This is a genomic window from Streptomyces fumanus (assembly GCF_014655295.1).
Taxonomy (GTDB): Bacteria; Actinomycetota; Actinomycetes; order Streptomycetales; family Streptomycetaceae; genus Streptomyces; species Streptomyces fumanus.
Genome location: NZ_BNBI01000001.1, coordinates 1 through 461,373, shown reverse-complemented (window position 1 = coordinate 461,373; position 461,373 = coordinate 1). Strand labels below are relative to the sequence as shown.

Annotated in this window: 388 protein-coding genes, 6 tRNA genes, 1 other RNA gene and 7 pseudogenes (1 of these 402 only partly in view); 214 read left to right on the top strand and 188 right to left on the bottom strand. The window is 73.1% G+C overall.

Going from position 1 to position 461,373, the window contains the following annotated elements; all coding sequences use genetic code 11:
- The 9 genes from IE316_RS01985 to IE316_RS01945 all read left to right on the top strand — a co-directional run.
- On the top strand, window positions 1-236 hold the 3' portion of the coding sequence (locus IE316_RS01985; RefSeq protein WP_190202313.1) for a DUF4233 domain-containing protein. Its footprint begins 121 nt before the window's first position; 236 of the gene's 357 nt are visible here — the last part of the coding sequence; the start codon falls outside the window, past its left edge; it ends in the stop codon at window positions 234-236.
- Between the two features lie 91 nt (window positions 237-327).
- Window positions 328-741 (top strand): nucleoside-diphosphate kinase, encoded by a 414-nt coding sequence (gene ndk / locus IE316_RS01980; RefSeq protein ID WP_190202312.1) that lies wholly within the window; start codon window positions 328-330, stop codon window positions 739-741.
- Between the two features lie 298 nt (window positions 742-1,039).
- Window positions 1,040-2,059, top strand: a complete 1,020-nt coding sequence (locus IE316_RS01975; RefSeq protein ID WP_030569938.1) for a rod shape-determining protein — start codon at window positions 1,040-1,042, stop codon at window positions 2,057-2,059.
- 277 nt (window positions 2,060-2,336) lie between these two features.
- Window positions 2,337-3,326, top strand: a complete 990-nt coding sequence (gene mreC / locus IE316_RS01970; protein ID WP_190202311.1) for a rod shape-determining protein MreC — start codon at window positions 2,337-2,339, stop codon at window positions 3,324-3,326.
- Window positions 3,327-3,340: 14 nt separating this feature from the next.
- On the top strand, window positions 3,341-4,012 hold the full coding sequence (mreD, locus tag IE316_RS01965) for a rod shape-determining protein MreD (RefSeq protein ID WP_190202310.1): 672 nt from the start codon (window positions 3,341-3,343) through the stop codon (window positions 4,010-4,012).
- Window positions 4,013-4,128: 116 nt separating this feature from the next.
- Window positions 4,129-6,384: a penicillin-binding protein 2 gene (gene mrdA / locus IE316_RS01960; RefSeq protein ID WP_190202309.1), complete on the top strand. Its 2,256-nt coding sequence runs from the start codon at window positions 4,129-4,131 to the stop codon at window positions 6,382-6,384.
- Entirely contained in the window at window positions 6,381-7,580 is a 1,200-nt protein-coding gene (gene rodA, locus IE316_RS01955; protein ID WP_190202308.1) for a rod shape-determining protein RodA, read from the top strand. The genes mrdA and rodA overlap by 4 nt, the downstream gene beginning before the upstream one ends.
- Before the next feature lie 200 nt (window positions 7,581-7,780).
- Window positions 7,781-9,286, top strand: coding sequence for a CYTH and CHAD domain-containing protein (locus IE316_RS01950; protein WP_190202307.1), 1,506 nt, complete (start codon window positions 7,781-7,783; stop codon window positions 9,284-9,286).
- Window positions 9,287-9,374: 88 nt separating this feature from the next.
- Window positions 9,375-11,348, top strand: coding sequence for a TIGR03960 family B12-binding radical SAM protein (locus IE316_RS01945; protein WP_190202306.1), 1,974 nt, complete (start codon window positions 9,375-9,377; stop codon window positions 11,346-11,348).
- Window positions 11,349-11,532: 184 nt separating this feature from the next.
- On the opposite strand, the gene IE316_RS01940 is transcribed toward IE316_RS01945, so the two are convergent.
- A complete protein-coding gene (locus tag IE316_RS01940) occupies window positions 11,533-12,009 on the bottom strand; it encodes a MarR family winged helix-turn-helix transcriptional regulator (protein ID WP_190202305.1) in 477 nt (158 codons plus the stop codon).
- A gap of 56 nt (window positions 12,010-12,065) precedes the next feature.
- On the opposite strand from IE316_RS01940, the gene IE316_RS01935 reads away from it, so the two are divergent.
- The 3 genes from IE316_RS01935 to IE316_RS01930 all read left to right on the top strand — a co-directional run bounded on the left by IE316_RS01935 (window position 12,066) and on the right by IE316_RS01930 (window position 15,372).
- Entirely contained in the window at window positions 12,066-12,827 is a 762-nt protein-coding gene (locus IE316_RS01935; protein WP_229910150.1) for an NAD-dependent epimerase/dehydratase family protein, read from the top strand.
- Between the two features lie 72 nt (window positions 12,828-12,899).
- Window positions 12,900-13,094, top strand: coding sequence for a hypothetical protein (locus IE316_RS35265; protein WP_229910149.1), 195 nt, complete (start codon window positions 12,900-12,902; stop codon window positions 13,092-13,094).
- 220 nt (window positions 13,095-13,314) lie between these two features.
- Entirely contained in the window at window positions 13,315-15,372 is a 2,058-nt protein-coding gene (locus IE316_RS01930) for a restriction endonuclease (RefSeq protein WP_190202304.1), read from the top strand.
- A 108-nt stretch (window positions 15,373-15,480) separates the two neighbouring features.
- Here IE316_RS01930 and IE316_RS01925 read toward each other — a convergent pair whose 3' ends face one another.
- From IE316_RS01925 to IE316_RS01890, 8 genes are all read right to left on the bottom strand, one after another.
- A complete protein-coding gene (locus IE316_RS01925) occupies window positions 15,481-16,749 on the bottom strand; it encodes a beta-ketoacyl-[acyl-carrier-protein] synthase family protein (RefSeq protein ID WP_190202303.1) in 1,269 nt (422 codons plus the stop codon).
- The gene (locus tag IE316_RS01920; protein WP_190202302.1) at window positions 16,746-17,003 is read right to left on the bottom strand and encodes an acyl carrier protein; all 258 of its coding nucleotides are present in this window, start codon (window positions 17,001-17,003) and stop codon (window positions 16,746-16,748) included. Before IE316_RS01920 ends, IE316_RS01925 begins: the two co-directional genes overlap by 4 nt.
- An 84-nt stretch (window positions 17,004-17,087) precedes the next feature.
- Window positions 17,088-18,206: a 2-oxo acid dehydrogenase subunit E2 gene (locus IE316_RS01915; RefSeq protein WP_190202301.1), complete on the bottom strand. Its 1,119-nt coding sequence runs from the start codon at window positions 18,204-18,206 to the stop codon at window positions 17,088-17,090.
- On the bottom strand, window positions 18,203-19,216 hold the full coding sequence (locus IE316_RS01910; RefSeq protein WP_190202300.1) for an alpha-ketoacid dehydrogenase subunit beta: 1,014 nt from the start codon (window positions 19,214-19,216) through the stop codon (window positions 18,203-18,205). The genes IE316_RS01915 and IE316_RS01910 overlap by 4 nt, the downstream gene beginning before the upstream one ends.
- Window positions 19,213-20,208, bottom strand: a complete 996-nt coding sequence (locus IE316_RS01905; RefSeq protein ID WP_190202299.1) for a thiamine pyrophosphate-dependent dehydrogenase E1 component subunit alpha — start codon at window positions 20,206-20,208, stop codon at window positions 19,213-19,215. Before IE316_RS01905 ends, IE316_RS01910 begins: the two co-directional genes overlap by 4 nt.
- A gap of 10 nt (window positions 20,209-20,218) precedes the next feature.
- On the bottom strand, window positions 20,219-21,181 hold the full coding sequence (locus tag IE316_RS01900) for a ketoacyl-ACP synthase III (RefSeq protein ID WP_190202298.1): 963 nt from the start codon (window positions 21,179-21,181) through the stop codon (window positions 20,219-20,221).
- Window positions 21,181-21,453, bottom strand: a complete 273-nt coding sequence (locus IE316_RS01895) for an acyl carrier protein (protein ID WP_190202297.1) — start codon at window positions 21,451-21,453, stop codon at window positions 21,181-21,183. The genes IE316_RS01900 and IE316_RS01895 overlap by 1 nt, the downstream gene beginning before the upstream one ends.
- Window positions 21,454-21,531: 78 nt before the next feature.
- Entirely contained in the window at window positions 21,532-22,650 is a 1,119-nt protein-coding gene (locus tag IE316_RS01890) for an SDR family oxidoreductase (RefSeq protein WP_190202296.1), read from the bottom strand.
- A 410-nt stretch (window positions 22,651-23,060) separates the two neighbouring features.
- Between IE316_RS01890 and IE316_RS01885 the strand changes: the two genes are divergently transcribed.
- Both IE316_RS01885 and IE316_RS01880 read left to right on the top strand, forming a co-directional pair.
- On the top strand, window positions 23,061-23,834 hold the full coding sequence (locus IE316_RS01885) for a TIGR03936 family radical SAM-associated protein (RefSeq protein ID WP_190202295.1): 774 nt from the start codon (window positions 23,061-23,063) through the stop codon (window positions 23,832-23,834).
- Between the two features lie 277 nt (window positions 23,835-24,111).
- Window positions 24,112-28,500, top strand: a complete 4,389-nt coding sequence (locus IE316_RS01880) for a ribonuclease E/G (RefSeq protein ID WP_190202294.1) — start codon at window positions 24,112-24,114, stop codon at window positions 28,498-28,500.
- Between the two features lie 188 nt (window positions 28,501-28,688).
- Here IE316_RS01880 and IE316_RS01875 read toward each other — a convergent pair whose 3' ends face one another.
- Window positions 28,689-29,291, bottom strand: a complete 603-nt coding sequence (locus tag IE316_RS01875; RefSeq protein WP_190202293.1) for an acyltransferase — start codon at window positions 29,289-29,291, stop codon at window positions 28,689-28,691.
- Window positions 29,292-29,531: 240 nt separating this feature from the next.
- Here IE316_RS01875 and rplU point away from each other — a divergent pair, with 240 nt between their 5' ends.
- The 8 genes from rplU to IE316_RS01835 all read left to right on the top strand — a co-directional run bounded on the left by rplU (window position 29,532) and on the right by IE316_RS01835 (window position 40,083).
- Window positions 29,532-29,852, top strand: coding sequence for a 50S ribosomal protein L21 (gene rplU / locus IE316_RS01870; RefSeq protein WP_004931419.1), 321 nt, complete (start codon window positions 29,532-29,534; stop codon window positions 29,850-29,852).
- Between the two features lie 14 nt (window positions 29,853-29,866).
- Window positions 29,867-30,121, top strand: a complete 255-nt coding sequence (rpmA, locus tag IE316_RS01865) for a 50S ribosomal protein L27 (protein ID WP_190202292.1) — start codon at window positions 29,867-29,869, stop codon at window positions 30,119-30,121.
- 103 nt (window positions 30,122-30,224) lie between these two features.
- Window positions 30,225-31,661 (top strand): GTPase ObgE, encoded by a 1,437-nt coding sequence (gene obgE, locus IE316_RS01860; protein WP_190202291.1) that lies wholly within the window; start codon window positions 30,225-30,227, stop codon window positions 31,659-31,661.
- A gap of 201 nt (window positions 31,662-31,862) precedes the next feature.
- Window positions 31,863-33,422 (top strand): alkaline phosphatase D family protein, encoded by a 1,560-nt coding sequence (locus IE316_RS01855; protein ID WP_190202290.1) that lies wholly within the window; start codon window positions 31,863-31,865, stop codon window positions 33,420-33,422.
- Between the two features lie 94 nt (window positions 33,423-33,516).
- Window positions 33,517-34,704, top strand: a complete 1,188-nt coding sequence (locus IE316_RS01850) for a hypothetical protein (protein ID WP_190202289.1) — start codon at window positions 33,517-33,519, stop codon at window positions 34,702-34,704.
- A gap of 206 nt (window positions 34,705-34,910) precedes the next feature.
- The gene (locus tag IE316_RS01845) at window positions 34,911-36,407 is read left to right on the top strand and encodes a bifunctional cytidylyltransferase/SDR family oxidoreductase (RefSeq protein ID WP_190202288.1); all 1,497 of its coding nucleotides are present in this window, start codon (window positions 34,911-34,913) and stop codon (window positions 36,405-36,407) included.
- 157 nt (window positions 36,408-36,564) lie between these two features.
- Window positions 36,565-38,673, top strand: coding sequence for a CDP-glycerol glycerophosphotransferase family protein (locus IE316_RS01840; RefSeq protein ID WP_229910148.1), 2,109 nt, complete (start codon window positions 36,565-36,567; stop codon window positions 38,671-38,673).
- 186 nt (window positions 38,674-38,859) lie between these two features.
- Window positions 38,860-40,083, top strand: a complete 1,224-nt coding sequence (locus IE316_RS01835) for a glycosyltransferase family 2 protein (protein WP_190202287.1) — start codon at window positions 38,860-38,862, stop codon at window positions 40,081-40,083.
- Here IE316_RS01835 and IE316_RS01830 read toward each other — a convergent pair.
- Window positions 40,052-42,130: a CDP-glycerol glycerophosphotransferase family protein gene (locus tag IE316_RS01830; RefSeq protein ID WP_373311038.1), complete on the bottom strand. Its 2,079-nt coding sequence runs from the start codon at window positions 42,128-42,130 to the stop codon at window positions 40,052-40,054. The genes IE316_RS01835 and IE316_RS01830 overlap by 32 nt on opposite strands.
- A gap of 130 nt (window positions 42,131-42,260) precedes the next feature.
- Window positions 42,261-43,655: a polysaccharide pyruvyl transferase family protein gene (locus IE316_RS01825; RefSeq protein ID WP_190202286.1), complete on the bottom strand. Its 1,395-nt coding sequence runs from the start codon at window positions 43,653-43,655 to the stop codon at window positions 42,261-42,263.
- A gap of 236 nt (window positions 43,656-43,891) precedes the next feature.
- Between IE316_RS01825 and proB the strand changes: the two genes are divergently transcribed.
- The 5 genes from proB (at window position 43,892) to IE316_RS01800 (ending at window position 48,845) form a co-directional block, all read left to right on the top strand.
- Entirely contained in the window at window positions 43,892-44,998 is a 1,107-nt protein-coding gene (gene proB, locus IE316_RS01820) for a glutamate 5-kinase (protein WP_190202726.1), read from the top strand.
- 143 nt (window positions 44,999-45,141) lie between these two features.
- Window positions 45,142-45,633 (top strand): DUF8830 family protein, encoded by a 492-nt coding sequence (locus IE316_RS01815; RefSeq protein WP_373311060.1) that lies wholly within the window; start codon window positions 45,142-45,144, stop codon window positions 45,631-45,633.
- A gap of 83 nt (window positions 45,634-45,716) precedes the next feature.
- The gene (locus IE316_RS01810; protein WP_190202284.1) at window positions 45,717-47,003 is read left to right on the top strand and encodes a glutamate-5-semialdehyde dehydrogenase; all 1,287 of its coding nucleotides are present in this window, start codon (window positions 45,717-45,719) and stop codon (window positions 47,001-47,003) included.
- Window positions 47,004-47,089: 86 nt separating this feature from the next.
- On the top strand, window positions 47,090-47,662 hold the full coding sequence (locus IE316_RS01805; RefSeq protein ID WP_444545387.1) for an SCO2584 family spore wall biosynthesis protein: 573 nt from the start codon (window positions 47,090-47,092) through the stop codon (window positions 47,660-47,662).
- Between the two features lie 112 nt (window positions 47,663-47,774).
- Window positions 47,775-48,845, top strand: a complete 1,071-nt coding sequence (locus tag IE316_RS01800) for an SCO2583 family membrane protein (protein WP_190202282.1) — start codon at window positions 47,775-47,777, stop codon at window positions 48,843-48,845.
- Window position 48,846: 1 nt separating this feature from the next.
- Here IE316_RS01800 and IE316_RS01795 read toward each other — a convergent pair whose 3' ends face one another.
- Complete coding sequence (locus tag IE316_RS01795) at window positions 48,847-50,058, bottom strand: M48 family metallopeptidase (RefSeq protein ID WP_190202281.1); 1,212 nt, start codon at window positions 50,056-50,058, stop codon at window positions 48,847-48,849.
- A gap of 133 nt (window positions 50,059-50,191) precedes the next feature.
- Between IE316_RS01795 and IE316_RS01790 the strand changes: the two genes are divergently transcribed.
- The 9 genes from IE316_RS01790 (at window position 50,192) to IE316_RS01750 (ending at window position 55,308) form a co-directional block, all read left to right on the top strand.
- A complete protein-coding gene (locus tag IE316_RS01790) occupies window positions 50,192-50,353 on the top strand; it encodes a hypothetical protein (RefSeq protein WP_190202280.1) in 162 nt (53 codons plus the stop codon).
- 129 nt (window positions 50,354-50,482) lie between these two features.
- Window positions 50,483-50,644, top strand: a complete 162-nt coding sequence (locus tag IE316_RS01785) for a hypothetical protein (RefSeq protein WP_190202279.1) — start codon at window positions 50,483-50,485, stop codon at window positions 50,642-50,644.
- An 82-nt stretch (window positions 50,645-50,726) separates the two neighbouring features.
- Window positions 50,727-51,422, top strand: a complete 696-nt coding sequence (gene nadD, locus IE316_RS01780) for a nicotinate-nucleotide adenylyltransferase (RefSeq protein ID WP_190202278.1) — start codon at window positions 50,727-50,729, stop codon at window positions 51,420-51,422.
- A gap of 20 nt (window positions 51,423-51,442) precedes the next feature.
- On the top strand, window positions 51,443-53,137 hold the full coding sequence (locus IE316_RS01775; RefSeq protein ID WP_190202277.1) for an LCP family protein: 1,695 nt from the start codon (window positions 51,443-51,445) through the stop codon (window positions 53,135-53,137).
- Window positions 53,138-53,216: 79 nt separating this feature from the next.
- Window positions 53,217-53,663 carry a ribosome silencing factor gene (gene rsfS / locus IE316_RS01770; protein WP_190202276.1) on the top strand — a complete coding sequence of 149 codons (447 nt, stop codon included), beginning with the start codon at window positions 53,217-53,219 and terminating at the stop codon, window positions 53,661-53,663.
- Window positions 53,660-54,331: a histidine phosphatase family protein gene (locus IE316_RS01765; protein ID WP_190202275.1), complete on the top strand. Its 672-nt coding sequence runs from the start codon at window positions 53,660-53,662 to the stop codon at window positions 54,329-54,331. Before rsfS ends, IE316_RS01765 begins: the two co-directional genes overlap by 4 nt.
- Before the next feature lie 90 nt (window positions 54,332-54,421).
- Window positions 54,422-54,494: transfer RNA gene (locus IE316_RS01760), tRNA-Ala, on the top strand.
- 392 nt (window positions 54,495-54,886) lie between these two features.
- A complete protein-coding gene (locus IE316_RS01755; RefSeq protein WP_006136074.1) occupies window positions 54,887-55,120 on the top strand; it encodes a hypothetical protein in 234 nt (77 codons plus the stop codon).
- A gap of 115 nt (window positions 55,121-55,235) precedes the next feature.
- Window positions 55,236-55,308: transfer RNA gene (locus tag IE316_RS01750), tRNA-Ala, on the top strand.
- Between the two features lie 64 nt (window positions 55,309-55,372).
- On the opposite strand, the gene IE316_RS01745 is transcribed toward IE316_RS01750, so the two are convergent.
- Window positions 55,373-56,989 (bottom strand): NADH-quinone oxidoreductase subunit NuoF family protein, encoded by a 1,617-nt coding sequence (locus tag IE316_RS01745; protein WP_190202274.1) that lies wholly within the window; start codon window positions 56,987-56,989, stop codon window positions 55,373-55,375.
- Window positions 56,986-58,230, bottom strand: a complete 1,245-nt coding sequence (locus tag IE316_RS01740) for a ferric reductase-like transmembrane domain-containing protein (protein ID WP_190202273.1) — start codon at window positions 58,228-58,230, stop codon at window positions 56,986-56,988. The genes IE316_RS01745 and IE316_RS01740 overlap by 4 nt, the downstream gene beginning before the upstream one ends.
- 425 nt (window positions 58,231-58,655) lie before the next feature.
- On the opposite strand from IE316_RS01740, the gene leuS reads away from it, so the two are divergent.
- The 7 genes from leuS to holA all read left to right on the top strand — a co-directional run bounded on the left by leuS (window position 58,656) and on the right by holA (window position 68,527).
- Window positions 58,656-61,526 (top strand): leucine--tRNA ligase, encoded by a 2,871-nt coding sequence (gene leuS / locus IE316_RS01735; protein WP_190202272.1) that lies wholly within the window; start codon window positions 58,656-58,658, stop codon window positions 61,524-61,526.
- Between the two features lie 136 nt (window positions 61,527-61,662).
- Window positions 61,663-62,382 (top strand): hypothetical protein, encoded by a 720-nt coding sequence (locus tag IE316_RS01730; protein WP_190202271.1) that lies wholly within the window; start codon window positions 61,663-61,665, stop codon window positions 62,380-62,382.
- Between the two features lie 93 nt (window positions 62,383-62,475).
- On the top strand, window positions 62,476-63,321 hold the full coding sequence (locus tag IE316_RS01725) for a DegV family protein (RefSeq protein WP_190202270.1): 846 nt from the start codon (window positions 62,476-62,478) through the stop codon (window positions 63,319-63,321).
- 129 nt (window positions 63,322-63,450) lie between these two features.
- Window positions 63,451-64,524, top strand: a complete 1,074-nt coding sequence (locus tag IE316_RS01720) for a ComEA family DNA-binding protein (RefSeq protein WP_190202269.1) — start codon at window positions 63,451-63,453, stop codon at window positions 64,522-64,524.
- A complete protein-coding gene (locus IE316_RS01715) occupies window positions 64,521-67,118 on the top strand; it encodes a ComEC/Rec2 family competence protein (RefSeq protein ID WP_190202268.1) in 2,598 nt (865 codons plus the stop codon). The genes IE316_RS01720 and IE316_RS01715 overlap by 4 nt, the downstream gene beginning before the upstream one ends.
- A gap of 104 nt (window positions 67,119-67,222) precedes the next feature.
- Window positions 67,223-67,477: a hypothetical protein gene (locus IE316_RS01710; RefSeq protein ID WP_229910147.1), complete on the top strand. Its 255-nt coding sequence runs from the start codon at window positions 67,223-67,225 to the stop codon at window positions 67,475-67,477.
- A gap of 60 nt (window positions 67,478-67,537) precedes the next feature.
- On the top strand, window positions 67,538-68,527 hold the full coding sequence (gene holA, locus IE316_RS01705; RefSeq protein WP_190202266.1) for a DNA polymerase III subunit delta: 990 nt from the start codon (window positions 67,538-67,540) through the stop codon (window positions 68,525-68,527).
- A 316-nt stretch (window positions 68,528-68,843) separates the two neighbouring features.
- Here holA and rpsT read toward each other — a convergent pair whose 3' ends face one another.
- On the bottom strand, window positions 68,844-69,110 hold the full coding sequence (gene rpsT, locus IE316_RS01700) for a 30S ribosomal protein S20 (RefSeq protein ID WP_010042013.1): 267 nt from the start codon (window positions 69,108-69,110) through the stop codon (window positions 68,844-68,846).
- A gap of 253 nt (window positions 69,111-69,363) precedes the next feature.
- Here rpsT and lepA point away from each other — a divergent pair, with 253 nt between their 5' ends.
- Together lepA and IE316_RS01690 are read left to right on the top strand one after the other, a co-directional pair.
- Window positions 69,364-71,232, top strand: a complete 1,869-nt coding sequence (gene lepA, locus IE316_RS01695) for a translation elongation factor 4 (RefSeq protein ID WP_190202265.1) — start codon at window positions 69,364-69,366, stop codon at window positions 71,230-71,232.
- 259 nt (window positions 71,233-71,491) lie between these two features.
- Complete coding sequence (locus IE316_RS01690; RefSeq protein ID WP_190202264.1) at window positions 71,492-73,369, top strand: AMP-dependent synthetase/ligase; 1,878 nt, start codon at window positions 71,492-71,494, stop codon at window positions 73,367-73,369.
- A 16-nt stretch (window positions 73,370-73,385) separates the two neighbouring features.
- Here the strand turns inward: IE316_RS01690 and IE316_RS01685 are convergent, their stop codons facing one another.
- A complete protein-coding gene (locus IE316_RS01685; protein WP_190202263.1) occupies window positions 73,386-73,964 on the bottom strand; it encodes a response regulator in 579 nt (192 codons plus the stop codon).
- A 43-nt stretch (window positions 73,965-74,007) separates the two neighbouring features.
- Here IE316_RS01685 and IE316_RS01680 point away from each other — a divergent pair, with 43 nt between their 5' ends.
- The 3 genes from IE316_RS01680 to hemW all read left to right on the top strand — a co-directional run bounded on the left by IE316_RS01680 (window position 74,008) and on the right by hemW (window position 77,723).
- On the top strand, window positions 74,008-74,265 hold the full coding sequence (locus IE316_RS01680) for a hypothetical protein (RefSeq protein ID WP_190202262.1): 258 nt from the start codon (window positions 74,008-74,010) through the stop codon (window positions 74,263-74,265).
- 173 nt (window positions 74,266-74,438) lie between these two features.
- Window positions 74,439-76,463 carry an ATP-binding SpoIIE family protein phosphatase gene (locus tag IE316_RS01675; RefSeq protein ID WP_190202261.1) on the top strand — a complete coding sequence of 675 codons (2,025 nt, stop codon included), beginning with the start codon at window positions 74,439-74,441 and terminating at the stop codon, window positions 76,461-76,463.
- A gap of 27 nt (window positions 76,464-76,490) precedes the next feature.
- Window positions 76,491-77,723, top strand: a complete 1,233-nt coding sequence (gene hemW, locus IE316_RS01670; protein WP_190202260.1) for a radical SAM family heme chaperone HemW — start codon at window positions 76,491-76,493, stop codon at window positions 77,721-77,723.
- A gap of 36 nt (window positions 77,724-77,759) precedes the next feature.
- Here the strand turns inward: hemW and IE316_RS01665 are convergent, their stop codons facing one another.
- Together IE316_RS01665 and IE316_RS01660 are read right to left on the bottom strand one after the other, a co-directional pair.
- The gene (locus IE316_RS01665; RefSeq protein WP_190202259.1) at window positions 77,760-78,563 is read right to left on the bottom strand and encodes a DUF3097 domain-containing protein; all 804 of its coding nucleotides are present in this window, start codon (window positions 78,561-78,563) and stop codon (window positions 77,760-77,762) included.
- Between the two features lie 34 nt (window positions 78,564-78,597).
- Window positions 78,598-79,323: an MBL fold metallo-hydrolase gene (locus IE316_RS01660; protein ID WP_190202258.1), complete on the bottom strand. Its 726-nt coding sequence runs from the start codon at window positions 79,321-79,323 to the stop codon at window positions 78,598-78,600.
- A 159-nt stretch (window positions 79,324-79,482) separates the two neighbouring features.
- Here IE316_RS01660 and hrcA point away from each other — a divergent pair, with 159 nt between their 5' ends.
- The 9 genes from hrcA (at window position 79,483) to IE316_RS01615 (ending at window position 89,780) form a co-directional block, all read left to right on the top strand.
- Window positions 79,483-80,499 (top strand): heat-inducible transcriptional repressor HrcA, encoded by a 1,017-nt coding sequence (hrcA, locus tag IE316_RS01655; protein WP_190202257.1) that lies wholly within the window; start codon window positions 79,483-79,485, stop codon window positions 80,497-80,499.
- Window positions 80,500-81,636 (top strand): molecular chaperone DnaJ, encoded by a 1,137-nt coding sequence (dnaJ, locus tag IE316_RS01650; protein ID WP_190202256.1) that lies wholly within the window; start codon window positions 80,500-80,502, stop codon window positions 81,634-81,636.
- A gap of 75 nt (window positions 81,637-81,711) precedes the next feature.
- A complete protein-coding gene (locus tag IE316_RS01645) occupies window positions 81,712-82,797 on the top strand; it encodes a nitronate monooxygenase (RefSeq protein ID WP_190202255.1) in 1,086 nt (361 codons plus the stop codon).
- On the top strand, window positions 82,794-83,537 hold the full coding sequence (locus IE316_RS01640; RefSeq protein ID WP_190202254.1) for a 16S rRNA (uracil(1498)-N(3))-methyltransferase: 744 nt from the start codon (window positions 82,794-82,796) through the stop codon (window positions 83,535-83,537). Before IE316_RS01645 ends, IE316_RS01640 begins: the two co-directional genes overlap by 4 nt.
- A 75-nt stretch (window positions 83,538-83,612) precedes the next feature.
- Complete coding sequence (locus IE316_RS01635; RefSeq protein ID WP_190202253.1) at window positions 83,613-84,158, top strand: hypothetical protein; 546 nt, start codon at window positions 83,613-83,615, stop codon at window positions 84,156-84,158.
- A 45-nt stretch (window positions 84,159-84,203) separates the two neighbouring features.
- Window positions 84,204-87,401 carry a S41 family peptidase gene (locus tag IE316_RS01630; RefSeq protein WP_190202252.1) on the top strand — a complete coding sequence of 1,066 codons (3,198 nt, stop codon included), beginning with the start codon at window positions 84,204-84,206 and terminating at the stop codon, window positions 87,399-87,401.
- Between the two features lie 100 nt (window positions 87,402-87,501).
- Entirely contained in the window at window positions 87,502-87,855 is a 354-nt protein-coding gene (locus tag IE316_RS01625) for a histidine triad nucleotide-binding protein (protein ID WP_190202251.1), read from the top strand.
- Between the two features lie 6 nt (window positions 87,856-87,861).
- Complete coding sequence (locus IE316_RS01620) at window positions 87,862-88,767, top strand: ribonuclease Z (protein WP_190202250.1); 906 nt, start codon at window positions 87,862-87,864, stop codon at window positions 88,765-88,767.
- 20 nt (window positions 88,768-88,787) lie between these two features.
- A complete protein-coding gene (locus IE316_RS01615; RefSeq protein ID WP_190202249.1) occupies window positions 88,788-89,780 on the top strand; it encodes an adenosine deaminase in 993 nt (330 codons plus the stop codon).
- A 9-nt stretch (window positions 89,781-89,789) separates the two neighbouring features.
- On the opposite strand, the gene IE316_RS01610 is transcribed toward IE316_RS01615, so the two are convergent.
- Both IE316_RS01610 and IE316_RS01605 read right to left on the bottom strand, forming a co-directional pair.
- Window positions 89,790-91,106 (bottom strand): MFS transporter, encoded by a 1,317-nt coding sequence (locus tag IE316_RS01610; RefSeq protein WP_190202248.1) that lies wholly within the window; start codon window positions 91,104-91,106, stop codon window positions 89,790-89,792.
- A gap of 177 nt (window positions 91,107-91,283) precedes the next feature.
- Window positions 91,284-92,066 (bottom strand): IclR family transcriptional regulator, encoded by a 783-nt coding sequence (locus IE316_RS01605; RefSeq protein WP_190202247.1) that lies wholly within the window; start codon window positions 92,064-92,066, stop codon window positions 91,284-91,286.
- Window positions 92,067-92,219: 153 nt separating this feature from the next.
- Here IE316_RS01605 and IE316_RS01600 point away from each other — a divergent pair, with 153 nt between their 5' ends.
- The 6 genes from IE316_RS01600 (at window position 92,220) to IE316_RS01575 (ending at window position 98,104) form a co-directional block, all read left to right on the top strand.
- Window positions 92,220-93,509 (top strand): glucarate dehydratase family protein, encoded by a 1,290-nt coding sequence (locus IE316_RS01600; protein ID WP_190202246.1) that lies wholly within the window; start codon window positions 92,220-92,222, stop codon window positions 93,507-93,509.
- 102 nt (window positions 93,510-93,611) lie between these two features.
- Complete coding sequence (locus IE316_RS01595) at window positions 93,612-94,745, top strand: carbohydrate kinase family protein (protein WP_190202245.1); 1,134 nt, start codon at window positions 93,612-93,614, stop codon at window positions 94,743-94,745.
- Between the two features lie 124 nt (window positions 94,746-94,869).
- Window positions 94,870-95,949, top strand: a complete 1,080-nt coding sequence (locus IE316_RS01590; RefSeq protein WP_190202244.1) for a PhoH family protein — start codon at window positions 94,870-94,872, stop codon at window positions 95,947-95,949.
- A 12-nt stretch (window positions 95,950-95,961) separates the two neighbouring features.
- Entirely contained in the window at window positions 95,962-96,459 is a 498-nt protein-coding gene (gene ybeY, locus IE316_RS01585) for an rRNA maturation RNase YbeY (protein ID WP_190202243.1), read from the top strand.
- Window positions 96,456-97,748 (top strand): hemolysin family protein, encoded by a 1,293-nt coding sequence (locus tag IE316_RS01580; protein ID WP_190202242.1) that lies wholly within the window; start codon window positions 96,456-96,458, stop codon window positions 97,746-97,748. The genes ybeY and IE316_RS01580 overlap by 4 nt, the downstream gene beginning before the upstream one ends.
- Window positions 97,745-98,104 carry an MmcQ/YjbR family DNA-binding protein gene (locus IE316_RS01575; RefSeq protein WP_190202241.1) on the top strand — a complete coding sequence of 120 codons (360 nt, stop codon included), beginning with the start codon at window positions 97,745-97,747 and terminating at the stop codon, window positions 98,102-98,104. Before IE316_RS01580 ends, IE316_RS01575 begins: the two co-directional genes overlap by 4 nt.
- On the opposite strand, the gene IE316_RS01570 is transcribed toward IE316_RS01575, so the two are convergent.
- Window positions 98,066-99,508, bottom strand: coding sequence for an MFS transporter (locus IE316_RS01570; RefSeq protein WP_229910146.1), 1,443 nt, complete (start codon window positions 99,506-99,508; stop codon window positions 98,066-98,068). The genes IE316_RS01575 and IE316_RS01570 overlap by 39 nt on opposite strands.
- A 152-nt stretch (window positions 99,509-99,660) precedes the next feature.
- Here IE316_RS01570 and IE316_RS01565 point away from each other — a divergent pair, with 152 nt between their 5' ends.
- The 3 genes from IE316_RS01565 to era all read left to right on the top strand — a co-directional run bounded on the left by IE316_RS01565 (window position 99,661) and on the right by era (window position 101,900).
- Entirely contained in the window at window positions 99,661-100,485 is an 825-nt protein-coding gene (locus IE316_RS01565) for a helix-turn-helix transcriptional regulator (RefSeq protein ID WP_190202725.1), read from the top strand.
- Window positions 100,486-100,515: 30 nt separating this feature from the next.
- Window positions 100,516-100,869 carry a cytidine deaminase-like protein gene (locus IE316_RS01560; protein WP_190202239.1) on the top strand — a complete coding sequence of 118 codons (354 nt, stop codon included), beginning with the start codon at window positions 100,516-100,518 and terminating at the stop codon, window positions 100,867-100,869.
- Window positions 100,870-100,940: 71 nt separating this feature from the next.
- On the top strand, window positions 100,941-101,900 hold the full coding sequence (gene era / locus IE316_RS01555) for a GTPase Era (protein WP_190202238.1): 960 nt from the start codon (window positions 100,941-100,943) through the stop codon (window positions 101,898-101,900).
- Between the two features lie 3 nt (window positions 101,901-101,903).
- Here the strand turns inward: era and IE316_RS01550 are convergent, their stop codons facing one another.
- From IE316_RS01550 to IE316_RS01540, 3 genes are read right to left on the bottom strand one after another with little or no spacing between them, the layout of a single operon-like run.
- The gene (locus IE316_RS01550; RefSeq protein ID WP_190202237.1) at window positions 101,904-103,208 is read right to left on the bottom strand and encodes a GH1 family beta-glucosidase; all 1,305 of its coding nucleotides are present in this window, start codon (window positions 103,206-103,208) and stop codon (window positions 101,904-101,906) included.
- Between the two features lie 39 nt (window positions 103,209-103,247).
- A complete protein-coding gene (locus IE316_RS01545) occupies window positions 103,248-103,514 on the bottom strand; it encodes a protealysin inhibitor emfourin (protein ID WP_190202236.1) in 267 nt (88 codons plus the stop codon).
- A gap of 21 nt (window positions 103,515-103,535) precedes the next feature.
- Entirely contained in the window at window positions 103,536-104,606 is a 1,071-nt protein-coding gene (locus IE316_RS01540) for a M4 family metallopeptidase (protein WP_190202235.1), read from the bottom strand.
- Between the two features lie 336 nt (window positions 104,607-104,942).
- Here IE316_RS01540 and leuA point away from each other — a divergent pair, with 336 nt between their 5' ends.
- Together leuA and IE316_RS01530 are read left to right on the top strand one after the other, a co-directional pair.
- Window positions 104,943-106,664, top strand: coding sequence for a 2-isopropylmalate synthase (leuA, locus tag IE316_RS01535; protein ID WP_190202234.1), 1,722 nt, complete (start codon window positions 104,943-104,945; stop codon window positions 106,662-106,664).
- A gap of 199 nt (window positions 106,665-106,863) precedes the next feature.
- Window positions 106,864-107,556 carry a TerB family tellurite resistance protein gene (locus IE316_RS01530; RefSeq protein ID WP_190202233.1) on the top strand — a complete coding sequence of 231 codons (693 nt, stop codon included), beginning with the start codon at window positions 106,864-106,866 and terminating at the stop codon, window positions 107,554-107,556.
- Window positions 107,557-107,675: 119 nt separating this feature from the next.
- On the opposite strand, the gene IE316_RS01525 is transcribed toward IE316_RS01530, so the two are convergent.
- Window positions 107,676-108,218 (bottom strand): GNAT family N-acetyltransferase, encoded by a 543-nt coding sequence (locus IE316_RS01525; protein WP_190202232.1) that lies wholly within the window; start codon window positions 108,216-108,218, stop codon window positions 107,676-107,678.
- Window positions 108,219-108,562: 344 nt separating this feature from the next.
- Between IE316_RS01525 and IE316_RS01520 the strand changes: the two genes are divergently transcribed.
- From IE316_RS01520 to IE316_RS01480, 9 genes are all read left to right on the top strand, one after another.
- Window positions 108,563-109,312 carry an SCO2525 family SAM-dependent methyltransferase gene (locus IE316_RS01520; protein ID WP_190202724.1) on the top strand — a complete coding sequence of 250 codons (750 nt, stop codon included), beginning with the start codon at window positions 108,563-108,565 and terminating at the stop codon, window positions 109,310-109,312.
- Window positions 109,313-109,358: 46 nt separating this feature from the next.
- Window positions 109,359-111,200, top strand: a complete 1,842-nt coding sequence (locus tag IE316_RS01515; RefSeq protein WP_190202231.1) for an SCO2524 family protein — start codon at window positions 109,359-109,361, stop codon at window positions 111,198-111,200.
- 4 nt (window positions 111,201-111,204) lie between these two features.
- Complete coding sequence (locus IE316_RS01510) at window positions 111,205-112,122, top strand: SCO2523 family variant P-loop protein (RefSeq protein ID WP_190202230.1); 918 nt, start codon at window positions 111,205-111,207, stop codon at window positions 112,120-112,122.
- Window positions 112,119-113,084 carry an SCO2522 family protein gene (locus IE316_RS01505; protein ID WP_190202229.1) on the top strand — a complete coding sequence of 322 codons (966 nt, stop codon included), beginning with the start codon at window positions 112,119-112,121 and terminating at the stop codon, window positions 113,082-113,084. Before IE316_RS01510 ends, IE316_RS01505 begins: the two co-directional genes overlap by 4 nt.
- Before the next feature lies 1 nt (window position 113,085).
- Complete coding sequence (locus tag IE316_RS01500) at window positions 113,086-114,045, top strand: SCO2521 family protein (protein WP_190202228.1); 960 nt, start codon at window positions 113,086-113,088, stop codon at window positions 114,043-114,045.
- A 72-nt stretch (window positions 114,046-114,117) separates the two neighbouring features.
- Window positions 114,118-115,221 carry a hypothetical protein gene (locus IE316_RS01495; protein WP_190202227.1) on the top strand — a complete coding sequence of 368 codons (1,104 nt, stop codon included), beginning with the start codon at window positions 114,118-114,120 and terminating at the stop codon, window positions 115,219-115,221.
- A gap of 214 nt (window positions 115,222-115,435) precedes the next feature.
- Window positions 115,436-115,651 carry a hypothetical protein gene (locus IE316_RS01490; RefSeq protein WP_190202226.1) on the top strand — a complete coding sequence of 72 codons (216 nt, stop codon included), beginning with the start codon at window positions 115,436-115,438 and terminating at the stop codon, window positions 115,649-115,651.
- 35 nt (window positions 115,652-115,686) lie between these two features.
- The gene (recO, locus tag IE316_RS01485) at window positions 115,687-116,433 is read left to right on the top strand and encodes a DNA repair protein RecO (RefSeq protein WP_190202225.1); all 747 of its coding nucleotides are present in this window, start codon (window positions 115,687-115,689) and stop codon (window positions 116,431-116,433) included.
- A 12-nt stretch (window positions 116,434-116,445) separates the two neighbouring features.
- Window positions 116,446-117,261: an isoprenyl transferase gene (locus IE316_RS01480; protein ID WP_190202224.1), complete on the top strand. Its 816-nt coding sequence runs from the start codon at window positions 116,446-116,448 to the stop codon at window positions 117,259-117,261.
- A 126-nt stretch (window positions 117,262-117,387) separates the two neighbouring features.
- Here the strand turns inward: IE316_RS01480 and IE316_RS01475 are convergent, their stop codons facing one another.
- Genes IE316_RS01475 through IE316_RS01460 form a run of 4 tightly spaced genes read right to left on the bottom strand, consistent with a single transcriptional unit; the run spans window position 117,388 to window position 120,498 of the window.
- The gene (locus IE316_RS01475) at window positions 117,388-117,798 is read right to left on the bottom strand and encodes a Fur family transcriptional regulator (protein ID WP_190202223.1); all 411 of its coding nucleotides are present in this window, start codon (window positions 117,796-117,798) and stop codon (window positions 117,388-117,390) included.
- Between the two features lie 59 nt (window positions 117,799-117,857).
- Window positions 117,858-118,760 (bottom strand): metal ABC transporter permease, encoded by a 903-nt coding sequence (locus IE316_RS01470; protein WP_190202222.1) that lies wholly within the window; start codon window positions 118,758-118,760, stop codon window positions 117,858-117,860.
- Complete coding sequence (locus IE316_RS01465) at window positions 118,760-119,530, bottom strand: metal ABC transporter ATP-binding protein (protein ID WP_190202221.1); 771 nt, start codon at window positions 119,528-119,530, stop codon at window positions 118,760-118,762. Before IE316_RS01465 ends, IE316_RS01470 begins: the two co-directional genes overlap by 1 nt.
- A gap of 17 nt (window positions 119,531-119,547) precedes the next feature.
- On the bottom strand, window positions 119,548-120,498 hold the full coding sequence (locus IE316_RS01460; RefSeq protein ID WP_190202220.1) for a zinc ABC transporter substrate-binding protein: 951 nt from the start codon (window positions 120,496-120,498) through the stop codon (window positions 119,548-119,550).
- 139 nt (window positions 120,499-120,637) lie between these two features.
- Here IE316_RS01460 and IE316_RS01455 point away from each other — a divergent pair, with 139 nt between their 5' ends.
- Window positions 120,638-122,020 (top strand): glycine--tRNA ligase, encoded by a 1,383-nt coding sequence (locus IE316_RS01455; RefSeq protein WP_190202219.1) that lies wholly within the window; start codon window positions 120,638-120,640, stop codon window positions 122,018-122,020.
- A gap of 98 nt (window positions 122,021-122,118) precedes the next feature.
- On the opposite strand, the gene IE316_RS01450 is transcribed toward IE316_RS01455, so the two are convergent.
- Window positions 122,119-123,546 (bottom strand): MFS transporter, encoded by a 1,428-nt coding sequence (locus tag IE316_RS01450; protein ID WP_190202218.1) that lies wholly within the window; start codon window positions 123,544-123,546, stop codon window positions 122,119-122,121.
- Between the two features lie 100 nt (window positions 123,547-123,646).
- Here IE316_RS01450 and IE316_RS01445 point away from each other — a divergent pair, with 100 nt between their 5' ends.
- Window positions 123,647-124,579: an MmyB family transcriptional regulator gene (locus IE316_RS01445; protein WP_190202217.1), complete on the top strand. Its 933-nt coding sequence runs from the start codon at window positions 123,647-123,649 to the stop codon at window positions 124,577-124,579.
- Window positions 124,580-124,758: 179 nt separating this feature from the next.
- Here the strand turns inward: IE316_RS01445 and IE316_RS35860 are convergent, their stop codons facing one another.
- The gene (locus IE316_RS35860) at window positions 124,759-125,202 is read right to left on the bottom strand and encodes a hypothetical protein (RefSeq protein ID WP_190202216.1); all 444 of its coding nucleotides are present in this window, start codon (window positions 125,200-125,202) and stop codon (window positions 124,759-124,761) included.
- On the opposite strand from IE316_RS35860, the gene IE316_RS01435 reads away from it, so the two are divergent.
- Both IE316_RS01435 and IE316_RS01430 read left to right on the top strand, forming a co-directional pair.
- Window positions 125,195-125,551, top strand: coding sequence for a histone (locus tag IE316_RS01435; RefSeq protein WP_190202215.1), 357 nt, complete (start codon window positions 125,195-125,197; stop codon window positions 125,549-125,551). The two genes, IE316_RS35860 and IE316_RS01435, sit on opposite strands and share 8 nt — an antisense overlap.
- Window positions 125,552-125,560: 9 nt before the next feature.
- Window positions 125,561-129,906 (top strand): annotated as a pseudogene (locus IE316_RS01430) (cation-translocating P-type ATPase).
- Between the two features lie 104 nt (window positions 129,907-130,010).
- On the opposite strand, the gene IE316_RS01425 reads toward IE316_RS01430, so the two are convergent.
- Window positions 130,011-131,462 carry an MFS transporter gene (locus IE316_RS01425; protein WP_190202214.1) on the bottom strand — a complete coding sequence of 484 codons (1,452 nt, stop codon included), beginning with the start codon at window positions 131,460-131,462 and terminating at the stop codon, window positions 130,011-130,013.
- Window positions 131,463-131,560: 98 nt separating this feature from the next.
- Between IE316_RS01425 and dusB the strand changes: the two genes are divergently transcribed.
- The gene (dusB, locus tag IE316_RS01420) at window positions 131,561-132,694 is read left to right on the top strand and encodes a tRNA dihydrouridine synthase DusB (RefSeq protein ID WP_190202213.1); all 1,134 of its coding nucleotides are present in this window, start codon (window positions 131,561-131,563) and stop codon (window positions 132,692-132,694) included.
- Between the two features lie 142 nt (window positions 132,695-132,836).
- Here the strand turns inward: dusB and IE316_RS01415 are convergent, their stop codons facing one another.
- On the bottom strand, window positions 132,837-134,783 hold the full coding sequence (locus IE316_RS01415; RefSeq protein WP_190202212.1) for an amylo-alpha-1,6-glucosidase: 1,947 nt from the start codon (window positions 134,781-134,783) through the stop codon (window positions 132,837-132,839).
- Window positions 134,784-135,012: 229 nt separating this feature from the next.
- Between IE316_RS01415 and IE316_RS01410 the strand changes: the two genes are divergently transcribed.
- Complete coding sequence (locus IE316_RS01410) at window positions 135,013-136,251, top strand: ROK family protein (RefSeq protein ID WP_190202211.1); 1,239 nt, start codon at window positions 135,013-135,015, stop codon at window positions 136,249-136,251.
- 367 nt (window positions 136,252-136,618) lie between these two features.
- The gene (gene ppdK, locus IE316_RS01405; RefSeq protein ID WP_190202210.1) at window positions 136,619-139,339 is read left to right on the top strand and encodes a pyruvate, phosphate dikinase; all 2,721 of its coding nucleotides are present in this window, start codon (window positions 136,619-136,621) and stop codon (window positions 139,337-139,339) included.
- A 113-nt stretch (window positions 139,340-139,452) separates the two neighbouring features.
- Here the strand turns inward: ppdK and IE316_RS01400 are convergent, their stop codons facing one another.
- Window positions 139,453-139,755, bottom strand: coding sequence for a helix-turn-helix domain-containing protein (locus IE316_RS01400; protein ID WP_190202209.1), 303 nt, complete (start codon window positions 139,753-139,755; stop codon window positions 139,453-139,455).
- 84 nt (window positions 139,756-139,839) lie between these two features.
- Here IE316_RS01400 and map (IE316_RS01395) point away from each other — a divergent pair, with 84 nt between their 5' ends.
- On the top strand, window positions 139,840-140,622 hold the full coding sequence (gene map, locus IE316_RS01395) for a type I methionyl aminopeptidase (protein WP_190202208.1): 783 nt from the start codon (window positions 139,840-139,842) through the stop codon (window positions 140,620-140,622).
- 3 nt (window positions 140,623-140,625) lie between these two features.
- Here the strand turns inward: map (IE316_RS01395) and IE316_RS01390 are convergent, their stop codons facing one another.
- The 5 genes from IE316_RS01390 to IE316_RS01370 all read right to left on the bottom strand — a co-directional run bounded on the left by IE316_RS01390 (window position 140,626) and on the right by IE316_RS01370 (window position 146,763).
- Window positions 140,626-141,132 (bottom strand): excalibur calcium-binding domain-containing protein, encoded by a 507-nt coding sequence (locus IE316_RS01390; protein WP_190202207.1) that lies wholly within the window; start codon window positions 141,130-141,132, stop codon window positions 140,626-140,628.
- A 102-nt stretch (window positions 141,133-141,234) separates the two neighbouring features.
- The gene (locus IE316_RS01385) at window positions 141,235-142,392 is read right to left on the bottom strand and encodes an alkaline phosphatase PhoX (RefSeq protein ID WP_190202206.1); all 1,158 of its coding nucleotides are present in this window, start codon (window positions 142,390-142,392) and stop codon (window positions 141,235-141,237) included.
- A 202-nt stretch (window positions 142,393-142,594) separates the two neighbouring features.
- Complete coding sequence (nirD, locus tag IE316_RS01380) at window positions 142,595-142,945, bottom strand: nitrite reductase small subunit NirD (protein WP_190202205.1); 351 nt, start codon at window positions 142,943-142,945, stop codon at window positions 142,595-142,597.
- A complete protein-coding gene (gene nirB, locus IE316_RS01375; protein WP_190202204.1) occupies window positions 142,942-145,548 on the bottom strand; it encodes a nitrite reductase large subunit NirB in 2,607 nt (868 codons plus the stop codon). The genes nirD and nirB overlap by 4 nt, the downstream gene beginning before the upstream one ends.
- Window positions 145,549-146,763 carry an NAD(P)/FAD-dependent oxidoreductase gene (locus IE316_RS01370; RefSeq protein ID WP_190202203.1) on the bottom strand — a complete coding sequence of 405 codons (1,215 nt, stop codon included), beginning with the start codon at window positions 146,761-146,763 and terminating at the stop codon, window positions 145,549-145,551.
- A 250-nt stretch (window positions 146,764-147,013) separates the two neighbouring features.
- Between IE316_RS01370 and IE316_RS01365 the strand changes: the two are divergent.
- The 5 genes and pseudogenes from IE316_RS01365 to IE316_RS01345 form a co-directional block, all read left to right on the top strand.
- A pseudogene (locus IE316_RS01365) lies at window positions 147,014-147,409 on the top strand (TSUP family transporter); the annotation flags it as partial.
- Window positions 147,410-147,650: 241 nt separating this feature from the next.
- Complete coding sequence (locus IE316_RS01360) at window positions 147,651-149,222, top strand: integrin alpha (RefSeq protein ID WP_229910145.1); 1,572 nt, start codon at window positions 147,651-147,653, stop codon at window positions 149,220-149,222.
- 59 nt (window positions 149,223-149,281) lie between these two features.
- Window positions 149,282-152,896 carry a LamG-like jellyroll fold domain-containing protein gene (locus tag IE316_RS01355; RefSeq protein ID WP_229910144.1) on the top strand — a complete coding sequence of 1,205 codons (3,615 nt, stop codon included), beginning with the start codon at window positions 149,282-149,284 and terminating at the stop codon, window positions 152,894-152,896.
- A 95-nt stretch (window positions 152,897-152,991) separates the two neighbouring features.
- Entirely contained in the window at window positions 152,992-159,867 is a 6,876-nt protein-coding gene (locus tag IE316_RS01350) for a polymorphic toxin-type HINT domain-containing protein (RefSeq protein WP_190202201.1), read from the top strand.
- Window positions 159,868-159,883: 16 nt separating this feature from the next.
- Complete coding sequence (locus IE316_RS01345) at window positions 159,884-160,330, top strand: hypothetical protein (RefSeq protein WP_190202200.1); 447 nt, start codon at window positions 159,884-159,886, stop codon at window positions 160,328-160,330.
- An 83-nt stretch (window positions 160,331-160,413) separates the two neighbouring features.
- Here IE316_RS01345 and IE316_RS01340 read toward each other — a convergent pair.
- The 3 genes and pseudogenes from IE316_RS01340 to IE316_RS01335 form a co-directional block, all read right to left on the bottom strand.
- Window positions 160,414-161,699 (bottom strand): annotated as a pseudogene (locus IE316_RS01340) (tyrosine-type recombinase/integrase).
- Window positions 161,699-161,880 (bottom strand): annotated as a pseudogene (locus IE316_RS35250) (helix-turn-helix domain-containing protein). Before IE316_RS35250 ends, IE316_RS01340 begins: the two co-directional pseudogenes overlap by 1 nt.
- A gap of 327 nt (window positions 161,881-162,207) precedes the next feature.
- Window positions 162,208-162,930 carry a GntR family transcriptional regulator gene (locus IE316_RS01335; RefSeq protein WP_190202199.1) on the bottom strand — a complete coding sequence of 241 codons (723 nt, stop codon included), beginning with the start codon at window positions 162,928-162,930 and terminating at the stop codon, window positions 162,208-162,210.
- Between the two features lie 154 nt (window positions 162,931-163,084).
- On the opposite strand from IE316_RS01335, the gene IE316_RS01330 reads away from it, so the two are divergent.
- The 3 genes from IE316_RS01330 to IE316_RS01325 all read left to right on the top strand — a co-directional run bounded on the left by IE316_RS01330 (window position 163,085) and on the right by IE316_RS01325 (window position 166,150).
- Window positions 163,085-163,282 carry a hypothetical protein gene (locus tag IE316_RS01330; protein ID WP_190202198.1) on the top strand — a complete coding sequence of 66 codons (198 nt, stop codon included), beginning with the start codon at window positions 163,085-163,087 and terminating at the stop codon, window positions 163,280-163,282.
- The gene (locus IE316_RS36365; RefSeq protein WP_444545386.1) at window positions 163,279-163,506 is read left to right on the top strand and encodes a DUF7848 domain-containing protein; all 228 of its coding nucleotides are present in this window, start codon (window positions 163,279-163,281) and stop codon (window positions 163,504-163,506) included. The genes IE316_RS01330 and IE316_RS36365 overlap by 4 nt, the downstream gene beginning before the upstream one ends.
- A gap of 1,861 nt (window positions 163,507-165,367) precedes the next feature.
- A complete protein-coding gene (locus tag IE316_RS01325; protein WP_190202197.1) occupies window positions 165,368-166,150 on the top strand; it encodes a sulfite exporter TauE/SafE family protein in 783 nt (260 codons plus the stop codon).
- A gap of 600 nt (window positions 166,151-166,750) precedes the next feature.
- Here IE316_RS01325 and IE316_RS01320 read toward each other — a convergent pair.
- Together IE316_RS01320 and IE316_RS01315 are read right to left on the bottom strand one after the other, a co-directional pair.
- Window positions 166,751-167,365: a class F sortase gene (locus IE316_RS01320; RefSeq protein WP_190202196.1), complete on the bottom strand. Its 615-nt coding sequence runs from the start codon at window positions 167,363-167,365 to the stop codon at window positions 166,751-166,753.
- Between the two features lie 123 nt (window positions 167,366-167,488).
- The gene (locus IE316_RS01315; RefSeq protein WP_190202195.1) at window positions 167,489-168,019 is read right to left on the bottom strand and encodes a GVDTG sorting domain-containing protein; all 531 of its coding nucleotides are present in this window, start codon (window positions 168,017-168,019) and stop codon (window positions 167,489-167,491) included.
- Between the two features lie 280 nt (window positions 168,020-168,299).
- On the opposite strand from IE316_RS01315, the gene IE316_RS01310 reads away from it, so the two are divergent.
- Window positions 168,300-168,896, top strand: a complete 597-nt coding sequence (locus IE316_RS01310; RefSeq protein ID WP_190202194.1) for an NADPH-dependent FMN reductase — start codon at window positions 168,300-168,302, stop codon at window positions 168,894-168,896.
- A 1-nt stretch (window position 168,897) separates the two neighbouring features.
- On the opposite strand, the gene IE316_RS01305 is transcribed toward IE316_RS01310, so the two are convergent.
- Together IE316_RS01305 and IE316_RS01300 are read right to left on the bottom strand one after the other, a co-directional pair.
- Entirely contained in the window at window positions 168,898-171,075 is a 2,178-nt protein-coding gene (locus IE316_RS01305) for a molybdopterin oxidoreductase family protein (protein WP_190202193.1), read from the bottom strand.
- A 139-nt stretch (window positions 171,076-171,214) separates the two neighbouring features.
- Complete coding sequence (locus IE316_RS01300; RefSeq protein ID WP_190202192.1) at window positions 171,215-171,892, bottom strand: SanA/YdcF family protein; 678 nt, start codon at window positions 171,890-171,892, stop codon at window positions 171,215-171,217.
- Between the two features lie 169 nt (window positions 171,893-172,061).
- Between IE316_RS01300 and IE316_RS01295 the strand changes: the two genes are divergently transcribed.
- The 5 genes and pseudogenes from IE316_RS01295 to IE316_RS01275 all read left to right on the top strand — a co-directional run bounded on the left by IE316_RS01295 (window position 172,062) and on the right by IE316_RS01275 (window position 179,095).
- Window positions 172,062-172,853, top strand: a complete 792-nt coding sequence (locus tag IE316_RS01295; RefSeq protein WP_190202191.1) for a sirohydrochlorin chelatase — start codon at window positions 172,062-172,064, stop codon at window positions 172,851-172,853.
- Window positions 172,854-172,931: 78 nt separating this feature from the next.
- Window positions 172,932-174,197, top strand: a complete 1,266-nt coding sequence (locus tag IE316_RS01290; protein ID WP_190202190.1) for a deoxyguanosinetriphosphate triphosphohydrolase — start codon at window positions 172,932-172,934, stop codon at window positions 174,195-174,197.
- 79 nt (window positions 174,198-174,276) lie between these two features.
- Window positions 174,277-175,542 carry an NAD(P)/FAD-dependent oxidoreductase gene (locus tag IE316_RS01285; RefSeq protein ID WP_190202189.1) on the top strand — a complete coding sequence of 422 codons (1,266 nt, stop codon included), beginning with the start codon at window positions 174,277-174,279 and terminating at the stop codon, window positions 175,540-175,542.
- A 127-nt stretch (window positions 175,543-175,669) separates the two neighbouring features.
- Entirely contained in the window at window positions 175,670-177,580 is a 1,911-nt protein-coding gene (gene dnaG / locus IE316_RS01280) for a DNA primase (RefSeq protein WP_190202188.1), read from the top strand.
- 135 nt (window positions 177,581-177,715) lie between these two features.
- Window positions 177,716-179,095, top strand: a pseudogene (locus IE316_RS01275) (RNA polymerase sigma factor).
- A gap of 23 nt (window positions 179,096-179,118) precedes the next feature.
- Here the strand turns inward: IE316_RS01275 and IE316_RS01270 are convergent.
- The 4 genes from IE316_RS01270 to IE316_RS01255 all read right to left on the bottom strand — a co-directional run bounded on the left by IE316_RS01270 (window position 179,119) and on the right by IE316_RS01255 (window position 184,716).
- Window positions 179,119-181,047 carry an ABC transporter ATP-binding protein gene (locus IE316_RS01270; protein ID WP_190202187.1) on the bottom strand — a complete coding sequence of 643 codons (1,929 nt, stop codon included), beginning with the start codon at window positions 181,045-181,047 and terminating at the stop codon, window positions 179,119-179,121.
- Window positions 181,047-182,780 carry an ABC transporter ATP-binding protein gene (locus tag IE316_RS01265; RefSeq protein WP_190202186.1) on the bottom strand — a complete coding sequence of 578 codons (1,734 nt, stop codon included), beginning with the start codon at window positions 182,778-182,780 and terminating at the stop codon, window positions 181,047-181,049. Before IE316_RS01265 ends, IE316_RS01270 begins: the two co-directional genes overlap by 1 nt.
- 117 nt (window positions 182,781-182,897) lie before the next feature.
- Complete coding sequence (locus IE316_RS01260) at window positions 182,898-184,352, bottom strand: xylulokinase (protein WP_190202185.1); 1,455 nt, start codon at window positions 184,350-184,352, stop codon at window positions 182,898-182,900.
- A 67-nt stretch (window positions 184,353-184,419) separates the two neighbouring features.
- A complete protein-coding gene (locus IE316_RS01255) occupies window positions 184,420-184,716 on the bottom strand; it encodes a YtxH domain-containing protein (RefSeq protein WP_190202184.1) in 297 nt (98 codons plus the stop codon).
- A gap of 150 nt (window positions 184,717-184,866) precedes the next feature.
- Between IE316_RS01255 and IE316_RS01250 the strand changes: the two genes are divergently transcribed.
- From IE316_RS01250 to IE316_RS01240, 3 genes are all read left to right on the top strand, one after another.
- A tRNA-Asn gene (locus tag IE316_RS01250) sits at window positions 184,867-184,939 on the top strand.
- Window positions 184,940-184,944: 5 nt separating this feature from the next.
- Window positions 184,945-185,017, top strand: a tRNA-Asn gene (locus tag IE316_RS01245).
- 145 nt (window positions 185,018-185,162) lie between these two features.
- Window positions 185,163-185,236: transfer RNA gene (locus IE316_RS01240), tRNA-Ile, on the top strand.
- A gap of 128 nt (window positions 185,237-185,364) precedes the next feature.
- On the opposite strand, the gene IE316_RS01235 is transcribed toward IE316_RS01240, so the two are convergent.
- The 3 genes from IE316_RS01235 to IE316_RS01225 all read right to left on the bottom strand — a co-directional run bounded on the left by IE316_RS01235 (window position 185,365) and on the right by IE316_RS01225 (window position 187,191).
- The gene (locus tag IE316_RS01235) at window positions 185,365-185,955 is read right to left on the bottom strand and encodes a GNAT family N-acetyltransferase (protein WP_190202183.1); all 591 of its coding nucleotides are present in this window, start codon (window positions 185,953-185,955) and stop codon (window positions 185,365-185,367) included.
- A 379-nt stretch (window positions 185,956-186,334) separates the two neighbouring features.
- Window positions 186,335-186,472: a hypothetical protein gene (locus tag IE316_RS01230; RefSeq protein WP_229910142.1), complete on the bottom strand. Its 138-nt coding sequence runs from the start codon at window positions 186,470-186,472 to the stop codon at window positions 186,335-186,337.
- A 65-nt stretch (window positions 186,473-186,537) separates the two neighbouring features.
- Window positions 186,538-187,191, bottom strand: a complete 654-nt coding sequence (locus IE316_RS01225; protein ID WP_190202181.1) for an ANTAR domain-containing protein — start codon at window positions 187,189-187,191, stop codon at window positions 186,538-186,540.
- 201 nt (window positions 187,192-187,392) lie between these two features.
- Here IE316_RS01225 and IE316_RS01220 point away from each other — a divergent pair, with 201 nt between their 5' ends.
- Complete coding sequence (locus tag IE316_RS01220) at window positions 187,393-187,746, top strand: STAS domain-containing protein (RefSeq protein ID WP_229910141.1); 354 nt, start codon at window positions 187,393-187,395, stop codon at window positions 187,744-187,746.
- A complete protein-coding gene (locus IE316_RS01215) occupies window positions 187,743-188,714 on the top strand; it encodes an anti-sigma factor RsbA family regulatory protein (RefSeq protein ID WP_190202180.1) in 972 nt (323 codons plus the stop codon). The genes IE316_RS01220 and IE316_RS01215 overlap by 4 nt, the downstream gene beginning before the upstream one ends.
- A gap of 101 nt (window positions 188,715-188,815) precedes the next feature.
- Here the strand turns inward: IE316_RS01215 and IE316_RS01210 are convergent, their stop codons facing one another.
- The 6 genes from IE316_RS01210 to IE316_RS01185 all read right to left on the bottom strand — a co-directional run bounded on the left by IE316_RS01210 (window position 188,816) and on the right by IE316_RS01185 (window position 198,429).
- Entirely contained in the window at window positions 188,816-190,201 is a 1,386-nt protein-coding gene (locus IE316_RS01210) for a sensor histidine kinase (RefSeq protein ID WP_373311032.1), read from the bottom strand.
- An 11-nt stretch (window positions 190,202-190,212) separates the two neighbouring features.
- Window positions 190,213-191,250, bottom strand: a complete 1,038-nt coding sequence (locus tag IE316_RS01205) for a rod shape-determining protein (RefSeq protein WP_190202179.1) — start codon at window positions 191,248-191,250, stop codon at window positions 190,213-190,215.
- Window positions 191,251-191,420: 170 nt separating this feature from the next.
- Window positions 191,421-195,329, bottom strand: coding sequence for an SAV_2336 N-terminal domain-related protein (locus IE316_RS01200; RefSeq protein WP_190202178.1), 3,909 nt, complete (start codon window positions 195,327-195,329; stop codon window positions 191,421-191,423).
- Window positions 195,319-196,347, bottom strand: a complete 1,029-nt coding sequence (locus IE316_RS01195; protein ID WP_190202177.1) for an AAA family ATPase — start codon at window positions 196,345-196,347, stop codon at window positions 195,319-195,321. Before IE316_RS01195 ends, IE316_RS01200 begins: the two co-directional genes overlap by 11 nt.
- 91 nt (window positions 196,348-196,438) lie before the next feature.
- On the bottom strand, window positions 196,439-198,088 hold the full coding sequence (locus IE316_RS01190; protein ID WP_190202176.1) for a VMAP-C domain-containing protein: 1,650 nt from the start codon (window positions 198,086-198,088) through the stop codon (window positions 196,439-196,441).
- Window positions 198,085-198,429, bottom strand: coding sequence for a CU044_2847 family protein (locus IE316_RS01185; protein ID WP_190202175.1), 345 nt, complete (start codon window positions 198,427-198,429; stop codon window positions 198,085-198,087). The genes IE316_RS01190 and IE316_RS01185 overlap by 4 nt, the downstream gene beginning before the upstream one ends.
- A 220-nt stretch (window positions 198,430-198,649) precedes the next feature.
- On the opposite strand from IE316_RS01185, the gene IE316_RS01180 reads away from it, so the two are divergent.
- Window positions 198,650-202,273: a S8 family serine peptidase gene (locus tag IE316_RS01180; protein ID WP_190202174.1), complete on the top strand. Its 3,624-nt coding sequence runs from the start codon at window positions 198,650-198,652 to the stop codon at window positions 202,271-202,273.
- A gap of 243 nt (window positions 202,274-202,516) precedes the next feature.
- Here the strand turns inward: IE316_RS01180 and IE316_RS01175 are convergent, their stop codons facing one another.
- From IE316_RS01175 to IE316_RS01165, 3 genes are all read right to left on the bottom strand, one after another.
- A complete protein-coding gene (locus IE316_RS01175; RefSeq protein ID WP_190202173.1) occupies window positions 202,517-203,887 on the bottom strand; it encodes a carboxyl transferase domain-containing protein in 1,371 nt (456 codons plus the stop codon).
- The gene (locus IE316_RS01170) at window positions 203,880-205,328 is read right to left on the bottom strand and encodes an acyl-CoA synthetase (protein WP_190202172.1); all 1,449 of its coding nucleotides are present in this window, start codon (window positions 205,326-205,328) and stop codon (window positions 203,880-203,882) included. The genes IE316_RS01175 and IE316_RS01170 overlap by 8 nt, the downstream gene beginning before the upstream one ends.
- Before the next feature lie 136 nt (window positions 205,329-205,464).
- Window positions 205,465-205,908 (bottom strand): hypothetical protein, encoded by a 444-nt coding sequence (locus tag IE316_RS01165; RefSeq protein WP_190202171.1) that lies wholly within the window; start codon window positions 205,906-205,908, stop codon window positions 205,465-205,467.
- Between the two features lie 203 nt (window positions 205,909-206,111).
- Between IE316_RS01165 and IE316_RS01160 the strand changes: the two genes are divergently transcribed.
- Window positions 206,112-206,984, top strand: coding sequence for an ATP-grasp domain-containing protein (locus IE316_RS01160; protein ID WP_190202170.1), 873 nt, complete (start codon window positions 206,112-206,114; stop codon window positions 206,982-206,984).
- Here IE316_RS01160 and IE316_RS01155 read toward each other — a convergent pair.
- Window positions 206,974-207,561, bottom strand: a complete 588-nt coding sequence (locus IE316_RS01155) for a hypothetical protein (RefSeq protein ID WP_190202169.1) — start codon at window positions 207,559-207,561, stop codon at window positions 206,974-206,976. The genes IE316_RS01160 and IE316_RS01155 overlap by 11 nt on opposite strands.
- Window positions 207,562-207,714: 153 nt before the next feature.
- Between IE316_RS01155 and IE316_RS01150 the strand changes: the two genes are divergently transcribed.
- Both IE316_RS01150 and IE316_RS01145 read left to right on the top strand, forming a co-directional pair.
- The gene (locus tag IE316_RS01150) at window positions 207,715-208,488 is read left to right on the top strand and encodes an IclR family transcriptional regulator (RefSeq protein ID WP_190202168.1); all 774 of its coding nucleotides are present in this window, start codon (window positions 207,715-207,717) and stop codon (window positions 208,486-208,488) included.
- A gap of 71 nt (window positions 208,489-208,559) precedes the next feature.
- Window positions 208,560-209,402: an SMP-30/gluconolactonase/LRE family protein gene (locus tag IE316_RS01145; protein WP_190202720.1), complete on the top strand. Its 843-nt coding sequence runs from the start codon at window positions 208,560-208,562 to the stop codon at window positions 209,400-209,402.
- Between the two features lie 2 nt (window positions 209,403-209,404).
- Here IE316_RS01145 and IE316_RS01140 read toward each other — a convergent pair whose 3' ends face one another.
- The 5 genes from IE316_RS01140 to IE316_RS01120 form a co-directional block, all read right to left on the bottom strand.
- The gene (locus IE316_RS01140; protein WP_190202167.1) at window positions 209,405-210,790 is read right to left on the bottom strand and encodes an NAD(P)/FAD-dependent oxidoreductase; all 1,386 of its coding nucleotides are present in this window, start codon (window positions 210,788-210,790) and stop codon (window positions 209,405-209,407) included.
- Between the two features lie 38 nt (window positions 210,791-210,828).
- The gene (locus IE316_RS01135) at window positions 210,829-212,016 is read right to left on the bottom strand and encodes an MAB_1171c family putative transporter (protein WP_190202166.1); all 1,188 of its coding nucleotides are present in this window, start codon (window positions 212,014-212,016) and stop codon (window positions 210,829-210,831) included.
- 31 nt (window positions 212,017-212,047) lie between these two features.
- Window positions 212,048-213,247 carry an MAB_1171c family putative transporter gene (locus IE316_RS01130; RefSeq protein ID WP_190202165.1) on the bottom strand — a complete coding sequence of 400 codons (1,200 nt, stop codon included), beginning with the start codon at window positions 213,245-213,247 and terminating at the stop codon, window positions 212,048-212,050.
- Window positions 213,244-213,735, bottom strand: coding sequence for a toxin (locus IE316_RS01125; RefSeq protein ID WP_190202164.1), 492 nt, complete (start codon window positions 213,733-213,735; stop codon window positions 213,244-213,246). The genes IE316_RS01130 and IE316_RS01125 overlap by 4 nt, the downstream gene beginning before the upstream one ends.
- Window positions 213,736-213,842: 107 nt before the next feature.
- The gene (locus IE316_RS01120; protein WP_190202163.1) at window positions 213,843-215,054 is read right to left on the bottom strand and encodes an MAB_1171c family putative transporter; all 1,212 of its coding nucleotides are present in this window, start codon (window positions 215,052-215,054) and stop codon (window positions 213,843-213,845) included.
- 186 nt (window positions 215,055-215,240) lie between these two features.
- On the opposite strand from IE316_RS01120, the gene IE316_RS01115 reads away from it, so the two are divergent.
- The 4 genes from IE316_RS01115 (at window position 215,241) to arfA (ending at window position 219,988) form a co-directional block, all read left to right on the top strand.
- The gene (locus IE316_RS01115) at window positions 215,241-216,599 is read left to right on the top strand and encodes an extracellular solute-binding protein (protein ID WP_190202162.1); all 1,359 of its coding nucleotides are present in this window, start codon (window positions 215,241-215,243) and stop codon (window positions 216,597-216,599) included.
- Complete coding sequence (locus IE316_RS01110) at window positions 216,596-217,537, top strand: carbohydrate ABC transporter permease (protein WP_190202161.1); 942 nt, start codon at window positions 216,596-216,598, stop codon at window positions 217,535-217,537. Before IE316_RS01115 ends, IE316_RS01110 begins: the two co-directional genes overlap by 4 nt.
- The gene (locus tag IE316_RS01105; RefSeq protein ID WP_190202160.1) at window positions 217,534-218,388 is read left to right on the top strand and encodes a carbohydrate ABC transporter permease; all 855 of its coding nucleotides are present in this window, start codon (window positions 217,534-217,536) and stop codon (window positions 218,386-218,388) included. Before IE316_RS01110 ends, IE316_RS01105 begins: the two co-directional genes overlap by 4 nt.
- 94 nt (window positions 218,389-218,482) lie before the next feature.
- Window positions 218,483-219,988, top strand: coding sequence for an arabinosylfuranosidase ArfA (arfA, locus tag IE316_RS01100; protein ID WP_190202159.1), 1,506 nt, complete (start codon window positions 218,483-218,485; stop codon window positions 219,986-219,988).
- A gap of 4 nt (window positions 219,989-219,992) precedes the next feature.
- Here arfA and IE316_RS01095 read toward each other — a convergent pair whose 3' ends face one another.
- Window positions 219,993-222,641 (bottom strand): glycoside hydrolase family 35 protein, encoded by a 2,649-nt coding sequence (locus IE316_RS01095; protein ID WP_190202158.1) that lies wholly within the window; start codon window positions 222,639-222,641, stop codon window positions 219,993-219,995.
- Window positions 222,642-222,920: 279 nt separating this feature from the next.
- Here IE316_RS01095 and IE316_RS01090 point away from each other — a divergent pair, with 279 nt between their 5' ends.
- The 5 genes from IE316_RS01090 (at window position 222,921) to IE316_RS01070 (ending at window position 228,729) form a co-directional block, all read left to right on the top strand.
- On the top strand, window positions 222,921-223,847 hold the full coding sequence (locus IE316_RS01090) for a sulfite exporter TauE/SafE family protein (protein WP_190202157.1): 927 nt from the start codon (window positions 222,921-222,923) through the stop codon (window positions 223,845-223,847).
- A 36-nt stretch (window positions 223,848-223,883) separates the two neighbouring features.
- On the top strand, window positions 223,884-224,225 hold the full coding sequence (locus IE316_RS01085) for a trypco2 family protein (RefSeq protein ID WP_190202156.1): 342 nt from the start codon (window positions 223,884-223,886) through the stop codon (window positions 224,223-224,225).
- Entirely contained in the window at window positions 224,222-227,551 is a 3,330-nt protein-coding gene (locus tag IE316_RS01080; RefSeq protein ID WP_190202155.1) for an NACHT domain-containing protein, read from the top strand. Before IE316_RS01085 ends, IE316_RS01080 begins: the two co-directional genes overlap by 4 nt.
- Before the next feature lie 163 nt (window positions 227,552-227,714).
- Window positions 227,715-228,074, top strand: coding sequence for a hypothetical protein (locus IE316_RS01075; protein WP_190202154.1), 360 nt, complete (start codon window positions 227,715-227,717; stop codon window positions 228,072-228,074).
- A 34-nt stretch (window positions 228,075-228,108) separates the two neighbouring features.
- A complete protein-coding gene (locus IE316_RS01070) occupies window positions 228,109-228,729 on the top strand; it encodes a maltokinase N-terminal cap-like domain-containing protein (RefSeq protein WP_190202153.1) in 621 nt (206 codons plus the stop codon).
- A gap of 66 nt (window positions 228,730-228,795) precedes the next feature.
- Here IE316_RS01070 and IE316_RS01065 read toward each other — a convergent pair whose 3' ends face one another.
- Together IE316_RS01065 and IE316_RS01060 are read right to left on the bottom strand one after the other, a co-directional pair.
- Window positions 228,796-229,038: a DUF397 domain-containing protein gene (locus IE316_RS01065; RefSeq protein ID WP_190202152.1), complete on the bottom strand. Its 243-nt coding sequence runs from the start codon at window positions 229,036-229,038 to the stop codon at window positions 228,796-228,798.
- On the bottom strand, window positions 229,035-229,802 hold the full coding sequence (locus IE316_RS01060; protein ID WP_190202719.1) for a helix-turn-helix domain-containing protein: 768 nt from the start codon (window positions 229,800-229,802) through the stop codon (window positions 229,035-229,037). The genes IE316_RS01065 and IE316_RS01060 overlap by 4 nt, the downstream gene beginning before the upstream one ends.
- 171 nt (window positions 229,803-229,973) lie before the next feature.
- Here IE316_RS01060 and IE316_RS01055 point away from each other — a divergent pair, with 171 nt between their 5' ends.
- Complete coding sequence (locus tag IE316_RS01055; RefSeq protein ID WP_190202151.1) at window positions 229,974-230,429, top strand: ATP-binding protein; 456 nt, start codon at window positions 229,974-229,976, stop codon at window positions 230,427-230,429.
- Between the two features lie 125 nt (window positions 230,430-230,554).
- Window positions 230,555-231,523, top strand: a complete 969-nt coding sequence (locus tag IE316_RS01050) for an arabinan endo-1,5-alpha-L-arabinosidase (RefSeq protein WP_190202150.1) — start codon at window positions 230,555-230,557, stop codon at window positions 231,521-231,523.
- Between the two features lie 47 nt (window positions 231,524-231,570).
- Here the strand turns inward: IE316_RS01050 and IE316_RS01045 are convergent, their stop codons facing one another.
- The 8 genes from IE316_RS01045 to IE316_RS01010 all read right to left on the bottom strand — a co-directional run bounded on the left by IE316_RS01045 (window position 231,571) and on the right by IE316_RS01010 (window position 241,601).
- Window positions 231,571-232,962, bottom strand: a complete 1,392-nt coding sequence (locus IE316_RS01045) for a pyridoxal phosphate-dependent aminotransferase (protein WP_190202149.1) — start codon at window positions 232,960-232,962, stop codon at window positions 231,571-231,573.
- 137 nt (window positions 232,963-233,099) lie between these two features.
- The gene (locus tag IE316_RS01040) at window positions 233,100-234,248 is read right to left on the bottom strand and encodes an aldose epimerase family protein (protein WP_190202148.1); all 1,149 of its coding nucleotides are present in this window, start codon (window positions 234,246-234,248) and stop codon (window positions 233,100-233,102) included.
- Window positions 234,249-234,308: 60 nt separating this feature from the next.
- Window positions 234,309-235,553 (bottom strand): multiple monosaccharide ABC transporter permease, encoded by a 1,245-nt coding sequence (mmsB, locus tag IE316_RS01035; RefSeq protein WP_190202147.1) that lies wholly within the window; start codon window positions 235,551-235,553, stop codon window positions 234,309-234,311.
- A complete protein-coding gene (mmsA, locus tag IE316_RS01030; RefSeq protein WP_190202146.1) occupies window positions 235,550-237,100 on the bottom strand; it encodes a multiple monosaccharide ABC transporter ATP-binding protein in 1,551 nt (516 codons plus the stop codon). The genes mmsB and mmsA overlap by 4 nt, the downstream gene beginning before the upstream one ends.
- A gap of 32 nt (window positions 237,101-237,132) precedes the next feature.
- Window positions 237,133-238,245, bottom strand: a complete 1,113-nt coding sequence (gene chvE / locus IE316_RS01025) for a multiple monosaccharide ABC transporter substrate-binding protein (RefSeq protein ID WP_351055458.1) — start codon at window positions 238,243-238,245, stop codon at window positions 237,133-237,135.
- A 97-nt stretch (window positions 238,246-238,342) separates the two neighbouring features.
- Window positions 238,343-239,311, bottom strand: a complete 969-nt coding sequence (locus IE316_RS01020; RefSeq protein WP_190202144.1) for a hypothetical protein — start codon at window positions 239,309-239,311, stop codon at window positions 238,343-238,345.
- A 122-nt stretch (window positions 239,312-239,433) separates the two neighbouring features.
- Complete coding sequence (locus IE316_RS01015; RefSeq protein WP_190202143.1) at window positions 239,434-240,438, bottom strand: zinc-dependent alcohol dehydrogenase; 1,005 nt, start codon at window positions 240,436-240,438, stop codon at window positions 239,434-239,436.
- Entirely contained in the window at window positions 240,435-241,601 is a 1,167-nt protein-coding gene (locus tag IE316_RS01010) for a mandelate racemase/muconate lactonizing enzyme family protein (RefSeq protein WP_190202142.1), read from the bottom strand. The genes IE316_RS01015 and IE316_RS01010 overlap by 4 nt, the downstream gene beginning before the upstream one ends.
- A 206-nt stretch (window positions 241,602-241,807) precedes the next feature.
- Between IE316_RS01010 and IE316_RS36360 the strand changes: the two genes are divergently transcribed.
- Window positions 241,808-242,452: an SCO2400 family protein gene (locus IE316_RS36360; protein WP_229910140.1), complete on the top strand. Its 645-nt coding sequence runs from the start codon at window positions 241,808-241,810 to the stop codon at window positions 242,450-242,452.
- Here the strand turns inward: IE316_RS36360 and IE316_RS01005 are convergent.
- On the bottom strand, window positions 242,449-242,859 hold the full coding sequence (locus IE316_RS01005) for a hypothetical protein (RefSeq protein ID WP_190202141.1): 411 nt from the start codon (window positions 242,857-242,859) through the stop codon (window positions 242,449-242,451). The two genes, IE316_RS36360 and IE316_RS01005, sit on opposite strands and share 4 nt — an antisense overlap.
- 68 nt (window positions 242,860-242,927) lie before the next feature.
- Window positions 242,928-243,380, bottom strand: coding sequence for a MarR family winged helix-turn-helix transcriptional regulator (locus IE316_RS01000; protein WP_190202140.1), 453 nt, complete (start codon window positions 243,378-243,380; stop codon window positions 242,928-242,930).
- A gap of 103 nt (window positions 243,381-243,483) precedes the next feature.
- On the opposite strand from IE316_RS01000, the gene IE316_RS00995 reads away from it, so the two are divergent.
- The 3 genes from IE316_RS00995 to IE316_RS00985 all read left to right on the top strand — a co-directional run bounded on the left by IE316_RS00995 (window position 243,484) and on the right by IE316_RS00985 (window position 245,886).
- Complete coding sequence (locus tag IE316_RS00995) at window positions 243,484-244,506, top strand: NADP-dependent oxidoreductase (protein WP_190202139.1); 1,023 nt, start codon at window positions 243,484-243,486, stop codon at window positions 244,504-244,506.
- A gap of 102 nt (window positions 244,507-244,608) precedes the next feature.
- On the top strand, window positions 244,609-245,028 hold the full coding sequence (locus tag IE316_RS00990; protein WP_190202138.1) for an organic hydroperoxide resistance protein: 420 nt from the start codon (window positions 244,609-244,611) through the stop codon (window positions 245,026-245,028).
- A 42-nt stretch (window positions 245,029-245,070) separates the two neighbouring features.
- Window positions 245,071-245,886 carry an EI24 domain-containing protein gene (locus IE316_RS00985; protein ID WP_190202137.1) on the top strand — a complete coding sequence of 272 codons (816 nt, stop codon included), beginning with the start codon at window positions 245,071-245,073 and terminating at the stop codon, window positions 245,884-245,886.
- Window positions 245,887-246,070: 184 nt separating this feature from the next.
- On the opposite strand, the gene IE316_RS00980 is transcribed toward IE316_RS00985, so the two are convergent.
- A complete protein-coding gene (locus IE316_RS00980; protein ID WP_190202136.1) occupies window positions 246,071-247,048 on the bottom strand; it encodes an aldose epimerase family protein in 978 nt (325 codons plus the stop codon).
- Between the two features lie 27 nt (window positions 247,049-247,075).
- Window positions 247,076-247,963: an SGNH/GDSL hydrolase family protein gene (locus IE316_RS00975; protein WP_190202135.1), complete on the bottom strand. Its 888-nt coding sequence runs from the start codon at window positions 247,961-247,963 to the stop codon at window positions 247,076-247,078.
- Window positions 247,964-248,223: 260 nt separating this feature from the next.
- Between IE316_RS00975 and IE316_RS00970 the strand changes: the two genes are divergently transcribed.
- On the top strand, window positions 248,224-248,718 hold the full coding sequence (locus IE316_RS00970) for a DUF3145 domain-containing protein (protein ID WP_190202134.1): 495 nt from the start codon (window positions 248,224-248,226) through the stop codon (window positions 248,716-248,718).
- A gap of 79 nt (window positions 248,719-248,797) precedes the next feature.
- Here IE316_RS00970 and fabF read toward each other — a convergent pair whose 3' ends face one another.
- From fabF to fasR, 5 genes are all read right to left on the bottom strand, one after another.
- Complete coding sequence (gene fabF, locus IE316_RS00965; RefSeq protein ID WP_190202133.1) at window positions 248,798-250,069, bottom strand: beta-ketoacyl-ACP synthase II; 1,272 nt, start codon at window positions 250,067-250,069, stop codon at window positions 248,798-248,800.
- Window positions 250,070-250,177: 108 nt separating this feature from the next.
- The gene (locus tag IE316_RS00960; protein WP_190202132.1) at window positions 250,178-250,426 is read right to left on the bottom strand and encodes an acyl carrier protein; all 249 of its coding nucleotides are present in this window, start codon (window positions 250,424-250,426) and stop codon (window positions 250,178-250,180) included.
- Between the two features lie 76 nt (window positions 250,427-250,502).
- Complete coding sequence (locus tag IE316_RS00955) at window positions 250,503-251,504, bottom strand: ketoacyl-ACP synthase III (protein ID WP_190202131.1); 1,002 nt, start codon at window positions 251,502-251,504, stop codon at window positions 250,503-250,505.
- 16 nt (window positions 251,505-251,520) lie between these two features.
- Window positions 251,521-252,435, bottom strand: coding sequence for an ACP S-malonyltransferase (locus tag IE316_RS00950; RefSeq protein ID WP_190202130.1), 915 nt, complete (start codon window positions 252,433-252,435; stop codon window positions 251,521-251,523).
- Between the two features lie 89 nt (window positions 252,436-252,524).
- Window positions 252,525-253,730: a fatty acid biosynthesis transcriptional regulator FasR gene (fasR, locus tag IE316_RS00945; RefSeq protein WP_190202129.1), complete on the bottom strand. Its 1,206-nt coding sequence runs from the start codon at window positions 253,728-253,730 to the stop codon at window positions 252,525-252,527.
- A 62-nt stretch (window positions 253,731-253,792) separates the two neighbouring features.
- Here fasR and IE316_RS00940 point away from each other — a divergent pair, with 62 nt between their 5' ends.
- Together IE316_RS00940 and IE316_RS00935 are read left to right on the top strand one after the other, a co-directional pair.
- Window positions 253,793-254,452, top strand: coding sequence for a pirin family protein (locus tag IE316_RS00940; RefSeq protein ID WP_190202718.1), 660 nt, complete (start codon window positions 253,793-253,795; stop codon window positions 254,450-254,452).
- Between the two features lie 104 nt (window positions 254,453-254,556).
- On the top strand, window positions 254,557-254,826 hold the full coding sequence (locus IE316_RS00935; protein WP_190202128.1) for a hypothetical protein: 270 nt from the start codon (window positions 254,557-254,559) through the stop codon (window positions 254,824-254,826).
- Between the two features lie 13 nt (window positions 254,827-254,839).
- Here IE316_RS00935 and IE316_RS00930 read toward each other — a convergent pair whose 3' ends face one another.
- Window positions 254,840-255,661 (bottom strand): serine hydrolase domain-containing protein, encoded by an 822-nt coding sequence (locus IE316_RS00930; protein WP_190202127.1) that lies wholly within the window; start codon window positions 255,659-255,661, stop codon window positions 254,840-254,842.
- Window positions 255,662-255,680: 19 nt separating this feature from the next.
- The gene (locus IE316_RS00925) at window positions 255,681-256,151 is read right to left on the bottom strand and encodes a GNAT family N-acetyltransferase (RefSeq protein WP_190202126.1); all 471 of its coding nucleotides are present in this window, start codon (window positions 256,149-256,151) and stop codon (window positions 255,681-255,683) included.
- Between the two features lie 97 nt (window positions 256,152-256,248).
- On the opposite strand from IE316_RS00925, the gene IE316_RS00920 reads away from it, so the two are divergent.
- Together IE316_RS00920 and IE316_RS00915 are read left to right on the top strand one after the other, a co-directional pair.
- Window positions 256,249-256,716, top strand: a complete 468-nt coding sequence (locus IE316_RS00920; RefSeq protein WP_190202125.1) for a MerR family transcriptional regulator — start codon at window positions 256,249-256,251, stop codon at window positions 256,714-256,716.
- Window positions 256,713-257,729: an aldo/keto reductase gene (locus IE316_RS00915; RefSeq protein WP_190202124.1), complete on the top strand. Its 1,017-nt coding sequence runs from the start codon at window positions 256,713-256,715 to the stop codon at window positions 257,727-257,729. Before IE316_RS00920 ends, IE316_RS00915 begins: the two co-directional genes overlap by 4 nt.
- Before the next feature lie 33 nt (window positions 257,730-257,762).
- Here IE316_RS00915 and IE316_RS00910 read toward each other — a convergent pair whose 3' ends face one another.
- From IE316_RS00910 to IE316_RS00900, 3 genes are all read right to left on the bottom strand, one after another.
- On the bottom strand, window positions 257,763-258,614 hold the full coding sequence (locus IE316_RS00910) for a DUF4429 domain-containing protein (protein ID WP_190202123.1): 852 nt from the start codon (window positions 258,612-258,614) through the stop codon (window positions 257,763-257,765).
- Window positions 258,615-258,681: 67 nt separating this feature from the next.
- Entirely contained in the window at window positions 258,682-259,899 is a 1,218-nt protein-coding gene (locus IE316_RS00905) for an alpha/beta hydrolase (RefSeq protein ID WP_190202122.1), read from the bottom strand.
- Window positions 259,900-259,999: 100 nt separating this feature from the next.
- Complete coding sequence (locus IE316_RS00900) at window positions 260,000-260,668, bottom strand: TetR family transcriptional regulator (protein WP_190202121.1); 669 nt, start codon at window positions 260,666-260,668, stop codon at window positions 260,000-260,002.
- Window positions 260,669-260,779: 111 nt separating this feature from the next.
- Here IE316_RS00900 and IE316_RS00895 point away from each other — a divergent pair, with 111 nt between their 5' ends.
- Together IE316_RS00895 and IE316_RS00890 are read left to right on the top strand one after the other, a co-directional pair.
- Window positions 260,780-262,399, top strand: coding sequence for an MFS transporter (locus IE316_RS00895; protein ID WP_190202120.1), 1,620 nt, complete (start codon window positions 260,780-260,782; stop codon window positions 262,397-262,399).
- A gap of 243 nt (window positions 262,400-262,642) precedes the next feature.
- Window positions 262,643-262,951 carry a small hydrophobic protein gene (locus IE316_RS00890; protein ID WP_190202119.1) on the top strand — a complete coding sequence of 103 codons (309 nt, stop codon included), beginning with the start codon at window positions 262,643-262,645 and terminating at the stop codon, window positions 262,949-262,951.
- A 134-nt stretch (window positions 262,952-263,085) separates the two neighbouring features.
- On the opposite strand, the gene aceE (IE316_RS00885) is transcribed toward IE316_RS00890, so the two are convergent.
- A complete protein-coding gene (aceE, locus tag IE316_RS00885; RefSeq protein ID WP_190202118.1) occupies window positions 263,086-265,818 on the bottom strand; it encodes a pyruvate dehydrogenase (acetyl-transferring), homodimeric type in 2,733 nt (910 codons plus the stop codon).
- Between the two features lie 364 nt (window positions 265,819-266,182).
- On the opposite strand from aceE (IE316_RS00885), the gene IE316_RS00880 reads away from it, so the two are divergent.
- The 6 genes from IE316_RS00880 to IE316_RS00855 all read left to right on the top strand — a co-directional run bounded on the left by IE316_RS00880 (window position 266,183) and on the right by IE316_RS00855 (window position 270,682).
- Entirely contained in the window at window positions 266,183-266,620 is a 438-nt protein-coding gene (locus IE316_RS00880; protein WP_190202117.1) for a DUF3052 domain-containing protein, read from the top strand.
- Between the two features lie 130 nt (window positions 266,621-266,750).
- Window positions 266,751-267,209: a peroxiredoxin gene (locus IE316_RS00875; RefSeq protein ID WP_190202116.1), complete on the top strand. Its 459-nt coding sequence runs from the start codon at window positions 266,751-266,753 to the stop codon at window positions 267,207-267,209.
- Window positions 267,210-267,318: 109 nt separating this feature from the next.
- Complete coding sequence (locus IE316_RS00870) at window positions 267,319-267,894, top strand: calcium homeostasis/redox stress adaptation protein (RefSeq protein WP_190202115.1); 576 nt, start codon at window positions 267,319-267,321, stop codon at window positions 267,892-267,894.
- 114 nt (window positions 267,895-268,008) lie between these two features.
- A complete protein-coding gene (locus IE316_RS00865; RefSeq protein WP_190202114.1) occupies window positions 268,009-268,584 on the top strand; it encodes a TerD family protein in 576 nt (191 codons plus the stop codon).
- 50 nt (window positions 268,585-268,634) lie between these two features.
- Window positions 268,635-269,777: a DUF475 domain-containing protein gene (locus IE316_RS00860; RefSeq protein WP_190202113.1), complete on the top strand. Its 1,143-nt coding sequence runs from the start codon at window positions 268,635-268,637 to the stop codon at window positions 269,775-269,777.
- A gap of 167 nt (window positions 269,778-269,944) precedes the next feature.
- Complete coding sequence (locus tag IE316_RS00855; RefSeq protein ID WP_190202112.1) at window positions 269,945-270,682, top strand: TerD family protein; 738 nt, start codon at window positions 269,945-269,947, stop codon at window positions 270,680-270,682.
- A gap of 16 nt (window positions 270,683-270,698) precedes the next feature.
- Here the strand turns inward: IE316_RS00855 and IE316_RS00850 are convergent, their stop codons facing one another.
- Window positions 270,699-271,604: a TerD family protein gene (locus tag IE316_RS00850; RefSeq protein WP_190202111.1), complete on the bottom strand. Its 906-nt coding sequence runs from the start codon at window positions 271,602-271,604 to the stop codon at window positions 270,699-270,701.
- A gap of 219 nt (window positions 271,605-271,823) precedes the next feature.
- Here IE316_RS00850 and IE316_RS00845 point away from each other — a divergent pair, with 219 nt between their 5' ends.
- The 3 genes from IE316_RS00845 (at window position 271,824) to IE316_RS00835 (ending at window position 276,586) form a co-directional block, all read left to right on the top strand.
- Window positions 271,824-272,990 carry an HpcH/HpaI aldolase/citrate lyase family protein gene (locus IE316_RS00845; RefSeq protein ID WP_190202110.1) on the top strand — a complete coding sequence of 389 codons (1,167 nt, stop codon included), beginning with the start codon at window positions 271,824-271,826 and terminating at the stop codon, window positions 272,988-272,990.
- Window positions 272,991-273,062: 72 nt separating this feature from the next.
- The gene (locus IE316_RS00840; RefSeq protein WP_190202109.1) at window positions 273,063-275,783 is read left to right on the top strand and encodes a phosphoribosyltransferase; all 2,721 of its coding nucleotides are present in this window, start codon (window positions 273,063-273,065) and stop codon (window positions 275,781-275,783) included.
- Entirely contained in the window at window positions 275,783-276,586 is an 804-nt protein-coding gene (locus IE316_RS00835) for an HAD family hydrolase (protein ID WP_190202108.1), read from the top strand. Before IE316_RS00840 ends, IE316_RS00835 begins: the two co-directional genes overlap by 1 nt.
- Window positions 276,587-276,605: 19 nt before the next feature.
- Here the strand turns inward: IE316_RS00835 and IE316_RS00830 are convergent.
- From IE316_RS00830 to IE316_RS00815, 4 genes and pseudogenes are all read right to left on the bottom strand, one after another.
- Window positions 276,606-277,241: pseudogene (locus IE316_RS00830) on the bottom strand (DedA family protein); the annotation flags it as partial.
- A gap of 58 nt (window positions 277,242-277,299) precedes the next feature.
- Window positions 277,300-277,527, bottom strand: a complete 228-nt coding sequence (locus IE316_RS00825) for an FmdB family zinc ribbon protein (RefSeq protein WP_190202106.1) — start codon at window positions 277,525-277,527, stop codon at window positions 277,300-277,302.
- Between the two features lie 107 nt (window positions 277,528-277,634).
- Window positions 277,635-278,963 (bottom strand): coiled-coil domain-containing protein, encoded by a 1,329-nt coding sequence (locus IE316_RS00820; protein WP_229910139.1) that lies wholly within the window; start codon window positions 278,961-278,963, stop codon window positions 277,635-277,637.
- A 71-nt stretch (window positions 278,964-279,034) separates the two neighbouring features.
- Window positions 279,035-279,805, bottom strand: coding sequence for a DUF4097 family beta strand repeat-containing protein (locus IE316_RS00815; RefSeq protein ID WP_190202104.1), 771 nt, complete (start codon window positions 279,803-279,805; stop codon window positions 279,035-279,037).
- Window positions 279,806-279,962: 157 nt separating this feature from the next.
- On the opposite strand from IE316_RS00815, the gene IE316_RS00810 reads away from it, so the two are divergent.
- Window positions 279,963-280,037, top strand: a tRNA-Val gene (locus IE316_RS00810).
- 248 nt (window positions 280,038-280,285) lie between these two features.
- Here the strand turns inward: IE316_RS00810 and IE316_RS00805 are convergent.
- Window positions 280,286-280,630 (bottom strand): DUF8825 domain-containing protein, encoded by a 345-nt coding sequence (locus IE316_RS00805; protein ID WP_190202103.1) that lies wholly within the window; start codon window positions 280,628-280,630, stop codon window positions 280,286-280,288.
- Between the two features lie 59 nt (window positions 280,631-280,689).
- Here IE316_RS00805 and IE316_RS00800 point away from each other — a divergent pair, with 59 nt between their 5' ends.
- Complete coding sequence (locus IE316_RS00800; protein WP_190202102.1) at window positions 280,690-281,205, top strand: GNAT family N-acetyltransferase; 516 nt, start codon at window positions 280,690-280,692, stop codon at window positions 281,203-281,205.
- Between the two features lie 32 nt (window positions 281,206-281,237).
- The gene (locus IE316_RS00795; RefSeq protein WP_190202101.1) at window positions 281,238-281,468 is read left to right on the top strand and encodes a DUF2277 domain-containing protein; all 231 of its coding nucleotides are present in this window, start codon (window positions 281,238-281,240) and stop codon (window positions 281,466-281,468) included.
- 45 nt (window positions 281,469-281,513) lie between these two features.
- On the opposite strand, the gene IE316_RS00790 is transcribed toward IE316_RS00795, so the two are convergent.
- Both IE316_RS00790 and IE316_RS00785 read right to left on the bottom strand, forming a co-directional pair.
- Window positions 281,514-282,620: a ricin-type beta-trefoil lectin domain protein gene (locus IE316_RS00790; RefSeq protein WP_190202100.1), complete on the bottom strand. Its 1,107-nt coding sequence runs from the start codon at window positions 282,618-282,620 to the stop codon at window positions 281,514-281,516.
- Between the two features lie 208 nt (window positions 282,621-282,828).
- Complete coding sequence (locus IE316_RS00785) at window positions 282,829-283,842, bottom strand: LacI family DNA-binding transcriptional regulator (protein WP_190202099.1); 1,014 nt, start codon at window positions 283,840-283,842, stop codon at window positions 282,829-282,831.
- A gap of 232 nt (window positions 283,843-284,074) precedes the next feature.
- On the opposite strand from IE316_RS00785, the gene IE316_RS00780 reads away from it, so the two are divergent.
- Complete coding sequence (locus tag IE316_RS00780; protein ID WP_190202098.1) at window positions 284,075-285,040, top strand: glycoside hydrolase family 6 protein; 966 nt, start codon at window positions 284,075-284,077, stop codon at window positions 285,038-285,040.
- A gap of 27 nt (window positions 285,041-285,067) precedes the next feature.
- Here the strand turns inward: IE316_RS00780 and IE316_RS00775 are convergent, their stop codons facing one another.
- Window positions 285,068-285,679 (bottom strand): DedA family protein, encoded by a 612-nt coding sequence (locus IE316_RS00775; protein ID WP_190202097.1) that lies wholly within the window; start codon window positions 285,677-285,679, stop codon window positions 285,068-285,070.
- Between the two features lie 282 nt (window positions 285,680-285,961).
- On the opposite strand from IE316_RS00775, the gene IE316_RS00770 reads away from it, so the two are divergent.
- A complete protein-coding gene (locus IE316_RS00770; RefSeq protein WP_190202096.1) occupies window positions 285,962-286,480 on the top strand; it encodes a superoxide dismutase family protein in 519 nt (172 codons plus the stop codon).
- A gap of 55 nt (window positions 286,481-286,535) precedes the next feature.
- On the opposite strand, the gene IE316_RS00765 is transcribed toward IE316_RS00770, so the two are convergent.
- The 3 genes from IE316_RS00765 to IE316_RS00755 form a co-directional block, all read right to left on the bottom strand.
- On the bottom strand, window positions 286,536-286,988 hold the full coding sequence (locus IE316_RS00765; RefSeq protein ID WP_190202095.1) for a DoxX family protein: 453 nt from the start codon (window positions 286,986-286,988) through the stop codon (window positions 286,536-286,538).
- Between the two features lie 193 nt (window positions 286,989-287,181).
- A complete protein-coding gene (locus tag IE316_RS00760; protein ID WP_190202094.1) occupies window positions 287,182-288,813 on the bottom strand; it encodes an alkaline phosphatase D family protein in 1,632 nt (543 codons plus the stop codon).
- 67 nt (window positions 288,814-288,880) lie between these two features.
- On the bottom strand, window positions 288,881-289,525 hold the full coding sequence (locus IE316_RS00755) for an HNH endonuclease family protein (protein ID WP_190202093.1): 645 nt from the start codon (window positions 289,523-289,525) through the stop codon (window positions 288,881-288,883).
- Between the two features lie 383 nt (window positions 289,526-289,908).
- Here IE316_RS00755 and IE316_RS00750 point away from each other — a divergent pair, with 383 nt between their 5' ends.
- Window positions 289,909-290,490 carry a TMEM165/GDT1 family protein gene (locus IE316_RS00750; RefSeq protein ID WP_190202092.1) on the top strand — a complete coding sequence of 194 codons (582 nt, stop codon included), beginning with the start codon at window positions 289,909-289,911 and terminating at the stop codon, window positions 290,488-290,490.
- 217 nt (window positions 290,491-290,707) lie between these two features.
- On the top strand, window positions 290,708-291,370 hold the full coding sequence (locus tag IE316_RS00745; protein WP_190202091.1) for an HAD-IA family hydrolase: 663 nt from the start codon (window positions 290,708-290,710) through the stop codon (window positions 291,368-291,370).
- A 137-nt stretch (window positions 291,371-291,507) separates the two neighbouring features.
- Here IE316_RS00745 and IE316_RS00740 read toward each other — a convergent pair whose 3' ends face one another.
- Window positions 291,508-292,668: a peptidoglycan-binding domain-containing protein gene (locus IE316_RS00740; RefSeq protein ID WP_229910138.1), complete on the bottom strand. Its 1,161-nt coding sequence runs from the start codon at window positions 292,666-292,668 to the stop codon at window positions 291,508-291,510.
- A gap of 170 nt (window positions 292,669-292,838) precedes the next feature.
- On the opposite strand from IE316_RS00740, the gene IE316_RS00735 reads away from it, so the two are divergent.
- Window positions 292,839-294,887 (top strand): MDR family MFS transporter, encoded by a 2,049-nt coding sequence (locus tag IE316_RS00735; protein ID WP_190202090.1) that lies wholly within the window; start codon window positions 292,839-292,841, stop codon window positions 294,885-294,887.
- Between the two features lie 3 nt (window positions 294,888-294,890).
- Here the strand turns inward: IE316_RS00735 and IE316_RS00730 are convergent, their stop codons facing one another.
- The gene (locus IE316_RS00730; RefSeq protein WP_190202089.1) at window positions 294,891-295,394 is read right to left on the bottom strand and encodes a GNAT family N-acetyltransferase; all 504 of its coding nucleotides are present in this window, start codon (window positions 295,392-295,394) and stop codon (window positions 294,891-294,893) included.
- 198 nt (window positions 295,395-295,592) lie between these two features.
- Between IE316_RS00730 and IE316_RS00725 the strand changes: the two genes are divergently transcribed.
- The 3 genes from IE316_RS00725 (at window position 295,593) to IE316_RS00715 (ending at window position 297,412) form a co-directional block, all read left to right on the top strand.
- Window positions 295,593-296,228, top strand: coding sequence for a hypothetical protein (locus IE316_RS00725; RefSeq protein WP_190202088.1), 636 nt, complete (start codon window positions 295,593-295,595; stop codon window positions 296,226-296,228).
- Window positions 296,229-296,233: 5 nt separating this feature from the next.
- Window positions 296,234-296,881, top strand: a complete 648-nt coding sequence (locus tag IE316_RS00720) for a hypothetical protein (RefSeq protein WP_190202087.1) — start codon at window positions 296,234-296,236, stop codon at window positions 296,879-296,881.
- Window positions 296,882-297,019: 138 nt separating this feature from the next.
- Window positions 297,020-297,412 (top strand): FHA domain-containing protein, encoded by a 393-nt coding sequence (locus tag IE316_RS00715; protein WP_190202086.1) that lies wholly within the window; start codon window positions 297,020-297,022, stop codon window positions 297,410-297,412.
- A 181-nt stretch (window positions 297,413-297,593) separates the two neighbouring features.
- Here the strand turns inward: IE316_RS00715 and proP are convergent, their stop codons facing one another.
- Window positions 297,594-298,976 (bottom strand): glycine betaine/L-proline transporter ProP, encoded by a 1,383-nt coding sequence (gene proP / locus IE316_RS00710; RefSeq protein ID WP_190202085.1) that lies wholly within the window; start codon window positions 298,974-298,976, stop codon window positions 297,594-297,596.
- 386 nt (window positions 298,977-299,362) lie between these two features.
- Here proP and IE316_RS00705 point away from each other — a divergent pair, with 386 nt between their 5' ends.
- Window positions 299,363-301,423, top strand: coding sequence for a bifunctional glycosyltransferase 87/phosphatase PAP2 family protein (locus IE316_RS00705; protein WP_190202084.1), 2,061 nt, complete (start codon window positions 299,363-299,365; stop codon window positions 301,421-301,423).
- On the opposite strand, the gene IE316_RS00700 is transcribed toward IE316_RS00705, so the two are convergent.
- The 7 genes from IE316_RS00700 to IE316_RS00670 form a co-directional block, all read right to left on the bottom strand.
- Window positions 301,377-303,008, bottom strand: coding sequence for a hypothetical protein (locus tag IE316_RS00700; RefSeq protein ID WP_373311030.1), 1,632 nt, complete (start codon window positions 303,006-303,008; stop codon window positions 301,377-301,379). The two genes, IE316_RS00705 and IE316_RS00700, sit on opposite strands and share 47 nt — an antisense overlap.
- Window positions 303,009-303,123: 115 nt before the next feature.
- Window positions 303,124-303,969, bottom strand: coding sequence for an ECF transporter S component (locus IE316_RS00695; protein ID WP_190202083.1), 846 nt, complete (start codon window positions 303,967-303,969; stop codon window positions 303,124-303,126).
- Window positions 303,966-305,642 (bottom strand): ABC transporter ATP-binding protein, encoded by a 1,677-nt coding sequence (locus tag IE316_RS00690; RefSeq protein ID WP_190202082.1) that lies wholly within the window; start codon window positions 305,640-305,642, stop codon window positions 303,966-303,968. Before IE316_RS00690 ends, IE316_RS00695 begins: the two co-directional genes overlap by 4 nt.
- The gene (locus IE316_RS00685) at window positions 305,639-306,790 is read right to left on the bottom strand and encodes an energy-coupling factor transporter transmembrane component T (RefSeq protein WP_190202081.1); all 1,152 of its coding nucleotides are present in this window, start codon (window positions 306,788-306,790) and stop codon (window positions 305,639-305,641) included. Before IE316_RS00685 ends, IE316_RS00690 begins: the two co-directional genes overlap by 4 nt.
- Window positions 306,780-307,448: an SCO2322 family protein gene (locus IE316_RS00680; RefSeq protein WP_190202080.1), complete on the bottom strand. Its 669-nt coding sequence runs from the start codon at window positions 307,446-307,448 to the stop codon at window positions 306,780-306,782. The genes IE316_RS00685 and IE316_RS00680 overlap by 11 nt, the downstream gene beginning before the upstream one ends.
- Window positions 307,445-308,665, bottom strand: coding sequence for an SCO2321 family membrane protein (locus IE316_RS00675; protein ID WP_190202079.1), 1,221 nt, complete (start codon window positions 308,663-308,665; stop codon window positions 307,445-307,447). Before IE316_RS00675 ends, IE316_RS00680 begins: the two co-directional genes overlap by 4 nt.
- A 324-nt stretch (window positions 308,666-308,989) precedes the next feature.
- Window positions 308,990-309,736, bottom strand: a complete 747-nt coding sequence (locus tag IE316_RS00670; protein ID WP_190202078.1) for a TetR family transcriptional regulator — start codon at window positions 309,734-309,736, stop codon at window positions 308,990-308,992.
- Between the two features lie 122 nt (window positions 309,737-309,858).
- On the opposite strand from IE316_RS00670, the gene IE316_RS00665 reads away from it, so the two are divergent.
- From IE316_RS00665 to IE316_RS00655, 3 genes are read left to right on the top strand one after another with little or no spacing between them, the layout of a single operon-like run.
- Window positions 309,859-311,238, top strand: coding sequence for a glycosyltransferase family 4 protein (locus tag IE316_RS00665; protein ID WP_190202077.1), 1,380 nt, complete (start codon window positions 309,859-309,861; stop codon window positions 311,236-311,238).
- Window positions 311,232-311,966 (top strand): class I SAM-dependent methyltransferase, encoded by a 735-nt coding sequence (locus IE316_RS00660; protein WP_190202076.1) that lies wholly within the window; start codon window positions 311,232-311,234, stop codon window positions 311,964-311,966. The genes IE316_RS00665 and IE316_RS00660 overlap by 7 nt, the downstream gene beginning before the upstream one ends.
- Entirely contained in the window at window positions 311,963-313,033 is a 1,071-nt protein-coding gene (locus IE316_RS00655; RefSeq protein WP_190202075.1) for a prenyltransferase/squalene oxidase repeat-containing protein, read from the top strand. Before IE316_RS00660 ends, IE316_RS00655 begins: the two co-directional genes overlap by 4 nt.
- A gap of 40 nt (window positions 313,034-313,073) precedes the next feature.
- Here IE316_RS00655 and IE316_RS00650 read toward each other — a convergent pair whose 3' ends face one another.
- The 5 genes from IE316_RS00650 to IE316_RS00630 all read right to left on the bottom strand — a co-directional run bounded on the left by IE316_RS00650 (window position 313,074) and on the right by IE316_RS00630 (window position 317,870).
- Window positions 313,074-313,361 carry a hypothetical protein gene (locus tag IE316_RS00650; RefSeq protein ID WP_190202074.1) on the bottom strand — a complete coding sequence of 96 codons (288 nt, stop codon included), beginning with the start codon at window positions 313,359-313,361 and terminating at the stop codon, window positions 313,074-313,076.
- A gap of 124 nt (window positions 313,362-313,485) precedes the next feature.
- On the bottom strand, window positions 313,486-314,322 hold the full coding sequence (locus tag IE316_RS00645) for a single stranded DNA-binding domain-containing protein (protein ID WP_190202073.1): 837 nt from the start codon (window positions 314,320-314,322) through the stop codon (window positions 313,486-313,488).
- 124 nt (window positions 314,323-314,446) lie between these two features.
- On the bottom strand, window positions 314,447-315,352 hold the full coding sequence (locus IE316_RS00640) for an N-acetylmuramoyl-L-alanine amidase (RefSeq protein ID WP_190202072.1): 906 nt from the start codon (window positions 315,350-315,352) through the stop codon (window positions 314,447-314,449).
- Between the two features lie 20 nt (window positions 315,353-315,372).
- Window positions 315,373-316,023, bottom strand: a complete 651-nt coding sequence (locus IE316_RS00635) for a class I SAM-dependent methyltransferase (protein ID WP_190202071.1) — start codon at window positions 316,021-316,023, stop codon at window positions 315,373-315,375.
- A gap of 107 nt (window positions 316,024-316,130) precedes the next feature.
- Complete coding sequence (locus IE316_RS00630; protein ID WP_190202070.1) at window positions 316,131-317,870, bottom strand: MFS transporter; 1,740 nt, start codon at window positions 317,868-317,870, stop codon at window positions 316,131-316,133.
- A gap of 163 nt (window positions 317,871-318,033) precedes the next feature.
- On the opposite strand from IE316_RS00630, the gene IE316_RS00625 reads away from it, so the two are divergent.
- Complete coding sequence (locus IE316_RS00625; RefSeq protein WP_190202069.1) at window positions 318,034-318,921, top strand: MaoC/PaaZ C-terminal domain-containing protein; 888 nt, start codon at window positions 318,034-318,036, stop codon at window positions 318,919-318,921.
- Between the two features lie 154 nt (window positions 318,922-319,075).
- Here IE316_RS00625 and IE316_RS00620 read toward each other — a convergent pair whose 3' ends face one another.
- Both IE316_RS00620 and IE316_RS00615 read right to left on the bottom strand, forming a co-directional pair.
- Window positions 319,076-319,246, bottom strand: a complete 171-nt coding sequence (locus tag IE316_RS00620) for a hypothetical protein (protein ID WP_190202068.1) — start codon at window positions 319,244-319,246, stop codon at window positions 319,076-319,078.
- A gap of 97 nt (window positions 319,247-319,343) precedes the next feature.
- Entirely contained in the window at window positions 319,344-320,501 is a 1,158-nt protein-coding gene (locus IE316_RS00615; protein ID WP_190202067.1) for a hypothetical protein, read from the bottom strand.
- A 200-nt stretch (window positions 320,502-320,701) separates the two neighbouring features.
- On the opposite strand from IE316_RS00615, the gene IE316_RS00610 reads away from it, so the two are divergent.
- The 3 genes from IE316_RS00610 to IE316_RS00600 are packed head-to-tail and all read left to right on the top strand — an operon-like array spanning window position 320,702 to window position 323,613.
- Window positions 320,702-321,541: a Nif3-like dinuclear metal center hexameric protein gene (locus IE316_RS00610; protein WP_190202066.1), complete on the top strand. Its 840-nt coding sequence runs from the start codon at window positions 320,702-320,704 to the stop codon at window positions 321,539-321,541.
- Window positions 321,538-322,281 (top strand): zinc ribbon domain-containing protein, encoded by a 744-nt coding sequence (locus IE316_RS00605; protein ID WP_190202715.1) that lies wholly within the window; start codon window positions 321,538-321,540, stop codon window positions 322,279-322,281. The genes IE316_RS00610 and IE316_RS00605 overlap by 4 nt, the downstream gene beginning before the upstream one ends.
- Window positions 322,282-322,293: 12 nt before the next feature.
- Entirely contained in the window at window positions 322,294-323,613 is a 1,320-nt protein-coding gene (locus IE316_RS00600; RefSeq protein ID WP_190202065.1) for a bifunctional RNase H/acid phosphatase, read from the top strand.
- Here IE316_RS00600 and eda read toward each other — a convergent pair.
- The 4 genes from eda to IE316_RS00580 form a co-directional block, all read right to left on the bottom strand.
- Complete coding sequence (gene eda, locus IE316_RS00595) at window positions 323,588-324,235, bottom strand: bifunctional 4-hydroxy-2-oxoglutarate aldolase/2-dehydro-3-deoxy-phosphogluconate aldolase (RefSeq protein ID WP_190202064.1); 648 nt, start codon at window positions 324,233-324,235, stop codon at window positions 323,588-323,590. The two genes, IE316_RS00600 and eda, sit on opposite strands and share 26 nt — an antisense overlap.
- Before the next feature lie 81 nt (window positions 324,236-324,316).
- A complete protein-coding gene (yaaA, locus tag IE316_RS00590; protein ID WP_190202063.1) occupies window positions 324,317-325,102 on the bottom strand; it encodes a peroxide stress protein YaaA in 786 nt (261 codons plus the stop codon).
- Between the two features lie 50 nt (window positions 325,103-325,152).
- Window positions 325,153-325,752, bottom strand: a complete 600-nt coding sequence (locus IE316_RS00585) for a hypothetical protein (protein WP_190202062.1) — start codon at window positions 325,750-325,752, stop codon at window positions 325,153-325,155.
- Window positions 325,749-326,522, bottom strand: a complete 774-nt coding sequence (locus IE316_RS00580; RefSeq protein WP_190202061.1) for a MerR family transcriptional regulator — start codon at window positions 326,520-326,522, stop codon at window positions 325,749-325,751. Before IE316_RS00580 ends, IE316_RS00585 begins: the two co-directional genes overlap by 4 nt.
- A gap of 219 nt (window positions 326,523-326,741) precedes the next feature.
- On the opposite strand from IE316_RS00580, the gene IE316_RS00575 reads away from it, so the two are divergent.
- The 5 genes and pseudogenes from IE316_RS00575 (at window position 326,742) to IE316_RS00555 (ending at window position 336,371) form a co-directional block, all read left to right on the top strand.
- A complete protein-coding gene (locus IE316_RS00575) occupies window positions 326,742-327,569 on the top strand; it encodes an AraC family transcriptional regulator (protein ID WP_190202060.1) in 828 nt (275 codons plus the stop codon).
- Between the two features lie 22 nt (window positions 327,570-327,591).
- A pseudogene (locus IE316_RS36160) lies at window positions 327,592-328,419 on the top strand (DMT family transporter); the annotation flags it as partial.
- A gap of 70 nt (window positions 328,420-328,489) precedes the next feature.
- An RNA gene (gene rnpB / locus IE316_RS00565) (RNase P RNA component class A) lies at window positions 328,490-328,895 on the top strand.
- Between the two features lie 310 nt (window positions 328,896-329,205).
- A complete protein-coding gene (locus IE316_RS00560; protein WP_190202059.1) occupies window positions 329,206-329,766 on the top strand; it encodes a hypothetical protein in 561 nt (186 codons plus the stop codon).
- Window positions 329,767-330,149: 383 nt separating this feature from the next.
- Window positions 330,150-336,371, top strand: coding sequence for a DNRLRE domain-containing protein (locus IE316_RS00555; protein ID WP_229910137.1), 6,222 nt, complete (start codon window positions 330,150-330,152; stop codon window positions 336,369-336,371).
- Window positions 336,372-336,519: 148 nt separating this feature from the next.
- On the opposite strand, the gene IE316_RS00550 is transcribed toward IE316_RS00555, so the two are convergent.
- The 4 genes from IE316_RS00550 to IE316_RS00535 form a co-directional block, all read right to left on the bottom strand.
- On the bottom strand, window positions 336,520-336,762 hold the full coding sequence (locus IE316_RS00550; RefSeq protein WP_308438882.1) for a cholesterol oxidase substrate-binding domain-containing protein: 243 nt from the start codon (window positions 336,760-336,762) through the stop codon (window positions 336,520-336,522).
- A gap of 102 nt (window positions 336,763-336,864) precedes the next feature.
- A complete protein-coding gene (locus IE316_RS00545; protein ID WP_190202058.1) occupies window positions 336,865-337,281 on the bottom strand; it encodes an SRPBCC family protein in 417 nt (138 codons plus the stop codon).
- Window positions 337,282-337,333: 52 nt separating this feature from the next.
- The gene (locus IE316_RS00540; RefSeq protein ID WP_190202057.1) at window positions 337,334-337,813 is read right to left on the bottom strand and encodes a cupin domain-containing protein; all 480 of its coding nucleotides are present in this window, start codon (window positions 337,811-337,813) and stop codon (window positions 337,334-337,336) included.
- 2 nt (window positions 337,814-337,815) lie between these two features.
- Window positions 337,816-339,051, bottom strand: a complete 1,236-nt coding sequence (locus IE316_RS00535) for an adenosylhomocysteinase (protein ID WP_190202056.1) — start codon at window positions 339,049-339,051, stop codon at window positions 337,816-337,818.
- A gap of 324 nt (window positions 339,052-339,375) precedes the next feature.
- Here IE316_RS00535 and IE316_RS00530 point away from each other — a divergent pair, with 324 nt between their 5' ends.
- The gene (locus IE316_RS00530) at window positions 339,376-340,224 is read left to right on the top strand and encodes a hypothetical protein (protein ID WP_190202055.1); all 849 of its coding nucleotides are present in this window, start codon (window positions 339,376-339,378) and stop codon (window positions 340,222-340,224) included.
- Here IE316_RS00530 and IE316_RS00525 read toward each other — a convergent pair.
- Complete coding sequence (locus IE316_RS00525) at window positions 340,215-340,868, bottom strand: DUF6879 family protein (RefSeq protein ID WP_190202054.1); 654 nt, start codon at window positions 340,866-340,868, stop codon at window positions 340,215-340,217. The genes IE316_RS00530 and IE316_RS00525 overlap by 10 nt on opposite strands.
- Window positions 340,861-341,130 carry a hypothetical protein gene (locus IE316_RS00520; RefSeq protein WP_190202713.1) on the bottom strand — a complete coding sequence of 90 codons (270 nt, stop codon included), beginning with the start codon at window positions 341,128-341,130 and terminating at the stop codon, window positions 340,861-340,863. The genes IE316_RS00525 and IE316_RS00520 overlap by 8 nt, the downstream gene beginning before the upstream one ends.
- 210 nt (window positions 341,131-341,340) lie before the next feature.
- Between IE316_RS00520 and IE316_RS00515 the strand changes: the two genes are divergently transcribed.
- A complete protein-coding gene (locus IE316_RS00515) occupies window positions 341,341-343,104 on the top strand; it encodes a tetratricopeptide repeat protein (RefSeq protein WP_229910136.1) in 1,764 nt (587 codons plus the stop codon).
- 34 nt (window positions 343,105-343,138) lie between these two features.
- On the opposite strand, the gene IE316_RS00510 is transcribed toward IE316_RS00515, so the two are convergent.
- From IE316_RS00510 to IE316_RS00500, 3 genes are all read right to left on the bottom strand, one after another.
- On the bottom strand, window positions 343,139-344,161 hold the full coding sequence (locus IE316_RS00510) for a PASTA domain-containing protein (protein ID WP_190202053.1): 1,023 nt from the start codon (window positions 344,159-344,161) through the stop codon (window positions 343,139-343,141).
- A gap of 168 nt (window positions 344,162-344,329) precedes the next feature.
- Window positions 344,330-344,875 carry a DoxX family protein gene (locus tag IE316_RS00505; protein ID WP_190202052.1) on the bottom strand — a complete coding sequence of 182 codons (546 nt, stop codon included), beginning with the start codon at window positions 344,873-344,875 and terminating at the stop codon, window positions 344,330-344,332.
- Between the two features lie 421 nt (window positions 344,876-345,296).
- A complete protein-coding gene (locus IE316_RS00500) occupies window positions 345,297-346,091 on the bottom strand; it encodes an SDR family oxidoreductase (RefSeq protein ID WP_229910135.1) in 795 nt (264 codons plus the stop codon).
- A gap of 125 nt (window positions 346,092-346,216) precedes the next feature.
- Between IE316_RS00500 and IE316_RS00495 the strand changes: the two genes are divergently transcribed.
- On the top strand, window positions 346,217-347,857 hold the full coding sequence (locus tag IE316_RS00495) for an alkaline phosphatase D family protein (RefSeq protein WP_190202051.1): 1,641 nt from the start codon (window positions 346,217-346,219) through the stop codon (window positions 347,855-347,857).
- On the opposite strand, the gene IE316_RS00490 is transcribed toward IE316_RS00495, so the two are convergent.
- Window positions 347,844-348,860, bottom strand: coding sequence for a Gfo/Idh/MocA family protein (locus IE316_RS00490; RefSeq protein WP_190202050.1), 1,017 nt, complete (start codon window positions 348,858-348,860; stop codon window positions 347,844-347,846). The genes IE316_RS00495 and IE316_RS00490 overlap by 14 nt on opposite strands.
- Before the next feature lie 111 nt (window positions 348,861-348,971).
- Between IE316_RS00490 and IE316_RS00485 the strand changes: the two genes are divergently transcribed.
- The 5 genes from IE316_RS00485 (at window position 348,972) to IE316_RS00465 (ending at window position 354,268) form a co-directional block, all read left to right on the top strand.
- Window positions 348,972-350,273, top strand: coding sequence for a multidrug effflux MFS transporter (locus IE316_RS00485; RefSeq protein ID WP_190202049.1), 1,302 nt, complete (start codon window positions 348,972-348,974; stop codon window positions 350,271-350,273).
- Window positions 350,216-351,400 carry a serine hydrolase domain-containing protein gene (locus IE316_RS00480; protein WP_190202048.1) on the top strand — a complete coding sequence of 395 codons (1,185 nt, stop codon included), beginning with the start codon at window positions 350,216-350,218 and terminating at the stop codon, window positions 351,398-351,400. Before IE316_RS00485 ends, IE316_RS00480 begins: the two co-directional genes overlap by 58 nt.
- Before the next feature lie 373 nt (window positions 351,401-351,773).
- Window positions 351,774-352,763: a small ribosomal subunit Rsm22 family protein gene (locus IE316_RS00475; RefSeq protein ID WP_190202047.1), complete on the top strand. Its 990-nt coding sequence runs from the start codon at window positions 351,774-351,776 to the stop codon at window positions 352,761-352,763.
- 73 nt (window positions 352,764-352,836) lie between these two features.
- Window positions 352,837-353,442 (top strand): TetR/AcrR family transcriptional regulator, encoded by a 606-nt coding sequence (locus IE316_RS00470; protein ID WP_190202046.1) that lies wholly within the window; start codon window positions 352,837-352,839, stop codon window positions 353,440-353,442.
- A 91-nt stretch (window positions 353,443-353,533) separates the two neighbouring features.
- The gene (locus IE316_RS00465) at window positions 353,534-354,268 is read left to right on the top strand and encodes a bifunctional DNA primase/polymerase (RefSeq protein ID WP_190202045.1); all 735 of its coding nucleotides are present in this window, start codon (window positions 353,534-353,536) and stop codon (window positions 354,266-354,268) included.
- Window positions 354,269-354,320: 52 nt separating this feature from the next.
- Here IE316_RS00465 and IE316_RS00460 read toward each other — a convergent pair whose 3' ends face one another.
- The gene (locus IE316_RS00460; RefSeq protein WP_190202044.1) at window positions 354,321-355,313 is read right to left on the bottom strand and encodes an SCO2278 family lipoprotein; all 993 of its coding nucleotides are present in this window, start codon (window positions 355,311-355,313) and stop codon (window positions 354,321-354,323) included.
- A 103-nt stretch (window positions 355,314-355,416) separates the two neighbouring features.
- Between IE316_RS00460 and IE316_RS00455 the strand changes: the two genes are divergently transcribed.
- Entirely contained in the window at window positions 355,417-356,061 is a 645-nt protein-coding gene (locus tag IE316_RS00455; protein WP_190202043.1) for a PhzF family phenazine biosynthesis protein, read from the top strand.
- Window positions 356,062-356,065: 4 nt separating this feature from the next.
- On the opposite strand, the gene map (IE316_RS00450) is transcribed toward IE316_RS00455, so the two are convergent.
- The gene (map, locus tag IE316_RS00450; protein ID WP_190202042.1) at window positions 356,066-356,923 is read right to left on the bottom strand and encodes a type I methionyl aminopeptidase; all 858 of its coding nucleotides are present in this window, start codon (window positions 356,921-356,923) and stop codon (window positions 356,066-356,068) included.
- A gap of 58 nt (window positions 356,924-356,981) precedes the next feature.
- Between map (IE316_RS00450) and IE316_RS00445 the strand changes: the two genes are divergently transcribed.
- From IE316_RS00445 to IE316_RS00430, 4 genes are all read left to right on the top strand, one after another.
- Window positions 356,982-357,209: a hypothetical protein gene (locus IE316_RS00445; protein WP_190202041.1), complete on the top strand. Its 228-nt coding sequence runs from the start codon at window positions 356,982-356,984 to the stop codon at window positions 357,207-357,209.
- Between the two features lie 248 nt (window positions 357,210-357,457).
- Window positions 357,458-358,552, top strand: coding sequence for a sialidase family protein (locus IE316_RS00440; protein ID WP_190202040.1), 1,095 nt, complete (start codon window positions 357,458-357,460; stop codon window positions 358,550-358,552).
- The gene (npdG, locus tag IE316_RS00435) at window positions 358,549-359,256 is read left to right on the top strand and encodes an NADPH-dependent F420 reductase (RefSeq protein WP_190202039.1); all 708 of its coding nucleotides are present in this window, start codon (window positions 358,549-358,551) and stop codon (window positions 359,254-359,256) included. The genes IE316_RS00440 and npdG overlap by 4 nt, the downstream gene beginning before the upstream one ends.
- Window positions 359,257-359,320: 64 nt before the next feature.
- Window positions 359,321-359,506: a hypothetical protein gene (locus IE316_RS00430; protein ID WP_190202038.1), complete on the top strand. Its 186-nt coding sequence runs from the start codon at window positions 359,321-359,323 to the stop codon at window positions 359,504-359,506.
- On the opposite strand, the gene IE316_RS00425 is transcribed toward IE316_RS00430, so the two are convergent.
- Entirely contained in the window at window positions 359,496-360,293 is a 798-nt protein-coding gene (locus tag IE316_RS00425; protein WP_190202037.1) for a site-2 protease family protein, read from the bottom strand. The two genes, IE316_RS00430 and IE316_RS00425, sit on opposite strands and share 11 nt — an antisense overlap.
- A 144-nt stretch (window positions 360,294-360,437) precedes the next feature.
- On the opposite strand from IE316_RS00425, the gene IE316_RS00420 reads away from it, so the two are divergent.
- Window positions 360,438-363,746, top strand: a complete 3,309-nt coding sequence (locus IE316_RS00420; protein ID WP_190202036.1) for an ATP-binding protein — start codon at window positions 360,438-360,440, stop codon at window positions 363,744-363,746.
- Window positions 363,747-363,757: 11 nt separating this feature from the next.
- On the opposite strand, the gene IE316_RS00415 is transcribed toward IE316_RS00420, so the two are convergent.
- The 3 genes from IE316_RS00415 to panB all read right to left on the bottom strand — a co-directional run bounded on the left by IE316_RS00415 (window position 363,758) and on the right by panB (window position 366,708).
- The gene (locus tag IE316_RS00415; protein WP_229910133.1) at window positions 363,758-364,618 is read right to left on the bottom strand and encodes an ABC transporter permease; all 861 of its coding nucleotides are present in this window, start codon (window positions 364,616-364,618) and stop codon (window positions 363,758-363,760) included.
- Entirely contained in the window at window positions 364,615-365,640 is a 1,026-nt protein-coding gene (locus tag IE316_RS00410; RefSeq protein ID WP_190202035.1) for an ATP-binding cassette domain-containing protein, read from the bottom strand. Before IE316_RS00410 ends, IE316_RS00415 begins: the two co-directional genes overlap by 4 nt.
- Before the next feature lie 192 nt (window positions 365,641-365,832).
- Window positions 365,833-366,708, bottom strand: coding sequence for a 3-methyl-2-oxobutanoate hydroxymethyltransferase (gene panB, locus IE316_RS00405; RefSeq protein WP_190202034.1), 876 nt, complete (start codon window positions 366,706-366,708; stop codon window positions 365,833-365,835).
- 298 nt (window positions 366,709-367,006) lie between these two features.
- Here panB and IE316_RS00400 point away from each other — a divergent pair, with 298 nt between their 5' ends.
- Window positions 367,007-368,059 (top strand): endonuclease/exonuclease/phosphatase family protein, encoded by a 1,053-nt coding sequence (locus tag IE316_RS00400; protein WP_190202033.1) that lies wholly within the window; start codon window positions 367,007-367,009, stop codon window positions 368,057-368,059.
- Between the two features lie 174 nt (window positions 368,060-368,233).
- Window positions 368,234-369,451 carry an MFS transporter gene (locus tag IE316_RS00395; protein ID WP_190202032.1) on the top strand — a complete coding sequence of 406 codons (1,218 nt, stop codon included), beginning with the start codon at window positions 368,234-368,236 and terminating at the stop codon, window positions 369,449-369,451.
- Between the two features lie 38 nt (window positions 369,452-369,489).
- Here IE316_RS00395 and IE316_RS00390 read toward each other — a convergent pair whose 3' ends face one another.
- The 3 genes from IE316_RS00390 to IE316_RS00380 all read right to left on the bottom strand — a co-directional run bounded on the left by IE316_RS00390 (window position 369,490) and on the right by IE316_RS00380 (window position 371,393).
- The gene (locus IE316_RS00390; protein WP_190202031.1) at window positions 369,490-370,230 is read right to left on the bottom strand and encodes a DUF1963 domain-containing protein; all 741 of its coding nucleotides are present in this window, start codon (window positions 370,228-370,230) and stop codon (window positions 369,490-369,492) included.
- Window positions 370,231-370,332: 102 nt separating this feature from the next.
- On the bottom strand, window positions 370,333-370,920 hold the full coding sequence (locus tag IE316_RS00385) for an ATP-binding protein (RefSeq protein ID WP_229910132.1): 588 nt from the start codon (window positions 370,918-370,920) through the stop codon (window positions 370,333-370,335).
- Window positions 370,917-371,393 (bottom strand): hypothetical protein, encoded by a 477-nt coding sequence (locus IE316_RS00380; RefSeq protein ID WP_190202030.1) that lies wholly within the window; start codon window positions 371,391-371,393, stop codon window positions 370,917-370,919. The genes IE316_RS00385 and IE316_RS00380 overlap by 4 nt, the downstream gene beginning before the upstream one ends.
- 246 nt (window positions 371,394-371,639) lie before the next feature.
- Between IE316_RS00380 and IE316_RS00375 the strand changes: the two genes are divergently transcribed.
- The 3 genes from IE316_RS00375 to IE316_RS00365 all read left to right on the top strand — a co-directional run bounded on the left by IE316_RS00375 (window position 371,640) and on the right by IE316_RS00365 (window position 374,056).
- The gene (locus tag IE316_RS00375) at window positions 371,640-372,806 is read left to right on the top strand and encodes a helix-turn-helix transcriptional regulator (RefSeq protein WP_190202029.1); all 1,167 of its coding nucleotides are present in this window, start codon (window positions 371,640-371,642) and stop codon (window positions 372,804-372,806) included.
- A complete protein-coding gene (locus IE316_RS00370; protein ID WP_190202028.1) occupies window positions 372,803-373,546 on the top strand; it encodes a 5-formyltetrahydrofolate cyclo-ligase in 744 nt (247 codons plus the stop codon). The genes IE316_RS00375 and IE316_RS00370 overlap by 4 nt, the downstream gene beginning before the upstream one ends.
- 147 nt (window positions 373,547-373,693) lie before the next feature.
- Complete coding sequence (locus tag IE316_RS00365; RefSeq protein WP_190202027.1) at window positions 373,694-374,056, top strand: hypothetical protein; 363 nt, start codon at window positions 373,694-373,696, stop codon at window positions 374,054-374,056.
- A gap of 61 nt (window positions 374,057-374,117) precedes the next feature.
- Here IE316_RS00365 and glnA2 read toward each other — a convergent pair whose 3' ends face one another.
- The gene (gene glnA2 / locus IE316_RS00360; protein WP_190202026.1) at window positions 374,118-375,479 is read right to left on the bottom strand and encodes a gamma-glutamylpolyamine synthetase GlnA2; all 1,362 of its coding nucleotides are present in this window, start codon (window positions 375,477-375,479) and stop codon (window positions 374,118-374,120) included.
- 309 nt (window positions 375,480-375,788) lie between these two features.
- Here glnA2 and IE316_RS00355 point away from each other — a divergent pair, with 309 nt between their 5' ends.
- The 4 genes from IE316_RS00355 (at window position 375,789) to IE316_RS00340 (ending at window position 382,308) form a co-directional block, all read left to right on the top strand.
- Entirely contained in the window at window positions 375,789-376,454 is a 666-nt protein-coding gene (locus IE316_RS00355) for a thioredoxin-like domain-containing protein (RefSeq protein WP_190202025.1), read from the top strand.
- Entirely contained in the window at window positions 376,451-377,077 is a 627-nt protein-coding gene (locus tag IE316_RS00350) for a DUF305 domain-containing protein (protein ID WP_190202024.1), read from the top strand. Before IE316_RS00355 ends, IE316_RS00350 begins: the two co-directional genes overlap by 4 nt.
- Before the next feature lie 238 nt (window positions 377,078-377,315).
- Window positions 377,316-379,070 carry an NAD+ synthase gene (locus IE316_RS00345; protein ID WP_190202023.1) on the top strand — a complete coding sequence of 585 codons (1,755 nt, stop codon included), beginning with the start codon at window positions 377,316-377,318 and terminating at the stop codon, window positions 379,068-379,070.
- Between the two features lie 235 nt (window positions 379,071-379,305).
- Window positions 379,306-382,308, top strand: coding sequence for a bifunctional [glutamine synthetase] adenylyltransferase/[glutamine synthetase]-adenylyl-L-tyrosine phosphorylase (locus IE316_RS00340; protein ID WP_190202022.1), 3,003 nt, complete (start codon window positions 379,306-379,308; stop codon window positions 382,306-382,308).
- 422 nt (window positions 382,309-382,730) lie between these two features.
- Here the strand turns inward: IE316_RS00340 and IE316_RS00335 are convergent, their stop codons facing one another.
- Both IE316_RS00335 and IE316_RS00330 read right to left on the bottom strand, forming a co-directional pair.
- A complete protein-coding gene (locus tag IE316_RS00335; protein WP_190202021.1) occupies window positions 382,731-383,558 on the bottom strand; it encodes a phosphatase PAP2 family protein in 828 nt (275 codons plus the stop codon).
- Window positions 383,559-383,669: 111 nt separating this feature from the next.
- Window positions 383,670-384,698 carry a LacI family DNA-binding transcriptional regulator gene (locus tag IE316_RS00330; protein ID WP_268257622.1) on the bottom strand — a complete coding sequence of 343 codons (1,029 nt, stop codon included), beginning with the start codon at window positions 384,696-384,698 and terminating at the stop codon, window positions 383,670-383,672.
- A 367-nt stretch (window positions 384,699-385,065) separates the two neighbouring features.
- Here IE316_RS00330 and IE316_RS00325 point away from each other — a divergent pair, with 367 nt between their 5' ends.
- From IE316_RS00325 to IE316_RS00295, 7 genes are all read left to right on the top strand, one after another.
- Window positions 385,066-386,334 (top strand): extracellular solute-binding protein, encoded by a 1,269-nt coding sequence (locus tag IE316_RS00325; protein ID WP_190202019.1) that lies wholly within the window; start codon window positions 385,066-385,068, stop codon window positions 386,332-386,334.
- Between the two features lie 107 nt (window positions 386,335-386,441).
- The gene (locus IE316_RS00320; protein WP_190202018.1) at window positions 386,442-387,446 is read left to right on the top strand and encodes a carbohydrate ABC transporter permease; all 1,005 of its coding nucleotides are present in this window, start codon (window positions 386,442-386,444) and stop codon (window positions 387,444-387,446) included.
- A gap of 7 nt (window positions 387,447-387,453) precedes the next feature.
- Window positions 387,454-388,356 (top strand): sugar ABC transporter permease, encoded by a 903-nt coding sequence (locus IE316_RS00315; protein ID WP_190202017.1) that lies wholly within the window; start codon window positions 387,454-387,456, stop codon window positions 388,354-388,356.
- Window positions 388,357-388,481: 125 nt separating this feature from the next.
- Window positions 388,482-390,179, top strand: a complete 1,698-nt coding sequence (locus tag IE316_RS00310; protein WP_190202016.1) for a glycoside hydrolase family 13 protein — start codon at window positions 388,482-388,484, stop codon at window positions 390,177-390,179.
- A 123-nt stretch (window positions 390,180-390,302) separates the two neighbouring features.
- The gene (locus IE316_RS00305; protein ID WP_190202015.1) at window positions 390,303-391,676 is read left to right on the top strand and encodes an alpha-amylase; all 1,374 of its coding nucleotides are present in this window, start codon (window positions 390,303-390,305) and stop codon (window positions 391,674-391,676) included.
- Between the two features lie 136 nt (window positions 391,677-391,812).
- Window positions 391,813-397,203, top strand: a complete 5,391-nt coding sequence (gene pulA, locus IE316_RS00300; protein WP_190202014.1) for a pullulanase-type alpha-1,6-glucosidase — start codon at window positions 391,813-391,815, stop codon at window positions 397,201-397,203.
- 44 nt (window positions 397,204-397,247) lie between these two features.
- Complete coding sequence (locus IE316_RS00295; RefSeq protein WP_190202013.1) at window positions 397,248-397,601, top strand: 5-carboxymethyl-2-hydroxymuconate Delta-isomerase; 354 nt, start codon at window positions 397,248-397,250, stop codon at window positions 397,599-397,601.
- Here IE316_RS00295 and IE316_RS00290 read toward each other — a convergent pair.
- Window positions 397,598-398,287, bottom strand: a complete 690-nt coding sequence (locus tag IE316_RS00290) for a TetR/AcrR family transcriptional regulator (RefSeq protein WP_190202012.1) — start codon at window positions 398,285-398,287, stop codon at window positions 397,598-397,600. The genes IE316_RS00295 and IE316_RS00290 overlap by 4 nt on opposite strands.
- A gap of 128 nt (window positions 398,288-398,415) precedes the next feature.
- Between IE316_RS00290 and IE316_RS00285 the strand changes: the two genes are divergently transcribed.
- Window positions 398,416-399,255 (top strand): SDR family oxidoreductase, encoded by an 840-nt coding sequence (locus IE316_RS00285; protein ID WP_190202011.1) that lies wholly within the window; start codon window positions 398,416-398,418, stop codon window positions 399,253-399,255.
- 39 nt (window positions 399,256-399,294) lie between these two features.
- Here IE316_RS00285 and IE316_RS00280 read toward each other — a convergent pair whose 3' ends face one another.
- Window positions 399,295-399,888, bottom strand: coding sequence for a TetR/AcrR family transcriptional regulator (locus IE316_RS00280; RefSeq protein WP_190202010.1), 594 nt, complete (start codon window positions 399,886-399,888; stop codon window positions 399,295-399,297).
- 109 nt (window positions 399,889-399,997) lie between these two features.
- A complete protein-coding gene (locus IE316_RS00275) occupies window positions 399,998-401,914 on the bottom strand; it encodes a hypothetical protein (RefSeq protein ID WP_190202009.1) in 1,917 nt (638 codons plus the stop codon).
- Between the two features lie 216 nt (window positions 401,915-402,130).
- Between IE316_RS00275 and IE316_RS00270 the strand changes: the two genes are divergently transcribed.
- Window positions 402,131-404,251: a CDP-glycerol glycerophosphotransferase family protein gene (locus tag IE316_RS00270; RefSeq protein ID WP_229910130.1), complete on the top strand. Its 2,121-nt coding sequence runs from the start codon at window positions 402,131-402,133 to the stop codon at window positions 404,249-404,251.
- Between the two features lie 82 nt (window positions 404,252-404,333).
- On the opposite strand, the gene IE316_RS00265 is transcribed toward IE316_RS00270, so the two are convergent.
- Window positions 404,334-405,773 carry a polysaccharide pyruvyl transferase family protein gene (locus IE316_RS00265; RefSeq protein WP_190202008.1) on the bottom strand — a complete coding sequence of 480 codons (1,440 nt, stop codon included), beginning with the start codon at window positions 405,771-405,773 and terminating at the stop codon, window positions 404,334-404,336.
- Between the two features lie 269 nt (window positions 405,774-406,042).
- Here IE316_RS00265 and IE316_RS00260 point away from each other — a divergent pair, with 269 nt between their 5' ends.
- Window positions 406,043-406,447, top strand: a complete 405-nt coding sequence (locus IE316_RS00260; protein ID WP_190202007.1) for a hypothetical protein — start codon at window positions 406,043-406,045, stop codon at window positions 406,445-406,447.
- A 68-nt stretch (window positions 406,448-406,515) separates the two neighbouring features.
- Here IE316_RS00260 and IE316_RS00255 read toward each other — a convergent pair whose 3' ends face one another.
- The 7 genes from IE316_RS00255 to IE316_RS00230 all read right to left on the bottom strand — a co-directional run bounded on the left by IE316_RS00255 (window position 406,516) and on the right by IE316_RS00230 (window position 412,787).
- Window positions 406,516-408,000 (bottom strand): DUF1996 domain-containing protein, encoded by a 1,485-nt coding sequence (locus tag IE316_RS00255; protein WP_190202006.1) that lies wholly within the window; start codon window positions 407,998-408,000, stop codon window positions 406,516-406,518.
- 117 nt (window positions 408,001-408,117) lie between these two features.
- The gene (locus IE316_RS00250) at window positions 408,118-408,774 is read right to left on the bottom strand and encodes a response regulator (protein ID WP_190202005.1); all 657 of its coding nucleotides are present in this window, start codon (window positions 408,772-408,774) and stop codon (window positions 408,118-408,120) included.
- On the bottom strand, window positions 408,759-410,024 hold the full coding sequence (locus tag IE316_RS00245) for a sensor histidine kinase (RefSeq protein WP_190202004.1): 1,266 nt from the start codon (window positions 410,022-410,024) through the stop codon (window positions 408,759-408,761). The genes IE316_RS00250 and IE316_RS00245 overlap by 16 nt, the downstream gene beginning before the upstream one ends.
- A gap of 92 nt (window positions 410,025-410,116) precedes the next feature.
- Complete coding sequence (locus IE316_RS00240) at window positions 410,117-410,695, bottom strand: winged helix-turn-helix domain-containing protein (RefSeq protein ID WP_190202003.1); 579 nt, start codon at window positions 410,693-410,695, stop codon at window positions 410,117-410,119.
- Window positions 410,696-410,812: 117 nt separating this feature from the next.
- The gene (locus IE316_RS35855; RefSeq protein WP_268257621.1) at window positions 410,813-410,935 is read right to left on the bottom strand and encodes a hypothetical protein; all 123 of its coding nucleotides are present in this window, start codon (window positions 410,933-410,935) and stop codon (window positions 410,813-410,815) included.
- 136 nt (window positions 410,936-411,071) lie between these two features.
- Entirely contained in the window at window positions 411,072-412,103 is a 1,032-nt protein-coding gene (gene glnII / locus IE316_RS00235; protein ID WP_190202002.1) for a glutamine synthetase, read from the bottom strand.
- A 324-nt stretch (window positions 412,104-412,427) separates the two neighbouring features.
- Window positions 412,428-412,787, bottom strand: a complete 360-nt coding sequence (locus IE316_RS00230; protein ID WP_190202001.1) for an arsenate reductase family protein — start codon at window positions 412,785-412,787, stop codon at window positions 412,428-412,430.
- Window positions 412,788-412,960: 173 nt separating this feature from the next.
- On the opposite strand from IE316_RS00230, the gene IE316_RS00225 reads away from it, so the two are divergent.
- On the top strand, window positions 412,961-413,287 hold the full coding sequence (locus IE316_RS00225) for a hypothetical protein (protein WP_190202000.1): 327 nt from the start codon (window positions 412,961-412,963) through the stop codon (window positions 413,285-413,287).
- A gap of 61 nt (window positions 413,288-413,348) precedes the next feature.
- Here IE316_RS00225 and IE316_RS00220 read toward each other — a convergent pair whose 3' ends face one another.
- Complete coding sequence (locus IE316_RS00220) at window positions 413,349-414,575, bottom strand: winged helix DNA-binding domain-containing protein (protein WP_190202709.1); 1,227 nt, start codon at window positions 414,573-414,575, stop codon at window positions 413,349-413,351.
- A gap of 146 nt (window positions 414,576-414,721) precedes the next feature.
- Between IE316_RS00220 and IE316_RS00215 the strand changes: the two genes are divergently transcribed.
- A complete protein-coding gene (locus IE316_RS00215) occupies window positions 414,722-415,006 on the top strand; it encodes a hypothetical protein (RefSeq protein ID WP_190201999.1) in 285 nt (94 codons plus the stop codon).
- A 42-nt stretch (window positions 415,007-415,048) separates the two neighbouring features.
- Here IE316_RS00215 and IE316_RS00210 read toward each other — a convergent pair whose 3' ends face one another.
- Both IE316_RS00210 and glnA read right to left on the bottom strand, forming a co-directional pair.
- Entirely contained in the window at window positions 415,049-415,306 is a 258-nt protein-coding gene (locus IE316_RS00210; protein WP_190201998.1) for an SCO2583/SCO2584 N-terminal domain-containing protein, read from the bottom strand.
- A 135-nt stretch (window positions 415,307-415,441) separates the two neighbouring features.
- Entirely contained in the window at window positions 415,442-416,851 is a 1,410-nt protein-coding gene (gene glnA / locus IE316_RS00205; RefSeq protein WP_190201997.1) for a type I glutamate--ammonia ligase, read from the bottom strand.
- A 209-nt stretch (window positions 416,852-417,060) separates the two neighbouring features.
- On the opposite strand from glnA, the gene IE316_RS00200 reads away from it, so the two are divergent.
- Complete coding sequence (locus IE316_RS00200) at window positions 417,061-417,528, top strand: RDD family protein (RefSeq protein WP_190201996.1); 468 nt, start codon at window positions 417,061-417,063, stop codon at window positions 417,526-417,528.
- Window positions 417,529-417,624: 96 nt separating this feature from the next.
- Here the strand turns inward: IE316_RS00200 and IE316_RS00195 are convergent, their stop codons facing one another.
- The 4 genes from IE316_RS00195 to lipB form a co-directional block, all read right to left on the bottom strand.
- Window positions 417,625-418,329 (bottom strand): DUF4191 domain-containing protein, encoded by a 705-nt coding sequence (locus tag IE316_RS00195; protein WP_190201995.1) that lies wholly within the window; start codon window positions 418,327-418,329, stop codon window positions 417,625-417,627.
- A 70-nt stretch (window positions 418,330-418,399) separates the two neighbouring features.
- Complete coding sequence (locus IE316_RS00190; protein ID WP_190201994.1) at window positions 418,400-418,600, bottom strand: SCO2195 family GlnR-regulated protein; 201 nt, start codon at window positions 418,598-418,600, stop codon at window positions 418,400-418,402.
- A 265-nt stretch (window positions 418,601-418,865) separates the two neighbouring features.
- On the bottom strand, window positions 418,866-419,831 hold the full coding sequence (lipA, locus tag IE316_RS00185; RefSeq protein WP_190201993.1) for a lipoyl synthase: 966 nt from the start codon (window positions 419,829-419,831) through the stop codon (window positions 418,866-418,868).
- A gap of 119 nt (window positions 419,832-419,950) precedes the next feature.
- Complete coding sequence (lipB, locus tag IE316_RS00180; protein ID WP_190201992.1) at window positions 419,951-420,769, bottom strand: lipoyl(octanoyl) transferase LipB; 819 nt, start codon at window positions 420,767-420,769, stop codon at window positions 419,951-419,953.
- 253 nt (window positions 420,770-421,022) lie between these two features.
- On the opposite strand from lipB, the gene IE316_RS00175 reads away from it, so the two are divergent.
- A complete protein-coding gene (locus tag IE316_RS00175; RefSeq protein WP_190201991.1) occupies window positions 421,023-422,486 on the top strand; it encodes an NsdA family TPR-like regulatory protein in 1,464 nt (487 codons plus the stop codon).
- A 60-nt stretch (window positions 422,487-422,546) separates the two neighbouring features.
- Here IE316_RS00175 and IE316_RS00170 read toward each other — a convergent pair whose 3' ends face one another.
- Window positions 422,547-423,995, bottom strand: a complete 1,449-nt coding sequence (locus IE316_RS00170; RefSeq protein WP_190201990.1) for an NAD(P)/FAD-dependent oxidoreductase — start codon at window positions 423,993-423,995, stop codon at window positions 422,547-422,549.
- Between the two features lie 588 nt (window positions 423,996-424,583).
- The gene (locus tag IE316_RS00165) at window positions 424,584-425,492 is read right to left on the bottom strand and encodes a TIGR01777 family oxidoreductase (RefSeq protein WP_190201989.1); all 909 of its coding nucleotides are present in this window, start codon (window positions 425,490-425,492) and stop codon (window positions 424,584-424,586) included.
- Window positions 425,493-425,563: 71 nt separating this feature from the next.
- Between IE316_RS00165 and IE316_RS00160 the strand changes: the two genes are divergently transcribed.
- A complete protein-coding gene (locus IE316_RS00160) occupies window positions 425,564-426,052 on the top strand; it encodes a GNAT family N-acetyltransferase (RefSeq protein WP_190201988.1) in 489 nt (162 codons plus the stop codon).
- Window positions 426,053-426,059: 7 nt separating this feature from the next.
- Here the strand turns inward: IE316_RS00160 and IE316_RS00155 are convergent, their stop codons facing one another.
- Window positions 426,060-427,244, bottom strand: a complete 1,185-nt coding sequence (locus IE316_RS00155; RefSeq protein WP_190201987.1) for a MarP family serine protease — start codon at window positions 427,242-427,244, stop codon at window positions 426,060-426,062.
- A gap of 153 nt (window positions 427,245-427,397) precedes the next feature.
- Between IE316_RS00155 and IE316_RS00150 the strand changes: the two genes are divergently transcribed.
- Complete coding sequence (locus IE316_RS00150) at window positions 427,398-428,288, top strand: peptidoglycan recognition protein family protein (protein ID WP_190201986.1); 891 nt, start codon at window positions 427,398-427,400, stop codon at window positions 428,286-428,288.
- The gene (locus tag IE316_RS00145) at window positions 428,285-428,557 is read left to right on the top strand and encodes a hypothetical protein (protein WP_190201985.1); all 273 of its coding nucleotides are present in this window, start codon (window positions 428,285-428,287) and stop codon (window positions 428,555-428,557) included. Before IE316_RS00150 ends, IE316_RS00145 begins: the two co-directional genes overlap by 4 nt.
- Window positions 428,558-428,634: 77 nt before the next feature.
- On the opposite strand, the gene IE316_RS00140 is transcribed toward IE316_RS00145, so the two are convergent.
- From IE316_RS00140 to cobT, 9 genes are all read right to left on the bottom strand, one after another.
- Window positions 428,635-429,156: a DUF4240 domain-containing protein gene (locus tag IE316_RS00140; protein WP_190201984.1), complete on the bottom strand. Its 522-nt coding sequence runs from the start codon at window positions 429,154-429,156 to the stop codon at window positions 428,635-428,637.
- A gap of 93 nt (window positions 429,157-429,249) precedes the next feature.
- On the bottom strand, window positions 429,250-430,233 hold the full coding sequence (locus IE316_RS00135) for a helix-turn-helix transcriptional regulator (protein WP_190201983.1): 984 nt from the start codon (window positions 430,231-430,233) through the stop codon (window positions 429,250-429,252).
- Window positions 430,234-430,302: 69 nt separating this feature from the next.
- Window positions 430,303-433,014 (bottom strand): pyruvate dehydrogenase (acetyl-transferring), homodimeric type, encoded by a 2,712-nt coding sequence (gene aceE / locus IE316_RS00130; protein WP_190201982.1) that lies wholly within the window; start codon window positions 433,012-433,014, stop codon window positions 430,303-430,305.
- Between the two features lie 354 nt (window positions 433,015-433,368).
- A complete protein-coding gene (locus IE316_RS00125; protein ID WP_190201981.1) occupies window positions 433,369-433,992 on the bottom strand; it encodes a GntR family transcriptional regulator in 624 nt (207 codons plus the stop codon).
- Window positions 433,993-434,191: 199 nt separating this feature from the next.
- Complete coding sequence (sucB, locus tag IE316_RS00120) at window positions 434,192-436,039, bottom strand: 2-oxoglutarate dehydrogenase, E2 component, dihydrolipoamide succinyltransferase (RefSeq protein WP_190201980.1); 1,848 nt, start codon at window positions 436,037-436,039, stop codon at window positions 434,192-434,194.
- Between the two features lie 62 nt (window positions 436,040-436,101).
- On the bottom strand, window positions 436,102-437,490 hold the full coding sequence (gene lpdA / locus IE316_RS00115; RefSeq protein WP_190201979.1) for a dihydrolipoyl dehydrogenase: 1,389 nt from the start codon (window positions 437,488-437,490) through the stop codon (window positions 436,102-436,104).
- A gap of 298 nt (window positions 437,491-437,788) precedes the next feature.
- Window positions 437,789-439,330: a leucyl aminopeptidase gene (locus IE316_RS00110; RefSeq protein WP_190201978.1), complete on the bottom strand. Its 1,542-nt coding sequence runs from the start codon at window positions 439,328-439,330 to the stop codon at window positions 437,789-437,791.
- Between the two features lie 216 nt (window positions 439,331-439,546).
- Window positions 439,547-440,323, bottom strand: a complete 777-nt coding sequence (locus tag IE316_RS00105; RefSeq protein WP_190201977.1) for an adenosylcobinamide-GDP ribazoletransferase — start codon at window positions 440,321-440,323, stop codon at window positions 439,547-439,549.
- 41 nt (window positions 440,324-440,364) lie between these two features.
- Complete coding sequence (gene cobT, locus IE316_RS00100) at window positions 440,365-441,486, bottom strand: nicotinate-nucleotide--dimethylbenzimidazole phosphoribosyltransferase (protein WP_190201976.1); 1,122 nt, start codon at window positions 441,484-441,486, stop codon at window positions 440,365-440,367.
- A 141-nt stretch (window positions 441,487-441,627) separates the two neighbouring features.
- On the opposite strand from cobT, the gene IE316_RS00095 reads away from it, so the two are divergent.
- Window positions 441,628-442,344 (top strand): methyltransferase domain-containing protein, encoded by a 717-nt coding sequence (locus IE316_RS00095; RefSeq protein ID WP_190201975.1) that lies wholly within the window; start codon window positions 441,628-441,630, stop codon window positions 442,342-442,344.
- Here IE316_RS00095 and IE316_RS00090 read toward each other — a convergent pair.
- Window positions 442,341-443,540, bottom strand: a complete 1,200-nt coding sequence (locus IE316_RS00090; RefSeq protein WP_190201974.1) for a bifunctional adenosylcobinamide kinase/adenosylcobinamide-phosphate guanylyltransferase — start codon at window positions 443,538-443,540, stop codon at window positions 442,341-442,343. The two genes, IE316_RS00095 and IE316_RS00090, sit on opposite strands and share 4 nt — an antisense overlap.
- Window positions 443,541-443,700: 160 nt before the next feature.
- Here IE316_RS00090 and IE316_RS00085 point away from each other — a divergent pair, with 160 nt between their 5' ends.
- A complete protein-coding gene (locus tag IE316_RS00085) occupies window positions 443,701-443,913 on the top strand; it encodes a hypothetical protein (protein WP_190201973.1) in 213 nt (70 codons plus the stop codon).
- 96 nt (window positions 443,914-444,009) lie between these two features.
- On the opposite strand, the gene IE316_RS00080 is transcribed toward IE316_RS00085, so the two are convergent.
- From IE316_RS00080 to IE316_RS00070, 3 genes are all read right to left on the bottom strand, one after another.
- Entirely contained in the window at window positions 444,010-445,086 is a 1,077-nt protein-coding gene (locus tag IE316_RS00080; RefSeq protein WP_190201972.1) for a S1C family serine protease, read from the bottom strand.
- A 63-nt stretch (window positions 445,087-445,149) separates the two neighbouring features.
- Entirely contained in the window at window positions 445,150-445,851 is a 702-nt protein-coding gene (locus IE316_RS00075) for a class I SAM-dependent methyltransferase (RefSeq protein ID WP_190202708.1), read from the bottom strand.
- Between the two features lie 83 nt (window positions 445,852-445,934).
- Entirely contained in the window at window positions 445,935-446,531 is a 597-nt protein-coding gene (locus IE316_RS00070) for a DUF3043 domain-containing protein (RefSeq protein WP_229910129.1), read from the bottom strand.
- A gap of 282 nt (window positions 446,532-446,813) precedes the next feature.
- Between IE316_RS00070 and IE316_RS00065 the strand changes: the two genes are divergently transcribed.
- From IE316_RS00065 to IE316_RS00045, 5 genes are all read left to right on the top strand, one after another.
- Entirely contained in the window at window positions 446,814-447,599 is a 786-nt protein-coding gene (locus tag IE316_RS00065; RefSeq protein WP_268257620.1) for a PspA/IM30 family protein, read from the top strand.
- Between the two features lie 31 nt (window positions 447,600-447,630).
- Window positions 447,631-447,915 carry a PspA-associated protein PspAA gene (gene pspAA, locus IE316_RS00060; RefSeq protein ID WP_190201970.1) on the top strand — a complete coding sequence of 95 codons (285 nt, stop codon included), beginning with the start codon at window positions 447,631-447,633 and terminating at the stop codon, window positions 447,913-447,915.
- A 160-nt stretch (window positions 447,916-448,075) separates the two neighbouring features.
- Window positions 448,076-449,296, top strand: coding sequence for a sensor histidine kinase (locus tag IE316_RS00055; protein WP_190201969.1), 1,221 nt, complete (start codon window positions 448,076-448,078; stop codon window positions 449,294-449,296).
- Window positions 449,293-449,976, top strand: a complete 684-nt coding sequence (locus tag IE316_RS00050; RefSeq protein WP_190201968.1) for a response regulator — start codon at window positions 449,293-449,295, stop codon at window positions 449,974-449,976. Before IE316_RS00055 ends, IE316_RS00050 begins: the two co-directional genes overlap by 4 nt.
- A 153-nt stretch (window positions 449,977-450,129) precedes the next feature.
- Window positions 450,130-453,243: an efflux RND transporter permease subunit gene (locus IE316_RS00045; RefSeq protein ID WP_190201967.1), complete on the top strand. Its 3,114-nt coding sequence runs from the start codon at window positions 450,130-450,132 to the stop codon at window positions 453,241-453,243.
- Between the two features lie 104 nt (window positions 453,244-453,347).
- Here IE316_RS00045 and nadA read toward each other — a convergent pair whose 3' ends face one another.
- Window positions 453,348-454,532 (bottom strand): quinolinate synthase NadA, encoded by a 1,185-nt coding sequence (nadA, locus tag IE316_RS00040; RefSeq protein WP_190201966.1) that lies wholly within the window; start codon window positions 454,530-454,532, stop codon window positions 453,348-453,350.
- A gap of 242 nt (window positions 454,533-454,774) precedes the next feature.
- On the opposite strand from nadA, the gene IE316_RS00035 reads away from it, so the two are divergent.
- Window positions 454,775-455,131 (top strand): iron-sulfur cluster assembly accessory protein, encoded by a 357-nt coding sequence (locus IE316_RS00035; protein WP_004989079.1) that lies wholly within the window; start codon window positions 454,775-454,777, stop codon window positions 455,129-455,131.
- Between the two features lie 64 nt (window positions 455,132-455,195).
- Here IE316_RS00035 and IE316_RS00030 read toward each other — a convergent pair whose 3' ends face one another.
- A complete protein-coding gene (locus IE316_RS00030) occupies window positions 455,196-456,623 on the bottom strand; it encodes a hypothetical protein (protein ID WP_190201965.1) in 1,428 nt (475 codons plus the stop codon).
- Window positions 456,624-456,696: 73 nt separating this feature from the next.
- Window positions 456,697-456,906, bottom strand: coding sequence for a hypothetical protein (locus tag IE316_RS00025; protein ID WP_190201964.1), 210 nt, complete (start codon window positions 456,904-456,906; stop codon window positions 456,697-456,699).
- Between the two features lie 131 nt (window positions 456,907-457,037).
- Here IE316_RS00025 and IE316_RS00020 point away from each other — a divergent pair, with 131 nt between their 5' ends.
- On the top strand, window positions 457,038-458,012 hold the full coding sequence (locus tag IE316_RS00020; RefSeq protein ID WP_190201963.1) for a carbohydrate kinase family protein: 975 nt from the start codon (window positions 457,038-457,040) through the stop codon (window positions 458,010-458,012).
- 84 nt (window positions 458,013-458,096) lie between these two features.
- Here the strand turns inward: IE316_RS00020 and IE316_RS00015 are convergent, their stop codons facing one another.
- Window positions 458,097-459,473, bottom strand: a complete 1,377-nt coding sequence (locus tag IE316_RS00015; protein WP_190201962.1) for a cysteine desulfurase/sulfurtransferase TusA family protein — start codon at window positions 459,471-459,473, stop codon at window positions 458,097-458,099.
- A gap of 259 nt (window positions 459,474-459,732) precedes the next feature.
- On the opposite strand from IE316_RS00015, the gene ctaC reads away from it, so the two are divergent.
- Together ctaC and IE316_RS00005 are read left to right on the top strand one after the other, a co-directional pair.
- Window positions 459,733-460,692 carry an aa3-type cytochrome oxidase subunit II gene (gene ctaC, locus IE316_RS00010; protein WP_190201961.1) on the top strand — a complete coding sequence of 320 codons (960 nt, stop codon included), beginning with the start codon at window positions 459,733-459,735 and terminating at the stop codon, window positions 460,690-460,692.
- On the top strand, window positions 460,689-461,373 hold a 685-nt coding region (locus tag IE316_RS00005; protein ID WP_190201960.1), incomplete at its 3' end, for a cytochrome c oxidase subunit I. The genes ctaC and IE316_RS00005, both read left to right, overlap by 4 nt.

The following is a 461,373-nucleotide window of genomic DNA, read 5'->3' as shown; positions in this document are numbered from 1 at the left end:
CGATGTTCCTGTGCGTGGCGCTGTGCGGCATGGTGACCCGCCCCGGCGGCGTGGCCCTGGGCTGGGCCCTGCAGCTCGCGCTGATCGCCTCCGGCTTCGTCGTCCCGATGATGTTCATCCTCGGAGTCGTCTTCGCCGCCCTGTGGTGGGCGTCCGTGCACTACGGCAGGAAGATCGACGAGGCGAAGGCGAGATTCGCGGCGCGGACGGAACCGGGGGCCGCGCCGCAGGCGTGATGCCCTGTGGCTGACGCTGCGTGACGAGGGCCGCGACACGCCCGGTAACCTCAGTCACACTTCGCACGTCCTGACCTACAAGGAGCCCGCAGTGACCCAGCGCACCCTCGTCCTCCTCAAGCCCGACGCCGTCCGTCGTGGCCTGACCGGCGAGATCATCAGCCGTATCGAGCGCAAGGCCGGCTGGCAGATCACCGCGCTGGAGCTGCGCACCCTGGACCAGGAGACCCTGGAACAGCACTACGGCGAGCACAAGGGCAAGCCCTTCTACGAGCCCCTGGTGGAATTCATGTCCTCCGGCCCGGTCGTGGCGATGATCGTCGAGGGCGAGCGGGTCATCGAGGGCGTGCGCGCCCTGGCCGGTCCCACCGACCCGATCGCCGCCGCGCCGGGCTCCATCCGCGGCGACTACGGTGTGATCGTCCGGGAGAACCTGATCCACGCCTCCGACTCCGAGGAGTCCGCCGAGCGCGAGGTGAAGATCTTCTTCCCGGGCCGTGCCTGATCTCTACTATCTGTTTTTCTGACGCCTTGTCAGTCAAATGGCCCATCTGACCAGGGCGGTCGTGGTGAAACGGCCGCCCTGTCACATTTGCGTGCCGATCGGGGGAACGTTTGCCTCCGTTGGCCCGTCTCCACAAGCGAGGCGGGACGCCATCTGATGACAATGGCGAAGACCCTCGCGCGGTGTTCGTGAAAGCGCGTCTACGATGGAAGCCTTCACGCCACTGCACCCACCTCGCCGACCTGAAAAGCCCTCAAAAGCTCCTGGGAAGGCCAGTCGAATCCTGATGGGGAACTCAATGTCGTTCATCGGCCGTGACATGGCTGTCGACCTCGGGACCGCCAACACGCTGGTGTACGTCAGGGGTCGTGGGATCGTACTCAACGAGCCGTCCGTCGTCGCCATCAACACCAACACCGGCGGCATCCTCGCGGTCGGCGCCGAAGCGAAGAAGATGATCGGGCGCACGCCCGGCAACATCGTTGCCGTGCGTCCGCTGAAGGACGGCGTGATCGCCGACTTCGAGATCACCGAGCGGATGCTCCGCTACTTCATCCTGAAGATCCACAAGCGGCGGTATCTGGCTCGTCCGCGGGTCGTCGTCTGTGTGCCCTCGGGCATCACCGGCGTCGAGCGCCGAGCCGTCATCGAGGCGTCGTCCCAGGCCGGCGCCCGCCAGGTGCACATCATCGAGGAGCCCATGGCCGCGGCCATCGGCTCCGGCCTGCCGGTCCACGAGGCCACGGGCAACATGGTGGTCGACATCGGCGGCGGCACCACGGAGGTCGCGGTCATCTCCCTCGGCGGCATCGTCACCGCCCAGTCCATCCGCGTCGCGGGTGACGAACTGGACAACGCCATCATCCAGCACATCAAGAAGGAGTACTCGCTCCTGCTGGGTGAGCGGACGGCCGAACAGATCAAGATCACGATCGGTTCCGCGTACGACCTCGACACCGACGAGCACACCGAAATCCGCGGCCGGGACCTCGTCTCCGGGCTGCCCAAGACCGTCGTCGTCTCCGCCGCCGAAGTCCGCAAGGCGATCGAGGAGCCGGTCAACGCGATCGTCGACGCGGTCAAGACCACCCTGGACAAGTGCCCGCCGGAGCTGTCCGGCGACATCATGGACCGGGGCATCGTCCTGACCGGCGGCGGAGCGCTGCTGCGCGGCCTCGACGAGCGGCTGCGCCGGGAGACCGGAATGCCGATCCACATCGCCGAGGACCCGCTGGACAGCGTGGCGCTCGGCTCCGGCAAGTGCGTCGAGGAGTTCGAGGCGCTCCAGCAGGTGCTGGACGCCCAGCCCCGCAGATGACATCACGCTTGCATTCCGCCGTACGAGACGACCTCCTCTCGTACGGCGGATCGTTGATATAGAGACCTAGAGACCTAGAGACCTAGAGACCTAGAGCCATACGGACCCAGAGCCCTAGAGCCCTAGAGCCCGACGGACCTAGCGCCCTAGAGACATCCAGACGTAGCGACCGGCACCATCCGTCCCGCCCGCTGCGGGCGGTGGGATGGGGCCGGCACATACCGAAGAACCACCGACGAATTCCCGAATTCCGACGAGGAAGGCACGGCCGCCGCACGTGAGGGACACGAAAGAGAGCCGGCTGCTCCTGGTGCTGCTGATCGCGGTCGCGTTCGCGCTGATCACGGTGGACATCCGCGGCGGGGAGGACTCACCGGTCGACGGTGCCCGGCAGGCCGCGGCCACCGTCTTCGGCCCGATCGAGGACGGGGTGTCGTCCGCCGTCGACCCGGTGGGCAACGCCATCTCCGCGGTCCGCGCCTCCGGTGACCGCCACGACCGGCTCGCCGCCCTGGAGCAGGAGAACGCGGCGCTCAAGGCGAAGCTCGGCAGCGACGACCGCGGCCGCAGCCGCCTCGCCCAGCTCGACAAGATGCTCAAGCTGGCGGGGGAGGGCCAGTACGGCATCAAGGGCGCCCAGGTCATCGGCATAGGAGCGGCCCAGGGCTTCTCCTGGACCGTCACCATCGACGTCGGCGCCCACGACGGCATCCAGCGCGACATGACCGTCCTCAACGGCGACGGACTGGTCGGCCGGGTCACCACCGTCGGCCCCGACTCCTCCACGGTGCTGCTCGCCAGCGACCCCGACTTCACCGTCGGCACTCGTATGGAGGCCGGCGACGAACTCGGCTTCGCCTCCGGGCAGGGCGACCGCCCGCTCCGGGTCGAGCTGCTCAACGGCAAGGCCGAGGTGAAGAAGGGCGACCGCCTGGTCACCTTCGGCTCCCAGGCCGACAAGCCCTTCGTGCCCGGCGTGCCGGTCGGCGTGGTCTCCCGCGTCGACCCCTCCGGCGGCGACCTGACCCGCACCCTGTACGTCACGCCGTACGTCAGCTTCACCAAGCTCGACATCGTCGGCGTCGTCGTCCAGGGGCCCAAGAAGGACCCGCGCGACACGGTGCTCCCGGACAAGCCCAAGCCGGCCCCCAGGCCGACCGTGACGGTCACCGTGACACCGGGCGCCGGGGAGCCCGGCGACGGCCAGGCGGCCGAGGACGGCCAGGGGGCCGACGGACAGCCGCAGATCGAGCAGCCCGAGCAGTAGGAGTCTGAAGTCCCATGCGCGTCAACCGGATCCTGCTGTCCGCGGCCCTGATCGCCGTCGCCCTGGTGATCCAGGTCAGCGTCCTGGCCCGGCTCCACCTCCCCGGTGCCGTCCCCGACCTGCTGCTCCTCGTCGTGCTCGGCCTCGCCCTGGTCTACGGCCACGTCGGCGGGGCCCTGATCGGCTTCGGCGCCGGTCTGCTCGCCGACCTCGCCCCGCCCGCCGACCACGCCGCCGGACGCTACGCCCTGGTGCTGTGCGTCATCGGCTACCTGGCGGGCCTCGCCCGGCCGGAGAACGGACGGCTGAAGTCCGCCGTCGGCCCCATGGTCGTGGTCGTCGTCGCCGCCGTCGGCTCCACCCTGCTCTACGCCGGGGTCGGCGCCCTGGTCGGCGACACCGCCGCCCGCCACGTCGGCCTCGGCGGGCTGCTGTTCACCGCCGCCCTGTACGACCTGCTGCTGGCGCCGTTCGTCGTCCCCGGCATCATGGCGCTGGCCCGGCGCGCGGAGAACGACCCGCTCGCCGAGACCAACTCCGCCGCCCAGGCCACCGACATCTCCTCCGGCTGGCTCTCCTCCGGCACCGGTCTGCGCATCGGCGGCCAGCGGGGCGGGCTGCGGGTGAAGGCGGCGCGGGCCCGGGTCGCCCGCGCCGGACGCATCAAGGGGGTCAAGCGGCTGTGACGGCGGCCGAGTTCACCCGAACGGGTCCGCCGGGGCGGAACGCGGCCCGGCCGGCCGTCCGTTCATCATTCGTACGCGCACACACGCCGGCGCACTGAGAGGGGGCGGCAACCGCAGTGACCAACATCCCCGAGACCGGACGGAACCCACGCGTCCAGATCCGGCTCGTCGTCATCCAGATCCTCGTCCTCTCCCTCCTGGGCACCCTCGGCGGCCGGCTCTGGTACCTCCAGATCCGCCAGGGCGACGAGTACGCCAAGGAAGCCTCCGGCAACCACGTCCAGCAGGTCGTCCAGCCCGCCGTCCGCGGCTCCATCCTCGACGCCCGCGGCGTGGCCCTCGCCGACAACGAGACCCGGCTGGTGGTCTCCGCCTCCCGCACCGATCTGCTGAAGATGAAGGACGACGGCGAGGCCGTCCTCACCAAGCTCGCCGGTGTCCTCGGCATGAAGCCCGAGGAGGTGCGGGAGAAGGTCCGGCTCTGCGACGCCAAGACCCCCCAGCCCTGCTGGAACGGCTCGCCGTACCAGCCCATCCCCATCACCGACGAGGCCACCCCCAAGCAGGCCCTGCAGATCCGCGAGCGCGCCGAGGACTTCCCCGGCATCAGCGCCGAACCCCAGGCGGTGCGCCGCTACCCCAGCCCCGGCAAGGCCAACACCGCCCAGGTCCTCGGCTACCTCTCCCCGGTCACCGACGACGAGATCACCAAGGCCCAGGACACCGACTCGCCCTACCTCCGCTCCGACCAGGTCGGCCGCTCCGGCATCGAGCGCCAGTACGACAAGGCGCTGCGCGGCAAGGCCGGCGTCACCCGCTACGAGGTGGACAACCTCGGCCGGGTCATCGGCGAGGCCGAGTCCGACCCCGCCCAGCCCGGCGACAACCTGGTCACCAGCATCGACTCCCGCGTCCAGCGCATCGCCGAGTACGAGCTGAACGAGGCGATGAAGGCCGCCCGCAAGGAGTTCGACCGCAACACCGGCACCAACTACAAGGCCGACTCCGGTGCCGTGGTGGTGATGGAGGCCAAGACCGGCCGGATAGTGGCCATGGCGTCCAACCCCACCTACGACCCCAACGCGTGGGTGGGCGGCATCTCCGCCGCCGACTACAAGAAGCTCACCGGCAAGGACTCCAACTACCCGCTGCTCAACCGCGCCATCCAGGGCCAGGCCGCCCCCGGCTCCGTCTTCAAGGTGGTCTCCACCTCCGCCGCCGTGGAAGCCGGCTACGACTTCGACGGCAGCTACGACTGCTCCAGCGCGTACAACGTCGGCGGCCAGGTCTTCAAGAACTTCGAGTCCGCCAACTACGGCCCGATCAACCTCGGCCGCGCCCTGGAGGTCTCCTGCGACACCGTCTTCTACCGCCTGGCGCACCAGGAGTGGAAGAAGGACGGCGGCATGAACCCCAAGAAGCCCCACGACTACTTCTACAAGGCCGCCCACCAGTTCGGCCTCGGCGAGGAGACCGGCATCGACCTGCCCAACGAGGTCACCGGCCGGGTCCCCGACCGCCAGTGGAAGCAGAGCTACTGGGAGGCCAACAAGGACGCCTGGTGCAAGACCGGCAAGAAGGACGGCTCGTACGTGGAGAAGATCGCGTACGAGAACTGCATCGAGGGCAACAAGATGCGTGCCGGTGACGCCATCAACTACTCCATCGGCCAGGGCGACACCCTCGTCACCCCCATCCAGATGGCCACCATCTACGCCGCGATCTCCAACGGCGGCACCCTCTACACCCCCTCCATCGGCAAGGCCGTCGTCAGCGCCGACGGCAAGCAGGTCGACCCGATCAAGCCCACGTCGCACGGCAGGCTGCCGATAAGCAAGGAGACGCGGGACAAGATGGACGCCGCCCTCGCCGGCGTCGCCACCAACGGCACCGCCGCCTGGCGGTTCGAGGGCTGGCCCCAGGACAAGATCCCGATGCACGCCAAGACCGGTACCGCCGAGGTCTACGGCAAGCAGACCACCTCCTGGTTCGCCACGTACACCAAGGACTACTCGATCGTCATGACGATCTCCCAGGGCGGCACCGGCTCCGGCGCCTCCGGCCCCGCCGTCCGCAACATCTACGACGCGCTGTACGGCGTCCAGGAGGACGGCGCCATCGACAAGAAGAAGGCACTGCTGCCCCAGCCGCAGAAGGCCCTGCCCAAGGTCAAGACCGACGGCACGATCGCCGCGCCGAAGATCTCCGAGGACCCGGTCAAGGACCAGCAGGCCACCGAGAAGGACGAGTACGCCCCCCTCGACGACCAGGACCAGGGCGCCACCGTCCCGAACCAGGACGCGGGCGACCGCCGGACCCGCCGCCGGCGCCGCGGCCCCGGCCGGAACCGGAAGCGGAGGATCCTCGCATGACCGGGGCGAACAGTTTCCAGGTCTCCGGGTACGGCCCCGAGCGCGCGGGCTGGACCCGGCTGTTCGCCCGGGACTCGGTGGCCCGCCGGCTGGACTGGCCGATACTGCTGGCGGCCCTCGCCCTGTCCATGACCGGCACCGTGCTGGTCTACTCGGCGACCCGCAACCGCACCGAGCTCAACCAGGGCGACCCGTACTACTTCCTGGTCCGGCACCTGCTCAACACCGGCATCGGCATCGCGCTGATGATCGCCATAGTGTGGATCGGCCACCGCACCCTGCGCACCGCCGTCCCCCTGCTGTACGGCGCGTCGCTCTTCCTGATCCTGCTGGTGCTCACCCCGCTGGGCTCCACCATCAACGGCGCGCACTCCTGGATCAAGCTCCCCGGCGGCTTCTCCCTGCAGCCCTCGGAGTTCGTCAAGCTCACCATCATCCTGGGCATGGCGATGCTGCTGGCCACCCGGGTGGACGCCGGCGACAAGCAGTACCCGGACCACCGCACCGTCCTGCAGTCCCTCGGCCTCGCCGTCGTCCCCATGCTGATCGTGATGCTGATGCCCGACCTCGGGTCGGTCATGGTCATGGTCATCATCGTGCTGGGCGTGCTGCTCGCCTCCGGCGCCTCCAACCGGTGGGTGTTCGGCCTGATCGGCGCGGGCACCGTCGGTGCCCTGGCGGTCTGGCAGCTCGGCATCCTCGACGACTACCAGATCAACCGCTTCGCCGCCTTCGCCAACCCCGAGCTGGACCCGGCCGGCGTGGGCTACAACACCAACCAGGCGCGCATCGCCATCGGTTCCGGCGGGCTCACCGGCTCCGGCCTCTTCCACGGCTCCCAGACCACCGGCCAGTTCGTCCCCGAGCAGCAGACGGACTTCGTCTTCACGGTGGCCGGGGAGGAGCTCGGGTTCGTCGGCGCGGGCCTCATCATCCTGCTGCTCGGCGTGGTGCTGTGGCGCGCCTGCCGCATCGCCCGCGACACCCCCGACCTGTACGGCACGATCGTCGCCGCGGGCATCGTCGCCTGGTTCGCCTTCCAGGCGTTCGAGAACATCGGGATGACCCTCGGCATCATGCCGGTGACCGGCCTGCCCCTGCCGTTCGTCTCCTACGGCGGCTCGTCGATGTTCGCGGTGTGGATGGCGGTGGGACTGCTCCAGTCGATCACCGTGCAGAGACCCATGTCGGCGTAGCGGCGAAGACGGCGGCCGGCGCCGGTACGGAGACCCCGCGTCGGCGCGGACACCGCCGGCCGGAGCTGCCGTGGGTCCCCGCGGGCGGGGGTTCCCGCCGGCCGGGCACGGCCGACTGGAGCCCCGTGGTTTCCGTGCGGAGGCGGCCGGGATCGTCCGGGCGGAGGTGACCTTCGGGCCCTGCCGGGTACGTTCGCCCCATGGCGGACATCAAGCGCGAGATCGAGCGGAAGTACGAGTCCGACGACACCGGGCTCCCCGACCTGACCGCGGTGGCGGGCGTCGCGTCCGTCGCCGACCAGGGCGTCGTCCACCTCGACGCCACCTACTACGACACCGCCGACGAACGCCTCGCCGCCTCCGGCATCACCCTGCGGCGCCGCACCGGCGGCTCCGACGCCGGCTGGCACCTCAAGCTCCCCGTCGCCCCGGGCGAGCGCGAGGAGATCCACGCCCCGCTCTCCGACACCCTCCCCGACGAACTGACCGCCCTGGTCCGCTCCCGGGTCCGCGGCGCCGCCCTGGTGCCCGTGGTCCGGCTGCGCCAGGACCGCGACCTGCGCCACCTCCTCGACCGGAAGGGACGGCTCCTCGCCGAGGCCGGCCTCGACACCGTCCACGCCGAACGGCTCAGCGGCGGCGTCGGCGAGACCCGCTGGACCGAGATCGAGGTGGAACTCGCGGACGGCGGCGACCCGGCCCTCCTCGACACGGTGGAGCGTCAGTTGCGCGAGGCCGGCGTCCGCCCCGCCGCCCACTCCTCGAAGCTGGCCCGCGCCCTCGCCGAGACGGCCCCCGACCGCACCCGCTCGCCCGCGCCCACCGGGGACCCGGTGACCGCCGGCGACCACGTGCTGGCGTATCTGCGCCGGCAGCGGGACGCGATCGTCGAGCTGGACCCGGCCGTCCGCCGGGACGCGGAGGACTCCGTGCACTCCATGCGGGTGGCCACGCGCAGGCTGCGCAGCACCCTGAAGTCGTTCCGGTCGGTCCTGGACCGCTCCGTCACCGACCCGATCGGGGCCGAGCTGAAGTGGCTGGCGGGCGTCCTCGGCGCGGACCGGGACCGCGAGGTGCTGACCGAGCGGCTGACGGCGGCCCTCGACGAGGTGCCGGACGACCTGGTGCACGGCCCGGTGGCCGCGCGCCTGCGGCAGTGGTCCGGCGCCGAGCACGGCAGCGCCCGCGCCCGGCTGATCGCCGTACTGGACTCGCACCGCTACCTCGCCCTGCTGGACGGCCTGGACGCGCTGCTCGCCGATCCGCCGCTGCGCGAGGCGGCCGGCAAGAAGCCCGCCAAGGTGCTCGCCGAGGCGCTGCGCAAGGACGTCCGCAAGGTCTCCGCCCTGGTCACCCGGGCCCTGGAGACCGCCCCCGGCACCGACCGGGACGTGGCGCTGCACGAGGCCCGCAAGAAGGCCAAGCGCACCCGGTACGCGGCCGAGGCGGCCGGACCGGCCCTCGGCAAACCGGCGAAGTCCCTGGTCAAGTCCATGAAGGCGCTGCAGAAGCGGCTCGGGGAGCACCAGGACAGCGTGATGGCCCGCGTCACCCTGCGCGAGCTGGCCGCGGTCGCCCACGCGGCCGGCGAGGACACCTTCACGTACGGCCTGCTCCACGAGCGCGAGCGGTGCCGGGCGGTGGACGTGGAGAGCGCCCTGCCCGCCTTCTGGGACGGCGTGAAGGACGCGGCGACCGCCCTGTGAGCGGTCCGGCGTGCGAAGACGCTCCGGGACCGCGTTACGCTGGATGGCCACCCCTGTCAGTCCAGTCCAGCCCACGAAGGTGTGCGAGATGCCTGCCGAAGTCGCTGCGGCCGCGGAGTCCGTTTTCCCGCAGCTCGAAGCTCTGCTCCCGCATGTGCAGAAGCCGATCCAGTACGTCGGCGGAGAGCTCAACTCGACCGTCAAGGACTGGGACTCCTGCGACGTCCGCTGGGCCCTGATGTACCCCGACGCCTACGAGGTCGGCCTGCCCAACCAGGGCGTCATGATCCTCTACGAGGTGCTCAACGAGCAGGAGGGCGTCCTCGCCGAGCGCACCTACAGCGTGTGGCCGGACCTGGAGGCCCTGATGCGGGAGCACCGGGTCCCGCAGTTCACGGTGGACAGCCACCGGCCGGTGAAGGCGTTCGACGTGTTCGGCCTGTCCTTCTCCACCGAGCTGGGCTACACCAACATGCTCGCCGCCCTGGACCTGGCCGGCATCCCGCTGGAGGCCGGGGACCGCGGCCTGGACGACCCGATCGTCATGGCCGGCGGCCACGCGGCGTTCAACCCCGAGCCGATCGCCGACTTCATCGACTGCGCGGTCATCGGCGACGGCGAGCAGGCGGTCCTGGAGGTCACCGCGATCATCCGGGCCTGGAAGGCGGAGGGCCGCCCCGGCGGCCGCGAGGAACTCCTGTTCCGCCTGGCCCGCACCGGCGGTGTCTACGTCCCCGGCTTCTACGACGTGGAGTACCTCCCCGACGGCCGTATCGCCCGGGTGGTGCCGAACCGGTCCGGCGTCCCGTGGCGGGTGTCGAAGCACACCGTCATGGACCTCGACGAGTGGCCCTACCCCAAGCAGCCGCTGGTCCCGCTCGCCGAGACGGTCCACGAGCGGATGTCGGTGGAGATCTTCCGCGGCTGCACCCGCGGCTGCCGCTTCTGCCAGGCCGGCATGATCACCCGCCCGGTCCGCGAGCGCTCCATCACCGGCATCGGCGAGATGGTCGACAAGGGCCTGAAGGCGACCGGTTTCGAGGAGGTCGGGCTGCTCTCGCTCTCCTCCGCGGACCACTCGGAGATCGGCGACATCGCCAAGGGCCTGGCCGACCGCTACACCGACGACAAGATCGGCCTCTCCCTCCCCTCCACCCGGGTCGACGCCTTCAACATCGACCTGGCCAACGAACTCACCCGCAACGGCCGCCGCTCCGGCCTCACCTTCGCCCCCGAGGGCGGCTCGGAGCGCATCCGCAAGGTCATCAACAAGATGGTCTCGGAGGACGACCTGATCAGGACCGTCGCCACCGCCTACGGCAACGGCTGGCGCCAGGTCAAGCTGTACTTCATGTGCGGTCTGCCGACCGAGACCGACGAGGACGTGCTCCAGATCGCCGACATGGCGATGAACGTCATCCAGAAGGGCCGCGAGGTCTCCGGCTCCGGCGACATCCGCTGCACGGTGTCGATCGGCGGCTTCGTGCCCAAGCCGCACACCCCCTTCCAGTGGGCCCCGCAGCTCTCCGCCGAGGAGACCGACGCCCGGCTGGCCAAGCTCCGCGACAAGATCCGCGGCGACAAGAAGTACGGCCGCTCCATCGGCTTCCGCTACCACGACGGCAAGCCCGGCATCGTCGAGGGCCTGCTCTCCCGGGGCGACCGCCGCGTCGGCGCCGTCATCCGCGCCGTCTACGAGGACGGCGGCCGCTTCGACGGCTGGCGCGAGCACTTCTCCTACGACCGCTGGATGGCCTGCGCCGCCAAGGCCCTCGCCCCCTACGGCGTGGACGTCGACTGGTACACCACCCGCGAGCGCACCTACGAGGAGGTCCTGCCCTGGGACCACCTCGACTCCGGCCTCGACAAGGACTGGCTCTGGGAGGACTGGCAGGACGCCCTCGACGAGACCGAGGTCGAGGACTGCCGCTGGACCCCGTGCTTCGACTGCGGGGTGTGCCCGCAGATGGACACCAGCATTCAGATCGGCCCCACCGGCAAGAAGCTGCTGCCGCTGACGGTCAAGAACTCCGCGCCGGCGCCGGGCGGGCACACGCACTGACGTGTGCGGGGCACTCGATCGGGAGGTTGAGGCGCCGGGTGGGGTGAGCGAGGGCGAGGTGACGCCTGCGCTCGCGGTGCCCGGCGCCTCGCCGGTTCACCCCGCTTGATCGCCCCGGAGTGAGGATCAGCCGGAGACGGCGCGCCCACCACGAGCGGTCACCGGCCGTAAGAACGCCAGGAGTTCATCCCGCGTACGGTCGCTGCGGCGGTCGCATCTTCGTGAGCAGCGCGAGCAGGGTGCGCTGCTCCTCCGCGTCGAGGCCGGCGAAGAGGCCGGAGGCATGCAGCCGGGTCCTCAGCGCGTCCCAGAGTTCGTGCCCGCGTTCGGTCAGGGCCAGGGTGCGCTTGCGGCCGTCGGCGGGATGGGGCCGGCGGGCGACGACTCCCGTGGCCTGGAGTTTGTCGGCGACGAGGCTGACCGTGGAGGGGTCGCAGCGCAGCCGGGCCGCCACCTCCTTCATCGTCGGCGGCTCGGTTCCCGGAGCGAGGGCCCACAGCGCGCCGGCCACGGAGGCCGGCACCCCGAACTCGCCGAGCACCTCGGCCACCACCGCGTCCGCGGTGTTTCCCACCTCCATGAGAAGACGGACGATCTCGGCTTTCCGCTCGACGTCCGCGCGGTGAGCCACCGGTGCGTCCACATCACGGTCAACGGTCATAGAGCCATGTTACGCTCCCCATATCAATGAGAAACTCAATGAATATGGCGGTGTAAATGAACGACAGCCACGCCGGCGAGACGGTGCTGGCCACGGGCGGAACGGGTTACCTGGCCGGTTGGGTGATCTCGGCCCTGCTGCAGCGCGGCTACCGGGTGCGCACCACCGTGCGCGACCTCGGCAAGGCGGAGCAGGTGCGCGCTGCCGTCAGCGAGCAGGCGGGCGGACCGGCGGCCGGGGCCGTCGAGTTCGCGGTCGTCGATCTCCTGCGCGACGACGGATGGGACGAGGCGGTCGCGGGCGCCGATCACGTGCTGCACACCGCCTCGCCGATGCCCTTCGGCTCGGGCGTGGACCTCATCACCACCGCCCGCGAGGGCACCCGTCGCGTCCTGGGCGCCGCCGCCCGCGCCGGGGTGAAGCGTGCCGTGGTCACCTCTTCCGGCGTCGCGGCCGACACCGGCGACCCGGACACGGCCGCGACCGAATCGGTGCGGACCGCCCCGTCCGGCACCCCGCTGCGCGCGTACCCGGACTCCAAGATCCTCGCCGAGCGCGACGCGTGGGAACTCGCCGCCGCGACCGGCCTCGAACTGACCGCCGTCCTTCCGACCTTCATGCAGGGCCCCGCGTTGGGCGGGACGAACAGGCCGGGAACGGTCGAGATCATCCGCCGTCTGCTCGCCCGTGAGATCCCCGCCGTGCCGAACATCGGTTGGAACATCGTCGACGTCCGTGACATCGCCGATCTGCACCTGCTCGCCATGACCAGTCCGGCCGCCGCGGGCCAGCGCTTCCTCGGGTCGGGCAGCTTCTGATGGTACCGGGACATCGCCCGGCTCCTGCGCGAGAGGCTTCCGGACGAAGCCGCCAAGGTGCCCACGCGCACCATGCCCGACCTCGTCGTCAAGCTGCTCGCGCACCTGAACCCGCAGATGGCGATGGTGCGCCTGGAGCTGGGCCGCACCCGGCTCGTCGACAGCGGCAAGGCCCGCACCCAGCTCGGCTGGCGTCCCCGCCCCACCGAAGAGACCATCCTCGACACCGCCACCGCCCTCATCGCGGACGACGCACTCGGCAGGTAGACGAGGAAGCCCCCGCCCGCAGCCGCTTGAGAGGAGCCGGGTGGTCGTGCTGTGGCGGGTGGGGCCCGGGGTGACCTGGCCGGACGATTCGTGGTGATCGCTTCGGCACCGTGATATTCACGGCGGCCGTCGCTGGATACAGTCGTTGCCTCACTACTGGTTGCGGGGGCAACCAGAGCGTGGTCGGCGGTGCCGACGTCCTGGGGAGGGCCTGTAGCGGATGAGTCGTCGCTCTGCTGGTTTCGTGGGTGCCTGGGCCGAGATGCAGCGGCAGCAACAGCGGCAGGTGGAAGCCGAGGCGAGGCGGCGCCGGGAGGAGGCGCGGCAGGCCCGGGCGTACCAGCGACTGGCCGCGCAGAGCCAGCGGGACCACCGGCAGGCGGAGGCCAGGCGGCGCACGGAGGAGCTGGAGTCCGAGGTCGCGGCGTTGCGGGGGCTGCTGGCCACGGGGTGCCGGGCGCCGGCCTTCCGGGCCTCGTCCCTGCTGCGGGCGGAGGACGTGCCGCCGTTCGATCCGGGGCCGCTCGCCTGGCCGGTGCCGATGCCCGACCCGAACCAGTACCAGGCGCAGGGCGGCTGGACCGCCGGTCAGCGGGAGCGGGCGCAGGCCGAGGCGCGGGCCCGGTTCGAACGGGACTGGCACGCCGCCCAGGCGGCCGAGGCGCAGCGGCAGCAGCGGTTGGCCGCGTCGCGGTGGGAGTACGAGCAGCGGACGGAGGCCGCGCGGGCCGAGGTGCGCCGGCACAACGCCGGGGTCGCGGAGGTGACCGAGGGGGTCCGGCGGGGCGATCCGGACTCCGTGGTCGAGTACTTCACCGCCGCGCTCTACGCGTCCACGGCCTGGCCGGAGGGCTTCCCCCGGCAGGTGGCCGCGGCCTACGACGCGGCGGGGCGGCAGTTGGTGCTGGACTGGGAGCTGCCCCCGTACGACGTGGTGCCTGAGGCGAAGTCCGTCAGGTACCTGTCCCGTGAGGACCAGTACCGGGAGTCGGCGCGTCCGGTGAGCCAGCGCCGGGCGCTGTACCGCGAGGTGCTGGGACAGTGCGTGCTGCTGGTGCTGCGGCACCTGTTCGCGGCGGACGAGTACGGCGTCCTCGACTCGGTGGCCCTGAACGGCTTCCTGGACGCCCCCGACCCGGCGACCGGACGGCAGACGCAGATCTTCCTGGCGACCGTCATGGCCTCCCGGGCGGCCTTCACGGAGCTGCGTCTGGAGCAGGTGGACCCGGTCAGTTGCCTGACCGACGCGCTGCGCGGGCAGCTCTCGGCCCGGCCCGACCAGCTCGCCCCGGTGCGGCCGAGCCGGCGGCCCCAGGACGTCGGCGGTCCCGTCGCCGGCCACGGCGGCGAGCACGAGCCGGACCTGTACGCCATGGACCCGATCGCGTTCGAGGCGCTCGTCGCCGATCTGTTCCGGGCCATGGGGATGCGGGCCGTGACGACGCAGCGCTCGAACGACGGCGGCGTGGACGTGGACGCGCTGGACCCGGCCCCGATCCGGGGCGGCAAGATCGTCGTCCAGGTGAAGCGCTACCGCAACACCGTGCCGCCCACGGCCGTGCGCGACCTGTACGGCACGGTCCAGGACGCCGGCGCCAACAAGGGCGTGCTGGTGACGACGTCCGGGTTCGGTCCGGGCTCGCACACCTTCGCCCGGGGCAAGCCGCTGGAGCTGATCTCGGGCGGCGAACTCGTCGACCTGCTGCACCGGCACGGGTTGCGCGGACGCCTGGGAGGAGACGGCCCGGCCACCCCGGCGCGGCCGGAGCCGTCCGCCCCCGCGGACGCGTCCGGCGACTACAACGTGCTGGGCATGACCTGGTCCGGCGGCGTCGCGCTGGACGTGTGCGCGCTGGTCTGCCGGGGCAGCCGGGTGCTCAGCGAGGACCACTTCGTCTTCTTCAACAACCCCCGGACACCGGACGGTTCGGTACGCGCGGTACCGGCCGCGGCGCCGGACAAGGCGGCCGTCCGGGTCTGCTTCGACGCGCTGCCGGCCGCGGCCGACCGGTTCGTGCTGGTGGCGGCGGTCGACCCGGAGGTGAATCCGGAGGCCGACCTGTCGGGGTTCACCGATGCCCGGATCCGGCTGCTGGACCCGGCCATGACCGAGCTGGGGCGGTTGGAGGTCTCCGACGGGCGGCCGGGTGAGACCGCGCTGGTGCTCGGCTCCTTCCGGCGCAGGGCCGGCGGGGACTGGGACTTCGTGCTGGGCGGCAAGGGCTACCCGGGCGGTCTGGAGCAGCTCGTCGGGGACTACGGCATCGAGGTGGAGTGACCGGCCTCGCCGGGACGGAAGTACCCCGGTGTGTCCCGCGGGGCCGGCGGCGGTCGGTGGAGCGGTCGCTCCGGCCGGCCGCCGCCGTCCGTCCCCGTGGCCGTCCGCTCACGGCGCGGACAGGGCGGGCTCCCGGGCCGGTTCGGTGGGGCAGCTTCTGAAGGCGAGGACGGCGTTGTGGCCGCCGAAGCCGAAGGAATGGCTCAGGGCGAGATCGATGGGCTGCGCCCGGCTGGTGCCGGTGACGGCGTTGATCTCGGCGTCTCCTTCCTGCTGGGCGAGGTTGGCCACCGGCGGCACCCGGCCGTGGGCCACGGACAGGGCGGTGATCGCCGCTTCGACCGCCCCGGCCGCGCCGAGCAGGTGCCCGAGGGTGCCCTTGACCGAGGTCACGGAGGGCCGTTGCGGGAAGAGGCGGCGGATCATCCGGGCCTCGGCGGCGTCGTTGAGCGGCGTGCTGGTGCCGTGCGCGTTGATGTGCTGCACGTCCGCGGGGCGGGCGTCGGCGTCGGCGAGGGCGCGCCGTACGGCGAGGGCGGCGCCCTTGCCCTCGGGGTCGGGGGCCACCGGGTGATGGGCGTCGGAGGACGCCCCGTACCCGGCCAGCAGGGCGTAGCCGGGACGGCCCCGGGCCCGGGCGGCCCCGGCCGGTTCCAGGACCAGGGCCGCGCCGCCCTCCGCCATGACGAAGCCGTCCCGGGCGGTGTCGAAGGGCCGGGAGGCGGCCTCCGGATCGTCGCCGCGCCGGGACAGCGCGCCCATCCGGTCGAAGCCGGTGACCCAGAACGGCTGGACCACGGCGTCGGAGGCGCCCGCGACGGCGATGTCGCAGGCCCCGGACCGCAGCAGTTGCAGGGCGGTGCCGATGGCGGTGGCGCCGGAGGCGCAGGCGGTGACCGTGCACAGCGCCGGGCCCCGGGCGCGCAGGTGGATGGTGAGCTGTCCGGTGGCCATGTTGGGCAGGAACATCGGCAGCAGCAGCGGGGAGACCCGTGCCGTGCCCAGTTCGAGCAGTTTGCGGTGCTGTTCCAGCATGGTGCCGGTGCCGCCGGCCGAGCTGCCGAAGACCACCGCGACCCGGTCCGCGTCCCAGTCGGCCGGGTCCAGCCCGGCGTCGGCGACGGCCTCCAGTGCGGCGTAGAGGGCGAACTGGGTGAAGCGGTCGTACTGCCAGGGCCGGGAGCCGGGGACGTGGCTGCGGGGGGAGAAGTCCGGTACCAGGCAGGCGAAGTCGACCGGGAGGCCCTTGAGCTCGGGGACGTGCCGGGCGGTGGGGCGGCCACCGCAGACGCCGTCCCAGGTGGCTTCGCGGCCGGTGCCGGCCGGGGTGACCAGGCCGATCCCGGTGACGGCGATGTCGGGCCGGGCGCCGGTCACGGCTTGACGGCCTGGGCGATGAGGTCGGCCACGCCGGCCAGGGTGAGGTCGGGGTCGGCCTCGCCGTCCTGCACCTCGATGCCGAGTTCCTCGGTGAGGACGACGAACAGCTCCACGACGGCCAGCGAGTCGAGGTCGAGCTGTTCGAAGGTCGCCGTGGGGACGATGGCCTCGGGGGGCACTTCGAACTTGTCCCGGAGCACCGAGGCGAGCAGGTCGTAGGCGCGGCTGCCGGGAGTGGTGTCGGTGGTCATGTCAGGGGTGTCCTTTCCGTCCGACGGGCGGTACCCCGGGGTGGTGGGGTGCCGTGTGGTGCGGTTCTCGGCGCGGGTCGGCGGTCAGCCGAGCGCGTCCGGTGTTTCCAGCTCCGTCTTGAGGTCCTTGAGCAGAGCCATCGCGTCCCTGCCGTTGACCACCCGGTGGTCGTAGACCAGGCCGAGATGGGCGAAGCGGTGGGTGCGCGGGGTGCCGTCGGCGTCCAGGAGGACCTGGTCGTCGACGGCGCCGAGGGAGACCACGCAGGTCTGGCCCGGGAAGACGATGGGGGTGGCCAGGACCAGGCCCTCGGTGGTGTGCGGGGCGACCATGACGTTGGCCCCGGTGAGTTCGGCGGCCTGGAACGTGCCGCGGAACGCCTTGCTCCGGAAGCCGGTCAGCAGATCGGCGATCCGGTCGCTGCTGAGCGCGGCGGCGTCGTGCACCACCGGCGTGTAGAGGCCCCGGCCGGCGTCCATGGTGACGCCGACATGGGCCCGGTCGCTCTCGCGCAGCGCACCGTCCTCGGTGAGCGCGGCGAACATCAGGGGGTGCGCGGAGTGCTGCCGCGCCACCGCCTTGACCAGCAGCACGGGCAGCGAGACGAAGCTGCCGGTGCGCTCGGACAGGTGCCGGGCCAGTTCCTCCGCCCTCCCGACGTCGACCTTGGCGTAGGCGGCGGCGGCCGGGACGGTCCGCATCGACTCGGTCACCACCGCGCCCACCGCCCGCTGCCGCTTGGACAGGTGCCGCTGAGGAGCATCGGACGCGGCCGCGGCCCGCCGCACCAGGTCCTCGACATCGGCGGTACGGACCACCGCCCGCCCGAGACCGCGCAGCTCGGCCTCGGACACGCCGTGGCGGTCGGCGAGCACCCGGGCCGCCTGGGTGATGGCCGGCCCGGCCTGGTCGGACCCGGGTGCCGCCGCCGGGGTGGCGGCCGACGCCCGGTAGGACTCGCGCTCCTCGGCCGACTCGAACAGGTAGGCGATGGTCTGCCCCGGGCGGCAGTCCTGGCCGCTGCCGACCAGCACGTGCAGGATGCCGGGGCCGGTGCTCTCGATCTCCTCGCTGGCCTTGGAGGTCTCCACGACCGCCAGCGGCTCCTCGCCCTCGATGCTGCTGCCGTCGGGGACGAGCCACTCGACCAGGGTGTAGCTGGAGTCGTTGGTGTTGAGCGTGGGCAGCTCGATGCCGATCACTTCGTCGCCTCCACGATCGCGCGGTGGATGGTGGACGACTGGGGCAGCACCTCGTGCTCCAGGTGGGCCGCGGTCGGCACGATGCTCGGCCCGGCGCTCAGCGCCAGCACCGGGCGGGCCAGCCGGCGCCACAACCGCTCGTGCAGTCGCTGCGCGAGCAGCTCGCCCCAGGTGCCGTCGGCCGTCGAGTCCTCCACGACACAGACCCGGCCGGCCCGGGACAGCACCGGGAGCAGCGCCTCGGTGTCGAAGGGGTAGAGCTGGGAGGGCACCAGCAGCTCGCAGGTGATCTCCTCCTCGAGCAGCAGGGAGCGCAGCGCGGCGACGGCCCGCTCGGTGAGCCCGCCCGGGGCCAGCACGATCCAGTCGGGGGGCCCGCAGTCCGGCGCGAACACCCGTGCGGTCTCGGCGGGGTCGGTCAGCACCTCGTAGCGGAAGAGGTCGTCCACCACCCCGTCCCGGTACATGGCGCGGGTGTAGAGCACCTTGTCCTCGAAGAGCACTCCGGGCTCCTCGCGGTCGAGCATCGCGGTCAGCACCCGCCGGTTGTCGTGGAACGGGGTGACTTCCCGCAGGTGCAGCGAGGGGATGCCGAGGAAGTGCTTCTGCAGGCTCTGGCTGTGCGTCGGGCCGTACCCCCGGTTGCCGCCGGTGGGGCAGCGCACGACCATGCTCATCGGGACCCTGCGGCCGTACATGGACACCGACTTGGCGGCGAAGTTCAGCAGCGGGTCGAAGGCCAGCGCGGCGAAGTCCGAGAACATCACCTCGACCACCGACCGGTTGCCGGCCAGCGCCAGGCCCGCGCCCACCCCGGCGATGCCGCCCTCGCTCAGCGGTGAGGAGAGCACCTGGTCGGGGAAGCGGTCGGAGAGCCCCCGGGTGACCTTGAACGCCCCGCCGTAGGGGTCGGCGAGGTCCTCGCCGATCACATAGGTGCCGGGGTGGGCGGCGAGGAGGTGGTGCAGTGCGTCGTTGAGGTTCTCGGCCACGCGCTGCCGCCTGCTCATCGGGCCTCCCAGCGGGACGCCGGACGCGCGCCGACCTCCCGTACCACGGCGGCGACGGCCTCGGCCTGCGCGCGGTCGGCGGCGGCGAACTGCCCGGGGTGGTGGTGCCGGTAGCGGCGGTACCAGTCGTGCCGGGCAGCCCGCTCCCGGACCTCGGGCGGCCGGGTGTCGTCGCCCTTGCTGTGCGGGCCGACCCGGTGGGTGACGCACTCGACCACGTACGGCTGGTGCCGGTCGCGGACCTGCCCGACCACGGGGGTGAGGGCGGCGCGTACGTCGGTGACGTCCACGGAGTCGATCCGCAGGTGGCCGACGCCGAAGGCCGCCGCGCGGGCCGCGACGGTGCCGGCCATCTGCCGCTCGGTCGGCGTCGACTGGGCGATGCCGTTGTGCTCCACCACGACGAGCACCGGGACCTGCCACAGCCCCGCCATGTTGAGCGCCTCGTACACGGCGCCCTCGCCCCAGGTGCCGTCGCCGATGTGGACCACCGCGATCCGGCCCGGCTCGGCCCGCTTAAGGTGCAGGCCGACTCCCACGGCGACGGGCAGGCTCTGGCCCTGCACACCGGTCGACAGATAGCGGTCGCGGTAGATGTGCTGGCTGCCGCCGACGCCGTGGCAGACGGCCCCGTCGCGCCCCATGATCTCCGCGAGCAGGCCGTGCGGGTCCTGGAAGCGGGCCAGGTAGTGGCCGTGTCCGCGGTGGTTGCTGAAGACGTAGTCGCCGTCGCCCAGCAGCGGGTAGAGCGCGACGGGGATGTACTCCTGGCCCAGGCAGGTGTGCGTGGTGCCGTGCAGCTTGCCCTGGGAGAACAGCTCCAGGACGGCCAGTTCGAAATGGCGGATCATCAGCAGGGTATCGAGGTCGGCATCGGACAGCCGGGACAGGGGAGGGCCCGCGGCACCGCCTCCGGGATCGCGTTCGGGTGCGTACTCGGGTCCGGTGGCGGGCCTGGGACCGACCGCGGGGGACGCGGACGTGACGTTCATGAGTTGCTCCTTACGGGAGTTCGACCACCTGGGCGCACCAGGTCAGCCCGGCGCCGAAGCCCAGCAGCAGCGCCTTGTCGCCGGGCCGTACGGCGGCCGAGGCGAGCAGCGACTCCAGGGCCAGCGGGATGGACGCCGAACTGGTGTTGCCGTCGGTGACGATGCTGCGGGCGACCGCCACGTGCGCGGGCGGACGCAGTCTGCGCACGATCGCGTCGATCAGCCGCCCGTTGCACTGGTGCGGCACGAAGGCACTGATGTCGTCCCAGGTGAGCCCGGCCGCATCCAGCGCGTCCCGGGCCACTTGCGGCATGTGCGAACCGAACCAGCGGACCACCCGGGTGCCGTCCATGTGCATGTACGGGCGGTTGGCCCCGGGTTTGGGCGGGGCGCTGGTCATCCAGGGCTCCCCGGGGCCGTGGGTCCCCCACACCGCCGGTGTGATCCCGCCGTGCTCGGCGGCGCTGACCACCGCGGCCCCGGCGGCGTCGCCGAAGACCATGAGGGTGCCGCAGTCGTCGGGGTCGACGATGTCGCTCAGCCGCTCGGCGGCGACGACCAGGACCTGCCGGGCCTGCTGTGCCGTGATGAGTCCGCAGGCCAGGGTGAGCCCGTAACTGAACCCGGCGCAGCCGCCGTTGACGTCGAAACCGCCGGCCCGGTCGGCGCCGATGCGGTGGGCGAGGACGGGGGCCCGGCAGGACGCCCGGCCGACGCTGCTGGCGGAGGAGAACACCACGCAGTCCAGGTCGCCGGCGAGCAGGCCCGCGTGGGCCAGGGCCTTGTCCGCCGCCTGCGCGGCCATCTCCACGAAGGTGTCGTCGGGGTCGGCCTTCAGCCGGGTCCGGATGCCGGTGATCTGCTCGATGTAGCCGCTCTCGTGGCCGAACCGGGTGTCGAGTTCGGCGCTGGTGAGCAGTCCGCCGGGGCGGTAGGCGCCGATGCCGGTCAGCCGCCCCGCGCCCGGGGCCATCAGCGGGCTCCGTCCGCCGCGGCGACGGCTGCCCGGTCGTTCACGTAGTCGAGGGTGCGCCGGACGGTGCGCAGGTCGTGCACCGCCTCGTCCGGGATGGGGACGCCGTAGCGCTCCTGAATCCGTTCGGCCAGTTCGATGACGGTCATCGAGTCGAACCCCAGCGAGGTGAAGGGCGCGTCGGCCGGATGCCGGGAGAGCGCCCGGGCCGCTTCGGCGCCGGCGATCTCGGCCACCATCGCCGTCAGGTCTTCCAGGGTGAAAGGAGACATGCGGAACTCCATGCTGAGCAGAGGTGGGGGAGGGGACACGGGTGGGACGGGTGACAGGACCGGAGTGCTGCCTGCGGGTCACCGGGCGGGCAGCATGACCTCGCGGTCCAGGAAGGTGAGCATCCGCCGGAAGTAGGCGGTGTCGAGCGCGGGCGGGGCGCGGTGCGTGGCCGCCGCGGTGGGGCCGGCGGTGTCCCGCCCCGGGGCCGGCATCATCTGCCGGAGGGTCTCGCCGGCCAGCCGCAGGGTGCTGCGCGGAACCGCGTCGCCCGCGTCGCGGAGCCGCTCCAGCCAGGTGTCGAACGGGACGAGGGGGAGGTCGGCGCCCGCGTCCGCGAAGCCCTGGAAGTACGAGCGGAAGGGCAGCGGCTCGGGGTCGATCACATGGAACACCTGTCCGCGCGCACTCCGGCTCAGGGACAGGTCGACGATGGCCCGGCTGGTGAAGTCGACCGTGCCGACCGGCAGCAGACCCGGGTGGTCGGGGGCGCAGCCGGCCCGGATGCTCGCCATGGTCAGGTGGACGAACCAGTCCGACCGCCCCACCAGGCCGGTGCGCGAGTCCGCCAGGATCACCCCGGGCCGGTACACCGTCGTGGGCGTGCCGCGGTCCCCGGCCCCGGCGACCAACCGCTCGGCGACCCACTTGGTGGCGCAGTACCCGGAGACACCGGTCCCGGCGACCGGGTCCGCTCCGATCACCCCCATCGTGGAGACGTGATGCACGGGAATGCGCCGGGTCCGGGTCGCCAGTCGCAGGATTTCCCGGGTGCCCGACACATTGCAGCCGCGCAGGATCGGATAACTCGCCAGAAGATTGACCCAGGCACCGCAGTGGTAAATGGCATCGATGTCACGTGAGAGATCGGTGAATTCCTCGTCGGTCAGCCCGAATCTCGGCTTCGCCAGGCTGCCGAGCACGATGTCGACCCGGGACATGAGGCGCACCGGCAGCTCCCGGTCGCGTAACTGGTCGGCGAGCCGCTCCCGGGCCTGCGCCACCGACTCGCCCCGGACCAGGCAGCGGATCCGGGCACGGGTGGCGTCCAGCAGGTCGGCGAGCAGGAAACCGCCGAGGAATCCGGTGGCACCGGTCAGCAGAATGCTCTCGGGCGGTCGCTGGGGAACATCCGGCAGGGCCGACGCGTCGATCTCCGCCGGCAGTCGCAGATCGTCGGTGATCGGGGAACTGGTCATTCCAACACCGCATTTCAGCGCAGGCGATATTAGGTTCTGCTTCAAATACTCCCCGCACCTCACGAGGTTTAAGGGGGACAGTGTCCACCAGTGGGTGCGGGGGGTCGCATTCGCGCTGCAGAGAACACGGCGCACACGGCGCACCGCACACTCTTGTTCCGAAAATCTCACAAACGCATGAACGCACGGTATGAAATGCGTCCTGAGACCATGAAAAGGGCGGTACGGGCCGACGCGCGGCGGACGCCGCCCGGGGGTGCCGCGACGGGGTCCGGAACGGACCGGTGGCGGACCGGTGGGAACCTTCCGGAAACGGGGCACGTACTCTTGAGAGGAGTATGACCGTTCTCACGAAGGACTGAACGACACTGGGCAAGCGACAGCCCGAAGGCCCGCCGCCGGTTCCCGCGGTGCAGCGCATCCGACTGCGCTACACCAAACGCGGCCGCCTCCGGTTCACCAGCCACCGCGACTTCCAGCGCGCCTTCGAGCGGGCGCTGCGCCGCGCCGAGGTGCCCATGGCGTACTCGGCGGGGTTCACCCCGCACCCGAAGGTGTCGTACGCCAATGCCGCACCCACCGGCACGGGCAGTGAGGCGGAGTACCTGGAGATCGCGCTCACCGAGCCGCGCGACCCGGACCGGCTCAGAGTCCTGCTCGACGAGTCGATGCCCGCGGGCCTCGACATCGTCGACGCGGTCGAGGCCCGGACCCCAGGGCTCGCCGACCGGCTGACGGCCTCCGTATGGGAGCTGAAGCTGGCGGGCGTCGACCCGGCGGACGCCGAGCGGGCCGTGGCGGCCTTCAACGCGGCCGGGAGCGTCGAGGTCCAGCGCCGCGCGAAGAACGGCGTCCGCACCTTCGACGCCCGCCCCGCCGTCGCTCACCTGGAGAGCGTGACCCCGCCGAGTGCGGCGGCCGATAGGCCGAGCGACCAGCCCTGTGCGATACTGCGGCTGGTTGTTCGGCACGTGACGCCTGCCGTACGACCCGACGACGTCCTGTCCGGTCTCCGCGCCGTGGCCGACCTGGCGCCGCCGGTCCCCGCAGCGGTGACCAGGCTGGCGCAGGGGCTGTTCGATGAAGAGACCGGCACGGTGACCGACCCGCTCGCGCCCGACCGCGAGGCAGCGCAGGCCCTGTCAACGGCCGATGCGACTGCCGCCGCGACGGCGCCGGTGTAAGGAAGGTCCCGCGAAGGGACGGACGTCGTAAGCGCCGCCCTCGAACTCGGGAGCCACCTGGGTCGGGCAGCGCACCGACCAGAAGACTTTCGCCAGGCCGTACGCGACAAGGTTGTACGGAACCGGCGAGACAGGACACAGAGAGCTTCCGAGCGGCGCCCGCGCCCCGGACGGCGGCATCCGCGCAGTGCGCGAGCCGTGGACGTCACCGGCGGTCGACATGGTCGATCCCGGACCCAGGCGCGGCGCCCGGGAGCCTGACGGGAGAAACGCCCGCATGCTCGAACCGACCGAATCCACAGAGTCCGCCCCGGGCTCCGAAGCGAACACCCCCAGCGACACCCTGCCGCCGCGCCGCCGGCGCAGGGCCGCGTCCCGGCCGGCGGGTCCGCCGGCCGCCTCCTCCGGCACCCCGGCGGAGACCGTCGAGCCGGCCGTTCCGGCCGCCGGCACCGATCTCGTCGCCGAGGTCGTGGACGAGACGGAGGAGACCTCCGAGGCCGCCGAGGAACTGGCGGTCGCCGAGGCCGTACCGGCCGCCGAGACCGAGGACACCGCCGTGGCGGAGCCCGCGCCCGCGACCCGTTCCCGGCGTCGCGTCGTGCGCCGCGCCTCCGCGCCCGCCGGGGCTCCGGCCGCCGCCGGGGCCGCCGAGACCGTCGTCCCCGCGGTGCCCGCCGCCGACGCACCGGCGCCCGCCGAGGCGCCCGCGCCCGCCGCCGAGGAGAGTGCCGCCCCCAAGCGCACCCGCCGCCGGGCCACCCGCAGCGTCTCCGCGCCGTCGGACGCCGCCGTGGCGGAGACGACGGTCACCGAGCCGAAGCCGACGGAGGAGCCGCAGGCTCCCGAGACGCCCGAGACGCCCGAGGCGCCTGCGGCACCGGCCGCCACCGAGGACGCCGCCCCGCGTCGCACCCGCCGCCGGGCGACCCGCCGGGTCACCGCGCCGGCCGCCGAGACCGCCGAGACCGCCGAGGCGGGGGAGACCGCGCCGGCCGCCGCGGAAGCCCCGCAGGGCGACGCCGACGCCCCGCAGGCCGAGGCGGAGGCTCCGCGTACCCGTACGAGGTCCGCGCGGGGCAGCAGGTCCCGCAAGGCCGCCGAGGCCGCCGAGGCCGAGGTGACCGCCGAGACCGCGACCGAAGGCACCCCCGAGGCCGCTGAGGCCGTTGAGGCCCCCGAGGTCCCCGGCGCGTCCGAGGCCCAGGCCGCTCCCGCCGTCGCCAAGAGCACCCGGCGCGGCAAGCGCGGGGCCGCCGCCGAGCAGGCGGTCGCCGCGGAAGCCGCCGGTGACGAGACCGAGGCCGTCGAAGAGGCCGCTCCGCGGCGGGCGCGGCGGCGGACCGTCCGCAAGGCCGCCGGCGGGTTCGCCGCGCCCGCGGCCGGTGCCGAGGGCGGCGCGGCCGAGGCGCCCGCGCGTCCGGCCCGGCCCGCCGTGGCGCTGTTCCAGCCGCCGGTGTTCGCCGAGCCCAAGTTCCAGACGCCCGAGCGGGCCGCCGCGGAGGCCGCCGCCCACGCCGCCGGCGTGGACGAGCCGGAAGCGCCCGAGGAAGCGGAGCCGACGGTTTCGCAGCGGACCCGGGCCGCCGAGCAGGCCCCCGAGGAGCAGCCCTCCGGTTCGCGCCGCCGCCGTCGCCGCCGGGGCGCGAGCGCCGGTGAGGAGAGCGAGGAGCGGGCCGCCGAGCCCGTCACCGAGGAGCCGGAGCCCGAGCCCGAGCCCGAGGCCGACGCGGAAGCCGAGGCGGACGAGCCGGGCGAGGACCACGACACCGACGCCGACGCCGAGGAGACCGGCTCGCGGCGCCGCCGTCGCCGGGGCGGCCGGCGCCGTCGCCGGGGCGACCTGGGCGACGCGGACGGCGACGACATCGAGGCCGAGCAGGCCGCGCAGGACGCCGAGGACACCGCCGAGCAGATCGAGGAGGACACCGAGGAGCACGGCGAGGAGCCGTCCGAGGAGTCCGACCACGGGGGCGGCTCCAGCAGCAGCCGCCGTCGCCGGCGCCGCCGCCGGCGCGCGGGTGACGCCTCCGGTGAGGCCGAGGCGTCCGCCGACGACCCCGAGCGGACCGTCGTCAAGGTCCGCGAGCCCCGCAAGGCCGCCGAGCCGTCCGACGAGGTGCAGTCCATCAAGGGCTCGACCCGTCTGGAGGCCAAGAAGCAGCGCCGCCGCGAGGGCCGCGAGCAGGGCCGCCGCCGGGTGCCGATCATCACCGAGGCCGAGTTCCTGGCCCGCCGCGAGGCCGTCGAGCGCGTGATGGTGGTCCGCCAGCACGGCGAGCGCACCCAGATCGGCGTCCTGGAGGACGGGGTGCTCGTCGAGCACTACGTCAACAAGGAGCAGGCCACCTCGTACGTCGGCAACGTCTACCTCGGCAAGGTGCAGAACGTGCTGCCGTCGATGGAGGCCGCCTTCATCGACATCGGCAAGGGCCGCAACGCCGTGCTCTACGCCGGTGAGGTCAACTTCGAGGCGCTCGGCATGGCCAACGGGCCGCGCCGCATCGAGTCGGCCCTGAAGTCCGGCCAGTCGGTCCTCGTCCAGGTGACCAAGGACCCGATCGGCCACAAGGGCGCCCGCCTGACCAGCCAGGTCTCCCTCCCGGGCCGCTACCTGGTGTACGTGCCCGAGGGCTCGATGACCGGCATCAGCCGCAAGCTGCCCGACACCGAGCGGGCCCGGCTGAAGACCATCCTCAAGAAGATCGTCCCCGAGGACGCGGGCGTCATCGTGCGCACCGCCGCCGAGGGCGCCAGCGAGGACGAGCTGCGCCGGGACGTCGAGCGCCTCCAGCAGCAGTGGGAGGACATCAAGAAGAAGGCCAAGAGCGGCAACGCCCCGACGCTGCTGTACGGCGAGCCGGACATGACCGTCCGGGTGGTCCGCGACATCTTCAACGAGGACTTCTCCAAGGTCATCGTCAGCGGCGAGGACGCCTGGGGGACCGTCCACGGGTACGTCTCGCACGTCGCGCCCGACCTGGCCGACCGGCTGCAGAAGTGGACCAGCGAGGTCGACGTCTTCGCCACGTACCGGATCGACGAGCAGCTCGCCAAGGCGCTGGACCGCAAGGTCTGGCTGCCCAGCGGCGGTTCGCTGGTGATCGACCGGACCGAGGCGATGGTCGTCATCGACGTCAACACCGGCAAGTTCACCGGCCAGGGCGGCAACCTGGAGGAGACGGTCACCAGGAACAACCTGGAGGCGGCCGAGGAGATCGTCCGCCAGCTCCGGCTGCGCGACCTCGGCGGCATCATCGTCATCGACTTCATCGACATGGTGCTGGAGTCCAACCGGGACCTGGTGCTGCGGCGCCTGCTGGAGTGCCTGGGCCGGGACCGTACAAAGCACCAGGTCGCCGAGGTGACCTCGCTGGGCCTGGTGCAGATGACCCGCAAGCGGGTCGGCCAGGGGCTGCTGGAGTCGTTCTCGGAGACCTGCGTGCACTGCAACGGCCGGGGTGTCATCGTCCACCTCGACCAGCCGTCGGCCGCCGGGAACGGCGGGAGCAAGCGCCGCAAGCGGGCCCGCGCCGGTGCCGGCGAGCACCACGAGCACGAGCACGAGGCCGTGGCCGCCGTCGAGACCGCCGTACCGGCGGAGCAGGAGGCGGAGAGCGAGGCCGAGGTCGCCGCGGAGGTGGCCGCGCCGGCCGCGCTGCCGGCTCCCGAGTTCGCCCCCGACGAGGAGCTGTTCAGCAGCGTCGCCGAGGCGGAGGCCGCGGCCCGGCGCGGGCGCACCCGCCGCCGGGCGAGCCGGCGGGCGTCGGCCCCGGCGGGCGCCCCGCGCGGCGAGGCGCCGCGGGCCGAGCAGCCCGTGGCCGAGCCCGAGGCGGAGCGGCCGGCGGCACCCACCGCGCAGGAGGTCACCGCCGAGGCGGAGGCCGCGCGGGAGGTGGCGCCGGAGGCGGTCGCCGAGGCGCCCGCCGCACCCGCGGCCGTCGAGGACCCGGTCGTCGGCTCGCCGGCGGACGAGGCCCCGGCGGAGGAGCCCCGGGTCGAGGCCCGGGCCGAGACGGCACCGGCCGAGGCCGACGCCGCGCCCAAGGGCCGTACGCGGCGCCGGGCGACCCGGAAGGTGTCCGCACCGGCCGGTTCGCCGGCGGGCGCGGAGGCCGCCGTGGTGACCGTCGCCGAGACCCCGGCCCCGGCGCCCGAGCCGAGCCCCGAGGAGACGGCACCCGCCGCGGCCCCGGAGCCCGAGCCCGCCGCCCCGGCCCGCCCCCGGCGCCGAGCCGTACGGAAGGCCACCGCGCCCACCGCCCCGGTGGAGGCGGCCGTCGTGGTCGTCCCGTCGACCCCGGAGCCGGAGGCCCCCGAGGCCGCCCAGGCCCCGGTGACCCCGGACGCCGAGGCCGCCTCGCGGGCTCCCGAGCCCCCCGTCAGCGCCGAGGCCACCGGAGCCCCGGAGGTCGCCGGAGTCGAGGAGCCCGCCCCGGCCAAGAAGACCGCCGCGAAGAAGACGGCGGCCAAGAAGGCCACGGCGAAGAAGGCCGCCACCAAGAAGACGGCGGCCACCAAGACCGCCGCCAAGAAGACGGCGGCCAAGAAGACGACGGCGAAGAAGACCACAGCGAAGAAGACGACCGCCAAGAAGACCACCGCGAAGAAGACCGCGGCGGCCGAGGGCACGGCACCGTCCGTCTCGGCCTCCACGGAGGACTGAGCGGGGTCGTCCACAAGCGCCGGGCGCCGGCGGACCGCGCGGTCCGCCGGCGCCCGGCGTGTTTCCCGCCCTCGCCGAGCCGAGTCCGGGTCGCTGCCAGCCCGCCCCGCCCCCCGGCGGCCCCGGAGCGGACCGCCACCGCCGTGCACGCACGTCACCGGCACCCGGACGGCAGGGGCGCCGCCCGGTCAGATGGCCCGCTCCCGCAGGCTCCCGTCCTTCTCGTCGTACAGGGCGCCGGTGCGCGGGCACTCCCACACGCCGGGCTCGGCCGGGCGCTCGGCCAGCCGGACGCCGGCCCGCCCCACCCAGCCGACCCGCCGGGCGGGCACGCCCATCACCAGGGCGAAGTCGGGGACGTCCCGGGTGACGACCGACCCGGCGGCGACCATCGCCCAGCGGCCTATGGTGAGCGGCGCCACGCACACCGAGCGGGCCCCCACGGACGCCCCGTCGGCGATCCGCACCGCGACGGCCTCCCAGTCGCCGCCGCGCTTCTGCCGGCCCTCCGGGTCCACCGAGCGGGGCTCGTGGTCGTTGGTGAGGACCACCGCCGGGCCGATGAACACGCCGTCGCCCAGTTCGGCCGGCTCGTACACCAGGGCGTAGTTCTGCAGCTTGCAGTTGGCGCCCATGCGCACGCCGGGGCCGACGTACGCGCCGCGGCCGATCACGCAGCCCTCGCCCAGGCGGGCGTCCTCGCGGATCTGCGCCAGGTCCCAGACGCTGCTGCCCGCGCCGACCTCGGCGCTCTCGTCGACCTGCGCGCTGGGCTGGACCCTGTAGTTCACGTGTTCGCCTTCCGGTGTCTGTGGCTGGTGCGGTGAGCGGGCGGACCGGGCGGCGCCCGGCCGGTTTGACCCCCGTACGCCGTCCCCGTAACCTTGACCGTCGGCGTGTCCATCGGCACGCCACATCCCCGTAAACCTTCTTCCTTCCGGGTGCCCCGGTGTCCGGGAGAGGCCGTCCGTGTCCGTTGCCGGGCGGCTGGCCTGCGGGGGTGCCGTTCTCCGAGCGAAAGAGAGATCCGCGTGTACGCCATCGTGCGCAGCGGTGGCCGCCAGCACAAGGTTGCTGTCGGTGACATCGTTGAGGTTGACAAGATTTCCACCGCCAAGGTTGGCGACACGGTCGAGCTCTCGACCCTGCTCGTTGTCGACGGCGACGCTGTGACCAGCGACCCGTGGGTGCTGGCCGGCATCAAGGTCCAGGCCGAGGTCGTGGACCACCACAAGGGCCAGAAGATCGACATTCTGCGCTACAAGAACAAGACCGGCTACCGCCGTCGTCAGGGCCACCGCCAGCAGTACACGGCGATCAAGGTCACTGAGATCCCCGCGGCTGCGAAGTAAGGGACTGAGGAGAGATGGCACACAAGAAGGGCGCATCGTCCACCCGGAACGGTCGTGACTCCAACGCTCAGCGCCTCGGCGTGAAGCGTTTCGGCGGTCAGGTCGTCAGCGCGGGCGAGATCCTGGTCCGCCAGCGTGGCACCCACTTCCACCCGGGCGCCGGTGTCGGCCGCGGTGGCGACGACACGCTGTTCGCCCTGGAGGCCGGTTCGGTGCAGTTCGGCACCCACCGTGGCCGCAAGGTCGTGAACATCGTCCCGGTCGCCTGACCGGACACTTTCGCGAGGCGGACCTCACTTCCCCCCGGGGAAGCGGGTCCGCCTTTCGCGTGTTACATCAGGAAACACCCGTACGTAACTGGAGGCACATCCCATGACCACCTTCGTGGACCGCGTCGAGCTGCATGTCGCCGCGGGTAACGGAGGCCACGGCTGTGCCTCCGTGCACCGGGAGAAGTTCAAGCCGCTCGGCGGCCCCGACGGCGGCAACGGCGGACGCGGCGGCGACGTCATCCTCACCGTCGACCAGTCCGTGACCACGCTGCTGGACTACCACCACTCCCCGCACCGCAAGGCCACCAACGGCAAGCCCGGCGAGGGCGGCAACCGCTCCGGCAAGGACGGGCAGGACCTGATCCTGCCGGTGCCGGACGGCACCGTCGTCCTGGACAAGGCGGGCAACGTCCTGGCCGACCTGGTCGGCCACGGCACCTCCTACGTCGCCGCCCAGGGCGGCCGGGGCGGGCTCGGCAACGCGGCGCTGGCCTCGGCCCGGCGCAAGGCCCCCGGCTTCGCGCTGCTCGGCGAGCCCGGTGACCTCCAGGACGTGGTGCTGGAGCTGAAGACCGTCGCCGACGTGGCGCTGGTCGGCTACCCGAGCGCGGGCAAGTCCTCGCTGATCTCGGTGCTCTCCGCGGCCAAGCCGAAGATCGCCGACTACCCGTTCACCACGCTGGTGCCCAACCTGGGCGTCGTCACCGCCGGGTCCACCGTCTACACCATCGCCGACGTGCCCGGCCTCATCCCGGGCGCCAGCCAGGGCCGCGGCCTGGGCCTGGAGTTCCTGCGGCACGTGGAGCGGTGCAGCGTGCTGGTGCACGTGCTGGACACCGCCACCCTGGAGTCCGACCGCGACCCCGTCTCCGACCTCGACATCATCGAGGAGGAGCTGCGGCAGTACGGCGGGCTCGACGACCGGCCGCGCCTGGTCGTGCTGAACAAGATCGACGTCCCGGACGGCAAGGAGCTGGCCGAGATGGTCCGGCCCGACCTGGAGGCGCGCGGCTACCGCGTCTTCGAGGTCTCCGCCGTGGCGCACCTCGGGCTGCGCGAGCTGTCGTTCGCGCTCGCCGAGCTGGTGGCGGGGGCCCGTGCCGCCAAGCCGAAGGAGGAGGCCACCCGGATCGTGATCCGGCCCAAGGCCGTCGACGACACCGGCTTCACCGTGACCCGCGAGGAGGACGGGCTGTTCCGGGTGCGCGGCGAGAAGCCCGAGCGCTGGGTGCGGCAGACCGACTTCAACAACGACGAGGCCGTGGGCTACCTCGCCGACCGCCTCGGCCGCCTCGGCGTCGAGGAGCAGTTGATGAAGGCCGGTGCCCGCGCGGGCGACGGCGTGGCCATCGGCCCCGAGGACAACGCGGTCGTCTTCGACTGGGAGCCGTCGATGATGGCCGGCGCCGAGATGCTCGGCCGGCGCGGCGAGGACCACCGCTTCGAGGCGCCGCGGCCCGCCGCCCAGCGCCGCCGGGACAAGCAGGCCGAACGCGACGAGGCGGAGCAGGAGTTCGAGGGCTTCGAGCCCTTCTAGGACCGTGCGCGCGGTGCGTCCGTTCGCCCGCTGAACACCCCGGGGACCCGTCGGGGCAAGGGCTCGTTCCCCTGCCGCGGCGGGTTTCCCGCTGTCCGTTCTGTTGTCATGCACTCGCCTCGCCCGGTTCAGCGGGCGGTCCCCGGCGGCATGGGAGCTTCCGGTTGTTCCGAAGGCCCCGTGGCAAGGGAGTTCCGCCGAATGACCGGAGTGACCGGACCTGCATCGCCCGACCGCCGCCGGCTGCTGACCGCCTCGGCGGCGGCCGTCGGCGCCGCCGCCGCCACCCAGTTGTGGCTGCCCTCGACCGCCGGCGCCGCTGAACCCCAACTGCCCGACGGCCTGTTCACGCTCGGCGTCGCCTCCGGCGACCCGCTGGCCGACGGCATCGTGCTGTGGACGCGGCTCGCCCCCGACCCGCTGCACGGCGGCGGCATGCCGGACCGTCCGGTGCGCGTCGAGTGGCAGCTCGCCGAGGACGCCCGGTTCCGCAAGATAGCCCGGCACGGCACCGCCCAGGCCCGGCCCGAGTACGGGCACAGCGTCCACGTCGACGTCCGGGGACTGCGCCCGGGACGGACGTACTGGTACCGCTTCCGCGTCGGCGGGCAGCTCTCGCCCACCGGCCGCACCCGCACCGCCCCGGCGCGCGACAGCTCCGGCGGCTCGCTGCGGGTCGCCCTCGCCTCCTGCCAGAACTGGCAGCACGGCTACTTCACCCCGTACGCCGACATGCTCGACCAGGACCCCGACGTGGTGCTGTTCGTCGGCGACTACATCTACGAGTCCACCCCGTCGGCGACCGCCGTCCGCCGCCACGAGGGCACCGGCGAGCCCTACAGCCTGGTCCAGTACCGCAACCGCTACGCCCAGTACCGCAGCGACCCCGACCTCGCGGCGATGCACGCCGGCGCCCCCTTCGTCGTCACCTTCGACGACCACGAGGTCGACAACGACTACGCCGGCGAGGTCCCCCAGGACCCCGGCAAGCAGGCGCACGACGCCTTCGTGGCCCGGCTGACGGCCGCGTACCAGGCGTACTACGAGCACATGCCGGTCCGCGCCACCGCCGTCCCCAACGGGCCGCACATCCGCATGTACCGCCGCCTGGAGTTCGGCCGCCTGGCCCGGCTGAACGTGCTGGACACCCGGCAGTTCCGCAGCGACCAGGCGACCACCCAGGAGGGCGCCGAGGACCCGAAGCTGACCATGCTCGGGGCCCGGCAGAAGCAGTGGCTGATCGACGGGCTGCGCACCTCGCCCGCCCGCTGGAACCTCATCGCCTCGCAGATCATGATGGCCGAGACCGACCTCCAGGTGGGCCCCGGCAAGCTCTGGTACTACGACGCCTGGGACGGCTACCAGGCCGAACGCAACCGGCTGCTGGCCGAGTTGAAGCGCACCGCCAACCCCGTGGTGCTCACCGGCGACCGCCACCTCACCATGGTCAGCGACCTCAAGGAGGACTACGCCGACCCGGACTCCGCGGTCGTCGGCGCCGAGTTCGTCGGCACCTCCGTCTCCAGCAACGGCGACCAGGACCAGGCCGCCTTCCAGAAGGAGTGGGACCCGCGCCGGGCCGACAACCCGCACTGGAAGCTGCTGGACGCCCACCGCGGCTACCACCTCTTCGACATCCGCCGCGACCGCATCGACGCCCGGGTCCGGGTCGTCGACACCGTGCTGAAGCCGCGGGCCACCCCCCGCACCCTGGCCAAGCTGCGGGTACGGGCCGGCCGGCCCGGCGTCGACCTGGTCTGAGCCGCCCGGCGGGGCTGGGACCCCTCACCGTCCCAGCCCCTTCTCAGCCCTTCCTCAGCCCTTCCTCAGGAAGGACTCCTACCGTCCGTTGACCATGGAGACGGACTGTACGAGAGACGGCGCCCCGGTGAACGAGGCGATCGCACCCCTGCCCGCCGGCACCCGCCTGCTGCACATCGGCCCGCACAAGACCGGGACCACCGCCGTCCAGGGCGCCCTGTTCGCCGCGAAGGACGCCATGCGGGCGCACGGCGTGGAGTTCCCCGCGCACACCCGGCACCCCATGGAGGCCGCCCTGGCCGCCTGCGCCCGGCCCGCCATGATGGGCGACCTGGCGCCGACCGGCCGGCACTGGACCCAACTGCTGGACCAGGTCCGCGCCACCGGCGGGCGCACCTCGGTGGTCAGCAGCGAGTTCTTCGCCGACGCCGACGACGACGCGACCATCGCCCGGATCGTGGAGCAGCTCGGCGGCGAGCGCGTGCACGTCCTGGTGACCCTGCGCCCGCTGGCGAGGATCATGCCCTCGCAGTGGCAGCAGTACGTGCAGAACGGCCTGCGCATGGGCTACGAGGACTGGCTGGAGCACATGCTCAGGAAGCCGCCGTACCGGAAGCCCAACCCCAGCTTCTGGCGGCGGCACCGGCACGACCGGCTGGTGGAGCGGTGGGTCCGGGCGGTCGGCCCCGGCCGGGTCACCGTCGTCGTGGTCGACGACCGGGACCGGGACGCGCTGCTGCGCGTCTTCGAGGCGCTGCTCGGACTGCCCCGGAATCTGCTGCGTGCCGTTCCGGAGACGGCGAACCGGTCCCTCACCCTGGCCGAGGCGGAAATGCTGCGGGCGCTCAACAAGGAATTCCGCGAACACGAGCTGCCCGAGGAGCTGTACTCCCGGCTCGTCCGCAATGGCGCCGTCGTGCACCTGAAGAACGCCTGCGCCCCCGCACCGGGCGACGCCCGGATCGCCACCCCCGCGTGGGCCGCCGAGGCCGCCGCCGCGATCGGCGCCGAGGCCGCCGCGCGGATCACCGCCCTCGGCGTGCGCGTGATCGGCGACCCGGCGCCGCTGTCCGCCGTACCCGAGCCGTCACCGCCGGCCGCGCAACCCGCGCTCGCTCCCGAGGCGGCGGCCCGGGCGCTGTACGGGGCGCTGGCCGCGGCGGCCTCCGCGCCGGTGCGGCACAGCGCCCCCGCCAAGGCGCGCACCGTGCACCAGACCTCCTCCAAGGACCTGGTGAAGGTGCTCGGCCACCGCTGTCTGCGCCGGCTGCGGCGCCGCTGACCCCGACAACTGCCCACATCTGTGGACTTGCTCACAGGAATTCCCCGGCCGTCCGGGAACTGCCGACCGGGCGCCCGTAGTCACCAGGAGCACAAGGTGAATGACAGGTTGCGCGCACATATGCGGTGGAGGTCGCTCACCTTGCACTGCGGTAACCACAAGTGGGACCATTTCCGGGTTCCCTGTCGCCCCAAGGTAGGTCACCTGTGTCCCAGCACATAGCCAAGCCCCGTACCACCGCAGTGATCCTGGCCGGTGGCACCGGTCAGCGGGTGGGTCTGTCGATCCCCAAGCAGTTGCTGAAGATCGCCGGCAAGGCAGTCATCGAGCACACCCTGACCACCTTCCAGAACGCCGACTCCATCGACGACGTCATCGTGCTGATGGCGCCGGGCTACGTCCCCGACGTGGAGAAGATCGTCGCCAAGGCCGGCCTGACGAAGGTCAGGAAGGTCATCGAGGGCGGCGCGACGCGGAACGAGACCACCGAGCGCGCCATCGCCGCCCTCGGCGAGGGCCTGGCCGAGGGCGAGGACCTCAACGTCCTCTTCCACGACGCCGTACGCCCCCTGCTCTCGCAGCGCGTGATAGACGACTGCGTGGCCGCGCTGGAGCGCTACGAGGCCGTCGACGTGGCCATCCCGTCCGCGGACACCATCATCGTGACCCGCACCCACGGCTCGGACGGCGAGTTCATCACCGAGATCCCGGACCGCTCCCGGCTGCGCCGCGGCCAGACGCCCCAGGCGTTCAAGCTGTCCACGATCCGCCGCGCCTACCAGGTCGCGGCCGGCGACCCCAACTTCCAGGCCACCGACGACTGCTCGGTCGTCCTCAAGTACCTGCCGGACGTGCCGATCCACGTCGTCGCGGGCGACGAGTACAACATGAAGGTCACCCAGCCCGTCGACGTGTTCATCGCCGACAAGCTGTTCCAGTTGGCCTCCTCCGCCGCGCCCGAGCAGAAGGGCGAGGACACCTACCGCGAACTGCTCACCGGCAAGACCCTGGTCGTCTTCGGCGGCTCCTACGGCATCGGCAAGGACATCGCCGAACTCGCCGAGTCCTACGGCGCCACCGTCTACGCGCTGGGCCGCTCCACCACCGGCACCCACGTGGAGAACCCGGAGGAGGTCGACGACGCCCTGTCCAAGGCGTACGCCGAGACCGGGCGCATCGACTACGTCGTCAACACCGCGGGCGTGCTGCGCATCGGCAAGCTCGCCGAGACCGACAACGCCACCATCGAGGAGGCGCTGAAGGTCAACTACCTGGCGCCGGTGCAGATCGCCCGCTCCTCGTACAAGTACCTCGCCGAGACCGGCGGACAGTTGCTGCTCTACACCTCCAGCAGCTACACCCGGGGCCGGGCCGAGTACTCCCTGTACTCCTCCACCAAGGCCGCGATGGTCAATCTCACGCAGGCCCTGTCCGACGAGTGGGCCGGCGACGGCGTCCGCGTCAACTGCATCAACCCGGAGCGCACCGCCACCCCGATGCGCACCAAGGCGTTCGGCCAGGAGCCCGCGGGCAGCCTGCTCTCCTCCGAGGCCGTCGCGCACACCTCGCTCGACGTGCTGCTCTCCGAGCTGACCGGCCATGTCATCGACGTCCGCCAGCAGGACCCGACGGCCGGCGCGGCCCGCGCCACCGGGTTCGACCAGGCGCTGGCCTCGGTGCTGGCCCGACAGGACGGCGTGTAATAATCGCGCTTATCAGTCTGCGGACATCCAGGCCCTTGCGCGCGCCCTTTCACCGGGCGCTGGCAGGGGCCTGTATCCGTACCTCCACCTGTCGCTCACAATTTCAGCAGGGTCCCAGCACAAAACCGGAACACCCCCTTCAACGAGCAGGTTCTCCGTGATACCCACCGCTATTCGCGTCGCCCGGGTGGGCAGCGCGGCCGAGCTGGCCGCGGCGGTCCTCATGATGCTGGGCTTCCCCGGCGTGATGGTGGCCGCGCTCGTCCCGAGCGTTCCCGCCTTCGCGGTCACGGCCACCGTGACGTACCTGGCGGACCACTATCTGCACCGCAGGAACAGCTATCTGATCAGCCGGCTCAGCAAGATCCGCGCCGGTCTGTCGATCCGCTTCCTGATCCGTCAGCTCCTGCTGATCCTGCTGCTGGCCCGGCTGTCCCTCGCCGACGAACTGATCTACTACGCGGCCATCGCCTGCTTCATCGCCTTCTACGGTCTCCAGGCCCCGCACGGCGCCCTGGTCACCCTGATCCGCAACCGGCGCCGGCTGCCGGTCGCCACCCGCAACGTCGACCTGGCCTCCCGCATCCGCATCCCGGACGCCCCGCCGCGCGGGCTGCTGAACCGCTCCGCCGAGAAGATCCTCCACTTCGACCTGGCCGCCGTCGCCGGCATCCTGATCGCCGCCGAGACCGGCTCCGACCTGCCCGGCTTCCTCGGCATCGGCGTCACCCTGGGCGCGGGCGCGCTCTACGTGCTGGCGCTGCTGCCCTACGTCCGCGGCCGGCGCATCCCGCCGCGCGCCGAGAAGGTGCTCGCCGCGGTCGACGACTGGCTGCGCGAGTACCGGCCCGAGACGGTGCTGTACTTCTCCGGCTCCAAGGACTCCGCCTACCAGGTCAACATGTGGCTGGAGACCATGGAGCAGCTCGACACCCGGCCGCTGATCATCCTGCGCGAGCGGGTCATCCTGCAGAACCTGGCGCCGACCACGGTCCCCGTCATCTGTGTGCCCGGGGGTGTGCACCTGATGAACATGGACCTGTCCACGGTCCGCGTCGCGCTCTACGCGGCCAACGTCGGCAAGAACATCCACCTGCTGCGCGTGCCGACCATGAAGCACGTCTTCATCGGCCACGGCGACAGCGACAAGATCGCCAGCGTCAACCCGTACAGCAAGGTGTACGACGAGGTGTGGACCGCCGGCCGGGCCGGCCGCGACCGCTACGCCATCGCCGACGTCGGTGTCCGCGACGAGGACATCGTGGAGGTCGGCCGCCCGCAGCTCGCCCCCATCCGGACCGGGCGGGGCGTGCCCGAGGACCGGATGCCGACCGTGCTGTACGCCCCCACCTGGGAGGGCTGGGACGACAACCCGGGCAACACCTCGCTCCTGCTGGCCGGCGAGAACATCGTGAAGAGGCTGATCGCCGCCGACCCGCCGGTCCGCGTCCTGTACAAGCCGCACCCCTTCACCGGCACCCGCAGCGCCCGCGCCAAGGCCGCCCACCAGCGGATCACCGCCCTGGTGGAGCAGGCCGCCGCCGAGCGCGCCGCCGACCCCCGCTACCCCGCCGACGCCGCCGGCCAGGCCGCCGCCCGCGCCGAACTGGCCCGCGTCGAGGCCCGGCTCGCCGAGCTGACGGGCGGCGGCACCGACAAGGGCGACGAGGCCGAGGCGTCCCGCGACGGCCTGATCGACCTGGAGCGGCACGCGGAGGTCGCCCGGCTCCGCGCCGAGTGGAACGCCGCCTACTGGCGGTCCGTCCCCACCTGGGAGCACCGGGTCGTCACGGGCGCCGAGCCGCGCCTGTACGACTGCTTCAACGTCTCCGACGCCATGGTCTCCGACATCTCCAGCGTGGTCTCCGACTTCATCGCCAGCGGCAAGCCGTACGCGGTGACGGACTCCGCCGGGCTGGGCGAGGAGGAGTTCAAGCGGCAGAACACCGCGGTGCGCGCCGCGGTGATCCTCACCAACAGCGCCGCCGAGCTGGGCGCGCTGCTCGCCGCCGTCCGCGATCCGGCCCAGGACCCGCTGGCCGAGGACCGCGAGGAGCTCAAGCGCTATCTGCTCGGCCCCGACGAGCCGACCTCCATCGAGCAGTTCAACGCCGCGGTCGCCGATCTCGCCCTGAAGGCCGAGGCGCGCAACGTGGGCCAGCGGACCCGGATCATGGCCGGCGGCCCCGACGTGGAACTGGCCGACGCGCTGCCCGGCCAGCGCACCACCGCCGCCGGCGAGACGGACAACGTCAACGCCGGCTGACCTCCGGCACCGCACCGCTCGGCCCCCGGGAAAGGCGCCACTCCCGGGGGCCGAGCCGTTTCCGTGTGCAAAACGGTGATGTCCGTCACGGGACCGGTGGTGCAGGCAACCGGTTTTCCGGGTCACCCGTCTAACAGTTGACCATAGAGGAAATACGGGGGAAAAGAGCCATGTCTAGGGGGAAACGTGACCGTGACGCAACCTGATGTCACTGTGATCATCGGGGCGTACGAAGCGATGCCGTACCTGGTGGAGTGCCTCGCGTCCGTGGAGGCTCAGACCCTCGACCCGGCGCGCGTCGAGGTCATCGCCGTGGACGACGGCTCCACCGACGGCACGGGGGAGTACCTGGACGAGTTCGCCGCCCGGGCCCCGATGCCGGTCACCGTGATCCACCAGGAGAACTCCGGCGGCCCCAGCGGCCCCCGCAACGCCGGCCTGGCCAAGGCCGCCGGCCGCTACGTGTTCTTCCTCGACGCCGACGACCGGCTCGGCCCCGAGGCGCTGGAGCGGATGGTCGCCATGGCCGACCGGGCCGGCACGGACGTGGTCCTCGGCCGGGTCGAGGGCGTCAACCGCGGGGCGCCCAAGTCGATGTGGCACAAGACGCTGGAGCGCACCGACGTCTTCTCCTCCAACATCAAGTTCACCCTCAGCGCCCAGAAGCTGTTCCGCCGCGCCCTGCTGGAGCGGCACGGCATGCGGTTCGACGAGTCCCTGTTCACCGGCGAGGACGCGCTGTTCACCATGGAGGCGTATCTGCGGGCGGACGGCGTCTCGGTGATCGCCGACCACACCTGCTACTACCTGGTGGGCCGCGACGACGGCAAGCACGTCACCAAGAGCGGCGGTTACGCGCTGCGGTTCGACTCCGCGCGCGCCCTGATGCGCCTGATCGCCGAGCTGGTCCCGCCGGGCGAGCGGCGCGACCAGCTCATGGTGCGCCCCTTCGTCGTCACCCTGCTGCCCCAGTTCGGCCCCCGCTGGCTCACCGACGACGAGGAGGTGCGGCGGCACAAGCTGGAGCTGGCCGCGCCGCTGATGGACGCGTACTGGACCGAGGGCGTCGCCCGTCTGCTCAAGGTCCACGAGCGGCTCCGGCTGCACCTGGTGGCCGCCCGGCGGCCCGATCTGCTGACCGACGTGGTGCGCTTCGTCCGGGACAAGAGGCAGGCGGCCGGGCTGCTGGAGAAGAACGGCCGCCGCCTCTACCTGGTCTACCCGCACTTCCGGGACCGGAAGGCGGGCATCCCCGACGAGGTCTACCTGGCCGGCCCGCGCGAGGCCCGCCCGTTCCTCGGCTACCGCGAACAGCCCGCGGACTCCTTCCCGCGCCGCGCGCTGCGCCGGCTCCGCCGCCTGTCGGCCGTCCGCGGCCTCAGCCGACGGGACCGCCCGGCGGCGGCGTGACCGGCCTGGTCTCCCGCCGCTGACCGGGCAGGTCCGCCGTGAGCCGCCCCGCCATCCGCTCCCGGTGCCCCCGCGCCGTCGCCCGCAGCGCCCGTACCGCCGCGGCGAACCGCTCCTGCGCGGGCGGCTCGGCCGGCCCCAGCAGCCGCAGCGCCAGCTCCGCGCGGGCCGCGGCGAACGCGTCCTGCTCCGGGTGCCGCACCGCCTCCAGCAGCGCCGGCACCCCGGCCGCGTCCGGCGCCAGCACGGTCGCCGCCGCCACCGTCGGGAAGGCGACCCGGAACGCCTCCTCGGACAGCCCGCTAGTGTTGGCCACCGCGTACGGCTTGCCGCTGGCCAGGAAGTCGCTGATCACGCTGGACACATCGCTGATCAGCAGATCGGCCCGGTTGAAGCAGGAGTACAGCGCGGGCCGGGCGTCCGTGATGATCTGGTGCTCCCCGGGCGGCAGCGCCGCCCAGTACGCCTCGTCCCAGGCCGCCGCCGCCCGCGCCACCGCCGCCGCCCGCCCCGGCTCCGGCGCCGACTGCGCGAGCATCCGCTCCACCGGGTCCGCCCCGGCCCGCCCGGCGACGGCGGTGACCCGCTCCAGCTCCGCGGTGCGCCGGGCCAGTTGGGCCGCTCCCTGGGGCCGGGTGCCCGGCCGTTCGCGGTTGGCCGCCCGGATCAGCTCCCGGATCCGCGCGTCGGCCGCGCCGGCCCGGGGGTCGACCGACCCGGTCAGCGGATGCGGCTTGTAGAGCAGTTGCACCCCGGGGTCGGCGAGCAGCGCCCGGACCAGGTTCTCCCCGGCCGCGATCACCGAGGTGTTGCCGGGGTTGCCGTCCCAGCCCTCCCAGGTCGGCGCGTACAGCACGGTCGTGTACCGGCCGGCGGGCGGACCGGCGTACGGCCGTACCGCGTCGAGCTGCGGGCGGCCGATCTCCACCACGTCCTTGTCCTCGACGCCGACCTCGGCCAGCGCGTACCGCTCGCGGGCCGCGGGGCCGGCCACCCACACCTGGTCGTACGCCTTCGCGTACGGGTTGCAGGAGGACAGCTTGTCGCTCTCGCCGTGGTTGACGAAGGCGTGCTTGATGGTGGGGATGCGCAGCACCTGCGAGGTCTTGCCGGAGTTCGAGGGGTGGATGAGCACCTGGAGGGTGGAGTGCTCCAGGCGCATCAGCGTGGACACCTTCGGCAGGCAGACGATCGGCAGGTCGGTCGGCGCCAGCTTCTGCACCATGAACCGCTCGCGCAGCACCACCACCGGCCGCCCGCCGAGCCTGGCGATCGGCTCCAGCCACATGTTCGCCTGGTACGCGGAGGAGGCCCCGCCGGAGAAGTACAGCCCCACGGTGGGCCGGTACTCGGCCAGCCAGGCGTCGAACCAGTCGAGGACCTCCCGCTCCCCGGCGGGCCGGCGCCCCGGCAGCAGCCGCAGCAGCAGCGCGGCCAGCCCGGCCAGGGAGGCGGCGAGGGACAGGGCGAGGCCCGCCGCCCCGGCCACCGGCGCGTCGGCGGCCACGGTGACCAGCAGCCCGCCGGTCGCGGGCAGCCCGAAGGCCAGCAGCCGGTGGCCGGGGCGGCGCAGCAGCACCGGCGGCGCCGGGGAGAGCCGCAGCTCCGAGGCGTCGATGTTCCGGGTCACCACCGGCAGCGTGCGGCTGCGCCGCACCAGCACCGAGACCGCCTGGGTCGCGCAGTGCAGGGCGTAGCAGACCAGCAGACCGGCGACGAGCGGCGCGTACACCGTCTCGCGGTGCTGCTCGCCCAGCCGCAGCAGGCCGATCACCAGCAGCAGGTCGCGCAGCACATGCCGGACGGTGAGGTCCGCGTGGGACTTGGCGAACAGCGGCAGCATGCCGCGCTGCCACCGGTAGAGCACGCCCTCGGCGGCCAGGGAGGCGGCGGTCGCGGCGAGCAGCAGCGGCACGTGCGGCAGCAGCGCGCCGACGGCCTGCGCGGTGAACGCGGTGGCCAGGAAGGCGAGGACGAGCAGGCGGACGGCGGTCTGCCGGCGGTGGAACCACGCCGTGAACCATCTGCGGGACGAGGGTACGGGCACTGCGGTCGCTCCAGGGTCGTCGCGGAAGGGGCGCCCGGGTTAACGGGCGCCGGCCTGCCGACGACACGCGCGTGTTGCGGCCCTGGAGTGCGCGGTGCGTGCTATGGCCCGCCGACGGGGCCGGGCGGGGTCACTTGCCCGACTGCAGCGCCCGGCGCAGCGGCCGTCCCACCACGCGCCGGGCGCGGCGGTAGACCGAGGACGTCGACGGCGCGGGGCCGCCGGAGGCCGCCTTGGCCGCCTTGACCCGGGCCAGTTCCCGCTTCAGCGCGGCGTTGTCCGAGGAGAGCTGGGCCATCCGGCCGTAGAGCCAGCCGATCCGCCCGGCCAGCGCGGCGGGGTCGGCGTCGGTCCACGGGCGGATGCCCGCCGGGAAGGTCAGCGACCGCAGCCGCTTCTCGAAGGCGGCGCCGCCGTCGCCGTGGGTGAAGGTGTTCTCCAGCCCGTTCTTGTCGAGGAAGGCGGTGAACCGGTCGAAGCGCTCCCGGTGGTTGCCGGTCAGCGCCGAGAAGTCGGCCTCCTCGTACAGCTTCGCCGGGTCGAGGTCCTCGGGGATCCGGTCGATGCGCTGGTGCGGTATCTCGAAGTACCGGCACAGCTCCAGGGTGCGCGAGTCGCCGGTGAGCACGGTCGCGGGCGTCCCGGCCAGCAGCGCCGCGATGTTGCCGTGGATGCGCGAGCCGAAGGAGAAGTCGAAGCCGCGCAGGTCGTCGATCCAGACGACGGGGTCGATGTAGACCCGGACCTTGCCCTCGGCGTACATCGGGTGGTCGGGGTGGGTGGGTATCCCGGTCACCTTGGCGTTCGGGTCCGTCAGGTCCCGCCAGTGCAACTGCCGCGCGTCGCTGAGGTTCTGGCCGATGAAGCGGATGTTCGGGTAGCGCTCGTGGGTGCGCCGGATCACCTGGTCCAGGCCCTGCCGCTGCACGGCCGCGTGCGAACCGTTGAGCGCGATCCGGGAGCCGGCGGTGAGCGCGGCGGCCCGCTTCTCGACGCGCAGGTCCGGGCCGTACATGAACATCGACGGGCAGCCGATCACCTCGACGTCCCGGAAGCCCATGTCCTTGAGGTACTTCTCGGTGAACTCGCCCCGCACGCCGATGGACGCGCTGCGGTCGAGCACCGCCGAGACGAACTCGCGCACCGCCGACTCGATCGGCTTCAGCCGCGACGGGTCGTAGCCGAGGCCGGTCTGCGCGCCGACGCCCACCACCACGACCGGGATCCGCAGCTTCCTGATCAGCCGGGCCAGCCGCCTCAACTGCTGTTCGAACGACGGCCGGAAGGCGTTCGCCAGCGGCACCACGAAGGCGTCGTACTGCTCGTTGATCCGCTCCGCGGCGTTGACGTCGGTCCGGATGCCGTTGGAGACGACCTCGGTGGTCGGGGTCCCCAGGATCTTGTGGGCGGCGTCACTGAAGATCAGGTTGCCGGAGTTGGTGGCGATCACGTCCCGGTGGAGGGCTTCCTCGACCGGGATCACATCGAAGGGGCTCTTCCCGGAACGCAGGAGGACGCGCTTCACGCGGCGGTCTGCGGAGTCTGATGGTGACACGGGGTTCACGATATGTTTATCAGCCCTTTGATTTCTACCGGTCGCCGAAACCGCCTTTTCCTGCCGTGCGTTGCCGCCGCAAATGCCGCGGGGGCGCGGTGTCCGGGGAGTGGAATCGACGCGCGGGGCGGGACGGGGTTCCCGTAGATTTGCGCAACGGGCACCGGACGAGGGGAAGAGCACAGGTGGCAGGGACGCGGCAGGCCGTGGGCGAGGCCCGCAGGATCGTCGTCAAGGTCGGTTCCTCGTCGCTGACCACGGCGGCCGGCGGCCTCGACGCCGACCGGGTGGACGCCCTCGTCGACGTGCTGGCCAAGGTGCGCGGCGGCGGGGAGCGGGAGATCGTCCTGGTCTCCTCCGGCGCCATCGCCGCCGGACTGGCCCCGCTCGGACTGCGCCGCCGCCCCCGCGACCTGGCCCGCCAGCAGGCCGCCGCCAGCGTCGGCCAGGGCCTGCTGGTCGCCCGCTACACCGCCTCCTTCGCCCGCTACGGCGTCCGTGTCGGCCAGGTCCTGCTCACCTCCGACGACATGAGCCGCCGCGCCCACCACCGCAACGCCTCGCGCACCCTGGACAAGCTGCTCGCCATGGGCGCCTTCCCGATCGTCAACGAGAACGACACCGTCGCCACCGACGAGATCCGCTTCGGCGACAACGACCGGCTCGCCGCCCTCGTCGCCCATCTCGTCCACGCCGACCTGCTGGTCCTCCTCTCCGACGTGGACGGCGTCTACGACGGCGACCCGGCCCGGCCCGGCACCTCCCGGATCGCCGAGGTGCGCGGCCCCGCCGACCTCGCCGGCATCGAGATCGGCAGCGCCGGCAAGGCGGGCGTCGGCACCGGCGGCATGGTCACCAAGGTCGAGGCGGCCCGGATCGCCGCCGCCGCCGGCATCCCGGTGGTGCTGACCAGCGCGGTGCACGCCGCCGACGCGCTCACCGGCCAGGACACCGGCACCTGGTTCCACCCCACCGGCAAGCGCTCCGCCGACCGCCTGCTCTGGCTCCAGCACGCCTCCGCCCCGCAGGGCGCGCTCACCCTGGACGACGGGGCGGTCCGGGCCGTGGTCGAGCGCCGCAAGTCCCTGCTGCCGGCCGGGATCGCCGCCGTCGAGGGCGAGTTCAGCGCCGGCGACCCCGTCGAACTGCGGGACGGCCGAGGGCGCGCGGTCGCCCGCGGCCTGGTCACCTTCGACGCCAAGGAGATCCCCCAACTGATCGGCCGCTCCACCCGGGAACTGGCCCGCGAACTCGGACCCGCGTACGAACGCGAGGTCGTACACAGGGACGATCTGGTGATCCTGCACCCGTAATGGGCGGAATGTCCCCGCACCGGTGGTGGACGTTCCGCAAAACCGCCCCATGGCGCGTTGTGGCCTGCTCAACTTTCTCCCAGGACCAGCCCGGCCGACCACCGGGACCGGCAGCGTGCGAGAAGGAGGCCGTCGTGAGACGAGTGCGTCCGGGGGCGGCGGCGTCCCGCGGTGGTACCGGCCCCCGCGGCGGCACCGCCTCGCGCGGCGGTACCGGCTCCCGCGCGGCCGAGGAGCGCGCCCTGACCAGCGTCTCCGCCGGAGGCCGCTACCACGCCGAGGACCCCCGGGACACCCCCCGCCTGTGGCACGTCACCCTCAGCGTCTCCGGCGCCCGGACCCCGCTGACCGAGGTGCGGCGCGCCCTGGAGCAGCTCGCCCACGACCACCCCTTCCTGCTGACCAGCAGATACGCCGACGACCACGCCGAGATCCGGTACTGGGAGGAGGCCCGCGACCTGCACGACGCCGCGGCCGTCGCGCTGCGCCTGTGGGGCGAGCACCGCCAGACCGCCGGGCTGCCGCCCTGGGAGATCGTCGGCCTGGAGGTCATCGACCGCGCCACCTACCACCAGCGCATCGCCGCCGGCTACGGCCCCGCCCCGGCCACCCCGGTCGGCGTCCACCCGTTCTGACCCGCCGGTCCACCCGCCGGCCGGGCGTCTCGGGGTGTGGAACACGCTCGGGACCCCGCCCCGGGCCGCACTACCCTTCCCTCATGACCACGCTCTCGCCGTACGACTCGATGTCCCCGGTCACCCGCGCCGCCTACCGGGCCAAGGCCGCCGCCGCCGACCTCGCGCCGCTGCCGCGGACCGCGAAGGACGACGCGCTGCTCGCCGTCGCCGACGCGCTGGAGGTCCGTACGAGCGAGATCGTCGAGGCCAACGCCCAGGACGTGGCCAGGGCCCGCCAGGCCGGGACCGCGGAGGCCATCATCGACCGGCTGACCCTCACCCCGGAGCGGGTGCGGGCCATCGCCTCCGACGTCCGGGACGTCGTGGCCCTGCCCGACCCGGTCGGCGAGGTGGTCCGCGGCAACACCCTGCCCAACGGCATCGACCTGCGCCAGGTCCGCGTCCCGCTCGGCGTGGTCGGCATCATCTACGAGGGCCGGCCCAACGTCACCGTGGACGCCGCCGCCCTCTGCCTGAAGTCCGGCAACGCGGTCCTGCTGCGCGGCTCCTCCTCGGCGTACGCCTCCAACACCGCGCTGGTCCGGGTGATCCGGGACGCGGTCGGCGGCGCCGGTCTGCCCGCCGACGCCGTCCAGCTCGTCCCCGGCGAGAACCGCGACAGCGTCCGCGAGCTGATGCGCGCCCGCGGCCTGGTCGACGTCCTCATCCCGCGCGGCGGCGCCTCCCTGATCAGCACCGTCGTCCAGGAGTCCACCGTCCCCGTCATCGAGACCGGCACCGGCAACTGCCACGTCTACGTCGACGCCGCCGCCGACCTCGACATGGCCGTCGACATCCTGATCAACTCCAAGGCCCAGCGGGTCGGCGTGTGCAACGCCGCCGAGACCCTCCTGGTCCACCAGGACATCGCCGCCGACTTCCTGCCCCGCGCCCTGGACGCCCTCGCCGACGCCGGGGTCACCGTGCACGCTGACGAGCGGGTGCTGGCGTACGCCAAGGACACCAGGGCGACCGTCGTCGAGGCGACCCCGGAGGACTGGGAGACCGAGTACCTCTCGTACGACATCGCCGCCGCCGTCGTCGACTCCCTCGACAAGGCCGTCGAGCACATCCGGCTGTGGACCTCCGGCCACACCGAGGCCATCGTCACCACCTCGCAGCAGGCCGCCCGCCGCTTCACCCAGTTGGTCGACTCCACCACCGTCGCCGTGAACGCCTCCACCCGGTTCACCGACGGCGGCCAGTTCGGCTTCGGCGCGGAGATCGGCATCTCCACCCAGAAGCTGCACGCCCGCGGCCCGATGGGCCTGCCGGAACTGACCAGCACCAAGTACATCGTCACCGGCGACGGCCACGTACGGCGCTGAGCCCGCCCGGCACGTCCCCGTCTCACCCAGCGGATGAATTTCCGTACCGTCTGCCCAAAATGACCCCCCAGGTCTACTCTGGATCCGTGCCGGAGGACGTGGGGGGCACGCCGTTCCCGGACGGCTGGGAGCCCGACGACGACCACGACCGCGGGGTGTCGGACGAAGAGTTCGCCTCCGTGGTCTTCGACGAGGACTTCGTCCGGGCCGCCCCGGTGCACGAGCCGACCGCCGTGGAGCGCCTGCTGGCCGCCGCCGAGGCCAGAGCGGAAGCCTCCGAGGCCGAGGCCCGCCGCGCCCGCCCCCGGTACGACGACGGGTACGGCGACTACGGCCGCGGCCCGGACCACGACGACCTCGACGAGGACGCCGACCTGCTCGACCGCCCCTACGGCGCCCCCGGCGGCTACGGCAGACAGGTCCGCTGGCACCGCCCCGTCGCCTGGCTGCTCGCCCTGGTCATGGGCGTCGGCATGGTCGCGCTGGCCTTCGCCGCCGTCTACCGGGGCGCCTCCTCGGACACCGACCGCGAGCAGGCCCCGCCGCCCGCCTCCACCGGACCCGAACAGGGCGGCACCGAGCGGGACGGCACGACCGCCCCCTCCGCCTCCGCCGACGACTCCGGACCCCCCGTCCCGGTGATTCCCCGCACGCCCTGAACGGCCCCGGGCGGCCACTTTCCCGCCCCGTTCCGGCCTGGCCGGGAACCTGCCGGAAGTTGACGCGTACCAGCGCGTTTATCCGGGCGCCGGGCGACCTACCCTTGAAGACATGGGAGGGCCTTCAGACCCGCCTGAGGGGACACCCGAGGGCGCCCCCGGAGGCGGTGAGGACGAGTACCGATCCGTCGTCTTCGACGAGTCGTTCGTCCGCGCTGCCCAGCTCCAGGAGTTCTCCGCCGACGAGCGCATCACCGAGCACGCGCCCGCCGTACGCCGCCGCGCGCCCCTGCACCGGGGACTGTCCCGGCAGGCGCTGATCCTGGTGGTGCTGATCGCCCTCGCCTTCGGCACCGCGATCTACATGGGGGTGCGCCACCCGTACCAGAACCCGGCCGCCCGGCAGTCCGACGAGCCGCTGCGGATGACCGTCGTCCCGCTCGCGCCGCAGGGCCGGGTGCCCGGCGCCGCCGACCCCGCCGACCTGTACGCGCACAGCCCCGCCGCCCAGTTCCGCCCCGGCGCCGCGGGGGTGCCGCTGCCGTCCGCGCGCAGCACTGCGCACTTCTCGGACGAGCAGGTGATGAACGCCCTGATCACCGCGAAGAACTACGTGGTCCGCTCCGCCCTGGACCCGGAGGTGCTCACCGGGGGAGCCGTCCGCCCGGTGCGGATCCTGCTCGATCCCGACCAGCTCGACCAGTTCGACGAGAGCTTCGACCGGCCCGCCGCCGACGGGCGGCACGCGGCCACCGGATGGCTGGTCCGCTTCGACCCGTCCCGCACCGAGCTGGCCGCCGACAGCGAGGTCCGCGTCCGGGGCTCGCTGAACGCCGTGGAGAGCGACGCCACCCATCTGGAGGTCACCGCCGACCACACCTTCGTCTATCCGCTGCGGCCCACCGGCGACCAGCGGGCCGAGGTCTCCCTGTTCACCGTCCGGCGCGAGCTGCACTTCCGCTTCGACCGGGACGACCTGCGGCTGCACCAGGCCCGGCTCACCGTCTCCTACGTACAGGCCGGGCCGCTGTCCTGCGCCGAGGACTCCGCGAGCGCGCTGCGCCCGCTGCTGGCCGGCCAGACCGCCAAGGCGGGCGGCCCGGCCGGCACCGACCCGTACGCCAAGGACAGCGCGACCGCGCTGTGCGGCACGCTGGCCGAGGGGGCGCAGCCGAAGGTGTAGGTCAGCCGCGCGGCGGCGGCGGCGCGTCCGGACCGCCGGTCCCGTTGCTACCGCCGGTCCCATTGCTGCCGCCGGTCCCGTCGCCGCCGGTGGTGCCGTCGCCGCCGCCGGTCCCGTCCGGTCCGGTCGAGGGGCCCTCGGTTCCTCCGGCGTCCTTCGGCGGCCTCGGCTGGGTGGCCGTGAACCCGCTGAAGCCGCGCCGCACCCGGTCCCCGAGGTCCCCGGCCCCGCCCGCTATGTCGTTCACCAGCTTCATCAGCGGGTCCTTGGAGCCGCGCACCTGCGTGGCATAGCTGGCGGCGGACTCGCGGAAGGAGTCGCGGACCGAGGTGTCCTTGTCCTCCGCGCGCCGCGGGTAGTGCCCGTCCATGATCCGCTGGTAGTCCCGGGACGCCTGCCACTTCTTCAGCTCGGCGGCCCGGACGGTGGTGAAGGGGTGGGAGCGCGGCAGCACGTTGAGGATCTTCAGCACGGAGTCGCGCAGGTCGCCGCCGGCCTCGTACTCCTCGGCCTGCTCCAGGAAGGCGTCCACGTTCATCTCGTGCAGGTGGTTGCCGCCGGCGATCTTCATCAGGCCGCGCATGGAGGCCCGCAGGTCCTGGCCGACCAGCAGCCCCGCGCGGTCGGCGGACAGCTCCGACTTGCGGAACCACTCGCGCAGCGCGGTCACGATCGCCATCACCGCCAGATTGCCCAGCGGGATCCAGGCCACCCGGACGGCGAGCGAGGTCAGGAAGAGCAGGACGGTCCGGTAGACCGCGTGCCCGGACAGCGCGTGCCCGACCTCGTGGCCGATGACCGCCCGCATCTCCTCCTCGTCGAGCAGCTCCACCAGTCCCGTGGTGACGACGATGATCGGCTCGTCCAGGCCGATGCACATCGCGTTGGGCTGCGGGTCCTGGTTGACGTACATCGGGGGGACCTTCTCCAGGTCCAGGATGTAGCAGGCGTCGCGCAGCATGTCGTTCAGGTGCGCGAACTGCCGGTCCGAGACGCGCACCGAGTCGGACAGGAACAGCAGCCGCAGGCTCCGCTCCGGCAGCAGGCCGCTGAGGGCCTTGAACACCGTGTCGAAACCGCTCAGCTTGCGCAGGGCCACCAGGGCGCTGCGGTCGGCCGGATGCTCGTACGCACGCGAGGAGATTCCGGGGAAGCGCCTGCGCTGCCTGCTGGGCACCTGCTCGTGCCCGGTGTGCTCGTGCCCGTCGGACATGTCTTCCCCCATGTGCGGTGAATGGCCCTGTGTGAACCCTTGTGCGGGTCTTGTCCCGTCCTTGGCGCCCCCGAAGCACCGCCCAGCCTAGGCGGAGATACCGTGGACGGGCAGTACAGCGAAGGAGTCCGCCATGGAGCACGTCCCCCACCCCGCCTGGCTCGCCGAGGCCGTGACCGCCGCCGAGCAGCCGGGCTCGGGCAATCTGCTCCGGGTCGTCCTGGTCGTGATGGTGCTGGGCTCCGTGCTGACCGCGTGGTTCCTGCTACGGGGCTACAAGCGGAAGGACGACTGAGGCGGGCGGAAGGTTCCCCGGAACCCGGGGGCGTCCCCAACGGCGGAGTCGGCGTGATCACCCCAGGGACGCCCGCATACCATGAGCCGACGTCTTTATCCCGCCCACACCTGATAGGTCCTGCCGATGATGAGCATCCACAGCACCGCCGCCCAGTTGGTCACCCTCGCCGAGGGCGAGGGGCACGGGGGCAACCATCAGAGCCTGAGCCCCTTCCTGACCGGCGGCGCCGCCCTCGTCATCCTGCTGCTCCTGCTGTGGGTCACCACGCGCTTCAACCGCGACCGCTGACCCGCGTCCGGCGCCCGCGCGGGCGTCGAAGGGGGGAACTGGCGGCCGAGGCTCTCACGCCGGGCCGGTAGGGTCTGCACGCATGGGAGAGCAGGACATGCCTACCGGTCCGGCGCGCGACACGGAAGACGGCACGGTGAGCGGCGCACCGCACCGCCCGGCCCCCGGTCACGCCACCGGCCCCGGCAGCGGCAGGCGCCGTCTCGGCGTCATGGGCGGCACCTTCGACCCGATCCACCACGGACACCTGGTGGCGGCCAGCGAGGTCGCCGCGCAGTTCCGGCTGGACGAGGTGGTCTTCGTCCCCACCGGGCAGCCCTGGCAGAAGAGCCACCGCGCGGTCTCCGCGGCCGAGGACCGCTATCTGATGACGGTCATCGCCACCGCCGAGAACCCGCAGTTCTCGGTCAGCCGCATCGACATCGACCGCGGCGGCCCCACCTACACCGTGGACACCCTGCGCGACCTGCGCGCCCTCAACCCGGACACGGACCTGTTCTTCATCACCGGCGCCGACGCGCTCGCCCAGATCCTCACCTGGCGCGACAGCGACGAGCTGTTCTCCCTGGCACACTTCATCGGAGTCACCCGGCCCGGCCACACGCTGACGGACGCGGGACTGCCCAAGGGCGGCGTCTCGCTCGTCGAGGTGCCCGCCCTCGCCATCTCCTCCACCGACTGCCGTGCGAGAGTCGCCAAGGGCGACCCCGTCTGGTATCTGGTGCCGGACGGAGTCGTGCGCTACATCGACAAGCGCCAGTTGTACCGCGGCGACTGAGCCGAGAGGGGCCCCCACCGGTGAACGACCAGTACGACGCGGGATACGGCAGCGGTCACGACGGCCCGTACGAACTCGTCGGCTACGACGAGTACGGCCGGCCCGTCTACCGCCCGGCCCCGGCGCCGCCCGCCGCACCGCAGCAGCCGTACGACCCGTACGCACAGCAACAGCAGCAGCACCAGGGCTACGGCTACGACCCGTACGCCCAGCAGCAGCCGTACGCCCCCTACGCCACCCCGGACCCGGGACAGCAGTTGCCCGCCCCCGGCCACGACGGCTACGGCTACGACCCGTACACGCAGGCGGCGCCCGAGCCGGCCGGCTACGAGGACCCCTACGGCCGGGCCGGGGCCGCCGCGCAGCCCGCGGTCGCCGAGCAGACCGCCCGCATCCCGCACCAGGCGGGCCCGCCCGGGGAACCCCGGGAGAGCGGCGAACGGGACTACCGCACCGAGCAGTTCGCCTTCGTCGAGGAGCCGGACGGCGACTCGGAGGACGTCATCGACTGGATGAAGTTCACCGAGAACCGCACCGAGCGCCGCGAGGAGGCCCGGCGCCGCGCACGCGCGCGTGCCGTCGCCCTGGTCGTCGTCCTCGCCCTGGTGGCGGTCGGCGGCATCGGCTACCTCTGGTACGCCGGAAAGCTCCCCGGCCTGTCCTCCTCGGACTCAGAGGCGGGCGGTACGACGGCGGCGGGCGCCCAGAAACGCGATGTGATCGCCGTCCACCTGCACGACACCGACGGGGGCGAGACCTCCACGGCCCTGCTGGTGGACAACACCACCACCAAGCGGGGCACCACCGTGCTGGTGCCCAACGCCCTCGCGCTGACCGGCGACGACGGCAGCACCACCACGCTGGCCAAGTCGGTCGACGACGGCCCCGACGCCACCCAGGACGCGCTGGACTCCGCCCTCGGCACCGACATCGAGGGCACCTGGCGGCTGGACACCCCGTACCTGCAGAACCTCGTCGACCTGGTCGGGAACATCGAGGTCGACACCGACACCGACGTGCCTGACCCCGACGCCAAGGGCAAGGACGCCGCCACCCTGGTCCACCGGGGCGAGGACCGGACGCTCAGCGGCAAGATGGCCGTCGCCTACGCCACCTACCAGGGCTCCGGCGAGGCGCAGGACGCCCAGCTCCAGCGGTTCGGGCAGGTCATGCAGGCGGTGCTGCGCAAGCTCTCCTCCGACGCGCAGGCCGCGACCACCACCGTCCAGACGCTGGGCATGATCCTCGACCCGCCGCTGACCGACAAGGACCTCGGCTCCTTCCTCGCCGGGCTCGCCGACCGCGCCAAGGGCGGCGACTACACGACGACCCTGCTGCCCGTCCAGGACGACGGCACGCTCAGCGCCGAGACCGCCGACAGCGTCGTCAAGGACGTCCTCGGCGGCACCGCCAAGAGCCCCGGCAAGGACGCGGCGGTCAGTGTCTGGGTGCGCAACGCCACGGGTGACAAGGGCGACACCGCCAAGGCCCGGGTGGTCCTGCTCAACGGCGGCTTCACCTTCCTGGAGGGCGGCACCGCCGCCGCCACCGAGGCCGCCTCCGAGGTGCGCTACGCGGACGCCGCCGACCAGGAGCAGGCCACCGAGGTCGCCAAGACCCTCGGCCTGCCCACCGGCGCGGTCGCCAAGGGCGAGGTGCCCGCCAACGCGCGCGTGGCGGTCGTCCTCGGCCAGGACTACGAGCCGTCCTCCTGACCCCGAGGTGATCATCCGGGGCCCGGTCGGCGGTCATGAGACCCTTGGTGTCAAGTGACCGCCGACCGAAAGCCACGCAGTGACCGCGACCGACCGCTCTCTTGAACTGATCAACACCGCAGCCCAGGCGGCTGCCGACAAGCTCGCGCACGACATCATCGCCTACGACGTCAGCGACGTGCTGTCGATCACGGACGCCTTCCTGCTGGCCTCCGCCCCCAACGACCGCCAGGTCAAGTCGATCGTCGACGAGATCGAGGAACGGCTCAACAAGGAACTGGGCGCCAAGCCGGTGCGCCGCGAAGGCGACCGCGAGGCCCGCTGGGTGCTCCTGGACTACGTCGACATCGTCGTGCACGTCCAGCACAGCGAGGAGCGCGTCTTCTACGCCCTGGAGCGGCTGTGGAAGGACTGCCCCGAGCTGGACCTGCCGGCCGACGCCAAGGCCACCCGCGGCAAGGGCGAGGAGCACGCCCGGGCCCGCGCCGCCGAGGAGGCCGCGGAGCCGGACGGGGAGTGGCGATGAGCGCGACCGGTGAGGTGACCTCCGGCCGGACCGGCCGGGGCCGCCGCATCATCCTCTGGCGGCACGGCCAGACCTCCTGGAACGTGGAGCGCCGCTTCCAGGGCACCACGGACGTCGAGCTGACCGACACCGGCGTGGCCCAGGCCCGCCGGGCGGCCCGGCTGCTGGCGGCCTGCGAGCCCGACGCGATCATCGCCTCCGACCTGTCCCGCGCCGCGCGCACCGCGGCCGAGCTGGCCGCCCTCACCGGCCTGGAGGTGACCCTCGAAGAGGGCCTGCGGGAGACCTACGCGGGCGTCTGGCAGGGCCTGACCCACGAGGAGATCATCGCCAGGTACGGCGAGGAGTACGCCGCCTGGAAGCGCGGCGAGCCGATCCGCCGGGGCGGCGGCGAACTGGAGACCGAGGTCGCCGACCGCGCCGCCCCCGTGGTGCTGCGGCACGTGGAGAAGCTCCCGGAGGACGGCACCCTCGTCGTGGTCAGCCACGGCGGCACCATCCGCACCACCATCGGGCGCCTCCTCGGCCTGGACGCGGGCCACTGGGAGAGCCTGGGCGGCCTGACCAACTGCTGCTGGTCCGTGCTGGGCCAGGGCGCCCGCGGCTGGCGCCTGCTGGAGCACAACGCCGGCACCCTGCCCGAGCCGGTGCTCGGCGACGACGACTGAGACCCCGCCGGGACCCGGATTTCACTTTCCGGCAGGTCGCAGGCTAAAGTTCTTCTTGTTCGCCCCGCCGAGCGGGAAGAACACCGGCCAGGGGCTATAGCTCAGTTGGTAGAGCGCCTGCATGGCATGCAGGAGGTCAGGAGTTCAATTCTCCTTAGCTCCACTTGGTTCCACGGACGAATCCCGTCCCCTTCGGGGGGCGGGATTTTTTCGTCGGCCGCCGTTTGAGCGGTCGCGGCCCGGGCGGCGTATACCTGTGCGGAGGTCCGCCGGAACGCCGTGTCCGGACTGGTACTGATGCGTCGCTGACCGTGTTGGTCCGCTCGTGGCAGAATCAAACGACCGGAAGGGGGCGCGGCCCGACGGGAGGGAGTAGCGATGCCTGCGAGCATCCGCGAGGAGGTCGACGGCCTCCGCCGAGCGGTGACGGCACGGAACACGGCCACTCGTCTGCACTGCCCTTCCTGTGGTTCCGCGCACGTCGCCCAGGTCCTCGGGGACAACGGCGGCATCTCGTACGTGTGTACCGCCTGCGGCCATAGCTGGAGCTGACCCATGGGTGCACACAGGCGGAAGTGCGACTGGTGCGGCAGCGGCACCCCGATCGTCCGGGACATGGAACCGATCAATCCCGACTACCAGTACTGGTGCGAGGAGTGCGCGCGGGCGCTGATCATAAAAGGCGACCCGATCGAGACGTACCGCGAACTCGAAGGGGAGCCGATCTACGGCCGGCTGCTGGAGGAGCACTGCACCCTCAAGCGGTTCTACTCCTTCGTCACCGCGTGATCCGCAGGGCCGAAAAAACCGGCAAATCGGGCAGAGCGGAAACGATTTGGTGTTGGGCCCGGGGGACCGTGTAAAGTTGGCGTCGCCGCCGGGGAAACCGGCGGAAGCACCACAAGGGGCTATAGCTCAGTTGGTAGAGCGCCTGCATGGCATGCAGGAGGTCAGGAGTTCAATTCTCCTTAGCTCCACAGCAAAGGAAAGATCCCCCGGTCCGCAGGGACCGGGGGATCTTTCCGTTCCCGGGGGCGGTCCTCACCGCCCCAGCGCGCGCCGGCCGCGGCCCGGGGAGAGCACCGGCAGATCGCCCCGCGCGGGCGGCTGCGCCGCCCGGTTGTCCTCCTCGATGCGCAGGGCGAGCGCCGGGCAGCGCCGCACCGCACGCAGCGCCTTGGCCTCCGCGTACCGCGGCACCTCCGCCTGCGCCACCGTCGGGAAGCCGTCCGCGCCGAGCTGGAACACCTCCGGGAGGATGTCCGCGCACAGCCCGTGGCCCCGGCACAGCGTCCAGTCGACGTGGATCCGCTGCCGGCTGGGACCGCCCTCCCGCGCCGCGCCGCCGCCCGGGACGCCCGTCGGGGTCCCGCCCCCCTCGTACAGCGGCAGCACGCCCTGTACGGGCCGTCCGCAGCCGTTGCCGAGGACATGGGCGGCCAGGTCGTCGGTGAACGCCTTGACGGTCGACTCCAGGAACATCGCCGAGCCGTCCGGGTGCGAGCAGGCGCCGCGCCGCTTGACGTTCCGGGCGACCTGCTTGAGCGCCTCCAGGGCGGCCGGGCCCCCGCCGTTCAGAATGTCCGCCATGCCGCGTGCGGCGGCGGGCAGCCCCAGGTAGCAGGGGCCGCACTGGCCGGCGCTCTCCTCCGCCAGCCACTGCGCGACCCGCAGCGACTCGCCCAGCGGGCAGGTCTCCTGACCGATCGGCAGGATCGCCCCGGCGCCCAGCGAACCGCCCACCGCGTCCAGCGAGCCGCGGGAGACGACCGCCTCGCCGGCGGTGGCCGCGTCGAGCCACTTGCCGTGGTAGCCGCCGGTCAGCACGCCCTGCGGGACCGGCGGGGCGCCCGCCAACTGCAGGACGTAGCGCAGCGGCACACCCGTGGGGACCTCGATCACCATCGGGCGGGCCACCGCCCCGGAGACGGTGAGCAGGACGGTGCCCGGCTCGTCGTACAGCCCGGTGTTGCCGTAGCGCTCCGGGCCGATCCGGGCGGCGATCGCCAACTGGGCGAACGTCTCGGCGTTGGACAGCAGGGTGGGCGCGCCGCCCACGCCGCTGCGGGAGGCGCTGGTCTTGCGGCCGGGCGGGATCGCCGGGCCGCCGTCGATCGAGCGGATCAGCGAGGCCGCGGCGCCGGTGACCATGCGCACCGGGTTGCGCTGCACGCGGGCGCGCAGGGCGGACCGGCGGCCGTTGTTCAGGCCGCGTTCGGCGAGCGCGGCCTCCATGGAGCGCTGGGTGGACTCCCGGGTGACCCCGACGACCAGGGTGCGGGCGCCCAGGGCCTCGGCGCACAGCAGGGCGCCGTCCAGGATGAGGTGCGGGGCCCGGTTGATGAGCACCGTGTCCTTGCGGCAGGCCGGTTCGTCCTCGCTGCCGTTGACGACGACGACCGGGCGCACACCGCGCTTGATCGCCGACTCGGCGACCGCGCGCAGCTTCTTGTGGAAGGGGAAGCCCGCGCCGCCGCGGCCTCTGAGGGCGACGCGTTCGGCGAGCCGGGCGAGCTGCTCCCCGCCCATCGGTTCGAGCGGGCCGTGCACCTTGAGGTGCATCGGCAGGTCCAGTCGTTCGACAAGGTCGAAGCCCGACGTGAGCTGGGGAAGCCCGACCACGCGGACTTCGGGGACGTCGGGCAGGGCCTCGTTCACTCCAAGCCTCCGGAAGGCGTGTTCCACGGTGCGCGCGTGTCCGGCGCGCCGAAGTCGTACGGCGCACCGGGGATCGGTTCGGTGGCGGGACCGCCGAGGTACGTGTCGCCCGGGTAGTACGGGCGCGGGACCGGGTTCGTCTCACCCGTGTCGTACGGATCACTCGGTCCGTACCCGGCGGCGCCCGGACCGTCGGGGACCGGGACGGTGTGTCCGGTGTCGGTGAGCGGGTCGTACGCCGACGGGGGCGCCTCGCCGACCGGCGGCGGGGACGGCACCGGCCAGCCTCCGCCGTCGGCGCGGGGGACCGCCGGGGCGGGCGGCGCCGGGGCGGTGCCCGGGTCGGGCGCGGCGAAGGGGGCACGCGCGCGTGGCGGACCCGACACGGCACGGTAGGCGGCGGCGAAGCCGTCTCCCGGCCCGGCGGACGGGTAGCCCTCGGCCAGGGGCGTGCCGAGGGGCTCGTGGCCCGCCGCGTACGGCCGCTGCCGGGGTACGCCGGGGCCGCCGGGGCCCGGCGCGGCCGGGCGCCCGGCGGAGGTGTCCCGGTGTTCGTAGCCGGGCAGGGCGGCGGCGCGGGACCCGGGATCGGCCGGCTCCTCGGGGCCGGGGCGGGCCGGGCCGGCGAAGAGGGCGGCGACGCGGTCGGCGATCCGGCGCTTGACCGGCGCGGGGGCAGCGCGCAGCGCCAGCGCGGCCATCACCGCCAGCACCGACAGGCCGTACAGGGCCGTGAAGAGCGGCTTGGCGGCTCGACCCGCGTAGAGGCCGTGCAGCAGCGCGGCGCACCAGGCCGGGTAGGCGAGCATGTGCATCGCCCGCCAGCGGGCGGCGACGGGAGCGGGGGAGGCGAAGCGGTTGCGCAGGGCGCCGGTGACCCCGACGAAGATCATCAGCAGGGCGGCCAGCGTGCCGAGGCCGATCAGGAAGCCCCGGCCGCCGAACTGCTCGTCGTCGGTGGCGAGCAGTCCGAACGGGAGCACGGCGGCGATCCAGGTGGTGTGGTCCAGCGCCAGCTTCACCCCGATGTGCACCAGCAGGAAGGCGATCGAGGCGACGGCGGTGGTCCGGTGCACCGCCTGGGCCAGGATCCGCTGGCGGGCCACGAGCAGCACGCGGTCCTGGGCGACCAGTCCCCAGATCACCGAGCAGCTCAGGCAGACGAGCGAGAGGACGCCGGCGCCGAAATCGAGGAACTGCGCGAACGAGTCGTCCGCCGTGGTGGCGAGGTGTGGGTTCATGGGGGCACTCCGAGCGGTTCGGGGAAGCGGTCCCGGTGCCGCACTCTAGGTCGCGCCATACCCATGGGTACTGAGGTTTGAGTTATTGGGCTGTTATCAAATGACTATGCGGTTGTTGTGATGCGCCTTAGCGGCCGTTACGCGAAGTAACCTCTGGGGTCGGTCCAGTTTTCCTACTGTCGCTTCTGTCGCAGTTCGGGCTCCTGTGCATGCTCCTCGCGGGCCGCCAGGCGGCTGCGGTACCCTGACGCCATGCGTGCCGTACGCCTTCTGCTTAGCGAGCCGCGCTGATCAGTACCGACCACCGGCGCTCCGGTAGGTCGGCATCGGCGCGGCGTCCCCTCCTGTGCGAGGGGATTTTTCATTTCCGTCCGTGATGAAAGTCGCAGCCGCAGGCGAAGACGATCGATGGAGCTTTGAGGATCATGAGCGAGACGAACCCCGCTGCCACCGCCGAGGTGGCCGCGCCGCACCGCTACACGGCCGCCCTGGCGGCCGAGATCGAGGCACGCTGGCAGGACTTCTGGGACGCCGAGGGCACCTACGCGGCACCCAACCCGACCGGTGACCTGGCGGGCGACCCGGAGACGGTCGCCGAGCCCAAGATGTTCATCATGGACATGTTCCCGTACCCGTCCGGTGCGGGCCTGCACGTCGGCCACCCCCTGGGGTACATCGCCACCGACGTCTTCGCCCGCTTCCAGCGGATGACCGGGCACAACGTCCTGCACACCCTGGGCTTCGACGCCTTCGGCCTGCCCGCCGAGCAGTACGCCGTGCAGACCGGCACGCACCCGCGCGTGTCCACCGAGGCCAACATCCGGAACATGCAGAGCCAACTGCGGCGGCTGGGCCTGGGCCACGACAAGCGCCGGTCGTTCGCCACGATCGACCCGGACTACTACAAGTGGACCCAGTGGATCTTCCTGCAGATCTTCAACTCCTGGTACGACGAGTCGGCGCGCAAGGCCCGCCCGATCGCCGAACTGGTCGCCCAGTTCGAGTCCGGTGAGCGGGAGGTCCCCGGCGGCCGCGCCTGGAGCGAGCTGACCGCCGCCGAGCGCGCCGACGTGCTGGGCGAGTACCGCCTGGCGTACGCCTCCGACGCGCCGGTCAACTGGTGCCCCGGCCTGGGCACCGTGCTGGCCAACGAGGAGGTCACCGCCGACGGCCGCTCCGAGCGCGGCAACTTCCCGGTCTTCAAGGCCAAGCTGCGCCAGTGGAACATGCGGATCACCGCCTACGCGGACCGGCTGCTGGAGGACCTGGAGGGCCTGGACTGGCCCGAGGCCATCAAGCTGCAGCAGCGCAACTGGATCGGCCGCAGCGAGGGCGCCCGCATCGACTTCCCCGTCGACGGCGACCACATCACCGTCTTCACCACCCGCCAGGACACCCTGTTCGGCGCCACCTACATGGTGCTGGCCCCCGAACACCCCCTGGTGGAGAAGTTCGCGCCCGCCGCCTGGCCCGAGGGCACCCGCGAGGCGTGGACCGGCGGCCACGCCACCCCCGCCGAGGCCGTCGCCGCCTACCGCGCGCAGGCCGCCGCGAAGTCCGACGTCGAGCGGCAGGCCGAGGCCAAGGACAAGACCGGCGTCTTCACGGGCGTGTACGCCACCAACCCGGTCAACGGCGAGAAGATCCCGGTCTTCATCGCCGACTACGTCCTGATGGGCTACGGCACCGGCGCGATCATGGCCGTGCCCGCCCACGACAGCCGGGACTTCGCCTTCGCCCGCGCCTTCGAGCTGCCGATGCGCTGCGTCGTCGAGCCGACCGACGGCCGCGGCACCGACACCACCACCTGGGACGACGCCTTCGTCTCGTACGACGCGACGATCGTCAACTCGTCCGGCGCGGACATCTCCCTGGACGGCCTGGGCGTCACCGAGGCCAAGACGCGCGTCACCGAGTGGCTGGCCGCCGCGGGCATCGGCGAGGGCACCGTCAACTTCCGGCTGCGCGACTGGCTGTTCAGCCGCCAGCGCTACTGGGGCGAGCCCTTCCCGATCGTCTACGACGAGGAGGGCGTCGCCCACCCGCTGCCCGAGTCGATGCTGCCGCTGGAGCTGCCCGAGGTCGAGGACTACAGCCCCCGCACCTTCGACCCGGACGACGCCGACACCCAGCCCGAGACCCCGCTGTCGCGCAACGAGGACTGGGTCAACGTCACCCTGGACCTGGGCGACGGGCCGAAGAAGTACCGGCGCGAGACCAACACCATGCCCAACTGGGCCGGTTCCTGCTGGTACGAACTGCGCTACCTGGACCCGCACAACTCCGAGAAGCTGGTCGACCCGGAGATCGAGCGGTACTGGATGGGCCCGCGCGAGGACCGGCCGCACGGCGGCGTCGACCTGTACGTCGGCGGCGCCGAGCACGCCGTGCTGCACCTGCTGTACGCCCGCTTCTGGTCCAAGGTGCTGTACGACCTGGGGCACATCTCCTCGGCCGAGCCGTTCCACAAGCTGTACAACCAGGGCATGATCCAGGCGTACGTCTACCGGGACGCGCGCGGCATCGCGGTGCCGGCCGCCGAGGTGGAGGAGCGCGACGGCGCCTACTACTACCAGGGCGAGAAGGTCTCCCGGCTGCTGGGCAAGATGGGCAAGTCCCTGAAGAACGCGGTCACCCCGGACGAGATCTGCGCCGAGTACGGCGCCGACACGCTGCGCCTGTACGAGATGGCGATGGGCCCGCTGGACGTGTCCCGGCCGTGGGACACCCGCGCGGTGGTCGGCCAGTTCCGGCTGCTGCAGCGGCTGTGGCGCAATGTCGTCGACGAGAGCACCGGTGAGGTCACCGTCGTCGACACCGAGCCGGACGAGGAGACGCTGCGGGCGCTGCACAAGGCGATCGACGGCGTCCGCGGCGACCTGGCGGGCCTGCGCTTCAACACCGCCATCGCCAAGGTCACCGAGCTGAACAACCACCTGACCAAGACCGGCGGCCCGGTTCCCCGGTCGGTCGCCGAGGCCCTAGTGCTGATGGTCGCGCCGCTGGCCCCGCACATCGCCGAGGAGCTGTGGCGCAGGCTGGGCCACACCGACTCGGTCGTCCACCAGGACTTCCCGGTCGCCGACCCGGCCTACGTCGTGGACGAGACCGTCACCTGTGTGGTGCAGGTCAAGGGCAAGGTCAAGGCCCGCCTGGAGGTCTCCCCGGCCATCTCCGAGGAGGAGCTGGAGAAGGTGGCGCTGGCGGACGAGAAGGTCGTGGCCGCACTGGACGGGGCCGGCATCCGCAAGGTCATCGTGCGCGCGCCGAAGCTGGTGAACATCGTGCCGGCGTGAGCATGCCCCTCTCGGGGTGGTCCCCTACGGGCAGGTTCGGGGTTCTGCTGGAACTCCGGGCCTGCCCGCAGCGTTTACGGTGGAAGAGCGGCGCGGTGGGCAGCGCGCCGCGTCCGCAGGGCCCGAGGAGGAACACGTGGAAGCAGCGCTCGCAGTCGTCGCCCTCCTCTTCGTGCTGATGGTCGTCCTCGGCGCCTACGCCACCGTGAAGGCCGTCGGCGCCGCCAAGCGGGGCGTGGACCGCGGCATCACCCAGGCCCGCCGCACGGTCGAGGACCACACCCTGCGCGCCAAGTCCCTGGTACAGGTCGGCCCGGCGGGCGAACTGGCCCAGCTCCGGCTGACCCTGCGCTCGTCGATGCGGGCCACCCAGGACGCGCTGCGCGCGGGCGCGGCCGGTGACGAGTCCCTCAAGGAGTCCCTCGCCCTGTTCGAGCGGCTCAGCGCCCACGGTCACGAACTCGACGGCGAGCTGCGGCGCCTGGAGTCCGAGCCCGACCGCGCCACGCTCGCCGAGCGCCTCCCCGGGCTGCGGGAGCGCACCGAGCGCATCACTCAGGCGGCGGACTCCCTGCGCTGGGCGGCCCACGACCGGGCCCGCCGGTTCGCCGACGACGACCTGGACACCCTCAGCGCGCAGATCGACGTCGAGGCGGGCGCCCTGCGGCACTGGACCCGGACGGAGCCCTCCGCCCCGCCGCCCCCGTGGTCCGACGCCCCGGCCGCCGACGCCGGGAGCCCGGCCGACGGAGCGCGGCCGGCGCCCGGGGAGGCGGCGCGACCCGCCCTCGACCGGTCCGCACCGCGCCCGGCGTACCCCTGGCAGAAGAAGGCCCGCCCGGAGAGCACGACCTGACCGCGCGGGTGACCCGCGGGTGACGTGCGCGTGCCCCACCGGTGGCCGGGGCCGGACTGCCGCGCGGCCGCTACGGCAGGTAACCTCCAGCTCATGTCCCGCCATGTCGCGATCGTCACCGATTCAACGGCCTACCTGCCGGCCCGGACGATGGAGCGCCACGGCATCACCGCGGTACCGCTGACCGTCGTCCTCGGCGACCGGGCCCTGGAGGAGGGCACCGAGATCTCGACCCGTTCGCTGGCCCAGGCCCTGCAGAAGCGGCGCCCGGTCACCACCTCCCGGCCCAGCCCCGAGCTGTTCGCCCGGACCTACCGCGAGATCGCCGAGTCCGGCGCCACCGGCATCGTCTCCCTCCACCTCTCCGCCGAACTCTCCGGCACCTACGACGCGGCGGTCCTCGCCGCGCGCGAGGCACCGGTCCCGGTACGGGTCGTGGACACCGGCATGATCGCGATGGCCCTCGGCTTCTGCGCGCTGTCCGCGGCCGAGGCGGCGGAGGGCGGTGGCACGGTGGACGAGGCCGTCACCGCGGCGGAGAAACGGGCCGCGGGCACCTCCGCCTACTTCTACGTCGACACCCTCGACTACCTGCGGCGCGGCGGACGGATCGGGGCCGCGCAGGCGCTGCTCGGCTCCGCGCTCGCGGTCAAGCCCCTGCTGCAACTGGGCGGCGGCCGGATCGAGCCGCTGGAGAAGGTGCGCACCGCCTCCAAGGCGATCGCCCGCCTGGAGGAGATCGCCGCCGACCGGGCGGGCGCCGCACCGGTCGACATCGCCGTCCACCATCTCGCCGCTCCGGAACGGGCCTCGGCCCTCGCGGACCGGCTGCGCACCCGGGTGCCCGGGCTGGCCGACCTGCATGTGAGCGAGGTGGGGGCGGTGATCGGGGCGCATACGGGGCTCGGGTTGCTGGGGGTCGTGGTCTCGCCCCGATGAGGTGGGGGCTGGGGGATCGGATGGGTGCTGGTCGCTCGTGCGGGTGACGGAGTTGTCCACAACCACGGGGTAATCCCCGGAAATCGACCGTGATCAACGCGAAGTGCCGAAGTGTCGGATCCTCGGCGCATGGCACTTCGATCACGTTCACGCATGTCGGCCCCGACCAGCGGTCCCGGCCGCCCACCCGCTTCCGACGGCCGGTTCCGGCACCGCCGTCCACCCCATGCGCGCGGTCCGGTACGGCACGGCCGGCGCACGTCCGCGCAGGAGCTGCGGCGCCGTGCGGAGACGCTGTTCGCACGGCACGGCGAGGGCGCTCAACGCGTAGGGGAGTGGCAGGAGTCGGGCAAGGGGCCGCCGGGACGGGTGGGGCTTGCCGACGAGTGGGTGGACGGGGGTCCCGTGGGCGGGGCGTCGGCCGTCGAGGCGGCGGCCGGGAGCGGTACCCGGCGGGAGCGGGTCCGGCTCGCGGTGCGGGAGCGGACGCCGGTGTGGCTGCAGACGAGGTGCGGTCTGGAGCGGCGCGGTGTGGCGGCGCTGACCGTCGTGCTGGTCGCCGCCGCCGGTTTCGCGGCGGTGCACTTCTGGACCGGCCGGACCGAGACCGTGCGCCCGCCCGAAGTGGTGGAGACGGCGGCGTACGAAGGAGACGGTGAAGGGGAAGGGGGCCGGCGGGGAGGGAAGGTGCCGAGCGCACAGGCCGTGGCCCCAGGTGCGCCGGGCGCCACGGCCGCCCCCGGCGGCGACATCGTCGTCGACGTCAGCGGCAAGGTCCGGGAGCCGGGCGTCCACCGGTTGCCGGCCGGTTCACGGGTCGAGGACGCGCTGCGCGCGGCCGGCGGTGTCCGTCCGGGCACGAACACCGACGGGCTCAACCGGGCCCGGTTCCTCGTGGACGGCGAGCAGGTGAGCGTCGGCACGTCCGTCGCGGGTGCGGGTGCGGCTTCCGGCGGGGGCGCCGGCCCGGTCGGTGGCGCGTCGGGGGCGGCACCGGGGGCGGCGCCCGCGGCTCCCCTCTCCCTGAACACGGCGACCGCCGAACAGCTCGACACCCTGCCGGGAGTCGGCCCCGTGCTCGCCGGACACATCGTCACCTACCGCACCGAGCACGGCGGTTTCCGCTCGGTGGACGAACTGCGCGAGGTCGACGGCATCGGCGAACGGCGCTTCGCCGACCTGCGCGACCTGGTCCGGCCATGAGCCGCCGGCCCGAGGCCACCCCGGCGCGGGAGCGGTCGCCCGTACACGCCGCCTCCGGGAAACGGCTCGGCGCCTCCCGCCCCCGGCAGGAGGGCCCGGCGGATCTGCGACTGGTCCCACCGGCCCTGGCGGCCTGGGCGACGGCGGCCCTGCTGCTCGGCCACTCGCCCGGCTGGGCGGCCGGCGTGGTGGCGGGCTGCGCGGTCGTGGGCGGCGCGGTCGCGGCGGTGTGGTGGTGGAAGAGGCGCGGGGCGGGAGGCGCCGAAGGGGCGACAGCGCGCGCCCGGGAGGGTCACCGACCCGCGTTCGCCGCCCTGTTGCTGTGTGCCGCCGCGTCCGCCGCGTCGGCAGGGCTGCACGGCGCGGATCTGCACCGGGGGCCGGTGCCGGAGCTGGCGGGGCGGCACGCCAGAGTCACCGCCGAGGTGGAGCTGACCTCCGACCCGCGGCTCACCCGCCCCCGGGTCCGCGGCGACAGAGCGGCCCCGCCCGCCGTGCTGATCGACGCCGAGGTCCGGCGCGTCGAGCGGACGGACGGGACGGTGGTGGCCACCCGGACGCCGGTGCTGATGATCGTCGACGCGGAAGCCCCGCCACCGGGGCCGACGGCCGGCCGGACCCGGGCCTCACCGTGGCTCGGCCTGCTGCCCAGCACCAGGCTGCGGATCACCGCGCGGTCGGCGCCCCCGGCGGTGGCGGGCGACCGGGTCGCGGCCGTGCTGCGGGTCCGGGGCGGACCGACACCGCGCGTCGTGGCCGGACCGTCCGGGGCACAGCGCCTCGCGGGACGGTTGCGCGCCGGGCTGCGGGAAGCGACCGACGGCCTGTCCCCGGACGCCAGGGCGCTGCTGCCCGGCCTGGTCGTCGGGGACACCGCCCGCGTCACCCCCGAACTGGACGAGGCGTTCAAGGAGACCGACCTCGCGCACACGCTCGCCGTGAGCGGAGCCAACTTCACCATCGTGCTGGCCCTGCTGCTCGGACCGCCCGGACTGGCCCAGTACAGCGAGCGCCGGGGGCCGGCACCCCGGCTCGGCATCTCGCTGCGGACCACCGCACTGCTGGGCGGCGCGCTCGCGCTCGGGTTCGTGGTCGTGTGCCGGCCGGAACCGAGCGTGCTGCGGGCGGCGGCCTGCGGTTCGGTCGCGCTGCTCGCCCTGGCCACCGGACGCCGCCGGTCCCTGATCCCGGCGCTCGCGACGGCGGTGCTGCTGCTGGTGCTGTACGACCCCTGGCTGGCCCGGAGTTACGGCTTCCTGCTCTCCGTGCTGGCCACCGGCGCCCTGCTCACGCTGGCCCCGCGCTGGAGCGCCACCCTGCGCGGCCGGGGGGCGCCGCCCCGGCTCGCCGAGGCGCTGGCCGCCGCTGCCGCCGCGCAGGCGCTGTGCGCGCCGGTCGTCACCGTGCTGTCGGCGCGGGTCAGCCTGGTGGCGGTGCCGTGCAACCTGCTGGCGGAGGCCGCGATCGCACCGGCCACGGTCCTGGGCTTCGGGGCGCTGGCGACCGCGCCGCTGGCGATGCCGGTGGCGAAGGCACTGGCATGGTGCGCGGGTTGGCCCGCCGGGTGGCTGGCCACGGTGGCCCGGACCGGGGCGGGGCTGCCCGGCGCGGGCGTGGACTGGCCGGGAGGCTGGGCGGGGGCGGCACTGCTGGCGCTGCTGACGGTCGGCGTGCTGTTCGCGGGGCGGCGGCTGCTGCGGCACCCGTGGTGGTGCGGGGTGTGCGCGGTGCTGCTGGCGCTGGCGGTGGTGCGGCCGGCGCCGCTGACCCGGGTGATCACCGGCTGGCCCCCGCCGGACTGGCGGCTCGCCATGTGCGACGTGGGGCAGGGCGACGCGCTGGTCCTGGCGGCCGGTCCGGGCACGGGCGTGGTCGTGGACGCCGGACCCGACCCGGCACTCGTCGACCGCTGCCTGCGCTCCCTGGGCGTCACCCGTGTCCCGCTGGTCGTGCTCACCCACTTCCACGCCGACCATGTGACCGGCCTGCCGGGAGTGCTGCGGGGCCGCGCGGTGGGCGGTATCGAGACGACCGGTTTCGAGGAACCCCCGGACCAGGTGGCGTCCGTGCGCGGACAGGCGGCGGCACACCGGGTCCCCGTGCGGCACGCCGCCGCCGGGGAGCAGCGGAGATCCGGCGCGCTGTCCTGGCAGGTCCTCTGGCCGCCCCCGGACCCGCGACCGGGTCGTGCACGGGTTCCGGGACCGGACTACGCGCCGGTGCCGGAAGGACCCAACGACGCCAGCGTCACCCTGCTGGTCAGGACGGCCGGGCTGCGGCTGCTGCTCCTCGGGGACCTGGAACCACCGGCCCAGCAGGCCCTGGCCCGCTCACCGGCGGCCCCGGCGCTGAAGGACGTGGATGTGCTGAAGGTGGCTCACCACGGCTCGGCGTACCAGGACCCCGGACTGCTGCGGGCGGCGGCTCCACGGGTGGCGCTCATCTCGGCCGGCGCGGACAACCCGTACGGGCATCCCGCGCCCGGCACGCTGGCGGCACTGCGCGCCCGGGGCACCACGGTGCTGCGGACGGACCGGGACGGGGCCCTGGCGGTCGCGGGCACGGGGGAGGAGCTGCGGGTGACGAGAGAGTGAAAGCGCGGAAACGCGACCGAGGGGGGAGTGCGGTTCACAGGGCGTACTCAGGCGCAGGTCAAGCAGGGGCGCTGGTTTCCGGACCGCGCGGCCGGTGTCGGACAATGACGGGCGTGAGTGATGTGAGACATGTCCTGGTGCTGCCCGACCGGGACGCCGCGGAAGAGGCGGCGGAGGCGCTCGGGGAGCGGTTCGGGATCGACGAGGAGCCGCGGCTCGTCCGGGACGCGCTGGCCGGCGAGGACGACGCCGAGGACGCCCAGTGGCTGGTCGTGCTGCGGGACGAGGGGGAGCGGCTGGACCCGGCCGAGCTGGACGAGTTCGCGTCCCGCTGGGACGGCTGGCGCGAGGAGCCCTGACCGGGCCCCGGGCCGGGCTCGGGACCCCGTTGTCAGTGGCGCGTGCGATGCTGTGTCGTGATGGCCAGGAAGACTGCGAACGACGACCCTCTCGCCCCGGTGACGCTCGCCGTGGGCCAGGAGGACCTCCTGCTCGACCGTGCCGTGCAGGAGGTGGTGGCCGCCGCCAAGGCCGCCGACGCCGACACGGACGTACGCGACCTCACCCCGGACCAACTGCAGCCCGGCACCCTCGCCGAGCTGACCAGCCCCTCGCTCTTCGCCGAGCGCAAAGTCGTGGTCGTACGCAACGCGCAGGACCTGTCCGCCGACACCGTCAAGGACGTCAAGACCTACCTAGGCTCCCCGGCCGAGGAGATCACCCTCGTACTGCTGCACGCGGGCGGCGCCAAGGGCAAGGGCCTGCTGGACGCCGCGCGCAAGGCGGGGGCGCGGGAGGTGGCGTGCCCGAAGATGACGAAGCCGGCGGACCGGCTGGCCTTCGTACGCGCCGAGTTCCGTACCGCGGGGCGCTCGGCCACCCCCGAGGCGTGCCAGGCGCTGGTCGACGCGATCGGCAGCGATCTGCGGGAGCTGGCGTCGGCGGTGTCCCAGTTGATCGCGGACGTGGAGGGGACGATCGACGAGGCGGTCGTCGGGCGGTACTACACGGGACGGGCCGAGGCGTCCAGCTTCACGGTCGCGGACCGGGCCGTCGAGGGCCGCGCCGCCGAGGCGCTGGAGGCGCTCAGGTGGTCCCTGGCGACGGGGGTGGCGCCGGTGCTGATCACCAGCGCCCTCGCGCAGGGCGTGCGGGCGATCGGGAAGCTGTCCTCCGCGCGGGGCGGGCGCCCCGCCGACCTGGCGCGGGAGCTGGGCATGCCGCCCTGGAAGATCGACCGGGTGCGGCAGCAGATGCGCGGCTGGACACCGGACGGTGTCGCGGTGGCACTGCGCGCGGTGGCCGAGGCGGACGCCGGGGTGAAGGGCGGCGGCGACGACCCCGAGTACGCCCTGGAGAAGGCCGTGGTCACCATCGCCCGAGCCGCCCGCTCCCGGGGCCGGTCGTAACCGCCGGCTCGGCAGCCGCCCGCTCCTGCTCGCAGGGTCGGGCTTCCTCGACCTCAGGGCCCGACCGGCAAAGACCAACGAACCCGACCCGACACAACCGAGAACTCCGGCCCCACACAGCGAAGCCCCGCCCCCAGACAGCCGAAAACCCCGGCCGCCCGTCCCAAAGGGACAGCTACCGGGGTCTTCGGATCAAGCTGTGGATCCGCGCCCGCGTGGCGAACGCAGGCCGCGCGCGGATGCCGGGGGTGCCGGTCGGGAGCGGATGAGAGAGGGCCCGCTCGGGTCCTTCCGGCGGTCAGACCAGATGAGGGGTTCAGCCCTTGAGGGCGGCGACCTTCTGCGCCAGCGCCGACTTCTTGTTGGCGGCCTGGTTCTTGTGGATGACGCCCTTCGAGACGGCCTTGTCGAGCTGGCGCGCGGCAGCGCGCTGGTACTCGGTGGCCTTCTCGACGTCACCCGCGGCAGCGGCCTCGCGGGCCTTGCGGATCGCGGTCTTCAGAGAGGACTTGACGGCCTTGTTGCGCAGCCGGGCCTTCTCGTTGGTCTTGATCCGCTTGATCTGGGACTTGATGTTCGCCACGAATGAGCCTTTTCAGGTTCTGGCACGGGGCCGCACGGGTCCCGTACCGGTGAATTTCCAGAGGATGTGCCTCGCGCTGAGAGGGCATGAGACACAGCCCCCCACACTACCAGCGGCCCGTCCGGGGTCCCAAACCGGCCCTCGGCCGCTCCCGCACCCCCCGGCGGTCGCGGCCCGTGGGACCATGGAGGCTACGTAACGATCCGACCCGAGACCGCAGACACTGCGGACGCCTCAAGAATCAGGACCCTGCGTGCCCGCGATCCCTAGCCATGTGCCCGAGCCGAGCCGTACCGACCCGGCTCTGATCCGCAATTTCTGCATCATCGCGCACATCGACCACGGCAAGTCCACGCTCGCCGACCGGATGCTCCAGTTGACCGGTGTGGTCGAGCAGCGGCAGATGCGCGCCCAGTACCTCGACCGCATGGACATCGAGCGCGAGCGCGGCATCACGATCAAGTCCCAGGCGGTGCGGCTGCCGTGGGCCCCGACCCACGACCAGGGCAACACGCACATCCTCAACATGATCGACACGCCGGGGCACGTCGACTTCACGTACGAGGTCTCGCGGTCGCTCGCCGCCTGCGAGGGCACCATCCTGCTGGTCGACGCGGCCCAGGGCATCGAGGCGCAGACCCTCGCCAACCTCTACCTGGCGATGGAGAACGACCTCACGATCATCCCGGTGCTGAACAAGATCGACCTGCCGGCCGCGCAGCCCGAGAAGTTCGCCGAGGAGCTGGCCAACCTGGTCGGCTGCGACCCCGACGACGTGCTGAAGGTCTCCGCCAAGACCGGCCTGGGCGTCGAGGCGCTGCTGGACAAGGTGGTCGCCGACATCCCGGCTCCGGTCGGCGTCGCGGACGCCCCCGCCCGCGCGATGATCTTCGACTCGGTCTACGACTCCTACCGCGGTGTGGTGACCTACGTCCGGGTCATCGACGGCCAGCTCAACAAGCGTGAGCGCATCCGGATGATGTCCACCAACGCCACCCACGAGCTGCTGGAGATCGGCACCAACTCCCCGGAGATGCTGCCCGCGGACGGCCTCGGCGTCGGCGAGGTGGGCTACCTCATCACCGGTGTGAAGGACGTCCGCCAGTCCAAGGTCGGTGACACCGTCACCAGCATGCACAAGGGCGCCACCGAGGCCCTCGGCGGGTACAAGGACCCCAAGCCGATGGTCTTCTCCGGCCTGTACCCGCTGGACGGCTCCGACTACCCCGAGCTGCGCGAGGCGCTGGACAAGCTCCAGCTCAACGACGCCGCCCTGGTCTACGAGCCGGAGACCTCCGCCGCCCTCGGCTTCGGGTTCCGCGTCGGCTTCCTGGGCCTGCTGCACCTGGACGTGATCCGCGAGCGCCTGGAGCGGGAGTTCGGCCTGGACCTGATCGCCACCGCGCCCAACGTGGTCTACCGGGTGACCCTGGAGGACGGCGAGGAGATCACGGTCACCAACCCGAGCGAGTTCCCGGAGGGGAAGATCGCGGAGGTGCACGAGCCGGTCGTGCGGGCCACGATCCTCGCGCCCACCGAGTTCATCGGCGCCATCATGGAGCTGTGCCAGACCCGGCGCGGCACCCTGCTCGGCATGGACTACCTCTCCGAGGACCGCGTCGAGATCCGCTACACCCTGCCGCTCGCGGAGATCGTCTTCGACTTCTTCGACCAGCTCAAGTCCAAGACCCGCGGGTACGCGTCCCTGGACTACGAGCCCACCGGCGAGCAGGCCAGCAGCCTGGTCAAGGTCGACATCCTGCTGCACGGCGACAAGGTGGACGCCTTCTCGGCGATCACCCACAAGGACCAGGCGTACGCGTACGGCGTCCGGCTCGTCGCCAAGCTCAAGGAGCTGATCCCGCGGCAGAACTTCGAGGTGCCCGTCCAGGCCGCCATCGGCTCCCGGGTGATCGCCCGCGAGACCATCCGCGCCATCCGCAAGGACGTCCTCGCCAAGTGCTACGGCGGTGACATCTCCCGCAAGCGGAAGCTGCTGGAGAAGCAGAAGGAAGGCAAGAAGCGGATGAAGATGGTGGGCTCCGTGGAGGTTCCGCAGGAAGCCTTCATCGCCGTCCTCTCCAGCGACGACAGCGCGGCGTCGGGCAAGGCCAAGAAGTAGACCCGAGGAGCAGCCGGGCAGGACGCGGAAGCAGCCCGGAGAACGGACACAAGGGGCCCGTCGTACGAAAGTGCGGCGGGCCTCCGTGCGTGCGGCGGGGTGCTTCCTGGAGGAAGTGACAGGGCGCGGGCTCTTACGTACCGGCCGGTCGGGCCTTACCCTGATGCCTGCTTGATAGTTACTCGCGAGTTAAACAACGGCCCGCGAGTGGAACCAGCCGCACTGAGCCAGCCGCACCGTCGCGGGCCCGGAGGATGTCGTGAGCGACACACAGACACTGATCGAGAACCGCCCGCCGTCCGTGGCCGGCCTCTTCCTGGAGCGCGTGGCGGCCACACCGGACGCCGAGGCTTACCGCTACCCCGTCCCGTCCGCCGCCGGCCAGGGCCCGGACGACTGGAAGTCGCTGACCTGGGCCCAGGCCGCCGAGCGGGTCCACGCCATCGCGGCCGGCCTGATCGACCTGGGCATCGCGCCGGAGCAGCGGGTGGCGCTGGCCTCCGCCACCCGCATCGAGTGGATCCTGGCCGACCTGGGCATCATGTGCGCGGGCGCCGCCACCACCACCGTCTATCCGCAGACCAAAGCGGAGGAGTCGGCGTACATCCTCTCCGACTCCGGGAGCCGGGTGCTGATCGCGGAGAACGCCGAGCAGCTCGCCAAGGCCCGGGAGCGGCGCGCCGAGCTGCCCGACCTCACCCACGTGGTCGTCATCGACCCGGCCGGCGCCGACACCGGCGAGGACTGGGTGCTGACCCTGGCCGAGCTGGAGCGCCGGGGCGCGGCCAGGCTGGAGAAGGAACCCGAGCTGATCGAGAAGCGGGTCGGGGCGCTCACCAAGGACCAGCTCGCCACCCTGATCTACACCTCCGGCACCACCGGCCGCCCCAAAGGGGTCCGGCTGCCGCACGACTGCTGGGCCTACATGGCCAAGGCCATCGCCGCGACCGGCCTGGTGACCGGCGCGGACGTGCAGTACCTCTGGCTGCCGCTCGCGCACGTGTTCGGCAAGGTGCTCACCTCCGGGCAGATCGAGGTCGGCCATGTCACCGCCGTCGACGGCCGGGTCGACAAGATCATCGAGAATCTGCCGGTGGTCCGGCCGACGTACATGGCGGCCGTGCCGCGGATCTTCGAGAAGGTCTACAACGGGGTCGCCGCCAAGGCGAAGGCCGGCGGCGCCGCCAAGTACCGGATCTTCCAGTGGGCCGCCGAGGTCGCCCGCGAGTACGCCCGGGTCACCCAGGACAACTTCCGCCGCACCGGCACCGCCAGTGCCCCCCTCGGCCTGAGGTCCCGGCACGCCGTCGCCGACAAGCTCGTCTACGCCAAGATCCGCGAAGCCTTCGGCGGCAACCTGCGCGCCTGCATCTCCGGCTCGGCCGCACTCGCGCCCGACATCGGCTACTTCTTCTCCGGCGCCGGCATCCACATCCTGGAGGGCTACGGCCTCACCGAGTCCTCCGCCGCCTCCTTCGTCAACCCGGGCGAGGCGTACCGCACCGGCACGGTCGGCAAGCCGCTGCCCGGCACCGAGGTGCGCATCGCCGACGACGGCGAGATCCTGCTGCGCGGCCCCGGCATCATGCAGGGCTACCACCAGTTGCCCGAGAAGACCGCCGAGGTGCTGGAGCCGGACGGCTGGTTCCACACCGGCGACATCGGCGAACTCTCCCCGGACGGCTATCTGCGGATCACCGACCGCAAGAAGGACCTGATCAAGACCTCCGGCGGCAAGTACATCGCCCCGGCCGAGGTCGAGGGGCAGTTCAAGGCGGTCTGCCCGTACGTCTCCAACATCCTGGTGCACGGCGCCGACCGGAACTACTGCACCGCCCTGATCGCCCTCGACGAGGCCGCGATCACCGAGTGGGCCGAGGAGCACGGACTGGCGGGCCGGCCGTACGCGGAGATCGTCGCCGCCCCGGCCACCGTCGAGCTGGTCCAGGGCTACGTCGACCAGCTCAACGAGGGCCTCCAGCGCTGGCAGACCATCAAGAAGTTCCGCCTGCTGCCGCGCGACCTCGACATCGAGCACGGCGAGATCACGCCCAGCCTCAAGCTGAAGCGGCCGGTCGTGGAGCGCGAGTACCGCCATCTGATCGAGGAGATGTACGCGGGCACGCGCGAGGCGTGACGCCCGGCCCCGGGGGTCAGGACACCTGCCCCCCGGCCATCCGCGCCCGCAACTCGGCGACCTGGGCGCGCAGCGCCGGCACGTCCGGCGTCGCCCGGGCCGCCAGGTGCGCCTCCAGCGCGGCCAGCCGGGCGTCCACCTCGGCCTGCTCGGTGCGCTGACGGGCCAGCATCCGCTCCAGTTGGCGGTTCTTGCGGTGCAGGTCGAGGAAGACGGACACCTTCGCCCGCAGCACCCACGGGTCGAAGGGCTTGGTGAGGAAGTCGGCGGCTCCGGTGGCGTACCCCCGGAAGGCGAACCCGGAGTCGTCCTCGTCCGTGCCGGTCAGGAAGATGATCGGCACGTCCTTCGACCGGTCCAGCCGCTTGATCCGCGCGGCGGTCTCGAAGCCGTCCATGCCCGGCATCCGCACATCGAGCAGGATCAGGGCGAACCGGCGGCGCAGCAGCGCCTCCATCGCCTCCTCGCCGGACCGGGCGCGGACCAGCGGCTCGTTCAGGGAGGCCAGGACGGCCTCCAGGGCGATCAGGTTGTCCTCCATGTCGTCGACCAGGAGGATCCCGGCGGGTTCGTCCGGGGTGGTGTCGGCGGTCATCGTGCGGGAGTCCTCATTCGGTTCTGTCGGGACGCCGGAGGCGGTGGTCGTGCTCGCGTCGGCGGGCGGGGCGCGCGGCACCCGCCCGGGGCGCCGCCCGTCCCCGTACACCTCGCGGCGCCGCGAGGCCGCCGCCGGCCCGGGACGCCCGGGAGCCGTGCCGCCGTTCGTCCGATCGGTCGAACCGGACCGGTGCGCGCCCGACACGCCGCGCCGCCGCGCCGTCGTGCGGGTGACGGTCCGTACCCTCGACGGCGCCGCCGTCGCGCCCGGCGGTCAGCGCGGCGAGCGGGGCGGGTAACCCGAACGGTCGAATCGTTCCGTCTTCCGGTCCGGTCGGGCGCGTCGGCGTAGCACGGTTCTCACTCATGATGGCCCACTTCGATGACTCGGCGCTTATGGGCGGGTTCAGTCTGTCACTCTGTCGCCGTCGACCGCGGCGTATTCGTACGAACTGTCCGGGGAGCTGTTGACATGGGGGCCACCTCGACGCAACGAGAGATCGTCTCGCCGGTCACCGGCGTGCCCGCGTCGGAGGCGTCCGCACCGGTCCACGCCACCCTCCCCGGCGACTCGCTCGCCCCCGGCGCGGCCCGGGAACTGGTCCGCGGGGCGTTCGCCGACTGGCGGCGGCTCGCGCAGCCCGGCATCGAGCACCTCTCCGACCGGCTGGTGGACGACACGCTGCTCGTCGTCAGCGAACTGGTCACCAACGCGGTCGTGCACGCCGGCACCGACGTCGAGGTCGCCTGTCTGCTCCAGGTGTCCGGCGCGGTGGTCGTCGAGGTCGCCGACCACCACCCGGTCCGCGCGCCCCGGCCCGGCGGACCCCGCGCCGCCACGCCGGACACTCCCGAGTACGGACGCGGGCTGCGGCTGGTCGCCGCGCTCTCCGACGCCTGGGGGATCACGTACCGCACCGGCACCAAGACGGTCTGGGCGAGCGTCCCCGCGACGGGCGGCCCGCCCGCCGCCCCGGAACGGATCGGGACCTACGCGCAGGACCCGCCCCGGGCACGGGGCGTGCGGGTGTCCGACATCCTGGCGTCGACGCGGCCCGCGGCGGGGGCCGCTGCGGGGGAGCGGAGTGCGGACCGGCCGCCGGTGAAGGCGGAGGCGGCCGGGGCCGCGCGGGGTGCCGATGGCCCGCCGGTGGGTGCCGACGGCTCCCGCGCGCCGGAGTGCGACTGGCGGGGCCGGGCCGCGCTGTCGTTCCTGGCCGAGGCGTCCGATCTGCTGGCCGGGCAGCTCGACGAGGACCTGATCGCCTCGCTCACCGGCCAGTTGGTCGTCCCCCGGCTCGCCGACTGGTGCGCGGTCTGGCTGGAGGACGAGTCGCTGGGCCGCGCCACCTGGGGCGAGGACGGCACGATGACCGTGGGCGCGCGGCTCGCCCGGGTCTGGCACGGCAGCGAGGACCGCATCGAGGAACTCCGCCGCGCCCTGGAGAAGGACCCGCCGCCCCCGCCCGACCCCTGGCGTTCCGGACCGGTCGCCCACCCCTGGCCGGGCGAGGCCCTCGGCCCCGGCGGCGAGCGGGGCGCCGCGCTGTCGTACCGCCTCGCCGCCGGCGGCCGCCCGCTCGGCACCCTGCTGATCGGCCGGGCCGGCGCCCCCCGGTTCCCCGACGAGATCACCGGCCTCGTGGAGGACCTCGGCCGCCGGGTCGCGCTCGCCGTCGGCACCGCCCGCCAGTACGCCCGGCAGGCCGCCATCAGCGCCATCCTCCAGCGCGGCCTGCTGCCCGAGGCGGTCGCCGAGATCCCGGGGGTGCGCAGCGCCCTCGTCCACGAGCCCTGCCTCAAGGGCGGCCCGAGCGGCGACTTCTACGACCTGTTCCCGGCCGGGGACGGCCGCTGGTGCTTCGCCGTCGGCGACGTCCAGGGCAAGGGCCCGGAGGCCGCCGTCGTCATCGGCCTGGTCCGCCCCTGGCTGCGGCTGCTGGCCCGCGAGGGCTACGGCGTCCCCGACGTCCTGGACCGGCTCAACCAGCTCCTCCTGGACGACGCCACCGAGGCCGCGGACGCCGCCGCCCGGGCCCTGGTCGCCGTCGGAGGCCGGCCGGTCGCCCGGAGCGACGGTCCCCAGACCCGGTTCCTCTCCCTGCTCTACGGCGAACTGGTCCCCTTCGACGGCGGCGTCCACTGCACCCTCGCCTCCGCGGGCCACCCCCTGCCGCTGCTGCTGCCGCCCGGCGGCGCGGTCCGCCCGGTCGCCCGCCCGCAGACCCTGCTCGGGGTCATCGAGGACGAGACGTACGTCAGCGAGACCTTCGACCTGGCGCCCGGCGACAGCCTGCTGTGCGTCACGGACGGGGTCACCGAGCGGCGCAACGGCACCCGCCAGTTCGACGACGGCGACGGACTCGCCGCCGCGCTGGCGAGCTGCGCCGGGCTGAGCGCGGAGCTGATCGCCGAGCGCATCCGGCAGCTCGTGCACGCGTTCGGGCCCCGGCCGCCGGAGGACGATCTGGCCCTGCTGGTGCTCCAGGCCGGGTAACCGCCGGCGTGCGGGACAATGGAGCCCATGCCCTCCGCACTCCCCGACGGCGAGCCCGTCCCCGCCGACGGCGCGCTGCCCGCGTCCGCGCTGGCCGGGGCCGCGCACCGCCCCCTCGGCTTCTACCTGCACGTCCCGTACTGCGCGACCCGCTGCGGCTACTGCGACTTCAACACCTACACCGCGACCGAGCTGCGCGGCACCGGCGGCGTCCTCGCCTCCCGCGACAACTACGCCGAGACGCTCGCCGACGAGGTCCGCCTGGCCCGCAAGGTCCTCGGCGACGACCCCCGCGAGGTCCGCACGGTCTTCGTCGGCGGCGGCACGCCCACCCTGCTGGCCGCCGGCGACCTGGTGCGGATGCTGGGCGCGATCCGCGACGAGTTCGGCCTCGCGGCCGACGCGGAGGTGACCACCGAGGCCAACCCGGAGTCCGTCGACCCCGCCTACCTCGCCGCCCTGCGCGAGGGCGGCTTCAACCGGATCTCCTTCGGCATGCAGAGCGCGCGGCAGCACGTGCTCCAGGTCCTCGACCGCACCCACACCCCGGGCCGCCCCGAGGCGTGCGTCGCCGAGGCCCGCGCCGCCGGGTTCGAGCACGTCAACCTGGACCTGATCTACGGCACCCCCGGCGAGTCCGACGACGACTGGCGGGCCTCCCTGGACGCCGCGCTCGGCGCCGGACCCGACCACGTCAGCGCCTACGCCCTGATCGTGGAGGAGGGGACGCAGCTCGCCCGCCGCATCCGCCGGGGCGAGGTCCCGATGACCGACGACGACGTGCACGCCGACCGGTACCTGATCGCCGAGGAGACCCTCACCGCGGCCGGCTTCCACTGGTACGAGGTGTCCAACTGGGCCACCTCAGACGCGGCCCGCTGCCTGCACAACGAGCTGTACTGGCGCGGCGCCGACTGGTGGGGCGCGGGACCGGGCGCGCACTCCCACGTGGGCGGTGTGCGCTGGTGGAACGCCAAGCACCCCGGCGCGTACGCGGCGGCCCTGGCGGCGGGCCGCTCCCCGGGCGCCGGGCGCGAGGTCCTCACCGACGAGGACCGCCGGGTCGAGCGGATCCTGCTGGAACTGCGCCTGCGCGAGGGCGTCCCGCTCTCCCTCCTGCACGAGGCCGGCTTGGCGGCGTCCCGCCGGGCACTATCGGACGGCCTGCTCCAGCCGGAGCCGTACGAGGCGGGCCGGGCGGCGCTCACCCTGCGCGGCCGGCTGCTGGCGGACGCGGTGGTGCGGGACCTGGTGGACTGAGCGTCCCACGGCGCCGCGCCCGGTGCCGCCCCGGCGCTACTCCGGCGCCGTGACGAAATCGATCAGTTCCTCGACCCGCCCCAGCAGCTCCGGCTCCAGGTCCTTGTACGACCGCACCCGGCCCAGGATGTGCCGCCAGGCGGCCCCGGTGTTCTCCGGCCAGCCCAGCGCGCGGCACACCCCGGTCTTCCAGTCCTGGCCGCGCGGCACCCGGGGCCAGGCGGCGATGCCCACCGACGACGGCTTCACCGCCTCCCAGATGTCGATGAACGGGTGGCCCACCACCAGGGCGTGCTCGCTGGTCACCGACTCGGCGATGCGCCACTCCTTCGAGCCCGGCACGAGGTGGTCCACCAGGACGCCCAGGCGGGCGTCCGGACCCGGCGCGAACCCGGCGACGATGGCGGGCAGGTCGTCCACGCCCTCCAGGTACTCCACCACCACGCCCTCGATGCGCAGGTCGTCGCCCCAGACCTTCTCGACCAGCTCGGCGTCGTGCCGGCCCTCCACATAGATCCGCCCGGCCCGGGCCACCCGCGCCCGGGCGCCGGGGACGGCCACCGAACCGGACGCCGTACGGGTGGGGCGCACCGGACCGGCGGCGGGGCGCGTCAGTGTCACCACGCGCCCCTCCAGCAGAAACCCGCGCGGCTCCAGCGGGAACACCCGGCGCTTGCCGAAGCGGTCCTCCAGCGTCACCGTGCCCGCCTCGCAGCCGACCACCGCGCCGCAGAACCCGGTGCCGGGCTCCTCGACCACCAGCCCGGGGTCGGCCGGAACCTCCGGTACCGGCTGCGGCTTCTTCCACGGCGGGGTCAGATCGGCGGAGTACTGGCGCATTCTCCCGACGATACGAGGAGTCCCCGGGCGGCGATCACCGCGACACGCCGTACCGCGCCGCCAGCGCGTCCCGCTGGGCCCGTACGAAGTCCGCGTCCACCACCGCCCCGTGCCCCGGCACGTACAGCGCGTCCTCCCCGCCCAGCTCCAGCAGCCCGTCCAGGGCCGCGGGCCAGCGCGCCGGTACGGCGTCCGGGCCGGCCTGCGGCTCCCCGGACTCCTCGACCAGGTCGCCGCAGAACACCACGTCCGGGGCGCCCGGCACCAGCACCGCCAGGTCGTGCGCGGTGTGCGCCGGGCCCAGCTCGGCCAGCACCGCCTCCCGGCCGCCGCCCAGGTCGAGGGCGAGCCGCCCGCGCACCTCGTGCCCGACCCGGACCAGCGCGTCCACCGCCTGCGCCGCGCGCCGCCGGTCCAGGCCGTTGGCCACCGCGTCCGCGCGCAGCGTCTCCCGGCCCCCGCCCAGCGCCTCGGGCACCCCGGCCGCGCCGTACACCTGCGCGCCCGGGAACGCCGCCGCGCCGAAGACGTGGTCGAAGTGCGGATGGGTCAGCGCGAGATGCGTCACACGGTGCCCGGCGAGCCGCTCCGCCTCGGCGCGCAGCGCGGCGCCCTCGCCGAGGCTCGACCCGGCGTCGATCAGCAGCGCCGCGCCCGCGCCGACCACCAGCCCCGCCGTGCAGTCCCACACCGGGAGCCGGCGCCGCCCCACCCCGGCGGCCACCCGCTCCCATCCCAGCTCTTCCCAAGTCACCGTCATGGCCGCGACGCTAGCCGGGCACGCGTCCCGGGGACGGCGGCGCGCCCCCGGCCTTGCCGGGGGCGTACCCCACGGCCGTACACTGGCCGGGGAAGTCTGGCACTCGCACGAGTGGAGTGCCAGGAGACGCGAGGCGGACGACTGCTGGAGGTGCGCGCGATGCTCAGTGAACGCAGGCTTCAGGTGCTGCGCGCCATCGTCCAGGACTACGTCGGCACCGAGGAGCCGGTCGGCTCCAAGGCCCTCACCGAGCGGCACAACCTGGGCGTCTCCCCGGCCACCGTGCGCAACGACATGGCGGCCCTGGAGGAGGAGGGGTTCATCGCCCAGCCGCACACCAGTGCCGGGCGGATCCCCACCGACAAGGGCTACCGGCTCTTCGTGGACAAGCTCGCGGGCGTCAAGCCCATGACCCCGCCCGAGCGGCGCGCCATCCAGAACTTCCTGGAGGGCGCCGTCGACCTCGACGACGTGGTGGCGCGCACCGTGCGGCTGCTGGCGCAGCTCACCCGGCAGGTCGCCGTGGTGCAGTACCCGTCGCTGACCCGCTCGACCGTGCGGCACGTGGAGCTGCTCTCGCTCGCGCCGGCCCGGCTGATGCTGGTGCTGATCACGGACACCGGGCGGGTCGAGCAGCGGATGGTCGACTGCCCGGCGCCGTTCGGCGAGTCACCGGTGGCCGACCTGCGGGCCCGGCTCAACAGCCGGGTCGCGGGCCGCCGTTTCACGGATGTGCCGGGTCTGGTGGAGGATCTCCCCGAGGCGTTCGAGCCCGAGGACCGGGGTACGGTCTCCACCGTCCTGTCGACCCTCCTGGAGACCCTGGTCGAGGAGAACGAGGAGCGGCTGATGATCGGCGGCACCGCCAATCTGACCCGCTTCGGCCACGACTTCCCGCTCACGATCCGGCCGGTGCTGGAGGCGCTGGAGGAGCAGGTGGTGCTCCTGAAGCTGCTCGGCGAGGCGAAGGATCCGGGCGTGACCGTCCGTATCGGTCATGAGAACGCCCACGAAGGACTCAACTCCACGTCCGTCGTGTCGGTGGGCTACGGTTCGGGCGGCGAGGCGGTTGCCAAGCTCGGCGTGGTCGGACCGACCCGCATGGACTACCCGGGAACGATGGGAGCGGTACGCGCAGTGGCACGGTACGTCGGACAGATCCTGGCGGAGTCGTAAGTGGCCACGGACTACTACGCCGTTCTCGGCGTGCGCCGCGACGCGTCGCAGGAAGAGATCAAGAAGGCGTTCAGGCGGCTCGCGCGCGAGCTGCACCCGGACGTCAACCCCGATCCGAAGACCCAGGAGCGGTTCAAGGAGATCAACGCCGCTTACGAGGTGCTGTCGGACCCGCAGAAGAAGCAGGTCTACGACCTCGGCGGCGACCCGCTCTCGCAGTCCGGCGGCGCCGGTCCCGGCGGCTTCGGCGCGGGCGGCTTCGGCAACTTCTCGGACATCATGGACGCGTTCTTCGGCACGGCGTCGCAGCGCGGGCCGCGCTCGCGCACCCGGCGCGGCCAGGACGCGATGATCCGGATCGAGGTGGAGCTGGAGGAGGCCGCGTTCGGCACCACCAAGGACATCCAGGTCGACACGGCCGTCGTCTGCAACACCTGCAACGGCGAGGGGGCGGCCCCCGGCACCTCCGCGCAGACCTGCGACATGTGCCGCGGCCGCGGTGAGGTCTCGCAGGTCACCCGGTCCTTCCTGGGCCAGGTCATGACCTCCCGGCCGTGCCCCCAGTGCCAGGGCTTCGGCACCGTGGTGCCGACGCCGTGCCCGGAGTGCGCCGGTGACGGCCGGGTGCGCTCCCGCCGCACGCTGACGGTGAAGATCCCGGCCGGGGTGGACAACGGCACCCGGATCCAGTTGGCGGGCGAGGGCGAGGTCGGCCCCGGCGGCGGCCCCGCCGGCGACCTGTACGTCGAGATCCACGAGCTGCCGCACAGCACCTTCCAGCGCCGCGGCGACGACCTGCACTGCACGGTCACCCTCCCGATGACGGCGGCGGCCCTCGGCACCAAGGTGCCGCTGGAGACCCTCGACGGCCGGGAGGAGGTCGACATCCGGCCGGGCACCCAGTCCGGGCAGTCGATCCCGCTGCACGGCCGGGGCGTCACGCATCTGCGCGGCGGCGGCCGGGGCGACCTCGTGGTCCACGTCGAGGTGCAGACCCCCAGCAAGCTCGACGCCGAGCAGGAGCGCCTGCTGCGCGAACTGGCCCAGCTCCGCGGCGAGGAACGGCCCCAGGGCACGTTCCAGCCGGGTCAGCAGGGCCTGTTCTCCCGGCTGAAGGACGCCTTCAACGGGCGCTGACGCCGGGCGCCGGGCGGTGTCCGGCGGGGAGCGGTCCGATTCGGACCTGTCCGGAGGACGTGACAACATGCCGTCATGTCCTCCGCGCTGACCGATCTCTTCCCGTACCCGATCGTGCAGGCACCCATGGCCGGCGGCGTCTCGGTGCCGTCGCTGGCCGCCGCCGTCTGCGAGGCGGGCGGGCTCGGCTTCCTGGCCGCCGGGTACAAGACGGCCGACGGCATGTACCAGGAGATCAAGCAGGTGCGGAGTCTGACGGCCCGCCCCTTCGGGGTCAACCTGTTCCTGCCGCAGCCCGAGACCGCCGACCGGGCCGCCGTCGACGTCTACGCCCACCAGTTGGCCGGCGAGGCCGCCTGGTACGAGACCGAACTCGGCGACCCGGACAGCGGCCGGGACGACGGCTACGAGGCCAAGCTCGCCGTCCTCCTGGACAACCCCGTACCGGTGGTCTCCTTCCACTTCGGCGTCCCCGCCCGCGAGGTGGTCGACGCCCTGCACCGGGTCGGCACCTTCGCCTGGGTCACCGCCACCACCGCCGACGAGGCCCGCGCCGTCCAGGACTGCGGGGCCGACGCGGTGATCGCGCAGGGCGTGGAGGCCGGCGGCCACCAGGGCACCCACCGCGACCTGCCGGAGACGGACGGCTCCGGCATCGGACTGCTCGCCCTGCTCGCACAGGTGCGCGAGGCGGTGAGCCTGCCGGTCGTCGCGGCCGGCGGCCTGATGCGCGGCGGGCAGATCGCCGCGGTCCTCGCGGCCGGGGCGAGCGCCGCCCAGATGGGCACCGCCTTCCTCGCCACCGCCGAGTCCGGCGCGCCCGACCTGCACAAGCGGGCGCTGACCAACCCGCTGTTCGCCCGTACTGAGCTGACCCGGGCCTTCACCGGCCGCCCGGCCCGCGGCCTGGTCAACCGCTTCCTGCGCGAGCACGGCCCGTACGCCCCGGCCGCCTACCCGGAGGTCAGCCACCTCACCGCGCCGCTGCGCAAGGCGGCGGCGACGGCCGGCGACGTGCAGGGCCTGGCGCTGTGGGCCGGGCAGGGCCACCGGCTGGCGCGGGAGCTGCCCGCCGGGCACCTGGTGGAGGTGCTGGCGGCCGAACTCGCCGCCGCCGGCACGGCGCTGTCGGCCTACACCTCCGGAGGTACCGGCCGATGACCGCCCCGGTGTTCGTGGTCGACTCGCTCGACTCCCTGCCCGGCGGGACCTGCGTCCTGACCGGACCCGAGGGACGGCACGCCGTCTCCGTGAAGCGGCTGCGGCCCGGCGAGGACGTGGTCCTCACCGACGGGCGCGGGCGCTGGGCGGAGGGCGTCGTCCGGGCCGCCGAGGGCAAGGACCGCCTGGTCGTGACGGACCTGGAGTCGGTGTTCGAGGAACCGGCGCCGCAGCCCCGGATCACCGTCGTCCAGGCCCTGCCCAAGGGCGACCGCGGGGAACTCGCCGTGGAGACCATGACCGAGGTCGGCGTGGACGCGGTGGTGCCGTGGGCGGCGTCCCGGTGCATCACCCAGTGGAAGGGCGAGCGGGGACTGAAGGCGCTGGCCAAGTGGCGGGCGACGGCCCGGGAGGCCGGCAAGCAGTCCCGCCGGGTCCGGTTCCCCGAGGTCGCGGAGGCGGCCACCACCAAGGAGGTCGCCGCGCTGCTGGCCGAGGCCGACTTCGCCGCCGTGCTGCACGAGAGCGGCGACACCCCGCTGGCCCGCGCCGAACTCCCCGCCGCCGGCCGCATCGTGCTCGTCGTCGGCCCCGAGGGCGGCGTCTCCCCCGAGGAGCTGGCCCTGTTCGCCGAGGCGGGCGCCCAGCCGTACGTCCTCGGCCCCACCGTGCTGCGTACCTCCACCGCGGGCACCGCCGCGACGGCCCTGCTGCTGGGCCGCACCGGCCGCTGGGGCTGACCCCCTCCCCGGGGCGGCGCAGGGTGGCCGTATGCGCCCTACCGCCACGGCCGGGTCGGTGGCACGCTGCCTGCCATGGGGCTGTCGAGGCGGACACGGCGGGGGCGGCGGGCCGTCCTGGCGGCCGGGCTGGTGGGAGTGGCCGTCGGCGGAGCGGTCGCCTGCGACCCGGGCGGGCTGAACACCGGGTCGGTGGCGTTCACCACCGACCAGACGGTCACCCGCGAACTGAACCGGCAGAAGGCCGACGTACGGTGGCTGACCTGCACCGCCTCCGTCGACGACGACGGCGCGAGCGCCTCGGCGAGCGAGCGGACCGTCGCGGAGGTGCACTGCGAGGGGCAGACCGACGACGGCAAGGACATCAGCGTCGACGGCAAGGTCACCCGGGTCGTCGAGGGCGCCTGCGTCCGCGGCCGGATCACCGCGAAGGTGGACGGCAAGGAGTGGTTCACGGTCGACGGACTGGGCAACTGCGACGCCACCCCCACCCCGCCGGTGAACAACAACCCCACGGACAACGGGCCCACGGACGACGGACCCCGGCCCACCGCCACCGTGACCGTCACCAAGACCGTCTACTGCCAGCAGCGCCCCGGTTGCTGGCCCGAGGGCAAGTGATCCAAACCGCTGTCCGCCGCCGCCGCCCCTGCATAGGGTGAGGGCGTGACACAGTCCGCAGCCCCTGCCTACCTCCGGTTCCCGCACCCGCACGGCGAGTCGGTCGCCTTCACCGCCGAGGACGACGTGTGGCTCGCGCCCCTCGACGGGGGGCGGGCCTGGCGGGTCAGCGCCGACCACACGCCGGTGACCCAGCCGCGCATCTCGCCCGACGGCACCACCGTCGCCTGGACCTCCACCCGGGACGGCGCCCCCGAGGTGCACACCGCCCCGGTCGACGGCGGACCCGCCCGGCGCCTCACCTACTGGGGCAACGCCAAGACCCAGGTGCGCGGCTGGACCCCCGACGGCCGGGTGCTGGTGATCACCGCCCACGGCCAGGCCGCCCTGCGCCGCACCTGGGCCCGGGCCGTCCCGCTGGACGGCGGCCCCGCCGAGACCCTGCCCTACGGACCCGTCGGCGACGTGGCGTTCGGCCCGGCGACCGTGCTGCTGTCCGCGCCGATGGGCCGCGAGGCCGCGTGGTGGAAGCGCTACCGGGGCGGCACCGCGGGCAAGCTGTGGATCGACACCGCCGGCGACGGCGAGTTCGCCCGCCTCCACGAGGACCTCGACGGCAACATCGAGTACCCCCTGTGGGTCGGCGACCGCCTCGCCTTCCTCTCCGACCACGAGGGCACCGGCGCGCTGTACTCCTCCCTCGCCGACGGCTCCGGCCTGCGCCGGCACACCCCCCTCGGCGGCTTCTACGCCCGGCACGCCGCGACCGACGGCACCCGGGTCGTCTACTCCAGCGCCGGTGAACTGTGGGTGCTGGACGACCTGGACGGGGCCGAGCCGCGCCGCCTGGACGTCCGGCTCGGCGGGCCGCGCACCGACCTCCAGCCGTTCCCGGTGAACGCCGCCCGCTGGTTCGGCTCCGCCTCCCCCGACCACACCGGGCGCGGCAGCGCCGTCGCCGTGCGCGGTGCCGTGCACTGGGTCACCCACCGCTCCGGCCCGGCCCGCGCCCTCGCCGCGCAGCCCGGCGTCCGGGCCCGGCTGCCGCGCGCCTTCCGCGCCGACGGCGAGGAGTGGGCGGTCTGGGTCACCGACGCCGAGGGCGAGGACGCCCTGGAGTTCGCGCCCGCCACCGGACTGCCGCCCGGCGCCACCCCGCGCCGCCTGGCCACCGGACGGCTCGGCCGGGTCCTCGGCCTGGCCATGGCCCCCGACGGCAGCCGGGCCGCCGTCGCCGCCCACGACGGCCGGGTGCTGCTGGTCGAACGGGAGACCGGCGAGGTCCGCGAGGTCGACCGCAGCGAGCACGGCGATGTCTCCGGACTGGTGTTCTCGCCCGACTCGGCGTGGCTGGCCTGGTCGCACCCCGGCCCCCGCCCGCTGTCCCAGCTCAAGCTCGCCCACACCACCGACCTGTCGGTCACCGAGGCGACCCCGCTGCGCTTCCAGGACTACGCCCCCGCCTTCACCCTCGACGGCAAGCACCTGGCGTTCCTCTCCGCCCGCTCCTTCGACCCGGTCTACGACGAGCACGTCTTCGACCTGGCCTTCGTCGAGGGCGTCCGCCCCTACCTGATCACGCTGGCGGCGACCACGCCCTCGCCGTTCGGCCCGCAGCGGCACGGCCGGCCCTTCGAGACGGCCGACCGCGAGGAGACCCCCGAGGGCGAGGGCGCCCCCACCACCCGCGTCGACCTGGAGGGCCTGGCCGACCGGATCGTGCCGTTCCCCGTGGAGGCCGCCCGCTACTCCCATCTGCGGGCCGCCAAGGACGGGGTGCTGTGGCTGCGGCACCCGGTCGCCGGTGTGCTCGGCGCCTCCCGGGCCACCCCGGACGACCCCGACCCCAAGACCGAGCTGGAGCGCTTCGACCTCGTCCAGCAGCGCGTCGAGCACCTGGCCGGCGACGCCGACCACTTCGCCGTCACCGGCGACGGCAAGCGGGTGCTGCTCTGGACCGACGGCCGGCTCAAGGTGGTCCCCAGCGACCGGCGCGCCTCGGGCGACGAGGACAGCGACGGCAACATCACCGTCGACCTGTCCCGGGTGCGCCGGACGATCGACCCGGTGGCCGAGTGGCGGCAGATGTACGAGGAGACCGGCCGGGTCATGCGGGACCAGTTCTGGCGGCCGGACATGAGCGGCGTCGACTGGGACGGCGTACTGGACCGCTACCGCCCCGTCCTCGACCGCGTCGCCACCCACGACGACCTGGTGGACCTGCTCTGGGAGGTGCAGGGCGAACTCGGCACCTCGCACGCCTACGTGGTGCCGCGCGGCGGCCACGGCGGCGCCCGGCAGGGCCTGCTCGGCGCCGACATCTCCCGGCACCAGGACGGCACCTGGCGCGTCGACCGCGTCCTGCCCTCGGAGACCTCCGACCCCGACGCCCGCTCCCCGCTGGCCGCGCCCGGCGTCGCGATCCGCGCCGGGGACGCGATAGTCGCCGTCGGCGGCCAGGCCGTCGACCCGGTCACCGGCCCCGGCCCGCTGCTGGTCGGCACCGCCGGCAAGCCCGTGGAGCTGACCGTCCTGCCCGCCGGCGGCGGCGAGCCCCGGCACGCCGTCGTCGTCCCCGTCGCCGACGAGGAACCCCTGCGCTACCACGCCTGGGTCGCCGACCGCCGGGCCTATGTCCACGAGCGGTCCGGCGGCCGGCTCGGCTACCTGCACGTCCCCGACATGCAGGCCCCCGGCTGGGCGCAGATCCACCGCGACCTGCGGATCGAGGTGGCCCGCGAGGGCCTGGTCGTCGACGTCCGGGAGAACCGGGGCGGCCACACCTCCCAGTTGGTGGTGGAGAAGCTCGCCCGGCGGATCGTCGGCTGGGACCTGCCGCGCGGGATGCGGCCCACCAGCTATCCGCAGGACGCGCCGCGCGGCCCGGTGGTCGCGGTCGCCAACGAGTTCTCCGGCTCCGACGGCGACATCGTCAACGCCGCGATCAAGGCCCTCGGCCTCGGCCCCGTCGTCGGCACCCGCACCTGGGGCGGCGTGGTCGGCATCGACAGCCGCTACCGCCTGGTCGACGGCACCCTGGTCACCCAGCCCAAGTACGCCTTCTGGCTGGAGGGCTACGGCTGGAACGTGGAGAACCACGGAGTCGACCCCGACGTAGAAGTCCCCCACCGCCCCCAGGACCACGCGGCAGGCAAGGACCCCCAGTTGGACGAGGCGATCCGCCTGGCCCTCGAAACCCTGGAAACAGCACCCGCAAAAACACCGCCCACCCTGCCCACCTAAAGGGGCGCGGGGAACGGCGCGACCAGCCACACACCCCCCGCACCCGCCGACGATACGATGCCCCCCACGAACCGTCCGCCGCTAAAAGGAGCGCAAGCCCATGGCAGGGGAAGCACAGGACGACTGCCTGTTCTGCAAGATCGTCGCCGGCCACATCCCGGCCACGATCGTCCGCGAGACGGAGACCACCGTCGCCTTCCGCGACATCAACCCCCAGGCCCCCACCCACGTCCTGGTCATCCCCAAGGCGCACTACCGCGACGCCGCCGCGCTCGCCGCCGGTGCCCCGGAACTCGCCGCCGACGTGCTCCGGGAGACCCAGGCCGTCGCCGACGAGGAGAAGCTCGACAGCTACCGCATCGTCTTCAACACCGGCCCCGGCGCCGGCCAGACCGTCTGGCACACCCACGCCCACGTGCTCGGCGGCCGCGGCCTGAACTGGCCCCCCGGCTGAGCCACCGTGTCCGTCCGTGAACTGGTCGTCCTCGGCACCGCCAGCCAGGTCCCGACCCGGCACCGCAACCACAACGGGTACCTGCTGCGCTGGGACGGCGAGGGCATCCTGTTCGACCCCGGCGAGGGCACCCAGCGGCAGATGCTGCGCGCCGGGGTCGCCGCCCACGACCTGAACCGGATCTGCGTCACCCACTTCCACGGCGACCACAGCCTGGGCCTGGCCGGGGTGATCCAGCGGATCAACCTGGACCGGGTGCCGCACGAGATCACCGCGCACTACCCGCGCTCCGGCCGGCGGTTCTTCGACCGGCTGCGGTACGCCACCGCCTACCGCGAGACGGTCGCCCTCACCGAGGCCCCGGTCGACACGGACGGCGTGCTGGCCCGCACCCCCGGCTACACCCTGGACGCCCGCCGCCTCGACCACCCCGTGGAGTCCTACGGCTACCGCCTCACCGAGCCCGACGGCCGCCGGATGCTGCCCGAGCGACTGGCCGCCCGCGGCATCACCGGCCCGGACGTGGGACGGCTCCAGCGCGAGGGCGTGCTCGGCGGGGTCGGGCTGGAGGAGGTCAGCGAGGTCCGGCGCGGCCAGCGGTTCGCGTTCGTCATGGACACCCGGCTGTGCGACGGGGTGTACGCCCTCGCCGAGGGCTGCGACCTGCTGGTCATCGAGTCCACCTTCCTCGACGAGGACGAGGCGCTGGCCGTGGAGCACGGGCACCTCACGGCCGGCCAGGCGGCGCGGGTGGCCCGGGACGCCGGGGTGCGGCACCTGGTGCTCACCCACTTCAGCCAGCGCTACGCCGACCCGGAGGAGTTCGAGCGGCAGGCGCGGGCCGCCGGATACGAGGGGGAGCTGACCGTGGCGCACGATCTGCTCCGGGTACCGGTTCCGAAACGTCGGTGAAACCGCCGTACCATTCTCTGATGCCCCTGCCCATAGCGGAACTGCACCTGCACATCGAAGGCACCCTGGAGCCGGAGCTGGCTTTCGAGCTGGCCGCCCGCAACGGTGTCGCCCTCCCGTACGCCGACACGGACGCCCTGCGCGAGGCGTACCGCTTCGCCGACCTCCAGTCCTTCCTGGACCTGTACTACGCGCTGATGGCCGTTCTGCGCACCGAACGGGACTTCGAGGACCTCGCCAACGCCTACCTCGCCCGCGCCGCCGCGCAGGGCGTGCGGCACGCGGAGATCTTCTTCGACCCGCAGGCCCACCTCGCCCGGGGCGTCGGCATGGAGACGGTCGTCGAGGGGCTGTGGCGGGCGCTGGGCAGCAGCGTGCAGAACCACGGCGTCTCCACCCGGCTGATCCTGTGCTTCCTGCGCGACGAGTCCGCCGAGTCGGCCCTCGCCACGCTCGACGCGGCGACCCCGTACCTGGACCGGATCACCGGCATCGGCCTGGACTCCGCCGAGGTCGGCCACCCGCCGGCCAAGTTCCGCGAGGTGTACGGCAAGGCCGCCGCGCTCGGGCTGCGCCGGGTCGCGCACGCCGGTGAGGAGGGCCCGCCGGAGTACATCACCGAGGCGCTCGACGTGCTCGGCGTCGAGCGGATCGACCACGGCCTGCGCTGCGCGGAGGACCCGGAACTGGTCGAGCGGCTGGTGCGCGAGCGGATTCCGCTGACCCTGTGCCCGCTGTCCAACGTGCGGCTGCGCACCGTGGACACCCTCGCCGACCACCCGCTGCCCGCCCTGCTCGACGCGGGCCTGCTGTGCACGGTCAACTCCGACGACCCCGCCTACTTCGGCGGGTACGCCGGCGACAACCTCGACGCGGTGCGCGACACCCTCGGCCTGTCCGACGAGCGCCTGCGGGAGCTGGCCCGCAACTCCTTCCTCGCCTCCTTCCTGGAGGACGACGAGGAGCTGCGGGCGCGGTACCTGGCCGAGGTGGAGGCGTACGTCTTCCCGTAGGACCCGGGGTCACGGCAGTCCGGGCTGCCGGGGCCCCGCCGGGCCGTAGGCGCCGCGCACCGGCGCGGGGGCGTCCACCGGGAACTCCACGACCGGCTGCTCCGCGGCGCCGACCTGGGGCACCGCGCCGCTGGGCGTGCCGGTGTGGGCGGCGACCAGGGCGGCCGGGTGACCGCCCCGGCGGCGCACCGCGCCCGGCAGCAGCGGCCGTCCGCCGGTGTGCAGGGCGACGGCGGTCATCGGCACGGCGACCAGCAGCAGCCCGGTGCCGAGCACCGCGCCCATGCCCGCGAACCCGGCCTGCGCGGAGAGCACGCTGCCGGTCAGCGGGCCCGCCGCGGTGCCCAGCGAGGACGCCGACCCGGCCAGCACCGCCCACCGGCCGCGCGGGTCCAGCGAGGCGGCCAGCCCGATCAGGTACGACAGGACCACCGGGTACAGCGTGTTCCAGGCGATCTCCCCGGCGGTGAAGCTCGCGGGCCCGGTCGCGGACGCGGTCAGCGCGATGCACCCGGCGATCAGCACCGTCCCGGCGCCGATCGGCACCGCCCGGCCCAGCCTGGACCCGAGCGCCCCGGCGGTCAGCACGCCGACCAGCCCCGCGCCCAGCGCCGCCGCGAGGACCACGCCGAGGGCGGCCTCGCCCAGGTGCGCCTGGTGCAGGCCGATCCGGCCGCTGACGCCCCACAGGGAGTTCTGCGCCAGCGACCAGCACACCATCGCGGCGGCGAGCACCAGCCCGGAGCGGCGGTGCGGCAGCGGCGCCCGGCCGGGACCGGCGGCCGCGGTGCGGGTGGCGCCGGGCAGCCCGGCGGTCAGCGGCCACACGGCGAGCGCGGTCAGTGCGATCGCGGCCAGCGGCAGACCGTGGCCGGGACCGAGGTGCGGCACGGTCAGATAGACCGCGCCGGCCAGCGCGGAGACCGACAGCAGCCCGAGCGTGGAGGCCCGGTGCGGGTCGTGCTCGGCGGCGATCCGGGTGGCGGCGACGGTCGTCGCGGTGCCCGAGCCGAAGCCGCCGGCCACCGCGCCGGCCACCACGGCCGGGACCCAGGTGGTGAGGGCGGCGGAGCCGTAGCCGACGAAGGCCAGGGCCAGGCCGAGGCGGGCCAGGGCGCGGGCGCCGAGGCGTTCCACCCGGGAGGCGAGCAGGAAGCCGGCGGTGGCGGAGCTGAGCAGCAGCGCGCTGCCGACGGCGCCGGCCTGGGTGGCGGTCAGAGCGAGGCCGGAGTCGAGCCGGCCGACGGTGGTGGGGAGCAGGTACGGGGCGAGGTAGCCGGCCGTGAAGAGGGCGACGAGGGGCCACGGGGTGGTACGGGCGTGCACGGGCGTTCCCAAGGCATGCGAAAGGAAGCGATCAGTGAGGGGAGGGGCGCCGACCGTCGACGGACTGGAACGCGCGGGCAATTTGTATCAAGCGCGGGAACGCGCAAGCGAAACCGCAAGATGTGATCTGCGTCACACCTGTGTTTAGGGGCAGGGCTGGTCGGGTAGCGGAGGGCGCTACCGCCAGACGACCGAGCCGCTCCCGGCCGGAACGGACGCTTCCGCCTTGGCCCGGATCTCCCGCATCACCGCGACGATCCGCCGCTCGTGCGCGGGCGTCAGCCGGGCCACCGGCACCGAGCAACTGACCGCGTCCTGCGCGGGATGGTCGTAGCGCAGCGCGAAGCCGAAGCCGACGATGCCGAGGGCGCCCTCCTCGCGGTCGACGGAGTAGCCGCGCCGCCGCACCCGGGCGAGGTCGGCGGCGAGCGACTCCCGGCCGGTGTGGGTGTGCGGGGTGAGTGTCTCGTAGGGCCCCTCGGGCAGGTCCTCGTCCAGCCGCTCGGCCAGCAGCGCCTTGCCGAGCGCGCCCGCGTGGGCCGGGAGCCGCCGGCCCACCCGGCTGATCGTGCGCAGGTACTCGTGCGACTCCCGGGTCGCCAGGTACGCCACGTCCCGGCCGTCCAGCCGCCCCAGGTGGATGGTCTCGCCCAGCGCCTCGGACGCCTCGTCCAGGTACGGCCGCACGATCCGCACCCGGGGGTCGGAGTCGAGGTAGCCGGTGCCGGTGAGCAGGGCGTGCAGGCCGATGCCGTAGAGCGAGCCGGTGGCGTCGGTGCGGACCCAGCCCCGTGAGATCAGGGTCTGCAGCAGCGCGTACATCGAACTGCGCGGCACCCGCAGCTCGTCCGCCAGCTCCTGGAGCCGCGCCGGGCGGTCCCCGCGCGCGGCCAGCAGCTCCAGCAGTTCCACCGTGCGCGCCGCCGACTTGACCTCGCGCACGCCGCCCGACTCCGCCATGCGCCGATCGTAGTGCGGGGGCCGCGGGCCATTGACGGCCGAACTCCGGCTCTCTACGCTCCATCTCCATACGTGGATGATGTCTACATAGGGAGACGGCCGGGGGCGAGTCCCGGTCCAGCCACCGCCACCGGACCCCGCGGGAGCCGCGCCGTGAACCTCACCGTCACCGACGTCCGTCTGACGCCGATCCTGGTCGCCGACCCGCCGCTGCTCAACACCCAGGGCGTGCACCAGCCGTACACCCCCCGGCTGATCGTGGAGGTGGTCACCGCCGACGGGATCACCGGCGTCGGCGAGACCTACGGCGACACCAAGTACCTGGAACTGGCCCGGCCGATCGCCGCGCGCCTGCCCGGCCGCCCGGTCTCCGACCTGAACGGCCTGTTCACCGTCGCCGACGAGGTCGCCGTGGACGCCTCCCGGGTCTCCGGCCGGGTCGACGTGGGCGGGCTGCGCGGCGTGCAGACCGCCGACAAACTGCGGCTGTCCGTCGTCTCCGGCTTCGAGGTGGCCTGCCTGGACGCCCTCGGCCAGAGCCTCGGCCTGCCCGTGCACGCGCTGCTCGGCGGCAAGGTCCGCGACACCGTCGAGTACAGCGCCTACCTGTTCTACAAGTGGGCCCGGCACCCCGAGGGCGTCCCCGGCGAACCCGACGACTGGGGCGCCGCCCTCGACCCGGCCGGCGTCGTCGAGCAGGCCCGCCGCTTCACCGAGCGGTACGGCTTCACCTCGTACAAGCTCAAGGGCGGCGTCTTCCCGCCCCAGGAGGAGATCGCCGCGGTCCGGGCGCTGGCCGAGGCGTTCCCCGGCCGCCCGCTGCGCCTGGACCCCAACGGCGCCTGGTCGGTGGAGACCTCGCTGAAGGTCGCCGCCGAACTCGGCGACGTCCTGGAGTACCTGGAGGACCCCGCGCTGGGCACCCCCGCCATGGCCGAGGTCGCCGCGCGGACCGGCGTGCCGCTCGCCACCAACATGTGCGTGACCACCTTCGCCGAGATCGAGGAGGCGTTCACCCGGGGCGCCGTCCAGGTGGTGCTCTCCGACCACCACTACTGGGGCGGACTGCGCAACACCCAGCACCTGGCCGCCGTCTGCCGGACCTTCGGGGTGGGCGTGTCCATGCACTCCAACACCCACCTCGGCATCAGCCTGGCCGCCATGACCCACGTGGCGTCGACCGTGCCGGGCCTGCACCACGCCTGCGACTCCCACTACCCCTGGCAGTCGGAGGACGTGCTCACCGAGCGGATCGCCTTCCACGGCGGCAAGGTCGCCGTCTCCGACGCCCCCGGCCTCGGCGTCCGCCTCGACAGCGACCGGCTCGCCGCCCTGCACCGCCGCTGGCTGGAGGACGACGGCACCTACCGCGACCGCGACGACACGGCGGCCATGCGCGCGGCCGACCCGGCCTGGACCGCACCGGCCGTGCCCCGCTGGTAAGGCCGGGAGACGCCCGGCCGGCCCCGGCGGCGGCCGGAACAGCGGCGGCGTGGTGCACACTGGCTGGATCCACACCGTGCCAGCTTTGCCAGGGAGCGCACCGTGACAGCGTCCACCGTGTCCACCGCGTCCGCCGCCGGGGAGCCGCACCGCCACCCCCAGGTCGACCCGCTCGCCGCCGTCCGCGCCCCCGGGGACCCGCCCTGGGACGTCTACCTCACCGGCACCGTCTTCCTCGACATCGTCTTCACCGGCCTCGACTCCGCACCGGTGCGCGGCACCGAGTCCTGGGCCCGGGGCATGGGATCCAGCCCCGGCGGCGTCGCCAACATGGCCACCGCCCTGGCCCGGCTCGGCCTGCGCACCTCCCTGGCGGCCGCCTTCGGCGACGACCACTACGGCGACTACTGCCGCGACGCCCTCGCCCAGGGCGAGGGCATCGACCTCAGCGCCTCGCGCACGGTCCCCCACTGGCACTCCCCGGTCACCGTCTCCATGGCGTACGAGGGCGAACGCACCATGGTCTCGCACGGCCACGCGCCGACCCCCGAGGAGCAGCCCGTCCCCGACGACCCGCCCCCCGCGCGGGCCGCCATCGCCTCCCTCACCCCCGGCACCCGCGCCCCCTGGGTCGCCCGCGCCGCCGCCGGCGGCACCCGGGTCTTCGCCGACGTCGGCTGGGACGACACCGGCGCCTGGGACCTGGCCGGGCTGCCCGACCTCGCGCACTGCGAGGCGTTCCTGCCCAACGCCGAGGAGGCGATGCGCTACACCGGCACCGACTGCCCGCGCGCCGCCGCCCACGCCCTCACCGAGTACGTACCGCTGGCCGTGGTCACCCTCGGCGCCGACGGCGCCTACGCGGTGGACCGGCGCACCGGCGAGAGCGCCGAGGTCCCCGCCATCGCCGTGGCCGCCCTGGACCCCACCGGCGCCGGGGACGTGTTCGTCGCCGGGTTCGTCACCGGCACCCTGGCCGGCTGGCCGCTCGCCGACCGGCTCGCCTTCGCCGGACTGACCGCCGCCTTGTCCGTCCAGGAGTTCGGCGGCTCGCTGTCGGCGCCCGGCTGGTCGGAGGTGGCCGCCTGGTGGCGCGAGGTCCAGTCGGTCGACGACCAGGACCCGGCCGCGCTGCGCCGGTACGCGTTCCTCGACGACCTGGTGCCCGACGAGGCCGTGCGGCCCTGGCCGCTGCGCCGGGCGGTGCCCACCATCGGCTTCCGCCGGTCCGCGTGAGCCCGGCGGACGCCCGGGGAAAAGTCCTACGGTGTTGTCGGTGCCCCGTCGTACCCTGGAAGACGCGAGGCCGCTCTCGGCGCGGCCGTGACGAGGAGGAACCGCAGGCGATCAGCGCCGGCCCATGACTCAGACACCGACAGCTCACACCTCCGCGCAGGGGCAGACGAAAGCCACGTTCACCGTCCCCGCCCAGCACCCCATGGTGACGGTCCTGGGATCCGGCGACTCCCTGCTGCGCGTGATCGAGACGGCCTTCCCGGCGGCCGACATCCACGTCCGGGGCAATGAGATCAGCGCGACCGGCGACCCGGCGGAGGTCGCCCTCGTCCAGCGCGTGTTCGACGAGATGATGCTCGTGCTCCGCACCGGGCAGCCGATGACGGAGGACGCAGTGGAACGCTCGATCGCCATGCTCAAGGCGAGCGAGAACGGGGAGAGCGACGGCCAGGAGACCCCGGCCCAGGTGCTCACGCAGAACATCCTGTCCTCGCGCGGCCGCACCATCCGCCCCAAGACGCTCAACCAGAAGCGGTACGTCGACGCCATCGACCGGCACACCATCGTTTTCGGCATCGGCCCGGCCGGCACCGGCAAGACCTACCTGGCCATGGCCAAGGCCGTCCAGGCCCTCCAGTCCAAGCAGGTCAACCGCATCATCCTGACCCGCCCCGCGGTCGAGGCCGGCGAGCGCCTCGGCTTCCTGCCGGGCACCCTCTACGAGAAGATCGACCCCTACCTGCGCCCGCTCTACGACGCGCTGCACGACATGATGGACCCGGACGCGATCCCCCGGCTGATGGCGGCCGGCACGATCGAGGTGGCCCCGCTGGCGTACATGCGCGGCCGCACGCTCAACGACGCCTTCATCATCCTGGACGAGGCACAGAACACCAGCCCCGAGCAGATGAAGATGTTCCTCACCCGGCTCGGCTTCGACTCGAAGATCGTCATCACGGGTGACGTCACCCAGGTCGACCTGCCGGGCGGCACCAAGTCCGGGCTGCGGCAGGTGCAGGACATCCTGGACGGCGTGGACGACGTGCACTTCTCCCGGCTCTCCTCGCAGGACGTGGTACGGCACAAGCTGGTGGGCCGTATCGTCGACGCCTACGAGAAGTACGACAGCGAGCACGGAACCGAGAACGGCGGGCACAAGAACCACGCCAAGCCGTCCGGCGCCAAGCGACCCCAGGGGAAGTAGACCAGCACCACCATGTCGATCGACGTCAACAACGAGTCCGGAACCGAGGTCGACGAGCAGGCGATCCTCGACATCGCCCGCTACGCCCTCGCGCGGATGCGCATCCACCCGCTCTCCGAACTGTCGGTGATCGTCGTGGACGCCGACGCCATGGAGCAGCTCCACATCCAGTGGATGGACCTGCCGGGCCCGACCGATGTCATGTCCTTCCCGATGGACGAGCTGCGCCCGCCGGCCAAGGACGACGAGGAGCCCCCGCAGGGGCTGCTCGGCGACATCGTGCTCTGCCCCGAGGTCGCGGCCCGACAGGGCGCCGAGGCCGAGACGCGGCACACCATGGACGAGGAGCTGCAACTGCTCACCGTCCACGGTGTGCTGCACCTGCTCGGCTACGACCACGAGGAGCCGGACGAGAAGGCCGAGATGTTCGGCCTGCAGGCGGCCATCGTGGACGGCTGGCGCGCGGAGAGGGGCCTGACCGGCCCGTCCCCCGCCCCGACCGTCTCATGAGCCTGCCCCTGATCGCCGGCGCCGTCGCCCTGGTCGTCGTCGCCTGGCTCGCCGCCTGCGCGGAGGCCGGCCTCGCCCGGGTCTCCAGCTTCCGCGCCGAGGAGGCCGTCCGCTCCGGGCGGCGCGGAAGCGCCAAGCTCGCCAAGATCGCCGCCGACCCGACGCGCTACCTCAACGTGGCCCTGCTGGTCCGCGTCGCCTGCGAGATGGCCGCCGCCGCCCTGATCACCTACGCCTGCCTCAACGAGTTCAGCAGCACCACCGAGGCCCTGCTCATCGCCATCGCCGTGATGGTGCTGGTCTCCTACGTCGCCGTCGGGGTCTCCCCGCGCACCATCGGCCGCCAGCACCCGCTGAACACCGCGACGGCGGCGGCGTACGTGCTGGTGCCGCTGGCCCGGATCATGGGCCCGGTGCCGTCCCTGCTGATCCTCATCGGCAACGCCCTCACCCCCGGCAAGGGCTTCCGCCGGGGCCCCTTCGCCTCCGAGGCGGAGCTGCGCGCCCTGGTCGACCTCGCCGAGAAGGAGTCGCTGATCGAGGCCGAGGAGCGCCGCATGGTGCACTCGGTGTTCGAACTGGGCGACACCCTGGTCCGCGAGGTCATGGTCCCGCGCACCGACCTCGTCGTCATCGAGCGGTACAAGACCATCCGGCAGGCCCTCACCCTCGCCCTGCGCTCCGGCTTCTCCCGGATACCGGTGACCGGCGACAGCGAGGACGACATCGTCGGCATCGTGTACCTCAAGGACCTCGCCCGCAAGACGCACATCAGCCGCGACGCCGAGTCCGAGCTGGTCTCCACGGCGATGCGGCCGGCGTTCTTCGTGCCGGACACCAAGAACGCCGGCGACCTGCTGCGCGAGATGCAGAAGGAACGCAACCACGTCGCCGTCGTCATCGACGAGTACGGCGGCACCGCCGGCATCGTCACCATCGAGGACATCCTGGAGGAGATCGTCGGCGAGATCACCGACGAGTACGACCGGGAACTCCCGCCGGTCCAGGACCTCGGCGAGGACCGCTACCGGGTCACCGCCCGCCTCGACATCGGCGACCTCGGCGAGCTGTACGGCCTGGAGGAGTTCGACGACGAGGACGTGGAGACCGTCGGCGGGCTGCTCGCCAAGGCACTGGGCCGGGTGCCGATCGCGGGCGCCTCCGCCGTGGTCGAACTGCCCGACGGCCGCGGGCTGCGGCTGACCGCGGAGGCCGCCGCCGGCCGCCGCAACAAGATCGTGACCGTGCTGGCGGAGCCGGCCGGCAAGGAGGAGGCGGACCCCGAGTGACCCCGGAGCAACTGCGCGCCCTGTGCCTGTCCTTCAATGCCGCGGTGGAGGACTTCCCGTTCGGCCCGGAGATCTCCGTCTTCCGGGTCTGCGGCAAGATGTTCGCCCTCACCTACCTGGACGCGCGCCCGCTCACCGTCAACCTCAAGTGCGACCCGGACGACGCGGTCCGGCTGCGCCGCCAGTACGAGGGCCTGATCATCCCCGGCTGGCACATGAACAAGCGGCACTGGAACACCGTGACCGTCGACGGCGAGCTCCCGGACCGGCTGGTCCGGGAGCTGGTCGAGGACTCCTACGACCTGGTCGTCGCCGGTCTACCGCGCGCCGACCGCCTCCGCCTCGACCGGCCCTGAGCCCGCCCGCCGCATCCGCAGCCCCAGCCCGACCAGCACGGCCGCCGCCAGCACGATCGCCGCGTCCAGCGCCAGCACCGTACGCACCCCCGAGGCCACGTCGCCGGCGGTGGTGGCCAGCACCCCCAGCAGCGGGATGCCGACCGTGATGCCGACCTGCTGGGTGGAGGTGACCAGGCCGGTCGCCAGGCCCTGCTCCGCGTCCGGGACACCGGAGGTGACGGTCAGCCCGTAGGAGATGATCGCGCCCAGGTGGCACATGCTGGCCAGCGAGACCGCGGCCGTCGCCAGCCACACCGACCCGCCGCCCTCACCGAGCCCCAGCAGCGCCGCGCCCAGCAGGCCCTGCCCGGCCAGCGAGCCGACCAGCGTGCGGCGGGCACCGAACCGGCCGATGACCCGCGGCGCGTACGACCCGGCCAGCACCGACAGCACGCCCTGCACCCCGAAGACCAGGCCGGTCTCGAAGGCGGACAGCCCCAGCACCTCCTGGAGGTACAGGGTGAGCACGAACACGACCGTCGACATCATCGAGAAGGTGACCAGACCGCCCAGGTTGCCCCAGGCCACCGTGCGGCGGCGCAGCATCGGCAGCGACACCAGCGGCGCCTCGGTCCGGGACTCCACCACCGCGAACGCGGTCAGCAGCAGCAGCCCCGCCACCAGCGCGGCCGGCACGTCGGCCCGGCCGAAGCCCTGGTCGGCGGCGGTGGACAGGGCGTAGATCAGGGCGAGCAGACCACCGGTGACGGTGACCGCGCCGGGCACGTCCAGCCGGGGCCGCTCCGGGGTGCGCGACTCCGGCAGCAGACCGGGCGCCAGCGGCAGCACGACCAGGGCGAACAGGGTCAGCAGGCCCATGGTGGAGCGCCAGCCCAGCAGGTCGGTCAGCACCCCGCCCGCCACCATGCCGACGGTGAAGCCCAGCGACAGCAGCGTCCCCGAGATGCCCAGGGCGCGGTCGCGGGCCGGGCCCTCCGGAAAGGTCGTGGTCAGCAGCGACATCCCGGTCGGCACGATGGCCGCCGCGCCGAGCCCCTGCAGGGCGCGCCCGGCCAGGAAGGACGCCGGGTCCCAGGCGAAGGTGGCCAGCAGCGAGGCCGCCCCGAACAGGGCGAGCCCGGCCAGGAACAGCCTGCGCCGGCCGTACAGGTCGCCGGTGCGGCCGAACAGCAGCAGGAAGCCGCCGGACGGCAGCGCGAACGCGGTGACCGCCCACTGCAGGGCGGACGGGCTCATGCCCAGGTCGGCGCCGAGCACCGGCAGCGCGACATTGAGCACGGAGAAGTCGAGCGCGACCATGAACTGGGCCGCGCAGAGCACGAACAGGACCAGCCGGTCCCGCGCCGCCAGCGCGGGCGCGGACGGCTTCCGTACGGGGGTGGGAGGGGTGTCGATCGCCATGTCCATGAGCCTGGCGCCCGCGGAATAGCCTTGGGGAGCGAGCAGTTGTCCTGGTGGTGCCACCACCAGGCAGCCAGGACGTACAGGGGGAGCGGGTGCCGGATCTCAAGGAGGCCGCCACGGGGCGGCGGGCCGAGCTGCGGGAGTTCCTGATGAGCCGCCGGGCGCGGGTGTCGCCCGCCGAGGCGGGGCTGCCGGAGGGCGGCGGCCGGCGCCGCACCCCGGGCCTGCGCCGCGAGGAGGTCGCCGTCCTCGCCGGGGTGGGCGCCTCCTGGTACCAGTGGCTGGAGCAGGGCCGGGACATCTCCGTCTCGCCGCAGGTGCTGGACGCCGTCGCCCGGGTGCTGCGGCTCAGCAACGCCGAGCGGCGCCACCTGTACGTGCTGGCCGGCCTCAACCCGCCCGTGCCCGAGGTGGAGCCCGCCAAGCGGCACATGTGCGACGGGCTGCGGCGGCTGATCGACACCTGGATGCCGTACCCGGCGCACATCATGGACGCGTACTACGACTGCGTGATGTACAACGACGCCGCCGCGATGGTCCTCGGGATGCGGCCCGGCACCACGCAGAACTGCATCGTGGACTTCTTCACCGACCCGCTGTACCGCTCCCGCTCCAAGAGCTGGGAGCGCAACGCCCGCGCGGTGGTCGCCCAGTTCCGGGCCGCCTGCGCGGCCGCCCCCGGCGACGACGGCTACCGGCAGGTGCTCCAGCGCCTGGAGCGGGAGGCGGGGGAGGAGTTCACCCGGCTGTGGGCCGAAGGGGACATCGAGGACGCCGGGCAGATCCGCAAGGAGCTGGACCACCCGCTGGTCGGGCTGCTGTGCGTGGAGTCCACCGCGCTGAAGGTGCCCGCCCGCCCGGATCTGACGATCGTGCTGCACACCCCGCTGGACGAGGCCAACACCGCCGCGAAACTGGAGTGGCTGGCCTCCCCGGAGGGCCGGCGCGGGGCGATGTACCCCGTGGCCGGATAGCGCCCCGGCCGCTTCCGTATCCTCGTCCCCATGACCGACAGCAGCGCGCTCGACCCCGAGGACCGCAAGATCGTCACCCTGGCCCGTTCCGCGCGGGCCCGCAACCAGGTGCCCGAGGGGGCCGCCGTGCGCGACGAGACCGGCCGGACGTACGTCGCCGGGACCGTCGCCCTGGACTCGCTGAAGCTCAGCGCGCTGCGCACCGCGGTGGCGATGGCGGTGGCCTCCGGCGCGACCTCGCTGGAGGCGGCGGCCGTGGTGACCGAGGCCGGGACCGCCTCCGACGAGGACCGGGCGGCCGTCCGGGACCTGGGCGGACCCGGGACGCCGGTGCTGGTGGCGGGCCCCGACGGCGAGGTCCGGGAGACCGTCACCGCGGGCTGATCCCCGCCCGCCGGGGGCCGGCGGAGAAAGCCGGTACGGCAGTGCTCGCCGGATCAGGGACAATGGGCGCCATGAGCGTTCGCAGTCAGTCATCCGAGCCGTCGGAATCGTCCGAGGCCCCCCACCGGGCGGGCTTCGCCTGTTTCGTGGGCCGTCCCAACGCGGGCAAGTCCACCCTCACGAACGCTCTGGTCGGGCAGAAGGTGGCGATCACCTCCAACCGGCCCCAGACCACCCGGCACACCGTGCGGGGCATCGTGCACCGGCCGGACGCCCAGTTGATCCTGGTCGACACCCCCGGGCTGCACAAGCCGCGCACCCTGCTCGGCGAGCGGCTCAACGACGTGGTCCGCACCACCTGGGCGGAGGTCGACGTGATCGGCTTCTGCCTGCCCGCCAACGAGAAGCTCGGCCCCGGCGACCGGTTCATCGCCAAGGAGCTGGCCGCGATCCGCAAGACCCCCAAGGTCGCCATCGTCACCAAGACCGACCTGGTCGACAGCAAGACCCTCGCCGAGCAGTTGATCGCCATCGACCAGCTCGGCACCGAACTGGGCATCGCCTGGGCGGAGATCGTCCCGGTGTCGGCGACGGCCGGGCAGCAGGTGGACCTCCTGGCCGACCTGCTGATCCCGCTGCTCCCGGAGAGCCCCGCCCTCTACCCGGAGGGCGACCTCACCGACGAGCCCGAGCAGGTCATGGTCGCGGAGCTGATCCGAGAGGCCGCGCTGGAGGGCGTGCGCGACGAGCTGCCGCACTCCATCGCCGTGGTGGTGGAGGAGATGCTGCCCCGCGAGGACCGCCCCGCCGACAAGCCGCTGCTGGACATCCACGCCAACGTCTTCATCGAGCGCCCCAGCCAGAAGGGCATCATCATCGGCCCCAAGGGCAAGCGCCTGAAGGAGGTCGGCATCCGCTCCCGCAAGCAGATCGAGGCCCTGCTCGGCACCCCGGTCTTCCTCGACCTGCACGTCAAGGTCGCCAAGGACTGGCAGCGCGACCCCAAGCAGCTCAGGAAGCTCGGCTTCTGAGGCTCACCGCCCGGCCCGCAGCAGCTCGCGGTACCAGTGGTAGGACGCCTTCGGGGTGCGCTCCAGCGTGGTGAAGTCCACATGGACCAGCCCGAAGCGGCGGGCGTACCCCTCGGCCCACTCGAAGTTGTCCAGCAGCGACCAGACGAAGTAGCCGCGCACGTCCACCCCGGCGGCGAGCGCGTCGTGCACGGCCCGGACGTGCGCGTCCAGGTAGGCGATGCGGTCCTGGTCGTCGAGGCCGGGGTACGAGCAGCCGTTCTCGGTGATCAGCACCGGCGGGAGCCGCTCGCCGTACCGGTCCCGCAGGCCGGTGAGCAGCTCGGTGAGGCCCTCGGGGACCACCGGCCAGCCGAAGTCCGTCACCGGCCGGCCCTCGATCTCCCGCACGGAGAAGGGGAGTTCCGCCGGCAGCGGCACCCCGCCGAACCCGCCCGGGGCGCCGCTCGGGGCGCCCACCCTGGTCGGCGCGTAGTAGTTGACGCCGTAGAAGTCCAGCGGCTCGGCGATCACCTCCAGGTCGGCCCCGGCACTCTCCGGCATCAGCTCCCCGATGCCCTCGGGGTAGCGGCCCAGCAGCAGCGGGTCGGCGAACATCCGGTTCAGCAGCGCGTCGTAGAGGTCCGCCGCCGCCCGGTCGGCGGGGTCGTCGGAGGCGGGCCACACCGGGGCGTGCGAGTCGGCGATGCCGATGTCCGGGGCGCCGGCCGCGCGCAGCGCCCGTACCGCCAGGCCGTGCGCGAGGAGCTGGTGGTGGGCGACCGGCAGCGCGTCGAACAGCAGGCGCTCGCCCGGCGCGTGCACGCCCAGCGCGTGGCCCAGCAGGGTGTGCTCCGCCGGTTCGTTCAGCGTGATCCAGGTGCGCACCCGGTCGCCGAGCCGGTCCGCGACCACCGCCGTGTACGCCGCGAACCGCTCCGCCGTGTCCCGCTCCCGCCAGTCCAGGCCCAGCGGCAGGTCCCAGTGGAAGAGGGTCGGCACCGGCCGCACCCCGGCCGCGCACAGCTCGTCCGTCAGCCGGTCGTAGAAGTCCAGGCCGCCCGGCGCGTTCACCCGGGGCCAGGAGACGGAGAAGCGGTACGCGTCCACGCCCAGGCCGGCCAGCAGCGCCACGTCCTCGCGGTGGCGGTGGTAGTGGTCGCAGGCCACCGCCGCCGTCGAGCCGTCCCGCACCCGCCCCGGCCGCTCGGCGAACGCGTCCCACACCGACCGCTCGCGCAGCTCCGCCGCGCCCTCGATCTGGTGCGCGGAGGTCGACACGCCCCACAGGAAGCCGGGCGGGAAACGGGGCATCGGGTCCATCGCCATGCGCGGATCATCCGCACCGCCGGCCGTGCCCGTCAACGGTCAGGAGCCCTCCTTCAGCACCCGGGAGACCAGCCTGCGCTGCTCCTCGGTCAGCCGGGGGTCGGCCGCGTACACGGTGCGGCCGTCCACGGTGATCTGGTAGCTGAATCCGTCCGGCACCCCGATGGGCGGCGTGCCCCGGCCGTCGGCGACCGCCCGCTCGGCCAGGGCGTGCCACTCCGCCGCGTCCGGGCGGCCGGCGGTGTCCACCTCCGCGTGGCGTTCGATGCCCGCGAAGCCTCCTGTGCGCCTCACTTGAATCCGCATGGGTCCGTGTCTAGTACGGAACTAGGCGGGACGCACCCCGACCTGCTGCCACGCCTTGTCCACCGCGTCGAGTTCCTCGCCCGTGCCGTACCGCGCCCGGGCGGCGGCCAGGGTGAGCGCCGCGAAGTCCGCGAACCGGGCCTGGGTGCCCAGCTCGCCGCCGGTCAGCGCGTCGTACCAGATCTGCCCGGCGCGCTCCCAGGCGTTGCCGCCGAGCGCGGTGGCGGCCAGGTAGAACGCGTGGTTGGGGATGCCGGAGTTGATGTGCACGCCGCCGTTGTCCCGGCCGGTGCGGACGTAGTCGTCCATCGTCGCGGGCTGCGGGTCCTTGCCGAGCACGTCGTCGTCGTACGCCGTGCCCGGGGCCTTCAGCGAGCGCAGGGCGACCCCGGTGACGCGCGGGGCGAGCAGGCCCGCGCCGATCAGCCAGTCGGCCTGGTCGGCGCTCTGGCCGAGCGTGTACTGCTTGATCAGCGAGCCGAAGACGTCCGACACCGACTCGTTGAGCGCGCCGGGCTGGCCGAAGTAGGTCAGGTTGGCGGTGTACTGGGTGACGCCGTGCACCAGTTCGTGGCCGATCACGTCCACCGGGATGGTGAAGTCGAGGAAGATCTCCCCGTCCCCGTCGCCGAAGACCATCTGCTCGCCGTTCCAGAACGCGTTGTTGTACTCGCGGTCGTAGTGCACGGTCGCGTCCAGCGGCAGCCCGGAGCCGTCGATGGAGTCCCGCCCGTACGCCGAGAGCAGCAGCTCGAAGGTGGCGCCGAGGCCCGCGTAGGCGCGGTTGACGGTGGCGTCCTGACCGGGTTCGTCGCCCTCGCCGCGGACCTCGGTGCCCGGCAGGTCGGTGCCGTGCCGGGCGTCGTAGACGGTGCGCCGGGGCTGGGCGGGTTCGGCGGCGGCGGGCCGGGTGACCGCCGGTGCGCCCAGCACGGTGGTCAGCCTTCGCTGGGTGCGCTCGAAGGCGTCCCGCTGGAGGGTGCGGCGGGCGGGTGCGGCGAGCGCGGGGTCCTCGGCCTGGGCGAGCCGGTCGAGGAGGTGGGGCGGGACGATGGTGCAGAAGACGGGCTCGAAGCCCCCGTTGGTCGTCATGTCCGGCACCTTCGCACTGCGTGACGCACCTGTCACCACCCGCAACCATGATTGGTGAATTGCCTGGCGGACGCCTCCCCTCCGCCCCCGCGAAGTGGTATGCGGCACTCTTTGCCCGCCTTGTCCCCCGGGTCCCGCATACTGATACGGGACCGCGCGTCCGGCACGGCTCGGCTAGGCTGCGGAGCACCATGCGTTTCGGGCTGCTCCTCCTTAGCTGCCGCGGCGAGGGCCTGTAGTCGAGGCCGACCCCCTCCCCGCGGAGCTTCTGCGTTGCCGTCGGCCGTCCTTCCGGACCCGCGGACACCGCGGACACATCGAGGAGCCCACACCGCCATGGCCAACCGCCAGCAGCCCAGTTCCCTGCCGATCAGCAAGTACCGCGGCTACGAGCAGGTCGACATCCCCGACCGCACCTGGCCCGACCGGCGGATCACCGCCGCCCCCCGCTGGCTCTCCACCGACCTGCGCGACGGCAACCAGGCCCTGATCGACCCGATGTCGCCGGCCCGCAAGCGCGCGATGTTCGACCTGCTGGTCACGATGGGCTACAAGGAGATCGAGGTCGGCTTCCCGGCCTCCGGCCAGACCGACTTCGACTTCATCCGCTCGATCATCGAGGAACCGGGCGCCATCCCGGACGACGTCACCATCTCCGTACTGACCCAGGCCCGCGAGGACCTGATCGAGCGCACGGTGGAGTCCCTGAAGGGCGCCAAGCGGGCCACCGTGCACCTGTACAACGCCACCGCGCCGGTCTTCCGCCGGGTGGTCTTCCGCGGCTCGAAGGACGACATCAAGCAGATCGCGGTGGACGGCACCCGCCTGGTGATGGAGTACGCCGAGAAGCTGCTGGGCCCGGAGACCGAGTTCGGCTACCAGTACAGCCCGGAGATCTTCACCGACACCGAGCTGGACTTCGCCCTGGAGGTCTGCGAGGCGGTGATGGACGTCTACCAGCCGGGTCCGGACCGCGAGATCATCCTCAACCTGCCCGCCACGGTGGAGCGTTCCACGCCCTCCACGCACGCGGACCGCTTCGAGTGGATGCACCGCAACCTCTCCCGCCGCGAGCACGTCTGCCTCTCCGTCCACCCGCACAACGACCGGGGTACGGCCGTGGCGGCGGCCGAGCTGGCGCTGATGGCCGGCGCCGACCGCGTCGAGGGCTGCCTGTTCGGCCAGGGCGAGCGGACCGGCAACGTGGACCTGGTCACCCTGGGCATGAACCTGTTCTCCCAGGGCGTCGACCCGCAGATCGACTTCTCCCGCATCGACGAGATCCGCCGCACCTGGGAGTACTGCAACCAGATGGAGGTCCACCCGCGCCACCCGTACGTGGGCGACCTGGTCTACACCTCCTTCTCCGGCTCCCACCAGGACGCCATCAAGAAGGGCTTCGACGCCATGGAGGCCGACGCGGCCGCCCGGGGCGTCACCGTGGACGACCTGGAGTGGGCGGTGCCGTACCTGCCCATCGACCCCAAGGACGTCGGCCGGTCCTACGAGGCGGTCATCCGGGTCAACTCGCAGTCCGGCAAGGGCGGCATCGCCTACGTCCTGAAGAACGACCACAAGCTGGACCTGCCGCGCCGGATGCAGATCGAGTTCTCCAAGATCATCCAGGCGAAGACCGACGCCGAGGGCGGCGAGATCACGCCGGCCGCGATCTGGGAGGTCTTCCAGGACGAGTACCTGCCCAACCCGGAGAACCCCTGGGGCCGCATCCAGGTCGCCAACGGCCAGACCACGACCGACCGCGACGGCGTGGACACCCTCACCGTCGAGGCCACCGTCGACGGCGTGCAGACCACCCTGGTCGGCACCGGCAACGGTCCGATCTCGGCCTTCTTCCACGCCCTGCAGGGCGTCGGCATCGACGTACGCCTGCTGGACTACCAGGAGCACACCATGAGCGAGGGCGCCTCCGCGCAGGCCGCCTCGTACATCGAGTGCGCCATCGACGGCAAGGTCCTGTGGGGCATCGGCATCGACGCGAACACCACGCGCGCCTCGCTGAAGGCGGTCGTCTCCGCCGTCAACCGCGCGGCCCGCTGACCCGTCGCCGCCCCTCCCGCACCCCGGGCCCCGTCCGCCGCGACCGGCGGGCGGGGCCCGTCCGGCGCACCGTCCGGTACCGGCCGGATCCGTACGCAGGTCACGGGAAGGTCTCGTCCGGGGTACTGACTCCGCGTCGGCGATGTGGCTAACATCACGCCAGTGCGGCGATGTTGCCGCGCGGTTACGGAGGTGCGACGTGCTGCCTGGACGGGGACGAGACGGCCGAGCTGCCCGGCTTCAGCGCATCCTGGGCACCCGCACCGCGTGGACGGCCGTCGGCGACGGCGAGTTCTTCTGCCCGGACTGCGGGGGCGACCGCAACTACCAGCGGCTCACCGGCCGCCGCCGGTTCACCGTGCTCGGCCTGCCGGTGCTGCCGCGCGGCGACTGCGGGCCCGCCGTGGAGTGCGCCGCCTGCCTGCGCCACTACGGCACCGACGTCCTGGACCACCCCACCACCACCCGTTTCGCCGCGATGCTCCGGGACGCGGTGCACACCGTCGCCCTCGCGGTCCTCGCGACCAGCGGCACCTGCTCCCGCACCGCCCTGCGGACCGCGGCCGGCGCGGTGCGCGCGGCCGGCTACGACTGCGCCGAGGAGCAGCTCGACGCGCTGGTGCGGGCCCTGGCCGCGGACACCGGGCGGTTCTACGGGGAGCCCTGCGGGCCCGGCCTCGCGATAGAGCTGCACGAGGCGCTGGACCCGCTGGCCCCGCACCTCGCCGCCGCCGGACGGGAGTCGATCCTGCTCCAGGGTGCCCGGATCGCGCTGGCCGACGGCCCGTACACCCCGGCCGAGCGGGACGTGCTGGCCACGGTGGGCGCCGCGCTGACCATCCCCGCCGAGGACGTCACCCGCCTGCTGGCGGCGGCCCGTACGCCGTCCTGAGCGTCCCCGGCGGCCCGGGCGCCGTCTGAGCGGTCCGGGCGCCGGTCCTGGGCGCCCCGGCGGTCAGGGCGCCGGTCCTCTGGGCGTCCCCGGCGGCCCGGGTGCCGTCCCGGGCCTCCTCAGCGGGCCGCCGTGAGGTCCAGCCGCAGCACCCGGCGGTGCATGCCGGGGCCGAAGTAGTCCCGGCGCAGGCCGCCGTGCGGTCCCTCGGGGCGGAAGCCCAGGGAGCGGTAGAGCAGGATCGCCGCGCTGTTGCCGGGCTCCACGGTCAGCCGGACCCGCTCGACGCCGCTGCGCCGCAGCCGGACCAGGATCTCCGTCATCAGCTCCCGGCCCAGCCCGTGCCGCCGCCGGTCCGGGGCCACGCACAGGCCCAGGATCCAACTGTCCCGGTCCAGCGCCGAGGTCCCCGCCAGCACATAGCCGCGCAGCGTCCCCGTGCCGTCGTCCAGGACCAGGAAGTGACCGGCGTACATGTCGTAGAGCTGGCGGAACAGGAAGCCGGGGTAGGCGACCTCCTGGAAGACCTCCCGGTCCAGCCGCCGCAGCTCGGGCAGGTCGCTCTCCCGTGCGGTCCGCAGGATCGGGGACGCCTCGTCCGGGCCGGCGGCGGCGAGCCGCGCACGACGATCGAGGAAACGTTCCAGCGGTTCGGCGGTCATGCCACCCCCAGTCGGACGCTTACCGGACGTACGTCAACACGCCGTAACACGGCTCACCCCTTCGGTCGGTCGCCGGGCATGGCGGCCGGTGTCGGCTTGTGGCTACAGTGGGCGCCCAACTCGCCCCGCACAAGGGGGAGTTCGGGTGTGCTCCGGTGCGCCGGACGTGCCCCCGGCCAGGGGGACTGGCGAGTTCCGCGCTGGCCGGAGAAGTTCCTGTGCTTTACGGTGCGAAAAAACCGTGGGCCGTTTTTCGCCGGTCAATGTTCACCGTTCATGGTTCATGGGCACGCAAACGGCGCGGGGTTCTGTCCGAGCACGCAACAGGAAGCGGCAGGGTGATTATGGACCGCAACGCCGACGCACCCTGGTCGAAGTTCGATCCGGAGGCGTACGTCGACGCCAATTACCGCACTCCGCTCGACGTCGATCTGCTGATCGTGCGGATGATGCGCGATCATTTCAGCCGCTGTCTGGACGGAACCGGAAGATATACCGTCCGCGGTGTCGACGTGGGCGCCGGGGCGAACCTCTATCCGGCCCTCGCCATGCTCCCCTGGTGCGAAAAGGTCGTCCTCCTCGAATACGCGGAGCCGAACGTGGAGTACCTGGAGCGGCAGACCGCCCCCGGTGGGCTCGACGGGGTCTGGGACGCCTTCTGGGACGTCCTCGCCCAGGCCCCCGCCTACCAGGGCGTCGACCCGCGGGCCCGGATCGGCGAGGTGGTCCGGGTCGAGCGGCAGAACCTGTTCGACCTCGACGGGCACCGGCGCTGGGGCCTCGGCACGATGTTCTTCGTCGCCGATTCCATGTCCGAGTGCCCCGAGGAGTTCCGGCGGGGCGTCCGCTGTTTCATGAACGCGCTCACGGACGGGGCCCCGTTCGCCGCCGCGTTCATGAAGGAATCCGTCGGATACCAGGTCGGAGCGGAGCGCTTTCCGGCGTACCGGGTGAACGAGGACCGGGCCTGGGAAAGCCTCGCCCCGTACTGCGACGGGCTGGAGATCCACGATCTCAACCATCTGGTCCGGGAGGGCCACGACGGAATGCTGCTCGCCCTCGGGCGGCGCAATTCCACGACCGCCGCCCCCTGACCGGAGCGGCACACCACGCGGAGCGATCTGTACGAGGGGTGCGGGGATGCAGATCAAGCCACGGCAGCATCTGCTGGACGTCTGGCGGGCGGTGGCCCGTCACTCGTTCGACGACGGCAAGCTGATCTCCGGGGACGCCGGCGGACTGAGCAGCGTCGCCGACGCCGAACGGCTGCTCTGCCTGTTCTACCCGGCCACCGAGGTCCCCGCCTTCCGCCTGGACCAGCCCGACACCACCGAACGGGACGTGCTGCGGGTGCTGGAACCGGTCGGCAACCGGTTGGAGATCCCGCTCAACCTGATCAACGCCATGTCCCAGTACATGCGCACCCACACCGACGCCGACGACAGCCCCACCTTCGCCGGCGGGCACTACTTCAAACCGGCCGACCCGGGCACGGAACTCACCCACCAGCAGGCCCAGTTGGGCGTCGTGGACAGCTTCTCCCTGTCGGTCACCCTCAGCCTCGCCACCCTCGGCTTCCTCAAGGTCTACGAGGCCACCACCACCCGCCCCGAGGTGCACGCCGCCGTCGAGGAGCTGAGAGCGGCCACCAGCCTCCGGCTGACCGCCGCCATGATCAGCCTGCTGCGCTCCTTCACGGTCAACGTCTTCGACGCCGAGTCCGAGCAGGGCCGGCGGCTGATCCGGGTGATCGGCCAGGACCGGCAGTCCGACCGGGCCGTGCTCCAGCAGTTCGCCCGCCGCTTCCGGCCGCTGCGCGCCACCGTCATCGAGAGCCTCACCCGCGGCATCCAGGTCGACGAGGGCATCCGGGACGAGAGCCAGTTGTTCGAGTGCGGCTGGGCCTGGGGCGTCGTCCGCGACGCGCCCCGCATCACCGACCTGGCCCGGGTCCCCGGCCAGCCCGACGGCATCGCCGACCGGCTGCCCTACGTGTACTTCACCGTCGTCGCCCTGGACGGCATCCAGGACCTGTTCTCCAAGCGCACCCTCACCCTCGGCCTGCTCGACGAGGACCAGCAGAAACTCGCCGAGGCGCTCCGGCTGCGCTGGGAGCTGAGCCAGGAGTACTGGTCGACCGTCGCCCGCTTCGGCGCCGAGCGCTGGCCCCTGGAGGACCTGCCCTGGCAGACCACCGGGCTGCAACTGGAGTCGGAGTACTTCTCCCTGACCGTCGCCGCCATCCTCGTCCACGACCTGGTCCGGCGGAACGCCACCGACGACGACCTCACCCGCACCGTCGCCATCATGGAACGCCTCGCCGACCGCGGCCGGATCACCAGCCGGATGACCGCCGACGACCCCGTGATCCGGTTGCACCACCCCGGCGTCACCATGCCGCTGGCCGGCTCCGAGCGCTCCGGCGGCCTGCTCCAGTGGCGGATGACCGACTACTCGGCCCAGATGCTCAAACGGATCGTCCAGCTCGCCGCCCTCTCCCAGAACATCAACTCCCAGGGCCGGCTGCTGCAACTGGCCGAGCAGACCTTCGAGCACCTCTGGCACCGGCGGATCGCGGACGGCGAGGCCGCCGACCTCTGGGACGACCCCCGGCCCGTCTACCCCGACTCCCCGGGCATCGGCAAGCGCCTGTCCTGGAGCATCACCGAACGGGTCACCGAATGCCTGGTCGCCGCCCGCAACCTCTACGAGCAGCAGCCCATCCCCAGCCCCGAACTGGCCCAGCTCGCCCGGGAGATGCTCAGCGAGGCCAACCACCTCTTCGGCAAGGAGCAGTTGGAGGCGGCCGGCGGCACCGACGGCAACCGGGGCCGGGCCATGCGCAGCATCGAGAACCGCCTCGACCGGGCCCGCGCCCTGGTCGACAGCCGGCCCGCCACCGCCTTCGCCCTGGCCCTGCCCGTGCTCCAGGAACTCGACACCCTGGCCCAGGCCAGAGGCGCCGGCGTGAAGGAGGGCTGAGCCCGTGCTCGTCTTCGCCGCCTCCGACAAGGGAGGCACGGGACGCTCGGTGACCAGCGCCAACCTGGCCTACCAGCGCGCCCTCAACGGCGACCACGTGGCCTACGTCGACTTCGACTTCGGCTCGCCCACCGCCGCCGCCGTCTTCGACGTCCCCGACGCCGTCCGCGGCACCCGGGAACGGGGCCTGCACTCCTACCTGGAGGGCCGGGCCACCGAACCCGCCGTGATCGACGTCTGGCGCCGCACCGAGAACCCGGTGCTGCGGGCCTGGCCCAACCAGTCGGGCCGGCTGGTGCTCTTCCCCGGCGACGCCGGCGGCGGCGAGTTCGCCACCGACGAGGAGGCCCTGGAGCGCTGCGTCGACCTGCTGCTGCGGCTGAACGCCGAGTTCGACGTCATCATGGTCGACCTCAGCGCCGGCCGCAGCTACGCCGTCGACATGGTGCTGGCCGCCACCGCCCACCCCCGGATGCGGCACGTCCGCTCCCGCTGGCTGGTCTTCCACCGCTGGACCCGGCAGCACGTCATCGCCGCCTCCGGACTCGTCCACGACGAGCACGGCATCCTCGACAGCGGCGTCGCCCGCGGCCACGACGGGGACGCCCTGCGCGGCTCCATCCGGTTCGTCCGGGCCGCCGTACCCGACCCCGACTCCGCGCTCTGGTCCCGGGTCTCGCCCGCCCAGGCGGCCTGGATGCAGTCCACCGACGAGGCACTGCGCCGGCTCGCCGCCGAGTACGCCATCGGCGACAGCGTCGTCCTCGGTGTCGTCCCCCTGGAGCCGATCCTCCAGTGGCGGGAGCAGATGATCACCGAGGAGGACGTGCTCGCCACGCAGATCGCCAACAAGGAGACCCTGAAGGCGCTGGAGGAGATCGCCCGGAAGCTGACCGACGACACCTGCTGGGGGCGCCCATGACCGGGGCCGTGTTCCGCGAGACCGCCGCCGACCCGCGCACCCAGGCCGTCCCGCTGTCCCATCTGTCCCTGGAGATCGGCCACCTCTACCTGGAGGACTTCGAGGCCGGACCCGCCCAGCTCCGGCGGCACTTCGCCCAGGTCCGGCCCTGGGCCGAGGCCGCCCGCGCCACCGCCGCGGCCGGCCCCGACGGCCGGCGCCCCCGGATCAGCACCTGCTTCCTCGTCGACGACTACTTCACCCGCTTCTCCAGCCCCGCCGAACTGGTCCCGATGCTGCTGGCCGAGGCCGACCGGGCCGGGCTGGTCATCGACTACCTGGCCCGCGAGTCGAGCTGCGCGGTCACCGGCGGGACACCGGTCGCCGAGGCGGTGGCCGGCCGGATCGTGGAGTCCCCGCCGCCCGGCTCCTACGGGCCCCGCCCGCCCGCCGCCGAGACCGGCTGGCTGGCCAACGGCGAGCGCAGCCCCGTCGCCCGCGCCCCGCAGGCGATGCAGCGGGCCGCCGCCTGGCAGCCGCCGGCCGAGACCGCGGCCCGCCGCCACTCCGTCTTCCTCGACGCCGAGCTGTGGAGCGAGGACCCCGGCGGACGGCGCCTGTGGTCCTGCCCGTTCCTCGCCGCCGTCTGGCAACTGGCCCGCCTCGGCCTGCTGCGCGCCGCGGGCGAGCCCGTCCTGGTGCCCCGGGCGCACACCGGCGGCCCGTTCCCCGACGACTGGGACGACCTGCCCGCCCTGATCCGGCTCAACCCCCGGGCCGACCCGTTCGCCGCCTACCGCACCTGCTCGGTGCTGCCCAGCCGCTTCCTGCCGGTCGAGCACGCCGTCCGCGTGATCCTCGACCAGACCGAGGTCGACCGGGCCGCGCTGGACCAGGTCGCCGACCGCTCCGCCCGGGAGCGCACGCCGGTCCCCGCCTCGGTCGCCGACCGGATCTCCTACGTGTTCTACGCGGGGCCCTGACATGCCGCCCGCAGCGAGCGCGCCCGCCGCGGCACTGCTGTGCGGGGAGGTCCGCACCCACCTGCTCCCCGTCCACCAGGCCCTGGACATCCGCACCGCCGCCCAGTTCCTCGGTCTGCGCGCCGACGAACGCGTCCTGCTCTCGGAGCGCCCCAACCTCTACGCGCGCTCTCCCGACACCCTCACCGGCGTCGACTGCCCGCTGCCCACCGCGGACGGCGCCCGCACCCGCGCCGTCGGCACCGTCGCCGCCCGCGCCGCCCTCACCGAGGGCCGGGTCCTGCAGTCCTCCGCCCACGTCACCCTGCCCGCCGCCGGACCCGACCGGCGCCGCCCCTGGGGCGAGTACCTGGTCCGGCCCGGCGTGGCCGAACCGGTCGGGAAACTGCCCCCCGACGCGGTCGCCGACGGGGTGCTCGGCGGCGGCCGGCCCGGCGACCTCGACCTCGGCGCGATCGCCGACGGGCTGCTCACCCGGCTGCTGCGGCACCCCCTGATCGACCACCGCCCGCCGCTGCGGTCCCGGCCCACCCGGCTGCGCTGGGCGGCGCTGCCCGCCGCGCCGGACGAGGAGCCGTCCCTGGAGTTCACCCTCGCCGAGGACCATCTGCGCACCGTCCGACTGCGGGTGCCCGAGGGCACCCCGGCCGCCGAGGTCGCCGGGCTCTGCGACGACCTCGCCCTGCACGACTGGCTGCTCACCACCGTCGTCCGCCTCTTCGACGGCATCCGTCCGGACACCCCCGCCGTCCTCGCGGCGCTGCGCCCCGCCGTCGACCATCTGCTGCACCTGTGGATGCCCCGGGCCCGGGTCACCGGGGACCTGGCCCCGCTCTGGGACGAACTGGAGACCCGCCCCGGCTTCACCCGGCAGTGGGAGACCCTGGTCCGGCGCATCCGCGACCAGCTCGCCCTGCACGCCATCCCCTCCCCGCACCGGGAGGCCGAGTTGACTCCCTGACCGCCCGCCGCGGTCCCGCGTACATCCCCGGACCTCGACCCACGAGCGCATCCCGACGGGGGGAGAAGCGAGATGAGCACGGCACGCACACCCCAGCCCCAGCAGACCGCCACCACCGGCCCACCGGGCCCCCCGGCCGGCCCCGATCGGCGCCTGTGGGCCCGCCGCGTCTCGGCCGGCCTCGTCGTCGGCGGCCTCGCCTGGAGCGTCGCCGCGCTGCTCGGCCCCGAGGACGGACCGCTGCGCCAGTTCCTGACCGCGCTGCTCTGCGCCGCCGCCACGGTCCTGCTCCAGCAGGTCCTCGCCCTCGACCGGGGCCTGGCGGAACAGGCCCGGCGCACCGACCGGGCGCTGACCGAGGCCGCCGACACCGTGCGCGAGAGCCTCACCCGCTACGACGACGACCTGCGGGCCGGCCTCACCCGCTACACCGAGGACCTGATGCACCTGGTCGAGGAGCGCATCGCCCGCGCCGACCGCGGCGAGGACCGCGACCAGCTCCCGGAGCGGCCCGACCCCGAGGGCGCACCCGACCTGGCACGCGGCTTCGCCGAGGTGCTCACCCCCGGACCGGCGATCCTGCGGGCCTTCGCGCGCAGGGAGATGAAACGGGTCGTCGGACACCTCACCGACCTCACCAGCCTCACCGCCGAGTGCCCCGGTGAGAACCACGACTGGATGCTCACCCTCACCCGGGTCGCCGAGCACTCCCTCTGCGCCACCAGCACCTCCGTCGACCGCGAGTTCTGGAACAGCGAGCCCGCCAGCCGCTACCTCCAGGCCCAGCGGGAGGCGATCGAGGAACGCGGCATCCCGGTGCGCCGGCTGTTCGTGCTGCAGAGCGCCGAGGACCTCGACGACCGGCTGCTGCGGCTCTGCGACGAACAGGAGTCCCTGGACATCGAGGTCCGCGTCGCCGTCCTGCCGGAGCTGCCGCCGCACCTCCAGCGCGGCACCACCAACGACTTCATCGTCTACGACGAGGAGGTCACCTTCGAGATCGAACAGGACCTCCGGGAGGTCAACGTCCGCACCCGGCTCAACGCCCGCCAGGACCACGTGCAGGACCGGATGAAGCGGTTCCGGGAGCTGTGGGAGGCCGGCATGGGCATCCGCGAGCTGGAGGTCCGCATCGACGACGAGGAGGACGGCACCTGGATGGTCGACCGGGGCTGATCACTCGAAAACACTCAGGCATTCGAAGCGCGTGCTCGAACCCCCCGGCCCGGCCCTCCGCGCCCCCGCCCGTCAACTCCCTTGCACAGCGCGGCGGTTGACGCGCGAAGACCCCGTCCGGGCATACAGGAGAAACGTCACCTTGGGAAGGCGGACCAGGCGGCCGAAGAACAGAGGGAGGACGCCGGAGAACGAGGAAGGAACGGAGGACACGGTGAAGGAATCCGTCGGTTCGCACGTCGTGGACACGCGCAGCGGGAGATTCGGCATCGTCATGGGCCACGAGGGGCCGTACCTCCAGTTGCGGCCCTACGGCGGCGGCCGCGAGTGGGACGCCGACCCGGGCGCCGTCCGCCGGGCCACCCCCGCCGAGCGGCTCGGCGCGGCGACGGCGTACGCCAACGCCCGCAGCCGCGGTGAGGTGTCCTGAACGCGGTGTCCTGAGCGTGGGGGACAATGGGTGCCATGAGTCTGTTCCGCGACGACGGCATCGTGCTGCGCACCCAGAAGCTGGGCGAGGCGGACCGGATCATCACCCTGCTCACCCGTGGCCACGGCCGGGTCCGCGCGGTGGCGCGCGGCGTACGGCGCACCAAGTCCAAGTTCGGTGCCCGGCTGGAGCCCTTCTCCCACGTCGACGTGCAGTTCTTCGCCAAGGGCAGCGAGCTGGTCGGCCGCGGCCTGCCGCTGTGCACGCAGAGCGAGACCATCGCCCCCTACGGCGGCGGCATCGTCACCGACTACGCGCGCTACACCGCCGGCACGGCGATGCTGGAGACCGCCGAGCGGTTCACCGACCACGAGGGCGAGCCGGCCGTGCAGCAGTACCTGCTGCTGGTCGGCGCGCTGCGCACGCTCGCCCGCGGCGAGCACGCCCCCGGCCTGGTCCTGGACGCGTTCCTGCTGCGCTCCCTCGCCGTCAACGGGTACGCGCCCACCTTCGGGGACTGCGCCAAGTGCGGGATGCCCGGGCCGAACCGGTTCTTCTCGGTCGGATCGGGCGGTTCGGTCTGCGTGGACTGCCGGGTGCCCGGCAGCGTCGTACCCTCACCGGGGGCCCTGGAACTGCTCGGCGCGCTGCTTGCGGGAGACTGGGCCACGGCGGACGCCGCCGAGCCCCGGCACGTCCGGGAGGGCAGCGGGCTGGTCTCCGCCTACCTGCACTGGCATCTGGAGCGGGGACTGCGCTCCCTGCGGTACGTCGAGAAGTAGGAGAACACCACCATGGCCGTACGCGGGATCCTGGGGCGCCAGCGCCGGGAGTACAGGACACCCGAGCCGCACCCGTCCGGCGCACGGCCGCCCCGGCTCGGCGAGCTGGTCCCGGAGCATGTGGCGATCGTCATGGACGGCAACGGCCGCTGGGCCAAGCAGCGCGGGCTGCCGCGCACCGAGGGCCACAAGGTGGGCGCCGAGCGGGTCGTGGACGTGCTCCAGGGCGCGATCGAGATCGGTGTGGCGAACATCTCGCTGTACGCGTTCTCCACCGAGAACTGGAAGCGGTCACCGGACGAGGTGCGCTTCCTGATGAACTTCAACCGCGACTTCATCCGCAAGTCCCGCGACACCCTCGACGAGCTGGGCGTCCGGGTGCGCTGGGTGGGCCGGATGCCCCGGCTGTGGAAGTCGGTCGCCAAGGAGCTCCAGGTCGCCCAGGAGCAGACCAAGGACAACGACCGGCTCACCCTGTACTTCTGCATGAACTACGGCGGCCGGGCCGAGATCGCGGACGCGGCGCAGGCGATCGCCGAGGAGGTGCGGGCCGGGCGGCTCGACCCGTCGAAGGTGACGGAGAAGACGGTCGCGAAGTACCTGTACTACCCGGACATGCCGGACGTGGACCTGTTCCTGCGGCCGAGCGGGGAGCAGCGGACGTCCAACTACCTGCTGTGGCAGAGCGCGTACGCGGAGCTGGTCTTCCAGGACGTGCTCTGGCCGGATTTCGACCGGCGTGACCTGTGGCGGGCCTGCCTGGAGTTCGCCTCCCGCGACCGCCGCTTCGGGGGCGCGATCCCCAACGAGGTCCCGGCGGAGCGGTAGTTCGGCTGCGGGTGCGTCGTGGTTGCTCGCGCAGTTCCCCGCGCCCCTGAAGCTTGCGGCTGCGCCGCGGCTTTTCAGGGGCGCGGGGAACCGCGCGACCAGCCCCCACCGGCCCGCAGCCGAAACTCAACCCGCCGCGCACTCCGCGCACGTGCCGAAGATCTCCACCGTGTGCGCCACGTTCACGAAACCGTGCTCCGCGGCGATGGCCTCCGCCCACTTCTCCACCGCCGGGCCCTCGACCTCGACCGCCTTGCCGCAGGAGCGGCAGACCAGGTGGTGATGGTGGTCGCCGCTGGAGCAGCGGCGGTAGACCGACTCGCCCTCGTCGGTGCGCAGCACGTCGACCTCGCCGGCGTCGGCGAGGGACTGGAGGGTCCGGTACACCGTGGTGAGCCCGACCGAGTCGCCCTTGTGCTTGAGCATGTCGTGCAGTTCCTGCGCGCTGCGGAACTCCTCGACCTCTTCCAGGGCGGCCGCCACGGCAGCGCGCTGCCGGGTGGCACGGCCCTTCACGGACGGTCCAGCGCTGGTCACCGGTTGCCTCCTCAGGTCTGCCTTGCCCGGGTCATTGTGCCAGTCCGGGCCGTGCCCGGTCAGACGCCGACCTCGTCGCCGGACGGGCGTCCGGCCGGAATGCTGCACTCCAGCGGGTCCGTCGCGGCCCGTGCCCCGGCGGCGGCCCGTGCGCGGCGCCGGGCCAGCGGGGCGGCCAGCGCGGTCAGCGCGATGAACGCGCCGATGGTGAGCAGCACGATCGTCGCGCCGGGCGGCACGTCCTGGTAGTACGAGGTGACGGTGCCGCCGATGGTCACGGTGACGCCGATGGCGACGGCGATCGCGAAGGTCGCGGCGAAGCTGCGGCTGAGCTGCTGGGCGGCGGCCACCGGGACCACCATCAGCGCGGAGACCAGCAGCAGCCCGACGACCCGCATGGCGACGGTGACGGTGACGGCGGCGGTCACGGCGGTGAGCAGGTTCAGCGCCCGCACCGGCAGCCCGGTGACCCGCGCGAACTCCTCGTCCTGGCTGACCGCGAACAACTGGCGGCGCAGGCCCAGGGTGATCAGCACCACGAACGCGGCGAGCAGGCAGATCGCGGTCACGTCCGACTCGGACACCGTGGACAGCGATCCGAAGAGGTACGAGGTGAGGTTGGCGTTGGAGCCGCTCGGCGCGAGGTTGATGAACATCACGCCGCCGGCCATGCCGCCGTAGAAGAGCATGGCGAGGGCGATGTCGCCGCGGGTCCTGCCGTACCAGCGGATCAGCTCCATCAGGACGGCGCCGAGGACGGAGACGGCGGTCGCCATCCACACCGGGGACCAGGAGAGCAGGAAGCCGAGGCCGACGCCGGTCATCGCGACGTGGCCGATGCCGTCGCCCATCAGGGCCTGGCGGCGCTGCACGAGGTAGATGCCGACGGCCGGCGCGGTGATGCCGACCAGGACGGCGGCGAGCAGCGCCCGCTGCATGAAGGCGTAGTTCAGGAGGTCCATCAGCTCAGCAGTCCGGTGCGGATCGGCTCGGCCCCTGCCGGGGCGTGCGGGTGTACGTGGTCGTGGCCGGGCAGCGCGTGCTGGCCGACCGCCTCGGGCGGCGGGCCGTCGTGCAGAACGCAGCCGTCGCGCAGCACCACCGCCCGGTCGATCAAGGGTTCCAGGGGGCCCAGTTCGTGCAGGACGAGCAGGACCGTGGTGCCCGCGGCGACCTGCTCGCGCAGGGTGGCGGCGAGGATCTCCTGGCTGGCCAGGTCGACGCCGGCCATCGGCTCGTCCATGATCAGCAGGTCGGGTGCGGCGGCGAGCGCGCGGGCGATCAGGACCCGCTGGTGCTGGCCGCCGGAGAGGGCGTCGACCGGGTCCTTGGCGCGGTCGGCCATGCCGACCAGGTCGAGGGCGGCGCGTACGGCGGCGTGGTCGGCCTTGCGGAAGAGGCCGAACCGGGTCCGGGAGAGCCGGCCCGAGGAGACGACCTCGGTGACCGTGGCGGGCACGCCGCCGGCGGCGGTGGTGCGCTGCGGGACGTAGCCCACCCGCGCCCAGTCGCGGAACCGGCGGCGCGGGGTGCCGAACAGCTCGACCTGTCCGGCGCTGACCGGGACCTGGCCGATGATGGTGCGCACGGCCGTCGACTTGCCGGAGCCGTTCGCGCCGAGCAGCGCGACGACCTCGCCGCGGCGCACGGTGAGGTCGATGCCGCGCAGGACGGGGCGCGAGCCCAGCTCGGCGCGGACGCCGCGCAGGGATATGACGGGCTCGTCGCTCACGATGTCCTCCGTGGTGGTCATTCGGCGCCGAGGGCGGCTTCCAGCGCCTTGAGGTTGGCTTCCATGACCCCGAAGTAGTCGTCGCCCTTGGACCGGTCGGTGATGCCCTCCAGCGGGTCGAGGACATCGGTCTTCAGGCCCGCGTCCCGGGCGAGGGTCTTCGCGGTCTTGTCGGAGACCAGTGTCTCGTAGAAGACGGTGGTGACGCCGTCGGCCCGGGCCTCGGTCTGGAGTTCCTTGATCCGGGCGGGGCTGGGCTCGCTCTCCGGGTCCAGGCCGTTGATGGCCTCCTGGGTGAGGCCGTAGCGCTCGGCGAGGTAGCCGAAGGCGGCGTGGTTGGTGAAGAAGACCTTGGTGGCGGTGTTCTTCAGGCCCTTCTCGTACGCGGTGTCCAGGTCGGCGAGCCGGCCGGTGAGCGCCTCGGCGTTCTTGCGGTAGTCGGCGGCGTGGTCGGGGTCGGCCTTCTCGAACGCCTTTGCGACGCCCGCGGCGACCTCGGCGTACTTCACCGGGTCGAGCCAGATGTGCGGGTCGCGGGCGTGTTCCTCCTCCTCGCCGCCGCCGCCGTGGTCGTGGCCGTCGTCGGCGGCGTGCTCCTCCAGGGTGGTGAGCGAGGCCGCGTCGATCTTCGTCTTGACGCCGGACTGGTCGACGGCCTTGTCGACGGCGGGCTGGAGGGACTTCAGGTAGAGCACCGCGTCGGCCTCGCCGAGTTCGGCGGTCTGCCGGGTACTCAGCTCCAGGTCGTGGGGTTCCTGGCCGGGTTCGGTGAGCGTGGTGACGTGCACATGGTCGCCGCCGATCCGCTCCGCGAGGAACTGCATCGGGTAGAACGACGCGACGACGTCGAACTTGTCCGTATTGCCCGCCGCCGCGCCCTCGCTGGAGCAGGCGCTGAGGGTCCCGAGGCCGAGCGCGGTGACCGCGGTGACGGCTATGCCGGATATCTGTCGTCGTCGTGCGTTCATGACACTCATTTTCAACAAATCTGGAAACGGTTGTCAACAAGGGGCCGATTTGGTCGAGGGGCCTCACACGCCGGTAACCTGAGGCATTCGCTGGAAGCAATCTCGCTTCGTCGCCCGTCGTCGTAATGAAGAGAGCACCGTGGCCGCCGACAAGATCGACACCATCGTCAGCCTGAGCAAGCGCCGTGGCTTCGTATTCCCCTGCAGTGAGATCTACGGCGGCCAGCGCGCCGCCTGGGACTACGGTCCGCTGGGTGTCGAGCTCAAGGAGAACCTCAAGCGCCAGTGGTGGCGCTACATGGTGACGTCGCGCGAGGACGTCGTCGGTATCGACTCGTCCGTCATCCTGGCCCCCGAGGTCTGGGTCGCCTCCGGTCACGTCGCCACCTTCACCGACCCGCTCACCGAGTGCACCTCCTGCCACAAGCGGTTCCGCGCGGACCACCTGGAGGAGGCGTACGAGGAGAAGAAGGGCCGCGCCCCCGAGCACGGCCTGGCCGACATCAACTGCCCCAACTGCGGCAACAAGGGCCAGTTCACCGAGCCCAAGCAGTTCTCGGGTCTGCTCTCCACCCACCTCGGCCCCACCCAGGACTCCGGCTCGGTCGCCTATCTGCGCCCCGAGACCGCCCAGGGCATCTTCACCAACTTCGCCCAGGTGCAGACCACTTCGCGCCGCAAGCCGCCGTTCGGCATCGCCCAGATGGGCAAGTCCTTCCGCAACGAGATCACGCCCGGCAACTTCATCTTCCGCACCCGCGAGTTCGAGCAGATGGAGATGGAGTTCTTCGTCAAGCCGGGCGAGGACGAGAAGTGGCAGGAGTACTGGATGGAGCAGCGCTGGAACTGGTACACCGGTCTCGGCCTGCGCGAAGAGAACATGCGGTGGTACGAGCACCCCAAGGAGAAGCTCTCCCACTACTCCAAGCGCACCGCCGACATCGAGTACCGCTTCCAGTTCGGCGGCAGCGAGTGGGGTGAGCTGGAGGGCGTCGCCAACCGCACCGACTACGACCTCAGCTCGCACTCCAAGGCGTCCGGCCAGGACCTGGCCTACTACGACCAGGAGGCCGGCGAGCGCTGGACGCCGTACGTCATCGAGCCCGCGGCCGGTGTGGGCCGCGCGATGCTGGCGTTCCTGCTCGACGCCTACGTCGAGGACGAGGCGCCCAACGCCAAGGGCAAGATGGAGAAGCGCACGGTGCTGCGCCTGGACCACCGGCTGGCCCCGGTGAAGGTCGCCGTGCTGCCGCTGTCCCGCAACCCGGAGCTGTCCCCGAAGGCCAAGGGCCTCGCGCAGTCCCTGCGGCAGAACTGGAACATCGAGTTCGACGATGCCGGCGCCATCGGCCGCCGCTACCGCCGCCAGGACGAGATCGGCACCCCGTACTGCGTCACCGTCGACTTCGACACCCTCGAGGACAACGCCGTGACCGTCCGCGAGCGTGACTCGATGAAGCAGGAGCGGGTCTCGCTGGACCAGATCGAGAGCTACCTCGCCGCCCGTCTGATCGGCGCGTAACACCGCACTCCACGGCCGACGGCCCCCGTCGCCCGACCTTCCCTGGTCGGGTGACGGGGGCCGTCGCGCGTGACCGGCGAGGAACGCCCGCGGGCCGCTCAGCCGATCCGCCGGGGCAGCCGCAGGCCGAGCAGGCCGGTCAGGGCCACCGCCCCGAGCTGCACCAGCAGCGTGGTCAGCAGGGCGTCGCGCATCCCGGTCGCCGGGGTCAGCGACAGGAACAGGGTGCCGAGCGTGGCGACCCCCAGGGCGAGGGCCGACTGCTGGGTGGTGATCATGACGCCGCTGCCCACCCCCGCCCGGGCCGGCTCCACCTCCGACAGCACGACCCGGAAGATCACCGGGAGCTGGAGCGCCTGCCCGGCGCCGCACACCACCGCGCCGGGGAACAGTTCGACGACGCCTAGATCGGGCCAGTACCGCCAGGCGGCCAGGATCATCAGGCCGAGGCCCACCCCCTGGAGCACCGCGCCCGCCGGGACCACCCGGGTGCCGTACCGGGCGACCAGCCGCGGGCCCGCGAGCGAGACCAGGAAGAACACCACCGCGAGCGGCGCCAGCGCCAGCCCCGCCGCCACCGGACCCAGGCCCGCGCCCCGCTGGAGGGCGACCGCGACGACGAACATGAAGCCGCTGAAGCCGATCGAGAACGGCAGGATCAGCAGCAGCCCCCGCCGCAGCGACACCAACGCGAACAGGCTCGGCGGCACCAGCGGCGTACGCCCCGCGCGGTCCGCGCGCCGCTCCACCGCCCAGAACGCCGCCGCGACCGGCCCGAAGGCCGCCAGCGACAGCCAGGTCCACAGCGGCCACCCCGCCGCCCGCCCCTCGGTCAGCGGCAGCAGCAGTGCCAGCAGCGCCCCCGCCAGCAGCAGCGTGCCGGGCACGTCCACCGGCTCCGGGCGCGGCGAGCGGGTCTCGGGGACGGTACGGGCGGCCAGCGGCAGGCCGGCCAGCACCACCGGCACGTTCACCAGGAACACCGCCCGCCAACCGGTGCCCGCGAGGTCCGCGGCGACCAGGACGCCGCCCAGGACCTGCCCGGCCACCATCGACAGCCCGGCGGTCGCCCCGTACAGGCCCATGGCCTTCGCCCGGCGCGGACCGGTCGTGGTCGCCTGGATGGTGGCCAGCACCTGCGGCAGCATCGCCGCCGACGACGCGCCCTGCGCCACCCGGGCCGCCACCAGCGACCACGCGTCCGGCGCCAGCCCGCACGCCAGCGAGGTCAGCCCGAACGCCGCCATCCCGCCGAGGAACAGCCGGCGCCGGCCGAACAGGTCGCCGAGCCTGCCGCCGAGGACCAGCAGCACGGCGTACGCCACCCCGTACCCGGCGACGACCAGTTCCAGGACCGCCTCGCTCGCGGCGAGGTCGGCGCCCATCGTCGGCAGGGCGACGTTGACGATGAAGAAGTCGATGAGCGGAAGTGCCGCGCCCAGCAGCACCGTGAACAGTCCGGGCCCGCCCAGCGCGGGTGGCGCCGGGGCCGGCCGGACGGGGCGTGAGGTGATGGTTTCGGTCACCCCACGAGGCTCCCGCGGCGCTCAGGCGGGTACCAGAGTGTCCTTATCCCGGTAGTGGAAGTACCTGGCAACAGGCTCCGGGGGACGGCACGCTGGGACCATGACGACGACGGCCGCCCACGAGACCGCCACCGGCACCCCCACCGGCGAGGGTGCCGTCCGCCGGCACGAACTCGCCGCCTTCCTGCGCAGCCGCCGCGAGCGCATCAGCCCCGAGCAGGTCGGGCTGCCCCGCGGCCGGCGGCGCCGCACGCCGGGGCTGCGCCGCGAGGAGGTCGCCCAGCTCTCCGCCGTCGGCGTCACCTGGTACACCTGGCTGGAGCAGGCCCGCGACATCCAGGTCTCCGCGCAGGTCCTCGACGCCCTCGCCCGCGCCCTGCTGCTCGACCCCACCGAGCGCGCCCACCTCTTCCGGCTCGCGGGCGCCGCTGACCCCGCCCCGACGACCGACTGCCCGGCGGTCACCCCGGCGCTGCGCGCCCTGCTGGAGCAGATCGAGCCGTACCCGGCCTGCCTGCAGAACAGCCGGTACGACATCCTCGCCTACAACCGCACCTACGGCCTGCTGCTCTGCGACCTCGACGCGGTGCCGCCCGAGGACCGCAACTGCATGGTCCTCTCCTACACCCACCCGGAGTGGCAGTCCTCGATCGTGCACCTGGAGGAGGTCCAGCGGCTGATGGCCGCCCGCTTCCGGGCCACCATGGCCGCGCACCTCGCCGAGCCCGCCTGGAAGACGCTGCTCAAGCGGCTCCAGGACCAGTCGCCCGAGTTCCGCGAGGCGTGGCAGCGGTACGAGGTGGTCGCCCACCGCAGCAAGACCAAGGAGTTCCTCAACCGGCACGTCGGACGCCTCGTCTTCGACCACACCGACCTCTGGCTCGGTCCCGGCTCCGGGCCCCGGATGGTGACGTACGTACCGGCCGACGACACCACGCGGGAGCGGGTCGCCAGGCTGCACGCGATCGCGCGGGGGAGCGGCTCCCGAGGTGCGGAACCGCGGCCCATGACGGATGGTGAGGTTCACATCTGAGAACGGTCGTGGAGGACGGTCATGGCTGAGCAGAAGCCGGCGCGGACGCTCCCGGGGCCGCTGCACGCCGCCGCGTCGGCGGTGCGCAGGGTGCCGGGCGCCGGGATGGTCGGCAGCGCGGTCGGCGGCACGCTGGACCGGCTCGGGGCGGTGTCCCCGCGCGGTCGGCGGCTGGCGGTCTACACGGGGGCCGGGGTGGCGGGCCTCGCCGGGCTCGTGGAGTGGCCGGTGGCCGTCACGGGGGCGGCGGTGGCGTGGCTGACCAGGCCGAGGGGGGAGGGCGCGGGGTCGGAGGGGGAGGTGGTGCGGCTGGACGGGGATTCCGGGGGGCCCGGGAGTTCCGGGGATACGGACACGGCGGCGCGCGGAACGACGGCCGGCCCGGCCGGCGGCACCGGCGCGCGGGCGGGTGCGGCCGGTCCAGTCGGCGGCACCGGCGCGAGAGCGGGTGCCTCGGCTCGTGCGGGCACGACCGCGAAGGCGAACCCGGCGAGGACGACCACGTCGAGGACGACCACGTCGAAGGCGACCGCGAAGTCGCCACCCGCCAGGACCGCCGCCGCGAAGAAGACCGCCACCAAGGCCGCCGCCTCCAGGACGACGGCCTCCAGGGCGATGCCCATCAAGACCACCGCCGCGAAATCCGCCGCCGCCAAGTCCGCCGCCTCCAAGACCGGCGGAGTCGGGTCCGCCGCCTCGAAGCCCGGCGCCGCCGGAACAGGTGTCGCCAAGCCCGGCACCCCTAAGCCCGGCGCCGCCGGAACAGGTGTCGCCAAGCCCGGCACCCCTAAGCCCGGCGCCGCCGGAACCGGCGTCGCCAAGCCCGGAACCCCCAAGCCCGGCGCCGCCAAGCTCGCCGCCGCCAAGTCCGCCCCCGTCAAGCCGACGGTGACGGCGGCCCGTAAGGCGGCGGGCAAGAAGACACCCGCGCGGAAGGCGCCCCCGGCGTCGCGTGGCGGGAAGGCGGGCTGAGGGGGAGCGATGGCGGTCGGAGTGCTGACACGTTCCCCCGGCGCCGCCGCCGGTCTCGTCCTCGCCGGGCCCAAGCTGCTGGCGCGCGGCACCGCGCCCGCCGTCGGCGCGGCGGCCGGTGCCGTCGCGGGCACCGCGCGGGCCGGCGTACGCACCGCGGACTTCGCGGCGCGGGCGGCCCGGGTGGTCCGCGCCGCGCTGCCGGGCCGCACCGGCGACTGGCGGGCCGGCCCCCGCGTCCACCTCGCACTGCGCCCCGCCGGGACGGCCACGGCGGGCGGCGTGGAGCGCGCGGCCCGCCGGGTGGCCGCCGCGCTCGCCGAACACCCCGACGTGGCGCTCGCCTACTGGGACGCCGGGCTCTCCCGGCTGGTGGTGACCGCCACCGAGGACGCGCTCACCGACCTGGTCGTGGACCGGGCGACCGTCCTCGCCGAGCGGCACGGACTGACCCGCGCGCAGGCCCCGGACGCCGGGGCCGAGGAGCTGACCCACCCCGGCGACCCGACCTCGGTGCGGGTCGCCGCGGCCGCGCTCGGCGCCGACGCGCTGGGCGTCGCCGCCGGGCTGACCGCCGCCGCGCTGCGCCTGCCGGCCACGCCCCGCCTGCTCACCGCCGCCGCGACGCTGCTCAGGGAGAACCCGTCCTTCCGGGCCTGGCTGCGCGGCCGCCTGGGCAGCGCCCGGATGGACGTGGCGCTGGCCGTCGCCAACGCGGCCGTGCAGGGCGCCGGCCAGAGCCCGGCCTCGCTGGTCCTGGACGGGGCGCTGCGCGCCTGCCAACTGGCGGAGGCGGTGGCCCGGGGGGCCGCCTTCGAGGCCGTGCACGACCGGTTGTGCGCCCCGGAGCGCGGAAGCCTGCGCGCCGACGCCGCGCTCCGCCCGCCGCTGCGCACCTCCCCGGCCCAGGAGTACGCCGCCCACGCCTCCACCGGCAGCGTCGCGGGCGCGGTGGCGGCCCTGCTGGTCAAGCACGACCTGGCCGAGGCGGCCGAGGCGGTGCTGGCGGGCTCCCCGAAGGCCGCGCGGTACGGGCCCGCCGCCTTCCACGCCGTGCTGAGCGGCGCCCTGTCCCGGGCCGGGGTGCTGGTCCGGGACCCCGAGCGGCTGCGGCAGTTGGAGATGGCCGGCACGGTCGTGCTGCACCCCAGCGCGCTGCGCTCGCCCGGCGCGGGCGCCGACCCGTGGACCGAGGACGTGCTGGACGCGGCCCGCCGCGCCGGACTGCGCGTGGTGATGGTCGAGGACCCGGCGCTGGCCGACTTCACCGGCCTGGCGGACCAGGTGGTCAGCGGGCAGCGGCCGCTGCGCGAGGTGGTCGGCGAACTGCGCGCGGACGGCGGCGTGATCACCGTCGTACGGCCGTGTGCCGGGGACGGCGGGGAGGTGCTGGCCGGGCTGCTCGGCGGGGACGTGGCCGTGGCGCTCGCCGACGGCCGGTGCCCGGTGGCGTGGGGCGCGGACGTGCTCGCCCCGCACGGACTGGCCGATGTGTGGACGCTGCTGCGGGCGGTGCCGGCGGCCCGCGGGGTCGGGCGCCGTTCGCAGGTGCTCGCCCGGTCGGGGGCGGCGCTGTCCGGGCTGCTGGTGGCCGTCGGGGAGGCCCGCCGGGGCACCCGTTCGCCGCTGGTGCCGGGGCTGCGGCACGCCCCGGTCGACGCGGGCGCGCTGGCCGCCCTGGTGTCGGGGGCGCGCGCCGCGCTCGGCGTGGCGGTGGCCCGCGCCCCGCACCCCCGGCCCCGGGTTGCCTGGCACGGACTCGACCCGGACGGCGTACGGGAGAAACTGGCGGAGCAGCGGGAACCGCGGCCGTCGGCGGCCGAGCGGCTCGCCGCCCGGGTCCGCGCGACGGCGCGCAAGGCGTCCCGCACGCCCGCGCTCGCGCCGGTCGCGTGGACGGTGCAATTGGCCCGTGCGGTCCGCAACGAGCTGGACGATCCGCTCACCCCGGTGCTCGCCGTCGGATCGGCCGCCGAGGCGATCCTCGGGTCGGTGATGGACGCCCTGCTGGTGGTCGGCGCCCTCGATCTGAACGCCCTGGTCGGCGGGTTGCAGCGGCTGCGCGCCGAGCGGGCGCTGGCCGGGCTGCTCGCCCAGCAGCAGCAGAAGGCCCGGGTCACCGAGGCCGGCGCGGAACAGTCACCGGACGCGGCCGGTGAGGGGCGGCTGGTGGACGCCGCCAGGCTGCGGCCCGGCGATGTCATCGCGCTGAACACCGACGACGTGGTGCCCGCCGACGCCCGGCTGCTGTGGGAGGACGGCCTGGAGGTCGACGAGTCCGCGCTGACCGGCGAGTCGCTGCCGGTGGACAAGGACGTGGCCGCCACCCCCGGCGCCCCCGTGGCCGAGCGGCACTGCATGGTCTTCGAGGGCACCACCGTGGTCGCCGGGCGTGCCCGGGCCGTCGTGGTGGACACCGGGGAGCGCACCGAGGCGTCCCGCGCGGTGTCGCTGGCCGCGCGGACCCCGTCGGCCGCCGGGGTGCAGGCCCGCCTCCAGGAACTCACCGGCAAGGCCCTGCCGCTGACCCTGGCGGGCGGCGCCGCGGTGACCGGTCTGTCGCTGCTGCGCGGCGCCCCGATCCGGCAGGCGGTCAGCGGCGGGGTGTCGGTGGCGGTGGCCGCCGTGCCCGAGGGGCTGCCGTTGGTGGCGACGGTGGCCCAGTTGGCGGCGGCCCGGCGGCTGGGCCGGCGCGGCGTGCTGGTCCGCACCCCGCGCACGCTGGAGGCGCTGGGCCGCATGGACACCATCTGCTTCGACAAGACCGGCACCCTCACCGAGAACCGGCTGCGGCTGGTCAGGGCCGCCGGCGCCGACGGCCGGGTGCACCGCGCGGACGCCCCCGGGGCCGCCGAGGCGGTCCGCGTCGCCGCCCGCGCCTGCCCCCGGTTCGACGGCGACGGCGCCCGCCCCAGCCACGCCACCGACGAGGCGGTGCTGGCCGCCGCCGGGGACGACCCGGAGTGGGAGCAGACGGAGGGGCTGCCGTTCGAGACCTCGCGCGGTTACGCCGCCGCCGTCGGCCGGACCGGGGACGGCACGCCGGTCCTGGTGGTCAAGGGCGCCCCGGAAACCGTGCTGCCCGCCTGCCCCGACCTGCCCGGCCACGCCCCCGGCACCGCCCACGAGCTGGCCGGCGCCGGACTGCGCGTCCTCGCCGTCGCGCACCGCCCGCTGACCGCCGGCGAGGACCCGGCGGAGCTGCTGGAGGGCCCCCTGGACCGGCTCGGCCTGCGCTTCACCGGGCTGCTCGGCCTGTCCGACGTGGCCCGCGAGACCTCCCCGGCGCTGGTACGGGGGCTGCGCGCGGCGGGCGTACGGCCGGTGGTGCTGACCGGGGACCATCCGGGGACCGCCCGCGCCATCGCCACCGAGCTGGGCTGGCCCGAGGACGCCACCGTGGTCACCGGCGACGAACTGGCCGGTGCCGACCGGAGGGGACGCTCCCGGATGCTGCGCGACGCCGACGTGGTGGCCCGGGTGGCGCCGGAGCAGAAGCTCCAGGTCGTGGAGGCCCTGCGGGACGCGGGCCGGGTGGTCGGCATGGTCGGCGACGGCGCCAACGATGCCGCCGCGATCCGCGCCGCCGACATCGGCGTCGGCATCAACGCCCGCGGCTCGGCCGCCGCCCGCAACGCCGCCGACCTCGTCGTCACCGGGGAGGACCTGCTGGTGCTGGTGGAGGCGGTGCGCGAGGGCCGCGCCCTGTGGCACAGCGTCGCCGACGCCATCGCCCCATCCTCATCGGCGGCAACGCGGGCGAGGTCGGCTTCGGCATCCTCGGCACCGTCCTCGGCGGCTCGGCGCCGCTGTCGACCCGGCAGATGCTGCTGGTCAACCTGTTCACGGACCTGTTCCCGGCGATGGCCGTGGCGGTCACCCCGACCGGCGACGCGGCGGCGGCGGAACGGGCCGCGACCGCGCCCCTCGGCACCGCCGTCCTGGGCGAGCCGCTCATCCGGCAGATTCGGCACCGGGCCCTGACCACGGCCCTCGGCGCGACCATGGCCTGGCTGTTCGGCCGGTTCACGCCCGGCACCCGGCGCCGGTCCACGACGATGGCGCTGTGCGCGGTGGTCGGTACCCAACTGGCCCAGACCCTCGCCGACCGGCGCGGCAGCCGTCTGGTCCGGGCCACCTCGCTGGGCTCCGCCGCCGCCCTGGTCGCCCTGGTGCAGACCCCCGCCGCCAGCCGCCTCTTCGGCTGCACCCCGCTCGGCCCCCTGGCCTGGCTGGGCGTGGCCTTGGCGATCACGGCCGCCCTGGCGGGCCAGCGAGCCCTGCCGAGGCTGGAACGGACGATCGCGAAGGCATGGCCGGCCCTGACGGAACACCTCCCGCGCCCCACCCGCTGACAAGGACCCGCCCCCCCCCGAGGAAGCCCACCGGGCACCGACGACCCCCGGAACCGCTAGCCCAACCCCCGCCCGCGCAGCTTCCGAGCCCCCGGACCGCTCGCCTAGCCCCCCGCCCGCGCCGTCTCCGAGGCCCCCACCTCCGGTGCCGCCAGGTGCCGGGCCGCCCGGTCCGCCGTACCGCGTGCCCAGCGGCCCGTGGTGACCGCGCCGAGGAGCAGCACCGCCAGCCCGCACGCGGTGAGGATCCACCAGCCGGGGCGGGCCGCCGCGACGAAGGTGTCCCGGTACGCGGAGGAGCCGACGCCCGCGGCCAGGACCGCGCCGATCACCGCGACGCCGAGGGTCTGGCCCAACTGGCGGCTGGTGGAGGCGACGGCGGCGGCCACCCCGGCCTGGGCGCGGGGCATCCCGGAGACGGCGGTGTTGGTGATGGGCGCGTTGACGAAGCCGAAGCCGACGCCGAACAGGACGTACCCGAGGAAGAGCGTGACGTCGGAGGTCTCCGCCTCGAACGCGGCGAACAGCGCCCCGCTGGCCGTCATCGCGCCGCCCGCGATCAGCAGCGGCAGCATCGGCCCCCGGCCGGCCACCAGCCGCCCGGACAGCGGCGCGCACAGGAAGGTCGGCACGGCCATCGGCAGCATCCACAGGCCGGCGTGCAGCGCGCTGAGTCCGCGTACGTTCTGCAGGTACAGCGTGGACAGGAAGAGGAACCCGCCGAGCGAGGCGAAGGCGCAGACCGCGATGACGGTCGCCCCGCTGAACGGCGCCGACCGGAAGAACCGCAGGTCGATGAGGGGTTCGGCGCGGCGCGGCTCGTAGGCGAGCAGTCCCGCCAGCGCCACCACGGCGATCGCCGCGTACGGCAGCACCGAGCCGGGGCCGGCGTCCGGGGCCTCGATGATCGCGTACGTCAGGCTGCCGAACAGGGCGATCACCAGCACCTGTCCGAGCGGATCGGGGCGCCGCGCCCGGGGCGCGCGGGACTCGGGCACGTACCGCAGGGTGAGCAGCAGCGCGGCCAGCCCCACCGGCAGGTTGACCCAGAAGATCGAGCGCCAGCCGACCGACTCCACGAGCAGGCCGCCGGCCAGCGGCCCGGCGGCCATGGAGATGCCGACCACCGCGCCCCACACCCCGATCGCGCGGGCCCGCTCACGCGGGTCGGTGAAGGTGTTGGTGATGATCGACATGGCGACCGGGTTGAGCATCGAGCCGCCCACCGCCTGCACCATCCGGAACACCACCAGCGAGGTCAGGTCCGGCGCCAGCGAGCACAGCACCGAACCGGCGGTGAACAGCACCAGGCCGGTCATGAAGACCCGTTTGCGGCCGATCCGGTCGGCCGTGGAGCCGGCGAGCATCAGCAGCGAGGCGAGGACGAGGGTGTAGGCGTCGATCGTCCACTGGAGTCCGGAGGTGGTGGCGTCCAGGTCCCGCTGCATCGAGGGCAGGGCGACATTGAGGATCGTGTTGTCGATGCTCACGATCAGCAGGCTCATGCAGCAGATCGCGAGCACGAGCAGGCGTCGGCGACGGGTCGGCTCGGGCATGGCGCCCATCGTACGCCCGCTTCGATAGTGCGGCTAACTAATGACCCATACACGCGGGTGGGTGCCGGGCACCGCCCCGGGTGCGGGACAATGGAGCAATGTCCACGCCCCTGTCGATCGGTCCGCACACCGTCCAGCCGCCCGTCGTCCTCGCCCCCATGGCCGGGATCACCAACGCGCCCTTCCGCACCCTGTGCCGGGAGTTCAGCGGTGGCAAGGGCCTGTTCGTCAGCGAGATGATCACGACCCGGGCGCTGGTCGAGCGCAACGAGAAGACCATGCAGCTCATCCACTTCGACGCCACCGAGCGGCCCCGCTCGATCCAGTTGTACGGCGTCGACCCGGTGACCGTCGGCAAGGCCGTCCGCATGATCGTGGACGAGGACCTGGCCGACCACATCGACCTGAACTTCGGCTGCCCGGTCCCCAAGGTCACCCGCAAGGGCGGCGGCTCCGCCCTGCCCTACAAGCGGAACCTGCTCCGCGCCATCCTGCGCGAGGCCGTCACCGGCGCCGGCGACCTGCCGGTCACCATCAAGATGCGCAAGGGCATCGACGACGACCACCTCACCTACCTCGACGCCGGCCGCATCGCGGTGGAGGAGGGCGTGACGGCCGTCGCCCTGCACGGCCGCACCACCGCCCAGCACTACGGCGGCACCGCCGACTGGGAGGCCATCGCCCGCCTCAAGGAGCACGTCCCGGAGATCCCGGTGCTCGGCAACGGCGACATCTGGTCGGCCGAGGACGCGCTGCGCATGGTCCGCGAGACCGGCTGCGACGGCGTGGTGGTGGGCCGCGGCTGCCTGGGCCGGCCGTGGCTCTTCGCGGACCTGGTCGCCGCCTTCGAGGGCCGTACGGAAGACCTCGCCCGGCCGGCCCTGCGCGAGGTCGCCGACGTGATGGTCCGGCACGCCACCCTGCTCGGCGAGTGGATCGGCGACGAGGCCCGCGGCGTCATCGACTTCCGCAAGCACGTCGCCTGGTACCTCAAGGGCTTCGCGGTCGGCTCCGAGATGCGCAAGCGACTGGCCGTCACCTCCTCGCTGGCCGAGCTGCGGGCCGGCCTGGACGAGCTGGATCTCGACCAGCCCTGGCCGGCCGGCGCCGACGGCCCCCGGGGCCGCACCTCCGGCAACAACCGCGTGGTGCTGCCGGACGGCTGGCTGAAGGACCCGTACGACTGCGCGGGCGTCGGCGAGGACGCGGAGCTGGACACCTCCGGCGGCTGACCCGCCAGCCCCGCGCCGGACGCGAGGCGGAGCCGTAGGCGGTCAGGAAGCGGTCGCGGAACGCGCTCATCCGCCGCACCGGGGCGCCGCGCTCCGGGGCCGGCCCGTCCGTCCGGCCCCGCGCACCCGCACCCGGCAGCTCTCACGCACCCCCCACCGCGGTCAGCAGAGCCAGCGGCACCCCGGCCGACCGGGACTCCCGCACACACGCGTACGGGTACGGCACCGGCTCCGGATGCCCCTCGCGCCCGTACCCCGCGAGGACCTCCGGCAGCCGGTGCCCCGCCGCCGTCGCCGCGTCCACCAGGCCGTGCGCCACCGTCCGCGCCTCGTCGTGCAGCCCGTACCGGGCCAGCCCCAGCGCGATCAGCGCGTTGTCGTGCGGCCACACCGACCCCCGGTGGTACGACAGCGGGTGGTACGCGGGCTGCCCGGCCGCCAGCGTCCGCACGCCCCACCCGGAGAAGAAGTCCGGTTCGAGCAGCCGCCGTCCGACCAGCTCGCCGTACTCCTTGTCCAGCAGCCCGGACCAGAGCAGGTGCCCCGCGTCGGAGGCCAGCGCGTCCACCTGCCGTCCGTCGCCGTCCAGGGCGAGGGCGGGGAAGGAGTGCTGCGGCATCCAGAAGTCCCGCTGGAAGCGGTCGCGCAGGTCGCCGGCGGCCTGCTCCAGCAACTGCGCGTAGGTCTCGTCCGCCCACACCGTGCGGGCCAGCCAGGCCGTGCGGCGCAGCGCGTCGTACGCGTAGCCCTGGGCGCCGGCCGCCATCACCGCGCCGCTGGGCCGGGTGCCGTCGGCGGAGCAGATCGCGCCCGGGGAGTCCTTCCAGTTCTGGTTGGCGAGGCCGCCCCGGTCGGCGCGGTAGACCAGGTAGCCGCGCGAGGTCAGCCCGCCGTGGTCCAGCATCCAGGTGACCGCCGCCCGCGCGGGGGCCTCCAGACGCCGGGCGGCCGCCGTGTCGCCGGTGTGTTCGACGTAGGCGCCGAGCAGCACCAGGAAGAGCGGGGTGGCGTCGACCGAGCCGTAGTACCGCCCGTAGGGGACCTGCCCGAAGTGGGCGAGTTCGCCGTGCCGCACCTCGTGCACGATCTTGCCGGGCTGGGCGACCGCCGCCGCGCCGGGCGCGGTGTGCGCGGGGGCCTGGGTGGCGGCGAGCGCGGCGAGGGTGTGGGCGGCCGGGCGGGACCGGTAGGGCAGGACGAACAGGGAGGTCAGCAGGGCGTCCCGGCCCAGCAGGGTGAGGAACCAGGGCGCCCCGCCGGCCGGCACCCGCAGGTCCTCGCCGTCGGGCCCGGTGGCCGGGATGTGCAGCGCGGCCAGGTCGGCCAGGCCCCGGGCGCAGGCCGCGGCCAGCTCGGGCCAGCCGGTGGGGAAGGTGATGCCGTCGGCGAAGGCGTCCTCCTCGGCGATGAGCTGGGCGCTGACGGCGGCGGGGGAGCGGGGCACCCGTACCGCCCGTTTCTGCCCGTGCGGCCGGGCCAGCACCCGCAGGACGACCTCCGCGGTGCCGTGCGGCGCGAGGTCGAGGGACCACACCAGGCGGCGGGCGCCGGTCCCGGTCTCCTCCACGGCGTCGGGCGCGGGCTCGGCGGACACCGTCGTCACCGAGTGCCACTCACCGCGCCGGTAGCCGAACTCCACGCCGTACGGCAGCACATGGCGGGTGCGGACGGCGCCGGGCTTGGCGTAGGTGCGGTGGTCGGCGCGCAGCTCGAACTGGTCGGCGAAGTCGGCGTCGGCGGTGACCGCGAGCCGGACCGTGGCCGGCGTCGGGCGGTTGCCGGTCACCCGTAACGTTTCGATGAACACCCCGTCGGTGACGGCCTGTTCACGGAAGACCGTGTACGCCGGGGGCTCGTCCCGGCCGCCGCGCGGCACCAGCACGCAGCGGGCGGTGTCGCCGCTCGCGACCGGCGCGAGGGGCTCCGGCACGGCGCCGTCGACGGTGAGCTGCCACCGGCTCAAGTGCCGCGCGTCCCGCACGAACAGGCCGTCCGGCGGCCCCCCGCCGCGCACCCCGCTGATGTCCCCGCGGTCTCCCACGGCGGCGAACGTCTCGCCGCGTACGAGCAGATGATGCCGGTCCGTCATGCCCGGCCCCCCTCCCTGGTCACCGCTGTCGGCGGTCGAGGCTGTGCTGAGCTGTGCGACAGGTGGTGCGTACGGGCCGCGAGCCGCCGGGGGTGGCCCGCCATACTGGTGAGCGGTCCCCGGAGACGTCCGGCCGGGCCGGTTCGGCGGCGGCCGCCATAGAGTTACGCCTATTTAACACGCAAAACTCACTATGTAATGCAGGGTGGGGAAACACAAGGGGGTGCGCATGACGGAACAGACCGGCCGGACCGGCAGGATCACACCCAGGGCCAACTCCCAGGCGAGCGCCGGTGAGCTGCTCGCCCTGGTACGCAGCGGGCGCGCCACCACCCGCGGGGCGCTCCAGCAGGCCACCGGCCTCTCCCGCGCCACCGTGGGCCAGCGCCTGGACCGCCTCTTCCGCGCGGGCTGGCTGCGCGAGGGCGCCGGCGGGCCGGTGGACTCCCCGCTGGGCGGACGCCCCTCCATCACCCTGGAGTTCGACGACGAGCACGCGGTCGTCCTCGCCGCCGACCTCGACACCCGGCACGCCCGCGCCGCCGTCCTCACCCTGACCGGCGAGATCCTCGCCGAGCACACCGGCACCCTGGTCGTCGAGGACGGCCCCGACGCCGTACTCGGCGAACTCGGCGGCTGGTTCGCCGGGTTGCTGGACCGGGCCGGGCGGGACGCCGGGGAGGTCTGCGGCATCGGCCTGGCGGTGCCCGGCCCCGTCGACCGCGACACCGGCCGGGTGGTGCAGCCGCCGATCATGCCGGGCTGGGACGGCTACGACATCCGCTCCCGCCTCGGCCGCGCCGTCACCGAGCGCACCGGCGCCGGACCCGTGCCGGTCCTGGTCGACAACGACGCCAACCTGATGGCGTACGCCGAGCAGCGCGCCCAGCACCCGGGCGTCTCGGCGTTCGTGCTGGTCAAGGTCTCCACCGGGATCGGCGCCGGGGTCGTGGTGGACGGCGCCATCTACCGGGGCGTGGACGGCGGCGCCGGGGACATCGGGCACATCCGGGTCCCCGAGGGCGCCCGCGCGCTGTGCCGGTGCGGTTCGCACGGCTGTCTGGCCGCGGTCGCCAGCGGCGGTGCCGTGGCCCGGCGGCTGACCGAGGCGGGCGTCCCGGCGGCCTCCGGCTCGGACGTGCGCCACCTGCTGGCGGTGGGGCACCCGGAGGCGGTGGCGCTGGCCCGGGAGGCCGGGCGGCTGGTCGGGGACGTGCTCGCCACCGTCGTCACCCTGCTCAACCCCGGGGTGCTGATGATCGCCGGGGACCTGGCCGGGACCCCCTTCCTCACCGGGGTGCGCGAACTGCTGTACCAGCGGGCGCTGCCGCGCTCCACCGCCCATCTGCAGATCGTCACCTCGAAGCTGGGTGAGCGGGCCGGGCTGATCGGGGCGGGCGCGCTGGTGGTGGACCACCTGTACGCGCCGGAGCGGGTCGAGGAACGGCTGCTGGCGCTCGGTGTGTGAGACACGGGGCGCCGGCCCGGCGTGATTCTCGCCACCCTTGATAGTCGAAGCGCTCAGATGAGCGAATCTTGGGAGGCTGCACTTCTGGAAGGGGTGGCACCGAGTGCCACCCCTTGATCGTTCATCGATCGAACTCAGAAGTGTCGGGAGTCGCTCATAAGAGCACTACCGGGTTGCGGTGCCATGACCCGCCTTCAAGAAGTGAACACATCGGCCGCTCCCGGCTTGCCAAGCCTTGACTTTCGATCCGCTGGCGGACGGGTGGTTACAGGCTCATGACGCCCAAGTGGACCTCCCCAGGCGCCTTCGATCTGGGTACATTCCTCGCCGTCAGGGCAGCCACCGCGTCTTCGAGGAGTCGAGACCCGTGTCGGAAAACACAGATCCCCACGTAACGAAGTTCGTCTACGACTTCACCGAGGGCAACAAGGACCTCAAGGACCTCCTCGGTGGCAAGGGTGCCAACCTCGCCGAGATGACCAACCTGGGCCTTCCGGTTCCTCCCGGTTTCACCATCACCACCGAGGCGTGCAAGACCTACCTCGACAGCGGCGAGGAGCCGGCGGCACTGCGTGACGAGGTGAGTGCGCACCTCGACGCCCTCGAAGCGAAGATGGGCAAGCGGCTCGGCCAGGCCGACGACCCGCTGCTCGTCTCGGTCCGCTCCGGCGCCAAGTTCTCCATGCCCGGCATGATGGACACCGTCCTCAACATCGGCCTCTCCGACGCCTCGGTGCGGGGCCTGGCCGCGCAGGCCGGCGACGAGCGGTTCGCCTGGGACTCCTACCGCCGCCTCATCCAGATGTTCGGCAAGACCGTCCTCGGCGTCGACGGCGACCTCTTCGAGGACGCCCTGGAGAAGGCGAAGGCGGCCAAGAAGGTCACGGTCGACACCGAGCTGGCGGCCGAGGACCTGAAGAAGCTGGTCGCCACCTTCAAGAAGATCGTCAAGAAGGAGGCCGGCCGGGAGTTCCCGCAGGACCCGCGCGAGCAGATGGACCTCGCCATCAAGGCGGTCTTCGAGTCCTGGAACGGCGACCGCGCCAAGCTCTACCGCCGTCAGGAGCGCATCCCGCACGACCTCGGCACCGCCGTCAACGTCTGCTCGATGGTCTTCGGCAACCTCGGCCCCGACTCCGGCACCGGCGTCGCCTTCACCCGCGACCCCGCCTCCGGCCACCAGGGCGTCTACGGCGACTACCTGCAGAACGCCCAGGGCGAGGACGTGGTCGCGGGCATCCGCAACACCGTCCCCCTCGCGGAGCTGGAGCGGATCGACAAGCAGTCCTACGACCAGCTCCTGGGGATCATGGAGACCCTGGAGAACCACTACAAGGACCTCTGCGACATCGAGTTCACCATCGAGCGCGGCCGGCTGTGGATGCTCCAGACCCGCGTCGGCAAGCGCACCGCGGGCGCCGCCTTCCGGATCGCCACCCAGCTCGTGGACCAGGGCCTGATCGACGAGGCCGAGGCGCTCACCCGGGTCAACGGCTCCCAGTTGGCCCAGCTCATGTTCCCGCGCTTCGACGAGGGCGCCAAGGTCGAGCAGGTCGGCCGGGGCATCGCCGCCTCGCCGGGCGCGGCGGTCGGCAAGGCGGTCTTCGACTCGTACACCGCCGTGAAGTGGTCCCGGTCCGGGGAGAAGGTCATCCTGATCCGCCGGGAGACCAACCCCGACGACCTCGACGGCATGATCGCGGCGGAGGGCATCCTCACCTCCCGCGGCGGCAAGACCTCCCACGCGGCCGTGGTCGCCCGCGGCATGGGCAAGACCTGTGTCTGCGGCGCGGAGGAGCTGGAGGTGGACACCAAGCGGCGCCGGATGACCGTCCCCGGCGGGCACGTGGTCGAGGAGGGCGACATCGTCTCCATCGACGGCTCCTCCGGCAAGGTCTACCTGGGCGAGGTGCCGGTCGTGCCGTCCCCGGTGGTGGAGTACTTCGAGGGCCGGATGCACGCCGGTGCCGAGGACGCCGACGAGCTGGTCGAGGCCGTGCACCGGATCATGGCCTTCGCCGACCGCAAGCGCCGGCTGCGGGTGCGGGCCAACGCCGACAACGCCGAGGACGCGCTGCGCGCCCGCCGCTTCGGCGCCCAGGGGATCGGCCTGTGCCGCACCGAGCACATGTTCCTCGGCGACCGCCGGGAACTGGTCGAACGCCTGATCCTGGCCGACACGGAGGCCGAACGCGAGGAGTCCCTGCGGGAACTCCTCCCCCTCCAGAAGCGGGACTTCGTCGAGCTGTTCGAGGCGATGGACGGCCTGCCGGTCACCATCCGCCTGCTGGACCCGCCGCTGCACGAGTTCCTCCCCGACATCACCGAACTGTCGGTCCGCGTGGCCCTCGCCGAGTCCCGCCAGGAGCCGCACGAGAACGAACTGCGCCTGCTCCAGGCCGTGCACCGCCTGCACGAGCAGAACCCGATGCTGGGCCTGCGCGGCGTCCGCCTCGGCCTGGTCATCCCCGGCCTGTTCACCATGCAGGTACGGGCCATCGCCGAGGCGGCGGCCGAGCGCAAGGCCGCCAAGGGCGACCCGCGCGCCGAGATCATGATCCCGCTGGTCGGCACGGTCCAGGAGCTGGAACTGGTCCGCGACGAGGCCGACAAGGTCATCGCCGAGGTCGAGGCGGCCTCCGGAGCCCCGCTGAAGCTGGCCATCGGCACGATGATCGAACTCCCGCGCGCCGCGCTGACCGCCGGGCAGATCGCGGAGTGCGCGGAGTTCTTCTCCTTCGGCACCAACGACCTGACCCAGACGGTGTGGGGCTTCAGCCGCGACGACGTGGAGGCGTCCTTCTTCACGGCGTACCTGGAAAAGGGCATCTTCGGGGTCTCGCCGTTCGAGACGATCGACAAGGACGGCGTCGGCTCCCTGGTCGCCGCCGCCGCGAAGGCCGGCCGCGCGACCCGCCCCGACCTCAAGCTCGGCGTCTGCGGCGAGCACGGCGGCGACCCGGAGTCCGTCCACTTCTTCCACGAGGTGGGCCTGGACTACGTCTCCTGCTCCCCGTTCCGCATCCCGGTCGCCCGCCTGGAGGCCGGCCGCGCCGCGGTCCGGTCCACCGGCAGCGACCACCGCTGACCCCGGGGCCGCCGCCTGTCACCCGACCACCCTCACCGATCGGCGGCGCCCCGGCGCACGAAGGAGGGCGGCACCCGTGCGGGGGTGCCGCCCTCCCGGCGTTCTCTCCGGCCCTACGACGCCAGTCGCTCCCGGCCCCGAGGGCCGGCCTCCGCCGCCTCCGGCTCCGCGTCCGGGCGGCTGATCTCCGTCCAGAGCGCGTCGAGGGAGAGGCCGAGGACGTCGGCGATCGCCGCGATGGTGGGGAAGGCGGGGGTGGCCACGCGGCCGGACTCGATCTTGCGGAGGGTCTCCGGGGAGACCTGGGCGGCGAGCGCGACCTCGAGCATCGAGCGCTCGCCCCTGGCCCGGCGGAGCAGGGCGCCGAGGCGCTGACCACGGGCGACCTCTGCGGGCGTGAGCGGCAACCTGACCATGGGGCCTATTCTAATACCGGTATAGTAAGGCCGGTATAGTTATTGGAGACAGTGGCCGCCTGGTCGCACGTGTGAGGACGCCGCATGATCGAGATCCTGAATCCCACCCTGCTGGAGCGGGCCAGAGTCACCGGCGCCCTGGTCGCCGACATCCTGCACACCCTCAAGGCGCGCAGCGCGGTCGGCGTGAACCTCCTGGACATCGACCGCTGGGCCAAGGAGATGATCGCCGAGGCGGGCGCCGACTCCTGCTACGTCGACTACGCGCCCTCCTTCGGCCGCGGCCCGTTCGGCCACTACATCTGCACGGCCGTCAACGACGCCGTGCTGCACGGCCGTCCGCGCGACTACGCGCTCGCCGACGGCGACCTGCTCACCCTCGACCTCGCGGTCGCCAAGGGCGGGGTCGCCGCCGACTCCGCGATCAGCTTCATCGTGGGGGAGACCCGCCCGCCGGAGAGCGTCGCGCTGATCGAGGCGACCGAGCGCGCGCTGGCCGCCGGGATCGCCGCCGCCCGGCCCGGCGCCCGCGTCGGCGACCTCTCGCACGCCATCGGCACGGTCCTCGGCGAGGCCGGGTACCAGGTCAACACCGAGTTCGGCGGCCACGGCATCGGCTCCACCATGCACCAGGACCCGCACGTCCCCAACTCCGGCCGCCCCGGCCGGGGTTACCCGCTCCGCCCCGGCCTGCTGCTCGCCCTGGAGCCCTGGGTCATGGCCGACACCGCGCGCCTCGTCACCGACGCCGACGGCTGGACCCTGCGCAGCGCCACCGGCTGCCGCACCGCCCACAGCGAACACACCATCGCCATCACGCAGGACGGCGCGGAGATCCTCACCCTGCCGACGGGAGTCCTGCTCTAGGGGTCACTCGCAGCCGACCCCGTCGCCGTCGCGGTCCAGGTGGCGGCCGTAGCCGGGGTCGCCCGCGTGGACCGGGGCGGCGCCCGCGGCGCGAGCGGCGTCGCAGTTGCCGTAGTAGACGCTGCCGCCGCCCCCGCCGGAGGAGTCGTCGGTGTCCGCCTCCGCCGCCTCCGCCGTCACCGTCTCCGTGACCCTGACCTTGACCTTCTTCTCGACCGTCTCCGTGGCGGTCACCGTCTCGGCCGGCTCGGGAGCGGCGGTGGCCGTCGCGGTCACCGTCTCGGTGACCGTCGCCGTCGCCGTCGCTGTCGCCGTCGGCCGCGCGGAGGCCGACGCGGCCTCGGTCCGCGTGTCCTCCTCGCCGCCGGCGCCTATCCCGACGCCGATGAACAGGGCCAGGGCGAGGGCGGGCAGCACGAACCGCTTCCGGGCCCACTTCGGAGCGGGCCCGGACGCGGGCGGCGCCGGGTACGGCGGGTACGGCGGCTGCGGCTGGTACGGACTGGCCATGACGTCCCCCTGTGGCGCTGCGGTGTCGCGTGAGGGGACGACCGTACGGCGGGCCGCGCGAGTGTGGAGACGATGTGATGGTTTCGTGATGCGTCAGCGTCGTCAGGAGCGGAACGGACCCCGCACCTCGTACGTGATCCCCCCGGACGAACTCCCGCTCGTCCCCCGCTGGCTGGAGAAGTACAGCCGGGTGCCGTCGGGCGAGAAGGCCGGGCCGGTGATCTCCGACGCCGACTGGCCCTCGACGCGGAGGAAGGGGGCGATCACGTCGTCCGGAGTGATCACGCAGATCTCCATGGTGCCGCCGTCCTCCGCGACGAACAGGTCACCGGAGGCGGACCCGGTGACGTTGTCCACGCCGGTGAGCGGGGCCGTGCCCGAGGTCACCAGGGAGTCGTCGTAGGCCAGGTCGAGGGTCTGGGCGGCGGCGTCGTACTGCCACACCCGGTTGTCGCCCTTGGTGGTGAACCAGCACATGCCGTCGGCGTAGTAGCAGCCCTCGCCGCCGTTGAAGCGCTTGGCGCCCGGCACCTGGTCCCGGGTGGCCGTGGCGCCGGTCGGGTCCGGGACGCGGGACCAGGTCACCGGGCCGCTCGTCGCCGTCCCCGCGACCAGCACCTCCAGGGTGCCGGAGGACAGGTCGCCCCAGGCCGCCGGCCGGAAACGGTAGAAGCAGCCGTCCGTCACGTCCTCGGTCAGGTAGATCACCTCACGGACCGGGTCGGCCGCCGCCGCCTCGTGCTTGAAGCGGCCCATCGCGTCCCGCCGGACGGCCGCCCGCGCGCCCCACGGGTCGGTCTCGTACACGTACCCCCGGTCGACCTCCTCGCAGGACAGCCAGGTGTTCCACGGGGTCTTCCCGCCCGCGCAGTTGGTGCGGGTGCCGGACAGGATGCGGTACGCCGAGGTGATCGCGCCCGTCGCCGAGAACCGCACCGCGCTCGCGCCGCCGGAGGGGTTGATCTCCGAGTTCGACACATAGATCCAGCCCGTGCCGTCGGCGTAACAGGCCCCGCCGTCCGGGGCGCTGTGCCAGGTGTACGACGTGCCGGGCACCGTCCGGCCGGAACGGGCGATGACCCGGCTGGTGAAGCCGGACGGGAGCCTGATGCCGTTGGCGTCCGGCGAGCCCAGCGCCCCGTAGGGGCCGGCGCCGGGCTGGGCGGGCGCGGCGTACGCGGCACCGCGCCACAGGGTGCCGCCCAGGGCGGCGGAGGTCCCGCCGAGGGCGACCGCGCGCAGGAGAGTACGACGTTCCACTCTCACTCCAGAGGTGTTCGTGACCGCCCCGCCACCGGACGGTGACGGGGTCGCGCGGTCACGGACCCTAGGGGAGCGGGGTGGACGGCCCGTGGACGCCTCCTTAAGCGCCCGCGTACACCGTTCCGGAGCAGGTCACCGACCCGCCCCGCGGGCCGCGCGCCACACCGCCGTCACCTCGTACGCTCCCGCCCCGCGGGCGTCACGCCGCCTTCACCTCGTACGCCGTCACCCGGACCGACGCGTCGTCCAGGCACTCGCCCGTGGTGAGGTCGAAGCGCTGCTTGAGCAGGGGCGAGGCGACGAACGGGCGGCCCCGGTGGGTGCCGGTCAGGCCCCGGGAGAGGACCGCCGCGCCGGTGAACGGGTCGCGGTTGTCGATGGCGTACAGCCCGCCCGCGCGGTCGCGGAAGAGGGCCGCCTGCCGGCCGTCGGGCAGCAGGGCCGCCACCCCCCGGCCGGGCAGCAGGGCGCTCAGGTCGCAGACCGGGAACCAGTCGTCCGCGAGCCGCAGCCGGATCTTCAGATCGGTCGTCTCGGGTGCCAGGGTCATCGCTGGGTGCTTCCTTCCAGGGGGCGGCGGCCGATGGCCAGCAGCGGCAGGTCGGGCTTCATCTGGTCGCGTTCGGGCACGAAGCCGACCAGCGGGTCCGGGGTGCCGGGGGCGTTGACGAAGGACACGAACCGGGCGAGCTTCTCGGGGTCGTTGACGGTCTCGGCCCACTCGTCGCGGTAGCCGGCGACATGGGCGGCCATCAGGGCCTCCAGTTCGTCGCAGATGCCGAGCGAGTCGTGCACCACCACGTCCCGTACGTGGTCCAGGCCGCCGGGGATCCGCTCCAGCCAGGTCGCGGTGCGCTCCAGGGGCTCGGCGGTACGGATGTAGAACATCAGGAACCGGTCGATCAGGCGGACCAGCTCCGCGTCGGACAGGTCCTGGGCGAGCAGGTCGGCGTGGCGCGGGGTGGCGCCGCCGTTGCCGCCGACGTAGAGGTTCCAGCCGTTGGCGGTGGCGATGACGCCGAAGTCCTTGGACTGGGCCTCGGCGCACTCGCGGGCGCAGCCGGACACCGCCGACTTCAGCTTGTGCGGGGACCTCAGCCCCCGGTAGCGCAACTCCAGGTCGATCGCCATGCGCACCGAGTCCTGCACGCCGTACCGGCACCAGGTCTGCCCCACGCAGGACTTCACCGTCCGCAGCGACTTGCCGTACGCGTGCCCGGACTCGAAGCCCGCGTCCACCAACCGCGCCCAGATCGACGGCAGTTGCTCCACCCGCGCGCCGAACATGTCGATCCGCTGCCCGCCGGTGATCTTCGTGTAGAGCCCGAAGTCCCGGGCGATCTCCCCGATCACGATCAGCTTCTCCGGCGCGATCTCACCCCCGGGGATGCGCGGGACGACCGAGTACGAGCCGTTCCGCTGCAGGTTGGCCAGGAAGTGGTCGTTGGTGTCCTGGAGCGCGGCCTGCTCGCCGTCCAGGACGTAACCGCTGGCGCCGATGGCCGGGGCGAGGGAGGCGATGATCGAGCCGACCGCCGGCTTGCAGACCTCGCAGCCGTCGCCGCCCCGGGCCTCCTCGCGGCCGTACCGGTCCAGCAGGTCCTGGTACGAGGTGATGCGCAGCGCCAGCACGATCTCGTACAGCTCCTCGCGGGTGCGGCCGAAGCAGCCGCACAGGCCCTTGTCGACCTCGACGCCGCTCGCCTCCAGCTCGGCGGTGACCAACTGGCCGAGCACCTTGACGCAGGAGCCGCAGCCGGTGCCGGCCTTGGTGCACTTCTTCACCTCGGGCACGGTGGTGCAGGAGTGCTCGGTGACCGCGCCGCGGATCGTGCCCTTGGACACGTTGTGGCAGGAGCAGACGATCGCGTCGTCGGGCAGCGCGGCCGGGCCCAACTGGGCGGGCGCCCCGGCGCCGGCCGGCAGCACCAGCGACTCGGGGGAGACCGGCGGCACCGACCCGGTGAACGCGCGCAGCGTGCCGTACGCCTCCGCGTCGCCGACCAGGATGCCGCCGAGCAGGGTGCCGTCGCGGCCGATGACCAGCTTCTTGTACAGGCCCGCGCGGGAATCGGAGTAGACGACGTCCAGGCAGTCCTCGGCGGTGCCGTGCGCGTCGCCGAAGGACGCCACGTCCACGCCGAGCAGCTTCAGCTTGGTGGACAGGTCGGCGCCGGTGAACGCCGCCTCGTCCGAGGCGATGGTGGCCGCCGCGGTCTGGGCCTGCTCGTACCCCGGCGCGACCAGGCCGTACACCCGGCCGTCGGCCGCCAGCGCGCACTCGCCGATGGCGAAGACGTGCGGGTCGGTGACGGTACGGCACTGCTCGTCGACCGCGATGCCGCCGCGCTCGCCGACCGCCAGCCCGCAGTCCCGGGCGAGCTGGTCGCGGGGGCGGACCCCGGCGCTGAACACCACCAGGTCGGTGGCGAGTTCGGAGCCGTCGGACAGCTTCATGCCGGTGACGGCGCCGTCCGGCCCGGTGACGATCTCCTGCGTGCCCACCCCCGTGTGCACGCTCAGACCCATCCCCTCGATGGTCCGCAGCAGCGCCGCGCCACCGCCCTCGTCCACCTGCACCGGCATCAGCCGGGGCGCGAACTCCACGATGTGCGCGGCCAGGCCCAGGCCCTTGAGCGCGCCGGCCGCCTCCAGGCCGAGCAGCCCGCCGCCCACCACGGCGCCGGTCGCCGCGGTCCGCGCGTACTCCTCGATGGCGAGCAGGTCCTCGATCGTGCGGTACACGAAGCACCCCGTCGCGTCCTTGCCCGGGACCGGCGGCACGAACGGGTAGGACCCGGTGGCCAGCACGAGCGTGTCGTAGGCGACGACCCGCCCCGACCGCGCGGTGACCGTCCGCGCCTCCCGGTCGACCGTCTCGGCCGGGTCGCCGACGTACAGCTCGATGCCGTGCGCCTCGATGAACGCGGGGTCGGTCATCGACAGGTCCTCGGGGGTCCGGCCCGAGAAGTACGAGGTGAGCTGGACCCGGTCGTAGGCGGGGCGCGGCTCCTCGCACAGCACCACCACGCGGTGCGTGCCGGTCAGGCCGCGCTCGGCGAGCGCCTCCAGGAAGCGCTGGCCGACCATGCCGTGGCCGACGAGCACGATGGTCGGGCGGGGCCGGTCCCCGAGAGATGCGGTCGTGGACATTCAGGCGCCTCCGTCATGGGTGAGCAAGTGGAGCAGGGGGCCGTCGTCGGGGAGCGGCTCTGCTCCCTCCCAGGCGCGGGCGAGCGCGCCGACGGTGCCGAGTTCGCCGACGAGGACCCCGCCGACCAGGCGGTCGTCGCGGACGACGACCTTGCGGTACGTGCCCCGGGTGGCGTCGGCGAGCTGCACGACGTCGTCGCCGGGACGGGGATCGGTCTCGCCGAACGCGGCGAGGTCGAAGGGGCTGTCCGCCCCGGTGAGCGTGAGCCGGGTCAGGGAGCGGGTGCCGGTGTAGCGGGCGCCCGGGTGCCCGGCGAGGGAACGGGCGAGGGCGTCGGCCTGTTCCAGCGCGGGGGCGGCGAGCCCGTACAGCGTGCCGGCGTGCTGCGCGCAGTCGCCGATCGCCCGGATGTGCGGGTCGGAGGTGCGCAGCTCGTCGTCGACGACGACGCCCTTGCGCACGTCGAGCGCGGCGTCCCGGGCCAGCCCCACCCGGGGGCTGACCCCGCACGCCAGCACCACCAGGTCGGCGTCGAGCGCGTACCCGTCGGCCAGCTCCACCGAGCGGACCGCGCCGCCGACGCAGCGCACGTCCCGTACCCGGCACTCGGTGTGCACCTCCACGCCCAGGCCGGCCAGGTGCCGGCGCACCAGCGCGGAGGCGGCCGGGTCGAGCTGGCGTTCCATCAGCCGCTCGGACTGCTGGGCGACCACGACCTGCGCGCCGCGCACGGCCAGCGCGCGGGCCGCGGAGACCCCGAGCAGGCCGCCGCCGATGACCACCGCGCGGACCCCCGGCCGCACCGCCCCGGACAGTCCGAGGCAGTCGTCCATGGTCCGGAACGCGTGCACGCCCCGGGGCAGCCTCTGGTCCGCGCCGAACAGCCCGCGCAGCGGCGGCAGTACGGGGTTGGAGCCGGTCGCCAGCACCAGCGTCCCGTACTCGAAGACCTGGCCGTCGGCGCAGGTCACGGTCCGTGCGGCCCGGTCCACGCCGGTGACCCGGCCCCGGACCAGCCCGCCGGGCGCGGGCAGCGCGATCACCTCGGGGCGGTACCGCCCGGCGAGCACCTCGGCGAGCAGCACCCGGTTGTACGGGCGGTGCTCCTCCTCGCCGATCAGCAGCGCGGGCACGCCCAGCTCGCCCAGTCGCCGGGCGAGTGCCACGCCCGCCAGACCGGCGCCGATCACCACCACACGCGCATTCGAGGTCATGCCCCGAGCGTGCGGCGCGGGTGTTACCCGACCGCATCACACCTGTTTCCCACGCGGAACGCTGCGCTCAGCGGGGGCGGGGGGTGGGTGTGAGGGCTGGGCGCTCCCGGGCGCGGGGCTCCGCAGGCCGGGGGCAGGAGGGTGGCTTTCCTCGGCCGGGGCGGGAGGGGGCTCTCCTCGGCCGGGGAGCGGGAGGAGGACCTTTTCCGGCTGGGGGCGTCGTGCGTGGGGGAGGGGGCCGGCCGGCTGGATCGACGCCGTGGTCGGCGGCGGGGGGCTCCTGTTGCTGCCGGCCCTGCTGCTCGGCCTGCCCGCCGGCACCCCGGCCGCGCACGCGCTCGGCACCAACAAGGCGGTCGCCATCGTCGGCACCACCGGCGCGGCGGTCACCTACGCCCGCAAGGCTCCGGTCGACGTCCGCACCGCCGTCCGCATCGGCCTGGCGGCACTCGCCGGCTCCTCGGCGGGGGCGTTCCTCGCGGCCGGGATGAGCACGGAGGTTCTCCGGCCGGTCATCATGGTGGTCCTCCTCGCCGTCGCCGCCTTCGTCATCCTGCGGCCCGCCTTCGGCACGGCCCCCGCGCCCGGCCCGGTCACCCGCCGCCGCGTCCTCGCCGCGATCGGCCTGGCCGGCCTGGGCATCGGCTCTTGCTGCTGACGGTGGTCTTGGCGCTGGTGGCCGATCTGGCGTGGGAGCAGTGGGTGGCTTGAGGGGAGCGCTGGAGGAGTTCCCCCGGAGAGATAGTTGGCCCATTCACGCTTCTGGTGGCTGAAAGTGCTCTTGTGATGCACGTTCCGTGATCCATAGCCTGCGCAGCGTCCTCTGATCTTGCGGTTCCCGTAAGAGTTGCGAAATTTCCGTGAAGGTGACGGCTGTGGGGTGGAGTGTGCGCGGAATCCACAGGGTGCTCGGCGCCCTGGCCGGGGCGGTGGTCTCCATGGCCGCGGCGGGGCCGGTGCAGGCTCAGCCGGTCGCCGGGACCGCCGTGGCAGCGGCATGTTCGGGTGCCGCGTCGGACTTCAACGGCGACGGCGTGTTCGACCAGGCGATCGGTGACCCCGAGGCGTCCGTCGACGGCGTGGCGAACGCCGGGGTGGTCCGCGTCGTGTACGGCGGCGGCAAGGGGACGGTGGAACTGACCCAGGCGCTGTCCAGCGTCGACGCCACACCGGAGCAGGGCGACCAGTTCGGTTTCTCGCGTGCCGTGTACGACGCGGACGGCGACGGTTGCTCGGACGTGGTCGTCGGCGTGCCCTACGAGGACGTGTTGGTGGACGGCGTGAACCGGGTGGACGCCGGTGCGGTTTACGTCTTCCATGGGTCACCCTCGGGTATCGGGACCGGGGCACCCGTCGACGCCTGGACGCAGCGGACGCTGCATCCCGGAACGGCGTCCGAGGCGTACGACCGCTTCGGCTACGCGCTGGCCGCGGGCACCGCGGCGAGCGGAGACCCGTGGCTGGCGGTCGGTGTGCCGGGCGAGTCCGTGACGGTCGACGACGTTGCTCACACCGAGGCCGGCCAGGTCGAGTACAAGCAGGGCTCTGCTGTGTGCGGCGTCAATCAGAACACCCCAGGCGTGGGCGGTGTGGTCGAGGCGTACGACCGGATGGGCATGGCGCTGGCGGGTACGAACCGCTACTTCGCGGCCGGGAGCCCCGGTGAGGCGGTCGGCACGGAAGAGTTCGCGGGTGCCGTGGCCGTCTTCAGCCACACCCTGGACGGCAGTTGTCCCGTGGCGCTCGCCGGGCTGGGACAGGGCCGGGCCGCCGACGCGCTGCCGGACTCCGCGGAAGCGGGGGACCAGTTCGGCGCCTCGCTCAGCATGACCGGATACCGGCCCTCAAACCAGACCTACAACTCCGACGCCCTGCTGGCCATCGGCGTACCCGGAGAGGCCGTCGGGTCAGTACGCAGCGCGGGCCTGGTCGCGGTGGTGCGCGTCCAGCCGTCCGGCGCTTACACCTCGGTGGCGTCGATCGACACCTCGTCCGCCGATGTCGAGGGCACCCCGGCGGCCAGTGACTTCTTCGGGCAACGGGTGACCATCGCGAACACCGACACGTCCGTGGTGACCACGAGCGGCACGGTCCGGCTGGCCGTCTCCGTGCCGGGCCGGGACGTCGGTGATGCCAAGGACGCCGGGGCGGTGCAGATCTTCCGGCCCCTGGACACGTCACCCGGAGCCTCGGACAAGGTGCTCACCCGCGGTGGGGCGGGAAGCCTGCTGCCCGGCCCCGCCACGGCACGCGACTACACGGGCATGAGCCTCTGGTCCGGCAGCAACACCCTCTACGTAGGGGTGCCGTACAGCAAGGAACCGGCGACGAGCAAGGGAGTCCTGTACACGATGCCGTGGTCGGCGGTCGACGCGGGGTCGGGCACGGCGACGACCTATCGGCCCGGTGCGGGCGGACTCCCCGACGAGGGCGCCTCCTTCGGGGTGATCCACGGATGAACAGGACGAAGACGGTGGCGAAGAGAGCCTACGCGCCTCGCTGGCGCAGGCATTCCCTGGTGGGTGCTGTCACGGCGGGCGTCCTGGCCGTGGGTCTGGTGGTGCCGATCGGCGGGGCGGAGCAGGCTCGTGCGGCCGCCACCGAAGCGGGCAGTACGGCCGGTGCAGTCGGCGCGGACCAGGCACGGGCGAAGGCGATGGCCTCTGGTGAGGGCGTCGAGGTACTCAACCTGCGCACCGAACGCAGCACGACCGTGGCCAACCCCGACGGTACGTTCACGCAGACCGAGTCCGTACAGCCGGTCCGGGTCCGCAAGGACGGGTCTTGGCGGGACGTCGACACCACGTTGGAGCGCCGGCCCGACGGAACATGGGCACCCAAGGCGGCGGTGACTGCGATGTCGTTCTCCGGCGGTGGCGGGCGGACCTTCGGCCGGATGGAGAAGGACGGCCGTGCGCTGTCCCTCGACTGGTCGGCGGACCTTCCGGAACCGCAGGTGGAGGGGTCCACCGCCACCTATGCCGACGTGCTGCCGGGCGTGGACCTGCGTCTGACCGCCGAGGCGGAGGGCTTCTCGCACCTGCTGGTGGTCAAGAACGCCGAAGCCGCGGCCAATCCGGCGCTGAGCCGTCTCGAACTGCCCGTGCACACCCGCGACCTGTCGTTGACCGAGACGGAGGACGGAGGGATCGAGGGCCAGGACGCATCCGGCTCCGGTGTGGTCTTCGAGGCGCCGCAGCCGCTGATGTGGGACTCGAGCCACGACAGCGTCGCCGGCGGGGAGACAGCGGACCCGGTGGCCGCCCGGGCGGAGAGTCTGGCTGCCGGGGACGGCGGCCCGACGGACGGAGGGATGACGCCGCCGGACGGCGCGCAGGTCGCCGACGTGTCCATCGACGTGTCCGGGGAGACGCTGGCCCTTGAGCCGGACCGGAGCCTGCTCACGGGGGAGGACACGCGGTTCCCCCTCTATATCGACCCGGTCGTCAGGACGGCCAACAGGTCCTCCTGGACGATGGTGTCCTCCCACTACGCGTCGTCGGAGTTCTGGAAGTTCTCCGATGACGAGGGGGTGGGCCGCTGCCCGGCCGACGTGTCGGTGCGCTGTGCCTCCGGTGACGACGTCAAGCGGCAGTTCTTCGCGATACCGACCGGCGCGTTCGAGGGCAAGGACATCCTGTCGGCACAGTTCGCCGTGACCATGGTGTTCACCTACAGCAGCAGCGCGCGCGAGGTGCAGTTGGGCCGAGTCAACTCCGGGAGCGCCAGTGCCATCAGCTCCGCCACCAACTGGAACAACCAGCCGTCGCTGAAGGAAACGGTCGCCTCGCAGTCACCGACCAATCCGGCCGGATCGTGCACGAGTACGAATCAGAACGTGCGCTTCAACGTGAAGAGCACGGTCCAGAAGGCAGCGGACAGCGGCTGGGACACCACCACGTTCCGGCTCCGGGCCGGTGACGAGGGCGAATACTCGTACTGGAAGCGGTTCTGCGGAAACGCGCACTTGGAAGTCACCTACAACCGGCCGCCCCTGCAGCCCGATACGAGCGACCTGAAGATGACGCCCGGTGGCGCGTGCGAGTACGGCCACGCCACCGAGCACTACGTCTCCGACCCGCCGAAGCTGACCGCGGTGATCCGGGACTACGACCATGGTGACACCGGGGCCAATTCGGAGCGGCTGAAGGCCCAGTTCCACGTGTGGTGGACCTCCGGCTCGACCACCGTCGACCACTATGTGACGACTGCGGCGAAGAGCACGGTGGACAGTTCTTGGAGCGACCAGACGGGCGTGGCGACCTTCACCTACGTCGTCGGGTCGAAGGTGCAGGGTGACGACGAGGCAGCCTTCACCCTGCCGCAGAACACGGTGATCGGCTGGGCGGTACGCGGCCACGACGGCACCTCCTACGGACGCTGGAGCCTGGACGGGGACGCGACCCGGTGCGAGTTCATCTACGACGCGACCGCGCCCAAGGCGCCGGTCGTGACATCCGACCGATACCCGGACGACGAGCAGTGGCACGCGGGAGTGGGCGACTACGGCACCTTCACCTTCGACTCGCCGTCCGCCGACGTCACCCGTTACAAGTACCGTTTCAAGGGCAGCGGTTGGCGCTACGCGGACGCCGCCTCGACGGGCGGGTCGGCGAAAGTGAAGTGGATGCCGCCGGACGAGGGTCCGATGTCCGTGGACGTCCTGGCAGTGGACGACGCCGGCAATGCCCGGCAGACGCCCACGACATACGCGTTCAACGTGGGTGACGGACGGGCCCCCGCGGCGGGCTGGAGCCTGGGCGACCCGACCGGCTCGGCCAAGGCGACCGGAACCAGCGGATCACCCGACGCCACCGCCGGATCGGGCGTGACCTTCGGTGCGCCGGGCCCCCTGGGCGGCACCGACACCGCCGTACGCCTGGACGGCAGTACCGGGGCGTACCTGGACGCCGGGGCGCCGGCGGTGGACACCGCCGCCACGTTCTCGGTGAGCGCGTGGGTGAACCTTCCCGAACGCCCCAAGAAGAACGTCACCGTGGTCAGCCAGGACGGCACCTCCGAGCCCGGCTTCGAACTCGGTTACGACGTCGACACCCGGTCGTGGACCTTCCGCATCCCCGTCTCCGACATGGAGACCATGGGCACCTGGAAGGTCTCCGGCGCCACCGCGGTCCCCGGCACCTGGACGCATCTGATCGGTGTGTACGACGACGTCACCGGCAAGATGAGCCTGTTCGTCGACGGTGACCTGATCGAGGACGACGTACAGCCTCGGCGCACCGTGTGGAGCGCGGGCGGCGCGGTGCAGATCGGCCGGAAGATCGCGTTGGACGGCTACACCAACAACCTCAAGGGCAGCGTCGCGGACGTCAAGATCTACGACCGGGTGGTGCCCGAGGCGGAGGGTCTGCGGCTGGGCGGCCTGCCCGCCCACCAGCTCGCCTACTGGCAGGTCGACAGTGCCACGGGCGGCATCTCGCCGGACGAGCAGGGCGGTGCCGGGCTCACGCTGGGCGGTGCAGCCGCGATCTACCAGCCCGACGAGACCTGCGACCCCGACCTGGACCCGGAGTGCTCGGCACCGGCCGAGCCGCTCTGGGGCGACGGTCACCTGGCCCTCGACGGAAAGGGAGCCTACGCGGCGCGGAGCGCGGGGTTGCTGGCCAAGGAGGACAGCTTCACGGTCACGGCACGCGCACGGCTGGCCGCGGCCGTGCCGACCAAGGACCAGACGGTGTTCTCGCTCCCCGGAGCGCGCGGCAGCGCCGTGACGGTGAAGTACCTGGCGTCGGCACAGCGCTGGGCGATGGTCACCACGGCCGCGGACGGCGGCACGGCGGCTCCCGTGACCACAGTCGCCACCGGGTCCGTGCCCAGCAGCACCGGCGACGGTGACCACCTGGCGCTGGCCTACTCGGCGGTCTTCGGTGATGTCCTCCTGTACGTCAACGGCACACTGGCGGCGAAGGCGCCGTGGGACAACACCTGGGACTTCACCACCGCATCCCTCCAGGTCGGACGTTCCCTCACCGGTACGACGGCCGGCGGTTACTTCGCCGGGGCCGTCGATGAGATCCGCGCCTTCGCCGGGGACCTGGACACCGGCGTCGTCGCCACCGTCACCAGCCTGCCGGCCGGCTCCAGCCTGGAGGAGCCGGACGTGACGACCTGACGCGTTCCGAGGCGCCCGGCCCGCTCGCGCCGGGCGCCCCTTCTCAGCCCCCTGACTTCCGCGTCCCTGCCGCGCCCTTGCCTCACGGAGCTGTCATGCCCTCGACGTCCCGCCCGTCCGGACCCTTCAGACGTTCCCGCATACGCCGACCCTTCCGACACGTCGCCGCCGTCCTGGGATTGACGCTGGCCGTCTCGGTGCTGCCGCAGACGCCGTTACTGAGTTCCCCTCAGGCGCGGGCGGCGGGCCTGGACCGGCTGCCCACGCAGACGGACCTCGACCACCCAGTGGACGGCAAGACGGCCAGGGGACGCGCCTACACCAAGACGGACCCGGCCGAGACGGCCAAGGTCATCCGGGCCGACGAGCATGCATGGCCGGCCGCGGGCAGCGCCGAGGTCGAGGTCGGGGACAAGCCGGTCAAGGCCAAGGGCCTGCCGGTCCGGGTGGCGAAGGCGGGCAGGACCAGCCCGGCCTCCGTCGAAGTGGCCATCGCGGACCGCGGGAAGGCCATCGCCGCCGGCCTCGACGGCACCCTGCTGACCGTGGCCCGTGCCGACGGGAGAACCGGCATCGGCGCGGTCGACGTCTCCCTGGACTACAGCTCCTTCGCACCCGCCTACGGTGGGGGCTACGCCTCCCGGCTGCGCCTGGTCCAGTACCCGGCCTGCGTGCTGACCACGCCGCAGAAGAAGCAGTGTGCGCGGCCCACGCCACTGGAGTCGGTCAACGACACCGAGAACCAGACCCTCTCCACCACCGCGAAGGTCACTGCGGCCGGACGGACCGCGTCACCGACCGTCCTCGCCGCCACGGCCGGTGACTCCGGGACGCAGGGCAGCTATACGGCCACCTCGCTCGCCCCCTCCGCGCAGTGGAACGTCTCCGACGCCTCCGGTGTCTTCAACTGGTCCTATCCGATCACCACTCCGCCCGTGCCCGGCGGCCTGGCACCGTCGGTGGCGCTGGGATACAACTCCCAGACGATCGACGGCCAGACCTCGACGACCAACAATCAGGGCTCGTGGATCGGTCAGGGTTTCTCCTACGAGCCGGGCTTCATCGAGCGCCGCTACAAGCCTTGTGCGGACGACGGCCACGACGACACCAATGGTGACCAGTGCTGGGGCACCGACAACGCCACCATCTCGATCGCGGGCGGCGCCTCCGGCGATCTGGTCAAGGACAAGAAGAGCGGCGAGTGGCACCTGATCTCGGACGACTTCTCCAAAGTCGAGCAACTGACCGGCGCGACCAACGGTGACGACAACGGCGAGTACTGGAAGGTCACCAACACCGACGGCACCCAGTACTTCTTCGGCCGCAACCACCTGGACGGCTGGGCGTCCGGTGACGAGACGACCAACTCCGCCTGGACCGTCCCCGTCTACGGCGACGACCCCGACGAACCCTGCTACAAGACGACGCTCGCCAACGCCTACTGCACCCAGGCGTGGCGCTGGAACCTGGACGCCGTCATCGACCGGCACGGCAACCAGATCTCGTACTTCTACGGCACCGAGACCAATTACTACACGCAGGGCCTGAAGACGACGGAGAACGGCAAGGCGTACATCCGCGGTGGATACCTCAAGCGCATCGACTACGGCCAGCGCTCCGGCACCGTCTACGACACCAAGCCCGCCGCCCGGGTCACCTTCACCACCTCCGAGCGGTGCATCGGCGACCTCACCGACTGCGAGGCCGGTGACCTGACCGACTCCACCGCCGCGGACTGGCCGGACGTACCGTGGGACCGCAACTGCAAGGCCGGAAGCAAGTGCCCCGGCCAGAACTCCCCGACGTTCTGGACCCGGAAACAGCTCGACCGGATCACCACTCAGATCCGCACCGGCGACTCCACCTACGAGGACGTCGACTCCTGGACCCTGAGGCACCTCTTCACCGACAACGGTGACGGTTCGAGGTCGCTCTGGCTCGACCAGATCGATCACAAGGGCCTGACCGGAACCGATGTCTCGGTCCCGCCGGTGAAGCTGTACGGCCTGCAACTGCCCAACCGCGTCGACAAGCGCAACGACAACATCCAGCCCTTCGTCCGCTTCCGCCTCACCGCCGTGCAGAACGAATCAGGCGGTGTGCTGTCCGTCGGTTACGCCGATCCGCAGTGCAGCGAGACCGACCTGCCCACCGCCGGTGAATCGGCCGTCCGCTGCTACCCGCTCAAGTGGAACCCACCGGGTGAGGAGGACCCGGTCACGGACTGGTTCCACAAGTACGTCGTCTCCTCCGTGACCGAGCAGGATCTCGTCGGCGGCAACCCGGACCACATCACCACGTACACCTACCTCGGTGACGCCGGCTGGCGGAAGGCCAAAAAGGACGGCCTCACCAAGGACGAGTACCTCACCTGGAACGACTGGCGCGGCTATCAGCGCGTGCGCGTCCAGACCTCGGACGGCACCAACAGCTCCTCCAACACCCGTACGGAACACCTTTACTTCCAGGGCCTGGACGGAGACAAGACCGCCGACGGCGGCACCCGCACCTCGACCGTCACCGACACCGAGGGCACCACCTACACCGACGACGACTGGAAGTCCGGCTTCGAGCTGGAGACGCTCACCTACAACGGTGACACCGTCGTCGAGAAGTCGATCGACACACTGTGGACGAAGACCACCGCCACCCGGGCCGAGGACTGGGGCACCCGCACCGCACGCTACGTGCGCACCGCTCGCACCGACTCCTACGAGGCACTCGCCGCCGGCGGCTGGCGTCACTCCGCGACCGCCAACACCTACGACGACACCACCGGCCGCCTCGTTCGCACGGCCGATCACGGTGAACTCGACGTCGCCGACAACCAGTGCACCACCACCCAGTACGCGGACAACCCCGGCCTGCACATCTACAGCCTCATCGCCCGGGTCGAAACACTCGCCGTCGACTGTGCCACCACCCCCGACCGGTCGAAGGACGTCATCTCCGACGACGTCACGCTCTACGACGGCACCGCCACCGTGGGCGGCGCACCGACCAAGGGCGACCCCACCACCGTCAAGCGCCTGGCCTCCCACAACGGCACCACCGCCACCTACCAGACGGTCACCAAGGCCACCTACGACACCTACGGCCGCCCGCTGACGGTGACGGACGCCGCCAACCAGACGACGTACACCAAGTACACCGATACCTACGGCCTGGCCACCAAGAAGCAGGACACCAACCCGCTCGACTGGGTTACCTACACCGAATACGCCCCGCAATGGGGGCAGTTGTCCGCGCAGACGGACGCGAACGGCAAGCGGACCGATCTCTCCTACGACGCGCTGGGCCGCCTCACCGCCGTCTGGATGCCCGACCGGCCCAAGGCCGCCGGCGCCACCGCGTCGATCAAGTACAGCTACGGCATCCGCACCGACGACCCGTCCTGGGTGCGCACGCAGCGACTGGAGGGCAGCGGCACCACCTACGGCAGCGAGTACCAGCTCTACGACGGACTCCTGCGCCCCCGCCAGATCCAGACCGAGGGCCCCGACGGCGGCCGGCTCATCGCCGACACCCTGTACGACGGCTCCGGCCGCGTGGTGAAGACGAACGACACCTACTACACCACCGGAGCCCCCGGCACGGACCTGTTCGCCCCCGTCAACGCGGACATCGACGCGCAGACGGTGACCGAGTACGACGGTGCCAGTCGCCCCATCGCCAGTATCTTCAAGGTCGGCGGCACGGAGGAGAACCGCACCACCTACTCCTACGGCGGCGACCGCGTCCACGTCGACCCGCCCGACGGGCAGACCCCGACCACCACCATCACCGACGTCCGCGACCACACGGTCGAACTGCGCGAGTACAAGGCGAGCGCGCCCCGCCCGTCCGGCACGGCGTCGGACTACGTCGCCACCCGCTACACCTACACCCCGTCGGGGCAGCTCAAGTCCGTCGTCGACCAGGCGGGCAACACCTGGAGCTACGGATACGACCAGCGCGGTCGGCAGACGAGCAGCACCGACCCGGACGCCGGCACGTCCATCACCGCCTACGACGACGTGGACCGGCCGACCTCAGTCACCGACTCCCGCAAGAACAAGGTCACCACGACCTACGACGCACTCGGCCGGACCACCGGCACCTGGCAGGGTGACGCCGACACCGGCACGCGACTGTCCGTGACCAAGTACGACACCGTCGCCAAGGGCGAACTGTACGGCGAGTACACCTACCGCAACAGCACCGTCTACAGCTCCGTCCTCCACCCGGTACTGGACGAGATGTACCGGCCGACCCTGACGCGGTACACGGTGTCCAAGACGGCCGAACCCGAGCTGGGCGGCACGTACGAGTTCGGCACCCAGTACGGCCTGGACGGCACGGTCACCGCGCAGAGTTACCCCGCTGCGGGCGGCCTGGCCGGTGAAAGCGTCTCCTACCAGTACGACGGCCTCCAGCGCCCCGTCGGCATGAACACCTCGCTGAACACCACGGGAAGTTACGTCACCGACGCGCAGTACTCGCCCACCAGCCAGCTCGAAGGTGTCGAGCTGTGGAGCGGCAAGTCCACGGACACCAGGACCTGGCTGGACTTCCGCTACGAACGCGGCACCGAACGCCTGCTCCGCCAGAGCGTCCGCGTCGAGAACGCCGCCTCGCCCGCCCTGGACACCACCTACGGTTACGACGACGCGGGGAACGTCCGCTCCATCGCCGACCGCCCGGCCGGCGGCCCCACCGACGCCCAGTGCCTCACCTATGACACGCTCGGGCGGCTGACCGAGGCGTGGACCTCCGCGGCCACTCCCGACGGAGCCTCCGGCACCGGCGTCCAGGACCGGGCCTGCACCGCCGCCCCCGCCTCCAGCAACGTCGGCGGCGTCTCCCCGTACTGGAACTCCTACAGCTACGACGTCACCGGCAACCGCACCGGCCTGACCCGCCACGGCGTCGGCATCACTCCCACGTCCACCGTCACCTCCACCTACGGCCAGGGCGAGCAGGGCCCGCACCAGCTCAGCAAGACCGTCACCCAGACCGCCGCCACGGACACCACCCCGGCGGTCACCTCGCAGGACACCTACACCTACGACGCGGCGGGCAACACCGAAACTCGCGTCCTGGGCGGCGACACCCAGACCCTGGTCTGGGACAAGCAGAACCACCTCACCCAGGTGAAGGAGGCGGACGGCAGCAGCACGAACTACGTCTACGACGCGGCCGGGGACCGTCTGCTCCGGGAAACGACCACGGAGAAGGTCCTCTACCTGCCCGGCATGGAACTGCGCCTGGACAAGGCCGGCAAGACGGTGGGCGGCAGCCGCTACTACTCCTTCGGGGGCCAGACCATCGCCCAGCGCACCACCGACGGCGTCACCTACCTCGCCGGCGACAGCCAGGGCACGGCCCAGCTCGCCATCGCCTCCGGCGACGGCTCCACCCAGCGCCGCCGCCTGGACTCCTTCGGCGTCGCCCGCGACCAGACCTCGGCGTCCGTCTCCTCCTGGGCCAACGACAAGGGCTTCGTCGGCGGCACCAACGACGAGACGACGGGCCTCGTCCACCTCGGGGCACGTGAATACGACGCCGACCTGGGCCGGTTCATCTCCCTCGACCCGGTGATGAACCTGGCCAACCCGCAACAGATCAACGGCTACACCTACGGCAACAACAACCCGGCGACCTACGCCGACCCGTCCGGTACGTGTGCGTCCGTCGACTGCCCGACCCGGCCCTGCTCGCAGTGCCAGAACACGACACCGGGCACGGAACCCGGCCCGCCCCGGCTGTCACCGAACGCGGCAGCGGCCGGCTACACCCTCGACCAGGTCCTGGGCCAGGACTCCGCCGCCGCCGTCAAGAAGAAGAACCAGCAGTCGGGCCAGGTCTACGCCCAGGCCAGTGCGGACGCCGCCAAACGCAGAGCGGCGGCAGCGGCGAAGGAACTCGCCCAGATCGTAGCCGACGAACTGGGCATCACCGACGCCCTGGACTGCTTCACCACCGGCTCCCTCGGTGCCTGCGGGGCGACCGCGGTCACCGTGGTCTCCAGTATGGTCGGCGGGATCATCGGCAAGCTGGCCGTCAAGTACGGGGCGAAGCTGAGGATCAAACAGGCCGCGGCGCTCGGCAAGCGACTGTGGGGCCTGGGCGACAAGCTCGTCAGTGCCATCAAAGACTGGTGGAGGAACAGCCGACTGGCGAGCAAGCTCGCCAAGTCCTGCAACAGCTTCGCCCCCGGCACCCGGGTCGTGATGGCCGACGGCAGTACCAAGGCCATCGAGGACGTGGACATCGGCGACAAGGTCCGCGCCACGGACCCGGAGACGGGCAGGACCACCGTCCAGACGGTGACCGCCGAGATCACCGGCGCCGGCCTCAAGCACCTGGTCCGCATCACGATCGACACCGACGGCGGCAAGGGCGACAAGACAGCCTCCGTCACCGCCACCGACGGCCACCCCTTCTGGGTCCCCGAACTCGGAACCTGGCTCAAGGCGACCGACCTGCACCCGGGCACCTGGCTGCGCACCAGCACCGGCACGTACGTCAAGGTCACCGCGCTCAAGCGCTGGACCGCGCAGACGACAACGGTGCACAACCTCACGGTCAGCGCGGTCCATACGTACTATGTGCTGGCAGGACAGACGCCGATACTGGTTCACAACAGTGGAGGGTGCATTCCGGCCCTCCGGGATTGGAGCAGCCAACGCTTCCAGTTCGGGAACGAGACCTTCCTTCTGGACAAGAAGGGAATGGAGCACATCCTCACTCGTCATCATCCGAAAATGTGGGATGGCTCGGTAAAGGCTCAGCAGTCCTTCTTCGACCCCAAGATGAGCGTTGCTGATGTTCAGGACGCAATCGGACAGGTCATGCGCCAGAACAGGGATGCGCTCGTTCAGCGAGGGAGCAGGGGTATGTATCAAATTCAGGGAAAAGTCAACGGAGTAGACTATGTTCTCGGCATGAATAAAGGCCGAGTCGGCCAGTTCTACCCTGTTACTCCCTGACATGAGGAATCGCGGCGTGATCGAGATCGAGACGTACCTGAGGGATTCGGGCGGCACGTTCGTGCAGGTTGATGCCTGCGTCACCCGCCCAGCTGATCCCGACTACGTCGAGGGTGCGGTGCGAATCGCCATCCACGGAGTTGAGATCATCGGGATCAGTGAATGGGATTACGTTGACCAGCTGTGGGCATACGTGGCCAGCATGGTCCCGCAACTCTCGACCACAGGGTACGCGGCGACATATTTCCCGGATCAGCCGATTGAGCTCTCTTTCCGACAGCAAGGGTCTCAGGTTCTTGTTTCGGCGAAATCGGGCAACGGCGCGAAGAGAGCGAGCGTTTCAACGTCTGATTTCGTGGCGGCGCTGAGGGGTGCGGGAGCGGTGTTCTTCGGCAAGATGTCGGAGCTTCTCCCGGAGAACGCGGACTCTTATTCGGAGTCTCGTCGCGAATTGTTGTCGTGAATTGACTCGACGCTGAGAGGCCGCGCCAGAGCCGACTCTGGCGCGGCCTCTCGCCGTCTTGACGGCAGTAGTTGACGGCAACGTCAGCGGACGAGCGCGTTACAGGGTGGCGGTTCATCGCTGTCGGAGCGCGCCGTCTCGGTGGTCTGCGGGTTACCGAGCGCGCGGTGCCGAGGGTGTCGATGGCGTCGCGCTGGAGGCGGAGTCGGACGTGGGCGTAGACGGCGGCGGTTACGCCTATGTGGGCGTGGCCGAGGAGTTCCTTGATCACGACGAGTTCGACGCCCTGTTCCAGGAGCAGGGTTGCGGTGGAGTGCCGGAGGTCGTGGAAGCGGATGCGGCGGAGGCCGGACTTGCGGAGGAGCGTGGTGAAGGCGCGGGTGAGGTTGGTCGGGTCGATCGTTTTTCCCTGGGGAGTGGTGAACACGTGTCCGCTGTGCTGCCACGTGGCGCCTGCGGCCTCTCGCTCGCGCTGCTGCCGTTCGCGGTGGAGCTTCAGCGACTGGGCACAGCGGGTAGGCAGGGCGATGCGGCGTTCGGAGGCCCGGGTCTCGGTGGGGAGCGTGATGAGCGCGCCTGCGCTGGTGCGCTGGAGGGTTCGGCGGATTGCGGTGGTACCCGCGTCGAGGTCGAGGTCTTCCCAGCGTAGGCCGAGGAGTTCGCCCTTGCGAAGTCCGGTGTGGAGGGCGAGTTCGAACAGGGCATGCAGCCGGTGGCCTTGGGTGGCGGTGAGGAGTCGGCGGGCTTCGTCGGCGGTGAGGGGTTCGATGCGTCGGGGCCGTGGGGTGCCGGTGCGGACGTTGCGGGCGACGTTGCGCGGCATCTCCTCTTCGCGGACGGCGTGCTCCAGGGCGGTCTCGAGCACGGAGTGGATGTAGGTGAGCGTCAGCGGGGAGAGCAGCTTGTGGCAGCACTGGCCGGCGGCGCAGCAGCGGGGCTGGTTGCGCCGGGCGTCGATGCCGCGCGTGCAGCACTGGCAGGTGGTGCGGAGCTGGTTGAGCCAGGTGCGGATGTCCTTGGCGGTGAGCTTGGCCAGCTTCTTCTTGCCGAGGCCGGGGATGAGGTACCGATCGATGCAGGCGGCGTAGCGGGTGTGGGTGTTCTCGCGGAGTCGGTGGATGGCGACGCTGCCGAGCCAGTAGGTGAGGTAGTCGCCGACGGTGCCGTCGGCGGTGGCGACAGGGAGACCGCGGTTGCTGTTGGCGATTTTCTCGGCGGCTCCTCTCCGTGCGCTGCCGTAGACCCGGACGCGTGGGCGGCTGCCGTCGGCGGCGAGGACTTAGCTGGCGGCTTCCCAGCGGCCGTCCTTGCGCTGGTAGAGGATGCCTTCGCCGTTGGCGCGGGCCTTCTTCCGCTTGGAGGCGGTCATCAGGCGGCCTCTTCCAGGTGGCGCTGGACATAGTCGTCCAGGGCGTGGGCGGGGATACGACGGGCGCGGCCGATGGCAGCGAGGCCAGGCGGCGGGTGCGCAGGAGGTCGTAGAGGGCGGAACGGCCGATCTTGAGGCGGGCCATCGCCTCGGGCACGGTGAGCAATTCGTCGTCACGCACCGGCTGGGCCCAGAGAGCGCCGAGAGTGGGGAGTAGGCGCGGGTTTTGGTGGAGAAGTGGCCGCGAAAGCCGAGCACGTGGGCCCACTTGCGCAAGTTCAGGTGGACGAGTCGGAAGAAGCGTCGACTGGCCCACGGAAGGAGTTCCCGGCGGCTGCCGGAGTGGCGGATCTGGCCTACAAGCTGGAACGAGCCCTGGAGTGGATCGAGGAGCTGGAGGAGCGCGTCGAACGCCTCGAAGGCCGCGACGTGGACTGAGGCGGACACGTGAACGGCAGCGTCCCCGAACGCCGCAGGCTGGCATGCGGAGACGCTTCGTGTGGACCGGTCAGGGCTGGTACTCGTAGCCGATGGTGAACCGGGGCGGCAGACACCACTCCCCGTACTCGATGATCCCTTCTGCGTCCGACCAGCGGTGGACGCCGGCCAGGATCGGGGAGCCGACCGGCAGCCCCAGCGCGCTTGCCTCGCGGGCGTCAGCGGGGCGGGCGTGCATGTCGTCGCGGGCGTGGGTGATCGTGCGCTCGGTGACTTCCAGGACCCGGGCGGTCAGTCCGTGATTGCGGCCCGGGGCGGTGTTCAGCAGGTCCGGCACGAGGGCGGCGAACGGGGCCGGGTACCAGGTCACCGCGAACACGGTCCGGGTCTTGCCCCGCCCGGCCAGCCACTCGCGCCGCACCACCTGGTCCCCGGCCTCCAGGTCGAAGATCTCCGCCACATACAGCGGCGGGGTGATCAGTTCGGCGGCCGTCACCCGACTCGTCTCCCCCTCGGCCAGGAACGATTTCACCCGCTGGACCCGGGCCAGCCGGTCGCGCGCCGACAGCGTCCAGCGCGGGTCGTCGGCAACGTAGGTGCCGCGCGGGGTGGTGCGGATGAAGTTCTCGACCTGGAGGGCCTGCAAGGCGCGTGAGACGGTGGCGGCTGCGGCTTGCCACTGGCCTGCGATCTCCCGGTTCGTCGGCAGCTTGGCGCCCGGCTCAAGCTCTCCCGACAGGATGCGTTCCCGGAAGTGATCCGCGATCTTCGTGAACGTCTTGGGACTGGGCATAGTGCTTGCCCCCGTTGAGTTGACGTGCTGTCAGTGAGGGCACACTAGTGCACTACGAACCGTAGCGGGAGTGCTTCGGCCACTCGAATACTGAACTAGAGCACCGACCTGTCAAGAGGTCGGCCATGTGACGTTCGAGAGGTGGCGATGTGCAATGACGGAGCCGACGAGGTACTCCACCCAGCCAGTCGAACTCCCCTTGCGCCTGGAACTGGAGCCGACTCCCGTTGAAGGCTGCGCGGGCTGCGCCGAACTGGCCAACGTACGCGACCGGGCCCGCACGATCGGCGACATGACCACCGTCAGCGACTGCAACGTCTACATGCGACGCCACCCCGAGGGTCACCAGTGAGCCCCGCGCCGTATACCGGCACATCACCCACTTCATCCGCCACGTCCCTGAAGGCGGCATCACCTACGAGGCGTTCTGCATCGCTGCCAACTGCGAAGCCGGATCCGGACCCCCGCCGAGCAGGACGCCGCACAGACTGGGCACTCCGCCACACCGGACGCACCGGTCACGACCTGTTCAGACGCGCCTTCACCGACCACGCCAAGGTCACCCGAGCCGAGTAGAACCAGCACTGGCAGCCGGAACACGACCCACACCCCGCAGGTCATCGCACCAGACCAGCAGCCCAGCCGAACGCTCAACCGACTAGCCAGGACGGATCGCCGAAGCGGGATGCGTCCAAACTTTCTTCACGTCTTCAAGGCGACCCACTGGCGCGCGCGGCACGGCCGCCCACCCGGCCCGCTCTCGGCTCCACCACCGCGGGCCGGCCAGCGACCAGGCCGCGCAGAGACAGCCCAGCGTTGCGCCGGGAGCACGGGGAAGCTGGGACGCGTCCGCACGACGAGCACGAGGCCGACGGCGAGGTGGCGTTGGGGAGTCAGCTGGTGCGCAGCTCCTGGGCGGGGTCGGTCGGCTTCGTGGGCTTTACCCACCTGTTCGGGCCGGGGTTCGCGTCGGGCAAGGCCAGGGGGCCACTCGTTCAAATTCTGGGCAGGATCAAAGCCTGCCCGAGTTGTCAGCCAGCGTACGGCCCCCTGACCATGCCCGACCCCAAGCCGAACAGGACACCGGCCAAAGCCCACTCCACCGCCCTCACGTGCGTAGCCGTCTGACGGCAACGCCGACGGCAACAGGGGCGTACAACAGGGCACTTCCACGCCCGCCCACGGACTGGCCGAATCTCGCTGACCTGCAAAAGCGCAGATGACAGTATTTCAGCACGCACACGTACTATGTGGTGGCGGGGGTCACGCCGGTACTCGTTCACAATGCAACGTCAGGTCAGAAGTGCGATCTGACGCTGGGTGCTGGTCCGAATGCCCGAGAGGGAGTAGGGCTGGAGAACGGCGACATCGAAGCAGATGACGTTCGAGATCTGATCAACGAATCCGGAAATAAGTACGGCTGCCACACTTGCGATGCCACGACCCCCGGCACCAAGGACGGGGACTGGATTCCAGATCACCAGCCGCCGTCTAGTCTCGTCGCTCCAGGGTCTCCTCAGACGGCGTATCCTCACTGTCTGCCCTGCGCTAGGCGGCAAGGCGGGGTTGTCTCACAACTCTCACAAGGAAAGAGTAAGAAGGAATGGTAGCTAGTAGTCCTGTGGTTGCATTCCTGGCCAAAATTGAGCACGGCTGCCTGATCTTGCAGGACGCGGGAAGTGACGACGACGTCAGCGACTGGGATCCGGCGTCAAGCAGTTGGTATCGAGAGGGCAGTTCACTCATCTTCGGCGTCCAGGCCAGTGTTGACGGTCCTGTCGAATGCGAGGTATGGAAGTCGACTCCGCCTGCAGTTCTTCCTGCGCACCTCTTTGAGGTGTCACTCCCGTGTCCGTCCGGGTGGCTCGTATTGCACGACCCAAACGAATATGCCCGAATGCAATTCGCGGGGTTCCATGGCTCTGTGATCTGTTCGGTGATGGTGGACGATCCGCAGTTTCCGTCAAAGGTTCAGATCTTGCTGAGGAGAGAAGGTAAGTAGCTGCTTGAGCCTCGCAGGAACATGCGGGGCTCCACTCCAGGGCCTCGCCGGCTTCTCGCATGTGGGGTGAGGGTGTCCTTCCGCCGGAGGGTGTCGACCTTCCCGCGCGATTCCAAACTGCAAAATGAGACCCCGTCAGGTGGGCTGACGGGGCTTCTGCGTCGGGTGACGGCAGTAGTTGACGGCAACGTCAGCGGATGAAGACTCCGCACGGTGGATCGACGTGGGTTGACTCGTGGCCAGCGGGACCGTCGAGCGCGGTGCTGAGGGCGGGATGAGCCACGGCTACGCAATCCGGGGCGAGCCCGCACCACCAAGGTGCACGAATTGCCGCCCCCAGCGAGCCCTATCGGCTCGGCCGGGGGAGGGCGGGGGCGTCGTGCGTGGGGGAGGGGGCCGGCCGCTGGCCCGGCCTCGCCGTTTATCGTCATGATCATGCCCGACATCGCGCTGCCCACCCTCGCCCTGCTCTGCCTCGCGGCCCTCGCCGCCGGCTGGATCGACGCCGTGGTCGGCGGCGGGGGGCTCCTGCTGCTGCCGGCCCTGCTGCTCGGCCTGCCCGCCGGCACCCCGGCCGCGCACGCGCTCGGCACCAACAAGGCGGTCGCCATCGTCGGCACCACCGGCGCGGCGGTCACCTACGCCCGCAAGGCCCCGGTCGACGTCCGCACCGCCGTCCGCATCGGCCTGGCGGCACTCGCCGGCTCCTCGGCGGGGGCGTTCCTCGCGGCCGGGATGAGCACGGAGGTCCTCCGGCCGGTCATCATGGTGGTCCTCCTCGCCGTCGCCGCCTTCGTCATCCTGCGGCCCGCCTTCGGCACGGCCCCCGCGCCCGGCCCGGTCACCCGCCGCCGCGTCCTCGCCGCGATCGGCCTGGCCGGCCTGGGCATCGGCTTCTACGACGGCCTGATCGGCCCCGGCACCGGCACCTTCCTCGTCCTCGCCCTCACCGCGGTCCTCCACCTGGACCTGGTGACCGCCTCCGCCACCGCCAAGATCGTCAACTGCTGCACCAACGCGGGCGCCCTCGCCATGTTCGCCTGGCAGGGCGCGGTCCTGTGGCAACTGGCCGCCCTGATGGCCGTCTTCAACCTCGCGGGCGCCACCCTGGGCGCCCGTACGGCACTGAAGCGGGGCAGCGGCTTCGTACGGGTGGTGCTGCTGACGGTGGTCCTGGCGCTGGTGGCCGATCTGGCGTGGGAGCAGTGGGTGGCTTGAGGGTGGAGGTGCGCAGACGTCCGCCCCCACGAGCCCTGTCGGCTCGTGGGGGCGGAGATGTCACGCAGGATCACCTCTTTCTTGGGGCGGGACCCTGCTTACCCGTCACCGGCGCGGGGGGCGAGGCGGAGGGCGCGGACTTCGGCGGCGCCGGAAATATGAGGGTGTCGTTGCCTGCCGTCACCCGTGCGAGGCTTCGGCCGTTCAGGCCACTCAGGATCGGATTCTGGGGCAATGAGAAGTTCGGTACGTCCCTGGAGGGTGCCTGCGAGGTTCCTGCGGGGAGTATCACCGAGTCGGGGCGGGCTTCAGGGTTCTTGTGGCCGCCAATCGCAAGCCCGATCTCAGTCTCGGGGACGCCAAGTGCCCCCGGCGGCTGGTTCGCCCGTGCGGCGTCAGGGCCCGGACGGCCGGTGGAAGCGCTGGGGTCGCCAGGCGTGTCTGGCATGACGTTCTTCCTCGCTTTCGAAGGGGTGGCGGGAAGACGCACGGACTCCGACGCCGGCGGGCCACGGAGCCGGTGCGACGTAGACATAACGGCTGCGGTGGCGGTGCGGTTCAGGCACAGGGTGCTGAGGGGATTCCGGCCGTACGGGGAGCTCACCGCACCCCCGTCAGATGCGCGAACGCCACCACGTTGCCCCGGTAGCCCGTGTCGTGGGACCAGCCGCCGCCGCAGGTGATGACGCGGAGTTCGGGGCGGGGGGCGGTGCCGTAGACCTTGGTGTCGGGGAAGGCGCGGGCGTCGTAGACCTCGACGACGTCGACGGTGAAGAGGGCGGTGGAGCCGTCGCGGCGGGCGATCTCGATGGTGGCGCCGCGTTTGAGGGCGCCGAGGCGGTAGAAGACGGCGGGGCCCTCCGCGTTGTCGACGTGTCCGGCGACGATGGCGGTGCCGCGTTCGCCGGGGGTGGTGCCGGCCTCGTACCAGCCGGCCAGGTTCTTGCGGTCGGCGGGCGGGACGTCGAGGCTGCCGGTCGGGGTGAGGCCGAGGCCGGTCAGCGGGGCGTCGACGCCGAGGGCGGGGATGCGCACGCGGTCGGGCGGGGAGGGCGGCAGGGCAGGGGCGGCCGGGGCCTGACGGGCGTGCGCGGCGCGGGACTCGGCGGCCGAGGGCTGCGGCGGGCCCGACCCGGCGCCCCACAGCAGCCACGCTCCCGAGCAGAGGGCGGCCGCGGTGACGGCCGCTATGGCGGTGTTGCCGACCCTGCGCATGACGCGACCCCTCTTTCGGTCAGAACCCTCGAAGTCCCCGGCCCCCTCCGGGCCGCGAGGGGCGTCGGACCCGGAGGGGGTGGGGAAGCGCGGTACCGGCGGGCGGGCAGCGGAGGGTGCCCGTCACATCCCGTCGCCTCTCGCCCGGCGATGCAGGAGCCAGGTACCGCCCGCGGCGGCGACGGCGAGGGCCGCCACGCCGGCCGCGGTCTGCACGGGATCGGGGCCCAGGGCGCCGCCGACCCCCGTCTTCACGCTGCCGCGGGGATACACCCGCTCGGCCGAGGTCAGCGTCACCACCAGGTCACCGGTGACCCGCCGGTCGCCTTCCGCGCACCGGGCGACGATCTCGTACGTCCCCGGCTGCGCGCCCGGCGGCACCCGGAACTCCCCGGTCGCCTCGCCCTCGGGGCCGCGCGCCGCCAGCGTGAACGAGCCCGCGCCGACCGCGCTGGCGTCGCCCGCCGCCGTGCCGTCCTCGCCGCACGCGGCGGTGTCCGCCGTGGCCCGGTCGCCCGGCACGACGGAGGAGGGGTAGATCCGGAGGTCCCCGCTCCCGTCGGCCTCCCCGGCGTACGCCGGCGCCGCGGCGAGGAGGCCGGCGGTGGCCGCGGCGAGGGCGGTACCGGACAGCAGGCGGGCGGTGCGTCGCATCGGTGCTCCTTCGAGCTTCTCGGTGACCCCTGCCCCTCCGAGGTAAGTGCCACCGGCCCCGGACCGCTTCCCGAGGTGCCGTCAGAAATGTGGTGAACGGGTGTCAGGCGCCGCCCGCCGTGCCCGGACCGGAGGTCGTTTCGCCTGGTCACTGGCGTGCGGCGGGTCCGTCGCCGGGGAGCGTCCGAAGGGCGCCCGGCGCGGGTGTGAACGGGTGACCCGCCACCCCGGACGACGGCCGCTTGACCTCAAGCAAAGTTGAGGGTCGAGGCTGTGCGGCATGGATACCGAGACCCGTTCCGACACCGCCCCGCTCTCCGTCACCCTCATCGTCGGCAGCAATCGCCACGGCCGCTTCGGGCCCGTCGTCGCCGACTGGCTGCTGGAGCACCTGCGCGCCCATCCCGGCCTCGACCCCGAGGTCGTGGACGTGGCCGCCCCCGAGCTGCCCACCACCATGGCCCCCACCGCCGAGGCGCGGGCCGCGCTCGCGGAGGTCACCCCGAAACTGGCGGCCGCGGACGCGTTCGTCGTCCTCACCCCCGAGTACAACCACTCGTTCCCGGCGGGCCTGAAGAACCTCATCGACTGGCACTACCACGAGTGGCGGGCCAAGCCCGTCGCCCTCGTCAGCTACGGCGGCCTGTCCGGCGGCCTGCGCGCCACCGAGCACCTCCGGCAGGTCTTCGCCGAACTCCACGCCGTCACCGTCCGCGACACCGTCTCCTTCCACAACGCGGGCGGGTCCTTCGACGACGGGGGCCGCCTCAAGGACCCCTCGGCGCCGGACGCGGCGGCCAAGACCATGCTCGACCAACTGGTCTGGTGGGGCCGGGCGCTGCGGGAGGCGAAGGAGCGCCGGCCGTACGCCGCCTGACCTACCGGGTCACCGGCTCCAGCCGGACCGCGCACACCTTGAACTCCGGCATCCGCGAAGTCGGGTCGAGCGCCGGGTTGGTGAGGGTGTTGGCGCGGCCCTCGCCCGGCCAGTGGAACGGCATGAACACGGTGTCCGGCCGGATGCCGGTGGTGATCCGGGCGGGGGCGACGGCCCGGCCCCGCCGGGACACCACGGCCACCGGGTCCCCCTCCGCCGCGCCCAGTCGCGCCGCCAGCCTCGGGTGCAGCTCGACGAAGGGGCCGGGCGCGGCGGCGTTCAGCTCCGCCACCCGCCGGGTCTGCGCCCCGGACTGGTACTGCGCCACCACCCGGCCGGTGGTCAGCAGCACCGGGTACTCGTCGTCGGGCTCCTCGGCGGCCGGGCGGTGCGCGACGGGGACGAAGCGGGCCCGGCCGTCCTCGGTGGCGAAGCGGTCGAGGAAGAGGCGGGGGGTGCCGGGGTGTACGTCCCCTCCGGCGCCGTCCCCCTTCTCCGCGGCCCCGGCCCCGTCCCCGCCTCCCTCCCCGTTCCCCCCGAGCCCACCGCGGCCCCCGCTCCGGTCCCCGCCCTCCGCCGGGCACGGCCAGAACACCCCGTTCTCCTCCGCCAGGCGGCGGTACGTGATGCCGGAGTAGTCCGCGAGGCCGCCCGCGCTGGCCCGGCGGAGTTCCTCGAAGACCTCCTCGGGGTCGGTGGGGAAGCCCTTCTCCACGCCGAGCCGGGAGGCGAGTTCGTGCAGCACCTCCAGGTCGCTGCGGACGCCGTCCGGCGGGGTGATCGCCCGGCGGCGCAGCAGGACCCTGCCCTCCAGGCTGGTGGTGGTGCCCGTCTCCTCGGCCCACTGGGTCACCGGCAGGACGACGTCCGCGAGCGCCGCCGTCTCCGAGAGGACCACGTCGCACACGGCGAGGAAGTCCAGCGACCGCAGACGGGCCTCGACATGGGCGGCCCGGGGCGCCGAGACCACCGGGTTGGAGCCCATCAGCAGCAGCGACCTGATGTCCGTACCGAGCGCGTCGAGCAGTTCGTACGCGCTGCGCCCCGGGCCCGGCAGCGAGTCGGGGTCGACGCCCCACACCTCGGCGACGTGCCGCCGGGCCGCCGGGTCGGTGAGCTTGCGGTAGCCGGGCAACTGGTCGGCCTTCTGGCCGTGTTCGCGTCCGCCCTGCCCGTTGCCCTGCCCGGTCAGACAGCCGTACCCGGAGTACGGCCGGCCGGCCCGGCCGGTCGCCAGGCACAGGTTGATCCAGGCGCCGACCGTGTCGGTGCCCTTGGACTGCTGCTCGGGGCCGCGCGCGGTGAGCACCATCGCGGCCTCCGGCGCGCAGAACATCCGCACCGCCTCCCGCAGCAGCGGCACGGACACGCCGGTGATCCGCTCCACGTACTCGGGCCAGTGCGCCATGGCCGCGGCCCGCGCCTCCGCCCAGCCGGTGGTCCGCCCGGCGACGTACTCCTCGTCCACCCGGCCGTCGGCGACGACCAGGTGCAGCAGTCCGAGGGCCAGCGCCAGATCCGTACCGGGCCGGGGGGCGAGGTGCAGGTCCGCCTGTTCGGCGGTCTTCGTGCGGCGCGGGTCGACGACGATGAGCGTGCCGCCGTTCGCGCGCAGTTCGCTGAAGTAGCGCAGCGCCGGGGGCATGGTCTCGGCCGGGTTGGAGCCGACGAGGATCACGCAGCCCGTCCGCGGGATGTCGGCCAACGGGAACGGCAGCCCCCGGTCCAGCCCGAACGCCTTGCTGCCGGCCGCCGCCGCGGACGACATGCAGAACCGCCCGTTGTAGTCGATCTGCGAGGTCCCCAGCACCACCCGGGCGAACTTGCCCAGCGTGTACGCCTTCTCGTTGGTCAGCCCGCCCCCGCCGAACACGCCGACCGCGTCCGCGCCGTGCTCCGCCCGGGTCCGCGTCAGGTGCGCGGCGATCCGGTCCAGCGCCTCGTCCCAGCCCGCCGGCACCAGCGTGCCGTCCCCGGCGCGCACCAGCGGCGAGGTCAGCCGCACCCGCGAGGACAGCACCTCCGGCGCCGTCCGCCCCTTGCCGCACAGCGCGCCCCGGTTCACCGGGAAGTCCGCGCGCTCGGTGACCTCGACGGTCCCGTCGGCGGCGGGCGTCAGATGCATCCCGCACTGCAGGGCGCAGTACGGGCAGTGTGTGGGCGTCGGGGAGTTCTGCATGCCAGCCACAGTGCGGCGCGCGTGTTACGCGGCCCGGCGGCTCCTTGTTACACGGGCGGCACGGTGCGCTCCCCGGTCCTCGGCCTCCGCCGTGAGGTCACCGGCGTGACCTCGGGGCCCCGCGCTCACCGCCCCGCGTTCACCGCCCGGCTGCCAGGGCCCGTGCCACCCCGGGCTCCCTCGGCCCGAGGAACCGCGGATCGGGCTCGACCAGCACGTCCAGCGCCGCCTTGCCCGCCGCGAAGACCTCCCGTACGGCCCCGTAGTACCAGGTCAGGTCGTGCCGGTCGGCGACCCCGACGCCGTACGACGTCACCCCCGCCGCCCGGCACAGCGCCACCGCCCGCCGGATGTGGAAGCCCTGGCTGATCAGCACGGCCCGGTCGACGCCGAAGACCTTCTTCGCGCGGACGCACGAGTCCCAGGTGTCGAACCCGGCGTAGTCGCTGACGATCCGCGCGTCGGGCACCCCGTGCCGGACCAGGTAGGCGCGCATCGCGTCCGGCTCGTCGTAGTCCGCGCGGCTGTTGTCCCCGGTGACCAGCAGCACCTTCACGCGTCCGGCCCGGTACAGCCCGGCCGCCGCGTCCAGCCGGCGCGCCAGGTACGGCGACGGCTCCCCGTCCCACAGGCCCGCCCCGAAGACCACGGCCACGTCGGTGCGCGGCACGTCCGCGGGGGAGCGCAGCCCGTCCTCCGTCGCCACCCGCAGCCACGCGCCCGGCAGCAGCGCCAGCACGCACCCGGCCATCACCGCCCACACCGACCGCCGCCGCCCCGCCCGGGTGCGCGGCACTCCCCACCGACGCCTCGTCATGGACCCACAGACGCTTCGTACGTCCGTACGGTTCAGATCAGTACGGTTCGGAGTCGTACGGTTCGGATACGTCCCTCACACCCGCCGCCCCCCGCCCTGTGAACCGACGGAAAACCTCCGTGACCTCCCAGGCAACGGCGGGGCAACCTCCCCCCGGCACGCTCGTTCCATGACCGTGCCCCCGACGACCAGTCCCGACGGCGCCCCCGCACTGGTCGTCGTCGCCCACGGCAGCCGCGACCCCCGCGCGCTGCGCACCGTACGCGCCCTCCTCGACCAGGTACGCGCCCTGCGCCCCGGCCTGCCGGTGAGGCTCGGGCACATCGAGCTGAACGCGCCGCTGCTGCCCGACACACTGGCCGCCCTCGGTGACGGTGACGCCGTCCTCGTACCGCTGCTGCTGAGCCGGGGCTACCACGTCAAACGCGACATCCCGGAGATGGCGGCGGGCTTCCCGGCGCGGACCCGGGTGGCCGCGCCGCTCGGACCCCACCCGCTGCTGGTGGACGCCCTGCACGGGCGGCTCGCCGGGGCGGGCTGGGTCCGCCGGCCCGGGGACGCGGTGGTGCTGGCCGCCGCCGGGTCCCGGGACCCGGACGCCGCGACCGACACCGCCCGCACCGCCGGGCTCCTCGCCGCGCGGCTCGGCGTCCCGGTCGTCCCGGCCTACGCGACGACCACCGCGCCGACCGTCCCGGAGGCGGTCGCGGCCCTCACCGCCCGGGGCCACCGCCGGATCGCCGTGGCCTCGTACTTCACCGCGCCGGGCCGCTTCGCGACGGAGACGGCGGAGGGGCCCTGGCTCACATCGGCGCCGTTGGGCACGCATCCGGCGATGGCCCGCCTGCTCCTGCACCGGTACGAGGAGGCACGCGCCGGCTCCGCACCCGCGGGAGCGTCGTGGCCGTTCGCGCAGTTCCCCGCGCCCCTTCGGGGCACGGGGCAACTGCAAGCTACTTAAGGGGCGCGAGGAACTGCGCAACCAAGCCACGACGCACCCGCACCCGGCACCCGACAGAACCCACGTACTGTCGGTGCCATGGAAGGCACCGCACCCCTCACCCCCTACGACCCCACGTCCGTGGCCCGATGGGTTCCCGAGCCCGACAAACGGCCCGGCCGTACCGCCTTCCAGCGGGACCGCGCCCGTGTCCTGCACTCCGCCGCCCTGAGGCGGCTGGCCGGCAAGACGCAGGTCGTCACCCCGGGCCGCACCGACCAGACCTGGGACGCCAGCCCCCGTACCCGCCTCACGCACTCCCTGGAGTGCGCCCAGGTCGGCCGGGAACTCGGCGAAGCCCTCGGCTGCGACCCCGACCTCGTCGAGGCCGCCTGTCTCTCGCACGACCTGGGGCACCCCCCGTTCGGCCACAACGGCGAGCAGGCGCTGAACGAGTTCGCCGCCGACTGCGGCGGCTTCGAGGGCAACGCGCAGTCGCTGCGGCTGCTCACCCGCATCGAGCCCAAACGTTTCACCGAGGAGCGTTCCGTCGGCCTCAACCTCACCCGCGCCGCCCTGGACGCCGCGACCAAGTACCCGTGGCCCAGGGGCGCGCACCCCGCCGACCCGGACTCGCCGAAGTTCGGCGTGTACGAGGACGACCGGCCGGTCTTCGACTGGGTCCGCGAGGGCGCCCCCGCCGCCCGTACCTGCTTCGAGGCGCAGGTCATGGACTGGTCCGACGACGTGGCGTACTCCGTGCACGACGTCGAGGACGGCCTGCACGCCGGTCACATCGACCCGGCGTGCCTGCTCGCCGACCCCGAGCGGCGGGCGGTGTTCGAGGTCGCCGCCGCCCGGTACGCGCCCGCGGACACCGACCCCGGGGAACTCGCCGAGGCCCTCGACCGGCTGCTCGCCCAGGACTGGTGGCCGCACGGTTACGACGGCACGGCGATCGCGCAGGCCCGGCTGAAGGACGCCACCAGCCAGCTCATCGGCCGGTTCTGCCTGGCCGCCGAGCGCGCCACCCGCGCGGCGTACGGCGGCGGCCGGCTCACCCGGTACACCGCCGAGCTGGTCGTGCCGCGCGCCACCCGCATGGAGTGCGCCGTCCTGAAGGCCGTCGCCGACCGGTACGTGATGCAGCGCGCCGAGCAGGAGCGGCTCCGCGCCGATCAGCAGGTCGTCGTCCTGGAGCTCGCGGAGGGGCTGACCCGCCGGGCGCCGTACGGGCTGGACCCGCAGTTCCGGGCCCTGTTCGACCGGGCGCCGGACGACCGGGCCCGCAAACGGGTGCTCGTCGACCAGATCGCCTCCCTCACCGACGCCTCGGCCCGTTCACTGCACGCGCGGCTGACCTGATCGGGCCACTCCCCCTTCCCGGGACCGGCTCGGTGCGGGACGCTCGCATGTGGCGGAACCTCGACGAGGAGGCAAACAAGTGGTCGACGCTGATCAGACATTCGTCATCGTCGGAGGAGGGCTGGCCGGCGCGAAGGCGGCCGAGACCCTCCGCGCGGAGGGTTTCACCGGCCGGGTGATCCTGATCTGTGACGAGCGCGACCACCCCTACGAGCGGCCCCCGCTGTCCAAGGGCTTCCTGCTCGGCAAGGAGAGCCGCGACAGCGTCTTCGTGCACGAGCCCGCCTGGTACGCCCGCCACGACGTGGAACTCCACCTCGGCCAGACCGTCGTCGCCGTCGACCGCGCCGCCAGGACCGTGCACTACGGCGACGACGGCACCCGCGTCCGCTACGACAAGCTGCTCCTGGCCACCGGCGCCGAACCCCGCCGCCTCGACGTCCCCGGCACCGGCCTCGCGGGCGTCCACCACCTGCGCCGCCTCGCCCACGCCGAACGCCTCAAGGGCGTCCTCGCCGCCCTCGGCCGGGACAACGGCCACCTGGTGATCGCCGGCGCCGGGTGGATCGGCCTGGAGGTCGCCGCCGCGGCCCGCGAGTACGGCGCCGAGGTCACCGTCGTCGAGCCCGCCCCGACCCCGCTGCACGGCGTCCTCGGCCCCGAGCTGGGCGGGGTCTTCACCGAGCTGCACCAGGCGCACGGCGTCCGCTTCCGGTTCGGCGTCACCCTCACCGAGATCGTCGGCCAGGACGGGGTGGTCCTCGCCGCCCGCACCGACGACGGCGAGGAGCACCCGGCGCACGCCGTGCTCGCCGCGATCGGCGCCGCGCCGCGCACCTCGCTCGCCGAGGCGGCCGGCCTGGAGATCGCCGACCCCGCGCACGGCGGCGGCATCGTCGTCGACGAGCGGCTGCGCACCTCCGACCCCGACATTCACGCCGCCGGGGACGCGGCCTCCTTCCGGCACGCCCTGTTCGGCACCCGGCTGCGGGTGGAGCACTGGGCCAACGCGCTGAACGGCGGCCCGGCGGCGGCCCGCGCGATGCTGGGCCGGGAGGTCACGTACGACCGGGTGCCGTACTTCTTCTCCGACCAGTACGACCTGGGCATGGAGTACAGCGGATGGGCGCCGCCGGGGTCGTACGACGAGGTGGTGATCCGGGGGGACGCGGCGAAGCGGGAGTTCATCGCGTTCTGGGTGAAGGAGGGGCGGGTGCTGGCCGGGATGAACGTGAACGTGTGGGACGTCACAGAGTCCGTCCAGCGGCTGATCCGGTCCGGGGTGCGGGTGGACGGGGAGGCGCTGGCGTCGCCGCGGGTGCCGCTGGAGTCGCTGGGCGCGTGAGCGTCTGCCGGGTGCTGCCGGATGGCGGGTGCGGGTGCGCTGTGGCCGTTCGCGCCCGCGCGGCGGAGCCGCGGATCGATGCAGCCCGCGCCCCTTCGGGACGCTCCCGTACCCGTAGAATTCACGCGTGGCTGGACGGATCAATGACGAGGACGTGAAGGCGGTTCGGGACGCGGTCCCGATCGACGCCGTGGTGTCCGAGTACCTCCAGTTGCGCAACGCGGGCGGCGGCAACCTCAAGGGGCTGTGCCCGTTCCACGACGAGAAGTCGCCCTCCTTCCAGGTCAGCCCCGCCAAGGGGCTGTTCCACTGCTTCGGCTGCCAGGAGGGCGGCGACACCATCACGTTCGTGATGAAGATCGACCACCTCACCTTCTCGGAGGCGGTCGAGCGGCTGGCCGCCCAGGCCGGCATCACCCTGCGCTACGAGGAGGGCGGCTACAACCCCTCCCACCAGCGCGGCGAGCGGATCCGCCTGGTCGAGGCCCACAAGATCGCCGCCGAGTGGTACGCGGAGCAGCTCGCCACCAGCCCCGAGGCCGACGCCGGCCGGCACTTCCTCGCCGAGCGCGGCTTCGACCAGGCCGCCGCCCTGCACTTCGGCGTGGGCTACAGCCCCCAGGGGTGGGACCACCTCACCCGCTACCTGCGCGGCAAGGGCTTCTCCGACAAGGAGCTGCTGCTCTCCGGGCTGGCGCAGGAGGGCCGCCGCGGGCCGATCGACCGGTTCCGGGGCCGGCTGATGTGGCCCATCCGCGACATCGGCGGCGAGGTCGTCGGCTTCGGCGCCCGCAAGCTCTACGAGGCGGACAACGGCCCGAAGTACCTGAACACCCCCGAGACCCCGATCTACCGCAAGTCCCAGGTCCTCTACGGCATCGACCTGGCCAAGAAGGAGATCGCCAAGACCTCCCGCGCGGTCGTCGTCGAGGGCTACACCGACGTCATGGCCTGCCACCTGGCCGGTGTGACCACGGCCATCGCCACCTGCGGCACCGCCTTCGGCACCGACCACATCAAGATCCTGCGCCGGCTGCTGATGGACAACGGCAGCGCCCGCGTGATCTTCACCTTCGACGGCGACGCCGCCGGGCAGAAGGCGGCCCTGCGCGCCTTCGAGGACGACCAGAAGTTCGCCGCCGAGACGTACATCGCCATCGCCCCCGACGGCATGGACCCCTGCGACCTGCGGCTGGCCAAGGGCGACGAGGCCGTCGCCGACCTGGTCGAGCCGCGCACCCCGCTCTTCGAGTTCGCGCTGCGCCAGATCGTCGCCCGCTACGACCTGGACACCCCGGGGGGCCGCGCCGCCGCCCTGGACGAGGCGGCCCCGGTGGTCGCCCGGATCAAGAACAGCGGCGCCCAGCACGAGGTCGCCGTGCAACTCGCCGGGATGCTGGGCATCCTCGACACCCAGTTCGTCGTCAAGCGGGTCGCGCAGCTCGCCCGCTGGGCCCGCGACCGCGGCGGCCGCGGCCCCGCCGCCCCCGACCAGCGCCGGCCCGGCCCCCAGCAGTACGCCGCCGCCCCGCCCCAGGCCCCGCGCGGCCCGGCCCTGAACCTGCGCAACCCCGTCTACGCCACCGAGCGCGAGCTGCTCAAGCTCGCCCTCCAGCGCCCCGAGCTGGTCTCCCCGGCCTTCGACGCGTACGGCGTCGACGAGTTCACCGCCCCGCCCTACGCCGCCGTACGCCAGGCCATCATGGACGCGGGCGGCGCCGAGCACGGCGTCGCCGACCCGCAGGAGTACCTGGTCCGGGTCCGTGAGGCGGCCCCCGACGACACCGTGCGCGCGATGGTCACGGAGCTGGCCGTCGAGGCGATCATGCGCCGCGCGGTCGACGAGCTGTACGCGGGCGAGGTGCTGGTCCGGGTCCGCCGCCGTGCCGTCGAGCGGTACATCCGCGACATCACCGGCCGCCTCACCCGGCTCTCCGCCCACGGCGACCCGGCCGAACTGGCCTCGGTGCAGAACGAGTTGTGGGTCCTCCAGCAGTACGACCAGGCGCTGCGGGAACAGGGCGCCGCCGCGCTCTGACGGCACTTCGCCGGTTTGGGCCGCGCCGCACCGCGTACCCGTCCCGGGAGATGACCGCGCGGTCACGGTCCGGACGCAAAAAGTCACCGCACGCCCCTCGTGGCGGCTGTGTGTCGTACCCCACACTGGGTTCCGGTGCCTGAGTCCCCGGAGCGCGGCCGGCCCGTCCCCCGGCGGGTTGCTGACCCCCGCGGTTCCGACCATCACGTACGGGGCGGACAGCGGTGCGGCCGCGGACCCGCCCCCGAAGTACCGCTGCCGCCCCCTCCGGCAGCGTCCATCCTGGAGGTCGCCCCCGTGCAGACCCAGACCCAGACCCTGACCGACACCGGTACCGACGGCACGGACGCCGACGCGGAGGCGGAGCCGCTCGTCGCGGTCCCCCCGCGGCACCGTGCCGCGCGCCACCCGGAGACCGGGCCGGACGACCCGCCCGCCGAGATCCTGGAGACCGTCGAGCCGGTCGCAACCGTCGAATCGGTCGAACCGGTAGAGCCATTAGAGCCCGTAGAGCCCGTAGAGCCAGTCGGGGCCGCCGAGAGCGCCGAGGGCGTCGGCGCCTCCGAGGCCGTCGAGCCGGGGCCCGTCCGCCCCGAGACCGGCGGGCCCTCCTCGGACCTGTTCCGCCAGTACCTGCGGGAGATCGGCCGCATCCCGCTGCTCACCGCCGCCGAGGAGGTCGAACTCGCCCGCCGGGTGGAGGCCGGCCTGTTCGCCGAGGAGAAGCTGAGCAGCACCCCCGACCTGGACAGCCGCCTCGCCCACGACCTGGACCGGCTGGTCGTGATGGGCCGGATGGCCAAGCGCCGCCTGATCGAGGCCAACCTGCGCCTGGTCGTCTCCGTCGCCAAACGGTACGTGGGCCGCGGGCTGACCATGCTCGACCTGGTCCAGGAGGGCAACCTGGGTCTGATCCGGGCGGTGGAGAAGTTCGACTACGCCCGCGGCTACAAGTTCTCCACGTACGCCACCTGGTGGATCCGCCAGGCCATGTCCCGCGCGCTGGCCGACCAGGCCCGCACCATCCGGGTCCCCGTGCACGTCGTGGAGCTGATCAACCGGGTGGTCCGGGTGCAGCGCCGGATGCTCCAGGAACGCGGCTGCGAGCCGACCCCCGCGGAGGTCGCCGCCCACCTGGACCTGCTGCCCGAGCGGGTCAGCGAGGTGCTGCGGCTGGCCCAGGAGCCGGTGTCGCTGCACGCCCCGGTCGGCGAGGAGGACGACGTCGCCCTCGGTGACCTCATCGAGGACGGGGACGCCGCCAGCCCCGTGGAGTCGGCGGCGTTCCTGCTGCTGCGCGAGCACCTGGAGGCGGTGCTCTCCACCCTCGGCGAGCGCGAGCGCAAGGTCGTCCAGTTGCGCTACGGCCTGGTCGACGGCCGGCCCCGCACCCTGGAGGAGATCGGCCGGATCTTCGGCGTGACCCGCGAGCGGATACGGCAGATCGAGTCCAAGACCCTGAACAAGCTCCGCGACCACGCCTTCGCCGACCAGCTCCGCGGCTACCTGGACTGACCCGCCCCCCCCGCGCCGCGCCCCTAGTCGACCTCGGCGACCGCCTGCGCGAACTGCGCCTGGTACAGCTTGGCGTACGCCCCGCCGGCCGCCAGCAGGCCGGTGTGGGTGCCCTGTTCGACGATGGAGCCGTTCTCCATGACGAGGATGGTGTCCGCGTCGCGGATGGTGGACAGCCGGTGCGCGATGACGAACGAGGTCCGCCCGTGGGCCAGCTTGGCCATCGCCTTCTGGATCAGCACCTCGGTCCGGGTGTCGACCGACGAGGTCGCCTCGTCCAGCACCAGGATCACCGGGTCGGACAGGAACGCCCGCGCGATGGTGATGAGCTGCTTCTCGCCCGCGCTGACCCCGGTGCCCTCGTCGTCGATCACGGTGTCGTAGCCGTCGGGCAGCGTCCGGACGAACCGGTCGGCGTGCGCGGCCCGCGCCGCCTCCTCGATCTCCCCGCGGGTCACCTCGCGGGCGGCGCCGTACGCGATGTTCTCCGCGATGGTGCCGCCGAACAGCCAGGTGTCCTGGAGCACCATGCCGATCCCGGCGCGCAGCTCGTCCCGGGACATCTTGGCGATGTCCACGCCGTCCAGGGTGATCCGCCCGCCGGACACCTCGTAGAACCGCATGAGCAGGTTGACGAGGGTGGTCTTGCCGGCTCCGGTGGGGCCGACGATGGCGACCGTCCGGCCGGGCTCCACGGTCAGCGACAGGTCCTCGATCAGCGGCTTGTCGGGCTCGTACCGGAACGACACGTGCTCCAGCGCCACCCGTCCGCGCAGCTCGGCCGGCCGCTCGGCGGCCACCGGATCGGCGCTCTGCTCCTCCGCGTCCAGCAGCTCGAAGACCCGCTCGGCGGAGGCGACACCGGACTGCACCAGGTTCGCCATCGACGCCACCTGCGTCAGCGGCATCGAGAACTGCCGGGAGTACTGGATGAACGCCTGCACGTCCCCGATGGACAGCGACCCGGAGGCGACCCGCAGCCCGCCGACGACGGCGACCAGCACGTAGTTGATGTTGGAGACGAACATCATCAGCGGCTGCATGATCCCGCTGTTGAACTGCGCCCTGAACCCGGCCTCGTACAGCGCCTCGTTCTGCTCGGCGAACCGCGCCGCCGACTCCTCCTGCCGGCCGAACACCTTCACCAGGGCGTGCCCGGTGTACATCTCCTCGATGTGCGCGTTCAGCTTGCCCGTGGAGCGCCACTGCTGCACGAAGTGCGGCTGGGACCGCTTGCCGATCCGGGTGGCCACCAGGAACGACAGCGGCACGGTCACCAGCGCGACCAGCGCCAGGATCCAGGAGACGTAGAACATCATCGCCAGCACGCCGATGATGGTCAGCAGCGAGTTGATGAGCTGGCCCATCGACTGCTGGAGGGTCTGCCCGATGTTGTCGATGTCGTTGGTGGCGCGGGAGAGCACCTCACCGCGCTGCCGCTGGTCGAAGTAGGACAGCGGCAGCCGCGACAGCTTGGTCTGCACGTCCTCGCGCATCCGGAACATGGTCCGGTTCACCGCCCGGTTGACCAGCCGCGTCGCCACCGCCATCAGCAGCCCGGCGACGAAGAACGCCCCCAGGGCCAGCAGCAGGACGTGTCCGACGGCGGTGAAGTCGATGCCCTCGCCGGGGGTGAAGTCGGTGCCGCGCAGCATGTCGGCGACGTCCCCGTCGCCGCGCTCCCGCATCGACTCCAGTACCTGGTCCTTGGTGGCCCCGTCCGGCATCCGCCGTCCGATGATCCCGGCGAACACCAGGTCGGTGGCCTTGCCGAGGATCTTCGGCCCGACCACGTTGAGGCCGACGCTCACCACCACGCACAGCAGCAGCAGGCCGATGGTCACCCGCTCCGGCCGGAACTGGCCGACCAGCCGTTTGCCCGACCCCTTGAAGTCCATCGACCGCTGGTCGGGTCCGACCCCGGCCATCATCCGCCCCGCCGGCCCGGCCATCAGGCAGCCTCCGCTTCCGTCAACTGGGAGAGCACGATCTCCCGGTAGGTGTCGTTGGACGCCATCAGCTCGTGGTGCCGGCCGGTGCCGACCACCCGGCCCTCGTCCAGCACGATGATCCGGTCCGCGTCCCGGATGGTCGCCACCCGCTGGGCGACGATGACCACGGTCGCCCCGGCCGTCTCCCGGCCGAGCGCGGCCCTGAGCGCCGCGTCGGTGGCGTAGTCCAGCGCGGAGAAGGAGTCGTCGAAGAGGTAGATCTCCGGGCGCTGCACCAGCGTCCGGGCGATGGCGAGACGCTGCCGCTGCCCGCCGGAGACATTGGTGCCGCCCTGCGCGATCGGCGCGTCCAGCCCGCCCTCCAGGCGCTCGACGAACTCCTTGGCCTGCGCCACCTCCAGCGCGTGCCACAGCTCCGCGTCGGTCGCGTCCGGGTTGCCGTACCGCAGGTTGGTCGCCACCGTGCCCGCGAAGAGGTACGGCTTCTGCGGCACCAGCCCGACGGTCCTGGCCAGCAGCTTCTGGTCCAGGGTCCGTACGTCGGTGCCGTCGACCAGCACCTCGCCCTCGGTGGCGTCGAACAGCCGGGGCACCAGCCCCAGCAGCGTCGACTTGCCGCTGCCGGTCGAGCCGATGACGGCGGTCGTCTCGCCCGGCCTGGCCACCAGGTCGATGTCGCGCAGCACCGGCTCCTCGGCGCCGGGGTAGCGGAAGCCCGCGCCGCGGATCTCCAGGTGCCCGTGCCGGCGCAGTTCGGTGACCGGCGCCACTGGCGGCACCACACTGCTCTCGGTGTCCAGCACCTCCTGGATGCGCTCGGCGCACACCTCCGCGCGCGGCACCATCATGAACATGAAGGTGGCCATCATCACGGACATCACGATCTGCATCAGATAGGCCAGGAACGCCGTCAGGTCGCCGATCTGCATCCCGCCGCTGTCGATGCGGTGCGCGCCGAACCACACCACGGCGATCGACGACAGGTTCACCACGGTCATGACCACCGGGAACATCAGCGCCAGCAGATTGCCGGTGCCGAGGGCCATGTCGGTCAGATCGGCGTTGGCCCGGCGGAACCGCCGCTGCTCGTACTCGTCGCGCACGAAGGCGCGGATGACCCGGTTACCGGTGATCTGCTCGCGCAGCACCCGGTTCACCGTGTCCAGCCGGACCTGCATGGCCCGGAACAGCGGCCGCAGCCTGCGCACGATCAGCGTCACGCAGATCCCCAGCACCGGCACCACCGCGACCAGCACCCCGGACAGCGGCACGTCCAGGCCCAGCGCCATCACGATGCCGCCGACGCACATGATGGGCGCCGACACCATCAGCGTGAACGTCATCAGGGCCAGCATCTGGACCTGCTGCACGTCATTGGTGGTCCGGGTGATCAGCGACGGGGCGCCGAACTGCCCGACCTCCCGGGCGGAGAAGGACTGCACCCGGTCGAAGACGGCACCGCGCACGTCCCGGCCGAGCGCCGAGGCGGTGCGGGCGCCGTAGTACACGGCGCCGATGTTGCAGACGACCTGGGCCAGCGAGATCCCGACCATCAGGGCGCCGTAGCCCAGGATGTAACCGGTGTCGCCCTGGACCACACCGTTGTCGATGATGTCGGCGTTCAGGGTGGGCAGGTAGAGGCTGGCGCAGGTCTGCAGGAACTGCAGCGCCACCAGTAGCGCGATGGGTTTCTTGTAGGGCCTGAGACAGGTCCGCAGCAATCGTATGAGCACGCTCGGTCTCTCGGAGTCGGCGGTGGGGGCGGGACGTCGCCCTTGGCCCCCATCGTCGGGCACTGCCCCCGCGTTACCTCAACCGATTTACCGGCGGAACGCCCCCCTTGCCGCCCGCTACGGACGGAACGCGCCGGGGTGCGTCTGCTCCCGTACCGCCACGTACTGCTGCCGCACCGCCTGCCCCACGGCCAGCTCCTCGCCCGGCTCCAGCACCTGCCCCACCGCGCCCTGCCAGGCCGGAGGAGTGCGCGGGTCGCGGGTGCCCCGGGAGGCGCCCAGCGCCCAGGCCGCCTGCCGGGCCGCGCCGATCGCCGCGTAGTCCGCGGGCCCCGGCACGACGACCTGCGTCCCGAACAGCGAGGGCGCCGCCGCCTGCACCGCGGGCAGTTCCGCGGCCGGTCCCAGCAGGAAGATCCGCCGCACCGCCACGCCCCGGCCGCGCAGCACGTCCAGGGCGTCCGCGAGCCCGCAGAGCATCCCCTCGAACGCGGCCCGCGCCAGGTGCTCCGGCCGCATCGACTCCCGCCTGAGCCCGGCGAGGGTGCCCGCGGTGTGCGGCAGGTGCGGCGTCCGCTCGCCCTCCAGGTACGGCAGCAGGACCAGCCCGTGCGCTCCGGGCGTGGACTTCATCGCCAGCTCGGACAGGCTCTCCAGATCCGGCAGCCCGAGCAGCTCGGCGGCCCCGCGCAGGGCCCGTACGGCGTTCAGGGTGGTGACGACCGGCAGGTGCATGCCGGTCGCGTCGGCCAGCGCGGTGATCATCCCGGACTGGTCCACGAGGGGTTCGGGGTGCACGGCCATCACCGAGCCCGACGCGCCGAGGGAGACCACCGCGTCCCCGAGCCCGATGCCGAGCCCGAACGCGGCGGCCATCGTCTCGCCGGTCCCGGCGGAGATCAGCAGCCCCTCCGGCGTCGTACCGGCCGCGTCGGCCGGGCCGATCACCTCCGGCAGCACCGCCTGGTGGCCGAGGGCCAGTTCCACCAGGTCGGGCCGGTAGCCGCCGGTCGCCGCCGACCAGTACCCGGTGCCCGAGGCCCCGCCCCGGTCGGTGGTCCGGCGGGCCGGCCGGCCCAGCAACTGCCACACCAGCCAGTCGTGCGCCTGCATCAGGACGGCGGTCCGCGCGGCGGCCTCCGGCTCGGTCCGCGCCAGCCAGCGCAGCTTGGTCACCGGGTGCGCGGCCCCCGGCACCGCGCCGACCGCCTGCGCCCACGCCTCGCGCCCGCCGAGCGCGTCGATCAGATCGGCGGCGGCGACCTGCGCGCGCTTGTCGCCGCCCACCAGGGCGGGCCGCACCGTGGCGCCCTGGGCGTCCAGCGGCACCACCGTGTTGGCCTGCGCGGACACCCCGATGGCCTGCACACCCTCCAGCAGCCCGCCGCCGGCCGCCTCGCCCAGCGACAGCAGCCACGCCTGCGGGTCGACGTCGGAGGGACGGCCGCCCGTCTCGGGGCTCTCCACCGGATGCGGCGCGTAGCCCTGCCGCAGTACGGCACCGGTGTCCGCGTCGCAGACGACGATACGAGTGAAATCAGGCGAACTGTCCAGCCCGGCGACTATCCCCATGTCCGGAATTCTGCCGCATCACCGCACCGCCCCGAGCGGCGGGCGCCGCGCGCGGTCCCCGGCGCCCTCAAGGGGTGCTCGTGCCGCCGCCCCAGTCGTCGCTGCCGCGCTCGCGCAGCGACTTCACCCGCTGGGTCACCGACTCCGGCATCCGGTCGCCGACCTTGTCGCTGACCGTGTGGTACGCCTTGTCGGCGATCTGCCGGCCCTGCTGCGCGGCTGACTCCGCGGTGTTGCGCACCGCAGGGTTCTGCGCGACCTGCCGGGCGGTCTTCTTCAACTGCTCGTACCGCTCGCGCCCGGACCGTGTGCCGAGCACGTACCCCACGGCGAGTCCGACGACGAACGTGAGCCGGTAACGCATGGCGGCCACCCTTCTCTTGCCTGAGTCCTCCGGTGCGGGGGAGTACCGATTGGCGGAGCACCCCCCTGCTTGCGCTAATGTATGTGTCGCAGCGAGCGCACGCCCCCTGGCGAATACCCAGGAAGGTCCGTTCGATGCGATACGAGACCTTCCTCGGTAGCTCAATTGGCAGAGCAGCCGGCTGTTAACCGGCAGGTTACTGGTTCGAGTCCAGTCCGGGGAGCTCGGTCCTCCGTAGCTCAATTGGCAGAGCAGCCGGCTGTTAACCGGCAGGTTACTGGTTCGAGTCCAGTCGGGGGAGCACGCTGAACGAGGGCCCTTCGGGGTCCTTTTTCATGCCCCCGGTCCCGGGGCGCCGCGGGAAGCCGACCATCCGGAGCAGGAGATCGTATGAGCGGCTATGCTGCGGCAGACGGCGCGCACACATGTACGCGACACGCCGCTATGGGGCGGTAGCTCAGCCGGTTAGAGCAGCGGACTCATAATCCGTCGGCCGTGGGTTCGAGTCCCACCCGCCCCACCGCAGCGCCCACCCGCAGAAACGTTGCCACCTGCGGCGAAGCCGCGAACCCTCTGGGCGGGGCCTCTCCTCGACGGCCCCGAGACCCTCCGTTCGCCCCTCTGCTCGCTCCTTGCTCGCTCGAAGCGTCAGAGCCTGGCCGGTGTGACCGCCGTCTCAGCCCGATCGCGGTGCAGCCCCCGGACCATACAGACGTAGAACGGCGCCCCTTCCCACGGCCGGGACACCCCCACCCTCCGGTATCCCCACGCGGCATAGGCGCACCGCGCCGGCGCGGCCTCGGGCTCCGGACGCACCGTGAGCGTGACCCGCTCGGCGTCCAGTCCGTCGAGGAGGGCCGCGTGCAGCCCGGCGGCGACGCCCCGGCGCCGCCACGGCTTGCGCACGGCGAGTTCGATGACGGCGAACGTGCGACGGCCGTCCTCCCGCGTGAAGTCCTCCGGCAGCTCCACGTCCCGCAGGTTGTGCCACCAGCGGGTGTCGGGAGCGAGCCGGTAGCCGTAGCCGAAGCCGACGACCTCCTCGCCCTCGCGAGCCAGGACCAGACGCATACCAGGGCGTCGCGTGTGGGTCCGGTAGTGCTCGGTGAACGCCGCCACGTCGTCGGGGCCTTCCCGGTAGGGCGGCTCCGCGTAGACCTCCGCGTAGGCAGGGAGGAACGCGTCCAGCCCGGCGGCGGCGCCGGGGGCCTCGTGACGTTCGTAGCGCACCCCGGTCATCGGACGGCTCCCCTCGGCTCGACCCGCGCGGCCAGGTGCTCCGCGGCGTCCCGGGCGACGGCGGTGCCGAGTCCGCGAGTTCGAAGGGCGTCGGCTCGGCCACTCCGTACCTCCGGTGATGGGCTCGTGCCCCGACCGTAACCGTTCCGCCGCGCTCGGAAAGGCCGGTCGTCGTTCCGAAAAGAGGGGAGCCCGAACCGTGAACCGCACGCGCCCGGCGGAGACCGACGAACGCGGCCTCGACGGGAGGTCGTCCGGCGGCTGGGGGAGCTGCCCCGGCATGCCGTGGTTCTCGGTCACGGTCTCGCCGTGAACGGTCGCTTCCTGGCCGGGCTCGTCTGAGGACGTTTGCGTGGGCCGGCGGTACCGGGACGCTCCGTCAGGCGTTCGGGTCGGTGGTGGTGGGCTCGTCGTCGCGTTCGCCCTCCGCCTGGGACGGGGTGGTGTGCGGCGGGGACTGGGTGTCGGGCTCGTCGTCGCGTTCGCCCTCGGCCTGGGACGGGGTCTGCTCGGTCATCGTGCTGCCTTTCCTGGTGGAACGGGGTCGGTCCGCCGCACGGGTACCCCGCCGGGCCGGAGGCATCACGCCCGGCCGCGCCGGACCAGGGCCGTGCGCAGGGCCGCGCGGATCTCGGGCGGCGGGGGCGGGCCGCCGGAACCCGCGCTGGCGGTGAGCGTCTCGGCGACCGTACGGAGCTTGGTGTTGGACAACTGGGAGGTCTCCCGCAGGATGTGCCACGCCTCGTCCGGGGTGACGGCGTGCAGGGCCATGAGGACGCCCCGGGCCTGGTCGATCACCGGCCGGGAGGCGATGGCCTGCCGCAACTGCTCCACCTCCGCCTCCAGGACGTGCACCCGCTCCGCACGCGGGGCGGGCATCCGCGGCGGCGGCGTGTGCAGCGGGTCCTCGGGGTCCAGGCCGGCCAGTTCCAGGACCCGGCGCGGCTGGCGGTTCCAGTTCACCGCCGTCACCGGGACCGACTGCCGGTGGCCGTGGCCGCTGAGCAGGTCCAGGAAGTGCAGTCCCGCCGCGTCCATGAACTCCACCCGCGCCATGTCCAGGTCGATCCGCGCGAGCCCGGCCGGCAGCCCGGCCAGCGTCTCGGCCAGGACGACCGTGCAGCCGTGGACCAGCTCCCCGCGCGGCACGATCAGCGCCCGCGCCGCTTCCACATGGCACTCGATGACCAGGGGGGTCGGGCTGCCCGTCAGACGAGCCGGCACCGCTGAGGTCATGTCACCGCCTTCTCGGTCCTCGTCGGTCCTGACGGACTCCACGACGTCGCTCGGCCCCCCGACCGCCGGACCGCGTCAGGGCACGCTCCGGCAGTGTCGACAATGCGCCTGCCCGCCGACCGGTCCGGTACACCCAGGTACTGTGAGTGGCCCGGACGACGCGGGGTAGGGACGACTCGTCCAGGAGTAGGGGAGACGAGGGTGGGCACTCAGGGCCAGGCGTCGGCCGCGGGCGTCGACGCACCGCCGCGGCTGACGGTGTCCCCGCTGCCCGGACGCGGCGGCGTGCGGGCGGCCGGGGAGATCGGGCTGACGACGCACGAGACATGGCGGCGGGCCCTGGAAGAGGCGGTGCGTGAGGGTGAGGCCGTATATGACCTGGAGTTGTCCGAGGTGACGTTCGTCGATGTGGCCGGGGTCGGCGTGCTCGCGGACGCCGCCCGGCGTCTGCCCGAGGGCCGCCGGTTCGTCCTGCACCGGCCACCGCCTACCCTGCGAAGGGTGCTGGAGCTGTTCTGGCCCGATCTGACGGCGATCGAGGTGTCGATGTCATGAGTGCCGTGGCCGAACCGCCCCCCGAGATCCTGGAGCCCGGCGGCCCCGCCGAGCCCTTCGTGCACCCCGCGCTGTTCTACCGCGACGACGACGAGTACCTCTCCGGCACCGTCCCCTTCATCCACGAGGGTCTGGCGGGCGGCGAACCGGTGGCCGTCGCGGTGCCCGGCGAGAAGCTGGCGCTGCTGCGCGACGCGCTCGGCACCGACGCCGGCGCGGTCCGCCTGATGGACATGCGGGAGGCCGGCCGCAACCCCGGCCGGATCATCCCCGGGGTGCTGCGCGCCTTCGCCGACGCCCAGCCCGCCGGGCCCCGGGTGCGGATCATCGGCGAGCCGATCTGGGCCGGCCGCAGCGCCACCGAGTACCCGGCCTGCGTCCAGCACGAGGCGCTGATCAACGCCGCCTTCCAGGGCCGCGCGGTGACGATCCTGTGCCCGTACGACGCCGTGCGCCTGGACGAGCACGTCCTCGCCGACGCCCACGCCACCCACCCCGTGGTCATCCCGGCCGGCTCCGGCGACCTGCGCGACAGCGCCGCCTACGACTGGGCCGGTGTCGTCGACCGCTACAACGAGCCGCTGCCGCCCCCGCCCGCCGGGCTGGTCCTCTCCTTCGCCTCCGGTTCGCTCTCCCAGGCCCGGCACCTGGCCACCGGTGAGGGCGCCCGGCACGGCCTGACCGGGGTCAAGCTGGACGACCTGGCGCTGGCCACGGCCGAACTGGTCACCAACAGCGTCGTGCACGGCGGCGGCACCGGCGAGCTGCGGGTGTGGACCGAGGACGGGTACGTGGTGTGCGACGTGCGCGACGGCGGACGCCTCGCCGACCCGCTGGCCGGCCGCCGGCCCGCCGCCCGCGACCAGCGCGGCGGACGCGGGCTGCTGCTGGTCAACCTCGTCGCCGACCTGGTCCGGGTGCACACCGGCCCGGACGGTACGACGGTGCGGTGCTGGTTCGCGGTCTGAGCGGTGTGAGCGGTGTGAGCGGCGGACCGCTCCGGACGGCGAGGGAATGAGGGGCACCAGGGTGACTCCCGCCGTACGGCCGTCCGGGCCGGGCCGGGGCGTCACAGCGGGGACTCCCACCGCACGGTCGTGCCGCCGGCGTCGTCGTCCCGGACGGTGAGCCGGACCGTCCCCCCGCCCGCCGCCACGGTCACCTCCACTCGCGTGACGCCCGGTCGCCGCCGGACCACCCCGGCCAGCGCCCGGCGCAACGCCGTGAGCAGGTGTTCCGCCGCCTCGTCGGGGACGACGCTGTCGACGGGCCCGGTGAACCGGGTGGCCGGCGGGAAGCCGAGGAGGGCGGCGGCCGTCGCCGTCTCCCGCAGGACCCGGCCGCGCAGACCGGCCGGCGGGTCGGCCGGGGGCTGCCGCAGCGCGAAGATCGCCGTGCGGACCTCCTGGACGGTGGAGCGCAGCTCCTCCACCGCCCGCATCAGAAGGTCCCGCACGTCGCCGGCGTCCGGCCGGCGCAGGATCGCCTCCAGGGTCATGCCGGTGGCGAACAGCCGCTGCACCACCAGGTCGTGCAGGTCCCGGGCGATGCGGTCGCGGTCCTCGTAGACCGCGAGGCGGGCCCGGCCCCGGCGGGCGTCGGCCAGCACCAGCGCGAGCGCGGCCTGCGAGGCGAACCGGGTGGCCAGCAGCTTCTCCACACCGGTGTACGGGCGGTCGCCGCGGCGGCGGGGCAGCGCCAGGGTGCCGACCAGCCGGCCCTCCGCCCGCAGCGGCAGCATCATGCTCGGGCCGAACCGGTGCCGTACCCGGGTCGTCATGCGCGGGTCGGTCGCCGAGTCGTCGACGAACACCGGCTCGCCGCCCAGAAGCTGCTCCAGGACCGGGCTGCCGGGGGCGATGACGGCGCCCACGAGGCCGTCCGGGTCGTCCGGCGCGGCGGCGGTCACGATCTCCATGCCGCCCTCGGCGGTCGGCTGGAGGATCACGCCGGCCGAGGCGCCGGCCAGCAGCCGGGCCCGTTCGGCGACGGCCAGCAGGGCGTCGTCGGTGCGGCCGGTGAGCAGGGCGGCGGTGACGGCCGCCGCGCCCCGCAGCCAGCGGGCGTGCTGCCGGGCCGTCCCGGACAGCCGGGCGTTGCCGATCACCAGGCCGGCCTGCGCGGCCAGCACCCGCAGCACCCGCTCGTCCTCGGCACTGAACGGGCGGCCGTCGGTCCGCCCGGCCAGGCACAGCTCGCCGGCTTCCTCCGCGCCGGCCCGGACCGGCACCCGCAGCCGGTGCGCCGGATGGGCACCGCCGGCCGGGGCGCGGTCGGCGCGGACGCCGGTCACCTCCTCCGGGGCGTCCGGGGGCGGGACCAGACAGGCGTGCGCGGCGCCGGTCAGCTCGGCGGCCCCGGCCACCAGGTGCTCCAGGGCGGCGCGCGGACCGGCGTCGGCACCGGCCCCGAGGGCGGCTTCGAGGAGCCGGGTGAGCCGGGCGGCGGACGGCACCGGGCGGGGGCTCAGTCGGCGGTGGGGTTCAGCACCAGCGGTTCGACCTTGCCCTCCAGCATGGTGCCCAGGCCCTGGACGGCGCAGATGTCGGGGCGCTCGGCGATGTGCACCGGCATCCCGGTGGCCTGGCGGAGCATCTGGTCGAAGCCCGGCAGCAGGGCGCTGCCGCCGACCATCATGATGCCCCGGTCGGCGAGGTCGGCGACCAGGTCCGGCGGGCAGTCCCGCAGCACCCGGCCGATGCCGTCCAGGACGGCGGTCAGCGGCGTCTGGATGGCGTCGCGCACGGCGGCGGTGTCGACCTGGACGCTGCGGGCGAGGCCGGTGGCCACGTCCCGGCCGTGGATCTCGGTCAGGGCGGGGCCCTGCGCGGTGAGCCCGTTGCCGGACAGGGCGAGTTGCAGGGGCCGTACCGACTGGCTGGGCAGGACCAGTTCGTGCTGGTGGCGCAGGTGCTGGACGATCGCGTGGTCGACGGCCTCGCCGCCGACCGGGATGCGGGCGGCGGTGACGATCGAGCCGAGGGAGAGCACGGCGACCTGGGTGGCGTGCGCCCCGCACACCATGATCATGGTCGCCTCGGGCTGCTCCACGGGCAGTCCGCAGCCGACGGCGGCGGCGATGAGGGTGTCGACGAGTTCCACCCGCCGGGCGCCGAGCCCGACCAACGTCTCGATCGCCGCGCGCTGGGCCAGCGGGTCGGCGTCGTGCGGGGTGCAGACCGCGGCCCGCAGCCGGGGCTTGCGGCGCAGCGCGCGGCGGATCTTGTCGCCGAGGAGGTGGCGCAGCATCCGCTGGGCCATCTCGATGTCGACGACCGTGCCGCCGGAGACGGGCCGGACCACCCGGATGTAGTCGGGGGTGCGGCCGGTCATCTTCTCCGCGAACTCACCGACCGCGATCAGCGCGCCGGTGCGGGTGTTGACGGCGGCGGCGGACGGCTGGTCGACGACGAGGCCGGCGCCCTTGACGTACACGCGCGTCCGCGCCGCCCCCAGATCGACGGCGAAGTGGCAGCGGCGCAACTGCTCCAGACTGGCGGTCATGGCAGATCCTCCCGAGAGCGCGGACCGTGGGACCGGTGGTCGGCCGGCCTCCCTCGCATCGTGGGGGCGGGCGAGTCCGGGCGCGCGCCGGAGGGGGCCGGGCGGGGCGCCGCCGAACGGGCGGTTCGCCCACCGGACTCGCCTCCCGGCCGGGCGGACCCGCGGCCCGGTCAGCGGTTGGCGGCCGCGGTGAGGAGGGGGCGCAGGTCCGGTACGAGGACGGTGGCCGGGTCGGCGGCCCGGAGGTCCTCGCGGGCGCGTTCGCCGCGGCGGACGCCGATGAACGGCAGGCCGACGGCGCGGGCGGCGGCCTGTTCGGCGACCGAGGAGCCGACCAGCACGCACTCGCCGGCGTCCGCGCCGAGCTGCTCCAGGGCCCGGTGCAGCACGTCCGGGTCGGGCATCAGCCGCCGCAGGTCGGCGGCGCGGCCGTGCACGCCGCCCGGCAGGCAGTCCAGCAGGCCGCGCCGGCGCAGATACGTCTCCACCGGGGCCTGGGCCCGGTCGGTGACCACGGCGACCGGCACCTCCCGGGTGTGCAGCTCCCGGATCAGCCGGTTGGCGAGCGGGGTGGGCCGCGCGGTGCGGGCGGCCCGCTCCTCGTGCCGGTCCAGCCGCAGCCGTACCGCGCGGGCCAGCCGGTGCCCGGCGAAGGCGCGGACCAGGTCGAGGGTGGCGGCGTACCCCTCGGCGAGCACGGGGTCGACGCGGGGCAGCGGCGCGGCGCCGGTCAGCGCGTCCTCGGGGTCGCGGTTCTCGGCGAGCAACTGCATCACGTCCAGCAGCACCTCGCGTTCCGCGCCCGGGCGGTAGAGCCGGGCCACCACGTCGTCGAAGCCGAGCAGCACACAGCGGGAACGGGCGATCAGATCGGCCGCCGTCCGCTCCCCGGAGGACGGCACCGGCCCCCCGGCGGGCTCCCCGGCGGGCTCCTCGTCCGGTTCGTCGAGCCCGGCGGCGGGGTCGTACGGCGTGCGGTGGTCGGGCGGCGGCTGGTAGGTCCGCCGCTCCGCCTCCTCCACCGGCCCGGCGCGTTCCGCCCGCAGCTCCTGGCCGAGGACGTACAGGTCCGGGTCCCGGCCGCCGGACAGCTCGTACTCCTCGTACACGTCGAGGGCCTCCTCGATCCGGCCCTGGCGGCGCAGCGCGATCAGGTACAGCCGGCGGAAGTCCTCCCGGGATGGGTGGTCGCGTACCAGCCGGGCGAGGTCGGCGGCGGCCCGGTCGTGCGCGCCGAGCGCCAGGTCGGTCTCGGCGCGCCTGCGGTACAGGGCGAGGCGGAGCTGGAGGAGCCGGCCGCGGGCGGTGCGGGCCGCCCAGCCGGGGACGCCGGACAGCGGTTCGTCGCCGCGCCAGAGCGCCAGCGCCCGGGTGAGGTGCGCGCGGGCGGCGGCGTGGCCCTCGGCCCGGCTCGCCGCGTCCGCCCGGCGCACCAGGTCCTCGCAGTGCACCACGTCGACGTAGTCCGCGCTGGTGTGCAGGGCGAGGCCGTGGGAGAGCGTGGCCAGCGCCCCGGGGCCGAGCACCTCGCGCAGACGGGCCGCCATCCGGTGCAGCTCGGCGCGGACGCCGGACGGTTCCTCGGCGGTGTGCCACAGGCCCCAGCGCAGCTCGTCGAAGGTGACCGTGCGGCCGTGGTCGAACAGCAGCATGGCGAGCATCGCGGCGGTCTCCGGCTCCAGCGCGGCCGGTCCGTCGGGCGTCTCGACCCGCAGCGGACCGAGGACCCGGTACGAACGCGGCCGGTACGCCTCGCGGGCCAGGGCCGTCAACTGGGGGTCGAGCAGCAGGTCCAGACCCTGGGCCTGGGTCCAGTGCGAGCGGGCCCGCAGCAGATCCAGGGCGTGCGCGTACGGTCCGCGCAGCGCCGCCGGGAGGTGGCGCAGCCGCCGGGAGTCGATGGGCACGGCCGGGTGCGAGGACCCCGAGGCCAGCCAGACCAGCGACTCGCCCAGCGCGCGCAGATCGGCGGAGCGCCCGGCCGGGCCCGAGGTCCGGCCCGGTTCGAAGAGGGTGAGCTTCACCGTGCCGTCCGGCAGCAGGATCACCCGGGACATCTCCAGCGCCCCGTGGGTCAGGCCCGCCCGGTGCACGGCGGTGAGCGCGCGGGCCAACTGGGCGCCGACGGACACCGTCAGCGGCGGCGGCAGCCGGTGCCTGGCGGAGGCCGCCAGGGAGTGCAGGGTGATGCCGTCGACGTGCTCCATCACCACGTACGGCACGTCGTCCTCGATGCCGAAGTCGTGGACGGCGACGACGCCCGGGTGGCCGAGGCCGCGCAGCAGCCCGGCGTCGCGCAGGAACGCGGCCCGCCCGGCGGGGTCGGGGAGGGTGCGGTGCAGCTTCAGGGCGACCGTGCGCCGGGCCCGGACGTCCTCGGCCAGCCACAGCCTGCCGTCGGTGTCGAGCCGCCGGGCCGGCCGGTAGCGGCGGCCCAGCTCCGGCGGCACCGGGGAGGGGACGCGGTCCGTCACCGACAGTTGCCGGGCGCTGCCCGGGCTGATCTCGGCGAACGCCCCGCCGGCCACCGCGGTCTCGCTGCCGTGCCGGGCGGGGACGAAGGCCCGGAACTCGCCGGGCGTCCGCCCCGCCCGCTCGTCGATCAGCACGCCGGTGCGGCGCAGCAGCTCGCCGGTGCGGTCCCGGGCGCTGCGGGGCAGGCCGCGCAGCAGCAGCTCCCGTACCCCGGGCCGGAAGGCGTAGGAGCCGGGCGGTCCGGCGGCGCGGGTGAGCATGCCGCTGAGGATCACCTCGGCCAGGTGGGCCGGGCGCGGGTCGGGTTCCACGGCGGCCTGCACCAGCCGCATCACCGGCAGGTCGGGCCGGCCCAGCGCGAGGTGCCCGGCCAGCCGGACCGCCTCCGGGGAGGCGGTGGCGCGGAACCGCAGCACCAGTTCCTCGGCGGACAGTGCGGTGAGGTCCGTACGGTCCCCGCCCTCCGCCGGCACCGGCCGGGAGCGCAGCAGGGCCGCCGCGCCCGGGTACGGGGTGCCGCCGGGGTCGGCCACCAGCGACGCCCAGTTCGCCAGCCAGTCGGGGCCCGCCTCCAGCACCGGCAGCGCGACGGCACCGCCGGGGCGCGCCGCCGGGGTCCCGGTGTCGTACGGGGTGAGGACCAGGGAGGCGGTCGGGGCGGCCGGGTGCGGGGCGGTGAGCGTGCCGGGGGTGGCGGGCAGGGCGGTGTCCCGCCACAGGTGCTCGGGCAGCGGCTGGACCAGGGCCAGCGGCATCCGCCGCGCCCACCGGTGCAGGGTGCGGTACCAGCGCAGGCCGGCCGGGCCGGGCCGCCACTGGGTGCCCATGCAGTCGCTGACCAGCAGGGTGACGGTCCGTCCGGCGGCGGGGGCGTGGGCGGCCTCGCCGCGCACCGTGCCGTCGGGGCCGGCGCGGTGCGCGGTGACGGTGCGGAAGACGCCGGACTGGGCGAGCGCGGTGTGCAGTTCGCGGATCAGGGGCCGCCACACCGGCATCGTCGGCCCCGTGTCGTACACCAGCCGCAGTTCCAGCCAGCGTTCGCGGGCCGGGCGCAGTACCGGCAGCCACCAGCGGGGGTCCAGGCCGAGGCGGGCGATGCGGTCGGCGGTGGCCCGCTCGTCCAGTTCCCGGCCGACGGGGGAGTCGGCGTGCCGTTTGAGCGGGCGCAGGGCGCGCTGGAGGTCCAGCGGGTGCCGGAGCATCGGGGGCGCCGGGGCGAGGACGGCGGTGTGCGGGCGGGCGGCGGTGGTCTCGGTGGGGTCGGGGGCGGGCAGGTGCAGGGGGGAGCGGTCGGCGGGCCGGGGCGGTGCGGGCGGGGGAGGGGTGTCGTCCGGGGGCCCGGCCGGGGGCGGGCTGGCCGGTGGTGCGGGGGCGGGCGGCGGGGCCGGTTGCGGTGCGGGCGGCGGGACGGCCGGAACGGGGTCCGGGGCGTCCGATGAGGGGGCCGGGGCGTCCGGCGCGGGGGTGTCGGAGGTCATGTGCCGGGCCAGCCACAGCAGTTCGGCCAGCTCCAGCGGGGTGGGGCGGACACCCGAGGCCGCCCGGGCGAGGACGTCGGCCAGGCGGGCGAGGGGCTCGGCGGAACCGGGCCGGTCAGAAGGCATGGGATCCCCGGGACTGGCCCAGGTACGGCATCAGCCGCTCCGCCAGTTCGTCGAGGGAGTCGGCGCTCAGCCCGGAGGCGCGGGCCAGGTAGATGGCGTTGAGGAGCTGGTCGGTGGCCAGCTCGCCGCTGCCGGCCCGGGACAGGAACCGGCCGATCAGGTGTTCGGCGTAGGCGTCGGGCTCGCCCAGGTGCGCGCGGACGATGTCGGCCAGGTGCCGGTCGTCGGGCTGGCGCAGGCGCAGGGTGACGCAGCGGCGCAGGAAGGCGGGCGGGAACTCGCGCTCCCCGTTGCTGGTCAGCACCACGAAGGGAAAGGCCCGGCAGCGGACCCGGCCGCGGGCGACCGGCACCCGGCGGTCGGAGCCGTCGATCATCACCTGGGCCCGGCCGTCCGGGGTGTCCCGGGCGGCGCGGACCAGTTCGGGGATCTCGTACTGGCCCTCCTCCAGGACGTTCAGCAGGTCGTTGGGGAGGTCGAGATCGCTCTTGTCGATCTCGTCGATGAGCAGGGCGCGGGGGCGGGCGTAGGGCAGCAGGGCGGTGCCGAGCGGGCCGAGGCGCAGGTGGTTCTCGATGCCGTCGGCCGGGTCCGCCGGGTCGCCCGGTGCGGTCGCCGCCCGCCGGGCCGCGTACAGCCGGGAGAGCGGGTCGTACTGGTAGAGGCCGTCGTGCAGGGTGCTGCGGCTGGTGATGTTCCACCGCAGGACCGGCCCGAGGCGCAGCTCCCGGGCGACCGCGTAGACCAGCGAGGACTTGCCGGTGCCGGGCGGGCCGGTGACCAGCAGCGGGCGGCGCAGGTACAGCGCGGCGTTGACCAACTGCACGGTCTGCTCGGTGGCCTGGTAGGTCGCGGCGCGGTGGGTGCGGTCGGGGGAGCCGGCCGAGGCGTCGTCGGCGTCGTCCGGCGGGTCCAGCACGGGGTGTCCGTCGAAGGCCCGCCAGGGCGGCGGCGGGGGCAGCTCGGCGATACCGTCGTGCGGCTGGGCCGTACCGGTGTAGACGGGCCACAGGGCCATGGGGCTTCACTCCGGGACTCGGGGGCGTACGGCGTCGGCGGGTCGGGCGGGTCGGTCGCATCGGGTCGGGTCGGCGGGCGGCGGGGCCCGGTCAGCCCACCGGTGAGTGCAGGGCGGCCGGCGGGGCGGGGAAGCAGCGGGGGTCGTCCCACAGGAGCTGCACCTCCCGCGCCCAGTGGCTGTCCGGATCCTCGTCGGCGTCCGCCGTCTCCCGCAACTCCCTTACCAGCGCCGGCAGTTCCGCGGGCGGTACGCCGACCACGGATTCGGTGAGCCGGTCCAGGAACGCGGTCCCGGAGCAGGGCCCGTCGTGGCCGTCGCCCGGGCAGCCGGTGCGGGGCCACACCAGCACCGGCACCGGCACGTTCAGCCCGACCTCGAAGTGCTCCCCGGCGGCCGGCGGCGGGGCGGCGAACCCGGCCAGTTCCACGTCCTCCCGCAGCTTCTTGCGCAGGCTCGGCGGACGCTCCCGGGTGCCGCAGTCCACCCGGTGCAGCGGCGCCCCGGGGCTGTTGTCCAGCTTGCGCCACTTCTTGCTCAACTGGTGGCGCAGCCGCCCGCTGCGGTGCCGGGACCGGTCGGTGACGACCAGCGGGTAGGCGCAGCCCAGCGGCGTCGGGTCGTCGGCGCTGCACGGCCAGTGCGCCACCGGCTCGTTCAGCCACTCGCGCGGCAGTACGAAGGTGAGGAGTTCCTCGGCGCCCGGGTCGAGCCGGGTGAACGCCTCGTCGATGCGCTCCTGCACGTATCCGCGCACGGCCGTGCGCGGCAGCCGGCGGGCGCCGACCGGATGGCGCCGCCCGTCGCGGTAGGCGGAGACCTCGACGGTGACCTGGTCGGCGCCGGCGCCGCTGCGGCCGATCTCCACGACGATGGGCGACCAGGCCGAGGGGCGCGGCGGCGGGTCGTCCAGCAGCGCCTGGAGCCGGTCGGCGAACCGGGCCACGGCGGCCGGGTCGGGCACCTCCCACTGCACGTACGCGGCGGCGGCCCACAGCGAGCCGAAGCCCTGCTCCGGGCGCGGGTCGAAGGGGTCCATGGCGGAGGCGTACAGCCGGTCGGGGTCGCAGTCGAGGCCGGTCCGCTCGGCCTGCCGCACCAGCGCGTACAGGCGGCGCAGGGCGTCGGCGCGGTGGCCGGGGGTGGGCACCAGCTCGCCGAGCCCCGGCCAGTAGCGGGCCATCACCTCGACCGGCAGCATCCGGCCGACCCGGACGTCCCGGGCGCCCGCGACCGCGGTGACCATGCCGACCACGGTGCCGTCCCCGAGGGTGACGGCCGCGCCGCTGAACCCGCCGGCGAGCGGCTGGCCGTGCGCGGTGAGCGCCTCCAACTGCACCCACTCGCCGGCGATCAGCGGTCCGGGCAGGGCCCGGTAGGAGGCGAGCATCCCCTCGTCGTAGCCGCGCGGGAAGCCGTAGGCGATCAGTTCGGGGGCGGGGTGGCCGCGTTCGGCGCCGGGCGGGGCGAACACGGCCGGGGGGAGGGGGACGTCGCGGTCGAGTTCGAGGACGGCCAGGTCGCCGCGGTCGGTGGCGCCCTCCCGCCAGCCGCCGTGCACGGCGACCGCGGCGGGCAGCTCGCCGAGGTCGGCGCGGCCCGGGAAGGCCACGGTGACCGGCTCCTTACCGCTGTCCCTGACGACGTGGGCGCAGGTCAGCAACCGGCGCGCGGAGACGAGGAATCCGGCGCCGACCTCCCTGCCGCACGCGATCCTGGCGTGCCACGCAGCACCGTTCATGACCGTCCGGCGTCCTCCCCGCCGGTCGCCGACGGTGACCAGGTGAGCCGCACCACCAGATGCCCCTCCGTCGTTCCCTTCGCGATCACCGCCCCGGCCTCGGCGCTCAGCCTCACCCCGAACTCCAGCTCCACGGCGTCCGGCCGCAGCGCGCCCGACCGGAAGACCCGCAGCGCGGAGTCGGCCGCCGCGCGGACCCCCTCCAGGGCGTTCTCGAAGGTGCGGGCCGCCTGGGCCGGTCCGTCGCCGCGCGAGACCAGCCGGGCGCCGGTCTCCTCGTCGACGGCCTCCACCACCACCTGGGCGCCGTCCTCGGTCGTGAACTCCACCAGTCCGTCCATGACGCCGCCCCCCGCGTTCCGCTCCCGTGCACCGGGTTCCTCCGCACGTAACCGGGCCCCATTGTGACGGACCGTGCTCGCCGGTGTCCCGGAGTCGTCCACCGCCCGGCCGTGTCACTGGCGGAAACACGCCAGGGCGGCAACCCGCCGCGTCCCGCCAACCGCCCTGCGGCGCGGGGCCCCTGAGACTCTTCGCAGCACTCTACGAAGAGAGGCGTGGATGAGCAGCTCATCTGTCAGACGCGCGGCGGCCCTGCTGCCGGCCGGCGTGATGATCGCCCTGCTGCCGGCCGGACCGGCCCCCGCGCAGCAGGCGTCCGGCGCCCCGCCCGGCGCCCCGGCCACCGCCCCCGCCGCCCGTACCGTCACCCTCGTCACCGGCGACCGGGTCACCGTCACCGGCCTCGGCGGCGGGCGGCGGACGGTCACCGTCGAGCGGCCCGAGGGCGCCACCGGGGCCGTCCGCACCCGGGCGGTGAATGGCCGGATCAGTGTGGTCCCCGACGAGGCGCTCCCCTACCTGCGGGCCGGGCAACTGGACCGGCGGCTGTTCGACGTGGACCGGCTGCTGGACCAGCAACTGGCCGACGCCGACTCCGGTGAGCTGCCGCTCGTCGTCACCTACGACCGGGGCGCGCCGATCGCCACGCCCCGGGGCACCCGGCGGACCCGGACGCTGCGCAGTGTGCGCGGGGCGGCCGTCGCGGCGGACAAGGGGCGCGGCCTGTGGCGCGAGCTGACCGGGCGGGACGGGATCGCCGGGGTGTGGCTGGACGGGCGGGTCACCGCCGCGATGGCCGAGTCCAACGCCCGGATCGGCACTCCTGAGGCGTGGGCGGCGGGGCTGACCGGGAAGGGCGTCACCGTCGCCGTCCTGGACAGCGGGGCCGACCCGGCCCACCCCGACCTGGCCGGGCGGATCACGGCCTCCCGCAGCTTCGTCCCGGGCGAGGAGGTCGCCGACCGGTACGGGCACGGCACGCACGTCGCCTCCACGGTCGGCGGCAGCGGCGCCGCCTCCGGGGGCAGGGAGCGGGGCGTGGCGCCGGGCGCGGCCCTCGCGGTCGGCAAGGTCCTGGGCGACCAGGGCACGGGCAGCGAGTCGGGGGTCATCGCCGGGATGGAGTGGGCCGCCCGGGAGGTGCGGGCCGGCATCGTCACCCTGAGCCTGGGCTCCACCGAGCCCAGCGACGGCACCGATCCGATGTCCCGGGCCGTGGACGCCCTCTCCGCCGAGACCGGCGCCCTGTTCGTGGCCGCCGCCGGGAACATCGGTACCCCGTCCTCCATCGGCTCGCCCGGCGCCGCCGACGCGGCCCTGACCGTCGGTGCCGTCGACGCCGCCGACGAGCCCGCCTGGTTCAGCAGCGCCGGCCCCCGCCCCGGCGACCACGCCCTCAAGCCCGACCTGTCCGCCCCCGGCGTCGGCATCCTCGCCGCCCGCTCCACCCTCACCGGGGGCAGCGGCCCGTACACCTCCATGGACGGTACGTCGATGGCGGCGCCGCATGTCGCCGGGGTGGCCGCGCTGCTCGCCGAGGAGCACCCCGACTGGACCGGCGCCCAACTGAAGGACGCGCTGATGTCCACCTCCGAGCCGCTGGACGCCTCCGTCTACCGGGCGGGCGCGGGCCGGGTCAGCGCGTCCGGCGCGACCGGCGCCGCGATCACCGCCACCGGCGGCGCGGACCTCGGCTTCCACGCCTGGCCGCCCGCGACGGACACCCCCGTCACCCGCACGGTCGCCTACACCAACTCCTCCGACGCGGACACCGAGCTGCGCCTGTCCGTCGAGGGCGCCCCCGAGGGCGTCGTCACCCTCGCCGACACCACCCTCACCGTGCCCGCGCACGGCACCGCCGCCACCACCGTCACCGGCGACGCGAGCGCCGCGCCGACCGGGCCGACCAGCGGCCGGATCGTCGCCGCCGGCCCCGACGGGAGGGCCGTCGCGCACACCGCGTTCGGCCTGGTCAAGGAGGAGGAGCGGTACACCCTCACGGTGCGGGTCAGGGACCGGGACGGTGCGCCCGCGCCCGTCGGCCTCACCGTGCAGCGGCTCGCCGGGGGCGCCGACCCCGTCCCCGCGCAGGTCGGCGCGTCCGGCACCCTGGAACTGCGGCTGGCGCCGGGCACGTACAGCCTGGCCACCTTCCTCGACGTGCGCGGCGCACACGGCGCCGACTCGCTCGGCCTGGGCTTCCTCGCGGCGCCTGAGGTGGTCCTCGACCGGGACCGCGAGGTCACCCTGGACGGCCGGGCGCTGCGCGAGGTCGGCGCCGCCGTGGACCGGAGCACCGAGACCCGCCAGCTCGTCATGGAGTACGCCCGCGCGGCCGGCGGCACCGACCTGTTCGAGGCCGTGCAGGTGCCGCTCGCCTACGACAGCGTCTTCGCCGCCCCGACCGGCGAGGTCACCGAGGGCACCTTCGAGTACCGGACGGTGTGGCGGCTGGGCAAGCCGGTACTGGAGGTCGAGGGCGTCCGGGAGGCCGTCGCCCAGGCGGGCGGCACGGTGGCCGAGGGCCGCACGAGGCTGCCGCTGGCCGACGCCGGCACCGGCCCGTTCACCGGGGTGCGCGGCAAGGCGGTGCTCGCCCGGCTCACCGAGGGCACCGCACCGGCCGCCCTGGCCCAGGCCGCGCAGGACGCGGGCGCGAAGGCGCTGTTCGTCACCGACGACCGCCCCGGGCGGCTGCTGGCCTGGTGGGGCACCGACGACAACGCCGACCGGCCGCTGACCATCGCCACGCTCTCCGCCGCCGACGCGGCCCGACTGCGCGCGGCCGGCCGGGTCGACATGACCGGCACCCCCGAGACCCCGTACACCTACGACCTGTCCGAGGGGCACCCCGGCGCGGTCCCCGACCGGGACCTGGTCTACCGGCCCGGCCCGCGCGACCTCGCGGTCCTCGACACGGCGTACCACGCGGACCGGGCGCGGACCGGCAGCGGGTTCCGGTACTCGCTCACCGACGCCTTCCCGCTCGGCCTGGGCTTCGCGGAGCCGGTCGGCCTCCCCGCCGAGCGCACCGAGTACGTCTCCACCGGTCCGGGCCAGCGCTGGCACGAGTCCGTGAGCACGGCCGGCGGGGCGCTGGAGCAGCGCGGCGGGGTGGTCCGCTACCGGGGCGGCACCCGCTCCCGGCTGGACTGGTTCCGGCCGGTGTGGCACCCCTGGCTCGGCACCGGGCTGGACTGGGGGCAGCAGCGGATGGGCGACCGGATGCGGTTCAACGCGCCCGGCTGGGGCGACTCGGGCCCGGACCACACCGGGTCCGGCGACGTGTACGGCGCGGACAGCGGGATGCGCCAGCGCACGGCCGTGTACCTGGACGGCGCACCGGTCGGCACCTCGGCGGACGCCACCGCGTACGTGTCCGCCGCGCCCCCCGGCGAGCACACCTACCGGCTGGTCACCGACACCGCGCTGGACGCCGGCCGCTGGACGCCGGGGTCCACCGCGCACGCCGAGTGGACGTTCCGGTCGGCGGCCACCCCGCAGGACCGGTGGACGTATCTGCCGCTGATCAACCTCTCCTTCGCCCTGGACACCGACCTCGCGGGCCGGGTGCGCGGCGGCCGGGAGCTGCCGGTCGGGCTCGGCGCGCAGTACGTGGCGGGGGCGCCGGACACCGGCACCCTCGGCGGCGGGAAGCTCGACGTCTCCTACGACGCCGGGCGGACCTGGCGGCCGGTCCGGCTGACCGGCGACGGCGCGTCCTGGCGGGGCACGCTGGAGGTGCCGCGCGGCGCGGAGCACCTCTCGCTGCGGGCGTCGGCGCGCGACGACCGGGGCGGGACGGTGACCCAGGAGATCGTCCGGGCGGTGGCCGTCCGGTAGCCGTCCGGTGGCCCGGACACGCGGACGGCGCCGCCTCCCTGGGACGGGGAGACGGCGCCGCCGTGTTCCTTCGGCGTCCTCAGACCAGCCAGCCGACGAGGTGGACGAGGCCGGCGAGGATGTCGGTGATGATGTTGCCCATGTGGGACTGCTCCTAGCGAGATAGCTCGTGATGGGACCTGTGCGTCGGCTACGGTCTGCATCCCGTCGCTCGCACACCGTGAGTATCTCCCGCCCCGCCGGTCACGGGCGCGCACCTGAGCGACGATCACCTGTTCCAGGGAACACCTGATCCCCTGTTCGGATCACGCCCAGCTCCGCCAAGTCCTGCGGCCGCAGCCGGAGTTGGTCCGCCGTCGCCCCGGCCTGGTCCGGCGGGCGCTTGAGGATGGCGGCGGCGGCCTCGGGCCCGATGACCGAGAAGTAGCTGTCCGGGGTGGCCCAGGTGTTGCCGGGAGCCGCCAGCGCCAGCGCGCCGCCCGAGCCGCCCTCCCCGATCACCAGCGAGGTGACCGGCGTACGGGCCGAGGCGACGGCGGCGAACACGGCGGCGATCGCGGCGCCCGCGCCCTGCCGTTCGGCCTCGGCGCCGTTGGCCGCGCCCGGGGTGTCGATCAGCGTCAGCACCGGGATGCCGAGCCGGTCCGCCAGCCCGATCAGCCGGGCGGCGGTGCGGTACCCGGCGGGCCGGGTGGCCGCCCCGGTCTGCGCGGCGTACGCCACCGTCCGCCCCGCGTGGGTGCCGAACCCGCACAGCATCCCCTCGGGGTCGGTGCCGCCGCAGCGGTCGCCGCTGAGCGCGGCGCGCTCGGTGAAGTAGGCGTCGAGGTAGGCGCGGGCGCGCGGCCGGCGCGGGTCGCGGGCCCGCCGGACCGCCTCCCGGCCGGTGGCCGGCAGGTCCCGGGCGCCGAGCGGCTCCGGCACCGGCGCCGGGACGCCCGAGGGGCCGGTCAGCAGCCGCAGCCAGCGGCCCAGGGTGCGGCGCAGCTCGCCGGGTGCCACCACGGCGTCCGCCGACCCGGCCGCGACCTGCGCCTCGGCCGTGTACGCCGCCGGGTCGGCGTCCCGGGGCCGGACCCGGGACCCGGCGAAGCCGACCTGGGCGCCGGGCAGCGCGAGGACCACGTCGGCGCCCGCGCCGAGGGTCGCCCAACCGCCGCCGGTGGTCGGGTCCCGCACTACGGCGATCTGCGGCAGCCCGGCCGCCCGGGTGAGCGCCGACTGCCGGGCCACCCGCTGGAGCTGGGTCAGCGCCAGCATCCCCTCCTGCATCCGGCTGCCGCCGGTCGCGACCAGCGGCACCACCGGCAGTTGGTGGGCGCGGGCGTGCGCGTACGCCGCCTCCAGCCGGTCGCCGGTGGCCCGGCCGAGCGAGCCGCCCAGGAAGCCGAACTCGAAGGCGAGCAGCACGGCCGGGGTGCCGTCCACCCGTCCGGTGCCGCAGACCACGGACTCGGACTCGCCGGTGCGCTCGGCGGCGCGGGCGCGGGCGGCGTCGTAGCCCTGCCAGCGCAGCGGGCCGTCCGGCCCGTCCTCCCGGTGCGGGTGCGGCAGTTCGGCGAAGTCGTCGGTGAGCAGGGCCAGGAACCGGCGGGCGGTGAGCCGCTCAGCCATGGGTCAGCGCCCGCTTGAGGATCTTCCCCATGTCGTTGCGGGGCAGCGCCTCGACGTGCCGGACCGCGCGGGGCCGCTTGTGCGGGGCGAGCCGGGCGGCGACATGACCGGCCAGCTCCTCCAGTCCGGGCGGCGCCTGCGGGTCGGCGGGCACGATCCAGGCGACGATCCGCTCCCCGAGGTCGGCGTCCGGCTCCCCGGTGACGGCGGCCTCCCGGACGCCCGGGTGCTCCAGCAGCGCGTTCTCGATCTCCCCGGCGCCGATCTTGTACCCGCCGCTCTTGATCAGGTCGGTGGCCTTGCGGCCGACGATCCGGACGTAGCCGTCGGGGTCGCGGACCGCCATGTCGCCGGTGCGGAAGAAGCCGTCCGGGGTGAAGGCGGCGGCGGTGGCGTCCGGGCGGTTGAGGTACCCGGTGAACAGGTTCGGGCCGCGCACCTGGATCTCGCCGACCGTCTCCCCGTCGTACGCGGTGATCTCCGTGCCGTCCTCCTCCACCAGGCGCAGCTCCACGCCCGGCAGCGGCACGCCGACCGTGCCCGCGCGGGCCTCGCCGTCGGCGCGGACGCTGGTGTTCATCAGCGTCTCCGTCATGCCGTACCGCTCGATCACCCGGCGCCCGGTCGCGGCGGCGATCCGCTCGTGGTCGTGCACCGGCAGCGCGGCGGACCCGGAGACCAGCAGCCGGGCCCCGGCGAGCGCCCGGGCCAGCGCGGGGTCGGCGGGCAGGGCCTCGGCGATCCGGTGGTACATCGTCGGCACGCCGAACAGCATGGTGGCCCCGCCGGTCAGCTCCCGGGCCACACCCTCGGGGGAGAACCGGCCGAGGTGCCGTACCGAACCGCCGCGCCGCAGCGGGCCGAGCACGCCGAGGACCAGGCCGTGCACATGGAACAGCGGCAGCCCGTGCACCAGCACGTCGTCGCCGGTCCACCGCCAGGCGTCGGCGAGGGCGTCCAGCGTGCCGGCGACCGCCCGGCGGGGGATGACCGCGCCCTTGGGCGGGCCGGTGGTGCCGGAGGTGTAGACGATCAGCGCCGGGTCGCCGTCCTCGGCGGGCGGGGCGGGGACCGGGCCCCGCGCGGTCACGTCGACGTCGGCGCGGGGCAGGCCGGCCAGCGCGGCGGGCAGGTCCGCGTCCGGGGCGGCCAGCACCAGGGCCGGGGCGCTGTCGGAGAGGATGTGCCCCAGTTCCCGTTCGCCGGACTTCGGGTTGAGCGGCACGGCGGGCACCCCGGCCAGCAGCGCGGCGACCACCGCGACGGCCGTCTCCAGGGCGGGGGTGGCCCAGACGGCCACCCGGGCGCCGCCGCCCGGCAGGGACCCGGCCGTGGCGCCGGCCGCGGCGGCGAGCTCCGCGTAGGTCAGGGAACGCTCGCCGAACCGGAGGGCGGGCCGGCCGTCCGGGGAGCCGGTGAGGGCCGGGAAGAGAGAGGACACGGGGCGTACTCCTTGGTTCTCGCGGGCTGCGGGGCCACCCGGGGTGCGATATCGGCCGGTTGGCCAGCGTGACCCCGCCGGCCGCGCCCGTCAACGACCGGCCCCCCGGCGGGAGCGGACCGTTCCGGTGGCGCGGTCAGGCCCAGATGGTGGAGATCCACCGGAGCGGGGCGCAGTCGTCGCGGGTCGTGGTGCCCTTGCAGACGGTGACGTAGGCGTTGGTGTTCCAGCCGACGCCGTAGCTCGCCAGGCTGTAGTGCACCGGCGCGGTGCCCGGGCCGCACTGGGTGCCGGCCTTGGCGTAGACCGGCATGCTCAGGTCGTAGGTCACCGCGAACCAGGTGGAGTAGCACTCGCCGCCGCTGTTGGTCAGCTCGCCGTCGAAGACGACGTCCCACCGGTCCGGCTCCGGATGGTCCACGTAGTCCCAGGTGCCCGCGCTGGAGGCGGTGCCGTACGAGCCCGACCACACCCAGGCGGCGGGCGCCGCGGTGGCCGTGCCCTGGGCGAGCAGGAGCGCCGGACCGGCGAACAGCCCGGCGACGAGCGCGCCGGGGGCGCGTAAGCGGATGCGCAGCATGGTGCTGAGGTCTCCTTCCGGAACCGCCCCGGCGTACGGGGTCTCCTCCCCGTGCCGCGCCGAGGCACGGCCAGCCTAGGAGCGGCCCGGGCCGCCGGGCACGTGCCGCGTCATGAGCAGTTGGACACCCGTGCCGGACGGTCGGACGGTGCCGGTTGCTACCCTGCGCGGCGATCAGACGTCCGTACGAACAGGGAGTCCACGTGCCGCGCATAGCCCTTGTCACCTGCCGGTCCGGGGAGCAGGTCGCCGAGGACCGGGATCTGCCGGTGCTGGTACGGGCGTTGGGGGAGGCGGGGGCCGAGGCGAGCGCCGTGGCGTGGGACGACCCGGCGGTGGAGTGGGCCGGGTTCGACCTGGCCGTGATCCGGTCGACCTGGGACTACAGTTGGCGGGTCGCGGAGTTCACGGCCTGGGCCGACCGGTGCGGCGAGGCGACGCGGCTGCTCAACCCGGCCGGGGTGGTGCGCTGGAACACCGACAAGCGCTACCTCGGCGATCTGGCGGCGGCCGGGGTGCCGGTGGTGCCGACCCGGTACGTCGCGCCCGGTGAGCCGGCGGACCTGCCCGAGGACCAGGAGTACGTGATCAAGCCGGCGTCGGGGGCCGGGGCCCGGTACGCCGCCCGGTACGCGCCCGGCGAGCGGGACGGGGCGCTGCGGCACCTGGCGCGACTGCACGCCGAGGGGTTCACCGCGATGGTGCAGCCCTATCTGCGGGCCGTCGACACCGCCGGGGAGCGGGCGGTGCAGTACTTCGGCGGACAACTGCTGCACGCCAGCCGCAAGGGGGCCGTGCTCGCGCCCGGGACCGCCTACGACGAGCGGAAGGTCGCGCACCCGGGGCTGGAGCCGTGGACCCCGACCCGGGCGGAACTCGCCGTCGCCGAGCAGGCGCTGGCGGCGGTGCCGGCCCGGGCCGGGGAACTGCTCTACGCGCGGGTGGACCTCGTGGACGGCGAGGACGGGCGGCCCCGGGTCATGGAGCTGGAGCTGATCGAGCCGAACCTCTTCCTCTTCCTGCACCCCCGGTCGGTGCCCGAGGTGGTCGCGCGGGTGCTCGCCGCTAGCCGGTGACGGCGGTCCGCTGCAGCAGGCCCCAGGTGAACTCGGCCACCGCCTCCCGGGGCACGCCGCCGGAGTCCGGGACGGTGAGGGCGAGGGCCCAGCGGGTGGGGGCCGAGCCCTGCAGGGGGCGGGCGGGGGCGAAGGCGCGGGCCGCCTCGTCGACCGTGCAGGACCAGGGCGTGAGGTCGTCGAGGGTGCGCAGCGCAGGGGCGGGGGAGCCGGGGGCGCGGACCAGCCACTCGTTCCAGACGGCACCGCCCGGGGCGAGCAGCACCTCGAAGCGCAGGTCCGGCCAGAGCGGGACCGGCCAGCGGCGGGCCTCGCACTCCAGGTCGCCGACGCGGCGCGGCACCACCGACTCCGGCTCGCCCAGGACCGAGCGGTAGCGGGCGGCCGCCGAACGGGCGCGCGGCGAGCGCAGCATGGCCTGCCAGCGCTTGTTGGCCTCCCGCATCCGCCCGGCCGAGGCGCCCAGGCGGCGGCGGGCGTCGTCCACCAGGTCCGCGTTGTGGTCGGCCATGCGGCGCAGCAGGACCAGTTGGAAGTCCAGGGGCGTGAACGGGCCGGCGGATGGCATGCGTCCCATCCTCCCGCACCGGGACACCACCCGGGGCCGGCCCGCCCATTGCCCCGGCAAACACGCTATGGCTAGCCTGTGTTCGTCATACCGATCGCCTGTTGATATCTCGAACACCTCGGGGCGCAGGCGCCTCAGACGCAGGAGAGGAGCGGGCCGGACATGGGACGCCTCGTACCAGCCGTGACCAGGGCTCTCGACATACTCGAACTGTTCCTGGACGGGGACGGCACACTGTCGGCCCCCGACATCGTGCGCAAGCTGCAACTGCCCCGCACCACCGTGCACGAGCTGGTCACCACGCTCGCCGCCCGGAAGTACATCGTCCCGGTCACCGGCCAGCCCGGACGCTACCGCCTCGGCGTCCGCCCGTACCAGCTCGGCGCCCGGTACGCCGAGCACCTGGACCTCGCCGCCGAGGGCCAGCAGGTCGCCCGGAGCGTCGCCGAGACCTGCGACGAGACGGTGCACGTGGCGATCCTGGAGGACACCGACGTCATCTACATCGCCAAGGTCGACTCCACGCACGCGGTCCGCATGGTCTCGGCGGCCGGGCGCCGGCTGCCCGCCCACTGCACCTCGGTCGGCAAGATGCTGCTGGCCTCGCTGCCCGAGCGGGAACTGGCCGAGCGGCTGCCGGACGACGCCGAGCTGGTCGCCATGACCCCGAACAGCATCACCGAACCGGCCGCGCTGCGCGCCGCGCTCGCGGAGATCAGGGAGCGGGGCATCGCGGTGGAGAGCCGCGAGTCCAACCCGGACGTGAGCTGCGTGGCCGCCCCGGTCCGGGACCGCACCGGACGGGTCGTCGCCGCGCTGTCCATCTCCGTCCCGATGATCCGCTGGAGCGAGGAGCGCCGCGTGGAACTGGCGGAACTGGCCGCCAAGGGCGCGGCCGACCTCTCCGAACGCCTCGGCCACCGTAGCGTGGCATGACGGCCGGCCGAGGCGGCGCGGAAGACGACCGGACCAGGACCCCCGACCCCGACAGGAGAGGCGAGCGAGAGATGGCGTACGACGTGGCGGTGCGGGCCGAGGCGGCCCTGGGCGAGGGACCGACCTGGGACACCGGGACCGGGCGGCTGATCTGGGTGGACATCCTCGGCTGCCGGGTGCACACCTACGACCCGGCGACCGGGCGGCGCACCGTGCGCACCACCGAGCAGCACGTGGGCGCCGCCAAGCCCCGCACCGGCGGCGGGCTGGTGCTCAACCTGCGCGACGGCATCGGCCTGCTCGACGACGACGGCACCCTGCGCATGCTGCACCGGGACGCCGTCCCCGGCCGGCGCGGCAACGACGCCGCCGTGGCACCCGACGGCAGCCTGTGGGCCGGGACCATGCGCTACGACGAGGCGCCGGGCGGCGGCACGCTCTCCCGGATCACCGGCGACGGCACCGCGACCACCGTCCTCGCCGACGTGGCGGTCAGCAACGGCACCGGATGGAGCCCCGACGGGCGGCTGATGTACTACGTCGACTCGCCGACCCGCCGCGTCGACGTCTTCGACCACCGGGACGGCCGGGTGACGGACCGCCGGCCGCTGGCGGTGATCGAGGACGGCGCCGGGCTCCCCGACGGCCTCACCGTGGACGCCGACGGCTGTGTCTGGGTCGCCCTCTGGGACGGCGCGGCGGTCCGCCGCTACACACCCGACGGCAGGCTGGACCGGGTGATCGAGTTGCCGGTGCCGCGGGTGACGGCGTGCGCGTTCGGCGGCCCGGACCTGACCGACCTGTACGTCACCACCGCCCGGGTCGGCCTGACCGCCCCGCACCCGCTCGCCGGGTCGCTGCTGGTGGTCCCGGGGGCGGGCAAGGGCCTGCCGCAGCCCGCCTTCGCCGGCTGAGGTCAGCGGCCCACCCGGTCCAGGGCGCGCAGCACCTCCCGTTCGGCGGCGCTCAGCGGCGGCCCGGCCAGCGGGGGCAGCGCGGGCCCGGCGAGGGTGGCGAGCAGGGTGTCGGGGCGCAGCAGCCGGGCCGGGCCGGTGCGCATCGCGGTGACCTCCCACAGGGCGGCGGCGGCCGGGTACGAGCCGGTCGCCGCCCTGGTCAGCCGGCGGGTGTACGCGGCCACCAGGTGGTCGGCGGCGTTCGGGCTGCCGCCCCGGGTGCCCGGGTACCGCACGTCCTGGCTGACGGCCGTCGCCCAGGCCGCCTCCACCGACCGGGCGACCGCGCGCTGCGCCCGCCGGGCCAGTCCGGGCGCCCCGGCCCCGAGCCGCCGCACCGTACGGGCCAGGTCCAGGGCGCCGAGCGCGGCCACCGACATGCCCTGCCCGTAGGCGGGGTTGAAGGTGGCCAGCGCGTCGCCGAGGACCACGAACCCCTCCGGCCAGTGCCGGGCCTTCTCCGCGTACCGCCGGACGTTCGCGGTGCTGTGGCTGACATGGACGTCGGTGAGCGGCTCCGCGCCGGAGATCAGCCGGCCCACGATCGGGTCGGGCAGGTCGAGGGTGTACTTCAGGAAGCCCTCCGGGTCGGCGGGCGGCTCCGCGCCCCGGGTCCCGGCCAGGCTGACCATCCAGCGGCCGTCCTCGATCGGCAGCACCATGCCGCTGCGGCCGGGCCGCCCGGCGTACGGGTCGGCCTGCACCATGGTCAGCGGAAACCTTTCCGCGCCGGCCGGGGTCCGGTACACGCGGGTGGCGTTGACCAGCCCCGAGTCCACGGTCCGCGCCCGGACACCGGTGATGCCGAGGGCCCCCAGCCAGTGCAGCAGCCGTGAGCCGCGTCCGCTGGCGTCCACCACCAGGCCGGCGTCGAGCACCCCGTCGGCCAGTCGCACCCCCGTCACCCGCCGCGCGCTCCCGGCGAGTCCCGCCGCGTCGGCCCTGCGGACGGTGACGCCGGGGACGGTGAGGACGGCCCGGCGCACCGCCCAGTCCAGCAGCGCCCTGCTGCACGTGACCATCCGGGGCCCGTCGTGCCGCCAGCGCCGGAACCAGCCCTCGGAGGTCAGCGCCAGCATCCCGGAGCCGGGGGACATCTCCCGCGCCCCGGCCGCCAGCAGGTGCGCGCGCATGTCCACGCCCGGTATCAGGTCGTCCATGGCGGCCAGCCCGCCGGCCATCAGCAGGTGCGCGTGCCGGCCCTGCGGCACGCCCCGGCGGTGCTGCGGACCGTCGGGCAGGTCGTCGCGCTCCAGCACGACCACCTCGTCGACGGCGGGGGACAGCGCCGCCGCGGCCAGCAGACCGGCCAGGCCGGCCCCGATGACGACAGCTCTACGCGACATGGGTCTCCTCAGGTAACGGCCATGGCCGGAACGCGAGTTCAGCCATGGTTCCAGCCGTGGGCGGCCCTCACCGTACCTTCACGTTTGGCGTCGGCGGCGGCCGACCGGTCCAGGGCCTGGGCCAGTTCGACCAGTCCGCCGGTGCCGGAGACCTCGGTGGCGTGCAGCCGGTAGCTGCTCGGGGCGTCCAGCGGCGCCTCCCGGGCGGCGGCCCGGCGGGCGGCGTCGGTGAGCATCGCGGCCTCCGCCAGGAGCCGGGCCTGGTGCGCGCCGCGGCCCGCGCGCAGCGCCGCCTGGCGGGCCCGCTCGCGCACCCGGTCGTCGAAGTAGGGGGCGAGGGCGAGCAGGGCGTCGTGGATGGACACCTCCCGCCAGCGCAGCTTCTCCAGCGGCAGGTGCCACCAGGACACGGGCGGTTTCGGCGCGGCCGACACGAACCGCAGCAGCGTCCACAGCGGCGCCAGCTTCCGGTAGTCGCCCAGGCCCCGCCAGTGCGCGCGGACCGCGGGCAGCAGCCGGGGCAGCACGAACCCGGCGGAGCAGGTCAGCGCGCCCAGCGAGGCCATCGGCGGGGCGACGGAGGTGGACAGGAAGTCCAGGTCGTGCCCGGTCCACCGGGCGGCCACCGCGGTGTACTTGGCGGCCTGGAAGCCCACCAGGTCCAGCAGCCCGCCGATCAGGATCAGCCGCAGCCCGGTCCGCAGCAGCCCGGTCACCTCGCGCGCCCACTTGACGCACAGCACGCACATCACCAGCACGGCGGCGCTGTGCCCGGCCAGGTAGAGCAGGATCATCTCGCGCAGGAACGGCGTGCCGGCGTAGTAGGTGTCGAGGTCGGTGAGCCGCTCGGTGTCCGCGTCCGCCAGCGCGAACAGCGCGATCACCGCGACGATCAGCAGGGCGTACGCCGCGATCGCCCGCAGCACCAGGCGCCGCACCCGGTCCCGGGGCCCGCCCCGCCAGTTGATCAGCAGCACGATCAGCGAGCAACTGTAGGCGGACAGCATGCCGTAGGTCAGCGGGGCGCCGAAGTTGGGGATGCCGGTGAGGTCGTTGACGGCGGCCAGCGTCAGCGGCGCGGAGCAGACGAAGACCAGGGAGCCGAGGACGATCGCCACGCAGGTGGAGACGGTCAGCGGGTCGCGGACGGCGGTGACGGGCCGGCGCAGCAGCACCACGCAGGACAGGCCGAAGACCAGGGCCGCCAGGTACACGACGAGACTCATGCCCGTCCCCTCCGTCCGCCCGCCGGCCCGCTCACGCGGACCCCGTCGGGGCGGCGGCCGCCCGCTCCCGTACGGCGGCCAGGTCCAGCGGCCCGGCCAGCACATCGGCCACCCGCACCAGCACCCCCGGCCCGGGCACCGGCGGGCCCGCCCGGCCGGCCGGGTGCACCGGGTCCGCCGGGTGTACCGCGCCTGTCGCGCCGGCGGGCGCGCCGTCCTCCTCCACGGCGGCCGTGATGACGACCGCCCAGGCCACGGCCTCGGCGTGCCGGGGGTCGCCGGTGTCGTGCAGGACCGCCCGCCGCACCCGGTCGTACAGGGCGGGGTCGAGGCGCCCGCCGAGGTGGCTGAGGGCGTTGTGGACGCTGGTCTGGCGCCACATCAGCCGGGTCTCCGGGCAGGCGAGCCGGGGGCGGGGCAGCCGCAGGGCGCGGCGGGTCAGGACGTCGTCCAGGACCCGTTCCAGCGGGGCGAGCCGCAGATAGGTGCGCCGGGCCAGGTGCCACTGACCGAGCCGGGGTCCGGCCAGCGGGATGAGCACGCCGGCCACCGTGACCAGGGCGCCGAGCCCGGCCGCGCCCGGGGAGACGCCGGTGGCCAGCACCGACCAGTCCCGCCCGGTCCAGCGGGCGATCACGGCGGTGAGCTTGGCGACGCTGTACCCGGCGCTGCACAGGGTGCCGAGGCCGAGGACGGCCAGGCCGAACCGGAGCGGGCCGCGCACCTGCCGGGCCCAGCGCAGCGAGGTCACCGTGGTGACCGAGGCGGCGGCGAGGTGCCCGACCAGGTAGAGCACGATCATCTCCCGCACGGCGGGCGTACCGGCGTAGTACGTGTCGAAGTCGGTGCGGCGCTCCACCGGCGCCTCGCCCAGCGCGAACGCCGCGGCGATGCCGACGAGGACGCAGGCGTAGCCGATGATCCAGCGCCGGGCCACCCGGTGCACCGCCGGGCCGCCCCGCCAGTACACGACGAGCACCTGGGAGGCGGCGCTGTAGGCGGTGATGGAGGCGTAGGTCAGCGGGGCCGCCAGGTTGGGGGTGCCGCCGAGCCGGTTGACGGCGCCGACCGTGGGCGGGGCGCCGAGGAAGAAGCAGAGCCCGGCCAGGCCCAGGACCACGCAGATGGCCCGCAGGTAGGGGTCGTGGCGGTGGCGGATCAGGTCGGGGGCCTTCACCGCCAGGCCGAGCCAGAGCAGGGCGCAGCTCAGGTAGTTGACCAGGCCGTTCATCCGTGTTTCCCGCGGTAGTTGAGGGCCGCGCCGATCCGGGCGGCCAGGGCCTGGGCGTCGCGGTCGGCGGGGCCGGCCGGCTCGTCGGCCTCCAGCCAGGTGCGCAGCCTGCGGCCCATCAGCATGCCGAAGCGGTCCGCCTCCTGCTCCTCGGCGAGGCTGAAGTCGGTGCGGGCGGCGGCCGGGCGGGGGGCGCCGGGGGCGGGCGGGCCGTCGGCGGCGCGGCGGCTCATGTGCCAGACCTCGTGGCAGAGGATGACGATCTGGTGCCAGACGGCGGCCCGCCGGTCGACCACGATCACGTCGTGGTGCTCGCCCTCCAGCCACAGCCCGCTGGCGGTGTGCGGCGGGAAGGTCTCGCGGCGCACCACGATCTCCCGGCCCCGCCACGCGGTGACCGACGCGACCAGCGCGTCGAACAGCACCTCGGGGTCGGCGGGCACCGGCACCCGGATGGGGCCGACGAGCGCGTCGGCCAGGCGCCGCATCTGCCTGTTCCTGCGTACCAACTCCGCTGCCCCTTCGCCGGATGCGTCCTCGCGCCTCTCCCGTGCAATATGCCAAGACGGGCGCCCGCTCGGCCAGTTGACCACGATCAGTCGGTGACGCGTACGGCGTCCCCGCGGGCACCGGCGCGGTGGCGCACCGCCCGGATGTCGTCGGGCCGCCGCAGGGCCCGGGAGACGGCCCCGATCTCCCGCAGCAGTTCGGTGGTGTCGGGCTCGTCGGCGCCACCGCCGCCGCTGCCGGTCCGGCCCGCCTCGACCGCGTCCAGGACGGCCACCGCGGCGGCCAGCGCCCGCGCCCGCTCGGGCGGGTGGCCCAGGGCGAGGGCGGCGGCGTGGCAGCGGCGGCGCAGCTCCTCGTCGAGGCCGCGGGCGAGCGGCAGCAGCGTGTCGCGGATGAACGTCTCGCGGCGGGTCAGCCGCAGTTCGGGCCCGGCCCGCAGCACGAACCGCACGCGGTCGCCGCCGACCGAGCGCATCAGCGCGTACAGCGGCCGCAGTTCGCGGTGGGCCTGCCGCAGCCGCCGGCGTTCGCACAGGTACTGCCCGGCGTGCGGCAGGATGAAGCCGACCGCGATCAGCACGGCGGAGGCGCAGGCCGCGGCCGGTGCCACGTCGGTGTTGAGCCGGTCCAGGTCGTGCCCGCTCCAGCGGGCCCCGACGGCGGTGAGCTTGGCGGCGTCGAAGACCAGGTTCATCGCGTAGCCCGCGCCGAGGAACTTCAGCCCCCAGCGCAGCCAGGCGTCCAGGCCGTCGGTGCGGATCCAGTTCCGGATCAGCCGGGAGGTGATCAGCGCCGCCGTGGTGTGGGCGAGCAGGTAGAGCAGGATCATCTCGCGCAGGAACGGCGTGGTGGCGTAGTACGTGTCCAGGTCCCGCAGCCGCTCCACGGGCGCGTCGGCGAGGGCGAACAGCACCCACAGGGCGACGATCACCCCCGAGTAGGCCGCGACCACCCAGCGGGTGGCGCGGCGGGTCGCGGCCGAGCGGTCGGACAGCCCGCCCCGCCAGGCGATGATCAGCAGCAGGCAGGAGGCGCAGAACGCGGTCAGCAGCGAGTACACCCAGGGCGCCGAGATGTTGGGCACGCCGGTGAGCCGGTTGACCCGGGCGATGGTCGAGGGCGCGACGAAGACGAACACCGCGCAGGCCAGCAGGAGCAGTCCGCCGACCGCGCGGAGCATCGGATCGGCGCGGAACCGGATGATCGTGGGCAGTTTGATCGCCAGCGCGGCGGCCAGGACGGTGGCCGGGATCCACCAGAAGTCCGTGTAGAACTCGCTGAGGACCGCGATGTCCATCGCCTCCCCCTTCTCACCGCCGGTCGGCGGCCATCCGAGCGTACGCGCCCGGCGATGTTCACGTCATCGTGTCCAACCCATTGACGCGCGCGCCGGGCGACTTTACGGTCCCGTTCGAAGTTACGGGCGGCATCCGAAATACCGAACGGTGCCGTGCGGTCGACTCTCGAACAGATAGGGCAGGGCATGGGACGACCTGGCCTGAACCGCAGGCAACTGCTCGCCGGACTGGGCGGGCTGACGGTCGCCGGGAGCTTCGGCTTCGCGGCGCTCGGGACCGGAGCCGACGCGCTGGCCTCCGGCGCGGACACCCGGGTGCGCTACTGGAACCTCTTCAGCGGCGGCGACGGCTACAACATGATCGCGATGCTGGACGCCTTCCGCGCGGAGCACCCCGGCATCGACGTGAAGGACTCCACCCTCCAGTGGGGCAGCCCCTTCTACACCAAGCTCGCCATGGCGGCGGCCGGCAACCGCGCGCCCGACCTCGGCGTGATGCACCTCGGCCGGGTCACCGGCTTCTCGCCCGGCCGCCTCCTCGACCCCTGGGACGTGGACCTGCTCGCCGAGTACGGCGTCCACGAGGCCGACTTCAACCCCGCGCTGTGGAAGCGGGCCGTCATCGGCGGCGAACTGTACGCCCTCCCGCTCGACATCCACGTCCAGCTCTGCTTCTACCGCCGGGACGTCCTGCGCAAGGCCGGGCTGCTCGACGCCGACGGCCGGATGCTCTCCCCGGCCTCCCCCGACGAGTGGTTCGCGATGCTCAAGGAGGCCCGGGGCGCCACCGGGAAGGGGCTCCAGACCATCGGCCTGTGGCACAACGACCAGAACTTCCAGTGGTGGTTCTTCGTCGCCTTCTACACCCAGCTCGGCGGCACCTGGTTCGACGCCGCCGACACCGAGGTCACCTTCGACACCGACAAGGCCGCCCGGGTCCTGCAGTTCCTCCGCCGGCACGTCGCCGACGGCTACGCCAACCCGGACTACGGCGGCGGCGCGGGCGCCGAGCAGTTCGTCAACGGCTCCCCGTTCTGCTGGGAGGGCAACTGGTCGGTGCCGGTCTTCGACAGCGCGGAGGTCGACTACGGCGCCACCCCGCTGCCGCCGGTCTTCGGGAGGCCGGCCACCCACGCCGAGTCGCACGCCTTCGTCCTGCCCCACCAGGCGGGCCGGGGCGGCGCCGCCGACGAGGCCGCGCACCGCCTCGCCGCCTACGTCGTCACCCACGCCCGGCAGTGGGCGGCCGGCGGCCACATCCCCGCCTACACCCCGACCCTGTCCACGGCCGCCTACCGGGCGCTGAAGCCGCAGAGCGAGTACGTGTCGGCGATGGACCACCAGGCCACCGAGCCCAAGGTGTGGTTCGCCGGCTCCACCGGCATCCTCGCCCAGCGGGTCGGCCCGATCGTCGTCTCCGCCACGACCGGCTCCGCCCGGCCCGAGGCCGCCGCCCGCCGGATGAGGTCCACCCTCACCGAGCTGCTCGCCACCAAGAACCCCATGGACGGCCGCACCGCCGCGCAGGGAGGTGCGGCCGCATGACGACCACCAGCGCCGAGACCGTCCTGCGCCCCGCCCGCGCCGGGACCGCCGCCGGCACCGCCACCGTCCGCCGCGGACAGGGCTTCCAGCACGGCGGCTGGTTCGTCGCCCCGTTCCTCGCACTGTTCGCGCTGTTCGTCATCTGGCCCCTGCTGCGCGGCCTCTACCTCAGTTTCACCGACGCCAACATCTCCGGCGACGGCGCGAGCTTCGTCGGCCTGGACAACTACCGCGAGGCCCTCCAGGACCCCCTGGTCTGGGATGCGCTCGGCCACAGCGCCTTCTTCACGCTGCTGGTCGTGCCCGCCATCACCGTCCTCGCCTTCCTGCTGGCGATGCTCGCCCACCACATCGAGCGCGGCACCTGGCTCTGGCGGCTCTGCTTCTTCCTGCCGTTCCTGCTGCCGTCCACCGTCGCGGGCAACCTGTGGCAGTGGCTGTTCAACCCCGGCACCGGCATGGTCAACCACGTCCTGGGCCTGGACACCCCCTGGCTGACCGACAAGTCGTACGCCATGCTCGCCGTGGTCGTCTGCACTCTGTGGTGGACGGTCGGCTTCAGCTTCCTGCTCTACCTCGCCGCCCTCCAGGGCATCCCCGCCCACCTGTACGAGGCGGCCCGGCTGGACGGTGCGGGCGCCTGGCACCGCATGGTCCACATCACCCTGCCGATGCTGCGCAACATCACCGGCCTCGTCGTCGCCCTGCAGATCCTCGCCTCCCTCCAGGTCTTCGACCAGGCCGTCGTCATGCAGGACTTCGGCACCGGCCCGGAGGAGTCGACCCGCACCTTCGTGCAGTACACCCTCGAACAGGGCTTCACCAGCTACCGCGTGGGCTACGCCTCCGCGACCTCCATCATCTTCTTCGTGCTGATCGCGGCCGTCGCCCTGGGGCGGATGTGGCTGCTGCGCAACCGTGAGGAGGGCGGCCGATGACCACCGCCGTACGGATATCCGGGCGCCGGCCCTGGACGCCCGGCCAGATCGTGCTCACCCTGCTGGGCGCCGCCGTCTCCGCGGTGATCCTCGCCCCGCTGGTGTGGGCCCTGTGCACCTCCCTGAAGTCGGAGACCGAGGCCGTCGAGGTGCCCCCGCACTGGCTGCCGCGGCACGTCACCGGCCAGGCGTGGTCGGCCGTCCTCGAGAACGGCAACCTCACCGACTGGCTGGTGAACTCCCTCGTCGTCTCGGTCTGCGTCACCACCGTCGTCCTGCTGGTCTCCGCGCTCGCCGGATACGGCTTCGCCCGCACCGAGTTCCGCGGCAAGGCCGCCCTGATGGGCGTGGTGATGACCGGGCTCATGGTCTCCCCGGCCGTGCTCGGCGTCCCCCTGTTCACCACCGTCCAGCAGATGGGCATGGTCGACACCTACTGGGGGATGATCCTGCCGCAGTGCGCGCCCGCCGCGATGGTCTACATCCTCTACAAGTTCTTCCAGGGCGTCCCGCGCGAACTGGAGGAGGCCGCGTTCATCGACGGCGCGGGCCGCTGGCGGGTCTTCTTCACCATCATCCTGCCGCTGTCCCGCCCCTCCCTCGCCGCGGTCGGCATCTTCACCTTCATCGGCTCCTGGAACAACTTCCTCTGGCCGTACATGGTCACCAACAACCCCGACCTGATGACCATGCCCAACGGCATCGCGACCGTCATGAACTCCTACGGCATCCAGTGGGCCCAGTTGATGGCCGGCGGCCTGATGGCCGGCCTCCCGCTGATCGTCGTCTTCGTCTTCTTCCAGCGCCAGATAGTGGCAGGAGTGGCCCACACCGGACTCGCCGGCCAGTAGAAGCGCGCCCCAAAGGGGCGCGGGGAACTGCGCGACCAGCCACACCCAACCCGCACTCGCCAACGCACACGAACCCCCTCCTCGAAAGGCGCCCATGCGTACCGCCCGCTTCACCCTCGACCCCGCCTTCACCGTCGCCGAGGTCAACCCCCGCCTCTTCGGCAGCTTCGTGGAACACCTCGGCCGCTGCGTCTACACCGGCATCTACGAACCGGACCACCCCACCGCCGACGAGGCCGGCCTGCGCCAGGACGTACTCGACCTGGTCCGCGAACTCGGCGTCACCACCATCCGCTACCCCGGCGGCAACTTCGTCTCCGGCTACAAGTGGGAGGACTCCGTAGGCCCCGTCGAGCACCGCCCCCGCCGCCTCGACCTGGCCTGGCGCTCCACGGAGACCAACCGCTTCGGCCTCTCCGAGTACATCGCGTTCCTGCGGAAGATCGGCCCCCGGGCCGAACCGATGATGGCCGTCAACCTCGGCACCCGGGGCGTCGCCGAGGCCCTGGAACTCCAGGAGTACGCCAACCACCCCTCCGGCACCGCCCTGTCCGACCTCCGCGTCGAGCACGGTGACAAGGACCCCTTCGGCATCAAGCTGTGGTGCCTGGGCAACGAACTGGACGGCCCCTGGCAGACCGGCCACAAGACCGCCGAGGAGTACGGCCGGATCGCCGCCGAGACCGCCCGCGCCATGCGCCAGATCGACCCCGGCGTCGAACTCGTCGCCTGCGGCTCCTCCAGCCAGGCCATGCCGACCTTCGCCGAGTGGGAGGCGACGGTCCTGAAGGAGACGTACGACCTGGTCGACTACATCTCCCTGCACGCCTACTACGAGCCGGTCGACGGCGACGTGGACTCCTTCCTCGCCTCGGCCGTGGACATGGAGTCGTTCATCGAGAACGTCGTCGCCACCTGCGACCACATGGGCGCCCGCCTGAAGTCCAAGAAGAAGATCAACCTCTCCTTCGACGAGTGGAACGTCTGGTACCTCTCCCGCTCCGAGGCCCAGGTCGCCGCCCTCGACTGGCCCGAGGCCCCCCGCCTGCTGGAGGACAGCTACAGCGTCACCGACGCCGTGGTCTTCGGCTCGCTGCTCATCGCGCTGCTCCGGCACGCCGACCGCGTCACCGTCGCCTGCCTCGCCCAGTTGGTCAACGTCATCGCCCCGATCATGACCGAACCGGGCGGCCCCGCCTGGCGGCAGACCACCTTCTTCCCCTTCGCCCAGGCGTCGAGGTACGGCCGCGGCCAGGTCCTCGACGTCCGCGTGGACTCACCCACGTACGAGACGGCGAAGTACGGCGAGGCCGATCTGCTGCACGCCACCGCCGTGCGCGCCGGGGACGGCACGGTCACCGTGTTCGCCGTCAACCGCTCCCGCACCGAGGCGCTGCCCCTCGACGTCGCCCTGAACGGCCTGGAGCTGAGCGAGGTGGTCGAGCACAGCGCCCTCGCGGACGCCGACCCCGACGCCCGCAACACCCTCACCGAGCCGGAACGGGTCGCCCCGCACCCGGTCGAGGGCACGGCCGTCCGGGACGGCAGGCTCTCCGCCGTCCTGGAGCCGCTGTCCTGGAACGTGATCCGCCTGGCCTGACCGCTCAGCGGCCGGGGGCGGCCACCGGTTCCACCGGTACCCCTCCGGCCGCGCTGCCCAGCATCGTCAGCCGCACCTCGCCCGGCCCGGCCGCCGTGCCGCCCTCCGCCAGCACCGCCAGCGCCAGGGTGTTGTCGCCCCGGGTGCGCAGGACGCCGCCGGGCAGCACGAAGGTGTGCTGGGTGCCGCCGTTGACGTACTGGCCGATGTTCCAGCCGTTGAGGAAGAGCTGCGCCCGGTACGCCCGCTCGGGGGCGTCCTCCAGGACGAGCCCGAAGGCGGCGTCGACCGTCTTGGGGACGGACAGCCGGAACCGGGTCCGGTACCAGGTCACGCCCTGCCGCCGGTCCGCCCTCGGCAGTTGCACCGCCTCCCAGTCGCTCTCGTCGAGGCCCGGCAGGTGCCAGCCCTCCCGCTCGCCGTACAGCCCGCCGTTGTTCAGCGGCCCGCGCACGGGGTCGGGGGCGGCGGCGCCCCGCACCCGCCACCGGGCCCGCGCGGCGGCGCCCCCGAAGGTGACGGAGGTCAGCCCGCGCGCCGTCCACCGGTCGTCGTGCGGCCCCGGCCGCACCAGCACCGACAGCACCCCCTCGGACCGGTACCGGAACCGTTCGCGCAGAGCCTCCGGCAGCTCCAGCACGGTCGTCGCCTCCCCGTCGGCCGTCCCGTGCCCGGCGCCCAGCGGCTCCCCGTCCAGCCAGGCCAGCACCAGCCCCTGTCCGCCGGTGCGGTGGGCCAGGCGCACCGAGGTGAGCCCGGCGGCGTCCGTGAGACGGGCCCGGTACCAGACATCGCCGTACGGGAAGCCGTAGTCGTCGGCGAAGAGGACGGGCTGCCCCTTCGGCACCGGCGTCGGCCCGGCCGACGTCCGCTTGCCGGCGACCGTCCAGTCGGTGTCGTCGAAGTCCGGCGCGGCCTCCGGGTTCTCCGTCCGGCGCCGCCATCCGGTGAGCGAGGGCGGCACCGGCGCGGGCGCGGCCGGCAGCGGGGCGGTGCCCGGCGCGGGGGCCGTGACGGTCAGGCTGCCGGCCCGGGTGACCGTCACCGGCTGCGCGGTGCCGTTCCAGGTGAGGCCGGTCAGCCCGCGCGGCCCCCACACCTCCAGGCCGGTCGCGGCCCGGATGTCCCCGGTCAGCCGCGCGGTGTCGCCGTCCAGGGCGACCCGGCGCAGCAGCGCCGGGCCGTGCACGAGAACCTTCCCGGACGGCGTCTCGTAGGGCCACAGCCGCAGCGAGGTCGCGTCGTCGGCGAAGACCAGGATCAGCGGCCGGTCCGATCCGCCGCCCTGCACCAGCACCCGGGTCAGCCCCCCGGCGCCCAGCGGGGCGGACACGTTGAGCCGCCCGTGGTCGTAGGCCCAGGCCGCCTCGGCGTCCAGCCGGGTCGTCTCCGGCTGGCTCGGGCACTCCAGCACCACCCGCGCCATCTCGCCGTACCGGCCGACGAACACGGCGATGTCCTGCCGGCCCGCGCCCAGGAACAGCATGGGCTGCACGGTGGCGTACGCCAGCTTCCGCTCCCCGCCCATCGACATGCCGGTGACGAGCAGCTTGGCGTCCCGGGCCGCCACCGGGACGGGCCCCTGGACGGCGGTGCCCGGCAGTTCCGTGGTCAGGTCCTGGTCGGAGTCGTTGCGCAGCACGTACACCCGGGCGCCGGTGTCCGGGTTGGCCAGGTGCCGCACCGCCACCCGCCGGTCCCCGGCCCGCACCCGCGCCGCCGGCTCCAGCTTGGACAGGTCGGGCACGTGCCGCAGCAACTGCCCGATCTGGTGCACCGGCGCCAGCCTCCCGGTCGCCTTGCGCCCCCCGTCGAACGCGGCCCCCTCGTCGTACGCGGTGGGCACCGGCGGCGCGCCGAGCCACCCCCAGGACACCCCGCCGAACGCCAGCGACCCCTGGGGCGTCACCGAGCCGCCCGCGAGGTCGTCGAGCCGCCGTCGCCGCTCCTCGGCGGCGTCCTTCGGCCGCGGCACCCCGGTGTCCCCGTCGACGAGCGGTACGTCGATCCCGTCGGCGCGGACCTGCTCGCGCCAGCGCGGCTCGGTCAGCCGGTACAGCAGCACCGTGCCCTGGCCCGAGGTGTAGAGGTGCCGCCCGGCTATCTCGTGCACCCGGCGCAGCCACTCCCGCTCGTGCCGCCGGCGGTCGGCCGGGGCGATCCCCGCCAGCCACCCCGGCAGGCCGCCCGCGTCCACGCCGGCGCCGATCCGGGGACCGGGCCGCAGCACCACGTACAGCCCCGCCGCGGCGGCCGTGCGCAGGAACAGGCCGAGGTCCCGGACGCCGGTGAAGTCGTAGCGGCCGGGGGCGGGGGAGTGCTGGTGCCAGGCGAGCGGGACCTCCACCGCGTTGTAGCCGTGCGCGCGCATCTTCTCCAGCGCGTCCCGCCACAGCGAAGGGCTGGGCAGCCGGAACATCTGGAGCTCACCGGACCACAGCACCAGCCGCCGCCCGTCCACCAGCAGCGAGTACCGGTCGGCGCGGACCTCGTGGCGGCGCCCGTCGGCGGCCGGCGGCGGGGGCGGCGGCCCGGTGGGCACCACGCGGCCGGCCCCGGACGGAGCCACCGCGCCGCTGCTGCCGCCGCCGAGCACGAGGCCGAGGACGGTGGTGCCGGCGACGGCGCTGAAGGTACGTCTGGTCAGCTCCAAGGGGAGCGCCTCCTGTCGAGCGCCTCCTGTCGGCGCGGGTTCATGCGCTGTTCACGTGCGGGGCCATTCTCTACAACCGGCCCGGTAAAGGTCATATGAGCAGCTCAGCAGGGGTGCGAAGGGCCCGTACCGGCCGCCGGACCGGCCCCGGTGAGGCTGTGCGGCGTTCTCATCACCCTCTCAGCCCGTCCTCAGACAGGCCCCCTAGCCTCTCCTCCGGCCCCATCCCTACCTCTCCCGTCGGGAATGCCGGGAATCGACGAAGGACGGCGGTACCGCATGCGCACGCTGATAGTGCTCGCCCTCGCGGGCCTGGGCGCCCAGCTCGTCGACGGCAGCCTGGGCATGGCCTACGGCGTGACCTCCACCACCCTGCTCCTCGCCCTGGGCACCAACCCGGCCGCCGCCTCCGCGACCGTCCACCTCGCGGAGATCGGCACCACCCTGATGTCCGGCGTCTCGCACTGGCGCTTCGGCAACGTCGACTGGCGGGTGGTCGCGCGCATCGGCGTGCCCGGCGCGGCCGGCGCCTTCCTCGGCGCGACCGTGCTGTCCCGGCTCTCCACCGAGGTCGCCGCCCCGGTGATGTCCGTCATCCTGCTCGGCCTCGGCCTGTACGTCCTGTCCCGCTTCACCCTGCGCGGCCTGCCCAAGGACCGGCTCGGCGGCCCCTTGCGGAAACGGTTCCTGTCCCCGCTGGGCCTGGTCGCCGGGTTCCTCGACGCCACCGGCGGGGGCGGCTGGGGCCCGGTCGGCACCCCGGCCCTGCTGGCCAGCGGCCGGATGGAGCCGCGCACGGTGATCGGCTCCGTCGACACCAGCGAGTTCCTGGTCGCCATCGCCGCCAGCCTGGGCTTCCTGTTCTCCCTCGGCTCCCAGGGCCTGGACTGGACCTGGGTGGCGGCCTTCCTCCTCGGCGGCCTGGTCGCCGCCCCCGTCGCCGCCTGGCTGGTCCGCCTGGTCCCGCCCCGCGTCCTCGGCTCCGCCGTCGGCGGCGTCATCGTCGTCACCAACGCCCGCACCCTCCTGCACAGCGACTGGGCCCGGCTGACCGGCGCCCCCGCGCTCTGCGTGTACGTCCTCCTGTACGCCCTGTGGGCGGCGGCCGTGGGGTACTCGGTCCGGGCGCACTTGCGGGAGCGGGCGGCCGAACCCGCCCCGGCCGGTGCGGAGCAACCGCTGGCGGCGGCGCGGCGATCTCCCTAGCGTGTTCACCCTGAGCGACTCACCGCAGGGGGGCACGTGTCCGAACAGCACCGCATCGAACTCGCCGACGCCGTGGAGGCCGTACGGGAGGAACTGATCACCGCGGCGTCCCGGGCCTCCGGCCAGGACGTGGCGTTCGAGGTCGGGGACATCCAATTGGAGTTCGGCGTCGAGCTGCGCAAGGAGATCAAGGGCGGCGTCAAGGTCAAGGCATGGGTGATCGAGGCGGGCGCCGACGCGGGCGGCAGCCGCACCAGCACCCACCGGGTCGCCGTCACGCTCAAGGCGATCGACCCCCGCACCGGCAAGGCGTGGCAGGTGCACAACCCCGACCGGGGCAGCGTGGCCGGCTTCGGCCAGGACAGCGACCCGTCGTGATCGGCGGGCGGGCCCTGGACCGGGTGGTCGCGGTGCTGGCGGAGGGGCAGGGGAGCGGGGTGCTGCTGGACCGCAGGTACGTACTGACCGCGTGGCACGTGGTGGAGAGCGGGGCGGTGGAGGCGATCCACCCGTCGGCGCGGAGTACCACCCCGTGCAAGGTCATCTGGGAGAACAAGGCCCTCGACGTGGCGCTGCTGCGGGCCGACGCCCCGCTCGTCAGCGCCGAACGCGCGGCGCCCATGGGGCTGCTGAGAACGGGCAGGGTCGACACCCCCGAACCGCTGCCGCACTGCCAGATCGTCGGTTTCCCCGAGATCCAGCGCTACGGGGACGAGAACGCCCTGGAGTACGACCAGTACCGCGTGAGCGTGCTGCCGATGGCGGGACGCATGAGGAGGACCCTCGTCTGCGAGCTGGACCGCCCCCCGGCCGACGAGGCGGGCCGCCGGGACTCGCCCCTCCAGGGCCTGTCGGGGGCGCCCGTCTTCGCCGGAGCGGTCCTGTTGGGCATCGTCACCGAGATCCCGCGCGGTCGGCTGCACTTCAGGGTGGAGGCGGCCCCGTTCGAGGCGGTGGCGCAGGCCATGGCCGGAGAGAACATCGGCCTCCACCCGAAGCCCAAGATCGAGGACGTCACCGACGTCCACCCCCAGGACGAGCGGTTCGAGGCCCGTTACGCCGAGGATCTCAGCTCGCAGTACCGCAAGACGGAGATCTTCGGCATCGACGAACTGGGCCGGGGCGAGGCCCGCTGGGACCTGGACACCGCCTACCTCAGCCTGGAGGCCGAACCCGCCCACGAGGACGATGTCCACCGGAGCCGGCGACCGAAGTCGGCGTCCTCCTCGCACCGCATCGACACACTGCTCGCCGACCGCCCCCGCGCGCTGCTGCGCGGTGAGGCGGGGGCGGGCAAGACGACCCTGGTGTGGTGGCTGGCGGCGCACGCGGCCAACGCCACCCTCAACGAAAACCTCGCCGAGCTGAACGGCCTGGTGCCCTTCGTGATCCCCCTGCGTGAAGTGCACGCGCGGGGCGGCAAGTTCCCCGCCCCGCCCGATCTGCTGTCCGCCGGGCGGGTCCTCACCGACAGTCCGCCGGCCGGCTGGGTCCGGCGCGTCCTGGAGGCCGGCCGGGGCCTGCTGCTGGTGGACGGCCTGGACGAGGTACCGGAGAGCAGACGCGAGGAGGCCCGGCGCTGGCTGGCCGTCCTCCTGGACCGCTACCCCCGCACCCGCTGCCTGGCGACCGTGCGGCCCAACGCGGTCGAGAAGGACTGGCTCGCCCCGGACGGTTTCACGGAACTGACCCTGCGGCCGATGAGCGACGAGGACATCAGAGCCTTCGTCGAGGCATGGCACGCCGCCGCACGCATCGAGTGCGACCACCTCTTCACCGGCGGGCGCCGCACCGACGAACGGGACCAGCTCACCTCCCTGGAGGAGAGCCTGCTCCACCAGTTGGACGAGAACGCCGCGCTGCGGGAACTCGCCCGCACCCCGCTCCTCTGCGCGGTGATCTGCGCCCTGCACCGCCGTCGCGGCGGTCTGCTGCCCACCACCCGCTGGTCGCTGTACCGGGCCGCCCTCGCCATGCTCCTCGGCGGCCGGGACGCCGCCCGGGGCGTCCGCAACCCCGACGACCTGACCCTCGACTCCGACGAGCAGCACGCGCTGCTGCAACGGCTGGCCATCTGGCTGGTCCGCACCGGCCAGCAGCAGATGTCCCACGCCACCGCCGTCCAGCAACTGGAACTGGCCTTGCGGGACATGCCGCAGATCCGCTCCCAGGCCGCTCCCGCGCGGGTCCTGCGGTTCCTGCTGGAGCGCAGCGGCCTGCTCAGGGAGCACACGGACGACGCGATCCAGTTCATCCACCGCACCTTCCAGGAGTTCCTCGCCGCGAAGGAGTTCCACGAGAGCGGCTACATCCTCGAACTGCTCGACCGGGCCGACAAGGAGGAGTGGCAGGACGTGATCGTGCTGGCCGTCGGCCACGCGACGCGCAGGGACGCCAACGAACTCATCGGCAAGCTGGTCGACTTCGGAGAGGCCGCCGAGCACCGGGAGAAGCGCTGGCACCTGCTCGTCCTGGCGGCCCGCTGCGCCACCAGCCTGCTGACCCTGGACGCCGACCTGATGGACCGGGTCCGGGAGGCGGTCCGGGGGCTGATGCCGCCCCGGGCGTACGGGGAGGCCGCCGAGCTGGCGGAGCTGGGGGACTGGGCGGTGGACGTACTGCCGGGCGCCGAGGAGGTGACGGCACCCGAAACGACGGTCCTGGCGCTCACCCACATCCGCAGCCCCCGGGCACGGCAGGCCCTCAGACCGTTCGTGTCCCACCCCGACGAGGAACTCGTCGACCTCGTCGTCCAGGGCTGGGGCATGCACCCCACCGGCGCGTACGCCCAGGAGGTCCTGGCCGGTGTGCACGTCCCCGACCTCTACCTGGACCGCCGGGACATGCTCCCCCATCTGCCGCTCCTGGGCTCCCTCCGGCACGTCACGGTGGCGGCCCCGGTCTCGGCGGACGAACTGGACACCTACCTGCCGACGACCGGACTGAAAAGCTTCACCTGCCGGAACGACACCGGTCTGGACAGCCTGGCCTTCCTGCGCCGCCGCACCGACCTGGAGTACGTGGAACTGCGGCACGAAGCCTGCGCCCTCGACCTGTCCGTGCTGGCGGACCTGCCCCTGAAGTTCGCGGAACTGCATGTGGGGGGCGTACCGGTGGAGCACCTCGGCGTCCTCCCACGGTGCGAGTCCCTGCGCGTTCTCCGGCTGAGCGGGGTACCCGACGCCGGATGGCAGGGCCTCGCGGCGCATCCCGGGGTGCGCGGCCTGACGGTGTACTCGACGGACCCGAGCTGGCTGTCGACCCTGCCGGACTGGACGGAGCTCGAGTCGCTGACCGTCAACAGCGCGGAGCGCAACATCCCCGAGATCCTGGCCGCCGTGAGCGCCCGGCCCCGGATCAGCGAGCTGTCCCTGCGGGTCCGCAATCTCTCCCAATTGAGGGCTCTGGCACCGCTCGCTCATGTACGCCGCCTGGAACTGACGCATGTCAGGCGGCACATCAACATGTCGCGTGTACGGCGTTTCTTTCCGGCACTGGAGGAACTGACCCTCGACCTGCGGCTCGACGACGACCCGGAGACCAAGCACATCGACCTCACGCCTCTCGCGGACTCCGGGCTGCGGGTCACACTCCAGGGATTCGTCCGGCTGGGCTTCGAGGTCCGGGGCAGGAAGGCGCTGGGCGACAGGTTCACCGACACGGACCTGATCCATCTGAAACCGGTCGGAGGCATGGACGACTGAGGCCATGACCCGCGCCGGGCGGCCCCGGAGCGAGCGCGAACGCATGTTCGCCAATCGGGAGAAAAAGGACTAGGTGATTCCCGTCGACGCCGCCAGGCCCCGGCAGTACGGTCCCCTCCTCGGGGTGGCGCAATACCGCCCCCGTGACGGCAAGGAGGGCCTCATGCCCTGGGACATGTCTGTGTGCAAGTGGGGAGTGCCGGCGGACTTCACCGACGACGACGCGCTGGCGGCGGTCAAGGCCGCGGACTTCACCAAGTCGGTGTTCGTCAACACCTCGGCGAAGGAGCGAAAGACCCGGCAGGCGTACACGTACGTCACCGTGAAGGGGTACCGGCTCTGCGTCGTCGGCCACCTCCACCAGCAGCCGGACGGCAGCAACCCCGGTTCCGGGAACTGTTTCATCCCCGGCTGGGAGAACTGGGACGTCAAGACGGCGAGCGACGTCGTCGCCGTGATCGCCAAACTGCCCGACGGCGGCACATGGCTGGACGACGAGCGGTACCCGCACCCGGCCGTCTGATCACCGACGCCGTGCGGATGGAACAATCCTCGGCATGGCTGTCATACACCGGACCTACGTCAAGCCGACCAAGCTGGAACTCCTCACCTCCTGGCTCCCCTCCCGGCCGTGGTACCGCGGCGGGGCGGGCGAGCCGGAGCTGACCAAGGCCGGCGGCTTCCGGCTGGACGACCCGGAGGGCGAGGTCGGCATCGAGTTCATCATCGTCACCGACGCCTCCGACACCACCTACTTCGTGCCGCTCACCTACCGCGGCGCCCCGCTCGACGGCGCGGACCACGCGCTGATCGGCACGACCGAACACGGCGTCCTGGGACAGCGCTGGGTCTACGACGGCTGCCACGACCCGGTCCTGGTCGCCCAGTTGCTCGCCCTGATCGAGGGCCGCGCCGAGCCCCAGGCCCAGAGCATCAGCAACACCCCCGACCGCGAGGTCACCCACACCCGCCCGGACACCGCCCCCCTCACTCCGACGTCCGCCCCCGCCGACACCGACGACACCACGGACCTGCCCCTGGCGGACGCGACCCTGCACCTCCACCGCGTCCTGCGTCCCGCCTCCCCGGAGGACCCGACCGGCCATGTCTCCGGCCCCTGGGACGCCCCGGACGGCACCCGGGTCCAGGGCACGTTCGTGACGATCACGACCCCTTGACCCGACTCGCGGGCGGAAGGGCTGGCTCCGCCGAGGCGGGAGAGCGGGCGCGGTTGAGCCAGAACGTCAGCGGCACACCCGCGTGAGGAAGTCGCCCCAGGCAGCGGGGGAGACGGTGAGCTGGGCGCCGTCCTTGTCCTTGGAGTCACGGATGTGGACGGCGCCGGGGCGGGTGGCTATTTCGACGCAGTCGCCGTCGCTACTGCTGCTGTAGCTGGACTTGGTCCAACCGACGGCCACTTCGACGCAGTCCCCGTCGCCGCTGCTGCTGTAGCTGGATTTGTACCATGCCAGGTCGTTGATGCTCATGAATCTCCTCGCATCTGCTGCAACAGGCTCACGGAGTCTTCGAGTGAGAGAGCCTGTGAGCGCATCCTGGCATACCGTCGTTGGAGGACGCTGATCTCTTTGGGATCGGTGATGAATAAGCCGCCACGCTGACCTTCGTTGTAGGCGAACCAGCGGGTCTCCGGCGTCTCCAGCAGTTGAATGGGTCCCGCTAAGCCGGTGTGGGCCCCTTGGGCGATTGGCATGATCTGGATCTCTACGTTGCGCAGCTCGGCAATATTGAGTAGATGATCGACCAGGCTCCGTGTTGCTTCCAGAGCACCGGTTCGCCGCAGCAGCACGTGCTCCTCAATGATGAAGCTGAATGCGGTGTTCGCGCGCTCCCGCAGCAATTTCTGGCGTTGGGCCCGTGCCACCCACTGAGCCTTGATCTGCGCGTCGTCCAGCGGCGGCAACTGGGCTGCGAACAGGGTCTTTGCGTACTTTTCCGTCTGCAACAGACCCGGCACCATCCGGCATTCATACGTGTAGAGAGTGACAGCCGCCCCCTCCAACTGCGCCCACCGCCGGAACCAGGACGCCAACCCCGGCTGCCGTACCAGGTGAGCCGCCGCCCGGCGCAGCGCGCCCGTGTTGCCGAAGACCTCTTCCGCGCGGTCCACGAAGGCCGCGTCCGCCATGCGGCGGCCCAGCTCCACGGACGCCACCGTGTGCTTGGAGAAGCGGACCAGTTCCGCGAACTCCTTCCGGCTCAATCCCGCGTGCTCCCTCAACCCTTGGACCATCGCACCGAACGTGCGCAGGCTGTCCGACGACTCGTCGTTCACGGCGCGTCACCTCCCCGACCATGGTCACGGTTGGTGACGGGTACTGTCCAGCGGGTGACTGCGTACTCCGGGGGAGAGTACGCGGCTCCGACCTGGTGAAGTCGTCCGCGTGTCCGCCAGATTGGGCGCATGACCGCACCGCTCGCCCGGCAAGGGGCCGTCACCGTACGTGTGTTCACTCAGCGCTTCACCGCCACGCCCCGTGGCGCTCGGCTCGCCCGGCGTCTCACGGACAGCCAGCTCCACGCCTGGGGCATCCCGCACGGGACGGACGTCTCCGACCGGGCCGTCGTGATCGTCGCCGAGCTGGCCGCCAACGCCGTGACCCACGGACGCGTCCCCGGCAGGGACTTCGAACTGCGGCTCACCCTGGAGCCAGCGGGGCTCTGGATCGAGGTGACGGACACGCACAGCGGCCCGCCCCGTCCAGCCGTACGCGCCCCGGGCCCCCTCGATGAACACGGTCGAGGTCTCGCCCTCGTCGGCGCGCTGGCGGACCACTGGGAGGTGGTGGACCGCAAGCCGCCCGGCAAGACCGTCCGTGCCCAGATCGCGCTGTCTGAGGAGTCCTGCGCGAACCATTGACGCGCGAGGGGTTCGATTCTACGTCCCGTCCGAAGTAACGATCGCCGTTCGAAATAACGAACAAGCCTGCAACAGAAGACCTCCCTCCGACCACCCCCCCGCACCCGGAACAGGAGCGTCCCCCCATGAGCCGCAAGAGAACCGCACTCCTCGCCGTCCCCACCGCCGCCGTGCTCGCCCTCCTGCCGAGCACGGCGAACGCGTATCCGAACCCCGGCCGGGTCACCGGGTCCGTCGTCACCCACGACCCGACGATGATCCGCACCTCCTCCGGGCAGTACCTGCTGTACGCCACCGGCGGCGGCATCGCCAGCAAGACCTCCTCCGACCGCATCGCCTTCGGCGCGGGCGCCGACGCGTTCTCCTCCCGGCCGGGCTGGTGGTCGAGTTACTCCTCCGTGCCGGAGGCATGGGCGCCGGACATCTCGTACCAGGGCGGGAAGTATCTGATGTACTACTCCGTCTCGAAGTTCGGGTCGAACACCTCCGCCATCGGGCTCGCGGGCTCCACGACCGGCCAGCCGGGGAGCTGGGCCGACTACGGGATCGTCTACACCTCCAACGGCGCCAGCGACTACAACGCCATCGACCCCAACCTCTTCGTGGACAGCGACGGCAAGTGGTGGCTGTCGTTCGGGAGCTGGTGGACGGGGATCAAGATGATCCAGATCAATCCGTCGACCGGGAAGCAGCTCGCCGGCAACACGACCCGGTACTCGCTCGCCTCCCGCCCGACCGGGACGAAGGCCGTCGAGGCCCCGTACGTCGTCAAGCGCAACGGGTACTACTACCTCTTCGCCTCGTACGACACCTGCTGCGCCGGCACCAGCTCCACGTACAAGGTCAAGGTCGGCCGCGCCACCAGCGTCACCGGGCCGTACTACGACAGGAACGGCGTCGCGATGACCAACAACGGGGGCACGCCCGTGCTGGAGACGCACGGCAACGTCATCGGCCCCGGCGGGCAGTCGATCATGAAGGACACCGACGGGGACCTGATCGTCTACCACTACTACGACGGCGCCGACAACGGCACCCCCAAGCTCGGCATCAACCTCCTGAACTGGAGCAGCGGATGGCCCGTGGCCTACTGACCCCGGCGCTGGGACGGTCCGCCGGGTGACCACGGCGAACGACCCGGTCAGCCGGTCCGTACCGCGCCCGCCGCGCCCGGCCAGCCGGTGGCCGGGGCCGCCGTCAGCCCGTCGGTGCCCCGCACCTGCGCCGCGGTGAGCCCCCCGCGGGCCGGCACCCCGGGCGGCGTCGGCAACGGCATCCCCGCATCAACACCGGAGGCCGCCGCCAACCCCGCCACCCCGCCCCCGTTCGTCTCGCTCACCAGCCGGTCCACCGCCGCCGTGCCCGAGCTGTAGCCGGTCCCCGCGGCCCGCTCCGGCACGGCGGCCTCCCTCCCGGTCCCGTAGAGCACCTGTTCCAGGCCGGACACCAGGCGGTGCACGTCGGCCGGGGGGCGTACCGCGAGACGCAGGAAGCGGCTGGAGGAGCCGATCGTGTCGCCGCACTCGCGGACCAGGACGCGGTGCTCGGTGAGCAGCCGGTCCCGGACCACGGTGCCTTCGGCGCCGAGGGGGAGGCGCACGAAGAGGAAGTTGCCCTGGGAGGGGTAGACGGTCAGGCCGGGCAGCGCCGACAGCCGGCCGGTCATCTCCAGCCGGTCGCGGCGCACCTGCGTCAGGCTGCGCGCGTACTCCGCGCCGTGCTCGCGGAGCATGAACACCACGTGTTCGGCGAAGGAGTCGAGGTTGCCTTTCGGGAGCATCGAGCGGACCCGGCCGGCCAGCGCCGGGTTGGCGACGAGGCAGCCGACGCGGACGCCGTGCAGGCCGAGGTTCTCGCCGAGGCCGCGCAGCACGACGACGTTGGGGCGGAGGATCGCCTCCTGGACCACGGACGGTTCGGCCTCGGCGTCGGTGAACTCCAGGAACGACTCGTCGACCACCACCAGGTCCCGGTCGGCCATCGCGTCGAGGAACCGCGTGAGCGCCTGCTTGCGGACGTAGTCGCCGCCGGGATCGCCGGGGTTGCGGAGCACCACCGCGCGGGTGCCCCGGGTCCGGACGAACTCGGCGTACCGGTCGAGGTCGAGGGCGAAGCCGCCGGCCTCCGGGAGCGGGAACATGTCGACCCGCTTGCCGGTCTCCATCGGCTGGTCGGTCCACCGCCCGAAGGCCGGCACCGGCACCGCGAGGGAGTCGCGGACCAGCAGATGGTCGAGCCAGGTGATCAGCTCGCTGGAGCCGTTGCCCAGCGCCACGCACTGCGGGGGCAGGCCGAGCAGCGCGCACAGCTCGGCGGTGACGGTGCCGGCGCCGCTCGGGTGGTACGTGAGGATGTCCCGCAGCCGGGACGCCAGCGCGTCGAACATCCGCGGCGTCGGGAAGTACGGGTTGCGGGGGATGCGGAAGTCGACCGGTCCGGCCGCCCCGCCGTCGGCCTCCCGGGCCGGCGCCGCCGTCGACGGGCCCTGCGCCGCGGTGGCGCCGCGGAACAGCGAGGTGACGTTGCCGGCCAAGGGGACCTCCGCGCTCAGGGGGCCCGCGCGGGGGAGCGCGGGCCACCCGGAGATACGGACGCTCAGGCGCCGGCGTTCAGCGGCGCCGGCGTTCAGCGGCGCCGGTGTTCAGACGCTCGCGATCGGGCGCCGGTGCCTCAGGAGTCGAACGAGTGGATCGTCGTCGTCCGGTAGACCTCGCCGGGGCGCAGCACCGTCGACGGGAACGACGGCTGGTTCGGCGAGTCCGGGAAGTGCTGGGTCTCCAGGCAGAGCGCGTCGCCCTGCCGGTAGAGCCGGCCGCCGGTGCCGGTGAGGGTGCCGTCGAGGAAGTTGCCCGAGTAGAACTGGAGGCCGGGCTGGTCGGTGGCGATGCGCAGGCTCCGCCCGGAGGACGGGTCGCGCAGGGTGGCGATCTGCTCGGGGCGGGCGGTGATGCCCTTGTCGAGCACCCAGTTGTGGTCGAAGCCCTTGGCGGTGACGAGCTGCGGGTGGCCGTCCCGGATGTCCCGGCCGATCGGCTTGGCCCGGCGGAAGTCGAACGGGGTGCCGCCGACCCTCGCCAGCTCGCCGGTGGGTATCAGGCCCGCGTCGGTGGGGGTGAACCGGGACGCGGCGATCGAGAGCTCGTGGTCCTCGATGGTGCCGCTGCCCTCGCCGGCCAGGTTCCAGTAGACGTGGCTGGTGAGGTTGACGACGGTGGCCTTGTCGGTGGTCGCCTCGTAGTCGATCCGCCAGTCGCCGGAGCGGGTGAGGGTGTACGTGACCTTCGTCTTCAGCGTGCCCGGGTAGCCCATCTCGCCGTCGACGCTGACGTAGCGCAGCACCAGGCCGACGTCGGAGCCCTTGGTGAACGGCTCCACGTCCCACACCCGGTAGTCGAAGCCCAGCGCGCCGCCGTGCAGCGAGTTCTCACCGTCGTTGACGGAGAGCTGGTACGTCGTGCCGTCCAGGGTGAAGCGGCCCTTGGCGATGCGGTTGCCGTACCGGCCGATCAGCGCGCCGAAGTGCGGGCTGCGGGCCACGTAGTCGTCGAGGTTGTCGAAGCCCAGGGAGACGTTGGCGTACCGGCCGCGCCGGTCGGGGATCTCCAGGGACTGCACGACACCGCCGTACGACAGCACCTTCATCCGCGTGCCGCCGTTCTCCAGCGACCAGCGGTAGACCTTCGTCCCGTCGGCGAGCGTGCCGAAGAGTTCCTTCACCGGCTTCCTGCCTCCCGTGGCGTGCGCCGTGCCGCCGAGCGCGGTGGCGGCGATCCCCGCCGCCGCGGCGGATGCGATGACCGTGCGTCTGCTCAGTTCCATGTGCGGCTCTCCTGAAAGGAATCGGGCCCCCGCCTCGGGGAGGCGGGGGCCCGGAACGACCTACGAACCGACCTTGCGCTTGTTCCACACGTCGAAGCCGACCGCCGCCAGCAGCACCAGGCCCTTGATGACCTGCTGCCAGTCGGTGCCGATGCCGACGAGGTTCATGCCGTTGTTCAGCACGCCCAGGACCAGACCACCGATGATCGCGCCGAGGACCGTGCCGACACCGCCGCTCATCGACGCGCCGCCGATGAACGAGGCGGCGATGGCCTCCAGCTCGAAGTTGAGGCCCGCCTTGGGCGAGGCCGCGTTGAAGCGGGCGGCGAAGACCAGACCCGCCAGGGCCGCGAGCATGCCCATGTTCAGGAAGACCAGGAAGGTGACCTTCTTGTCCTTCACGCCCGACAGCTTCGCCGCCGGGAGGTTGCCGCCGATGGCGTAGATGTGGCGGCCGATGATCGCGTTGCGCATGAGGTAGCCGAAGCCGACCAGCAGCACGCCCAGGACCAGCAGGACGATCGGGGCGCCCTTGTAGGAGGCGAGCAGCAGCGTGACCACCAGGACCGCGGCGACCAGCGCGACCAGTTTCAGCGCGAACAGCTTGGCGGGCAGCACGTCGAGGGCGAACTCCTGCTGCCGCTTGCGGTCGCGCAGCTCCTGGAAGACGACGAAGGCGATCAGCGCCAGGCCCAGCAGCAGGGTGAGGTTGTGGTAGTTGGTCTCCGGGCCGACCTCCGGGAGGAAGCCGTTGGCGACCTTCTGCAGGCCCTCGGGGAACGGGCCGAGGGTCTGGCCCTCCAGGAAGATCTCCGTCAGACCGCGGAAGATCAGCATGCCCGCGAGGGTCACGATGAACGACGGTATGCCGCCGTAGGCGATGAAGAAGCCCTGCACCGCGCCGGCCACCGCGCCCATCGCCAGGCAGAGGACCAGCGCGAGGGGCCAGGGAAGATCGTGTTTGACCATGAACACCGCGGCCATCGACCCGATGAACGCGGTCAGCGAGCCCACCGACAGGTCGATGTGCCCGGCGATGATCACCAGCATCATGCCGATCGCGAGGATCAGGATGTAGCTGTTCTGCAGCACCAGGTTGGAGACGTTGCGCGGCAGCAGCAGGTCGCCGCCGGTCCACACGGCGAACAGCACCACGATCAGGCCGAGCGCGAACAGCATGCCGTACTGCCGCATGTTGCGGCGCATGCCGTCCATCATCAACTGGAGCAGGCCGTCGCCGCCGGCCGGCCCGCCCTTCCCGGCCGGCGCGGGGGCCGGCGTCTTGGCGGTCACATCCGTGCTCATCGGGTTACCTCTTTGTCCTTCGTCATCTGACGCATCAGCGTTTCCTGCGTGGCCTCGGCCCGCGGGAACTCACCGGTCAGCCGCCCCGCGGCCATGGTGTAGATGCGGTCGCACATGCCGAGCAGCTCCGGCAGCTCGGAGGAGATGAAGACGACCGCCTTGCCCTGGGCGGCCAGTTGGTCGATGACCGTGTAGATCTCGTACTTCGCGCCGACGTCGATGCCGCGCGTCGGCTCGTCCAGGATCAGTACGTCCGGACCCGCGAAGATCCACTTGCTGAGGACGACCTTCTGCTGGTTGCCGCCGGACAACTTGCCGACCGGCTCGAAGACGGTGGGCGCCTTGATGTTCATGGACTTGCGGAAGCCCTCGGCGACCTGCCGTTCCCCGTGCTCGTCCACCACCCCCCGCTTGGCGACCTTGTCCAGGGCGCTGAGCGAGATGTTGCGGTTGATGGTGTCGATGAGGTTCAGCCCGTAGTGCTTGCGGTCCTCGGTGACGTAGGCGATGCCCTGCCGGACCGCCTCGGGCACGGTCTTGGTACGGATCTCCCGGCCGTCCTTGAGGACCGTGCCGCCCGCGTACCGGCCGTAGCTGCGGCCGAAGACGCTCATCGCCAGTTCGGTGCGCCCGGCGCCCATCAGGCCCGCGATGCCGACGATCTCCCCGCGGCGCACGGTCAGCGACACGTCGTCGACGACCTTGCGCTGCTGGTCGATCGGGTGGTGCACGGTCCAGTTGCGGATCTCCAGGGCGGGTGCCTGGCCGGCCTCCGGCTGGTGCGGGCTGCGCTCCGGGAAGCGGTGCTCCAGGTCGCGGCCGACCATCCCGCTGATGATCCGGTCCTCGGTGGTCTCCGGGGCCTTCACGTCCAGCGTCTCGATGCTCCGCCCGTCCCGCAGGATGGTCACCGAGTCGGCGACGCGGCGGATCTCGTTCAGCTTGTGCGAGATGATGATCGAGGTGATGCCCTGTTCCTTCAACTGGAGGATCAGGTCGAGGAGTTTGCCGCTGTCCTCGTCGTTCAGCGCCGCCGTCGGCTCGTCCAGGATGAGCAGCTTCACCTTCTTGGAGAGCGCCTTGGCGATCTCGACGAGCTGCTGCTTGCCGACGCCGATGTCCGCGACCCGGGTCTCGGGGTGGTCGTCCAGACCGACCCGGCGCAGCAGCTCGGTGGCGTGCCGCAGGGTGTCGTTCCAGTTGATCAGGCCCCGGGTGGCGTGCTCGTTGCCGAGGAAGATGTTCTCCGCCAGCGACAGGTACGGCACCAGCGCCAGCTCCTGGTGGATGATCACGATGCCGAGCTGCTCGCTGGCCCGGATGTCCTTGAAGGCGCAGGGCTCGCCCTCGAAGAGGATCTCGCCCTCGTAGGTGCCGTGCGGGTGGACGCCGGAGAGGACCTTCATCAGGGTCGACTTGCCGGCGCCGTTCTCCCCGCAGATGGCGTGGACCTCGCCCTGGCGGACGGTCAGCGTGACGTCCGACAGTGCCTTGACGCCGGGAAAGGTCTTGACGATCGAGCGCATTTCCAGGACGGGTCCCGCCATGGTCGTGCCTTCCAATCTCTGGGTGCCGGCGGTTACTTGAGGTCGCTCGCCTTGATGTAGCCGGAGTCGACCAGGACCTTCTGGTAGTTGTCCTTGTCGACGGCGACCGGCTCCAGCAGGTACGCCGGGACGACCTTGGCGCCGTTGTCGTACGTCTTGGTGTCGTTGACCTCGGGCTTCTTGTCGTTGAGGAGCCCGTCGACCATGTCCGCGGACACCTTCGCCAGCTTGCGCAGGTCCTTGAAGACGGTCATCGACTGATCGCCGGCGATGATCGACTTCACCGAGGCCACCTCGGCGTCCTGGCCGGTGACCACCGGCAGCGGCTTGTTTTTGGAGCCGTAGTCGTCCGACTTCAGGGCGGAGATGATGCCGATGGAGATGCCGTCGTACGGGGAGAGCACCGCGTCGACCCGCTCGCTCTTGTACGCCGAGGTCAGGATGTCGTCCATGCGCTTCTGCGCGGTGCCGCCGTCCCAGCGCAGGGTGGTGACCTGGTTGAGGGCGGTCTGCTTGGAGCGGACGACGAGCTGCTTCTTGTCGATGTAGGGCTTGAGGACCTTCATCGCGCCGTTGAAGAAGTAGCGGGTGTTGTTGTCGTCGTTGGAGCCGGCGAACAGCTCGATGTTGAACGGCCCCTTCTCGCTGCCGTCCTTCAGGCCCAGCTTCTCCACGATGTAGGTGCCCTGGAGCTCGCCGACCTTCTCGTTGTCGAAGGAGGCGTAGTAGTCGACGTTGGGGGTGCCGAGGATCAGGCGGTCGTAGGAGATCACCGGGATGTCGGCGTCCTTGGCCTGCTGCACCACGTTGTTCATCGACTTGTTGTCGATGGCCGCGATGATCAGCGCCTTGACGCCCTGCGTGATCAGGTTCTCGATCTGGGAGACCTGCTGGTCGGGGTCGTCCTCCCCGTAGACCAGCGTGGTCTTGTAGCCCTTGGACTCCAGCTCCCGCTTGACGTTGTTGCCGTCGGCGATCCAGCGCTCGGAGGACTTGGTCGGCATGGCGATGCCGATGGTGGCCCCCTTGCTGTCCCCCTTGCCCTCCTCGCTGCCGCCCTCGCTGTTCTGGCCGCAGGCGGACAGGGTCAGGGCGAGGGAGGCGGCCGAGGCGATGGCGGCGAGTGCGGCTCTGCGGTTGCGCATGATCATCATCCTTGATGTGTGCGAGGAGGAAACCGAGACGAGGTGTGTGGGATTGTGCGCGGTCGTGTCGCGTTTTGAGAAGAGAGTTTCCGGAACGTTATGACGAAATCTCGAACCGGTTGAGCGGACCCGGCAGTCGGGACCCCAGCGGGGCCATCTCCCCGTCCGCCCCGTGCCGGGCCAGCAGATCGAGCGCGAGCCGCCCGCGCCGCACCCGTTCCCTGGCGGTGGCGAGCGTCAGTTCCCGCAGGTGGTGGCCGTACGGGTAGATGCCCGGGGACTTGGACAGCCCGAACTTCAGATACAGCGGGGCGCCCCGCCGGATCAGTTCGGCCACCTCGTACATCCGCACATAGCCGCCCAGGTCGTCCGGTGCCTCGATGTACATGTCCATCGGCGCGGCCGAGACCCGGCGGATCTCGGTCAGGTGGTCCAGCGTCAGATCGCTGGGCACGTTGACCGAGTCGGCGCCCAGTCGCTCGTAGACCGCGAACGAGGCCGGGTTGACCGGCCCCACGAGCGCGGAGACCTTCAGCGTGGTGTCGGCCGGGATGATCCCCGCCGTCCGCGCCCGGTGCAGCGTCCACAGCACGCCCTCGTCGGCGACCAGCAGGCACTTCACCCCCAGCTCGGTGGCGCGCACCGCGTCCTCGACGCAGCCGGCCACCGCGTCGTACCCGCGGGCCCGCAGCCCCGCGCCGCCGGAGTCGGTGCGCACCGAACCGCCGATGTCCCAGGTGCCGCGCGGCCCGGTGAACAGGCACAGCTCGATGTCCCGCGCGGCGGTCGCCTCGACCATCTCGGTGATCTCGGCGTCGGTCAGCATCCACACGCCGCTGCCCTGGCTGATCCGGTGGATCGGCACATCCAGCCGCGAGGACTCCTTCAGGACCACCGCCAGCGCCTCGGGCCCCTCACAGGAAGGGATCTCGGTGCGCCAGCGGCCGCCGCCGGGGAAGGAGTGCGGCGAGGCGTCGGCGGGGTCGAGGGCGGGCGCGCCCAGGCCGAGGGCGGTGAGGGCCTGCTCACCGGGCCGGCGGGGGGCCGTGGCGGAAGCGTCGGTCACAAGCTGTCCTTCTGTTCGAGATGCCGGTTCGAAATACCGGACACAGTTCGTGGCTCATGGCGTACGGCGGTGGGTGTACGCCGGTACGGAGGCCGTCAGGTCGCCCCCGTACCGGCGCACGTTCAGGGGCGGAGCAGCACCTTGCCGACCTTCGGGTCACCGGACCCCACCAGCTCGATGGCCCGGGAGAACTCGGTGAGCGGCAGCTCGTGCGTCACCAGCGGCAGCGGATCGAGCAGCCCGGCCGCGAACACCCGGACGGCGTGCGCCCAGGCGTCCGGCGCCGCCCCGAAGACGGTGTGCACCTCCAGTTGCCGTACCACCAGGTCGGTGGGGTCAAGCCCGTCGGCGCCCGGCGCGGGGATGCCGGTCAGCACCAGCCGGCCGCCGCGCCGCAGCAGCGCGGCGGCGGTCCGGGCGGCGTCGGCGGACCCGGCCGTCTCCACGACCACGTCGAAGTCACCGGGCAGCGGCTGGTCCTTGGTACGGAAGCCGGTGGCGCCGTACCGCCGCGCCAGCGCCTCCCGGTCGTCCCGGGTGCCGACCACCAGCAGCTCGCCCGGCGAGGCGGCCCGCAGAAACTGCACGGCGAACATGCCGAGCGTCCCGGTGCCGACCACCGCGACCCGCTCGCCGGGCCGGGCGTTCGCCTTCAGCGCGGCGGCGGCGATGCAGGCGGCCGGCTCCAGCAGCGCGGCGGCGGCGAGGTCGGCGTCGTCGGGCAGGACGTGCAGCAGCCGGGCGGGCAGGGTCAGCGTCGGCGCCATCGCGCCGGGCTGGGTGAAGCCCGTCTCCTCGTACCCGGCCGAGCACAGCGTCGTCTCGCCCGTGTGGCAGCGGTCGCACACCTGGCAGTTGCGGAACCCCTCGCCGACCACCTTCCGGCCGACCAGCGACCCGGGCACCCCGGGGCCGACCACCGCGACCGTCCCGGACCACTCGTGCCCGGGCGTCAGCGGGTAACGGACGTACCCCTCGGGCCGGTTGCCCTGGTACACCTCGCGGTCGCTGCCGCAGATGCCGGCCGCGTACACCCGGACCAGCGCCTCGCCGGGGCCGGGCTCGCGCGGCTCGTGCGGCACCAGCGTGTGCGTGCCCGGCGCCTCGACGACGACCTCGGCGCTCATGCCTTCGTCGCCTTGGGCTTGCGCTGCTCCCAGCCCTCGGCCCACAGGTCGAACCGGGCCTGCTGCTGCGGGAACTCGGCCGCCGCGTCGGTGTCCAGCTCCACGCCGAGCCCCGGCGCGTCGGACAGGTGGAAGCACCCGTCCTCCGGGTTCACCTGCGGAGCGCCCTTCACCACCTTCTTGATCTCCGCGTCCGCGAAGTCGTTGAAGTGCTCGAGGATCTTGAAGTTCGGCGAGGTGAAGCCGACCTGGAGCGAGGCGGCGGTCAGCACCGACCCGCCCACGTTGTGCGGGGCGACCAGCATGTAGTGGGTCTCGGCGGTCGCGGCCAGCTTCCGGGTCTCCCAGATGCCGCCGATGTGACCGACGTCCGGCTGGATGATGTCCACCGACTGGTCCTCGAACAGCTCCCGGAACTCGATCCGGTCGTGGATGCGCTCACCGGTCGCCACCGGCAGGTCCACCTTCTCGGCGACCTTCTTCAGCGCCCGCAGGTTCTCCGGCGGCACCGGCTCCTCCAGCCAGGCCGGCTTGTACGGCGCCAGCTCCTTCGCCAGCCGCACGGCGGTGGCGGGGGAGAAGCGGCCGTGCATCTCCAGCATCAGCTCGGCGTCCGGCCCGATCGCGTCCCGCACCGCCTCGATCAGCGACACGGCGTACCGGGTCTGCTGCGCGTCCAGCTCGAAGTGCCCGGTACCGAACGGGTCGATCTTCAGCGCCCGGTACCCGCGCTCCATCACGCCCCGCGCGGCCTTGTGGTACGCCTCCGGCGTCCGCTCCGTCGTGTACCACCCGTTGGCGTAAGCCTTCACCTTGTCGGTGACCTTGCCGCCGAGCAACTGCCACACCGGGACGCCCAGGGCCTTGCCCTTGATGTCCCAGCAGGCCATCTCGATCACGGCGATACCGGACATCACGATCTCGCCGGCGCGGCCGTAGTCGCCGTACTTCATCCGCTTCACGAGGTCCTCGACAGCGAACGGGTCGGAGCCGAGAATGTGGTTGACCTCGGCCTCCTTCAAGTAGCCGAGGAGGGCGTCGGTGTGGCCCAGCATCCGGGTCTCGCCGACTCCCGTGAGCCCTTCGTCGGTGTGCACCTGGACATAGGTCAGGTTGCGCCACGGCGTTCCGACCACGTGCGTGCTGATTCCGGTGATGCGCACGGCTGTTGTCCTCCGCTGTGTTCGATATTTCGGCACTCGTTCGAAATGCTGGCGAGACAGTAAGGACGGCGCGGCGGGGGTGTCAATGGGTCGGACGCGGGGGGTTTCGAGACTTTTTCGAAAGTCCGGCGTCGCCGCGGTTCCCACGCAACCTTCACAGCCGGCACTAGGAACGCCACCGGCGCGGAACCTAACCTTCCCACGTCATGGACTACTGCCACCCGTGCCGCCGGCACCTCAACGGCGCCCTCACCTGCCCGGGCTGCGGCACGCCGGTCGACAGGCCCTCCGCGGGCGAGACGGAGCCCCCGCCCGGGCCCCCGCGGGAGGCGTCCGCCACGGCCATCGGCCCGCGCGGCCGCGCATCCGCCGCACACCGCGGACGCCGCCGCACCCTCCTGGTCACGACGGGCCTGGTCCTGGCCGCCGCCGGCGTCGGCCTCGCCGAACTCGGCACGGACGCCCCGGCCGCCCCGGCGCCCCCGGCGGCGGAGTCCCCCGGCGCCCCGGCCGCCCCGAAGCCGGAAAGCCACCCGGCGGAACCGGCCGCCGGCCTTTCGGTCCCCTCCGGTTCCCGGCCGTCCGGGGCGTCCGCTTCCCCGTCCGCACCGCCCTCCACGCCCACTGACACACCGTCAGAAACGCCGGAAGGGGCGGCGCCGGAATCACCCACCGCCCCTTCCGTCCCGGCCGCCCCCGCGGAGTCCGCACCCGCTCCGCCCGCCGGACCCACGCCCTCCTCGAGCCCGCCACCCCCGGCCACCACGGCCCCGGCCCCGGCCCCGACCACCATGGCCCCCGCCCCGACGCCCACGGAGACCTGCGACCGGTTCCTGTGGTGGTGCGCCTAGGTCCTGCCCCGCCGCCGCTTGACCGCGCCGACGACCGGCAGGACGAAGAGGACGAGAACCGTCATCACGGCGAACGGACCGGCCACGACGACGGCCAGCGTCCAGCCCACGCTGTGGGTGACCAGGGCCGTGACCGTGCCGGCGAGGCTCAGCGCCGCGCCGAAGGCGAACCCCGCCACGTGCGCGAACAGCTCCCGCCACCGGAGCGCGAGCGGCAGGTACAGCGCGAGCAGGGTCAGGAAGGTGAGCGGGAAGAAGTAGTACCCCACGGGCATCGGCAACTGCGCGTAGGCGAAGAGCAGCGGAATGCCGACGATCATGAAGGCCGCGCGCTCCGCCCGCAGGAACCCGGGAGCCCGCTCCTCGACGGCCCTCCCGGCTGCCGTGTTCCCCCTGATCCGCGTCATGGCGTCAGTGTCGGGCGGCCGGCCCCGGGGGCGCACGCACTTGAACGAAGCTGGAAGCGTCCGCCGGGTCAGTCCTCCGCCGGCCCCCCGTCCAGCATGCGGCGGAGCATGTCGCGGAAGAGGGTGCGTTCCGTTTCCGACAGGCCCGCGAGGGGCTCGCGGGCGAAGTGGAGGGAGTCGCGGAGGTCGCGGGCGACGCGGCGGCCCTCGTCCGTGGCCGCCGCCAGCTTCACGCGCCGGTCGCCGGGGTCGGCCCGGCGCTCCACCAGGCCCCGGGACTCCAGCCGGTCGACGATGCCGGTGACGTTGGACGGCTCGCACTTCAGCCGCCGGGCCAGCTTCCGCATCGGCAGCGGTTCGAGGGAGAGCAGGCTCAGCAGCCGGGCCTGCGCGCCGGTCAGGGAGCGCTCGGCCGCCGCCGCCTCGTAGTCGGCGTAGAACCGGGCCACGACCTCGCCGATCAGCTCGACGACCTCAAGGGTCAGCGCGTCCGGTCGGCGGGTTTTCGGGGGCGTGGCCATACGTTCAGGGTACCCGGTGTTTGACAACCTGAAATGTTCAGGAGCATCGTTGTTTCAGGTAGTGAAGTAATCCCCCCACCCCCTGTCCGAGGAGAGGCGCCCCATGACCGAGTCCCCCGCCCGCCCCGCCGTCAACCGCGCATGGCACCTGCTGAGCCGTCCGGTCGGCTGGCCGAAGCCCGAGGACTTCGCCCTGGTCGAGGAGGAGGTCCCCGCGCTCGCCGAGGGCCAGGTGCTGGTGCGCAACCGCTACCTCTCCGTCGACCCGTACATGCGCGGCCGGATGAGCGCCGCCAAGTCCTACGTCGCCCCCTTCGAGCTGGGCAAGGCCATGCAGGGCGGCGCGGTCGGCGAGGTCGTGGAGACGAACGCCGAGGGCATCGCCGTCGGTGACCACGTGCTGCACTTCTTCGGCTGGCGCGAGTACGCCGCCGTCGACGCCCGGCACGCCGTCAAGGTCGACCCCGAGGCCGCGCCCCTGTCCACGTACCTCGGCGTGCTCGGCATGACCGGCCTGACCGCCTACGTCGGCCTGCTGCGCACCGCCTCCTTCAAGGAGGGCGACGCGGTCTTCGTCTCCGGCGCCGCGGGCGCGGTCGGCAGCCAGGTCGGGCAGATCGCCAAGCTCAAGGGCGCCTCCCGGGTGATCGGCTCGGCCGGCTCGGACGAGAAGGTCAAGCTGCTCCTGGAGGAGTACGGCTTCGACGCGGCCTTCAACTACAAGCAGGGCCCGGTGCACGAGCAGTTGCGCGCCGCCGCCCCCGACGGCATCGACGTCTACTTCGACAACGTCGGCGGCGACCACCTGGAGGCCGCCATCGGCTCCCTCAACCGGGACGGCCGGATCGCGGTCTGCGGCATGATCTCCGTCTACAACAACACCGAGCCCGCCCCCGGCCCGCGCAACCTCGCCCGGCTCATCCAGACCCGCGGCCGCATCGAGGGCTTCCTCGTCGGCGACCACTACGATCTCCAGCCGCAGTTCGTCCAGGAGGTCGGCCCCTGGGTCCGGGACGGCCGGCTGAAGTACCGCGAGACGGTCGTCGAGGGCATCGGGAACAACCTGGAGGCGTTCCTCGGCGTGCTGCGCGGCGACAACACCGGGAAGATGATCGTCAAGCTCTGACGCCCTCACCTTCCCTCTGTTTCCGGCATGCGGTAACTTCCTTCCATATTCCGTCGGTGATCGTGGGCGCGAGTCCCGGCGGACCGAGGAGGAGGGCACCGCATGCCGATTCAGCAGTCCGACGTCCAGTACACCGCCGTCGCCACCGCGGAGAACGGCCGCGACGGACGCGTGGCCACCGACGACGGCAGGCTCGACGTGATCGTGAACCCGCCGAAGGAGATGGGCGGCAGCGGCGCCGGCACCAACCCGGAGCAACTGTTCGCCGCCGGGTACAGCGCCTGCTTCCAGGGCGCGCTCGGCGTCGTCGCCCGTGAGCGGGGCGTCGACGTGACCGGCTCCACCGTCACCGCCAAGGTCGGCATCGGCAGGAACGACGAGGGCTTCGGCCTCATCGTCGAGATCTCCGCCGACATCCCCTCGGTGGACGCCGACACCGCCCGCTCGCTGGTCGAGCAGGCCCACCAGGTCTGCCCGTACTCCAAGGCGACCCGCGGCAACATCACGGTCACGCTTGCCTGAACCGCTCCCCGGGCCCCCGGTACCGGCCGGTAGAGTGCCGCCATGCGTGATCTTGGGGCGGGATTCGGCCATCTGCTGAAGGGCCAGCGCTGGGTGGCCCGGCACGGCAGGAGCTACGGCTTCGGGCTGCTGCCGGGCCTGATCACCCTGGTGCTGTACGCGGCGGCGCTGACCGCGCTCGCGCTGTGGGGCGAGGACCTGGTCGCCTGGGCGACCCCGTTCGCCGACGACTGGTCCAGCCCCTGGTCCGGCCTGTTCCGCGGCTTCCTCACCGCCGTCCTGTTCGCCCTCGCCCTGCTGCTGGCCGTGCTCACCTTCACCGCGGTGACCCTGCTGATCGGCCAGCCCTTCTACGAGAGCCTCTCCGAGCGGGTCGACCGGGACGTCTCCCCGGACGGCACCGCCCCCGAGTCCGCCCTGCCGTTCTGGCGGGACCTGTGGATCTCGGGCCGCGACTCGCTGCGCATCCTGGTCCGCGCCGCCGTCTGGGGCGTGCTCCTCTTCGCCGCCGGCTTCATCCCGGTGATCGGGCAGACGGTCGTCCCGGTGATCGGGTTCTTCGTCACCGGCTTCTTCCTCACCGAGGAACTCGCCTCCGTCGCCCTCCAGCGCCGCGGCGTCCAGCTCCGCGAGCGGCTGGCCCTGCTGCGCTCCCGCAAGCTGCTGGTCTGGGGCTTCGGCACCCCGCTCGGCCTGGCCTTCCTGGTGCCGTTCGTCGCCGTCTTCCTGATGCCGGGGGCCGTGGCCGGCGCCACCCTCCTCGCCCGCGAACTGCTGGGCGAGGAGACCCGCGACGGCGCGGCGACCGGCGACGGGAAGGAGAACAGCCCGGAGGCGGACGGAACCCACCGTATGTGAAGGGTTCGTACGGAATCCGGGCGCGGGGCCCGCTGACGGTCCGCCGGCGCGACCGGCCGATTACCGTCGGACACAGCCCCGGTCCGGGCCCTGACATCCGGACCGGGGCTCGTCGTTCACCGGCCGGGAGCCGCCCGCCCGCCCGCGCCGCACCCGGACCGGGGCTCATCGCCCGCCAGGGTCCTCACCTCACGCCGAAGCCGTACACCGTCTCCGAGCGGAACACCTCGCCCGGCCGCAGCACCGTGCTCGGGAAGTCCGGCCGGTTCGGCGAGTCCGGGAAGTGCTGGGTCTCCAGCGCGATCCCGGCCCCCGGCCCGAACGGCTCGCCCAGGTGGTCGGCCGTGTAGAGCTGGAGCCCCGGCTCCGTGGTCGCCACCGTCAGCACCCGCCCGGACGCCGGGTCGTACAGCTCGGCCACCTCCACCGGCGCCTCGGTGACCCCCTTGTCCAGCGCGAAGTTGTGGTCGTAACCGGAGCCCACCTTGCGCGGCTCCCGGAAGTCGAAGCGGGTGCCCGTCACGTCCGCGGGCGCGCCCGCCGGGATCAGGTCCGCGTCGACCGGTGTCATCCGGGAGGCGGCCAGCCGCAGTTCATGGCCGCCGGTGCCGCCCGAGCCCGCCCCGCCCAGGTCGAAGTAGCTGTGGTTGGTCAGGTTCAGCACGGTCGGCGCGTCGGTGACCGCCTCGTAGGCGAGGCGCAGCGCCCCCGACGCGTCCAGCGTGTACGTCGCCGACACCTCCAGCGTGCCCGGGAAGCCCTCCTCGCCGTGCGGGCTGACCCGGCTCAGCCGCACCCCGTGCTCCACCGGGGTGACGTCCCACACCCGCTTGTCGAAGCCGCGCTCCCCGCCGTGCAGCGAGTTCGGCCCCTCGTTCCGCGCCAGCGCGTACGTCCGCCCGTCCAGCTCGAACCGACCACCGCCGATCCGGTTGGCGTACCGCCCGACCAGGGCGCCGAAGTACGGCTCCGGGTGGGCCAGATAGCCGTCCAGGCCGGCGAAGCCCAGCACCACGTCGGCGCGGCGCCCCTCCCGGTCCGGCACCTCGGCCGACTGCACGATCCCGCCGTACGACAGCACCCGGACCCGTACGCCCGCGCGCTCCAGTGTCCAGCGGTGCACGGGGGTGCCGTCGGAAAGTGTGCCGAAGAGTTCGTCCATGTGCGGAACTCTAGGTCACCTGACCGGTCAGGACCGTTTCGCGGTGACGACGCGGTAGGCGATCCCGGCCAGCTTGGCCTGGCCGGTCACGCTCGGGTGGAACCAGTCCCAGTGGCTCAACTCCTTCGTACCGAACCGGTAGTCGTGCACCGCGCCGCCGTCCGTGCGGCACCTGAGGTCCTGGGCGCAGACCTCGCGCAGCACCTCGTTGTAGTCCGCCACCCGCTTGCCGACCGTCTCGCGGCGCGCGGTGGCCGCCGCGTCCAGGGAGTCGGCGTCGCCCAGCATCGACGGGCAGATGCCCAGCTTCCACACCTGCTTGCCCAGCGGGTTGGTCCGCCCCTGGGACCACAGCCGCTTCAGGTCCGGGATGCTCGCCACGTACACCTGTGCCTTGGGCGCCTGCGCGCGCAGCGCCCGCATCGCCCGCTGGAAGCCGGCGCGGAAGCCGGCCACCGAGGTCATCTCCGCCACCGAGGACCGGCAGGCGTCATTGGCGCCGACCAGCACCGCGACCAGTTCCGGCCGGTGGGCCCCCGCCCGGGTCATCTGCCCGGCCAGGTCCGCCATCCGGGCCCCGGTCACCGCGTGGTTCCAGCTCCGCGCCGCCGCCCGGTCCCGGCCCAGCAGCCGCACCGCGAGACTGTCCACCTCCGCCCGGTCGCCGGTCGCCCAGGACACCTCCGGGCAGTCCGACAGCACCATGCAGGCGTCGAAGCCGCGGGTGATGGAGTCGCCCACCGCCGCCACCGACCGGGGGCTGGTGTCCCACACCGGCGTCGGCCGCGCGCTCGACGGCCCCGGCCCGGGGTCACCGCCCACGGCGTCGCAGCCGGTCACCCCCAGCACTCCCGAGGCCAGGACGGCGAGGAACGCCCGCGCACGCCGCCGACGGACCCGCGTCCCCTGCCCCATCCCGGCCCACTCCTCGTCTCGGCACCCCCGTCATCATGCTCAACCCATGACACCGCGCGAGGGTTCCCGGGGCCCGGCGGGGAACGCCTGGCACCCGTACAAGCGTCCTGCCGGGTGAATGCCGGGGGTTTCCGCGTACCGGGACCGACGGTACGTCACACTCCCCGCCCCGCCGCACGGTAGCCTCGGCCTCAGCGTGGCCCGCCGGGCCGCTGCCGCAGCACTCGATCCGAGATGTCCCGCTCAGCCCGGAGGTTCCGGTGACGACACGTGGAGTTCTGTACGTGCACTCCGCTCCGCGCGCGCTCTGCCCGCACGTCGAGTGGGCGGTCGCCGGGGTGCTCGGCACGCGCGTCAGCCTGGACTGGATCCGGCAGCCCGCCGCGCCCGGCACCTGGCGCTCGGAGTTCTCCTGGCAGGGCCGGGCCGGCACCGCCTCCGCCCTCGCCTCCGCGCTGCGCAACTGGCACCTGCTGCGCTTCGAGGTCACCGCCGAGCCCAGCGCCACCGCCGAGGGCGAGCGCTACAGTTGCACCCCCGACCTCGGCATCTTCCACGCCGTCACCGGCATCCACGGCGACATCCTGATCCCCGAGGACCGGCTGCGCGCCGCCCTGCTGCGCTCCCAGCGCGAGGAGGCCGACCTGGCGGCCGAGATCGCCCGGCTCCTCGGCAAGCCCTGGGACGACGAGCTGGAGCCCTTCCGGTACGCCGGTGAGGGCGCCCCGGTCCGCTGGCTGCACCAGGTGGTGTGAGCCCCTCCTCGTACGCGCGCGAAAGGGCCCCCACCGGAAGACGGTGAGGGCCCTTCTTCACGCGGCGTCAGGACGGCGGTCAGACCGTCCGGAACGCCAGCACCACGTTGTGCCCGCCGAACCCGAACGAGTCGTTCAGGGCCGCGATCCGCCCGTCGACCGGCAGCTTGCGCGCCTCGCCCCGGACGATGTCCGCGTTGGCCTCGGCCTCCGGGTCCAGGTTGTCGATGTTGATGGTCGGCGGGGCCAGCCGGTGGTACAGCGCGAGCACGGTCGCGACCGTCTCCACCCCGCCGGCGCCGCCGAGCAGGTGCCCGGTCATGGACTTGGTGGCGGAGACCGCCATGTGGTCGGCGTGGTCGCCGAACACCTTGCGCAGCGCCTTCAGCTCCGCGATGTCACCGGCCGGCGTCGAGGTGGCGTGCGCGTTGACGTGCGCGATCTCCGCCGGGTCCAGGTCGTTGCGGTCCAGCAGGTTCTGCAGGGCGTGCGAGATGCCGCGGCCCTCCGGCTCCGGCTGCACGATGTCGTGGGCGTCGGCGGAGATGCCCTGCCCGACCGCCTCCGCGTAGACCCGGGCGCCGCGGGCCGCGGCGTGCTCGGCGGACTCCAGGACGATGACACCGGCGCCCTCGCCGAGGACGAAGCCGTCCCGGGCGGTGTCGAAGGGGCGGGAGGCGCCCTGCGGGTCGTCGTTGTTCTTGGACATCGCCATCATGTTGCCGAACGCGGCGATGGGCAGCGGGTGGATCGCCGCCTCCGTGCCGCCCGCGACGACCACGTCGGCCCGGCCGGTGCGGATCATCTCGATGGCGTAACCGATGGCCTCGGCGCCCGACGCGCAGGCCGAGACCGGCGTGTGCACGCCCGCCCGGGCGCCCACCGCCAGACCCACGTTGGCCGACGGGCTGTTGGGCATCAGCATGGGCACGGTGTGCGGGGAGACCCGGCGGACGCCCTTCTCCTTGAGCACGTCGTACTGGCCCAGCAGGGTGGTCACCCCGCCGATGCCGGAGGCGATGACCGCGCCCAGCCGGTCCGGGTCCACCTCGGCGCCCTCACCGGCCTTCGCCTCGAAACCGGCGTCCCGCCATGCCTCCTGGGCGGCGACCAGCGCGAACTGCGCCGAGCGGTCCAGCCGGCGGGCCTGCGGCCGGGGGATGACCTCGGTGGGCTCCACGGCGACGGGCGCGGCGATGCGGACCGCCTGCTCGGCGGCCCACTCCTGCTCCAGGGGCTTGGCACCGGAACGTCCGGCGACCAGGCCCTCCCAGGTAGAGGCTGCGTCGCCACCCAGCGGTGTGGTTGCGCCGATACCGGTGACGACCACGGTGCGATTGGTCGGGCTCACGGGAATTCTTTCTCCAACGGTTACGAGGAGGACCATCCCCGCTGGCACGGGGAACGGCGCCACCGCCGGGTGGCGGGGCAGTCAGCCCAGGACGCTGATCGGGGTGGATCAGCCCTGGTGCTTGAGGATGTACTCGGTCGCGTCGCCGACCGTCTTGAGGTTCTTGACGTCCTCGTCGGGGATCTTCACGTCGAAGCGCTCCTCGGCGGCGACGACGACCTCGACCATGGACAGCGAGTCGACGTCGAGGTCGTCCGTGAAGGACTTGTCGAGCTGGACGTCCTCGGCGGGGATCCCGGCGATCTCGTTCACGATCTCGGCGAGACCGGCGACGATCTCTTCCTGAGTGGCGGCCATGATGGCGCTCCTTCGTTGTGTTCCAGAGGGTATGGCGGTGTGTCCGCTCCGGATCGCATGATCCGGTACGGGGTGCCTAGGGGAGGGTAACGACCGTCGCGGCGTACACGAGACCCGCCCCGAAGCCGATGACGAGTGCGGTGTCGCCGCTCTTCGCCTCGCCGGTCGCCAGGAGCCGCTCCATCGCGAGCGGGATCGAGGCGGCCGAGGTGTTGCCGGTGGTGCGGATGTCACGGGCGACCGTGACGTGCTCCGGCAGCTTCAGCGTCTTCACCATCGAGTCGATGATCCGCACATTGGCCTGGTGCGGGATGAAGACGTCCAGCTCGTCCGGGGTGATTCCGGCCGCGTCCAGCGCCTGCTGGGCGACCTTCGCCATCTCGAACACGGCCCAGCGGAACACCGCCTGGCCCTCCTGCGTGATCGCAGGAAACTTGGTGTGGCCCTCGGCCGCGTACGTGTCCCAGGGCACCGTCTGCTTGATCGTCTCGGCCTTGTCGCCCTCGGAGCCCCACACGGTCGGGCCGATCGCGGGCTCCCGGGACGGGCCGACCACGACCGCGCCCGCGCCGTCACCGAAGAGGAAGGCGGTGGCCCGGTCCTCCAGGTCGGTCAGGTCGGAGAGCCGCTCCACGCCGATCACCAGGACGTACTCCGCCGAACCCTCGACGATCATGCCCTTGGCCAGCGTCAGGCCGTAGCCGAAGCCCGCGCAGCCCGCCGAGATGTCGAACGCGGCGGCCTTGTCGGTGCCCAGCTTGTCGGCGATCTCGGTGGCGATGGCCGGGGTCTGGCTGAAGTGCGACACGGTCGAGACGACCACGGCGCCGATCTGCCGCGCGTCGATCCCCGCGTCCGCGATCGCCTTGCCGGACGCCTCGATGGACATCGCGGCGACGGTCTCCTCCGGCGAGGCCCAGTGCCGGGTCTCGATGCCGGAGCGGGAGCGGATCCACTCGTCCGAGGAGTCGATCTTCTCCAGGATCACCTCGTTGGGCACGACCCGGGTCGGACGGTAACCGCCGACGCCGACGATGCGCGCGTACGGGGCGCCCTTGCTCGGCTTGATCTTCGACATGCTGTCGGGCTCCTTCTCAGACACCGTGCTCGGCGATCAGGTCGCGAGCGGCGTCGAGGTCGGCGGGGGACTTGAGGGCCAGCGTCTTCACGCCGGGCAGCGCACGCTTGGCCAGCCCGGTCAGGGTGCCGCCGGGGCACACCTCGATCAGGGCCGTGACACCCAGACGCTCGAAAGTCTGCATGCACAGGTCCCAGCGGACCGGGTTCGCGACCTGGCCGACCAGGCGGTCGAGTACCTCGGTGCCGGAGCCGACAACCTGTCCGTCCTTGTTGGAGACGTACGTCACGCCCGGGTCGGCGGGCGTCAGGTCCTTGGCGGCGCGGGCCAGCGTCTCCACGGCGGGCGCCATGTGGTGGGTGTGGAAGGCGCCGGCCACCTTGAGCGGGACGACCTTGCGGACGCCCTCGGGCTTCTCCTCGGCCAGCGCGGCGAGCTGCTCCAGGGTGCCGGCGGCGACGATCTGCCCGGCGCCGTTGACGTTGGCCGGGGTCAGGCCGAGCTTCTCCAGGTGCGCGACGCTCACCTCGGGGTCGCCGCCGAGCAGCGCCGACATGCCGGTCGCGGTCACCGACGCGGCCTCGGCCATGGCCAGGCCCCGCTTGCGGACCAGGGTGAGGGCGGCGGTGTCGTCGAGCACGCCCGCGAGGACGGCGGCGGTGATCTCGCCGACGCTGTGGCCCGCGACGGCGCCCGGCGCGACGGCACCGAGTGCCGAGGCGGACAGCAGGCCGGCGGCGACGAGCAGCGGCTGGGCGACGGCCGTGTCACGGATCGCGTCGGCGTCGGCCTCGGTGCCGTAGTGGGCGAGGTCGAGGCCGATGGCGTCCGACCACGCGGCGACGCGGTCCGCGGCACCGGGCAGTTGCAGCCAGTCAGTCAGGAAGCCGGGCGTCTGGGCGCCCTGGCCGGGAGCGACGAGTACGAGCACTCTCACACTCTCTCTTGGGTACGGGCACGGCCGCCCGTGGGGACAGGGACGAAGAACGGCAGGGGGTTTTGTAGACCCTCGACAAAAAGCTAGGTCTGCTGGTCGCCGGCGGCGAGACGTCCCAGGATGAGCGCGATGCGCAGGGTGAACGCCGACCGTACATCGGAGGGCGACCATCCGGTGACGTCAGTCACACGTCGGAGCCGGTAGCGCACGGTGTTGGGGTGGACGAAGAGCATCCGGGCGGCGCCTTCGAGGCTGCTCGCCTGTTCGAGATAGACGCTCAGTGTCTCCAGGAGGGCCGCGCCGGCCTCCTCCAGGGGTCTGTAGATCTCCTCCACCAACTGGTGCCGGGCGGAGGGGTCACCGGCCATCGCGCGTTCCGGAAGGAGATCGTCCGCCAGCACCGGGCGGGGGGCGTCCTGCCACGCCGTGCACGCCTTCAGCCCGGCGGCGGCGGCCTGCGCGGACCGGGTGGCGGCCCGCAGGTCGGGCACCACGGGCCCGGCGACGACCGGTCCCTGGGCGAACGGCCCGATCAGCGACTTGGCGACGGCCAGCGGGTTGTCGCTGCCGCCCGCGATGACCACCAGCCGGCTGCCCAGCACGCCCGTGAGGACCTGGAGCTTGGCGTGCCGGGCCGCGCGCCGGATCGCCTCCACGGTCAGCTCGGAGTCCCCGTCCGGGGCGGTGCCGAGCACCACGCACACGTGCTCGGGGGAGTTCCAGCCGAGCGCGGCGGCGCGGGACACGGCGCCCTCGTCGGCCTCGCCGCTGAGCACGGCGTTGACCACCAGCGACTCCAGCCGCGCGTCCCAGGCACCGCGTGCCTCGGCGGCCTGCGCGTACACCTGGGCGGTGGCGAAGGCGATCTCCCGGGCGTACACGAGCAGCGCCTCGCGCAGCACCGACTCGTCGCCGGGGGCCGCGACCTCGTCGATCGCGGACTCCATGACCTCGATGGTGGTCCGCACCATCTCCACCGTCTGCCGCAGCGTGATCGCCCGGGTCAGCTCGCGCGGCGCGGTGCCGAAGACGTCCGTGGAGATCGCCTGCGGGGCGTCCGGCTGCCGGAACCACTCGGTGAACGCGGCGATGCCCGCCTGGGCGACCAGCCCGATCCAGGAACGGTTCTCCGGGGGCATCGCCCGGTACCAGGGCAGCGTCTCGTCCATCCGCGCGATCGCCTGCGCGGCGAGCGACCCCGACGACTTCTCCAGCCGCTTCAGCGTGGCGGTGTGGGCGTGGGCGGCGCGGGCGGGGCTCGGTGCATTGCTGGTTTCGGGTTCGGGCACGGCATCAAGGGTGCCTCATCGGACCGGGGAGGCGTCGCGCCGGGTCTACGGTGGAGCGCGTGATGGACGTACGCCGCGCCGCGGAGCGCTACCCGGGGGGCGACCGGGACGCCGGGATCGAGTCCTGGCACGCCTTCTCGTTCGGCCCGCACTACGACCCGGACAACCTGCGGTTCGGGGCGCTGATCGCCTGCAACGAGGAGCGGTTGGCGCCGGGGGCCGGGTTCGACGAGCACCCGCACAGCCACACCGAGATCGTCACCTGGGTGGTCGAGGGGGAGCTGACCCACCGGGACAGCGCCGGGCACGAGACGGTGGTTCGCGCCGGGGACGTGCAGCGGCTCAGCGCGGCGGGCGGGGTGCGGCACGTGGAACGCAACGCCGGGGACGCGCCGTTGACCTTCGTGCAGATGTGGCTGGCCCCGCGCGAGCCGGGCGGCGACCCGGCCTACGAGATCGTGCGCGGCATCGCCGACTCCACCCCGTACGCCGTCCCCGAGGCCGGCGCGATGCTGCACGTGCGCCGGCTGGCGGCGGGGGAGCGCACGGCGGTACCGGACGGCGCGTACGTGTACGCCCATGTCGTGCGCGGCCGTCTCCGCCTGGCCGGCGAGGAGCTGGGACCGGGCGACGCGGCGCGGCTGACGGACCCGAAGGACGTCGAGGCGGTCGCCGCGGACGCGCCGGCGGAATTCCTGCTGTGGGAGATGCGGGGGGCGTGACGCGCGGGCCGGGCCGTCTTCCCGTCCGCCTTGAACTTCCGCCGGGGCGCAGCCGTCGTGCTTGTGGTGAGCCGAGCAGGGCTCCGTCCATGAGGGGAGACAGAATGAAGTCTTGGCGTTCCCGGGTCGCCGTCGCTGTCGCGGCCGGCGCCGCGCTGGTCGCCGTCCCGCTGACCGCGGAGCCGGCCTCCGCCGCGACCAACCCCTGGGGTTACGTGGAGGTCGGGGGGACGCGGGACAAACTCGCGTGCGTGCGGGACGGGCAGGAACTGCTCGCCCAGGGGTGGGTGAACTACTACTGCGACTGGGACGACCCGTACTGGGTCCTGTGGGCGCTCCCCGCGAAGGACCAGCCCCCGACGCCCGGCGGGTGACCGCGCGCGGTGCTCAGCCGCGCGCTTCCGCCAGCACGGCTTCCGTGAACGGCGGCCACGCCTCGACCGCCCAGGGCCCGAACGCCCGGTCGGTCAGGGCCGCGCAGGCGAGCCCCGCGCCGGGGTCGATCCACAGGAACGTACCCGACTGGCCGAAGTGCCCGAAGGTGCGCGGGGAGGACGAAGGGCCCGTCCAGTGCGGGGACTTGCCGTCGCGGATCTCGAAGCCGAGGCCCCAGTCGTTGGGGTTCTGGTGCCCGTAGCCCGGCAGCACGCCCTTGGTGCCCGGGTACTGCACGGTCATCGCCTCGGCGACCGTGCGCGGGTCGAGCAGCCTCGGCGCCTGCACCTCGGCGGCGAACCGCAGCAGGTCGTCCACCGTGGAGACGGCGTCCTTGGCGGGGGAGCCGTCGAGGGAGGTCCGCGTCATCCCCAGCGGCTCCAGCACCGCCTGCCGCAGGTACTCCGCGAACGGGATCTCCGTCGCCTTCGCGATGTGGTCGCTGAGCTGCTCGAACCCGGCGTTGGAGTACAGCCGCCGCTCCCCGGGCGGGGCCGTCACCCGGTGCTCGTCGAAGGCCAGCCCCGAGGTGTGGGCGAGCAGGTGCCGGACCGTCGCGCCCTCCGGGCCGGCCGGCTCGTCCAGCTCGATCGCGCCCTCCTCGTACGCCACCAGCGCCGCGTACGCGGCCAGCGGCTTGGTGACCGAGGCCAGCGGGAAGCGGTGCCCGGCCGGGCCGTGCGTGCCCAGCACGGTGCCGTCCGCCCGGACGACACCCGCCGCGGCGGTGGGGACCGGCCAGTTCTCGATCAGCGCGAGGCTCTTCAGCGACATGCCGTCGAGCCTAAGCGGCTCACAGATACAGCCGCATCGAGGGGTCGGTGTCACGGGTGAAGCCGAGGGAGGCGTACAGCGGTTCGGCCTCGGCGCTGGCGGTGAGCATGACGTGTCCGGCGCCGCGCTCGCGGAACCAGTCGAGCAGTTCGGCCAGGCAGGCCCGCGCGTATCCGCGGCGCCGGGCGCCGGGATCGGTGGCGACGCTGAACACGTACCCGACCCGGCCGTGCGGATTGCCGGGCCGCCCGATCCGGTACTCCAGGGTGCCCACGGCCAGCGCGGCCAGCGCCCCCGGCCGCCCGGGCCGGTCGACGACGAACGCGGCGAGGTCCCCGTCCGGCTCGGCCAGATGGGCGCGCAGGCCCGGCAGCGACCCGGCGTGCCAGTCGGTGGACGTGGGAGCGGGGGCCATCGCGTCCAGCATCACCTGACGCAGACGGAGTACTTCCCCCGCGTCCTCGGGTACGGCGCGGCGTACTGCGGTCATGCGGCGCACGCTAGTATCCGGCTCCGCCGCCTGTCGTCCCGATTTCTTGCCCGTTCCGCTTGCTTGGAGCGCACTCCAAGGTCCTAGCGTAAGGGCCATGACGGTGATGGAGACCACGGCCACCCGGACAGCGGACACCTGTGCCGGACCGCCGCAGGGCGACCGGCGCCCCGACGGGCAGGACATGTACACGATCAGCGAGGTCGTCGCCCTGACCGGCCTCTCCGCGCACACCCTGCGCTGGTACGAGCGGATCGGGCTGATGCCGCACATCGACCGCTCGCACACCGGGCAGCGCCGCTACCGCAACCGCGACCTGGACTGGCTCGCCCTGGTCGGCAAGCTCCGGCTGACCGGCATGCCGGTCGCCGACATGGTCCGGTACGCCGAGCTGGTGCGCGCCGGCGACCACACCTACGCCGAACGGTTCGCGCTGCTGAAGGCGACCCGCGAGGACGTACTGGCCCGGATCGCCGAACTCCAGGGCACGCTCGCCGTGCTGGACCGGAAGATCGATTTCTACGCGGACGCCGGGCGGGCCCTGGCGTCGGAGAGGTCCCGATGACGCACCGCACGATCCCCACGACGGCACTGGGCGCGAACGGCCCCGAGGTGGGCGTCCAGGGCCTGGGCTGCATGGGCATGAGCTTCGCCTACGGCCCCACGGACGCCGACGCCTCCCGGGCCACCCTGGAACGGGCGCTGGAACTGGGCGTCACCCTGTACGACACGGCGGACGCCTACGGCGCCGGCGAGAACGAGCGCTTCCTCGCCCCGTTCCTCAAGGCCCACCGCGACGAGGTGGTCCTCGCCACCAAGTTCGCCCTGTCGATCCCGCCGGACGACCCGACCCGGCGGATCATCCGCAACGACCCCCCGTACATCCGCCGGGCCGTCGAGGCCAGCCTGGAACGCCTGGGCGTCGACGTCATCGACCTGTACTACATGCACCGCCGCGATGTGAACGTGCCGATCGAGGAGACCGTCGGCGTCATGGCCGAGCTGGTCCGCGAGGGCAAGGTCAAGCACCTCGGGCTCAGCGAGGTCACCGCCGACGAGCTGCGCGCGGCCCACGCGGTGCACCCCATCGCCGCCGTGCAGTCGGAGTGGTCGCTGTTCAGCCGGGACATCGAGGCCCGCGTGGTGCCGGCCGCCCGGGAGCTGGGCGTCGCCCTGGTCGCGTACTCGCCGCTCGGCCGGGGCTTCCTGACCGGTTCCTTCGCCGACGCCGAACAGGACCTCACCGCCGGCGACTTCCGCCGCCAGCAGCCCCGGTTCACCGGCGACAACGCCGCCCGGAACGCGGCCCTGCTCGCCCCGGTCCGTGACATCGCCGCCGCGCACGGCGCCACCCCGGGGCAGATCGCCCTCGCCTGGGTGCACCAGCAGGCGACGGTGCACGGCCTCCCGGTCGTCCCGATCCCCGGCACCCGCAAGCCCACCCGGGTGGAGGAGAACACGGCGGCGACGGCCCTCACCCTGACCGGCGAGGAACTGGCGGCGCTGAACGCGATCGCCGGGAAGGTCGCGGGCGACCGCTACGCCGACATGACGTTCACCTCCGCGGGCCGGGAGTAGCCGCACAGCCGAACCCGCAAGGAGGCGGGGCGGCTAGAGCTCCGCCAGCAGCTCCGCCTTCTTGACGGAGAACTCCTCGTCGGTCACGAGTCCCGCCTGGTGCAGCTCGCCGAGGTGCCGGATGCGCTCGGCGATGTCCGCCGGGTCCCGCCGCACCGCGGCGACCGGCACGGCGGCGTCCCCGGCGGCCCGCACCGCGGCGAGCACCGCCGCCGCGAACGGCAGGGACTCGTGCACCGCCCCGTACCCCAGCCCGAACACCACGCACGCCGGGTCCTGGTCCACCGGCACCCCGGCCGCGGACCCGTCGCGCCGCTGGAGCCGCAGATACCCCTCCGTCACCTCCGGCGAGCGCCACTCCACCCCGCTGAGGCCGGTCACCGGGAACGTCTGGTCGCCGGCCTTCCACTTCGCCGACGACGCCCCCGTCCAGAACCAGCGGAACGACACCGACGTCCCGTCGAAGGACGCCTTCGCGTCGTACGCCTTGAACTGCAGCGGCGGCTCCGGCGCCGCCACCAGGTGCCGTTCGGCCGGCCCGGCGCCCGCCTCCGGCAGTTGCCCGCGCAGCTCGTCGGCCCAGTACCCGGCGAGCGGCTCCCGCTCGGCGGGCAGGACCAGCCGGTACGGGTCGCAGGACTCCTTGAGCTGTCCGGCCGCCGCCTCCATCAACGGGTCGGCGCCGGCCCGCGGTTGCAGTTGCAGGACGACGGTGCCGCGCCGGCCGGGCGCCAGCGTCACCCCGGCGATCGCCTCGACCGGTATCCGGCGCTCCCCCAAAGCCTGGAAGAGCCTCGGCGTGCGCAGCCCCCGTTCGTAGCGGATGAGCACGGAGTCCGAGCCGAACTCCCAGGCGGCATGCGATCCGGCCAGTACGTCACCCATGCGGCTCATCGTATGCGGCACCAGCCCTCCCGTCCCCTCCTCGCGCGCACCGAGGTTTCCGCTCCCTCTACGCGCGTCCCGCCTCCGCCGTCGCGGACAAACCCGCCCGGCAGCCATCGTCTCCACGGGCGCAGTCCACCGAGCGGTACGCGCCAACCCCGATCTCCGCGAAGTTCGCCAGGCTCCGCGTGCCCGGTACGAAGTAGCCGCTGTGCCCCTCGGCGCCGCGCGCCGACAGCACCCGGGCGCCGAACGCGGCGGACACCGGATCGGCGCCGTGCCCGAGCCCGCCCCACTCCAGGTGCGGTACGTCCTGGATCCAGTCGTCGGCGTCCCGCATCGCCCACACCCGGGCCGGGGTGCGCAGATCGGCGGCCTTCTCGGCGCGCATCCCGGGGCTGCCGGCCACCGCGATGTCGGCGACCCGGCCGGGCAGCCTCCGGGCGGCCAGCCCGCAGACCACCGAGCCGTAGCTGTGGCAGAACAGCGCGACGGGCGAGGTGCCGGGCAGCGCCCGCACCAGCGCGGTCAGCCGCAGCGCGCCGTCCGCCGCGAGGGTCGCCGTCGCGGCGTCCACGCCGAGCCCGCTGGGCGCGGTGTAGTCGGCCCAGGCGATCACGGCGGTACGCGTCGAGGGGCTCGCCGCCCGCTCCGCGCGGTAGAGCGCGCGGGCCATGCCGACCGGCGCCGAGTAGACGCGCTCGGTGCGCTGGAAGGTCAGCAGGTCGGTGTCGGAGCCGGGGACCACGACCGAGATCCGCTCGGCGCGCCCGAGGTCGCCGAAGACCTCGGCGACCCGGCCGGAGCCGGCCGGGTCGAAGGCGAGGACGCGGCGGTGGTGGGCGAGCAGCGAGGTGTAGCGGCGCATCCGCCGCTCCGCCTCGTGCTGTCCGGCGGGGGAGAGGCGGCTGTCGTGGGTGCGCCGCCGCTCCTCGGCGCGGGCGGTGCGCAGCGCGGCCCGGTTGGCCCGGTAGCGCAGGGCGACCGGGGCGCCGTTCAGATTGCCGACCGTGAGCGGGTAGCGGTGGGCGAGGCGGGTCCGCTGGCCCTCGGTCAAGGAGGCGAAGAAGCGGGCGAGCCGGGCGGGGCCGGAGCCGAGGCCGGGCAGGTCGCGCCCGTCGATCCGGCCGCGCTCCCAGGCGGCGGCCGACGCCTCCAGCGGCGAGCGTTCCCGCTGGCCGCGCAGCGCGGTCCAGCCGGTGGTCGCCAGCATCACGAACACCACGGCCAGCGCGAGCAGCATGCGCCAGACGTTCAGTTGCGGGGAGGTGTCGAAAGAAGTCACTGGGAGGACACACTAGGAGAACGCGGGGGTCACGCGTGAGCCAAGTGACGCGGATCACGTTTCGATCACGCGGAACGGGGATGGAGACGCCCCGGGTGGCTCAGTCCGTCCGCCAGTCGCCGGTCAGCGCGGGCTCCACCTGGTCGAGGTGGGCGGCCGTCGCCTCGCGCAGCGCGGCCAGGCTGGCGTCGCCCCCCACCGACCAGATCCGCTCGGTGACCCGCACCACCGCGCCGAAGACGGCGACCACCACACGGGGCCGGGGATCGGTGTCCACGTCCAGCCCCTCGCGCTCGGCGACGACCCGCGCGATCCGCTCCTCCAGTTCGGCCGAGCGCCGCAGATGGGCGGCGAGCAGCGCCGGGGTCGACTCGATCACCTGGTAGAAGCGCAGATGCAGATCGAGCGGCACCACCCGTTCGACGGCCTCCGCGATGCCGTCCCAGCTCTCCGCCAGGGCCCGGCGCAGCGCGTCCAGCGGCGCCTCCTCGGGCGGGCGCCCGCGCACCGCCTCGACGAACCGGGACTCGGCGAGCCGCCCCACGAAGAACGCGGCCTCCTCCTTGCTGGCGAAGTAGCGGAAGAAGGTGCGCTGGGAGACGTCGGCGGCCGCGGCGATGTCGTCGACGGTGGTGCGCTCGTAACCCCGCTCGGTGAAGAGTTCCAGGGCGGCGCGCACCAGGGTGTCCCGGGTGCGCCGCTTCTTGCGTTCGCGCAGGCCGGGCGGGGCCGCCGCTGGGGCCGCCGTGGTCTCCGCTGTGCCTACCAAGGGTTCTCCTCCCACTGTTTCCCCTGTTCAGGATAGGTGGAGGTGACCTGTCAGTTACCGACTAGTGAATCCGTTTGTCAATTGTCAGTGGCTGTCACTAGCCTCGAAAACATGACTAGTCAGACCACCATCGACACGACCGGACCGGGGGACGGGGCACCGTCCGGTCCGTCGGACCCGAAGCCGGCCACGGGGCTTCGAGGCCATCCCTGGGTCACCCTCATAACCGTCGCGGTCGGGGTGATGATGGTGGCCCTCGACGGCACCATCGTGGCCATCGCCAACCCGGCCATCGGCAAGGACCTGGGCGCCAGTTGGTCCGAACTGCAGTGGATCACCAACGCCTACTTCCTCGCCCTCGCGGTCTCCCTGATCACCGCGGGCAAGCTCGGCGACCGCTTCGGGCACCGGCAGACCTTCCTGATCGGCGTGGCGGGCTTCGCCGCCTCCTCCGGGGCCATCGGGCTGTCGGACAGCATCGGGGCGGTCATCGCCTTCCGGGTCTTCCAGGGCCTGTTCGGCGCGCTGCTGATGCCGGCCGCGCTCGGCCTGCTGCGGGCCACCTTCCCGGCCGAGAAGCTCAACATGGCCATCGGCATCTGGGGCATGGTGATCGGCGCCTCCACCGCGGGCGGCCCGATCCTCGGCGGCGTGCTCGTGGAGCACGTCAACTGGCAGTCGGTGTTCTTCATCAACGTGCCGGTCGGCGTCGTCGCCGTGGTCCTCGGCCTGCTGATCCTGCTCGACCACCGCGCGCAGAACGCGCCGCGCTCCTTCGACATCCTCGGCATCGCGCTGCTCTCGGCGTCGATGTTCTGCCTGGTGTGGGCGCTCATCAAGGCCCCGGAGTGGGGCTGGGGCGACGCCAAGACATGGACGTTCATCGTGGTGTCCCTGGTGGGCTTCGCGCTGTTCGCCTTCTGGGAGACCCGGGTCAAGGAGCCGCTGATCCCGCTGGCCATGTTCCGTTCGGTGCCGCTGTCGGCCGGTGTGGTGCTGATGGTCCTGATGGCCATCGCCTTCATGGGCGGCCTGTTCTTCGTCACCTTCTACCTGCAGAACGTGCACGGCATGAGCCCCGTCGACGCCGGTCTGCACCTGCTGCCGCTCACCGCCATGATGATCGTCGGCTCCCCGGCGGCCGGCGCGCTGATCACCAAGGCCGGCCCGCGCATCCCGCTGGCCGGCGGCATGGCCCTCACCGCGATCGCCATGTACGGCATGTCCACCCTGGACACCGACACCGGCAGCCTGCCGATGTCGATCTGGTTCGCCCTGCTCGGCCTCGGCCTGGCGCCGGTCATGGTCGGCGCCACCGAAGTCATCGTCGGCAACGCCCCGTTGGAGCTGTCCGGGGTGGCCGGCGGCCTCCAGCAGGCGGCCATGCAGATCGGCGGCAGCCTCGGTACGGCCGTGCTGGGCGCGGTGATGGCGTCCAAGGTCGACAACGACCTCGCGGGCAACTGGGCGGACGCGGGCCTGCCGCCGCTGACCCCGGCTCAGCTCGACCTCACGGCGCAGGCCGTGCAGCAGGGCGTCGCCCCGGTGCCCGAGGGCACCCCGGCGCCGGTCGCCGGGAAGATCGCGGACGTCGCCCACGACACGTTCATCTCCGGGATGAGCCTGGCCTCGCTGGTCGCCGCCGGGGTGGCGGTGGTCGCGGTGCTGGTCGCCTTCCTCACCAAGCGCGGTGAGAACGCGGAGGCGGGCGCGGGCGTCGGCCACATCTGACGCCCCGTCGCGTCCCTCCGGCGCGTTTCCCTCATCCGGATGACAACGGCGGGGAACCCCTCCCCTCCGGCGAACCGCGCAGGTCACAGTGGGTCAATCCCTCCGCAGGGCATGGAGGGGACCGGCTGCCGCGCGCTGCTGGAGGGGGGCAGCGCGCGGGCAGCGGGATTGTTCACCCGATCGGGGGTACTCGCTCATCGAACTCGAATTGACCCTCAACCAGACGAGGGATCCAGGGAGTTGATGATGGCGAGCTTCGGACACGGAACGCGCGGGAACCCCCGGTCACGTGGCCGGACGTGGTCACGGACCGGGCCGGACAGCGCGACGCTCGGAATCGTCGGAGTCATCTGCGCGGTCGCCGGATTCTTCGTGCTGGGGATCATCCTCGGCCCGGCGGCGATCGTCTGCGGCTGGCTGGCCATGGGCCGCACCTGGTCCGGCCCCCGCCCGGTACCGGCCGTCGTGGCCGTGGTGCTGGGTGCGATCGACACCGTTCTGGCCATCGTGCTGCTGGCCGGGGCGGCGACCTGGGGCAGCGGAGTCGTCTGACCCGGGCCGAGCGACGGACCCCGGCGGGAGCTCTGCGCCGGGGTCCGCTTCGTGTCCGGCGGCCCGGTGGGCGAGGCGGCGGAGCCGAAGCCCCGCCACCCGCCGACCGCCTTCGGGCCCGTACCGGGTGAGCGCTACGCGTCCCCGCCGGCCGCCCCCGGGTCCGCCGCCGTCACGTCCAGCACCCGGTAGCGGTCCACCGCCTGCTTCAGCACCGAGCGGTCCACCGTGCCCTCCCGGGCCAGCTCCGTCAGCACCGCGACGACCACCGACTCCGCGTCGATGTGGAAGAACCGCCGCGCCGCGCCCCGGGTGTCCGCGAACCCGAACCCGTCCGCGCCCAGCGACTGGTACGTCCCCGGCACCCACCGCGCGATCTGGTCCGGCACCGCCCGCATCCAGTCGGAGACCGCCACGAACGGCCCCCGCGCCCCGGCCAGCTTCCGCGTCACGTACGGCACCCGCTGCTCCTCCTCCGGATTCAGCAGGTTGTACTCCTCGCAGGCCACGGCCTCGCGCCGCAGCTCGTTCCAGGAGGTCGCCGACCACACGTCGGCCCGCACGTCCCAGTCCTCGGCGAGCAGCCGCTGCGCCTCGACGGCCCACGGCAGCGCCACCCCGGAGGCCAGGATCTGCGCCGGGACCGACCCGGCCGTGCCCTCGCTGAAGCGGTAGACGCCCTTGAGGATGCCCTCGACGTCCACGTTCTCCGGCTCGGCGGGGTGCTGGATCGGCTCGTTGTAGACGGTGAGGTAGTAGAACACGTCCTCGCTGTCCGGGCCGTACATCCGGCGCAGCCCGTCCTTGACGATGTGCGCGATCTCGAAGCCGAACGCCGGGTCGTAGGCCACGCACGCCGGGTTGGTCGAGGCGAGCAACTGGGAGTGCCCGTCGGCGTGCTGCAACCCCTCACCGGTCAGTGTCGTGCGCCCCGCGGTCGCCCCCAGGACGAAGCCCCGGGCCAACTGGTCGGCCATCTGCCAGAACTGATCGCCGGTGCGCTGGAAACCGAACATCGAGTAGAAGACGTAGACCGGGATCAGCGGCTCGCCGTGGGTGGCGTAGGCGGAGCCCGCCGCGATCAGCGAGGCCGTGCAGCCCGCCTCGGAGATCCCGTCGTGCAGCATCTGCCCGGTCGGCGCCTCCTTGTAGGCGAGCAGCAGGTCCCGGTCCACGGACTCGTACTGCTGGCCGAGCGGGTTGTAGATCTTCGCGCTCGGGAAGAAGGAGTCCATGCCGAAGGTCCGGTACTCGTCCGGCGCGATCAGCACGAACCGCCTGCCGATCTCCTTGTCCCGCATGAGGTCCTTGAGCAGCCGGACGAAGGCCATGGTCGTCGCGATGGACTGGTGGCCGGAGCCCCGCTTCACGGTCGCGTACGTCTTCTCGTCCGGCAGCGGCAGCGGCTTCGCCCGCACCACCCGGGTCGGCACATAGCCGCCGAGCGCCCGCCGGCGGTCGTGCATGTACTGCATCTCCTCGGTCTCCCGGCCGGGGTGGTAGTACGGCGGCGGGCCGGACTCCAGCTCCTTGTCGGAGATCGGCAGGTGCAGCCGGTCGCGGAACCGCTTGAGGTCGTCGACCGTGAGCTTCTTCATCTGGTGGGTGGCGTTGCGGCCCTCGAAGTTCGGGCCCAGCGTCCAGCCCTTGACCGTCTTGGCGAGGATCACCGTCGGCTGGCCCTTGTGCTCCAGGGCCGCCTTGTAGGCCGCGTAGATCTTGCGGTGGTCGTGGCCGCCGCGCCCCAGGTGCAGGATCTGGTCGTCGGTCATGTTCTCGACCATCGCGCGCAACCGGTGGTCGTCGCCGAAGAAGTGCTCGCGGATGTAGGCCCCGGACTCGGTGGCGTACGTCTGGAACTGGCCGTCCGGCGTGGTGTTCATCTTGTTGACCAGCACGCCGTCGCGGTCCTGGGCGAGCAGCGGGTCCCAGGTGCGGTCCCACACCAGCTTGATCACGTTCCAGCCGGCGCCCCGGAAGACCGACTCCAGCTCCTGGATGATCTTCCCGTTGCCGCGCACCGGGCCGTCCAGGCGCTGGAGGTTGCAGTTGACCACGAAGGTCAGGTTGTCCAGGCCCTCCCGGGCGGCGATGGACAACTGGCCCAGCGACTCCGGCTCGTCCATCTCGCCGTCGCCGAGGAAGGCCCACACGTGCGACCGGGAGGTGTCCGCGATCCCGCGCGCGTGCAGGTAGCGGTTCATCCGCGCCTGGTAGATCGCGCCGATCGGGCCCAGCCCCATCGACACCGTCGGGAACTCCCAGAAGTCCGGCATCGACCGCGGGTGCGGGTACGAGGAGAGCGCGTAGGGCGCCTTGGACTTCTCCTGCCGGAAGCCGTCCAGGTGCCGCTCGCCGAACCGGTCCAGCAGGTACGCGCGCGCGTAGATGCCCGGGGAGGCGTGCCCCTGGAAGAAGACCTGGTCGCCGCCGTCGCCGTCGTCCTTGCCGCGGAAGAAGTGGTTGAAGCCGACGTCGTACAGGGAGGCGGAGGAGGCGAAGGTGGCGATGTGGCCGCCGACGCCGATCCCCGGGCGCTGGGCCCGGGAGACCATCACCGCGGCGTTCCAGCGGGTGGCGTTGAGGATCTTCCGTTCGATCTCCTCGTTGCCGGGGAAGAACGGCTCGTTCTTGGTGGCGATGGTGTTGACGTAGTCCGTGCTGCGCATCTCGGGCACGGCCACGCGCTTCTCACGGGCCCGCTCGATCAGCCGCAGCATCAGGTAGCGGGCCCGCTCCCGGCCGCGCTGGTCGACGGCGGCGTCGAGGGAGTCGAGCCACTCCTGGGTTTCCTCGGGGTCGAAGTCAGGAACCTGACTCGGAAGGCCGCCAATGATGATCGGGTTGCGATCGGATGCGGAAGCCACGCTGTTCCTTCGCTGTCAGAGGGCCATGGATGCACCGTTCCCCATCGTGTACCTCGCGGGGGCGGACGTCATCTCTACCGTGGGGTAACCGGTTCCCCGGACGGGGTCCGGTGCACATTCATGCGGATCTCGTACCCAGGCGTGGTTCCCAAGTACGCAAACGGGGCAGAAAGGTGTGGTGTACGTCACCTTCGGCTTGGGCGGCATGCCTGGAGTTGCGGCGAGACGGCCTGGATCGTCACCGTTTCGGCGGTCCCGGAGGCCGGGTACTTGCGCGATCCGCCCCGCCCGTGTGGACTACGGCCAATGCTTCGCGCACGCGCGTGGCTGAGACTTTCACCATCACATGATCAGGAGGCAACCCGTGAGCGCGACCGCGGACCACGCGGAGGAGCGGACGAACCCTGCCGCCAGGCTGGGGTTCCAGCCCGGGCAGGTGGTCCAGGAGATCGGCTACGACGACGATGTCGACCAGGAGCTCCGCGAGGCCATCGAAGGCGTCATCGAGGGCGACCTGGTGGACGAGGACTACGAGGACGTGGCCGATGCCGTCGTGCTGTGGTTCCGTGACGACGACGGCGACCTGACGGATGCGCTGGTGGATGCCACCACGTACATCGAGGAAGGCGGGGCGATCCTGCTCCTCACGCCGAAGACCGGCCGTTCCGGTTACGTCGAGCCCAGCGACATCTCGGAAGCCGCGACGACGGCGGGGCTGACGGCCTCCAAGAGCGTCAGCGTCGGCAAGGACTGGAGCGGCAGCAGGCTGGCGACGCCCAAGGCCGCCAAGTCCAAGCGGTAACCCGCACACCGCACCGGTCCCGAGTGGACACCGGACGGGCCGACCGCCGTCGGCCCGTCCACCGGCGTGTCCGCGCCCCTGCGTAGGGTGGTCCCACCGAGACACCCCCTCCGAAGGGACGGACACGACGATGGCGATCCAGGTCGGCGACAAGGCCCCCGACTTCGAGCTCAAGGACAACCACGGCGCCGGCGTGAAGCTGTCCGACTTCCGCGGCCGGAAGAACGTCGTACTGATCTTCTACCCGTTCGCCTTCACCGGCGTCTGCACCGGCGAGCTGTGCGAGGTCCGCGACCACCTGCCGCAGTTCGCCGACCGCGACACCCAGGTCCTGGCGGTCTCCAACGACTCCATCCACACCCTGCGGGTCTTCGCCGAGCAGGAGGGCCTGGAGTACCCGCTGCTCTCCGACTTCTGGCCGCACGGCAACGTCTCGCGGGCCTACGGCGTCTTCGACGAGGACAAGGGGTGCGCCGTGCGCGGCACCTTCATCATCGACCGCGAGGGCGTCGTCCGCTGGACCGTCGTCAACGGCCTGCCCGACGCCCGGGACCTCGGCGCGTACGTGAAGGCGCTCGACACCCTGTGATTCTTCGACGGTGCGGCCGCGAGGGGCGGGAACCCGTCACTAGGATCGAGTCGTTGATCCGACATCCAAGCACTACGGGGCTTCCGCCCCCGACACCAATGGAGGACTCGTGGGAGTCAGCCTCAGCAAGGGCGGCAACGTATCGCTGACCAAGGAGGCCCCCGGCCTGACCGCGGTCATCGTCGGTCTGGGGTGGGACGTGCGGACCACGACCGGTACCGACTTCGACCTCGACGCCAGCGCCCTGCTGCTGAACAGCAGCGGCAAGGTGGCCAGCGACGCGCACTTCGTCTTCTTCAACAACCTCAAGAGCCCCGACGGCTCCGTGGAGCACACCGGCGACAACCTCACCGGTGAGGGCGAGGGCGACGACGAGCAGATCAAGGTCGACCTCGCCGCCGTCCCCGCCGACGTCGAGAAGATCGTCTTCCCGGTCTCCATCTACGACGCGGAGAACCGCCAGCAGTCCTTCGGCCAGGTCCGCAACGCCTTCATCCGCGTCGTCAACCAGGCCGGCGGCGCCGAGATCGCCCGCTACGACCTGAGCGAGGACGCCTCCACCGAGACCGCCATGGTCTTCGGCGAGCTGTACCGGCACGGCGCCGAGTGGAAGTTCCGCGCCATCGGCCAGGGCTACGCCTCCGGTCTGCGCGGCATCGCGCAGGACTTCGGCGTGAACGTCTGAGCGTCCACCGCGAAGACGGCAGTTCCCCGTCCGGCGCCGCACGGTCCGCGTGCGGCGCCGGACGCGCACCACCCGCAGACAGGGCAGAACCACCATCCGGGGAGGACCAGCAACATGGGCGTCACACTCGCCAAGGGAGGCAACGTCTCCCTGTCCAAAGCCGCGCCGAACCTCACACAGGTGATGGTCGGACTCGGCTGGGACGCGCGCTCCACCACCGGGGCCCCCTTCGACCTCGACGCCAGCGCGCTGGTGTGCGGCGGCGGCCGGGTGCTCGGCGACGAATGGTTCGTCTTCTACAACCAGCTCACCAGCCCCGACGGCTCCGTCGAGCACACCGGCGACAACCTCACCGGGGAGGGCGAGGGCGACGACGAGTCGCTGATCATCGACCTGTCCAAGGTCCCGGACCGCTGCGACAAGATCGTCTTCCCGGTCTCCATCCATCTGGCCGACGAGCGCGGGCAGACCTTCGGCCAGGTCAGCAACGCCTTCATCCGGGTCGTCAACCAGGCCGACGGCCAGGAACTCGCCCGCTACGACCTCAGCGAGGACGCCTCCACCGAGACCGCGATGATCTTCGGCGAGCTCTACCGCTACCAGGGCGAATGGAAGTTCCGGGCGGTGGGACAGGGGTACGCGTCGGGTCTGCGGGGTATCGCCCTAGACTTCGGAGTCAACGTTTCGTAAAGCCGAGTGCGGCGCGGGGGACACCCGTACACGTACGGATTGGGTAGCCAGTGCTTCTGAAAACCTTCGGTTGGTCGTTCGCGGTCACCGCGCTCGGCCTGGTGGCGGCGGTCTTCTACGGGGGGTGGACCGCCTTCGGCATCGTGGCGATCCTCTCCGTCCTGGAAATCTCGCTGTCGTTCGACAACGCGGTGGTCAACGCCGGAATCCTGAAGAAGATGAATGCCTTCTGGCAGAAGATCTTCCTCACCGTCGGCATCCTGATCGCCGTCTTCGGCATGCGGCTGATCTTCCCGGTCGTCATCGTCGCCATCAGCGCCCAGCTCGGGCCGATCGAGGCCGTCGACCTCGCGCTCACCGACAAGGACCGCTACCAGGAGCTGGTCACCGACGCCCACCCGGCGATCGCCGCGTTCGGCGGGATGTTCCTGCTCATGATCTTCCTCGACTTCATCTTCGAGGACCGCGACATCAAGTGGCTGGGCTGGCTGGAGCGCCCGCTGTCCCGGCTCGGCAAGGTCGACATGCTCTCGGCCTGCATCGCCCTGATCGTGCTGCTGATCGCCGCGATGACCTTCGCCACCCACGCCCACCAGCACGGCGGCGCGCACGTCGACAAGGCCCAGACGGTGCTGATCGCCGGCATCGCGGGCCTGATCACGTACATGATCGTCGGCGGTCTCTCCGGCCACTTCGAGGCGAAGCTCGAAGAGGAGGAGGAACGCGAGCACGAGGAGGAGGAACAGGCCGCCCGCACCGGCAAGCCCAAGTCGGCCGTCAAGCTGGCCGGCAAGGCCGCGTTCTTCATGTTCCTCTACCTGGAGGTCCTGGACGCGTCCTTCTCCTTCGACGGCGTGATCGGCGCCTTCGCCATCACCAACGACATCGTGCTGATGGCCCTCGGCCTGGGCATCGGCGCCATGTACGTGCGGTCGCTCACCGTCTATCTGGTCCGCCAGGGCACCCTCGACGACTACGTCTACCTGGAGCACGGCGCCCACTACGCCATCGGCGCCCTCGCGGTGATCCTCCTGGTCACCATCCAGTACCAGATCAACGAGATCGTCACCGGCCTGATCGGCGTGGTCCTGATCGGCGCCTCCTTCTGGTCCTCCGTACGCCGCAACAAGCGGCTCGCCGAGGCCAAGGGCGGCGGCGACAACGCCAAGGCGGAGGTCTCCTCCGGGGTGTGACGTGCTCCCGGGCCCGGCCCTGTGCGCCCCCGGTGCCTCCGCACCGGAGTGTGAACGGGGCCGCGGTGCGGGAACGCTCTGAGCGGGGCGGCCGCCGAGGACCACTCCTCGGCGCCGCCCCGCGGTGTGCCGATGACAGGCGACGTGGTGGGACTTGGGGGCGGAACATGGGCTTCTTGGACGGACTGTGGCGCGGTCGCGACACCGACTTCGACTCGGGCAGCGCGGCGACCAACGCGATCGAGCTGACCAAACGGCACAGCCAGGTGTCGCTGACCAAACAGGGCGCGGCCACCGGCCACCTGCGGATCAACCTGGCCTGGCGGATGCGCACCTCCGACATCACCGGCCCCCAGCGCCAGAGCCTGCTGCGCCACCCCCTCAAGGCGCTCAAGCCCCCGGAGGTCCTCGGCCACAGCCAGAGCATGGTCAACGTCGACCTCGACCTGGGCTGCCTGTACGAACTCCAGGACGGCACCCGGGGTGTCGTCCAGCCCCTCGGCGGCTTCCTCGGCGACGTCAACGCCGCGCCGTACGTCAAGCTCAGCGGCGACGACCGGTTCGGCTCGGCCTCCGGCGAGACGATCTACGTCAACCTCGACCACCGGGACGCCATCAAACGGCTGCTGGTTTTCGCCTACATCTACGACCAGACGCCCGCCTTCGACCGCACCCATGCCATCGTCACCCTCTACCCGAGCAACGGCCCCCGGATCGAGATACACCTCGACGAACGCCACCCGCAGGCCCGCTCCTGCGCGGTCGTGATGATCGAGAACGTCAAGGGCGAGATCGTCGTGCGCCGCGAGGTGAAGTTCGTCTACGGCTTCCAGGGCGAGCTGGACCGGCTCTACGGCTGGGGCCTGCAGTGGGGCCGCGGCTACAAGGCCAAGGCCGAACGCTGAGCCCGCCGGGGCGCCGCTAGCGGCGCAGGAACTGCGGGCCCTGTGGGGGCAGCCGGAAGTCCGGGTCGGGGACCACCGGGGCCGGCGGCGGGGAGCCGGGGCCCGCCGCCGCGGGAGCCCCCGGATAGCCGTAGGCGGGCTGCTGGGGGTGCGGATAGCCGTAGGCGGGCGGGGCCGCCGGGGCCGGGTGCGGATAGCCGTACGCCGGCTGGGCGGGCACCCCGGCCGGCTGCTCGGGCGGCAGGGCCGGCGCGGTCGGGGCCGACGGGGAGTGGGCCGGCGCGGCCTGGGTGGCCGGTGCCGCCTGGGTGGCCGGAACCGGGCGCGGCGCCTCGGGGAACTCCGGGGCGGCGGCGCCCTCGCCCGCCTCCTCCGCTTCCGACTCGTCCACCGAGATGCCGAAGTCGGTGGCCAGTCCGCGCAGCCCGTTCGAATAGCCCTCGCCCAGCGCCCGGAACTTCCAGCTCTCCCCGCGCCGGTACAGCTCGCCGCAGATCAGCGCGGTCTCCTGGCCGGTCTCCGGCTTGACGTCGAAGTACGCCAGCGGCTCGCCGTCGGCGCCCGCGGCGTCGTACAGCAGGATGCGCAGCGCCGGGACCCGGTCGAAGGCGACGCCGTCGGCCGAGGCGACCAGGAGGATGCGGCCGATGGCGGGCTCGACGCCGGCCAGGTCGGTCTGGATGGTGTCGGTCAGGCCCTCGGCGACCCGCTTGGTGCCCAGCCGCCAGACCTTCCCGGAGGGGTGCCGGGGCTGGTTGTAGAAGACGAAGTCCTCGTCCGACCGCACACGGTCGTCCGGGCCGAGCAGCAGCGCGGAGGCGTCCACCATCGGCACGCCCTGGCCGGGCGCCCAGCGCAGCACGGCACGGACCGTGGTGGCCTCGACCGGGATGTTCGACCCCTTCAGCATCGCGTGCGTCATGCCGTCATCCTGCCTGCTCGGTCCTGGTCACGACAATGCGGGGGCGGGTACCGGAAAGGTGTCGGCGGGGGTCCCGGCGCGGGCCGCCGCGTGGGCCCGACACAGCCGGGTCATCAGGAATTCACACCCGGTGGGAACCCAGGACATGGGTCCCTACGTACTATTACCGGCCACCTTCGGACACGTCACAGGTCGCCCAGACACCACAGGGGAGCACCTATGCATCACTTCGGACACATCGCCCCTGAGGTGCGGAAGCGTCTCTTCCACCGGGAGCCCGCGGAGTTCACCGCCGACTCCCCGGCGCCGCTGCTCTCCGCGGCGCTCGGCGCCACCCTCTACAGCCCGGCCATCCGGCCCCGGCTCGCCGACGACATCCTCAAGCAGGCCGCCCGCGGCGTCGTCTCCATGGTGCTCTGCCTGGAGGACTCCATCGACGACGCCGACGTACCGGCCGGCGAGGACAACGTGGTGCGCCAGCTCACCGAGCTGGCCGCCCGCCCCGGCGCGCAGGTCCCGCTGCTGTTCGTGCGGGTGCGCACCCCCGAGCAGATACCCGACCTGGTGCGTCGGCTGGGCCCGGCCGCCGCGCTGCTCTCCGGGTTCGTGCTGCCCAAGTTCACCGCCGAGCGCGGCCTGCCCTTCCTGGAGGCCCTCGCCGCCGCGGAGGCCGGCACCGGCCGCCGGCTGTTCGCCATGCCGGTCCTGGAATCCCCCGAGCTGCTCTACCGGGAGACCCGGGTGCAGACCCTGGAGGGCATCTTCCGCGCCGTCGACAAGTACCGCGACCGGGTCCTCGCCCTCCGTCTCGGCGTGACCGATTTCTGCTCCTCCTACGGCCTGCGCCGCGGCCCCGACATGACGGCGTACGACGTCCAGGTCGTCGCCTCCGTCATCGCCGACGTGGTGAACATGCTGGGCCGGGCCGACGGCACCGGGTTCACGGTGACCGGGCCGGTGTGGGAGTACTTCCGCGTCCAGGAACGCATGTTCAAACCGCAACTGCGCCAGAGCCCCTTCCTGGAGGGCCGGGCCGCCGATCTGCGCGCCAGGCTGATCGAGCACGCCATGGACGGGCTGCTGCGGGAGATCTCCCTGGACCAGGCCAACGGCCTGCTCGGCAAGACCTGCATCCACCCCTCCCACGTCCTGCCGGTGCACGCGCTGTCCGTGGTCAGCCACGAGGAGTACAGCGACGCCCAGGACATCCTGCGGCCCGAGCGCGGCGGCGGGGGCGTCCTGCGGTCGGCGTACACCAACAAGATGAACGAGGTGAAGCCGCACCGGGCCTGGGCCGAGCGGACGCTGCTGCGGGCCGAGGCGTTCGGCGTGGCCAACGAGGACATCGGCTTCGTCGAGCTGCTCGCCGCGGGCCTCGCCGACTGACCCCGCCCGGCGGGGCGGACGACCCGGCAGAGGATCATGGACCACGCAGGTGACCACGGGAGGCAGGAACACATGGACGAACGGCCGCGAGCGGGCGAGCGGTCCGGCGACTGGACCGGCAGATGGGTCGCCGAGCGGCTCGGCGTCCGCCTGGAGGGCGACCCGGCCCTGACCGACCTGCTCGGGCTCGCCCTGCGCCGCAATCCCAAGCGGGCCCACCTGCTGGTCTCCCACGTGCTCGGCAAGCACGTGCCGCAGTCCCCGTCCGTCGTCCACGGCCACGGCGTCGCCCTCGGGCGGCGCGTGCGCGAGCTGCTCGGCGCGGATGCCGCGTCCGCGGTGGTCCTCGGGTACGCGGAGACCGCGACCGGGCTCGGCCACTCGGTCGCCGACGGGCTGGGCGAGGTGCCCTGCCTGCACTCCACCCGCCGGCCGGTCCCCGGGGTGGCCCCGGCGGGCGGCTTCGAGGAGTCCCACTCCCACGCCACGAGCCATCTGCTGCTGCCCGAGGACCCGGGGCTGCTCGCCGGGCCCGGGCCGCTGGTCCTGGTCGACGACGAGTTCTCCACCGGCAACACGGTCCTCAACACCGTCCGCGCGCTGCACGCCCGCTATCCCCGCGAGCGGTACGTGATCGTCGCCCTGGTCGACATGCGCTCCCCGGCCGACGCGGGCCGCCTCACGGATCTCGCCGGCGAGATCGGCGCGCGGGTCGACCTCGTCGCGGCGGCCTCGGGGACGGTGACGCTGCCGGAGGGGGTGCTGGAGAAGGGGCGGGAGCTGGTGGCTCGGTACGAGGCGGAGGGGGAGACGGAGGGGGCGGGTGCGGGTGCGGGTGTGTCGTGGCCGGTCGCGCAGTTCCCCGCGCCCCTGGGGGGCGGTGCGGTGAGCGGCGCGGCGGAGGCGGAGGGGGCGGGTGTGTCGTCGGGTGCGGGTGCGTCGTGGCCGGTCGCGCAGTTCCCCGCGCCCCTGGGGGGCGGTGCGGTGAGCGGAGACCAGGAGGTGCTGCCCCCCGCGCCTGGGGAGGGCGATGCGCTGGTCGGCCTTGAAGGGGCGCGGGGAACTGCGCGATCAGCCAGCGCGTGGCCGCAGCCGACGACGTACCCCGCCCGAGTGGACCTGCACTGGCCCCCCGACCTGCCGGACGGCGCCCGGCACGGGTTCACGCCGGCCCACCGGGCCCGTCTCGAAGCCGCCCTGCCCGGCATGGCCGCCCGCCTCGCCGAGGCGCTCCCCGCTGACGCGCACCGCGTCCTCGTGCTCGGCTGCGAGGAGCTGATGTACACCCCCCTCCGGCTTGCCGCCACGCTGGAGCGGACCGTCGCCGCCGAGGTGCGCTACTCCACCACCACCCGCTCGCCCGTCCTCGCCGTCGACGACCCCGGCTACGCGATACGCACCAAGCTGGTCTTCCCCGCCCACGACGACCCCGCCGACGGCCCCGGCGAGCGCTACGCGTACAACGTGGCCGGCGCCGGCTTCGACGCCGTCGTCGCCGTCGTCGACTCGGCCGCCGACACCCCCGCGCTGCACGCCCCCGACGGCCTGCTCGCCCGGCTCGCCGAGCACATCCCGCACGTGCTGCTCGCGGTCGTCCCCTCGTACGTCCCCGGCGCCCGTCCCGAAAGGCCCGCCATGCTGCCCGAGCCCCTCCGCGGCCCCGCCTTCTCCTCGTACGCCCCCGACGAGGTCGGCTGGCTGCTCCAGGACCTGTCGGAGGTGACGCTGGAGGCGCCGGCCGAGGAGCGCGAGGAGGCGATCCAGCGCGGCGGCGCCCACTACGCGGAGTCGCTGCCGGTGGAGTACCAGCCCAGCGAGGAGTACCGGGAGCTGTTCCACGCGGCGCTGCGCGAGTCGGCGGCCCGGCTGGCGCGGGCGGTCGGCGCGGTCACCGAGATCGTGCTCACCGAGCGCTCGCCCCGCCCCGTCCTGGTCTCGCTGGCCCGGGCCGGCACCCCGGTCGGCGTCCTGATGCGCCGCTGGGCCCGGTTCCGGCACGGCCTGGACCTCCCGCACTACGCCGTGTCGATCGTCCGGGGCCGCGGCATCGACGCCAACGCGCTGCGCTGGCTGGCCGCCCACCACGACCCCGCCGACGTGGTCTTCGTCGACGGCTGGACCGGCAAGGGCGCCATCACCCGCGAACTGGCCGCCGCCCTCGACGCGTTCGCCGCCACCGACGGCGTCACCGGCTTCGACCCGGAGATCGCCGTCCTCGCCGACCCCGGCTCGTGCGTGCGCACCTACGGCACCCGCGACGACTTCCTCATCCCCTCCGCCTGCCTCAACTCCACCGTCTCCGGCCTGATCTCCCGTACGGTGCTCCGCGCCGACCTGGTCGGCCCGCACGACTACCACGGCGCGAAGTTCTACCGCGAACTCGCCGGCGCCGACCTGTCGAACGCCTTCCTCGACGCCGTCGCCGCCCGCTTCCCCGAGGCCGCCGAGGCCGTCGACGCCCAGGCCAAGGAACTCCTCGCCGCCGACCGCACCCCCACCTGGGCGGGCTGGCGGGCGGTGGAGCGGATCAGCGAGGAGTACGGCATCCACGACGTCAACCTCGTCAAGCCCGGTGTCGGCGAGACCACCCGGGTGATGCTGCGCCGGGTGCCGTGGAAGGTGCTGGCCCGCACCGGCGCCGGCGCCGACCTGGACCACGTACGGCTGCTCGCCGCCCAGCGCGGGGTGCCCGTCGAGGAGGTCGACGGCCTGCCGTACACCTGCGTCGGCCTGATCCACCCCCGGTACACGCGCGGCGCGACCGGCGCCGACGGCCGGGCGGTGACCCGCTGATGCCGGTGCTCGTCGCCAGCGACCTCGACCGCACGCTGATCTACTCCGCCGCCGCCCTCGCCCTGACCGGCCCCGACGCCGAGGCGCCCCGCCTGCTGTGCGTGGAGGTCTACGAGGGCAGGCCGCTGTCCTTCATGACGGAGACCGCGGCCGGGCTGCTCACCCGGCTCGCCGACGCCGCGGTGTTCGTGCCGGTCACCACCCGCACCCGGGAGCAGTACCGGCGGATCAGCCTGCCGGGCCCGCCGCCGGGGTACGCGATCTGCGCCAACGGCGGCCACCTCCTGGTCGACGGCGAGACCGACACCGACTGGCACGCCCGGGTCACCGCCCGCCTCGCCGACGAGTGCGCCCCGCTGGAGGAGGTCCGCGAGCACCTGCTGCGCGCCGCCGACCCGGTCTGGGTCCGCAAGCACCGCCAGGCCGAGGACCTCTTCGCCTACCTCGTCGTCGAACGCGAACTGCTGCCCGGAAGCTGGGTCGAGGACCTGGCGGGCTGGGCCGGGGAACGCAACTGGACGGTCTCCCTCCAGGGCCGCAAGATCTACGCCGTGCCCAGACCGCTCACCAAGAGCGCCGCCGTCCGCGAGGTCGCCCGCCGCACCGGCGCCGGGCCGGTGCTCGCCGCCGGGGACTCGCTGCTCGACGCCGACCTGCTGCTCGCCGCCGACCGGGGCTGGCGTCCCGGCCACGGGGAGCTGGCCGACTCCACATGGAGCGCGCCGGCCGTCACCGCGCTGCCCGAGCGGGGCGTGCTGGCCGGGGAGCGGATCGCGGCGGAGTTCCTGGCCGCGGCTACCTGACCGGCGTCTCCTCGTCGGAGCCGTCCCGGCGCCGCCGCCCGCCGCCCGGCCGCAGCAGCCGTACGGCGACGAAGGCCACCACCGCGAGCAGGGCGCCGGCGAGGACGACCTTGGAGTACGCGGAGACGATGTCGGTGACCTTGGTCCAGTTGTCGCCGAGGGCGTACCCGGCGAGGACGAACAGGGTGTTCCAGATCGCGCTGCCCAGCGTGGTCAGGGCCAGGAAGACCGGCATCCGCATCCGCTCGACGCCGGCCGGCACGGAGATCAGGCTGCGGAAGACGGGGATCATCCGGCCGAAGAACACCGCCTTCGTGCCGTGCCGCGCGAACCACGCCTCCGTCTTCTCGATGTCCGAGACCTTCAGCAGCGGCAGGCGCCCGGCGAGCGCGACGGTGCGGTCCCGGCCGAGCAGCGCGCCCACCCCGTACAGGGCGAGCGCGCCGAGCACCGAGCCGGCCGTCGTGCACACCAGGACGGCGAGCAGGTCCATCCGCCCGGAGGCGGCGGCGAACCCGGCGAACGGCAGGATCACCTCGCTGGGCAGCGGCGGGAACAGGTTCTCCAGCGCGATGGCGATCCCGGCGCCGGGCGCGCCGAGCGTGTCCATCAGGTCATTGATCCACTGCGGTCCGGTCGCCGCTCCGGTCGTCATGCGGCCACGCTAGGGACCCGACCCTGAAGGGTTCCTGAAGCGCGAGGCCCGGGGCGGATCAGCCGCAGCAGCCCCCGCCGCAGCAGCCGCCCCCGCCGCCGCCCCCGCCGGACCCGGGCGAGGGGGCCGGGGCGGCGGACGAGCCGCCGACCGCGACGGTCGACAGCAGCTTCACCGTGTCGTCGTGGCCCGCCGGGCAGACGGCGGGAGCGGCGGACTCGGCCATGGGACGGCTCAGTTCGAAGGTGTCGCCGCAACTGCGGCAGCGGTACTCGTAACGAGGCATGGCCCCAGATTAGCCCGGCGCCCGGACCCGCCGGGGGCTGCTCAGCGACTCGCCGGGGGCCACTCAGCGACCTGACGGGCGTCGCTCAGCGACCCGCCGGGGGCCGCTCAGTGCCCGGCCCCGCGGTCCTCCCGTATCCGGCCCACCACCCCGGCCACCGTCCGCCGCACCGCCTCCGTCTCGGTCAGGAAGTGCCAGTAGTCGGGATGCCGGCCGGTCAGCGAGCCGATCGCCCGCTCCAGTTGGGCCACCGCCTCGTCCAGCGGGCCGGCGTGCCGGGGGTCGGGGGTGTGGCGGCCGGCCATGGCCAGGCGCTGTGCGTCCCGGATCGCGAACCGGGTGCGGTCGATCTCCTCCTGCGGGTCCTTCTGCACGGCGTTGAGCCGCCGCAGCCGGTCGCCGGCGGCGGACACCGCCTCGTCGGTCTCGTTCAGCAGCGCCCGGACCGTCGACAGCAGGGCGGTCGCGTCCGGCCAGCGCTGCTCGTCCCGCGCGGCCCGCGCCTCGGCCAGCTTCCGCTCGGCCTGCCGTACGGTCTCGGCGGCCTGGTCGGGGACGTGCTGGAGGTCCTGCCAGCAGGCGGCCGCGAACCGCCGCCGCAGCTCGCTGAGGACCGGCTCGACCTGTTCGGTCCGGGTGGTCAGGGCCTCGGCGCGGGTGCGCAGCGACACCAGCCGCCGGCCGATCTCGGCGGCCCGCTCCGGCAGTTGCTCCGCCTCCGCGCGGACCGCCTCGGCCTGCCGGGTGACCCGCTCGGCCCGCTCCAGCGTCCCCGGCACGCCGTGCCGCCCCGCGCCCTCGTTGAGCTTGGTCAGCTCCGGGGCGAGGGCGGCGAGCCGGGCGGCCAGGTCGTCCGCGCGCAGCCCCGCGGCCCGTACGGCGTCCAGGGCGTCGGACGCGGCCTGGAGGGACTGCCGGGCCCGCTCGACGGCCGGGGCGAGCCGGGCCAACTGGGTCTCGGCCTTGCCGAGCAGCGGGCCGAGGCCCTCGGCGAACCGGTCCAGCTCCCCCTTGACCCGGTCCAGTTCGTCCCGGGCGGCGGTCAGCTCGGTACGGGCGCGGGCGGCGGCCGACGCCTCCAGGTCGTCGCGGTCCAGGTCGTGGGCGTCGACGGCGCCGATGTACCGGCCGCTGGCCTCGTCGATGCGCCGGCCGAGCGCCGCGAACCCGTCGGCCGCGCGGCGGGCGGCGGGGGAGTCGTCGACGGCCGTGATCGTCTCGATGGAGATCCGCAGGTCGCGCTGGGCGGTGTCCAGTTCGTAGAACGCGGCGGCGGCGGCGTCCTTCGCGGCCTGCGCCTCCGCCCGCTGGCTGTCGGCCCGCCCGCCGAACCAGCGCCGGGTGCCGCCCCCGGCGAACGCGCCGAGCAGCAGGGGCGCGGCGAGCAGCGGCAGCGCGGTCAGCGCGAGAAGGTCACGCGATGGTGTCGCCGGCACATCCCTCTCCCGTGTCGTCCGCCCTGCCCGGGTCCATTCTCCCACCCGTAGAGGACGAACACACGGGCCGGTCAGTTCGCCGTACGGACCCTGACTCCGCCGTCCTTGGACCGGGCGTCCACGACATGGGCGCTGGAGTCACTGCGCGGCACGGACACCCGTACCGAGCCGTCGTCGGTCCAGGTGCTCACCTTGTACGTGGCCCGCGGCACCTCGACGGTGACCGAACCGTCGTCGCTGCGCGCCCGCACCCGGTCGGGCACGGCACCGAGCCGCAGCTTCACCGAGCCGTCCTTGGTCTCGGCGTCGACCCGGCGGGCGTCGACGTCCGCGCGGACCGAGCCGTCGTCGCTGCGCAGGTGCAGCGGGCCGGTGGAGTCGGCGACCCGCACGGACCCGTCGGCGGTACGGATGCTCAGCGCGTCCCGGAACCCCCGCGCCCGTACGCTGCCGTCGTCGCTGCCGACCTCGACGGCGACGCCCCGGGGGACCTCGACGCGGTGCCTGGCCGCGCAGTCGGACATGAAGCCCGAGCAGTGCATGCGCAGCACCAGCCGGTCGCCGTCCATCCTCCACGTGACCTCCGGCTCGTCCCCGACCGCGACCGAGCCGTCGAACCACCGGGTGACCTCGATACGGCCCCGGGTGTTGTCCTCGGCGGCGACGATCTCCAGCGCGCTGTCGTCGGAGTCGACGGTGAGGGTGCGGCCCGGCAGGGAGAAGGACCGCGTCTCCGGCTCCTTGTCGTCGTCGGCGGAGGCACAGGCGCCCAGGCCCGCGACGGCGAGCACGGCGGCGCCGGCGGCGACCAGCGCCCGAGCGGAAACGGTACGGCGGGCCATGAGGGTCTCCCTGGATACGGTCCGATGAGGCACTCCGACCGTACGGAGCGGGACCCCGCCGAAGAATCCGGGCCGCTACCGCATCGTCGGTGGGGTTATCCCCCCGGACGCGTTTGCGAGCCGACGGCCCCGGCAGGGTAGGCTGTCGACTCGTCCCGGGTGCGTAGCTCAGGGGTAGAGCGCCTGCCTTACAAGCAGGATGTCGGCGGTTCGAAACCGTCCGCGCCCACCACCGGCCACAGGGGCCCACCGTCGTCCGACGGGGGGTCCCTGCGCTGCTGTCAGGGACCGATGACGGCCAGCGCCCTCGCCCACGGGTACACCTTCGGGTCCCCCTGCTTCGCAGGGTGCGGCTGGTACCCGTCCGGACCGTCGAGCACGACGACGCCCTGCTCCCGCAGCGTGGCGAGCGACCCGGTGACCGCGGGCTGGGCGCCCTGTTCTCCGCCGTGTGCACGGTGTGGCCGGGGGACGTGCCGCTTACGCCTCCTCGGTCGGTGGGGGCTCGTGGGCGTGCTTCAGGCGGGAGCGGGCCGCTACCTGGTCGGGGCCGGTGAACTGGGACCAGTAGCGGTGGGTGGTGACGAAGACGGCCAGTTCGCGCTCGCGCTGGCGCAGCTTCTCGACCTCGGCCTGTTCGTCGTCGGACCAGCCGGGGGTGGCGGGGCGCTCGACCTTGCGCCAGCCGGTGTCGTCGCTGAAGCCGTCCGCCGGCGCCACGGACCAGGGGAGCCGCTTCAGCAGGGCCGACAGCTCGGCCCGGACCTGATGCAGTTCCTCCTGACCGGCGAGGAGGTCACTCGGAAAATCATAGGTCGTAGCCACGACCCAATGATACTCCTGTTCGAATTCGAAACTCTGGACGACACCGCTAGCGTGTGGGGATGGAGAGCATGGACGCGGGCGTGCGGCTGGTTCCGTGGGCGGAGGGGGACCTGTGGCTGCTGCGGCGGCTGAACGGGCCCGAGATGACCGCTCACCTGGGAGGACCGGAGAGCGAGGAGCAGGTGCTCGGGCGGCATCGGCGGTATGTGGGGATGGCGGCGGCGGACGGGCGGATGTACCGGGTCGTGCTCGACGGCGGGGGCGGGAGCGTCGGGTCGGTGGGGTACTGGCGGCGGGAGTGGCGGGGCGGGGAGGTCTGGGAGGCCGGGTGGGGGGTGCTGCCGGAGTTCCAGGGGCGGGGGCTGGCCGTGCGGGCGGCGCGGGCGGTGCGGGACGCGGCCCGGGAGGCCGGCGGGCCCCGGTATCTGCACGCCTTCCCGAAGGTGGCGCACGCCGCGTCGAACGCCGTCTGCCGCAAGGCCGGGTTCACCCTGCTCGGCCCGGTCGACTTCGAGTACCCGAAGGGGCATCCGATCCGGTCGAACGACTGGCGAGCGGATCTGGCCATCGGCTGACGCGGGCGGGGGCGCGGGGCGAGACTGGGGGCATGTGCCGCAGTATCAAGACGCTCCGCCCGCCCGCGCTGGCCGAGGAGGCCACCGACGCGGAGATCCGGGCCGCCGCCCTCCAGTACGTCCGCAAGATCTCCGGGTTCCGCGCCCCGGCCGCCCACAACCGCGAGGTCTTCGACCGCGCCGTCGACGCGGTCGCCGCGGCCACGGCAGAACTGCTGGACGGCCTGGAGGTGCGGGGCGCCGGGGTCCGCCGGGCGGGCTGACGTCCCGATGAGGACCTGGGCGGCCCCGCTGCTCGTCGGCGGCGGTCAGCCGGGGACCAGGGCCGTCCACTTCTGGTTGGCGCCGCCGTGGCAGTCCCAGATCTGGAGCTGGGTGCCGTCGGCCGTGGCGGAGCCGGGGACGTCCAGGCAGCGGCCGGAGACCGGGTTGCGGTAGCCGCCGTCGTAGGACTGCCAGACCTGGTTGGTACCGCCGTGGCAGGACCAGAGCTGCACCTTGGTGCCGTTGGCCGTGCCCCGGCCGGCGATGTCGAGGCACTTGCCCAGGGAGCGCAGGGTGCCGTCGGTGTAGGCGGACCACAGTTGGTTGCCCGCGCCGTTGCAGCTCCAGGTCTGGACGGCGGTCCCGTCGGCGGTGCCCGCGCCGCTGACGTCCAGGCACTTGCCGGCGAGGCCGGACCGCACGCTCGCGGCGGCGGGCGCGGGGTTCCTCAGCCAGCCGGCGCTGTCCGCGGCCTGGACGCCGCGGTGGAAGGCGTCCGCCATCTTCAGGTAGCCCGCGTCGTTGGGGTGCAGGGTGTCGGCGAGGTCGGCCGTGGTCAGACCGCTCATGTCGACCAGGGCGACGTGTTTGCCCGCGGCCCGCGCGTCGCTGACGATCCGGGCGGCCCCCTGGTTGAACGCGCCCCGGTACCGCTCCTCCGACGCGCTGGTGGACACGACCAGGGAGGCGACGAGGACGGTCGCGTCGGGGGCGCCGGCGGTGATCTGGCCGACCAGCGTCCTCAGCCGGGCGATGGCGGTGTCGGCCTGGGTCGCGCCCTGGAGGTCGTTGGTCCCGATGTGCAGCGTGACGACATTGGGCCGGTAGCGGGTCAGGGGAGCGTCCACCAGGGCGGAGATCTGGTCGATGCGATATCCGGAGTGCCCCTCGTTGTCGGGGTCGGACATCGAACCGCCGCGCAGCGTGCCGACGAAGTCCACGGGATGGCCGTCGGCCGCCAGCATGTTCCACAGCGGACCGCGATAGCCGTTGCCGGTGCTGCTGCCCACCCCCCAGGTGATCGAGTCGCCCAGCGGCATGACACGCAGGGGCGTGTCCGGGGCGGCCGAGGCGGGGGAGGCTCCGGTCGCGCCCACTCCGAGCGCGACGGCGACGAGCATGATCAGGGCACGGATCCAGGACTTTCTCATACAGGTGTCCTCTTCTGTGCGGGAAGTCTTCCGGTACGCCTTGCACGACCGATCGGTCGGCCTCGCCTGGGTTCCATCGCGCGAGAAACGTTCGGTATGTCGAACGTCGTTCGAGAAGTCGCGATGTCAGGGATGGTAGAGGTGCCCCCGGGTCTGTCAACCGCCGTGGCGGGACCGCCCGCGTCACCGGCGGTGCTCCGCGGCCGCCTCAGGCGCTGGAGCGGACGACCAGCCGGGTCGGCAGGAGCAGCGCGGTGGGGTCCTGCCCGTCGACGAGCGCCAGCAGCATGCGCGCCATCTCCCGGCCCAGGGCCTCTATGGGCTGCTGGACGGTGGTGAGCGGAGGGTCGGCGATCTGCGCGACGGCCAGGTCGTCGAAGCCGACCACGGCGACGTCGGCGGGCACCCGCCGGCCGGCCGTCCGCAGGGTGCGCAGCGCTCCGGCGGCCATGTTGTCGCTGGCGGCGAACACCCCGTCCACGTCGGGGTGGCGGGCCAGCAGCGCGGCCATGGCGGCGGCTCCGCTGGGCTCGGTGAAGTCCCCCTCCCACGGCGGCAGCGGTTCGAGGCCGGCGGCGAGCATGCCGTCCCGGTAGCCGCGGTACCGGGCGCGCCCGGCCTCCGTGTCCAGCCGCCCGCAGATCGCGGCCACCCGGGTCCGGCCGCGGGAGACCATGTGCTCGGTCGCCGCACGCGCCCCGCCGACGTTGTCCACGTCGACGTACCACCGGGGCACCGAACCGACCGGGCGCCCGCCGAACACCACCGGCATGCGCGCCTCCTCGGCCATGCGGGTCAGCGGGTCGTCCTCGCGCAGCGCCATCAGCATGACGCCGTCGGCGCCCCGGGAGCGCAGGAGTTCCGCCACCCGCTTGCGGCCGCGGTCGGACGCGGCGAGGCACAGCATCAGATGGAGGTCGGCCTCCTCCAGGGCGGCCGACGCCCCCACGATCACCCGGGCGAAGAACGGGTCGGCGAAGATCGACGGGTCCTCTCCCGAGACGACCAGGGCGGCCGCACCGGTCTGCCGGGTGGCCAGCGCGCGGGCGGTCGAGTTGGGGACGTAACCGAGCTGCCGCACGGCCCGTTCGACGGCCTCCCGTTTGGCGCGGCTGACGTGGGGCGCGTTGTTCAGGGCGCGGGAGGCCACCGAGCGGGAGACACCGGCGTGTTCGGCCACCTCGTCGAGCGTCGGCTGCCGGCGCGGCGCGTTTGCTGCCATGGACGGGGAGTGTTCCACAGGTGCCGAGCCGTCGGCGCGCGGGTCTGGAAGCGCTTCCAGAAATGTCCGGAACTCTTCCCGGACCGGTCGGCGTCGCGGCCCGCGTGCCCGTGAAAAGCGGGGCGGTGCACCGGTATTGACACTCCTACCGGCCCGCCACACGATTGGGACCGCTTCCAGTGGGAGCGCTCCCAGTCCCCGACATCCCCTGCCAGGAAACCGAGGTCCTGTGATGAGCCGCAGACTCCGCACCCTGGCGGCAGCGCTTCTCGCCCTGCCGCTGGCACTCGCCGCCGCACCGAGCGCGCACGCCGCCGACCCCATCTCCATGACGAGCGGGTTCTACGTGGACCCCGCCTCCAGCGCCAAGAGGTGGGTGACCGACAACCCCGGTGACGGCCGCGCCGCCGCGATCAACAACGCCATCGCCAACACCCCGATGGCCCGCTGGTTCGGCTCCTGGAGCGGCACCATAGGCACCGCGACCGGTGCGTACGTGGGGGCGGCGGACCAGGTGGACAAGCTGCCCCTGCTCGTCGCCTACAACATCTACAACCGCGACTACTGCGGCGGGCACTCCGCGGGCGGAGCCAGCTCACCGTCCGCCTACGCGAACTGGATAGCCCAGTTCGCCGGCGGGATCGGCAGCCGCCCGGCCGTCGTCGTCCTGGAACCGGACTCCCTGGGCGACTACGGCTGCATGAACCAGAGCCAGATCGACGAACGCGAGGCCATGCTGACCAACGCCCTCGCCGAGTTCAGCCGCCAGGCCCCCAACACCTGGGTCTACATGGACGCCGGCAATCCCGGCTGGGTCAACGCGGCGACCATGGCCCGGCGCCTGCACGAGGCCGGGCTCCGGCAGGCCCACGGCTTCTCGCTCAACGTCTCCAACTACTTCACGACCGCGGAGAACACCGCCTTCGGCAACGCCGTCAACAGCGAGCTGAGCGCCCGCTACGGGTACACCAAGCCGTTCGTCATCGACACCAGCCGCAACGGCAACGGGTCCAACGGCCAGTGGTGCAACCCCTCGGGGCGCCGCATCGGCACCCCCACCCGGACCGGCGGAGGCGCCGAAATGCTCCTGTGGATCAAGACACCGGGCGAGTCCGACGGCAACTGCGGCGTCGGGAGCGGCTCCACGGCCGGGCAGTTCCTCCCCGAGGTCGCCTACAAGATGATCTACGGCTACTGATCCGGAGCCTTCCGCGACCCGAGGTCGCTAGGCGCGGGGGCGGCGCATCACGTATGCCGCGCCCGCGCCCGCGCCGAAGAGGGCGGCCAGGGACACGGCCGTCGCCACCCAGGTCGTACCGAGCCACTGGCCGCCGAAGTAGCCGAGGGCGACGCTGTACGCGGCCCAGGACAGGCCGGCCAGCGCGGACCAGGGCAGGAACTCGCGGATCCGGCGGTGCGCCGCGCCCGCGCCGAGGGAGACCAGGGAGCGGCCGGCGGGGGCGAAGCGGGCCAGCACCACCAGCGCGCCGCCGCCCCGGGCGAGGGCCGCGCCAAGACGTTCCTGCGCGGTGGCCAGCTTGCGGGAGCGGGCGATCGCCCGGTCCAGACGGGCGCCGCCGACCCAGGCGAGGCGGAAGGCGACCAGGTCACCGAGGACGGAGGCGGTGGCGGCGCAGAGCGTCAGCAGCAGGATGTCGGGCACACCGTGCGGCACATGGCCGGTGGCCGCCTGCGAGCCGGCCGCCGCCGCAGTGGCCGCCGTGATCACCAGCACGCCGCTGGGCAGCATCGGCAGGAAGACGTCCAGGAGCACCGAGAGGGCCACCAGCGCGTAGATCCAAGGGCTGCTCACCAGCGGCCCCACACTCTCGAACACCGTGACTCCCCATCGCTTCCCCCCGCGGGCCTGACCATGCCGCGACACGCGGGGACGGCAGGGGAGGCCGATGACAGCCATACAGCGTACGCCCGGGGTGTGACAGACGGTTCACAGGGGGCTGGTGTGAACGCCACAGCGGGTTCACCCGACTGCCGCGTCCGAGGGGGCGGTCCCGCCGGGTCTCCCGTAGCAACGACGGTGGAGCGAGGCCGGATCCGTGCGCCTCGCCGTCCCTCATGTGCACGGGCGGCCCGTGCACCCGACGAACGGAAACACACCATGCTGGCTGGAATATGCGTGGGCGCCGCCACCGCGGCCCTGCTCGCGAGCGGCGGCACCGGCGCCCACGACCCCGCGCTGCGCGCGCAGGCCCGCTTCGCGGACCCCGGGGCCGCGTCGTCGGCACCGGCGTACGACCGGACGCTGGTTCCGGAAGGGGCCCGGATCGAGGTCCGCGAGGACATCGCGCCCGACGGGGCGACCACCGTCGGGCTGCGGGTGCGGGGCATGGTCCCGGGCCACGCGTACGGCGCGCACGTGCACGAGAAGCCGTGCGGCGTCGACCCCGCCGCCGCGGGCGGGCACTACCAGCACCGCCCCGGCGCCGGCGCGACCCCGCGGAACGAGGTCTGGCTCGACTTCACCACCGACGCCCGCGGCGCGGGCCGGGCCGTCACCCGCCACGACTGGGGGTTCCGGCCGGGCGAGGCGGGCTCGGTGGTGATCCACGACCGGCCGGGCAACTCCGGCGCCCGGATCGCCTGCCTCACCGTGCCGTTCCGCCCGGCCGGCCGCTGACACGGCGGTGCCCTCCGCGGCACGCGCGGAGGGCACCGTCGGCGATGGCGCCGGCTCAGACCACGGCCGGCGTCGTCTCCTCGGCCGGGCGGCGCTGGCCGGCCGTGCGCCGGTCCAGCACCCGGTCCAGGCCGAAGGCGCCGGAACCGGTGAAGACCAGCAGCAGGAAGGCCCAGCAGAACATCGCCGACGCCTCCCCGCCGTTCTCCATCGGCCACAGCGCGCCGGGCTGGTGCACCTTGAAGTACGCGTACGCCATCGAGCCCGAGGCGATGAGCGCGGCGACGCGGGTGCCGAGGCCGAGCAGCACCAGGCTGCCGCCGACCAACTGGATCACGGCGGCGTACCAGCCCGGCCAGGTGCCCGCGTCCACGGTGCCGCCGGTGCCGGCGGCACCCCCGAGGACGCCGAACAGGGAGGCGGCGCCGTGGCAGGCGAAGAGCAGGCCGACGACGATGCGGAAGAGGCCGAGGACGTATGGCCGAATGGTGTCCAGGCGATCTGTCATGTGGGGGGCACTCCTTCGCTGGACCGGTCCCTGGGGGGCCGGTCGCTTCGGGGGACGGAAGTGGAGCCGTCAAACACGTTAGGCACGCCTAAACAGTGCTTGCAACTTCAACATCAGGCCATCCGGAGATCGACAGCACATCGACAGGGCGGCGACAGGAGTCCGACAGGATCGGCGCGAAATCCCGGTGCGACTAGGACAGTTGGGTCTCGGTGACCGTGCGCAGGCCGTCCTCCGTGGCCTTCTCCAGCCGCAGTTGGGCCGAGCGCCCGCGCAGGGTCAGCGTCATGAGCTGGTTGCCGAACCAGGGCCCGCCCGAGCGCCGCCAGCGCACCGCCGGCCGGGGCAGCCGGCCGTGCCGGGCGAAGGCCCGGCCGAGGGCGCGGGCCGGCGCGCTCCAGCCGAACCGGAAGCCGAGCCGGATGGAGAGCGGCACGGAGTTGTGCACGGGCGAGCAGGTGAGCTGCACGACCCGGGCGTCCGGCCCGCCGCCCGGCCAGGACGGCTCGGCGACGTAGGCGTGGTGCACGTCCCCCGACAGCACGCACACCGTCGCGGGCGCCCCCGGCCCCGTACCCGCTTCGGCGATCAGGCCGGCCAGGTCGTCGAAGCTGTCCGGGAAGGCCGCCCAGTGCTCCAGGTCGGCCGCCCGGCGCACCTTCTCGCCCAGCCGCGCCCAGCGCCCGTCGCGCCCGCCGCGCTCGCCCCGGCACAGCGCGGCGTTCCACCCCTCGATGTCGTGCACCAGGTGGGGCAGCAGCCAGGGCAGCGAGGTGCCCACCAGGAGGTGGTCGTAGTCGCCGCGGCCGTCCAGCGCCTGGTCGCGCAGCCAGGCCGCCTCGCCCGGGTCGAGCATGGAGCGCCGGTCCTCGTCCAGCACCCGGGCGGCGCGGCTGTCCACCATCAGCAGCCGGACCCGGCCGAAGTCGCGCCGGTAGCTCCAGCGCACCGAGGCCGGGTCGGCGTCGGCCCGCTCGGCGAACGAGCGCAGCGCCCCGGTGCCGTCGGGCCCCCCGGTCACCGCGGCCCAGAGCGGGTCGGCGGCCAGCTCGGCGGGGGAGAGGTTGCCCAGGTGCTGGTGGACCCAGTACGACATCAGACCGCTCAGCAGCCGCTCGCGCCACCAGTCGGTGGCCCGCATGTCGGCCAGCCAGGAGGCGGAGGTGTTCCAGTCGTCGATCACGTCGTGGTCGTCGAAGATCATGTAGCTGGGCACCGTGGACAGCAGCCAGCGCACCTCCGGGTCCAGCCAGGACTCGTAGTACAGGCGGGTGTACTCCTCGTAGTCCGCGACCTCCGCGCCCGGCGGCCGGTCCAGGTCGCGGCGGGCGGCGAGCCAGCGGCGGGTGTCGTCGGAGACCTCGTCGGCGTACACCTGGTCGCCGACGAGCAGCAGCACGTCGGGCCGCTCGCCCCCGGGATCGGCGGCGATCCGGGCGGCGAGCGTGTCCAGGGCGTCCGGGCCCACCGGGTCGGGCTCGCCGGCCGCCGGGGCGGCCCAGCGGCAGGAGCCGAAGGCGACCCGCACGGTGTCCTCGTCCCGCGCCGGGGTGCGGATCACCGACGGCGGGAACGGGGTGTCCGGCAGCGGCCACACCCGGGTGCCGTCGAGGTGGACCTCGTACGGCGTCGCCGTGGCCGGTGCCAGGCCGGTCACCGCGACCAGGGCGTAGTGGTGGCCCGCCACCTGGAAGGTCTCGGCCGTGCCGCCGGCGCCGTCGGCGCAGCGCACCTCGGCGGTGCACGGGCGGTCGGCCTCGACCCAGACGGTCGCGCACGAGCCGTCGGCGTACCTCAGCAGCGGTCCCAGGCGCAGGTCGGCCATGGTGGATCCCCTCCTCCGTCGCCCCGTACGGTACGGAACGACGGAGGCCGGCGGGGAGATTTCCCGGTCAGCAGCTCGCCAGGTAGTTCTGCAGGGCGGACTTCTCGGCGGAGTCGACGGAGAGCCCGTAGTAGTACTTCACCTGCACCCAGGCGCGGACGTAGGTGCAGTGGTAGGCGGTGCGGGACGGCATCCAGGTGGCCGGGTCCTGGTCGCCCTTGGCCTGGTTGACGTCGTCGGTGACGGCGAGGAGCTGCGGGCGGGTCAGGTCGTTGGCGAAGGACTGGCGCCGCGAGGTGGTCCAGGCGCTCGCGCCGGAGTCCCACGCCTCGGCGAGCGGCACCAGGTGGTCGATGTCGACGTCGGAGGCGGCGCTCCAGGTGGCGCCGTCGTAGGGGGAGTACCAGGAGCCGCTGGTGGCGGCGCAGGCGGAGTCGGTGACGACGTTGGAGCCGTCGCGCTTGAGGACGGTCTCGCGGGTGTTGCAGGTGCCGGACTGGGTGATCCAGTGCGGGAACAGGTCGCGGTCGTAGCCGGTGCGGTTCTCGGTGGCGACGGTGAGCGAGGCCAGGTAGGTGCGGGCGGTGGCGGCGCTGACCGGGGTGGGCAGGGCGGCGGAGGCGCTCGGGGAGCCGAACAGGGAGAGGGCGGCGGTCAGGGCCGTGAGGCCGGCGAGGACGCTCAGGCGTCGACGCGCGTAGAACTTCGGCATGCGAACTCCCTTGGGAAGTGGGGGTGGTGGAGCGCGAGCGAGGGAATGCTCGTGGCGCCGCGTTGCGGTGGGGTGAGCGCCTGGTAAGAAGCTAATGACGTGCGCATGACACGACAAGGCTCATGACGAGAACGGCGTTCGAGGGGCGGCCCCCGGGTCGCGTACCATGGACGGCGCAGAAGGGGAGTAGCTCTTCGCCGGACCGTCGACATACTGCTCAGCTCGTCTGAGCCGGCGCCCGGAGGCAGGACCCGTACCGCGTACGGGACCGGCCAGCGAGACCTTCGGCAAGCAGTGCACGCCCGTTGTGTGCTGCCGTGCCGAGGTGTCCCCGTACTGGATCAGCACTCTCGGTGGGGCGGCCCCGACCGATTGAGGAACCCTTGATCAGCATCACCGTGACGGCGCTCGTCTTCGGCGTCGTCTTCCTCGCCGAACTGCCGGACAAGACCGCGCTGGCCGGCCTCGTCCTCGGCACCCGCTACCGCGCCTCGTACGTCTTCGCCGGCGTCGCCGCCGCGTTCCTGCTGCACGTCGCCCTCGCCGTCGCGGCCGGCAGTGTGCTCACCCTGCTCCCGCAGCAACTGGTGCACGCGCTGACCGGCGTGCTCTTCCTGGGCGGCGCGGCGATGCTGCTGTTCAAGAAGGACGAGGACGAGGAGGAGGTCCGCAAGCCCGAGAACCAGTCCTTCTGGAAGGTCGCCGGGGCCGGCTTCATGCTCATCCTGGTCGCCGAGTTCGGCGACCTCACCCAGATCATGACGGCCAACCTGGCCGCCCGGTACGACGACCCGCTCTCCGTCGGGCTCGGCGCGGTGCTCGCCCTGTGGGCGGTCGCCGGGCTCGGCATCGTCGGCGGCAAGGCCCTGATGAAGCGGGTCCCGCTGAAGCTGATCACGCAGATCGCGGCACTGCTGATGCTGGGTCTCGGGGTGTGGAGCCTGTACGAGGCGGTGACCGGCTGAGACGGCCGCGCGCCGAACACCGGGTGAACGCGGCGGGGCGATGCGGGCGGGGCGGTGGCGCGACCCCCCACCTGTTTTGTACCGTGGAGAAACAAAGTGGCTCCCGCCCGTTCTCCCTGACCGGCGGGCGGGGCCGCCTTGTGTTCCGGACACCGGGTCCGCCCTCCCGAGTCCCCGGGGGGCGTCCGTGCCCCCTTCCGCGTCTTGGAGTCTGCCGATGACGGCCACCACCACCGTGCTCACCGCCCGCGCCCTGCTGCTGGACATGGACGGCACCCTCGTCAACTCCGACGCCTCGGTCGAGCGCGTCTGGCGGCGCTGGGCCGACCGCAACGGGCTCGACGGCGACGAGGTCATGAAGGTCGTGCACGGCCGCCAGGGCTACGCCTCCATGGCGCTGCTGCTGCCCGGCCGGCCGATGGAGCAGAACCACGCCGACAACGCCCGGATGCTCGCCGAGGAGACCGCCGACACCGACGGCGTGGTCGCGATCCCCGGCGCCCCGGAGTTCCTCGCCGCCCTGCGCGGCCTGCCGCACGCCCTGGTGACCTCCGCCGACGTGGCGCTCGCCACCGCCCGGATGGCCGCCGCCGGGCTCGCGCTGCCCGACGTGCGGGTCACCGCCGAGTCGGTCGGCGCCAGCAAGCCCGACCCCGAGGGCTTCCTCAAGGGCGCCGCCGAACTGGGCGTCGACCCCGCCGACTGCGTGGCCTTCGAGGACTCCGGCGCCGGCATCGCCGCCGCCCGCGCCGCCGGGATGCGGGTCGTGGGCATCGGGCCGCGCGCCGGGTTCCACGCGCCGGACGCGCTGGTGCCGGACCTCACGCGGGTGCGGGTGGCGGCCGGCGCGGACGGGGAGATCCGCCTGCACGTGGGCTGAGCGGCCGGCCGGCCGGCCGGCCGGCCGACCGGTCCCGGGGGCCGCGGCTTCCGGGGCGTCACGGGTCCCGGGTGCTGAGGTTCCTGGGGCTAGGACTCCCGGGCACCAAGGCTCCCGGGTAGTAGGGCTCCCGGGCGCTAAGGCTCCTGGGTCTCCCGTTCCAACTGCTCACGGGTGCGGGGACCGTACGTGCCCCGTTCCTCGGACGGGATGCCGCGCCACCACTGGAAGGTGCGCAGCGCGTCCTCGACCCGGTGGTCGAAGGTGCCGTCGATGTCGCCCAGGTAGAGGTTGATCTGCCGCAGCCGCTGCTGGAGCTCGGTGACCTCCGGGCCCCGGTCGCCGAGCCGCAGCACCGCGGCGCCCGCGCTGTCCGCGCCGCCGTCCTCGTCCGCCGCGGCCGGCGGGGCGTCCGACGCCGACACCGAGGCCGTGGGCGACGGCTCGGCCGACCGCGACGGGGACGGTGACGCGCTCGACGGCGACGCGGACGGCGACGACGAGGGGCTCGCGCTCTCGGACGCGGAGGCCGACGGGGACGGCGACGCGGACGCGGACGGTACCGGGACGCCGCTGGCGGGCGCCGGACCCGAGGGCGTGCCGGTCGACGGGTCGGGGACCCCCGCCCGTACCTCCTCGGGCTGCGCGCCGTCCCGCGACGGGCCCTCGTAGGAGAGCAGCCCGCTGGCGTACCCGGCCGCGCCCAGCACCACGACGACGGCCGCGGCGGCGCCCACCAGCACGCCGCGCCTGCGCTTGCGCGGGCGCTCCGCCGGTGCGCCCGGTACGTCGTCCGGCCGGGGTGGGCGGGGCGTGCCGGTCGCCTCGAACAGCCGCAGGTCCGTGTCGCTGGGCGGACCGGCGGAGGGGGCGAGGGGGGTGGGGAGGACGGAGGTGGCGTCGGGGGAGGACGCGGCCACGGCCACGGGGACGGTTTCCGTGGCGGTGGCGTCCCCGGCGGCGGGGGGCGTCGCGGGGACGGGGCGCAGGGCCATGGTGGCGTCGGCGTCGGCGTCGGCGTCGGGTGCGGGCTCGGGTTCGGGTGCGGGTGCGGGTGCGAGGGCGCCCGGCGTCCCCGGCGTCTCCGGCGCGTCCGTGGCCTCGCCGCCCGTCTCCAGCTCCACGTACGGGCGGATGCGCAGGGGATCGAAGTCCTCCGCGGCGGCGGCCTCCGCGGTGCGGTTCCGCTGGACGGCGTCGGCCGCCCGGCGCCCGCAGCCGCAGGTCGGCGTACCGTCCTCGCCCCTTCGCGCGCCGCACTCCGGGCACGGGTGCCGGGGCCCCTCGGACTGTTCCACGCTGCTCTCCCCTCCCTTCGCGTCCCCTCGCGAACTCCAGAGATTATGCAGATCTTCTCCACGTCCCCGCCCCCGCGCCCCCGGAATTCCCGCTTCCCGTACGACTGAACGGGCGATAACCGGTCACACCGAACAGGATGGAAGGTGCGTTCAGACGTTCGGAGGACCCCATGGCGCAGGACACGCGCAACGCGACGGAAACGGCCCGTGGCGTGCCGCAGGAGCACGTCCCGGGGAACGTCCTGGTCTCCATCGGCGCCCTGCTGCTCGGGATGCTGCTCGCCGCCCTGGACCAGACCATCGTGTCGACGGCGCTGCCCACCATCGTCAGCGACCTCGGCGGCATGGAGCACCTGTCCTGGGTGGTGACCGCCTACCTGCTGGCGTCGACGGCGGCCACCCCGCTGTGGGGGAAGCTCGGTGACCAGTACGGCCGCAAGAGGCTGTTCCAGGCCGCCATCGTGATCTTCCTGGTCGGCTCCGCGCTCTGCGGAATGGCCCGGAACATGCCCGAGCTGATCGTCTTCCGCGCGGTGCAGGGACTGGGCGGCGGCGGGCTGATGGTGCTGTCGATGGCGATCGTCGGCGATCTGGTCTCCCCGCGGGACCGCGGCCGGTACCAGGGGCTGTTCGGTGCCGTGTTCGGTGCGACCAGCGTGCTCGGGCCGCTGCTGGGCGGGGTGTTCACCGAGCACCTGAGCTGGCGCTGGGTGTTCTACGTCAACCTGCCCGTCGGCCTGGTCGCGCTCGGCGTGATCGCCGCCGTGCTGCACATCCCGCGCCGCTCCACCCGGCACGTCATCGACTACCTCGGGACCTTCCTGATCGCCGCCGTCGCCACCTGCTTGGTGCTGGTCGCCTCCCTCGGCGGCACCACCTGGGGCTGGGGCTCCCCGCAGATCATCGGCCTGGCGGTGCTCGGCGTGCTGCTGGCGGCCGTCTTCGTGGCCGTCGAACGCCGGGCCGCCGAGCCCGTGCTGCCGCTGCGGCTGTTCCGGGTCCGTACCTTCGTGCTGTCGGCCGTGATCAGCTTCGTCGTCGGCTTCGCGATGTTCGGCGCGATGACCTACCTGCCGACCTTCCTCCAGGTCGTCCAGGGCGTCAGCCCCACCCTGTCCGGGGTGCACATGCTGCCGATGGTGGCCGGGCTGCTGCTGTCCTCGACCGTGTCCGGGCAGATCGTCAGCCGCACCGGCCGCTGGAAGGTGTTCCCGGTGGCGGGGACCGCCGTCACCACCCTCGGCCTGCTCCTGCTGCACCGGCTCGACGAGCACAGCTCCACCGCCCAGATGAGCGTCTTCTTCTTCGTCTTCGGCCTGGGCCTCGGCCTGGTGATGCAGGTCCTGGTGCTCATCGTGCAGAACGCCGTCCCGTACGAGGACCTGGGCGTCGCCACCTCCGGCGCCACCTTCTTCCGCTCCATCGGCGCCTCCTTCGGCGTCGCCGTGTTCGGCACGATCTTCGCCGGCCGTCTCACCGACCAGCTCACCGACGCCTTCCGGGGGAGGCCGCTGCCGCCCGGCGTCTCCGCCGACACCCTGAAGTCCGACCCGCGCGGCATCGGCGCCCTGCCGCCCGCGCTGCGCCCGGAGGCCGTGCACGCGTACGCCTCCTCCATCACCGACGTCTTCCTGTACGCCGCCCCGGTCGCCCTCGTCGGCTTCGTACTGGCCTGGTTCCTCAAGGAGGACCGGCTGCGCGGCTCGGTCACCGCGCCGGACGCCACCCAGACCCTCGCCAGCAACCCCGTCCAGCGGTCCTCGCGCGACGAGGTCTGCCGCGCCCTGTCGGTGCTCGGCACCCGGGAGGGCCGCCGCGCGGTCTACCGGAAGATCACCGCGCGGGCCGGGTACGACCTGCTCCCCGCGGCGAGCTGGCTGCTGCTGCGCATCCGGCGGTACGGCTGTGTCGAGCCGGGCGTGCTGGCCGAGCGCGGCCCCGTACCGCTGACCGTCGTCCTGGAGGCCGCCCGGCAGATCGAGGTGCGGCACCTCGCCGTCCGCCAGGGCCTCGGCCTGGTCCTGACCGAGCAGGGCCGCGAGGCCGCCGAGAAGCTGGCCCGGGCCCGCGAGGAGTCCCTCGCCGCCCTGCTCGGCGACTGGTGGGGACCGGACCGCCCGACCGACCTGGAACACCTGGTCAAGGAGTTGAACGGCGAACTGTGCGGCGCCCAGGGGGAGCGCCCGCACGAGGAACGGGCCCTCACCGGTCCGCGCTGACCCTCAGCGGCAGGGGCTCGGCAGCGGCTTGGCGAAGCAGTGCTCGGCGTACGGGTCGTCCTTGTACGGCGGGATCTCCCGGTAGCCCAGTCGGGCGTACAGGGCGCGTGCCTCGACCAGGTCGGCGCGGGTGTCCAGCACCACCCGGGCCGCGCCGAGCGCCCGCGCCGCCTCCTCCGCCGCCCCGACCAGCGGCGCCGCCCCGCCGCGCCCGCGCCACCGCGGCGCCAGGTACACCCGGGTCAGCTCGGCCGTCGCCGCGTCCAGCAGCCGCACCCCCGCCGTGCCGGCCGGCTCCCCGGCGTACCGCGCCAGCAGCAGGGCGCCCCGGGGCGGGGCGAGGTCGGCGCCGGGCGCGGCGGCGATCTCCCGCTCCAGCTCGTCCGGATCGGTGCGGCGCCCCTGGTGCAGCAGGTACCAGCGGTCGCTGACCTCCGTGTAGTACGCCCGCCAGAGCGCGGCGGCGGCGGGGGAGTCGTACGGCTCCGGGGCGATGGTCCAGGTCATGACCGGCATGGTCGGCGGCGGCCCCGGCCGCTCGCAACCGGTTAACCCCCGGGGCGCCGGGCAACCCCCGGGAAAACCGGGCGAGTTGAGGCGCCGGGCCCGGGCGGACGGCACCGTTTGACGGCGGTTGAGGGGGTACCCGAACGGTGAACCGGCCCGGACGGCGAGCCGGTTGGGCCGAGAACCCGGAAGGCATTCATGTCCACAGGCGTGATCATCGCTCTGATCGTGATCGTGGCGGCCGTGCTCATCGTCGCGGCCGTACTGACCCTGCGCCGGGGCCCGCGCCACGGCGGGAGCCTGAAGCGGCGCTTCGGGCCCGAGTACGACCGGGCCGTGGCCCGGCACGACGGCGACACCAAGGCGGCCGAGCGCGAACTGGCCGAACTGGTCGAACGGCACGGCAATCTGCGCACCAGGACCCTGGAACCGGCCGAGCGGGAGCGGTTCGAGGCGCGCTGGACGGCCGCGCAGGAGCGGTTCGTCGACTCCCCGCGGGAGGCCGTCGCCGAGGCCGACCGGATCCTCGCGGACCTGGCCGGGGCCCGGGGCTACCCGGACGGCGGGCGGTACGACGAGCAGGTCTCCGCGCTGTCCGTGCACCACGCCCACCACGTCGACGGCTACCGGCGGGTGCACCACGCGAGCCGCGCGGACGCCAACGGCAGCACCGAGCAACTGCGGGAGGCCATGGTCGGCGCCCGCGCCCTGTTCGAGGACCTGGTGCGCCGGGACCACGGCGGGCACCGCACCGGCGCGGACGACGGCGGCCGGGCGGTACGCGGCACCCGGCAGCCGTGGGCACTGAACCGGCGTCAAGCTAAGGAGAGTTGAGCCACATGTCCGATGTGACCCGGCCGACCGGCGGCGCCTCCGCCGAACGCGGCCCGCAGACACCCGGTGAACACGGTCGGCAGACCCCGGAACCCGGCGCACGCGGCTCGCAGGCCCCCGACGCGCGCGGCTCGCAGACCCCGGATGCCCGCGGTGAGACCGCGCTGGGCACCGGTCCGGCGCACGGTACGACGGGCGCCGGCGGGACCGGTCCCGACCGTGGCGGTGACCAGGAGCCGCTCGGTGTCCGGTCCGAGCACGCGGTCGGCGTCCGCGAGGAGGCCACCCCGAACCTGCACACGTCCGGCAGCGGCGTCCCCGGCACCGAACGGACCACCGAGGCCCCGCCGCCGAGCCCCGGCACCCCGCTGCTGCCGCGCGAGGAGAGCGACAAGTACGGGGAGCGCCTGCACCACGCGGTCGCCGGGTTCATAGACGATCCGCGCGGTGCGGTGGAGGAGGCCGACCGCGTCCTGGAGGAGATCGCCACCCGCTTCACCGACGCGGTGACGCGCCGCCGCCGTACGCTGCGCGGCTCCTGGCAGACCTCCTCCGGCGACACGGACCGCAAGGCCACGACCGCCGACACCGAGCAGCTCCGGCTCGCCCTGCGGGACTACCGCGAGCTGTCGGACCGACTCATGCACCTGTGAGGCCCGCGGACGAGATCCGCACCCCGCCGCTCGGCGGGGTGCGGATCTTTTCGTTCCGCGCCTCGGGCCGGTCCGGCCGATCTATCATGCGGCGGCGGTGAAAGGAGGCCGCACCGGACGTCTCGGGAGGAACCGCACGTGCTCGAACTCACGATGGTCGCCGTCGCCGGGGCGGACGCGGGTGCCACGGCCGGTATGCAGATGGCGGAGGCGGCCAGCGAGCCGGGGGCGGTGCTGCGGGTCGGCCGGGACGCGGCGGTGTGCGGGCTGGTGACGCCGGAGGACTGGCTGTTCGTCTCCCGGGCGCACCTGGAGTTCCGCTGCGGGGCGGACGGGAGCTGGCACCTGACGTGGCTGCGGGGGTCGCTGCCGGAGCCGTCCTCGCAGGTGCGGTTGCGGGTGGGGGAGCGGATGCGGGCGTTGGCGTACGGGGGGTCCGTGCCGTTGCCCTCCGGGGGGAGCGGGGAGGTCGTGGTGCAGGACCGGGCCGGGCCGCGGAGTGTGAACGTGGGGTTCTATCACGAGGCGTGAGGTGTTGCGGCGGGTCGGTGGTCGGTGGGGTGCGTGGCCCGGCGTGGCGGCTGGGCGGGGGCGTTGCGCGGCCCGGCGTGGCGGGGTGCCGCCCGCGCCCACCCGTGCCGCCCTTGGCGGCACGATTGCCCGCGGCTGGGCGGCTGGGCGGCTGGGCGGCTGGGCGGCTGGGCGGGGGCCCTTACCGGTGGGTCAGCGATGGGGGTGAGCCCGGTAGTGGGCGGCCCGCTGATTCGGTCAGGTACCACGTGGCGGTGCCGCCGATGAGGGCCGCGGCCATCATGTAGTACGCGGGCATCATCATGTCGCCGGTCGCGCCGATCAGGGCCGTGACGACCAGGGGGGTCGTGCCGCCGAAGAGGGAGACGGAGACGTTGAAGCCGATGGAGAGGGAGCCGTAGCGGACCCGGGTGGGGAAGAGGGCCGGGAGGGCGGCGGGCATCGACGCGGTGAAGCAGACCAGCAGCAGGCCCAGCGCGGCCATGCCCAGGCCCACCGCCCACAGGCTGCCGTCGCGGATCAGCAGCAGCGCCGGGACGGAGAGCAGCAGGAAGCCCGCGCAGCCCGCCGCGATCACCGGACGGCGGCCGACCCGGTCGGTCAGGGCGCCCGCGAACGGCTGGACGACCATCATCAGCGCCATCACGGCCAGCACCACCAGCAGCCCGTGCGTCTCGTCGTACGCCAGCTCGCTGGTCAGATAGCTCGGCATGTACGACAGCAGCATGTAGTCGGTGACGTTGAAGACCAGCACCAGGCCGACGCAGAGCAGCAGCGCCCGCCACTGCCCGGCGACCATCTCCCGCAGGGGCACGCGGGGGCGGGCCGCCTCCGACTCGGCGAGCTGCGCCGCGAAGGCCGGGGTCTCCTCCAGGCGCATCCGCAGATAGAGGCCGACGAGGCCCATCGGGCCCGCGACCAGGAACGGGATCCGCCAGCCCCAGGACATCAGGTCGCCGTCGGACAGCAGCGCGGTCATCAGGGTGACCAGGCCCGCGCCGCCGATGTAGCCGGCCAGGGTGCCGAACTCCAGCCAGCTCCCGAGGAACCCGCGCCGCTTGTCCGGCGCGTACTCGGCGATGAAGGTGGCCGCCCCGGCGTACTCGCCGCCGGTCGAGAAGCCCTGCACCAGCCGTGCCACCAGCAGCAGCACCGGCGCCCAGACGCCGATCGCGGCGTACGACGGGATCAGGCCGATCGCGAACGTCCCCGCCGCCATCATGATCATGGTGACCGCGAGCACCTTCTGCCGGCCGACCCGGTCGCCCAGCGGGCCGAAGACCACCCCGCCCAGCGGGCGGACCAGGAACGCGGCGGCGAACGCCCCGAACGTGGAGAGCAACTGGGCGGTCGGGTCGCCCGACGGGAAGAAGACCTTGCCCAGGGTGACCGCGATGTAGCTGTAGACGCCGAAGTCGAACCACTCCATGGCGTTGCCGAGCGCCGCCGCCTTCACCGCGCGCCGGACCAGCGCGGGATCGGTGACGGTGGGCCCGGGGGGCGCCTGGGTGCGGGACGAGGGGTACGCGGGGGCGGTGACGGTGGCAGCGGTGGCGGCCGACAAGACTTCGCTCGCCTACCTTTCGACGGGGACGGGGACCGGGCCCGCGCGGCGGCGCTGGCGCGCCGGGCCGAAAAGCGACCATAGGCGCTGATGTCCCGATCACGTCCGGTACCGATCTCGTTGCAGAATGCACCGAAACCCCGTGTACGCTGGCCCGTCCGGGCCCGGCGCGGTGCTCCCGGCCGGTTCCCGCTGTGATCCTTGTCGCTCCCCGGGGCGGCGGGCGAACCCCGGCCCGACTATCGTCATCGGGACAAAAGGAGAGCTGCCGCCAGGTGAAGCGGGGGTTGCCTGCGTCTCTCTCCGGGGGTGCGAGCCTCATAGGGTTCGCTGAGGACCCGTGCGCACAGGACGTACGGGACGACGGGGCGGGAGGCCGACGAGGCGTGGCGAATGCGGAGCACAGCGGGCGACCGGCGGATGCCTTCGGGGCTACGGCCGCCGGGGCGACCCGGGCACGCCTGCGCGCGGCACAACTGGGACTGTGGCTGGTCGCGGCGGTGCTGGCGGTACGGCAACTGGCCGCGGTCCTCGGCTCGCCGCGCGGGGAGCGGCTGACCGACCTGGAGACCTGGGTGGGCCCCGACGGCGTGCTGCACGTCGAGGGCTCCCTGTACGACTCGACCCGGTTCACCGGCACGCCGTTCGCCGGCCTGGTCCTCAAGCCGCTCACCCGGGCGGCCGAACAGGCCCTCGGCTGGGGGTGGACCTTCGGCACCCTGCTGCTGGTGGTGGCGCTCGGCGTGGTCGCGGCCCGCGCCCTGCCCCAGCCGGTCGGCCGGCGCACCGCGCTGCTGGCGGCGCCGGTCGCGGTGAGCCTGCTGGTGGTGTCGCTGCCGGTGCGCAACACCCTCTGGCTCGGCCAGACCAGCGTCATCCCGGTCCTGCTGGTGCTGCTCGGCTGCTTCGCGGTGCGCGGCCAGCGGGCCGGCGGGCTGCTCATCGGGGTGGCCGCCGCCCTCCAGCCGACCGTGCTGCTCTTCGTGCCGCTGCTGTGGTTCACCGACCGCCGCCGGGCCGCGGCGACCACCGCGGCCACCTTCGCCGCGTGCACCGCGCTGGCCTGGGCCGCGATGGCGCACGACTCGTACACGTACTGGGTGCACCACATGGCCGGCGTCGGGCTCGGGGACGCCGCCGACGACCTCGGCAACCAGTCCCTGCACGGGGCGCTGCTGCGGCTCGGGCTGTCCGGCCCGCTGGAGATCGCCCTGTTCGTGGCGCTGGGCGCGGCCGTCGCCGGGCTGGGGCTGCGCCGGGCGGTGCGCTACGCCCGCGACGGCCAGTTGCTGCTGGCGGTGGCGGTCACCGGCTGCGCGGCGATCGCGGTGTCCCCGGCCACCTGGCGGCACCAGTTGCTGTGGGTGCTGCTCGCGGTCGTCGGCCGGGTCGGCAAGCGGGCCTCGGACCGGCCGGTGTGGCCGGTCGCCGTCGTCCTGGTGATGACCCTGCCGCCGAAGATGATGCTGCCGAACATGGCGGCCCTGCACCCGGTCCGGGACAACGTGGTGCTGCTGGCGGCCCTCGCCGCCGCCACCGCCGTCCCCTTCCTCTCCCGTACCTCCCCGTACTTCCGCACGCCGGTCCCCACCGAGTACGCGGCGCCCGTGCCCACGCGGTGGAAGCACGTGCCGCTGCTGCCGTTCCTGCGCCGGGTGCTCAGCCGCCCCAACCTGCTGCTGGAACTGCTGCTGATCCGGGTGACCTACGCCGCCTACGCCAAGGTCCGGCTCGCGGCGACCGGCGGCAGCAACTCGGCCGGCCGGGCCCGCGCCGAGGAGCACGGCCACCAGATCCTCGACCTCGAACGCTTCCTGCACATCGACATCGAGCACGCCGTCAACCACGCCGTGGTGAAGGTCTCCTGGCTGCGGGACTTCTTCGACTTCTACTACACGTCGTTCCACTTCGTGGTGCCGCTGACCGTGCTCGGCCTGCTGTACTGGCGGCGCCCGGTCGACTACCGCTGGGCCCGCGCCTCGCTGGGCTTCGCCACGCTGCTGGCCCTGGTCGGCTTCTGGCTCTACCCGCTGGCCCCGCCCCGGCTGATGCCCTCGCTCGGCATCATCGACACCGTGCACGGCGTGCAGGACTTCACCAAGCCCGACTACGGCACGCTGACCGCGCTGACCAACCAGTACGCGGCGATGCCGTCGCTGCACTTCGGCTGGTCGCTGTGGTGCGGACTGGTGATCGCGATCATCGCGCCGAAGGCGTGGATGAAGGCGCTCGGCCTGCTGCACCCGCTGTGCACGGTGTCGGCGATCGTGGCGACCGGCAACCACTGGGTGCTGGACGCGGTGGGCGGCGCGGCCGTGGTCGGCGCCGGCTTCGGGCTGACGTACCTGCTCCAGGGCCCCCGGGCCCGGACGGTCACCGCCGCCGCGACCGCCGGCGCCGTCAGCAGCGGCCCTCCGGCGCCGGCGAAGGACCGTACCGCGAGCTGATCCGGTACTCGCCCGGCCTGTCCACCGTCAGCCGGACGAACTCGCCGTCCCGGGCGAGGCAGCCGCCGTCCGCGCGCAGCCACGGCGACCAGGCCACCCGCACGGTCGCCGTGCCCGGCCGGGACATCCGCAGCACCAGGTCGGCGCCGGTGGTGCGGACCACGGCGCCGGGCGGGGAGACCAGCGGCACCGCGTCCCGCACCCGGTACACCCGCCAGTGCGCGTCCCGCCACACCGGCTCCAGCCAGGCGGGCCGCCGCTCCCGCACCAGCCGCGCCTCCTCCTCGGCGAACCCGTCGGGCGTGCCCAGCGGCAGCACCACGAAGCCGACCGCCCACCGGTCCAGCCACGCCCGGTAGGTGGCCGCCGAGAAGGTGCCGTCGTAGAAGAGGCGGGCGCGTTCCATGTCGAGCTGCCGGTTCCAGCCCCGGGCCAGGTTGACGTGCGGGGCGAGGGCGGCGGCCTCCCGGTGGTTGCGGGCCGGGACCACCTCGACCCGGGTGCGGTCCGCGCCGAGCCCCTCCAGCGCCCGCACCACGCCGTCGGTGCGGGCCGCCCAGGCGGGCACGGTGGTCGACACCACCAGGTCGTCGGCGGTCTTCTTGCCGACCCAGGCGACCGAGAACACCAGCGCCGCGATCAGCAGGTTCCGGGCCGCCCGCCGGGCCCCCGGCACCGACAGCAGCGCCGCGAGCAGCACGGCGGGCGCGAACAGCTCCGCGAACCGCTCGACGTTGGTCCCGACCGGCGAGGGGATCAGGTACGCCAGCACGGTCCCGGCCGCGTACACCACCCCGCCCCACCGGGCCACCCGCCACTCGCGGGGCGCCAGCAGCGTCACCGCCAGCCCCAGCAGCACCGGCGGCCAGACCCGCGCCGGGGGCATGAGCTGCTCCCCGGTGAACGGGAACAGCAGCGTCGTCGCGCCGACCACCGCGGCCGGCGGCACCAGCAGCGCCGCCGCCCGCCCCCAGTCCCGTACCGCCAGGAAGGCCGCCCCGACCACGGCCAGGAACAGGCCGGCCACCGGGGAGGCGGTGGTGGCCAGGGCCGCGTAGGCGGCGGCGAGGGCCGGGCGCCGGTCCCGGGTCAGCGGCAGACAGGCGGCCAGCCCGAAGGCGACGCCCAGGGCGAACGTGCTGCGGCCCGAGGCGACGTTGCACCACAGCGCGAGCGAGGCGAGCAGCGCCGGGCCGAGCGGGCGGCGGATCCCGGCCCGGGTCAGCAGCACCGCCGCCAGCCAGGACGCGGCCAGCCCGGACAGCACGGTGACCGCGCACACCCCGACCGCGGCCATCAGGTACGGGGAGAGCAGGCTGTAGTTGGCGGTGTGCATCCCGCCGTACCAGAACAGCCCGTAGGCCGAGCCGCCGTGCCGGGCCGCGAACTCCGCCCACGCCTGCTGCGCGGCCAGGTCACCGCCGCCCGTGGCCAGCCACCCCCACCACAGCGCGTACAGCGGCAGCACCGGCAGGGTGGCGAGGGCGGGGACGCGGTGCCGCTCCCAGCATCTACGGAGGGCCAGGTTCCGGCGGGCGGCCGGGTGCCGTTCCGGCCGGGTGGCGGTGTACTCGGCAGGGACCACGGGGAGAGGCTTCCGTTCGACGTCTGCGGGCGGGCACGGCGGCCGGGGCACCAGCGAAGACGTGAAATCGAACAGAAACGTTGAACGGGCCGGGGGCCGGGGCGGGTGACCCCGCTCACGTGGGGCGGCGCGCCCCGGCGGGTTCCTCGAAGGCGACCGGTGTCTCGAACGCCGCCCGGCGGACGGCCCGGCGCAGCGCCCGCAGCACGGCCGGTCCGAGGAACAGGGTCAGCACCACCGTGACGACCGCCCGGCCCAGGTCCCAGCCGAGGGAGGTGGCCAGGCAGTACGCGAGGAAGCGGGCCAGGTTGGCGGGGAGCGCGGCCCCCGGGTCGAAGGCCACGTCCGAGGCGAGGGCGCTCATGAAGGGCCAGCCCGCCAGGTTCATCACCGTGCCGTACGCGAACGCGGCGGCGAAGCCGTACCCGGCCAGCAGTACCACCTCCGCCCGGCCGCGCAGCCGGTCCGGGAACGGCAGCAGGCCCGCGCCCATGGTGAACCAGCCCATCGCCAGCATCTGGAACGGCATCCAGGGCCCCACCCCGCCGGTCAGCAGCGCGGAGGCGAACATCGTCACCGAGCCCAGCACGAAGCCGAAGCCGGGGCCGAGCACCCGGCCGCTGAGCACCATCAGGAAGAACATCGGTTCCAGCCCGGCGGTGCCCGCGCCGAGCGGCCGCAGCGCCGCGCCGGTCGCCGCCAGCACCCCGAGCATCGCCACCGCCTTCGGGCCCAGGCCCGACTCCGCGATCGTCGCCGCGACCACCGCCACCAGCAGCACCAGCAGCCCCGCGAACAGCCAGGGCGCGTCCGCCGCGTGTGCGGCGACCCGCGAGCCGGGCGGCGCGAGGAACGGCCAGCCGAACCCGGCCACGCCGACCGCGCTCACCAGCACCAGGGCGGCCACCGAACGCGGGCCCAGCCGCACCGCCCGCACCCGCCGCCGGGTCCCGGGCGTCATGCCAGGGCCTTTCGGACCTGGGCGACGGTGAGCCACTGCTGCGGCGCCAGCACCTTGGCGACCTGCGGCGCGAACGCCGGCGAGGCGACCGCCACCTCGGCGGTCGGCCCGTCGGCGATCACCTCGCCGTCGGCCAGCAGCACCACCCGGTGGGCCAGTTCGGCGGCGAGTTCCACGTCGTGCGTGGCCAGCACGATGGCGTGCCCCCGCGCGGCCAGCGACCGCAGGTGCGCGACCAGCCGGTGCTTGGCCGCGTAGTCCAGGCCCCGGGTCGGCTCGTCCAGCAGCAGCAGCGGCGGACGGGCCGTCAGCACCACCGCCAGGGCGAGCGTCAGCCGCTGCCCCTCCGACAGATCCCGCGGGTGCGTGTCGTCGCCGACGCCGGGCAGCAGCTCGGCCAGCAGGGCGCGGCAGGTGCCCGGCGCCGCGTCCGCGTCCTCGTCGGCGGCCCGGCACTCGGCGGCGACGGTGTCGGCGTACAGCAGGTCGCGCGGCTCCTGGGGGACGAGACCGACCCGGCGGACCAGGTCGCGCGGGGGCGTGCGGTGCGGTACGGCGCCACCGGCGCGGACGCTGCCTGCGGCCGGTTCCACCAGCCCGACCAGGGCGCCCAGCAGGGTGGACTTCCCGGCGCCGTTGCGGCCCATCAGGGCGATCGTCTCACCGGCGGAGACGGTCAGGTCGACCTGGCGCAGCGCCTGCACCCGGCCGCGCCGCACGGCGAGCCCGCGGACCTCGGCGGCGTACCCGGGGGCCGCTTCCGCGCCGGACGCGGGGCGCCGCCGCCAACGGGAGGTCGGGGCCGGGCGCGGGGCCGGGAGGGCGGCGGGCGCCGGGGCCGGGTCCGGGACGGACAGATGGGCCAGGCGGTCCCGGAGCGGGGCCGCGCGGCGGCGGGCGTCCCGGACGGTCAGCGGCAGCGGCGTCCAGCCCGCCAGCGCGCCCAGCTCCACCACCGGCGGACGGACCGGGGAGACGGCCATCACCTCGGCGGGCGGGCCCAGCACCGGCGCCGCCCCCGGCCCGGCCAGCAGCACCACCCGGTCGGCGTACTGCACCACCCGCTCCAGCCGGTGCTCGGCCATCAGGACCGTCGTCCCCAGGTCGTGCACCAGCCGCTGGAGCACCGCGAGGACCTCCTCGGCGGCGGCCGGGTCCAGCGCGGAGGTCGGCTCGTCCAGGACCAGCACCCGGGGGTGCGCGGTGAGCACCGAGCCGATCGCGACGCGCTGTTGCTGCCCGCCGGAGAGGGTGGCGATCGGCCGGCCCCGCAGCGGGGCGAGCCCCAGCAGGTCGAGGGTCTCCTCCACCCGGCGGCGCATCACCTGCGGGGGCAGGCCCAGCGACTCCATGCCGTAGGCGAGTTCGTCCTCCACGGTGTCGGTGACGAAGTGGGACAGCGGGTCCTGGCCCACCGTGCCGACCACGTCGGCCAGTTCGCGCGGCTTGTGGGTGCGGGTGTCGCGGCCGGCCACGGTGACCCGGCCGCTCAGCGTGCCCCCGGTGAAGTGCGGCACCAGCCCGCTCACCGCGCCCAGCACGGTCGACTTGCCGACCCCGGACGGGCCGACGAGCAGCACCAGTTCGCCCTCGGGCACCTCGAAGTCCACACCGCGGACGGTGGGTCCGGCCGCCCCGTCGTACGTCACGGAGACATCCTCGAAGCGGATCACGACGGCTTCCTCACGGCGGGCTCGGGGTCAGGAACGGAATCGGGGCCGGGGCCGGCGGGGCCGGCCACCGGGGTGTCGGGGGCGGGCGTGACCAGGACGGGCAGCAGCCCGAGCAGACAGGCCGCCGCCGGCCACAGCGGCAGCGCGGGCGCGACCAGCGGCACCACCCCCGGGTGCAGCCCGGCCGGGTCGCGGGCACCGGCGAGGACGAGCAGCGCCGCCACCGCCGCCCCGGACCCGGCGACCAGCCAGGCACGCGCGTCCCACCGGTCGGGACGGTACCGGGTGCGCACCGACCGGCGGCCCCCCAGCCACAGCCCGGCCAGCGCCGCGGCCACCCCGGCCGCCAGCACCGGCAGCCCGTACGCGCCGCCCTCGGCGGTCAGCACCCCGTACGTCCCCGCGCACACCCCGAGCAGCCCGCCCAGGGTGAGCGCGGCGGTGGTGCGGCGCACGGCGGCGGGGACCTCGGCGGCGCGGCCGTAGCCCCGGCAGTCCATCGCGGCGGCCAGCGCCACCGACCGCTCCAGCGCCCCCTCCAGCACCGGCAGCCCGACGTGCAGCAGCCCCCGCAGGCCCTGGTCGGGGCGCCCCCGCAGGCGGCGAGCGGCGCGCAGCCGGTGCACGTCCGCGATCAGGTGCGGGGCGAAGGTGAGGGCGACCACGACGGCGACGCCCGTCTCGTACAGCGCGGCGGGCAGCGACTTCAGCAGCCGGGAGGGGTTGGCGAGGGCGTTGGCGGCGCCGACGCAGACCAGCAGCGCGGCCAGCTTCAGCCCGTCGTACAGCGCGAAGGCGAGGCCCTCGGCGGTGACCCGGCCGCCCAGCCGGATGCCCTGCGCCCAGTCGGGCAGCGGGACTTCGGGGAGCGTGACCAGCACATGGGTGCCGGGGATCGGCGAGCCGAGGACGACCGCGAAGACCAGGCGGATCACCAGCACGGCCAGCGCCAGCTTGACGAACGCCCCGTAGGAGCGGGCCCAGGGGGCGTCCGGGCGGCGGGCGGTGACGACGTACGCGGAGACCGCGAGCAGCAGCGCCAGCAGCAGCGGGTTGGTGGTGCGGGTGGCGGCGGTGCCCAGGCCCAGCGCCCACAGCCACCAGGCGCCGGGGTGCAGCGGCGCCGCCCGGCCGGTGCTACCGGCCATTCCCGCGCCGCCTCGCCTGCCGGAACGCCGCCGCGCCCAGCACCGCCACGACGGCCGCGCCCGCGAACAGGCCGACCGACGGGCCGCCGCCGCTGTCGCCGCCGTCCCTGTCGCCGCCGGCCGGCTCGTCCCCGGCGGCGGCCGGTCCGCCGTCGGCGTCGTCGGAGACCTGTTCGCCGCAGCCCGTCTTCGGGTAGCCCGCGATGGCGCACAGCAGGGCGTTCGTGTCGTACCGCAGCGGCCCGGCGACGGCCGCGAGGGCGTCGGCGGTGGTCGCGTCGGACGCCACCCGGGCGCAGGCGGTACGGCGTCCGGGCGGCGTCTCGCCGGACGGGGCGTCGGCCGCCGTGCCGAAGTCGAGGACGAGCGCGACCCGTTTGGCGCCGTCCTTCGCGGGCGTGTCCGCGCAGATCTCCGCGAACTCCGCCGCGCCGCGCGGCCGGGCCGCGTCACCGGAGTCCTCGCTGACCGCGAACCGGAACCCCTGCACGTCCCCGTCGGCGGGGCGGGCGGTGGACGGCCCCTCGGTGGCGTACGTCCAGCGTCCGCCGTCCCGATCCCAGAACGACCAGTACCGGTACCCGGCGGCCTCCGCCTGCCCCGCACCCGCCGCCAGCACGGACGCGGCGAGCAGCAGCGGCGCCCACCGGCGGATCACGACTGCCGCTTCCGGTTGCGGCCGCTGAGCAGGAAGCCGATGCCGATGCCGAAGACCAGGCAGACGCCGACGAACCACCAGACGCCGAACCCGGAGGAGTCCTCGTCGCTCTCCGCGGCCTTCGCGGTGACCGTGACGCTCGCCCGCCCCGGCTCGGGCGCCGGGCCGGTCGCGGTCAGCCGGGCCACCAGGTCGGTGCCGCCGAAGTGCCGGGGGTCGGTGCCGGTGGCGTGCGCGGCGAGGATCAACTGCGCCCAGGCGGCCGGTCCGCCCTGCCCGGCCCACTTGGGACCGTTCTTCTCCAGCCAGGCCAGCGGCTTCGCCGCCCGCTCGGCGCCGCCCTGCGCGGCCAGCGCGACCACGGCGTCGGCGGTGTTGCCGTAGTCCGGCTGCTCGGCGGAGCCGCCCAGGGCGGAGGTCAGGTACCCGTCCTTCGCGACCGCGCCGGCGAGGTAGGCGGCCCCGTTGGCGGCGGCCCGCTCCGGGTCGGCGGGGTCGGCGCAGATGGCGTCGGCCGCCTTGCCGGGGCCGGTGACCAGGCCCTTGCCGAGGGCGCCCAGCACAGCGGCGGCGGTGGCGTCCGCGTTGGCGGTGAGCTTGCCGTCCTCGCCGGGCTGGAAGGCGAAGGCGCCGTCGCCGTCGTCGCAGGGCAGGGCGAAGGTCAGCAGGGCGTCGTAGGGGGACTCGCCGCCCTTGCGGACCGTGCCGGGGTCGGTGCCGGTGGCGGCGAGGGCGCCGATGACCACGGAGGTGGAGTTGGCGTCGCTGGGGCCGCCGGGGGAGTAGCCCCAGCCGCCGTCCTTGTTCTGCACGGACCTCAGCCAGGCCAGGGCGTCCTCGACGGCGTCGCCGTGCCCGCCGAGGGCGGCGAGCGCCTGCACGGCGGCGGCGGTGCTGTTGGTGTCGGCCGGCGTCTTGGCATCGCACTTCCGCGCCGGGTCGGCGCGGTACGGCGCGAACGCCCCGTCGGCGCACTGCTGCCCGGTGAGCCAGTCCACCGCCGACTTCGCCGGTGTCACCCCGGCGGTGTCCTGGGCGAGCAGGGCGAGGGACTGCCGCCACACGCCGTCGTACTGCGGATCGGCGGTGCCGTACAGCCCCGGCGCCGGGGAGGCGCTGGGCGACGGTGACGGACCGGCGGCGACCGCGGGCGCGGCGGCGGCGCCGATCACGGCTATGGCGGCCAGGGCCGCGGCGGTGCGGCGGCGGACGTTCATGAGCGGCGGGTGCCCTTCCTGTGCGGGGCGGACAGCACGGGGCACCCCCGGGCGGCTCGGCCCCGTATGCCTCGACGGTGCCCGTGCACGGCGGGTGCCGGACACGTGAGCCGGTCACGGTCCCGTACCGGGCGGTCCGGCTCACCGCCCTATACGGACGGCTCACGGATTGGGGTCTCCCCGGTTCGAGCGAAGTCGAGAACTGGGGAAGGGTCAGCGCCGGGTTTGCACCGGCTTTCCCCCGTACGGGCGTGATACGACCTGGCTACTTTACCCGCCGCCGGGAGGCCCCCATCAGGGGCCGTCGGGAGGAGGGCGGACCCGTCACCCGTCCCCCGGCGGGCCGATCAGCCGGCACGCCGTCTCGATGTCCGCCCGTACCTGGTCGATGGAGGCCCGCCCCGCCAGCCAGGCGATCAGCGCCGAGTACCAGGTGTGCTCGATCACCCGCACCGCGGCGAGCTGCCCGGGGCCGGGGTCCCGTACGCCCATCGCGTCGAGGATGATCGCCGTGGTCTGCCGGGAGACCCGGTCCACCTCGGCCGACACCCCCCGGTCGGCGAAGGTCACCGCCCGGACCATGGCGTCGGCCAGCTCCGGTTCGCGCCGCAGCGCCCGGAACGCCCGCATCAGGGTCCGCGCCACCCGCTCGGCCGCCGTGTCTCCGGCCGGCGGGCGCCCGCGCAGCGTGGCGTGCAACTGCTCCAGCCGGTCCTGCATGGTGGCGACCAGCAGGTGCACCTTGGACGGGAAGTAGCGGTACAGCGTGCCCAGCGCCACCTGGGAGACCTCCGCGACCTCCCGCATCTGCACCGCGTCGAAACCGCCCCGCCCGGCCAGCTCCGCGCTCGCGTCCAGGATGCGGCGGCGCCGCGCCTCCTGGCGCTCGGTCAGCGGCGCGGCGGCGGACCGCACCGGCGCGGCGGCGGACCTCGCCGGCCCGGCGGCGGACCGCACCGGCGCGGCGGCCACCGTGCCGCCCGCGCGGCCCGTGCCGTCCGCCCTGGTCGCCTCGGTCACGTCGACCACCTCGGTCACCTCGGCCGCCGTGGCGCGAATCACCCGATCCATCGTTCGCGCCATCCTTACCAGCCGGTAGATTCGGAGCCTCTGAACGATCAAGTCTGAAACTTGTTCTAGATTAGCGTCCCGGCGTAATCTCGCGGGACCATGCAGGGAGAGAGGGGCCCCGAGTGACCGCTGAGGCCAGTCAGGCGGGTCCCCGCCAGGACCTCGCCGCCGACGGCATGCGACCGCTCCGCATCGCACTCCTCACCTACAAGGGCAACCCGTTCTGCGGCGGCCAGGGCGTCTACGTCCGCCACCTCTCCCGCGAACTCGCCCGCCTCGGCCACCGCGTCGAGGTCATCGGCGCCCAGCCCTACCCGGTGCTCGACGCCGTGGCCGGCCGGGACGGCCCCACCCTCACCGAGCTGCCCAGCCTCGACCTCTACCGCCAGCCCGACCCCTTCCGCACCCCCGGGCGCGGCGAGTACCGGGACTGGATCGACGCGCTGGAGGTCGCCACCATGTGGACCGGCGGCTTCCCGGAGCCGCTCACCTTCTCGCTGCGCGCCCGCCGCCATCTGCGCGCCCGCCGCGGCGACTTCGACGTGGTGCACGACAACCAGACCCTCGGCTACGGCCTGCTGGGCGATGTCGGCGCCCCGCTGGTCACCACGATCCACCACCCCATCACCGTGGACCGGCGCCTGGAGCTGGACGCCGCCGAGACCTGGCAGCGCCGCTGCTCGGTGCGGCGCTGGTACGCCTTCACCCGGATGCAGAAGCGCGTCGCCCGCCGCCTGCCGTCCGTGCTCACCGTCTCCGGCAGCTCCCGGCAGGAGATCGTCGACCATCTCGGCGTACCCCGGGACCGGGTGCACGTGGTGCCGATCGGCGCCGACACCGACCTGTTCTCCCCCGACCCGGCGGTGCCGAAGGTGCCCGGCCGGATCGTCACCACCTCCAGCGCGGACGTACCGCTCAAGGGCCTGGTCTTCCTCGTCGAGGCGCTGGCCAAGGTGCGCGCCGAGCACCCCGGCGCCCACCTCGTCGTCGTCGGCAAGCGGCCCGGCGGCGGGCCCGTCGCCCAGGCGGTGGAACGGTACGGGCTCCAGGACGCCGTCGAGTTCGTCAAGGGCATCTCCGACGCCGAACTCGTCGACCTGGTGCGCTCGGCGGAGGTCGCCTGCGTGCCCTCGCTGTACGAGGGGTTCTCGCTGCCCGCCGCCGAGGCCATGGCCACCGGCACACCGCTGCTGGCCACCACAGGCGGGGCCATCCCCGAGGTCGCCGGACCCGACGGGGAGACCTGCCTGGCCGTGCCGCCCGGCGACGCGGGCGCGCTGGCCGCCGGGCTGACCACGCTGCTCGGCGACCCCGGGCTGCGGGCCCGGCTCGGCGCCGCCGGACGCGAGCGGGTGCTCAGCCGCTTCACCTGGGCACGGGCCGCCGAGGGCACGGTCGCCCGGTACCGCGAGGCCATCGCCGGCGCCCCCGCCCGGACCCGCCCGACCCCCGGCCGTCCCGCGGCGGCCACGGAAGAACACGAAAGCAGGGCCACGTGCTGACCGTCGACTTCTCCCGGTTCCCGCTCGCCCCGGGCGACCGCGTGCTGGACCTCGGCTGCGGCGCCGGCCGGCACGCCTTCGAGTGCTACCGGCGCGGCGCCCGCGTCGTCGCCCTGGACCGCAACGGCGAGGAGATCCGCGAGGTCGCCAAGTGGTTCGCGGCGATGAAGGAGGCGGGCGAGGCCCCCGAGGGCGCCACCGCCACGGCCATGGAGGGCGACGCGCTCGCGCTGCCGTTCCCCGACGCCTCCTTCGACGTGGTCATCATCTCCGAGGTGATGGAGCACATCCCCGACGACAAGGGCGTCCTCGCCGAGATGGTGCGGGTGCTCAAGCCGGGCGGTCGGATAGCGGTCACCGTGCCGCGCTACGGCCCCGAGAAGGTCTGCTGGGCGCTGTCCGACGCCTACCACGAGGTCGAGGGCGGCCACATCCGCATCTACCGGGCGGACGAACTGCTCGGCAAGATGCGCGAGGCCGGGCTGAAGCCCTACGGCACCCACCACGCGCACGGACTGCACTCGCCGTACTGGTGGCTGAAGTGCGCGTTCGGCGTCGACAACGACAAGGCGCTGCCGGTGCGGGCGTACCACAAGCTGCTGGTCTGGGACATCATGAAGAAGCCGCTCGCCACCCGGGTCGCCGAGCAGGCGCTGAACCCGCTGATCGGCAAGAGCTTCGTCGCCTACGCCACCAAGCCGCACCTGCCCGAGGCGGCCGCCCGGTGACCACGCCCCGGACGGAACACCTGGTCCTGCCCGGGGTCCTCACCGCCGAGCAGGCCGCCGCGACGGTACGCGGCATCCTCGGCGTCCAGCGCGCGGACGGGGCGATCCCCTGGTTCCGGGGCCACCACCTCGACCCCTGGGACCACGTCGAGGCCGCGATGGCCCTGGACGCGGCCGGTGAGCACGAGGCCGCCGAGCGGGCCTACGCCTGGCTCGCCCGGCACCAGAACCCGGACGGCTCCTGGTACGCCGCCTACGCCGACGGCGACTCCGCCGCCGTCACCGACCGCGGCCGGGAGACCAACTTCGTCGCCTATGTCGCGGTCGGCGTCTGGCACCACTACCTCGCCACCGGCGACGACACGTTCCTGGACCGGATGTGGCCGTGCGTGTACGCCGCCGTCGAGTTCGTGCTGCGGCTCCAGCAGCCCGGCGGGCAGATCGGCTGGCGCCGCGACGACGACGGCACGGACACCACCGACGCGCTGCTGACCGGGAGTTCCTCCGTCCACCACGCGCTGTGCTGCGCGCTGGCCATCGCCGAGCAGCGCGAGGAGCCGCAGCCCGACTGGGAGCTGGCGGCCGGCGCCCTGCGGCACGCGATCCGGCGGCACCCCGAGCGGTTCCTGGACAAGGGCCGCTACTCGATGGACTGGTATTACCCCGTCCTCGGCGGCGCCCTGACCGGCGCGGAGGCCGCGGCCCGCATCGAGGAGGGCTGGGACCGGTTCGTCGTGCCCGGCCTCGGGGTGCGCTGCGTGGTCCCCAACCCGTGGGTGACCGGCGGCGAGTCCGCCGAACTCGCCCTCGCGCTGTGGGCGGTGGGCGAGTCCGACCGGGCCCTGGACGTCCTGAAGTCCATCCAGCACCTCAGGGACCCGGACAGCGGCCTGTACTGGACCGGGTACGTCTTCGAGGACGACGCGATCTGGCCGCGGGAGCTGACCACCTGGACGGCCGGCTCGCTGCTCCTCGCCGTCGCCGCCCTCGGCGGCCACGAGGCCACCTGCCAGGTCTTCGGCGACGGCCACCTGCCCCGCGGCCTGGACCCCGACTGCTGCCCCTGACCCGGGCCCGGCGACCGCGCGACCGGCCCGCGCTGCGGGCTCAGTACCGGTGCAGGCGGCCCGCGATGGCGTGGCCGACGAACAGGTAGACGACGGCGGCAAGCCCGTAACCGGCGACCACCCGCGCCCAGTCCTCGTCGAAGGTGAACAGGTCACGCGACCAGCCGGCCAGCCAGTTGGCCGCGTCGTGGACGAACTGCACCAGGTCGTTGGCGCGGTTGGCGTCCAGCAGGTACATCACAATCCACAGTCCGAGAATGACGGCCATGATGTCCGCGATCACCGCGACGGCCGTCCCGGCGGAGTTGGAACCACGATAGCGAGACATGCCTTCCGTCTGGCCCCGAATGCCTGTCCGAAACCTGGAGTCCCGTACGGCATACGGGAGTTGGGCCGGACGCCGACGGCCCCCCGCCCGGCGGGCGAGGGGCCGTCGAAGGCGTCGGACGCGGTCAGCCGCGCTGGATGCCCGAGGTGTCCTGGAGCACCCCGCGGCGCCCGTCCTGGGTCTGCGCGACCAGCGCGGGCCCGCGCTGCTCGACCGCCAGGTACCAGGTGCCGGGCGCCAGTTCGGCGATCGGCGTGGGCGAGCCGTCCTCCGCGAACAGCGGCCGCGGCACCGGCACCGCGAACCAGAACGGCGAGAAGTCCGCGGCGGGCTGGGCCTGGCCCGGGGCCGGGGTCTGGTGGGCCTGCTGCGGCTGGCCCGGGTAGGGCGAGCCCGGCTGCGGCCCCGGCTGCCCGCCGTACGGCGACTGCGCACCGGCGCCCGGGTAGCCGTAACCGCCCTGCGGCTGACCGCCGTAGGGCTGGGGCTGGGCGGGGCGGGGGGCCGGCAGCAGGGCGCCGCGGAGCGCGGGCACCAGCGGGGTGGCGAGGGCCGCGGCGGCCATGACCACCGTGGCGATCAGGGCGAGGATCAGTCCCGTACCGGCGCTCGGCCCGTCGGAGGAGTCGCCGATGTTGTCGACGCCGCCCGCCGGGTCGAAGATGTTGCCGAGCGCGCTCCACGCGGCGAACAGGGCGAACGCGGCGCCCAACTGGCCGAGTTCGAGGCCCGCGACCTTCCGGGGCTGCGGCTGCGACCGGGCGACGACGACGAGGGCGGCCGCGATCAGGCCGGCGAGGACGACGCTGAGGACGACCGGTCCGCTGCCCCACAGGCTGGGCAGGTCGAGGCCGTCCGGCGCCCCGTCGATCGAGTAGAGGTCGAGGAACGACGCGATGAACAGCAACACCGCTGCTCCGATCACCACGCCGTCGCCCCTAGTGAGGGAGCGGATATTCACTACAGGTCCTTCAGGTCGTCTCGTCGTCGGTGGAGGCAAGCGCGGGGAGTGGCCCCTGATCGTACGGACGACGACACTATCGTCCGTACGATCGGGCTGTCCGCCGGGATGAGCGCGCTGATCGTCACCCGCGCAGGAAACTCACGATTCCCTCAGAAATGCCCTGCGCCGCCTTCTGCCGCCAGGCACCGCTGGTCAGCAGTGCCGCGTCCTTGCTATCGCGCATGTTCCCGCACTCGAGGAAGACCTTCGGAACCGTTGACAGATTGAGACCGCCCAGGTCGGTGCGGGTGACCAGGCCGGTGCCGTCGCCGAGGTAGTCCGCGGGCGCGCTGCCGGTGACGCCGGCGAACCGGTCCGCGACGCGCTCGCCCAGGGCGCGGGAGGAGGCGACGATCGGCCGGGTGTCGGCGGCGCCCGCGTGCACGGGGCCCGGCAGGATGACGTGGAAGCCGCGCTGCCCGGCGCCCGCGCCGTCGGCGTGGATCGAGATCGCCGCGTCGGCCTTCGCCTCGTTGCCGATCCGGGCCCGCTCGTCCACGCACGGCCCGTACGGCCGGTCACCGTCCTGGGTCAGCCTCACCGTGGCGCCCTGCTCCTGGAGCAGCGTGCGCAGCCGGCGGGCCACGTCGAGGGTGAACGCCGCCTCGGCGTACCCGTCGTCGGTGGCGGTGCCAGTGGTGTCGCACTCCTTGCGGTGGGTGCCGATGTCCACCTGGCGGTTGATCTCGGTGGTGTGCCGGTAGTTCTCCGGGTTGTGCCCCGGGTCGACCAGGACGACCTTGCCCGCCAACGGCCGCCCGGCGCCGGACTCCTTGGCGTCGTCGCGGTCGGCCGCCGGGGAGGCGGCGGCGGTGCTGGCGGGGGCCGCCGGGGCGGCGCCGGTACCGCCCCCGCCGCCGGTGGCCGCGTACACCCCCCACCCGAGCAGCGCGCCCGGTACGAGCACGGCGAGCGCCACGGTCAGCGGGCGGCGCAGCGGGGAACGGCGGGGCTGGGGCGGTTCGAGGTCCGGGCCTGTGTACGACACGTCCCCGACTCTAACCGCCCTCAGATACCCGTCCCCGTGCGCCGCAGCACCCGCAGCGAGCCGGTCGCCGAGACCTCGGTGAAGGCGCCGGACGCCAGGGCCCGCAGGTAGATGCGGTAGGGGGCCTGCCCGGTGAACTCGTCCACGGGGTCCGGGAACACGTCGTGGATGACGAGCAGTCCGCCCTCGGCCACCCGGGGGGCCCAGCCCTCGTAGTCGGCGTTCGCGTGCTCGTCGGTGTGGCCGCCGTCGACGAAGACCAGGCCGACCGGGGCCTGCCAGAGCGCGGCGGCCCGGGGCGAGCGGCCGACCAGCGCGAGGACGTGCTCCTCCAGACCGGCCCGGTACAGGGTGCGGCGGAACGCGGGCAGGGTGTCCATCACGCCCAGCTCCGGGTCGACGGTCTCCGGGTCGTGGTACTCCCAGCCCGGCTGCTGCTCCTCGCTGCCGCGGTGGTGGTCGACGGTGACCGCGGTGACCCCCGCGCGGCGGGCCGCGTCGGCCAGCAGCAGCGTGGAGCGCCCGCAGTACGTGCCCACCTCCAGCAGCGGCAGCCCGAGCCGCCCCGCCGTCACGGCCGCCGCGTACAGCGCCAGCCCCTCGTCGGCGGGCATGAACCCCTTCGCGGCCTCGAACGCGGCAAGGATCTCGGGCGGGGGCGCCGCGGGCATGGGGGTCCTCTCGTCGGCTCTGCGGGGTGACGGCGCCCATGCTGCCGCACCCCCCGGCGCGCGGGGCGACGGGGGGTGCGGAAGGGAGCCCCGGGACGGGGCCGGGGTCAGGCCGGGACCGTCTCGCCGGGCAGGGCGAGGTCCACGTCGACCGGGCGCCGCTCGCCGGGGTGGCTGGCCGCGTGGGCCAGCGGACCGTGCCCGGCGGCGCGGGCGGCCAGCACGTACGGGCCCTCGGCGGGCACCGCCAGTGCGTAGCTGCCGTCCGGCGCGGAGAGGGTCGCGCCCGCCTGGCGGCCGTGCCGGTCGATCAGGGTGACCTTGGCGCGGGCCACGGGCGACCCGTCGGCGGCCAGCACCCGGCCGCGGAAGCCGGCCAGGGCCTCCTCGGCGCGGGCCAGATTGGCGTCCTCCTCGCTGCTCGCCCGGAGCCGCGGGCGCGTCGCCGGACGCCGGCTCGGCAGGAAGAAGGCCAGCACCAGGCCGACGGCGACCGCGCCGGTCGCGATCAGGAACGAGACCCGGAACCCGTGCATGGTGGGGACGGCCACCCCGCCCACGTCGTGCGCGGTGTCGGCCAGCACCATGCCGATGACGGCGCTCGACACCGACGTACCGATGGACCGCATCAGCGTGTTCAGGCCGTTGGCCGCGCCGGTCTCCGAGGCCGGGACCGCGCCGACGATCAGCGCGGGCAGCGAGGAGTAGGCCAGGCCGATGCCGGCGCCGAGCAGCACCGAGGTGACGATGGTCTGCCAGGCCGCGCTCATCAGGCCGAGGCCGCCGCCGTAGCCGACCGCGATGACCAGCAGGCCGATGATGAGGGTGGTGCGCGGCCCGTACCGGGCGGACAGCCGGGCGTACACGGGCGCGGTGAACATCATGGTCAGGCCCAGCGGGGCCACGCACAGCCCGGCGACGACCATCGACTGGCCGAGGCCGTAGCCGGTGGCGGTGGGGAGCTGGAGGAGCTGGGGGAGGACCAGGGAGACGACGTAGAAGCTGACGCCGACCATGATCGAGGCGAGATTGGTGAGCAGCACCTCGCGGCGGGCGGTGGTGCGCAGATCCACCAGGGGCGCGGCGACGCGCAGTTCCATCAGGCCCCACAGCCCCAGCACCACGGCGGCCGCGGCGAACAGGCCCAGCGTGGTCGGCGAGGACCAGCCCCAGTCGCTGCCCTTGGTGATCGGCAGCAGGAACAGCACCAGGCCGGCCGAGAGCCCGAGCGCGCCCGGCAGGTCGAAGGTGCCCTTGGCGCGCAGCGGGGACTCCGGCACGACCAGCAGGGTCAGGGCGATGGCGAGCACCCCGAGGCCGGCCGAGCCGTAGAACAGGGCGTGCCAGTCGGCGTGCTGGGCCACCAGCGCGGCGGCGGGCAGCGCGAGGCCGCCGCCGACGCCGATCGAGGAACTCATCAGCGCCATCGCCGAACCGAGCCGCTCACGGGGCAGCATGTCCCGCATCAGGCCGATGCCGAGGGGTATCGCGCCCATCGCGAAGCCCTGCAGGGTACGGCCGACGATCATGGGGAGCAGGGCGTCGGTGAACGCGCTGACCAGCGCGCCGACCACCATCACGGCCAGGCTGGTGACCAGCATCCGCCGCTTGCCGTACAGGTCGCCGAGGCGGCCCATGATCGGGGTCGCCACGGCGCCCGACAGCAGCGTCGAGGTCAGCACCCAGGTCGCGTTGCTGGGCGAGGTCGCCAGAAGCTGGGGCAGGTCCTTGATGACCGGGACGAGCAGGGTCTGCATCACCGCGACGACGATGCCCGCGAAGGCGAGTACGGGGACGGTGGTGCCGCTCGCTCCTCGGACGGACTCGTCGGTCGTCGTGTGGCTCATTGAGTGGGGCCTCCGGGCCGGGTCGGGCTAGGGAATACGGGCAGGATGTGTGCAGTGTGAACTCCGTACGCCGGGGCGCCTATTCCGTTGCTTCGGGCCGCTAACGATTTCTTGACCTTCTCTTGGCCCGGACACCGCCCCGCCCGTGACGATACGAGGAACCGTGCCCATCGACGCAGCTTCCGCGCTCGCCGCCGCCCCCCGCACCGACGAGATCGCCTGGGAACCGGGGGACGTGCAGCTCTACCACCTCGCCCTCGGCGCCGGCCGCCCCGCCACCGACCCCGGCGAACTCCGGTACGTCCTGGAGTCCCGGCTGCGCGTCCTGCCGAGCTTCGCCACCGTCGCCGGGGCCGGCGCCCCCGGTGTGATCCGGACGCTCTCCCTGCCGGGCGTCGACACCGACCTCGCCCGGGTCCTGCACGCCGGGCAGCGCCTCGCACTCCACCGGCCGGTCCCGCCCCGCGGCACCGCGCGCACCACCACCCGCGTCACCGCCGCGTACGACAAGGGCACGGCGGCGCTGCTGGTGACCCGCACGGACGCGGCGGACGCCGACGGGACGCTGTGGACGGAGGAGGCGGAGGTGTACGTACGGGGAGAGGGCAACTGGGGCGGCGAGCGCGGCCCCTCCGCGCGCAGCGCCCCGCCGGCGGACGGGCCCGACGCGGTGGTGGACCGCCCGACCCGCGAGGACCAGGCACTGCTGTACCGCCTGACCGGCGACCTCAACCCCCTGCACGCCGACCCGGAGTTCGCCGCCCGGGCCGGCTTCGACCGGCCCGTCCTGCACGGGCTGTGCACCTACGGCATCACCCTCAAGGCGGTCGTCGACACCCTGCTCGACGGCGACCCGGCCCGGGTGCGCGGCTACGGCGCGCGCTTCACCGGGGTGGTGTACCCGGGGGAGACGCTCCGGGTGCGGATGTGGCGGGCGGGGGGTGGGGTGGTGCGGGTGACGGGGGAGGCCGTGGAGCGGGGGGTGCGGGTGCTGACGGGCACGGTGACGGGGACGGACACGGTCACCCGCTCCGCCGCCCGGTCCGGGTGACGATCACGGCCCTGCCCTGCCCTGCCGGCCCGGCCCGGCCCGGGGACGACCGCGGCCCCGTCCGTCGTGGGTGACGGGCGGGGCCGGGTGGTGTGCTGTGCTGTGCTGTGCGAGTGCCGGTTCCTGACGGACCGTCAGGCCCGGTCCGGGAGGGTCAGGCCGTCGTGCCGGACTGTTCGGCCGGCTTGCGGTGGCGGCCCCGCGGGGCCGTCTCGCCGTCCCGCGTGGAGACCGGCCCGCGGTGCCGGCCGTGGCCGGTCGCGGACATCTCCTGAACGTCGGCACCGGCGCCCTGCATCGGCTGGTTCGTGCTGGTGTCGTTCATCGGAAGGAATTCACCCCGTCAACATGATCTTTCCTACAGCTCGGGGAGTTTATCCGGCGCCCCTCGGGCCCGATCCAGACGGCCACGCCAACCGGCACTAGTTCGTTACACGCCGCCCCAGCGGCGCCTGTTGCAGCGGAACGGGACGGGGCGCGGCGGGCGGCGGGGGCTCGCTCGCGGGCTGCTCGGCGAGCGGCTCCCGGGGCTCTGGGCCGGGCGCCGCCTCCACCAGGGGCGGCGGGGTCAGCGCGGCCACCCCGCAGGGCGTCTCCGCCGTGGCGTACGGCAGTCGCAGCACCCCCTGCGCCGTCCACAGCCCCGCCCCCGCCAGCCAGCCGTCCGGGGCGGGGAGGTGGTGCACCTGCCGTTCGGCGGGCCGCCACACCCCGACCCACCGGCCGAGCGCGCCCTCCACCCGCAGCGCCACCGCGCACCGCTCCGGCGTCAGCGTCTGCCCCGGCTGGATCGCGAACGGCGTCACCGCGCAGTCCGGCAGCCGCAGGCACTCCGGGAACCGCACCGGCAGCGTGCTGCCCAGCACCCCCCAGCCCAGTTGCCCCTCGCCCGGCGACGGCGCGTCGGAGCGGATCACCAGCAGCCCGCTCTCCGGGTCGGCCAGCAGCAGCCGGTCGTCGCTGCCGGCCGCGATCTGCAGCAGCGGCGACACCTCACCGCCCCGCTCCAGGTCCACCACGACCGTCTTGGTCCGCCCGCCCACCTCCCGGTCCAACGCCAGCAGCCGGGCCGTACGGTCCAGCCAGACCCCGCCCGAACAGCGGCCCGGCACCTCCGCCAGGTGCTCCGGCCCGAAATCGCCCCCCGCCACCAGCCACACGTCCGTCGACCGGGGCCCGACCGCCACGGCGTACGCCCGCTCCCCGCCCGGCGCCGGGGGCAGCAGCTTCAGCCGGGTGCCCCCGTCCGGGCACTCGACCGCGCCCAGCGGCAGCTCGCCGGTGCCCGGACCGGTCGGGTACAGCAGCGTGAAGACGTGCCGCCCGGCCGCCCGCCGGTGGATCAGCACGCGTCCGTCGCCCATCGGCTGGACCTCGGTGTCCGCCTCCTCGGGCTGGTTGCCGGGCAGCGGCACCGCGTACGGCTCGGGTCCGTCCAGGGTCCAGCGCTCCGGGTAACGGGCCTCGCCGCGGCCCGCGAGCCGCGCCGCGTAGGCGCCGTCCGCGGTGATGGCGCAGCCCGCCCGCGGGGTCCCGTCGTTCCCGTGGCCCGCCGAGGGCTCGATAGCACAGGCCGTCATCGTTCGGTCACCTCCGGCGACGAAGCTAGTTTTCGTCCGCGGGGCGCGGGGCTCCGGTGATCGTCCGCTTCACACGAACGGATGGCCCAGGAACGATTCGCCTGAGGGACGGCACGCGGATGTGCTCGCCGCGCGCCCGCCCCGCACCGGCTCGGCGGTGGCGGTACTGCGCCGCAGAACAGGCAGGTAGCCTTTCCTGCGTGCCCCGTCTGTCAGAAGTCATCGCCGCGCTGGAGAACCTGTGGCCCGCCGAACGGGCCGAGTCCTGGGACGCGGTCGGCACCGTCGTGGGCGACCCGGACCAGGAGGTCACGCGCGTCCTGTTCGCCGTCGACCCGGTCCAGGACATCGTCGACGAGGCGGTGAAGCTCGGCGCCGGCCTGCTGGTCACCCACCACCCGCTGTATCTGCGGGGGACGACCACGGTCGCCGCGTCCACCGCCAAGGGCCGTGTGGTGCACACCCTGATCAAGCACGACATCGCGCTGCACGTCGCCCACACCAACGCCGACACCGCCGACCCGGGTGTCTCCGACGCCCTCGCCGGCGCGCTGGACCTCAGGGTCACCGGACCGCTGGTGCCGGACCCGGCCGACCCGGCCGGCCGCCGCGGCCTGGGCCGGATCTGCGCCCTGGACCACCCGCTGACCGTCCGCGAACTCGCCGCCCGCGCCGCCGAGCGGCTGCCCGCCACCGCGCAGGGCATCCGCGTCGCCGGCGACCCCGGGGCCCTCGTCCGCACCGTCGCCGTCAGCGGCGGCTCCGGCGACAGCCTCTTCGACCACGTACGCGCGGCCGGCGTCGACGCCTTCCTCACCGCGGACCTGCGCCACCACCCGGCGTCCGAGGCCGTGGCGCACTCCTCCCTCGCCCTGCTGGACGCCGCGCACTGGGCCACCGAGTGGCCCTGGTGCGAGCTGGCCGCCAGCCAGCTCGACGAGATCTCCGACCGGCACGGATGGGACCTGCGCGTCCACGTCTCGAAGACGGTCACCGACCCCTGGACCAGCCACTCCCCTTCACCTGGAGCCCCCAACTGAACGCCGCGCCCGCCGACCAGATCCGACTCCTCGACGTCCAGGACCTCGACGTCCGCCTCCAGCAGCTCGAGTACCGGCGGAGGTCCCTGCCCGAGCACGCCGAACTGGAGTCGCTGACCAAGGACGCCACCCAGTTGCGCGACCTGCTCGTGGCCGCGCAGACCGAGGAGAGCGACTGCGCCCGCGAGCAGACCAAGGCGGAGCAGGACGTGGACCAGGTCCGCCAGCGCGCCGCCCGCGACCAGCAGCGCCTGGACTCCGGCGCCGTCACCTCCCCCAAGGACCTGGAGAACCTCCAGCGCGAGATCGTCTCCCTCGCCAAGCGGCAGGGCGACCTGGAGGACGTGGTCCTGGAGGTGATGGAGCGCCGCGAGTCCGCGCAGCAGCGGGTCGCCGAGCTGACCGAGCGGGTCGCCTCCGTGCAGTCGAAGATCGACGACGCGACCGCGCGCCGGGACGCGGCCTTCGAGGAGATCGACGCCGAGGCCGCCTCGGTGACGAAGGAGCGCGAGGTCGTCGCCGGGTCGGTCCCGGCGGACCTGCTGGGGCTCTACGACAAGCTGCGCCGGCAGCAGGGCGGCATCGGCGCGGCCAAGCTGTACCAGCGCACCTGCCAGGGCTGCCGCCAGGAGCTGTCGATCACCGACATCAACGAGATCCGCCAGGCGGCCCCGGACACGGTGGTGCGGTGCGAGAACTGCCGCCGCATCCTCGTGCGCACGTCCGACTCCGGCCTGTAAGGGGCGGGCGCGGTGCGGGAGTTCGTCGTCGAGGCCGACGGCGGGTCACGGGGCAACCCGGGCCCGGCCGGATACGGCGCGGTGGTCCGGGACGCGGCGACGGGGCAGGTGCTGGCGGAGACCGCCGAGTACCTCGGTGTCGTCACCAACAACGTCGCCGAGTACCGGGGCCTGCTGGCCGGCCTGCGCGCCGCGCACGCGCTGGACCCGGCGGCGGCGGTGCACGTCCGGATGGACTCCAAGCTCGTCGTCGAGCAGATGTCGGGCCGCTGGAAGATCAAGCACCCCGACATGAAGCCGCTCGCCGCCGAGGCACGGGCCGTGTTCCCGGCCGGCCGGGTGACGTACGAGTGGATCCCCCGGGCCGAGAACAAGCACGCCGACCGCCTGGCCAACGAGGCGATGGACGCGGGGGCGCGGGGCGAGCGGTGGTCGGCGACGGGGTCACGGGCGGAGCTGGAGGCGGGGACGGCCGGGGCGGGCGCCGATGAGGGCGCCACCGGGGCGGAGACCGCCGAGGCCCCCGGGACCGATGCCGCACGGACCCCCGGAGCCAAGGCCCCCGGGACCGATACCGCTCCGGCCCCCGGAGCCAAGGCCCCCGGGACCGATACCGCTCCGGCCCCCGGAGCCAGGACCACCCCCGAGGCCGCCGACGTACGCGCCACCCGCAAGGTCGCCACCCCCGGCTGGGGACCCCCCGACATGGGCGCCCCCGCCACCTTCGTGCTGCTGCGGCACGGCGAGACCCCCCTCACCCCGCAGAAACGCTTCTCGGGCAGTGGCGGCAGCGACCCGTCCCTGTCGGCCACCGGCCGGGAGCAGGCCGCGCGGGCCGCGGAGAGCCTCGCCCGGCGCGGCACGATCCAGGCGGTGGTGTCCTCGCCGCTGGCCCGCACCCGGGAGACCGCCGGGATCGTCGCCGCCGAGCTGGGTCTGGACGTGACGGTGGAGGAGGGCCTGCGGGAGACCGACTTCGGGGCGTGGGAGGGGCTCACCTTCGGCGAGGTCCGCGAGCGCTGGCCGCAGGACCTGAACGCGTGGCTGGCCGACCCGGACGCCGAGCCCACCGGCGGCGGCGAGAGCTTCGCGGCGACCGGCGACCGGATCGCCGCCACCCGGGACAAGCTGGTCGCGGCGTACGCGGGCCGTACGGTCCTGCTGGTGTCGCACGTGACGCCGATCAAGACGTTCGTCCGCCTCGCGCTGGGCGCCCCGCCCGAGTCGCTGTTCCGGATGGAGCTGTCGGCGGCCTCCCTGTCGGCGATCGCCTACTACGCGGACGGCAACGCCAGCGTCCGCCTGTTCAACGACACCTCGCACCTGCGCTGAGCCCGGCCGCCGCGCGGGCCAGCGCCTCGACGCGGGCCCAGTCCCGCCCGGCGAGCGCGTCCTTCGGCAGCATCCAGGTGCCGCCCACGCAGCCGACGTTGGGCAGCGCGAGGTACTCCGGCGCCGAGTCGGCCCCGATGCCGCCGGTCGGGCAGAACCGGGCCTGCGGCAGCGGGGCGGCCAGCGCCTTGAGGTAGGCGGTGCCGCCCGCGGCCTCGGCCGGGAAGAACTTCATCTCCCGCACCCCGCGCTCCAGCAGCGCCACCACCTCCGACGTGGTCGATACCCCCGGCAGGAACGGCACCCCCGACGCCCGCATCGCGTCCAGCAGCGTGTCCGTCCACCCGGGGCTGACCAGGAACCGCGCCCCGGCCGCCACCGTCGCCTCCACCTGCTCCGGCGTGATCACCGTCCCGGCCCCGACCACCGCGTCCGGCACCTCGGCGGCGATGGCCCGGATCGCGTCCAGCGCGACCGGCGTGCGCAGGGTCACCTCGATCGCCGGCAGCCCACCCGCCACCAGCGCCCGCGCCAGCGGCACGGCATCGGCGAGATCGTCGAGGACCACGACGGGCACGACGGGAGCGAGATCGAGCACGGAAGGGGACGGCGCAGAGGTCATGCCCCCATCGTGCCGTCGAGAAGCACACCGCGCAAAGCCCATTGCGCAGTGCGCAACGCAAGCCGCCGTGATGCCGATCCGTCAGTGAACCTCCTCCACCAGCACATCCAGCGACCAGACCCGCCCCGCCTTCCCGGGCGCCTCGGGGACCTCGACCACATACCCGAGATCCCGCAGCGCCTCCACCAGCTCGCCCGGCGTCCCGGGCTCGACCCCTGCCGTCAGCAGACTCCGTACGATCCGCCCCTTGGTCGCCTTGTTGAAGTGGCTGACGACCTTGCGGGTCGGCGCGTGCAGCACCCGTACCGAGGCGGTCCGCCCGGCCACCTCGCCCTTGGGCTTCCAGGCCGCCGCGTACGCCGACGACCGCAGGTCGAGCACCAGCCCGTCCCCGGCCACCTCCGGCAGCACCTCGGCCATGGCCGCCCGCCAGTGCGCCGCGAGCGCCCCGACGCCGGGCAGCTTGACCCCCATCGCACACCGGTAGGACGGAATCCGGTCGCTCACCCGCACGGCCCCCCACAACCCGGAGAACACCAGCAGCGACTCCTCGGCCCGCCGCCGGGCCGCCGCGTCCAGCGTGGCCAGTCCCAGCGCGTCGTACAGCACACCGGTGTAGATCTCCCCGGCCGGCCGCGCCCCCGCCGTGCGCAACCGCGCGTTCTTGGCGACCTCGCCCCGCAGCCCCTCGCTCAGCCCGAGCACCTCACGCGCCTTCTCCTCGTCGCCCGAGCACAGCTCGGTCAACTCCTCCAGCACCACCGCCCGCGCTTCCGCGAGCCCCGGCAACGACAACGCCCCCGGCTCCAGCGGCGCCCCCTGACCGGACGGCGCCTTACCCTCGGACGGCGGCAGCAGGACAAGCACACGTACTCCTCGACGATCTGGTTCTCGGCCCTCGCAAGGGTACGGCGCGGCTAGACCCCGCCCGGGCGGGCCGCCCGCGCCCCGGTGATCGCGCGCACCAGCGCGTCGGCGTCGTCGGCGTGGCACCGTACGACCCGCACCGCGCGCCGGCGGCCGAGGAGGGCGGTGTGGGCGACGGGCTCGGCGAGTTCGATCGTGAGTGACGTCTGGGCGCCCACCGCCAGGTCCAGCTCACCGTCGGCGGGCGGGTGGGTCGTCCGCAGCTCCCGCCGTACGGAGGCGATCCGGTCCAGCGGGATCCGCAGGTCGGCGTGGACGGCCCGGCGGATCCGCAGCACTCCGGCGTCCGCGTCCAGCACATGCGGGCGGACGACGGACGCCGCGTGCAGCCCGACGACGATCACGACCGTGTACACGTCCAGCACCAGTACCACGTGGTGGACCGCGGGCAGGTCCCGCAGCAGCACCGACATCCCCACCGACTCGATCACGCAGACGAACGCCAGCCCGAAGGCCATGGCCCCCTGCCCCCGCGCGTACCCGAAGGCCCGCGCACCGGGCACCACCCCATGGGTGCGCCGGGCCAGCCACAGCCCGAGGCTCACCAGCAGCCGCGCCTCGTGCCGCAGCAGCGCGTACGCGACCCTCATGACGTCCGCTCCCGCCCGGCGAGCCGTACCGCCAGGCGGACGGCGGCCGCCTGGGCCGGGGCGAAGTCGGCGTAGAACGCCCGCAGGAACCCCTGGTCCCAGCGGTCCCCGTCGGGCCCGGCCCCCTCCTCGGGCACCAGGCCGGCGGGTACGCACTCCGCGAGCGCCCGCGCCGCCTCAGCGACCCGCGGATCGTCCTCGGCGGCGTCCGCCAGCGCGTCGAGCAGCGCGTACGCCCGCCCGGCCCGGACCACCGCCTCCGGCGACCCCAGCGCACCGCGCAGCAGCCCCATCAGTTGCTCCCGTTCCTCCGGGGCGGCGGTGGTCTCCAGCAGCGCCAGCAGCTCGCGGTCCCGTGCCGCCATCGGCGAGTCGGTGACACCCGCGCCGGCCAGGCCCGCGAAGAGCGAGGCCAGCTCCGGCGACACCGGCCCCTCGGCGGGCAGGTCCCCGGCCTCCAGCAACGCCCGCAGCCTCGCCCGGCGCCCCCGGATCGCCGCCTCCTGCCGCGCCAGGTCCGCGTCCAGTTCCTGGAGCACCTCGGTGAGCTCCTTGCCCGCGTCGTCCGCGAGCACGTCCCGCACCTCCGCGAGCCCGAGCCCCAGCTCCGTCAGCCGCCTGATCCGGGCCAGCAGGACAGCATGCCGCAACGTGTACGCCCGGTACCCGTTGGCCAGCCGCTCCGGCTCCGGCAGCAGCCCCTGATGGTGGTAGTGCCGCACCGCCCGCGTACTGACCCCGACGGCCCCGGCGAGTTCTCCGATCCGCATGGGCCCAGTAGAAACGTTGACGCCACGACAAGGTCAAGGGGCGGCAGGCCCGATGACCGACGGCCGCCGCGGGCCTGTGCCACGAACGAGGGAACGGGTCCCGATCTCACCGACGGATGATCAGCCGATGTCCCCGCTGCCCCCGCCCTCCCCGACCCCTTCCCCTTCGGCCTGGACACCGCCGGCTTCCTCTGATCCCCTGGTGGCGGGGGGTGCGGGGTGGAGGTTCGGGAGTGTGCCCGGTGGACGCGGGCGAAGCTGGGGCGGTGCGGGCCGGCGCTGGATCTGCTGACCGCGCGGTTCGACCGGCACACCTACGCGCCGCACGCACACGCCGAGTACACGGTCGGCGTCACCGTCGGCGGGCTGGAGGCCATCGCCTACCGGGGCGGGCGGATCGTGTCGGGACCCGGCTCCATCGTCGTCCTGGAGCCCGGTGAGATCCACACCGGCGGGCCCGCCGCGTCCGAGGGGTACGCCTACCAGGCCCTGTACGCGGCGCCGGACCTGCTGACCGACGGCACCCGCGGCGGCGCGCTGCCGCACTTCCGCGAGCCCGTGCTGGACGACCCCGCCCTGGCCGCCGCCCTGCGCGCCGCCCACACCGACCTGGCCCGCTGCCCGGACCCGCTGGAGGCCGAGTCCCGGCTGCCCTGGCTGCTCACCGCGCTGGCCCACCGGCACTCCACGGCCCGCGCGGCCGGCGACCCCGTGCCCGGCGCCGGCCGCGTCGCCCGGGCCGTACGCGACCGCCTCGCCGACGAACTGCACGCCCCGCCCTCCCTCGCCGCCCTCGCCGCCGACCTCGGCCTGTCCCGCTACCAACTGCTGCGCGCCTTCCGTACGACGATGGGGATACCGCCGTACGCCTGGCTCGCCCAGTACCGGGTGACCCGGGCCCGCGCCCTGCTGGAGTCCGGGCTGCGCCCCGCCGAGGTGGCCGGGCTGGTGGGCTTCGCCGACCAGGCGCACCTGACCCGCTGGTTCCGCCGGGTGCTCGGCGTGACGCCGGCGGCGTACCGCAACAGCGTTCAAGACCGCGGGTGAGGGCGGTGCGCAGACTGCCGCCATGACTGCACGCGGCTGGGCCCTGTTCTCCCTGATGGGAGTGGTCTGGGGCATCCCCTATCTGATGATCAAGGTGGCGGTGGAGGACCTCTCCCCGTCCGTGGTGGTGTTCGCGAGGTGCGCGCTGGGCGCCGCGCTGCTGCTCCCGTTCGCCCTGCGCCAGGGCGGACTGGGCCGCGGCGTCCGGGACCACTGGAAACCCATGCTGGCCTTCGCGGTCATCGAGATCATCGGCCCCTGGTGGACCCTCACCGACGCCGAACGCCACCTGTCCAGCTCCACCGCCGGCCTGCTCATCGCGGGCGTCCCCATCGTCGGCGTCCTGCTGGCCCGCTTCTTCGGCGCCGGGGAACGGGTCGGCGTCCGCCGGATCACCGGGCTCGGCCTCGGCCTCGGGGGCGTCGCCGTCCTCACCGCGCCCCACCTCACCGGCGGCGACGCCCGCTCGCTGGCCGAGGTGCTGGTGACGGTCATCGGCTACGCCACCGCGCCCCTGATAGCCGCCCGGTACCTCAAGGACGTCCCGACCCTCCAGCTCATCACCCCCTGCCTCGCCCTGGCCGCCGTCGTCTACGCCCCCGCCGCCTTCCTCACCCGCCCCGCCACCGTCCCCTCGGGCGAGGTCCTGGCCGCGCTCGCCGGGCTCGGTGTCGTCTGCACCGCCATCGCCTTCGTGGCCTTCCTGGAACTGATCAAGGAGGTCGGCCCGACCCGGGCGGGCGTCATCACGTACGTCAACCCGGCGGTCGCCGTCGCCGCGGGCGCCCTCCTCCTCGGCGAGGACCTGACCCTCGGTATCGGCATGGCCTTCACCCTGATCCTGGCCGGCTCCGTCCTGGCGACGGCCGCCGCCGGTCCGCGGCGCCAGGTCCGCCGGGTACCATGGTCGACACGGCAGACGAGCCGGGCGGACGGCCGCGTGGAGTCCCCTTGACGGGGGCTTCCCGAGGAACGTCCGGGCTCCACAGGGCAGGGTGGTGGCTAACGGCCACCCGGGGTGACCCGCGGGACAGTGCCACAGAAAGCAGACCGCCGGGGACCTCGGTCCTCGGTAAGGGTGAAACGGTGGTGTAAGAGACCACCAGTGCCCAGGGTGACCTGGGCAGCTAGGTAAACCCCACCCGGAGCAAGGTCAAGAGGAGCGCCGTGAAAGGTGCTCTGCGCGGACGACCGAGGGCGGCCCGCCCGAGTCCGCGGGTAGACCGCTGGAGGCCGGTGGCAACACCGGTCCTAGATGGATGGCCGTCACCCCGACGCCCGCGAGGGCCCGGGGGACAGAACCCGGCGTACAGCCCGGCTCGTCTGCCGCCTAGGGTCTCTGGCCAGCGAAAACGCAGGTCAGGTGCCACGGTGCGCGTCGAACTCACGTATGCCTGATAGCAGCCATGCCTCGGGCGCCGGAGCTGGGCGAAACCTCTTGTCGTATGGGGGGTGCGCCGTCGCGGAGGTACAGCGGTCGTCCCGCGTCCAGTGCCTGCAGAGCGTGCGCCCCAACTGGCGCCCCCTGCGATGATGTTGAGGTGTCCGGATGATCCAGTGCTACGGTGACTAACCGCGCAGGTCGGCTTCTGGTTGGCGTAACCAACTGCCCTCGACTGTCGGCCAAGGAGTTGACGTGACACCTCGCAAAGAGGCCCGGCGGTATGTCATTCCCCTGGTGTTGACCGTCTGGGCGACGGGAGCGCTCACCGGATGCCAGACCTTGGCCGACGCCGCTTCCGCCTCGGGCTGTGAGGGTACCGAGAGCCGGGTCGACAAGCTGAAGGCGCACGCCGTCCTCGACTCTCAGCCCGTGGGAGCGGTTGAGCCCGGAGGCTTCAAGGGCCTGGACGCCGGCTGCTGGGAAGACAGCGGTGACGTGCAACTCTACGCCGAACGTACTTACGTCTTCCCTGGTGCCAAGGCCGACGTGACACGGCACTATCGAGCCGCGGCGGAGCGAACCGGCTGGACGCCTTCTCCTGCCACCCGGCGATCACCGGAAGGGCAAGCCGCGAACCTGTGCTTCACCCGTGGTGAAGCGGGCGACGCAGCCATGTTGGACGTCTACTTCCTGACCGAAGAGATCCTCGATGCGGAAGAGACAGAGGCCGGACCTGAGTTCCGTACCGGGGCCGGGTACCGAGTGTCCGTCACGTCCTCGGCCGACGGTTCCACGACCAGTTGCCAGGACTGAGGGATCCCCGCCGTGTCGGGGCGCTGAGCACCGTGCCGGTTCCAGGGCGTGACCGCCCGGACTGGATCATCATCGGTAGGGCGTCGAGAGCGGCCAGGTTTCGTTGGCGTCTTCCGGCCGCACCTCGGCCCCGACGGCGGAGTCCCGCGCTCCAAAACCATGCGCGCAGCTATCCGCCAACCTTTGGCCGGTAAGTGATCACTTCTGCTCGCGACGGATGCCAGTTGTAAGCGCCATGTGAAGATCAATGGTGCTCGCGGGATGAACCCGCACCGTTGCAAGGAGTGAGCTTGATAGCCACGTTCCTTAGATCGGGGCGCCGATCGGACAGTCCGTCCGGGCAGCCCTTCCTCCCCGCTCATCGGCGAAGACGCCTGCGCTCGGTGGCGGCAGCGATAGTCCTGGCGATGGCGTTCGAGGCCGTTGCGATGGCTGGAGAAACCAGCCTGGCGGCGGCTGCCGGCCGTGAGGCCCCGGCCGCCGACCAGGGCAAGCAGGCGAAGGACCTCGGAGCGGCGACAGCGGATTCGGTTGCCGCCGCCCGGCTGAAGGCGAAGATACAGAACCGCCGCATCGAGGCTCTGGACGCCCGGACCGGGACGTCGACGGTCTACGTGAACCCGGACGGCTCGGTGACCGAGCAGGCGTACGCCGGTCCGGTCCGTTTCAAGGATGATCAGGGCCGCTGGCAGGACATCGACGTCTCCCTGCGGAAGCTGTCGGACGGCTCGGTCGGTGCCCGCCAACACCCGCAAGGGCTGCGCCTGGCGGGCAGGTCCCGGGCCCCCAAGGGACTGGAAGAGGCCGGCGAGACAACGGGCTCCGCCGGCGTCCCCCTCGTGACGTTGGAGGGCCGGACCGGACAGCAACTGCAACTGGGCTGGTACGGGGCCCTCCCCGCTCCGCAGATCGAGGGCGAGGAGAACAATGTCGCCCGCTACCGCGACGCGCTGCCCTCGGCAGATCTCCTGGTCGAGTCGACCCGCACCGGCTACGAGCAGTTCCTCGAACTGAAGGACCGCGGCGCTGTCGATGCCGGCGGGGCCATCGCGTACAGCCTGACGGCCAAGAACCTGAAGGCCGAGGTGAACAAGGACGGTTCCGTGTCCTTCGCCGACGCCAAGGGCAAGGCCGTGGGGTTCCTGCCCGCGCCGGTCATGTGGGACGCACAGGTGGACGCCAGGTCCGGTGAGCACGAGCGCACCGCCAAGGTGGACGTGAAGGTGGCCCAGGACGGCGACACCGTCACCCTCACTCTGACGCCCGACGCGAAGTTCCTGGCCGACGACTCGACGAAGTTCCCGGTGACGATCGACCCGGCGATCAACGTCGGCACCAGCTTCGACACCTTCGTTCAACAGGGCTACACCACCGACCAGTCGGCCTCGACCGACCTCAAGCTCGGCAACAACGGCTCCTCGCAGATCGCCCGCTCGTTCCTGTCCTTCCCGATGAAGAACATCACGGGCAAGCAGGTCACCGCCGCCAAGCTGAACCTGTTCACCTACCACTCGTGGTCCTGCACCGCCAAGAGTTGGGAAGTCTGGTCCACTCAAGCCGCGAGCACCTCCTCCCGCTGGACGGACCAGCCGACCTGGGGGACGCAGTACGCCACCAGCACCCAGACCAAGGGATACTCCAGCGCCTGCAACGACGGCTGGGTCAGCGCGGATGTGACCACCCTGGCCAAGTCATGGGCGGCCAACGGCAATGGCACCAACCACCTGGGTCTGCGCGCCACGGACGAGTCCGACCCCTATGGCTGGAAGCGTTTCTACTCGGGCAACGCGTCCAGCAACACCCCCTACCTGTCCGTCACGTACAACTCGGTGCCCGGCGTACCGACGCTGATCACTCCGCTCAGCGCGGCGGCCACGAACGACACCACCCCGACGCTGTCGGCCAAGGCACTGGACGGCGACGGCTCGCAGGTCACTCTCGACTACGAGGTGTGGGCCTCCAGCGGAACGTCCGCGGTGCGCTCCGGCAGCAGTGCCGCGGTCGCTTCCGGAGCCCAGGCCAACTGGACGCCCGCAGCCCTCGCGGCCGGCTCCTACAAATGGCGGGTACGGTCCGGTGACGGCTCCGCCACCAGTGCCTGGTCGGCGTTCCGCACCCTGACAGTGGACACCACGGCCCCTGCGGTGACCAGGATTGCCTCCGACGACTACCCGGCGGGCCAGTGGTCCGGCAGCCCGGACGGCAGCGGCGACTTCAGCGGCGGCTTCACCCTCACCCCGCCCTCGACCGACGTCAAGGACGTCCAGTGGCAACTGGACGGCGGCACGTGGCAGTCGATCGCCACCACCGGCGCGGCAGTGACCGCCGAGCCCGTCTTCCGGGCGGGCAAGCACACCCTGACCGCCCGCACGAAGGACGCCGCCGGCAACACTTCCAGCGCCACCACCTTCACGTTCTACGCGGGCTCGGGCGCGGCGCTGCTCACGCCGGCCCAGGGGGATCGCCCGGCGCGGCGGACCGTACTGACCGGCCAGGGCAAGACCGCTGACACGGGCGTGCGCTACCAGTACCGGCGCGGCGAGACGGACACCTGGAAGGACGTCCCGGTCGCCGACGTACGCCGGAAGTCGGACAACAGCACCCTCACCGCCTGGCCCGCGCCGGTCACCGGCGGCCTGCCGGAGGCACTGGTGTGGAACATCACCGACAGCCTCAGCGAGGACGGCGCGATAGAACTGCGAGCGGTCTTCACCGACGGCTCCAGTACCGATGCCTCCCCGGCCACCTCCCTCACGGTCGACCGCAACGCGGGCGCCGCACCGACCCAGGCCGCTGGTCCGGGTGACGTGAACATGCTGACCGGCGACCATGTGCTGTCCGCGACCGACGCCTCGGGCTTCGGCCTGACGGCGAGCCGCACCGCATCTTCCCGCCGCCCCACGGACGGAGCCCAGCAAGAGGGACAGGTCGCCATCTACGGACCGCAGTGGACCGCGGGCACCGCGGCGGAACTGTCCGACTCCGAGGCGCTCTACATACGCCGGACGTCGAGCACCTCTGTCGCGCTGGTGGACATCGAGGGTGAGGAGACCGGGTTCACCGCGCTGAGCGGGGGTGGATGGAAACCCGAAGAGGGTGCCGAGACACTGACCCTGACCGGCAGCCTGGCCACCGCCTTCACCTTGAAGGACACCGAGGGCACGACGTCTCAGTTCGCCAAGATCGACGCGTCCGCGACGACCTGGCAGCTTACGCAGACCTCACTGTCCACGGAGAACTCGACCACGTCGCTGGTCGCCGAGAAGGTCACCGTGGACGGCAAGGTCCTGTCCCGTCCGAAGTACGCGATCGCCCCCACCTCGGCGGTCGCCAACAGCACCTGTGCCAGCACCCCTTCCACCAAGGGGTGCAGAATCCTGGAGTACCAGTACGCCACCGCCACCACGGCTACCGGCAGCACACTGGGCGACTACGCGGGACAGGTCTCACGTATCCGCCTGTGGACCACCGTTCCCGGCGCGGCCAACGCCACGGCCACCGTGGTGTCCTCGTACGCCTACGACGCCTCGGGCCGACTGCGTGAACAGTGGGACCCGCGGGTCTCCCCGGCACTGAAGACGGCCTACACCTACGACAGCGCGGGCCGTGTGGTCACCCAGACTCCGCCGGGCGAGCTGCCGTGGACCTTCGAGTACGGCAAGGCCGGCGCCGGCTCGGTGGCAGGTAACGGCATGCTGCTGTCCGCCTCACGGCCCACCTTGAAGCCGGGCAGCGCGGACGAGACCGACGGCGGAAAGGCGGCGGTCTCCCTCGTCTACGACGTTCCGCTCTCCGGCTCCACGGCACCCAACCAGGTGACCGCGGCCGACGCCAGGACGTGGGGGCAGACGGACGTGCCCACGGACGCCACCGCCCTCTTCCCGGCCGACCAGGTGCCCGCCTCCCACACCGGCGGCGACCTCGCCGCGGGTGCCTACGACAAGGCGACCATCACCTACACCAACGCCTCCGGACTCCAGGTCAACACCGGTCTGCCCGGTCGCCATCTGACGACCACGCAGTACGACACGTACGGCAACGTCGTCTTCGAACTGGGGGCCACCAACCGGGAACTCGCCCTCGGCAGCGCGGACTACCAGGTCAACACGCAGAGCGAACTGGGCCTTCTCGCCGACTCAACGGCCGAACGCGCGTACAAGCTGGCCACGGTCGCGCAGTACTCCGCCGACGGCAGAAGGATGCTGGAGGAGCGGGGGCCGCTGCACCTGGTCACTCTGACCAAGCAGTTGCAAGGCGATGCCGACAGCCCTGACATACCGGCCGGCACCCAGGTTCCGGCCCGGGAACACACCGTCACCCGGTACGACGAGGGCCGCCCGACCGACGGCACCGCCCGGGTCTCCGACCAGGCGACCACCAGTACCACCGGTGCGTTCGTCGATGGATACCCGACCGACGGGGACGTCCGCACCACCTCCACCGCTTACGACTGGATCAAGGGCCTGCCCACCAGGACCGTGACGGACCCCGACGGGTTGAAGCTGACCCGTACCTCTGCCTACGACGCGCAGGGACGCATCACCAAGAACTCCCAGCCCAAGTCGGACGGCGCGGATGCCGGAACGGTGGTGTCCCAGTACTGGTCCGCCACGGGCACCGGCACCTGCTCGGGACGTCCGGAGTGGGCGGACCTGCTCTGCTCCAGCGGCCCGGGAGGGAAGATCACTGGCGGAGGAACGAATCCAGACGAACTGCCGACGAAAACCCTTGAGTACGATCGCTGGGGCAACGTCTCCAAGACCTCCGAAACCGCCAACGGCGTAACGCGCACCACCGTCACCACCTACGACGCCGCCGGCCGCGGCAATCAGGTCCGGGTGAGCGGTGGAAGCGGCACCGCGGTACCGACCCAGACCATCACGTTCGACCCGTCGAACGGACAGGTGGCCACCATGTCCGACGGAACGGCAACGATCCGTTATGCCGCCGACAAGCTCGGCCGGGAGATCTCGTACGACGACGGCGCGGGCAATGTGACGCGCACCGCGTACGACATCCGTGACCGGGTCACCAAGCGGTCCGACTCGGCGCCCTCGGAGATCACCTACGACTACGAGAGCCTCACCGGTCTGCCGACTCGGATTCACGACTCCGTCATGGGCACCATCGGGGACGTCACGGGCTCCTACGACTCCGACGGCCGCCTCTACCAGCAGAAGCTGCCGTGGAACATGAACGTCGAGTTCAACCTCGACCCCACGGGCAGCGAGACGTCGCGCTACTGGCACTGGGAATCCGGCTGGACCGTACAGGGCGAGTCGACCAGCGAGAACATCCACGGCCAGGTCGTCTCCCGCACCACCTACACCGGCGGCGGCGCCTACCAGGCGTACACCTATGACGCGGCCGGTCGGCTCACCAAGGCCGACGACACCCAGACCGGCGTCACCACCCACCGCGCCTACGGGTTCGACGACAACACCAACCGCACCTCCCTGGCGACCACGATCGACGACGTGGACGGTGGCGACCCCACGACCACGACGGTCAACTCGTCTTATGACAGCGCCGACCGGCTGATCACCGCCGGGACCGTCTACGACGCGTTCGGCCGGACCACGGCCCAGGCCGACGGCGCCCAGAACACCTACTACGCCAACGACCTGGTCCGCCAGATCACGGCACGGGGCAAGCGCACCACCTGGAACCTCGACGCGGCCGGCCGGCTCGCCTCGTACACCACCGAGAACCAGGACGACAGCGGCACCTGGGCCACCTCGGCCCGTGTCCGCAACCACTATGGGGCGGACGGAGACAACCCCACCTGGACCGACGAGGGCGACGGCCGGATCTCCCGGAACCTGTCGGATCTGACCGGCGGCCTGATCGCCACCACCGATGCCACCGGAGACGTAGTCCTTCAGCTCACCAATCTGCACGGCGACGTAGCCACGCAGATCCCCCTGGTGGATGCCACGACTCCGGTCGTCAATTCCTACGACGAGTACGGCAACCTCCTCCCCGGCACGGACGAAGCCCGTTACGGCTGGCTCGGTGGGGAGCAGCGGTCCTCGGAGACGCCGAGCGCGGTCACGCTCATGGGTGTCCGCCTCTACGACGCGAACAGCGGACGCTTCCTTTCCGTCGACCGCATCGTCGGAGGCAATGCCAGTTCCTACGACTACTGCTTCGCCGACCCGGTGAACTGTTATGACATCAGCGGCAACTACAGCATCAACGGCCTCATCCCCGAGGCCGCGATCTGTGCCCTGTTCCTGCTCTGGTGCGGAGACATGGTCTACATCACGCACTGGGCCCTCGGCGAAGCCAAAAAGAGGTACTCGAACAAGGCGAAGCAGAACGCCTACCGTCACTGCATCTGGCAGGCGATGCTGACCTGGGCGGTTGGTTCCTACTTGGCCAAGGCCCTCGGCAACGCCCATGAGAAGAAGGCGGGAAGTTCCAAGGCGGCCAAGCGGGATTCCAAGGCCGATCAGTACAACAACAAAATCGGACGAAGCAAGGGTGGCAAGATCACGGCCTGGACGTACGGAAAGGCTAAACAGACTGCTTGCCGCCTGTGCAAGGAAGCAGTCAAGAAGCACAAACTGAAGTCCAACGCCGCAGGTAAAACGTGGGTCTGATGTAACACTCGCGTGGCGTTAGGAAAGGTGGGGTGGTGTGGAGGCTTATCTCCACACCACCCCACCGTGTGCGAGTCAGGCCGGCGTGCACTTCGTCAGCAAGAAGTCGATCTTTTCCCCGATCGTGCGAGGCATGGTCTCTGGCTCGTCACGCGGGGAGACGGTGCGCACACCGAATGAGCGATCCGGGTACGCCGCACACGGACGGGTCCTCCGGACCGGTCACCCGGATCTCGACCTGGCCGTTGACCGGGTACTCGCCGCGGGCCGCGTACTCGGCGAGCAGGGTGCGGTAGAAGTCGGCGATCTGGCTGACCACCCATTGACAACACACCCTCCGGGCCCAGACGGTGCCGTGGACTCCCCTCGGACCACCGTCCCCACCCGGCACAGGCGCGGGTGCGGCGGAGGACGCCTCAGCTCGCACCAGCGCGCCGGGGCGGCGGCCGGCCGGGCCGCGGGGGCAGGACCTGCTGACGCCGCCGGCGGCGGCTCAGTCGAGGGCCGTGCCTTCCGCCAAGGCGTCCAGCCCCGGGCGGAAGATCTCGTTCTCGAACATGGCGCGTTCGGCGCCCCCGTCACCGGCGGTGGGGCGGAAGGAGGCCGACCAGTGCACTTCACACCGTTGGGTACCGGTAGGCCGTACCTCGATGCGCGCGCGGTAGTCGGTCACCGGAAAAGGGTGGCTGACCAGCACGTATTCCTGGATTCTCGCCTCGCTGTCGTTGACCAGCAGGTGTTCGGTGATGCTGTGGCCGTCGCTGGTGCGGAGCTGTCGCGTCGCCGGTCCGGGGCCGGGCCCGCTGTCGGTGATGGCGGGGTGCCACGAGGCGATGGCGGCGAAATCCGCGACATCGGCCCAGACGGAGTCGGCCGAGCGGTCGATCGCACGATGGGCACGGGCTTCCATGAACCCTCCTCTCCGGTCTGTTCGCTGTGTGTGCCGGCCCGCCTCGCCTGCTTCACAGCAGCGTGTAGTCGCGGGTGTCGAACCCCGGGGCGACCACGCAGAGGAAGAGGGCGTAGGAGTGCAGCGTCAGCCGGGTGCACTGCCAGGTCCCGGCCGGCACGAGGAAGTGTCCGCTCTCCCAGGCGCGCGATGCGAGTCCGTGCGTTCCGGGTGGAGCGGGACGGCCCAGCAGATGGCCGCGGGGCCGGTGGTCCGGCGCGCCCGGTGGGGCGGTACTGGTGAGCAATGAGGCGGGCCCGCCGTCTTGCCATACCCATAACTCATCGGACCCCACGCGGTGCCACCGGGCCTCCTCTCCCGGCTCCAGCAGGTACTGGATGGCGGTGCCGGCCGCCCGGTCGGAACGACCGTCGAGCGGACTCACCGCTTGGTCGGACGTCCACACCTGGCGGTAACGGCCTCCCTCGGGGTGCGGCTGCATCAGGTTCCGCAGTGTCGCGGGAGCCTGGTCACCGGGCTCGTCCGTGGTCACGTTCACTCCTCCGTCCGGTCGAGCGCGGCCAGCTCGGGTTCGCCGGTGAGGTAGGTGCTGTACACCTGGTGCCCGGGGGAGGGCCGGTCCAGCGGTATCTGGCGTGCGGCGGCGGCCAGCCGGGCCACCTCGTGCTGGATCGCTCCGCTGAGTTCGTGCAGGCCCGGCGGAGGGCGCCGGGTCACGAGATCGGTGACGGCGAGGGCCTGGGCCGCGAAGGAAAGATCCATGGCAGCGTCGGCGTGGCCCGATCCGCCGGCGGTGTTGACCGGGTTGCCGCCCGCCAGCAGCAGCCTGCGGCGCCCTGCGGCGTCGGTGTACTCCTCCACATCCGGCCTGATGGAGCGGCGGCGGCCACTCGTCGCGGCGAGCGCGGTGACGTCGATCTCGGTGGTTCCGTGCCCGGCGTTGGCGAGGATCGCCCCGTCGGGCAGTTCCGTCAGGTGCTCGGTGCGCACCACCCGGTGGCTTCCGGTCGCGGTGAACAGCAGATCCGCTTCCCGGCAGGCTTCGATCAGGGACAGCACGCGGTAGCCCAGAGCGTTCGCCTCCAAGGCACGGAACGGGTCGATCTCCGTCACCACGACCTGAGCACCTGCTCCCCGGGCCCGCTCGGCGATGCCGCGGCCCACATGGCCGAAGCCGGCGATCACCGTGGTCGAACCGGTCAGGGACACATTGGTCAGGGCCACCACCGCGTCCAGGCTGCTGGCCCCGGTGCCATGCCTGTTGTCGAACGTGCTCTTGAGCGCGGAGCCGTCCACGGCCATCACCGGTACCGACAGGCCGCGCCGCTCGGCGTAGCTCCGTAACCGCTTGACCCCGGCGAGAGTGTGCGTGCACGCCCCGATCAACTCACCGAGCTGGTCACGGCGTTCAGCGTGCAGCAGACCGAGCAGCGCGTCGGCCTCGTCGATCACGACGTCCGGACGCCGGTCCAGGAGCGTCGCCGCACCCGCGAGTCCGTCGTCGTCCTCCACCAGTTCCACGCCGGGGAGTTCCGCCACCCACCGGGCGACTCCGCCCGAGGTGGACGCGGAGTTGGAACCGGTGACCACCAGGCGGGCCCCGGCGTCGTGGTAGGCCAGCAGCAACGGCACGGTGGAGGGGAGCAGGTGCAGGTCTGCCGCGATCAGTATCCCGTCGAGGGGTCTCTGGGCGGCGAATCTGCGTCGCAGCACCCGCATGACCGGCATGGCGCCCGTCGCCAGGTGGATACGTCCCTCTGTCTCGTCCACGGCGAAGGCTCCCGTCTTCCGATCACGGCATCGCTGTTCGTCACCGCAAGTGGGCCGGTACTGAAGAGGAGAGGGCGACGTATCCGGTCCTCGTCAAGGATGGCATCCATTGCGTCGTTGTCGCCATATAAGCTCGTAGATCACCTTTGTCCGCAGGCGCAGGGTGCCGTTTGCCGCGAGGGCGGTGACCGGCAGGAGGCCGCGGCCGGACCCGGACGTGGTGCCGGGGGCCGGCGCGGTGGGCGGGGACTGGTCCCCCGGCGGGTGTGCGCCGATGCGCCCGGCGAGGGCCCCGCGCAGGGCCATCCGTTGTAGGTTCCTGCCATGAAGCAGGGTAAAGACGTCGAGAACCCCGAGTCGCGCTTCTTCGCGGTGCTGCTGGCGGCGGCGAAGCTCCCGGGGGTGCGCATCCAGAGGGAGGCGTATCTCCGCAGCGCGCTGGCCCGTCACTGCTCGGAGGACGACATCCGCAGGGCGATCGAGGAGACGCCCGCAGCGGCGGGCATCGCCGCCGAGATTCTCGACAAGGCGGCCAACGACTCCATCCGGTACGAGACCGCCAAGGTCAGCGCCCTCTCCGCCGCCGCGGGGATACCCGGCGTCCTCGCCCTTCCCGCGACCGTGCCCGCCGACACGGCACAGTACGTCGGCCACATGCTGCGTATCGCGCAGAAGCTCGCCTACCTCTATAGCTGGCCCGACCTGTTCTCCGAGGAGGGCGAGGACACCGACGACGCGACCAAGGCGGTGCTCACGCTGTTCTTCGGCGTGATGGTCGGCACCAAGTCGGCGAACACCGCGGTGGGGAAGGTCGCGGGGCTGATGTCGGAGCAGGTCGCCAAGAAGCTGCCGCAGAAGGCGCTCACGCAGGGTGTCGTCTACCCCATCGTGAAGAAGGTCGCCGCCTACCTCGGCGTGCAGATGACGAAGGAGACGTTCGCGAAGAGCGTCGCGAAGGCCATCCCTCTCGTAGGGGCCGCCGTCTCCGGCACCCTCACTTTCGCGACGTATCTGCCGATGGCCAAGCGGCTCAAGAAGCACCTCGCCGGCCTGCCCCTCGCGGAGCCGTCACACCGGGTGTCCGACGGGGATGTCATCGACGGTGAAGTCGTGGAAGAGTACGAGTCGTTCTCCGATGCCACGGCCGGCGAGCTGGAGAAGCCTCAGTCCTGACCGCTCGCACGCGCTCCCGTCACCACTGTCGAAGCGCCGGATACGCGCGGCGGAGCCAGGGGAGCGATCTCCCGCTCGAAGAACGCGGGGAAATCCTCGCCGCGTTCGTAGAGCGCGTCGAAGCCCGCGTTCGTTTCCCGGATCAGTGAGCGGTCGGTGTAGCGGTTGGCTCCGTCCGCGTTTCCCTCGCCGTCGTAGACGACCTCGTACATCACCACATCGCCCAGGATGACCACTTCCGGCACCGGGCGGCTTTTCTCGACGTCCGTGATGTCCCGGGCGTCGAGGATTCTGATGTCATCGCCCAGGTCGACGCGTACCCGCAGGACGAACAATTCCCACTGCACGTACGGTGTGACCGGGAATTCGACCACGCGGAGGCGGCGGTGGGAGACTCCCAGGCGCTCCGCCCGGCGGAGTTCCTGCGCGTACTCCTCGCGGCCCTCGTCGGCCAGGCGCACCGCCCTGTCCCAGTCGCCCGCGGCGAACGCCTCCCAACTGGCGAAGCCGCGTTCGGCGAAGTGCTGGCCGCGCTCCAGCTTGTTCAGGAAACCGATGCCGCTGGTGTAGATCCGGCCGAGATCGGCGTGGTACGTGGGCCGGTCCAGGCGCTCGCCGACGCCGGTGGGGAAGGAATCAAACACTGGGGATGTCCGGTTTCGCCGCGATGAGCATGTTCCTGGGGATGACCACGAGACGCTCGTCCGAGCTGATCGAGACGCCCTCGGGAAGGTTCTCGCCGAGCGACTTGGTCAGGTCGCGGCCGATGACGGCGATGTCCCCGTTGGTGAGTTCCCAGATGTCGGGGCATTCAGGAGTTCCCGTGGTGTTCCCGAGTTCCTGAGGTGTTTTTCCCAAACGCCTTTTGAAATGCGCGTTCGGGTCCGCTTCCCACGGCCTGACCATGCGCACCGCCCCCTCGGTCGATCGGAGGCCCCACTGTAGCCCGCAACCGGCTGCCCCGGCCATGTGTCGGACCTGGCCGCCGAGGGTAATGGCGAGGATTGGCTCCTCCATGTCTGATGTTACGCAGGGATAAAATGATATTGACTGGACGGGCAGCAGCGGGCGGCCCTGTGGGTCAACGCCGCCGACCGGGCGAGCCTGCGCGGCGGCATGCTCGCGGTGGCCGCCGACCGAGGGGCGGGCGACGGCGAACTGCTGGCCGCCCGCAACGGCCTGCGTCCCGCCGCCGACCTCGTCTGGCGGTACCTCGACCACTCCGCCGAGCCCTGGCTGCTGGTCCTCGACAACGCCGACGAGCCGGAGATCCTGCGGGACGGCAGTTGGCTGCGCACCAGCCCGCGCGGCGTCGTCCTGGTGACCACCCGCCGGGCGGCGGCCCGCTGGTGGCCGGGGGCCGAGCTCCAGCACATCGGGGTCCTGCCGCGCGAGGACGCCGCGCTCGTACTGCGCGACCTCGCCCCGCACAGCGGTACGACGGAACAGGCGGCGCGGATCGCGGACCGGCTCGGACGGTTGCCGCTCGCCCTCACCCTGGCCGGAGGCTTCCTCTCCCACCAGGTGCTCGACCCCTGGACGATGGACGCCTACGGGAACCAGCTCGACGGAGACGAACGGGTCCAGTTGATAGACCGCGGCGCCGACGCGCTGTCCGAGGCGGACCCGCGGCACCTGGTCGGCCTCACCTGGCAACTGACCCTCGACACGTTCGAGGCGCGCGGACTGCCCGAAGCGGTCGTCCTGCTGAGGCTGCTGGCCCGGTTCGCCGCCGAACCCCTGCCGCTGGCCCTGCTCAACCACGACGGCATCGGCGGCGTCCTGCCCCGGGCCCGTACCGAGACGGCGCTGCGGGCCCTGCTCGACCAGTCGCTGTCCGAACTGGTCGACGTGGTCGGCATGCGGTGCGTACAGAGCCACGGCGTCCTGCTCGACAGCGTCTTCGCGGCGACCCCCGCCGAACTGGCGCCCGCCCTCGACACGGTGGCCGTCCGGCTGCTCGACGCGGCCGTACCCGCCGTACCCGACGCCGGACCGCACGAGCCGCGCCTGCGGCTGCTGGTGCCGCACGCGCTGGCCCTGCTGCGGCACGCCGGTGAACTGGCCGTCGCCGCCGACGCCCTGGCCACCGCGGCGAAGCTGTCGGTCGCCCTGCACCGGACCGGTGACTACCTCTCGGCCTGGGAGACGTCACGGACGGCGGCGGACCTCGGACAGCGCAGGCTCGGCGCGGACGACCGCAGGGTGCTGGCCGCCCGGTCCCGGGCGGGGCGGGCCCTGTTCCGGCTGGGCCGGTTCGCGGAGGCCGAGTCGCTGCTCCGCCGGGTCCGCGCCACGCAGGAAGACCGGTTCGGCGCCGGTGACCCCGACACCCTCGACACGTCCTACGGCCTCCAGCTCGTGCTGGCCAACCTCGGCCGGCGGGAGGAGTCGATCGCGTTGCTCAGGGCCACCGCCGCCGGCCGGCGCTCGGCCCTGGGCGCCGCGCACCCGCTGACCCTCCGGGCCCGGGCCAGCCTGCTGGAGATGCTGCCCGCGGCCGAGATGGTCACCGAGGAGGACGGCGCGCTGCTGTCGCTGCCCGCGGAGTGCGAGCGGCTCCTCGGCCCCGACCACACGGTGACCCTGGGGGCCCGGCACAACCACGCGTGGGCGCTGTACCTCCTGGGCCGGTTCGAGGAGGCCGACGGCGAGATCCGGCTGGTCGCCGAGGCGTACGAGCGGCGCTTCGGGCCCGAGTACCCGCTGGTGCTCGCCGCCCGGCAGATGCTCGCCCGGACCCGGGCCGCGCTCGGTCACCGGGGCGAGGCGATCGGGCTGATGACCGATGTCGTCGCGCGCCGGGAACGCGGGCTCGGTCCCGAGCACCCCTTCACGGTGGCCGGCCGGCGGCTCCTCGACACCTACCGGGCGGGGTGACGGCGTGACGGCCGGGCGGCGGCTCTCGCGGAGGTCAGCACCAGCGCGTGCGCGGGCAGTTCCAGTCGCCCCCGTGCGAGTCGCCGTCCGAGGAGTCGTCGTCGGAGTGGTCGGGGAGGCCGTTCGGCGTGGTGGTGGTGCGGTCGGGGTCGTCCGGGTACGGGTCGCGGTAGTCGGGGTCGCCGTCGTCGTCCCGGTCGGGGAGGTCGACGGCGTGGCCGCGGTCGGAGTCGGGCTCGGGGCAGCCGTTGGCCGGGTCGGTCAGGCCGACGGTCACCCAGGTGTCGACGGTGACGTCACCGCCCTTCGCGGGGTCGGTCGCGCACACCCGCCAGTCCTCGTACTCGCCCTCGTCGGGCAGCCAGTCGTTGCCGTACGCCGTGTCGGCGCGCAGGTGGTGTTCCGGTACGACGTCCAGGGCGAGGATCCGCGCGCGGGCCGTCTTCCACGTCTTCCAGGCCAGGTCCGGCATCCGCGGCCACGGCACGGCGGCGCCGTCCGTCTCCGGGCAGGGGGCGCCCGTCTTGACCGCGCCGAAGTCGATGGTCTTGGTGCCGCTGGACGTCCAGCCCGTCTTCTGGAAGCAGACGGTCCAGTTCATCCGCATCATGATGCTCTTGCCGTCGTCGGACGCGTTGTGCTCGTCCACCCCGAAGCCCGCCGCTTCCGCCTTCTCCCGGGCCTCGTCCAGCGGCAGGCCCCGGTAGTCCGCCGGGGCCGGGGGCGGCGGGGAGGGCCGTTCCCGCGAAGGGGTGGGCGTGGGGGTGGGGGAGGGGGCGGGGATCGCCGTCTGTGTCCGGGCCACCGGGTCGGGCTCGCCGTCTTCGGGCGGGTCCGGCAGCACCGCGCCGAGCAGTGCCATCGCGGCGATCGTCGCGGCCACCTTCGCCGCCTTCTGCCAGGGGCTGTCCTTCCAGACCAGGACGATCGCGGCGATCAGCGCCAAGAAGCCCAGATACTGGTTGAGCAGACCGAGCAGGGGGACGGCGAGGACGTATCCGACACGGGCCGGCGTGGACAGCCAGCGGGGTGTGCCGGGGGCCGGCGGGCGGGACATGGCGCTGTTCTTTTCTGCGGGAGCGGGCCGCAGGCGTACCTGCGTTCGAGTGAGCGCATCGTACCGAGATACGTGGATACGGAAGCAGTGACTCCGGAACAGTCACTCCGGAACGGTCACTCCCGAACAGTCACTCCCGGCCGCGCCCCAGCAGCCCCCGAGGGACCGTCACGTCACCAGCGGGTCCCGCTCGGCCCGCGAAGCCTCCCGTACCCGCTTGTTGCGGGCGCCGACCACCACCGCCGTGGCCGCCGCCGTCACCGCGAGGGCCACCGGCACCATCCAGTTGCGGTTGACCGCGTGACCGAGGACGTGGTCGAGGGAGAGCCGACCCGGCCCGGTCACCGCGAGGCCGGTCGCGGTCAGGGCGAGGGACGCGGCGTACTCGTAGCCGCCCTCCTGCGCGAAGAAGCCGTTGGGGGCGTGCACCGCCGCCGCGCCCACCATCGCGCCGGTCGCCGCCGCACCGGCCGCCGGGGTGGCCAGGCCCAGCGCGAGCAGCGCCCCGCCGCCCGCCTCGGCGACGCCCGCCGCCACCGCGCTGGCCTTGCCCGGCGTGTAGCCCATGGCCTCCATCGCCTGGCCGGTGCCGGTGATGCCACCGCCGCCGAACCAGCCGAGCAGCTTCTGCGCGCCGTGCGCGGCGAGGACCCCGCCGGTGCCCAGGCGGAGCAGCAGCAGGCCGACGTCCCGTCGGTCGTAACAGCAGGTCATGGTGGCTCCTCCAAGCGGACGGCGGCGTCGGGTCACCCCCTGCCGTCCACCGTGGCACCCCCCGCCCCGGCCGACCTCCCGCGAGCCCGGCCGGGGCCGCCGTTCGGGTGGTGCCAGGGGTGGACCGGGTCGGCCCTGTGGTCGGGCAGGGTGGCGCCGAGCACGAGAACCGGGCCGGGATTCATGGGCGTACGGCAACCGCTCCGCGCTCCGGCGCGTCCCCCCGGACCCCCCCGGCCGGGCGCGGAACGGCTGCCGCCCTCTCCCCCCTCGCTGTGGTCCCTGGCGGGCGGTGACGCCCGGTGAGCACGCACCCGGAGTGTGAAGCTCCGGTGGAGGAGAGTTGAGCATAGTTCCACTTCCGGCCGGAGTGAAGCGGATGTTCATCTTTCGGTCGTGACGATGCGCGGACCGTCCGGGTTCAGCCGCGCCCGATGTACGGCATCGCCGTCGCCAGCACGGTGGCGAACTGCACGTTGGCCTCCAGTGGCAGCTCCGCCATGTGCCGCACCGTGCGCGCCACGTCGGCCACGTCCATCACCGGCTCGGGCACGACCTCGCCGTTGGCCTGGAGCGCTCCGGTCTCCATCCGGGCCGTCATGTCGGTCGCCGCGTTGCCGATGTCGATCTGCCCGACCGCGATGCCGTACGCCCGCCCGTCCAGCGAGAGCGACTTGGTCAGTCCGGTCAGGGCGTGCTTGGTGGCGGTGTAGGCGACGGAGTGCGGGCGGGGGGCGTGCGCGGAGATCGAGCCGTTGTTGATGATGCGGCCGCCGCGCGGGTCCTGCTCCTTCATCTGCCGGTACGCGGCCTGCGCGCACAGGAACGCGCCGTTGAGGTTGGTGTCCACCACGTGCCGCCAGGCGTCGTAGGGCAGGTCCTCCACCGGCACGCCGCCGGGGCCGAACGTACCCGCGTTGTTGAACAGCAGGTCCAGCCTGCCGAAGCGGTCGCGCACGGCGGCGAACAGGCCCGCCACGTCGCCGGGTTCGCAGACGTCGGCGCGGACGGCGAGGGAGCTGCCGTCCGGGAGCAGGGCGGCCGTCTCCTCAAGGGGCCCGGTGCGCCGGCCGGCCAGCGCCACCGACCAGCCCGCGCGGCCCAGTTCGACGGCGATCGCCCGGCCGATGCCGGAACCGGCGCCCGTGACCACGGCGATCCTGTGCTGTCCGGACATCTCGTACGTCCCCTCGTCGGTGCTGCTCACGGTGTTCATGGACGGCAGCGTAGGGGGAGGACCACCGTGCATCCGACCGTCACAGTCCGGTCATGTCCGCGCCAAGCGATGGTCGTCCTCGACCCATCGAATGCCCCCTGCAACCACCGCAAGGGGAGGACCGGATGACACCCGCGCAGCACCAGCCCCAGCACGCCCCCGAACTCCGCGCCGCCGCCCGGCACCTGGGCCGCCGCCGCTTCCTGACGCTCACCGGCGCCGCCGCCGCGCTCGCCTTCTCGGTGAACCTGCCGGCCGCCGGCACCGCGAGCGCCGCCGAACTCGACGCCGCGCGGATCACCGCCGACCCGTTCACCCTCGGCGTCGCCTCCGGCGACCCGCAGCCCGGCTCCGTGCTGCTCTGGACCCGTCTGGCGCCCGCCCCGTACCAGGCCGACGCCGGACTGCCCGCCCAGCGGGTCACCGTCTCCTGGGAACTCGCCCTCGACGAACGCTTCCGACGGGTCGTCAGACGCGGCACCGCCACCGCCCACCCCGAGTTCCAGCACACCGTGCACGTGGAGGCCGACCACCTCCCGCCCGGGCACGTCTTCTACTACCGCTTCAAGGCCGGCCGCTGGATCAGCCCCACCGGCCGCACCCGCACCGCCCCGCCCGAGGGCGCCCGGGTCAAGGACCTCACCTTCGGCCTGGTCTCCTGCCAGCGCTACGACCAGGGCTACTACACCGCCTACCGGCACCTCGCCGAGGAGGACGTGGACGTCGTCTTCCACCTCGGCGACTACCTCTACGAGTACGCCGTCAGCGCCGTCGGCGGCGCCCGCGCCTACCCGGCCGGCACCCTGCCCGCGCTGTTCAACCACGAGACGGTGACGCTGGAGGACTACCGGCTGCGGTACGCCCTCTACAAGTCCGACCCCGATCTGCGCGCCGCGCACGCCGCGCACCCCTTCGTCGTCACCTGGGACGACCACGAGACCGAGAACAACTACGCCGACGACACCTCCGAGTCCGAGGGCCCCGCCGAGGAGTTCCTGCTCCGCCGCGCCGCCGCCTACCGGGCGTACTGGGAGAACATGCCGCTGCGCCGCCCCCAGCTCCCCGACGGCCCCGACCTGAGGCTCTACCGCCGGCTGCACTGGGGCCGGCTGGCCCAGTTCGACGTGCTCGACACCCGCCAGTACCGCTCCAACCAGGCGTACGGCGACGGCTGGCAGTACCCCGGCCCGGAGTCGGAGGACCCGCGCCGCACCCTGACCGGGGACGCCCAGGAGCGCTGGCTGCTCAAGGGCTGGCAGCGCTCGGACGCGGTCTGGAACGTGCTGCCCCAGCAGGTCACCTTCTCCCGCCGGTACAACTCCACCACCCTGCCCTCCAAGGTCTCCATGGACTCCTGGGACGGCTACCCGGCCTCCCGGGACCGGGTCCTGGCCGGCGCCGAGGCGGCCGGCGTGGAGAACCTCATGGTCCTCACCGGCGACGTGCACGTGCACTACGGCTTCGACATCAAGCGGGACTTCGACGACCCCGGCTCCCGCACCCTGGGCACCGAGATCGTCACCTCCTCCATCACCAGCGGCGGCGACGGCACCGAGAAGCCCGCCAACTGGAGCACCTACCTGGCCGCCAACCCCCACCTGCGCTTCTACAACGGGCTGCGCGGCTACGCCACCGTGTCGATGAACGACCGGTTCGCGCGGGCCGACTTCAAGACCGTCTCCCGCGTCACCACCCAGGGCGCGCCGCTCACCACCGCCGCCTCCTTCGTCACCGAGGTCGGCGACCAGGGCCTCACACCGGCGTGACGGCCGGTTCCTCGCCGGGGTAGCGGACGCCGACGCGCTCCCGGATCGCGTCCAGCGTCCGCATCACGGCAAGGGTGCCGTCCAGCGGGACCAGCGGCGACTCGGTCTCCCCGGCGCGCACCGCCCGCATCACCTCCCGGGCCTCGTGCCGCAGGCTGGCCCGGGGCCCGTCGGCCGGGTCGGCCGTGAACTCCTCCGCGTCACGGCCGTCCCGGTGCAGCACGAACCGCTCCGGGAAGAAGAACCCGTCCGGTACGTCGATCCGGCCCGCGGAGCCGGTGATGCAGGCCGCGTTGGCCGTGCCGCCCACGATGGAGCAGTGCACCGAGGCCAGGGCGCCGCCCTCCCAGGCCAGCAGCGCGCCGGTCTGGAGGTCGACGCCCTCCGGCGACAGCACCGCCCGGGCCGTCACGTCCGACGGCTCCCCGAGCAGCAACTGCGCGAAGGAGACCGGGTAGACGCCCAGGTCGAGCAGGGCCCCGCCGCCCTGCGCGGGGTCGCGCAGCCGGTGCGCCGCCGGGAACGGCCCCGCCAGCCCGAAGTCGGCCTGCACGGTACGGACCTCGCCGACCGCCCCGTCGTCCACCAGCGTCTTGAGCCGGCGTACCAGCGGGTTGCAGTACATCCACATCGCTTCCATCAGGAAGACGCCGCGCTCCCTGGCCAGCGCGACCAGTTCCGCCGCCTCCCGCAGGTTCAGCGTGAACGGCTTCTCGCACAGCACGTTGCGGCCCGCCTCCAGGCAGAGACCGGCGGCGGCCCGGTGCGCCGAGTGCGGGGTGGCCACGTACACCACGTCCACGTCCTCGTCCCGCGCCAGCGACTCCCAGTCGCCGTACGCCCGTTCGATGCCGAAGCGGTCCGCGAACGCCTTCGCCGACTCCGCGCGGCGCGAGGCCACCGCCACGACCTCCGCGTCCGGCAGGTCCACCAGGTCCGCCGTGAACCGCTCCGCCATCCCGCCGGTCGCCAGGATCCCCCAGCGCACCTTCCGTCCGGTCACCCGTGCCCACCCTCACTCACGTCACACTCATCACTCGATCGAAGTATTCGTTCGAGTTGTCCGTTCGAGCTGAGAGCATAGGTGCCGCATCCGTCGAGGAGGGAGGGGCACATGCCCGAGCGAGGGGCATCGATACCGCGCACACCACCGGCCGCCGCCGCACCCCGCGGCGCGGCACCCGCCGCCCGCCGCACCGGCCTGCTCGTCACCCTCGTCCTGGGCGGGCTGACCGCCACGCCCCCGCTGGCGATGGACATGTACCTCCCCTCGCTCCCGGAGGTCACCGACTCCCTGCACGCCCCCGCCGCGACCGTGCAGCTCACCCTCACCGCCTGCCTGGCCGGCATGGCCCTGGGCCAGTTGGCCGTCGGACCGCTCAGCGACAGGCTGGGCCGCCGCCGCCCGCTGCTGGCCGGCCTCGCCGTCTACGTCGTCGCCACCGCCCTGTGCGCGCTCGCGCCCACCGTCGAACTCCTCGTCGCCTTCCGGCTGGCGCAGGGACTCGCGGGCGCCGCCGGCATCGTCATCGCCCGGGCCGTCGTCCGCGACCTGTACGACGGCGACGCCATGGCCCGCTTCTTCTCCACCCTCATGCTCATCTCCGGGGTCGCGCCCGTCGTCGCCCCGCTGATCGGCGGGCAGATCCTGCGGTTCACCGACTGGCGGGGCGTGTTCGTGCTGCTCACCGTGGTCGGCGTGCTGCTCGGCGCGCTGGTCTGGGCGCAACTGCCGGAGACGCTGCCGGCCGCCGAACGGCACGCGGGCGGCGTCCGCGAGGCCCTCGGCGCGATGCGGCGGCTGCTCGCCGACCGCGCCTTCACCGGGTACATGCTCGCGGGCGGCTTCGCCTTCGCCGCGCTGTTCGCGTACATCTCCGCCTCGCCGTTCGTCGTCCAGGAGATCTACGGCGCCTCCCCGCAGACCTTCAGCCTGCTGTTCGGCCTGAACTCCATCGGCCTGGTCGCCGTCGGCCAGGTCAACGGCAAGGTCCTGGTCGGCCGGGTCTCCCTGGACCGGGTGCTGGGCGCCGGCCTCGCGGTGATCGCCGCGGCGTCGGCGGCGCTGCTGCTGATGACCCTCGGCGTCTTCGGCGAGGTGGGCCTGGTGCCCGTCGCCGCCGCGCTGTTCGTGCTGATGTCGGCGATGGGCGTCACCCTGCCCAACACCCAGACGCTGGCCCTGATGCGGGTCCGGCACGCCGCCGGGTCGGCCTCCGCGCTGCTCGGCACCTCCTCGTTCCTCATCGGCGCGGTCGCCTCCCCGCTGGTCGGCGTGGCCGGCGAGGACACCGCCCTGCCGATGGCCGTCGTCCAACTGGCCGCGGCACTGGTGGCGGCGGCCTGCTTCGTGGGAATGTGCCGTCCCTGGAAGGCCGGCACCGCCCACGCGGGCGCGGAGGGGGAAGAGAGCTGAGCGCACCGAGACTGCGCACCGACACACCGGAGCGCGCCGGACTCGACTCCGGCCAGCTCCGGCACCTCGTCCGGGAGGTCCACGACCTCACCAGCGGCGACCGGCCCTGGTCGCCCGGCGCCGTCGTGGCCGTCGGACGGGGACCGGTGCTCGCCGTGGAGGAGGCCGCGGGCTGGGCCGTACGGTACGCGGCGTACGACGCCGACCGCGGTACGGGCGTGGAGCTGCCGCCGCCGGCCCGGGTGCCGGCCACCCTCGACACGCCCTTCGACCTGGCCTCGCTCACCAAGCTGTTCACGTCGGTCGCCGCCGTGCAGCAGATCGAGCGGGGCACGCTCGGCATCGACGCGGAGGTCGGCGCGTACCTGCCGGACTTCCACGGCGCCGCCGCGCACCGCGTCACCGTCCGACAGCTCCTCACTCACACCTCCGGGCTGCGGCCCGAACTCCCGCTGTACGACTGCGCCGACGACGGCGAACGGCTGAACCTGCTGCGGGCCGAGCGGCCGGCCGGCCCGCCCGGCACGTACCTGTACTCCGACCTGAACATGCTGCTGCTCCAGCAGGTCCTGGAGCGGACCACCGGCCGCACCCTCGACGTCCTGGTCCGCGACGGCATCACCCGGCCGCTGGGCATGACGTCGACCCGCTTCGGCCCCTGCCCGGGCGCGGCGGCCACGGAGGACCAGCGGCGGCCCTGGGCCCGCACCGACCGGGGGCTGCTGCGCGGGGTCGTGCACGACGAGAACGCCTGGGCGCTGGGCGGGGTGGCCGGGCACGCCGGGCTCTTCTCGACCGCGCGGGACCTGGCGGTGTTCTGCCGCGCGCTGCTGGCGGGCGGCTCCTACGGGCCGGCCCGGATACTCGGCCCCGACTTCGTGGAGCTGATGCTGAGCCCGCCGGGCCTGGGCTTCGCCCTCGACCAGACGTGGTTCATGGGGGAGCTGGCGGGGCGCGGGGCGGCCGGGCACACCGGCTTCACCGGCACGATGCTGGTCCTCGACCGGGCCACGGACACGTTCCTGGTCCTGCTGGCCAACACGGTCCACCCCTGCCGCCGCCCCCCGGACAGCCGCCCGCGCGCGGCACTGGCGTCGCGGGTGGCACGGGCGGTGCGGGGATTGTGAACGGGGCGCACACCGCGCGGTCCGCGGCGGGTCCGCCGTGAGCTGGGTCCACACCGCGCGGTCTGCGGCGGGTCCGTCGTGGACCGGGTCCACACCGCGCGGTCTGCGGCGGGTCCGTCGTGGACCGGGTCCACACCGCGCGGTCTGCGGCGGGTCCGCTGTGAGCTGGGTCCACACCGCGCGGTCTGCGGCGGGTCCGCTGTGAGCTGGGTCCACACCGCGCGGTCCGCGGCGGGCCCGTGGACCGGGTCCAACCGCGCGGTCCGCGGCGGGTCCGCCGTGAGCCGGGTCCACACCGCGCGGGTCACCTCGGGCGGCCCGCTGTGCACCGGGTTCACAGCAGGCCGTCACCGCGCACCCGTAGAATCGCCAGGTGACCGCCCCCGCACCCCCCGCCGAAGCCCTGCGTGCCGCCCTCGCCGGGCTGCTGGACGGGCTTCCGCCCCGGCAGGCCGCGCAGGCCGTGGACCGGCTCATCGCCAGCTACCGGGGCGCCACCCCGACCGACGCCCCGATCCTCCGGGACCGCGCGGACGTCGCCGCGTACGCCGCCTACCGGATGCCCGCCACCTTCGAGGCGGTGCGCGCGGCCCTCGCGGCGTTCGCCGCGGCCGCACCCGGCTTCACCCCCGGCGACCACGTCGACCTCGGCGGCGGCACCGGCGCCGCGACCTGGGCCGTCGCCGCCACCTGGGACGGCCCCCGCGCCTCCACCGTCCTGGACTGGTCCGAGCCCGCCCTCGCCCTCGGCCGGGAGATCGCCGCCGCCGACCCCGCGCTGAGCGGCGTCCGCTGGCAGCGCGCCCGGATCGGCGCCGCGCTCACCCTGGCGGAGACCGACCTCGTCACCGTCTCCTACGTGCTCAACGAACTCACCGCCCCCGACCGCGCCGCCCTCGTCGAGGCCGCCGCCGCTGCCGCGCGGGCCGTGGTCGTGGTCGAGCCCGGCACCCCCGACGGCTACGCCCGGATCATCGAGGCCCGCGACCGGCTGACCGCCGCCGGCTTCCACATCGCCGCGCCCTGCCCGCACAGCGCGGCCTGCCCCATCGCGCCCGGCAGCGACTGGTGCCACTTCTCGGCCCGGGTCAGCCGCTCCTCCCTGCACCGCCAGGTCAAGGGCGGCTCGCTCGCCTACGAGGACGAGAAGTTCAGCTACGTGGCCGCCGCCCGCTTCCCGGTCGCCCCCGCCGCCCACCGGGTGATCCGCCGCCCGCAGATCCGCAAGGGCCAGGTGCTGCTCGACCTCTGCGAGACCGAACCGGCCCTCACCCGCACCACCGTCACCAAACGCCACGGCGACCTCTACCGGGCCGCCCGCGACACGGACTGGGGCGACCCCTGGCCCCCGGCGGGCGAGTAGCACCCCCCGCCACCCAGCGCCCCCGGGCCCGCCACGAGACGCACCGTCTTGTCACCCTGGTAGGTTCGCTCCCATGCCCGTTGAGAAGCGCCGCAGCGCGAAGTCCCGCAGGGCGATCTACGACGCCGCCCTCGCCCTCGTCACCGAGATCGGCTACCCGAGAACCACCATCGAGGGCATCGCCGCCCGCGCCGGCGTCGGCAAGCAGACCATCTACCGCTGGTGGTCCTCCAAGGCCGACGTCCTGCTGGAAGCCTTCCTCGACCTCGGCGAGCGGACCGCCCGGGCCGCCGGCCAGGAACCCGCCGACCAGGCCATCCCCGACACCGGCGACCTCGCCGCCGACCTGAAGGCCGTCCTGCGGGCCACCGTCGACGAACTGCGCGACCCCAGGTTCGAGGCCCCCAGCCGCGCCCTGGCCGCCGAGGGCGTGGTCGACCCCGAACTCGGCCGGCTGATCGTCGCCAAGCTGCTGGAACCCTCCCTCCAGCTCTACGCCGACCGGCTGCGCGCCGCCCAGCGGGCCGGCCAGATCCGCCCCGGCATCGACCCGCGCATCGCCCTGGAACTCTTCGTCTCCCCGCTCGCCCAGCGCTGGCTCCAGCACACCGCCCCCTTCGACTACGAGTACACCGACACCCTCGTCGACTACGCGCTGTACGGCCTCGCTCCGCGCTGAGTGCACGACTTCTTCCGGCCACCACCCCGCGGCGCGAAAGGGTGAGACCATGGGGCAAGCTGATGCGCACGACGGCGAGGCGAGGGGATAGATGAGCGCGGAGTTCGGTGGCCGCACGGGCCGGCAGGGCAAACTCTCCCAGTGGCTGCGCGGACGCCGCCCGAAGGACACCGGCACCGCCGACGCCGGCGCCCGGGAGACCCTGCTGCTCGCCGCAGCCGGAGCCGGACTGCCGCTCGCGCCCGCCGCCCACCCCGCCGGCTACCGCTGCTCCTGCGACCGCGTCGGCTGTCCCACCCCCGCCCGGCACCCGGTGTCGTTCGCCTGGCAGACCCAGTCCACCACCGACCGCGCCCAGATCGAGCGCTGGGCCCGGCACCAGCCGCAGGCCAACTTCATCACCGCCACCGGCATGGTGCACGACGTGCTCGACGTGCCCCTGGCGGCGGGCCGCGAGGCACTGGAGCGGCTGCTCGCCACCGACGTGGAGGTCGGCCCGGTCGCCGAGAGCGACGACGGCCGGATGCTCTTCTTCACCCTCACCCGCGGCACCCCCGAGGACGAGGACGAGTGGTGGCCGTGCGAGCTGGACTGCCACCCCGAGACCATGGACGAGCACCCCGGACTGCGCTGGCACTGCCGCGGTTCCTACGTCCTCGTACCCCCCGCCCGGCTCCCCGGCGAGCAGGGCGTGCACTGGGTCCGCGGCCCCGAGCACCCGCTGCCCGACCCGCTGACCCTGCTGGAGGCCCTGACCGACGCCTGCGCCCGGCACGCCGGCAGGGACACCGACCAGCAGGGCGCGGCCTGGCCGCTGCGCCGCTGACCGCACCCGGGACCCGGGACCCGGGACCACGGGCGGTCCGGGCCCGGTCCCGCTACTCGCCCTTCGCCGTCGTCATCCCCTGCACCCGGCCGATGATCGCCACCCGGTCGGAGCCGGGCCCGTCCGGCGGGTCCAGGGCGACTTCGTTGGAGACGAACTCCATCGTCAGCGACTGCTTGATCTCGCCGTCCGTCAGCGCCAGCACGTCCCGGTTGGGCGTCGGCACCGAGGCGCCCCGCGCGGCGGTCTGCTTCTCGTAGTGCCGGGTGGTGAAGAACACCAGCGCCCCGCCGTCCTCGGTGCGCAGCGCCAGCGGCGCGTAGTCGCCCTGGGTCAGCGGCTCGTCGATGTACTGCGTGGCCAGCCCCGGGCGGGCCGACTGCTTCTTGCGCAGCGCCCGCCAGGCGCTGGTGTGCGCGCCGGGCGCGAAGGCGTCCCCGCCGTCCTTCAGATACGCCGTGTACTTCTCGCTCAACTCGGCCGGCGGCACGGCCAGTTCGTCCGAGTCGACGGGCACGGTCTCGGCCCAGCCGTCCCGGTCCGTCCGCACCTCGGGGACGTCACCGGGGGCGACCAGCGTCAGATAGGCCACCTCCCAGGTGTCCTCGAGGCCGTCCCGGGTGAAGACCAGCAGCCAGCGGACGTCACCGCCCTTGTTGGCGCGGGCGTCGGCGAGGAACCAGCGGGGCCAGCCCGCCTTCTTGGGGATGGTGAACTTCGCGTCGGTCAGCTTCAGCGGTGTGTGCGCGGGGTTGCCGCCGGGGTGGTTGACCCGGCCCGCGGTCAGCCGGGCCGCGTCGATGTCGGCGAGCGCACCGGCCGTCCGGTCGGCGTCCAGCTTCGCGTCGTACGCCTTGTCCGCCTTGTTGTACGCGGTGGTGAACGCCGTCAGGGCCGCGGCGGCCTCGGCCCGGGTCGCCGCCGGGAGCACCTCGCGCTCGCCGTGCACCACCACGCAGCCGCTCGCCGTCACCGACACGGCGGCCACCGACACGGCGGCCAGCGCGCGCTTGAGAAGCCCCCGAGGGGCCCGATCCCTGCTCATCAGGTTCCTCCACCTTCCCCTTCCCGGAGGCGAACCCTACCGGGACGGGCCCCGCCCCGGACGGCCGGTCCGGCGGTGCGCGCACCGGTGCTTGAATGCCCCTGTGACTGACTACGACGTGCTGCGCGTGTTCTGCGCGGCGAACGGCGGATACGGCAACGAACTCGGCGTCGTCCGGGACGGTTCCGTACTGCCGGACCGGGCGGAGCGGCAGGCCCTGGCCGCCAAACTCGGCTTCAGCGAGACGGTGTTCGTCGACGACCCCGAGCGCGGCGTCGTCGACATCTACACGCCCACCCTGCGGCTGCCCTTCGCCGGCCACCCCTGCGTCGGCACGGCCTGGCTGCTCGACGTGCCCGAACTCGTCACCCCCGCGGGCGTGGTGGGCGCCCGGCAGGACGGGGAGTTCACCTGGATCGAGGCGCGGGCGGAGTGGGCGCCGCCGCGCACCCTGCGCCGGTACGCCACCGCCGCCGAGGTCGACGACCTGCCGGTGCCGCCCAAGGGGGAGTGGGTCTACGCCTGGGCGTGGGAGGACGAGCCGGCCGGCCGGGTCCGCGCCCGGGGCTTCCCCGGCCGGGACGACGGCATCGACGAGGACGAGGCGACCGGCGCGGCGGCCCTGCTGCTCACCGCGGAGCTGGGCCGCGCCCTGAACATCACCCAGGGCACCGGCTCGCAGCTCCTCACGGCACCGCAGCCCGGCGGCTGGGTGGAGATCGGCGGACGGGTCGTCCTGGAACGCTGAGGCGCTACGGCAGGGTGAGGATCTCCGCGCCGGTCTCCGTCACCACCAGCGTGTGCTCGAACTGGGCCGTGCGCTTGCGGTCCTTGGTGACGACCGTCCAGCCGTCGTCCCACATGTCGTACTCGTGCGTCCCCAGCGTCAGCATCGGCTCGATGGTGAACGTCATGCCGGGCCGGATCACGGTCGTCGCGTGCGGGCTGTCGTAGTGCGGGACGATCAGGCCCGAGTGGAACGCGGAGTTGATCCCGTGCCCGGTGAAGTCCCGCACCACCCCGTACCCGAAGCGCTTGGCGTAGGACTCGATGACCCGGCCGATGACGTTGATCTGCCGGCCCGGCCGCACCGCCTTGATCGCGCGGTTCAGGGACTCCCGGGTCCGCTCGACCAGCAGCCTGCTCTCCTCGTCGACCTCGCCGACCAGGTAGGTGGCGTTGTTGTCGCCGTGCACCCCGCCGATGTACGCCGTCACGTCCAGGTTGACGATGTCGCCGTCGCGCAGCACCGTGGAGTCCGGGATGCCGTGGCAGATGACCTCGTTGACGCTGGTGCACAGCGACTTGGGGAAGCCGCGGTAGCCGAGCGTCGAGGGGTAGGCGCCGTGGTCGCACATGTACTCGTGCGCGACCCGGTCCAGCTCGTCCGTGGTCACGCCCGGCGCGATCAGCTTCGCGGCCTCGGCCATCGCCCGCGCCGCGATCCGCCCGGCCACCCGCATCGCCTCGATCGTCTCGGGCGTCTGCACCTCGGGACCGGTGTACGGGGCCGGCGCGGGCTTGCCGACGTACTCGGGACGCCGGATGTTTCCGGGTACGGAACGGGTGGGGGACAGCTCCCCTGGGACGAGCAGCGACTGGCCAGACATGTCAGCGAGTCTAACCAGCGGGCATACGAGACCATGTCGATGGCGAAAGGAGCCGGTCATGGCCCTGTTCAAGAAGCGCACGGTCGGGAAGCCGGGCGAGTGGTACTACTGCCTGGAGCATCACAAGGTCGAGGAGGGGCCGGAGTGCCCCGCGAAGGACCGGTTCGGCCCGTACGCCTCCCGGAGCGAGGCGGAGCACGCGATGCGGACGGCCCACGAGCGGAACCTGCAGTGGGAGAACGACCCCAAATGGCACGATGCGGCGACGGGCTCCGCGGACGATTGACGCCGGTCGCCGGTCGCCGGTCGTCGGCTGCGGGCGCGTCGTGGCTGGTCGCGCAGTTCCCCGCGCCCCTGACGGGGCGCCCTGACGGGAGCGCCCTGAAGGGGCGCGGGGAACTGCGCGAGCGACCACGACGCGACCGTTCGACGCATACTGAGCCCTCACCACCCGCAGCGCCCCGCGAACTCCCGGGCGGCCACTCGTGACCCAGGGTTCACCCGGAATTCGCCCCTAGTGGGCAGGAGCCGCCCATGAACGACACCTCCGTAGTGTTCCGCGCCGGTGCCGACGGGTACGCCAGCTTCCGCATCCCCGCGGTCGTCGCCACCGGCCGCGGCACCCTGCTCGCGTTCTGCGAGGGCCGCGTCGACGGCCCCGCCGACCACGGCACCATCGCGATCGTCCTGAAACGGTCCACGGACGGCGGCCGCACCTGGGGCCCGCTCACCGTCGCCGCGGCCAACGGCGACGGCCTGGCCGGCAACCCCGCCCCGGTCGTCCTCGACACCGGCCGGATCCTGCTGGTGCACGTCCGCAACGCCGGCCACGCCACCGAGGACGCCATCCGGCGCGGCACGGTCGGTGCCGAGGACGGCCGCCGGGTCTGGGTGTGCCACAGCGACGACGACGGCCGCACCTGGTCGGCCGCCCGTGAGATCACCGCGAGCGTCAAACGCCCCGACTGGCGCTGGTACGCCACCACCCCCGGCCACGCCCTCCAGCTCCGCACCGGCCGGGTCGTCGTCCCCGCCAACCACTCGCTGGCCGCCGGCCCCGACGGCGGGCACTGCCTGCTCAGCGACGACCGGGGCGCGACCTGGACCCTCGGCTACGTGGACGACGGCGACGGCACCGCCGCCCGGGTCGCCGCCAACGAGTCCACCGCCGCCGAACTCCCCGACGGCCGCCTCTACGTCAACGCCCGCACCATGCCCCCCGCGCCCGCCCCCCGCGCCGACGCGTACTCGGCGGACGGCGGTCGCACCCTGACCGCGCCCTTCCGCCCGCAGCCCGGCCTGACCGGCCCCGTCTGCCAGGGCAGCGTCCTCCAGCTCCGCGACCCCGACCTGCTGCTGTACTCGGGGCCCGCCGCACCCGGCGCCCGCGCCCGGATGACCCTGCGCGCCTCCACCGACGGCGGCACCACCTGGCACCCGGCCCACACCGTCGACGACCGGCCCGCCGCCTACTCCGACCTGGTCCGGATCGACGCCCGCACCCTCGGCCTGCTGTACGAGACCGGCGACGGCGGACCGTACGAGACGATCACCTTCCTACGGGTGCCCGTAGCTCCGCCCGCCCGACCCGGTGCGGACGGCCGGGCGGACGTAGGCTCGGGCTCATGACCTCTACCGACAGTGCCGCACAGAAGGCCCCCGCCAAGGACCCCTGGGACCTGCCCGACGTCTCCGGGCTGATCGTCGGCGTGCTGGGCGGGACCGGGCCGCAGGGCAAGGGCCTGGCCTACCGGCTCGCCAAGGCCGGCCAGAAGGTGATCGTCGGCTCCCGGGCCGCCGAGCGCGCGCGGGCCGCCGCCGAGGAACTCGGCCACGGCGTCGAGGGCGCCGACAACGCCGAGACCGCCCGCCGCAGCGACATCGTGATCGTCGCCGTCCCCTGGGAGGGCCACGGCGACACCCTCGCCGGGCTCCGCGAGGAGCTGGCCGGCAAGCTCGTCGTCGACTGCGTCAACCCGCTCGGCTTCGACAAGAAGGGCGCCTACGCCCTCAAGCCCGAGGAGGGCAGCGCCGCCGAGCAGGCCGCCGCGCTGCTGCCGGACAGCAGGGTCACCGCCGCCTTCCACCACCTGTCCGCCGTCCTGCTCCAGGACCCGGAGGTGGACGAGATCGACACCGATGTCATGGTGCTCGGCGAGGTCCGCGCCGATGTCGAGATCGTGCAGGCGCTGGCCGGCCGCATCCCCGGCATGCGCGGCGTCTTCGCCGGGCGGCTGCGCAACGCCCACCAGGTCGAGTCGCTGGTCGCCAACCTGATCTCCGTCAACCGCCGCTACAAGGCGCACGCGGGACTCCGCGTCACGGACGTATGAGGCGATGGGGGACACTGGGGGGCAGCAGCCAAGCCGCCCGTGTCCCCCGACAGGAGCCGACCCCATGCCCCGCCTCGCCCTCTACGCCCTGATCGTCTGCGTGCTCGCCGTCGTCGCGGCCGTCCTGTCCTTCGTCCGGGGCGGCGTGCTGATCGGTGTCGTCTGGGTGCTGCTGGCCGGACTGTCGTCCAACATGTGCTGGTACTACCTCAAGCGCGGCCGGGCCCCGCGCCGGTCGGTCAGGAGCTGACCGCGCAGATCTCGTTCGTCTGCCAGAACCGGTACAGCTCGTAGCCGCAGTACGAGTCGTAGTCGTCGATCCCCAGCCCGCACAGGATCGCGTCGACCGCGTCGAAGAACACGCCGTTCACCGCGGGCAGCCACAGCAGCGCGAACACGAACAGCAGACCGAACGGCGCGAACGGCTCCACCTGCCGCCGCACCCCGTGCGAGAGCCAGGGCTCGATCACCCCGTAGCCGTCCAGGCCCGGCACCGGCAGGAAGTTCAGGATCGCCGCGGTGACCTGGAGCAGCGCCAGGAACGCCAGCGCGAACCGGACGTCGCGGGGCACCCCGTCCAGGGCGTCCAGCCAGAACGGGGCCGTGCACACCACGGCGAACAGCACATTGGTCAGCGGGCCCGCCGCCGAGATCAGGCTGTGCCGCCAGCGGCCCCGGATCCGGCCCCGCTCGATGAACACCGCCCCGCCCGGCAGACCGATCCCGCCCATGATGACGAAGACCACCGGCAGCACGACGCTCAGCAGCGCGTGCGTGTACTTCAGCGGGTTCAGCGTCAGATAGCCCTTGGCACCGACCGAGATGTCACCGCTGTGCAGGGCGGTGCGGGCGTGCGCGTACTCGTGCAGGCAGAGCGAGACGACCCAGGCGGCCGTCACGAACAGGAACACGGCCAGGCCCGGCTGCTCGGCGAACCCGGTCCAGGTCGCCCACCCGGTGACCGCGGCCACGGCGACGATCCCGAGGAAGACCGGACTGATCCGCCGGTCGCCGGCGCGGGCGGGTGCGGTGGTCATGAGAAGAGGGCTCCTGAACTGTGGTCGGGGAGTAGACCGTACCGGTGACGGGAGGAGAACGTCCCGGGCGGCGGCGGGGGTTCCGCCAGGGCCGGTTCAGGCGCCGGTAAACCCGGAGGCGGCCGGCGGGCGTCCCCGGGGAGAATGGACCCCGTGCGTTACCGCGTCCTCGGCACCACCCAGGCACTCCGCTCCGACGGCAGCCCCGTCCCGGTCGGCGGGGCGAGGCTGCGCGCGCTGCTGGCCGCGCTGGCCCTGCGGGCCGGCCGGACCGTGCCGGCCGGACTGCTGGCCGACGAGGTGTGGGGCGCCGACCCGCCCGCCGACACCGCCGGCGCGCTGCAGGCGCTGGTCGGCCGGCTGCGCCGCGCGCTCGGCGCCGACGCGGTCGCCTCCGCCGACGGCGGCTACCGGCTGACCGCCGCGCCCGACGACGTCGACCTGCACCGGTTCGAGAAGCTGGCCGACGAGGGCGCCCGCGCGCTGGCCGACGGCGACCCCGCCAAGGCCGCCGTCGTCCTGGACGACGCCCTCGCCCTGTGGCGCGGCCCGGTCCTCGCCGACCTACCCGACCGCACCGCCGAGGCGGCCCGCTGGGAGACCCGCCGCCTGGACGCGCTGCGCGCCCGGCACACCGCCGCCCTCGACCTCGGCCACGCCGAGCGGTCGCTGCCCGAACTGACCGCGCTGTGCGACGCCCACCCGCTGGACGAACCCCTCCAGGCCCTGCGGCTGCGCGCCCTGCGCGACACCGGCCGCACCGCCGAGGCCCTCGCCGGGTACGAGGAGGTCCGCCGCCACCTCGCCGACCGCCTGGGCACCGACCCGGGGCCCGCGCTGCGCGCCCTGCACACCGAGCTGCTCAGCCCGGAACCCGACGCCGGTACGCCGCCGGGCCCCCGCGTGCCGGACCGCGCCCCCGCCGACGCCCCCCGGGCCCACCGCCCCCGCGGCAACCTGCGGGCCCGGCTGACCTCGTTCGTCGGGCGGGACGGCGACATCCGGGCGCTCCGGGACGATCTGCGGGCCGCGCGGCTGGTCACCCTGCTCGGGCCCGGCGGGGCCGGCAAGACCCGGCTGTCGCAGGAGGCCGCCGAGGCCGCCGGGGACATCGCCCCGGACGGGGTGTGGCTGGCCGAGCTGGCCCCGGTGGACGACCCGGCCGCCGTCCCCGAGGCCGTGCTGACCGCCGTGGGCGCCCGCGAGACCGTGCTGTACGGCGCCGGCGCCGAGGAGATCCGGGCCGCCACCGAACGCCCCGGCACCGCCGTCGAACGGCTGGTCGAGCACTGCGGCCGGCGGCGCATGCTGATCGTCCTGGACAACTGCGAGCACGTCGTGGACGCCGCCGCCCGGCTCGCCGAGCACCTGCTCGCCCACTGCCCGCACCTGACCGTCCTCGCCACCAGCCGCGAACCCCTCGGCGTCCCCGGCGAACTGCTCCGCCCGGTCGAACCGCTGCCCGAACCGGCCGCGCTGGAACTCCTCGCCGACCGGGGCGCCGCCGCCCGCCCCGGCTTTTGCACCGAGGACGACCCGGAGGCGTGCGCGGAGATCTGCCGCCGCCTGGACGGTCTGCCGCTCGCCATCGAACTGGCCGCGGCCCGGCTGCGGATGCTCACCCCCCGCCAGATCGCCGACCGGCTCGACGACCGCTTCCGGCTGCTCACCTCCGGCAGCCGTACCGTCCTGCCCCGCCAGCAGACCCTGCGCGCGGTCGTCGACTGGTCCTGGGAACTCCTCGACGAGGACGAACGCGAGGTGCTGCGCCGCCTGTCGGTGTTCGCCGGCGGCTGCGACCTGGCCGCCGCCGAGGCCGTCTGCGGCCCCGCCGCCCTGGACGCGCTGGGTTCCCTGGTCGACAAGTCCCTGGTCGTCGCCGCGCCCACGGGCGACGGCGAGATGCGCTACCGGATGCTGGAGACCGTCGCCGAGTACGCAGCCGAACGCCTGGACGAGACCGGCGGGCGCCCCGCCGCCGAACGCGCCCACCTGGTCCACTACCGCGAACTGGCCCGCACCACCGACCCGGCGCTGCGCGGCCCCGGCCAACTGGCCGCCGTGGCCAGGCTGGAGCGGGAGTACGAGAACCTGCGCACCGCGCTGCGGCACGCCGTCGCCGCCCGCGACGAGCAGGAGGCCCTCTGCCTGGTGCTGTCGCTGGTCTGGTACTGGCAACTGCGCGACCTCAGGGTGGAGGCCCGCACCTGGTGCGGCGAGGCGATGGCGCTGGGCCCCGACCCGTTCACCGAGCCGCTGGTGCCCGCGAAGCCGGTCTGGGTGCGCTGCACCGAGACCCCGCCCCCGATGACCGGCGAGGTGCTCGCCGAGGCCCGCCGCGGGGTGCACCTGGCCCACCTCGCCTGCATGGACACCGAGCTGGACGCCTGGCAGAACCCGGCCGCCCAGGCCAAGCTGCGCATCATCGCCGGCACCTACGAACCCGGGCTGCCGCAGACCTGCCGCAGCCCCGGCGTGCTCTGGTGGTTCGCCGTGATGCTGACCGGCGACGTCGACCGGCTGCGCACCATCATGGACGCCTCCGTGCGCACCTGCCGGGAGACGCCCGGTTTCGAGTGGGAGCTGGCCGGGGCGCTCCAGATGCGCGCCAACCTGCTGGCCAACCGCACCGACTGGGCCGGCGACGCCGCCCGCGACGCCGACGAGGCCCTGGCCATGTTCGAGCGGCTCGGCGACACCTGGGGCACCGCCGAGGCGCTGTCCGCCCGCGCCGAGGCGTACGAGCGCAAGGGCGAGTTCCTGCGCGCCGCCGCCGACTACCGGGCCGCCGCCGTCCACGCCGAGCGGCTCGGCGCGCACGGCCAGGTCGATGTCCTCGACGCCCGGCTGGGCAGCGCGCTGCTGGAGGCGGACCAGGGCGAGCGGGGCGAGCGCATCCTGCGCGAGGTGATCGCCCGGACCGAGGGCGCGGCGCACAACGGGGCGATGCCCGCCGCCCGGCTCTTCCTCGCCGCCCGGCTCGGCAGGACCGGCCGCACCGCCGAGGCCCGGGAGCAACTGCGGCTGCTGCGCGAGCAGTTCACCATCGCCCACTTCGTCGTCTTCGACGCCTTCATCCTCGGCGCCGAGTCCTGGCTCGACGCCCTGGAGGGCCGCTACGAGGAGGCGCTGGCCAGCGTCCGGCGGGCGCTGGAGCGGTCCGCCGACCCGCTGTCGGAGGCCGTCGCCCCGCACATGCCCGCCTTCTACCTGGCGATCGCCGCGATGTCCCTGGCCCGGGTCGACGGCGGCCGCCGGGCCCGGGACGCCGCCCGCTGCCTGGGTGCCGCCGCCGCGCTGCTGCCGCCCGGCCACGTCGAGAACGGCACCGAGAGGGACGCCCGCACCCGCGCCACCGAGTGGGCCCGGCAGGCGCTGGGCGCCGAGGAGTTCCGGGCCGCGTACGCCGAGGGCGGCGGCCTCTCCCCGCAGGAGGCCGCCGCCCTGGTCTGACCGGACACCGGTCAGCTCTTGGTACGGAACTTGTGGATCGCGACCGGCGCCATCACCGCCGTCAGCGCCACCGACCAGGCCAGCGTCACCCACAGGTCGTGCGCGACCGGGCCGCCCACCATCAGCCCGCGCGCGGTGTCGGCGAGGGAGGACAGCGGGTTGTAGTCGGTGAACCCCTGCAGCCAGCCCGGCATCGACTGGGTCGGCGCGAAGATCGACGAGCCGAACTGGAGCGGCATCAGCACCAGGAAGCCCATCGCCTGCACGGACTGCGCGCTCTTCATGATCACGCCGAGGGTGAGGAACACCCACATCAGGGCCGAGCCGAACACCGCGGACAGCCCCACCGAGGCCAGCAGCCCGCCCCAGTCGGTGATGTCGAAGCCGACCAGCAGGGCGACGACCAGCAGCACCACGGTGGCGAACAGCATCCGCAGCAGCTCCACCGCGATCTTCGCGAAGAGCACCGAGCCGCGCCCGATCGGCAGCGACCGGAAGCGGTCCATCACCCCGGAGTTGAAGTCCTGGTTGAAGCCGGTGCCGACCCCCTGGGCCATGTTCATGCCCATCATGGCCATCAGGCCGGGAACCACGTACTGCACGTACGCCTGCTGCCCGCCGCCCAGCGACTGGCCGATCGAGCCGCCGAAGACGTACACGAAGAGCAGGGTGAAGACGACCGGGAACAGCACGGCGTCGAACATCGACTCCGGGTCCTGCCGGATCCACAGCAGATTGCGGCGGACCAGGGCGCCGGTGTGGCGCAGATGGCCGCGGAGCGAGATCCGGGCGTCGGGGGTGACGGCGGCGGCCGAGGGGGCGGCGGGGGGCGCCTGGTCCAGGGTGGCGGTGGTCGACGGGTGGGCGCTCATACGGCGGCCTCCTCGCGGGTGTCGGCGGGCGTGGCGTCCTGCGGGGCACTGGCGCGGTGGCCGGTGAGGGACAGGAAGACCTCGTCCAGGCTGGGCAGTTCGGTGGTGATGGAGGCGAGCGTGATGCCGCGCGCGGTGACCGCGCCGACCACGGCGGTGAGCTGCTCGTCGCTGAGGATCGGCACCAGCACCGCGCCGCGCTCGGCGTCCACGGTGGTGGAGGCCAGCCCGGTGATGCCGAGTTCGTCCAGGAACGCGGCGAGCGGGCGCAGGTGCAGCGGGTCGGCCGGGCGGACCCGCAGGGTGCGGCCGCCGACCTTGGCCTTCAGCTCCTCGATGCCGCCGCCCGCGATCACCTTGCCCCGGTCGACCACGGTCAGCTCGGTGGCGAGCTGCTCGGCCTCCTCCATGTACTGGGTGGTGAGCAGCACGGTGACGCCGTCGCCGACCATCCGCTGGACCTCGTCCCACACCTCGTTGCGGGTGCGCGGGTCCAGGCCGGTGGTGGGCTCGTCCAGGAAGAGCACGGCCGGGCGGCCGATCATGGAGGCGGCCAGGTCCAGGCGCCGGCGCATCCCGCCGGAGTAGGTGCCGGCGGGCCGCCGGGCGGCCTCGGTGAGGGAGAACCGCTCCAGCAGTTCGTCGGCGCGGGACCTGGCCTCCTTGCGGGACAGGTCCAGCAGCCGGCCGATCAGGTAGAGGTTCTCCCAGCCGGGCAGCTTCTCGTCCACCGAGGCGTACTGCCCGGTGAGCCCGATCACCCGCCGCAACTGGCGGGGCTGGCCCATCACGTCGTAGCCGGCGACCGTGGCCCGGCCGGCGTCGGGGGTGATGAGGGTGGACAGGATGCGGACCAGGGTGGTCTTGCCGGCGCCGTTCGGGCCGAGCACGCCCATCACGGTGCCCTCGCGGACATCGAGGTCGACACCGTCCAGCGCCTTGGTCTCGCCGTAGTGCTTGACCAGTCCCCGTACGGACACGGCGCGGCCGGCGCCGCTGGGGTCGTCGTGGATTCGCTTCATGCCGACGACGGTGCCAGTCGCCACCGACAGATCACCGACAAGCCGCCGACAGCCACCGACAAGCCGCCCACAGCCGCCTACAGGCCGCCGACAGGCCGCCGGCACCGCCCTTGCGCACCCCCGCCGCCCGCGCGCACCAGGGCCCCGCCGACGGGGGACGATCGGCGGGGCCCGGTGTCGTACCGCGGTGGCTCAGTGGACCGAGTGCTCCTCCTGCGGGAACGCGCCGCCGACCACGTCCTCGGCGAACGCCTTCGCCGCGTCGCCCATCACCTGCCGCAGCTCGGCGTACTTCTTCACGAACTTCGGCATCCGCCCGCCGGTCAGCCCCAGCATGTCGGTCCAGACCAGGACCTGCGCGTCGGTGTCCGGGCCCGCGCCGATGCCGACCGTCGGGATGTGCAGCGACCGGGTCACCTCGGCGGCCAGCTCGGCCGGCACCAGCTCCAGCACGACCGCGAAGGCGCCCGCGTCCTGCACCGCCTTGGCGTCCCGCAGCAACTGCTGGGCGGCCTCCTCGCCGCGGCCCTGCACCCGGTAGCCCATCGCGTTGACCGACTGCGGGGTGAGGCCGATGTGCGCCATCACCGGGATGCCGGACTCGACCAGCAGCTCGATCTGGCGGTGCGAGCGCTCGCCGCCCTCCAGCTTCACGGCTCCGACCCCGGCCTCCTTCACCAGCTTGGTCGCCGAGCGCAGCGCCTGCACCGGGCCCTCCTGGTACGAGCCGAACGGCAGGTCCGCGACGATCAGGGCCCGGCCGGTGCCCCGGACGACGGCCGCGGACAGCATGGTCATCTCGTCCAGGGTGACCGGGACGGTGGTGTCGTACCCGAGGTGGCAGTTGCCCGCCGAGTCGCCGACCAGCATGACCGGGATGCCGGCCTCGTCGAACACGGACGCGGTCATCGCGTCGTACGCGGTGAGCATGGGCCACTTCTCGCCGCGCTCCTTGGCGAGGGCGATGTCCCGGACGGTGATGCGGCGGTTGCTCTTGCCCCCGTACAGGGCCCGGCCGCCGTCGGCGGGCCTGGGGGATGCGCTCTGGGCAGCCGGAAGCTGCGTCATGGCAACGGCTCCTTCATGTCATCTCGAGGCGCCCTGACGGCGTCCCCGGATCCCCTCCATGGTGGCACCTCGTGCCACCGCTGGCCAGAGCACCCCCGGCCCCGGTCGCCGGGCCCGGATTGTGCGGATTTCGTCACAGCGCCCCGGGCCGCCTTCACAACCGGAACTGCGCACGGCGGTTTCCTCGTCATCGTGCCCGTACGGCCGCCGGTGCGGCGGCGGAACGGAGCCGATCATCCCCTAGGGTTTTGCGGACACGGGGGGTGACGGCGGGCAAGGCAAGCGGTGAGGCAACGGTATGGCGCAGCAGGCTTACGTGACGGAGACGGACGACGGCGGTCCCGGTGCCGGGCGCCGCGGGGACCGGCTCCGGCGCCTGTGGGCCCGGCTGACCTCCGGGTGGCGCGGGGACCGCCGGATCTGGCGCCGGGGCCTGGTCACCGCCGCGGTCGCCCTGCTGCTGGCCGCGGTGACGGCGGGGCACGCGCGGATCCCCAACGTGGTCGGCAACCTCGGCAGCCTGGTGGAGACCTTCCTGCCCTGGTTCGGGCTGCTGATCCCGGTGCTGCTGGTGATCGCCGTGGTCCGCAGGTCGGCGACGGCCCTGATCGCGGTCCTGGTCCCGGCGGTCGTCTGGCTGCACCTCTTCGGCGGGCTGCTGTTCACCAAGTCCGGCGGCGGCGGCGACCTGACGGTGGCCACGCACAACGTCAACGCCGACAACGCCGACCCGGCCGGCACCGCCCGCGCCGTGGCCGCCTCCGGCGCCGACGTGGTCGCCCTGGAGGAGCTGAAGGCGTCGGCGGTCTCCACGTACGAGAAGGCGCTCGCCCCGGCCTACCGGCACCACGCCGTGGTGGGCACGGTCGGGCTGTGGAGCAAGTACCCGCTGAGCGGGGTCAGGGCCGTCGACCTCGAACTGGGCTGGCAGCGCGCGATGCGGGCCACCGTCGCCACGCCCGAGGGTCAGGTCGCCTTCTACGTCGCCCACCTGCCGTCCGTACGGGTGAAGCTGGAGGCCGGGTTCACCGCCCGGCAGCGGGACCGCAGCGCCGACGCGCTGGGCGAGGCGATCAGGGACGAGCGGGTCGCCAAGGTGATCCTGCTCGGCGACCTCAACGGCACCATGAACGACCGCGCGCTCAACGCGGTGACCGCCCAGATGCGCTCCACGCAGGGCGCGGCGGGCGACGGGTTCGGGTTCAGTTGGCCGGCGTCGTTCCCGATGGCGCGGATCGACCAGATCCTGGTGCGGGGCGTGGAGCCGGAGAGCAGTTGGACCCTCCCGGCCACCGGCAGCGACCATCTGCCGGTCGCCGCGCGTGTGAGGGTCGACACATCCGCCTCCTGAAAAGCCCAGGTCATCCCCTTTCCGACCGGCGCCGGAAACCCGTGCGTCACCTCGCGGAATACTCGCCCTGAGAGTCTTTGTTCCGTACGGGAACATAAACAGTCCCCGCTGACCCCCTCGGGGGGTCCCCGTACGCACAGCGCACTCGCTTCCGCTCCGAAAGGCGAAGACCTCATGCCCCTGGCCCTGCTCGCCCTCGCCGTGGGTGCCTTCGGCATCGGCACGACCGAGTTCGTGATGATGGGCCTGCTGCCCGACGTCGCGGACGACATGGACATCTCCCTGCCCAGCGCCGGCCACCTGGTCTCGGCCTATGCGCTCGGCGTCGTCATCGGCGCCCCGCTGCTCGCGGCGGTCACCGCGCGCATGTCCCGCCGTACCGTCCTGATCGGCCTGATGGCGCTGTTCGTCATCGGCAACGCCCTGTCGGCCGCCGCACCCGGCGAGGGCTCCCTGCTGGCCGCCCGCTTCCTCAGCGGTCTGCCGCACGGCGCGTTCTTCGGCGTCGGCGCGGTGGTCGCCACCGGCATGGTCGCGCCCGAACGCAAGGCCCGGTCCGTCTCCCTGATGTTCCTCGGCCTGACCGTCGCCAACATCGTCGGCGTCCCCGCGGCCACCGCCATGGGCCAGCAACTGGGCTGGCGGGCGACCTTCCTCGGGGTCAGCGCGATCGGCGTGGCGGCCGTCGCCGCGCTGCTGTTCCTCATCCCCCGCGACCACGCCCCCGCCCCGGCGACCGGCCTGCGCGGCGAGCTGTCGGCGCTGCGCTCGCTGCCGGTCTGGCTGGCGCTCGGCACCACGGTCGCGGGCTTCGGCGCGCTGTTCTCCGCGTACAGCTACATCACGCCGATGCTGACGGACGCCGCCGGGTTCGCCGACGCGAGCGTGACCCTGCTGCTCGCCCTGTTCGGCGTCGGCGCCACCGTGGGCAACCTGCTCGGCGGCCGGCTCGCCGACCACTCCCTGCGGGCCACCCTTTTCGGCGGCCTGACCTCCCTCGTCCTGGTCCTCGCCCTGTTCCCCCTGCTCATGCGTACGGAGATCACGGCGGCGCTGGCGGTGGCCCTGCTCGGCGCGGCGGCCTTCGTCACCGGCTCCCCGCTCCAGTTGATGGTCATGGAGAAGGCGTCGGCGGCCCCGTCCCTGGCCTCCTCCGCCAACCAGGCCGCCTTCAACCTCGCCAACGCCGGCGGCGCCTGGATCGGCGGCCTCACCCTCGCCGCGGGCCTCGGCGCCACCTCCCCGGCCCTCGCCGGCTCGGCCCTGGCCGCCCTCGGCCTCCTGGTCGCGGGCACGGCATACGCGGTCGACCGCCGGGCACCCCGCCCCGGCCGGGAACGGGTGATCGCGACGCACGTACCGGCGACGCCGGAGACGGCCCGTCACGGCTGACGCGCACGGGCCCACCCGGGTGTACGGCTGTGCCGACGTCACATGTCGGCACAGGCGTACACCCGGTCGAAGCGCCCGGCGGCGAGATCCTCGCGGCGGATCAGCCAGGTGGCGACGCCCTCCTCGCGGCGCCAGGCGGCGAGGACGGTCCAGTCCCCGCCGTCCTCCGGCGCGGACAACGGGTCGTCGTTGAGCACGACGGGCGGCCCACCGAGGGCGAACGTCCAGGTGGGCCACGACCCGCCGACGGCCGTCCAGGCGTCGCCCAGTTCCTCGCCCAGCTCGTACTGCTCGTCGTCGGGCTCCGCCCACCGCGACTCGGCGTAACTCTCCCCGTCCAGCGGGGAGAGGTGCCGCCACACCGTGCGCAGCTCCTGCTCGACGAACGGCCCGTACACGCTGTCGACCTTCCGTACGGCCGTCGCCGCCCCGGCCGGAACATGGACCACGGATCCGCCCGCCGGCCCCCGGAAGTCCAGCGAGGGCTCGCCGAAGAACAGCAGATGCCCGCTGGCGGGCAGCCCGGCACCGCCCGGCAGCAGCGCGCAGTCGACGGAGGCGACGAGGGGATACTCCTGCGCGGGCACGCCCTCGGGCAACCCGGGGAAGCCGCCCAACCGCACCACCGCCGGCCCGTCCCCGCCCTCCGCGAAGAACGTCCCGGGCACCAGCGCCCGTACCCACGCCTCCACTTCGCTCTCGGGCAGCCCCCGGGCCGCCGCCTCGGCACGGAACCGCCGCACCCGCTCCGCGTTCCACTCGTTCCAGTCCTCGACCATGGCGGCACCTTAGGCGGTCCCGCCGCCCTTTCCGGGGGAGTCGGGGCCCGGCGCCGCCCCTCTTGCTGTCTTCGCTCGATACCTGCTTCTTCGCTGCGGGGGTCAGGGGACGTTGCGGAGACCGTCAAGGACGCGCTGCATCAGCGCGATGGTCGCTTGGTCACGCGTCCGGCCGGGCGGCGCTTCGAGGTCTTCGGGAACACGCGGCCGGAGCGTCGAACCGTCGAGCGCGGGCGACGGCGACATGGGCAGCACGTTCCTCGCCCATACGATCTTGCCTCCGGCCGGCGGCCGGTAGATCCCCCACTGCTCGGACAGCGCTTCGACGAGGTGAAGTCCGCGCCCGCCCTCGATGTCCGCGGTGACGTTGTGCTTCACCGGTTCGTCCGGGCTGTCGTCCCAGACTTCGATGAACAGCACGCCACCGATGGCCCTGAGCTGCACCGCTACGACGTGCTGCGACGTGATCTCCCAGAGATGTGGCGGCTGCTCCGTGAAGCCCATGGCCTTCACGGCGTTACTGACCAACTCGGACATCACTAGCGAGGCGTCGGGAGCGTGATCGTCCGACCTCCAATGCTTGAGCGTCCGGCGGACGAACTCCCGTGACACCGATACGGCCGACGGCACGGCCACGAGATGCAGCCTCGACACGTGCAGCGTCCGCACTTCCGTAGTCGTGGCATTCACTCGGCCACGCTCCCCGGATGGAACGACGGCACCGACTCATGGGCGCGGGCGAACCAGACGCGGCCGCTCATCATCTCCTCGATGACCGCTTGCATCACCCGCGACAGCGCTGCCGTCGAGTGAAGGTGCCGGTAGTCCGGAACCACCACGTCGCGTACACCGTGCCGGTCGCAGCTCATGACCAGGGCATCCCACGCGACCGAGTGCAGCCAGCGGTGTTCCACGAAGACCTCGGCGAGCGTGAAGCCCTCCCGCTGCGCGAAGTCGCTCAGCTCTTGTTTTAGCTGCTGGACAGAGTGAACGGGCAGTTCCGGCAGGGCGCGCACATACCCATAGATCACGGGTTTCACATTCACCGGACCGTGTTCAAAGAGTACGCGCTGTAAGGCGAATCCTTCGCGATCAGCATGCGCCAAAAATCCCCGTTCGATGACCTCGGATTCGTCACCGTCTCCCCTCGCGGTGAGACGCATATACCCGAACATGACAGGTCGCTTCCGTTCCTCCTGGCCGACTGGAACGGGGATCGGTGGCGGGGCCGAACGCCCACCGCCACCGATCGCCCGGAGTGCCAGGCAAACGGCCTGACCTGCGGATATCCACAGCACGGGTGATGCGCGGATGCCGCATCCGAGCCGCATTCGGGCTTCTGGCCAGCGCGAACACGCCTGTACGTCCTATGGTGTTTCCCTGCCCGATGTCAGCCGGAGGGGTGGGCGATGCCGGTCAAGCGCTTACGTTTGGTGCAGTACCGTAAGGCCGCTGGCTATACCCAAGAGGGACTGGCCGAATACCTTGGTGTCGAACGTTCTACCGTTGGTCGCTGGGAGAGTGGCGAAACCGAGCCGCAGGCGTACCTACGACCGAGGTTGGCCCGCGCGCTCACCATCACGTCGCAAGAACTGCAAGCAGCTCTGGCCGATGTCACCGTGATGCAAGCGCGGCCGAACGAACGTATGACGCATGCGCTGCGGAATCCAGCGTCGGCCGACTTGGTGGTCGTCGCCTATCTGCACCAGCGGCTGAGGCAACTGGATGAGTCCTACGACAAGGCGTCGTCCACGGGACTGCTGGGCCCGGCCGGACAGGTGCACGGACAGGTGAAGTTCCTTCGAGAGAACGCCACCAACCCCCGCGTACGCAGGGCGCTGTACGAGGTCGAAGCCGACTCAGCCACGCTCGTGGGCCAACTGGTGTGGGATGTCAGCCAACGACGCGACCACGACGCCCCCTTGGGCTACTTCCGAGACGCCGTCGATGCAGCCCGCCACGCGCGTGATCCCTGCATCGAGGCGTACGCGACCCTTCGCATGGCCTACGTGGCGCTGTACGGGGAGAAGAACCCGAGAAGCGGCGTCATGCTCGCGCAGCGAGCGGCCGAGGCCGCCAAGGCGGTCAGCCCGTCACTCACCGGGCTGTCCCTCCTCCACGTTGCAGAGGGGCACGCCATGACCGGCGCGACCAGTGAGTGTGAAGCGGCGCTGAAGAAGGCGGAAGAACAGTTCGACCGCGTCCACCCCGATGATGTGGCTGCGCCGTACTACACACCCAACGAGTACAACCGGCTGGCGGGATCCTGCTATCTGTCCCTGGGACTGCCTGAACGGGCCGAACCGATCCTCCGTACGACCACGAGGGGACTGGCGGCCAAGAAGAAGTCTCAGGCCATCGCGCTGGGCAACCTGACCTTGGCGCTCATCCGGCAGGGCAAGCTCGATGAAGCGGTGAAGACTATGCACCGGACCATCGACGCCGTGGAGCTGACGCGCGGGGGCGGCGGCCTCAACGTGGCGTACTCCGCGGGTCGTGAGCTACGGAAGTGGCGGCACGAACCATGGGCGCAAGAGATCAACGACCGGTTGCTGGCCTTGATGGCGGCGCTATGAGTGGGGGTGGGGAGTACGTGAACGACATCGAGTCATCCAAGCAGGCGCTGCGTGAGAAGGTGTGGCGCCGCCTGATCGACGGCGGCGGCGCACCCGCCGACTCGTACGGGAAGATCCCTGGCTTCTACGGTGCTGAGGCCACGGCGGAACAACTGGCCGGTCAGGACTTCTGGCAGCGCGCTGCCACCGTGAAGGCGAACCCCGACTGGGCGCAGCTTCCGGTCAGGGTCCGTGCGCTCAAGGACGGCAAGCGCGTCTACATGGCTGTGCCTCGTATGGCTTCACTCGAACCCTTCTACCTGCTCGACCCAGAGAGCCTCGGTCTTCCGCCCGAGGAGGCCGCCGAGAAGAAGGGCGCGGCTCAGACCGCCCGCCGGCTCGGGGTGGAGTCGATGGAGCCCATCGACGTGGTGGTGTGCGGCAGCGTCGCAGTGAATCGGTCGGGGGTACGCATCGGGAAGGGTGCCGGGTACTCCGACCTTGAGGTGGCGCTCTTGATCGAAGCGGGTCTCGTCACGGACGAAACGGTGATCGTCGCACCGGTTCACCCGCTTCAGGTGATCGAAGAGGACATCCCCGAGACCGAGCACGACTTTTCTGTGGATTACATCGTCACACCCGACGAGGTGATCCCCTGCCCTGACCGCCGCCGCCCGCCGGGCGTCGTCTGGGACGACCTGACTGCCGAGAAGCTCGCGGCGATCCCGGTACTGGCGGCCCGTCACCGGGCAAGGCCGTGATGAGCAACACGAGAGCCGGTGGCTGTCGCAGGAGTTCGTCGTCCCAACGCCGTCCCTCGGCAGGGTGTCGTCCGGCGCGATCCATCCCGGGGCCGACCGTGTCGTCCGTAAGCTCCGCACTCCGAGGGCGTGATGAGAGGGGATGACATGACCGACGAGGGCGCGCGGGTCTTCCGGGAGGCGTGGATCGCCGGAGTGCGGAAGCACTTCCCCGGCGATCCCAAGCCGAGCTACGTGACCCCGTGGGAGGAGACGCCCGAGTGGGAACGCGCGGCCGCGGGTGCCGTGTACGCACAGGTCCGCCAGTTACTGGAACTGAGCGGCGGCCACGCGTCCCGCCTCTCACGTGAGCAGAAGGGCCGGTTCGTCGCGACGAGCTGGACGGCGCAGATGTACAAGCACTTCGAGGACCCCAAGCCGGGGTACGTGGCCGACTGGCCCGACCTGCCGGACTGGCAGAAGGAGACCGACGCGGACATCTTCGAGGCGGTCGAAAAGAGCCTTCGGTAGGAATCCACGGGGCCGACGGTGAGCAACCGCCGGCCCCGAACGGAAAAGCCGCTGACGTGCGCTACAGCACCGGCAAGTTCTTCCGCAGTTCGAAGGCCGTGACCTCGCTGCGGTACTCCTCCCACTCCTGCCGCTTGTTGCGGAGGAAGAAGTCGAAGACGTGTTCGCCGAGGGTTTCGGCGACGAGGTCGCTGCGTTCCATCAGGGTCAGGGCCTCGCCGAGGTTCTGGGGGAGGGGCTCGATGCCCAGGGCGCGGCGTTCGGCGTCGGAGAGAGCCCAGACGTCGTCCTCGGCGCCCGGCGGGAGTTCGTAGCCCTCCTCGATGCCCTTGAGGCCGGCGGCGAGGAGGACGGCGTAGGTCAGGTACGGGTTGGCGCCGGAGTCGATGGAGCGGACCTCGACGCGGGCCGAGCCCGTCTTGCCGGGCTTGTACATGGGGACGCGGACCAGCGCGGAGCGGTTGTTGTGGCCCCAGCAGATGTACGAGGGGGCCTCGCCGCCCGCGCCCGCGGTGCGCTCCGTGCCGCCCCAGATGCGCTTGTACGAGTTGACCCACTGGTTGGTGACCGCGCTGATCTCCGCCGCGTGCCGCAGCAGCCCCGCGATGAAGGAGCGGCCGACCTTGGAGAGCTGGTACTCCGCGCCGGACTCGTAGAACGCGTTGCGGTCGCCCTCGAAGAGGGAGAGGTGGGAGTGCATGCCCGAGCCGGGGTACTCCGAGAACGGCTTCGGCATGAAGGTGGCCTGGAGGCCCTGCTCCAGCGCGACCTGCTTCATGACCAGCCGGAACGTCATGATGTTGTCGGCGGTGGAGAGCGCGTCCGCGTACCGCAGGTCGATCTCCTGCTGGCCGGGGGCGCCCTCGTGGTGGGAGAACTCCACCGAGATGCCCATCGACTCCAGCATCGTGATCGCCTGGCGGCGGAAGTCCATGCCGATGTTCTGCGGGGTGTGGTCGAAGTACCCGGAGTTGTCGGCGGGCGTGGGGACCGAGCCGTCCACCGGCTTGTCCTTCAGCAGGAAGAACTCGATCTCCGGGTGGGTGTAGAAGGTGAAGCCCAGGTCGGAGGTGCGGGCCAGGGCGCGCTTGAGGACGTAGCGCGGGTCCGCGAAGGACGGCGAGCCGTCCGGCATCAGGATGTCGCAGAACATCCGGGCCGTCCCGGGGGCCTCCGCCCGCCAGGGCAGCACCTGGAACGTGGCCGGGTCCGGCTTGGCGATCATGTCGGACTCGTAGACCCGGGCGAAGCCCTCGATCGCGCTGCCGTCGAAGCCGATGCCCTCGTCGAACGCCTGCTCCAGTTCGGCCGGGGCCACGGCCACGGACTTCAGGAAGCCCAGCACGTCCGTGAACCACAGGCGTACGAACCGGATGTCGCGCTCCTCCAAGGTCCGGAGCACGAACTCCTGCTGCTTGTCCATCTTCCGCTTCCCCATCCTTGCTGGTCAGGCCGCCTGTCTCCGGTGCCGCAGGAGGCGGTCGAGCACCTGAGCATCCCACCACACGTCCGTTTCGCGCGCGTTGCCGACCATGATCGGCCCGGCGGCCCGGTACTGAACGGTTCCGGTGCGGCGGGTCTCCGCTCTCCCCGCAGCGTAGAGGCCATGTGTTCGATCGGGCCATTCCTGGGGCCCGGGTACACCGGATCCCGCGCACTCCCTACGACCGGCGCCCCTTTCCGTCCTACGATCAGCGGACTCACAGCCGCTTTCCCAGAAGGGCACTACCCCATGGGCTCCGCCAAGAAGAGCAGCAGCCAGGCGCGGCAGGCGCGCATAGCCGAGATGCGGCGCGCGGAACAGGCACGCGAGCGCCGCGGGCGCCTGCTCACCATCGGCGTGAGCGCGGTCGTCGTGGCCGGTCTCGTCGTAGGCGGCGTCCTGCTGGTGCGGTCGGGGTCCGACGACCCCGGCGGCACCGCCTCCGACGGCAAGGGCGCCGGCACGTTCGTCACCGGCGAGGACGGCGTACGGACCTGGAAAGGCACCCTCTCCCGCAACCACGTCACCAAGGACGTGACCTACCCGATGAAGCCCCCGGTCGGCGGCGACCACGACCAGGTCTGGATGAACTGCGACGGCGACGTCTACGACAAGGCCCTCGACGACAAGAACGCCGTGCACGCCCTCGAACACGGCGCGGTCTGGGTGACGTACACCGACCAGGCCCCGAAGGCCGACGTCGACGCGCTGGCGGCGAAGGTGGAGAAGACGCCGTACTCGCTGATGAGCCCCTACCAGGGACAGCGGGACCCGATCATGCTGAGCGCCTGGGGGCACCAGCGGACGGTGACCGGCGCCGACGATCCGGCGGTCGACGCGTTCTTCGAGAAGTACGTGCAGGGCGAGCAGACGCCCGAGCCGGGCGCCGCCTGCACCGGGGGACGGGCCAAGTGAGGCGACGGGTCCGCCGTACCGCCGCCGGGGCCGTCGCGGCGGCGCTCCTCGCGGCGGGCGCCGTCACCTGGGTGGTCACCCGGGACGGCGGTACGGACCCGGTGCCGGCGGCGGACTCGGCGGACGCCGGGTTCGCCCGGGACATGGCCGTCCACCACCAGCAGGGCGTCGAGATGGCGTACCTGGTGCGCGACCGCACCGACGACGAGGAGGTGCGGCGGCTCGCCTACGACATCGCGCAGACGCAGGCCAACCAGCGCGGCATGCTGCTGGGCTGGCTCGACCTGTGGGAGCTGCCCAAGGTGTCGTCCGACCCGCCGATGACCTGGATGGGCATGGGCGGCATGCCCTCCGCGGGGCCCGGGTCGCTGATGCCGGGGATGGCCACCGACGCCGAGATGGCGAAGCTGGACACCCTCAGCGGCCAGCGGGCGGAGGTCTACTTCCTGCGGCTGATGACCGAGCACCACAAGGGCGGCGTGCACATGGCCGAGGGCTGCGTGCGGCGCTGCTCGGTCAAGGCGGAGAAGCGGCTCGCCGACAGCATGGTCGAGGCGCAGCGGTCGGAGATCGCGCTCATGGCCGACCTGCTGCGCGAACGCGGCGCGACACCGTCGGCGTGACCTGCGGCGCGACACCGCCGGCGTGACCTGCGGCGCCCCGTCTGACCTGCCGTGCCCCCGCGCGACCTGCGGCGCCCTCGCCTGACCTGCGGCGCCTCCGTCTGACCTGCCGTGCCCCCGCGCGACCTGTGGCGCCCTCGCCTGACCTGCGGCGCCCTTGTCCCACCTGCCGCCTCCGTCTGACCTGCGGAGCCCCCGCCTCCCTCCATCGCGTCGGTCTGACGATTACACTGGTTCCGTGCCTCAACTACGACTCGCCCTGAACCAGATCGACTCCACCGTCGGTGACCTCGCGTCGAACACCGAGTCGATCGTCCGCTGGACCCGGCACTCCGCCGAGCAGGGAGCGCACCTCGTGGCGTTCCCGGAGATGGTGCTGACCGGGTACCCCGTCGAGGACCTGGCCCTGAGGTCGTCCTTCGTCGAGGCATCCCGCGCCGCGCTGCGCTCGCTGGCCGCCCGCCTCGCCGGGGAGGGGCTCGGCGAACTGCCGGTCGTCGTGGGCTACCTCGACCGGAGCGAGACCGCGCAGCCGAAGTACGGGCAGCCCGCGGGCTCCCCGCAGAACGCGGGTGCGGTGCTGCACCGGGGCGAGGTGGTGCTGACCTATGCCAAGCACCACCTGCCCAACTACGGCGTCTTCGACGAGTTCCGCTACTTCGTGCCCGGCGACACCATGCCGGTGCTCCGGGTGCACGGCGTCGATGTCGCGCTGGCCATCTGCGAGGACCTCTGGCAGGACGGCGGCCGGGTCCCCGCGGCCCGCTCCGCCCGCGCCGGGCTGCTGCTGTCCATCAACGCCTCGCCCTACGAGCGCAACAAGGACGACACGCGGCTCGAACTGGTGCGCAAGCGGGCCCAGGAGGCCGGGTGCACCACCGCCTACCTCGCCATGACCGGCGGCCAGGACGAACTGGTCTTCGACGGCGACTCGATCGTCGTCGACCGGGACGGGGAGGTCGTCGCGCGGGCACCGCAGTTCTCCGAGGGCTGCTTCGTCCTCGACCTGGACCTGCCGGCCGCGGCGCCCGACGCGCCGACCGGGACCGTCGACGACGGGCTGCGCATCGAGCGGGTCGTGCTCTCCGAGGAGCCCCTGCCGGCCTACCCGCCCGAGCTGACCGGCACGTACGCCGACCGGCTGGACGACGACGAGGAGGTCTACTCGGCGCTCGTCGTGGGCCTGCGCGCCTACGTCGCCAAGAACGGCTTCCGGTCCGTGCTGATCGGCCTCTCCGGCGGCATCGACTCCTCCCTCGTCGCCGCCCTCGCCTGCGACGCGGTCGGCGCGGAGAACGTGTACGGCGTCTCCATGCCGTCGAAGTACTCCTCCGAGCACTCCAAGGACGACGCCGCCGAGCTGGCCCGGCGCACCGGGCTGCACTACCGCACCGTCGCCATCGAGCCGATGTTCGACGCGTACATGGGGTCGCTGGGCCTGACCGGGCTGGCGGAGGAGAACCTCCAGTCCCGGCTGCGCGGCACCCTGCTGATGGCGATCTCCAACCAGGAGGGCCACATCGTCCTCGCCCCCGGCAACAAGTCGGAGCTGGCGGTCGGCTACTCCACGCTGTACGGCGACTCGGTGGGCGCGTACGGGCCGATCAAGGACCTCTACAAGACCTCCGTGTTCCGCCTGGCCGAGTGGCGCAACCGGGCCGCCGCCGAGCGCGGGCAGACCCCGCCGATCCCGGAGAACTCCATCACCAAGCCGCCCAGCGCCGAACTGCGGCCGGGGCAGGTCGACACGGACTCGCTGCCGGACTATCCCGTCCTCGACGCGATCCTGGAGCTGTACGTCGACCGCGACCGCGGCGCGGACGAGATCGTCGCCGCCGGGTTCGACCGGGAGCTGGTGGCGCGGACGCTGCGGATGGTGGACACCGCGGAGTACAAGCGGCGGCAGTACCCGCCGGGGACGAAGATCTCGCCCAAGGGGTTCGGCAAGGACCGGCGGCTGCCGATCACCAATGGGTGGCGGGAGAAGGCGTAGGGGGTACGCCCTCGGGGGCGGGGCGTTGCCGGGTGCCGGTGCGTACGGGGACGGGGACGGGGCCGGTCGGCGCCCGGCGCGGGCGCGTGTTCCGGTGCCGGCCGGCGTCGGCGTCGGCGCGGGCGCGTGTTCCGGGCCGGTCCGCGTCGGCGCGGGCGCCCCGCTCGCCGGTGTCCGTGCCCCCCGTCCGGTTAGGCTCTGGCCACGACGACCTTGATCAGACGGGAGGCCGGACATGACCGCGCCGGGACGCAGGAGCAGTACCTTCACGCGACTGCTGCGGCACGGGTTCACCGACGCCTCCGCCGCCGAGCGCCTGCTGGACAGCCCCGAGCTGGTGCCCGTCCGCAACGACCCCGTCCTCCTGGAAGCGCTCGGCGCCACCGCCGACCCCGACCTCGCCCTGCGCGGCCTGGTCCACCTGCTGGAGGCCCAGCCCGGCCCCACCGCCCGCCGCGAGCTGCTGGACACGCTGATCGCCGCCAAGCCGCTGCGCGACCGGCTGCTCGGGGTGCTCGGCGCCTCCGAGGCGCTCGCCGACCACCTCGCCCGGCACGCCGGGGACTGGCGGGCCCTCGTCACCTACGAGCCGCGCGACCTGCACCCCGGCGTCGAGGAGTTCGAACGCGGCCTGGCCGGCGCCGACGACCCGGTCTCCCTGCGGGTCGCCTACCGGCGCTGCCTGCTCTCCATCGCCGCCCGTGACGTGTGCGGCACGATAGACGTCGCCGAGACCGCCGCCGAGCTGGCCGACCTCGCCACCGCCACCCTCCGCGCCGCCCTGCGCATCGCGGCCGCCGCCGCGCCCGAGGACGCCGCGCTCTGCCGGCTCGCGGTGATCGCCATGGGCAAGTGCGGCGGCCACGAACTGAACTACGTCTCCGACGTCGACGTGATCTTCGTCGGCGAACCCGCCGAGGGCGCCGACGAGACCCGGGCCGTGCGGGCCGCCACCCGGCTCGCCTCCCACCTGATGCGGATCTGCTCCGAGACCACCGTCGAGGGCTCGATCTGGCCCGTCGACGCCAACCTGCGGCCCGAGGGACGCAACGGCCCGCTGGTGCGCACCCTGAGCAGCCATGTGGCGTACTACCAGCGCTGGGCCAAGACCTGGGAGTTCCAGGCGCTGCTCAAGGCCCGGCCGGTGGCCGGTGACGCCGCCCTCGGCGCGGAGTACGTCGCCGCGCTCCAGCCCCTGGTCTGGGGGGCCGCCGAACGCGAGAACTTCGTCGCCGACGTGCAGAAGATGCGCCGCCGGGTGGTCGAGAACATCCCCGCCGCCGAGGTCGACCGGCAGCTCAAGCTCGGCCCGGGCGGGCTGCGGGACGTGGAGTTCGCCGTCCAGCTCCTGCAACTGGTGCACGGCCGGGCCGACGCCTCGCTGCGCAGCGGGACCACGCTGGACGCGCTGCGCGCCCTGTCCGCCGGCGGCTACGTCGGCCGCGCCGACGCCACCCGGCTCGACGAGGCGTACCGGTTCCTGCGCTCCCTGGAGCACCGCATCCAGTTGCACCGGCTGCGCCGCACCCACCTGGTGCCCGAGGACGAGGCCGACCTGCGGCGCATCGGACGCTCGCTGGGCCTGCGCACCGACCCCGTCGGCGGGCTGCTGCGCGAGTGGCGGCGGCACGCCTCCGTCGTACGGAAGCTGCACGAGAAGCTGTTCTACCGGCCGCTGCTCGACGCGGTCGCGGCGCTCGCCCCCGGCGAGGCCCGGCTCAGCGCGGAGGCGGCGCGCGAGCGGCTGGTCGCGCTCGGGTACGACGATCCGGCCGCCGCGCTGCGGCACCTGGAGGCGCTGGCGTCCGGGGTGTCGCGGAAGGCGGCCATCCAGCGGACGCTGCTGCCGGTGCTGCTGGGCTGGTTCGCGGACTCCGCCGACCCGGACGCCGGCCTGCTGAACTTCCGCAAGGTCTCCGACGCGCTCGGCAAGACGCCCTGGTACCTGCGGCTGCTGCGGGACGAGGGCGCCGCCGCGGAGAACCTCGCCCGGGTGCTGTCCGCCGGGCGGCTCGCCCCCGACCTGCTGATGCGGGCGCCCGAGGCGGTCGCCCTGCTCGGCGACGGCGAGGGCGCGGCGGGCGGCGGACTGGCGCCCCGCTCGCGGGCCGCGCTGGAGCAGGAGATCCTCGCGGCGATCCGCCGCGCCGACGGCGCCGGCCAGGCCGTGACGGCGGCCCGCGGGGTACGGCGGCGGGAGCTGTTCCGCACCGCCGCGGCGGACATCGTCGGGTCCTACGGCACGGAGGCGCACTCCGCCGAGGCCGACCAGGGGGCGCTGGTGGACCGGGTCGGGTCGGCGGTCTCCGACCTGACGGCGGCCACGCTGGCGGGCACGCTCCGGGCGGTGGTGCGCGAAGGGTGGGGCGACGAGCTGCCGACCCGGTTCGCGATCATCGGGATGGGGCGGTTCGGGGGGCACGAGCTGGGTTACGGGTCCGACGCGGACGTGCTCTTCGTGCACGAGCCCCGGGACGGGGTGGCCGAGCGGGAGGCCGGGGAGGCGGCGAACCGGGTCGTCTCCGAGCTGCGGCGGCTGCTCCAGGCGCCCAGCGCGGACCCGCCGCTGATCGTCGACGCGGATCTGCGGCCGGAGGGCAAGTCGGGGCCGCTGGTGCGCACGCTGAAGTCGTACGAGGCGTACTACCGCCGGTGGTCGCTGGTGTGGGAGTCGCACGCGCTGCTGCGGGCCGAGTTCGTGGCGGGCGACGAGGACCTGGGGCGGCGGTTCATCGAGCTGATCGACCCGCTGCGGTACCCGGCACGCGGGCTCGGGGACGACGCGGTACGGGACATCCGGCGGCTGAAGGCCCGGATGGAGACGGAACGGCTGCCGCGCGGGGCGGACCCCAAGCTGAACGCGAAGCTGGGGCCCGGGGGGCTGTCGGACGTGGAGTGGACCGTGCAGTTGACGCAGTTGCGGCACGGGCACGAGGTGGCCGGCCTGCGGACGACCCGGACCCGGACCGCGCTGGCGGCGGCCTGCGCGGCGGGGCTCATTTCTGAGGAGGACGCGGCGATCCTCGACGAGGCGTGGGTACTGGCCACCCGGGTCCGCAACGCGGTGATGCTGGTCCGGGGCCGGGCGGGGGACACCTTCCCGTCCGACAGCCGGGAACTGGCGGCGGTGGGCCGCTACCTGGGCTACGGCCACGGCCACGCGGGCGACATGCTCGACGCGTACCGCCGCACGGCAAGGCGAGCCCGAGGAGTGGTGGAAGACCTCTTCTACACCTGACCTGCCGGACACGCTCCGAGGCCCCCAAGCGCCCGCCCCGCCCACCCAGCCGCAGCGCTTCGGGGCGCCCGCCCCACCCACCCAGCCGCGGGGCCCCGGTCGGCCGACCCGCCCGCCCAACCGCGGGCAGTCGTGCCGCTGGGGCGGCACGGGTGGGCGCGGGCGGCACCCCGCAGCGCCGGGCCGCGCGACGCCCCCGGTCAGCTCCCGCCGGGCCCCGCAGCGCCGGGCCGCGCGACGCCCCCGGTCAGCTCCCGCCGGGCCCCGCAGCGCCGGGCCGCGCGACGCCCCCCGGCCAGCTTCCCCCGGGCCCCGCAGCGCCGGGCCGCGCGACGCCCCCGGTCAGCTCCCGCCGGGCCCCGCAGCGCCGGGCCGCGCGACGCCCCCCGATCAGCTCGCGCCGGGCCGCGCAACACCCCCGGTCAGCCCCCCGAAGGCCGCCGCGGCAACCCGTACGGAATCCCCCCGTACCAAGCCCACGCAACCCCATACCCGAAGGCCAGACACAGCGCACCCCCCACCGCATCGAGCCAGAAATGGTTTGCCGTGGCCACGATGACGACCAGCGTGGCCGCCGGATAGAGCAGCCCCAGGACACGCGCCCAGGGCACCCTCGCCAGGGCGAAGATCGTCAGACCGCACCACAGGGACCAGCCGATGTGCATCGACGGCATCGCGGCGTACTGGTTCGACATGTTCTTCAGGTCGCCGGAGGCCATCGACCCCCAGGTCTGGTGGACCATGACCGTGTCCACGAAGCCCCCGCCGGTCATCAGCCGCGGCGGCGCGAGCGGATACAGGTAGTAGCCGAGGAGGGCGACCGCCGTGGTGGCGAACAGGACGAGGCGGGTCGCCGCGTACCGGCCGGGATGGCTGCGGTAGAGCCACACCAGGACACCGAGGGTGACGACGAAGTGCAGCGTCGCGTAGTAGTAGTTCATACCGACGATCAGCCAAGTCACGGAGTTGACCGCGTGGTTGACCGACTCCTCGACCGCGATGCCGAGCCGGTGCTCCAGCTCCCAGATCCGGTCCGCGTTGCGCAGCGCCTCGGCGCGCTGCTCCGGTACCGCGTTGCGGACGAGTGAGTACGTCCAGTAACTCACCGCGATCAGAAGGATCTCGAACCAGAGACGGGGCCGGCGCGGGGTGCGCAGCCCGCGCAGCGGGCCCGGCCCCCGCTCGTCCGTGACGGAGCGCGGGAGGGCCGCTTCCCGGCCTTCCGTCGTCGTCACGGTCGTGTCACCCATGGGCACAGAGTCTGCCAGAAAAGCTTACTGTCACCGATCATCCCTCCGTCGGGTTCTGGACGCATGTTCTACGCCGACGGGAGGTCCTCCGCGCTCCGTCTCAAGGAGGACTCAGGGGCGGGTTCCCGGAGCGGACGCCGTCGAACCCCTGACCACCAACTCCGGCATGAACACGAACTCGCTGTGCGGAGCGGGGGTGCCGCCGATCTCCTCCAGCAGGGTGCGGACGGCGGCCTGGCCCATCGCCGGGACCGGCTTGCGGACCGTGGTCAGGGGCGGGTCGGTGAAGGCGATCAGCGGGGAGTCGTCGAAGCCGACGACGGAGATGTCCTTGGGGACGTCCAGGCCGTGCTGCCGGGCCGCCCGTATCGCGCCCAGCGCCATCATGTCGCTGGCGCACACCACCGCAGTGCAGTCCCGGGCGATCAGCGCGGTGGCCGCCGCCTGCCCGCCCTCCAGGGTGTAGAGGGAGTGCTGCACCAGGTCGGCCTCGACCGTCTGGGCCGGCAGTCCGAGCTGGTCCTGCATGGTGCGGACGAAGCCCTCGATCTTGCGCTGCACCGGGACGAACCGTTTCGGTCCCAGCGCCAGGCCGATCCGGGTGTGGCCGAGGGAGACGAGGTGGGTGACCGCCAGCGTCATCGCGGCCCGGTCGTCGGGGGAGATGAACGGCGCCTGCACCTTGGGCGAGAAGCCGTCGACCAGCACGAAGGGCACGCCCTGCGCGCGCAGCCGCTCGTAGCGCTCGGTGTCGGCGGTGGTGTCCGCGTGCAGCCCGGAGACATAGATGATGCCGGCCACCCCGCGGTCGACCAGCATCTCGGTCAGCTCGTCCTCGGTGGAGCCGCCCGGCGTCTGGGTGGCCAGCACCGGGGTGTAGCCCTGTCTGGTCAGCGCCTGGCCGATCACCTGGGCCAGGGCCGGGAATATCGGGTTCTCCAGCTCCGGGGTGATCAGGCCCACCAGCCCCTCGCTGCGCTGCCGCAGCCGCACGGGGCGCTCGTAGCCGAGGACGTCCAGGGCGGCGAGGACGGACTGGCGGGTGGTGGCGGCGACGCCCGGCTTCCCGTTGAGGACGCGGCTGACGGTCGCTTCGCTCACTCCCGCCTGGGCGGCGATGTCGGCAAGCCGTGTGGTCACAGGGGTGGACTGTACCGGCCGTCCGCTCCCTTGCCCACCGACCGGACGCCGGGCCCGACTTGTCGGACGGCCTGGCGCGGGCTGCTGCGTCATCGCGCTCCCTAGAAGAGTTGTCGGCAAGATCTTGCAGAGTCTTGCATGTGATCGGACTGTGTAAAGAAGCGTCTCACGGCGGTCGCCGATGCGTCACGTACGGATAACGACCGAGATCTCTTGCACTTTTTTGCTGCAAGGTCTTTCGAAACGCTTTCAGCGCTGTTACGTTCACGTCGCCCGGCGGCGGCAACGGCGCGGTCGGCAAGTCGACAGGAGCGGCGGACGGGACCGCCTCCTGCACACACGGGCTTTTCACCCTCAAGGAGAACTCATGCGGCGTGGCATAGCGGCCACCGCGCTGGTGGCGTCCCTCGCCCTGGCGGCGACGGCCTGCGGCGGGAGCGACAGCGGCGACTCGGCCGGCGGTCCGGTCACCATCACCTGGTGGGACACCTCCAACGCCACCAACGAGGCGCCGACGTACAAGGCCCTGGTCAAGGAGTTCGAGGCCGCCCACAAGGACGTCAAGGTCAACTACGTCAACGTCCCCTTCGACCAGGCGCAGAACAAGTTCGACACCGCCGCCGGTTCCAAGGGCGCCCCCGACGTGCTGCGCTCCGAGGTCGGCTGGACCCCCGCTTTCGCCAAGAAGGGCTTCTTCCTGCCGCTGGACGGCACCGAGGCCCTCGCCGACCAGGACACGTTCCAGCCCAGCCTGATCGAGCAGGCCAAGTACGAGGGCAAGACGTACGGCGTCCCCCTGGTCACCGACACCCTCGCCTTCGTCTACAACAAGGAACTGTTCGCCAAGGCCGGCGTCGAGGCCCCCAAGACCTGGGACGACCTGAAGAAGGCCGCCGCCACGATCAAGGCCAAGACCGGCGTCGACGGCTACTGGGGCTCCACCGCGGGCTACTACGCGCAGCCGTTCCTCTACGGCGAGGGCACCGACACCGTCGACGTCGGCGCCAAGAAGATCACCGTGAACTCGGCCGCGGCCAAGAAGGCGTACGGCACCTGGCTGAGCCTGTTCGACGGCAAGGGCCTGCACAAGGCCGACACCACCGCCGACGCCTACGCCCACATCCAGGACGCGTTCGTCAACGGCAAGCTCGCCTCGATCATCCAGGGCCCCTGGGAGATCACCAACTTCTACAAGGGCTCCGCCTTCAAGGACAAGGAGAACCTGGGCATCGCCACCGTCCCGGCCGGCTCGACCGGGAAGGCGGGCGCCCCGACCGGCGGCCACAACCTCTCCGTGTACGCCGGCTCCGACGAGGCCCACCAGAAGGCCGCGCTGAAGTTCGTCAACTTCATGACCTCCGCGAAGGCGCAGGAGACCGTCGCGCTGAAGAACTCCACGCTGCCCACGCGGGACGACGCCTACACCGACAAGGTCAAGGCCGACCCGGGCATCGCCGGCTACCAGGGCGTGCTCTCCGCCGCCCAGCCGCGCCCGGCGCTGCCGGAGTACAGCTCCCTGTGGACCCCGCTCGACGACGAGCTGCCGAAGATCGCCGGCGGCAAGGAGTCGCTGGACGAGGGGCTGAAGAACGCCGAGACGGCCATCACCAAGCTGGTGCCGGACTTCGGCAAGTGAGCCCGCGCGGCCGTCGGGTCCCCCGGCAGAGGGGGAGGGGACCCGCCGGCCGCCGGCCCCGGTGCCGTACCCCTTGATCCGCAGGATTCCGAGAAGGTTGTCGAACCATGACAGTCGCCATCGACCGCGCGACCGGCAAGCGCCGCGGTGACCGCACGCCCCGGCCCGGGCTGGGCCGGCGCCTGAAGAACGGCTACCAGAGACACTGGTACGCCTACGCCATGATCGCGCCGGTGGTGATCGTCCTCGGCGTCCTGGTGCTGTACCCCCTGGCGTACGGCTTCTACCTCACGCTCACCGACGCCGACAGCCTCAACTCGGCCCGCACCATCGGCGTCAACGAGATCGAGGCCACCTACAAGTTCGTCGGCCTGGACAACTACGCCGACATCCTGTGGGGCGAGACCGCCTACGACCGGTTCTGGTCCCACTTCCTCTGGACGGTGGTGTGGACGGCCGCCTGCGTCACCCTGCACTACTGCATCGGCCTGGGCCTGGCCCTGCTGCTCAACCAGAAGCTGCGCGGACGCACCTTCTACCGGCTGATCCTGGTCCTGCCGTGGGCCGTGCCCACCTTCGTCACCGTCTTCGGCTGGCGGTTCATGCTCGCCGACTCCGGCATCATCAACTCCGCCCTGGAGGCGCTGCACCTGCCGGCCCCGCAGTGGCTGGAGGACACCTTCTGGCAGCGGTTCGCCGCGATCATGGTGAACACCTGGTGCGGTGTGCCGTTCATGATGGTCTCGCTCCTCGGCGGCCTGCAGTCCATCGACTCCTCGCTGTACGAGGCGGCCGAGATGGACGGCGCCAGCGCCTGGCAGCGGTTCCGCCATGTCACGCTGCCCGGTCTGCGGGCGGTCAGCTCCACCGTCGTCCTGCTGGGCGTCATCTGGACCTTCAACCAGTTCGCCATCATCTTCCTGCTGTTCGGCAACACCGCCCCGGACGCGCAGATCCTGGTGACCTGGGCCTACCAGCTCGGCTTCGGGCAGCAGCCGCGCGAGTTCGCGCAGTCCGCCGCCTACGGCATCCTGCTGCTGGCCGTGCTGATCGTCTTCACCTCCTTCTACCGCCGCTGGCTGAACCGTGACGAGCAGCAGCTCGCGATCTGAGGCATCCATGACCACCACCACCGTCACCCCAGCCGCCGGTCCGGCGGCGCCGGACGCCGCACCCACCGCGACCGGACCGCGCCGCCGGCGCGGCCGGGGCGCCGCCCTCGCCTCGCACGGGGTGCTCACCGTGGCGAGCCTGATCGCCCTGTTCCCCATCGCCTGGCTGGTCTTCCTCTCCCTCGGTCCGGACAAGGACGACTATCTGCACCCCGGGCGCATCTGGTCCAAAATGACGTTCGAGAACTACTCGTTCGTGCTGAGCGAGACCAACTTCTGGCACTGGCTGCAGAGTTCGCTGGTCGTCTCGCTCGGCACCACCGTCATCGGCGTGATGGTCGCCGCCACCACCGGGTACGCCGTCTCCCGGATGCGGTTCCCCGGCTACCGCAAGCTGATGTGGGTCCTGCTGCTCACCCAGATGTTCCCCATCGCCGTCCTGATCGTGCCGATGTACCAGATCCTGTCCGAGCTGCGGCTCATCGACAGCTACCTCGGGCTGGTCCTGGTCTACTGCTCGACCGCGGTGCCGTACTGCGCCTGGCTGCTCAAGGGGTACTTCGACACCATCCCGTTCGAGATCGACGAGGCCGGCCGGGTCGACGGGCTCTCCCCGTTCGGCACGTTCTTCCGGCTGATCCTGCCGCTGGCCCGGCCGGGCCTGGCGGTGGCCGCCTTCTACAGCTTCATCACGGCCTTCGGCGAGGTCGCCTTCGCGTCCACGTTCCTGCTCTCCGACACCAAGTACACCTTCGCCGTCGGACTGCAGAGCTTCGTCAGCGAGCACGACGCGCAGCGCAACCTGATGGCCGCCACCGCGGTGCTGATCGCCATACCCGTGTCCGCGTTCTTCTACCTCGTGCAGAGGAACCTGGTCACCGGCCTCACCGCGGGCGGCACCAAGGGCTGAGGCCCCGCACACGGGTGGCGGTCGCGGCGCCCATCCGACCCCGCCGCGCCGCGACCGCCTCCTTCCTCCCCGGCCCGCTCCATCCGATCCATGCCTCCCTGTACCCGTTACGCATCAAGGACGACATGAGCCAGCAGCACTTCGCAGCCCAGGCCCCGACCTCCCGGACCGACTCGGCCGTCGCCACCGTCGCCAGGCGCCGCGACTGGTGGCGGGACGCGGTGATCTACCAGGTGTACCCGCGCAGCTTCGCCGACAGCAACGGCGACGGCATGGGCGACCTGGAGGGCATCCGCACCCGCCTGCCGTACCTGCGCGACCTCGGTGTGGACGCCGTGTGGCTCAGCCCCTTCTACGCCTCCCCGCAGGCCGACGCCGGTTACGACGTGGCCGACTACCGGGCCGTCGACCCGATGTTCGGCACCCTGCTCGACGCCGACGCGCTGATCCGCGACGCCCATGAGCTGGGCCTGCGGATCATCGTCGACCTGGTGCCCAACCACTCCTCCGACCAGCACGAGTGGTTCAAGCGGGCCCTGGCCGAGGGCCCCGGCTCCCCGCTGCGGGAGCGCTACCACTTCCGCCCCGGCAAGGGCGAGCACGGCGAACTGCCGCCCAACGACTGGGAGTCCATCTTCGGCGGCCCGGCCTGGACCCGGGTGACCGAACCCGACGGCACGCCCGGCGAGTGGTACCTGCACCTGTTCGCGCCCGAGCAGCCCGACTTCAACTGGGAGCACCCGGCGGTCGGCGACGAGTTCCGCTCGATCCTGCGGTTCTGGCTGGACATGGGCGTCGACGGCTTTCGCATCGACGTCGCCCACGGCATGGTGAAGGCCGAGGGCCTGCCCGACCTGGGCTCCCGCGAGCAGCTCAAGCTGCTGGGCAACGATGTCATGCCGTTCTTCGACCAGGACGGCGTCCACGACATCTACCGGCAGTGGCGGCTCATCCTCGACGAGTACTCGGGCGAACGCATCTTCGTGGCCGAGGCGTGGACCCCGACCGTCGAGCGCACCGCCCACTACGTCCGCCCGGACGAGCTGCACCAGGCGTTCAACTTCCAGTACTTGGGCACCCACTGGGACGCCGAGGAGCTGCGCGGCGTGATCGACCGCACCCTGGAGGCGATGCGCCCGGTCGGCGCCCCGGCCACCTGGGTGCTGTCCAACCATGACGTGACCCGGCACGCCACCCGCTTCGCCAACCCGCCCGGCCTCGGCACCCAGATCCGGCTGGCCGGCGACCGCGAACTGGGCCTGCGCCGCGCCCGCGCGGCCACCTTGCTGATGCTGGCCCTGCCCGGCTCGGCCTACGTCTACCAGGGCGAGGAGCTGGGCCTGCCGGACGTCGTGGATCTCCCGGACGAGGTCCGCCAGGACCCGGCCTACTTCCGCGGCGCCGGCCAGGACGGCTTCCGCGACGGCTGCCGGGTGCCGATCCCGTGGACCCGTACGGGCTCCTCGTACGGCTTCGGCGACGGCGGCAGTTGGCTGCCGCAGCCCGACGGCTGGGGGGAGCTGAGCGTCGAGGCGCAGACCGGCGTGCCCGGCTCCACCCTGGAGCTGTACCGCACGGCGCTGGCCGTCCGGCGCGCCGAGCCGGACCTGGGCGCGGGCGACGCGGTGGAGTGGCTGCGCGCCCCCGAGGGCGTGCTCGCCTTCCGGCGCGGGGAGTTCGTGTGCGTGGCCAACACCACCGGCGAGTCGGTGTCGATGCCCGGCTACGGGCGGGTGCTGCTGGCCAGCGGCGAGGTGACCGAGGCGGGCGGCGAGGCCAAGGTGCCGGCCGACACCACGGTGTGGTGGACGGCCCGGCCGTAAGGATTTTCTCCTTCAATCTCGTACGGCCCGCTGCCCTTTCGGGCGGCGGGCCTTTACCATCTGCGTCACCGCAAGGCTTCTGAAGGTTTCAGCAAGCGCCTTCAAAGACGAAGGAAACCCCACATGGCACGCAGAATCCTCTCCGGGGCCGCCGCCCTCGCCGTGGCCGCCCTTGTCATGAACCCGTCCGCCGCGGAGGCGGCTCCCCCCGGCACCAAGGACGTCACCGCCGTCCTCTTCGAGTGGAACTACGCCTCGGTGGCCAAGGAGTGCACCAGCACCCTCGGCCCGGCCGGCTACGGCTCCGTGCAGGTCTCCCCGCCCGCCGAGCACATACAGGGGTCCCCGTGGTGGACCTCGTACCAGCCGGTCAGCTACAAGATCGCCGGCCGGCTCGGCGACCGGGCGGCCTTCCGGAACATGGTGAACACCTGCCACGCGGCCGGCGTCAAGGTGGTCGTGGACGCCGTCGTCAACCACATGTCGGCGGGCAGCGGCACCGGCACCGGCGGCTCGTCGTACACGAAGTACACCTACCCCGGGCTGTACTCGTCCTACGACTTCGACGACTGCACCGCGCAGGTCAGCAACTACGCCGACCGCGCCAACGTCCAGAACTGCGAACTCGTCGGCCTCGCCGACCTGGACACCGGCGAGAGCTATGTGCGCGGCGCCATCGCCGGGTACCTCGACGACCTGCTCTCGCTCGGCGTCGACGGCTTCCGGATCGACGCGGCCAAGCACATCCCGGCCGCCGACCTCGCCGACATCAAGTCCCGGCTGAGCAACCCGGGCGTGTACTGGAAGCAGGAGGTCATCTACGGCGCCGGGGAGGCCGTCCAGCCGGGGGAGTACACCGGCAACGGGGACGTGCAGGAGTTCCGGTACGCCTACGACCTCAAGCGGGTCTTCACCAACGAGAACCTCGCCTACCTGAAGAACTACGGCGAGGGCTGGGGCTATCTGAGCAGCGGCTCGGCCGGGGTCTTCGTCGACAACCACGACACCGAGCGCAACGGCTCCACCCTCAGCTACAAGGACAACGCCACCTACACCCTCGCCAACGTCTTCATGCTGGCCTGGCCGTACGGGTCGCCGGACATCAACTCCGGGTACGAGTTCTCCGACCCCGACGCCGGGCCGCCGAGCGGCGGGGCGGTGAGCGCCTGCTGGCAGAACGGCTGGAAGTGCCAGCACGCCTGGCCGGAGATCAAGTCGATGGTCGCCTTCCGCAACGCCGTGCGGGGCGAGGCGGTCACCAACTGGTGGGACAACGGCGGTGACGCCATCGCGTTCGGGCGCGGCGGCAAGGGCTTCGTCGCCATCAACCACGAGAGCGGCTCGCTGACCCGGACCTACCAGACCTCCCTCGCGGCGGGCACGTACTGCGACGTCCAGAGCAACCGGACGGTCACCGTGAACGGCTCCGGCCAGTTCACGGCCACCCTCGGCAGCAACACCGCGCTCGCCCTGTACACGGGCCGCACGAGCTGCTGAACCCTCCTCCGCGGCAAGGGCCATGAAATGTCTTTCCGTTACTTTCATGACCCTTGCCGCAACTCTTGCGTCAGCGTTACCGTCTCGCCGGGGTCGGACCCGCGAACGAGCCGCCAGCAGCAAGGAGTTTCCACCGGTGATACCGAGACGCCCGGCGCCGGGCAGGCGCCGCACCACCTTCGCCCCACGGGTCGCGGCCGTCACCGCCGCCGCCCTCGCGGCGACGCTGGTGCCGCCCCTCGCCGCGAGTGCCGCCGCACCGCCGCCGCCTCCGTCGGACGCCCGACTGGCGAAGACCCCGGCGCGGCACGAACTGACCCGTGAGCAGTTCTACTTCGTCCTCCCCGACCGCTTCGCCAACGGCGACACCGGCAACGACAAGGGCGGCCTGACCGGCTCCCGCCTCGCCACCGGCTACGACCCCACCGACAAGGGCTTCTACCAGGGCGGGGACCTCAAGGGCCTGACGAAGAAGCTGGACTACATCAAGGACCTGGGCACCACCGCCATCTGGCTGGCGCCGATCTTCAAGAACCGGCCCGTGCAGGGCACCGGCGAGAACGCCTCGGCCGGCTACCACGGCTACTGGATCACCGACTTCACCCAGGTCGACCCGCACTTCGGCACCAACCAGGACCTGACGAACCTGATCGCCAAGGCGCACGCCAAGGGCATGAAGGTCTTCTTCGACGTCATCACCAACCACACCGCCGACGTCGTCGACTACGAGGAGAAGTCCTACGGCTACCTCTCCAAGGGCGCCTTCCCCTACCTGACGAAGGACGGGGAGCCCTTCGACGACGCCGACTACGCCGACGGCACCCGACGGTTCCCCGCCGTCGACGCCGACTCCTTCCCGTACACCCCGAAGGTCACCAGCGAGTCCAAGGTGCCCGCCTGGCTCAACGACCCGGCGATGTACCACAACCGGGGCGACTCCACCTGGGCCGGCGAGTCCGCCACCTACGGCGACTTCAACGGGCTGGACGACCTGTGGACCGAGCGGCCCGAGGTCGTCCGGGGCATGGAGAAGATCTACCAGCGCTGGGTGCGGGACTTCGACATCGACGGCTTCCGGATCGACACCGTGAAGCACGTCAACATGGAGTTCTGGACCCAGTGGGCCACCGCCCTGGACGCCTACGCGGCCCGGCAGGGACGGGACGACTTCTTCATGTTCGGCGAGGTCTACTCCGCCGACACCTCCGTCACCGCCCCCTACGTCACCCAGGGCCGCCTGGACTCCACCCTGGACTTCCCCTTCCAGGACGCGGCCCGCGCCTACGCCTCCCAGGGCGGCAGCGCGCAGAAGCTCGCGCGGGTCTTCGCCGACGACTACAAGTACACGACCGACAAGGCCAACGCCTACGAGCAGGTCACCTTCCTCGGCAACCACGACATGGGCCGGATCGGGTCCTTCCTCAAGCAGGACGACCCGGACGCCACCGACGCCGAACTGCTGCGCAAGGCCAAGCTCGCCAACGAGCTGATGTTCCTCAGCCGCGGCAACCCGGTCGTCTACTACGGCGACGAGCAGGGCTTCACCGGCGCGGGCGGCGACAAGGACGCCCGCCAGCCGATGTTCGCCACGAAGACCGCCGACTACCTGGACGACGACCAGCTCGGCACCGACCGCACCCACGCCGAGGACGCCTACGACACCCGGGCCCCCCTCTACCGGCAGATCAGCGCCCTCGCCGAGCTCCGCAAGGCGCACCCCGCCCTCGCCGACGGTGTGCAGAGCGAGCGGTACGCCGCCGACGGCGCCGGGATCTACGCCTTCTCCCGCACCGACGCGCAGTCCGGCACCGAGTACGTGGTCGCCGTCAACAACGCGGACGAGGCGAAGACCGCCACCTTCCCGACCGGCTCGGCCGGCACCCGCTTCGACGGCATCCACGGCACCGGCCGCCACCTCACCTCGGACGCCGACAAGAAGATCACCGTCACCGTCCCGGCGGGCTCGGCGATCGTACTGAAGGCGGCCGGCAAGCCCGCCCGGCCGGCAGACAAGCCCGCCCTCACCCTGAAGGCCCCCGAGCCCGGCGCCACCGGCACCGTCGAGCTGACCGCCGACGTCGACGGCGGAGGGCTCGACCGGGTCGTGTTCGCCGCCCAGACCGGCAACGGCAGGTGGCGCGTCCTCGGCTCCGCCGACCACGCCCCCTACAAGGTCACCGACACCGTTCCCGAGAACACCCCCGCCGGCACCGCCCTGCGCTACAAGGCGGTCGTCGTCGACTCCGCGGGCCGCACCGCGAGCGCCACCGCCGCCTCGACCACCGGCACCCCGCCCGTCGAACAGCCGCCCACCGCCTCCTCCCGGGACTACGCGGTCGTCCACTACCGGCGCGCGGACGGCGACTACGCCGACTGGAGCCTGTACGCCTGGGGCGACCTCGCCGACGGCGAGGCGACCACCTGGCCGGCCGGCCACCCCTTCACCGGCCGGGACGCCTACGGCGCCTTCGCCTACGTCAAGCTCAAGCCCGGCGCCTCCAGCGTCTCCTTCCTCGTGGTCGACAAGGACGGCACCAAGGACGTCACCGCCGACCGCACCATCGACGTGACCAGGACCGGCGAGGTCTGGATCGAACAGGGCGAGGAGACCGTCACCACCGAGCGGCCCGCCTACCCGCCGCAGGACACCGCCAAGGCCGTCCTGCACTACCACCGCGCCGACGGGAACTACGACGGCTGGGGCCTGCACGTCTGGTCGGGTGCCGCACAGCCCACCGACTGGTCCAAGCCCCTCATGCCGGTGAAGACTGACCCCTATGGCGCGGTCTACGAGGTTCCGCTCACCGAGGGTGCCACCAGCCTCAGCTACATCCTGCACAGGGGCGACGAGAAGGACCTGCCCACCGACCAGGCCCTGGACCTCAAGGCCGACGGCCACGAGGTGTGGCTGGTGAGCGGCGAGGAGGAGTACCTGCTGCCGCAGCCCGCCGGTTCGGCCGCCGCCGTCGACCTGAGCACGTCGAAGGCGGTCTGGATCGACCGGGACACCGTCGCCTGGAACGGCGCCGAGGGCGCCGCCTCCACCCAGCTCCGGGCCTCCGCCACCGGCTCCATCAAGGCCGACGGCGGCCGCCTGACCAGCACCGACGAGCGCTGGCTGCGGCTGACCAAGACCTCCCTCAGCGCCGCGCAGAAGGCGAAGTACCCGCACCTGAAGGAGTACACCGCCTGGTCGGTGGACCCCCGGGACCGCGAGCGGGTCCGCCAGGCCCTGCGCGGTCAGGTGGTCGCCGGCCAACTGGCCGCCGACGGGGCGGTGCTCGCCGCGACCGGCGTGCAGACCGCCGGGGCCCTGGACGACCTCTACCCGAAGGCCACCGGGGCCGACCTCGGCCCGGTCTTCCGCGAGGGCCGCCCCACCCTGTCCGTCTGGGCGCCGACGGCCCGCAGTGTCCGGCTGGAACTGGACGGCGCGCTCAAGCCGATGCGCCGCGACGACACCACCGGCGTCTGGTCCGTCACCGGCCCCGCCTCCTGGAAGAACAAGCCGTACCGGTACGTCGTGAAGGTCTGGGCCCCCGAGGCGGGCCGGGTCGTCACCAACAAGGTCACCGACCCGTACGCCGTCGCCCTCACCGCCGACTCCGAGCGGAGCCTCGTCGTCGACCTCGCCGACAGGTCCCTCGCGCCGAGCGGCTGGGCGACCCTGAAGAAGCCCAAGGCGGTCCCGCTGCGCTCCGCCCAGATCCAGGAGCTGCACGTCCGGGACTTCTCCGTCGAGGACCGCACGGCGAAGCACCGGGGGACCTACCTCGCCTTCACCGACCAGGACAGCGACGGCAGCAGGCACCTGCGGAAGCTCGCCCGGGCCGGCACCTCGTACGTGCACCTGCTGCCCGTCTTCGACATCGCCACCATCCCGGAGAAGCGGTCCGACCAGGCCACCGTCGACTGCGACCTGGCCGCGCTGCCCGCCGACTCCGAGCGCCAGCAGGAGTGCGTGGCGAAGACGGCGGCGAAGGACGCCTACAACTGGGGGTACGACCCGTACCACTACACGGTCCCCGAGGGCTCCTACGCCACCGACCCGGACGGCACGGCCCGCACGGTCGAGTTCCGCGAGATGGTCAAGGCGCTCAACGAGGACGGCCTGCGGGTCGTCATGGACGTCGTCTACAACCACACGGCGGCCGGCGGCCAGGCGAGAACCAGCGTCCTGGACCGGATCGTGCCCGGCTACTACCAGCGGCTGCTCGCCGACGGCACGGTCGCGAACAGCACCTGCTGCGCCAACACGGCCACCGAGAACGCCATGATGGGCAAGCTCGTCGTCGACTCGGTCGTCACCTGGGCCAAGCAGTACAAGATCGACGGCTTCCGCTTCGACCTCATGGGCCACCACCCGAAGGCCAACATCCTCGCCGTCCGCAAGGCGCTGGACGCGCTGACCGTCGAGAAGGACGGCGTCGACGGCAAGAAGATCATCCTGTACGGGGAGGGCTGGAACTTCGGCGAGGTCGCCGACGACGCCCGCTTCACCCAGGCCACCCAGAAGAACATGGCCGGCACCGGCATCGCCACCTTCTCCGACCGGGCCCGCGACGCCGTGCGCGGCGGCGGCCCCTTCGACGCCGACCCCGGCGTGCAGGGCTTCGCCTCCGGGCTCTACACCGACCCCAACGGCTCGGCGGACAACGGCACCGAGACCGAGCAGAAGGCCCGCCTGCTGCACTACCAGGACCTGATCAAGGTCGGGCTCTCCGGCAACCTGGCCGGCTTCACCTTCACCGACACCACCGGCAAGGAGGTCAAGGGCTCCGAGGTCGACTACAACGGGGCACCCGCCGGGTACGCGCAGGCCCCCGGCGACGCCCTCGCCTACGTTGACGCCCACGACAACGAGACCCTGTTCGACGCGCTCGCCTTCAAGCTGCCGAAGGACACCTCCGCCGCCGACCGGGCCCGGATGCAGGTCCTCGCCATGGCCACGGCCGCCCTCTCACAGGGCCCGGCGCTCTCCCAGGCCGGCACCGACCTGCTGCGCTCCAAGTCCCTGGACCGCAACTCCTTCGACAGCGGCGACTGGTTCAACGCCATCCACTGGAACTGCGCCGACGGCAACGGCTTCGGCCGGGGGCTGCCGCCGGCCGCCGACAACAAGGACAAGTGGCCGTACGCCAAGCCGCTGCTGACCTCGGTACGGGTCGGCTGCCCGCAGATCGAGGGCGCCTCGGCGGCCTACCGGGACCTGCTGAGGATCCGGACCGGCGAGAAGGACTTCTCCCTGGCCACCGCCGAACAGGTCCGCTCCCGGCTCTCCTTCCCGCTCTCCGGGACGGACGAGACACCCGGCGTGATCACCATGCGCCTCGGTGACCTGGTGGTCGTCTTCAACGCCACCCCCGACCGGCAGGAACAGCACATCGGCTCCCTGGCCGGCACCGGCTACCGGCTCCACCCGGTCCAGGCGACCGGATCGGACCCGGTGGTGAAGGAGGCCGCGTACCGCGAGGGCACCTTCACCGTCCCGGCCCGCACGGTGGCGGTCTTCACCCGGACCGGCTGACAGGCCCTAGGGTGCTCCTGTCCGGACGAAGAACAGGAGCACCCATGCCGCAGATCACCGTCGACTACTCCGAGCAGCTCGCGGAGGGCTTCGACCGGCCGGCGTTCGCGAAGGCCCTGCACAGTGCCGTGGTCGACATCGCGGCGGCGAAACCGCCGGCCTGCAAGACGCAGTTCCGCCGCACCGAGGACACCACCGTCGGCCCGGACACCGAGGGCCACGCCGTCGTGCACGTCACCATCGGGCTGCTCGCGGGCCGCACCGAGGAGACCAAGGCCCGGCTCACCGAGGCCGTCCTCGACCTGCTCCGCCAACACATCAAGCCCGAGAACCGCGCCCTGCACGCCTCCGCCGAGGTCCGCGAACTGGACGCCTCCTACCGCAAGTTCGACGCCTAGGACGCCAGCGCGACGATCCGGCCGACCAGGTCGCCGAAGGGGCCGTCGGCCGGTTCGCCGGCCAGGACGCGGCGCAGCAGGGCGCTCATCTCCTCGTCGTAGGCCGCGCTGACCACGAGCAGCGCGGCCAGGTCGTGCACGAGCTGCTTCTCCAGCTCCGCCCGGGGGATGAGCCGCCCGTCCAGCCAGATCAGCGCCGTCGACTCGGCGAGCGAGATCCAGGAGCGGACGACCAGTTCCAGCCGCGCGGGCGGATCGGTCACGTCCAGATGCGCCAGGATCTGGACGTACGCGGCCTGCCGTACGGAGTCGATGAGCGCGTTGGTGGTGGAGGAGCCCACCGCCGGTCCGCCGCGCATCAGCGCGGAGAAGCCGGGGCCGTGATCGTCGACGAAGTCGAAGAAGCGGCGCATCACCCGCAGCAGCCGCGACCCGAGCGGCCCCTGCCGGGGCTCCACGAACCGCTCCGCGAGATCGTCGGCGGCGCGCCGCAACGCGGCCTCGTACAGGCTGAGTTTGCCGGGGAAGTAGTGGTAGACCAGCGGGCGGGAGATACCGGCGGCCGACGCTATCTCGTCGATGGACACCTCATCGGGCGAGCGCCGGCTGAAGAGTTCGAGGGCGACCCCGATCAACTGCTGCCGCCGCTCCTCGACGCCCATCCTGCGACGTGCCCCGGTAGTCATGCGAACACCCTACCGATCGATTCCGGCCGCACCATGCCTCGGAGGACACCCGACGATGCTCTTGACTAACTAGTTAGTCAGTCATATCGTGGTTAACCAGTTAGTCAAGTACCTCGGAAGGATCCACCATGCCCCAGCGCACCTGGTTCATCACCGGCATCAGCAGCGGCTTCGGCCGCCGTATGGCCGAGATGCTGCTCGCGGACGGGAACCGGGTCGTCGGCACCGTGCGCGACCTGGATTCCGTGCGGGAGCTCCGGAAGGCCCACGGTGACCGCCTGTCCGTGCACCGCCTCGATCTGACCGACGGCGCGGGGGCCATCACAGCCGTGGTCGACGCGGCCTTCGGGGCGGCGGGCCGCATCGACGTCGTCGTCAACAACGCCGGTTACGGCCTCTTCGGCGCCGTCGAGGAACTGACCGACGAGCAGATCGTCCACCAGATCGACACCAACCTCCTCGGGTCCATCCGCGTGGTGCGGGCCGCCGTCCCGCACCTGAGGGCCCAGGGCGGCGGACGCATCCTCCAGCTCTCCACCTACGGCGGCCAGGCCACCAACCCCGGCGCCTCGGTCTACAGCGCCGGCAAGTGGGGCATCGAGGGCTTCATGGAGGCCACGGCGCTGGACCTGGCCCCGTTCGGCATCGGCGTCACCATCATCGAGCCCGGCAGCGCCGGCACCGGTTTCCGCACGGGCGGCGCCCGGGTCGCCGAGCCCCTGGCCGCCTACGACGGCACGCCGGCCGCCATGGTCCGCCGCATCAAGGACCCGTCCCTGCCCTCCGTCGGGGACGTGGACAAGATGGTCGCCGCGATGATCGCCACGGTGGACCGGCCCGAGGCGCCGCGCCGGCTGGCGCTGGGCAGCGACTCCTACCGCTTCATGAACCAGGCCCTCACCGCCCGCCTCGCCGAGCTGGAGAACGGCAAGGCGACCGCGCTCTCCACCGACCGCCAGGCCGCCTGAACACCGCGCCCGCGCCGCGAAGAGCGGTCCCGGCCGGCCCTAGCGGTCCTCTCGGTCCGGCTCCGGTGCCGCCAGGCGGGCCACCGCCCTGCCCACGTCCTCGCGCAACCGGTCCATGTCCCGGGCCGCGTCCGGGTCGAGCGTGGGGCCGAACGGGCTGAGCGAAGACCAGGCCGTCGCCAGGGCCATGATCGAGGTCAGCAGGAACTCACCCCGGAACCCGGAGCCGTCGGCCTCGCCGGCCGTTCCGGACGACAGCGCGCGGACCTTGCCCGTACGGGCATCGGCCCGCGCCGTGGCCCGGCCGGGGTCCTGTTCCAGGCTCGACCACAGCATCAGACGCATCAGGTCCGGGTGGCTCATCGCGAAGTCGAAGACGGCGGTGGCGTACCCCGGCAGGTCGTCGGGGGTGAACTCGATCTCCTCGTACACCCGCGCCAGGCTCCGCTCCAGGACCGTGGTGAACAGCGCCTCCTTGTTGCCGAAGTAGACGTACAGGAGGTTCTTGTTGCACCCGACGCGGCGGGCGATGCGGTCCACCCGGGCGCCCGCGATGCCGTACGCGGAGAACTCCTCCAGGGCCGCTTCCAGAATGCGCGCCTTCGTCTGCTCGGCGTTGCCCGCGGCGCCCATGGGGGCTCCTCCTCACGAATGGACTGACCGGTCGGTCAGATTACGGGAGGCCGCGGGGCCCTCACCAGGCAGCCGTCCGGAACGGCGGGGTTCGGCCGGAGTGCCGGGATCAGCGCAGGCCCCGGATCGTGCGGCCGTCGTCCAGGGTGGCCTTCAGTTCGGCGCGCGTGCCCTGCTTCGTCTCGGCCGCCAGGGTGTGCCCGTCCGCCGAGGCGTCGATGCCGCCGGTGGCCCGGATCGAGCCGGTGTCCTTGTCGGCGGCGGCCAGCAGGTACCAGTCGCCCTCCGGTGACTTCCACAGCACTCCGGCCAGTACGTGCGGATCGCGCTCGCCGCACGCCGGTACGTTCTCGGCCCGGGCCGCGACCGCCCCGTAGGTGCCGCCCGGCGTGTGGAACTGGGCCAGCGTCTTCGCGCCGCCGCCCCGCCAGGTCTCCGCCCGGGTGCACACCCACGCGGCCGTCCCCCCGGCGCCGGGCAGCGCCTGGGAGGCGAACTCCCAGGCGTTGACCGAGCGGACGCCCGCGCCGCGGAGCGTGTTCAGGGAGCAGGCGAACGGCGCCCACCCGCGCAGCGCCTTCGCGCCGGACACCTCCGCCGCCGAGCCGGGGCGGCCGGTGGTCAGCCGGGCCGGGACCAGCTCGCCGAGGTCGGTCAGGACGCGGGTGGTGGAGCCGTCGGTCAGCTCCAGCGCGTTCCAGGACGTGCAGGCGCCGGACCGCTGCACCGGGCTGGCCAGCGGCGCGGTCACCCCGTCGGCCAGCGTCAGCTCCATCGCGCCGCCGCCGGGCTCGGTCAGGTCCCGCTCGGCCGCCTTGGTCACCCAGGGGGCGGTCAGATAGCGGACGGTGCGGTCGGAGCGGCCCAGCACCACCGCGCCCGCCTCGGAGCGCCGGGCGCCGTCGGCGCGCGCGAGGTCGAGGGCGGCGGCGGCCGTGCCGTCCTTCGGCTCGGCGTACCGGGCCAGCCGCAGCCCGTCGTACAGGAGCACCACCCGGGCGGCGTCGACCGTCCCCGCGTACAGCAGTTGCGGCGGGCCGGCCGGGCCGCCGGTCGGGGTGCCCGGGGTGGCGGAGACGGCCACCGGGTCGCCGGGCCGGGCCCAGACCGCCAGCGCGCGGCGGAGCAGCGCCCGGTCGCCGGTCAGCGCGCCGCGGGCCGGCCACACCGAGAAGTCGGCGCGCGCCGAGGTCCGCCACGCGGTGGGGGCGACCCGGACCAGCTTGCCCGGGTCGAGGGCCGCCTCGGCCGCCGGGTTGCGCGCGTAGGGCGGGGCGGCGGCGCCGTCCGGGCCCCAGCCGCCGTCCGGGCCGAGCAGCGCCCCGCACACCACCAGCGCGCACCCGGCGACCAGCGCCGCCCGCAGGTGCCGGCGGCGGCGCAGCAGGTCGGTCGGCCGGGCCTGGAGCGAGCAGGGGTCGAACTCGGGCGAGTCGAGCAGCGGGTACGGCCCGGCCACCGTGCCGGCCTCGCGCAGCGCCGCGTCCGCGTCGGCGGCGCCCGCGGCGTCCAGCACCCGCCGGACCTCGCCGTCGGGGAGCCGCTCCAGGCCGCGCAGCGCGTACGCCGCCCGGCCGGGGCCGGACAGCGCGGACAGCGCCTGGTCCAGGGCCAGTTCGTCGGCGCCGCCCGAGCGCGGGAACAGCCGCAGCCCCCACACCCGGGGCAGCAGCGGCGGCAGTTGGGACCGCTTGGGCCACGCCGGGCGGCGCAGCGGCAGCCCCGCCTCCAGGGCCGTACGCACCACCCGGAGGCGGACCAGGGCGTAACCGGGGTCGCCGTCACGGCCGGTGGACTGGGCCGGGATCACCGGGGCCGCGGTGCGGTTGCGGGGCAGCGCACGCTGGGTGAGGGCGTGCGCGGTCAGCACCCGGCGGCTGCGGCCGAGGCCCGGCGGCAGCACCAGGTAGGCGAGCCGGACCAGACGCGGATAGTGCTCGACGAGCGCGGCCTCGGCCTCCTCGACGTCGACGACCGGGTCGCCGGCGGGGGCTGCGGGGCGCGGGGCGAGATCCTGTGACTGCACGCTTGGCAGAACGAGCGGGCGGGCGCTTGGTCACCGCGCGGCACGGACCGGTCACCCACCGAATCCAGGTGAATTTCCCGTGTACTGACGCTGTACTACAACCATCTACCCTGGTTACGAGTCGAACGGGCGTACCGCGGCTCCCGCGCGGCCGCATGCGTCACTGGAAGAGGAATCCTGCCCATGATGATCCGTTGGTTGTGCTCTGTCCTGCGCGTGCGTGGCAAAGCCGACCTACTCCTGGTGTTCCTGTTCGGCGCCAGCTTCGCGGCACTGCCCGTGTTCGCGCTGCTGCCGTCGCTCTGGGGCTTCGCCGCGGCGTCGGCCGTGAGTTATCTCACGGACGAGATGCTGCACTCCCGGGCTCCCGGGTTCATCCGCAGGCTCGCCTCGCTGCAGATGACCCGCACCATGCGGTTCGCGGCCCGGACGGCGATGCTGCTCGCCCTCGCCGAGCGGATGAACGCCCCGGAGCTGCTGCTGGTCGCCGCGCTGGCCGTGTTCACCGTGCACTTCGCGATCATGATGCTGTACTCGGCGGTGCACCGGATCATCCGGGCGCGGCGGACCCTGCCGGTCATCGTGCGCAACCTCGACATGAGCGGCGCAGGCATCCCGAAGCAGCCGCCGGCCCTGCTCTACCGGCGGTTCCTGCGCAAGCTGCTCCACCTCGACCTGCCCGGCCACGCGGCGCTGGTGGCCGCGCTGGCCATCGGGACCTGGACGGTGGCGTACGCCGGTTTCGCGCTGACCATCGGACTGTCGGTGCTGGCGCTGGCGGCGCTGCTGTGGCAGTTGCGCCGGGTGCGCCGGATGCCCACGCCGGACGACGTGATCGCCGCGCTCAACGGGCAACTGGCCGACTACCGGCCCCAGGTGGCGCTCTACTTCAGCTTCGCCGCGGTCTCCCGGGACTTCATGTACCAGGTCAACATGTGGATCGAGACGCTGGAGCGGCTCGACCTGCGCCCGCTGATCGTGCTGCGCGAGCGCCCCTCGTTCCGCTTCCTGAGCCGCACCTGGATACCCGTGGTCTGCGTGCCCAAGGCGGACGACGTGGCCAAGCTGGACCTGTCCGAGGTGCGGGTGGTCCTCTACCCCGGCAACGCCGGCAAGAACGTGCACATGCTGCGCATCGCCGAGGCCAAGCACGTCTTCATCGGCCACGGCGACAGCGACAAGCTCGCCAGCAGCAACCGCGTCAGCAAGGTCTACGACGAGATCTGGGTGGCCGGCCGGGCCGGCCGCGACCGCTACCAGCGCGTCCGGCACGCCATCAGCGACAAGGCCATCGTCGAGGTGGGCCGCCCGCAGCTCGCCCCGATCCGGCTGCACGCCGACCACGTGCCCGGCCCGGAGCCGGTCGTGCTGTACGCCCCGACCTGGGAGGGCTGGAGCGACGACGACTGCCACACCTCGCTGATCCCGATGGGCGTGACCCTGGTCGAGCGGCTCCTCGCGGAGAACGTCCGGGTCATCTACAAGCCGCACCCGCTCACCGGCAAGCGCTCCCGCGAGGCCGCCGAGGCGGACGCCGCGATCCGGGAACTGCTCCGCACCGACAACGAGCGGCACGGGGGCGCCGCGGCCGAGGCCGCGATCGCCGCCGCCCAGTTGCGGCTGAAGGAGATCCAGACCCGGCTCGACGAACTGGCCGGCCGGCTCGACGGCGACGACGCCCAGCAGACCCGCGACGCCCGCGTCCCCGACCGGGACGGCGCGGCCGAGTGGCAGGCCCTGAACGACGAGTGGCACCGCGTCTTCTGGGAGAGCCGCAGCGGCGTCCGGCACCACATCATCCGCAAGCGCCTGCCCAGCCTGTACGAGTGCTTCAACCAGGCCGACATGCTGATCAGCGACGTCTCCTCGGTGGTCGCCGACTTCGTCGCCAGCCTCAAGCCGTACGTCCTGACCAACGCCCACGACCTGCCCGACGAGGACTTCCGGGCCGCGTACACCACCGCGGGCGGCGCCTATCTGCTGGACCGCGACTGCACCCGGCTGCCGGAGATCCTGCGGTCGGTGCGCGAGCCGCGGCACGACCCGATGGCCCCGCACCGCCGCACGCTCAAGGAGTACGTGCTCGGCCCGGACCGCCCCACCTCCATGGAGCGGTTCAACGCGGCGGCCCTCGCCCTGGCCGAGCGGGCCGCCCGGGAGCTGGCGGAGGACGCCGGCGAGGGACTGCCCCGGCTGACCATCCCCTCGCAGCGCACCGACTCGGACAACATCGCCGAGTCGGCCGAGGTCTCGGCCCTGCACCAGACGGACCGCACCGACCCGGCCGAGCAGACCGACCCGGCGGACCTCGCCGGACTGGTGGACCCGGCCGGCTGAGCCAGACGGCCCCGCCGCGCGAAACGGCCCCGCCGCACCGGAGGAACCGGTGCGGCGGGGCCGGAGCGCGTCCGCCGGTCCGCTACTTGGCGGAGAGCCGCTTCATCAGACGGCCGGCCTTTCCGGGGCGGTTGTCCGCCGCCCGCGCCTCGAGGGCGGCCAGCCGCTTTTCCGTGGCCTTCTTCACCGCGGCGAGTTCCGCTTCCAGTTTCCTGATCCGGCCGGCCTGCGCGGCGGCCTTCTTCTCGACCCGCGCGGCATGCGCGGCGACGTCCTTGTTCTGCTCGCGGAGCAGGGTGATGCGGAACAGCAGGTCGTCCTGGTCCACGGTTTCCGGACGCCGGTAGGGCGCGGTGAATTCGGTGGCGGCGACCTTCTTGTCGTACGCCTCGCCGCCGTCACCGTGCTCGTAGGTGTTTTCCAGGCCGTTCCTCGTCATGAAGTCGAGCAGGCGCCGGAAACCCTCGTCGTAGTGCTCGTTGAATGCCGTGTAATCGGTCTCCGCGTAGAGGTCGGCGACCTCGGTGTCCGGGCGCAGCTCGGTCAGCGGCCGGTGCGGGATGTGGTGGTAGCGGGAGAGTTCCAGCGTCCGGGAGTCGTGGGCGAAGACGAACGCCGGGGTGCCGGCCACCAGCGCGGCGATGTTGCCGTGGATGCGGGTGCCGAGCGCGAAGTCGTAGCCGGCCAGCGTGTCGATCCAACTGTGCGGCTCCAGCGGCACGCACACGTCGGCGGAGCGGATCAGCGGGTGCGAGGCGAGGTCGGGCATCGGCATGCTCTGCCCGGCCGCGATCGAGGTGTCGCCCCAGAACAGCGTCTGGAGGTCCCGGCCCTCCTGCGCGAAGTACGTCAGGTCCGGGAACTGCCGCAGGATGGCGGCGTTCAGCTTGGAGGCGAGCCCGGAGTTGGCCAGCCGCAGCGCGGTGGACAGGGCGATCCGGGGGTTGTCCGGCAGCGACCGGCCCGCCGTGTGGTCGATCCGGAAGCCGGGGCCGCGCAGGAAGGTGGAGGGGCAGCCGATGACGTCGACGCCCTGGAAGCCCAGCTCGTTGAGGTAGCGCTGGGTGAACTCGCCGCGGACGCCGATGGAGGCGGAGCGGTCCAGGACCGCGCCGATGAACCGCTTGACGGCGTCGTTGACGGGGCTGAGGTAGGAGGTGTCGTTGTCCAGGGTCGCCTGGGCGCCGACGCCGAGGACGACCACCGGCACCTTCAGCCTGCCGACCACGTCGGCCAGGATGTTCAGGTGCGGTACGAACTTCTTCTTGAAGGCGTTCGCCATCGGGATGACGAACACGTCACAGGAGTCGTTGATCCGGTCCGCGTCCTCGACGGTGAGGTCCCGGAAATGCTTGGTGTCCACCTGTATCTCGGTGCGGCCCGGCACCGAAAGGTGCTTGTAGGCCGCGTTGGTGTACATCAGGTTTCCGACGTTGCCCCGAATGCTGTTGCGTACCAGGGTGCTTTCCACCGAGGGCACGTCGAACGGGTTGTTGCCGGCCTGGATCAGGATGCGTTTCATGTGATCCTCTGCTTGACGTGGACGAGAAGTCGCGACGGAGCAGAGGCGGAATCAACGTGTTGGCAGTCGCATGGATACAGTCCAACATTCCCCAACTACTGCGACCATCAGCGGGGATCCTAGCATGAACGTTCGGTGAACGGTCGGTCGCTTTTGTCCGTCCGATTTCCCTCCCTTGAGTACGCGCGGCCCGTCGGACGTATCGACATGTGCGGGCCCCTGCCGGGGGCCGGGCGGGGTGTGCCGCCGGAAGGGGAGTGGAGGAGCGGATGAGGGTGACCCGAGCGATGCTCATGGCGGGGCTGGTGCTGGTGGCAGGCTGCTCGGCCGGCGCGGACGGCGGGACGGCCGGGCCGGAGACGGCCACGGGCAGCCTGGAGCACCTGGCCGCCGAGGCGCGGTGCGAGCCGGACCTGCGGACCGACGCCGACGAGATCCGCCAGGCGATCTGCGCCGACGGCGAGGAGACGTACGTCCTCGCCACCTTCGCCACCGACCGCGGCCAGCGCGAGTGGATCGACACCGCCAAGGACTACGGCGGTTACTACCTGGTCGGCCGCAAGTGGGTCGCGGTCGGCCACCGGGACGTGGTGGCCGGCCTGCGCGACCGGCTCGGCGGCACGCTGGAGGAGGGCACCCGGCACGGGACGGACCACGCCGGGCACCAGGGCTGACGACCCCGCGGGGCCGGTGGCGGAAGCTCCCGCCACCGGCCCCGGGGTGGGGGGACGGCCGGTGCGGACTAGTCGCAGTCCGCACCGCTGTTGACGCACCGGACGACCTCGTCCATCAGCTCCTCGTCCATGACGTTGATGAAGTCGTTGTGGTCGGTGACCGGCTTGTGCAACTGCTCCGGGAAGCCGTCCACCGCGTACGGGTTGCGCACCCGTCCGTTCCGCACGGCCGGGGCCGGCACGTCGTACACCAGGCGGATCTGCAACTGCGGGATGGCCTGGAAGCCGTTCGGGCAGCTCCCGTCCGGCCGGACGAAGGCGACGTGGTCGCGGTGGTTGGCGCTGTCGATGTTCCGGCCGTCCCAGCAGCTCTGGAAGTTGGCCGTGCGCACCACCTGGCTGCCGTCCGGGCAGATCGGGTACTTGTCGGTGAGCCGGCGGTCCTCGAAGCCGGTGCAGCTCCACGCGGTGTTGGCGTTGGCCAGGCCGTTGGTGAACGCCTTGGCGTCGCCGGTGATGATCCGCAGGAACTTCGGCATCGCGACGACATCGCCCCGCTTGTTCCCGACGAACCTGATCTCGGCCTCCCGGGCCTTGAGGATCTTGCCGACGTTGCCCTCGGCACCGCCGCCGAGGTCACCGGCGTCGAACTCCGCGGTGCCGTCCTGGAGCCGCAGCACCGGCCAGTAGTACGTCGACCGGTCGCCCTGGTTCCGGCAGGAGGTGGCGGCGCCCGCGAGGTCCTGGTCGCTGGCGAAGGCGGTGTTGCCCTGGTTGCCGACGTAGTCGTGGGTGTGGTGGGCGCCGTTGTCGACACCGGGGGCGACGATGATGTTGTCGCTGTTGAACAGGTTGTTCTCGTTGACCCCGCACCGGGTGGTGAACGAGCCCGTGGACCCGCTGTCGCCGTCGGCGGCCAGCCCGTTCGGCAGGCCCCCGGCGCCGGGTTCGACGGTGGTGATGTCGACGAAGTCACCGGCGACCGGGCCCGCGGCCCCGTTGCCGTTTCCGTTGTCACCGGGGTTCTGCCCGCCGCCGTTCTGCCCGCCGCCGTTCTGGCCGCCGCCGTTGCCGTCCGGCCGGCCGGCGCCCATGCCCTTGCACCCGGCGAACCGGCCCAGGCCCTTCGGGGCGGTGCCGCCCACCCGGCGGATGTCGGTCCCGATCCGCTCCAGGGCCGCGCTGCGCTGGGATTTCAGCGGCCCGAGGATCGCGTTGCGCACGAAGTCCGGGTCGCCGGACTGCGCCTGGCGGGTCGACGCCAGCCTGGCGTACGCCTCGGTGATCTGCTGGTCCAGTCGCGCCAGCTCCCGGTCCACGCCGGCGCGCGCCCCCCGGGGCACGTTCCGCAGTCTCTGGCCGACGTCCGGGCACTTGATCGTGGCGATCTGAGCGCCGGCCGCCCGGGTCCGGTGCTGCGACGGGCCCGGCTCATGGGCCGACGCGTAGAAGTTGGCCCAGACCAGCCCGCCCCCGCCGAGCGCCAGGGCCGCCGCCCCGGCCAGGGCCTTGGTGACCGGTGACGTACGGCGTTTCCGTGTGTTGCGTCCCATGGAACTCCTCTGACTTCCTTGCGGGCAGCGAGGCGCCCGACAGGAGTGAAGCGGCGCCCTTCCATACGCGGGGCGCCCCACGGGTGTTCAGCCGTCACGGCGATCGCCGCCGGGGCGTCACTCCCGGCCGTGGTCGAGGTAGGCCAGGACCGCCAGGACCCGCCGGTTGTCGTCGTCCGAGACCTCCAGGCCGAGCTTGGCGAAGATGTTCGCGGTGTGCTTGGCGACCGCGCGCTCGGTGACGACCAGCCGCCCGGCGATCGCCGCGTTGGTCCGGCCCTGCGCCATCAGCTCCAGCACCTCCCGCTCCCGGGGCGTCAGCCGCGCCAGCGGCCGGCTCTCCGCCCCGCGCCGGCTTAGCAACTGCTGGATGACCTGCGGATCCATCGCCGTACCGCCCGCCGCGACCCGGCGTACGGCGTCCACGAACTGGTCCGCGTCGAAGACCCGGTCCTTCAGCAGGTACCCGACCCCGCCGCCGCCGTCGGCCAGCAGTTCCCGCGCGTAGAGCTGCTCCACGTGCTGGGAGAGCACCAGCACCGGCATCCCGGGCCGCTCCTGGCGGGCCCGCAGCGCGCACTGCAGGCCCTCGTCGGTGTGCGTGGGCGGCAGGCGGACGTCGACCACGGCGACGTCCGGGTCGAGTTCGGCCAGCGCCCGGGTCAGCTCGGGGCCGGACTCGACGGCCGCGGCGATCTGGAAGCCGTGCGCCTCCAGCAGCCGGGCCAGCCCGTCGCGCAGCAGGAAGAGGTCTTCGGCTAGGACAACGCGCAAGGGATCTCCATGGTGACCATGGTGGGGCCGCCCGCGGGGGAGCCGACGGCGAGGACGCCGTCGAATGTACCGAGCCGGCGTTCGACCCCGGACAGCCCCGACCCGGCGCCGATCACCGCCCCGCCCCGGCCGTTGTCGGTGACCGCGATCCGCAGGAACCCGTCGGTGTGGTGCAGGTCGACCCAGATCCGGTCGGCGCCGGAGTGCTTCACGGCGTTGGTGAGGACCTCGCTGACCGCGAAGTACGCGGCCGACTCCACCGGCGCTCCGGCCCGGCCGGGCAGTTCCACGGTGACCTCGGTGGTGACCGGCAGGCGCAGGGCGAGGGCCCGCACGGCGTCGCCCAGGCCGCGTTCGGCGAGGACCGGCGGGTGGATGCCGCGCACCAGGTCCCGCAGTTCGTCCAGGGCGTCGGCGGAGGACCGGCGGGCCCGCGCCAGCACCTGCCGGGCCTGCTCCGGGTCCTTGTCGAGCAGCGCCTCGGCGGTGCCCAGGTCCATGCCCATGGCGATCAGCCGGGCCTGCGCCCCGTCGTGCAGGTCCCGTTCGATCCGGCGCAGTTCGGCCGCGGAGGTGTCCACCGCGTCCCGCCGGGTCTCGGTCAGCACCCGGACCCGCTCGGCGAGTTCGCCCGATCCGGAGCCGAGCACGGCCCGGGTGAGCAGGAAGTGGCCGCGCAGCAGCGCCGGTACCAGCAGGTACGCCGCCACCAGCAGCGCGGCCGCCAGCGCGGCGGCGCCCAGCGCGGCCGCCTGCCCGGTGACCCGTACGAACCCGTACCAGTAGCTGTCCGGCAGCACCCGCCACAGTCCGGCGGCGATGGCGAAGCCCTCCAGCGGGTAGAGCAGCAGCGCGGCGGGCAGCAGCGCGGTGCCGAAGCCCGCCGTCATGTCCACCACCAGCCAGCACAGATCCCGCCAGGTCGCCGGGTCGCCGAGCATCCCGAAGGTGCGGGCCCAGGGGTTGGCGCCCTGCGGCAGCGGCCGGTACGCCCGCGGGATGCGCACCCCGCCCCACTCGGCGGCGAGCACCCGCCGCCGGTCCGCGAAGGCCCGTACGCCGGTCAGCACATAGGGGGTGGTGACCAGGCCGACCCCGATCGGGATCAGCGCGATGGACACCGCGGCCAGGACGAAGCACACCACCGCCCCCGGCAGGCTGATCAGGGCCAGCGCCAGTCCCCGTACGCCCGCCACCGCCACGGTCCGGGTGCGTGGGCCGCGGTCGCCGTCGCGTTCGTCGATGCTCATGGGCCCAGTCTGGCCGGACGCCGGGCGCGGGTCACGGGGCCGGGCCCCCGGCCGGGGGTGGTGTCAGGTACACCCCCCGGCCGGGGCGCGGCTCAACGCCCGGTGGGCGGCGTGTACTTGTAGCCGACGCGGCGCACGGTCTGGATGGCACCCCGGTGCTCGGCGCCCAGCTTGCGGCGGAGCCGGGCGATGTGCACGTCGACGGTGCGGCCGTCGCCCACGTGCCCGTAGCCCCACACCGTGGTGACCAACTGGTCGCGGGTGTGCACCCGGTGCGGATGGGCGACGAGATGGGCGAGCAGCTCGAACTCCAGGTACGTCAGATCCAGTTGCCGCCCGTCGACCGAGGCGGTGCGCCGGACGGTGTCCACCCGCACCAGCGCGTCACCGGCGTCGGCCCGGTCCGCCGGGTGGTCGGCCACCGCCACCGGCGGGAACGGCGACTGCTGGTCGGCGGGGACCAGCACCAGGTAGCCGATCATCGGCGGCTGCCCCGGCAGGACGGGCAGGGCGTGCTGCGGGGCGGGCAGCCAGGTGGCGCCCGGGGGCAGGAGGTCCGCCACGTCCACGACCTCGTCGCGGTCGACGGCCCGGAGCCGGTGCCGGGCGCCGTGCGCGGCGGGGGAGGTGGTCAGGGACGGGGCGGAGGACAGGGAACGGGTGGTCGCCATGAGAGGTCAGCTCTTTCGCGCGAGAGGTTCGTCGGGGAAGGCGACGTGCGCGAGTTCGTGGTCGGGCGCGTCGCGGGACGTACGTCGTGCGCGCTGCCCGGAGGCCGGGGTACGGCTTCAGCGGGCCCGCGCGGTCAGCGCGCGGCAACACACCCGGTCGAAGTCGTGGTGCTGACGGGACGGCCAGAACGGCTGAAGGTCGTGGCGACCTGTCGCGGTGTGCTTCTGGATGCCGGCCATGCGTCCATTAGAACAGACACCGGCCTCCGGCAGCAGCCTCCTCTCACTGCGTGGACGCCCGGACAGGCCCGGGGGACGCGCGAAGGGGCGTCCACCGCGGTGGTGGACGCCCCTTGTGTCCGGGTGGCGGGGAGGCTCAGACCTGGCCGGCCTTCTCCAGCGCGGTGCAGCAGGTGTCGACGAGCAGCCGCGTCACCACGTACGGGTCGACGTTGGCGTTGGGGCGGCGGTCCTCGATGTAGCCCTTGCCGTCCTTCTCGACCTGCCAGGGGATGCGGACCGAGGCGCCGCGGTCGGAGACACCGTAGGAGTACTCGTTCCACGGGGCGGTCTCGTGCAGGCCGGTGAGGCGGTCGTCGATGCCGGCGCCGTAGTTCTTCACGTGATCCAGCGGCTTGGAGCCCTCGCCGAGCGCCTCGGCGGCGGTGATGATCGCCTCGTAGCTCTCGCGCATCGCCTTGGTGGAGAAGTTGGTGTGCGCGCCCGCGCCGTTCCAGTCGCCCTTGACCGGCTTGGGGTCGAGGGTGGCGGCGATGTCGTGGTCCTCGGCGGTGCGGTAGAGCAGCCAGCGGGCCACCCACAGGTGGTCGGCGACCTCCAGCGGGGGCACGGGGCCGACCTGGAACTCCCACTGGCCGGGCATGACCTCGGCGTTGATGCCGGAGATGGCCAGGCCCGCGGCGAGGCAGTTGTCGAGGTGCGCCTCGACGACCTCGCGGCCGAAGATCTCGTCGGCGCCGACACCGCAGTAGTAGCCGCCCTGCGGGGCCGGGAAGCCGCCCTTGGGGAAGCCGAGCGGGTAGCCGTCCTTGAAGAACGTGTACTCCTGCTCGATGCCGAAGATCGGCTCCTGGGCGGCGAACCGCTCGGCGACCTCGGCCAGCGCGGCCCGGGTGTTGGTCGGGTGCGGGGCCATGTCCGTGGTGAGGACCTCGCAGAGCACCAGCACGTCGTCGCCGCCGCGGATCGGGTCCGGGCAGGTGAAGACCGGCTTGAGCACGCAGTCCGAGGCGTGGCCCTCGGCCTGGTTGGTGGAGGACCCGTCGAAGCCCCAGATCGGCAGCGCGTCCAGACCGGCGGGCGCGCCCGCGATGATCCTGGTCTTGGAGCGGAGCTTGGCCGTCGGCGCGGTGCCGTCGATCCAGATGTACTCAGCCTTGAAGGTCACGGGCCACATCCTTCGGGGGTGGGTCGGGGCGCGCTCACGGGTGCGGCGGCGCTGCGGCACCGGAGCACCGCCTCGATACCCGGCAGCCTGTCAACAGGCGGTTTCCCGGCCATTGCCCAGGTGTGAACCCGGTGTTACCTGGTGATGATGTGGCCCACGACATGGTGTGAGGGCGGTGGGAGCGGGGAGCACGGCCCGGTCTTCGAAGGCGGGGAGCACGGCCCCGTCTCCGGAGGCGGGGGGCCCGCCGGGGTCTCGTATGCGATGCGGAAGCGGGCCCCCGCCGTGCCCCCGCCGTGCCCCCGCCGTGCCCCCGCCGTGCCGCTACCGGGACAGCGCGTCCCGGACCGCCTCCTCGGTGCGGGCGACCACCGCCGTGCCGTCGTCCGCGGTGATGATCGGACGCTGGATCAGCTTCGGGTGCTCGGCGAGCGCGGTGACCCAGTGGTCGCGCGCCGCGGCGTCCCGGGGCCAGTCCTTCAGCCCGAGTTCCTTCGCGGCCGGTTCCTGGGTGCGGGTGATGTCCCACGGTTCCAGGCCGAGCCGGTCCAGGACGGCACGGATCTCGTCCTCGCTGGGCACGTCCTCCAGATAGCGGCGGACGGTGTAGTCGGCGCCCTCGGCGTCGAGCAGGCTGATCGCGCTGCGGCACTTCGAACAGGCCGGGTTGATCCAGATCTCCATGCCGTCACGCTATCCGGGAACCCGCGCGACTCGTTCTCCCCCTGCGCCCCGGTACCCCCTAGGGCCCTGCTGGCCAGGGGCTTTTGTCAGTGCCCGGCAGTAAAATAGAAGCAGTGTTCGAGGGTGTCGCCGGGGTCGCCGGCCGACGCCCTGACCGCGACAGGAGGATGCCCGTGCCCGCTGCCGCACTCCGGCCGAAGCCGAACCGCAAGCCGTCGCCCACCCAGTCCACCGCCAAGCGGCCCGTCCTGCTCGACCTGCCGTACGCGCCCGTGGAGAAGCGCCCGCTGCCCGCGGGCCGCCCCCGCGAGTGGTACGTCTCGCACAACCGCCGGCTCAAGGCCATGCGCCTGGCCATCGCCCTGCTGGACTCCGGTGTCTATCTGCCGGGCCAGGCCCGCAACGAGACGATCCGCAGCACCGCGCAGACCATCGGCGTGCATCCCCCGTCGGACACCACCTGCCACATGGTGCGCGCGCTGATGCGCTACTCCCGCTGAACCGGCGTCAGCCCCGGGCCGCCGGGTGCCCCCGCGCACGAGCGCGCGGGGGCACCCGGCGCTACGCGGACAGCTCCTTCTCCAGCGGTGTCCGGAATCTCGGGGTCACCCGGGCCGTGCCCACCCAGCCCCGCAGCCGCTCCGCCGCCGCGGCGATCGCGGCCTCGGCCTCGCGGCCCACGCCGGTCCGGTCCAGGACCCGCCAGACGATCTCCCCGCCGGGCCGCTGCGCCCAGCCGCCGATCACCCGGCCGTCCCACCACACCGTCGGTCCCACGTTGCCGCTGCGGTCGAACAGCGCGGGGCGCAGCTCCGGGGCCAGGTACCAGTCCCGCCGCTGCCAGCCCATCGCCGTCGGGTCCAGGGCCGGCAGCAGCGCCGCCCAGGGCTCCCCGGACCCCGCGACCGGGCCGTCGTCACCGGCGACGACGTACCCCGGGCCCTCGTCCAGCGTCACCGGGCGCGCGCCGATCGCGCCGAGCGCCCGCCGCACCTCGGTGACCCGCCACCCGGTCCACCACTTCAGGTCGGCCTCGGTCGCCGGGCCGCACGCGGTCAGCCAGCGGCGCAGCAACTCCGCCTGCGCCGCCGCCGGTTCCAGCGGGGCGTGCGCGGGGGCGAGCGCCCAGCGGAACTGGCTCGACGTCCACGATCCCAGCGGCCGGCCGCGCACCACCCTGCCCTCCACGCCGAGCACCTTCAGCAGCCGGGTGGAGACGGTGTGCACGCCCTCGTAGCGCTTGCCGGCCGCATAGGCGAACCGCTCCCGCAACCGGGGCTCGTCCTCGGCCAGTTCGGCCGCCGTCGCCTGGCCGCGCCGGGCCAGCGCGGCCAGCGCCGACTCCTCGACCTCCTTCAGCCAGGCCGCGTCCGGCGCCCCGGCCGCCGCCATGTCCTTGAGCAGCGCGGCCCGCTCCCGGGCGGCCACCGCGAGGCCGGTGGAGGCGTGCACCACCGCGGTCAGCCCGGCGGGGAAGACGAAGACGGTGTGCCGCATCCCGTGCATCCGGACCAGCGAGCGGTCCTCGTACAGCGCGCGCTCGGTGGCCCGCACCGTCTCCGCCGGGTCCGCCAGCCGGGCGCCTATGGCCAGGTGCACGGTGGCCGGGTCGGTGCCGTGCAGCGCCGTCAGGGCGTCCGCGACCTGCTCGGGCCGCGCCGCCCGCGCCCCCGGCGCCAGCAGGTGTCTGAGCCCCAGCCGGGCCCGCCGCTCCGCCACGTCGATGTACCGCTGCCCGCCGCCCACACCGGCCTCCGTCCCGTCGTCGGACCGTCCCTGTGCGCCCATCGTGCCGGACGGCACCGACAACGGGCCCCGGGCGCCCGCCCCGCCCCGGAAATACGGGTGCGTCACGCCGGTGCGCGTCCCTACGCTGAACGGGCCGGGCCCGGCGTCCTTGTCCGCACCGTCCAGGGAAGGCAGGTGATGGTCACATGGTCACGATCGTGCTGTCCGGGGCCGTCGTCCTGGTGGTCCTGGGGTTCGGGGACCCGATCTGGTGGCTCGCCGCCGCCGCGCTGCTCGGCCTCTACGTCCGCCTGGGCCGGGACCGCTCGGCCGGGTCCTCCCCGACGACCGGGACACCGGCCGGCGGCGGTACGCCGACCTCGTACCGGGCCTACCGCGAGCGCCGCGACCAGCAGGCCCGCTGGGAGCGCCGCTACCGCCGGGAGCGCCCGTTCGAGGCCCGCCGCCAGGAGCGGCAGAAGATCAAGTGAGCAGAGGGGCGCCCGGTCCCGGACCGGGCGCCCCCTTCCCGCTCAGTACGGCGCCCGGAACTCCAGATACCCCAGCAGGACGATCACGCCGGCCACGCAGCCGAGGACCACGGCGGTCGAGACCCAGGAGGAGCGGCGCGGGCGGACCGGGTCGGGGTCGGCGCGGAAGGGGACGGGCGCGGGCGGGTTCTCCTTCCAGCGGGCGGCGAGCATCCGGGCGCGGGCGGAGGGTTCCTTGTGCGCGGCCTCCTCGGCCCACCTCAGGTCGAACTCCCGCTCCTGGTCGTCCCGTTCGGACATGTCCGGTCCCTTCCCCCGTCCTCTGGTCGAACAACCGTGCCAGTAAACCAGGAAACCCGGACGCGCGTACGGACGACAGCGGCCCCCGCTCCCCGTGCGGGGAAGCGGAGGCCGCGGGTCCGGCTCAGGGTCCGGTCACACGTCGAAGTACAGCTCGAACTCGTGCGGGTGCGGGCGGAGCTGGAGCGGGGCGATCTCGTTGGTGCGCTTGAAGTCGATCCACGTCTCGATCAGGTCGGACGTGAAGACGTCGCCCTGGAGCAGGAACTCGTGGTCGGCCTCCAGCGCGTCGAGGACCGCGCCCAGGGAGGTCGGGACCTGCGCGACGTTCGCGTGCTCCTCGGGGGCCAGCTCGTAGAGGTCCTTGTCGATCGGCTCGGCCGGCTCGATCTTGTTCTTGATGCCGTCCAGGCCGGCCAGCAGCAGCGCCGAGAAGGCCAGGTACGGGTTGCCGGAGGAGTCGGGCGCGCGGAACTCCACGCGCTTGGCCTTCGGGTTCGAGCCGGTGATCGGGATGCGCATCGCGGCGGAGCGGTTGCGCTGCGAGTACACCAGGTTGATCGGCGCCTCGAAGCCCGGCACCAGGCGGTGGTAGGAGTTCACCGTCGGGTTGGTGAAGGCCAGCAGCGACGGGGCGTGCTTGAGGATGCCGCCGATGTAGTAGCGGGCGGTGTCGGACAGGCCGGCGTAGCCCTGCTCGTCGTAGAACAGCGGGTCGCCGTTGCTCCACAGCGACTGGTGGACGTGCATGCCCGAGCCGTTGTCACCGAAGATCGGCTTCGGCATGAAGGTGGCCGTCTTGCCGTTCTTCCACGCCACGTTCTTCACGATGTACTTGAAGAGCTGGAGGTCGTCGGCGGCGGCGAGCAGCGTGTTGAAGCGGTAGTTGATCTCCGCCTGGCCGGCCGTGCCGACCTCGTGGTGCTGGCGCTCGACCTTCAGGCCGGACCGCTCCAGCTCCAGGGAGATCTCCGCGCGCAGGTCGGCGAAGTGGTCGACCGGCGGGACCGGGAAGTAGCCGCCCTTGTAGCGGACCTTGTAACCGCGGTTGTCCTCCACCGCGCCGGTGTTCCAGGCGCCGGCCTCGGAGTCGATGTGGTAGAAGGACTCGTTGGCGGTGGTGGCGAAGCGCACCGAGTCGAAGACGTAGAACTCCGCCTCGGGACCGAAGTACGCGGTGTCCGCGATGCCGGTCGACGCCAGGTACGCCTCGGCCTTCTTCGCCACGTTCCGCGGGTCACGGGAGTACTGCTCACCGGTGATCGGGTCGTGGATGAAGAAGTTCACGTTCAGCGTCTTGTCACGGCGGAAGGGGTCGACCCGGGCGGTCGACAGGTCCGCGCGCAGCGCCATGTCGGACTCGTGGATGGCCTGGAAACCGCGGATCGACGAGCCGTCGAACGCCAGCTCCTCGTCCGGGTCGAACGCCTCGGCGGGCACCGTGAAGTGCTGCATGACGCCCGGCAGGTCACAGAAGCGGACGTCGATGAACTTGACGTCCTCGTCCGCGATGAACTTCTTGGCCTCGTCGGCGTTCTGGAACATCCAGCTCCTCCTACTCCCGACCGTCCCGCCGGGGTGGTAGATCGTTCGTGCGACCAGTGCGGGTGGCCCACGCTGTCCCCGACCCTAGGGACGCGTGATTTCTCGGGCGTGACCCATTTGTTTCGCAGAAGTTAACCGGGCTCTTTCCCCGGTTGCCCCGCGCCACCCCGGTCGACACCGGGCCGAAACGGGCGCAGTACCGTGTACGGGTGGACAAGAGGCAAGCAATCGGATCGTGGCTCTCCGGGCCCCGGGCGGCCATGGAGGACGCCGGCGCGGACTTCGGGTACCGGGGCAAGGGCCTCGGCCTGCCGGAGGAGGGGCCGGGGTCGATCGCCGGTCCGGGCCGGAAGCTGGGCGCCCTGGCCGTCGACTGGGCGCTGTGCCTGCTGATCGCATACGGCCTGATCACCGACGGCTACGGCCAGGCGACCTCCAATTGGGCGCTGCTCATCTTCTTCGTGCTGAGCGTCCTGACCGTCGGCACCGTCGGCTTCACCCCGGGCAAGCGGCTGCTCGGGCTGCGCGTGGTCGAGCTGGGCACCGGCCGGGTCAGCCCGCCGCGCGCCCTGCTGCGGTCGGCGCTGCTGTGCCTCGCGGTCCCCGCGCTGATCTGGGACCGGGACGGCCGGGGCCTGCACGACCGGCTGGCCCGCACGGTCGAGGTGCGGATCTGAGGCTCGTACCCCTCGTATACACCTGCGGATACGCCGATGGGGGCGCCCGGGACCTCGTGGTCCGGGGCGCCCCCATCGGCGTATCGGGTCGGGGGGTCAGCGCGGGCGCTGGCCGCCGCCCTTCGGCATCCGCATGCCCTTGGGCATCGGGCCCTTGGGCAGCGGCATGTTGCTCATCAGGTCGCCGAGGGCGCGCAGCCGGTCGTTGGTCGCGGTGACCTGCGGGCCGGTCAGCACGCGGGGGAGCTTCAGCATGGTGGTGCGCAGCTTCTTCAGGTCGACCTGGCCCTCGCCGGTGCCCACGATCAGGTCGTGCACGGGGACGTCGGCGACGATCCGGTTCATCTTCCGCTTCTCGGCGGCCAGCAGGGACTTCACCCGGTTCGGGTTGCCCTCCGCGACCAGCACGATGCCGGCCTTGCCGACCGCGCGGTGCACCACGTCCTGGTTGCGGTTCATGGCCACCGCGGGGGTGGTCGTCCAGCCCCGGCCGATGTTGTCCAGGACCGCCGCGGCGGCGCCCGGCTGTCCCTCCATCTGCCCGAAGGCCGCCCGCTCGGCCCGGCGCCCGAACACGATCGCCGTCGCGAGGAAGGCGAGCAGCAGGCCCAGGATGCCGAGATAGATGGGGTGACCGATCAAGAAACCGATCGCGAGGAAGACACCGAAGACGATGATGCCGACAGCCGCGAGTACAAGACCGATCTTCTTGTCGACCTTGCGGGTCATCTTGTAGGTCAGAGCGATCTGCTTCAGTCGCCCGGGGTTCGCGGCGTCCGCCGCGTTGTCCTTCCTCGCCATGCGGTGAAGTCTACGTGGCCACCGCGGCGCCCACGACGGCAGTGCCCGTCGGCGGCGGCCCCCGGGGGGCTCAGGAGCGGGCGGAGAGGGTCTGGCCCAGGACGCGCTCGGCCTCGACCCGGTCCTTGGCCCGGCGGCGGTCCTCCAGGACGGAGGTCCAGGCGTTGCGGCGGGCGGTGCGCTGGCCGCCGCTCAGCAGCAGCGACTCGACGGCGCGCAGGGCGCCGGTGATCGACGGGATGGCGGTGGCGCGGACGGGCGCGGCCTGCATGGCGAGGTCCCCCCTCGGGACAGCGGCATTGGGTAAGGGTGTACGTGGCGTGAGGCCAGCGTCACTCAAGGGTGTTACCAGGACGTGACCCACCGGTCAAACGCCCATGAAGCCCCGGAACCGGGGCGCGGAACGGCGGCGCGGCCCCGACCGGGCTCCTCATCTGCGAGGACGGTCGGGACCGCGGCGAACCGGCCGGTACCGGCCGGTAGGTTCTTGTGCGTGAATTCACACGCGGGGGGCGCCGGGTGCCGGCGCCCCCGGCTCAGACGGCCTGGGCGGCGACGAACGCGCCGCGCTTCTCCACGGCCATCTGGTAGAGCCGGCCGGCCCGGTAGGAGGAGCGGACCAGCGGACCGGACATGACGCCGGAGAAGCCGATCTGCTCGGCCTCCTCCTTCAGCTCGACGAACTCGTGCGGCTTCACCCAGCGCTCCACCGGGTGGTGACGCACCGACGGGCGCAGGTACTGCGTGATGGTCACCAGCTCGCAGCCCGCGTCGTGCAACTGCTTGAGCGCCTCGCTGACCTCCTCGCGGGTCTCGCCCATGCCCAGGATCAGGTTGGACTTGGTGACCAGGCCGTAGTCGCGGGCCTCGGTGAGGACCTTCAGGGAGCGCTCGTAGCGGAAGCCGGGGCGGATCCGCTTGAAGATCCGCGGCACCGTCTCGACGTTGTGCGCGAAGACCTCGGGGCGGGAGGCGAAGACCTCGGCGAGCTGCTCGGGCACCGCGTTGAAGTCGGGGGCCAGCAGCTCGACCTTGGTCCGGCCCTCGGCGCGGTCCGCGGTCTGCTGGTGGATCTGGCGCACGGTCTCGGCGTACAGCCAGGCGCCGCCGTCCGGCAGGTCGTCGCGGGCGACGCCGGTGATGGTGGCGTAGTTCAGGTCCATGGTGACCACGGACTCGCCCACGCGGCGCGGCTCGTCGCGGTCGAGCGCCTCGGGCTTGCCGGTGTCGATCTGGCAGAAGTCGCAGCGCCGGGTGCACTGGTCACCGCCGATGAGGAAGGTCGCCTCGCGGTCCTCCCAGCACTCGTAGATGTTGGGGCAGCCGGCCTCCTGGCAGACCGTGTGCAGGCCCTCGCCCTTCACCAGGTTCTGCATCTTGGTGTACTCGGGGCCCATTTTCGCCCGGGTCTTGATCCACTCGGGCTTGCGCTCGATGGGGGTCTGGCTGTTGCGGACCTCCAGGCGCAGCATCTTGCGTCCGTCGGGTGCGACTGCGGACACATCGGCTCCCTAGCGTTGATTCCTCGGCGTCCTCAAGGGTACGCCCGTCGATCCGATGCCCGGCGTGGGCATCGGCCTGGCCGGCGGCTGCCGGCCGCGGGTCCCGCGGGGCCCTTCCCTCAGGCGCCGGAGGGGGCGGCGGCGACCGGCGCGCGGTCGATCTCCCGCGGCTTCGGCTCCGCGTTGCCCAGGACGTCCCGCAGGTGGCGCTCGACCACCGGCAGGACCTCCTCGACGGTCACGTCACGGCCGAGCTCGCCGGCCAGGGAGGCGACGCCCGCGTCCCGGATGCCGCACGGGATGATCCGGTCGAACCACTTGTTGTCCGGGTTCACGTTGAGCGCGAAGCCGTGCATCGTCACGCCCTTGGCGACCCGGATGCCGATCGCGGCGATCTTGCGGTCCTCGCGGCGCTGGCCCGCGTTGGAGGGGGCGTACTCCGGACCGTTGAGCCGGGGGTCGAACTCCTCGTCGGTCAGACGGGGGTCGAAGTCGAGGGAGAGGCCGCCGAGGGCGGGGCGTTGCTCGACCGGGTCGCCGAGCACCCAGACGCCGCTGCGGCCCTCGACCCGGGTGGTCTCCAGGCCGAACTCCGCGCAGGTGCGGATCAGGGCCTCCTCCAGGCGCCGCACATGGGCGACGACGTCCACCGGGCGGGGGAGCTTCTGGATGGGGTAGCCGACGAGCTGGCCGGGGCCGTGCCAGGTGATCTTGCCGCCGCGGTCCACGTCGATCACCGGAGTGCCGTCGAGGGGGCGCTCGCTGTCCGCCGTGCGCCGGCCGGCGGTGTAGACCGGCGGGTGTTCGAGGAGCAGCACGGTGTCGGGGATCTCGTCGGCGAAGCGGGCCGCGTGCACCCGGCGCTGCTCGTCCCACGCCTGCCGGTACTCGACCGCCTCCGCACCGAATCCCATACGGACGAACCGCAACTCACCCACGGCAAGCGCCTCCCTGGACGTCGTAAGGCACGAATCATGCCTACGCCACTGTACGACCGGGCCCGCGGACCCGGCCGGGCGGCCGTCCCGTCAGCCCGCACGCAATCCTCACACGATCGGATGAATGGGGTCGAAAGTGTGTGATGGGTTGCTTACTCTCCGCTACATTCGCGCCGTCGATGCGGCCATAAGGGCTGCTCACAGGCAATCCGGGCAGTTCGAACACCCGGAAGGCAGGAGACCGCACCGCACCATGACGGAACGACCCGCGCAGCGCACCCCCAACCGCCAGCTCGCCGCGCTCATCGCCGAGGCCGGGTTCTCCAACGCGGGTCTAGCGCGTCGCGTCGACCAGCTCGGTCTCGAACACGGCCTGGACCTCAGATACGACAAGACGTCCGTCACCCGGTGGCTGCGCGGTCAGCAGCCCCGCGGCACCACCCCCGCCCTCATCGCCGAGGTCTTCACCCGGCGCCTGGGCCGCCGCCTCACCGCTCAGGACCTCGGCCTGGACGCCTGCGCCCCCGTCTACGCCGGGCTGGAGTTCGCCGCCACCCCCGAGGAGGCCGTCGACATCGTCAGCGGCCTGTGGCGCAAGGACTCCGGCAGCCACGCCGAACTGCGCAAGATCGCCTTCACCCCGGCCGGGCTGGTCGTGCCCAGCCGGGACTGGCTGATCGGCCGCCCCGACGACAAGGTGGCCCGGATCGAGGCCCCGGCCCGCGTCCCCGCGCAGGGCCGCCCCGGGGCGCCCCGCTTCCCGGCCCCCGCCGACCCCGCCCGCCGCCGGACACCCGTCGAACGCGGCCCCGGCGTCCGGGTCAGCGCCGGCGACCTCGCGGCGCTGCGCTCGGTGGGCGAGCTGTTCCGCTCCCTGGACGACCGGTACGGCGGCGGACACGCCCGCCAGGCCCTCGTCCGCTACCTCGAACACGAACTGGAGCCGATGCTGCGCGGCAGCTACGGCGAGCAGACCGGCCGCCGCCTGTTCGGCGCCGCCGCCGACCTCACCCGGCTGGCCGGCTGGACCTCCTTCGACATCGCCGCGCACGGGCTCGCCCAGCGCTACTTCGTCCAGGCGCTGCGGCTCGCCCAGGCCGCCGGGGACCGGGCCTACGGCTCGTACGTGCTGGCCACCATGAGCCGGCAGGCCGTCTACCTCGGGCACGGACGCGAGGCGGTGCAGCTCGCCCGGGTCGCCCAGCAGGGGGTCGGCGGCAGCGCGCCCCCCGTGGTGCAGACGCTGCTGCACGCCTGCGAGGCGCGCGGGCACGCCGTCCTCGCCGAGGTGCGGGCCTGCACCGCCGCGCTCATCCGGGCCGAGCGGACCATGGAGACCGCCCGCCCCGGGGACGAGGTCCCGCACTGGGCGCGCTTCTTCGACGAGGCGCAACTGGCCGACGAGTTCGGGCACTGCCACCGCGACCTCCAGCAGTACCGCGCCGCCGCCCAGCACGCCGAGCGCTCCCTGCAACTGCGGGCGGCCGGCTACGCCCGCAGCAGGCTGTTCACCCGGGTGGTGCTCGCCACGGCCCGGCTCGGGCTCGGGGAGCTGGACGCGGCCTGCCAGCTCGGCGCGGAGGCGGCGGCGCAGGCCGCGGACATGCGGTCGGTGCGGGCGGTGGAGTACGTACGGGACTTCGAGCGGAAGCTGGAGCCGTACCGGGACGCCGCGCCGGTCCGGTCCTACCGGGACAAGGTGGCCGCGTTGGGGTGAGCGGGCCCGGTGCGGTTCCGGGGCCGGTCGCGTTCAGGGAGCCGCGGACCCCCGCCGGGCTCAGGCCGCGCGGGGTGTGGGCAGCGGGTCCGCGCGGTGCATCGAGCCGTTGGTGCCCAGGTCGGCCAGGATGGCGCTCGCGGCCCGGTGCGCCGAGCGCAGGGCGCCCTGGACGGTGCTGGTGTCCCGGTGGTCGCCGCACACGTACAGGCCCGCCAGCAGCCGTACCGGGCGGCGCGGATCGTGCGGCGGGCGCATCACCGGGACCGCCTCGGCGGTGTGGTGCACCGCGAGGGTCTCCCAGCGTGTGGTCGGGGCGCCGTACAGCCGGGCCAGATGGGCCCGTACGGCGGTGTCGACGTCCGGCGGGGGCGGGCCGAGGACGGTGGAGGAGACCAGCGCGCGGCCGGCCGGGGCGCGGCTCGGGTCGACCTGGCTGACCACCGCCGTGTGGGCGACCGGGCCGCCGCGGTCGGCGTCGAGCAGCAGCCCCGCCCCGGTGGCCGGCGGCTCGTCCACGGCGTGGTGGACCACCGTCACCGGGTGGAAGTCCGGCACCCGCAGGCCCGGCAGCAGGGCGGCGGCGGCCCGCGCGCCGGTGGCCACCAGCACCGCGCGGCAGCGGAAGACGCCGTGCTCGGCCGTGGTCACCGCGTTGGTCGCCACCGCCGTGGCCCGTACGCCGGTCCGCACCGTGCCCGGCGGCAGGGTCCGCGCCAGCAGCTCCGGCAGCGCCTCCGCGCCGCCCTCCGGCACGGCCAGTTGCCCGGTCGCGAAGGCCCGCAGGGCCAGGTCGGCGCACCGGCTGGAGGTGATCAGGTCCGGGTCGCAGAGCAGGGCGGCGAGCAGCGGGCGCAGGAAGCCGTCGACCGTCCGGGCGGGCAGCCCGCGCAGGGTCAGCGCCCGGGCCGCGGGCAGTTCCGGGCGGGCCAGCAGCCGGGTGACCGGCGTCGCCGCCAACCGGGCCAGGGCGGCGCTCAGCCGGGCCTGGTCGACGGCGGTGCCCAGCGGGGTCCCCACCCGGCCCCGGTACGCCGCCGCCTGCCTCCCGGCACCCCGGGCGAACGGGCCGGGGAGCCCGCCGGCCGGGCCCCCGGGCCGACCGGGCAGCGGCACCGGACGCCAGGGGCCCGGCACTCCCCTGGGGGCGCTTGCCAGGGCGCGTACCACGTGCGATGCGCCCCGTGTGCCCCCGGCGCCCGCCGGGGCGCCCGCCCGGTGGTGGCGCCCCTCGCTGTGCAGCAGCACCCCCGGCGCGAACGTCCTGAGCGCGAGGCCGTCGAGACCGGGCGCGTCGCGCAGTTCCGGCCAGGACACCGGGAGCAGCGGCCCGATCAGGTCGAGGTGGAAGCCGTCGACCTTCTCGGTCGCCATCCGGCCGCCCACCGTGGGGGCGGCCTCCAGGACCACCGTCGACACCCCCTGGCCGGTCAGCCGGTGGGCCGCGGAGAGCCCGGCGACCCCGGCTCCCACCACGACGACGTCCGCCTGGTGCGTGGGCTCAAGCACGTGCCCCTCCTCGAGGTTGCGCGGCCGCTGGAGACGGCATGTCCCAACCGGCATCCGGAATACCCGAGTTCGGACCGAGCGTAGGGGGACGTGATCGGTCCGGAGGAGTCGCGCAGAGACAGGGCACGGTCGCACGGCGGTCGCATACGCCCCGCCCCGAGCGCGCGGGAGAGGCGGGCGCCCGCACCGCGCGCCTCCCCGCGGCGGGGCGGGGCGTCCTGCGCGGGCGGGGCGCGGCGCCTTGCGGGGGACGGCCGCGGCGTCTTGCGGGGGCCGCCGCAGCGCTTCGTCGCGGACGGCGGAGGCGCGTCGAGGCGGCCGGCCGGGGCCCTCGTCGCGGCCGGCCGCCCGGCCGACGGCCGGAGCGCCGCCCGGAAGCGGACGGCCGGAGCTTGTCGCCGCGGGCCGGCCGAGACCTCTTTTCGCGGGCGGGCGGGCGGCCCGAGCACGGGCGGACGGCTCGGGACCCCTCGCCGCCGCGGAGGGCCGGGCGGTCCGGGCGCCCTCGTCGCGGGCGGGCTGGCGGGCCGACCCCCTCGTCGCGGACGGGGCCGGTCGGCCGAGGCCCGTGATCACACCGCGCGGCGGTCAGACCGCCGCGCGGATCGCCCCGTCGATCTCCGGGAACGCGAACCGGAAGCCGGACTCCAGCAGCCTCGTCGGCAGGATCCGGGCGCTGCCCAGCACGTCCCCGGCCAGCTCGCCCAGGACCGCGCGCAGTACCGGCGCGGGGACCGCGAAGGGCGCCGGGCGGTGCAGTACGCGCCCCATGGCCACGGTGATCTCCCGGTTGGTCAGCGGGTGCGGGGCGGTCAGGTTGACCGGGCCGGACAGGTCCTCGTGGTCCAGCAGGTGCCGCAGCGCCGCGACCTCGTCGTGCAGCGCGATGAACGACCAGTACTGCCGCCCGTTGCCCAGTTGCCCCCCGAGCCCCGCCCGGAACAGCGGGAACAGCCGCCCCCAGGCCCCGCCGCCCCGGGCGACGACCAGCCCGGTGCGGGCGAACACCGTCCGTACGCCCGCCTCCCGGGCCGGAGCCGCCGCGGCCTCCCACTCCACGCACAGCTCCGACAGGAACCCCTCGCCCGCCGGGGCCCGCTCGTCGACCGCGCGGTCGCCGGTCTCCCCGTAATAGGCGATCGCGCTGCCGTTGACGAAGACCCGCGGCGGGTCGTCGAGGGCGGCCACCGCCCGGGCCAGCGCCGCCGTGCCGTTGATCCGGCTGTCCCGCAGGCGGGTCTTGTACGCCGCCGTCCAGCGCCGGTTCCCGATCCCGGCCCCCGCCAGGTTGACCACCGCCGCGCAGCCCGCGAGCCCGGCCGCGTCCACCCGCCCCCGCTCGGGGTCCCACCGCACCTCGCCCGCCTCCCGGGGCGCGCGCCGCACCAGGCGCACCACCTCGTGTCCGTCGGCCGCCAGGGAACGCGCCAGCGCGCTGCCGATCAGACCGGACGCGCCGGCCACCGCGATACGGGAGGGAGGAGCAGAAGGAGCCATGCGCCCATCCTGCCGCGAGGGCGGGGAAAACCCCGGCCGGTCCGCGCCGGCCGCGCCGTACAGTGACCGTCATGCCTGACCCGTACATACGTCACGCCCGGCCCGACGACGAGCCGGCGCTCGCCCGCCTCGACCGCGACACCTGGTCGTACCTGCACGCCGTCTCCCCGAAGCCGGAGCCGGACGCCCCGTTCTTCAGCGAGCGGTCCGGGCCCGGGGCCCACCTCGTCGCCGAACTGGACGGCACCGTCGTCGGCTACCTCCGCCTCGGCTTCCCCACCCCCCTCGCCTCCAACGCGCACGTACGGCAGATCCAGGGCCTCGCCGTCGCCGGCGCCGCCCGCGGCCGGGGCGCCGGCCGGGCCCTGCTGCGCGCCGCCGTCGAGGAGGCCCGGAAGCTGGGCGCCCGCCGCCTCACCCTGCGCGTCCTCGGCCACAACACCGCCGCCCGCAAGCTCTACGAGTCCGAGGGCTTCGTCGTCGAGGGCGTCCAGCCCGAGGAGTTCCTCCTCGACGGCACCTACGTCGACGACGTCCTGATGGGCCGCTCCCTGATCTGAGCCGCCGTCAGTCCGTCACCGGCCCGCCGGTGTCCACCGGGGCCGTCGCCCCGGCCGCCCGCCGCGCCTGCGGGGCGACCTCCGCCGCCGTGAGTACGTACCCCGTCTCGGCGTCGGAGGTGGAGCGGGCGAACACCACGCCGAACACCCGGCCGTCGGTGGTCAACAGCGGTCCGCCGGAGTTGCCCGGCCGGACCGTGGACCGTATGGAGTAGATCTCCCGGGTGACCGTCCCGTCGCTGTAGATGTTCTGCCCGGTGGCCCGCACCCGGCCGGCCACCGTCGCCGCCCTGAGGTCCAGGTCGCCGTCCTGCGGATAGCCCGCGACCACCGCCGCCGTGCCGCGCCGGGCGTCGCCGGCGAACGGCAGGACCGGCGCCCGCAGCCCCGGCACGTACAGCACGGCCACGTCCTTCTCCGGGTCGAACAGCACCACCCGGGCGTCGCGCACCGGCCCCACGCCGCCCACCCGTACGGTCGGCTCGTCGATCCCGGCGACCACATGGGCGTTGGTCATCACGTGCTCGCGGGCGTACACGAAGCCGCTGCCCTCGCGTCCCTGGGTGCCCGCCACGCCCTCCACCTTGACCGTGCTCGACGTGGCCGCGCGCTCGGCCGCCGCCGTGACGCTGTCCCCGGAGGGCTCGGCGACCTCGGCCGTCGACTCCGTCTCGAAGGGGTTGAAGACCTGCGGGAACCCCGCCTCCGCCAGTGCCGAGGTGGCCCGCGAGAACCAGCCCGGGGTGGTGTCCGGCATCGCCCGCTGCACCGCGCCCAGCAACCGGGAGTCCCGGATCGCCGAGGTGACCAGCGGCGACGAGGAGGCCGCCAGCACGCTCGCCGCCACCCACGCCACGACCAGCACCGCCACCGCGTTCGCCGCCGCCCCGCCGATGCCGTCGGCCACCCTGAGCGGCCCGGCGTCCAGCTCCCGCCGCAGCCTCAGCGCCAGCCGCCCCGCCAGCTCGTGGCCCAGCGCCGCCGGGCCCAGCACCGTGAGCACCGCCGTCACCGTCGCCGCGGTCGTCCCCGGCGTCACCAGGTCCATCACCCACGGCAGCAGCCACACGCCGACCACCGCGCCGCCCACGAACCCGGCGAGCGAGACACCGCCGGCCACCAGTCCGCGCCGGTACCCCGACGCCGCGTAGGCCAGGACCAGCAGCGCCAGCAGGATGTCGAGCAGGTCCACACGAGCCGCCTCTCTCCCGGTGCCGCGCGACGGGCCCGGCGGGCGGCCCCGAAGTGCGGTCGTCCGGATAAACGTCGCGGACCGGGACGATGGTTCCACCGGCTGGCACCCCACACGTCGCGGGCGGACCGCAACCGCCGGAGAGTGGGGGACATGGGTGCGGAGCGAAGGCGGCGCGGGCCGCGGGGACGGCGTGCGGCACGCCTGCCGGTCCCCGTGCTGGTGCTGCTGGGCGCCCTGCCCGGGCTGGCCGCCGTGGCCGGGCTGCTGCTGTACGCGGGCGGCGCCGAGCGCACTACCGCCGGACGGCCCCGTTCCGCCCAGGAGACCGGCGGCCACACCGCCCCCCGGCCGCCCGTCGTCCCCCGGTCCGCCTGGCTGGGCGACGCCGGCCGCGAGCAGCCGCCCCCGCGCTACGACGACGAGGTCGTCGCCGTCTTCGTCCACCACACCGACACGCCGAACGGCTACGACTGCGCCGACGTGCCCCGCATCCTGCGCGGCATCTACACCGGCCAGACCGGCGCCCGGGACTGGGACGACCTTGGCTACAACTTCGTCGTCGACCGCTGCGGCACCATCTACGAGGGCCGGGCCGGCGGCATCGACCGCGCCGTCACCGGCGCCCATACCCAGGGCTTCAACCACCGCACCACCGGCATCGCCGCCCTCGGCACCTTCACCGCGGGCGTCCCCGTGCCCGACGCGCTCACCGACGCGATCGCCGCGCTGGCCGCCTGGAAACTCGGCCCCTCCGGCACCGACCCGCGCGGCCGGGTCCGGCTGGTCTCCAGCAACGACCTGAGCCGGTACGACGCCGGCGCCACCGTCACGCTGCCCGCCGTCGCCGGTCACGACGCGGGGTACCAGACCGACTGCCCCGGAGCCGCGCTGCGCGCCCGGCTGCCCGGGATCCGGCAGCGCGCGGCCCGCCTCCAGCACCGCGGGCTCCGCCCACAGGCCCGGCACAGCGACCGCGCAGCCTCCTCCGATGCGGGCCCCCTACGGTCGCTGCCGGCAGCCGACCGGAGGTGGGGACCATGACGACCGATCGCGACACCCGCGCCCGCGCCCGTGCCCGGGGCGGGGCACCGCGCCGGGCCTGGACGGCCCTGGCCGCCGCCGTGGCGGTGGTACTGGGCCCGGCCGCCGCCACCGCGTCCACCCTGGACCGCGCCAACGCGGCCCCACCGCACGGGTCCGACGCGGCCTCGCCGCGTGAGGCCGGCGCGACCCCGCCGTACCACTCCGCGCGCACCGACCCGCGGAAGGACCGCCCGCCGACGGCCCCGACCCGCCGCAGCACGGCGTGAGACGCCCCCACCGCGCGCACCCCGCCCGCACTGACCCACGGTAGGACCCCCCACCGCCCGAGCCACCCCCGGAGGGCTCAGTCCCCGAACCGCTCCCACAGCCGCGGAAGGCGCTCGGCCAGTGCCCGGTCGTCCTCCAGGTCGATCGGCGTGCCCACCGGCTCCGGTGGCGCGGGCGCGAGCCCCAGGTCGGGGGCGACCGTGCCGGTGAGCTGCTCGTACGCCTCGTCAGCCGCGTAGCCGAGGTCCTCGGCGTCGCCGTCGAGCTCCTCGTCGAAGTCGTCCAGCAGCTCCGCCAGCGCGTCCGGCTCGTGCACCGCGCCCTCGTAGACCTCGCGGCCCTGGCCGATCAGCCAGCAGCGGAAGAAGTCGAAGGCGTCGTCCCCGGCGCCGCCGAGCAGGATCCAGGCGGCACCCCACAGATCCCAGGTGTACGCGCGCTGGTACCGCGCCTCGAAGTGGCGGGCGAAGTCCAGGACCGCCTCCGGGTCCAGTCGGCAGAGCCGCTCCACCAGCAGGTCGGCCTGCTCCTCGGGGTCGCCCTCCGCGCCCCGGCGGGAGGAGTCGATCAGCTCCCAGAACTCCGTCTCGTCCATCACGGGTCCAGCATCGGCCCTGGAGGGGTGGGGCGCACGCGGAGCCCACAGATCGTTATCTCACGGCGCCGGACCACTCGCACGCCCCGGCGCGCGTCACCTCTCGTACAGCGCGGCCAGGTTCCGCGCGTCCGCCGCGAACCGGGTGCGCAGTTCCTCCGGGGCCAGCACCTCCGCCTCCGGGCCGAGCGCGCGGAGCTGGCTGTGGGCGACCTCCGCCGACTCCACCGGCAGCGTCACCGTCAGCCACCCGTCCGGGCCGGGCGGGCCCGCCGCGTCCAGCGCCCGCCGCGCCGCCGGCGGATCCACGGCGTACGGCAGGAGCCGTACGCCCTCGGGGGAGAGCCGCAGGACCACCTCGGCGCGCAGGATCGACAGCGCGAACTGCTCCGCCCGCTCCGCCCAGAACCCGGGCAGGTCGAACTCCTCGTCCCGGGCGAACCGCTCCCCGTCCGCCGCCACCGAGCGGAACCGGTCGATCCGGTAGACCCGGAAGGCCCCCTCGCCCGCGGCCCGCGCGACCCGCGCGCACAGGTACCAGACCCCCGCCTTCAGCACCAGCCCGTACGGCTCCAGCTCCCGCTCGACCTCGCGCTCGCCGCGCCGGTAGCGGGCGGTGATCCGCCGGTCGTCCCAGACCGCCTCCGCCACCGCCGGCAGCAGCTCGGGCGTCTCCGGCTCGGTGAACCAGCCCGGCGCGTCCAGGTGGAACCGCTGCGCCGCCGTCCGGGAGGCGTCCCGCAGGGACGGCAGCAGCGCCGCCGACACCTTCAGCCGGGCCGCCGACGCCGCGTCCGCCAGGCCCATGTCGCGCAGCGCCCCCGGCACCCCCGACAGGAACAGCGCCTCCGCCTCGCCGCGCGCCAGCCCCGTCAGCCGGGTCCGGTACCCGCCGATCAGCCGGTACCCGCCGGCCCGGCCCCGGTCCGCGTACACCGGCACACCCGCCTCCGACAGGGCCTGCGCGTCCCGGGTGACGGTCCGCTCGGACACCTCCAGCTCCCGGGCCAGCTCGGCGGCGGTCATCGAGGGCCGGGACTGGAGCAACAGCACCATCTTGATGAGGCGGGCAGCACGCATGGCCCACATCATGCAGGAAACGCGGAAGGCCCCCGCCGGACGACGGGGGCCTCCTTAACGAACCGGCGGTCACAGGCCGTAGCGCTCGCGCGCCTCCTTCACGGCGGTCGCCTTCACCTCGCCGCGCCGGGCCAGTGCGGCCAGCGCCGCGACGACCACGGACTCGGCGTCGACACCGAAGTGGCGGCGGGCGTCCTCACGGGTGTCCGACAGGCCGAAGCCGTCGGCGCCCAGCGAGGACCAGTCCTGCTCCACCCACTGCGCGATCTGGTCCGGGACCTGGCGCATGTAGTCGGAGACCGCCAGCACCGGGCCCTCGGCGCCCTGCAGCGCCTGCCGCACGTACGGCACCCGGTCCTCGCCGCGCAGCAGCGCCGCGTCGGCCTCCATCGCGTCCCGGCGCAGCTCGGTCCAGGAGGTCGCGGACCACACGTCGGCGGCCACGCCCCACTCCTCGGCGAGCAGCTTCTGCGCCTTCAGCGCCCAGTGGATCGCCGTACCCGAACCCATGAGCTGGATCCGCGGGGCGTTCGCCGCCGGGGTCAGGCCCGCGGACTCCGCGGTGTTGAAGCGATACAGGCCCTTGACGATGCCCTCGTCGATGCCGAGGCCGGCCGGCTTGGCGGGCTGCGGCAGCGGCTCGTTGTAGACCGTCAGGTAGTAGAAGACGTTCTGGTCCTCGCCCGGCTTGGCCTCGCCGTACATCCGGCGCAGGCCCTCCTTGACGATGACGGCGATCTCGTAGGCGAACGCCGGGTCGTACGTCAGCGCCGCCGGGTTGGTCGCGGCGATCACCGGGGTGTGGCCGTCGGCGTGCTGGAGGCCCTCGCCGGTCAGCGTGGTGCGGCCGGCGGTGGCGCCGATGAGGAAGCCGCGGCCGAGCTGGTCGCCGAGCTGCCACATCTGGTCGGCCGTGCGCTGCCAGCCGAACATCGAGTAGAAGATGTAGAACGGGATCATCGCCTCGCCGTGCGTCGCGTACGACGTGGAGGCGGCGATGAAGTCGGCCATCGAACCGGCCTCGGTGATCCCCTCGTTGAGGATCTGGCCGTTCTCGGCTTCCTTGTAGTACATGAGCTGGTCACGGTCGACCGGCTCGTACGTCTGGCCCTTGGGGGAGTAGATCCCCAGGGACGGGAAGAGGCTCTCCATGCCGAAGGTGCGCGCCTCGTCGGGGACGATCGGCACCCAGCGCCTGCCGGTCTCCTTGTCCCGGACCAGGTCCTTGACCAGGCGGACGAAGGCCATGGTGGTCGCCACGTTCTGCGAGCCGGAGCCCTTGTCGAAGGCGGTGAACGCCTTCTCGGCCGGGGCGGGCAGCGCGGGCAGCGGGTGGGTACGGCGGGCCGGGGCCGGACCGCCGAGGGCGGCGCGGCGCTCCTGGAGGTAGCGGACCTCGGGGGAGTCGGCGCCCGGGTGGCCGTAGGGGACCACGCCGTCGACGAAGTCGCTGTCCTTGATGGGCAGGTCGAGGCGGTCGCGCATCGCCTTGAACTCGTCCACCGTCAGCTTCTTCATCTGGTGGTTGGCGTTCTTCGAGGCGAAGCCCTCACCGAGGGTGTGGCCCTTGACGGTCTGCGCCAGGATCACCGTCGGCGCGCCCTTGTGGGCGAGCGCCGCGCGGTACGCGGCGTACACCTTGCGGGCCTCGTGGCCGCCGCGCGAGGTGTGGAAACACTCGAGGATCTTGTCGTCGCCGATCAGCTTCGCCATCTCCACCAGCGCCGGGTCGGCGCCGAAGAAGTCCTGGCGGATGTAGGCCGCGTCGCGGGTCTGGTACGTCTGGACCTGCGCGTCGGGTACCTCGCGCAGCCGGCGTACCAGCGCGCCCGTGGTGTCGAGCTGGAACAGCTCGTCCCAGGCGGTGCCCCACAGCGTCTTGACGACGTTCCAGCCGGCGCCGCGGAACTGGGCCTCCAGCTCCTGCACGATCTTGAAGTTGGCGCGGACCGGGCCGTCCAGGCGCTGCAGGTTGCAGTTGATGACGAAGGTCAGGTTGTCCAGGCCCTCGCGGGAGGCGAGCGCGAGCGCCGCCGTCGACTCCGGCTCGTCCATCTCGCCGTCGCCGAGGAACGCCCACACGTGCGAGGCGGAGGTGTCCTTGATGCCGCGGGCGGTCAGGTAGCGGTTGAACCGCGCCTGGTAGATCGCGGAGAGCGGGCCCAGGCCCATGGAGACGGTGGGGAACTCCCACAGCCAGGGCAGCCGCCGGGGGTGCGGGTAGGAGGGCAGGCCGTTGCCGCCGGACTCGCGGCGGAAGTTGTCGAGGTGGTCCTCGGTCAGCCGGCCGTCGAGGAAGGCGCGGGCGTAGATGCCGGGGGAGGCGTGGCCCTGGATGTAGAGCTGGTCGCCGGAGCCGGCGGCCTCCGGGGATTCCTTGCCCTTGAAGAAGTGGTTGAAGCCGGTCTCGTAGAGCCAGGCCGCGGAGGCGAAGGTGGCGATGTGGCCGCCGACGCCGTATTTGCTGCCGCGGGTCACCATCGCCGCCGCGTTCCAGCGGTTCCAGGCGGTGATCCGGGCCTCCAGCTCCTCGTCGCCGTCGATGGCCGGCTCGGCGGAGGTGGGGATGGTGTTGACGTAGTCCGTCTCGAGGAGCTTCGGCAGTGCGACGCCGGCTCCCTCGGCACGCTCCAGCGTGCGCCGCATCAGGTACGCGGCACGGTGCGGCCCGGCCGCCTTGGCGACGGCGTCCAGGGAAGCCTGCCACTCGGCGGTCTCCTCCGGGTCCCGGTCGGGGAGCTGGTCGAGCGCGCTCGGCTGGATGGCGTAGGGGTCGGTCATGTCGCCGCCTTCCTCAGTCGAAGGGGGGGTGCCCTTGTGTCTTTGGCAGGACAGGGCGTGGGGCCCCGGTGGGAGCCCGTCGGTGACTGTAACTCGCTGATCGATGATCGATCAAAGGGTGGAGAGGGAAAATCCCTTGATCACGAGAAAGTCGGCACGGGGTGTCTCCGACGGTGGCACGGGGTGACGGTTTGCCCAGGTGAGCCGACGTTTCGGGTGCGGGCGCGTCGTGGCTGGTCGCGCAGTTCCCCGCGCCCCTCCAGGGGCGCGGGGAACTGCGCAAAAAAAGGGGGGTCTGGGGGCGCAGCCCCCAGGGACGGGAAGGGTAGGGGCGGCGGGGGCGAGAAACTCCCGTCAGGCCCGGGGCGCGCACCCGAGGACATGCGACTTGACCAGGTCGGCGATCCGAGGATCGCGCCGCTTGAACGCGGCGACCAGCTCCTCGTGCTCCTCCGCGTACGACTGCTGCACCGTCCCCAGCCACCGGATCGACAGCGCCGTGAAAACCTCGATCCCTAGCCCCTCCCACGTGTGCAGCAACACCGAGTTGCCCGCCGCCCGCACCAGCTCCCGGTGGAACCCGACCGTGTGCCGGACCTGCGCCGTCCCGTCGGCCATCCGGTCGGCCTCGTACAGCGCCCCGACGTGCGGCTCCAGGGCCGAGCAGTCCTCGGCCAGCTTCGCCGCCGCCAGCTCCGCCGCGATCGCCTCCAGACCGGCCCGGACCGGATAGCTCTCCTCCAGGTCCGCGGCGGTCAGATTCCGCACCCGTACGCCCTTGTTCGGCGCCGACTCGATCAGCCGCAGCGACTCCAGCTCGCGCAGCGCCTCCCGTACCGGCGTCTGGCTGACCTCCAGCTCGGTGGCGATCCGCCGCTCCACGATCCGCTCGCCCGGCTGCCAGCGCCCGCTGATGATCCCCTCCAGGATGTGCTCGCGGATCTGCTCGCGCAGCGAGTGGACGACGGGCGCGGTCATGAAGGGCTCCTTAGGGAGGGGCCCGTTCCGGCCCCCTGGGGCGTTGACGTTTAGACAATACGGCTGCCGGCCTCCGGCGGAAGGGCGCATACGGGGGCTTTCGCGCAGGTGAGACGAGGCTTACACGCGGGCACGGCGACCGACGACGGCGCCCCCGCCCGGAAAGCTCCGGACGGGGGCGCCGCGGGGACCGTGACGGTCAGAGGCCCAGCTCGACCTCGAACTCGCCCGCCTCCAGGATGGCCTTGACCGCGGTCAGGTAACGCGCGGCGTCGGCACCGTCCACCAGGCGGTGGTCGTAGGACAGGGTCAGGTACGTCATGTCGCGGACGCCGATGGCCGTGCCCTCCTCCGTCTCGATCACGGCGGGGCGCTTGACCGTGGCGCCGATGCCGAGGATCGCGACCTGGCCCGGCGGCACGATGATCGTGTCGAACAGCGCGCCGCGCGAACCGGTGTTGGAGATGGTGAAGGTCGCGCCGGACAGCTCGTCCGGGGTGATCTTGCTGGCCCGGACCTTGCCCGCCAGCTCGGCCGTGGCCTTGGCGATACCGGCGAGGTTCAGGTCACCGGCGTGCTTGATGACCGGGGTCATCAGGCCCTTCTCGGAGTCCACCGCGATACCGATGTTCTCGGTGTCGAAGTAGGTGATGGTCCCCTCGGCCTCGTTGATCTTGGCGTTGATGGCCGGGTGGGCCTTCAGCGCCTGGGCCGCGGCCTTGACGAAGAACGGCATCGGGGAGAGCTTGACGCCCTCGCGGGCCGCGAACGCGTCCTTGGCCCGGGCGCGCAGCTTCATCAGCCGGGTGACGTCGACCTCGACGACCGAGGACAACTGCGCCTGCTCGTGCAGCGCCTTGACCATGTTGTCGCCGATGACCTTGCGGATGCGCGGCATCTTCACGGTCTGGCCGCGCAGCGGCGACGCCTCCAGCGCCGGCGCCTTCTTGGCGGCCGGGGCAGCGGCGGCGGCCGGCGCCGGGGCGGCGGTGGCGGCCTTCGCGGCCTCGGCGGCGGCGATGACGTCCTGCTTGCGGATCCGGCCGCCGACGCCGGTGCCCGAGACGGTGGACAGGTCGACGCCGTTCTCGGCGGCGAGCTTGCGTACCAGCGGGGTGACGTAGGCACCGTCGTCGGCCGGCTTGGCGGCGGCCGGGGCCGGAGCCTGGGCGGCCGGCGCCGGAGCCGGGGCGGGCGCCGGAGCGGAGGGGACCGGCTCGGGAGCCGGGGTCTCCTGCTGCTGCGGGGCCGGAGCCGTCGGCGCCTGCGGGGCGGCCTGCTGCTGCGGGGCGGGCGCCGGCTGGGCCGGGGCCTGGGCCTGCGGGGCCGGGGCCGGCTCGGGCTGCGCGGGGGCGGCCGGGGCCGGGGCGGGCTCGGGCTGGGCCGGGGCCGCGGGGGCGGCCGGGGCGGCGGCCTGGGCGGCACCCGCCTCGCCGATGACGGCGAGCTTGGCGCCGACCTCGGCGGTCTCGTCCTCGCCGACCACGATCTCCAGCAGCGTGCCCGAGGCGGGCGCCGGGATCTCGGTGTCGACCTTGTCGGTGGAGACCTCCAGCAGCGGCTCGTCGGCCTCGACGGTGTCACCGACCGACTTCAGCCAGCGGGTGACGGTGCCCTCGGTGACGGACTCGCCGAGCGCGGGCAGGACCACGTCCGTGCCCTCGGCGGAGCCGCCGCCGGAGCTGGCCTCGGCGGTGGGAGCGGGCGCCGGGGCGGCCTGCTCGGTGGAGGGGGCGGCCGGCGCCGGCTCGGGGGCCGGCTCGGCGACCTGCTCGGCCTGCGGGGCCTGCTCCGCCGCCGGGGCGCCGGAACCGTCGTCGATCAGCGCCAGCTCGGCACCGACCTCGACCGTCTCGTCCTCGGCGACCTTGATGGAGGACAGCACGCCGGAGGCGGGGGCCGGGATCTCGGTGTCGACCTTGTCGGTCGAGACCTCGAGCAGCGGCTCGTCGGCCTCGACGCGCTCACCCTCGGCCTTCAGCCAGCGGGTGACGGTGCCCTCGGTGACGCTCTCGCCGAGCGCCGGAAGGGTTACGGAAACCGCCATGGTTTCGGTTGCTCCTAACGAATTGCGGAAGTCTGTGTCGTCGCGCCCGATGACCGAAGGCGTCAGTCGTGCATGTGCAGGGGCTTGCCGGCCAGGGCCAGGTGGGCCTCGCCGAGCGCCTCGTTCTGCGTCGGGTGGGCGTGGATGAGCTGGGCGACCTCGGCGGGCAGCGCCTCCCAGTTGTAGATGAGCTGGGCCTCGCCGACCTGCTCGCCCATGCGGTCGCCCACCATGTGCACGCCGACCACGGCGCCGTCCTTGACCTGGACCAGCTTGATCTCGCCCGCGGTCTTCAGGATGCGGCTCTTGCCGTTGCCGCCGAGCGGGAACTTGATGGAGACGACCTTGTCCGCGCCGTACACCTCCTTGGCCTTGGCCTCGGTGATGCCGACGGAGGCGACCTCGGGGTGGCAGTACGTCACCCGGGGGACGCCGTCGTAGTCGATCGGGACGACCTTCAGACCGGCCAGCCGCTCCGCCACCAGGATGCCCTCGGCGAAGCCGACGTGCGCGAGCTGGAGCGTGGGGACCAGGTCGCCGACGGCGGAGATGGTCGGCACGTTGGTCCGCATGTACTCGTCGACCAGGACGTAACCGCGGTCCATGGCGACCCCGGCCTCCTCGTAGCCCAGGCCCTGCGAGACCGGGCCGCGGCCGACGGCGACGAGGAGGATCTCCGCCTCGAACTCCTTGCCGTCGGCGAGGGTGACCTTGACACCGTCCTGGGTGTACTCGGCCTTCTGGAAGAAGGTGCCCAGGTTGAACTTGATGCCGCGCTTGCGGAAGGCGCGCTCCAGCAGCTTGGAGCTGTTCTCGTCCTCCACCGGCACCAGGTGCTTCATGCCCTCGATGACGGTGACGTCGGTGCCGAAGGACTTCCACGCGGAGGCGAACTCGACGCCGATGACACCGCCGCCCAGGACGATCGCGGACTTCGGCACGCGGTCCAGGGTGAGAGCGTGGTCGGAGGAGAGGATGCGGTTGCCGTCGATCTCCAGACCGGGCAGCGACTTCGGCACCGAGCCGGTCGCCAGCAGGACGTGGCGGCCCTGGACGCGCTGGCCGTTCACGTCGACCGAGGTGGGCGAGGACAGCTTGCCCTCACCCTCGATGTACGTCACCTTGCGGGAGGCGATCAGACCCTGCAGGCCCTTGTAGAGCCCGGAGATCACATCGTCCTTGTACTTGTGGACCGCCGCGATGTCGATGCCCTCGAAGGTGGCCTTGACACCGAACTGCTCGCTCTCGCGGGCCTGGTCGGCGATCTCACCGGCGTGCAGCAGCGCCTTGGTGGGGATGCAGCCGTTGTGCAGGCAGGTGCCGCCGACCTTGCCCTTCTCGATCAGGGCGACGTCCAGACCAAGCTGCGCCCCGCGCAGGGCCGCGGCGTAACCACCGCTACCACCGCCGAGGATCACTAGGTCGAAAACGGTGCTGGCGTCGTTCGCCACGTCACGTCCTCCATGCATGTGCGCCGTACGCCGGTCTTCGCTGACCGGCAGGCGGCTGGTGTCCGGCCGCTCGTTCTTCGGCCCTTAGGTGGGGCCCTGTCCTGCCGAGCCCCATCTTCGCACCTGCGGACCCCCGACGAGACGCCGGGCCGGTGTGTGAGACGCAGCACGTTCCCGCCCCCCGGGGCCTTCAGGGGCGCGGGGCTGTGTCCGATCCGCGGCTCCGCCGCGTGGGCGCGACGAGCCACAGCGGACCCGCACTCGCCCGATCACCCGCACCCCCGGCCCCTCGGGCGTCCTAGCCGAGATCACCCGCGGCCGTCAACTCGGCCAGCCGCACCAGCGTCCGCACCGCCGTCCCCGTGCCGCCCTTCGGCGTGTACCCGAACGGCCCGCTCTCGTTGAACGCCGGCCCCGCGATGTCCAGGTGCGCCCAGGCGATGCCCTCGCCCACGAACTCCCGCAGGAACAGGCCGGCCACCAGCCCGCCGCCCATCCGCTCGCCCATGTTGGCGATGTCGGCGACCGGGGAGTCCATGCCCTTGCGCAGGTGCTCCGGCAGCGGCATCGGCCAGGCCGGCTCGCCGACCTCCTCGGCCGCCTCGTGCACCGCGGTGCGGAACGCGTCGTCGTTGGCCATGATCCCGAACGTCCGGCTGCCCAGCGCCAGCATCATCGCGCCGGTCAGCGTGGCCACGTCCACGATCGCGTCCGGCTGCTCCTGCGAGGCCGCCCACAGCGCGTCGGCGAGGACGAGACGGCCCTCGGCGTCGGTGTTGAGGACCTCCACCGTCTTGCCGCTGTACATGCGCAGCACATCACCCGGACGGGTGGCGGAACCGGAGGGCATGTTCTCGGCCAGCGCCAGCCAGCCGGTGACGTTGACCTCCAGGCCGAGCCGCGCGGCGGCGACCACCGCGGCGAACACGGCGGCGGCGCCGGCCATGTCGCACTTCATCGTCTCGTTGTGCCCGGCGGGCTTGAGCGAGATGCCGCCCGAGTCGTAGGTGATGCCCTTGCCGACGAAGGCCAGGGACTTCTTCGCCTTGGACGAGGTGTACGACAGCTTCACCAGCCGCGGCCCGGACGCCGAACCGGCGCCGACGCCGAGGATGCCGCCGTAGCCGCCCTTGGTGAGCGCCTTCTCGTCGAGCACCTGCACCTTGATGCCGTGCTCCTTGGCGGCGGCCTGCGCGATCGCCGCGAACGCCTCGGGGTCGAGGTCGTTCGGCGGGGTGTTGACCAGGTCGCGGGCCCGGTTCAGCTCCTCGGCGACGGCCACGGCACGCTCGACCGCGGCCTTGTACGCCTTGTCGCGGGGCTTGCCGCCGAGCAGCACGGCCTCGGCCAGCGGCGCCTTGCCGTTCCTGGCCTTGGCGTCCTTGCCGGTCTCCTTGTAGGCGTCGAAGACGTACGCGCCCAGCAGCACGCCCTCGCCCACGGCACCGGCGTCGGCGGCGTCGGCCAGCGGCAGCGCGAACCCGGCCTTCTTGGCCCCGGTCAGCACGCGGGCGGCGGCACCGGCGGCCTTGCGCAGCGCCTCGCCGTCGTACCCGGCGTCCTTCTCGGGCGCGGTGCCCAGGCCCACCGCCACCACGAGCGGCGCCTTGAAACCGGCCGGGGCCGGCAGCTTCGTCACCTCGCCCTCGGCACCGGACGCGCCGAGGGTCTCCAGGACGCCGGCCAGCCCGCCGTCGTACGCCTTGTCCACGGCCTCGGCGCCGGGCGCGAGGACCAGGCCGTCCTTGGCGCGGGACGCGGTGCCCTTGGCGACCCCGATCACGATCGCGTCGGCCCGCAGGCCGGGCGCCGCGGAGGTGCTGAGAGTGAGAGCAGTCACGGTGGTGAAATCTCGCTTCCGTATGAATTCCGGTGAAGTGCCGGTTGTGTTCCGGTGAAGTGCCGGTGTGTGGCCGAATGCGGTGGGTCGACCGGGCCCGACAACCGACCCTAGATCCCTCCTGCGATGCGGTCTCCACCTGGGCGGGCGAAAGCCCGGCACGAGCCTACGCTCGCCGGGCCCCGTCCCTCATGCCCGCGCACGGGGACCGGCCGGTCAGCCGAGGGCGAGGACCACCAGCGCCGCCGTGGCCGCCGTCTCCGCGAGTCCGCCGAAGACATCGCCGGTGACGCCGCCGAGACGGCGCCGGCAGTGCCGGAGCAGCAGTTCGGCGCCGGCCAGGGCGCAGAGCACGGCCAGGGCGGCACGGGCGGCGGCGGACGGGCCGAGGAGCGCGCCCGCCGCCGCGGCGAGCGCGGTGACGGCGGCGGCGACGGCCAGTGCCGCCCGGACCGGGACGGTCCCGGCGACCGCCGCGCCGAGCCCCTCCGGGCGGGCGGCCGGCACACCGGTGCGGGCGGCGAGAGTGAGCGCGAGGCGGGCGGCGGCGGCCGACACCACGGCGGCCACCGCGCCCCGGGCCCAGGAGTCCTCGTACGCCCGGGCCAGCGCGGCCACCTGGGCGAGCAGCACCAGCACGAGGGCGAGCACGCCGAACGGCCCGATGTCCGACTGCTTCATGATCCGCAGCGCGTCCCCGGCCGGCTTGCCGCTGCCCAGGCCGTCCGCGGTGTCGGCCAGCCCGTCCAGGTGCAGCCCCCGGGTGAGCACCGCCGGTACGGCGACGGTGGCGACGGCGGCGAGCAGCGGGCCCGCGCCGAGCAGCAGCGGCGCCCCGACGACCGCGGCGCAGGCGCCGACGGCCAGCCCGGCGAGCGGCGCGCACACCATGCCAGCGCGGGCGGCCGCCCGGTCCCAGCGGGTCACCCGGACGGGGAACACGGTGAGCGTGCCGAACGCGAAACGGAGACCGTCGGAAACAGACCTGAACACCGGCGCAGACTACCCGCCGGCCGTTTCCCGGACGGCGCCGCCTACGCCCCCTCGCCGGAGCCGGCCGGCTGCTCCGCGCCCTCGGCGGCCTCGGCGTTCTCCGGGTTCTCCGGGTCCTCCGGGCGGGCCGGGAGGTCCGCCGCCAGGGACGCCGCCGCCTGGACCAGGGGGAGGGCGAGCAGACCGCCGGTGCCCTCGCCGACGCGTACGCCCTGGGCGAGCAGGGGCTCCAGGGCCATCCGGTCCAGGGCCTTGGCCTGGCCGGGCTCCCCGCTGTCGTGGGCCGCGAGCCACCAGTCCGGGGCGCGGAACGCGATCCGCTGGCCGACCAGCGCGCAGGCGGCCGTCACCACCCCGTCCAGGATCACCGGCATCTTCCGCACCGCGCTCTGCAGCAGGAAGCCGGTCATCGCCGTGAGGTCGGCGCCGCCCACCGTCGCCAGCAGCCGGAGCTGGTCGCCGAGGACCGGACGGGCCCGGCGCAGCGCGTCCCGGATCGCCGCGCACTTGCGCATCCAGGCCAGGTCGTCGATGGCCAGCCCGCCGCGCCCGGTGACCACCGACGCGTCGGTCCCGCACAGCGCCGCCACCAGCACGCCCGCCGCCGTGGTGCCGCCGACGCTCACATCGCCGAGGACCACCAGGTCGGTGCCGGAGTCGGCCTCCTCGTCGGCGACCGCGACCCCCGCCCGGAAGGCCGCCTCGGCCTCCTCCAGGGTCAGCGCGTCCTCGACGTCGATCCGCCCGCCGCCGCGCCGCACCCGGTGCCGTACCACCTCGGCGGGGAGCGTGCCCGGGTCGCAGTCCAGCGCCATGTCGACGACCCGCACCGGCACGCCCAGTTGCCGGGCCAGCACGGACACCGGCCGCCCGCCCTCCAGCACCGCGCGCACCAGCTCCCCGGCGCTGCCCGCCGGACGGGCCGAGACGCCCAGCTCGGCGACCTTGTGGTCACCGGCGAAGAGCACCACCCGCGGCCGTTCGACCGGCCGCACCGGCACGGCGGCCTGGGCCGCCGCCAGCCACTCACCCAGGTCGTCCAGCCGGCCCAGCGACCCGGGCGGCACGACCTGACGCTCCCGGCGCGCCTCGGCGGCGCGGCGGACCCCGCCGTCCGGGCGCTCGATCAGATCGGTGAAGTCGTCGAGATTCAGCGAGCTCATTCGCCGAACAGTACCGGCCGTCGCCGGACCCGGCCGAGGACCCGTCCCGGCCGCCCCCGAGCGCCGTCGTTGCACCCACCACCGGTATCCCATACGTTCCGTTTTGACAGGGAATGTCGTACGTCCGTCCGGGAGCCGTCCATGACCGCACCGCCGTCCTCCGCCGTCCCGCCGGCCGCGCCCCCGCCCCCACCGCCGCACGCCCCGCACCGCGAGGACTGCCCCTGGTGCGGCTCCCGCAGGCTGCGCTCCTCGCCGCGCCGCGGACCCGTGCCCGGCCGGCCGGCCCTGGTGGTCTGCCGGGACTGCCGCCACGCCTTCCGCAACCCGCCGCCCAGCCCCGGCCTGCAACGCCCCGAGGGCCGCCCCGTCCGGTTCCGGCACCGGCTGGCGGTCCGCGCGGTGCTGCGGCACTGCGGCGAGCCCGAGAGCTGGCTCGACGTGGGCACCGGCGACGCCGAACTGCCGCGCACGGCCCGCCGGTTCCTGCCGTACACCGCCTTCGACGGCCTCGACCTCACCCACCGCGTGCTGCGCGCCCGCGCCGCCGGACACGTCGAGGAGGCGTACGTCGGCCGGCTGACGGACCCGCACATCACCGCCCGGCTGCGCGCCCGCTACGACGTGGTCAGCCTGCTGCACCTGGACCGCAGCCCCGATCCGCGCGCCGAACTCCGCGCCGCCCTGCACGTCCTGCGCCCCGGCGGCCACCTGCTCGTCGACACCGCCGACCCCCGCGCCCTGCTCCTCACCGCGCCCACGGCCCGCCCCGCCACCCGCCTGCGCACCGAACTCACCGCCGCCGGCTGCACCCTCCTCACCACCCCCACCGGCCACCGCGTCCTCGCTCGCCGCTAGCCCCGCAGCACCAGCGCCTGGCCCGCCACCACCAGCAGGACGTGTTCGCACTCCGCGGCGAACGCCGCGTTGAGGCGGCCGAGTTCGTCGCGGTAGCGGCGGCCCGAGGCGGTGGCCGGGACGATGCCCGAGCCGACCTCGTTGGAGACGGCGACCACCGTGCGCCGGGTGGCGCGCACCGCGTCGGTCAGCTCCCGGGTGCGCCGCCGCAGCGCCCGCTCCCCGCCGCCCGCCCACTCGGCGTCGTCCCACGCCCCGACCGCGTCCATCGCGTCCGTCAGCCACAGCGACAGGCAGTCGATCAGCAGCGGCGGCCCGTCCGCGGCCAGCAGCGGTACGAGGTCGCAGGTCTCCGCCGTCCGCCAGGACCCGGGGCGCCGCTCCCGGTGCGCCGAGACCCGCGCCGCCCACTCGCCGTCCCCGCCCCGGGTGCCGCCGGTCGCCACGTACAGCACGTCGGGAAAGGACTCCAGCCGCCGTTCCGCCTCCACCGACTTGCCCGACCGGGCCCCGCCCAGCACCAGCGTCCGGCGCGGTACGTCGGGCACGTCCTCGTACGAGCCGACGGTCAGCCTCGTGCCGTCCGGCACCGCCCGCGCGCCCGCCGCCGCGAGCCGCCGCCGCAGCTCGGGGCCGGGCGGCACGTCGTGGTCGAGGTGGACGGCGACGACGTCGGTGGTCGGGCCCGCCGCGCCCACCGCCCGCAGCTTCGCCAGCGCGTCCGGCCGGCCCACGAGGTCCGCGAGGACCAGGTCGTAGGCGCCGGCGGGCTCCTTCGTTCCGGCCGGCGCCCCGCCCGGCGGCAGGTACAGCAGCCGTTCCCCGTCCGGGCCGGTCACCGCGTACCCGGTGCCCGGCGCGTCCAGCGCCACCGCCCGCACCCGGTGCCCGGTCAGCAGCGCCAGTTCCCGCCCGTCCGGCACCCGCCCGGGGTGCGGCAGCCCGGCCGGCACCTCCACCGCGGGCCCGTCGTGCGGGTGCGAGAGCAGCACCTGCCCCACGCCGCCCAGCGAGTGCCCGGCCCGCGCGGCGGCGAACGCCACCCCCGGTGTCAGGTCGAGCAGCAGCGCCCCGTCGACGAGCAGCGCCGTCGCGGCACGCGCGTCGGTTCCCTGGGCGGCGGCACAGGCCGCGCAGGGGCAGTCGGGGCGGGGGAGTCCCGCGGGGGCACCGGTGCCGAGCAGAGTCACGTCCACGCCCCGATTTTCGCCGGTCACCGCGGGACCTGCGCGTCCGAGGTCCTTCCAGGAGCGGGAGCCGCCCTGTGGGGTACCGGTCCCAGCACATAGGCTGCGACCGGGAGCCGGACCAAGATCCGGCTTCCGCTCCGCAGGGGCTCACATCTTGGAGGCGTACATGGCGGCATGGACGTGGCGGTTCGAGACGGCCGACGGGACGGAGGTGCAGCCCGCGGTGCAGCCCGAGGAGTTCACGACGCAAGGGGACGCCGAGTCGTGGATCGGGGAGCACTGGAAGGACCTGAAGGAGGGCGGCACGGACCAGGTACGGCTGTTCGAGGACGCCACCGAGATCTACGGCCCGATGAGCCTGCACGCCGAGGACGCCTGACGGCCCGCCCCCGGGACGGTCACCCCCTGGCCGCCCCGGGGGTCCCGCCGCGTCACCCGGCCCGGCCCGCCCACCGGTCCGGTGGCACCGCGGCCGTCACTGCTCGCCCAGGGTCACCTCGACGGTCCGCTCGTCGCCGTCCCGGGTGAACGTCACCTTCGTCCGCTCGCCCGGCTTCCGGGCCGCCAGTGCCTCGGTGAGCGAGGTGATCGTGGTGACCTCGCTGCCGCCCACCCGGGTGATGACGTCCCCCTCCCGCAGCCCGGCGCCGGCCGCCGCGCCGCCCTCGCGCACCTCCACGACGGCCACCCCGGCGGCCCGGTAGTCGCCGTCGACGACCGTGCGGCCGGTGATGCCCAGCGCGGCCCGGCCCGAGTCGGTCACCTTCCCGTCCCGGACGATCTGCCCGGCGACCGTGCGCACCATCGACGCCGGGATCGCGAACCCGATGCCGGGCGCCGCGCTGTCCCCGAGGCCCGGGTCGGTCGCGGCGAGCGTCGGGATGCCGATCACCCGCCCGTCCAGGTCGACCAGGGCCCCGCCGCTGTTGCCCGGGTTGATGGCCGCCGAGGTCTGCACCATGTCCCCGATCGTGGCGCCCGTACCGCCCCCGGAACTGCCCTCGGTGACGGTCCGGCCGGTCGCCGAGACGATGCCCTGCGTCACGCTGGACGACAGCCCCAGCGGCGAGCCCATCGCCAGCACGATCTGCCCGACCCGGACCTTGGCGGAGTCCCCGAACCGCGCCGCCTCGACGCCGTCCGGCACCCGGTCCAGCTTGACCACGGCGAGATCCTGCTCGGGGTAGGAGTACACCAGCGTGGCGCGCAGCGGGTCCTCGCTGTGGGCGGTGGTCACCCGGAAGGTCCGCTCGTCCCCGACGACGTGCGCGTTGGTGACGATGTGCCCCCGGTCGTCGAAGACCACCCCGGAGCCCAGGTCGTCGCGGCCCTGGATCTGCACCACCGAGGGCAGCACGTCGTCGATGACCCTCAGGTAGTCGCTCTGCAGGTCGGCCGCGGCGCGCGGCACGGCCGCCGCCCGGGCCGCGGTCCCCTCCGCCCGCTCACCGGCGGCGCCGGGGCCGGTGCAGCCGGCGGCCAGCAGGACGGGGCAGAGCAGACCGGCGGCGCGGGCGAGCCGGGCGGCGGCACGGCGGCGGGAGAGGTCCATGCCCGCAGTCTGGCCAGGCGGCGCCCCCGCGGCGCGCGGTGAGCACCCGAACGGGCGCCCCGCTCAGCCCCGTACGCCGCACAGGTGCAGCAGGGCGGCGATGCCGCGGTACGGGTCCGTGCGCCCCGCGCGCTCCTCCACCGCCAGCAGCGTCTCCATGTCGGCGGGCAGCGCCGCGCCCTCGGGGGCGGTGTCCGTGAAGATCCCCACGCCGTACCAGGTGTGCAGCGGGGCGCCGATCCCCGCGAGGGTCGCGGTCAGCGCCGCCCGCCGGTCCGCGCGGACGTCCGAGCCCGACCGGTTGCGGTAGGCGGTGGTCTCGAAGGCGGCGAGCGCGCCGGCCCAGTCGCCGTACAGGCCCGGCCGCATCGCGAGCGCGTCGCCGTTGCGGACCACCAGCGACAGCAGCCCGCCCTGGGCGAGCATCCGCGCCAGCCCCGCCAGGACGGGGTCGGGCTCCGCGACGTACATCAGCACACCGTGGCAGAGCACCACGTCGAAGCTGCCCGGCCGGAAGTGCACGCCGGTGTCCCGGCCGTCGCCCTCCATGATCCGCATCCGCTCCCGGATGCCCTCCGGCTCCCCGGCGAGCGTCCGCCGGGCGGCCTCGATCATCTCCGGGTCCCGTTCCAGGCCGGTGACCTCGTGCCCGGCCCTGGCCAGCCGCAGCGCCTGCGTGCCCCGCCCCATGCCGACGTCCAGCACCCGCAGCCGCCGCCCGACCGGGAACCGCCCGGCTATCTGCTCGTCGAGCTGCCGGGCCACCAGCTCCTGCCGTACGACATCGCGCACACCGCCCGTCCCACCGAGCCAGCGGTGTGCCGCGTCCCCGGCGGACGGCGTCCCGGTCAGGGCCGCTCCCCGCGCTTCACCCGCGGCTTGGGCAGCCGGAGCCGGCGCATCTGGAGGGAGCGCATCAGCGCGTAGGCGACCGCGCCGCGCTTGGGCTCGTCGGCGAAGCGCTCCCGCAGGGCCTTCTTCAGCCGGACGGCGGTGACGACCGAGTCGAGCACGATCAGCACGATCACGACCAGCCACAGCAGCAGCGCCACGTTCTGCAGTTGGGCCACCTGGACCATGCTCAGCACCAGGATGACCACGGCCATCGGCAGGAACCACTCCGCGATGTTGAACCGCGAGTCGACGAAGTCCCGGGCGAACTTGCGGACCGGACCCTTGTCCCGGGCCGGCAGATACCGCTCGTCGCCGCTGGCGAGCGCCTGCCGCTGCCGCTCCATCGCGGCACGGCGCTCCTCCCGCTGCCGCTTGGCGGCCTCCTTGCGCGTCATCGACGTATTCGCGACGCTGCGGCGCTGGCTCTGGGCCTGGCTGCGCTTGGGCGTCGGGCGACCCTTGGGGGCCTGCGGGTCGCGGGGCTGCTTGGAGTCGGCCGGCGTCTTGACGACGCTCACGGCCTTCTCTTCCTTGACACGGCTACGGAACACAAAACCCAAGGGTAAGCGCTTGACCCGCATGGACCACAGCCCGGCGGGGAACGATCCCGCAACGCCGGTCGTCCCTAAGGGGACAGAGGGGACGTTGCGTACACCCTGATCGTCACCTACTCCCTACGCCGGACCGGGAGCGTACGCAGTCGTCCTTGGGGATGAGCGCATCCGTCCCCGAACAGTGCGGTAATGGATGCAGGGCCCGTACTGTGGGTTCTGTCGCAGGTGCTGGAGCCGAAGTCCGTCAGAAGGGGGCGCGCGAAGCCCATGAGCGGTGTGATGAAGCGTATGGGGATGATCTTCCGCGCGAAGGCGAACAAGGCCCTTGACCGGGCCGAGGACCCGCGCGAGACCCTCGATTACTCCTACCAGAAGCAGTTGGAGCTGCTCCAGAAGGTGCGGCGCGGCGTCGCCGACGTGGCGACCAGCCGCAAGCGCCTGGAGCTCCAGCTCAACCAGCTCCAGTCGCAGTCGTCCAAGCTGGAGGACCAGGGCCGCAAGGCGCTCGCGCTGGGCCGCGAGGACCTCGCCCGCGAGGCGCTCTCGCGCCGCGCCGCCCTCCAGCAGCAGGTGACCGACCTGGAGACCCAGCACGCCACCCTCCAGGGCGAGGAGGAGAAGCTCACCCTGGCGGCCCAGCGCCTCCAGGCCAAGGTCGACGCCTTCCGCACCAAGAAGGAGACGATCAAGGCGACGTACACCGCCGCCCAGGCACAGACCCGGATCGGCGAGGCGTTCTCCGGCATCTCCGAGGAGATGGGCGACGTGGGCCTGGCGATCCAGCGGGCCGAGGACAAGACCGCCCAGCTCCAGGCGCGGGCCGGCGCCATCGACGAACTGCTCGCCTCCGGCGCCCTGGACGACCCCTCCGGGATGCACAAGGACGACATCCAGGCCGAGCTGGACCGGCTCTCCGGTGGTACGGATGTAGAGCTGGAACTGCAGCGCATGAAGGCGGAGCTGGCCGGCGGCACCAGCGGTGGCCAGCAGGCCATCGAGGGCGGCGACCAGACCCGGCAGGCGCAGCAGCAGCCGCAGGACACCCCGCGGTTCGACAAGCAGTAGCCCGCGCAGGGCGCACGCCGAGGAGGGCGACATGATCGTACGGATCATGGGGGAGGGGCAGGTGAGGCTGGCCGACAGCCACCTCACCGAGCTGGACAGGCTCGACGACGAACTCCAGGCCGAGATGGAGAACGGCGACGGCCCCGGCTTCCGCCGCACCCTCACGGCCCTGCTCGCCAAGGTCCGCGAACTGGGCACCCCGCTCCCCGACGACTCCCTGGAACCGTCGGAACTGATCCTCCCCGCCGAGGACGCGACCCTGGAGGACGTACGGGAACTCCTCAGCGACGACGGCCTGATCCCGGGCGGCACCTGACGCCCCGGCGCCCGGCCGCCCGCCCCGGGACCGGGCCATGCCGGACCCCTCTGACCGCGTACCCCCGGCCCCTGTATCCCCCGCTCCCGCCCCACCCGGCCGCATCCCCCCGGGCCGGAGGCCACCGGCACCGCCGGACGCGGCGCTACCGTGGAGCGCCGTGAGCACCCTCAGCCGCGCCCGGTGTCGACTGGCCGCCCATCCCTCGGCCCTGGACACGGCCCTCGCGGCCGGGGTCCTGGTCTGCATGGTGGCCGGCTCCTTCGTCGAACCGCACGGCCCCGACGGCGTCACCTGGGGCGTGCGCACCCCCGACCCGCTCAGCCTGGTGCTGATGACGCTCGGCGCCGCCGCCCTGGTCTTCCGCCGCCGCGCCCCGATCGCGGTGCTCGCCTGGACGGGCGCCGTCTCCGTCGTGGAGTCCGTCACCGGCGACCCCCGCGCCCCGGTCGTGATGTCCGCCGTGGTCGCCCTCTACACCGTCGCCGCCGCCACCGACCGCCCCACCACCTGGCGGGCCGGTCTGCTCAGCATGGGCGTCCTCACCGGCGCCGCCATGCTGGCCGGGCCCTTGCCCTGGTACGCGCAGGAGAACCTCGCCGTCCTCGCCTGGACCGGCATCGGCGCCACCGCCGGGGACGCCGTCCGCAGCCGCCGCGCCTTCGTGCGGGCGATCCGGGAACGCGCCGAGAAGGCCGAACGCACCCGTGAGGAGGAGGCCCGCCGCCGGGTCGCCGAGGAACGGCTGCGCATCGCCCGCGACCTGCACGACGTCGTCGCCCACCACATCGCGCTGGTCAATGTGCAGGCCGGGGTCGCCGCGCACGTCATGGACAAGCGGCCCGACCAGGCCAAGGAGGCCCTCGCGCACGTCCGCGAGGCCAGCCGCTCCGCCCTGGACGAACTGCGCGCCACCGTCGGCCTGCTCCGCCAGTCCGGCGACCCCGAGGCCCCGACCGAACCCGCCCCCGGCCTGGACCGCCTCGACGAACTCGCCGGCACCTTCCGCAACGCCGGACTCCAGGTCGAGGTCGCCCGCGCCGACCAGGGCACCACCCTGCCCACCGCCGTCGGCCTCGCCGCCTACCGGGTCGTCCAGGAAGCCCTCACCAATGTGCAGAAGCACGCCGGACCCGGCGCCAAGGCCGAGGTCAGCGTCGTCCGGGTGGGCCCGAACATAGAGATCACCGTCCTCGACGACGGCACCGGCGAGGACCCGGCCCCCGCGGCCGGCGGCGGCCACGGACTGCTCGGGATGCGCGAGCGGGTCGCCGCCGTGCGCGGCACCCTCACCACCGGCCCCCGCTACGGGGGCGGCTTCCGGGTCCATGCGATCCTGCCGGTCACCAGTGGAACGACCGCGCGGGGGAACGACGTATGACGATCCGGGTCCTGCTCGCCGACGACCAGGCCCTGCTGCGCAGCGCCTTCCGGGTCCTGGTCGACTCCGAACCCGACATGGAGGTGGTCGGCGAGGCGTCCGACGGCGCCGAGGCGGTGCGCCTGGCGAAGGAGCGGCGGGCCGACGTCGTCCTGATGGACATCCGGATGCCCGGCACCGACGGCCTCGCCGCCACCCGCATGATCAGCGCCGACCCCGCCCTCGCCCGGGTCCGGGTGGTCATCCTGACCACCTTCGAGGTCGACGACTACGTGGTGCGCTCGCTGCGCGCGGGCGCCTCCGGCTTCCTCGGCAAGGGCTCCGAACCGGAGGAACTGCTCAACGCCATCCGGGTCGCGGCCGGCGGCGAGGCGCTGCTGTCGCCGGCCGCCACCAAGGGCCTGATCGCCCGCTTCCTCGCCCAGGGCGGCACCGCCGACGAGGACCGCGACCCCGCCCGCGCCGAACGCCTGCAGTCGCTGACCGGACGGGAGCGGGAGGTGCTGGTCCAGGTCGCCGGCGGGCACTCCAACGACGAGATAGCCGAGAAGCTGGAGGTCAGCCCGCTCACCGTGAAGACGCACGTCAACCGGGCGATGGCCAAGCTGGGCGCCCGCGACCGGGCCCAGTTGGTGGTCATCGCCTACGAGTCGGGGCTGGTCCGTCCGAGGGTGGAGTGAGCGCGGCCCCCGTGTACTGCGCAGGGAGTACGCGCCCGTCCGGAAATGGACCTGGGGTCTAGGGAACGGGGCCCGGTGATGGGCCAGGGTGTGGGGTGGGCGCCCGTCATGTGCCCGTCCTCCGCTCAGGCCACAGAAGAGAGACCCTGACCCATGTCCTGGCTGTCGAGATTCAGCCTCGCGCAACGGGCCCTCATAGGGCTGATGTCGATCGTCGCGCTCGTCTTCGGGGCGATCGCGATCCCCCAGCTCAAGCAGCAGTTGCTGCCCACCATCGAACTGCCCATGGTGTCCGTGATCGCCCCCTACCAGGGGGCCTCGCCGGACGTGGTGGAGAAGCAGATCGTCGAGCCCATCGAGAACAACCTCGAAGCGGTCGACGGCCTCTCGGGCGTCACCTCCACCGCCAGCGAGGGCAACGCCGTGCTCATGGCGTCCTTCGACTACGGCCCGGACACCCAGCAGCTCGTCGCCGATGTCCAGCAGGCCGTCAACCGGGCCCGCGCCCAGTTGCCGGACGACGTCGACCCGCAGGTCGTCGCGGGCTCCACCGACGACATCCCCACCGTCGTGCTCTCCGCGTCCTCCGGCGAGGACCAGCAGGCCCTCGCCGACCGCCTCGACCGGACGGTCGTGCCCGCGCTGGAGGACATCGAGGGCGTCGCCCAGGTCACCGTCGACGGCGTCCGCGACCTCCAGGTCGCCGTCACCCCGGACGAGGCGGAGCTGGCCCGGGCCGGCGTCACCCCCCAGACCCTCGTCCAGGCCCTGCAGACCGGCGGCGCGAGCGTCCCGGCGGGCTCCTTCGACGAGGGCGGCGCCAACCGCACCGTCCAGGTCGGCGGCGCCTTCACCTCCGTACGGCAGATCGAGGACCTGATGGTCACCGGCGAGGGCGTGAAGAAGCCGGTCCGGCTCGGCGACCTCGCCACCGTGACGGAGAAGGAGGCCCGGGCCGACTCCCTGACCCGCACCAACGGCAAGCCCAGCCTCGCCGTCGCCGTCACCATGGACCACGACGGCAGCGCGGTCGCCATCTCCGAAGCGGTCGAGGACAAGCTGCCCGGCCTGCGCGAGGACCTCGGCTCCGGCGCGACCCTCACCGTCGTCAGCGACCAGGGCCCGGCGGTGTCCAAGGCCATCGAGGGCCTGACCACCGAGGGCGCCCTCGGCCTGCTCTTCGCGGTCGTCGTCATCCTGGTCTTCCTGGCCTCGGTCCGCTCCACCCTGGTCACCGCCGTCTCCATCCCGCTGTCGGTGGTGCTGGCGCTGATCGTGCTGTGGACCCGCGACCTGTCCCTGAACATGCTCACCCTCGGCGCGCTGACCATCGCCATCGGCCGGGTCGTCGACGACTCGATCGTGGTCCTGGAGAACATCAAGCGCCACCTCGGCTACGGCGAGGAACGCCAGGAGGCCATCCTCAAGGCGGTCCGCGAGGTGGCCGGCGCGGTCACCTCCTCCACCCTCACCACCGTCGCCGTGTTCCTGCCGATCGGCCTGGTCGGCGGCATGGTCGGCGAGCTGTTCGGCTCCTTCAGCCTCACCGTGACCGCCGCGCTGATCGCCTCCCTGCTGGTGTCGCTGACGGTCGTGCCGGTCCTGTCGTACTGGTTCCTGCGCGCCCCCAAGGGCACCCCGGAGGACGCCGAGGAGGCCCGCAGGCTGGCCGAGGAGAAGGAGGCCAGGAGCAGGCTCCAGCGCCTCTACGTCCCCGTCCTGCGGTTCGCCACCCGGCGCCGCCTGACCAGCGTGGCCATCGCGGTCGTCGTCCTGGTCGGCACCTTCGGCATGGCCCCGCTGCTGAAGACCAACTTCTTCGACCAGGGCGAGCAGAAGGTCCTCAACGTCAAGCAGGAACTGGCGCCCGGCACCAGCCTGGCGGCTACCGACGCCCAGGCCAGGAAGGTCGAGAAGCTGCTCGCCGGCACCGACGGCGTCAAGGACTACCAGGTCACCGTCGGCTCCTCCGGCTGGATGGCGGCCTTCGGCGGCGGCACCGACACCAACCAGGCGTCGTACCAGGTCATGCTGGAGGACTCGGCGTCCTTCGAGGACGTCCAGGACCACATCGAGGCCGGGCTCGAAAAGCTCGACGGCATCGGCACCACCACCGTCGCCGCCGGGGACGGTTTCAGCAGCCAGGACCTCAGCGTCGTCGTCAAGGCGTCCGACCCCAAGGCGCTGCGCACGGCCGCCGAGCAGGTCCGCAAGACCGTCGCCGGCCTGGACGACGTCACCGACGTCACCAGCGACCTGGCGCAGAGCGTGCCCCGTATCTCCGTCAAGGCCAACGCCCGGGCCGCCGAGGCCGGCTTCACCGACCAGACGCTCGGCGCGGCCGTCACCCAGGCGGTACGCGGCACCACCGCCGGCAAGGCGGTCCTGGACGACACCGAGCGGGACATCGTCATCACCTCCGCGAAGCCCGCCGACACCCTCGCCGAACTCAAGGCGCTGCGCCTCGGCCCGGTCAGGCTCGGCGACATCGCCACCGTCGAGCAGGTGGACGGCCCGGTGTCGATGACCCGGATCGACGGCCAGCGCGCGGCCACCGTCACCGCCAGGCCGACCGGCGACAACACCGGCGCGGTCGGCGCCGCGCTCCAGTCGAAGATCGACGCCCTGGACCTGCCGACCGGCGCCAGCGCCGAGATCGGCGGCGTCACCGCCGACCAGGACGACGCCTTCGCCAACCTGGGCCTGGCCATGCTGGCGGCGATCGCGATCGTGTTCATGCTGCTGGTCGGCACGTTCCGCTCGCTGGCCCAGCCGCTGATCCTGCTGGTCTCCATCCCGTTCGCGGCGACCGGCGCCCTCGGCCTGCTGATCGCCACCGGCACCCCGATGGGCGTCCCGGCCATGATCGGCATGCTGATGCTGATCGGCATCGTCGTCACCAACGCGATCGTGCTGATCGACCTGATCAACCAGTACCGCGCGCAGGGCTACGGAGTGGTCGAGGCGGTCGTCGAGGGCGGCCGGCACCGGCTGCGGCCCATCCTGATGACGGCCCTGGCGACCATCTTCGCCCTGCTCCCGATGGCCCTGGGCGTCACCGGCGAGGGCGGCTTCATCGCCCAGCCGCTGGCGGTCGTGGTGATCGGCGGTCTGATCACCTCCACGCTGCTCACGCTGCTCCTGGTCCCGACGCTCTACGCGATGCTGGAACTGCGCAAGGAGCGCCGCGCGAAGAAGCGCGAGGCGAAGCGGAACGGCGGCGTCCCGCCCCAGCCGGAGCCCACGAGGGAACCGGCCGAGGTCTAGTACGTGACGAAGGCCGGGGCCCCGTCCGCCACCGAAGGGTGGTCGGACGGGGCCCCGGCCTTTTTCCACGCCCCGCACGGGCGGGTGGGCGGGAAACGAACCGCCTACGGAAGCGCCAGCATCCGCTCCAGCGCCAGCTTCGCGAACGCCTCCGTCTCCCGGTCCACCTCGATCCGGTTGACCAGCGTGCCCTCGGCCAGCGACTCCAGCGTCCACACCAGGTGCGGCAGGTCGATCCGGTTCATCGTCGAGCAGAAGCACACCGTCCGGTCCAGGAAGACGATCTCCTTGCCCTCCCCGGCGAAACGGTTCGCCAGCCGCCGTACCAGGTTCAGCTCGGTCCCGATGGCCCACTTGGACCCGGCCGGCGCCGCCTCCAGCGTCTTGATGATGTACTCCGTCGACCCCACGTAGTCGGCCGCGGCGACCACCTCGTGCCGGCACTCGGGGTGCACCAGGACGTTGACGCCCGGGACGCGCTCGCGCACGTCGTTCACCGAGTCGAGGCTGAAGCGGCCGTGCACCGAGCAGTGCCCGCGCCACAGGATCATCTTCGCGGCGCGCAGCTCGTCCGCCGTCAGCCCGCCGTTCGGCTTGTGCGGGTTGTAGACGACGCAGTCCTCCAGGGACATGCCCAGGTCCCGCACGGCGGTGTTGCGGCCGAGGTGCTGGTCGGGCAGGAACAGCACCTGCTCGCCCTGCTGGAAGGCCCACTCCAGGGCGCGCCGCGCGTTGGAGGAGGTGCAGATGGTGCCGCCGTGCTTGCCGGTGAACGCCTTGATGTCGGCGGAGGAGTTCATGTACGAGACGGGCACGACCCGCTCGGCCACGCCCGCCTCGGTCAGCACGTCCCAGCACTCGGCGACCTGCTCGGCGGTGGCCATGTCGGCCATGGAGCAGCCGGCCGCGAGGTCGGGCAGCACGACCTTCTGGTCGTCCGAGGTCAGGATGTCGGCGGACTCGGCCATGAAGTGCACACCGCAGAAGACGATGTACTCGGCCTCCGGGCGCGCGGCGGCGTCCCGGGCCAGCTTGAAGGAGTCGCCCGTGACATCGGCGAACTGGATGACCTCGTCACGCTGGTAGTGGTGACCGAGCACGAAGACCTTGTCCCCGAGCTTCTCCTTGGCCGCGCGGGCGCGGGCGACCAGGTCCGGGTCGGAGGGGGAGGGCAGATCGCCGGGGCACTCCACACCGCGCTCGCTCCTCGGGTCGGCCTCGCGGCCGAGCAGCAGCAGGGCGAGGGGCGTCGGCTGTACGTCGAGCTCCTGGGCTTGGGCGGTGGTCACGACACCTACCCTTTCTAGTTTTCGTCTAACTGACGCTATATATCATAACCGCTTCATGTCAGTTTGACGATGCCCATTGTGTCGATGTGACGTGAATCCCGATGAGGCCATGCCGGTACGCCGACGCGTGTGCGAGCATGAGAAGAGGGCGCGAAGACCCCCGCCCGCCGCGGAATGAATCCGCGGCCCCGCCGGTTGGAACCGTCGGCAAGCAGTCTCCGTACAACCCGGGAGAGATGTAGATGTCCGTATCGGACGAGACCACCACCGTCACCGACGGCATCATCCTGACCGACGCCGCCGCGGCCAAGGTCAAGGCCCTGCTCGACCAGGAAGGCCGTGACGACCTGTCGCTGCGCGTCGCCGTCCAGCCCGGCGGCTGCTCCGGCCTGCGCTACCAGCTCTTCTTCGACGAGCGTTCCCTCGACGGCGACGTCGTGAAGGACTTCGGCGGGGTCAAGGTCGTCACCGACCGCATGAGCGCCCCGTACCTGGGCGGCGCGACCGTCGACTTCGTGGACACCATCGAGAAGCAGGGCTTCACGATCGACAACCCGAACGCGACCGGCTCCTGCGCCTGCGGCGACTCCTTCAGCTAAGCCGCGGTCGCACGGACCGACGAGGGCGGCGGCCCGGGATCTCCCGGGCCGCCGCCCTCGTACGTCACCGGCCGGGCTCCGGCAGCCGCGCGCCCCGTCCGGCGAGCGGGATGCGCTCGCCGTCGGGGCCCACCACCGCCCGGTCGCCCAGCGGCTTCGCCAGGCGCACGGTCAGCTCCTGCTCCTCGGCGATCAGGACGCAGACCTTCCCCGGGTCGGAGGTCTCGGTGACGGTGACCGTCACCTCGTCGGCGCCCTCGTCCGCCGTCACGTCGTACCGGGCGCAGACCCCGCCGGTGAAGGTCACGGTCAGCTCCCGGCCGGCGGCGGTGTACCCGGTCGCCTTCACCTCGCGCTGCTCGGACGGCCGGGCGGCGGGGGAGGGCAGGTACTCCGGGTCGACGGCCGGGTGGGTCACGGTGGACCCGGCCCGCGCGCCCGGCGCCCGCGTCTGGAACAGCCAGGACGGCACCAGCACCGGCCGCCCCCGCACCGTGTGCGCGGCCAGCCCGAACTCCGCCCGCTCCACCGTCACGGTCTCCTTCCGCGCCCCGGCCGGCCCGCACCCCGTCCCCGGGCGGCCGTCGAGCGGCACCGGACTGGCGCAGCCGCCGATGCCGGCTCCCGGCGCCGCCCCCGCGTCCCCCGTGTTCATCAGGGCGAGGGTCTTCGCCGCGCTCAGAACGGGGTACGTGTCCCCCTTCACCGGCGCCTTCACCCGTCCGCTGCCGGCCACCACCTCGCCCCCGGCGCCGACCGTCACCCCGGTCGTCCAGTTGTCCGTGGGCAGCCCGCCGACCTCGGGATCGGCGTTCACCACCCGGTGCGCGCCGATCACCTGCCCGGCGTCCAGGTCGGCGTCGCCCTGCCCCACCGCCGCCAGCACCGGCGCCGCCGCCTTCTTCGCGGTGGCCTCGCCGACCGGGTCGGCGGCCGTCGGCAAGGTCGCGCAGACGGGCCCCTTGGCGCAGTCGTCGGTGCCCGGCGCGTACCGCTGGAACGACCAGGTCCCCGGCGCCTGCCGGGCCACCCGCAGGACCGGGCCCGAGCCGTCCTTGACCGCCCCCACCGTCCACGCCGTGCCGCGCGCCACCGGCGCCCCGTCCAGGCCGAGCGCCCGCGCCAGCCTCGCGACCTCCTCCTTCGTCACCTCGCCGGCCGCCCGGTACACCGGCGCCGCGTCCGGCCCGTCCGGCAGCGCGCCCCGGGCCCGGTAGGCGACGGCGCCGCCGGAGGGCGCCGGGTAGCCGTCGAGGGCGAGCGGCGGGGGAGTGCCGCCGTCGTCGCCCGGCGCCGCCGACGCCGTACCCCCGCCGGAGGCGCCGGAACCGCCGGAGCCGTCCGACGCGGTCGCCGCCAGATACGCCCCGCCGCCCCCGGCCAGCAGCACGGCCGCCGCGACCGAGGCGGTCAGCGCGCCCCGGTGCGGCCGGCGGGCCGCGCGCCCGTCACCGGCGTCCGTGCCGTCGTGGTCGGCTCGCTCGCTGTTCACCGCATCGCTCCTTCACCTGCACGGGGACGGCGATGGGACGCGACGGACGGGCATCCGGTTCCCGGCGGCGGACTCAGTCGCCGTACTCCGCCGTCGCGTCCAGCAGCTCGGCCGACGCCGGCGGCACCCGCACCCCGTGGATCAGCGACGGCGGGACCGGCCGGGCGGCGGCCCGGGCACCGGCCGGCCAGTGCGGGGCCATCCGGGCGCAGTCGCCGCGCAGCGCCGCCAGGGACTCGTCGCGGTCGGCCGGGGCGGACGGGTGGGACTCGGGGTTCGTCATGACGGCACCGTAGGCACGTCCGGGCCCGCGAAGAAAGATCTACTATCGGGTAGTTTCGGCGCCTTCAGCGGCGCGGGGCCGACCGGGTAGCGTGAGCTGTCAACCCGCTCCCTCAGGAGAGAGTCCACGCCGTGCGCATCGCAGTCACCGGCTCCATCGCCACCGACCACCTCATGACCTTCCCCGGCCGCTTCGCCGACCAGCTCGTCGCGGACCAACTGCACACGGTCTCGCTCTCCTTCCTGGTCGACAAGCTCGACGTCCGCCGGGGCGGCGTCGCCGCGAACATCGCCTTCGGCATGGGCCAGCTCGGCACCCGGCCCATCCTGGTCGGCGCGGCGGGCGCGGACTTCGACGAGTACCGCGCCTGGCTGGAGCGGCACGGCGTCGACACCGACTCCGTACGGATCTCCGAGACGCTGCACACCGCCCGTTTCGTGTGCACCACCGACGCCGACCACAACCAGATCGGCTCCTTCTACACCGGCGCCATGAGCGAGGCCCGCCTGATCGAGCTGAAGACCGTCGCCGACCGCGTCGGCGGTCTGGACCTGGTTTCCATCGGCGCCGACGACCCCGAGGCGATGCTCCGCCACACCGAGGAGTGCCGGGCCCGGAACATCCCGTTCGCCGCCGACTTCTCCCAGCAGATCGCCCGGATGAACGGCGACGAGATCCGGATCCTGCTGGACGGGGCGACGTACCTGTTCTCCAACGAGTACGAGAAGGGGCTCATCGAGTCCAAGACCGGCTGGAGCGACGAGGAGATCCTCGGCCGGGTCGGCCACCGGGTCACCACCCTCGGCGCCCGCGGGGTGCGGATCGAGCGGGCCGGCGAGGAGACCGTCGAGGTCGGCGTCCCCGACGAGGAGCGCAAGGCCGACCCGACCGGCGTCGGCGACGCCTTCCGGGCCGGGTTCCTGTCCGGGCTGGCGTGGGGCGTCTCCCTGGAGCGGGCCGCGCAGGTCGGCTGCATGCTGGCCACCCTGGTCATCGAGACGGTGGGCACCCAGGAGTACCAGTTGCGGCGGGGCCACTTCATGGAGCGCTTCACCAAGGCGTACGGGGACGCCGCCGCCGCGGAGGTGCGGACGCACCTGGGGTGAGGCCGCCGGGTACGGGTGCGCGGGGCCGGCCGCGCCCACGCGGCGGAGCCGCGGACCGCTGCCGCCCCGCGCCCGGGACGGGCGCTACCTCGTCCGGCGGACCACGTACGCCGCCCCCCGCTCCGCCGCCTCCTCGCCCACGTACTCCTGCCCCCGCATCTCGCACCACGCCGGGATGTCCAGTTGGGCCGCCTCGTCGTCGGCCAGCACCCGGACGGTGCCGCCGACCGGGACGGTGCCGATGACCTTGGCGAGTTCGATGACCGGCAGCGGGCAGAGCTTGCCCAGGGCGTCGACCACCAGCGCGTCGCCCTCGACGGCGGTGACCGGCGCGGGGGCGCCCAGCTTCTCCCGGACCCCCGCCACCGCCCCCGGCAGCACCTCCAGGAACCGGTCGACCTCGGCCGCCGCCGTCCCCGGCGGCAGCGAGACCCGTACGTTCCCCTCGCTGAGGACGCCCATCGCGCGCAGCACATGGCTGGGCGTCAGGGTGCTGCTGGTGCAGGAGGAGCCGGAGGAGACCGAGAAGCCGGCCCGGTCCAGCTCGTGCAGCAGGGTCTCCCCGTCGACATAGAGACAGGAGAAGGTGACGATCCCGGGCAGCCGCCGCTCCGGGTCGCCGACCACCTCCACATCGGGGACGAGCGCGGGGACCCGGGCCCGGATCCGGTCCGTCAGTTCCCTGAGCCGCGCCGCCTCCTGGGCGGCCTCGGCCCGCACCGCCCGCAGCGACGCCGCCGCGGCCACGATCGCCGGGATGTTCTCGAACCCGGCCGCCCGGCCCGACTCCCGCTCGTCGGCCGGCCCCCGGGCGGCGAACCGCACGCCCTTGCGCACCACCAGCAGCCCGACCCCCGACGGCCCGCCCCACTTGTGCGCGCTCCCGGTCAGCAGCGACCAGCCGCCCGGCACCGGCCCCCAGGGGAGCGACTGGGCCGCGTCCACCAGCAGCGGCACCCCCGCCGCCCGGCACGCCTCGGCCACCCGCTCGACCGGCTGTTCGGTGCCCACCTCGTGGTTGGCCGACTGCAGACAGGCCAGCGCGGTGTCCGCGCGCAGCGCCCCGGCGTACGCCGCCGGATCGACCGCGCCGGTCCGGTCCACGCCGACCCGGGTGACCGTCCCGCCCTCCGCCTCGTGCGCCTCACCCGCGTGGAGTACCGACGAGTGTTCGACGGCGGACACGATCAGATGACGCCCGACCCGCCGCCGCCCGGCCAGCGCCCCCGCGACGCCGGTGTGCACGGCGTGGGTCCCGGACGAGGTGAAGACCAGCTCGTCCGGCCGGCACCCCACCGCCTCCGCCGCCGCCTCCCGCGCCGCGTCCAGCAGCATCCGGGCCCGCCGCCCCTCCCGGTACAACCGCGAAGGATCGGCCCACCCCTCGTCCAACGAGGCCAACAGCGCCTGACGCGCCACAGGATGAAGAGGAGCGGCAGAGGCAGCATCGAAGTAGGACATACGGCAACGCTAGCCCCAGGCTCACCCGAACGCCGGAAAGGGGCGCGGGGAACTGCGCGAGCAACCACGACGAGACCCGCACCCGCCAAACCAGCGAACCACCCCCCTCACTAGGCACCCCTCCCCGCGAACCCCCGGAGGGCGTCGGCTAGGGTTTGGTCCGCATAAACATCCAAACCCCTGCCCGACGCAGGGCGGCGACCGACCAGCGAGAAGGCCGCAGCCGACCGCGCGGGCGAGACTCTCGGGAAGGCGCTACGTGAGTCCCAACGGCTCCGACCGCTCGCCGCGGCGCCCGATGCGGCGGAAGCTGCTGCAGGCACTGACCGCGGGCCTGGTCCTGGCGACCGCCACCGGTTGCACATGGGAGGACTTCCCCCGCCTTGGTATGCCCACCCCCACCACGGAAGAGGCTCCGCGGATCCTCTCCCTGTGGCAGGGATCCTGGGCTGCCGCGCTCGCCGTCGGCGTGCTGGTGTGGGGCCTGATCCTGTGGAGTGCTTTCTTCCACCGGCGCAGCCGCACCAAGGTCGAGGTTCCTCCGCAGACCCGGTACAACATGCCCATCGAGGCGCTGTACACCGTGGTTCCGCTCATCATCGTCTCGGTGCTCTTCTACTTCACCGCCCGCGACGAGTCCGAAGTGCTCAAGCTGGAGAAGAAGCCCGATGTGACGGTCAACGTCGTCGGCTTCCAGTGGAGCTGGTGCTTCAACTACGTCGAGAGTGTCGGTGGTTCCACCGGTGACGCCAAGACGGCCAAGGAACTCGACGCGATTCCGAACCGCTACAAGGACGACTTCCCGGCCGACGCCGGCGGCGTCTACGACTGCGGCACCCCGGCCACCCGGAACCCGCAGACCGACAACCCGGGCCCGACCCTGTGGCTGCCCGAGGGCAAGCGCGTGCGGTTCGTGCTGACCTCGCGTGACGTCATCCACTCCTTCTGGGTGGTGCCGTTCCTGATGAAGCAGGACGTCATCCCGGGCCACACCAACGCCTTCGAGGTGACCCCCAACAAGGAGGGCACCTTCCTGGGCAAGTGCGCCGAACTGTGCGGCGTCGACCACTCCCGGATGCTGTTCAACGTCAAGGTCGTCTCCCCGGAGCGCTACGAGCAGCACCTCAAGGACCTCGTGAAGAAGGGGCAGACCGGTTACGTGCCCGCCGGCATCGCGCAGGCCGAGCACGAGAAGAACCGGGAGTCGAACATCCTGTGAGCATCCTCAACGAACCCCAGGGTGCCGCGGCAGCAGGGTCCCACTACCAGGATGAGCTGCCGGTCCGGCGCCAGAGGCGTGGTGAGATCGTCGTCAAGTGGCTGACCACCACCGACCACAAGACGATCGGCACGCTGTATCTCGCCACGTCGTTCGCGTTCTTCTGCATCGGTGGCGTGATGGCGCTGTTCATGCGCGCCGAGCTGGCCCGGCCGGGTCTGCAGATCATGTCGAACGAGCAGTTCAACCAGGCGTTCACGATGCACGGCACGATCATGCTGCTGATGTTCGCGACGCCGCTGTTCGCCGGTTTCGCGAACTGGATCATGCCGCTGCAGATCGGCGCGCCCGACGTGGCGTTCCCGCGGCTGAACATGTTCGCCTACTGGCTGTACCTGTTCGGCTCGCTGATCGCGGTGGGCGGCTTCCTGACCCCGCAGGGCGCGGCCGACTTCGGCTGGTTCGCCTACGCGCCGCTGTCGGACGCGGTGCACTCGCCGGGCATCGGCGGCGACATGTGGATCATGGGTCTGGCCTTCTCCGGCTTCGGCACGATCCTCGGCTCGGTCAACTTCATCACCACGATCATCTGCATGCGCGCGCCCGGCATGACGATGTTCCGGATGCCGATCTTCACCTGGAACGTGCTGCTGACCGGTGTGCTGGTGCTGCTGGCCTTCC

Bases quoted from the DNA above. Each gene is read 5' to 3' on its own strand.
- IE316_RS01975 (WP_030569938.1), top strand. From the start codon at position 1,040: ATGTCGTTCATCGGCCGTGACATGGCTGTCGACCTCGGGACCGCCAAC.
- mreD (WP_190202310.1), top strand. From the start codon at position 3,341: ATGCGCGTCAACCGGATCCTGCTGTCCGCGGCCCTGATCGCCGTCGCC.
- rodA (WP_190202308.1), top strand. From the start codon at position 6,381: ATGACCGGGGCGAACAGTTTCCAGGTCTCCGGGTACGGCCCCGAGCGC.
- IE316_RS01950 (WP_190202307.1), top strand. From the start codon at position 7,781: ATGGCGGACATCAAGCGCGAGATCGAGCGGAAGTACGAGTCCGACGAC.
- IE316_RS01945 (WP_190202306.1), top strand. From the start codon at position 9,375: ATGCCTGCCGAAGTCGCTGCGGCCGCGGAGTCCGTTTTCCCGCAGCTC.
- IE316_RS01940 (WP_190202305.1), bottom strand. From the start codon at position 12,009: ATGACCGTTGACCGTGATGTGGACGCACCGGTGGCTCACCGCGCGGAC.
- IE316_RS01935 (WP_229910150.1), top strand. From the start codon at position 12,066: ATGAACGACAGCCACGCCGGCGAGACGGTGCTGGCCACGGGCGGAACG.
- IE316_RS35265 (WP_229910149.1), top strand. From the start codon at position 12,900: ATGCCCGACCTCGTCGTCAAGCTGCTCGCGCACCTGAACCCGCAGATG.
- IE316_RS01930 (WP_190202304.1), top strand. From the start codon at position 13,315: ATGAGTCGTCGCTCTGCTGGTTTCGTGGGTGCCTGGGCCGAGATGCAG.
- IE316_RS01920 (WP_190202302.1), bottom strand. From the start codon at position 17,003: ATGACCACCGACACCACTCCCGGCAGCCGCGCCTACGACCTGCTCGCC.
- IE316_RS01910 (WP_190202300.1), bottom strand. From the start codon at position 19,216: ATGAGCAGGCGGCAGCGCGTGGCCGAGAACCTCAACGACGCACTGCAC.
- IE316_RS01905 (WP_190202299.1), bottom strand. From the start codon at position 20,208: ATGAACGTCACGTCCGCGTCCCCCGCGGTCGGTCCCAGGCCCGCCACC.
- IE316_RS01900 (WP_190202298.1), bottom strand. From the start codon at position 21,181: ATGGCCCCGGGCGCGGGGCGGCTGACCGGCATCGGCGCCTACCGCCCC.
- IE316_RS01895 (WP_190202297.1), bottom strand. From the start codon at position 21,453: ATGTCTCCTTTCACCCTGGAAGACCTGACGGCGATGGTGGCCGAGATC.
- IE316_RS01890 (WP_190202296.1), bottom strand. From the start codon at position 22,650: ATGACCAGTTCCCCGATCACCGACGATCTGCGACTGCCGGCGGAGATC.
- IE316_RS01880 (WP_190202294.1), top strand. From the start codon at position 24,112: ATGCTCGAACCGACCGAATCCACAGAGTCCGCCCCGGGCTCCGAAGCG.
- rpmA (WP_190202292.1), top strand. From the start codon at position 29,867: ATGGCACACAAGAAGGGCGCATCGTCCACCCGGAACGGTCGTGACTCC.
- obgE (WP_190202291.1), top strand. From the start codon at position 30,225: ATGACCACCTTCGTGGACCGCGTCGAGCTGCATGTCGCCGCGGGTAAC.
- IE316_RS01855 (WP_190202290.1), top strand. From the start codon at position 31,863: ATGACCGGAGTGACCGGACCTGCATCGCCCGACCGCCGCCGGCTGCTG.
- IE316_RS01850 (WP_190202289.1), top strand. From the start codon at position 33,517: ATGGAGACGGACTGTACGAGAGACGGCGCCCCGGTGAACGAGGCGATC.
- IE316_RS01810 (WP_190202284.1), top strand. From the start codon at position 45,717: ATGACCACGCTCTCGCCGTACGACTCGATGTCCCCGGTCACCCGCGCC.
- IE316_RS01800 (WP_190202282.1), top strand. From the start codon at position 47,775: ATGGGAGGGCCTTCAGACCCGCCTGAGGGGACACCCGAGGGCGCCCCC.
- IE316_RS01795 (WP_190202281.1), bottom strand. From the start codon at position 50,058: ATGTCCGACGGGCACGAGCACACCGGGCACGAGCAGGTGCCCAGCAGG.
- IE316_RS01790 (WP_190202280.1), top strand. From the start codon at position 50,192: ATGGAGCACGTCCCCCACCCCGCCTGGCTCGCCGAGGCCGTGACCGCC.
- IE316_RS01785 (WP_190202279.1), top strand. From the start codon at position 50,483: ATGAGCATCCACAGCACCGCCGCCCAGTTGGTCACCCTCGCCGAGGGC.
- nadD (WP_190202278.1), top strand. From the start codon at position 50,727: ATGGGAGAGCAGGACATGCCTACCGGTCCGGCGCGCGACACGGAAGAC.
- IE316_RS01765 (WP_190202275.1), top strand. From the start codon at position 53,660: ATGAGCGCGACCGGTGAGGTGACCTCCGGCCGGACCGGCCGGGGCCGC.
- IE316_RS01755 (WP_006136074.1), top strand. From the start codon at position 54,887: ATGGGTGCACACAGGCGGAAGTGCGACTGGTGCGGCAGCGGCACCCCG.
- IE316_RS01740 (WP_190202273.1), bottom strand. From the start codon at position 58,230: ATGAACCCACACCTCGCCACCACGGCGGACGACTCGTTCGCGCAGTTC.
- leuS (WP_190202272.1), top strand. From the start codon at position 58,656: ATGAGCGAGACGAACCCCGCTGCCACCGCCGAGGTGGCCGCGCCGCAC.
- IE316_RS01725 (WP_190202270.1), top strand. From the start codon at position 62,476: ATGTCCCGCCATGTCGCGATCGTCACCGATTCAACGGCCTACCTGCCG.
- IE316_RS01720 (WP_190202269.1), top strand. From the start codon at position 63,451: ATGGCACTTCGATCACGTTCACGCATGTCGGCCCCGACCAGCGGTCCC.
- IE316_RS01715 (WP_190202268.1), top strand. From the start codon at position 64,521: ATGAGCCGCCGGCCCGAGGCCACCCCGGCGCGGGAGCGGTCGCCCGTA.
- IE316_RS01710 (WP_229910147.1), top strand. From the start codon at position 67,223: ATGACGGGCGTGAGTGATGTGAGACATGTCCTGGTGCTGCCCGACCGG.
- holA (WP_190202266.1), top strand. From the start codon at position 67,538: ATGGCCAGGAAGACTGCGAACGACGACCCTCTCGCCCCGGTGACGCTC.
- IE316_RS01685 (WP_190202263.1), bottom strand. From the start codon at position 73,964: ATGACCGCCGACACCACCCCGGACGAACCCGCCGGGATCCTCCTGGTC.
- IE316_RS01675 (WP_190202261.1), top strand. From the start codon at position 74,439: ATGGGGGCCACCTCGACGCAACGAGAGATCGTCTCGCCGGTCACCGGC.
- hemW (WP_190202260.1), top strand. From the start codon at position 76,491: ATGCCCTCCGCACTCCCCGACGGCGAGCCCGTCCCCGCCGACGGCGCG.
- IE316_RS01665 (WP_190202259.1), bottom strand. From the start codon at position 78,563: ATGCGCCAGTACTCCGCCGATCTGACCCCGCCGTGGAAGAAGCCGCAG.
- IE316_RS01660 (WP_190202258.1), bottom strand. From the start codon at position 79,323: ATGACGGTGACTTGGGAAGAGCTGGGATGGGAGCGGGTGGCCGCCGGG.
- hrcA (WP_190202257.1), top strand. From the start codon at position 79,483: ATGCTCAGTGAACGCAGGCTTCAGGTGCTGCGCGCCATCGTCCAGGAC.
- IE316_RS01645 (WP_190202255.1), top strand. From the start codon at position 81,712: ATGTCCTCCGCGCTGACCGATCTCTTCCCGTACCCGATCGTGCAGGCA.
- IE316_RS01640 (WP_190202254.1), top strand. From the start codon at position 82,794: ATGACCGCCCCGGTGTTCGTGGTCGACTCGCTCGACTCCCTGCCCGGC.
- IE316_RS01635 (WP_190202253.1), top strand. From the start codon at position 83,613: ATGGGGCTGTCGAGGCGGACACGGCGGGGGCGGCGGGCCGTCCTGGCG.
- IE316_RS01625 (WP_190202251.1), top strand. From the start codon at position 87,502: ATGGCAGGGGAAGCACAGGACGACTGCCTGTTCTGCAAGATCGTCGCC.
- IE316_RS01615 (WP_190202249.1), top strand. From the start codon at position 88,788: ATGCCCCTGCCCATAGCGGAACTGCACCTGCACATCGAAGGCACCCTG.
- IE316_RS01605 (WP_190202247.1), bottom strand. From the start codon at position 92,066: ATGGCGGAGTCGGGCGGCGTGCGCGAGGTCAAGTCGGCGGCGCGCACG.
- IE316_RS01590 (WP_190202244.1), top strand. From the start codon at position 94,870: ATGACTCAGACACCGACAGCTCACACCTCCGCGCAGGGGCAGACGAAA.
- ybeY (WP_190202243.1), top strand. From the start codon at position 95,962: ATGTCGATCGACGTCAACAACGAGTCCGGAACCGAGGTCGACGAGCAG.
- IE316_RS01580 (WP_190202242.1), top strand. From the start codon at position 96,456: ATGAGCCTGCCCCTGATCGCCGGCGCCGTCGCCCTGGTCGTCGTCGCC.
- IE316_RS01570 (WP_229910146.1), bottom strand. From the start codon at position 99,508: ATGGCGATCGACACCCCTCCCACCCCCGTACGGAAGCCGTCCGCGCCC.
- IE316_RS01565 (WP_190202725.1), top strand. From the start codon at position 99,661: ATGAGCCGCCGGGCGCGGGTGTCGCCCGCCGAGGCGGGGCTGCCGGAG.
- IE316_RS01560 (WP_190202239.1), top strand. From the start codon at position 100,516: ATGACCGACAGCAGCGCGCTCGACCCCGAGGACCGCAAGATCGTCACC.
- era (WP_190202238.1), top strand. From the start codon at position 100,941: ATGAGCGTTCGCAGTCAGTCATCCGAGCCGTCGGAATCGTCCGAGGCC.
- IE316_RS01550 (WP_190202237.1), bottom strand. From the start codon at position 103,208: ATGGCGATGGACCCGATGCCCCGTTTCCCGCCCGGCTTCCTGTGGGGC.
- IE316_RS01545 (WP_190202236.1), bottom strand. From the start codon at position 103,514: ATGCGGATTCAAGTGAGGCGCACAGGAGGCTTCGCGGGCATCGAACGC.
- IE316_RS01540 (WP_190202235.1), bottom strand. From the start codon at position 104,606: ATGACGACCAACGGGGGCTTCGAGCCCGTCTTCTGCACCATCGTCCCG.
- leuA (WP_190202234.1), top strand. From the start codon at position 104,943: ATGGCCAACCGCCAGCAGCCCAGTTCCCTGCCGATCAGCAAGTACCGC.
- IE316_RS01525 (WP_190202232.1), bottom strand. From the start codon at position 108,218: ATGACCGCCGAACCGCTGGAACGTTTCCTCGATCGTCGTGCGCGGCTC.
- IE316_RS01520 (WP_190202724.1), top strand. From the start codon at position 108,563: ATGGACCGCAACGCCGACGCACCCTGGTCGAAGTTCGATCCGGAGGCG.
- IE316_RS01515 (WP_190202231.1), top strand. From the start codon at position 109,359: ATGCAGATCAAGCCACGGCAGCATCTGCTGGACGTCTGGCGGGCGGTG.
- IE316_RS01505 (WP_190202229.1), top strand. From the start codon at position 112,119: ATGACCGGGGCCGTGTTCCGCGAGACCGCCGCCGACCCGCGCACCCAG.
- IE316_RS01500 (WP_190202228.1), top strand. From the start codon at position 113,086: ATGCCGCCCGCAGCGAGCGCGCCCGCCGCGGCACTGCTGTGCGGGGAG.
- IE316_RS01495 (WP_190202227.1), top strand. From the start codon at position 114,118: ATGAGCACGGCACGCACACCCCAGCCCCAGCAGACCGCCACCACCGGC.
- recO (WP_190202225.1), top strand. From the start codon at position 115,687: ATGAGTCTGTTCCGCGACGACGGCATCGTGCTGCGCACCCAGAAGCTG.
- IE316_RS01480 (WP_190202224.1), top strand. From the start codon at position 116,446: ATGGCCGTACGCGGGATCCTGGGGCGCCAGCGCCGGGAGTACAGGACA.
- IE316_RS01470 (WP_190202222.1), bottom strand. From the start codon at position 118,760: ATGGACCTCCTGAACTACGCCTTCATGCAGCGGGCGCTGCTCGCCGCC.
- IE316_RS01460 (WP_190202220.1), bottom strand. From the start codon at position 120,498: ATGAACGCACGACGACGACAGATATCCGGCATAGCCGTCACCGCGGTC.
- IE316_RS01445 (WP_190202217.1), top strand. From the start codon at position 123,647: ATGACGACGACGGCCGCCCACGAGACCGCCACCGGCACCCCCACCGGC.
- IE316_RS01435 (WP_190202215.1), top strand. From the start codon at position 125,195: ATGCCCATCAAGACCACCGCCGCGAAATCCGCCGCCGCCAAGTCCGCC.
- IE316_RS35860 (WP_190202216.1), bottom strand. From the start codon at position 125,202: ATGGGCATCGCCCTGGAGGCCGTCGTCCTGGAGGCGGCGGCCTTGGTG.
- IE316_RS01425 (WP_190202214.1), bottom strand. From the start codon at position 131,462: ATGCCCGAGCCGACCCGTCGCCGACGCCTGCTCGTGCTCGCGATCTGC.
- dusB (WP_190202213.1), top strand. From the start codon at position 131,561: ATGTCCACGCCCCTGTCGATCGGTCCGCACACCGTCCAGCCGCCCGTC.
- IE316_RS01415 (WP_190202212.1), bottom strand. From the start codon at position 134,783: ATGACGGACCGGCATCATCTGCTCGTACGCGGCGAGACGTTCGCCGCC.
- IE316_RS01410 (WP_190202211.1), top strand. From the start codon at position 135,013: ATGACGGAACAGACCGGCCGGACCGGCAGGATCACACCCAGGGCCAAC.
- IE316_RS01400 (WP_190202209.1), bottom strand. From the start codon at position 139,755: ATGGTCAGGTTGCCGCTCACGCCCGCAGAGGTCGCCCGTGGTCAGCGC.
- map (WP_190202208.1), top strand. From the start codon at position 139,840: ATGATCGAGATCCTGAATCCCACCCTGCTGGAGCGGGCCAGAGTCACC.
- IE316_RS01390 (WP_190202207.1), bottom strand. From the start codon at position 141,132: ATGGCCAGTCCGTACCAGCCGCAGCCGCCGTACCCGCCGTACCCGGCG.
- nirD (WP_190202205.1), bottom strand. From the start codon at position 142,945: ATGACCCTGGCACCCGAGACGACCGATCTGAAGATCCGGCTGCGGCTC.
- nirB (WP_190202204.1), bottom strand. From the start codon at position 145,548: ATGTCCACGACCGCATCTCTCGGGGACCGGCCCCGCCCGACCATCGTG.
- IE316_RS01370 (WP_190202203.1), bottom strand. From the start codon at position 146,763: ATGACCTCGAATGCGCGTGTGGTGGTGATCGGCGCCGGTCTGGCGGGC.
- IE316_RS01350 (WP_190202201.1), top strand. From the start codon at position 152,992: ATGCCCTCGACGTCCCGCCCGTCCGGACCCTTCAGACGTTCCCGCATA.
- IE316_RS01335 (WP_190202199.1), bottom strand. From the start codon at position 162,930: ATGCCCAGTCCCAAGACGTTCACGAAGATCGCGGATCACTTCCGGGAA.
- IE316_RS01330 (WP_190202198.1), top strand. From the start codon at position 163,085: ATGACGGAGCCGACGAGGTACTCCACCCAGCCAGTCGAACTCCCCTTG.
- IE316_RS01325 (WP_190202197.1), top strand. From the start codon at position 165,368: ATGCCCGACATCGCGCTGCCCACCCTCGCCCTGCTCTGCCTCGCGGCC.
- IE316_RS01320 (WP_190202196.1), bottom strand. From the start codon at position 167,365: ATGCGCAGGGTCGGCAACACCGCCATAGCGGCCGTCACCGCGGCCGCC.
- IE316_RS01315 (WP_190202195.1), bottom strand. From the start codon at position 168,019: ATGCGACGCACCGCCCGCCTGCTGTCCGGTACCGCCCTCGCCGCGGCC.
- IE316_RS01310 (WP_190202194.1), top strand. From the start codon at position 168,300: ATGGATACCGAGACCCGTTCCGACACCGCCCCGCTCTCCGTCACCCTC.
- IE316_RS01305 (WP_190202193.1), bottom strand. From the start codon at position 171,075: ATGCAGAACTCCCCGACGCCCACACACTGCCCGTACTGCGCCCTGCAG.
- IE316_RS01300 (WP_190202192.1), bottom strand. From the start codon at position 171,892: ATGACGAGGCGTCGGTGGGGAGTGCCGCGCACCCGGGCGGGGCGGCGG.
- IE316_RS01295 (WP_190202191.1), top strand. From the start codon at position 172,062: ATGACCGTGCCCCCGACGACCAGTCCCGACGGCGCCCCCGCACTGGTC.
- IE316_RS01290 (WP_190202190.1), top strand. From the start codon at position 172,932: ATGGAAGGCACCGCACCCCTCACCCCCTACGACCCCACGTCCGTGGCC.
- IE316_RS01270 (WP_190202187.1), bottom strand. From the start codon at position 181,047: ATGGCCGGGCCGGCGGGGCGGATGATGGCCGGGGTCGGACCCGACCAG.
- IE316_RS01260 (WP_190202185.1), bottom strand. From the start codon at position 184,352: ATGGGGATAGTCGCCGGGCTGGACAGTTCGCCTGATTTCACTCGTATC.
- IE316_RS01255 (WP_190202184.1), bottom strand. From the start codon at position 184,716: ATGCGTTACCGGCTCACGTTCGTCGTCGGACTCGCCGTGGGGTACGTG.
- IE316_RS01235 (WP_190202183.1), bottom strand. From the start codon at position 185,955: ATGACCGGGGTGCGCTACGAACGTCACGAGGCCCCCGGCGCCGCCGCC.
- IE316_RS01230 (WP_229910142.1), bottom strand. From the start codon at position 186,472: ATGACCGAGCAGACCCCGTCCCAGGCCGAGGGCGAACGCGACGACGAG.
- IE316_RS01225 (WP_190202181.1), bottom strand. From the start codon at position 187,191: ATGACCTCAGCGGTGCCGGCTCGTCTGACGGGCAGCCCGACCCCCCTG.
- IE316_RS01215 (WP_190202180.1), top strand. From the start codon at position 187,743: ATGAGTGCCGTGGCCGAACCGCCCCCCGAGATCCTGGAGCCCGGCGGC.
- IE316_RS01205 (WP_190202179.1), bottom strand. From the start codon at position 191,250: ATGACCGCCAGTCTGGAGCAGTTGCGCCGCTGCCACTTCGCCGTCGAT.
- IE316_RS01200 (WP_190202178.1), bottom strand. From the start codon at position 195,329: ATGCCTTCTGACCGGCCCGGTTCCGCCGAGCCCCTCGCCCGCCTGGCC.
- IE316_RS01195 (WP_190202177.1), bottom strand. From the start codon at position 196,347: ATGGCCCTGTGGCCCGTCTACACCGGTACGGCCCAGCCGCACGACGGT.
- IE316_RS01190 (WP_190202176.1), bottom strand. From the start codon at position 198,088: ATGAACGGTGCTGCGTGGCACGCCAGGATCGCGTGCGGCAGGGAGGTC.
- IE316_RS01185 (WP_190202175.1), bottom strand. From the start codon at position 198,429: ATGGACGGACTGGTGGAGTTCACGACCGAGGACGGCGCCCAGGTGGTG.
- IE316_RS01180 (WP_190202174.1), top strand. From the start codon at position 198,650: ATGAGCAGCTCATCTGTCAGACGCGCGGCGGCCCTGCTGCCGGCCGGC.
- IE316_RS01175 (WP_190202173.1), bottom strand. From the start codon at position 203,887: ATGGCTGAGCGGCTCACCGCCCGCCGGTTCCTGGCCCTGCTCACCGAC.
- IE316_RS01165 (WP_190202171.1), bottom strand. From the start codon at position 205,908: ATGCTGCGCATCCGCTTACGCGCCCCCGGCGCGCTCGTCGCCGGGCTG.
- IE316_RS01155 (WP_190202169.1), bottom strand. From the start codon at position 207,561: ATGGGACGCATGCCATCCGCCGGCCCGTTCACGCCCCTGGACTTCCAA.
- IE316_RS01150 (WP_190202168.1), top strand. From the start codon at position 207,715: ATGGGACGCCTCGTACCAGCCGTGACCAGGGCTCTCGACATACTCGAA.
- IE316_RS01145 (WP_190202720.1), top strand. From the start codon at position 208,560: ATGGCGTACGACGTGGCGGTGCGGGCCGAGGCGGCCCTGGGCGAGGGA.
- IE316_RS01140 (WP_190202167.1), bottom strand. From the start codon at position 210,790: ATGTCGCGTAGAGCTGTCGTCATCGGGGCCGGCCTGGCCGGTCTGCTG.
- IE316_RS01135 (WP_190202166.1), bottom strand. From the start codon at position 212,016: ATGAGTCTCGTCGTGTACCTGGCGGCCCTGGTCTTCGGCCTGTCCTGC.
- IE316_RS01130 (WP_190202165.1), bottom strand. From the start codon at position 213,247: ATGAACGGCCTGGTCAACTACCTGAGCTGCGCCCTGCTCTGGCTCGGC.
- IE316_RS01125 (WP_190202164.1), bottom strand. From the start codon at position 213,735: ATGCGGCGCCTGGCCGACGCGCTCGTCGGCCCCATCCGGGTGCCGGTG.
- IE316_RS01120 (WP_190202163.1), bottom strand. From the start codon at position 215,054: ATGGACATCGCGGTCCTCAGCGAGTTCTACACGGACTTCTGGTGGATC.
- IE316_RS01115 (WP_190202162.1), top strand. From the start codon at position 215,241: ATGGGACGACCTGGCCTGAACCGCAGGCAACTGCTCGCCGGACTGGGC.
- IE316_RS01110 (WP_190202161.1), top strand. From the start codon at position 216,596: ATGACGACCACCAGCGCCGAGACCGTCCTGCGCCCCGCCCGCGCCGGG.
- IE316_RS01105 (WP_190202160.1), top strand. From the start codon at position 217,534: ATGACCACCGCCGTACGGATATCCGGGCGCCGGCCCTGGACGCCCGGC.
- arfA (WP_190202159.1), top strand. From the start codon at position 218,483: ATGCGTACCGCCCGCTTCACCCTCGACCCCGCCTTCACCGTCGCCGAG.
- IE316_RS01090 (WP_190202157.1), top strand. From the start codon at position 222,921: ATGCGCACGCTGATAGTGCTCGCCCTCGCGGGCCTGGGCGCCCAGCTC.
- IE316_RS01075 (WP_190202154.1), top strand. From the start codon at position 227,715: ATGCCCTGGGACATGTCTGTGTGCAAGTGGGGAGTGCCGGCGGACTTC.
- IE316_RS01070 (WP_190202153.1), top strand. From the start codon at position 228,109: ATGGCTGTCATACACCGGACCTACGTCAAGCCGACCAAGCTGGAACTC.
- IE316_RS01065 (WP_190202152.1), bottom strand. From the start codon at position 229,038: ATGAGCATCAACGACCTGGCATGGTACAAATCCAGCTACAGCAGCAGC.
- IE316_RS01060 (WP_190202719.1), bottom strand. From the start codon at position 229,802: ATGGTCCAAGGGTTGAGGGAGCACGCGGGATTGAGCCGGAAGGAGTTC.
- IE316_RS01055 (WP_190202151.1), top strand. From the start codon at position 229,974: ATGACCGCACCGCTCGCCCGGCAAGGGGCCGTCACCGTACGTGTGTTC.
- IE316_RS01050 (WP_190202150.1), top strand. From the start codon at position 230,555: ATGAGCCGCAAGAGAACCGCACTCCTCGCCGTCCCCACCGCCGCCGTG.
- IE316_RS01040 (WP_190202148.1), bottom strand. From the start codon at position 234,248: ATGGAACTGAGCAGACGCACGGTCATCGCATCCGCCGCGGCGGCGGGG.
- mmsB (WP_190202147.1), bottom strand. From the start codon at position 235,553: ATGAGCACGGATGTGACCGCCAAGACGCCGGCCCCCGCGCCGGCCGGG.
- mmsA (WP_190202146.1), bottom strand. From the start codon at position 237,100: ATGGCGGGACCCGTCCTGGAAATGCGCTCGATCGTCAAGACCTTTCCC.
- chvE (WP_351055458.1), bottom strand. From the start codon at position 238,245: ATGCGCAACCGCAGAGCCGCACTCGCCGCCATCGCCTCGGCCGCCTCC.
- IE316_RS01015 (WP_190202143.1), bottom strand. From the start codon at position 240,438: ATGAGCGCCGAGGTCGTCGTCGAGGCGCCGGGCACGCACACGCTGGTG.
- IE316_RS36360 (WP_229910140.1), top strand. From the start codon at position 241,808: ATGGACTACTGCCACCCGTGCCGCCGGCACCTCAACGGCGCCCTCACC.
- IE316_RS01005 (WP_190202141.1), bottom strand. From the start codon at position 242,859: ATGACGCGGATCAGGGGGAACACGGCAGCCGGGAGGGCCGTCGAGGAG.
- IE316_RS01000 (WP_190202140.1), bottom strand. From the start codon at position 243,380: ATGGCCACGCCCCCGAAAACCCGCCGACCGGACGCGCTGACCCTTGAG.
- IE316_RS00995 (WP_190202139.1), top strand. From the start codon at position 243,484: ATGACCGAGTCCCCCGCCCGCCCCGCCGTCAACCGCGCATGGCACCTG.
- IE316_RS00990 (WP_190202138.1), top strand. From the start codon at position 244,609: ATGCCGATTCAGCAGTCCGACGTCCAGTACACCGCCGTCGCCACCGCG.
- IE316_RS00985 (WP_190202137.1), top strand. From the start codon at position 245,071: ATGCGTGATCTTGGGGCGGGATTCGGCCATCTGCTGAAGGGCCAGCGC.
- IE316_RS00980 (WP_190202136.1), bottom strand. From the start codon at position 247,048: ATGGACGAACTCTTCGGCACACTTTCCGACGGCACCCCCGTGCACCGC.
- IE316_RS00975 (WP_190202135.1), bottom strand. From the start codon at position 247,963: ATGGGGCAGGGGACGCGGGTCCGTCGGCGGCGTGCGCGGGCGTTCCTC.
- IE316_RS00960 (WP_190202132.1), bottom strand. From the start codon at position 250,426: ATGGCCGCCACTCAGGAAGAGATCGTCGCCGGTCTCGCCGAGATCGTG.
- IE316_RS00955 (WP_190202131.1), bottom strand. From the start codon at position 251,504: ATGTCGAAGATCAAGCCGAGCAAGGGCGCCCCGTACGCGCGCATCGTC.
- IE316_RS00940 (WP_190202718.1), top strand. From the start codon at position 253,793: ATGGACGTACGCCGCGCCGCGGAGCGCTACCCGGGGGGCGACCGGGAC.
- IE316_RS00935 (WP_190202128.1), top strand. From the start codon at position 254,557: ATGAAGTCTTGGCGTTCCCGGGTCGCCGTCGCTGTCGCGGCCGGCGCC.
- IE316_RS00930 (WP_190202127.1), bottom strand. From the start codon at position 255,661: ATGTCGCTGAAGAGCCTCGCGCTGATCGAGAACTGGCCGGTCCCCACC.
- IE316_RS00925 (WP_190202126.1), bottom strand. From the start codon at position 256,151: ATGACCGCAGTACGCCGCGCCGTACCCGAGGACGCGGGGGAAGTACTC.
- IE316_RS00920 (WP_190202125.1), top strand. From the start codon at position 256,249: ATGACGGTGATGGAGACCACGGCCACCCGGACAGCGGACACCTGTGCC.
- IE316_RS00915 (WP_190202124.1), top strand. From the start codon at position 256,713: ATGACGCACCGCACGATCCCCACGACGGCACTGGGCGCGAACGGCCCC.
- IE316_RS00910 (WP_190202123.1), bottom strand. From the start codon at position 258,614: ATGGGTGACGTACTGGCCGGATCGCATGCCGCCTGGGAGTTCGGCTCG.
- IE316_RS00895 (WP_190202120.1), top strand. From the start codon at position 260,780: ATGACTAGTCAGACCACCATCGACACGACCGGACCGGGGGACGGGGCA.
- IE316_RS00890 (WP_190202119.1), top strand. From the start codon at position 262,643: ATGATGGCGAGCTTCGGACACGGAACGCGCGGGAACCCCCGGTCACGT.
- IE316_RS00875 (WP_190202116.1), top strand. From the start codon at position 266,751: ATGGCGATCCAGGTCGGCGACAAGGCCCCCGACTTCGAGCTCAAGGAC.
- IE316_RS00865 (WP_190202114.1), top strand. From the start codon at position 268,009: ATGGGCGTCACACTCGCCAAGGGAGGCAACGTCTCCCTGTCCAAAGCC.
- IE316_RS00855 (WP_190202112.1), top strand. From the start codon at position 269,945: ATGGGCTTCTTGGACGGACTGTGGCGCGGTCGCGACACCGACTTCGAC.
- IE316_RS00850 (WP_190202111.1), bottom strand. From the start codon at position 271,604: ATGACGCACGCGATGCTGAAGGGGTCGAACATCCCGGTCGAGGCCACC.
- IE316_RS00845 (WP_190202110.1), top strand. From the start codon at position 271,824: ATGCATCACTTCGGACACATCGCCCCTGAGGTGCGGAAGCGTCTCTTC.
- IE316_RS00840 (WP_190202109.1), top strand. From the start codon at position 273,063: ATGGACGAACGGCCGCGAGCGGGCGAGCGGTCCGGCGACTGGACCGGC.
- IE316_RS00835 (WP_190202108.1), top strand. From the start codon at position 275,783: ATGCCGGTGCTCGTCGCCAGCGACCTCGACCGCACGCTGATCTACTCC.
- IE316_RS00825 (WP_190202106.1), bottom strand. From the start codon at position 277,527: ATGCCTCGTTACGAGTACCGCTGCCGCAGTTGCGGCGACACCTTCGAA.
- IE316_RS00815 (WP_190202104.1), bottom strand. From the start codon at position 279,805: ATGGCCCGCCGTACCGTTTCCGCTCGGGCGCTGGTCGCCGCCGGCGCC.
- IE316_RS00800 (WP_190202102.1), top strand. From the start codon at position 280,690: ATGGAGAGCATGGACGCGGGCGTGCGGCTGGTTCCGTGGGCGGAGGGG.
- IE316_RS00795 (WP_190202101.1), top strand. From the start codon at position 281,238: ATGTGCCGCAGTATCAAGACGCTCCGCCCGCCCGCGCTGGCCGAGGAG.
- IE316_RS00790 (WP_190202100.1), bottom strand. From the start codon at position 282,620: ATGAGAAAGTCCTGGATCCGTGCCCTGATCATGCTCGTCGCCGTCGCG.
- IE316_RS00785 (WP_190202099.1), bottom strand. From the start codon at position 283,842: ATGGCAGCAAACGCGCCGCGCCGGCAGCCGACGCTCGACGAGGTGGCC.
- IE316_RS00780 (WP_190202098.1), top strand. From the start codon at position 284,075: ATGAGCCGCAGACTCCGCACCCTGGCGGCAGCGCTTCTCGCCCTGCCG.
- IE316_RS00770 (WP_190202096.1), top strand. From the start codon at position 285,962: ATGCTGGCTGGAATATGCGTGGGCGCCGCCACCGCGGCCCTGCTCGCG.
- IE316_RS00765 (WP_190202095.1), bottom strand. From the start codon at position 286,988: ATGACAGATCGCCTGGACACCATTCGGCCATACGTCCTCGGCCTCTTC.
- IE316_RS00760 (WP_190202094.1), bottom strand. From the start codon at position 288,813: ATGGCCGACCTGCGCCTGGGACCGCTGCTGAGGTACGCCGACGGCTCG.
- IE316_RS00755 (WP_190202093.1), bottom strand. From the start codon at position 289,525: ATGCCGAAGTTCTACGCGCGTCGACGCCTGAGCGTCCTCGCCGGCCTC.
- IE316_RS00745 (WP_190202091.1), top strand. From the start codon at position 290,708: ATGACGGCCACCACCACCGTGCTCACCGCCCGCGCCCTGCTGCTGGAC.
- IE316_RS00735 (WP_190202090.1), top strand. From the start codon at position 292,839: ATGGCGCAGGACACGCGCAACGCGACGGAAACGGCCCGTGGCGTGCCG.
- IE316_RS00730 (WP_190202089.1), bottom strand. From the start codon at position 295,394: ATGACCTGGACCATCGCCCCGGAGCCGTACGACTCCCCCGCCGCCGCC.
- IE316_RS00725 (WP_190202088.1), top strand. From the start codon at position 295,593: ATGTCCACAGGCGTGATCATCGCTCTGATCGTGATCGTGGCGGCCGTG.
- IE316_RS00720 (WP_190202087.1), top strand. From the start codon at position 296,234: ATGTCCGATGTGACCCGGCCGACCGGCGGCGCCTCCGCCGAACGCGGC.
- IE316_RS00695 (WP_190202083.1), bottom strand. From the start codon at position 303,969: ATGACGCCCGGGACCCGGCGGCGGGTGCGGGCGGTGCGGCTGGGCCCG.
- IE316_RS00685 (WP_190202081.1), bottom strand. From the start codon at position 306,790: ATGGCCGGTAGCACCGGCCGGGCGGCGCCGCTGCACCCCGGCGCCTGG.
- IE316_RS00675 (WP_190202079.1), bottom strand. From the start codon at position 308,665: ATGAACGTCCGCCGCCGCACCGCCGCGGCCCTGGCCGCCATAGCCGTG.
- IE316_RS00670 (WP_190202078.1), bottom strand. From the start codon at position 309,736: ATGGATCGGGTGATTCGCGCCACGGCGGCCGAGGTGACCGAGGTGGTC.
- IE316_RS00650 (WP_190202074.1), bottom strand. From the start codon at position 313,361: ATGTCTCGCTATCGTGGTTCCAACTCCGCCGGGACGGCCGTCGCGGTG.
- IE316_RS00635 (WP_190202071.1), bottom strand. From the start codon at position 316,023: ATGCCCGCGGCGCCCCCGCCCGAGATCCTTGCCGCGTTCGAGGCCGCG.
- IE316_RS00630 (WP_190202070.1), bottom strand. From the start codon at position 317,870: ATGAGCCACACGACGACCGACGAGTCCGTCCGAGGAGCGAGCGGCACC.
- IE316_RS00620 (WP_190202068.1), bottom strand. From the start codon at position 319,246: ATGAACGACACCAGCACGAACCAGCCGATGCAGGGCGCCGGTGCCGAC.
- IE316_RS00615 (WP_190202067.1), bottom strand. From the start codon at position 320,501: ATGACGGCCTGTGCTATCGAGCCCTCGGCGGGCCACGGGAACGACGGG.
- eda (WP_190202064.1), bottom strand. From the start codon at position 324,235: ATGACCTCTGCGCCGTCCCCTTCCGTGCTCGATCTCGCTCCCGTCGTG.
- IE316_RS00585 (WP_190202062.1), bottom strand. From the start codon at position 325,752: ATGAGGGTCGCGTACGCGCTGCTGCGGCACGAGGCGCGGCTGCTGGTG.
- IE316_RS00580 (WP_190202061.1), bottom strand. From the start codon at position 326,522: ATGCGGATCGGAGAACTCGCCGGGGCCGTCGGGGTCAGTACGCGGGCG.
- IE316_RS00545 (WP_190202058.1), bottom strand. From the start codon at position 337,281: ATGGAAGCCCGTGCCCATCGTGCGATCGACCGCTCGGCCGACTCCGTC.
- IE316_RS00530 (WP_190202055.1), top strand. From the start codon at position 339,376: ATGAAGCAGGGTAAAGACGTCGAGAACCCCGAGTCGCGCTTCTTCGCG.
- IE316_RS00520 (WP_190202713.1), bottom strand. From the start codon at position 341,130: ATGGTCAGGCCGTGGGAAGCGGACCCGAACGCGCATTTCAAAAGGCGT.
- IE316_RS00515 (WP_229910136.1), top strand. From the start codon at position 341,341: ATGCTCGCGGTGGCCGCCGACCGAGGGGCGGGCGACGGCGAACTGCTG.
- IE316_RS00510 (WP_190202053.1), bottom strand. From the start codon at position 344,161: ATGTCCCGCCCGCCGGCCCCCGGCACACCCCGCTGGCTGTCCACGCCG.
- IE316_RS00505 (WP_190202052.1), bottom strand. From the start codon at position 344,875: ATGACCTGCTGTTACGACCGACGGGACGTCGGCCTGCTGCTGCTCCGC.
- IE316_RS00500 (WP_229910135.1), bottom strand. From the start codon at position 346,091: ATGAACACCGTGAGCAGCACCGACGAGGGGACGTACGAGATGTCCGGA.
- IE316_RS00495 (WP_190202051.1), top strand. From the start codon at position 346,217: ATGACACCCGCGCAGCACCAGCCCCAGCACGCCCCCGAACTCCGCGCC.
- IE316_RS00485 (WP_190202049.1), top strand. From the start codon at position 348,972: ATGCCCGAGCGAGGGGCATCGATACCGCGCACACCACCGGCCGCCGCC.
- IE316_RS00470 (WP_190202046.1), top strand. From the start codon at position 352,837: ATGCCCGTTGAGAAGCGCCGCAGCGCGAAGTCCCGCAGGGCGATCTAC.
- IE316_RS00465 (WP_190202045.1), top strand. From the start codon at position 353,534: ATGAGCGCGGAGTTCGGTGGCCGCACGGGCCGGCAGGGCAAACTCTCC.
- IE316_RS00460 (WP_190202044.1), bottom strand. From the start codon at position 355,313: ATGAGCAGGGATCGGGCCCCTCGGGGGCTTCTCAAGCGCGCGCTGGCC.
- map (WP_190202042.1), bottom strand. From the start codon at position 356,923: ATGTCTGGCCAGTCGCTGCTCGTCCCAGGGGAGCTGTCCCCCACCCGT.
- IE316_RS00445 (WP_190202041.1), top strand. From the start codon at position 356,982: ATGGCCCTGTTCAAGAAGCGCACGGTCGGGAAGCCGGGCGAGTGGTAC.
- IE316_RS00440 (WP_190202040.1), top strand. From the start codon at position 357,458: ATGAACGACACCTCCGTAGTGTTCCGCGCCGGTGCCGACGGGTACGCC.
- npdG (WP_190202039.1), top strand. From the start codon at position 358,549: ATGACCTCTACCGACAGTGCCGCACAGAAGGCCCCCGCCAAGGACCCC.
- IE316_RS00430 (WP_190202038.1), top strand. From the start codon at position 359,321: ATGCCCCGCCTCGCCCTCTACGCCCTGATCGTCTGCGTGCTCGCCGTC.
- IE316_RS00425 (WP_190202037.1), bottom strand. From the start codon at position 360,293: ATGACCACCGCACCCGCCCGCGCCGGCGACCGGCGGATCAGTCCGGTC.
- IE316_RS00420 (WP_190202036.1), top strand. From the start codon at position 360,438: ATGGACCCCGTGCGTTACCGCGTCCTCGGCACCACCCAGGCACTCCGC.
- IE316_RS00415 (WP_229910133.1), bottom strand. From the start codon at position 364,618: ATGAGCGCCCACCCGTCGACCACCGCCACCCTGGACCAGGCGCCCCCC.
- IE316_RS00410 (WP_190202035.1), bottom strand. From the start codon at position 365,640: ATGAAGCGAATCCACGACGACCCCAGCGGCGCCGGCCGCGCCGTGTCC.
- panB (WP_190202034.1), bottom strand. From the start codon at position 366,708: ATGACGCAGCTTCCGGCTGCCCAGAGCGCATCCCCCAGGCCCGCCGAC.
- IE316_RS00400 (WP_190202033.1), top strand. From the start codon at position 367,007: ATGGCGCAGCAGGCTTACGTGACGGAGACGGACGACGGCGGTCCCGGT.
- IE316_RS00395 (WP_190202032.1), top strand. From the start codon at position 368,234: ATGCCCCTGGCCCTGCTCGCCCTCGCCGTGGGTGCCTTCGGCATCGGC.
- IE316_RS00390 (WP_190202031.1), bottom strand. From the start codon at position 370,230: ATGGTCGAGGACTGGAACGAGTGGAACGCGGAGCGGGTGCGGCGGTTC.
- IE316_RS00380 (WP_190202030.1), bottom strand. From the start codon at position 371,393: ATGCGTCTCACCGCGAGGGGAGACGGTGACGAATCCGAGGTCATCGAA.
- IE316_RS00375 (WP_190202029.1), top strand. From the start codon at position 371,640: ATGCCGGTCAAGCGCTTACGTTTGGTGCAGTACCGTAAGGCCGCTGGC.
- IE316_RS00370 (WP_190202028.1), top strand. From the start codon at position 372,803: ATGAGTGGGGGTGGGGAGTACGTGAACGACATCGAGTCATCCAAGCAG.
- IE316_RS00365 (WP_190202027.1), top strand. From the start codon at position 373,694: ATGACCGACGAGGGCGCGCGGGTCTTCCGGGAGGCGTGGATCGCCGGA.
- glnA2 (WP_190202026.1), bottom strand. From the start codon at position 375,479: ATGGACAAGCAGCAGGAGTTCGTGCTCCGGACCTTGGAGGAGCGCGAC.
- IE316_RS00355 (WP_190202025.1), top strand. From the start codon at position 375,789: ATGGGCTCCGCCAAGAAGAGCAGCAGCCAGGCGCGGCAGGCGCGCATA.
- IE316_RS00340 (WP_190202022.1), top strand. From the start codon at position 379,306: ATGACCGCGCCGGGACGCAGGAGCAGTACCTTCACGCGACTGCTGCGG.
- IE316_RS00335 (WP_190202021.1), bottom strand. From the start codon at position 383,558: ATGGGTGACACGACCGTGACGACGACGGAAGGCCGGGAAGCGGCCCTC.
- IE316_RS00325 (WP_190202019.1), top strand. From the start codon at position 385,066: ATGCGGCGTGGCATAGCGGCCACCGCGCTGGTGGCGTCCCTCGCCCTG.
- IE316_RS00320 (WP_190202018.1), top strand. From the start codon at position 386,442: ATGACAGTCGCCATCGACCGCGCGACCGGCAAGCGCCGCGGTGACCGC.
- IE316_RS00315 (WP_190202017.1), top strand. From the start codon at position 387,454: ATGACCACCACCACCGTCACCCCAGCCGCCGGTCCGGCGGCGCCGGAC.
- IE316_RS00310 (WP_190202016.1), top strand. From the start codon at position 388,482: ATGAGCCAGCAGCACTTCGCAGCCCAGGCCCCGACCTCCCGGACCGAC.
- IE316_RS00305 (WP_190202015.1), top strand. From the start codon at position 390,303: ATGGCACGCAGAATCCTCTCCGGGGCCGCCGCCCTCGCCGTGGCCGCC.
- IE316_RS00295 (WP_190202013.1), top strand. From the start codon at position 397,248: ATGCCGCAGATCACCGTCGACTACTCCGAGCAGCTCGCGGAGGGCTTC.
- IE316_RS00290 (WP_190202012.1), bottom strand. From the start codon at position 398,287: ATGACTACCGGGGCACGTCGCAGGATGGGCGTCGAGGAGCGGCGGCAG.
- IE316_RS00285 (WP_190202011.1), top strand. From the start codon at position 398,416: ATGCCCCAGCGCACCTGGTTCATCACCGGCATCAGCAGCGGCTTCGGC.
- IE316_RS00280 (WP_190202010.1), bottom strand. From the start codon at position 399,888: ATGGGCGCCGCGGGCAACGCCGAGCAGACGAAGGCGCGCATTCTGGAA.
- IE316_RS00265 (WP_190202008.1), bottom strand. From the start codon at position 405,773: ATGAAACGCATCCTGATCCAGGCCGGCAACAACCCGTTCGACGTGCCC.
- IE316_RS00260 (WP_190202007.1), top strand. From the start codon at position 406,043: ATGAGGGTGACCCGAGCGATGCTCATGGCGGGGCTGGTGCTGGTGGCA.
- IE316_RS00255 (WP_190202006.1), bottom strand. From the start codon at position 408,000: ATGGGACGCAACACACGGAAACGCCGTACGTCACCGGTCACCAAGGCC.
- IE316_RS00245 (WP_190202004.1), bottom strand. From the start codon at position 410,024: ATGAGCATCGACGAACGCGACGGCGACCGCGGCCCACGCACCCGGACC.
- IE316_RS00240 (WP_190202003.1), bottom strand. From the start codon at position 410,695: ATGGCGACCACCCGTTCCCTGTCCTCCGCCCCGTCCCTGACCACCTCC.
- IE316_RS35855 (WP_268257621.1), bottom strand. From the start codon at position 410,935: ATGGCCGGCATCCAGAAGCACACCGCGACAGGTCGCCACGACCTTCAG.
- IE316_RS00230 (WP_190202001.1), bottom strand. From the start codon at position 412,787: ATGGAGATCTGGATCAACCCGGCCTGTTCGAAGTGCCGCAGCGCGATC.
- IE316_RS00220 (WP_190202709.1), bottom strand. From the start codon at position 414,575: ATGGGCGCACAGGGACGGTCCGACGACGGGACGGAGGCCGGTGTGGGC.
- IE316_RS00215 (WP_190201999.1), top strand. From the start codon at position 414,722: ATGGTCACGATCGTGCTGTCCGGGGCCGTCGTCCTGGTGGTCCTGGGG.
- IE316_RS00210 (WP_190201998.1), bottom strand. From the start codon at position 415,306: ATGTCCGAACGGGACGACCAGGAGCGGGAGTTCGACCTGAGGTGGGCC.
- glnA (WP_190201997.1), bottom strand. From the start codon at position 416,851: ATGTTCCAGAACGCCGACGAGGCCAAGAAGTTCATCGCGGACGAGGAC.
- IE316_RS00195 (WP_190201995.1), bottom strand. From the start codon at position 418,329: ATGGCGAGGAAGGACAACGCGGCGGACGCCGCGAACCCCGGGCGACTG.
- IE316_RS00190 (WP_190201994.1), bottom strand. From the start codon at position 418,600: ATGCAGGCCGCGCCCGTCCGCGCCACCGCCATCCCGTCGATCACCGGC.
- IE316_RS00175 (WP_190201991.1), top strand. From the start codon at position 421,023: ATGACGGAACGACCCGCGCAGCGCACCCCCAACCGCCAGCTCGCCGCG.
- IE316_RS00165 (WP_190201989.1), bottom strand. From the start codon at position 425,492: ATGGCTCCTTCTGCTCCTCCCTCCCGTATCGCGGTGGCCGGCGCGTCC.
- IE316_RS00160 (WP_190201988.1), top strand. From the start codon at position 425,564: ATGCCTGACCCGTACATACGTCACGCCCGGCCCGACGACGAGCCGGCG.
- IE316_RS00150 (WP_190201986.1), top strand. From the start codon at position 427,398: ATGGGTGCGGAGCGAAGGCGGCGCGGGCCGCGGGGACGGCGTGCGGCA.
- IE316_RS00145 (WP_190201985.1), top strand. From the start codon at position 428,285: ATGACGACCGATCGCGACACCCGCGCCCGCGCCCGTGCCCGGGGCGGG.
- IE316_RS00135 (WP_190201983.1), bottom strand. From the start codon at position 430,233: ATGCGTGCTGCCCGCCTCATCAAGATGGTGCTGTTGCTCCAGTCCCGG.
- aceE (WP_190201982.1), bottom strand. From the start codon at position 433,014: ATGACCGACCCCTACGCCATCCAGCCGAGCGCGCTCGACCAGCTCCCC.
- IE316_RS00125 (WP_190201981.1), bottom strand. From the start codon at position 433,992: ATGACCGCGCCCGTCGTCCACTCGCTGCGCGAGCAGATCCGCGAGCAC.
- sucB (WP_190201980.1), bottom strand. From the start codon at position 436,039: ATGGCGGTTTCCGTAACCCTTCCGGCGCTCGGCGAGAGCGTCACCGAG.
- cobT (WP_190201976.1), bottom strand. From the start codon at position 441,486: ATGAGCTCGCTGAATCTCGACGACTTCACCGATCTGATCGAGCGCCCG.
- IE316_RS00095 (WP_190201975.1), top strand. From the start codon at position 441,628: ATGACCGCACCGCCGTCCTCCGCCGTCCCGCCGGCCGCGCCCCCGCCC.
- IE316_RS00085 (WP_190201973.1), top strand. From the start codon at position 443,701: ATGGCGGCATGGACGTGGCGGTTCGAGACGGCCGACGGGACGGAGGTG.
- IE316_RS00080 (WP_190201972.1), bottom strand. From the start codon at position 445,086: ATGGACCTCTCCCGCCGCCGTGCCGCCGCCCGGCTCGCCCGCGCCGCC.
- IE316_RS00065 (WP_268257620.1), top strand. From the start codon at position 446,814: ATGAAGCGTATGGGGATGATCTTCCGCGCGAAGGCGAACAAGGCCCTT.
- pspAA (WP_190201970.1), top strand. From the start codon at position 447,631: ATGATCGTACGGATCATGGGGGAGGGGCAGGTGAGGCTGGCCGACAGC.
- IE316_RS00050 (WP_190201968.1), top strand. From the start codon at position 449,293: ATGACGATCCGGGTCCTGCTCGCCGACGACCAGGCCCTGCTGCGCAGC.
- IE316_RS00045 (WP_190201967.1), top strand. From the start codon at position 450,130: ATGTCCTGGCTGTCGAGATTCAGCCTCGCGCAACGGGCCCTCATAGGG.
- IE316_RS00035 (WP_004989079.1), top strand. From the start codon at position 454,775: ATGTCCGTATCGGACGAGACCACCACCGTCACCGACGGCATCATCCTG.
- IE316_RS00025 (WP_190201964.1), bottom strand. From the start codon at position 456,906: ATGACGAACCCCGAGTCCCACCCGTCCGCCCCGGCCGACCGCGACGAG.
- IE316_RS00015 (WP_190201962.1), bottom strand. From the start codon at position 459,473: ATGTCCTACTTCGATGCTGCCTCTGCCGCTCCTCTTCATCCTGTGGCG.